General features: G+C 32.6%; 387 protein-coding genes, 9 tRNA genes, 15 pseudogenes, 4 riboswitches and 3 other annotated features (1 of these 418 only partly in view). Of the genes and pseudogenes, 74 read left to right on the top strand and 337 right to left on the bottom strand.

The features are described from left to right. From HMPREF0520_RS04295 to HMPREF0520_RS04245, 11 genes are all read right to left on the bottom strand, one after another. The coding region (locus HMPREF0520_RS04295) for a MucBP domain-containing protein (protein ID WP_006729698.1) at nucleotides 1-2568 on the bottom strand (2568 nt) is incomplete at its 3' end. 188 nt (nucleotides 2569-2756) lie between these two features. Beyond that, the gene (locus HMPREF0520_RS04290) at nucleotides 2757-2960 is read right to left on the bottom strand and encodes a YSIRK-type signal peptide-containing protein (protein ID WP_006729697.1); all 204 of its coding nucleotides are present in this window, start codon (nucleotides 2958-2960) and stop codon (nucleotides 2757-2759) included. A gap of 595 nt (nucleotides 2961-3555) precedes the next feature. Continuing rightward, the gene (locus HMPREF0520_RS04285) at nucleotides 3556-3978 is read right to left on the bottom strand and encodes a hypothetical protein (RefSeq protein ID WP_006729696.1); all 423 of its coding nucleotides are present in this window, start codon (nucleotides 3976-3978) and stop codon (nucleotides 3556-3558) included. A 4-nt stretch (nucleotides 3979-3982) separates the two neighbouring features. Beyond that, nucleotides 3983-4204, bottom strand: coding sequence for a helix-turn-helix transcriptional regulator (locus HMPREF0520_RS04280; RefSeq protein WP_006729695.1), 222 nt, complete (start codon nucleotides 4202-4204; stop codon nucleotides 3983-3985). Nucleotides 4205-4372: 168 nt separating this feature from the next. Beyond that, nucleotides 4373-9787 carry a YSIRK-type signal peptide-containing protein gene (locus HMPREF0520_RS04275; protein WP_010221657.1) on the bottom strand — a complete coding sequence of 1805 codons (5415 nt, stop codon included), beginning with the start codon at nucleotides 9785-9787 and terminating at the stop codon, nucleotides 4373-4375. A gap of 225 nt (nucleotides 9788-10012) precedes the next feature. Beyond that, a complete protein-coding gene (locus HMPREF0520_RS04270; RefSeq protein WP_006729693.1) occupies nucleotides 10013-11077 on the bottom strand; it encodes an acyltransferase in 1065 nt (354 codons plus the stop codon). A 215-nt stretch (nucleotides 11078-11292) separates the two neighbouring features. Then, entirely contained in the window at nucleotides 11293-11895 is a 603-nt protein-coding gene (locus tag HMPREF0520_RS04265; RefSeq protein ID WP_006729692.1) for a DUF4097 family beta strand repeat-containing protein, read from the bottom strand. 18 nt (nucleotides 11896-11913) lie between these two features. Beyond that, nucleotides 11914-12756 carry a nucleotidyl transferase AbiEii/AbiGii toxin family protein gene (locus HMPREF0520_RS04260; protein ID WP_006729691.1) on the bottom strand — a complete coding sequence of 281 codons (843 nt, stop codon included), beginning with the start codon at nucleotides 12754-12756 and terminating at the stop codon, nucleotides 11914-11916. Then, nucleotides 12753-13340 carry a type IV toxin-antitoxin system AbiEi family antitoxin domain-containing protein gene (locus HMPREF0520_RS04255; RefSeq protein WP_006729690.1) on the bottom strand — a complete coding sequence of 196 codons (588 nt, stop codon included), beginning with the start codon at nucleotides 13338-13340 and terminating at the stop codon, nucleotides 12753-12755. Before HMPREF0520_RS04255 ends, HMPREF0520_RS04260 begins: the two co-directional genes overlap by 4 nt. 341 nt (nucleotides 13341-13681) lie before the next feature. Beyond that, complete coding sequence (locus tag HMPREF0520_RS04250; protein ID WP_006729689.1) at nucleotides 13682-14218, bottom strand: histidine phosphatase family protein; 537 nt, start codon at nucleotides 14216-14218, stop codon at nucleotides 13682-13684. Between the two features lie 117 nt (nucleotides 14219-14335). Beyond that, a complete protein-coding gene (locus HMPREF0520_RS04245) occupies nucleotides 14336-14842 on the bottom strand; it encodes a GNAT family N-acetyltransferase (RefSeq protein WP_006729688.1) in 507 nt (168 codons plus the stop codon). Nucleotides 14843-15085: 243 nt separating this feature from the next. Between HMPREF0520_RS04245 and HMPREF0520_RS06280 the strand changes: the two are divergent. Then, a pseudogene (locus HMPREF0520_RS06280) lies at nucleotides 15086-15400 on the top strand (type II toxin-antitoxin system RelB/DinJ family antitoxin). Between the two features lie 110 nt (nucleotides 15401-15510). Here HMPREF0520_RS06280 and HMPREF0520_RS04235 read toward each other — a convergent pair. From HMPREF0520_RS04235 to HMPREF0520_RS06430, 12 genes are all read right to left on the bottom strand, one after another. Continuing rightward, complete coding sequence (locus HMPREF0520_RS04235) at nucleotides 15511-16242, bottom strand: hypothetical protein (protein ID WP_006729686.1); 732 nt, start codon at nucleotides 16240-16242, stop codon at nucleotides 15511-15513. 18 nt (nucleotides 16243-16260) lie between these two features. Then, nucleotides 16261-16965: a DUF4417 domain-containing protein gene (locus HMPREF0520_RS04230; RefSeq protein ID WP_010221664.1), complete on the bottom strand. Its 705-nt coding sequence runs from the start codon at nucleotides 16963-16965 to the stop codon at nucleotides 16261-16263. Beyond that, a complete protein-coding gene (locus tag HMPREF0520_RS04225; RefSeq protein WP_006729684.1) occupies nucleotides 16965-17294 on the bottom strand; it encodes a hypothetical protein in 330 nt (109 codons plus the stop codon). The genes HMPREF0520_RS04230 and HMPREF0520_RS04225 overlap by 1 nt, the downstream gene beginning before the upstream one ends. After that, nucleotides 17294-17668, bottom strand: coding sequence for a hypothetical protein (locus HMPREF0520_RS04220; protein ID WP_006729683.1), 375 nt, complete (start codon nucleotides 17666-17668; stop codon nucleotides 17294-17296). Before HMPREF0520_RS04220 ends, HMPREF0520_RS04225 begins: the two co-directional genes overlap by 1 nt. Next, complete coding sequence (locus HMPREF0520_RS04215; RefSeq protein WP_006729682.1) at nucleotides 17668-18042, bottom strand: hypothetical protein; 375 nt, start codon at nucleotides 18040-18042, stop codon at nucleotides 17668-17670. Before HMPREF0520_RS04215 ends, HMPREF0520_RS04220 begins: the two co-directional genes overlap by 1 nt. Continuing rightward, nucleotides 18042-18416 (bottom strand): hypothetical protein, encoded by a 375-nt coding sequence (locus tag HMPREF0520_RS04210; RefSeq protein ID WP_006729681.1) that lies wholly within the window; start codon nucleotides 18414-18416, stop codon nucleotides 18042-18044. The genes HMPREF0520_RS04215 and HMPREF0520_RS04210 overlap by 1 nt, the downstream gene beginning before the upstream one ends. Next, a complete protein-coding gene (locus tag HMPREF0520_RS04205; protein ID WP_006729680.1) occupies nucleotides 18416-18901 on the bottom strand; it encodes an EndoU domain-containing protein in 486 nt (161 codons plus the stop codon). Before HMPREF0520_RS04205 ends, HMPREF0520_RS04210 begins: the two co-directional genes overlap by 1 nt. 226 nt (nucleotides 18902-19127) lie before the next feature. Next, entirely contained in the window at nucleotides 19128-19721 is a 594-nt protein-coding gene (locus HMPREF0520_RS04200) for an ImmA/IrrE family metallo-endopeptidase (RefSeq protein WP_006729679.1), read from the bottom strand. Then, nucleotides 19714-20034: a helix-turn-helix domain-containing protein gene (locus HMPREF0520_RS04195; RefSeq protein ID WP_006734332.1), complete on the bottom strand. Its 321-nt coding sequence runs from the start codon at nucleotides 20032-20034 to the stop codon at nucleotides 19714-19716. The genes HMPREF0520_RS04200 and HMPREF0520_RS04195 overlap by 8 nt, the downstream gene beginning before the upstream one ends. A gap of 296 nt (nucleotides 20035-20330) precedes the next feature. Next, a complete protein-coding gene (locus HMPREF0520_RS04190) occupies nucleotides 20331-21581 on the bottom strand; it encodes an MFS transporter (RefSeq protein ID WP_050751949.1) in 1251 nt (416 codons plus the stop codon). Further along, nucleotides 21568-22614 (bottom strand): ThiF family adenylyltransferase, encoded by a 1047-nt coding sequence (locus HMPREF0520_RS04185; RefSeq protein WP_006729676.1) that lies wholly within the window; start codon nucleotides 22612-22614, stop codon nucleotides 21568-21570. Before HMPREF0520_RS04185 ends, HMPREF0520_RS04190 begins: the two co-directional genes overlap by 14 nt. Nucleotides 22615-22773: 159 nt before the next feature. Continuing rightward, complete coding sequence (locus HMPREF0520_RS06430; RefSeq protein ID WP_006729675.1) at nucleotides 22774-22938, bottom strand: hypothetical protein; 165 nt, start codon at nucleotides 22936-22938, stop codon at nucleotides 22774-22776. A 521-nt stretch (nucleotides 22939-23459) separates the two neighbouring features. On the opposite strand from HMPREF0520_RS06430, the gene HMPREF0520_RS04180 reads away from it, so the two are divergent. Then, nucleotides 23460-23759, top strand: coding sequence for a hypothetical protein (locus tag HMPREF0520_RS04180; protein WP_006729674.1), 300 nt, complete (start codon nucleotides 23460-23462; stop codon nucleotides 23757-23759). Between the two features lie 95 nt (nucleotides 23760-23854). On the opposite strand, the gene HMPREF0520_RS04175 is transcribed toward HMPREF0520_RS04180, so the two are convergent. The 7 genes and pseudogenes from HMPREF0520_RS04175 to HMPREF0520_RS06490 form a co-directional block, all read right to left on the bottom strand. After that, nucleotides 23855-24463, bottom strand: a complete 609-nt coding sequence (locus tag HMPREF0520_RS04175; protein WP_029327234.1) for a hypothetical protein — start codon at nucleotides 24461-24463, stop codon at nucleotides 23855-23857. 69 nt (nucleotides 24464-24532) lie between these two features. Then, nucleotides 24533-24958, bottom strand: a complete 426-nt coding sequence (locus HMPREF0520_RS06545; protein WP_006729672.1) for a hypothetical protein — start codon at nucleotides 24956-24958, stop codon at nucleotides 24533-24535. Between the two features lie 796 nt (nucleotides 24959-25754). Then, nucleotides 25755-26147 (bottom strand): annotated as a pseudogene (locus HMPREF0520_RS04165) (acyl-CoA thioester hydrolase/BAAT C-terminal domain-containing protein); the annotation flags it as partial. Between the two features lie 27 nt (nucleotides 26148-26174). Then, entirely contained in the window at nucleotides 26175-26498 is a 324-nt protein-coding gene (locus HMPREF0520_RS04160; RefSeq protein WP_006729670.1) for a type II toxin-antitoxin system RelE/ParE family toxin, read from the bottom strand. Then, a complete protein-coding gene (locus HMPREF0520_RS04155) occupies nucleotides 26498-26800 on the bottom strand; it encodes a type II toxin-antitoxin system RelB/DinJ family antitoxin (RefSeq protein ID WP_006735256.1) in 303 nt (100 codons plus the stop codon). The genes HMPREF0520_RS04160 and HMPREF0520_RS04155 overlap by 1 nt, the downstream gene beginning before the upstream one ends. Nucleotides 26801-26907: 107 nt before the next feature. After that, nucleotides 26908-28386: an Lsa family ABC-F type ribosomal protection protein gene (locus HMPREF0520_RS04150; protein WP_006729668.1), complete on the bottom strand. Its 1479-nt coding sequence runs from the start codon at nucleotides 28384-28386 to the stop codon at nucleotides 26908-26910. Between the two features lie 432 nt (nucleotides 28387-28818). Beyond that, nucleotides 28819-28989 (bottom strand): hypothetical protein, encoded by a 171-nt coding sequence (locus tag HMPREF0520_RS06490; protein WP_006729667.1) that lies wholly within the window; start codon nucleotides 28987-28989, stop codon nucleotides 28819-28821. Between the two features lie 509 nt (nucleotides 28990-29498). Here HMPREF0520_RS06490 and HMPREF0520_RS04140 point away from each other — a divergent pair. Next, nucleotides 29499-29804, top strand: coding sequence for a type II toxin-antitoxin system RelB/DinJ family antitoxin (locus tag HMPREF0520_RS04140; RefSeq protein ID WP_006729666.1), 306 nt, complete (start codon nucleotides 29499-29501; stop codon nucleotides 29802-29804). Next, a complete protein-coding gene (locus tag HMPREF0520_RS04135) occupies nucleotides 29801-30127 on the top strand; it encodes a type II toxin-antitoxin system RelE/ParE family toxin (RefSeq protein WP_006729665.1) in 327 nt (108 codons plus the stop codon). Before HMPREF0520_RS04140 ends, HMPREF0520_RS04135 begins: the two co-directional genes overlap by 4 nt. 265 nt (nucleotides 30128-30392) lie before the next feature. Here the strand turns inward: HMPREF0520_RS04135 and HMPREF0520_RS04130 are convergent, their stop codons facing one another. The 5 genes and pseudogenes from HMPREF0520_RS04130 to HMPREF0520_RS04110 all read right to left on the bottom strand — a co-directional run bounded on the left by HMPREF0520_RS04130 (nucleotide 30393) and on the right by HMPREF0520_RS04110 (nucleotide 34166). Next, the gene (locus tag HMPREF0520_RS04130) at nucleotides 30393-31025 is read right to left on the bottom strand and encodes a helix-turn-helix domain-containing protein (protein WP_006729664.1); all 633 of its coding nucleotides are present in this window, start codon (nucleotides 31023-31025) and stop codon (nucleotides 30393-30395) included. Nucleotides 31026-31604: 579 nt separating this feature from the next. Then, nucleotides 31605-31897, bottom strand: a pseudogene (locus HMPREF0520_RS06360) (type II toxin-antitoxin system RelB/DinJ family antitoxin). Nucleotides 31898-32095: 198 nt separating this feature from the next. Beyond that, nucleotides 32096-32707 carry a CadD family cadmium resistance transporter gene (locus tag HMPREF0520_RS04120; RefSeq protein ID WP_006729662.1) on the bottom strand — a complete coding sequence of 204 codons (612 nt, stop codon included), beginning with the start codon at nucleotides 32705-32707 and terminating at the stop codon, nucleotides 32096-32098. A gap of 598 nt (nucleotides 32708-33305) precedes the next feature. Further along, on the bottom strand, nucleotides 33306-33554 hold the full coding sequence (locus tag HMPREF0520_RS04115) for a type II toxin-antitoxin system RelB/DinJ family antitoxin (protein WP_228487861.1): 249 nt from the start codon (nucleotides 33552-33554) through the stop codon (nucleotides 33306-33308). A gap of 177 nt (nucleotides 33555-33731) precedes the next feature. Next, a complete protein-coding gene (locus HMPREF0520_RS04110; protein ID WP_006729660.1) occupies nucleotides 33732-34166 on the bottom strand; it encodes a hypothetical protein in 435 nt (144 codons plus the stop codon). Between the two features lie 265 nt (nucleotides 34167-34431). Here HMPREF0520_RS04110 and HMPREF0520_RS04105 point away from each other — a divergent pair, with 265 nt between their 5' ends. Further along, complete coding sequence (locus tag HMPREF0520_RS04105; RefSeq protein WP_228487860.1) at nucleotides 34432-34566, top strand: helix-turn-helix transcriptional regulator; 135 nt, start codon at nucleotides 34432-34434, stop codon at nucleotides 34564-34566. A 576-nt stretch (nucleotides 34567-35142) separates the two neighbouring features. Here HMPREF0520_RS04105 and HMPREF0520_RS04100 read toward each other — a convergent pair. From HMPREF0520_RS04100 to HMPREF0520_RS06560, 9 genes and pseudogenes are all read right to left on the bottom strand, one after another. Next, nucleotides 35143-35727, bottom strand: a complete 585-nt coding sequence (locus tag HMPREF0520_RS04100) for a DUF7010 family protein (RefSeq protein ID WP_006729658.1) — start codon at nucleotides 35725-35727, stop codon at nucleotides 35143-35145. A gap of 26 nt (nucleotides 35728-35753) precedes the next feature. Then, nucleotides 35754-35915, bottom strand: a complete 162-nt coding sequence (locus HMPREF0520_RS06520) for a CD1845 family protein (RefSeq protein WP_228487829.1) — start codon at nucleotides 35913-35915, stop codon at nucleotides 35754-35756. After that, on the bottom strand, nucleotides 35893-36327 hold the full coding sequence (locus HMPREF0520_RS04095; protein ID WP_006729657.1) for a cytidine deaminase family protein: 435 nt from the start codon (nucleotides 36325-36327) through the stop codon (nucleotides 35893-35895). Before HMPREF0520_RS04095 ends, HMPREF0520_RS06520 begins: the two co-directional genes overlap by 23 nt. Before the next feature lie 197 nt (nucleotides 36328-36524). Continuing rightward, nucleotides 36525-37010: an NUDIX hydrolase gene (locus tag HMPREF0520_RS04090; RefSeq protein WP_006729656.1), complete on the bottom strand. Its 486-nt coding sequence runs from the start codon at nucleotides 37008-37010 to the stop codon at nucleotides 36525-36527. 18 nt (nucleotides 37011-37028) lie between these two features. Then, nucleotides 37029-37106, bottom strand: a pseudogene (locus HMPREF0520_RS06350) (single-stranded DNA-binding protein); the annotation flags it as partial. Further along, entirely contained in the window at nucleotides 37088-37453 is a 366-nt protein-coding gene (locus HMPREF0520_RS04085; protein ID WP_428829112.1) for an ORF6N domain-containing protein, read from the bottom strand. The pseudogene HMPREF0520_RS06350 and the gene HMPREF0520_RS04085, both read right to left, overlap by 19 nt. A gap of 146 nt (nucleotides 37454-37599) precedes the next feature. Then, nucleotides 37600-37821 (bottom strand): hypothetical protein, encoded by a 222-nt coding sequence (locus HMPREF0520_RS04080; RefSeq protein WP_006729654.1) that lies wholly within the window; start codon nucleotides 37819-37821, stop codon nucleotides 37600-37602. Next, the gene (locus tag HMPREF0520_RS04075) at nucleotides 37814-38221 is read right to left on the bottom strand and encodes an NUDIX domain-containing protein (RefSeq protein ID WP_006729653.1); all 408 of its coding nucleotides are present in this window, start codon (nucleotides 38219-38221) and stop codon (nucleotides 37814-37816) included. The genes HMPREF0520_RS04080 and HMPREF0520_RS04075 overlap by 8 nt, the downstream gene beginning before the upstream one ends. A 193-nt stretch (nucleotides 38222-38414) precedes the next feature. Next, nucleotides 38415-38486 carry an SHP2/SHP3 family peptide pheromone gene (locus HMPREF0520_RS06560; protein ID WP_141557259.1) on the bottom strand — a complete coding sequence of 24 codons (72 nt, stop codon included), beginning with the start codon at nucleotides 38484-38486 and terminating at the stop codon, nucleotides 38415-38417. Nucleotides 38487-38563: 77 nt separating this feature from the next. On the opposite strand from HMPREF0520_RS06560, the pseudogene HMPREF0520_RS04070 reads away from it, so the two are divergent. The 3 genes and pseudogenes from HMPREF0520_RS04070 to HMPREF0520_RS06250 all read left to right on the top strand — a co-directional run bounded on the left by HMPREF0520_RS04070 (nucleotide 38564) and on the right by HMPREF0520_RS06250 (nucleotide 40339). Then, nucleotides 38564-39451 (top strand): annotated as a pseudogene (locus HMPREF0520_RS04070) (helix-turn-helix domain-containing protein). A 346-nt stretch (nucleotides 39452-39797) separates the two neighbouring features. Next, the gene (locus tag HMPREF0520_RS04065; protein WP_010221718.1) at nucleotides 39798-40010 is read left to right on the top strand and encodes a type II toxin-antitoxin system RelB/DinJ family antitoxin; all 213 of its coding nucleotides are present in this window, start codon (nucleotides 39798-39800) and stop codon (nucleotides 40008-40010) included. 98 nt (nucleotides 40011-40108) lie between these two features. Then, entirely contained in the window at nucleotides 40109-40339 is a 231-nt protein-coding gene (locus tag HMPREF0520_RS06250) for a type II toxin-antitoxin system RelE/ParE family toxin (protein ID WP_006729649.1), read from the top strand. A gap of 79 nt (nucleotides 40340-40418) precedes the next feature. Here the strand turns inward: HMPREF0520_RS06250 and HMPREF0520_RS04060 are convergent, their stop codons facing one another. The 14 genes and pseudogenes from HMPREF0520_RS04060 to rlmD form a co-directional block, all read right to left on the bottom strand. Further along, entirely contained in the window at nucleotides 40419-41360 is a 942-nt protein-coding gene (locus HMPREF0520_RS04060) for a hypothetical protein (RefSeq protein WP_006729648.1), read from the bottom strand. Nucleotides 41361-41710: 350 nt separating this feature from the next. Beyond that, entirely contained in the window at nucleotides 41711-42199 is a 489-nt protein-coding gene (locus tag HMPREF0520_RS04055; RefSeq protein WP_006729647.1) for a PDDEXK nuclease domain-containing protein, read from the bottom strand. Nucleotides 42200-42673: 474 nt separating this feature from the next. Then, nucleotides 42674-43420: a hypothetical protein gene (locus HMPREF0520_RS04045; protein WP_006729645.1), complete on the bottom strand. Its 747-nt coding sequence runs from the start codon at nucleotides 43418-43420 to the stop codon at nucleotides 42674-42676. A gap of 16 nt (nucleotides 43421-43436) precedes the next feature. Further along, nucleotides 43437-43661, bottom strand: coding sequence for a recombinase family protein (locus HMPREF0520_RS04040; protein ID WP_080542452.1), 225 nt, complete (start codon nucleotides 43659-43661; stop codon nucleotides 43437-43439). Nucleotides 43662-44102: 441 nt separating this feature from the next. Next, the gene (locus HMPREF0520_RS06460) at nucleotides 44103-44408 is read right to left on the bottom strand and encodes a phage portal protein (RefSeq protein ID WP_237700140.1); all 306 of its coding nucleotides are present in this window, start codon (nucleotides 44406-44408) and stop codon (nucleotides 44103-44105) included. Nucleotides 44409-44631: 223 nt separating this feature from the next. Then, complete coding sequence (locus tag HMPREF0520_RS04030) at nucleotides 44632-45675, bottom strand: Fic family protein (protein ID WP_006729641.1); 1044 nt, start codon at nucleotides 45673-45675, stop codon at nucleotides 44632-44634. Nucleotides 45676-45813: 138 nt separating this feature from the next. Beyond that, a pseudogene (locus HMPREF0520_RS06240) lies at nucleotides 45814-46338 on the bottom strand (terminase TerL endonuclease subunit); the annotation flags it as partial. Nucleotides 46339-46792: 454 nt separating this feature from the next. Next, complete coding sequence (locus HMPREF0520_RS04020; protein WP_029327253.1) at nucleotides 46793-47248, bottom strand: hypothetical protein; 456 nt, start codon at nucleotides 47246-47248, stop codon at nucleotides 46793-46795. A gap of 178 nt (nucleotides 47249-47426) precedes the next feature. Beyond that, a complete protein-coding gene (locus tag HMPREF0520_RS04015) occupies nucleotides 47427-47825 on the bottom strand; it encodes a recombinase family protein (RefSeq protein WP_006729638.1) in 399 nt (132 codons plus the stop codon). A 60-nt stretch (nucleotides 47826-47885) separates the two neighbouring features. Next, the gene (locus HMPREF0520_RS06235) at nucleotides 47886-48302 is read right to left on the bottom strand and encodes a recombinase family protein (RefSeq protein WP_236691048.1); all 417 of its coding nucleotides are present in this window, start codon (nucleotides 48300-48302) and stop codon (nucleotides 47886-47888) included. 270 nt (nucleotides 48303-48572) lie between these two features. Beyond that, complete coding sequence (locus HMPREF0520_RS04005; RefSeq protein ID WP_004136327.1) at nucleotides 48573-49064, bottom strand: NUDIX hydrolase; 492 nt, start codon at nucleotides 49062-49064, stop codon at nucleotides 48573-48575. Nucleotides 49065-49751: 687 nt separating this feature from the next. Then, entirely contained in the window at nucleotides 49752-50780 is a 1029-nt protein-coding gene (locus tag HMPREF0520_RS04000) for a S66 family peptidase (RefSeq protein ID WP_006729635.1), read from the bottom strand. A 220-nt stretch (nucleotides 50781-51000) separates the two neighbouring features. Further along, a complete protein-coding gene (locus HMPREF0520_RS03995; RefSeq protein ID WP_006729634.1) occupies nucleotides 51001-54735 on the bottom strand; it encodes an nSTAND3 domain-containing NTPase in 3735 nt (1244 codons plus the stop codon). A gap of 294 nt (nucleotides 54736-55029) precedes the next feature. Further along, nucleotides 55030-56382 (bottom strand): 23S rRNA (uracil(1939)-C(5))-methyltransferase RlmD, encoded by a 1353-nt coding sequence (gene rlmD / locus HMPREF0520_RS03990; protein WP_006729633.1) that lies wholly within the window; start codon nucleotides 56380-56382, stop codon nucleotides 55030-55032. Nucleotides 56383-56737: 355 nt separating this feature from the next. Here rlmD and nhaC point away from each other — a divergent pair, with 355 nt between their 5' ends. Continuing rightward, a complete protein-coding gene (nhaC, locus tag HMPREF0520_RS03985) occupies nucleotides 56738-58117 on the top strand; it encodes a Na+/H+ antiporter NhaC (RefSeq protein WP_006729632.1) in 1380 nt (459 codons plus the stop codon). Between the two features lie 75 nt (nucleotides 58118-58192). Next, complete coding sequence (locus HMPREF0520_RS03980) at nucleotides 58193-58906, top strand: Bax inhibitor-1/YccA family protein (RefSeq protein WP_006729631.1); 714 nt, start codon at nucleotides 58193-58195, stop codon at nucleotides 58904-58906. Between the two features lie 43 nt (nucleotides 58907-58949). Here HMPREF0520_RS03980 and HMPREF0520_RS03975 read toward each other — a convergent pair whose 3' ends face one another. From HMPREF0520_RS03975 to HMPREF0520_RS03880, 20 genes are all read right to left on the bottom strand, one after another. Continuing rightward, on the bottom strand, nucleotides 58950-59621 hold the full coding sequence (locus HMPREF0520_RS03975) for a L,D-transpeptidase (RefSeq protein WP_029327235.1): 672 nt from the start codon (nucleotides 59619-59621) through the stop codon (nucleotides 58950-58952). 89 nt (nucleotides 59622-59710) lie between these two features. Further along, nucleotides 59711-60619, bottom strand: coding sequence for a diacylglycerol kinase family lipid kinase (locus HMPREF0520_RS03970; protein WP_006729629.1), 909 nt, complete (start codon nucleotides 60617-60619; stop codon nucleotides 59711-59713). Nucleotides 60620-60638: 19 nt separating this feature from the next. Continuing rightward, on the bottom strand, nucleotides 60639-62069 hold the full coding sequence (gene gatB / locus HMPREF0520_RS03965; protein ID WP_006729628.1) for an Asp-tRNA(Asn)/Glu-tRNA(Gln) amidotransferase subunit GatB: 1431 nt from the start codon (nucleotides 62067-62069) through the stop codon (nucleotides 60639-60641). Nucleotides 62070-62072: 3 nt separating this feature from the next. Next, nucleotides 62073-63512 (bottom strand): Asp-tRNA(Asn)/Glu-tRNA(Gln) amidotransferase subunit GatA, encoded by a 1440-nt coding sequence (gene gatA / locus HMPREF0520_RS03960; RefSeq protein WP_006729627.1) that lies wholly within the window; start codon nucleotides 63510-63512, stop codon nucleotides 62073-62075. Beyond that, a complete protein-coding gene (gene gatC, locus HMPREF0520_RS03955) occupies nucleotides 63512-63814 on the bottom strand; it encodes an Asp-tRNA(Asn)/Glu-tRNA(Gln) amidotransferase subunit GatC (RefSeq protein WP_006729626.1) in 303 nt (100 codons plus the stop codon). The genes gatA and gatC overlap by 1 nt, the downstream gene beginning before the upstream one ends. A gap of 10 nt (nucleotides 63815-63824) precedes the next feature. Beyond that, nucleotides 63825-64955 (bottom strand): CamS family sex pheromone protein, encoded by a 1131-nt coding sequence (locus tag HMPREF0520_RS03950; protein ID WP_006730625.1) that lies wholly within the window; start codon nucleotides 64953-64955, stop codon nucleotides 63825-63827. A 5-nt stretch (nucleotides 64956-64960) separates the two neighbouring features. After that, entirely contained in the window at nucleotides 64961-66979 is a 2019-nt protein-coding gene (gene ligA / locus HMPREF0520_RS03945; RefSeq protein WP_006729624.1) for an NAD-dependent DNA ligase LigA, read from the bottom strand. A gap of 13 nt (nucleotides 66980-66992) precedes the next feature. Next, the gene (gene pcrA, locus HMPREF0520_RS03940; protein WP_010221757.1) at nucleotides 66993-69221 is read right to left on the bottom strand and encodes a DNA helicase PcrA; all 2229 of its coding nucleotides are present in this window, start codon (nucleotides 69219-69221) and stop codon (nucleotides 66993-66995) included. A gap of 101 nt (nucleotides 69222-69322) precedes the next feature. Next, nucleotides 69323-69934 carry a glycoside hydrolase family 73 protein gene (locus tag HMPREF0520_RS03935; RefSeq protein ID WP_006729622.1) on the bottom strand — a complete coding sequence of 204 codons (612 nt, stop codon included), beginning with the start codon at nucleotides 69932-69934 and terminating at the stop codon, nucleotides 69323-69325. 2 nt (nucleotides 69935-69936) lie between these two features. Continuing rightward, nucleotides 69937-70548 carry an ECF transporter S component gene (locus tag HMPREF0520_RS03930; protein ID WP_006729621.1) on the bottom strand — a complete coding sequence of 204 codons (612 nt, stop codon included), beginning with the start codon at nucleotides 70546-70548 and terminating at the stop codon, nucleotides 69937-69939. 58 nt (nucleotides 70549-70606) lie between these two features. Beyond that, a tRNA-Leu gene (locus HMPREF0520_RS03925) sits at nucleotides 70607-70692 on the bottom strand. 71 nt (nucleotides 70693-70763) lie between these two features. After that, a complete protein-coding gene (gene guaB / locus HMPREF0520_RS03920; protein WP_006729620.1) occupies nucleotides 70764-71906 on the bottom strand; it encodes an IMP dehydrogenase in 1143 nt (380 codons plus the stop codon). A gap of 145 nt (nucleotides 71907-72051) precedes the next feature. Then, nucleotides 72052-74715, bottom strand: a complete 2664-nt coding sequence (locus HMPREF0520_RS03915) for a cation-translocating P-type ATPase (RefSeq protein ID WP_006729619.1) — start codon at nucleotides 74713-74715, stop codon at nucleotides 72052-72054. A 185-nt stretch (nucleotides 74716-74900) separates the two neighbouring features. Further along, nucleotides 74901-75737, bottom strand: coding sequence for an ammonia-dependent NAD(+) synthetase (gene nadE, locus HMPREF0520_RS03910; RefSeq protein WP_006729618.1), 837 nt, complete (start codon nucleotides 75735-75737; stop codon nucleotides 74901-74903). A gap of 2 nt (nucleotides 75738-75739) precedes the next feature. Further along, on the bottom strand, nucleotides 75740-77218 hold the full coding sequence (locus HMPREF0520_RS03905) for a nicotinate phosphoribosyltransferase (protein WP_006729617.1): 1479 nt from the start codon (nucleotides 77216-77218) through the stop codon (nucleotides 75740-75742). Nucleotides 77219-77268: 50 nt separating this feature from the next. Next, on the bottom strand, nucleotides 77269-77967 hold the full coding sequence (locus HMPREF0520_RS03900) for a glycosyltransferase family 32 protein (protein ID WP_006729616.1): 699 nt from the start codon (nucleotides 77965-77967) through the stop codon (nucleotides 77269-77271). A 62-nt stretch (nucleotides 77968-78029) separates the two neighbouring features. Continuing rightward, a complete protein-coding gene (locus HMPREF0520_RS03895; protein ID WP_006729615.1) occupies nucleotides 78030-79118 on the bottom strand; it encodes a glycosyltransferase in 1089 nt (362 codons plus the stop codon). Nucleotides 79119-79153: 35 nt separating this feature from the next. Next, nucleotides 79154-79879 (bottom strand): WecB/TagA/CpsF family glycosyltransferase, encoded by a 726-nt coding sequence (locus HMPREF0520_RS03890; RefSeq protein ID WP_006729614.1) that lies wholly within the window; start codon nucleotides 79877-79879, stop codon nucleotides 79154-79156. A gap of 3 nt (nucleotides 79880-79882) precedes the next feature. Further along, nucleotides 79883-81310: a lipopolysaccharide biosynthesis protein gene (locus HMPREF0520_RS03885; protein WP_006729613.1), complete on the bottom strand. Its 1428-nt coding sequence runs from the start codon at nucleotides 81308-81310 to the stop codon at nucleotides 79883-79885. 14 nt (nucleotides 81311-81324) lie between these two features. Next, nucleotides 81325-82458, bottom strand: coding sequence for a CDP-glycerol--glycerophosphate glycerophosphotransferase (locus tag HMPREF0520_RS03880; protein WP_006729612.1), 1134 nt, complete (start codon nucleotides 82456-82458; stop codon nucleotides 81325-81327). Between the two features lie 136 nt (nucleotides 82459-82594). Between HMPREF0520_RS03880 and tagD the strand changes: the two genes are divergently transcribed. Then, nucleotides 82595-82984, top strand: a complete 390-nt coding sequence (gene tagD / locus HMPREF0520_RS03875) for a glycerol-3-phosphate cytidylyltransferase (RefSeq protein WP_006729611.1) — start codon at nucleotides 82595-82597, stop codon at nucleotides 82982-82984. Nucleotides 82985-83347: 363 nt separating this feature from the next. On the opposite strand, the gene HMPREF0520_RS03870 is transcribed toward tagD, so the two are convergent. Beyond that, the gene (locus HMPREF0520_RS03870; RefSeq protein ID WP_006729610.1) at nucleotides 83348-84208 is read right to left on the bottom strand and encodes a helix-turn-helix domain-containing protein; all 861 of its coding nucleotides are present in this window, start codon (nucleotides 84206-84208) and stop codon (nucleotides 83348-83350) included. Nucleotides 84209-84314: 106 nt separating this feature from the next. Here HMPREF0520_RS03870 and HMPREF0520_RS03865 point away from each other — a divergent pair, with 106 nt between their 5' ends. Next, nucleotides 84315-85568, top strand: a complete 1254-nt coding sequence (locus tag HMPREF0520_RS03865; RefSeq protein ID WP_006729609.1) for an MFS transporter — start codon at nucleotides 84315-84317, stop codon at nucleotides 85566-85568. A 99-nt stretch (nucleotides 85569-85667) separates the two neighbouring features. On the opposite strand, the gene HMPREF0520_RS03860 is transcribed toward HMPREF0520_RS03865, so the two are convergent. The 8 genes from HMPREF0520_RS03860 to HMPREF0520_RS03825 form a co-directional block, all read right to left on the bottom strand. Beyond that, complete coding sequence (locus HMPREF0520_RS03860) at nucleotides 85668-86369, bottom strand: GntR family transcriptional regulator (protein WP_006729608.1); 702 nt, start codon at nucleotides 86367-86369, stop codon at nucleotides 85668-85670. 131 nt (nucleotides 86370-86500) lie between these two features. Continuing rightward, nucleotides 86501-86572: transfer RNA gene (locus tag HMPREF0520_RS03855), tRNA-Gln, on the bottom strand. Between the two features lie 7 nt (nucleotides 86573-86579). Next, nucleotides 86580-86661, bottom strand: a tRNA-Tyr gene (locus tag HMPREF0520_RS03850). Between the two features lie 111 nt (nucleotides 86662-86772). Further along, nucleotides 86773-87681, bottom strand: coding sequence for an L-lactate dehydrogenase (locus tag HMPREF0520_RS03845; RefSeq protein ID WP_006729607.1), 909 nt, complete (start codon nucleotides 87679-87681; stop codon nucleotides 86773-86775). Between the two features lie 110 nt (nucleotides 87682-87791). Further along, nucleotides 87792-87863 (bottom strand) — tRNA-Gln (locus tag HMPREF0520_RS03840). 56 nt (nucleotides 87864-87919) lie between these two features. Further along, complete coding sequence (locus HMPREF0520_RS03835) at nucleotides 87920-89083, bottom strand: hydroxymethylglutaryl-CoA synthase (RefSeq protein WP_006729606.1); 1164 nt, start codon at nucleotides 89081-89083, stop codon at nucleotides 87920-87922. Further along, on the bottom strand, nucleotides 89083-90291 hold the full coding sequence (locus HMPREF0520_RS03830) for a hydroxymethylglutaryl-CoA reductase (RefSeq protein WP_006729605.1): 1209 nt from the start codon (nucleotides 90289-90291) through the stop codon (nucleotides 89083-89085). The genes HMPREF0520_RS03835 and HMPREF0520_RS03830 overlap by 1 nt, the downstream gene beginning before the upstream one ends. Next, nucleotides 90288-91454 carry a thiolase family protein gene (locus HMPREF0520_RS03825; protein WP_006729604.1) on the bottom strand — a complete coding sequence of 389 codons (1167 nt, stop codon included), beginning with the start codon at nucleotides 91452-91454 and terminating at the stop codon, nucleotides 90288-90290. The genes HMPREF0520_RS03830 and HMPREF0520_RS03825 overlap by 4 nt, the downstream gene beginning before the upstream one ends. A 237-nt stretch (nucleotides 91455-91691) precedes the next feature. On the opposite strand from HMPREF0520_RS03825, the gene HMPREF0520_RS03820 reads away from it, so the two are divergent. Continuing rightward, nucleotides 91692-92252 carry an aggregation-promoting factor C-terminal-like domain-containing protein gene (locus HMPREF0520_RS03820; RefSeq protein ID WP_006729603.1) on the top strand — a complete coding sequence of 187 codons (561 nt, stop codon included), beginning with the start codon at nucleotides 91692-91694 and terminating at the stop codon, nucleotides 92250-92252. A gap of 72 nt (nucleotides 92253-92324) precedes the next feature. Here the strand turns inward: HMPREF0520_RS03820 and HMPREF0520_RS03815 are convergent, their stop codons facing one another. The 17 genes from HMPREF0520_RS03815 to HMPREF0520_RS03735 all read right to left on the bottom strand — a co-directional run bounded on the left by HMPREF0520_RS03815 (nucleotide 92325) and on the right by HMPREF0520_RS03735 (nucleotide 111399). Then, nucleotides 92325-92609 (bottom strand): hypothetical protein, encoded by a 285-nt coding sequence (locus tag HMPREF0520_RS03815; RefSeq protein ID WP_006729602.1) that lies wholly within the window; start codon nucleotides 92607-92609, stop codon nucleotides 92325-92327. A 279-nt stretch (nucleotides 92610-92888) separates the two neighbouring features. Further along, nucleotides 92889-94262 (bottom strand): branched-chain amino acid transport system II carrier protein, encoded by a 1374-nt coding sequence (gene brnQ / locus HMPREF0520_RS03810; RefSeq protein WP_006729601.1) that lies wholly within the window; start codon nucleotides 94260-94262, stop codon nucleotides 92889-92891. A 70-nt stretch (nucleotides 94263-94332) separates the two neighbouring features. Continuing rightward, nucleotides 94333-94577, bottom strand: a binding site (T-box leader). A gap of 74 nt (nucleotides 94578-94651) precedes the next feature. Further along, a complete protein-coding gene (locus HMPREF0520_RS03805; protein ID WP_010221766.1) occupies nucleotides 94652-95806 on the bottom strand; it encodes an ArgE/DapE family deacylase in 1155 nt (384 codons plus the stop codon). 110 nt (nucleotides 95807-95916) lie between these two features. Further along, nucleotides 95917-96756, bottom strand: coding sequence for a MetQ/NlpA family ABC transporter substrate-binding protein (locus tag HMPREF0520_RS03800; protein WP_006729599.1), 840 nt, complete (start codon nucleotides 96754-96756; stop codon nucleotides 95917-95919). Between the two features lie 74 nt (nucleotides 96757-96830). Further along, nucleotides 96831-97081: a binding site (T-box leader), on the bottom strand. Between the two features lie 68 nt (nucleotides 97082-97149). Then, complete coding sequence (locus HMPREF0520_RS03795; protein ID WP_006729597.1) at nucleotides 97150-99516, bottom strand: hypothetical protein; 2367 nt, start codon at nucleotides 99514-99516, stop codon at nucleotides 97150-97152. A gap of 9 nt (nucleotides 99517-99525) precedes the next feature. Next, nucleotides 99526-100320 carry a metal ABC transporter permease gene (locus HMPREF0520_RS03790; RefSeq protein ID WP_010221779.1) on the bottom strand — a complete coding sequence of 265 codons (795 nt, stop codon included), beginning with the start codon at nucleotides 100318-100320 and terminating at the stop codon, nucleotides 99526-99528. Further along, nucleotides 100320-100991, bottom strand: coding sequence for a metal ABC transporter ATP-binding protein (locus tag HMPREF0520_RS03785; protein WP_006729595.1), 672 nt, complete (start codon nucleotides 100989-100991; stop codon nucleotides 100320-100322). Before HMPREF0520_RS03785 ends, HMPREF0520_RS03790 begins: the two co-directional genes overlap by 1 nt. Continuing rightward, complete coding sequence (locus HMPREF0520_RS03780; RefSeq protein WP_006729594.1) at nucleotides 100984-101895, bottom strand: metal ABC transporter substrate-binding protein; 912 nt, start codon at nucleotides 101893-101895, stop codon at nucleotides 100984-100986. Before HMPREF0520_RS03780 ends, HMPREF0520_RS03785 begins: the two co-directional genes overlap by 8 nt. A 163-nt stretch (nucleotides 101896-102058) precedes the next feature. Continuing rightward, complete coding sequence (locus tag HMPREF0520_RS03775; protein ID WP_006731314.1) at nucleotides 102059-102580, bottom strand: folate family ECF transporter S component; 522 nt, start codon at nucleotides 102578-102580, stop codon at nucleotides 102059-102061. A gap of 109 nt (nucleotides 102581-102689) precedes the next feature. Continuing rightward, nucleotides 102690-103148, bottom strand: coding sequence for an SsrA-binding protein SmpB (gene smpB, locus HMPREF0520_RS03770; protein WP_006729592.1), 459 nt, complete (start codon nucleotides 103146-103148; stop codon nucleotides 102690-102692). A gap of 2 nt (nucleotides 103149-103150) precedes the next feature. Next, complete coding sequence (gene rnr, locus HMPREF0520_RS03765; RefSeq protein WP_006729591.1) at nucleotides 103151-105427, bottom strand: ribonuclease R; 2277 nt, start codon at nucleotides 105425-105427, stop codon at nucleotides 103151-103153. Between the two features lie 70 nt (nucleotides 105428-105497). Further along, nucleotides 105498-105731, bottom strand: coding sequence for a preprotein translocase subunit SecG (gene secG / locus HMPREF0520_RS03760; protein ID WP_006730623.1), 234 nt, complete (start codon nucleotides 105729-105731; stop codon nucleotides 105498-105500). A 118-nt stretch (nucleotides 105732-105849) separates the two neighbouring features. Next, nucleotides 105850-107148 (bottom strand): phosphopyruvate hydratase, encoded by a 1299-nt coding sequence (eno, locus tag HMPREF0520_RS03755; protein WP_006729589.1) that lies wholly within the window; start codon nucleotides 107146-107148, stop codon nucleotides 105850-105852. A gap of 50 nt (nucleotides 107149-107198) precedes the next feature. Continuing rightward, on the bottom strand, nucleotides 107199-107954 hold the full coding sequence (gene tpiA, locus HMPREF0520_RS03750; protein ID WP_006729588.1) for a triose-phosphate isomerase: 756 nt from the start codon (nucleotides 107952-107954) through the stop codon (nucleotides 107199-107201). A gap of 17 nt (nucleotides 107955-107971) precedes the next feature. Continuing rightward, on the bottom strand, nucleotides 107972-109186 hold the full coding sequence (locus HMPREF0520_RS03745; protein WP_006729587.1) for a phosphoglycerate kinase: 1215 nt from the start codon (nucleotides 109184-109186) through the stop codon (nucleotides 107972-107974). 108 nt (nucleotides 109187-109294) lie between these two features. After that, nucleotides 109295-110311 (bottom strand): type I glyceraldehyde-3-phosphate dehydrogenase, encoded by a 1017-nt coding sequence (gap, locus tag HMPREF0520_RS03740; protein ID WP_006729586.1) that lies wholly within the window; start codon nucleotides 110309-110311, stop codon nucleotides 109295-109297. Between the two features lie 56 nt (nucleotides 110312-110367). Further along, nucleotides 110368-111399, bottom strand: a complete 1032-nt coding sequence (locus HMPREF0520_RS03735) for a sugar-binding transcriptional regulator (RefSeq protein ID WP_006730600.1) — start codon at nucleotides 111397-111399, stop codon at nucleotides 110368-110370. Nucleotides 111400-111626: 227 nt separating this feature from the next. Here HMPREF0520_RS03735 and HMPREF0520_RS06340 point away from each other — a divergent pair. Next, a tRNA-Arg gene (locus HMPREF0520_RS06340) sits at nucleotides 111627-111698 on the top strand. Nucleotides 111699-111912: 214 nt separating this feature from the next. Further along, nucleotides 111913-112497, top strand: coding sequence for an ATP-dependent Clp endopeptidase proteolytic subunit ClpP (gene clpP / locus HMPREF0520_RS03730; protein ID WP_006729584.1), 585 nt, complete (start codon nucleotides 111913-111915; stop codon nucleotides 112495-112497). A 98-nt stretch (nucleotides 112498-112595) separates the two neighbouring features. Here clpP and HMPREF0520_RS03725 read toward each other — a convergent pair whose 3' ends face one another. The 18 genes from HMPREF0520_RS03725 to HMPREF0520_RS03640 all read right to left on the bottom strand — a co-directional run bounded on the left by HMPREF0520_RS03725 (nucleotide 112596) and on the right by HMPREF0520_RS03640 (nucleotide 135343). Beyond that, nucleotides 112596-113864, bottom strand: coding sequence for an AAA family ATPase (locus tag HMPREF0520_RS03725; protein WP_006729583.1), 1269 nt, complete (start codon nucleotides 113862-113864; stop codon nucleotides 112596-112598). A gap of 15 nt (nucleotides 113865-113879) precedes the next feature. Then, on the bottom strand, nucleotides 113880-115376 hold the full coding sequence (locus tag HMPREF0520_RS03720) for a DUF2201 family putative metallopeptidase (RefSeq protein WP_006729582.1): 1497 nt from the start codon (nucleotides 115374-115376) through the stop codon (nucleotides 113880-113882). Continuing rightward, nucleotides 115369-116313: a DNA-binding protein WhiA gene (gene whiA, locus HMPREF0520_RS03715; protein WP_006731198.1), complete on the bottom strand. Its 945-nt coding sequence runs from the start codon at nucleotides 116311-116313 to the stop codon at nucleotides 115369-115371. Before whiA ends, HMPREF0520_RS03720 begins: the two co-directional genes overlap by 8 nt. Then, nucleotides 116313-117347, bottom strand: a complete 1035-nt coding sequence (locus HMPREF0520_RS03710; RefSeq protein ID WP_006729580.1) for a gluconeogenesis factor YvcK family protein — start codon at nucleotides 117345-117347, stop codon at nucleotides 116313-116315. The genes whiA and HMPREF0520_RS03710 overlap by 1 nt, the downstream gene beginning before the upstream one ends. Nucleotides 117348-117359: 12 nt before the next feature. Next, a complete protein-coding gene (gene rapZ, locus HMPREF0520_RS03705) occupies nucleotides 117360-118235 on the bottom strand; it encodes an RNase adapter RapZ (protein ID WP_006729579.1) in 876 nt (291 codons plus the stop codon). Between the two features lie 51 nt (nucleotides 118236-118286). Then, a complete protein-coding gene (gene uvrA, locus HMPREF0520_RS03700) occupies nucleotides 118287-121103 on the bottom strand; it encodes an excinuclease ABC subunit UvrA (RefSeq protein ID WP_006729578.1) in 2817 nt (938 codons plus the stop codon). Between the two features lie 27 nt (nucleotides 121104-121130). Continuing rightward, on the bottom strand, nucleotides 121131-123128 hold the full coding sequence (gene uvrB, locus HMPREF0520_RS03695) for an excinuclease ABC subunit UvrB (protein ID WP_006729577.1): 1998 nt from the start codon (nucleotides 123126-123128) through the stop codon (nucleotides 121131-121133). A 57-nt stretch (nucleotides 123129-123185) separates the two neighbouring features. Continuing rightward, complete coding sequence (locus HMPREF0520_RS03690; RefSeq protein ID WP_006729576.1) at nucleotides 123186-124913, bottom strand: phospho-sugar mutase; 1728 nt, start codon at nucleotides 124911-124913, stop codon at nucleotides 123186-123188. Nucleotides 124914-124929: 16 nt separating this feature from the next. Next, nucleotides 124930-125856, bottom strand: coding sequence for a thioredoxin-disulfide reductase (gene trxB / locus HMPREF0520_RS03685; RefSeq protein ID WP_006729575.1), 927 nt, complete (start codon nucleotides 125854-125856; stop codon nucleotides 124930-124932). A gap of 19 nt (nucleotides 125857-125875) precedes the next feature. Next, nucleotides 125876-126895, bottom strand: coding sequence for an NAD(P)H-dependent glycerol-3-phosphate dehydrogenase (locus HMPREF0520_RS03680; protein ID WP_006729574.1), 1020 nt, complete (start codon nucleotides 126893-126895; stop codon nucleotides 125876-125878). Between the two features lie 36 nt (nucleotides 126896-126931). Beyond that, nucleotides 126932-127765: a prolipoprotein diacylglyceryl transferase gene (gene lgt / locus HMPREF0520_RS03675; protein ID WP_006729573.1), complete on the bottom strand. Its 834-nt coding sequence runs from the start codon at nucleotides 127763-127765 to the stop codon at nucleotides 126932-126934. A 14-nt stretch (nucleotides 127766-127779) separates the two neighbouring features. Continuing rightward, a complete protein-coding gene (gene hprK / locus HMPREF0520_RS03670; protein WP_006729572.1) occupies nucleotides 127780-128718 on the bottom strand; it encodes an HPr(Ser) kinase/phosphatase in 939 nt (312 codons plus the stop codon). A 3-nt stretch (nucleotides 128719-128721) separates the two neighbouring features. Next, on the bottom strand, nucleotides 128722-129018 hold the full coding sequence (locus tag HMPREF0520_RS03665; protein ID WP_006729571.1) for a hypothetical protein: 297 nt from the start codon (nucleotides 129016-129018) through the stop codon (nucleotides 128722-128724). Between the two features lie 16 nt (nucleotides 129019-129034). Continuing rightward, nucleotides 129035-130151 (bottom strand): peptide chain release factor 2 gene (prfB, locus tag HMPREF0520_RS03660; RefSeq protein WP_100067563.1). Its coding sequence is split into 2 segments (ribosomal slippage): nucleotides 129035-130078 and nucleotides 130080-130151, totalling 1116 coding nucleotides; the frame shifts between segments, so codons are not numbered across the junction. A gap of 41 nt (nucleotides 130152-130192) precedes the next feature. Then, nucleotides 130193-132592 (bottom strand): preprotein translocase subunit SecA, encoded by a 2400-nt coding sequence (gene secA / locus HMPREF0520_RS03655; protein ID WP_006729569.1) that lies wholly within the window; start codon nucleotides 132590-132592, stop codon nucleotides 130193-130195. A 162-nt stretch (nucleotides 132593-132754) separates the two neighbouring features. Then, entirely contained in the window at nucleotides 132755-133312 is a 558-nt protein-coding gene (gene hpf, locus HMPREF0520_RS03650) for a ribosome hibernation-promoting factor, HPF/YfiA family (RefSeq protein ID WP_006729568.1), read from the bottom strand. An 80-nt stretch (nucleotides 133313-133392) separates the two neighbouring features. Beyond that, entirely contained in the window at nucleotides 133393-134076 is a 684-nt protein-coding gene (locus tag HMPREF0520_RS03645) for a ComF family protein (RefSeq protein ID WP_006729567.1), read from the bottom strand. Next, nucleotides 134054-135343: an ATP-dependent helicase ComFA gene (locus tag HMPREF0520_RS03640; RefSeq protein WP_010221826.1), complete on the bottom strand. Its 1290-nt coding sequence runs from the start codon at nucleotides 135341-135343 to the stop codon at nucleotides 134054-134056. The genes HMPREF0520_RS03645 and HMPREF0520_RS03640 overlap by 23 nt, the downstream gene beginning before the upstream one ends. A gap of 41 nt (nucleotides 135344-135384) precedes the next feature. Here HMPREF0520_RS03640 and HMPREF0520_RS03635 point away from each other — a divergent pair, with 41 nt between their 5' ends. Next, complete coding sequence (locus HMPREF0520_RS03635; protein WP_006729565.1) at nucleotides 135385-136050, top strand: YigZ family protein; 666 nt, start codon at nucleotides 135385-135387, stop codon at nucleotides 136048-136050. Between the two features lie 46 nt (nucleotides 136051-136096). Here HMPREF0520_RS03635 and HMPREF0520_RS03630 read toward each other — a convergent pair whose 3' ends face one another. The 12 genes from HMPREF0520_RS03630 to HMPREF0520_RS03575 form a co-directional block, all read right to left on the bottom strand. Next, nucleotides 136097-137233 (bottom strand): glycosyltransferase family 4 protein, encoded by a 1137-nt coding sequence (locus HMPREF0520_RS03630; protein WP_006729564.1) that lies wholly within the window; start codon nucleotides 137231-137233, stop codon nucleotides 136097-136099. A gap of 94 nt (nucleotides 137234-137327) precedes the next feature. Continuing rightward, nucleotides 137328-138959, bottom strand: a complete 1632-nt coding sequence (gene rny, locus HMPREF0520_RS03625; RefSeq protein WP_006729563.1) for a ribonuclease Y — start codon at nucleotides 138957-138959, stop codon at nucleotides 137328-137330. Nucleotides 138960-139042: 83 nt separating this feature from the next. Then, complete coding sequence (recA, locus tag HMPREF0520_RS03620; RefSeq protein ID WP_006729562.1) at nucleotides 139043-140080, bottom strand: recombinase RecA; 1038 nt, start codon at nucleotides 140078-140080, stop codon at nucleotides 139043-139045. 122 nt (nucleotides 140081-140202) lie between these two features. Beyond that, entirely contained in the window at nucleotides 140203-140781 is a 579-nt protein-coding gene (gene pgsA, locus HMPREF0520_RS03615; RefSeq protein WP_006729561.1) for a CDP-diacylglycerol--glycerol-3-phosphate 3-phosphatidyltransferase, read from the bottom strand. 2 nt (nucleotides 140782-140783) lie between these two features. Continuing rightward, nucleotides 140784-141860 (bottom strand): helix-turn-helix domain-containing protein, encoded by a 1077-nt coding sequence (locus HMPREF0520_RS03610; RefSeq protein WP_006731219.1) that lies wholly within the window; start codon nucleotides 141858-141860, stop codon nucleotides 140784-140786. Between the two features lie 108 nt (nucleotides 141861-141968). After that, nucleotides 141969-143192 (bottom strand): M16 family metallopeptidase, encoded by a 1224-nt coding sequence (locus HMPREF0520_RS03605; protein ID WP_006729559.1) that lies wholly within the window; start codon nucleotides 143190-143192, stop codon nucleotides 141969-141971. Next, nucleotides 143189-144403, bottom strand: a complete 1215-nt coding sequence (locus HMPREF0520_RS03600) for an insulinase family protein (RefSeq protein WP_006731192.1) — start codon at nucleotides 144401-144403, stop codon at nucleotides 143189-143191. The genes HMPREF0520_RS03605 and HMPREF0520_RS03600 overlap by 4 nt, the downstream gene beginning before the upstream one ends. A 4-nt stretch (nucleotides 144404-144407) precedes the next feature. After that, entirely contained in the window at nucleotides 144408-146672 is a 2265-nt protein-coding gene (locus tag HMPREF0520_RS03595; RefSeq protein ID WP_006729557.1) for an FtsK/SpoIIIE family DNA translocase, read from the bottom strand. Nucleotides 146673-146687: 15 nt separating this feature from the next. Continuing rightward, entirely contained in the window at nucleotides 146688-147095 is a 408-nt protein-coding gene (locus HMPREF0520_RS03590; RefSeq protein WP_006729556.1) for a DUF1149 family protein, read from the bottom strand. Nucleotides 147096-147105: 10 nt separating this feature from the next. After that, nucleotides 147106-147618 carry a tRNA (uridine(34)/cytosine(34)/5-carboxymethylaminomethyluridine(34)-2'-O)-methyltransferase TrmL gene (gene trmL, locus HMPREF0520_RS03585; protein ID WP_006729555.1) on the bottom strand — a complete coding sequence of 171 codons (513 nt, stop codon included), beginning with the start codon at nucleotides 147616-147618 and terminating at the stop codon, nucleotides 147106-147108. 100 nt (nucleotides 147619-147718) lie between these two features. Next, entirely contained in the window at nucleotides 147719-148861 is a 1143-nt protein-coding gene (locus HMPREF0520_RS03580) for an AI-2E family transporter (protein WP_006729554.1), read from the bottom strand. Nucleotides 148862-148870: 9 nt separating this feature from the next. Then, a complete protein-coding gene (locus HMPREF0520_RS03575; protein WP_006729553.1) occupies nucleotides 148871-149251 on the bottom strand; it encodes a PTS glucitol/sorbitol transporter subunit IIA in 381 nt (126 codons plus the stop codon). 135 nt (nucleotides 149252-149386) lie between these two features. Here HMPREF0520_RS03575 and HMPREF0520_RS03570 point away from each other — a divergent pair, with 135 nt between their 5' ends. Together HMPREF0520_RS03570 and HMPREF0520_RS03565 are read left to right on the top strand one after the other, a co-directional pair. Further along, a complete protein-coding gene (locus tag HMPREF0520_RS03570; RefSeq protein ID WP_006729552.1) occupies nucleotides 149387-150406 on the top strand; it encodes a lactonase family protein in 1020 nt (339 codons plus the stop codon). An 8-nt stretch (nucleotides 150407-150414) separates the two neighbouring features. Next, entirely contained in the window at nucleotides 150415-151248 is an 834-nt protein-coding gene (locus HMPREF0520_RS03565; RefSeq protein WP_006729551.1) for an undecaprenyl-diphosphate phosphatase, read from the top strand. A 39-nt stretch (nucleotides 151249-151287) separates the two neighbouring features. Here the strand turns inward: HMPREF0520_RS03565 and HMPREF0520_RS03560 are convergent, their stop codons facing one another. Genes HMPREF0520_RS03560 through yjbM form a run of 3 tightly spaced genes read right to left on the bottom strand, consistent with a single transcriptional unit; the run spans nucleotide 151288 to nucleotide 153615 of the window. After that, nucleotides 151288-152211 (bottom strand): RluA family pseudouridine synthase, encoded by a 924-nt coding sequence (locus HMPREF0520_RS03560; RefSeq protein ID WP_050751947.1) that lies wholly within the window; start codon nucleotides 152209-152211, stop codon nucleotides 151288-151290. Beyond that, nucleotides 152183-152989 carry an NAD kinase gene (locus HMPREF0520_RS03555; protein ID WP_006731189.1) on the bottom strand — a complete coding sequence of 269 codons (807 nt, stop codon included), beginning with the start codon at nucleotides 152987-152989 and terminating at the stop codon, nucleotides 152183-152185. Before HMPREF0520_RS03555 ends, HMPREF0520_RS03560 begins: the two co-directional genes overlap by 29 nt. Then, the gene (gene yjbM, locus HMPREF0520_RS03550; protein ID WP_006729548.1) at nucleotides 152989-153615 is read right to left on the bottom strand and encodes a GTP diphosphokinase; all 627 of its coding nucleotides are present in this window, start codon (nucleotides 153613-153615) and stop codon (nucleotides 152989-152991) included. Before yjbM ends, HMPREF0520_RS03555 begins: the two co-directional genes overlap by 1 nt. A 77-nt stretch (nucleotides 153616-153692) precedes the next feature. Here yjbM and HMPREF0520_RS03545 point away from each other — a divergent pair, with 77 nt between their 5' ends. Continuing rightward, nucleotides 153693-154307 carry a CYTH domain-containing protein gene (locus tag HMPREF0520_RS03545; protein WP_006729547.1) on the top strand — a complete coding sequence of 205 codons (615 nt, stop codon included), beginning with the start codon at nucleotides 153693-153695 and terminating at the stop codon, nucleotides 154305-154307. A 64-nt stretch (nucleotides 154308-154371) separates the two neighbouring features. Then, nucleotides 154372-154989, top strand: coding sequence for a DsbA family protein (locus HMPREF0520_RS03540; RefSeq protein ID WP_006729546.1), 618 nt, complete (start codon nucleotides 154372-154374; stop codon nucleotides 154987-154989). Here HMPREF0520_RS03540 and HMPREF0520_RS03535 read toward each other — a convergent pair. From HMPREF0520_RS03535 to spx, 3 genes are all read right to left on the bottom strand, one after another. Further along, nucleotides 154982-155851 (bottom strand): competence protein CoiA family protein, encoded by an 870-nt coding sequence (locus HMPREF0520_RS03535; protein ID WP_006729545.1) that lies wholly within the window; start codon nucleotides 155849-155851, stop codon nucleotides 154982-154984. The two genes, HMPREF0520_RS03540 and HMPREF0520_RS03535, sit on opposite strands and share 8 nt — an antisense overlap. Before the next feature lie 77 nt (nucleotides 155852-155928). Continuing rightward, complete coding sequence (locus HMPREF0520_RS03530) at nucleotides 155929-156696, bottom strand: adaptor protein MecA (RefSeq protein ID WP_010221840.1); 768 nt, start codon at nucleotides 156694-156696, stop codon at nucleotides 155929-155931. Nucleotides 156697-156786: 90 nt separating this feature from the next. Beyond that, complete coding sequence (spx, locus tag HMPREF0520_RS03525) at nucleotides 156787-157185, bottom strand: transcriptional regulator Spx (protein WP_006729543.1); 399 nt, start codon at nucleotides 157183-157185, stop codon at nucleotides 156787-156789. 216 nt (nucleotides 157186-157401) lie between these two features. On the opposite strand from spx, the gene HMPREF0520_RS03520 reads away from it, so the two are divergent. Further along, nucleotides 157402-157896: a sigma-70 family RNA polymerase sigma factor gene (locus HMPREF0520_RS03520; protein ID WP_006729542.1), complete on the top strand. Its 495-nt coding sequence runs from the start codon at nucleotides 157402-157404 to the stop codon at nucleotides 157894-157896. A 61-nt stretch (nucleotides 157897-157957) separates the two neighbouring features. Further along, nucleotides 157958-158383, top strand: a complete 426-nt coding sequence (locus tag HMPREF0520_RS03515; protein ID WP_006729541.1) for a type I 3-dehydroquinate dehydratase — start codon at nucleotides 157958-157960, stop codon at nucleotides 158381-158383. A 36-nt stretch (nucleotides 158384-158419) separates the two neighbouring features. On the opposite strand, the gene HMPREF0520_RS03510 is transcribed toward HMPREF0520_RS03515, so the two are convergent. The 3 genes from HMPREF0520_RS03510 to HMPREF0520_RS03500 form a co-directional block, all read right to left on the bottom strand. Continuing rightward, a complete protein-coding gene (locus HMPREF0520_RS03510) occupies nucleotides 158420-159280 on the bottom strand; it encodes a hypothetical protein (protein ID WP_006729540.1) in 861 nt (286 codons plus the stop codon). A 134-nt stretch (nucleotides 159281-159414) separates the two neighbouring features. Further along, nucleotides 159415-160698: a YSIRK-type signal peptide-containing protein gene (locus HMPREF0520_RS03505; protein WP_006729539.1), complete on the bottom strand. Its 1284-nt coding sequence runs from the start codon at nucleotides 160696-160698 to the stop codon at nucleotides 159415-159417. A gap of 173 nt (nucleotides 160699-160871) precedes the next feature. Continuing rightward, a complete protein-coding gene (locus HMPREF0520_RS03500) occupies nucleotides 160872-162170 on the bottom strand; it encodes a YSIRK-type signal peptide-containing protein (protein WP_010221842.1) in 1299 nt (432 codons plus the stop codon). A 304-nt stretch (nucleotides 162171-162474) separates the two neighbouring features. Here HMPREF0520_RS03500 and HMPREF0520_RS03495 point away from each other — a divergent pair, with 304 nt between their 5' ends. Continuing rightward, nucleotides 162475-163137 carry a hypothetical protein gene (locus HMPREF0520_RS03495; RefSeq protein WP_010221843.1) on the top strand — a complete coding sequence of 221 codons (663 nt, stop codon included), beginning with the start codon at nucleotides 162475-162477 and terminating at the stop codon, nucleotides 163135-163137. 242 nt (nucleotides 163138-163379) lie between these two features. On the opposite strand, the gene HMPREF0520_RS03490 is transcribed toward HMPREF0520_RS03495, so the two are convergent. From HMPREF0520_RS03490 to HMPREF0520_RS03475, 4 genes are all read right to left on the bottom strand, one after another. Continuing rightward, on the bottom strand, nucleotides 163380-164480 hold the full coding sequence (locus HMPREF0520_RS03490; protein ID WP_006729536.1) for a GH25 family lysozyme: 1101 nt from the start codon (nucleotides 164478-164480) through the stop codon (nucleotides 163380-163382). A gap of 11 nt (nucleotides 164481-164491) precedes the next feature. Further along, nucleotides 164492-165796 (bottom strand): glycoside hydrolase family 73 protein, encoded by a 1305-nt coding sequence (locus HMPREF0520_RS03485; protein WP_006729535.1) that lies wholly within the window; start codon nucleotides 165794-165796, stop codon nucleotides 164492-164494. Between the two features lie 192 nt (nucleotides 165797-165988). After that, entirely contained in the window at nucleotides 165989-166255 is a 267-nt protein-coding gene (locus HMPREF0520_RS03480) for a DUF2922 domain-containing protein (protein ID WP_006729534.1), read from the bottom strand. 36 nt (nucleotides 166256-166291) lie between these two features. Then, complete coding sequence (locus HMPREF0520_RS03475; protein WP_006732740.1) at nucleotides 166292-166504, bottom strand: DUF1659 domain-containing protein; 213 nt, start codon at nucleotides 166502-166504, stop codon at nucleotides 166292-166294. Nucleotides 166505-166702: 198 nt separating this feature from the next. On the opposite strand from HMPREF0520_RS03475, the gene HMPREF0520_RS03470 reads away from it, so the two are divergent. The 3 genes from HMPREF0520_RS03470 (at nucleotide 166703) to HMPREF0520_RS03460 (ending at nucleotide 170620) form a co-directional block, all read left to right on the top strand. After that, the gene (locus tag HMPREF0520_RS03470; protein WP_006730561.1) at nucleotides 166703-167137 is read left to right on the top strand and encodes a hypothetical protein; all 435 of its coding nucleotides are present in this window, start codon (nucleotides 166703-166705) and stop codon (nucleotides 167135-167137) included. Nucleotides 167138-167249: 112 nt separating this feature from the next. Then, a complete protein-coding gene (locus HMPREF0520_RS03465; protein ID WP_006729531.1) occupies nucleotides 167250-169322 on the top strand; it encodes a KUP/HAK/KT family potassium transporter in 2073 nt (690 codons plus the stop codon). A 113-nt stretch (nucleotides 169323-169435) separates the two neighbouring features. Continuing rightward, on the top strand, nucleotides 169436-170620 hold the full coding sequence (locus HMPREF0520_RS03460) for an amidohydrolase (RefSeq protein WP_006729530.1): 1185 nt from the start codon (nucleotides 169436-169438) through the stop codon (nucleotides 170618-170620). A gap of 58 nt (nucleotides 170621-170678) precedes the next feature. Here HMPREF0520_RS03460 and HMPREF0520_RS03455 read toward each other — a convergent pair whose 3' ends face one another. The 21 genes from HMPREF0520_RS03455 to pth form a co-directional block, all read right to left on the bottom strand. Beyond that, nucleotides 170679-171470: a metal ABC transporter permease gene (locus HMPREF0520_RS03455; protein ID WP_006729529.1), complete on the bottom strand. Its 792-nt coding sequence runs from the start codon at nucleotides 171468-171470 to the stop codon at nucleotides 170679-170681. 3 nt (nucleotides 171471-171473) lie between these two features. Beyond that, a complete protein-coding gene (locus HMPREF0520_RS03450) occupies nucleotides 171474-172127 on the bottom strand; it encodes a metal ABC transporter ATP-binding protein (protein ID WP_010221860.1) in 654 nt (217 codons plus the stop codon). A 22-nt stretch (nucleotides 172128-172149) separates the two neighbouring features. After that, nucleotides 172150-172938 (bottom strand): Cof-type HAD-IIB family hydrolase, encoded by a 789-nt coding sequence (locus HMPREF0520_RS03445; RefSeq protein WP_006729527.1) that lies wholly within the window; start codon nucleotides 172936-172938, stop codon nucleotides 172150-172152. A 141-nt stretch (nucleotides 172939-173079) separates the two neighbouring features. Continuing rightward, nucleotides 173080-174276, bottom strand: a complete 1197-nt coding sequence (gene coaBC / locus HMPREF0520_RS03440; protein WP_006729526.1) for a bifunctional phosphopantothenoylcysteine decarboxylase/phosphopantothenate--cysteine ligase CoaBC — start codon at nucleotides 174274-174276, stop codon at nucleotides 173080-173082. Nucleotides 174277-174398: 122 nt separating this feature from the next. Then, the gene (gene rpoC, locus HMPREF0520_RS03435; RefSeq protein WP_006731218.1) at nucleotides 174399-178064 is read right to left on the bottom strand and encodes a DNA-directed RNA polymerase subunit beta'; all 3666 of its coding nucleotides are present in this window, start codon (nucleotides 178062-178064) and stop codon (nucleotides 174399-174401) included. Nucleotides 178065-178082: 18 nt separating this feature from the next. After that, nucleotides 178083-181766, bottom strand: a complete 3684-nt coding sequence (gene rpoB / locus HMPREF0520_RS03430; RefSeq protein WP_006729524.1) for a DNA-directed RNA polymerase subunit beta — start codon at nucleotides 181764-181766, stop codon at nucleotides 178083-178085. Between the two features lie 202 nt (nucleotides 181767-181968). Beyond that, nucleotides 181969-184392 (bottom strand): ATP-dependent Clp protease ATP-binding subunit, encoded by a 2424-nt coding sequence (locus HMPREF0520_RS03425; RefSeq protein WP_006729523.1) that lies wholly within the window; start codon nucleotides 184390-184392, stop codon nucleotides 181969-181971. A gap of 82 nt (nucleotides 184393-184474) precedes the next feature. After that, nucleotides 184475-185653: an aminotransferase class I/II-fold pyridoxal phosphate-dependent enzyme gene (locus HMPREF0520_RS03420; protein WP_006729522.1), complete on the bottom strand. Its 1179-nt coding sequence runs from the start codon at nucleotides 185651-185653 to the stop codon at nucleotides 184475-184477. Nucleotides 185654-185770: 117 nt separating this feature from the next. Beyond that, nucleotides 185771-186280 carry an ECF transporter S component gene (locus HMPREF0520_RS03415; protein WP_006729521.1) on the bottom strand — a complete coding sequence of 170 codons (510 nt, stop codon included), beginning with the start codon at nucleotides 186278-186280 and terminating at the stop codon, nucleotides 185771-185773. After that, nucleotides 186270-187124 (bottom strand): bifunctional hydroxymethylpyrimidine kinase/phosphomethylpyrimidine kinase, encoded by an 855-nt coding sequence (locus HMPREF0520_RS03410; protein ID WP_006729520.1) that lies wholly within the window; start codon nucleotides 187122-187124, stop codon nucleotides 186270-186272. The genes HMPREF0520_RS03415 and HMPREF0520_RS03410 overlap by 11 nt, the downstream gene beginning before the upstream one ends. Before the next feature lie 14 nt (nucleotides 187125-187138). After that, a tRNA-Pro gene (locus tag HMPREF0520_RS03405) sits at nucleotides 187139-187212 on the bottom strand. 38 nt (nucleotides 187213-187250) lie between these two features. Then, nucleotides 187251-187322, bottom strand: a tRNA-Gly gene (locus HMPREF0520_RS03400). Nucleotides 187323-187375: 53 nt separating this feature from the next. After that, nucleotides 187376-188887: a lysine--tRNA ligase gene (gene lysS / locus HMPREF0520_RS03395; RefSeq protein ID WP_006729519.1), complete on the bottom strand. Its 1512-nt coding sequence runs from the start codon at nucleotides 188885-188887 to the stop codon at nucleotides 187376-187378. 17 nt (nucleotides 188888-188904) lie between these two features. Then, nucleotides 188905-189900 carry a tRNA dihydrouridine synthase DusB gene (gene dusB / locus HMPREF0520_RS03390; protein ID WP_006729518.1) on the bottom strand — a complete coding sequence of 332 codons (996 nt, stop codon included), beginning with the start codon at nucleotides 189898-189900 and terminating at the stop codon, nucleotides 188905-188907. 79 nt (nucleotides 189901-189979) lie between these two features. After that, nucleotides 189980-192025, bottom strand: a complete 2046-nt coding sequence (gene ftsH, locus HMPREF0520_RS03385) for an ATP-dependent zinc metalloprotease FtsH (RefSeq protein ID WP_006729517.1) — start codon at nucleotides 192023-192025, stop codon at nucleotides 189980-189982. An 83-nt stretch (nucleotides 192026-192108) separates the two neighbouring features. Further along, nucleotides 192109-193401: a tRNA lysidine(34) synthetase TilS gene (gene tilS / locus HMPREF0520_RS03380; protein WP_006729516.1), complete on the bottom strand. Its 1293-nt coding sequence runs from the start codon at nucleotides 193399-193401 to the stop codon at nucleotides 192109-192111. 30 nt (nucleotides 193402-193431) lie between these two features. Next, on the bottom strand, nucleotides 193432-193770 hold the full coding sequence (locus HMPREF0520_RS03375; RefSeq protein ID WP_006729515.1) for a S1 RNA-binding domain protein: 339 nt from the start codon (nucleotides 193768-193770) through the stop codon (nucleotides 193432-193434). Beyond that, complete coding sequence (locus tag HMPREF0520_RS03370; protein ID WP_006729514.1) at nucleotides 193770-194144, bottom strand: FtsB family cell division protein; 375 nt, start codon at nucleotides 194142-194144, stop codon at nucleotides 193770-193772. Before HMPREF0520_RS03370 ends, HMPREF0520_RS03375 begins: the two co-directional genes overlap by 1 nt. An 82-nt stretch (nucleotides 194145-194226) precedes the next feature. After that, entirely contained in the window at nucleotides 194227-194469 is a 243-nt protein-coding gene (locus tag HMPREF0520_RS03365) for an RNA-binding S4 domain-containing protein (RefSeq protein ID WP_006729513.1), read from the bottom strand. A 13-nt stretch (nucleotides 194470-194482) separates the two neighbouring features. Continuing rightward, the gene (mfd, locus tag HMPREF0520_RS03360) at nucleotides 194483-197815 is read right to left on the bottom strand and encodes a transcription-repair coupling factor (protein WP_006729512.1); all 3333 of its coding nucleotides are present in this window, start codon (nucleotides 197813-197815) and stop codon (nucleotides 194483-194485) included. A gap of 20 nt (nucleotides 197816-197835) precedes the next feature. Beyond that, nucleotides 197836-198393 carry an aminoacyl-tRNA hydrolase gene (gene pth / locus HMPREF0520_RS03355; RefSeq protein WP_006729511.1) on the bottom strand — a complete coding sequence of 186 codons (558 nt, stop codon included), beginning with the start codon at nucleotides 198391-198393 and terminating at the stop codon, nucleotides 197836-197838. A 138-nt stretch (nucleotides 198394-198531) separates the two neighbouring features. Here pth and HMPREF0520_RS03350 point away from each other — a divergent pair, with 138 nt between their 5' ends. Next, entirely contained in the window at nucleotides 198532-199503 is a 972-nt protein-coding gene (locus tag HMPREF0520_RS03350) for an L-lactate dehydrogenase (protein WP_006729510.1), read from the top strand. Nucleotides 199504-199642: 139 nt separating this feature from the next. Beyond that, nucleotides 199643-200326: a cyclic di-AMP binding protein CbpA gene (cbpA, locus tag HMPREF0520_RS03345; protein ID WP_006729509.1), complete on the top strand. Its 684-nt coding sequence runs from the start codon at nucleotides 199643-199645 to the stop codon at nucleotides 200324-200326. A 77-nt stretch (nucleotides 200327-200403) separates the two neighbouring features. On the opposite strand, the gene alr is transcribed toward cbpA, so the two are convergent. From alr to HMPREF0520_RS03320, 5 genes are all read right to left on the bottom strand, one after another. Then, nucleotides 200404-201531: an alanine racemase gene (gene alr, locus HMPREF0520_RS03340; protein WP_006729508.1), complete on the bottom strand. Its 1128-nt coding sequence runs from the start codon at nucleotides 201529-201531 to the stop codon at nucleotides 200404-200406. 3 nt (nucleotides 201532-201534) lie between these two features. Further along, entirely contained in the window at nucleotides 201535-201891 is a 357-nt protein-coding gene (gene acpS / locus HMPREF0520_RS03335) for a holo-ACP synthase (protein ID WP_006731180.1), read from the bottom strand. A 122-nt stretch (nucleotides 201892-202013) separates the two neighbouring features. After that, on the bottom strand, nucleotides 202014-203477 hold the full coding sequence (gene cshA / locus HMPREF0520_RS03330; protein ID WP_006729506.1) for a degradosome RNA helicase CshA: 1464 nt from the start codon (nucleotides 203475-203477) through the stop codon (nucleotides 202014-202016). A gap of 15 nt (nucleotides 203478-203492) precedes the next feature. After that, complete coding sequence (locus tag HMPREF0520_RS03325; protein ID WP_006729505.1) at nucleotides 203493-204860, bottom strand: UDP-N-acetylmuramoyl-tripeptide--D-alanyl-D-alanine ligase; 1368 nt, start codon at nucleotides 204858-204860, stop codon at nucleotides 203493-203495. Nucleotides 204861-204998: 138 nt separating this feature from the next. Continuing rightward, nucleotides 204999-205250, bottom strand: a complete 252-nt coding sequence (locus tag HMPREF0520_RS03320) for a type B 50S ribosomal protein L31 (protein ID WP_006731191.1) — start codon at nucleotides 205248-205250, stop codon at nucleotides 204999-205001. A 313-nt stretch (nucleotides 205251-205563) separates the two neighbouring features. Here HMPREF0520_RS03320 and HMPREF0520_RS03315 point away from each other — a divergent pair, with 313 nt between their 5' ends. Together HMPREF0520_RS03315 and HMPREF0520_RS03310 are read left to right on the top strand one after the other, a co-directional pair. After that, nucleotides 205564-206892, top strand: a complete 1329-nt coding sequence (locus HMPREF0520_RS03315; RefSeq protein WP_006729502.1) for an SLC45 family MFS transporter — start codon at nucleotides 205564-205566, stop codon at nucleotides 206890-206892. A 149-nt stretch (nucleotides 206893-207041) separates the two neighbouring features. Continuing rightward, nucleotides 207042-207812: a PDDEXK family nuclease gene (locus tag HMPREF0520_RS03310; protein WP_006729501.1), complete on the top strand. Its 771-nt coding sequence runs from the start codon at nucleotides 207042-207044 to the stop codon at nucleotides 207810-207812. A gap of 1 nt (nucleotide 207813) precedes the next feature. Here the strand turns inward: HMPREF0520_RS03310 and HMPREF0520_RS03305 are convergent, their stop codons facing one another. Continuing rightward, the gene (locus HMPREF0520_RS03305; protein WP_006729500.1) at nucleotides 207814-208824 is read right to left on the bottom strand and encodes a DNA cytosine methyltransferase; all 1011 of its coding nucleotides are present in this window, start codon (nucleotides 208822-208824) and stop codon (nucleotides 207814-207816) included. A 528-nt stretch (nucleotides 208825-209352) separates the two neighbouring features. Between HMPREF0520_RS03305 and HMPREF0520_RS03300 the strand changes: the two are divergent. From HMPREF0520_RS03300 to HMPREF0520_RS03290, 3 genes and pseudogenes are all read left to right on the top strand, one after another. Continuing rightward, a pseudogene (locus HMPREF0520_RS03300) lies at nucleotides 209353-209628 on the top strand (hypothetical protein); the annotation flags it as partial. 144 nt (nucleotides 209629-209772) lie between these two features. Further along, nucleotides 209773-209999 (top strand): annotated as a pseudogene (locus tag HMPREF0520_RS03295) (helix-turn-helix domain-containing protein). Next, nucleotides 209956-210231: an AAA family ATPase gene (locus HMPREF0520_RS03290; protein ID WP_006731303.1), complete on the top strand. Its 276-nt coding sequence runs from the start codon at nucleotides 209956-209958 to the stop codon at nucleotides 210229-210231. The pseudogene HMPREF0520_RS03295 and the gene HMPREF0520_RS03290 overlap by 44 nt, the downstream one beginning before the upstream one ends. 350 nt (nucleotides 210232-210581) lie before the next feature. Here the strand turns inward: HMPREF0520_RS03290 and HMPREF0520_RS03285 are convergent, their stop codons facing one another. The 26 genes and pseudogenes from HMPREF0520_RS03285 to guaA all read right to left on the bottom strand — a co-directional run bounded on the left by HMPREF0520_RS03285 (nucleotide 210582) and on the right by guaA (nucleotide 235426). Then, nucleotides 210582-212678: a heavy metal translocating P-type ATPase gene (locus HMPREF0520_RS03285; RefSeq protein ID WP_010221884.1), complete on the bottom strand. Its 2097-nt coding sequence runs from the start codon at nucleotides 212676-212678 to the stop codon at nucleotides 210582-210584. 19 nt (nucleotides 212679-212697) lie between these two features. After that, nucleotides 212698-213147, bottom strand: coding sequence for a CopY/TcrY family copper transport repressor (locus HMPREF0520_RS03280; protein ID WP_006729495.1), 450 nt, complete (start codon nucleotides 213145-213147; stop codon nucleotides 212698-212700). Nucleotides 213148-213262: 115 nt separating this feature from the next. Continuing rightward, nucleotides 213263-213358: pseudogene (locus HMPREF0520_RS06455) on the bottom strand (mobilization protein); the annotation flags it as partial. A gap of 381 nt (nucleotides 213359-213739) precedes the next feature. Then, nucleotides 213740-214160, bottom strand: a pseudogene (locus HMPREF0520_RS03275) (relaxase); the annotation flags it as partial. 179 nt (nucleotides 214161-214339) lie between these two features. Next, nucleotides 214340-214408: pseudogene (locus HMPREF0520_RS06335) on the bottom strand (plasmid mobilization protein); the annotation flags it as partial. A 341-nt stretch (nucleotides 214409-214749) separates the two neighbouring features. After that, nucleotides 214750-217044, bottom strand: coding sequence for a hypothetical protein (locus HMPREF0520_RS03270; protein ID WP_006729493.1), 2295 nt, complete (start codon nucleotides 217042-217044; stop codon nucleotides 214750-214752). Nucleotides 217045-217610: 566 nt separating this feature from the next. Next, nucleotides 217611-217796, bottom strand: a complete 186-nt coding sequence (locus HMPREF0520_RS03265) for a DUF4926 domain-containing protein (RefSeq protein WP_006729491.1) — start codon at nucleotides 217794-217796, stop codon at nucleotides 217611-217613. Continuing rightward, nucleotides 217796-218128, bottom strand: coding sequence for a hypothetical protein (locus HMPREF0520_RS03260; RefSeq protein ID WP_006729490.1), 333 nt, complete (start codon nucleotides 218126-218128; stop codon nucleotides 217796-217798). Before HMPREF0520_RS03260 ends, HMPREF0520_RS03265 begins: the two co-directional genes overlap by 1 nt. Continuing rightward, nucleotides 218128-218541, bottom strand: coding sequence for a putative barnase/colicin E5 family endoribonuclease (locus tag HMPREF0520_RS03255; protein ID WP_006729489.1), 414 nt, complete (start codon nucleotides 218539-218541; stop codon nucleotides 218128-218130). The genes HMPREF0520_RS03260 and HMPREF0520_RS03255 overlap by 1 nt, the downstream gene beginning before the upstream one ends. Beyond that, a complete protein-coding gene (locus HMPREF0520_RS03250; protein WP_006729488.1) occupies nucleotides 218541-219191 on the bottom strand; it encodes a DUF4417 domain-containing protein in 651 nt (216 codons plus the stop codon). Before HMPREF0520_RS03250 ends, HMPREF0520_RS03255 begins: the two co-directional genes overlap by 1 nt. A gap of 141 nt (nucleotides 219192-219332) precedes the next feature. Further along, nucleotides 219333-219866: an ImmA/IrrE family metallo-endopeptidase gene (locus HMPREF0520_RS03245; protein ID WP_010221894.1), complete on the bottom strand. Its 534-nt coding sequence runs from the start codon at nucleotides 219864-219866 to the stop codon at nucleotides 219333-219335. A 1-nt stretch (nucleotide 219867) separates the two neighbouring features. Then, nucleotides 219868-220227, bottom strand: a complete 360-nt coding sequence (locus tag HMPREF0520_RS03240) for a helix-turn-helix domain-containing protein (protein WP_006729485.1) — start codon at nucleotides 220225-220227, stop codon at nucleotides 219868-219870. 407 nt (nucleotides 220228-220634) lie between these two features. Next, nucleotides 220635-221210 carry a site-specific integrase gene (locus HMPREF0520_RS03235; protein WP_006729484.1) on the bottom strand — a complete coding sequence of 192 codons (576 nt, stop codon included), beginning with the start codon at nucleotides 221208-221210 and terminating at the stop codon, nucleotides 220635-220637. Continuing rightward, a complete protein-coding gene (locus tag HMPREF0520_RS03230) occupies nucleotides 221192-221872 on the bottom strand; it encodes a tyrosine-type recombinase/integrase (protein WP_006729483.1) in 681 nt (226 codons plus the stop codon). Before HMPREF0520_RS03230 ends, HMPREF0520_RS03235 begins: the two co-directional genes overlap by 19 nt. Continuing rightward, nucleotides 221869-222072 (bottom strand): DUF3173 family protein, encoded by a 204-nt coding sequence (locus HMPREF0520_RS03225; protein ID WP_006729482.1) that lies wholly within the window; start codon nucleotides 222070-222072, stop codon nucleotides 221869-221871. Before HMPREF0520_RS03225 ends, HMPREF0520_RS03230 begins: the two co-directional genes overlap by 4 nt. A 70-nt stretch (nucleotides 222073-222142) precedes the next feature. Continuing rightward, nucleotides 222143-222661 (bottom strand): rolling circle replication-associated protein, encoded by a 519-nt coding sequence (locus HMPREF0520_RS03220; RefSeq protein WP_006729481.1) that lies wholly within the window; start codon nucleotides 222659-222661, stop codon nucleotides 222143-222145. A 100-nt stretch (nucleotides 222662-222761) separates the two neighbouring features. After that, complete coding sequence (locus HMPREF0520_RS03215) at nucleotides 222762-223025, bottom strand: hypothetical protein (protein ID WP_006732428.1); 264 nt, start codon at nucleotides 223023-223025, stop codon at nucleotides 222762-222764. Nucleotides 223026-223107: 82 nt separating this feature from the next. Further along, nucleotides 223108-223947 (bottom strand): P-loop NTPase family protein, encoded by an 840-nt coding sequence (locus HMPREF0520_RS03210; RefSeq protein ID WP_006729479.1) that lies wholly within the window; start codon nucleotides 223945-223947, stop codon nucleotides 223108-223110. A 1-nt stretch (nucleotide 223948) separates the two neighbouring features. Beyond that, a complete protein-coding gene (locus HMPREF0520_RS03205; protein WP_006729478.1) occupies nucleotides 223949-224506 on the bottom strand; it encodes a hypothetical protein in 558 nt (185 codons plus the stop codon). Next, complete coding sequence (locus HMPREF0520_RS03200; protein ID WP_006729477.1) at nucleotides 224506-224871, bottom strand: hypothetical protein; 366 nt, start codon at nucleotides 224869-224871, stop codon at nucleotides 224506-224508. The genes HMPREF0520_RS03205 and HMPREF0520_RS03200 overlap by 1 nt, the downstream gene beginning before the upstream one ends. Nucleotides 224872-225444: 573 nt before the next feature. Beyond that, nucleotides 225445-226668: a GIY-YIG nuclease family protein gene (locus HMPREF0520_RS03195; RefSeq protein ID WP_005724122.1), complete on the bottom strand. Its 1224-nt coding sequence runs from the start codon at nucleotides 226666-226668 to the stop codon at nucleotides 225445-225447. After that, complete coding sequence (locus HMPREF0520_RS03190; RefSeq protein ID WP_006729476.1) at nucleotides 226655-228604, bottom strand: DEAD/DEAH box helicase; 1950 nt, start codon at nucleotides 228602-228604, stop codon at nucleotides 226655-226657. The genes HMPREF0520_RS03195 and HMPREF0520_RS03190 overlap by 14 nt, the downstream gene beginning before the upstream one ends. Before the next feature lie 2 nt (nucleotides 228605-228606). Then, on the bottom strand, nucleotides 228607-229320 hold the full coding sequence (locus HMPREF0520_RS03185; RefSeq protein ID WP_006729475.1) for a hypothetical protein: 714 nt from the start codon (nucleotides 229318-229320) through the stop codon (nucleotides 228607-228609). Next, the gene (locus HMPREF0520_RS03180) at nucleotides 229310-232030 is read right to left on the bottom strand and encodes a class I SAM-dependent DNA methyltransferase (protein WP_006729474.1); all 2721 of its coding nucleotides are present in this window, start codon (nucleotides 232028-232030) and stop codon (nucleotides 229310-229312) included. Before HMPREF0520_RS03180 ends, HMPREF0520_RS03185 begins: the two co-directional genes overlap by 11 nt. Before the next feature lie 305 nt (nucleotides 232031-232335). Next, entirely contained in the window at nucleotides 232336-233700 is a 1365-nt protein-coding gene (locus tag HMPREF0520_RS03175) for a HEPN domain-containing protein (protein ID WP_006730539.1), read from the bottom strand. A 172-nt stretch (nucleotides 233701-233872) separates the two neighbouring features. Then, a complete protein-coding gene (gene guaA, locus HMPREF0520_RS03170; RefSeq protein WP_006729471.1) occupies nucleotides 233873-235426 on the bottom strand; it encodes a glutamine-hydrolyzing GMP synthase in 1554 nt (517 codons plus the stop codon). Between the two features lie 171 nt (nucleotides 235427-235597). Further along, nucleotides 235598-235695, top strand: a riboswitch (purine riboswitch). A gap of 68 nt (nucleotides 235696-235763) precedes the next feature. On the opposite strand from guaA, the gene HMPREF0520_RS03165 reads away from it, so the two are divergent. Next, nucleotides 235764-236342: a xanthine phosphoribosyltransferase gene (locus HMPREF0520_RS03165; protein WP_006729470.1), complete on the top strand. Its 579-nt coding sequence runs from the start codon at nucleotides 235764-235766 to the stop codon at nucleotides 236340-236342. Then, entirely contained in the window at nucleotides 236342-237625 is a 1284-nt protein-coding gene (locus HMPREF0520_RS03160; protein WP_006729469.1) for a nucleobase:cation symporter-2 family protein, read from the top strand. The genes HMPREF0520_RS03165 and HMPREF0520_RS03160 overlap by 1 nt, the downstream gene beginning before the upstream one ends. Before the next feature lie 78 nt (nucleotides 237626-237703). Here the strand turns inward: HMPREF0520_RS03160 and rplL are convergent, their stop codons facing one another. The 7 genes from rplL to rpmG form a co-directional block, all read right to left on the bottom strand. After that, nucleotides 237704-238066, bottom strand: a complete 363-nt coding sequence (gene rplL, locus HMPREF0520_RS03155) for a 50S ribosomal protein L7/L12 (RefSeq protein ID WP_006729468.1) — start codon at nucleotides 238064-238066, stop codon at nucleotides 237704-237706. Nucleotides 238067-238110: 44 nt separating this feature from the next. Then, complete coding sequence (gene rplJ, locus HMPREF0520_RS03150; protein WP_006730586.1) at nucleotides 238111-238611, bottom strand: 50S ribosomal protein L10; 501 nt, start codon at nucleotides 238609-238611, stop codon at nucleotides 238111-238113. Nucleotides 238612-238649: 38 nt separating this feature from the next. Further along, nucleotides 238650-238768: a sequence feature (ribosomal protein L10 leader region), on the bottom strand. Between the two features lie 85 nt (nucleotides 238769-238853). Continuing rightward, entirely contained in the window at nucleotides 238854-239546 is a 693-nt protein-coding gene (gene rplA / locus HMPREF0520_RS03145; protein ID WP_006729466.1) for a 50S ribosomal protein L1, read from the bottom strand. Between the two features lie 96 nt (nucleotides 239547-239642). Further along, nucleotides 239643-240068 (bottom strand): 50S ribosomal protein L11, encoded by a 426-nt coding sequence (gene rplK / locus HMPREF0520_RS03140; protein WP_006729465.1) that lies wholly within the window; start codon nucleotides 240066-240068, stop codon nucleotides 239643-239645. 141 nt (nucleotides 240069-240209) lie between these two features. Further along, nucleotides 240210-240761, bottom strand: a complete 552-nt coding sequence (gene nusG, locus HMPREF0520_RS03135) for a transcription termination/antitermination protein NusG (RefSeq protein ID WP_006729464.1) — start codon at nucleotides 240759-240761, stop codon at nucleotides 240210-240212. 77 nt (nucleotides 240762-240838) lie between these two features. Beyond that, the gene (gene secE, locus HMPREF0520_RS03130; protein ID WP_006729463.1) at nucleotides 240839-241006 is read right to left on the bottom strand and encodes a preprotein translocase subunit SecE; all 168 of its coding nucleotides are present in this window, start codon (nucleotides 241004-241006) and stop codon (nucleotides 240839-240841) included. A gap of 5 nt (nucleotides 241007-241011) precedes the next feature. After that, on the bottom strand, nucleotides 241012-241161 hold the full coding sequence (rpmG, locus tag HMPREF0520_RS03125) for a 50S ribosomal protein L33 (protein ID WP_006729462.1): 150 nt from the start codon (nucleotides 241159-241161) through the stop codon (nucleotides 241012-241014). Nucleotides 241162-241299: 138 nt separating this feature from the next. On the opposite strand from rpmG, the gene HMPREF0520_RS03120 reads away from it, so the two are divergent. Next, the gene (locus HMPREF0520_RS03120) at nucleotides 241300-242565 is read left to right on the top strand and encodes an MFS transporter (RefSeq protein WP_006729461.1); all 1266 of its coding nucleotides are present in this window, start codon (nucleotides 241300-241302) and stop codon (nucleotides 242563-242565) included. A 114-nt stretch (nucleotides 242566-242679) separates the two neighbouring features. Here the strand turns inward: HMPREF0520_RS03120 and HMPREF0520_RS03115 are convergent, their stop codons facing one another. From HMPREF0520_RS03115 to HMPREF0520_RS03085, 7 genes are all read right to left on the bottom strand, one after another. Beyond that, nucleotides 242680-243225, bottom strand: coding sequence for a DNA-directed RNA polymerase sigma-70 factor (locus HMPREF0520_RS03115; RefSeq protein ID WP_010221931.1), 546 nt, complete (start codon nucleotides 243223-243225; stop codon nucleotides 242680-242682). Between the two features lie 112 nt (nucleotides 243226-243337). Beyond that, nucleotides 243338-244114, bottom strand: a complete 777-nt coding sequence (gene rlmB, locus HMPREF0520_RS03110) for a 23S rRNA (guanosine(2251)-2'-O)-methyltransferase RlmB (protein ID WP_006730544.1) — start codon at nucleotides 244112-244114, stop codon at nucleotides 243338-243340. Next, entirely contained in the window at nucleotides 244095-244538 is a 444-nt protein-coding gene (locus tag HMPREF0520_RS03105; protein WP_006729458.1) for a Mini-ribonuclease 3, read from the bottom strand. Before HMPREF0520_RS03105 ends, rlmB begins: the two co-directional genes overlap by 20 nt. Beyond that, nucleotides 244525-245937: a cysteine--tRNA ligase gene (gene cysS, locus HMPREF0520_RS03100; RefSeq protein ID WP_006729457.1), complete on the bottom strand. Its 1413-nt coding sequence runs from the start codon at nucleotides 245935-245937 to the stop codon at nucleotides 244525-244527. Before cysS ends, HMPREF0520_RS03105 begins: the two co-directional genes overlap by 14 nt. 120 nt (nucleotides 245938-246057) lie before the next feature. After that, a complete protein-coding gene (gene gltX, locus HMPREF0520_RS03095) occupies nucleotides 246058-247557 on the bottom strand; it encodes a glutamate--tRNA ligase (protein ID WP_010221934.1) in 1500 nt (499 codons plus the stop codon). Nucleotides 247558-247636: 79 nt separating this feature from the next. Then, a complete protein-coding gene (radA, locus tag HMPREF0520_RS03090) occupies nucleotides 247637-249016 on the bottom strand; it encodes a DNA repair protein RadA (RefSeq protein ID WP_006729454.1) in 1380 nt (459 codons plus the stop codon). Then, nucleotides 249016-249567, bottom strand: coding sequence for a dCTP deaminase/dUTPase family protein (locus HMPREF0520_RS03085; protein ID WP_006729453.1), 552 nt, complete (start codon nucleotides 249565-249567; stop codon nucleotides 249016-249018). Before HMPREF0520_RS03085 ends, radA begins: the two co-directional genes overlap by 1 nt. 147 nt (nucleotides 249568-249714) lie before the next feature. On the opposite strand from HMPREF0520_RS03085, the gene HMPREF0520_RS03080 reads away from it, so the two are divergent. After that, on the top strand, nucleotides 249715-251061 hold the full coding sequence (locus HMPREF0520_RS03080; protein WP_006729452.1) for a C1 family peptidase: 1347 nt from the start codon (nucleotides 249715-249717) through the stop codon (nucleotides 251059-251061). Between the two features lie 40 nt (nucleotides 251062-251101). Here HMPREF0520_RS03080 and HMPREF0520_RS03075 read toward each other — a convergent pair whose 3' ends face one another. The 6 genes from HMPREF0520_RS03075 to HMPREF0520_RS03050 all read right to left on the bottom strand — a co-directional run bounded on the left by HMPREF0520_RS03075 (nucleotide 251102) and on the right by HMPREF0520_RS03050 (nucleotide 254835). Next, nucleotides 251102-252037 carry an AAA family ATPase gene (locus tag HMPREF0520_RS03075; protein WP_006729451.1) on the bottom strand — a complete coding sequence of 312 codons (936 nt, stop codon included), beginning with the start codon at nucleotides 252035-252037 and terminating at the stop codon, nucleotides 251102-251104. Nucleotides 252038-252100: 63 nt separating this feature from the next. Continuing rightward, complete coding sequence (locus HMPREF0520_RS03070) at nucleotides 252101-252778, bottom strand: 2,3-bisphosphoglycerate-dependent phosphoglycerate mutase (RefSeq protein ID WP_006732429.1); 678 nt, start codon at nucleotides 252776-252778, stop codon at nucleotides 252101-252103. Nucleotide 252779: 1 nt separating this feature from the next. Then, the gene (locus tag HMPREF0520_RS03065) at nucleotides 252780-252980 is read right to left on the bottom strand and encodes a hypothetical protein (protein WP_006729449.1); all 201 of its coding nucleotides are present in this window, start codon (nucleotides 252978-252980) and stop codon (nucleotides 252780-252782) included. A gap of 2 nt (nucleotides 252981-252982) precedes the next feature. Then, nucleotides 252983-253219: a hypothetical protein gene (locus tag HMPREF0520_RS03060; RefSeq protein ID WP_006729448.1), complete on the bottom strand. Its 237-nt coding sequence runs from the start codon at nucleotides 253217-253219 to the stop codon at nucleotides 252983-252985. A gap of 24 nt (nucleotides 253220-253243) precedes the next feature. Beyond that, on the bottom strand, nucleotides 253244-254131 hold the full coding sequence (locus tag HMPREF0520_RS03055) for a cation diffusion facilitator family transporter (protein WP_006729447.1): 888 nt from the start codon (nucleotides 254129-254131) through the stop codon (nucleotides 253244-253246). A gap of 14 nt (nucleotides 254132-254145) precedes the next feature. After that, nucleotides 254146-254835, bottom strand: a complete 690-nt coding sequence (locus HMPREF0520_RS03050; protein ID WP_006729446.1) for a histidine phosphatase family protein — start codon at nucleotides 254833-254835, stop codon at nucleotides 254146-254148. A 143-nt stretch (nucleotides 254836-254978) separates the two neighbouring features. Here HMPREF0520_RS03050 and HMPREF0520_RS03045 point away from each other — a divergent pair, with 143 nt between their 5' ends. Beyond that, entirely contained in the window at nucleotides 254979-255557 is a 579-nt protein-coding gene (locus tag HMPREF0520_RS03045; protein WP_006729445.1) for a DJ-1 family glyoxalase III, read from the top strand. A gap of 14 nt (nucleotides 255558-255571) precedes the next feature. Here the strand turns inward: HMPREF0520_RS03045 and HMPREF0520_RS03040 are convergent, their stop codons facing one another. The 49 genes from HMPREF0520_RS03040 to trpS all read right to left on the bottom strand — a co-directional run bounded on the left by HMPREF0520_RS03040 (nucleotide 255572) and on the right by trpS (nucleotide 294132). Next, a complete protein-coding gene (locus HMPREF0520_RS03040) occupies nucleotides 255572-255895 on the bottom strand; it encodes a DMT family transporter (RefSeq protein WP_006729444.1) in 324 nt (107 codons plus the stop codon). 37 nt (nucleotides 255896-255932) lie between these two features. Next, nucleotides 255933-262604 carry an NPCBM/NEW2 domain-containing protein gene (locus HMPREF0520_RS03035; protein WP_010221941.1) on the bottom strand — a complete coding sequence of 2224 codons (6672 nt, stop codon included), beginning with the start codon at nucleotides 262602-262604 and terminating at the stop codon, nucleotides 255933-255935. A gap of 145 nt (nucleotides 262605-262749) precedes the next feature. Next, nucleotides 262750-263145 carry a 30S ribosomal protein S9 gene (rpsI, locus tag HMPREF0520_RS03030; RefSeq protein ID WP_006729442.1) on the bottom strand — a complete coding sequence of 132 codons (396 nt, stop codon included), beginning with the start codon at nucleotides 263143-263145 and terminating at the stop codon, nucleotides 262750-262752. A 13-nt stretch (nucleotides 263146-263158) separates the two neighbouring features. Next, entirely contained in the window at nucleotides 263159-263602 is a 444-nt protein-coding gene (gene rplM, locus HMPREF0520_RS03025; protein ID WP_006730488.1) for a 50S ribosomal protein L13, read from the bottom strand. A gap of 101 nt (nucleotides 263603-263703) precedes the next feature. Then, complete coding sequence (truA, locus tag HMPREF0520_RS03020; protein WP_006729440.1) at nucleotides 263704-264486, bottom strand: tRNA pseudouridine(38-40) synthase TruA; 783 nt, start codon at nucleotides 264484-264486, stop codon at nucleotides 263704-263706. Next, nucleotides 264487-265284: an energy-coupling factor transporter transmembrane component T family protein gene (locus HMPREF0520_RS03015; RefSeq protein ID WP_006729439.1), complete on the bottom strand. Its 798-nt coding sequence runs from the start codon at nucleotides 265282-265284 to the stop codon at nucleotides 264487-264489. Then, the gene (locus HMPREF0520_RS03010; protein WP_006729438.1) at nucleotides 265285-266136 is read right to left on the bottom strand and encodes an energy-coupling factor transporter ATPase; all 852 of its coding nucleotides are present in this window, start codon (nucleotides 266134-266136) and stop codon (nucleotides 265285-265287) included. It lies immediately after the preceding gene. Further along, complete coding sequence (locus HMPREF0520_RS03005) at nucleotides 266112-266960, bottom strand: energy-coupling factor transporter ATPase (RefSeq protein ID WP_006729437.1); 849 nt, start codon at nucleotides 266958-266960, stop codon at nucleotides 266112-266114. Before HMPREF0520_RS03005 ends, HMPREF0520_RS03010 begins: the two co-directional genes overlap by 25 nt. Before the next feature lie 184 nt (nucleotides 266961-267144). After that, on the bottom strand, nucleotides 267145-267528 hold the full coding sequence (rplQ, locus tag HMPREF0520_RS03000; RefSeq protein WP_006729436.1) for a 50S ribosomal protein L17: 384 nt from the start codon (nucleotides 267526-267528) through the stop codon (nucleotides 267145-267147). 24 nt (nucleotides 267529-267552) lie between these two features. Beyond that, complete coding sequence (locus tag HMPREF0520_RS02995; RefSeq protein ID WP_006729435.1) at nucleotides 267553-268491, bottom strand: DNA-directed RNA polymerase subunit alpha; 939 nt, start codon at nucleotides 268489-268491, stop codon at nucleotides 267553-267555. Between the two features lie 45 nt (nucleotides 268492-268536). Further along, nucleotides 268537-268926, bottom strand: coding sequence for a 30S ribosomal protein S11 (rpsK, locus tag HMPREF0520_RS02990; RefSeq protein ID WP_006729434.1), 390 nt, complete (start codon nucleotides 268924-268926; stop codon nucleotides 268537-268539). Between the two features lie 20 nt (nucleotides 268927-268946). Continuing rightward, nucleotides 268947-269297 carry a 30S ribosomal protein S13 gene (rpsM, locus tag HMPREF0520_RS02985; protein ID WP_006729433.1) on the bottom strand — a complete coding sequence of 117 codons (351 nt, stop codon included), beginning with the start codon at nucleotides 269295-269297 and terminating at the stop codon, nucleotides 268947-268949. Between the two features lie 32 nt (nucleotides 269298-269329). Continuing rightward, nucleotides 269330-269446 carry a 50S ribosomal protein L36 gene (gene rpmJ / locus HMPREF0520_RS02980; protein ID WP_006729432.1) on the bottom strand — a complete coding sequence of 39 codons (117 nt, stop codon included), beginning with the start codon at nucleotides 269444-269446 and terminating at the stop codon, nucleotides 269330-269332. 14 nt (nucleotides 269447-269460) lie between these two features. Beyond that, complete coding sequence (gene infA, locus HMPREF0520_RS02975; protein ID WP_006730493.1) at nucleotides 269461-269682, bottom strand: translation initiation factor IF-1; 222 nt, start codon at nucleotides 269680-269682, stop codon at nucleotides 269461-269463. 75 nt (nucleotides 269683-269757) lie between these two features. Next, a complete protein-coding gene (locus tag HMPREF0520_RS02970) occupies nucleotides 269758-270408 on the bottom strand; it encodes an adenylate kinase (RefSeq protein WP_006729430.1) in 651 nt (216 codons plus the stop codon). A 9-nt stretch (nucleotides 270409-270417) separates the two neighbouring features. Beyond that, entirely contained in the window at nucleotides 270418-271722 is a 1305-nt protein-coding gene (gene secY, locus HMPREF0520_RS02965) for a preprotein translocase subunit SecY (protein ID WP_006729429.1), read from the bottom strand. Beyond that, nucleotides 271722-272162, bottom strand: coding sequence for a 50S ribosomal protein L15 (gene rplO, locus HMPREF0520_RS02960; protein ID WP_006729428.1), 441 nt, complete (start codon nucleotides 272160-272162; stop codon nucleotides 271722-271724). Before rplO ends, secY begins: the two co-directional genes overlap by 1 nt. A gap of 30 nt (nucleotides 272163-272192) precedes the next feature. Continuing rightward, the gene (gene rpmD / locus HMPREF0520_RS02955; RefSeq protein ID WP_006729427.1) at nucleotides 272193-272378 is read right to left on the bottom strand and encodes a 50S ribosomal protein L30; all 186 of its coding nucleotides are present in this window, start codon (nucleotides 272376-272378) and stop codon (nucleotides 272193-272195) included. A 12-nt stretch (nucleotides 272379-272390) separates the two neighbouring features. Next, nucleotides 272391-272903: a 30S ribosomal protein S5 gene (rpsE, locus tag HMPREF0520_RS02950; RefSeq protein WP_006729426.1), complete on the bottom strand. Its 513-nt coding sequence runs from the start codon at nucleotides 272901-272903 to the stop codon at nucleotides 272391-272393. Nucleotides 272904-272920: 17 nt separating this feature from the next. Next, nucleotides 272921-273280, bottom strand: coding sequence for a 50S ribosomal protein L18 (gene rplR / locus HMPREF0520_RS02945; RefSeq protein WP_006729425.1), 360 nt, complete (start codon nucleotides 273278-273280; stop codon nucleotides 272921-272923). Between the two features lie 26 nt (nucleotides 273281-273306). Beyond that, nucleotides 273307-273837: a 50S ribosomal protein L6 gene (gene rplF, locus HMPREF0520_RS02940; protein WP_006729424.1), complete on the bottom strand. Its 531-nt coding sequence runs from the start codon at nucleotides 273835-273837 to the stop codon at nucleotides 273307-273309. Between the two features lie 24 nt (nucleotides 273838-273861). Further along, the gene (rpsH, locus tag HMPREF0520_RS02935; RefSeq protein WP_006729423.1) at nucleotides 273862-274260 is read right to left on the bottom strand and encodes a 30S ribosomal protein S8; all 399 of its coding nucleotides are present in this window, start codon (nucleotides 274258-274260) and stop codon (nucleotides 273862-273864) included. 26 nt (nucleotides 274261-274286) lie between these two features. Then, the gene (locus HMPREF0520_RS02930) at nucleotides 274287-274472 is read right to left on the bottom strand and encodes a type Z 30S ribosomal protein S14 (RefSeq protein WP_006729422.1); all 186 of its coding nucleotides are present in this window, start codon (nucleotides 274470-274472) and stop codon (nucleotides 274287-274289) included. A gap of 15 nt (nucleotides 274473-274487) precedes the next feature. Beyond that, a complete protein-coding gene (gene rplE, locus HMPREF0520_RS02925; protein ID WP_006729421.1) occupies nucleotides 274488-275030 on the bottom strand; it encodes a 50S ribosomal protein L5 in 543 nt (180 codons plus the stop codon). Nucleotides 275031-275044: 14 nt separating this feature from the next. Next, a complete protein-coding gene (gene rplX / locus HMPREF0520_RS02920; protein WP_006729420.1) occupies nucleotides 275045-275287 on the bottom strand; it encodes a 50S ribosomal protein L24 in 243 nt (80 codons plus the stop codon). Nucleotides 275288-275307: 20 nt separating this feature from the next. Beyond that, nucleotides 275308-275676, bottom strand: coding sequence for a 50S ribosomal protein L14 (gene rplN / locus HMPREF0520_RS02915; protein ID WP_006729419.1), 369 nt, complete (start codon nucleotides 275674-275676; stop codon nucleotides 275308-275310). A 28-nt stretch (nucleotides 275677-275704) separates the two neighbouring features. Next, complete coding sequence (rpsQ, locus tag HMPREF0520_RS02910; protein ID WP_006729418.1) at nucleotides 275705-275971, bottom strand: 30S ribosomal protein S17; 267 nt, start codon at nucleotides 275969-275971, stop codon at nucleotides 275705-275707. A 22-nt stretch (nucleotides 275972-275993) separates the two neighbouring features. After that, complete coding sequence (rpmC, locus tag HMPREF0520_RS02905) at nucleotides 275994-276179, bottom strand: 50S ribosomal protein L29 (RefSeq protein WP_006729417.1); 186 nt, start codon at nucleotides 276177-276179, stop codon at nucleotides 275994-275996. Continuing rightward, complete coding sequence (gene rplP / locus HMPREF0520_RS02900; protein ID WP_006729416.1) at nucleotides 276169-276606, bottom strand: 50S ribosomal protein L16; 438 nt, start codon at nucleotides 276604-276606, stop codon at nucleotides 276169-276171. The genes rpmC and rplP overlap by 11 nt, the downstream gene beginning before the upstream one ends. A gap of 2 nt (nucleotides 276607-276608) precedes the next feature. Next, nucleotides 276609-277283 carry a 30S ribosomal protein S3 gene (gene rpsC / locus HMPREF0520_RS02895; RefSeq protein ID WP_006729415.1) on the bottom strand — a complete coding sequence of 225 codons (675 nt, stop codon included), beginning with the start codon at nucleotides 277281-277283 and terminating at the stop codon, nucleotides 276609-276611. A gap of 14 nt (nucleotides 277284-277297) precedes the next feature. Continuing rightward, nucleotides 277298-277651, bottom strand: coding sequence for a 50S ribosomal protein L22 (gene rplV / locus HMPREF0520_RS02890; RefSeq protein ID WP_006729414.1), 354 nt, complete (start codon nucleotides 277649-277651; stop codon nucleotides 277298-277300). 18 nt (nucleotides 277652-277669) lie between these two features. Next, complete coding sequence (gene rpsS, locus HMPREF0520_RS02885) at nucleotides 277670-277954, bottom strand: 30S ribosomal protein S19 (RefSeq protein WP_006729413.1); 285 nt, start codon at nucleotides 277952-277954, stop codon at nucleotides 277670-277672. Between the two features lie 22 nt (nucleotides 277955-277976). Next, nucleotides 277977-278813 (bottom strand): 50S ribosomal protein L2, encoded by an 837-nt coding sequence (gene rplB / locus HMPREF0520_RS02880; protein ID WP_006730514.1) that lies wholly within the window; start codon nucleotides 278811-278813, stop codon nucleotides 277977-277979. Between the two features lie 15 nt (nucleotides 278814-278828). Further along, a complete protein-coding gene (gene rplW, locus HMPREF0520_RS02875; protein WP_006729411.1) occupies nucleotides 278829-279131 on the bottom strand; it encodes a 50S ribosomal protein L23 in 303 nt (100 codons plus the stop codon). After that, nucleotides 279131-279745: a 50S ribosomal protein L4 gene (gene rplD / locus HMPREF0520_RS02870; protein WP_006729410.1), complete on the bottom strand. Its 615-nt coding sequence runs from the start codon at nucleotides 279743-279745 to the stop codon at nucleotides 279131-279133. The genes rplW and rplD overlap by 1 nt, the downstream gene beginning before the upstream one ends. A gap of 14 nt (nucleotides 279746-279759) precedes the next feature. Continuing rightward, nucleotides 279760-280389, bottom strand: a complete 630-nt coding sequence (rplC, locus tag HMPREF0520_RS02865; protein ID WP_006729409.1) for a 50S ribosomal protein L3 — start codon at nucleotides 280387-280389, stop codon at nucleotides 279760-279762. A gap of 27 nt (nucleotides 280390-280416) precedes the next feature. Continuing rightward, nucleotides 280417-280725 (bottom strand): 30S ribosomal protein S10, encoded by a 309-nt coding sequence (gene rpsJ, locus HMPREF0520_RS02860; RefSeq protein WP_006729408.1) that lies wholly within the window; start codon nucleotides 280723-280725, stop codon nucleotides 280417-280419. A gap of 245 nt (nucleotides 280726-280970) precedes the next feature. Beyond that, nucleotides 280971-281936, bottom strand: a complete 966-nt coding sequence (locus tag HMPREF0520_RS02855) for a ribose-phosphate diphosphokinase (RefSeq protein WP_006731442.1) — start codon at nucleotides 281934-281936, stop codon at nucleotides 280971-280973. A 93-nt stretch (nucleotides 281937-282029) separates the two neighbouring features. Continuing rightward, on the bottom strand, nucleotides 282030-283415 hold the full coding sequence (glmU, locus tag HMPREF0520_RS02850) for a bifunctional UDP-N-acetylglucosamine diphosphorylase/glucosamine-1-phosphate N-acetyltransferase GlmU (RefSeq protein ID WP_006729406.1): 1386 nt from the start codon (nucleotides 283413-283415) through the stop codon (nucleotides 282030-282032). Nucleotides 283416-283448: 33 nt separating this feature from the next. Then, nucleotides 283449-284285 carry a pur operon repressor gene (purR, locus tag HMPREF0520_RS02845; protein ID WP_006729405.1) on the bottom strand — a complete coding sequence of 279 codons (837 nt, stop codon included), beginning with the start codon at nucleotides 284283-284285 and terminating at the stop codon, nucleotides 283449-283451. A 137-nt stretch (nucleotides 284286-284422) separates the two neighbouring features. Continuing rightward, nucleotides 284423-284665 (bottom strand): Veg family protein, encoded by a 243-nt coding sequence (locus HMPREF0520_RS02840; RefSeq protein WP_006730494.1) that lies wholly within the window; start codon nucleotides 284663-284665, stop codon nucleotides 284423-284425. A gap of 76 nt (nucleotides 284666-284741) precedes the next feature. Further along, entirely contained in the window at nucleotides 284742-285629 is an 888-nt protein-coding gene (gene rsmA / locus HMPREF0520_RS02835; protein WP_006729403.1) for a 16S rRNA (adenine(1518)-N(6)/adenine(1519)-N(6))-dimethyltransferase RsmA, read from the bottom strand. Continuing rightward, nucleotides 285619-286182, bottom strand: coding sequence for a ribonuclease M5 (gene rnmV / locus HMPREF0520_RS02830; RefSeq protein WP_006729402.1), 564 nt, complete (start codon nucleotides 286180-286182; stop codon nucleotides 285619-285621). The genes rsmA and rnmV overlap by 11 nt, the downstream gene beginning before the upstream one ends. Beyond that, nucleotides 286166-286939, bottom strand: a complete 774-nt coding sequence (locus tag HMPREF0520_RS02825) for a TatD family hydrolase (protein WP_006729401.1) — start codon at nucleotides 286937-286939, stop codon at nucleotides 286166-286168. The genes rnmV and HMPREF0520_RS02825 overlap by 17 nt, the downstream gene beginning before the upstream one ends. After that, complete coding sequence (metG, locus tag HMPREF0520_RS02820; RefSeq protein ID WP_006729400.1) at nucleotides 286939-288918, bottom strand: methionine--tRNA ligase; 1980 nt, start codon at nucleotides 288916-288918, stop codon at nucleotides 286939-286941. The genes HMPREF0520_RS02825 and metG overlap by 1 nt, the downstream gene beginning before the upstream one ends. Before the next feature lie 114 nt (nucleotides 288919-289032). Then, on the bottom strand, nucleotides 289033-291720 hold the full coding sequence (gene mgtA, locus HMPREF0520_RS02815) for a magnesium-translocating P-type ATPase (RefSeq protein ID WP_006729399.1): 2688 nt from the start codon (nucleotides 291718-291720) through the stop codon (nucleotides 289033-289035). Nucleotides 291721-291804: 84 nt separating this feature from the next. Next, nucleotides 291805-291981, bottom strand: a riboswitch (M-box (ykoK) riboswitch). A gap of 70 nt (nucleotides 291982-292051) precedes the next feature. Further along, the gene (locus HMPREF0520_RS02810; RefSeq protein WP_006729398.1) at nucleotides 292052-292621 is read right to left on the bottom strand and encodes a TPM domain-containing protein; all 570 of its coding nucleotides are present in this window, start codon (nucleotides 292619-292621) and stop codon (nucleotides 292052-292054) included. Then, nucleotides 292618-293091: a ComE operon protein 2 gene (locus tag HMPREF0520_RS02805; protein ID WP_006729397.1), complete on the bottom strand. Its 474-nt coding sequence runs from the start codon at nucleotides 293089-293091 to the stop codon at nucleotides 292618-292620. Before HMPREF0520_RS02805 ends, HMPREF0520_RS02810 begins: the two co-directional genes overlap by 4 nt. Nucleotides 293092-293112: 21 nt before the next feature. Beyond that, the gene (gene trpS, locus HMPREF0520_RS02800; RefSeq protein WP_006729396.1) at nucleotides 293113-294132 is read right to left on the bottom strand and encodes a tryptophan--tRNA ligase; all 1020 of its coding nucleotides are present in this window, start codon (nucleotides 294130-294132) and stop codon (nucleotides 293113-293115) included. A gap of 151 nt (nucleotides 294133-294283) precedes the next feature. On the opposite strand from trpS, the gene HMPREF0520_RS02795 reads away from it, so the two are divergent. After that, nucleotides 294284-294354: transfer RNA gene (locus HMPREF0520_RS02795), tRNA-Gly, on the top strand. 33 nt (nucleotides 294355-294387) lie between these two features. Here the strand turns inward: HMPREF0520_RS02795 and HMPREF0520_RS02790 are convergent. Next, nucleotides 294388-295059: a CPBP family glutamic-type intramembrane protease gene (locus HMPREF0520_RS02790; RefSeq protein ID WP_006729395.1), complete on the bottom strand. Its 672-nt coding sequence runs from the start codon at nucleotides 295057-295059 to the stop codon at nucleotides 294388-294390. Between the two features lie 113 nt (nucleotides 295060-295172). Here HMPREF0520_RS02790 and HMPREF0520_RS02785 point away from each other — a divergent pair, with 113 nt between their 5' ends. Beyond that, on the top strand, nucleotides 295173-295487 hold the full coding sequence (locus HMPREF0520_RS02785) for a PTS sugar transporter subunit IIB (RefSeq protein WP_006729394.1): 315 nt from the start codon (nucleotides 295173-295175) through the stop codon (nucleotides 295485-295487). A gap of 323 nt (nucleotides 295488-295810) precedes the next feature. On the opposite strand, the gene HMPREF0520_RS02780 is transcribed toward HMPREF0520_RS02785, so the two are convergent. From HMPREF0520_RS02780 to HMPREF0520_RS02770, 3 genes are read right to left on the bottom strand one after another with little or no spacing between them, the layout of a single operon-like run. Further along, nucleotides 295811-297112 (bottom strand): class III lanthionine synthetase LanKC N-terminal domain-containing protein, encoded by a 1302-nt coding sequence (locus HMPREF0520_RS02780; protein WP_006729393.1) that lies wholly within the window; start codon nucleotides 297110-297112, stop codon nucleotides 295811-295813. Next, the gene (locus HMPREF0520_RS02775) at nucleotides 297109-297417 is read right to left on the bottom strand and encodes a hypothetical protein (RefSeq protein ID WP_006729392.1); all 309 of its coding nucleotides are present in this window, start codon (nucleotides 297415-297417) and stop codon (nucleotides 297109-297111) included. The genes HMPREF0520_RS02780 and HMPREF0520_RS02775 overlap by 4 nt, the downstream gene beginning before the upstream one ends. 24 nt (nucleotides 297418-297441) lie before the next feature. Continuing rightward, a complete protein-coding gene (locus HMPREF0520_RS02770) occupies nucleotides 297442-297684 on the bottom strand; it encodes an arginine deiminase (protein ID WP_006729391.1) in 243 nt (80 codons plus the stop codon). A 131-nt stretch (nucleotides 297685-297815) separates the two neighbouring features. Here HMPREF0520_RS02770 and HMPREF0520_RS02765 point away from each other — a divergent pair, with 131 nt between their 5' ends. Genes HMPREF0520_RS02765 through HMPREF0520_RS02755 form a run of 3 tightly spaced genes read left to right on the top strand, consistent with a single transcriptional unit; the run spans nucleotide 297816 to nucleotide 299958 of the window. Further along, the gene (locus HMPREF0520_RS02765; RefSeq protein WP_006729390.1) at nucleotides 297816-298517 is read left to right on the top strand and encodes a metal ABC transporter ATP-binding protein; all 702 of its coding nucleotides are present in this window, start codon (nucleotides 297816-297818) and stop codon (nucleotides 298515-298517) included. After that, the gene (locus tag HMPREF0520_RS02760; protein ID WP_006729389.1) at nucleotides 298518-299318 is read left to right on the top strand and encodes an ABC transporter permease; all 801 of its coding nucleotides are present in this window, start codon (nucleotides 298518-298520) and stop codon (nucleotides 299316-299318) included. Between the two features lies 1 nt (nucleotide 299319). After that, the gene (locus tag HMPREF0520_RS02755; RefSeq protein ID WP_006729388.1) at nucleotides 299320-299958 is read left to right on the top strand and encodes an alpha/beta hydrolase family protein; all 639 of its coding nucleotides are present in this window, start codon (nucleotides 299320-299322) and stop codon (nucleotides 299956-299958) included. 110 nt (nucleotides 299959-300068) lie between these two features. Here HMPREF0520_RS02755 and greA read toward each other — a convergent pair whose 3' ends face one another. After that, nucleotides 300069-300530 carry a transcription elongation factor GreA gene (greA, locus tag HMPREF0520_RS02750; RefSeq protein ID WP_006729387.1) on the bottom strand — a complete coding sequence of 154 codons (462 nt, stop codon included), beginning with the start codon at nucleotides 300528-300530 and terminating at the stop codon, nucleotides 300069-300071. Nucleotides 300531-300692: 162 nt separating this feature from the next. Between greA and HMPREF0520_RS02745 the strand changes: the two genes are divergently transcribed. From HMPREF0520_RS02745 to HMPREF0520_RS02735, 3 genes are all read left to right on the top strand, one after another. Further along, a complete protein-coding gene (locus tag HMPREF0520_RS02745; RefSeq protein ID WP_010221985.1) occupies nucleotides 300693-301166 on the top strand; it encodes a PH domain-containing protein in 474 nt (157 codons plus the stop codon). Continuing rightward, on the top strand, nucleotides 301147-302574 hold the full coding sequence (locus tag HMPREF0520_RS02740) for a PH domain-containing protein (RefSeq protein WP_006729385.1): 1428 nt from the start codon (nucleotides 301147-301149) through the stop codon (nucleotides 302572-302574). The genes HMPREF0520_RS02745 and HMPREF0520_RS02740 overlap by 20 nt, the downstream gene beginning before the upstream one ends. A gap of 70 nt (nucleotides 302575-302644) precedes the next feature. Continuing rightward, nucleotides 302645-303955, top strand: a complete 1311-nt coding sequence (locus HMPREF0520_RS02735) for a C1 family peptidase (RefSeq protein ID WP_006729384.1) — start codon at nucleotides 302645-302647, stop codon at nucleotides 303953-303955. A gap of 145 nt (nucleotides 303956-304100) precedes the next feature. Here HMPREF0520_RS02735 and HMPREF0520_RS02730 read toward each other — a convergent pair whose 3' ends face one another. The 15 genes and pseudogenes from HMPREF0520_RS02730 to HMPREF0520_RS02660 all read right to left on the bottom strand — a co-directional run bounded on the left by HMPREF0520_RS02730 (nucleotide 304101) and on the right by HMPREF0520_RS02660 (nucleotide 324057). After that, nucleotides 304101-306050, bottom strand: a complete 1950-nt coding sequence (locus HMPREF0520_RS02730) for a M13 family metallopeptidase (protein ID WP_006729383.1) — start codon at nucleotides 306048-306050, stop codon at nucleotides 304101-304103. A gap of 114 nt (nucleotides 306051-306164) precedes the next feature. Next, a complete protein-coding gene (locus HMPREF0520_RS02725; protein ID WP_006729382.1) occupies nucleotides 306165-307385 on the bottom strand; it encodes an MDR family MFS transporter in 1221 nt (406 codons plus the stop codon). A 102-nt stretch (nucleotides 307386-307487) separates the two neighbouring features. Further along, nucleotides 307488-308201: an anaerobic ribonucleoside-triphosphate reductase activating protein gene (gene nrdG, locus HMPREF0520_RS02720; protein WP_006729381.1), complete on the bottom strand. Its 714-nt coding sequence runs from the start codon at nucleotides 308199-308201 to the stop codon at nucleotides 307488-307490. A gap of 24 nt (nucleotides 308202-308225) precedes the next feature. After that, nucleotides 308226-310415, bottom strand: coding sequence for an anaerobic ribonucleoside-triphosphate reductase (gene nrdD, locus HMPREF0520_RS02715; protein ID WP_006729380.1), 2190 nt, complete (start codon nucleotides 310413-310415; stop codon nucleotides 308226-308228). 222 nt (nucleotides 310416-310637) lie between these two features. Then, the gene (locus HMPREF0520_RS02710) at nucleotides 310638-310955 is read right to left on the bottom strand and encodes a hypothetical protein (RefSeq protein WP_006729379.1); all 318 of its coding nucleotides are present in this window, start codon (nucleotides 310953-310955) and stop codon (nucleotides 310638-310640) included. 179 nt (nucleotides 310956-311134) lie between these two features. Continuing rightward, complete coding sequence (locus HMPREF0520_RS02705; RefSeq protein ID WP_006729378.1) at nucleotides 311135-311848, bottom strand: MIP/aquaporin family protein; 714 nt, start codon at nucleotides 311846-311848, stop codon at nucleotides 311135-311137. Between the two features lie 18 nt (nucleotides 311849-311866). Further along, nucleotides 311867-313702, bottom strand: a pseudogene (gene glpO / locus HMPREF0520_RS02700) (type 1 glycerol-3-phosphate oxidase). A gap of 2 nt (nucleotides 313703-313704) precedes the next feature. Then, nucleotides 313705-315228, bottom strand: a complete 1524-nt coding sequence (gene glpK, locus HMPREF0520_RS02695) for a glycerol kinase GlpK (protein ID WP_006729375.1) — start codon at nucleotides 315226-315228, stop codon at nucleotides 313705-313707. 124 nt (nucleotides 315229-315352) lie between these two features. Then, on the bottom strand, nucleotides 315353-316768 hold the full coding sequence (locus HMPREF0520_RS02690; RefSeq protein WP_006729374.1) for an AcpB/EbpR/MafR family transcriptional regulator: 1416 nt from the start codon (nucleotides 316766-316768) through the stop codon (nucleotides 315353-315355). Continuing rightward, nucleotides 316762-318078, bottom strand: coding sequence for an NAD(P)/FAD-dependent oxidoreductase (locus tag HMPREF0520_RS02685; RefSeq protein WP_006729373.1), 1317 nt, complete (start codon nucleotides 318076-318078; stop codon nucleotides 316762-316764). The genes HMPREF0520_RS02690 and HMPREF0520_RS02685 overlap by 7 nt, the downstream gene beginning before the upstream one ends. Before the next feature lie 192 nt (nucleotides 318079-318270). Then, nucleotides 318271-319536 (bottom strand): carboxylate--amine ligase, encoded by a 1266-nt coding sequence (locus tag HMPREF0520_RS02680; protein ID WP_006729372.1) that lies wholly within the window; start codon nucleotides 319534-319536, stop codon nucleotides 318271-318273. Between the two features lie 17 nt (nucleotides 319537-319553). Further along, on the bottom strand, nucleotides 319554-321503 hold the full coding sequence (gene asnB, locus HMPREF0520_RS02675; protein WP_006729371.1) for an asparagine synthase (glutamine-hydrolyzing): 1950 nt from the start codon (nucleotides 321501-321503) through the stop codon (nucleotides 319554-319556). A gap of 65 nt (nucleotides 321504-321568) precedes the next feature. Further along, a complete protein-coding gene (locus HMPREF0520_RS02670) occupies nucleotides 321569-322960 on the bottom strand; it encodes a metallophosphoesterase family protein (protein WP_006729370.1) in 1392 nt (463 codons plus the stop codon). Between the two features lie 52 nt (nucleotides 322961-323012). Beyond that, nucleotides 323013-323495, bottom strand: a complete 483-nt coding sequence (locus tag HMPREF0520_RS02665; RefSeq protein ID WP_006729369.1) for a hypothetical protein — start codon at nucleotides 323493-323495, stop codon at nucleotides 323013-323015. Between the two features lie 85 nt (nucleotides 323496-323580). Then, nucleotides 323581-324057, bottom strand: coding sequence for a universal stress protein (locus HMPREF0520_RS02660; RefSeq protein ID WP_006729368.1), 477 nt, complete (start codon nucleotides 324055-324057; stop codon nucleotides 323581-323583). 148 nt (nucleotides 324058-324205) lie between these two features. On the opposite strand from HMPREF0520_RS02660, the gene HMPREF0520_RS02655 reads away from it, so the two are divergent. The 6 genes from HMPREF0520_RS02655 to HMPREF0520_RS02630 all read left to right on the top strand — a co-directional run bounded on the left by HMPREF0520_RS02655 (nucleotide 324206) and on the right by HMPREF0520_RS02630 (nucleotide 329610). After that, nucleotides 324206-325006: a tyrosine-protein phosphatase gene (locus HMPREF0520_RS02655; protein ID WP_006729367.1), complete on the top strand. Its 801-nt coding sequence runs from the start codon at nucleotides 324206-324208 to the stop codon at nucleotides 325004-325006. A gap of 187 nt (nucleotides 325007-325193) precedes the next feature. After that, the gene (locus tag HMPREF0520_RS02650; protein WP_006729366.1) at nucleotides 325194-326114 is read left to right on the top strand and encodes an ABC transporter ATP-binding protein; all 921 of its coding nucleotides are present in this window, start codon (nucleotides 325194-325196) and stop codon (nucleotides 326112-326114) included. Further along, on the top strand, nucleotides 326111-326863 hold the full coding sequence (locus HMPREF0520_RS02645) for an ABC-2 family transporter protein (protein WP_006729365.1): 753 nt from the start codon (nucleotides 326111-326113) through the stop codon (nucleotides 326861-326863). The genes HMPREF0520_RS02650 and HMPREF0520_RS02645 overlap by 4 nt, the downstream gene beginning before the upstream one ends. Further along, a complete protein-coding gene (locus HMPREF0520_RS02640; RefSeq protein ID WP_006729364.1) occupies nucleotides 326860-327633 on the top strand; it encodes an ABC-2 family transporter protein in 774 nt (257 codons plus the stop codon). The genes HMPREF0520_RS02645 and HMPREF0520_RS02640 overlap by 4 nt, the downstream gene beginning before the upstream one ends. Before the next feature lie 101 nt (nucleotides 327634-327734). Beyond that, a complete protein-coding gene (locus HMPREF0520_RS02635) occupies nucleotides 327735-328598 on the top strand; it encodes a helix-turn-helix domain-containing protein (protein WP_006729363.1) in 864 nt (287 codons plus the stop codon). 352 nt (nucleotides 328599-328950) lie between these two features. Beyond that, complete coding sequence (locus tag HMPREF0520_RS02630; RefSeq protein WP_010222005.1) at nucleotides 328951-329610, top strand: DUF4097 family beta strand repeat-containing protein; 660 nt, start codon at nucleotides 328951-328953, stop codon at nucleotides 329608-329610. Nucleotides 329611-329814: 204 nt separating this feature from the next. Here HMPREF0520_RS02630 and HMPREF0520_RS02625 read toward each other — a convergent pair whose 3' ends face one another. From HMPREF0520_RS02625 to nagA, 3 genes are all read right to left on the bottom strand, one after another. Continuing rightward, a complete protein-coding gene (locus tag HMPREF0520_RS02625; protein WP_006729360.1) occupies nucleotides 329815-331392 on the bottom strand; it encodes an ATP-binding cassette domain-containing protein in 1578 nt (525 codons plus the stop codon). A gap of 311 nt (nucleotides 331393-331703) precedes the next feature. Next, on the bottom strand, nucleotides 331704-332102 hold the full coding sequence (locus HMPREF0520_RS02620; protein WP_006730498.1) for a PTS sugar transporter subunit IIA: 399 nt from the start codon (nucleotides 332100-332102) through the stop codon (nucleotides 331704-331706). 92 nt (nucleotides 332103-332194) lie between these two features. Next, nucleotides 332195-333355 (bottom strand): N-acetylglucosamine-6-phosphate deacetylase, encoded by a 1161-nt coding sequence (gene nagA, locus HMPREF0520_RS02615; protein WP_006729358.1) that lies wholly within the window; start codon nucleotides 333353-333355, stop codon nucleotides 332195-332197. Nucleotides 333356-333442: 87 nt separating this feature from the next. On the opposite strand from nagA, the gene HMPREF0520_RS02610 reads away from it, so the two are divergent. Further along, nucleotides 333443-336397 (top strand): TIM-barrel domain-containing protein, encoded by a 2955-nt coding sequence (locus HMPREF0520_RS02610; protein WP_006729357.1) that lies wholly within the window; start codon nucleotides 333443-333445, stop codon nucleotides 336395-336397. A gap of 82 nt (nucleotides 336398-336479) precedes the next feature. Here HMPREF0520_RS02610 and HMPREF0520_RS02605 read toward each other — a convergent pair whose 3' ends face one another. From HMPREF0520_RS02605 to HMPREF0520_RS02590, 4 genes are read right to left on the bottom strand one after another with little or no spacing between them, the layout of a single operon-like run. Next, nucleotides 336480-337229, bottom strand: coding sequence for a YibE/F family protein (locus HMPREF0520_RS02605; RefSeq protein ID WP_006731999.1), 750 nt, complete (start codon nucleotides 337227-337229; stop codon nucleotides 336480-336482). An 11-nt stretch (nucleotides 337230-337240) separates the two neighbouring features. After that, nucleotides 337241-338326 carry a YibE/F family protein gene (locus tag HMPREF0520_RS02600; protein ID WP_006729355.1) on the bottom strand — a complete coding sequence of 362 codons (1086 nt, stop codon included), beginning with the start codon at nucleotides 338324-338326 and terminating at the stop codon, nucleotides 337241-337243. A 19-nt stretch (nucleotides 338327-338345) separates the two neighbouring features. Then, a complete protein-coding gene (locus tag HMPREF0520_RS02595; RefSeq protein ID WP_006729354.1) occupies nucleotides 338346-339014 on the bottom strand; it encodes a MerR family transcriptional regulator in 669 nt (222 codons plus the stop codon). Between the two features lie 24 nt (nucleotides 339015-339038). Next, nucleotides 339039-340121 (bottom strand): D-alanine--D-alanine ligase family protein, encoded by a 1083-nt coding sequence (locus HMPREF0520_RS02590; protein WP_006734792.1) that lies wholly within the window; start codon nucleotides 340119-340121, stop codon nucleotides 339039-339041. Nucleotides 340122-340353: 232 nt separating this feature from the next. Here HMPREF0520_RS02590 and HMPREF0520_RS02585 point away from each other — a divergent pair, with 232 nt between their 5' ends. Beyond that, nucleotides 340354-341793: a CAP domain-containing protein gene (locus HMPREF0520_RS02585; RefSeq protein ID WP_006729352.1), complete on the top strand. Its 1440-nt coding sequence runs from the start codon at nucleotides 340354-340356 to the stop codon at nucleotides 341791-341793. A gap of 82 nt (nucleotides 341794-341875) precedes the next feature. Here HMPREF0520_RS02585 and HMPREF0520_RS06540 read toward each other — a convergent pair. The 13 genes and pseudogenes from HMPREF0520_RS06540 to HMPREF0520_RS02525 all read right to left on the bottom strand — a co-directional run. After that, nucleotides 341876-341995: pseudogene (locus HMPREF0520_RS06540) on the bottom strand (HIT family protein); the annotation flags it as partial. A gap of 28 nt (nucleotides 341996-342023) precedes the next feature. Continuing rightward, complete coding sequence (locus HMPREF0520_RS02580; protein ID WP_006729351.1) at nucleotides 342024-342953, bottom strand: alcohol dehydrogenase catalytic domain-containing protein; 930 nt, start codon at nucleotides 342951-342953, stop codon at nucleotides 342024-342026. Further along, complete coding sequence (locus HMPREF0520_RS02575) at nucleotides 342941-346000, bottom strand: non-ribosomal peptide synthetase (protein WP_006729350.1); 3060 nt, start codon at nucleotides 345998-346000, stop codon at nucleotides 342941-342943. The genes HMPREF0520_RS02580 and HMPREF0520_RS02575 overlap by 13 nt, the downstream gene beginning before the upstream one ends. Beyond that, nucleotides 345997-347055 carry a hypothetical protein gene (locus HMPREF0520_RS02570; RefSeq protein WP_006729349.1) on the bottom strand — a complete coding sequence of 353 codons (1059 nt, stop codon included), beginning with the start codon at nucleotides 347053-347055 and terminating at the stop codon, nucleotides 345997-345999. Before HMPREF0520_RS02570 ends, HMPREF0520_RS02575 begins: the two co-directional genes overlap by 4 nt. After that, nucleotides 347048-348079, bottom strand: a complete 1032-nt coding sequence (locus HMPREF0520_RS02565) for a nucleotidyl transferase family protein (protein ID WP_006729348.1) — start codon at nucleotides 348077-348079, stop codon at nucleotides 347048-347050. Before HMPREF0520_RS02565 ends, HMPREF0520_RS02570 begins: the two co-directional genes overlap by 8 nt. Beyond that, a complete protein-coding gene (locus HMPREF0520_RS02560) occupies nucleotides 348080-349285 on the bottom strand; it encodes an MFS transporter (RefSeq protein ID WP_006729347.1) in 1206 nt (401 codons plus the stop codon). A gap of 465 nt (nucleotides 349286-349750) precedes the next feature. Next, nucleotides 349751-350575: a helix-turn-helix transcriptional regulator gene (locus HMPREF0520_RS02555; RefSeq protein ID WP_006729346.1), complete on the bottom strand. Its 825-nt coding sequence runs from the start codon at nucleotides 350573-350575 to the stop codon at nucleotides 349751-349753. A gap of 195 nt (nucleotides 350576-350770) precedes the next feature. Further along, entirely contained in the window at nucleotides 350771-351169 is a 399-nt protein-coding gene (locus tag HMPREF0520_RS02550; protein WP_006729345.1) for an HIT family protein, read from the bottom strand. Between the two features lie 128 nt (nucleotides 351170-351297). Then, nucleotides 351298-352125, bottom strand: coding sequence for a hypothetical protein (locus HMPREF0520_RS02545; RefSeq protein WP_006729344.1), 828 nt, complete (start codon nucleotides 352123-352125; stop codon nucleotides 351298-351300). Between the two features lie 7 nt (nucleotides 352126-352132). After that, nucleotides 352133-352798 (bottom strand): TetR/AcrR family transcriptional regulator, encoded by a 666-nt coding sequence (locus tag HMPREF0520_RS02540; RefSeq protein ID WP_006729343.1) that lies wholly within the window; start codon nucleotides 352796-352798, stop codon nucleotides 352133-352135. Between the two features lie 156 nt (nucleotides 352799-352954). Beyond that, on the bottom strand, nucleotides 352955-353944 hold the full coding sequence (locus HMPREF0520_RS02535) for a ribose-phosphate diphosphokinase (protein ID WP_006729342.1): 990 nt from the start codon (nucleotides 353942-353944) through the stop codon (nucleotides 352955-352957). 88 nt (nucleotides 353945-354032) lie between these two features. Continuing rightward, complete coding sequence (locus HMPREF0520_RS02530) at nucleotides 354033-354689, bottom strand: alpha/beta fold hydrolase (protein ID WP_006729341.1); 657 nt, start codon at nucleotides 354687-354689, stop codon at nucleotides 354033-354035. A 29-nt stretch (nucleotides 354690-354718) separates the two neighbouring features. Then, on the bottom strand, nucleotides 354719-355525 hold the full coding sequence (locus tag HMPREF0520_RS02525) for a glycosyltransferase family 2 protein (RefSeq protein ID WP_006729340.1): 807 nt from the start codon (nucleotides 355523-355525) through the stop codon (nucleotides 354719-354721). A gap of 134 nt (nucleotides 355526-355659) precedes the next feature. Between HMPREF0520_RS02525 and HMPREF0520_RS02520 the strand changes: the two genes are divergently transcribed. Both HMPREF0520_RS02520 and HMPREF0520_RS06480 read left to right on the top strand, forming a co-directional pair. Further along, nucleotides 355660-356625, top strand: a complete 966-nt coding sequence (locus HMPREF0520_RS02520) for a DUF1002 domain-containing protein (protein ID WP_006736144.1) — start codon at nucleotides 355660-355662, stop codon at nucleotides 356623-356625. Nucleotides 356626-356929: 304 nt separating this feature from the next. After that, a pseudogene (locus HMPREF0520_RS06480) lies at nucleotides 356930-357142 on the top strand (single-stranded DNA-binding protein); the annotation flags it as partial. Nucleotides 357143-357183: 41 nt separating this feature from the next. Here HMPREF0520_RS06480 and HMPREF0520_RS06475 read toward each other — a convergent pair. Continuing rightward, complete coding sequence (locus HMPREF0520_RS06475) at nucleotides 357184-357594, bottom strand: hypothetical protein (protein WP_006731976.1); 411 nt, start codon at nucleotides 357592-357594, stop codon at nucleotides 357184-357186. A 798-nt stretch (nucleotides 357595-358392) separates the two neighbouring features. Between HMPREF0520_RS06475 and HMPREF0520_RS06555 the strand changes: the two are divergent. Then, nucleotides 358393-358704 (top strand): annotated as a pseudogene (locus HMPREF0520_RS06555) (transposase); the annotation flags it as partial. A gap of 82 nt (nucleotides 358705-358786) precedes the next feature. Here the strand turns inward: HMPREF0520_RS06555 and HMPREF0520_RS02505 are convergent. Further along, complete coding sequence (locus tag HMPREF0520_RS02505) at nucleotides 358787-359437, bottom strand: ribonuclease H family protein (RefSeq protein WP_006729336.1); 651 nt, start codon at nucleotides 359435-359437, stop codon at nucleotides 358787-358789. Nucleotides 359438-359517: 80 nt separating this feature from the next. Here HMPREF0520_RS02505 and cls point away from each other — a divergent pair, with 80 nt between their 5' ends. From cls to HMPREF0520_RS02490, 3 genes are all read left to right on the top strand, one after another. Beyond that, nucleotides 359518-360963, top strand: coding sequence for a cardiolipin synthase (cls, locus tag HMPREF0520_RS02500; protein WP_006729335.1), 1446 nt, complete (start codon nucleotides 359518-359520; stop codon nucleotides 360961-360963). Between the two features lie 86 nt (nucleotides 360964-361049). Then, nucleotides 361050-361224: riboswitch (Lysine riboswitch) on the top strand. Between the two features lie 122 nt (nucleotides 361225-361346). Then, a complete protein-coding gene (locus tag HMPREF0520_RS02495) occupies nucleotides 361347-362954 on the top strand; it encodes an ABC transporter substrate-binding protein/permease (protein ID WP_006729334.1) in 1608 nt (535 codons plus the stop codon). Beyond that, complete coding sequence (locus tag HMPREF0520_RS02490; protein ID WP_006730831.1) at nucleotides 362947-363702, top strand: amino acid ABC transporter ATP-binding protein; 756 nt, start codon at nucleotides 362947-362949, stop codon at nucleotides 363700-363702. The genes HMPREF0520_RS02495 and HMPREF0520_RS02490 overlap by 8 nt, the downstream gene beginning before the upstream one ends. A 59-nt stretch (nucleotides 363703-363761) precedes the next feature. On the opposite strand, the gene HMPREF0520_RS02485 is transcribed toward HMPREF0520_RS02490, so the two are convergent. From HMPREF0520_RS02485 to HMPREF0520_RS02470, 5 genes are all read right to left on the bottom strand, one after another. Further along, nucleotides 363762-365465, bottom strand: a complete 1704-nt coding sequence (locus HMPREF0520_RS02485; protein WP_006729332.1) for an ABC transporter ATP-binding protein — start codon at nucleotides 365463-365465, stop codon at nucleotides 363762-363764. A 183-nt stretch (nucleotides 365466-365648) separates the two neighbouring features. Beyond that, nucleotides 365649-366569: an HNH endonuclease gene (locus HMPREF0520_RS02480; RefSeq protein WP_006729331.1), complete on the bottom strand. Its 921-nt coding sequence runs from the start codon at nucleotides 366567-366569 to the stop codon at nucleotides 365649-365651. Then, nucleotides 366570-367217, bottom strand: coding sequence for a YfbR-like 5'-deoxynucleotidase (locus HMPREF0520_RS02475; RefSeq protein WP_006729330.1), 648 nt, complete (start codon nucleotides 367215-367217; stop codon nucleotides 366570-366572). 113 nt (nucleotides 367218-367330) lie between these two features. Next, on the bottom strand, nucleotides 367331-367465 hold the full coding sequence (locus HMPREF0520_RS06515) for a hypothetical protein (RefSeq protein ID WP_006729329.1): 135 nt from the start codon (nucleotides 367463-367465) through the stop codon (nucleotides 367331-367333). 56 nt (nucleotides 367466-367521) lie between these two features. After that, nucleotides 367522-367893: an iron-sulfur cluster biosynthesis family protein gene (locus HMPREF0520_RS02470; protein ID WP_006729328.1), complete on the bottom strand. Its 372-nt coding sequence runs from the start codon at nucleotides 367891-367893 to the stop codon at nucleotides 367522-367524. A 205-nt stretch (nucleotides 367894-368098) separates the two neighbouring features. Between HMPREF0520_RS02470 and HMPREF0520_RS02465 the strand changes: the two genes are divergently transcribed. The 6 genes from HMPREF0520_RS02465 (at nucleotide 368099) to HMPREF0520_RS02440 (ending at nucleotide 373439) form a co-directional block, all read left to right on the top strand. Then, a complete protein-coding gene (locus tag HMPREF0520_RS02465) occupies nucleotides 368099-369205 on the top strand; it encodes an SLC13 family permease (RefSeq protein ID WP_006734765.1) in 1107 nt (368 codons plus the stop codon). A 15-nt stretch (nucleotides 369206-369220) separates the two neighbouring features. Continuing rightward, nucleotides 369221-369772 carry a LemA family protein gene (locus HMPREF0520_RS02460; protein ID WP_006729326.1) on the top strand — a complete coding sequence of 184 codons (552 nt, stop codon included), beginning with the start codon at nucleotides 369221-369223 and terminating at the stop codon, nucleotides 369770-369772. A gap of 2 nt (nucleotides 369773-369774) precedes the next feature. Then, nucleotides 369775-370668: a zinc metalloprotease HtpX gene (gene htpX, locus HMPREF0520_RS02455; RefSeq protein ID WP_006729325.1), complete on the top strand. Its 894-nt coding sequence runs from the start codon at nucleotides 369775-369777 to the stop codon at nucleotides 370666-370668. Nucleotides 370669-370722: 54 nt separating this feature from the next. Beyond that, a riboswitch (TPP riboswitch) is annotated at nucleotides 370723-370814 on the top strand. Between the two features lie 58 nt (nucleotides 370815-370872). Further along, complete coding sequence (locus tag HMPREF0520_RS02450) at nucleotides 370873-371421, top strand: ECF transporter S component (protein WP_006729324.1); 549 nt, start codon at nucleotides 370873-370875, stop codon at nucleotides 371419-371421. Further along, nucleotides 371396-372769 (top strand): ATP-binding cassette domain-containing protein, encoded by a 1374-nt coding sequence (locus HMPREF0520_RS02445; RefSeq protein ID WP_006729323.1) that lies wholly within the window; start codon nucleotides 371396-371398, stop codon nucleotides 372767-372769. Before HMPREF0520_RS02450 ends, HMPREF0520_RS02445 begins: the two co-directional genes overlap by 26 nt. Before the next feature lie 13 nt (nucleotides 372770-372782). Beyond that, nucleotides 372783-373439, top strand: a complete 657-nt coding sequence (locus HMPREF0520_RS02440; RefSeq protein WP_010222056.1) for an energy-coupling factor transporter transmembrane component T family protein — start codon at nucleotides 372783-372785, stop codon at nucleotides 373437-373439. A gap of 2 nt (nucleotides 373440-373441) precedes the next feature. Here HMPREF0520_RS02440 and rlmH read toward each other — a convergent pair whose 3' ends face one another. From rlmH to yycF, 7 genes are all read right to left on the bottom strand, one after another. Beyond that, complete coding sequence (gene rlmH, locus HMPREF0520_RS02435) at nucleotides 373442-373921, bottom strand: 23S rRNA (pseudouridine(1915)-N(3))-methyltransferase RlmH (protein ID WP_006732414.1); 480 nt, start codon at nucleotides 373919-373921, stop codon at nucleotides 373442-373444. 552 nt (nucleotides 373922-374473) lie between these two features. Continuing rightward, the gene (locus HMPREF0520_RS02430) at nucleotides 374474-375646 is read right to left on the bottom strand and encodes a S1C family serine protease (RefSeq protein ID WP_006729320.1); all 1173 of its coding nucleotides are present in this window, start codon (nucleotides 375644-375646) and stop codon (nucleotides 374474-374476) included. 35 nt (nucleotides 375647-375681) lie between these two features. Beyond that, nucleotides 375682-376479, bottom strand: a complete 798-nt coding sequence (locus tag HMPREF0520_RS02425; protein WP_006731374.1) for an MBL fold metallo-hydrolase — start codon at nucleotides 376477-376479, stop codon at nucleotides 375682-375684. Nucleotides 376480-376503: 24 nt separating this feature from the next. Further along, nucleotides 376504-377340 (bottom strand): two-component system regulatory protein YycI, encoded by an 837-nt coding sequence (gene yycI, locus HMPREF0520_RS02420; RefSeq protein ID WP_006729318.1) that lies wholly within the window; start codon nucleotides 377338-377340, stop codon nucleotides 376504-376506. Beyond that, nucleotides 377330-378664, bottom strand: a complete 1335-nt coding sequence (yycH, locus tag HMPREF0520_RS02415) for a two-component system activity regulator YycH (RefSeq protein ID WP_006729317.1) — start codon at nucleotides 378662-378664, stop codon at nucleotides 377330-377332. The genes yycI and yycH overlap by 11 nt, the downstream gene beginning before the upstream one ends. Then, a complete protein-coding gene (walK, locus tag HMPREF0520_RS02410) occupies nucleotides 378654-380492 on the bottom strand; it encodes a cell wall metabolism sensor histidine kinase WalK (protein WP_006729316.1) in 1839 nt (612 codons plus the stop codon). Before walK ends, yycH begins: the two co-directional genes overlap by 11 nt. A gap of 41 nt (nucleotides 380493-380533) precedes the next feature. Beyond that, a complete protein-coding gene (yycF, locus tag HMPREF0520_RS02405) occupies nucleotides 380534-381238 on the bottom strand; it encodes a response regulator YycF (protein WP_006734299.1) in 705 nt (234 codons plus the stop codon). Between the two features lie 205 nt (nucleotides 381239-381443). Here yycF and HMPREF0520_RS02400 point away from each other — a divergent pair. Next, nucleotides 381444-381516, top strand: a tRNA-Lys gene (locus HMPREF0520_RS02400). Between the two features lie 50 nt (nucleotides 381517-381566). Here HMPREF0520_RS02400 and HMPREF0520_RS02395 read toward each other — a convergent pair. Beyond that, a complete protein-coding gene (locus HMPREF0520_RS02395; protein ID WP_006729313.1) occupies nucleotides 381567-382904 on the bottom strand; it encodes a uracil-xanthine permease family protein in 1338 nt (445 codons plus the stop codon). A gap of 23 nt (nucleotides 382905-382927) precedes the next feature. Next, a complete protein-coding gene (gene guaD / locus HMPREF0520_RS02390) occupies nucleotides 382928-384277 on the bottom strand; it encodes a guanine deaminase (RefSeq protein WP_006731384.1) in 1350 nt (449 codons plus the stop codon). Between the two features lie 234 nt (nucleotides 384278-384511). On the opposite strand from guaD, the gene HMPREF0520_RS02385 reads away from it, so the two are divergent. After that, nucleotides 384512-384799, top strand: coding sequence for a bacteriocin immunity family protein (locus HMPREF0520_RS02385; protein WP_006729311.1), 288 nt, complete (start codon nucleotides 384512-384514; stop codon nucleotides 384797-384799). Between the two features lie 210 nt (nucleotides 384800-385009). Here HMPREF0520_RS02385 and HMPREF0520_RS02380 read toward each other — a convergent pair whose 3' ends face one another. From HMPREF0520_RS02380 to HMPREF0520_RS02350, 7 genes are all read right to left on the bottom strand, one after another. Beyond that, a complete protein-coding gene (locus HMPREF0520_RS02380; RefSeq protein ID WP_006730829.1) occupies nucleotides 385010-385270 on the bottom strand; it encodes a hypothetical protein in 261 nt (86 codons plus the stop codon). Nucleotides 385271-385542: 272 nt separating this feature from the next. Then, the gene (locus HMPREF0520_RS02375; protein WP_006729309.1) at nucleotides 385543-386454 is read right to left on the bottom strand and encodes a proline-specific peptidase family protein; all 912 of its coding nucleotides are present in this window, start codon (nucleotides 386452-386454) and stop codon (nucleotides 385543-385545) included. Between the two features lie 49 nt (nucleotides 386455-386503). Beyond that, on the bottom strand, nucleotides 386504-387856 hold the full coding sequence (gene brnQ, locus HMPREF0520_RS02370) for a branched-chain amino acid transport system II carrier protein (protein WP_006730813.1): 1353 nt from the start codon (nucleotides 387854-387856) through the stop codon (nucleotides 386504-386506). Nucleotides 387857-387947: 91 nt separating this feature from the next. After that, the gene (locus HMPREF0520_RS02365) at nucleotides 387948-389399 is read right to left on the bottom strand and encodes an amino acid permease (RefSeq protein ID WP_006729307.1); all 1452 of its coding nucleotides are present in this window, start codon (nucleotides 389397-389399) and stop codon (nucleotides 387948-387950) included. Between the two features lie 117 nt (nucleotides 389400-389516). Then, nucleotides 389517-390344, bottom strand: coding sequence for an exodeoxyribonuclease III (locus HMPREF0520_RS02360; protein WP_006729306.1), 828 nt, complete (start codon nucleotides 390342-390344; stop codon nucleotides 389517-389519). A 19-nt stretch (nucleotides 390345-390363) separates the two neighbouring features. Then, nucleotides 390364-391056: a YjjG family noncanonical pyrimidine nucleotidase gene (locus HMPREF0520_RS02355; protein ID WP_006729305.1), complete on the bottom strand. Its 693-nt coding sequence runs from the start codon at nucleotides 391054-391056 to the stop codon at nucleotides 390364-390366. A 5-nt stretch (nucleotides 391057-391061) separates the two neighbouring features. Next, nucleotides 391062-391583 (bottom strand): DUF1836 domain-containing protein, encoded by a 522-nt coding sequence (locus tag HMPREF0520_RS02350; RefSeq protein WP_006729304.1) that lies wholly within the window; start codon nucleotides 391581-391583, stop codon nucleotides 391062-391064. A gap of 123 nt (nucleotides 391584-391706) precedes the next feature. Between HMPREF0520_RS02350 and HMPREF0520_RS02345 the strand changes: the two genes are divergently transcribed. From HMPREF0520_RS02345 to nrdE, 4 genes are all read left to right on the top strand, one after another. Next, on the top strand, nucleotides 391707-392543 hold the full coding sequence (locus tag HMPREF0520_RS02345) for a DegV family protein (RefSeq protein WP_006734289.1): 837 nt from the start codon (nucleotides 391707-391709) through the stop codon (nucleotides 392541-392543). 252 nt (nucleotides 392544-392795) lie between these two features. Next, nucleotides 392796-393809 carry a class 1b ribonucleoside-diphosphate reductase subunit beta gene (gene nrdF / locus HMPREF0520_RS02340; RefSeq protein ID WP_006730804.1) on the top strand — a complete coding sequence of 338 codons (1014 nt, stop codon included), beginning with the start codon at nucleotides 392796-392798 and terminating at the stop codon, nucleotides 393807-393809. A gap of 1 nt (nucleotide 393810) precedes the next feature. Beyond that, nucleotides 393811-394236, top strand: coding sequence for a class Ib ribonucleoside-diphosphate reductase assembly flavoprotein NrdI (nrdI, locus tag HMPREF0520_RS02335; RefSeq protein WP_006733297.1), 426 nt, complete (start codon nucleotides 393811-393813; stop codon nucleotides 394234-394236). Next, nucleotides 394226-396403 (top strand): class 1b ribonucleoside-diphosphate reductase subunit alpha, encoded by a 2178-nt coding sequence (gene nrdE, locus HMPREF0520_RS02330; RefSeq protein WP_006729300.1) that lies wholly within the window; start codon nucleotides 394226-394228, stop codon nucleotides 396401-396403. Before nrdI ends, nrdE begins: the two co-directional genes overlap by 11 nt. An 88-nt stretch (nucleotides 396404-396491) precedes the next feature. Here the strand turns inward: nrdE and mnmG are convergent, their stop codons facing one another. The 5 genes from mnmG to rpmH form a co-directional block, all read right to left on the bottom strand. After that, nucleotides 396492-398384, bottom strand: coding sequence for a tRNA uridine-5-carboxymethylaminomethyl(34) synthesis enzyme MnmG (mnmG, locus tag HMPREF0520_RS02325; RefSeq protein WP_006729299.1), 1893 nt, complete (start codon nucleotides 398382-398384; stop codon nucleotides 396492-396494). A gap of 11 nt (nucleotides 398385-398395) precedes the next feature. After that, the gene (gene mnmE / locus HMPREF0520_RS02320; RefSeq protein ID WP_006729298.1) at nucleotides 398396-399781 is read right to left on the bottom strand and encodes a tRNA uridine-5-carboxymethylaminomethyl(34) synthesis GTPase MnmE; all 1386 of its coding nucleotides are present in this window, start codon (nucleotides 399779-399781) and stop codon (nucleotides 398396-398398) included. A gap of 99 nt (nucleotides 399782-399880) precedes the next feature. Beyond that, entirely contained in the window at nucleotides 399881-400756 is an 876-nt protein-coding gene (locus tag HMPREF0520_RS02315) for a membrane protein insertase YidC (RefSeq protein WP_006730777.1), read from the bottom strand. Nucleotide 400757: 1 nt separating this feature from the next. Next, on the bottom strand, nucleotides 400758-401129 hold the full coding sequence (gene rnpA / locus HMPREF0520_RS02310; protein WP_006729296.1) for a ribonuclease P protein component: 372 nt from the start codon (nucleotides 401127-401129) through the stop codon (nucleotides 400758-400760). Between the two features lie 49 nt (nucleotides 401130-401178). Further along, nucleotides 401179-401319: a 50S ribosomal protein L34 gene (gene rpmH / locus HMPREF0520_RS02305; RefSeq protein WP_006729295.1), complete on the bottom strand. Its 141-nt coding sequence runs from the start codon at nucleotides 401317-401319 to the stop codon at nucleotides 401179-401181. 478 nt (nucleotides 401320-401797) lie between these two features. Between rpmH and dnaA the strand changes: the two genes are divergently transcribed. Together dnaA and dnaN are read left to right on the top strand one after the other, a co-directional pair. Next, complete coding sequence (gene dnaA / locus HMPREF0520_RS02300; RefSeq protein WP_006729294.1) at nucleotides 401798-403159, top strand: chromosomal replication initiator protein DnaA; 1362 nt, start codon at nucleotides 401798-401800, stop codon at nucleotides 403157-403159. A gap of 171 nt (nucleotides 403160-403330) precedes the next feature. Then, on the top strand, nucleotides 403331-403850 hold the start of the coding sequence (gene dnaN / locus HMPREF0520_RS02295; protein ID WP_006733323.1) for a DNA polymerase III subunit beta. Its footprint extends 611 nt past the window's final position; the window shows 520 of its 1131 coding nt (coding positions 1-520); it begins with the start codon at nucleotides 403331-403333; its stop codon lies off the right edge, out of view.

Here is a 403850-nt window from a genome sequence, read left to right as displayed (position 1 = left end):
TCCCTTCTTTGGTTCTGGGGCTGGAGCAGGTTTTTCAACTTCTTTTTCATAAACATAAGTTATTGCTTGCTCTTTATCTGCTTTAAAGTTTCCAGTTTTGCTAGAACCGTCTGCAGAATAAGTGGGATCTTCTTTTGGATCCTTTGTTTCAATAAATTTAAAGCCTTCTTTATCTATCTTTCCCGTAGTGTAAGTTTCTTTTTCAGTTCCGCTAACTACTCTTTCAGTGCTACTTTCGCTGATTACATCACCATCTTTGTACTTAACTCTATAAATATGAGTTTCTTTGAAAGATCCTTTTTTCGGTTCTGGAGCTGGAGCAGGTTTTTCAACTTCTTTTTCATAAACATAAGTTATTGCTTGCTCTTTATCTGCTTTAAAGTTTCCAGTTTTGCTAGAACCGTCTGCAGAATAAGTAGGATCTTCTTTTGGATCCTTTGTTTCAATAAATTTAAAGCCTTCTTTATCTATCTTTCCCGTAGTGTAAGTTTCTTTTTCAGTTCCGCTAACTACTCTTTCAGTGCTACTTTCGCTGATTACATCACCATCTTTGTACTTAACTCTATAAATATGAGTTTCTTTGAAAGATCCTTTTTTCGGTTCTGGGACTACTTCTTTTTTAACTTTCTTTTCGTAGACATAGGTAATTGCTAAGTCTTTATCGCCAACAAACTTACCCTTAGTTTTGTCTCCTTTTTCTGAATATTTTGGATCTCCTACAGGATTTTCAGTTTTTACGAAAGTATAACCTTCTCTATCTTTCTTTTCTGTAGTATATTCTTCTGTTTCATTACCACGTTGAGGTTCGGTTGTAATAACATCTCTAGCTAATTCTTTACCGTCTTCATCTTTAGTAATGTAGATATGAGTTTCTTTAAATGTTCCTGTAGCTACTTCTCGTTCGTAAGTATATTGAACAACTTGTCTTTCTCCTACAATGTAGTTGGCAGAAGTTTTCTTACCTTCATTATCGAATTTCGGATGTCCACCTTTGCCCTCAACTTTTGTAAGTTTAAAGCCTTCTCTATCTTTCTTTTCTGTAGTATATTGTTCATCTGCTAAGCCAGATTTTTCATTACCTTCAACAGTTTCAATACTTGTAACCTTACCAGTATTTTTATCTTTAGTAATATAAACGTGAACTTCTTTGAAATGTCCTTTTTGAACTACTTTTTGATAGTAGAATGTAGCTTTTTTAGTTTTATCAATTTCATAATTACCAGTAACTTTTTGATCTTTTTTGGTTATTCCATCTACATCGTCAACATGAGTAAAAGTATAACCATCACGTCCTTGAATTGCACCAGTATATTGTTGATTACTATAACCAGATTGTAAATTACCTGAGTCTATAGCATCTGTGGATAATATATTACCATCATCATCTACAGTTTGGTAAACGTGAATTGCTTTAAAATATCCCTTATCATTTTGTCTAATGTAATAATAAGTTACAGACTTTGTTACTTGAGCTGTGAAGTAACCTGTTGCTTTAGTACCATCTTGATTACAATTAGCTTTATTTGCGGGTACTACTTTTGTCAAAGTATAACCATCTAATGGCATTTGTTCAGTAGTATATTGCTCGTTTTCTTTACCTTCTAAAAAGTGTTTAAATTCTTCAATATGATCTGTTCTAATAAGCTTGCCATATTTATCTACAGTTTGATAAATATGCATATCATAAAATGATCCTAATAACCGTTTACTTTCGTCATCAGGTCTTCTAGTTGAAACAGATGCAAAGTGTTCAGCCACTTCATATGGATTGTTTTGTGGATCTGCAACAATAGTAGTTTTTATATTAGCGTTTTTAGAAGAGTCATATTTACCATTGTAACGAACTACATAAACATCTTTGGTACCCTGATTTTTCAGATCAAGTTCGATACCACTTCTATCAGCTTTTAATTTTTGATCGTATTGTGTCGGACTTACCTTTTCTAAATTATCCATATCTAAGTCCATACTACCACTTAACTTGCTAGGGTCTTTTACTTTATAAACTTCTATACTTTTTACCACTTGACCATCAAAAGTAGTAAAGGAATCATTTCCACCATTTTCAATTAAAATTCTAGTATTATTTTGTTCTCTTTGTTTATTGTTAACATAGATAGTTTCTTTGTATGTTCCTGTGCTTTCATCAATATCAAAAAGATTGGCAGTACCATTACTATTTAAATTATCTTGTCCTGCTTGAGGTTGTAAATCGTAAGTAACCTCAACTTCTTTTTGAGATTTATGATTACCTATACTTGCTTCGACAGCGACATTTTTATTATTAGTTGGCACTCCCTTTGCATCAATAAATACAGGTTCCATGACACTTTGGCTAAAATGTCCATATTCACTAGCCTTTTTAGTAAAAGTATATCTCATTCTATGATTTTCAACATCATAAACACCTTTTGCTACAAGATCATTACCAACATAAAGTTTAGTTTGAATATCAGCTTTCTTTGATGTAGCACCATACAAGTTTAAATTGTTAGAAAGATTTAAATCAAAGTAATCTCCTTCTTTAATTTCACTTCCATCTACATCAAATGAAAAGTTAACTTTCATTTGTTGATCTGAAGATTCATCATTATCATCTGCTGGACGAAGTGGATGAATTAAACTTGCATTTTCATGATTATCACCTGAAAGCTTAATTTTTAAATTTTCAAGTTGTCCACTAACATCTTGAGGAGCTCTTAATTTTTCTCCCTCTTCAGATGAACTTTTATTTTCCTTTGGAACTGTACCCGTTATTAGAGAATTAGTCCCCCCCCCGTGTTACCGCTTTCAGCAGCTTGTGAAAAATTAGGTGTAGTAAACGCTAATAAAGATGCAAAACCAAGTAAGCAGGAAACTGTACCTATTGTCAGTTTTCTCATACCATATCTTGGCTTTTTATCAGCTCCTTCGATACGTTTCTGTTCAATCAGGCGGTGCATTTGCATTTTATCATTCATATAGTTACCTCCTTATATAAAAAACAAATAGTTTGCCTATCAATCAATGTAACAATATCAATCAGTCAGTCTATAGTAATTTTCCCTATAACTCGACCCAAAATTTTTGGAAGAAATTAACACAATACTAAAAATTAAATCCTCCCAATTAAATTATATCATAGTTATGATATTTAATAAAAAATATTAAAGCTTTTGTAAAAAAATGCTACAAGCAGTATACATTTTATATTCAAACAAAAAAGGGATACAAATTAATGTATCCCTTTCATAATCAAACCAGATTAATGGTAACATGCTCAATTTTACTTATGTACAAAAATATCAAAAAATACATAAAACTCTAACTGAAAACTCACTAACAGCAGTTAGAGAATAACTAATTAATAAATATTATCTGTCCCTATGCATCACGTAAATAATATATTCCGAAGTGGAGGTTATCATGCACCATTAATCCATACAATCATTATAGCACCTAATAAATAAAGCAGAAACTACAAAACATTTTATGTTTCATTATTCATCGATATGCTTATTCTTTGGTAAGGCTGTTCCTACTAAGCTGACGATTTTAATTATCCCAAAATCAAAACTATAAACTGCCACGATAGAAATTATGCTCACTCAATTGCATAAGGCGTTCGCGATTACCTTGCGGTAACTTACCATTAAAATATATTTCGTATGAGTAAATTTTCCCCAAGTGATCAACATCTATATATACCTTATTTCTCTTATCTTTTACTTTAAAATTGCGTACCTCATGCCAAGGAATCAGCAAAAAAGGTGCATTGTCTGTAAAACTTATTTCCTTCTCATGTATGCCCTGATTGTCAAAATACAACACGAACATTCTGCCACCATCAAATATGTAGTAAAGCCTACTTAATAGTAATTTGAACAAGCCTTTTAAACAGTCATTATGTTTATTTGCTACGAGATAATTATCGGTTTTACCAAAATTTTTTTGTACCATATGGTGAATATCTGCGTTTCTCGTTAAAAAAATGCCCATCTTACTAGTCCTCCTTGATATCTTTAAATATAAAAACTTCTTTAATGTCTTTGCCTAAGACCTTACATATTTTATATGCAGTCTCTACTGTGGGACTAATTGTTTTATTTTCATAAGCCATAATTGAACGCCTTTTTAGCCCAACTGCTTTAGCCAACTTATGTTGCGATAGTCCCAATGCTTTTCTATACTCGCATATTTTATTATCCACTTCTAATTCAGGCATGTACCTTGCTTCCTTATGTTTTTATTCAATTTTGGTTACATTTATAGTACCATTTTAGCAATCTTTAATCAATATTTTTCTAGATAAATTTATGTATCATATTGGGCAAAAAAATACCCTCAAAAAGTTGTCTTTTTGAAGGTATTATAGTGTTTAAAAATTTTATGATTATTCTTTTTCTTTACGACGACCAGCTGCTAATCCAAATCCTAATAAAATTCCAGCAATAGCTACCATAATCGTTGCTGTAGAATATTTTTCACCTGTATTAGGTAATTTTGCTTGATTTTGTTTATTAGCTTTTGATTCTACAGTTGTGGTGGTACCGTTGCCTTGGTTGTTTTCTGTTGTAGTAACTTTTGTTTCGGTTGGTTTAGTTACTATTTGAACTATTTTATCTGCATTTGAATCTTGATTATTAGATACATTATTTTGATTATCCAAATTAGTCGTGATATCCAAATTAGTTGGATTGTCTAAATCAGTTGGTGTATCGATTTCTACAGGATCTGTGTGTGATTCACTCACTTGATCTTGCAACAATTCTGCAGCTTTAGTTAATTTGGCTTTAACTGCAGCTATCTTGTCTTGAACAGCAGTTGCTTCTGCCTTGGTTGCGTCATCACCTTTATCTTGTACTGTTTTAGCTGCTTGCTTAACAGTTTCTAATTCGGCTTTGATTTTTTCAACAGCATCGTTGTATGCTTTAACACTGTCAGGAGTTTTTCCTGTGGTTTCTGCTAATTTCAAGTCGTCTGCTACTTTAGCTAATGCTGCCTTTTGTTCAGCCGTTATAGCATCGACTAATTTAGCTTTTGCATCTGCTAAGGCTTCTTTCTTTTCATTAACTTTAGCTAATGCTGCAGCGACTGTTTCAGCAGTGGCATTGTCATCATCAATAACTTTCTGAGCAGCAGCTTCTGCTTGTGTTGCATCTGCTTTTGCTTGATCATATGTAGCTTTACTTGCTGGGGTCTTGCCATTTGTTGGATCTGCTTCGCTAGTTAATTTTGCCAGCTCAGCTTTAGCTGTCTTTAAAGCATCTTTATCAGCTTTATCTTGCAACAATTCTGCAGCTTTAGTTAATTTTGCTTTAACTGCAGCTATCTTGTCTTGAACAGCAGTAGCTTCTGCCTTGGTTGCGTCATCGCCTTTCTCTTGTACTGTTTTAGCTGCTTGCTTAACCGCTTCTAATTCGGTTTTGATTTTTTCAACAGCATCATTATAGGCTTTAACACTATCAGGAGTCTTTCCTGTTGTTTCTGCTAATTTCAAGTCATCTGCTACTTTAGCTAATGCTGCTTTTTGATCAGCAGTTATGGCATCAACTAACTTAGTCTTAGCTTCTTCTAAGGCTGCTTTCTTTTTATTAACTTTAGCTAATGCTGCAGCTACCGCTTCAGCAGTGGCATTGTCATCATCAATAACTTTCTGAGCATCAGCTTCTGCTTGTGTTGCGTCCACTTTTGCTTGATCATATACCGATTTACTTGTCTGAGTTTTGCCTGTTGTTGGATCTGCTTCGCTAGTTAATTTTGCCAGCTCGGCTTTAGCTGTCTTTAAAGTTTCTTTATCAGCTTTATCTTTCAACAATTCTGCAGCTTTAGTTAATTTTGCTTTAACTTCAGCTATCTTGTCTTGAACTTCCTTTGCTTCTGCCTTAGTTGCGTCATCGCCTTTGTCTTGTACTGTTTTAGCTGCTTGCTTGACAGCTTCTAATTCGACTTTGATTTTTTCAACAGCATCATTATAGGCTTTAACACTTTCAGGAGTCTTACCTGTTGTTTCTGCTAATTTCAAGTCGTCTGCTACTTTAGCTAATGCGACTTTTTGTTCAGCTGTTATAGCGTCAACTAATTTGGTTTTAGCTGCTGCTAAATCATCAGGCTTAAATAAAAGGTTTTCTAATATAGCATCAACATCATCTTGAGTAGCATTATCATCTTCAATAAGGTTCTGAGCCTTTGTTAACAATTGTTCTGCAGTCTTCTTAACATTATCATAAGCAGTTTTGGTTGTTGTAGTCTTGTCTTTGGTTGGATCTTCTTTGATTAAACTTTCCAATTTCTTTTTAGCTGCAACTAATTCAGTCTTTACTGCTTGATCTTTTAGAGCACCAGCAGCTGTTACAAGTTTGGAATTTAAAGTAGCAACTTTAGCTAGCAGTTCATGTGCCTCTGCTTTTGATGCTTCGTCTTTTTTGTCTATAATTTCCTTAGCTGTCTGCTTAGCTTGGGCCAATTCATCCTGTATCTTAGCAATTTCAGTATTATATGCATTTACACTGTTAGATGTTTTGCCCTTAGTATCTGCTAATTTTAAATCATCTGCTACTTTAGCTAATGCTGCTTTTTGATCAGCAGTTATGGCATCAACTAACTTAGTCTTAGCTTCTTCTAAATCTGCTTTCTTTTTATTAACTTTAGCTAATTCATCGGCTACTGCTTCAGGTGTAGCATTTTCATCATCAATAATTGTCTGAGCGGCAGTTTCTGCTTTGGTTGCATCTGCTTTTGCTTTATCATATACAGCTTTACTTGCTGGCGTTTTGCCTGGAGTTGGATCTGCTTCCTTAGTTAATTTTGCTAAATCTTCTTTTGCTGCCTTTAAAGCCGTTTTATCAGCTTTATCTTTTAATAAATCAACTGCTTTGGTTAATTTTTCTTTAAGTGCAGCTACCTTTTCCTGAGCAGCGGTTGCTTCTGCCTTAGTTGCGTTATCGCCTTTGTCATGAACTGTTTTAGCTTCTTGCTTGGCAGTTTCTAATTCTGCTTGGAATTGTTTAATAGCGTCATTATATGCTTTAACACTATCAGGCGTCTTTGTATCTGTGTCAGGTAATTTTAAATCGTCTTCTACTTTAGCTAAGTCTAGCTTTTGTTCATTAGTCATAGCATCAACTAACTTAGTCTTAGCTTCTTCTAAGGCGGCTTTTTTGTCATTAACTTTAGCTAATGCTTCTGCAACTTCTTTAGGAGTAGCATTGGCATCATTAATTACTGTCTGAGCTTCAGTTTCTGCTTGTTTTGCGGCTGTTTTGGCTTGATTATATGCATCTTTACTTGCTTTTGTCTTGCCTGTTGTTGGATCTGCTTCGCTAGTTAAGCCTTCTAATGCCATTTGAGCTGCAATTAATTCATTCTTATCAGCCTGATCCTTTAAAATAGCAACTGCATCTACCAACTTAGAATTCAAGGTAGCAACTTTAGCTAACACTGTCTCTGCTTCTGCTTTTGAAGCTTCTTTTTCATTTGCTTTATTTACTATTTCCTTAGCTGCATTCTTAGCTTTTTCCAAATCATCTTTTATCTTAGCAATTTCGTCATTGTATTTTGTTACGCTGTCCGGAGTTTTACCTTGAGTATCTGCTAATTTTAAAAGATCGTCAACTTTAGCTAATGCATTCTTTTGCTCATCAGTAATAGAATCAACTAAAGCTAGTTTTGCCTTTTCCAATTCTGCATTTTTAGTATGAACTTCGGTTAATGCAGCAGTAACTGCTTCAAGTGTAGCATTATCATCATCAATGACTTTCTGAGCATCAGCTTCTGCTTGTGTTGCGGATCTTTTGGCTTTATCATATGCATCTTTACTTGTCTGAGTTTTGCCCGTGGTTGGATCTGCTTCGCTAGTTAATTTTGCTAGCTCATCTTTAGCTGCCTTTAAAGTTGTTTTATCAGCTTTATCTTTTAATAAAGCAGCAGCTTCTACTAGCTTTACTTTAACTAAAGCAATCTTAACTTGAGCGTCAGTGGCTTCTGCTTTAGTAGCATTTTCTTTTTTATTGATGACTTCATCGGCAGTCGTTTTAGCTGCTGTTAAATCAGCCTGGATCTTATCCATAGCAGCTTGATAAGCAGCGACACTAGCAGGAGTCTTTTCCTTTGTATCAGGTAATTTTAATGTCTCTTCCGCTTTTTCTAAGTCAGCTTTTTGATCACCAGTCATCACATCGACTAACTTAGCTTTGGCTTCTGCCAATTCTGCTTTTTTAATTTTAACATTAGCTAATGCATCAGCTACTTCATCAACAGTTGCTGCTTGATTATCTAATACTTTCTTAGCGTCAGCCACAGCCGTATCTGCTTCTGTTTTCTTAACATCGTATGCATCTTTACTATCTTTAGTCTTACCATCTGTTGAGATGCTTGCTATAAAGTCGTCTAATGCTTTTTTATTTTGCTCTAAGCCAGATTTATCGACAGTCAAGCCCTTATGCTTTTCTAATGTAGTTTTAGTTTCTGCCTTGTAATCTTTTGTTTCAGATAAAGTTGTAGCATCTAATATCTTCTTGACAGCTTCTAGTTGATCATCATAAGCTTTTTTAGATTCTTCGGTCATTCCCCGTTCATCTTTATCTTTAGTAGCAATTAATTTGTTATAAATTTTCTTCAAAAGATCTTTAGCTAAAATATTTGTATCCTGATCAATATTGAAATCTGTACCTGAAATTGGAAGGGCAACATGCTCCCAATTGGTATTGTAACCCATACCTAATACTTTACTATTTGCAGCACTTATATAAGTGGTATATTCTACTACTCCTGGTTTTAAGGTAATATTTTTACTAGTGAATGTTCCAGAATTTTTACCTAATTTATCAACTAATTTAGGATCTTCTAATTTTTGGGTTATATCATCCCTTGAAATGTTTCTAGAAGTTGTAAAATGAGCATCACCACCAATATTTGCTGGTGTTACTTTCATATTGTCATTATCAATGCTTTTTGATGGGTCAAACGTTTGCTCATAAATTTTTTCAGTTTTGCCATCAGCAGTCTTAGCAATTACTTCTACTTTATAGTTTGCCTTATGACCATTCATATCTCCAGTAAAACCAGTTTTAAATTCAATATTGACTTTAGATCCAGTTTCTGGTGAATAGGCTTTAAAAGTCTTCTCGATACCATTATAGCCGACAAGACCTTTACCATCATTTCTATCAGCCCCGTTATCATTATCTTTATAAGGTTTTCCATCAACAGTCTGTTGCTCTTTATTAATTAGAGTTCTAACTTTACCCAAGAAGAGCATGTAATTACCTTTACGATCAAACGTACTTTCATTCAAATAGGTAACGAAATTCCTATTACCACCAGTTACTGAATTAACAGTCTCAATAGGAAATACACCCTTATCAGATTTTCTTGCAATAATGAAATGACCTTGTCCATCCTTATCCTTAATAGCAGTCCAGCCACCAAATTCTGTGATATCTTTTACCTTACCAGCTTCTACTCCAGTAGTTGCTCCTAATTCATCCATATCATTGATCTTAGTATTATTACTAATTTTATCAGGTAAAGCTTGGAGCTTAGTATTAAGCTCAGTTACATTAGCGTCATTGCTTGGAGCATCAAAAACTTGATTAGCTGCCTCATCTTTAGTATTTGCAGTAGCACTTTGATTAGTAGCTGGTGCATTATTGGTTTCAGCTGCAGATACAGATCTGCCACCCAAAAACATAAATGCTACTGCTATCGCAACACTTGCAGCACCAAAACTAACTTTTCGAATCGAATAGTGCGTAATTTTTTCATAATTTGAACGTTCTATCAAATTATGATTTTTATTATTTTTCATATTAATTCTCCTTTTAGTTACTACTTCTAACACATTGCTTAAGCGATTAAATCAATAGATTTATTAGAACTTAATCACTATAATTATATAATAATTTATATAATAATTGCCTTGCTTTTAGCAAAATATATGCTCATCATTTTTATACTCATCTGCTTTACAAACGTCCAAATAACTATGCAAAATATAAAAAAAGACAGCGAAATAATCTACTGTCTTTTCAATCTATACACAATATTTTTTTATAATTGGAATATACTTCAATAACGCTGATACTATTATTGCACTGACAAACACAACAACTGAAACTACTGGCACTGATACTATTGCATTAAATGATAACGTGTTAAATTTAAAAATCGATGCATACTTTTCGATAAAGAATGCATGGATCAAATATATTCCTAAAGTATATTGTGAAATTAGGTAAACGAACTTATTCAGTCGCAAATTTTTATATTCGCGATATTTAAAGAATGTGTACACAGCCACTACTTCTAATAAAACATTAACACGGAAATTACCATAATAATTACCACATGGTTGATGCATTTTGAGTGCTAAATTCAAATCTACCAAAATAGTAAATGCAAAGCCAATAATTCCTAAGATATAAATGATTATTCGCTGCTTTTTATTGAGTTCAATCTTATCCATATAATATCCTAGTACAAAATAAAAAGAGTATCCCAACATCATATTCATACTCATAATAGATAATTTCGAATTGACTATGCCAACAAATTTTACTAATTGTTCATTACTATCAACTACATAATCTTTTAACAGTTGAACTATCCACGGAATCATCATTGAAAATACAAATGACAATATTAAAAAATATTTTGTGGTTAAAGTATCAGACACAATCTTTTTGCAAAATGGTATGCACATATATAGAGCTATAATCATTATTACAAACCACATATGATAATGTCCTGAAACTATAGCTTCCTTATGGGTTTTTAGTCCATAAATTATTCCGTGCTTACTTGTTTCTTGCGTCACTATCGCATAAAATAAATTCCAAGTAAAAAATGCTATTACCAACCGCAAAATATACTTACTATATATTTTCTTTATTGGTATTTCTCTGCCTAAAAATAAGGCACCACTTATCATGACGAAAATAGGTACTGACCATCGTGTTGCACTATCATAGAAATTAAACGACTGCCAAGCTAATCCGTGAACATCAGCCCCGTACCAATTTGAAGCTGACACATGAAGTACAACTACTGCGAATGTAGCTATTAGCCGAAGATAATCACAATATATTTTTCTCTTCATATATCCTCCATCTACAAATGTGTCCTTTGTAATCTTTTTTACACAAACCCATTTATGATGGTAACATTTAAAACCTTAAAAAGTCCACTTTCTTTGAAAAGCACTCCGTGTAGCATCCCCTCTAAGTTAGCGTATTCTCATACATAAATTTTTAAGGTACAAGAAAATATATCCTCAAACCAATTTATTGTTTATAATTAAATAATCCTTGCCAATTACTTCACAGCAGCTTTTCCATTAAGGCAATGCACGACATAGTGAGCACATCCGTCTGTCCTGCAACCAAGATTAACTTTATTCTTGTCAGACACCTCGGTAATGCCATTTTTACAAGTTACTTCAATACTTGCATCCCTGGTAATTGTTCCTTCTAAAACGCTCATGCCATTTAGCGTATCCACTGTGCAAGAAGTAGTAGCTTCAACATTATGTGCTACAGCTTTTCCATTAACGCACTTTATAAAAACATCATTTGCCTGAACATTTCTTACTGCTGCCTTGCCATTTTTAACCTTTACATAAATCTTGTCAGCTTTAATATCTGTTACCAAGACTTGATTTACCTCAGCTTCAATCTCACAAACATCAACATCTTCTGGCAACATAATAACGACTTCAGGATTGCCTTTAGCTAACCAACCAAACCAGTAGCAAGCCGACGCCTTTTCTCTTTGGAAGAATTTTATACCGTCTTGATTTTCTTCAATCTGAAACATATCTTTTTCACAGTCAACATAACTAATGCTAAAAGACTCAGCCCTTCTCACCGTTAAGCTAACATCTTTTGTTTTTGCTACAAACTTCCTACTATTAGCCATTTGAGTGTCTCCTTCTTATTAACACAACTTTGTATCATTTGATAAAATTGTTACCACATCAATAACTTTATCAAAGGTTAGATCATCAATATACTTGTTTTCACTGAGATATACTTTCCACAAGGATCTTAGGTATGAATCTTCTTTTATATCCTCGATTATTTTCTCATAGTCTTGCATTATATCTTGGCTTCCTCTTTTCTTTGAGGTCTTCTCTATTGCTTCTTTTAAAATTTCATAGTTTATTTTATCTTTTTTAAGTTTGTAGAGAGTGTATAGGTCATAAAAGTCTCTCATTCGCGTTGTTGTTATATTTCTTCTGATTATGGTTTCATATTTTTCTGCTAAAATTGTTTCTAATGGATATGCCATTATTTTTATATCTTTTTTGCTAAAAATACATGGATATGCGTATTCTATTTCCCGTGGTGTTATTGCATCTCCTGTTGTTATGTCAATTTTCATAGGGTTTTGGGTTTTTCCAACATTTGCTATTAGTGAAATTCTAAAGTTCTCGTATTTGTCCTCTTCTCTAATATAACTAATATCTTTTATTTCAAATCTTATTCCATCGTCTACATTAATATCTAAAATTTCTTCTACGATTTCTTTTATTCTGTCTTCTTTTAGAGCTATACCTTTAATTGTTGTATCCATGTCCATAGTCGTTCTATTTTCAATGCCAATTAAGGATGATATTAAGAATCCTCCTTTTATTACAAAATTGTTTTTGTATTGTGATTTAGATAATCTTTCTAACAATCTCTCGAAAAAGTATATTTGCAGAACTTCTTGCGACTTCAGATTTTTCTTCTCTGCCAGATTTCTTATCTTGCCCTTTATACTCTCGATATTGATCACGATAATACCTCCATATATCTTCTAATTTCATCTTCTATTTTAAATAGTCTACTGTATTTTATTAGTCGTCTTAGATTTTTATTGTTTGAATTAAAGTATCTTTTTATGGCATCTGTAAAAATCTGCTTATCTATTTTTTTTCTGTCAATTATGATATCGCAAATTGTTCTTTCAATATCGTAAATTGGAATAAGATTGCCTTGTGGTGATTTTATTTCTGTCTTTCCTATTTCGTATAAGTCTTTTTTTACATAGTGAACTTGTAGGTCTTCATATCTTTTTTTGATATGACTTGCATTGTAACCTTGGGGTACAGATATATGGAATACACTAGGGGTCCTATCTGATAGGTCGTGGAGGTATAGGGCTGTTTGATGGGAAAATATAATTCGATTACTATTGGATGATATTAAAACAAAATCATCTATTACTTTTCCCTTTAACTGATATAGTCCTGGTCTTAATCTTTCTAGTTGCCCGCTCTTTGTTAATTCTGATAGATTATACCTAGTATATCCAAATTTCTCTGCTTCTTTGTTTGTGATTACTATATTTTCTTTTATATATTCTTTAAGTGTATTCATAGTCCGCCTTCTCTCATTTACGCTTTTATTATATATTATAAAAGCGAATATGTAAAAGCGACTTATGAGTTTTCCTTTTTAAAAAGGATGTAACGAATCCTTACTTCCTTCAATAAAAAAAGAGCACCCTTTTAAGCTACTCTTATAGAAAGTACAAAATGAATTAATTATATTTTTTGTGTCAATACTATGCACTCCAAATGGATTGAGTGGTCAGTATATCTACACTTTTTACCAATAGGAAAATATCGCAAAAGGTATACTATTGGCTTAATAGCTTGATTTTTGAATATAAAAAGCCTAGAGAAAATTCCAATAATCATTTCTCATCAATATAAGATTTATACATCCATTTGTATGATTTCTGCATCATTTATTTTAAAATGTAATTCTTTATTAGTATAAAATATGCCATTTTCTAAACACAATATTATATTAATTACTCCGCCATGAGTGACCAATAACACGTTTCTGCTTCCAACCTTTTTTTTAAAACTATACCATGCACTTTTAATACGGCGAAAAAATTGTTCAGGGCTTTCACCCTCAGGCCATGTTTCTGCCCAATCAAGTGTTCTAAAATATTTACCAGGATATTTTTCTACAGCTTCTACTTTTTTCATACCAGCTAATAATCCATTATTAACTTCACGAAATTGTGGCAAATATGTGATTTTCAAAGAAAGTACATCTGCCACAATTTCAGCGGTTTCTTTTGCTCGGTTTAAATCACTTGAATAGATACCAGTGATACCTTTTCCTAATAATTTATGCTTTGCACTATTAACCTGTGACCTACCAACTTCAGTTAACCCATATTCACTCCATCCACCATAACGATCAACTGGATCTGCACCATGTCTCATTAAATAAATCATTTTAAAATATCTAACTCCATCTTTTACATTCTTGGCTTCTTTTACGTTGTCAACATATTTTTTTAATGTCCTTGCTTGTTATTCATTCAGATGATTGAACAAAATTGCTCCTTTTTCCTATAGATTAATCCAATACCTTCTTGTTATAACATTTCCTCTGGATAAGTTATTTTTAACTTTGTTTTCCAAAATCCCACCATTATTTTCTATAACTTTTATTGATCCGATATTGTCATCATCACACGTAATCAAAACCTTATTTAGATTCAAAGTCTCTTTACAATATTTAAGTGCCATAGAAAGCATTTTTGTTCCATAGCCCTTCATACATTCAGATTGTCTAATTTCGTACCCTATGTGACCACCATAGTTAATTAAAAAAGAATTTAATTCATGCCTAATACTAATTTCGCCAATAAATTTTTCATTATCTATCAGCCAAAATGTAGTAGATTTAACATAATTTGTAGGTAAATTTATACCATGTTCCAAATTATAAGAACTCTCTACAATTGTTTCAGGGTGATTAAAACGTCTTTCTGCATTCGGCCTAAACATTTCATCTTCTTCATTTGCTTCTATATAACCTTGGATATATTGATTATTTGGTCTAATTAATCTCATAAGTGCTCCTTATTCTTAATATACAATTCTTTAAAATTAGATTACTAGTCTATTTAGCTTTCATTGTAATACTAAAAACTACACATACAACCTTTCATACTCATATTTTTCTCAAAAAAGTTCAAAGTTGCAATTATCAACATAAATGAACAAGATATAGGCTGTTTCTAAATTATTTCATTTGTTTATTGCTTGACAACGTATACCTATTGTATCGCCATTGCCTTAAAAGGAGCTGATAATATGGCAATAAGTCCTACTCAAATTCGTATCGATAGTAATGTCAAAACAAAAGCAAATGAACTGTTTAAAAAACTTGGCATCGATATGTCAAGTTCTGTGAACATCTTCTTACGTCAGTGTGTTTTGCAAGGAGGTCTTCCTTTTAAAGTAGAAATCCCAAAGTTTAATGCTGAATGCCATGGAAGAAGCTAGAAGAATTTCCAGAGACCCTAACGCCCATCATATTCTTCTATGGAAGACCTGAAGAAAGCATTATTGCACTACGAACTAAATATGTGTAGTGCAATAACTATGAATTTATTTTTGTATGGGTAGTAGGTAGTTCATCACTCACTTATACTATACAAAAAAGGAAATACAGAATTGTGACTTTAATTTCTTAATTAAACCTATATATCACATAAACACAAACAAAAGTATCCCTCTTACTTAGATGAATTTTCCGAGTTGGGAATAAAAACAAAATATGATAATACATTCTCAGGTTCAGAATTAATTAATAGTACCCTACCTAAACTACGTTCTTGAACCGATAGTTCATATATTTCATAGAAAACTTTTGTAACTTCGCCATTATTTAAAGCTTTAACTACCTCGTCTTCAAAATACCATTGACCATGAATAGTTGTAGAATCACAATTAGCCCCATTAGTTTGACATGCTATATTTTCAACACATCCTTTTCCAAAGAACTGGTTTACATGATCATCTTGATCCGTTTTTGAGACTAAAAATTCTTTAAACTTATTAGCTAATAAATGCCCACGATGTATTTCCATTGTTCTATGAAAATGTTTAACAACAAAACATCTCTTCTTTCTATTTCCTTCTTTATTTTTACAAATAAAATTTCGATAAAAAGTATCCTGAGGCTCCTTTTTCAAACATACTTTCCAACCTTTAACTTTTATAGGGGCTTCATTACTTGCTATAGTCATTTCTACCCTTATAAATTCTTCCTTATTTTCATGAAAAGGAGCCATTGGCTCAATTGGGTAATATCCAAATTGTTGTTTTAAATTATTATTAATTTCTATACCAAATTTTACAGATAAAAATTGTTTTATATATTCATAATCATTTTTATTATGATAACTTGGCTTAATAAACTCAGTTTTGCAGTTTTTAGCCACACATTTTGCTTTATCCTTCTCCATCGCCTATTCTCCTAAATGCTATATATGTTCCACACTAGATTTATACATTATATTTTTTTGTTTCATACGTGTTGTCCAATCGGGATATTGCACAAACTCAGTTATAGTTTCCAAGCCATGAAATATAGTATCTGGCATTGCACCATATACAAGGACAACTTTAGGCTCAAGCTCATCTAGCATCGCAATCAAGCCTTCCCTAAAATACCTTTTAGATTCTGCTGTTCTAATTTGCCCATAAGTCCCAATTGACACGATGCTATGTTTGTCTACGCCCTGAAAAGCCACTTTTTCTCCCAATAATTCATCAGTATAAGTTCGCTCATCACCCCAACGGATATTAGGTATAACGTAAATCCCCTGTTTGCTTAAATAATAGCCAACTGCTCGATTCAAATAAATGCTTGCGATTTGCACACAAAGAGGTGCATCAATATAGAGAGAACAATCAGGAGAAATTACTCCGGGATATTGTTTTAGCTCTTCAACATAATCCTCCGTATGCGTCAAAATTTCTCTGAACTTAACGTCGTGTTCGTAAAAGCAAACAAAGTCTTGCTTATCACGGCTACGCTGCCTTCGTGAAAACGGTACAAGACCACTGGGTACAACAATATCCTTTGGAGCATCAATATGCGGTATTTCAAATTTTCCATCAAAGAATGCTGTTTCAATTAAGGAAACTCTGAAACCTTCATCTACGAGAGTTTCTATTTTAGACATTAGCATCTTCTCCTAACGCCGCTTCGGCATACTTCACGCAGCCGGAAAAGGTTAAATGTCTTAGCCATGTCAGGATATTTTTTCCCTAGATTCTTATAGCATTCCACAATCTCTCTGCTCTGTGTTTCAGCAGCTAGGTCATCAATAATCTCACTAATCCAAAAGAACTCATCTGCCGTGCATTGATTTTGCAAGTAATTTATAGTTGATGGTATATCTTCAGACAGTATTTGAATTTCTTCTTTGTCACACATTTCTACGCCATAATCATATTCATCATGCGTTTCATTGCGTCTTCTAATTACTTCTCTAATTTTTTGTACATCCATTATTTCTTACCTTTTTTCTTGAACTGTTGATTTGAATCGGAATCTTCAACAGTATCCTCAAGAAAATCCTCAGCACACTCTATGCAAAAATCTACGTGGTATCTCTTAGACTCTTCAGGAAATTTTCCCATCAAGCTTTTATAACACTCCATAAGCTCTCTGTTTCGTGTTTTTTCAGCGAGATCATCAATAATTTCGCTAATCCATACAAATTCATCTGCCGTACAATCATTTTTTAAGTACTCGATAGTTGATGGTATATCTTCAGCTAATATTTGAATTTCTTCTTTGCCACACATTTCTACGCCATAATCGTATTCGTCATGAGTTTCATTGCGTCTTCTAATTACTTCTCTAAACTTTTGTACATCCATTATTTCTTACCTCTTTTATTGAGCGGTTGATTTGAATCGAAATCTTTAACGGTATCCTCAAGAAAATCCTCAGCACACTCTATGCAAAAATCCACATGGTATCTCTTAGACTCTTCAGGAAACTTTCCCATCAAGCTTTTATAACACTCTACAAGCTCTCTGCTTCGCGTCTTTTCAGCCAGATCATCGATAATTTCGCTAATCCATACAAATTCATCTGCCGTGCACTCATTTTTTAAGTACTCGACAGTTGATGGTATATCTTCAGACAATATTTCGACTTCTTCCTTCCAACACATTTCTATACCATAGTCATATTCGATTTCAGTTTCATTGAGTTCCTTAAGCACTTCTCTAAATTTTTGTACATCCATTATTTCTTACCTCTTTTCTTGAACTGTTGATTTGAATCGGAATCTTCAACAGTATCCTCAAGAAAATCCTCAGCACACTCTATGCAAAAGCCAATGTAATATTCTTTAGTTTCTTCTGAGTATTTATTCATCAAATTTTTATAACACTCTACAAGCTCTCTGCTTCGCGTCTTTTCAGCCAGATCATCAATAATTTCGCTAATCCATACAAATTCATCTGCCGTACAATCATTTTTTAAGTACTCGATAGTTGATGGTATATCTTCAGCTAATATTTCAACTTCTTCCTTCCAACACATTTCTAGTCCGTAAGTATATTCACTGTGTGTCTCATCACGTCTTTTAAGCACTTCTTTAAATTTTTGTACATCCATTATTTCTTACCTCTTTTCTTACGCGGTTGATTTGAATCAGGAAAGATTGTGCCGATTTGACCGTGTGTTCGTATAACTCCCACACGCACGCCTTTCCAATTACCAAATACAATAACTCCATCTTTCACATGCTTATTTCCTTTTAAATTAGCAACATGTTCACCTGCATGTTTAATGTCTTTGGTTGTCCAGCTAGCCGGAAACCACGCTTGATTAGTACCCTTTTTCTTCTTAGTGTCTTTATGCCGTGGCACATATCCAACTCTTACGCCATTGGGATATGTTTTCACAATATGATACTCAATACCGTATTTATCCAGTTCTTTAAGTCCTGTTTGCCCGTGACCGCCAGATTTTAATCGGATATGGTTATCCTTCTGTGGCTTAGTATATGCTCCTTCATTAGAATGAACGACAGCAAATTGACTCGCTGAACCAGCGGCTCCTCGCGTATTTAAAACTCGTCCGCTTTTAGTTGTGCCCATTTACTTCACCCTTCACTGTATGTGTACGGTGAAGAGCTTTATTTGTATTTAATTTCACCATATATCACGCCTTTCTACCCGTTCTTAAAACGTGTGTTATTTTCTAATTTTTCTTGTAATTACTTAGTAGGCGTGATAAAATATTCACTGCTTAGTTGGGTGTTTTATAACGCCTACATAAAACGCTTTTGAATTGCTCCAACAATTTAGAAGCGTTTTAATTTATCTACACATTCATAACTTTCTCCCCCCTGTCTGTCAACTCATAAAACCAAAATGCTATCGGATCAATATTTTTTATAAATTCTTTTTCGTAGCTCAAGAGCTTATTTCCAAGTTTTTTCTTACGATTTGCAATATTTGCACTTGCATTGCACGCAGCTTGAAAACTTACACCGCAAAATGCCACAATCTCATTGGGTGATTCTATCCCCTTCAACATGAGGTAAGCGGTTGGGCACATGAAATGCCTTGCAAAATAATCAGCTAAATCATCTTTCGAATCATCTTCATCTTCGCAAATATAATGCCCAATTTCATGAAAAACAGAAAGACGAATTGAACCTTCTGATTCAAACGTATCGTTGTAATAAATTGTTGGTGGATTTTCTTTGGACTCTTTAACAAAGAATGCGTGATTTGATTTCTTTTGCAACAGCTTTTTAGCTTCATCGGAAAAAGCAGAATAAGGAACAAGAGCTATTTTCATCTTCCGGCAAAGATCTTTTTCATCAATGGGAAATGCTTTGATATTGTAATCAACATATATTGAATAAATCAACTTATCCAATTTGTCATACTCAATTCCGTTTCTATACATCCGCTTTACTCCCGAGAAGTAGTGCAATTAGCTCATTTTTTTCTTCAGGTGTTAGCTCCCCACCTTTCCTGGCAATAGCCGTGGAAATTGTTTTATATGCACTTGCTTCACTCTCTTCCCCATCATCAAGTAGATAGTCAGTTGCAACGCCAAACGCTTTAGCAAAATTAACTACAACATCTAGTCGTGGTCTACGATCACTTCGAAGATACCTAGAAACCGAACTTTCTGTAATACCGCTTAATTGCGATAACTGTTTTTGATTAATACCTCTATCGTTCATTAAGTTTTTTACCTTTTCCTGCCAGCTCATACTAATTCCTCCTTTTATATTTGCAATTATATATTGCATTTTGGCAATTGTCAATTCAGATCCAAAAGCTCGTTTACTACAAATATCTTTCTCTTGTGAGACTTAACACCTCTACTTTTTAGCCTTTTAATAATACCACCGATACTTAATCTTTTAAGATTGGCTTAATAGCCTTATTTTTTTGCATAAAAATAGCCTAGAAAGTATTATCCCTAGGCTTGATTTTCAACATTTCAAATGCTCATGCTCTTTTGACTTTTACGTTTATTCGTTGAAGAGTTGAAGATACGCAGAGTTTAACAATTAGCATTTTTATAACTGGCATACAAATATGATGTAAGAGTAGTAATCATTGCTATAGCGAACATCAGAGGTATTACTACATGTACTGGAAACAAATGTAACAAGACAGATAGGATACTCAGCACTATGATTGACGCGATTCTCGTCATCATAGATGCAAGTGACGTTAAGGTACTGAGGGCTTTTTCCGTAAGATTTTGGCGTAGTTGCGCATTGATATCATTAGAAACAACCCAAAATATGGCAACAAATATACTATACGCAAATATTTGTATGTATATATTTACTGGCATTAGTAACAACACGATACAAAATACTGTTGTGCATAATACGTAAGGCAATATTGATGCCAATTTGTAACGAGCCAATATTCCACGCATGGAAACGAATGAAACGACAAATGACACTGACTGAAATAGTACGTAGAGAAGACCTAAATAGTGTTGTTTCATGCCAATTTCCAAGAAGAATGATTGCCAAAATTGAAAGTGTGATTGGAAAAATATTTGTGTTGTGGCAAGTGTGCAAAAATAAATGCCCACATTTTTGTTGTCAATAAGTTCACGAACACCTTCCGTAAAAACGTGTTTGATTTTAGTAATAGATGCACTGTTGCCTTGTGGTATTGTGCCGATGTTTTTATCTGGGAAACATATAAAAATGATAACTATGCAAATTGTTGCCCCAAGAAGTGAAAACCAGTATAAAGAAAAACCTATTTGCTGATATATGAATGATCCGATAAAACCAGAAATAATCATGCATATCGTAGCAATCCTCGTATCAAGCCTTACTAAAGTGTCGACCATTTTTGCAGAAGATTCACCTGAATGATCATAGTGATCTCGTACACGTAAAATAATTTCATTACCAATAGTTCCAGAATCAAAAGCTACAGATACTCCATAAATAAACCATGCAATGGTCATAGCTTGAAGCCCATGTGCGAAGTAAACAATCAAGAAAAAAGCAATGATTAGAAACTTTGACCATAAATAGACAGTTCTTCTCGAAAATGCATCAGAGAGAATGCCACTAGGGATCTCGCACAACGCTACAGCAATACTGAATGCAATTTGTATGGTAGCAATGTCAGCGAAGGATAATCCTTTTTGAATGAGTAACGGTGTAAGAATCGCATGAGGAAGAGAGATTGAAAGCATGTAAATTGCTGCAACGGAGTAATATACAAATATGTTTCTCTGTAATGAGGTAGGTAGTGTGTGCATATTATTTTCCACAATATTTACACTTCCAGTCTTTTTCTACAGGCAGTTCATAACGTTTAAGTGTGCGTGTGTCAATCCCAATACGCTTATTGAACGATTGTACGCCTTCCTTATCACCTACAATATATGATATAATGTCACTCATTGCCATTGCAGAAGCAAGTGCATTATTCGTAAAGCTAGAAGGAGCTGAATAGTTACGGTTAACTAATTCATACAAATTATTTGTATCGGTTGCACTGTATTTTGCTTCCACATTTAATGTGTTACCACATAGCGGGCATGCATGATCGCGATCGTAGAGTGGACCTATAGCTGCAATATCATTGAAATATCCCACATTAATAAATGGGACTTCATATTTAGCAAAACATTTCGTAGTATCTTGTAGAATTCCTGCACTATCTGCAGACAATACACAGAACATTTTTCCTTCATTACTAGAAAGTATTTCTGATAAAGTTTGGTAAGAAGTCTTACTGGAATATGTTTCTATTTCAGCTTTGCAACCTCTTTCGCGTAAGGCCTTAGCAAGAATTTCAGTCTTCAGTTGCCCGATATCTGAAGTAGTGAATAAAAACTGTCTATTGAGGTTAGATTTTTCGATATGATCAAAATCTATTAAGACTATTTTCTTTACTGGGAGTGAAGAAACAGCATAAGAAATAAAATTACCAATACCTCCGCATCCAGCAATAATTATTGTATAATCTCCGAAAATTTTTTTCATATCAAACGTACGATTGAAAAGGCTGTCAAGGAAAAGTTGATTTTTAATATATAATTCTTCGCATTCAGAAAGATATGTATTAGTAGTTTTTATGAGAAAATTATGTCTAGTCAACCATTCAATATATTTCCACGAAAAATGATTATTATTTATATAAGTTTTTAATTCCTCTAAGCTCCTGCCTTGTAGACAAAAAGCTAGAATAGAAATATAGATATCAGCAGTTGGTCGATCAACAAATTCTTGATGTGTCCCTAGCCCCAGAATGCATTGCGTAGCACCTTTTTGTGAACGAAACGTTTTTGAAGTAAAAAACATAGAAACAAACCTCCTTAACGATAATAATTGTTAATAACAACACGACGAGAATTATTCATTCTCGTCGTGCCGGAAAAGATCCACTATAGATCATTATTGATTAGTAATTAGTTTGATGGAGTTACGTGCATTTTTATCATCTCTTTTCGTTATTTAAAATTAACCTTCGTCATTATACGCACCTTCAAATAAATCGCTTGCCTCAACAACTCCGAATGCAACGTCTCCATAGTAGAGCTTACCAGCCTGAGTAACATCTTTATCGACATTACTAACAATCTTAGAAAGATCAATAGGCCCATTGTCTTTTTTGTTTTTGACCAAAAATGCAATCCATCAGATATATATTTCTGTCAATCAAAAAATTCTACGTAAAAATAGAAAGAACTACGCTGTCTGTCCATCTGACGGATACCATATCAGTCTTTTTATGGATTGTCAACCTTTTATGCTAACTTTTTCCACCTTTTCTTTGCTCTAAAAGTTTCTGAGCTCGGTAAAAAGTGCTTATAGAAATAAGCAGCAGCAACGCATTAAATCTTTTAACGATAGCCCTCGCTAAACCCTGCTACATACCCCTTTGTTACCACTTTACTTTCATTGAGTTCTTGCTCTGAAGATTAACTGTGCACCATCTTAATAAACCTCTATAATTTCCTACATGCATCTTTCTATTAGGTATTTCAACCATTCATGAAATTGGAAAATTTCTTTAGCATGAAACTTTATACAGTTTTTTGCGTAGCGTATAATAAGTCTTTGGAAATTTTTACCTACCACTTTTTAATTTTGTTGCCTTTGTTTCTACATTGAAGTATATTATCAACAATAGGAGGTACAAACTTATGGATAAAAATGAAAATATTAATTTACCTACGAAGGTCACTATTACTTTAGATCTTGACAAATTATACAACGAACTAAAAGAAAATGGTTGGAAACCTGATCGTGTGGCTAAATACTACAAGCATTACATCCTTAAACATATTAACAAAGAAGATACTATTCTTGGGCCTGATGAAAGCGTGCGATATCTAATTGATCTGCTGACCACAATTTCATCCCGTCATTTCTTATCAATGATTGAACCAGGACCAGGTAAAGACGCTCTTATAAAACGTGTTATACACGAATATGAAAAATAACCCCCTTATTTTTTAAAGACAAAAGTCTAACTTTTTTTGGGGGGGCACATCACATTTACATCTGATAACTATTTCTTAGTTCTAAGTAATATTATTTATTCAACTCCTATGGAATTTAAAAAATCATTAAGTGTTTTTTCAAGTTCTTCGTTTTCTTTTACTAGTTTTATGCATTTTTTAGGAATGTAGCGTAATTTATTGGCTTCATCTCTTAAAATTATGAAATTTTTTTCTTCGCCTTTAGGGCAATTCTTGGGGTATAAAACTCCGTAGTGAGATTGATTTTTACTTAAGGTATTTCTTACTAGCATGATTTGTTTAATTTTTTCCCCTTTTATTACTCCCTTCAAAGCATCATGTGGGTGAAAATTACCTGTAGTTATATCTACGTTATAATTGTTAGAATGTATTTTAGCTTTTTTATAATTTTTTTGTTTACTTATGCGATTAAATAAATTATTACCTTCTTCATCATTTTCTTCATAATTTTTCAGACCTATTATATCCGTACTTGTATTTGGATTTAAATCATCTTCTGTAAGTCCAAAAGTATATGGCATTAAAAAAATTTTGTTATATTTAGTCTTGTAAATATCCACTTCATTTTCTAGATCTATTACCCACCAATATAAATTTTTGAATTTACCTTTTCCTCCACTCTTTCTAGCATTTTTTATTTTTTCTTTTAAATTATTGTTAACCATAATAAACTCTCTTTCTTTCCACATAAAAAGCGGGGGCAAATTGTGTGCATTTTTCATAGGATTTTACTGTCACTTTATTTTGCGTTGTTCACAGAATACTAGGAGTGTCACCACAGCACCGGACAAGATTGTAGCGACGGTGTTAATCTGTGTTCCAGGGCTCCAAGCATAGCTAATAACAGATAATTTCAGCACGCTGCATGCTATATACTCGCCAAAGAGAATAGTCAACAATGTAATTATAATAACTGTCGCATCCACGATAGCTATAACTTTTCTGCGGTACAAACAAGTAGTTGTTATTGCAACCAATAACTGAATCAACGCACCAACAACCCCGCACGCCATGAGAGCGTAGAATGGAGCATACAGAGCAGAGGTGTTAAACCAGAAGCGATAAACTAGTATTCCTAGGCCTGCTAGCACAGCTATTAGGGGTATTAGCTGTAGCCTATTCCCTTTAGCGGCGGACACGATAGTGTGTTCCTCTGTCATTTGAATCCTACCTCCGCCATTTCGTTTTACTGTAGATTTGTGTTTTATGATATTACTACCTCGAATTGATTACAATAATACGAGTATATATTATACACAAACTTCTTTGAATGTCAAAATGTCACAGTATAAGTAGACCACTGATGCTCCAGACGCTTTGCTAGGTTGGTTAGTTGCCGCATCTGATGGTGCGGTTCAACGCAATGATGGCAACGACGAGACGAAGCCAAACTTGGTTGCCTTTCTTCCATACCTACTCGTTCGTCCAGTCATTTTCTGATGATGCTTCGTAGCACGTGAGATGATTCAAGGGCTGATTAGCTGGGGGCATTTTAAGCTTTGTATAGAATAGTTTTTAGAATCTTGACTATCTTTAATTCCTGTTCTGAAATAGATTGTTAGGTCATATAGATGGGCTGATCTATCCTTATCAATTCTAGCAACCACTACATTATCAACAATAATTGCAAATGCTGGCCTGTTAAACGCTTTTATAATATCTCAATTTTCTAAAATTTTTATCAAAAAAGAAAGTTCTGGTGATTAATATAGCAATTATGAAAATACATCCTACAATATAGACTCTAAATTTGGCAATGGATTATAACTAAGTAAAAAAGAATTTATGAAAGATTTTGGTATCTTCATTCAAATGTCATCCATCTACTGTCCGTATTCAATTTATGAAAAGACGAAAAATGATATTGTACAGCATATTTTTAAATAAAAAAGAAGTAGATTAATTCCACTTCTTTAATACTATATTTTTATCATTTTTGAACACACAAGTAATTATCTATTTATGATTTTCTTTTAAGAAAGCAGCAATAGTTTTTCTTGATTCACTTTTTGCTTTATCATTGCCTTCAGTTGTTCCACCTGTTGCAATTCTAATTCTTCCTAGATTTAAAACACCATTGCCTGCAAATATATGCCCTGCTTCTTTATAAGAATAAATCTTTGCATTAGGGTTTTGCTCTTTTATTTTTTTTGCCATGGCAAAGCTATCCCACATCAAATCATCTTCGCCTACTATCATTAATATATTTGCCTTAACATTTTTGACCGGTATTAGTTTTTCTTGGCTTGAAGGGTCTTGTTCTATTGCACTTTTATAAGTTTCTTTATAACTAATAGGACTTTTAATCATAGTTGGAACAATAATATTTTTTAGAAATGAGCTAAAGGTTTAAGACCTGCTTAATAGTGCGTTACATTACAATTGTTCCAGTTGTTTAGCCTGATCTCTTCTAACGTAAATAACCGCGAGTATTTGAACTTCTTTTCTATTCTCATCAACCAAAAAGTAAATATAATAATTTTTTACGCGTATTTTTCTAAAACCAAGATTTCTCCACGGTTGCTCATCAATTGCTTTCACACGATAAGGCATCGTCTGTAAAGACGTCATTCCCTCCTTCAACAGCTCGAGCATTCTTTTAGCCACTATCGGCTCTTTTAACTCAGTGGCAATATATTCTCGAACAATCGCAAGATGCTCTTTCGCCTGACGAGTGACTTTTATCTTATACTCATCCATTAAAGACCTCGTTCAAGCTCTTCAAAAACATCATCTATCGGATAACTATCACCGCAAACCGCCTGATCATAGCCTTTAGCCATCAACGCGTTAAACGTTTTCTCATCCATATCATCTTGCACTGGAAGCGACTTGGGAATAGTAAGCGAAAACGGAATGCCGTTATTAAGAATGATTTGACGATAAAACATGTCAATAGCCGTAGCCCTAGAAATTCCAATTGTTTCCAAAATCTGCTCCGCCTGCTGCTTAATATTTTCTTGTATTCTCACATTCACATTCGCACTTTTAGTAACTGCCATATCAATTAACCTCCATGCCCATATCATAAAATACTATATCGCATATTGCAACACAATTTACATGAATAGGATTCCTCGACTGTCATATACGCTTTTTTGTATTTTAATTAAAATTGTATTATTTTATTAGCGATATCTTCTACAAATCGCTTATCGTGTTCCACAAATATGAGTGTAGGCTTTGCTTCTTTTATAATTTCCTCAATCTGTATTCTTGATATTACATCTATATAATTCAACGGCTCATCCCAAATAAATAAATGGGCTGGTTTCGACAAACTTAGGGCAATTAAAACTTTCTTTTTTTGTCCATCACTATAATCTATCATATCCATTTCAAATAATTCTCTTGCAAAATCTAATTTTCTTAGAATTGTTTTACATAATGTTTCATCAACATCTTGACTGTGAATATATTCATTTAGGCTACCTGATAAATTAGATGTATCCTGAGGAATATACGATATTTTTAAATTACTTGCTAATTTTATCTCACCTGTATACTCGTGATTTATACCTAATAGAATTTTAATCAAGGTTGATTTTCCACTACCATTTCTTCCACTAATAGCCACTATATCGCCTTGCTCTATCTCAAAGCTCAAATTACTTAGGATCTGTCTTTCTCCATAGTGTGCTGATAACTCGCTAACCGATATTAGGGGATTTTTGTGATGATGTAGCGGATGCAGTAATAGACTTTCCTTTATTTCGATATCTTTTAGTAAACTCTGCTTTTCTTCTATTGCCTTATTTTGTCTATGTTCTAAATTCTTGGACTTCTTCATCATCTTGGCTGACTGATGACCTATACGCCCTTTGTCTGGTTTTATCCCTGATACTTTTACACCATTTTTAGTATTCTCAATCTTATCAGACCAAATTTTACTTTGTCTTGCAGCTTCTTTTAAGCGTTTAATATCTTTTCTTAATTTCTCATTTTTACTGATTTCAAATTTGTCTTTCATCAATTTATTTTCATACCATGATGTAAAATTTCCCGATTGGACATCAATAGAATTCCTGTTAATAGAAATAACATGATTGATACATCCATCTAAAAAATTTCTATCATGAGAAATGAGCAAAAAACCTTTTTTACTTTTCAGATATTCACTTAAAATTTTTCTTCCGTTCATATCTAAATGGTTTGTTGGTTCATCAATAAGTAAAAAACCATCTTCTTTTGTAAACAAAATAGCTAAAAGGATTTTTGTTTGTTCCCCTTTAGAAAGAGTTTTAAATTCCCTATAAACAAGGTTCTCATCTACATTTAGCAAATTAAGTTCTCTAAATAACTTCCATTCTTCATCATCTGATATTAGTTCTTTATATAAATCAATCCCTAATTTTGAAGTATCGCTTATATTTGGTGGAAATTTAACAAATTCAACATCCTTGCTTATTTTACCTTGATAAGTCTCTTGATTTAACAGTAACTTAAATAGAGTTGATTTACCAATTCCATTTCTTCCTATCAATCCCGTTTTCCAGTTTGTATCAAAGGAAAACGATACATTTTCAAATATCGGTTTTACATATCCATAATATGAGAAAGTGAGGTTTTGAATTTTAATTGCTGACATAAAACGCCTCCCTAAATTATCATTTACCGCCTGGGTGCACCCTTTAACTTAATATCCTGTGCACTGTCGACATGTTTCCTCAAACAGCCAAAACACGCTCAAAAACCACAAGAACCCAGCCTAAAACAGCCATGCATTAAACCTTTTAAGATAGCACTCACTAAGCCTTGCTACACAAGGGCAAATTTGCACCCACCTAATTAGCCCTTGACATCAATACAACACTCTCACATGAGATTGAGTGAACGGGTAGTATATCTACACTTTTTAACAATAGGAAAATTATCGCAAAGGCATCATTTTATTTCTTAAACAATTCTGAATGTGTACCCAGCCTATATAACATCAATTACTTTTAAAAGACTATCCGTATTTTTATTTTGTTTCTTAGCTGATTTAAGGTCTTTTTTGAACTGGTTCGTAAATTTTACTTCATATCTCATAAATCAAGAGCCCCTTAAGATCTTCCATATTTCGATAACCCTTTACACTAGGATCAGACGCAATACGTCTACCTTCCTCAATAGCAGCAATCGTTGTATCATTCGGAGCCTCTAATTTAAGAGAAAAAGGAATCCCATTCTCACGAATAGTTGTTCGCAAAAAAAATGTTAATTGCTGTCGTCATATTAAGCCCTAGTTCTGAAAAAATCTTATCAGCTTGTTCTTTAATTTACTTATCTGTTCTGATATTTAAATTCGTAGTAGCCATATACGGTACCTCCCTTTTCTTTTATCATACTAAAATATTAGTTTATATTCAACACGTTGTCATTACAATACATGCAATTTAGGTCAACTAAAGCCATTTAATAATCTTTAATTCATATGATTGAATAAATTAGACTCTCTTGCCGATTGATTTAGTATTATGCTGTAAAATTGATTGTTTCAAAAAAGAGAGTTATAAGTAAAAGCTCACTCATCGCTATCAACACTTTTATAATAGCCCTCGCTAAGCCCTGCTGCACAAGGGCACATTTGCACCCGGCTAATCATCAATACTACAGTCTCGACGTAGATTATCTCACTGAAATGAATATATTGCTTTCGCTAGCTTGCAATTGCTTGCTATAATTTGTAAAATACAGACAGAAAGGAGTGTGAATATCATGGCAAATACCAATGTTGTATATGCACGAATCGACACCACACTTAAAGAAAATGCTGAAAGCATTTTGAACCAGCTTGGCATAACACCGTCTTCTGCAATTCAAATGCTTTATAGTCAAATCGTTTTACAAAAAGGCATGCCCTTTGAACTTCGCCTGCCAGTAAATAAACCTATTGCTTTAGGCAGTATCACTCGTGATGAGTTGGATAAGGAATTGCAGAAAGGCTTAGACTCTCTAAGATCTGGCAAATCTTATAGTGCAGATGAAGTAGATCTGTTCTTTGCAAAGGAATATGGTGCATGAGTACAACTTATAACATCATCTATTCTCCGCAAGCGTTCCTTGATCTCAGCGAATTATACGAGTATATCCGTTTTACTTTGCAAGTTCCTAAAACAGCCGAAAAACAGGTGAGTCGCATTAGAAAAACTATCCGCTCTCTTAACACTATGCCTATGCGCCATCCGCTTGTAGAGTGGGAGCCGTGGCATTCTATGGGAATACGCAGGGTTCCCATAGATAACTACACGGCTTTTTACCTCGTAGATGAAGATAAATGTAGCGTGACGGTTGTTCGTATCTTTTATGCAGGCAGAAACATCAAAAATATTATCAACAACAAATAATGAAAATTCGACAATATGGTCAAAATCATGACTTGGTGCCAATGAACTTTTTTGACGCATAGGTCAAATAATTTCAGTAAACTAGCTAGATGCAAAGAATATGCTTTTATATGTGTGCAAAAATCGAATTTCATTTCTTATGATCAACTGTCATGCCAAAACACTAAAAGCATGTACAAAACGCGGAAAATAAAAATCAGGAGAATGCGAAAATCAAAACTGAAAAACACATTCTTCTGACCAATTCCGAACCAACTACTGGTTCTTACTTATCACGCAACTTACCAACTTGAGTAAATTCCTTATCCCCAACACACATCTTCTTATCAGTGAACTTTACTCGCATCATTCTGCTAATAATATACTCATCCGTTATCAACACAAAAAATTGCTTTTCTTTTTTATTCACCAAGTAATACTGTGCACTGCCAATACTCTCTACAGCTTTACCGAATGCAAAGGTATCAAACAAAGGAATATCACTGAACAAAGTAGTAATCCACCCGATAAAATTATCCATAAACTTTTCAGACGAATTTGGAATAAACTTCGTCACTGTGAGCATAATAATTTCAGCGTCTGCATATTCATCGCGAATAATTTGTTCCTTTATCTTGATTTTCTTACGAACACCCAATTTTGCATTAAGACCATACTTCGCTACATCAATAGGCTTCTTAATGATTGACAAATCAATAGCATTGTCTTTATCCAACAAATAGTCGACAGTAACACCTAGTGCATCCGCAATCACCTTCAAATTTGCAACATCCGGCAGACCGCGACCACCTTCCCACTTCGCTACCGCAGCACGCGAAACCATAATCATTTCAGCAAGTTCTTCCTGAGTTAAACCCGCTTCCACGCGTGCATTTCTGATTTTCTCTCCTAACAACATCGTATAACTCCTTTCATTGGCTATGAGTTTTCGTTCTTAACGATTTTTTTTGCTCGTAATGCAATTAATAATTGCACTGCATAATTACATGATAACGAGCAACATATGAATAGAAAAGAAACGAACGAGAATACAAGCGTTACGAATCGTAACATGGCATTTTCTTAACACATGTGCACATAATTATGTGAAAATAGCCGTTTCAAAAGAAATGTATACAAAACTAACAGAGAGCGTACAAAATACAAGCGTGCAACAAAAGCTGCTAATCCACTTTTGACATCAATACTATCGTCTCAACGTGGATTGAGAGAACTCCAAGTATATCTACACTTTTTTGAGTGCACACTATGGATAACGAAAAACCTTTTAACGATAGGAGGGGCTATCGTTAAAAGGTTTAGGACTCGCTTGATAGTGCGTTACATTACAATTGTTCCAGTTGCGTAGCCTGATCTCTTATCGCGTAAATAACCGCAAGTATTTGGACTTCTCTTTTATTCTCATCAACACAAAAGTAAACGTAATAATTTTTTTACGCGTATTCTTCTAAAACCAAGCTCACCCCATGGCTGCCCATCAGCAGTCAAGCTCTTTAAAAACATCATCTATCGGATAACTATCACTTTGAGCCGCCTGATCATAGCCTTTAGCCATCAACGCATTAAACGTTTTCTCATTCATATCATCTTGTGCTAAAAGCGACTTTGGAATAGTAAGCGAAAACGGAATACCCTTATTAAGAATGATTTGACGATAAAACATGTCAATAGCAGTCTAGGAATTCCAATAGTTTCCAGAATCTGCTCCGCCTGCTGCTTAATATTTTCTTGTATTCTTACATTCACATTCGCTGTTTTAGTAACTGCCATATCAATCAACCTCCATACGCATGTTGCATATTGTAATACATCTGTACGGATGAGATTTCTCGACTGTCATATACGATTTTTATGTTCGCATTACTGCATCAGATAGCACGATCAAGCACCATAATGGTGGAGAAGCTCTGCTTATTTTCTCGTTTGAGCCTGAACGTAAAAATATCGGATAAAGGGAAGGAAATGAATTTACACCACTTTTAGGACTTGACCTATGAAATAATTAATAGTTCCATTTTCAATCAATATATAGAGACCGAGTCCAATAAACACGACAGGTACAATTACTTTTTCGTACTTTTCCACAGTCTCTCCGATAGCAGAAATTGAGGAGAGATTTTGAGATAATTTGCATAGAATCAAAATCCCTAAGGCAAATATTACTAAACTTATACTAATCTCAATCAAACTCTTTCCTGTAAAATAGGGGATATAAATTCCTAAATTATCTCCACCCATTGCTACTGTTAAACTTGTAAATGCTAAGATTTTTGATCCATCTCCGGTAATTTTCTCCTCGATATCTTCTTCATCAATATCTTCATCCACAAAAATTGCTCTTATACCAAGACCTAGCGGAATTAGACCAAGGAGTCCGATAATCCAATCTTGTGGAATAAAATTTAAAAAGTAAGCGGCAATAAGACTAACCAGTACAAGCAGTCCTGTACCTAAATACTGCCCTACATAAATTGATTTCAAACCTTTCTTTCCTTGACTAGCGAATAAAATAGTCAAGACAACTAAGTAGTCAATGGATGTAGAAACAAAAACTAATAAAGCGGATACTATTGTTTCCATTATTTCTCCTTTCAAAATGTTTAATGTTTATAGCCAATCAAAATTGACTGCACACACATTGTGCCTCGGCAGTTGCCAATGGAGACATTTTAAGAAATAACTTCACAATTTTCCCACCTTTCCTTGAAATATTACTTGTGAAATTTACTTAAATTATATGATTTTGTCAAATATGCTGATAGATATCCACGCAAACTGTGAAGATTGAAAATATATAAAATTAGATAGACCAAACATTATTCATATAAATAAAGCCATTGTTTTCAAAAGTCTTATAGTCTATTATTTTATTTTCTTGACAACAAACAAATTGATTCTAAATGGATTGAGAGAACTCCTAATACGTCAGTCCTTTTTCGAGTGCACACTATGGATAGCGAAAAACCTTTTAACGATAGGAGGGGCTATCGTTAAAAGGTTTAGGACTCTCTTGACAGTGCGTTACATTACAATTGCTCCAGTTGCGTAGCCTGATCTCTTATCGCGTAAATAACCGCAAGTATTTGGACTTCTCTTTTATTCTCATCAACACAAAAGTAAACATAATAATTTTTTTACGCGTATTCTTCTAAAACCAAGCTCACCCCATGGCTGCCCATCAGCGGTCAAGCTCTTCAAAAACATCATCTATCGGATAACTATCACTTTGAGCCGCCTGATCATAACCTTTAGCCATCAACGCGTTAAACGTTTTCTCATCCATATCATCTTGTGCTGGAAGCGACTTCGGAATAGTAAGCGAAAACGGAATACCCTTATTAAGAATGATTTGACGATAAAACATGTCAATAGCAGTAGCCCTAGGAATTCCAATAGTTTCCAAAATCTGCTCCGCCTGCTGCTTAATATTTTATTGTATTCTCACATTCACATTCGCATTTTTAGTAACTGCCATATCAATCAACCTCAATACCCATATAACAAATTATTGTGTCGCATATTGTAACACAATTGCACGAATGGGATTTTTCGACTGATATATACACTTTCAACATTCGCACTAAACATCAAGTGCAAAATACTACTATTTCTTCTTATATCCTATAGCAACATTACCTTTTTTCTTAAACCCTGGTACTTTTAGAACAGCAGAGCCTGGCTTGTCTTTTAAATCAAATTTTCCAACTAAAAATAAAGCTTTAAGCCCTGGACCAGGTAAATTGAACGATGAGTTAACTAATTTGATATGCTTATCTCCAAGAGTGACTTTAGACAAATCTTGATGAGAATCAAGAATATCTCGTGAAACAAAGAGATACAATTCATCCTTATTCATATAGTTTTCTGGTATACGAAACTCTTCACGAGACACTGCTACCGTTTCCCAATGATACGACGCAAGCTTTGCTTTTTCCTCATCGTCAGTGCACCCAGCAAGAGAAAAGAGAGAACCTAACAGCAGAAGCATAACAAGACAACTTTGAAAAATAGTTTTACAAAAAATAGTTTTATTCCTCATAACACTACTAACCTCCTTTTCGTTAACACGACTCTACATCAAATGATCATAAAACAGATTATTAAGTAAACAAGATCTCCCATTCGCTCTGATTACTGTAATAATTTTAATAAATATACTATTTTTTTATTAATTTGTCTAGATAGTAATCACGCTTTATTTCCATAAACTTACGTCTCTCCCTATTTAGAATTATTTCCATAACGGACATATTTTGAAGTTGGATTTACAAAATGAATTTATACCAACGTTAGAGCTGGCTGAAATGGTTAATGTCAGAAGAGAAACTATTGTTCATCTAGAAAATGGTAGATATAACCCGTCTTTGAAACTGGTCATGGATATCGCAAAAATTTTCAAAGTAAAAGTGGAAGATTTATTTGAATTTACTGATAAGTAATCTATTGGGAAGTCTGTCTAAATTTTGAGTGTACAGAATGGATAGTGGGGTCACTTTTTAACGAAGAAAAAGCTATCGTTAAAAGGTTTAAGATTGGCATGATAGCTTAATTTTTGAGCATAAAAACAGCCTAGAGAGGATTCCCCCCTAGGCTTACTTTTGTAATATTTCAAATTCTCACATTCTTTTGGCTTTTACGATGCCCTTTCAATATTCACACTAATCTCTGCTTTAAAAGTTATGCTGAATCTGTCCTCGTAAACTTTTATTTTCTTGATGTACTTTCTTACCAGCTTCTCGTAATATTCACTAATATCGTGACGCTCACTTTTTAAGAAAATCTTCCATTTATCTGATTCGTATTTTATCATCTTCTTGACCTGCTTTTTCTATAAGAAGCTGCTGTTTCTTACCTTTAAGCTCATCAATCTCGTTGGCAGTTTTCGTATATAGTTTCATTACGTGTTGAATACAATGAAACTTTAGCCTTGAATTCTGAAACCTTTTTAGGCATCAAAAAAGACGGTATTACTACCGCCTTAATTATTTACACATAACGTATTTATATTTAGATTTCTATTTCATAGAAACTTGATCCTTGCTAAGCTCTACAAACTGGGATTTGTTGTAGTCATCTCCCATTTTCTTTAATTCCATATGTAATACACAAGCAAATACTATCTCAATAATACATGCCGCAACAGCAACCGTTGTGCCGTTTAATGCACATCCTAAAATCAAGGAAATCATTGGAATGGAAATTGCTGCAACTGTATATCCCTTTGATTGATACAACCATGAATAGGGAAATAAATGTGCTCCAAACACCATAGCGTATACCATAATCATCTTTTCCGGAACCGCACTAAACACCCACATAACGATTAATAAATAAATCATTTGATTTAAGGTGAAAATGAAGCCTAATTGTCCAAGTGGATTTTGTTTTGAAAAGATATCCATCTTTATAAGTTTACCAATGAGCCAAGCCAGCGGTAATAATGGGCATGAACAGCAAAATACCAATAAATTTTTCATATTCATATTGATATCTAAAATTGACACAAGTACTATCAGAAGCCATATAATCACCGATGCCATGATAAATGGTAACCCTTTTTTCTGCTGAATTGCAATTTCTTTTCTTAATTCATCCACCATTTTCTCCTCCAGAAATTTAAATTTGCCTACACTGCCTTAATCTTATAATTTATCAATTCAATAAATGCTATCACAGTCGCTCCTATCATCGCAAGCCCATAGGGACTAAATAGGAAACCAGGATGGCAGTGTGGGAGACTTGATCTGTCTATACAAGCAGGACGGTCATTTTGCTTTCGCTTCAGCATATCTATCTTTGCCCCACCAATTTGGCATGAGCTCCTTCAACGTGACAGTCTTCCGCTGTTCAAATTCCTCCATAATCTCCATTTTTTCATTTTCTTCATTCAATTGATAAAAGAACTCTCTACACGCTCCACAAGGCATACCGCTTCCCGCACCATAAGGTGCCTTGTCGCGGAATGCGATCAGACGCTTCACCTTCGTCTGTCCGCTATTCACATACATATTAAGAGCGGCCACGCGTTCTGCACACAAATTAAGAACCCCACTACAGCTCTCAATGCAGAAACCTGTGAAAATTTCTCCGTTTTCAGCTTCTATTGCACATACAACATGATGTGCGTAAACGAATGGAGAAACTTCCTCCGGATGAAATTGTGGCTTCGCCTTTTCATACATTGTATCCCAAATATCCATATATTCCTTTTCTCCTAAAATACCTGAATTTATCGCATAGTTATTAAGATTCTTATAAACAAAAGACCCGACTTGGTCCGCATTGTTAAGAGGCGTGTCGGGTACTGTTAGTTGCTATAGTATACTATTGGTGGTTATTTGTCAATTTTAATGAAATATGTTTATGTAACGATCCCTTGCCATAATGGTAGGCTTACTTAATCTCTTTCATCTGTAACTATATGCTCTACACCTCTATGCTCCGATTTAAGATATTCTTTCATAAATGTCGGGTAAGCCTTGCACTTATCAAGCTCATCTATAGGTAACCAATGCATTGTCTCTTTAGCACCTGACTCTGTAGTGCTTTGGCTCGTAAAATCTCTTTTGCCCATGGGCTTCATCATGTAGTAGAATGTAAGCTCATGGAAGTCTACTCCTTTTAAGCCAGAGCTGCCGATGAAGAAGTTCTCGTGTATGACAGCAAGGTGATCGACCTCGTAATTAAGACCTGTCTCTTCAAATACTTCTCTCTTTACGGCTTCTTCTGATGTCTCGCCCATGTGAACCGCTCCGCCAACTGAGTAGTAATAGTCGTCCTCATCATTTCCTGCAAATAGCACACAACCTTCTTCGACTATGATGGCTGCTGCTCTATATCTAAATGCTTTTTTATCGTTAATAAATCCGCAATTATGTTCCATAGTTTACTCCTTTATTTTTTATCTTTTGTAAGTCTTTACCTCTTTGTCACGCTTCTTAAAATAGCCAAAGATATGAATCAAATCGCCTTTTTCAAATCTTCTTTTGTTGCTAATGTGCTGATTTTATCTTTTATTTTTTCTATATAATTTTTGTTTTTGTTGGTTTGAATAGCAATTTGCACTAATTCTTTTGAACCGATAAAATCTTGATTCTCAATAATAAAGTCTTTCATCTGCTTAAATGTTCTAATTAAAACTCTGCTTTGCCTAATCGCAAGTTCACCTCTTAATACCGTCATAATCATGTAAATACCTTGTTCTGTAAAGGCATTTGGTAGGTACCTCGAGCCACCCCAACTTGAGGTGAAATTTTTGCACCTCAAGTTTTCAAACTCATTCTCGGTCAGTTGAAACATAAAATCTTCGCCTTCAAACTTTTCAATATTGTTTTTTACCTGTCTATTAAAGTTTTTAGTTTCATAACCATATATTTTGATAATTCGTTCGGGACATGCCTCTCAAAAGAAAGGTCGCTTTTAATCTAGAAAACAATGTCATATAGCCTTTATCTACCAAACAAACCTTACTCTCACAAAAACTGCAAATTTCTTTCTCTATTAGTTACTAATCCTATTATTTCATCAATAAGCTCATATGGACTACTATTGTGAAACCACCACTCATAATCCTGTAGTTTTTCTGTCGTACCTAATTCAAAATTTTGGCACAAAGAATTAGTTGATAATTTCTTTAATAGTGTACTCTTCCCGGCATCGTTAGCACCTTCAAAGCAAAAGATCACACTATTCATTACACTTATCTCCAACTATCTTTGAGAATCTATTCTTATCAAACTTTGGAAAAATTTCCAATCTAGAAATTTCACTAATTCTAATCCATATAGGTTGATATACATTATCTAGATTACTTCTTGACTTCTCTTCACCATGAATACTAAGCCCACCTTGCTTATAACCAGTTTTTGCAAAGAAAAATACATTATCATCACCATTTAGTGACCCAATTATTTCTGATTCATTAATATTTAAATCTAATTCCTCAGAAATTTCTCTAATTGCAGCATGTTGAACACTCTCTCCAACTACTACCTTCCCGCCAGGAACAACATAATATTCTCTTCCGTCTTTATATCTTTTAATTATAACAACATAATCTCCAGTTTTATCAATAACAAACATACTTGCTCGCATAAATCATTCCTTCTCAATAATTTGAATTTTTTACAAAAATTAAACTACATTTTGTTTATAGTATATAATGTTAGAAAAAGATAAGTAAATTTATCCAACATTTCAAATATAGTAGTTATATAATTCTAAAAAAATTAACTAGTTAAAATTCTATTAATTATAATATTCTTTAACAAATGTACACCTAAATATTTTATCCACCGACAATAATAATGATATCCATTACCAACAACAAAATTGGCACAAGTTTTAAAATTTTCTTCATTTCTTACCTCCTTTTTGTTTTTAATTATTGTGTAATAAATAAAAGCAATACAAAATTTTGTTGGTAAAGCGGGAAAAATGAAATCAAAATTTGGTATAACACTTGAAAAGTCCATAAAAGTAAACAGATTAGTTTATATTCTTTAGCTGATGATCATCTCTCTAAATCACAGATCTCTCGTTTTGAGCGAGGTGAGTCAGAGATATCTTGTATTCGACTTATCAATATTTTAGATAAATTACATATCTCATTAGAGGAATTTCTCATTATCCATAATAATAACTTCACTAAAACTGAATCATTGCCACCTTAATGCAATATATTCGTAAACAATATTTATCACAAAATATTGATAACATAGCATTATTGCTTTCAAATTCTTCAAATTATAATTTAAATCCTTTTGAAAAAACAATGATAAAATCAATTCTGCATACACTAGACAATAAGATTATTCCATCAGAAGAAGAATTAGTTAAACTAACAGATTATCTCTTCAAGGTTGAAAAATGGGGTTACTACGAAATCATTATATTAGGTAATTGTGCAAGAACTATTAACTACAATTCCTACTACCTATTAACAAAGGAAATGTTGAACAATTATATCTACTCATCGCTCAGCAAAACTAATAAAAGATTAGTTGCTCAGCTAGCAATAAATTGCTTGATTTTAAGCGTAGATAAGAAAGAATTTTCTACTTGTACTCATCTAATTAGTAAGATAGAGAGATTACTGGATAGTGAACTAAATTATTATGAACAAACTGTTTTTCTATATGCAACAGGATATTTTGAATTTAAGATGAATTCAACCAATAGTGTTGAAAAAATGAACAAGCTATCCATGTATTTGATATTTTAGGAGAACATCAAATAAAATCTCAATATCTCGAACACTACAAAAAATATGTTAAGGAAAATTATCATTTACCACCCTGGGTGCAAAGTGTGTGCACCTTTTAACGTTAACATCCCGTGCACTCGACCCCAGAGCGTCGACATGTTTCCTCATAAAACCGCGAGAACCCAGCCTAAAGCCACCACTCACTAACCCTTTTAACGATAGCCCTCGCAAACCCCTGCTACACAAGGGCAAATTTGCACCCACCTAATCAGCCTTTGACATCAACACAACACTCTCGACGTGGCTCGAGAGAACCCCAAGCATAGCTACACTTTTTAACGATAGCTTTTTCTATCGTTAAAAAGTTTAAGATGGATTATCTCACTGAAATAAATATATTGCTTTCATCTGCTTGCATTGCTTGCTGCCAATTGTAAAATGCAGACAAAAAGGAGTGTGAATATCATGGCAAATACCAATGTTATATATGTGCGAATCGACACCACCCTTAAAGAAAATGCTGAAAACATTTTGAACCAGCTTGGCATAACACCGTCTTCTGCGATTCAAATGCTTTACAGCCAGATTGTTTTACAAAAAGGCATGCCATTTGAACTCCGATTGCCAACTAATAAGCAAGAAAAACCGCTTGGTTTAGGCAACTTAACAAGAGATTAGTTAGGTAAAGAATTACAAAAAGGCATCGACTCACTTTCGACTGGAAAACAATACAGTGCGGATGAAGTAGACCAATTCTTCGCTAAGGAATATGGCGTATGAGCACAACCTATAGCGTCATTTATTCTCCGCAAGCGTCCCTTGATCTCAGCGAATTATACAAGTATATTCGTTTTACTTTGCAAGTTCCTAAAACGGCGGAAAAACAAGTCAACCACATTAGAAAAACCATACGCTCTCTCAGCACTATGCCTATGAGATATACGCTTGTTGGCTGGAAGCCACGATGTTCTAACGATGTTGTGAGCGTTAATGTATCAGTTAGCTGACTGAGATATTAACAGTGTTTATCCTTTTGTCTATAACACGTAATATTCACCAACTTAACTTTACAAATTTTTTGACTTATTATTCCATTTTTAGTGGTTCAGAAATTTTGGAGAAGTCTTCAAGAAATTTTTCGTCGAAATTCTCATCGATATGCTTATAACAATTACGTATATTTGATTCTTCATATTCACGCAAAAGCTGATATAATTTTGTGTTCATGCTTATTGTCAGTGTCTCATTATCATTAATACGTATTGGAACATTCATACAATTAGCACATTTCTCAATATTTTTTTCTTCTTTAAACAGTAAATATATTGGTTCATAATATAGCCAAATAAGGAGAGACTTTGGAATATTAAGTGTCTCACTTCCTTTGGGTTCAGGATCCCTCAAATAACATTTAACCATACTCTTATTATCATGTACTACTGCACTTACGATTCCATTTGATGGTTTTGCCCCATTAACATATTTTATAGCTTGCACTTGCTTCTTTGCTTTTATCAGCGTTCTATTGTCTAATCTGGTTCTACCTTTTGCTTCAAAAATTGAATAAATATTTACGTATTTATTAAAAGCAATTAAATCCGGTCGTTTGGGGGAATTAAATTTTACGCTCATATATCTTTTTACGATATTCAAATGAACCAAATAATCAAATCCAAAAATTTTACTACTTACTAGCTTAGTAATGAACATTCCAATATAATAATTTAAATATGCACATTCTGTGGAATCTAAATAGTGCATTTTTTTAGAAAAAATCAGATATCTATGAGAATCTACTTCTAAAGCAGTATTTAATAAATAAAATTTGTACATAATTTCTTCTATCCTTGATATAAGAATTTTTTCAGTAGGAAGAACATATGGCATACCACAGGTAATAACCGATTCATATAATTCCTTACCAGTAAATTCTAGTTCTGTCATTCCGTTAAAGTATCTTTTTGCGTCATGAATATTAAAATCAGAGTAGTCAATTAATATTTTATATTTTTTTCTGAGTGATAACATTTAGTATTCTCCTTATACACCGAATTCTGTGCCATTTTTAGAATTTATTCTTTGTATTTATTATAGATGAAGACCATTTATTATTTAATTTAAAGTAATATAAAAACGTATTAGAATTTATAATTGTTACACCTTTTATCCGAATTGTAGGCTAAAAGTGTGTGAAGCTAAACTGATGGGTATTGTGTGCACCTTTTAACGATCGAAGCAAGCTATCGTTAAAAGGTTTGCCATTTATTAACAAATCATAAATGCTTCAAATCCACTAGCAGAAAACAAACAGTTTCAGAATACAAAAAGGCGGTTAGATTTTACTCTAATAACCTTTTACGCATTATAATTATTAAATTTTATTCGTTTGTTTCTCCTGCAATATCTATATATTCCTTTAATTTTCGTTGCAACAAATTCTTATCTATCAGTTTTAATGTATACTCAGATACCATTGTAGGCGAAAGACTTCTACTTAATGCAAATTCTACTACCTCATCATCTTTTGAAGCACAAAGGATTACTCCTACGCTTGGATTTTCAGTTTGTTTCTTTACTTCTCTATCCAGTGCTTCTAAATAGAGGTTCATTTTTCCGATATATTCCGGTTTAAACTCTCCAATTTTTAATTCAAATGCAACTAAACAGGATAATCCCCTATGATAGAATAGCAAATCTATATAGTAATCATGATTGCCAACCTGTACCCTATACTCATTACCTATAAAAGAAAAATCTTTACCAATCTCTAAAATAAAGTTCTTCAAATTCTCTAGAATTGACTTCTGAAATTCTCTTTCATTCCCAAGCTCGGGAGCATCGATAAATTCTAAAACATAACTGTCCATAAACGAATTATGCGTCTCTTGTTTTACCCTTCTTAACTTGAGTTATATCAAGTCTTATTACTACTTTTTCGAACTATCGTATCCCGACCAAAACAGCTCACACTTTTAGTAAGAATAATATCAAGATTACCTTTTTCACACTCTTCAATCATGCGATTAAACTTAGATATTGATGAACCGACCTTAGCCAAGGTGGGTGCACCTTTTAACGTTAACATCCTGTGCACTCGACCCCAGAGCGTAGACATGTTTCCTCAAACAGCAACCCAAAAAACGCGAGAACCCAGCCTAAAGCCGCCACAAGCTAAACCTTTTAAAGATAACCCTCGCTCACAAAGGCAAATTTGCACCCACCTAATCTGCCCTAGAAATCAATACGACAATCTCAACGTGAGATTTTTAGGCTATTTCCAACTGACTTGATAAGTTAATTTTTCAGCATTTTCTTGAATTTCCATATTTATCTCGATTAGGCTATTTTCCAATAGCAACTTGCTTTCTTCCATATATACGTGTGATATTATATATACCTGACGATTTCCATTCTCCAGCAACAACTATAATCTTATCTCTGTTATTATATATCTCAGAACGAATAGTTTTATATGTGATTTCATCAAAAAATGATAATATAAAAGAATATTTTTGGCTATACATGGGAGCGACTAAATATATTTCTTTCTTTTTGTTATCATATAACTTTCCTTTAACAGCTGCCTCAATTATCTTCTTGCCAAAGCAGCCCCTCGGATATCTATATTCACTTCTATCATCCAATAACATTTCTCCTATTTCTTTATCACCATATTTCAAATTTGCTGGCATACTCTTACACATAGAATAAATTTGCTTTATTGTCCTTAGTGGATGTGCTCTCGGCTCTCCAATGCTATGTCCATCAATTTTCTTTTCTTTTTTAGGATTTCCTGTTACAACTAGAAGACCATCAATTGCATTATTAAAAACAAATTCTGACTCATCGAATTTATTTTTATCGAATTCCGAACTACTAGTTCCAAATGGACAATTCAAGATATGTTTATACATTGGTTTTGTTGCTCTAAAATAAGCACTTTTACTCCCTTCTATAGCACAAATGTAAAGTTTAGCTTTGCATTTCGGATTGGGGCAATAAAAAGTCTCATTTCTATCCTCTTTTATAGCTTGACTTGAATATAGTACTATTTTTCTTTCTATATCTCTATATGCATAATTTGACATCTTCAAACCTCCTATTTTATGTTAAAATACGGTTTTTATTCTTCGAACTATACTTAGTAGTATTTCTGTGTATTCCATTATCATCAACGACTACATTGCTGCGTTTATGTTTTTCTTCCTGAACAGCATCGAACATTTCTTTTGAAATGATTGCCGGATGAAAATTGTTCAATTTATAAATCTGACCTTCTTTGCCACCTGCATTAACAACCAAAATACCTATGTACTTTTCATTACTCAGTATTTCTTCTATAAAACCCCAAGCTGCCAGGCATAAACACCTCTACTTTCTGAAATAGCCTAATATAATTCAATATATCCTTAAATGATTATTAGCCTATTTCTACTCTCTCTTTTTCATAAATCACAAGTAAACACTTCTGTATAATCGACCCAATCTCAATAGTTTTGTCTATCCAACTGTAAAAATACCAAGGCTTTATACATTTTTTCAGACAAATTTTGCAGTCTAATTTTTAATTTTAAAATCTCAAAAGAACCTTATTTTTAGACTTTTTCACACTATCATTATGTGTTTTAGTCAACAGAACCACGCTCTCTGTATGGATTGATTGAACACTAAGTATGTGAGGTAGACTTGTCTGTATATGGAAACATATCTATAAACCTTTTAACGATATGTAGAAGTTATCGTTAAATTATTTAATCCATATATAACAAATCAGTGTCTAGCAGCAACTTGAGGTGAATAGCCAACAAGTCCATCAAATCCAAGTCCAGGAATATGAAGAACATCTAACTCATTTAGCTTTACTCTTCCTTGTTTTTCTGTTCCTTCATCGGAATCGCTGACAAAGTATTCATAGTAGATTTGACCCTTATCATCTCTATCTACTTTCATCCTATCTGGCATAAGTGGATAGAGTCCTAGGACTTCACCCTTACCATTTCTGATAATCTGAACATAGGCATTACACCAAAGAAGTAAATGTGTCATCATGGTTTCTCTAAAGATTTGATTCATCATATAGCACCTTGTATAAGGGATGTTCTATGGTCTTAACTGTTCCAATCTCTGTTCTTTCATAAACATGAAGTAGCAAGCTTGCCACTTCTTCAGAGAGTATTCGAACACAGCTATATACTGCTGTCATCTGCATAGCCGAGCGTTCATTTACTCTTCTTTCGGAAGATGAGCTACCCATCAGAAAACTATATGCACTTCCGTTTGTTCTATTTTTAGTGATTTCTTACTTTTTTACATAAAAGGTCGCTCTTCCTTTACCATATCTTTCAATATACCCTTCCTCAGTCAATTTCTTAAGTTTATTTTCAATTGTAGCTTTTCCTACACTCGGAACTAATTCCATCATATCACTTTTAGTAAATTTACCTAGCTTGCTATCAATGGCATTTTTCACAAGATCGATTGTAGGAACTTTTTCGTCTACATAATCAACCCTTTCTTCAAAATCAATATAAGCAGCTAATATGGTTCTAAGAATATATTTTATAAATGGCACAGGATTTTCTTTATTTTCATGCCAACCTATCCCGCTTTTTTCTAGAGCTATATAATAACTGTCTTTATTTTTTTCGATCTTACTTTCTAAGCTGATGTATTTCCCAATTACATATCCTTGTCTATATAGCAAGAGAGTTGTTAATAAACGACTCATTCTCCCATTTCCATCACTGAAAGGATGAATACACAGAAAATCATGAATAAAAATCGAAATTAAAAGCAACGAATCTACGTCTTTTTTGTCAAATGCTATATTCAATTCATTACAAATTTGCTCAATTGCACCTGGTGTTTCATATGGAGATAATGGCTTAAACCTTTCGATAGCATTACCCTCTTTATCTTTTTCCACAATAGAATTCTGCGTATTTTTATATCTACCACCAATTTCTTTTTCACTATATTTAAATAGGTCTCTATGAAGTTGTAAAATATAGTTACTGTTGATTGGAATATATTCATAACTTTCATGAATCATATTTAGTACATCTCTATATCCAATAATTTCTTCTTCATCCCTATTTCTAGGAGTTGTTTTTTGATTCATTAACTCTTTTATTCTGACTGCTGTAGTAACAATTCCCTCTATTCTATTAGAATCCTCTACGCTTTGAATTTTAGCAATCTCTACTAATTTATCTAAAACAGCAGGTTTGCGTGTCAAAAAAAGTTCTTGTTTTCCTTTGTGCTCATGAATTTGTGAAAGAAGATTTATAATTTCACTATCCCACTTACTTCTTGCTAGATTTTCATAATTAAAAAACCTCATTCGCCTACCTCCTTTCCCTTTCGCCTAATTGTAGCATATTTTTAGGCGATTTTTAAGAGCTTAGGCGATTATTTATACTTGTCACTTTCTTCTGTACGTTATAAAAGAAAAAACAACGCACAAAAGCAATTCTTATCTTTACACAAGTAAAATACCCCTACTGTCATACACACTTTCAGTATTGGCATTACCACATATTATTGCTCTATCAAGTGCCATGATGGTAGCGATAGCTCCATCAATCTTTTCTGTGGACTTTTCCTTATTGGCTTTGATATTTTCTGCAGAGTCTGTCTTAATAAATATGTTATCCATATTCCATCTAAGAACCGGATTTCCACCATGAGCTATTTTTTGTTCAAGTGTTAATTTCATGAGTTCTTTCATTGGTGGTAACATATCCTTAAAGCCTTGCCCAAATAGAACAACGGTAAATCCCATATTTTCTAAGTTTTGAACCATTTGAACAGCCCCCCATCTATCAAATGCAATTTCTCTAATGTTAAATCTTTCTCCTAACTTTTCGATAAAGCTTTCTATATATCCATAGTGAACAACATTCCCTTCTGTTGTCTGAATATATCCTTGCCTTTCTCAAATATCATATGGAACATGGTCACGTCTAACCCTTAAATCCAGTGTTTCTTACGGTATCCAAAAGTAAAGCCAAACAAGTCAAACAATATCAAGACACACCCCCAAAATGATTTTATTGACACCATTTTTATCAAAAATGACATACCTAAAATAAAAAAAATCTAGCCTTTCGATTAGCTAGAACAATGATTATTTTTATTCGATTTTTAATTTTTCTAAGAGCCTTTATTTTAAGTACATGAGTAATATAAAGTATAGATTTGTGTATCCTTTTGATATACTTCTTCTCTCCTCCATACAATACACTACATCTTCTTCTGCATAAAATTCACATATCCGAGTGAATGCTCATCAATACTACACTCTCAACATGAGATTGTTAGGCTATTAGCAATAGCATATCCAACACATCAACAAAGTACTGTTAGTACTGTTTTTACTGATGTTTTAACCATATTGCATAGTCTGCTATGTAAATCTCAATTAGGCTATTTTCTAGAACATCCCATTTCCACAATAATTAAAAGTAAGATTCTATAGTATTTCCTTGTTTGTCTTTCATATCACGAATTTTATTTTTCAGAATATCAAAGTTGCAAATTCCATCTCTAATATCATTATCCGCTCTGTAGCCATTAATTATCTCAGTCAGAGTTTTCTCTTTGCCACCATTCTTTATAGTGGTATTAAATCTTTTTATCTTGCTTTCAAAGGGCTCATATGTTTTATACTTGATTACTTCGTCTTTAAAATCAAATAAAGGTGTATCTGGCTTAGCATCCCATAAAATAATCAACCACATTATTGCATTATAAAGTTGCTTTGCAGTTTCATTCCACTTTTCAGATTGTAAATTTCCATTCCCTATATTGTCATATTCTTTTCTATTATTTACACTAGGATCACCTATAATAGGATTAAAAAGAGGTAACCCTTTGTGATTAATTAGCTCTAAAAAATATCTTGCCGCACCCATGCCACACTGAATAACTTTCTTCTTGCCATCAGCTTTACGCTTGGCACTAAATACATAATATTCATCTTCAATGGTTGCTCCTGCATCACTATGTTTTTGTTGATTTGTTAACAACTTAATATGTGCTTCAGGATGAATTTCATAATCTCTAACAATTCTTTGTCTTGTGTCATGCCCTCTACAATTCATTTAAGTTCTCCTTTCTACTCGTTTTCGAGCTATATTTCTTCGACTTGTGTTTGACCGTTCCGTCCTCTCCAACTTCCAAATTACTCCGAGCCGCCATCTCAAGCTCAACAGCTTCAAACTTCTCTTTAGAAATAATGCCTGCATGATGAGCCGAATACAAATATTGCCTGTCAGAACCGCCTGAATCAGCTATAGCCACATCGCCTGTATATTTACGCCTAGTCAAAGTGCTCTCAACGGCTCGTTTACTCCAAGTGTCTTTCCCTTTGGGAGAATTATCACCTTTACTTTTTAATCTTTCAATAATTCCACCAACGCTTAAACCTTCCAGATACCAATCAAAGATAGCTCTCACTACCTTCGCTTGCTCTTCATCAATAATCAGCATGCCATGCTTATCTTTCTTATAACCATAACAAACTCTGATATAAAGACCCGACGTGCCGTCTTATGCTCTACGCCTTAATCCCCAAACAATATTCTCGCTACGCCAATCACTCTCTGCTTGACTACAAGCCTGAACCACGCTAATTAAAAGCTCATCATCGACAGTTTCCGTATCAATCTTATCAGCCTCAAAAATAATTCTCGTGCCACAAGCTTTAATCTTTCTAATAACCTCTAATCCTTCTTTCGTATCACGACCAAAACGGCTCACACTTTTCGTAAGAATAATATCAAGATTACCTTTCTCACACTCATCAATCATCCAATTAAACTCGTTTCTTGAAGATCCAACCTTAGCGGAAGCAACATCAAGAAAAACATCAGCAACAAACCAAGTCATGTGAGCAGCAGCAAGACGAGTAAGACCAGACACCTGAACAGCAAGACTATCCAACTGCTCTTTACGATTTGTGCTCACACGAGCATAAACCCCAACCGCATAATCCTTAATCACACGCTGAGGATGGATGACTATAACATCTTTATTTAGCTCATCTATCTTATCCAGAGCCATCTCTCCTTATTATTAGACTAACGAAACTTAGATTTCTTCTCCATGATAATTAGCCTAAACCTTATTTTCCCACTTCACAGGGTGGGGGCAAAGTGGGTGCACTTTTTAACGTTAACATCCTGTGCACTCGACCCTAGAGCGTTGATATCTTCCCTCAAACAGCCAAACTTGAATTTATATATCTACTGTTTTAATAAGTTTGATTGCCCTTGATGATACTAACTCGTCTTGGCTCATTTCCAAAAGGCTCTTTTTATCTACCCACTTATAATTAACCGTTTCTCCTTTTTGAAGAGCAATTGCATTTTTCTTACAATCGGTTACGCATAGATATTCAACATAAAGAGAGTGATAAACATCCTGCACAAATCTTCCGATCTCCATAATTTTTGAAGCTTCAATACCTGTTTCTTCTTTTAATTCTCTTACTGCACATTCTAATGGTGTTTCATATTGCAATGCAGAACCACCTGCTGTCAACTCCCACATTCCACCGAATTTCTTTTCAAAATCTCTTTGCATAATAAGGTAAGTCCCATCTATATGTTTAACAATTACTTCGCCCACCAAATGATACATGCCGTCAGGAATTGGTTCTCCTCTCACTAATGTAATATTCTTTAATTTATTAAATTCTTTATCATACGCATCCCAAATCTCAGCCATAAAACCCTCCATAAGGCCTGATTGTCAATTTCATTAAATATGAATTTTATCTTTCTCCAGTGGATACAAATATATAATCGGATTTCAGTCCGGATATTTACTTTCCAATGTAGTATTACTAATAAATATTATAATAAAAAGAGCTCAAAATTTCTTTTATACCCTCTGCATACATATCTAAAGTTCTATTAGACTCTAATTAATCCTTTTTCGTATCTGCGACAAACTTCTTATTATCCATTCCTTAAGCACCTCCTCGTGCACATCCTAATAATCGGGTTTCATTTTACCTTTTGAGCTATATTTTCCCACTTCACAGGGTGGGGGGCAAAGTGTGTGCACCTTTTAACGTTAACATCCTGTGCACTCAACCATAGAGCGTTGATATCTTCCCAATACAGCCAAACTGTGCTCAACACGCCGAGCTATCTTACAGCCGCCGTATACTAAATCTTTTAACGATAGCCCTCGCAAACCACTGCTACACAAAGGCAAATTTGCACCCACCTAATCAGCCTTTGACATCAATACGACACTCTCAACGTGGCTTGAGTAGTTCAGTATGGATAAATTTTAATATTTCTCAAAATCCTCGTATGTGGGAATAGGTTAATCAATAAGCATCTTATAATTTACTAAATCATTCTAAAGTAGGAAAAAACAGCTCATGGCTTAGCTCAATTTTGTTTAATAATTAAAGAATATAGTTTGTCTACTTACATTTACTTCTGCTTCTACCCCAAAAGGAATTATACATCTTGGAGTTGAGTGTCCAATATTTATATTATAGACAATAGGTAAATCTTTATTGGTAATTCCTTCTAATAAAATAGATTTATACTCCTCATAATAAATTTCATTTTGAGGTTTCCCTACTAGTATTCCTGATAATTTATCAAATATTCCGTAGTCTTTTAGAGCAAGTATCATTTTCCTATATAAATCTGGTTTTGTTTTTTCTTGGCTTGTTTCTATAAGTAAAATTTTATTCTCCCATGCCTCAAGGCTTGGAAATAAATCATATTTACTACAAATTTCTACTGTATCTTCAAATAAAGAATTATCTAACATATCATATATTGATTCTATGCATCCGCCTAAAATTTTCCCACTAAATATAGGATTTCCTCTTAAAAGCTCAAAACCGGTATTAGTATGACTTTTCATTTCTATTCCTATAGCTTTCTCGCTATAATCTTCCCTTTCCTCATACCAAACTTCACTAGGGTGTATCTCTTTTATTTTCCCTGTTTTTATAAGTTCTAAAAAGTATTTTTCTGTATAAGCTAACATGTTATCAGATAGTTCGCATACATCTGTCAAGAAAGCCTGACCATAAAATGTTTTTATACCAAGTTTATTTAGCATAAAGTGATTTATTGTTGAGTCAGAAAAGCCTAAAAAAAGTTTTTGTTTGACAATATTTTTTAATCTATCGCCTTCGAACAAATAAGGTGCTAATCTATAAGTATCTTCTCCACCAATAGCACATAAAATCATATCAATAGTGTCATCTTCAAAAGCAAGTAGCAAATCATCTGCCCTAGCTTCTGGATGATTTTTTAAAAAATCAATGCCTTTCAGAGAATTAGGTAAAAACTCTATCTCTACTCCTAGCTTATTTAATCTGTCTAATCCTATTTTTATTTCATGCTCAACAAAACTTTCCCCCAAAACACCACTAGATAAACTAACAATTCCTATTTTCTTTATCATTTTTCCTCCTTGTAGATACTTATTTTCTTGACATCAATACTACAGTCTCAACTTGCTCATCATTGTCCAAACCAGTCTTAATAACATCTCCGACATCCATAATGTTTTTTAAACCTTAAATAAGATTTAGATAAATTTGTTTGTAGGTTAAACCATCATGAAATGTCAATTCACAGATAGTTTTACTTATATATTTATACAGTCTTTTTGTATTTATAAATCATCCTCTTAAAATCTCGTCTATCTGCTCCGCTTCGATTTGTTTTTGTAAATCATCAATTTTTGTTTCAATATAGTTTTTATGTTTTATCCACTTTAAACCTATAAAATTTGGTAACAATGATTCGAGAAATTCAATCCAAGCTGAATACATAGGTACTGCACTACCTGACCAACTCCAAGAAGTAGGTGTTAATGGTATTTTTTCAAAGTCTTCAAATAACGTATTATTCTCAAGAAATAGCAATATATACTCTTTTTTTCTTTTGATCTCTAATTTTGACACAACTGAAAATAGGCAATACATTTTTGCTTCATCATTGCAGAATTGTTGAATACATTGTCGAATCCACATATCTTGTCTTTCTAACAGCTTTTTCTCATTTTGCTTTGGCAATAATAAAGATTCTAAAAAACACGGTACTGACAACCTAGAATATTGACGGTTTCTTATCAACTGCTCAAAGATTTTATTATATATTTCTACAAAATCGTCCAAATCAAAAAAGCAACAATGCTTTTCTTGATGGTCGCTAAAGGAGTCACTATTTATTAAATAATCTATATACTTATCCAGTATAGAAGGTCTAACCGAATATATTTCCTTCAAAAATTGTCCGTCATAATCATGATGTTTATCATATGACAACATAGCATGGTATATTTCTTCAAGCAATTCTAAATTGCAATTAAATTTTTGAATCACTTCCTTTGGTGTATTATGATGATAATTAAATAACAAGCCAAAATAAATATCCACGATAAAAGAGGAATACTCTTTTTTATCCAAAATGATTTTGCAACCTTCTATTAATGCTAATTCATCTATTGATTTATATTTATCCAGAAAATCTACATCACGCATTGATGATGAGGTAATATATCTGTCAGAAGTATCTTTCAAAAAATTATAAAGCCCTTGTAAATGTTTTTCTGTAATTAATCCCTGCGGTAATTCATGATAATATGCATATGTCCAAGCATTTTTCTGACTATATTCTTCACTAATAATAATTTCATACACTTCTGAATCGGATAATAATGAAAATAAATTGTCTACTAGATGGTATGGATGTAAATTGTTTGGTGTATCGTTTTTGATATAATATTTAATTGCATCAACATACCAATCTGCTTTATCGGAAATAGCATCAAAGGCAATGCCTAATCCTTCACCAACCTCCCAATATGAATGGTTATCTAGCTCAGAAATACCGTTGCAAACATCAATTAACTTCTTAAATATCTGTAAATCACAATTCAAAGTGTAATGATTAATTGATTGCTGCTTTTGTTTTCTATTTTCTTCATAACCAGTTTCTTTATAATCTGGTCCTTTAAGAAGACAATATAATTGAAAGCCTTCTCCTTTAAAATATTCAGAAAACAAGGATTCACAAGAATAATTCATTCTGCTAAAAACTTGCACTATTTTGTCTGCTAAAAGGCAATTTGCCAATTTATCTGGTGGAAAATTTAACTTCAAAATTAATTCAATATATTTTAAATCAAATTGTAAAACAGGAATGCTTATATCATCAATAATGCCACCATAAGAACTAAGAATTTCCCTAACTTTTTCTCTATACTTTTCAATTTTACTCAAAGAAGTTAACGATTCCCAAATGAACCCACGATATTTTTCAACACCTTTAGACATAGTTAATGGAATCTGATATATGGTTATTGCATTCTTTCGTCCTTCCTCCGCTGGAGAAAATTTTAACTTCAGAAATTCTTCTGCTATCTGCAAAAAAATTATTACAATAAATTCTTGTTTCCAATCATTTGAATATTCTATTATTTTTTCAAAAAAAATTATTTGAGTATAAAAACTATTACGAAAAGAATCCCTCTGAATACCAAAATATATATTAACTGCATGGTAAAATTCCATAAATAAATCTGGTCGCTTTAGATAATATTGAAAAAACAAATCACAAGCGGTTGGCAAATCATTCATATCTGCAAATCCACCAAGAGTTTTAATGATATCATTTTCCACATATTGATAATTTTTTCTTTTTTCAGTATCTATATCAATCCATTCACAAATCACTCTTTCTTCAGATTCAATTTCATTTTGCAAAAGCAAAAGTGTTTCCGTAGGATTAATGCGAAAAAAGACTTTTACAAATTCAAAGAAGATTGGCGATTTTTCTGTTGATAATTCATCCCATAATAACTTTATTTCTTTCTCAACAAAATTTAAAAGTGCCTTATTTTTAAAAATATTAAGCAACGTATTAACAGAAGATATAGTTCTCTCTCTGTAACTTAAAAAGCAAGCTTTAATCATTTTCGACAAACTAAGTAATTTTTTGTCAAAGAAAATATATTTTAACAAATAATTAGACAAACATGGATCAGAAAAATGAACAGCTTTATCATTACAAATATTGACAATCTCCAGCTCGTGAAGCATACGGATATTTTCAATGAAACTATCTCGATTTAACCCTTTTTCCTGTAGAATTGGTAAAAGTGCATCAATATAATCTAAATGAATTGCTTCAAGAAAAGCAATTATACCAGAAGTTATACACAGATTTTTGTCTGTAAAAAATTGATTATTTTCTAAATTAGAACCATAATAATCTTCATATAATTGTGACACATCGTCAATAGAATCCAAACGATTTGAACTGCATGCTACTTTCCCAGCAAGTATAGCAATACGGGCGTTCCCTTCTGAAATTCTTATAATTCGTTCTTGATAATCTGAATTCAAAATGCCCAATGAAGTTTCAAGTAATTCCTTAATCTCATTCTCTGAAAATACATTTACATTCACAATTTCATAAGAAGTGATTGCTTTAACATCGTTTATCACTTTTTGAAGTGCATAATCCCTTACTGTAATAAGTATTTTTACATTATATCCCTCTGATTTCATACTAACGTATCGAATAATATGCTGCAGTCCTGACAATTGATTGGCATCATCAATAAAAAGAAAATAATCTCCTGGTCTATCTAAAAAAAGTTTTAAATCCTCGTATATTGGTAATGCATTACTATGAATACAGTAAGTCTTTTCATTCTTAGCATCTGCATGATTTTTTACATAATGCAAAGCTAAACGTGTTTTTCCCGTACCTGATGAACCACTAAGTATAACAACATCCACTTTAAGATAAGCATTGATGATATCTTGAAATTCTTTTTCTCTGAATAGAAATTTAGTGTCAATTGGAGCAGCCATTCTATTTGCATTGTAACTATTAATAAATTCATCATATGATTGAATTTGATCTGTACTTATTGATATTCCCAAAAAATCACGTGAAAGATTATGATGGAAAAGATATATATCTTCTGCAAGCTTATCAATTCCAATAATTACAAGCTTAACTCCAACATCTTCACACAGTTTTTTTACTTCACTATCTTGCAATGGCGTAAAGTTTGATGAAGTATGACAATAAATAATTTCAGAGATTTTGTCATGCGGAACACCTGTCTTTGCTGTATCAAGACATTTTTCAAGATCATCACTAATTTTTGCAAATAAGTTCGTCCTTTGAGTTGTGTATTCAACAAAAACATACTTTCCATTTGATGCAATAAAATAAGTATCAGGTGTACCTAAAGTGGTCTTACGTGTACCTGCCTCTCCACCAAGAGATACTATACTCGGATAGCCTGTTTTATATAAATAAGAATCACAAAGATTTTGAAATGAACCTGCATCCAGTTGTAGTATTTTTTGTTTAATACTTTCAATATTAGCCACTGTCTATGCCCCCCTATTGTTTTAATAATACACCATCTTAAAATACTTCAACGCATCCAAAATAGCTTCTTACTTTTCAATTGAACACTGTGGTCTTTTCTGTTTCTGACTTTTAGACATATTATAATGTTCCTTAACATCTAAACCATATTTTCTCTTCACTTGCACAATATGAAGTGTTGACATCTTAAACCCATACTTTTAAAAAAAATAAATTTTAATTTATTCATAAGTTGCTTTACTCTCCGCACAGGTAATATCCATCTCGTCAAGTGGAAGCTCAATACTAATATGTCATTTTGAGCCTAGTTTGGAAAGCAACACGATTGTCTCAACGTGTGGCGTTTGCGGAAACATATCAACTGGATCAATGCAATCAAAATCATAACCTGCTGCTTGAAAAACTTGCAAATCTCTAATCATAGTAGCTGGATTACACGAAATATAGACAATTTTTTTAGGACTAGTTGCTACTGCTGCCTTAATAAAAGTATCTGTAAGTCCCTTGCGTGGTGGATCAACAAAAATCACATCAGTTTTTAAGCCTTCATTAGCCCACTGTGGCATTAATTCTTCTGCTTTTCCCTCAAAATATTCTGCATTATTGATGCCATTTAAAATGGCATTTTTTTTGGCATCTTTCACTGCATCCCTTACAATTTCAACACCTAACACTTTTTTTACATGCTTAGCAACTGATAAACCAATTGTACCAATACCAGAATAAGCATCGATTACTACATCATCAGCTGTCAGTTGGGCTTTTTGAATAGCCAAATTATATAAACGTGGTGTCTGCAACGAATTTATTTGGAAAAAACTTTGTGATGAAATCTTAAATGATAAATCACCAATTTTATCAACTATTTCTCCATTACCTGCTAAAATATATTCTTTTTCACCTAAAATCACATTCGTCTTATGTGGATTATGATTTAAAATAACACAGGCAACATTGTCTAATGATTTGATAGCTTGGACTACGGCATCAAGATTGTTAAAAGATTTGTGCAAGCAAACTAAAACAATCATTAATTGCCCATTAGCTTTGCTTCTTCTGATTTCTAAATACCTAACCTCACCATTGTGTTTAATTTCATCGTATGCGGGAACATTAAATTTTCGTAAAATATCTCTAACAGCTACCACGGCTGCATCTATTTTTTTGTCAGTTGTTAAAAAATCAGTCATTGGTACTAAGTCATGCGAATGTTTTCTAAAGAAACCTACTTCTAATTGACCATTAACCATTCTAACGGGAACTTGGGCCTTATTTCGGTATGCTGTTGATTCTGGGCTAGCTAAACAGTCATTAACTTTTTTATTAAGATGGACTTTTTCTAACAAATTCACTACCTGCTTTTTTTTAAATTCTAATTGTCTTTCATATTTCATATGAGCTAAAGCAGCTAAGCCAGTTTGCACCCATTGACGCAGAGGCACGTCCATCCGATCGGAACTTTTTTGTAAGAACTTTTCCACTTTGGCAAAAGCAAAATTTTTCTTAATTTTCAATATTTTTGCCTGCACAATTTCACCAGGTAAAGCATTATTCACAAAAATTGTTAATCCTTCATAGTGAGCTACGCCCATTGCTTCATAAGATAAGTCTGTTATTTCTAATTCAACAATTTGATTCTTTTCCATTTTTAAACCTCACACCAGTTATTCATTACTATATGATACAAAAAAAGCCGCAATTTGTGTATATTTGAAACTTATTCAATTTTTATTGACATTGCATTTTAATATTGCTATCATGTTTTCAGAAAATTCATTTTAGTAGAAATTTTGTTAAGAGCAAGAGAGCCGATGGTAGGTGCAAATCGGTCAGGCAAAATTTTCGAATTACAGCGGACATGTAAAACATGATTTATTCGGCCATATTCAGTGCCGTTATCACCTGATATGAGTATTGCGTAGCATTAATATGGGTGGTACCACGGTTATCATATCGTCCCGTTGATTTATATATCAACGGTTTTTTTATTTGGAGCATTTTATGAAACACAAAGTTACATTCAATGAAGCAATCTGTATTTTACTGGCTTTATTATTCATTCTAGGAACCTCAGTAATTAAATTGGGAATAGCACCAGAAGTTCCCGTATTGTTTACTATTTGCCTATTTATTTTTTGGATCAAATTTTTTCATGGTTACAGTTGGCAATCAATCCAAGATGGTATCAAAGAAGGTATTGGTGTCGCAATTATCCCTATCTTTATTTTTATCCTAATTGGAGCCCTAATCAGCCTATGGATTAAAAGTGGCATTATTCCATCCATTATGTATTTAGGTTTTCACTTACTAAATGGTAACTATTTTATACCATCCGTCTTTCTAGTCTGTACAATTATCGGTGTAGCTATCGGATCGGGTTTTACAACCATTTCAACTATAGGTATTGCCTTATTTGGTATCGGCATTTCGATGAAAGCTAATCCTGGATTAGTAGCTGGAGCTATCATTTCGGGAGCGGTTTTTGGCGATAAAATGTCGCCACTATCTGATTCGACTAATTTAGCATCGGCTGTCGCAGAAAGTGAGTTATTTGCACATATTAAAAATATGTTATGGTCTACCTTACCAGCTTTCTTCTGCTCATTATTATTATTTACCATTTTAGGTCATGGTGGTGCAATGAATGCAGCTAGAATTGAAACTTTATCACATATTTTAAAAAGTCATTTTATGATTTCATGGTGGACCATCATTCCAATTATTTTTATGGTACTTTGTGCATGGAAAAAAATACCAGCTATTCCAACTTTATTTTTAAATATTACCATCTCTATTATTATAATTTTTATCCAAAATCCACACCAATCAATAGCTTCACTGAATAAAATTATTGTTAATGGTTATGTGGCTAAAACCAACGATGCAGCATTCAATGCCCTTTTAAGTCGTGGAGGAATTGCTAGCATGATGGAAACAGTCGCTTTAATTATTTCAACCTTATCACTAGGTGGATTATTAATGAAATTTAACATTGTACAAAGTGCAATGAGTCCTCTAGTTGCTAAATTAAAAACGCCTGGTAGCTTAATCATTGCTACAATCTTATCAGGCATTGGCATTAATTTATTAGTTGGCGAACAATATTTGTCTGTTATTTTACCAGGAAGGGCATATAAGTCCGCATACACTAAATTATGCTTATCATCATTAGCACTCAGTCGTGTTCTAGAAGACGGCGGGAGTGTTATCAACTATTTAATTCCTTGGGGAGTAGCTGGTGCTTTTGCAGCTTCAACCTTAGGCGTACCAGTTTTAACCTTTTTACCATTTACATTTTTCAGTCTATTTTCACCTATTTTTTCCATCATTTCTGGAATTAGTGGTATTGGATTAAAAAGAATACATGGTATAATGCAATAATTTTGGTTTAGTATAAAATATAAGTTATAATATTAGTTAAATCTATAGTATTTAATTATTATATGGGAGGAAATAATGAATAATTTTGAAAATATTTTTCAAACACGTCGTAGCATTGTTGACAATGTTGCTTTGAATCGTTTTCTAACTAAAATGTATAGTATCGTAGCCCTAGCAATTTTAGTTTCAGCTGCGACTGCATATACAGTTTTACACTTTTTCGCTAACCAATTTTTCAACGCTTTAAGCCAAAATCATGCACTATCTTTTGTACTATTGATATTACCATTTGCCTTGATCATTGGAACTAGTTTTAGTAAAAATCCTATTTTATCATTTGTGTTATTAATGCTTACAGCGATGGTTTACGGATTAACTTTCTCTATTATCTGTTTAGCATTCACTCAAACAAGCATCACTGCCGCTTTTTTATCAAGTAGTGCTGTATTTATCACGATGGCTTTCATCGGCACAACAACCAAGAAAGATTTAAGTAATTTAGGATCTTATGCATCAGCTGCTTTAATTGGTTTAATCGTAGCTACTATTATCAATATGTTTTTGCGTAATCCTATGGTAACCTACATCTTTTCTTATATTGCAGTTGTTATCTTTACAATTTTGACTGCATGGGATGCTCAAAAAATGAAGAATATCTTCATTCAAAATCATGACGAAATTGCTACTACAAGCTTAGCTATAATCGGTGCATTGACTTTGTATCTAGATTTTATCAATTTATTTATCCAATTTTTACAGATTTTTGGTTTTAGCGACAATCGCCGTTAATACCAAAAAAAAGAACTACATGTTCACGACATGTAGTTCTTTTTTAATGCGTTTTAATAACAACAGGTGTACCCGTAGGTACATTATCCATAAGCCATTTAGAATCTGGCAAACTAAGACGTATACAACCATTAGAAGCTGGCTGCTTGCCTAATTTTGCAGCTTCAGATTTATTTATTTTCTGATTCTTACATATTGGAACAGAATGAAATAAATATACACAATTTTCCGTCCAACTAACCCAATTTAGAGCACCTTCATTAAGCTTAGAATTAAAAAATTTATCTCCCCTACCACCAATAATCTGATATTTGCCAAGAGGTGTTAATGATTTGCCATTTTTATACTTACCACAACTAGCTAACATAGTATAGATAACTTTATTATTATCAAGTAAATAAACTCTATTCCCCTTAACGGAAACACGTATAACTAATTTCTTAACTTTTTTTAGGTTAGGATATGCTTTTTTCTCACTAGATTTTTGCCATTCTCCTTCCTTAACTAAATCAGTCGGATCTGGATAGGGTCTAAATATTTTCTTTTGCAAGGATACTTTCGATGTACGTAATGTAGAACTATGCTTGCTATTTTTCCTAGCAAAAACACAACTAGCCATTGCCATCGCAAAGACAACTACAATGCTAACTGCAATATAACCAAATTTAAAATGCTTAATTTTTATGTTTAAATTAGTTTTATTGAATATTATCAACACCCCCCCTACTTTTTTTGATATACCATACTATTATTATATATAAAAAATAGATAGATTAAACTATCTATTTTTCTTTTGTATTAATATTAACCAACAAAAAACTCAATATGTTGCTGTAAATTGGTAAAACTCATCGGTAAATATCCACCAATATCACCATCTAAATTAACAGCTATCTTTTTCTTGGAGTGCGAAGTATCTAATAACTCTACTTTCAAAGATCTAGTCTTCGTATAAATAATGTTAGGATCCTTTACATGGTTACCATTAATTGCCATCGCCATTAATCGTAGAATATCAATCGGGTTAGATGTTTTCACAACAATTAATTGAAACAACCCATCCGATAATTGAGCATCAGGCATTACTTGTTCCCAGCCACCAATCGAATTAGTCATCCCTAAAAAGAACATTGACAAATCGCCTTCGTATACTCCCTTATCATAAGTTAATCTCATCTTATTATTACTGATTTTTGGAAACATCTCTGCTCCCTTTAATAAATATGCAGTATAACCTAGAATAGATTTCCATTCAGAAGGAACACCATACGTCAATTCAGTTAACGATCCACTGGCAGCTATATTCATAAAATATTTATCGCCAGCTTTGCCAATATCCATTTTTCGAGTCTTGCCTTGCAAAACTAACTTAGCAGCAGCTACTAAATCATCACGTGGTATTTTTAATGCACGGGCAAAGTCATTCGTAGTACCTGACGGAATAACAGCCATCTGAGGTCGATGATCTAAAGGAGCAATCCCATTTACAATTTCATTAATAGTACCATCACCACCAGCACCAACAATCAACTCAAAACCATCTTTACCAACTCGATTAGCTTCTTTTTGAGCAGAAAAAGGTTCAGCTGTGGTTCTAAAAGCACTAGCTTCATATCCAGCTTGTTCTAAAATATCTAAAATACTAGCAACATTTCTAATATTTTGTTCATGACCAGATACAGGATTGTAAATCAAACGTGCTCTCTTTGTCATTTTCCTTGTCCTTTCTCAATTAGCGACTTTGTAATTCTTTATTAATTAATTCATTAACAACTTTAGGGTTAGCCTTACCATGAGTTTCTTTCATAATTTGACCAACTAAGAAACCAATTGCACGATCTTTACCATTTTTAAAATCTTCTACTGATTGAGGATTATTATCTACAATTTTAGCAACTAATGGAGCTAAAACAGATAAATCTGATAATTGAATCATTCCTTTGTCAGCAACATATTTCTTTGGTTCAGTACCATGTTCAATACTTTCTTGAAATACCTTCTTAGCAATCTTAGATGAAATAGTACCATCTTGAATCATCTTAATGATTTGAGCTAAATGCTCTGGCGTTAATTTAACTTCATCAAGATCAACTTGCTTTTCATTCAGATATCCATTAACTTGTGTATTTAGCCAATTAGCTGCCAATGTTGCATCGGCACCAGCTTTAACAGTTGCATCATAAAAATCACTAGACTCTTTAGTCTGTAAAATAACATCTGCATCATATTCTTTAATGCCATATTCATTAACATAACGTTTACGACGATCAAATGGTGACTCAGGCAATGAGGCCTTAATTTCATCAATCCAGCTTTGTTTAATATGATATGGTGCAATATCAGGTTCTGGGAAGTAGCGATAATCTGCATCCCCTTCCTTAACACGCTCTAATACGGTCTTACCTGTAGATTCATCAAAACGACGCGTTGAAAGTTGAACTTGACCGCCAGAAAGTAATACAGCAGCTTGGCGTTTTTCTTCATAAGCTAAAGACTGACGAACATGCTGGAAAGAATTCAAATTTTTCATTTCCACTTTCGTACCTAATTCCTTTTGACCAGCAGGTCGAATAGAAATATTGGTATCAACACGCATGGAGCCTTCTTCCATCTTAACATCAGATGCACCAGTAAACTGAACAATTTGACGTAATTTTTCAAGATAAGCATAAGCTTCTTCTGGTGTTTCCATATCAGGTTCAGACACAACTTCAAGTAAAGCAACACCCTGACGGTTCAAATCAACATATGAATAACCATTGGTTCCGTGTGTGTTTTTACCTGCATCTTCTTCGATATGCATTTCATGAATACCAATTCGCTTCTTTTTTCCATTAACTTCAACCTCAATATAACCATTGCGAGCTAAGGGTTGGAAAAATTGAGTAATTTGGTAAGCCTTAGGATTATCAGGATAATAATAGTTTTTACGATCAAAATGGGTAACTGGTGAAATTTGTGAATTTGTTGCCAATGCAACCATCAATCCTAAGCGATATACTTCCTTGTTAACCATTGGCAAAACACCAGGCATTCCCCAATCAATTACATTAGTAGCAGTATTAACTTCTGCACCATAAGTAACCGGTGATGGAGAAAAGATTTTACTTTTAGTCTTTAATTCGAAGTGGACTTCCAATCCGATAGTCGATTTAAAATTCATTAATTAGTCCTCCAATCCCGTCGGTTTCTTTTCATAAAACTTATTACTACGCTCAATAAAATCAGCTACTCTGAAAATACTTTCCTCATCAAAACGTTTAGCCATAATCTGCAATCCTACTGGCATCCCATCAACTAAACCGGCAGGTACACTAGCTGCAGGTACACCAGCTAAATTTGCTGCAATAGTCAAAATATCATTAGCATACATTTCTAATGGATCCTTAGTTTTACTATTAAGTCCAAATGCTGGCGTTGGTGTTGTAGGACCTACAATAACATCATTTTCTTCAAATATTTTTTCGAAGTCACGACAAATTAACGTTCTAACTTTAGCAGCTTGTCTGAAGAAACGGTCATATGAACCAGCTGATAAAGCAAATGATCCTAACATAATACGGCGTTTTACTTCATCACCAAATCCTTCACTTCGAGATTTAACATATACGTCTAATAAGTTCTTAGCATCTTTAGAACGATAACCATATCTAATACCATCAAATCGTTGTAAGTTCGATGAAGCCTCACTGGATGCAATAATATAATAATCTGGAATTACATATTTAGTATGTGGCAAGCTAACTTTGTTAATAATAGCACCATGATCTTCCAGAACTTTAATTTGTTCTTTAATTAATGCTTTAACTTTTTCGCTAATTCCTTCACCAAAATATTCTTCAGGTACAGCAACTCTTAATCCTTTAACATCTTGATTTAATGCCTTAGTAAAATCGGGTACTTCACGTTCAGAAACAGTTGCATCATGATCATCTGCACCAGATAATACATTCAAAATCTTAGCAGAATCTTGTACTCGCTTCGTCATAACACCAATTTGATCTAAAGATGAACCAAAAGCAATTAATCCCCAGCGAGATACACGTCCATAGGTAGGTTTGATACCAAATATGCCATTAAATGCGGCTGGTTGTCTAATAGATCCACCTGTATCAGTACCTAAAGCAGCAATTACTTCACCACCAGCTACAGCTGCAGCTGAACCACCTGATGATCCACCTGTAACTTTAGTCAAATCCCATGGATTCTTTGGTGCTCCAAAGTATGAATTTTCACTAGATGATCCCATAGCAAATTCATCCATATTAGTTTTTCCTATAATCGTCATTTTAGCTGCTTTTAATTTAGATACTACAGTAGCATCATAAACTGGCACATAATTATACAAAATATGACTAGCAGCAGTGGTTTTGACATTATTAGTGATAATATTATCTTTCACTGCAATTGGAATCCCAGCTAATTCATTACTAAAATCTAAATTTTCAGCAGGTTTAGCATCATCGATCACAGTAATCATAGCATTAAGTTTAGGTTCAAGCTCTTTAATCTTTGCTAGAGTATCTTGTGTTAACTGCTCAGCAGTTATTTCTTTATTCTTTAACTTTTTGTTTAATGATTCGATTGTTTCATTTAAATAATTCATTAGGCATTATCATCCTTATCAATAATAACCGGTACTTTAATAAAGCCATCAACTTTATCAGGCACATTCTTCATCAATTCAGCTTTGCTTTGCCAATGTTCAGGCTCATCTGCTCTAAATACAGTATCACGGTCAACAACCTGAACTGTTTCTTCTACACCATCAGTATTTACTTCGCCTAACTGGTTAGCCATATTGATTATTTCACCCATTTGCTCTGTGAATTTATCAATTTCTTTAGCATTAAATTCTAATCTAGACAATTTAGCAACATGAATTATTTCATCTTTTGTAATCTTCACCTTTTACCTCCTATTCACCACTAAAAACATGAACATAATAACTATCATCAGCATCATTTTTAGTGATAGTCGCCTGTAAATTATTAACGGATTCAATACGTATCTCAATTGGCACATTATTAGGTAAATATTTCTTAGCAACAGATAAAGTTAATCTTGAAAAACTTTCAATTTGAGCATAACCATAAAATTGTGTCGTAATAGAAATATTCATCTGTTTTAAGTGCTTATTTTGGTAATGAACCTTGGCAATTACACCACTAATATTAGGAAAATATCCCTGAATAGCAGCTTTAAAATCACTAAATGAAGCAGCATCAGTTGAATTAATTGGTTTGGTATCACCAATAGTCGGCAACACTTGGCTACTATAATCAACTGACTTCCATTCATTTATTTTACTACTATTTGTATCAACAATGCTATATGCCAAATAATTTCCACCGATTAAAGAATCACGTCCAGTTTTTTGAAAAAGTCCAATCAAAATTGGAATATGTTTAAGAGCAGATATTTTACGCAAACGTTTTATTAACGTATATGCTACTTTTTTACCATAAGCTAGTTGTTGATTTTTCTTAATATTAACATGATATTCAGGACCATCTTTAACTTTAGTATAATAATCCACTGAATTTAAAGCTAATCCTAAGCTGATCCCACCTAACTTATACGATGAACCAGACTTAACCAAAAAATCTTGCTCAAAAATTTGATTTAAAATAATCGGACTGTATTTCTTACTTTTCTTATAATTAAGCCCTTGCTTATTGTGCTTGCTATATCTAGACAACCAAATATTAACTTGCCTTGGTGTTAAAACTTGTCCTTCTTGAAAGACATATTTATCAGTTGAAAATAAATCATGAGAAATATTTAACAAGCCTACTTCCAAACTACGATTATCAACATTATTATCATTATTACTTGCAGTAATACCATTGGTTGGACTAATCAAGTATTGCCCATCTTTTAACAAAACATTGTAACCATTTTTATCGGTGACAGTAGTTTGATAAGTCTTCTGCTTACCATTGGTATTAGCAGGATTATTTGTCAGGTTAGAATTTTTCAAATTGCCACAAGCTGTTAAGTTTATAGCAAAAGCAAAGATTAATAACCCCATTAAAAGTTTCTTCAATTTGACTACTCCTTTTGACTATTTAATTTAGCTATAACTTCATCTTCTGTTAACATTGGAATCTCTAACTGCTGTGCCCTAGTTTTCTTAGAACCTGCAGCATCCCCATATATTAAATAATCAGTATTCTTAGAAACTGAACTCATAACTTTAGCACCTAACATTGTTAGTTTTTTAGTTAAATCAGCTCTTGAATAATGAGCTAGTTTACCAGTTAATACCACATTTTTTCCCTTGAAGAAGTTATCTTCAATCGATTGGGTGTCACTTGCTCCTAAATATTTAAAATTAACTCCAGCAATTTGCAGTTGATCCATCAATTCTTTAACCGATTGCTGTTCAAAATATTTAACCATCGATTCAGCAATAGTCTGCCCAATAGTATCAATTTGCATCAAGTCTGCAATAGAACACTTTCTGATTGTATTCAAATCATGAAATTTTTGAGCTATTAATCGTGCAGCTTTAGCTCCAACATGATCGATACCTAAGCCAAAAAGTAATAATTCTACCGAATTTTGTTTACTATTTTCAATCGCATTTAATAAATTTTGAATAGATTTATCTTTAAAATGATCTAACTTAGCCAATTGAGCGGCAGAAAGAAAATATAAATCTGCAATATCATTAACTAAATGCAATGCTATTAATTGACGTACAATTTTAGGACCTAAACCCACAATATTCATTGCCTGTCTTGATGCAAAATGTGTAATCCCTTCTTCAACTTGAGCAGGACACATAGGATTGATACAACGTAAAGCAACTTCATCTTTTAAATGAACTAAATTTTGGTTGCAAGATGGACATATTTTCGGTATCTCATATGGTAGACTAGCTTGCAGTCTTTTATTTAAAACAACTTGTGAAATCTCAGGAATAATATCGCCAGCTTTATGTAATAAAACAGTATCACCTAATCGGATATCCTTTTGCCTTAGTAAATCAGGATTATGTAATACAGCTCGACTTACGACCGTACCAGCTAAATTAACTGGATCCATCACAGCGGTGGGCGTTACTACTCCTGTACGACCTACTGTCCATACAATATTTTGTACAACAGTTTCTTGCTCTTCTGGTGGAAATTTATAGGCAATCTCCCATCTTGGTATTTTTACTGTATTTCCTAATTTGGCTTGTAATGCTAAATCATCTACCTTTAAAACGATACCATCAATACCATAAGTCAATTCACTACGCTGATTAGTATATTTATCGATAAAATCAAAAACTTCATTAATTGAAGATAGCTTACATCCAGTGGTATTAGTATGAAAACCCAATTCAGCCATGGTCAAAATTGCTTGGTGCTGACTAGTAATCGTCTCTGGTGGATTAACCCATGTATATATATAAGTACTTAGTTGTCGCTTCTTAGTTACATTAGCATCCAATTGGCGCAACGATCCAGCAGCAGCATTACGTGGATTAGCAAAAATAGCTAAGCCTTGATCATCTCGCTCAAAATTTAATTTGGCAAAAGTAGCTTTATCCATATAGCATTCGCCACGAACCTCAATATCTATTTTTTGTGGCAAAAACTTAGGAATATCTTCAATATGCATAGCATTAGCAGTAACATCCTCACCGATATGCCCATTTCCTCGAGTAGAAGCCCGCACAAGCTTGCCTGCTTTATATTCTAAACTTAAAGATAGTCCATCAATTTTCAATTCTACATTATAGTCAACTACATGACCAACCATTTTTTGGATTCTTTGATCGAATTCGAGTAACTCATCTTTAGAAAAAACATCCCCCATAGAAAGCATTGGTTGCTCATGAACGACTTTAGCCAAATCTGATTTAGTATTTCCACCAACTCGCTGTGTAATAGAATCAGGATCTATCAAAACAGGATACTTTTGTTCCAACTCTAATAACTGTTGATAAACCTGATCATAAATATTATCTTCTACTACTGGTGCATCTTGGACATAATATGCATATGCCCAACTATCTAATTGTTTGCGTAATTTAAGTACTTCTAACTTAGCTTGTGCTAACGATAATTCACTCATTTTGCTCCTTTAATCATACCTTCTTAATAGGTGCAAAAGCTGCCAAAAGACGCTTAACACCTAAGTTAGCAAAGGCTATATCCAACTCCATATCTTCACCGCTACCATTAACTTTAGTGACAACACCTTTGCCCCACGCCTTATGTTCCACTTGATCTCCCACTGACCAAGTCTTTTTATCTGCACCAATAGCTCCAGCTGCCTTTTTGGCTATTACTGGTTTCTCATGTTGAACACTATGTGAGTTAGTATTTTTATTAGCAAAAGAACTAAAACTATTATCTGCAACAGGACTAATATCCGCTAAATCGATATCATTTATTTCAGAAATAAAACGTGACGCATTATTATTTTGATAATGACCATATAACATTCTATGAATAGCATTTGTCAAATACAATTGCTTTTTAGCACGTGTAATGCCTACATATGCTAATCTTCTTTCTTCTTCCAATTCACTATTATCAGATTGAGCACGTGCAAGCGGAAAAATCCCTTCTTCCATTCCTACCAAAAAAACAACAGGGAATTCTAATCCTTTAGCAGCATGCAAAGTCATTAAAGCTACTTGATCGATATTTTCTTGTAAATCATCTTGATCACTTAAAAGCGAAACTTCAGCTAAAAAGTCATCAACTGCTTTAGCACCGTCTTCGTTTGCCTCATAATTATCATCAAATTGCTTAGTTACAGTTAAAAATTCATCTAAGTTTTCTAACCTGGTATCAGCTTCAATAGTGTGTTCTGCTTTTAACGCATCAATATAACCAAAATCATTCAAAATTTTATTAGTCAACTCTGTAACAGTGTTATTTTTAGCAAAAATAATCATTTCTTCTAATTTTCTGCCAAAATCTTTCATAATATTGAATAATTTACCACTAATTGGGGCTAACTCTAAGCTCTGTAAAGCTTCTAAGGCAGTATAATTATTACTAAACATAAATTCTTCAAACTTACTAATTGTTGTCGGACCTATGCCACGTCTAGGTGCATTAATGATTCTATGTAAACTCATGTAGTCTGCTGGATTAGCAACCAATCGCAAATAAGCCATAATATCCTTGATTTCTTTACGATCATAGAACTTATGTCCACCTACAATTTTATAAGGAATATTCGATTTAACAAAAGCTTCTTCTATATTACGAGATTGTGCATTAGTTCTATATAAAATTGCAAAATCACTATATTTATAGCCATTTTCTTTAATCTCTTTATTAATTTTTCCAATAATAAAAATTGCTTCATCATTACCTGTACTTGCCCGATAATAATTTACCTTGGAACCTTCACCACTATTGGTCCATAATTTTTTAGGTTTACGATTTTTATTATTTTTGATAACAGCATTCGCAGCATTTAAAATATGTCCAGTAGAACGATAATTCTGCTCTAACTTAATAGTATTACAATTATCATTGCGGTAATCTTGTTCAAAATTCAAAATATTTTGCATATTAGCTCCACGCCAGCCATAAATAGACTGATCTGCATCCCCTACTACACAAATATTTTTATGTTGCTGTGCTAACAAATGACATAATTCATATTGAGCTTGATTTGTATCTTGATATTCATCAACTAAAATATACCAAAATTTATTTTGATAATAATGTAAAACTTCTGGTTCTGATTTAAATAAAACCAATGTTTGCATAATCAAATCATCAAAATCCATGATGCAATCATGTTTTAAATTCTTTTGATACTCTCGATAAACTATTGCAATTTTCTTTTCATATTCATTTGAAACCTGTTTGGCATATTCCTCAGGATCTAGCAAATCATTTTTGGCATTAGAAATTGCATTTACAAGACTCTTAGGATCAAATTTCTTACTGTCAATATTAAGTTCCTTCAAAATTCGCTTAATTAAAGTTAGTTGTTCTGCCGTATCAGCAATAGAGAAATTATTAGCATAACCGATTTTTTCGGCATATCTACGCAAAATGCGGACACATAATGCATGGAAAGTCGACATCCAGATACTATCTGCATCACTATCTAGTAATTGTTTTACTCTTTCTCTCATCTCGCTAGCAGCTTTATTGGTAAAAGTAATAGCCAAAATATTCCATGGAGCAACACCTTTTTCTCTAATCAGGTAAGCGATTCTTCTGGTTAAAACAGAGGTTTTGCCACTGCCAGCACCTGCCACTACTAAGAGTGGTCCTTGAGTGCATTTTACTGCTTGTTGTTGCTCAGGATTTAGCCCAGCTAACATAGATTCTTCGTTCATGAACATACTCCAAACTAAATAATATTAATAATAAGCTTTATTTATTATAACAAAAAACTCGCTTTAAGATTAATTACAAGTATCTAAAAGCGGGTTCGAATTTATCGATAATCATATTGATACAATTTAAATTCGTCAATAATTTTTAATAGCGATTTACTATACGAAGGATCTGTCGCATATCCATCTTTTTGTAATGACTCAGCTTGTTGTATATAAGTCGTGCTATTTAACACATGTTGATATTGTCTAGGATTCCACGTCGTCCCATTAACTAACAAAAGTGTATGCTTTTTTACACATTCTTCCATTGAATTGAAAACACAAAAGCGAGCTTTGATAACAATCCACTTGTTATTTACAAACTCCTTTGTTTCCATCAACTTTGTCCTATTAGGATCTGTACCCTTCATTCCAAATAAATTATTGTACTTCTTAGATAAACTGCTACGCCCATAATCACTCTCTAAGCAAGCTTGAGCGATTGTAACACTAGGAAAAATAGGATATTTTTGATACTCTGCCTGAGCAAGGGGAACCATTTTTTTAATAAAAGCTTTTTTTTGAATCAAATCAATATCATTATTAATTGGTGGTTGCACCTGATGATGGATATGTCTAGAAATTAGTAAACACAACATAAATGTCAATAATATGAGCAAAACTTTTATCAACATAAAATCCATTTGATTTTTGCAGTATTTCTTTTTCATAATTATAGCCTCTTAGATAATACTTTTCTTAAAGGAACTACAATTAGAGGTGTCAAAATACCAGTAAAAATTGCCTCACATGCACTATTAAAGCTCAAAGCAGTCAATAAAACGATAATCAAAGATTTTGATGTATCTGTATAACCTAAGCATGACATTAACTTAGAAGAATGATTATAAAAAATACTCGTAAATAAAATAACCATTAAAGTATTTGTTAAAGTGGACGCCACTCCAGCAGCAACACTAATCAAATAATTTCTAGTCGAATGCCGTTGTTGCCACAATTTTCCGACAAGTCCAGGAACCACACCTGCTAAAAATCTGGGGATAATGGCAATCACTGCATTTTGAAATAACATAATTGAAACTAAATCTGCAGGCTGCGTATAAGCTCTAAACAAACTCAAGGTTCCCCAAAAGAAACCCAAAAAGCCACCCATTTTTGGTCCCATTAATATTCCAAAAACAGTTACTGTTAAAGGTAATGTCGTAATTGCTGGCAAAGCAGGGAAAAATCTAATATATCCTAAACATGGAATAAAAGTTTGTAACATTACAATAGCTACAAATACACTAAATATAGCTATTGTATTTATTTTTTTGTTAGCCATTATACATCTATCTCCGAGTAAAAAAAAAAGAAAGTCATGAATTGCTTTCTTAATCATATGCGGGCGAGAAGACTCGAACTTCCACGATCTAAAAGCGATCACAAGATCCTTAGTCTTGCGCGTCTGCCATTCCGCCACGCCCGCGTACCTAAATAGTATACCTAATTTTATTCATTTTTACAAGGTATATTATTTAAGTATTTAAAAATATCGAATTATTTATAATTAGGAGCAGCCTTAGTTATTTGCACATCATGTGGATGTGATTCTCTTAACCCAGAATTAGTCATTTGCACAAACTGTGCCTTATTAATTAATTCGTCAATATTACGTGCTCCTACATAACCCATACCTGATCTTAAGCCACCGATTAACTGGAAAATGGTATCACTAACATCACCTTTGTACTCAACACGTGCTTCAATTCCTTCAGGAACTAATTTGTTAGCTTCATTCACACCGCCTTGGAAATAACGATCTGATGAACCATGTGATTGAGCCATTGCTCCAATCGATCCCATGCCACGATATACTTTGTATTTTTTATCACCATCTGTAATAATTTGACCAGGTGTTTCAGTAGTTCCAGCAAACATACTACCTAGCATAACTGCATTACCGCCAGCTGCAATAGCTTTAACAATATCACCTGAATATTTGATACCGCCATCGGCAATTATCGTCTTACCATATTCACGTGCTACACTAGCTGCATCATAGATAGCAGTAATTTGTGGTACACCAACCCCGGCAATAATTCTAGTAGTACAAATTGAACCAGGTCCAATACCCACTTTAACAATATCAACGCCACTATCAAATAAAGCCTTGGTGCCTTCTGCTGTAGCAACATTACCAGCAATTAATGTTGCCTTAGGAAAATGCTCACGTATTTCCTTTATTTTGCGTAAAACACCAGCTGAATGACCATGAGCAGTATCAATAACAATAGCATTAGCTCCTGCTTCCAGCAATGCCTGTGCTCTTTGAAAAGTATCGGACGTCACTCCTACTGCTGCTGCAACTAGTAATTTATTTTCCTCATCAACTGCTGCTCTAGTAAAATTACCTGAAAGCATAACACCTTTTACAGTTGCTACTTCACCTGCTTGTGCTACAATAGACATATTTTTATGAATAACACCCATACCACCTTGAAGGGCCATAGCAATTGCCATTGAGCTTTCAGTCACTGTATCCATACCAGCAGAAATGAATGGTAAATTCAACTTAATATTATCAGCCAACTTAACACTTAAATCCACTTCGTTTGGCAAAACATGACTTTCAGCAGGTATTAATAATACATCATCAAAAGTTAATCCTTTTTTTGCAAATTTAGTTTCCCAGCTTGACATCCTTTTATTTCTCCTTTTCAAAATATTATTTGTTCATAGATTACACGTTTTTCATAAAAAAAACAAGCGATCTACAATTCAAAAAATTATAACAAAAAACATACTTCAATAACTTTGTTATGAAATATGTTTTTATAATCAATATTTATTTTTCAGCATTCCGTTGAAATAATTTAACAATTTCTACAATCGCAATCATTAAAATACCTGCAGTTAACACAACGAGCCATTGTGCTATATCCAATTCTGTAACCTTAAATAAAGATGTTAAACCTGGAATTTCTACTGCAGACATAATAATTGCGGAAACTATAATCGCCAAATTAAACCATTTATTCTTTAAAGTATCTTTGCAGAAAATCGACTTTGTAATAAATTTAGAATTAAAAGCATGGAATAACTGAATTAATCCCAAAGTTAAAAATGCCATAGTTAGAGCATCACCATGTAACAACTTATAGTTATCAATATGCGGTCCAATATGTAAGCCAATTTGATAAACACCTAAAACCAATATTCCTTCTAAAATACCTTGATAAACAATTGATATTCCCACTGCCGATAAAAAGTTAGATTTTTTACCACGTGGTTTCCGTTTCATAATGTCTCTTTCAACTGGATCTACACCTAAAGCTACCGCTGGCAATGTATCTGTGACTAAATTAATCCACAATAATTGAACGGGAGCTAAAATTTCCCAACCTAACATCGTCATCATAAAGACAGTTAAAACTTCACCAACATTACAACTCATCAGATATAAAATTGCTTTTTGGATATTAGAAAAAATTTTCCGCCCTTGTCGCACTGCTTCAACAATGGTAGCAAAATTATCATCAGCCAGCACCATATCGCTAGCTCCCTTAGATACTTCTGTACCAGTAATACCCATGCCAATACCAATATCAGCTTGTTTCAAACTCGGTGCATCATTTACTCCATCACCTGTCATGGCAACAATTTTACCATTTTTCTGCCAAGCTTTTACAATTCTTACTTTATGTTCAGGTGATACACGTGCATAAACTTTATAATTAGCTACACATTTAACAAAATCTGTATCTGATATCTTGTCTAGTTCTGCACCAGTAATGACACAATTAGTATCATCTTCGCCAATAATTCCCAAACGTTTAGCAATTGCAGCAGCAGTTACTTGATGATCCCCAGTAATCATTATGGTCCTAATGCCAGCAGATTTTGCTTTAGCAACTGCAGCTTTAGCTTCTGGTCGTTCTGGATCAATCATACCAACTAAACCAACAAAAATTAAGTTCTGTTCAACTGTCGCTGAATTAACTTCAGTGAACTTTTCATCAACAACTTTGTAAGCTAAACCTAAAACACGCAACGCATTTTTGGCCATTTCATTATTAGCAGCTAAAATTTTAGCCTTTTCTGATGCATCCAGATCAACTATTTTATCATCATGCCATAGTGAAACTGCTCGCTTTAATAACTCATCTGGAGCACCCTTCACTGCTACAAAATATTTACCATCTGCTTGTTGATGAACAGTTGACATCAATTTTCTATCCGAATCAAATGGTACTTCTTGAACACGCTTATTATTTGCTAAATAGTCAACAACATTCCATTTAGAATCTAAAGCATATTGAATAAGAGCTGTTTCAGTAGGATCACCTAGCAATGAATTATTATCAGTTATTTTAGTATCATTAGCTAGGATCATTATTTTAATGGCAAGATTATCTTTATCTTCTAATTTGTCACAATGATATGTATCATTATAAAAGACTTTTTCAACAGTCATTTTATTCTGAGTCAAAGTACCTGTTTTATCAGAAGCAATAATATCAGTTGCTCCTAAAGTTTCGACAGCAGGTAATTTTCGCACAATCGCCTTATGTTTAGCCATATTTTGAGTACCTAAAGCTAAAATGATAGTAACAATTGCTGGCAACCCTTCTGGAATAGCAGCTACTGCTAAAGAAACAGCTACTAAAAACATTTCTATAGCCAGCTTGTCAAAAGGCATCGTTCCTTGTTTAGTAAAAATACCAACCACACATACAAATGCACATATTCCTAAAATCATTAAAGTTAAAGTTTTACCTAATTGATTCAAGTTGGCTTTTAATGGAGTATCAGTTTCATCAGCATTATTTAACATTGTTGCAATCTTACCTACTTCAGTATCCATCGCTGTAGCAACAACTACCCCTTCACCGCGACCATAAGTAACATTGGTGTTAGAGTATGCCATATTGATTCGATCTCCTAAAGCAACATCAGTGGCTTCAATCACTTTACTATTCTTTTCTACTGGAACAGATTCACCAGTGAGAGCAGCTTCTTCAATCTTAAGATTTTTAGCTAAAACTAACCGCAAATCTGCTGGTACAACATCCCCAGCTTCAAGTAATACAATATCACCCTTAACCAGTTGTGTACTAGGAATCTCAACAACTTGACCATCACGACGAACATGAGCATTTGGCGTCGACATTTGCTTCAATGCTTCTATAGCTGCCTCACTTCTAGCTTCTTGAATAATTCCCAAAACCGCATTAAGTAAAACGACAAACATAATAATAGCCGCATCTGTCCATTCATTTGCAACTACTCCTGATAAAATGGCAGCTACAATCAGGACTATAATCATAAAATCTTTAAATTGGTCAATAAATCGCAAGAATAATCCACGTTTTTGCTTACCCACAAGCTCATTCAAGCCATCCGTCTTAAGTCTATCTGATACCTGTTGTAAACTTAGTCCCGTATTTATAGATGTTTTAAGTTGTTTAATGACATCTTCAGATTTTTGTTGATAAATTTCTTGTTGCACAATTTTTCCTCCAATTGATAAAAAAAAGACTTATGTCAAATAAAACATAAGTCTCACTTATTAAGATAAGTCCAGAGAATTATCATTCTCGGGTGTTGAACTTACCGCAATTGCTTGCCGTTACTCCCTTACTAGATTATATTATATTAAATAAATCTTAATGTTGGCAAGTAAGACGGCTCATTTTAATTATTTTTTTTATAAAAATCATCAAAAATCGTAATCGGCAAATGTCGCTTATGTTCGCTTCTTGTCCACAAATATTCAATCCGCTCAGCATCTACTTTAGCTAACTCTTTACCTTCAAGATAATCATCTATCTTATCATAGCTGACTCCTAATGCCTGCTCATCAGGCAAAGCTGGTCGTTTTTCTTCTAAGTCGGCAGTAGGTGCCTTTTGATATAAATGCTTTGGGCAATTCAATTCTTGTAACAGAGCTTTTCCTTGACGTTTATTTAATCTAAAAATAGGTAAAATATCAGACGCTCCGTCACCATATTTAGTAAAAAATCCAGAAATATTCTCAGCAGCATGATCTGTTCCGATAACTGCACCTTTATTGGCACCAGCAATAGCATATTGTACAATCATTCTTTGACGAGCTTTGATATTTCCTTTATTAAAATCGCTAATTTCAATGCCAGATTCTTCTAGGCTTTTCACTGTTGCATCTACTGCAGATTTAATATTAACTATCAAATCCTGATCAGCATGTTGAAATGCAACGGCATCAGCAGCATCACTAGCATCTTTTTGGACACCATAAGGTAATCTTACAGCAATAAATTGATACTCATTATCACCAGTTTCTGCTCTTAATTCGCTGATAGCCATTTGAGCTAACTTACCTGTTAAAGTTGAATCTTGACCGCCTGATATACCTAAAACATAAGTTTTCAATCCTGTATTTTTGAGTAAATATTCTTTTAAGAAATTAATTGAACGTCTAATTTCTTTTTTAGCATCGATTTTTGGAGCAACTTGTTCATACGCAATAATCTTTTTTTGTAAATCTCTCATTATTAGTCTTCACATTCCCTTTTTATTATCTGATTTCTAATTTTGCTAATCAAATGCATCTTATGATCATATAAAGCTTGCGATAAATCAACCGGATACTCTTGAGGATTCAAGCTACGTTTATATTCGTCCCATAATCCATCCAAATTAGTCATTGCAAACTTTTTAATTTCCTGTAATGAAGGCTCTACATAAACTTGTTTACCATCAACAAAAATATCTTTCAAAATTGGATAGGCAGTATAATTTGTCACTATTTTATTAATATAAGTATATTGTGGATGAAACATATAAAGAGCGTCTAACTTACGAGGATCCTCATTCCAACATGAAATCCAATCACCTTCATTTTTCTTTTCAGAATTAGCTGATATACGCCAGACCTGTTTCTTACCTGGAGTTGAAACTTTTTCTGCATTAGAAGATATCTTCAATGTATCATACATTTTGCCATCACTATGTTCAATCGAAACTAACTTATATACACCACCTAAAGCAGGCTGATCATAAGCTGTAATTAATTTGGTACCCACACCCCAAACATCTATTTTTGCACCTTGCATTTTTAAGTTCAAAATGGTCTTTTCATCCAAATCATTAGAAGCAAAAATTTTAGCGTTAGGATATCCAGCATCATCAAGTTGTTTACGGATCTTTTTAGAAATATAGGCCATATCACCAGAATCAATCCGCACACCTAAGAAATTAATCTTATCACCCATTTCATCTGCTACTTTAATAGCAGTTGGCACGCCACTACGCAATGTATCATAAGTATCGACCAAAAAGACGCAATCTTTATGCGTTTGAGCATATGCCATAAAGGCGTCATATTCATTACCAAATGCTTGAACTAATGAATGAGCATGTGTGCCAGAAATAGGAATACCAAATAATTTTCCCGCTCTAACATTACTCGTTGCATCAAAACCACCAATATATGCAGCTCGTGTTCCCCAAATTGCAGCATCTGTTTCTTGAGCACGCCTAGAGCCAAATTCCATTATAGCTTGATCGCCAACTGCAATCTTTACTCTAGCTGCCTTCGTAGCAATCAAAGTTTGAAAGTTAATAATATTCAAAATTGCAGTTTCCACTAATTGACATTGAGCTAAAGGACCTTCTACTTGTACAATCGGCTCATTAGCAAAAACTAATTCACCCTCTTGGGCAGACCTAACTGTTAAATTAATTTTCAAATTACGCAAATATGAAATAAAATCGTCATCATAATTTTCATTTTCTTTCAAATATTGCAAATCACTCTCGGCAAAATGTATTTTTTTAATATAATCAATCATATGACTTAATCCAGCAAATAAAGCATAACCATTACCAAAAGGCTCTTTTCTAAAATATACTTCAAAAACGGCTTTGCGTTCACTAATACCCTTTTTAAAATATGTATACATCATATTAATTTCATATAAATCTGTATGTAATATTAGTGAATCATCTCGATCTAATTCTGGATTAAACATTTACTTTCCCCCATACACTAGTAGTGCAATATTTAACAATTATATTCAAATTAACGAAACAACTTAGCATAAACTTTAGCTTGAAACTTAGTTTTGATATTAACTTTTAACATTGTAATAATTTTTCGCTTAAGTGATTTTTTCCCCTCCATCCATGTACCAGTAAATACATGGATTGTTTTTGATTGACCGGAAGGATTACATAAAATTCCATCTGGATAAACATGAACACCATCTTTGATAGTTTGTTCAAGATTATTAGGCTTAGCACCATATACTTTTTTCAAAATATCAGAAACAGATACTGTATTTACGCCCTTTAATTGATCACTAGCATCAAATTCGAAATTACGATCATCATAATAATCAAGCATATCTTTAATTAAAGGATGTTTAGGTTCTGCACCAAAAACAGCTGTAAATGGATTATCTATATTTTCAAATCCAACAAAGGCACGATTATCTAATAATTCATGTAAATCATCTAATACTAAGACATCAGTGTCTAAATAAATGCCACCCATTTCATAAATTGCTTTGGCCCTAATATAGTCAGACACAAAGGCCCATTTTTTTGCCTTATATGCTTGCTCAACATATTTATTTTCATGAATATCAAAATTAGATTCGTTCCATTCAATAATTTGATAATCTTTTAAATGTTTTGACCAAGTTTTCATACATTTTTGAATATTTTTGGGTTTTGGATTTCCTCCGACCCATACATAATGAATTATTTTTGGAATCATTATTTTACCTCAACTTTAGCGTAATCTTTAATTGCCTAATTTATAATAAAACAATTACTAATTTATTTCATTAACAATTGATATCCCTGGTCAATCTCAGCTAGCTGATTATAGATTGAAAAAGTATTTGCTAAATATTTCTTTTCCTTTTTAGCAATCATTTGCAATTGTTTCTTAGATAATTTAGAAATATTGACTAATTGATCAGACAAAGCTACTTCATCTCCTATATTGACAATGAAACCATATTCATCATCAGGAATCAATTTTTTGATATCACCAACCGTTGTACTTAAAAGTGGTAATTCATTATCCCCAGCTTCTAATAATACCAATGGAAAACTTTCAGAATATGAACTTAAAACAACTAAATCCATTTTTTGATAAAGTTTTGTTAGTTCAGTATGACTTAAAAAGCCATGAAAAATAACTTGATCTTCTAACTTTAATTCTTTAGCTAATTCTTTTAAATGCGGCAATTGACTGCCATCACCAGCAATATGCAACATTAATCGCTGGTCATCAGCAGCATGCAAAGCCTTTAATAATAAATCTTGTCCCTTAATTTTTTCGCAGCGAGCAACATTAATAATATTAAATTTATCATGCGTTAACTTAACTGGAATCTGATTTTTAAAGAAAATACCATTGTAAATAACTATTATTTTTTTAGGATCGATTTTCACTTGATCAGTTAATAAATCAGCAAATCTTTGTGTAATAGCAAAGATTTGGTCAGCATGACGCAAGGCCAAAATATTCAACTTAGTAAAAATTTTTCCAATTAAACCTTTATTAGCAAAATCAAGTAAAGGATCGGAATGAACAGTAACTACCCATTTGGCTTTAATTTTTTTATGGATTAAATATAAAAATAAATTAGCTCTGGGACCATGCGTATGAACAATATCAAAATTATTTTGATTAATATAATCGATTAAACGACGAAATACTTTAATATCATAACGACTATTAGACTCTAGACTTGTCACTTTAATTTTTGCTTCTTCGGCTGCTGCTTTAACTGGGCCTTCTGCTAGAGTTAATAGTTCATAATCTTTATTCCTCATTTTAGCAGCAGATAACAAATTGATAATATGGTATAATCCACCGCCATTTTCTAGACCAGCATTAATATGTAAAACTTTCATTAAATATCAGCTTTCTTTGTATCTCATCTAATCTTTTAATTTTTTCGATGTCGATATACATTTACAATAAACTTTGGCAAAGCCTGCATTCTACCAATCCTCGCTGGATTAGTTGCCAGCCTATAAAACCATTCCAGATGTATTTTTTGGAAAAATTTAGGAGCACGGCGAACCTTACCACTAAATACATCAAAGCTACCGCCAACTCCCATCATAATAGCAGGAACACCTTGTTTTTTCAAAATCGCTAATAACTGTTCTTGACGCGGACAACCTAAAGCAGCAAAAACCATATCAGGTTTTGCTGCCTTAATTCGCTTAGCAACTGTTTCTAAATCTTCTTTAAAATAGCCATCTTCAACCTTAGCTATTTGCAAATCAGGATATTCTTTTCTTAATTTTGCATCAACTAAGCTAGCAATTTCCGCTTTAGCACCAATTAAATATACCCGTTTTTTCTGCTCATTAGCAATCTTCAAAAACCAAACAAACATATCATAGCCAGTAACTCGTTCTTTTACGGGTGTATGTTGAATTTTTCCTGCTAAAACAATACCTATACCATCTGCAGTAATAAAATCAGCATCATTTTTGATTAAATTCATAAAAGCAGCATCATTATTAGCCTGCATCACAATCTCAGGATTAGCAGTCACAATTAAAGTAGACTTTTGATCCTTAATACGTTGCAAAAAAACTTTTTTGAATTCTAGCAAAGTTAAATTATCAAATTCAACGCCTAAGACATTAACTTTTTTCATTTTTTACCTCTTAATTATTTTTTTGATAACAGTGACAATATCTTGATTCAATTCTAAATGTAACAATGCCAAAATTAACCCATATATCAGCATTACCAGAATAGATTTATATGCCATATTAAGAAATGCGGAGTGAGTCAAACTAGGCATTAACATGCCACAAGCAAAAGTAATTATTGCTGCCAAAAAGTATTTAGGAATATCTTTAAAGACATATTTAAATTCATAATCCTTTCTAACAATCCAAATACGTAAAACACACACAATAGTTTCGGTAAATAAAATCGCAATCAGTGCCCCACAAGCTCCATATGCTATGTCTAAAATTGAGGCCGCAATACACTCAATAATAGCTCCAATAATTACCGGAATTGCATACTCTTTGTCTTTGCCATTAGCTAAAGCAAATTGATTGGCAAAAACACCACCTAAAGGGATAATCACTACAGTCAATGTAAACCAAAACATTAAATCGGTCATTGCCAAATATTTATTGCCGAAAAAGAAAGGAACAAATTCTTTGGTGTTAATCATCACTACTACTGCAAAAATAAGTCCTAACATAACAGTAGCCTCCAATGATTTTCTTAACATCACTCTTTGCTTTTCTTTTATTTCAGCTGCCATTTTCGGCATCATGACAATAGTAATACTGGTAATAATACCTAAAATAATCTTAGAAATTTTTTGAGAATTATCGTAGAAAGAAACTTGTGTTGAACTTTGAAACATCCCTAATAAAGGTTTATCCAATGCTGTATAAATTTGAGTAGCTATCTGCGGAATCAATAAAATGATAATTGCTTTAATAGTCTGCTGAAATTTATAAAAATGCTTAACCGGTTTAGCAACATATTGCTTAATATTAAGCCAAAAGACACACGATCCCAACAAAGTAGAAACTGACATAATCAGCATATATTTATCTAAATCTTGAGGATTTTTAACTAATAGCAATATCAAAGCAATTGATAATAGCTTAACACAAGTATTTCTTAAAACAACCTTACCAAATTCTGCTAATCCTTGAAAAAACCAGGATATATCCAATTGAGCGGAAATTAAGAAAGGCAACATAATAAAGAAATAATTCCAATATTTGATATGAATAAAAAGCAAGAAAATAATAAATAGTATTATCATCACTGAACTGGCCAAAGCCTGAAAATACCATAAGCCCCAAAAAGCCTCAGTCAGTTCTTCTTTATTACTATGAGCTCTAATTTTTGAAATCGTACGCATTCCAATGTATGAAATTGATAATGAACAAAAGACCATCAGAAATTGGATAACATTATTAACATTACTATAAATTCCATAACTACCTGGGCCAAGAGTTCTAGAAAGATAAGGTACTGTAATTAAAGGGATTAACACTAAAAATATTTGATAAATTGCATTATATAAAATATTAAGTAAAGTTTTTTTCACAAATATCCACCTTTTTACTTCAATGCATCAAAGCATCTCTTACAATTTTGTTGAAAGTCTATCTCATAAGTCATATTTAACCATTGGCGTCTTGCATGAGCAAAAGTATCAGTATCATTTTCTAAAATATCTAACAATTCTACAAAAGTATTAATTTTGGCACCAGGAACAATATCGGCATAAGGTCCCATCAACAACCCCCTAGTTTTCTCATACTCTTTCAAAAAATTAGTTACAAAATAGATTGGCTTATCCAAATGCAAATAGTCAAAATAAACTGAAGAGAAATCGGTAATCAAAAAATCAGTATTTCCTAGTAAATCATACATATCATAATTGAATTTAAATAAATCGATATCTTTCAAAAAATAAATATGATCATACTTCTTACATTTTTCATCTATTTTTTTCATCTCATATGGATGCAATTTTACAATTAAGTACTTATTTTTCTTTTGCAATACCTGTTCTAATTTAGACAAGTCAAAATAATCAAAGGCAAAAAAATTACCTCGACTAATTTTATCCATAATTGAATCATCTTCCAATTCATATCGAAAAGTAGGCATATAAACACCAATCTTGGCAGTAACATCCGTCACATTAAAATATTGCTTTAATATGTCAGCTTTTGTAACCTCAGGATTATATAAAGCATCAATTCTAGGAAAGCCAGTTCTAACATATTTCGAAGCTTTAACTGATATACAAGAAGTCATCAAGGTTTCATATAAAGAAGAACTTGAACTAATATAATCAGCCTTTTGCCAACTTTTAATGTTCCGACAATCACTTTTATATGATGTATTATTAGACATCAAAGCCATCTTTTTCAAAGGTATACCATGCCAAAAGCAAGATAGAACTTGCTTAGATTTAATTTTAAATGGTTGATGTGTTGTAAAAATATGCTTAGCTCGACCAATTTTTAACCATGTTTTGAAAGTAAGATGAGCTGAAGGCCAAGGTTCTACTAAAACAACATCTACTTCTGGATGATATTTCTTTAAATATCTATAAAATATAAATCCATTGGAGCCAGAACGACCTGCTTCATTCAAAATAACATATAAATTATTATCAGTGCCAACAAATTTCAATAAGAACATAATCAATTTAAAATATATTCTAAATAAATATGCTTTCATGAATACCTCCAGCCAGTTATACTTATTAACTGCTATCTATTTTAACAAAACTAACTATTTAAGTTGTTAAAAAAAGCAAAAATTTAATGTATAACCTGCTTTTTTTGCTAAAATATAACATATAAGGAGATATTTTATGAAAAAAGTAATCACATATGGTACATTTGACCTCTTGCATTATGGTCATGTTCGCTTACTAAAAAGAGCGAAGGAATTGGGCGATTATTTAATCGTCGCCTTATCTACAGATGAATTTAATGAATTAAAAAAACACAAAGAAGCATATAACAGCTACAATGAAAGAAAATATATTCTTGAAGCTATCAAATATGTTGATGAAGTAATCCCAGAAAATGACTGGAACCAAAAGATTACTGATGTTCAAAAATATAACATTGATACCTTTGTAATGGGTGATGATTGGAAAGGTAAATTCGATTTTCTCAAGGAATATTGTAATGTAGTTTATTTACCTCGCACACCAGGGATTTCTACAACTAAAATTAAACATGACCTACATAATTAAAAAATAAACTATAAGATATAAGCCCCAAAATTTTGGGGCTTTTGTTATGGGCAAAAATAAATATTAAACTTGTAATTTATAAAAACTGGTACCTTAATTCCACTATCGTCATCCATTTTCAATCCTAAAGCCTCTGTGTTTAACATCTTAACAGTTTAATAATATGACATTAATATTATTAAAAATAAAAATAGTCGTATTTGATTTTAATGTTCAAATACGACTATTTAACTTTGACTTAACAATTTGTATCTTTGAAAAATAAAAATTATCATGCTTATTTATAATGCTAATAGAATCAATTAAATATATTCGTTAAAAGTACTAAGATAATTCAAAGAAAATATTTTTTATACAATCTAACTATTTATATTTAACAAGAAATTTATTGAGCAATTTACCATATTCTGTTATACCAACACCCACTAAAAAATCTTTAATTTTTATACATTTTTCGTAATACTTAATATCATTTGTACGACGATAAAAAATTATATTTTCAAAAAAACAGAATGCTGACTTATAAAATAATAATTCTGGTTTATTTTTTATTTTTTCTCCATTTTCCATGAAATAATCTATACTTTGGTATTTATTGTCATTAAGTGCAAAATTTAATATATTTGTTATTATAGCCAGCAAAACTACTTGCATTTTAGTATTTTTTGTATTAATATACCTCTCTATAATTTTCTTGGAAATTAGTATATTGCTATCAAGTTCATAGAATTGCATAAAATTACAAAATAATGCCACATTTGTATCATTGAAATCGTATATATTAAATATTTTTTCTTTGATCTTGTTTCTTAATTTTAAGTTTGGAGCTTCACTAGAAGGTTTCATAGCTTCTATCCATGCATCTATAATAAGCTGCTCTTCTTCTTTATCTTTTATTGACAAATTACTAGCTTCTAATAAAGGTTTTAAATGCTTAACTTCCTCAATATTATTTTCATAATAAGCTTCAACCATCGTATTATTAAAATCCTTTATCTGCTGATATTTAAGCTCATCAGTCGAATTTAGTTGACTAAAAAATTTCCATAATGGAATATTATTATAATTAAGCAATTCAATTAAACTATCTGCTGTAATTCGATTAATATTTTTTTCGACCTTTGAATAGTAAGATTGACTAACAATTAAACCACGCTTCGTAAATTCGGCCTGTTTTTTTCCTTGACTAACACGATATTTTTTTAATAATTCACCAATTGTCATAAATATAGCCTCTACTAAAATTCAAATACGACTATTTTTAAAACTCATTCTAATTTTTTGCTAAAATAAAGTCAACATTAAATTTATAAAAAGAGGTTTAAAAATTATGGACGTGTTTTTAAAAAATAAATATTATAGAAGATTTTCTATTGCTAGTTTTTTATCTACTGCTGGTGATATTCTTTTTTATTTAGCATTTTTGACCTATGCAAGTAAATTGAAAAACTATTCTTTAGCTTTATCGTTAATTGCTATCTCAGAATCAATACCAAGATTATTAGATATATTTGGTGGATATTTAGCTGATAAAACACGCAATAAATTAAAAAATATTTTTTGGATGGCTATCATTAGATTTTTCCTTTACGGCTTAGTAGGATTTTTATTTATTACTCATATTTCACAATGGAATCTAGTACTGATTATAATCGTTATTAACTTTATTTCTGATATAGTTGGTACTTATTCAGCAGGATTGTGTGCTCCAATAATTGTAGAACTAGTTGATAAAGAAAAATTTGCCGAAGCTGAAGGATTTACAAATGGTCTGGATGAGGTTTTTAGTACTACTGCCCAATTTGTAGGATCAGGATTACTGCTCTTCTTATCTTATTCAAATTTAGCTTTTATTAATGCATTTACATTTTTAGCTGCTGGACTTTTATATTTGAGTGTTGGACTTCGTCATACCAAGGAAAATACACCGCTTGCATCAACCGAAGTAAATGATCAGAATTTTTTTGCAACAATGAAATCTTCATATATACAAATAAAAAAGGCGTCTGGTTTATTATCTACCGTTTTAGTCATTGCACTACTTAATGGTGCATTATCTGCAATGGGGTCACTATTACCAATAATTATGGCTGGACATCGTTCCACTATGTTAATCTCTAATTATAGTTTTACTCTTGCGGTAATCGGAGTAGTAATAAGTGTGGGATCGATCTTGGGAAGTGCTTTTGGACCACAATTATTCAAAAAACAATCAGTTTTTATTATAGTTATGATCGCTATTGTTTTAAGCATCGCTACTACTATTGCAGCATTTTTAACTAATATTTATGCAATCTTGCCATTTTACTTATTATTAGCTGCAATCGCAAGTACTGCTTCACTTAAAATGCAACAATGGTTAGTCACTACTATCGACCAAACAATCTTAGCTTCAAGTATGGGCTTACTCAATACAATCATCATGGCTACTGCCCCAGCAATGACTATGTTCTTGACAACTATTTCTGGTTTAACTAACGTTAAATATTCACTATTGGTTCTTTTAGTAATTGAATGTATTAGTTTCATTGTATCAATCAAACTAAATGCAAAAGATAAAATGAATAATGTAGAAATTAGCTAAGCTATTCAACTATAAGATAAAAGCTCCAAAATTTTGGGGCTTTTATTATGGTCAAAATAATTATGAAATTAATCATATATTCTAAATTTTCTGTTCATATCATTTTTCAAAAGTAAATTCAAATCTATCTGCCACATAGAAAGCTCGAACGTATTCAAAAGGCATTTTATTTTGTAAAAAAGTAACTTGACGCCTAGTAACCAATGCCTCACCCTTATTGACTGATAAAAGTCGAGCATCCATCTCAGTAGCAATAGTAGCACCAATATTTTCTACTACCTTACCTATTTGATAGCCACCTTTTTCAATTAAAGTCTGATACAATCCGGCAGATAACTCTGCTTTAGAAAAATTTTTGACTAAAGTATATGGAATTGTCGCTACTTCATAGCAAATTGGAATATTATCAGCAGATCTTACACGTTCCATTCGTAAAACTTCATCAATAGAATTTAAATCTAACTTTTCTCTTTCAGTCAATGATGGTTGAGTGACACGATAGGAAATCAACCGAGTAGAAGCCGTCTGATGATTCAATTTGGTAATATCTGTGAATGACATTATGCCCATCATCTTTTCTTTTACCTTTTGACTAGCAACATATGTCCCACTGCCTAACCGACGCTCTAAAATGCCCTCATCTTCCAATGTTTTAATAGCCTGTCTCAAAGTCATACGTGAAACATTAAATTCTAAAGCTAATTTTCGCTCAGCTGGAATCCTTGCACCAACTGCATATTTTTTATTTTCGATGTCTTTCTTTAGTTGATTATGTATTTTAATATAAACAGGTTCTTGCATTATATAGTACCTCTTAAATGTAATTTTAACCTAAAGCCCATAGTAGCACCATATTATTGATTATATAGAATAAAGAGAGGTCATCCAAGGATGACCTCTCTCCATTAAGGGTTGGGTGTTCTAACGAACAATTGGGTTAGCTGGATTCGAACCAGCACATGACGGCACCAAAAACCGTTGCCTTACCACTTGGCTATAACCCAATAACAATGGAGGAGAGTGGATTCGAACCACTGAACTCAGAGAGAACGGTTTTACAGACCGGCGCGTTTAGCCACTTCGCTACTCCTCCAAAACGTTACTTAATTATGATAATCAAAAATATACTAAATTGCAAGCATTTTTGGATATTTTAGCTAATTTTTTATATAAAAAACGATAGAAATATCTATCGTCTTAAAAATTATTTGATTTGATCTATGTGTTCCTTAATAATATCTGCAGATTTTGCCAACTGAGCATATTCATTATCTGTCAATTTCAATTTAACAACACGCTCAATTCCATTTTTGCCAACTATTGCTGGATATCCAATATATGTTCCAAACTCTTCTAAATAAACAGATACAGGTGCAAAAAGATGTGCATCACTAAAAATTGCTAAAACTAGTTTCACAGCACAAGTAGCAATTGCATAGCTAGTATATCCTTTACCACGAGCAACGATAAATGAATTTTTATTTGATTGAGCACTCATTTGAGCTAATTTTTGGTCATCAAATATCTCTAATACAGATTTACCATTAACACTAACAGTTGACCAAGCAGAAAATTGTGATGAGCCATGTTCACCTAAAACAAAGCCTTGTACATTTCTCGGATCTTGTCCTAATTCCTCAGCAACAATTCGTTGCATTCTAGCTGTATCTAAAAAAGTACCAGTTCCAAATATTTTGTTGTGAGGTAATCCTATTGTTTCTTGTAATAGAGTAGTAATAGCATCACACGGATTAGAAATATTAATAATGATTCCTTTAAAACCTGTCGCTTTAATTTTTTCACCTATTTCTTTGGCATTCTTGCTATTTATTCCAAACTCGCCAAAACGGTCACCATTTTCGATAACTGCAGAAATTTTACCAAATGATGTGATGATTATATCAGCATCAGCTAATTGACTCCAATCTTGCATATAGACATTAACATGATAATCATTACGAGCTAATGTATCTCTTAAATCATTATATTCTGCAACTGCTTTTCCTTCATTTGCATCAATCAAAACCATTGTATCTACGACACCATGCGTAAATAAAGTATAAGCTACTGTAGCACCTACATGACCTAACCCGATAATTCCTACTTTTCTCATAAACAAACCTTCTTACTTATAAATATAAAAATAATTATAACAAATCAGTCTAGCGGACATATATAAGAAAAACAAAAAAAGAGTAGGATTAATACCTACTCTTTAACAGGTTGGGTTAGCTGGATTCGAACCAGCGCATGACGGCACCAAAAACCGTTGCCTTACCACTTGGCTATAACCCAATAATCTACGTCAATTACAACTGACATAGACTATTATATATAACTTTCAAAAAATGTCAACGACTTTTTTCACAATATTGCCTAATATGATTTTTAGTACCAGCAAAATACCACATCCCTGCTTGCTCATCACTAACTAATGATTGACCATCTATTGGTGCTTGAAGGGATTCAGTAAAAATTTTTTCATACTCAGCTACTGTCAACCTTTTCCTTCTATTAAGTATCAAGTAAGGATCTATTATTTCATTACGATAGCCAGCTTCAATATTGAAAGTGAAAAATTCTGCCATAGCACCCGAGCCGTAGGAAAATAAACCAATCAAGTCATTCAATTTCAATTCAGCATGTACTAATAAACTTAATAACCCGAGATATAGTGAACCTGTATAAATATTACCGACTTGCTTACTTAATTCGATACTATTTTTAAATTCATTGGTTAACTTCTTTGCATCCCTCTCAGCAAGATTAGCAATAGCTAAATTATTGGCTTTTAAACCCATTTTAGTAAAAGGTAGATGGTATAATAATGCCTTAAAATTGCTAATATCGACATGATTTTGTTTTTGATAATTTTTAAAGGTATATTCAAAAAAATCCAAATAAACTTGAGTTGAATATTTACCATCAACTAAAGCCGTTGCACTTCCTGTTGGTCGCCAAAAATCATTGATATCTTTACTATATGCACTAGTTTGCGGATTAATAGATAACATAGCTGGATCTTTTTTGATTAACAAACTGATACTACCTGCACCTTGTGTCACTTCACCAGCTGTATTTAAGCCATATCTTGCAATATCACTACCTATTACTATAGCTGTTTTATCAGCATGGGTACTAATATAATCATAAGCGGTGAAAATAGCTGCAGTTAAGCCAAAACATGCCTCTTTAATTTCAAAAGTTCTCACTGATGCCTTTAATTTTAAAGCCGATTTAACAAATAAAGATGCCGATTTAGATTCATCAACACTACTTTCTGTACCTACGATTAGTAACCCTACCTTATCAATATCAATTTTAGGCAAATATTGCTTAGTTGCGTTTATAGCCATAGATACAGCATCTTGACTAATATCTGCTACAGACATCTTTTCTTGACCAATACCTTTCAGATATTTATTAGGATCAACATTACGAGCCATAGCTAAATCTACCATATCTACATATTTATTAGGCGTATAAAATCCGATCTTATCTATACCAATTTTCATCAATTATCCTGCTTTCTAATTAACTCCAAAATTTGTTTGGCATCTGTTAATGTAAACTTTTGATTAGCAATCATTTGATTTAAAACCTGCTTTTTTTGATTATGGTCTGCTTCTAGTTGAGCAACTACATTTCTAGCCTGCAATTTCATATGTCCAGCATTAATGCCTTGACTAGTAATTGCATATAGTGCTGCAAAATTATTTGCTAATCCGATGCTGGCAATTATATTTGCTAATTGTTGTGCGTTAACTTTACCTAATAAAGAAAATGATTGTTGTACATCTTTTCTAGCAGATATTGAACCACCAACAACACCAATAGCTAATGGCAGCGTCAAACAACCAATCAACTTATTTTCTTCTATTTGCCATTTACTTAAACTTGTATAATGTCCATCAATGCTAGCTTGCACCCCACAAGCTGATTCTACAGCTCGATAATCATTACCACTAGCTAATAAAACAGCATCCACACCATTCATAATTCCCTTATTGTTGGTTACTGCCCGATAAGGATCAACTTGACCAATTCGGCTCAGCTTAGCTATTTTAGTTGCTAAATGCGTACCCACTAATTGTAGGGGAATTTCTACTTTTGCTTGAACAAATTGACTAGGATAATTAGATAAAATAGCACAAAGCAATTCAGATATACCAGTCATTTTATGCAATCTTTGACTGATATCTTCCAAAATAAGGTTAGTTTTATTAGCTCCCATAGCATCTGCTGGATCAACCAAAGTGCGTAAATAGAGCATATCTTCTTTAACAAAAGTCTCTATCTTGCGTAAGCCTCCACCATGTTTAATTAAGCTATCAAACTTTTGATTAACCGCTTCAATTATATTTGGCAATTTATTTTGCAACATCACTAAATTAAATTGAGAATTAATTTCGCAAATAATCTGTCCATAAATTCCCTGACGTTGACATATGCACTTAGTTCCACCAGCCAAATTGAAAAATTTGGCACCATGATTAGCAGCAGCAACCACTGATGGTTCTTCGGTACACATTGGAACACAATAGGTCTGCTCATTAACTATCAATTCTTGAACAACTCCTAATGGCAAGGTAATTTTAGAAACCACATTTTCACTTAATTGATCTAATCTATCTAATTCAGTAGCATCTATATCAACAAAATTGATTCCCTTATTAAGATAATATTGACGACGTTGCATCGCACTTAATTCATAAAATTTCATTTTGTCACACATTCAATATTACATGCGATCGCTTGACCGCCACCAATACATAATGAAACTAAAGCATTATGCCCCGACACTTGATGTAAATTGTTAATTGCTGTAGCAACTAATCGCGTACCTGTTGCTCCTAATGGATGCCCTAAACTAATAGCTCCACCTGCAATATTTAATTTGTTATTAGGTATTCTTAAATCTCTAGCTACTGCCACAATTTGAGCAGCAAAAGCTTCATTTATTTCAATAACATCATAATCATCTATAGTAGTATTAGTGTTGTTTAGCAATTTTCTAATAGCATAATATGGTCCATATCCCATATAGTTAGGATCACAACCAATTTCAATAAACTGACCTAATTTAGCGATAGGCTTTAATTTTAATTCTTTAACCTTGTCACCAGTAGCTAAAATCAAAAAGCTAGCTCCGTCACTCAAAGGAGAAGAATTTCCAGCAGTAACTGTACCATTTTCCATAAAAACTGACCTCAATTGAGCTAATTTTTCTAATGATGTATCAAAACGGACGTTTTCATCATTAACTAAAATTTCATTTTCTTTTTTAAAAGGAATAATTTCTTGAGCAAACCAATCACTTTTAATTGCTTTGATCGCCTTTTGGTGTGACTCATAAGCATATTGATCCATTGCATCCCGACTAATCTTATGAGCTTGAGCTACCATTTCAGCAGTTATGCCCATTGCTTGATGCGAAAATGCGTCATTTAAACAATCATGCATCAAGGTCCATTGCAAATGATCTTGCGAATGATCCTTGAATTGCGATTCTACAAAAAAAGGTGCTTGCGTCATATTTTCAACACCACCAACAGCTACCATATCAAAATCACCTATTTGCATTTGAGCCTGAGCTAATCGCATTGCCTTAAGACTAGAACCACAAACATCATTGATTGTAGTAGAAATTGTTTCTTGACTGAGACCACAATGTAGTGCAACCTGTCTAGCAGGGTTCTGTCCTAATCCAGTAGAACATACATTGCCAATATAAACGGCCTCAATTTGTTTTTTAGGCAGTTTATTTTTACTCAGCATTTTTGATAACAATTGACTTGCCATATCAATTGGATTTTGATCACTAAAAAATCCACGAAATTTACCAAAAGGTGTCCTTTTAGCATCTATAATATAGATTTCTTTCATTCACATTACCTCTTCGTATTTATCTGTAAGTAATTATAAACATGTATATCAAGATTTGTATTTACTAATTCTTAATAATCAGTTGTTAAATAGCATCAATATAGCTTTTAGCAATTTTTTTAATTTTTAGTAAAGATTATCCAAATATAACAATATCGACTTATATTTGTAACTTTATTGAAACATACGTAGGGTAACATATACAGTAACAATAAGTTTATTAAAAAGGATGGTTTCATGTTAAGTAAAAAACATTTTTTAAAAACATTTATGATTTCATGCTTGATTTTAATATCAATCTTTACTTTTAATTCATTCAATAAAGACAATTCAGCTCAAGCAGCAACAAAACAAATAATTAGAATCAACTACGTTCCTAATTATGGCATTGCTGTTTGGGATAATTATGATAATGGACATGTTACTGGTCAGTACTTAGCAAACAATTCAAGATGGGTTGTTATTAAAACTGTTAAAGATGCTGAAGGTAATACTTGGTATGACTTAGGTAATAACCAATGGATTATGGCTAAATATACAGTTGATGAAAGCAGTGTATCTCAAGCAGCTAATGATGCTGAAACTGAAGCAAAAAATTGGATCGCATGGCGAGAATCACGTGGTAGCTATACTGCAAGAAATGGTCAATGTATTGGTAAATATCAGCTTTTAGCAGCTTATCTTCATGGCGACTTTTCTCCAAGAAATCAAGAACTTGTAGCTAATAATTATGTTTATGGTAGATATGGTTCATGGGTTAACGCCAAACAATTTTGGATTAACCATGGCTGGTATTAAAAAAATATACGATAAAAAACACCTCCTAATTCTAGTTAGGAAGTGTTATTTTTTTAGCTTAATTATTAAATTTTACTTTTTACTGTAGTATTGTTTAAGTCCATGTAATCCTTTCAAAAGTAACAGTGATAATACAAAAAATATTATCGAAAATTTTATATTAGTATCATAAGCTACAAAAACATAAATCATCGCAATAATGGCAAATAAAATTTCACCATAAGAACTAGTACACCATATTTTCTTACATACTGAATTATCTGGAAATTGCTTAATCAAAATATTCAGTATTTCTGTTAATAGTACAATGATTGCTGCTAAACATAATAAAATGATTACAATACCATTTCCATTCATTTTAATACCTCTATTTTATAAATAATTATCAAATTCTAACCGATAGTAATAATATAAGTGATATTATTATGATGATATTATATAATATTAATGTTTTTTTAAAAAGATGAGTTTGAATATTTTATTTATTATTTAAAACAAAAAATCCGTCAAGCAACTAAGCTCAACGGATTTTTTGCAATATCTATCGTTTCAATGCTATGAAATTTAACTTTCATAACATATGATAACGTTTTCAACTAACATTGTCAACACTTTTTTTGAAAGCATTTTCAATCTTTATTCTACAGTTTGCGTAGACATCTTCTTGTCTTTATATACATACATTGCAAGACCTATCACTAGTCCAACTAATGCTGGAACTACCCATGATAATCCAAATTCTGCTAATGGCAACATTTCTCGATATTTAGCTACAGCAAGACCAAATGCACTATGGCTAACTACTGCTGGAAAGGCTACCACCATATCACCTAAAGCAGGAACAACAGTAAATAAAACTACAAAGAAATATACATAACTATTACGTTTAAATAAAGGTGAACAAACTGATAATAAAATCAAAACCATCGATAATGGGTATAAGAACATCAACATTGGTGTTGACCATGCTATAATTTGCTCTAATCCAAAATTAGCAACCACAAAAGAGGCAAAAGTAGTTAATGCTAACCAAGTATGATAACTAACGGCTGGAAAATGTTTGTGAAAATCTTGAGCAAAAGCAGCTACTAACCCAACTGCTGTTGTTAAACATGTTACAGTAATTAATACTGCTAAAACTGCTTGTCCAAAAGCACCACCATAGTAATTAACAATTTGTGTAAAAGCTACACCACCATCACCTGATAGTTTAAAATGACCTAATGACATGGCACCAGCTACAATCAATAGTAAGTAAATAAATGCAACAGCAGCCATACCTACAAAACCTGATTTAGCAACGACTTTGGAAACATCACTTTCTTTTCTTTGACCCATTTGACGAACAGCTGTCACTACAGTAACACCAAAAGCTAAACCAGCTAATGCATCCATAGTGTTATAGCCTTGCAAAAAACCATTGATCAATGATGCATTAACATAATCTTTAGTTACAGCTGCTGTCATTGGATTGCCTAAAGGACATAAAAAGGCAACTAAAAACATAATAAATAGTAATGCCAAAAATAAGGGATTTAAAACTTTACCTACATTATCTAAGATATGGTTTTCATGATATGAGAAACCAAAAGCCAATAAAAAGAAGACGACTGAAAAGATAAATAATGCTAATGTATGATTATTTGAGCCTACAAAAGGTTCTACACCTACTGTAAAAGATACAGTAGCTGTACGCGGAGTACCAAACAATGGACCGATCGTAGCATGAATCAAAACCATAAATACCAAGGCAAAACCTACTCCTAGAGGCTTACCTACATCAAAAACACCTTCAGATTTTGTCACTGAAATAGCCAAAACTGATAATAAAGGCAATAAAACACCAGTAATCAAAAAACCAATCGTAGCCACAATCCATTTTCCACCAGCTAATTGACCCAAATGTAATGGGAAAATTAAGTTGCCAGCTCCAAAAAATAATCCAAATAGTAGCGAGCTAACAACCAGATATTCCTTTAATGATAACTTTCTAGAATTATAAGGTTTCATATTATTCCTCCAAAAAAATAAAAATATCAAACCAATGAAAAACGCCCCTCAATCGATCAATCAATATCGATTAAGGGGCGCAAATTAAAGCACGGTACCACCCTAGATTTGTCTACACACATCTATGTAAAACCTTTTATCACGTACAGCAAATAATATTGCGATACGCTTCCACTATAATGGGTGTACCCAGCATGTCTTCAGTCAACATGTGCTCAAAAGTGATTTTCAACAATATTTGCACTATCTCCTCACACCAAATCGAGACTCGCTTAAGCACAAATATAATCTACTCTTCTTTATCATTGCATTTGATTTATTAATTTATGATTTTAATTCTAATTTCAGCCTAATTATTTGTCAAGCCTTTTTATATATTTTTTATCAATTTATGCAAAAAAATGTTTAATAATTTTTTTATATGCATCTATTGTTGCATAAAAACTTGGTATCGTTGTATATTCGTTAATTTTATGAGCTACTTGCCATGTATCTGGTCCATAAATAAATACTGGTAAATTGTGATGTTTTTTGATGAAAACACTAGCATCAGTTGCTCCATTAAAAACATCTTTATTAACCTTTCGATGTTGTGGATAAAATTGCTGGTAAGATTGTTGTGATATTTCGATTGCATCCTTAATAAAATTACTTTGAGGATCAGTTTCTATTGGCAAATATGAATAAATTAATTCAAATTGTAATTTAGCATCCAAATCGATATTAACTTTGTCCACTAATTGTTTTAGTTTTTTAATAACATTATCATTACCAAATGCAGTAGTTGGTCTAACATTACCTAATAATTCAGCATGATCTGGAATTGTATTAACCTGATCTCCCCCATGCATCACAGTAATACTATGTTTAACTGAACCTAAATATTCATCAAAAGGTGCATCATCGAATAAATTCTTTTCTCTGCGATAAAATTCTACTAAAGCATCAAACGCATTCTTACCTTTTTCGGGCATTGACGAATGGACAGACAATCCAACACTGCTGATACGATAACTTAAGCTACCAGAATGTGCAAAAATAATATCTCCATCTGTAGATTCACCAACAATTAACGCAGCTAAATCATCAGCTATCCCTTGTTCTTCAAATCTATTAGCACCAGGAGTTCCATTTTCTTCACCAGCAGTAACAATCCAGCGAATACGACCTTGTGGCAATTTCCCTGAATTAGATAATTCAATTAATGCAATCGCTTGTGCAGCTAACCCACTTTTCATATCACTAGCACCACGACCATATAATTTATTACCGATAATAGTAGGCTCTAGCGGGTTAGTATTCCATTTAGTAAGATCACCCAATGACACTGTATCCATATGACCTGTTAGTCCTAAAATTTTTTCACCTTGTCCTACTTCTACTAGTAAATTGGCACGTTTATTACCAAAAGCATCGATTTTGGCTGTTAACCCATGTTGTGATAACAATTTTGATAAATATTCTGCCACCTCAATTTCATTGCCATTAGCAGAGTTAATCTTAATTAAATCACATAAAACTTGTAATTTGCCTTTTTCATCCATAACTGTCACTCCTCCAATAAAAAACGGAATACTTTCACGTAATCCGTTATCTTGTGCTTTTAACATTAGATTAGCTGATTATGATTTAACAGTTTTCTAGCTAATAACAATTATAACTTAATATCCCATGCAGGAATTTGTGTATTACCATAATATTTTTTGTAAAGCTGCTTAACTTTATTAGTTTGGTAAACTTTAATAATTTTCTTAAATAGTGGATTGTTCTTGTTCTTTCTAGTTGAGCAAATAATATTTATCCATTGTTTAGAATCTTTATTAACAGGTTCTGTATATATTGCTGAATTTGTCTTTAAACCTGAAGCAATTGCATAATTATTATTAACAAAAGCTGCATCCACATCACTTAATGTTCTGGCAGTTTGCTCTGCACCTATTTCTTTTAACTTAAATTGCTTTTTATTAGTTGCAATATCTTTGATAGTTGCTAATTTTGAACAATTCTTTTTAAAAGTGATCAAACCAGCATTTTTCAATACAAATAATGCACGTGATTCATTAGTAGCATCATTAGGTAAAGAAATTGTTGCACCCTTAGGTAACTTCTTTATACTCTTATATTTATTTGAATATAATCTAATTGGAGCTATAAAAGTTTTACCTATAGAAACAATTGTTCCCTTATTTGCCTTATTCCAAGCATCAAGGAATGCCTGGTGTTGGAAGGCATTTAAATCAATATCTCCATTTTGTAGAGCTTTATTTGGTTGAGTATAGTCAGTAAAGTTTTTGATTTTAACATTAATACCATACTTATCTTTAATATCTTTTCTAATAATTTTCCAAATGGCTTCATCTTGTTTGGATTGACTTACTACACCGATTGTGACATTCTTTTCACTTGAGTTTCCTTTACGATTTAGTGTAAAGAACCCCACAATTATCAACAATACAGCTACAACAGTTACAATTATATTTCTTTGGTTTTTCATAAGGATTACCTTCCTCTTCTAATTTTTTCAACTTAATTATTTTTATAAACAAAAAAGTCGTCCTTTATCGAAAGATAAAGGACGACTTATCGCGATACCACCTTTTGGTTCATCAAATCTTCACAGATTTGATCTCTACAAGTTTCTCCAAAAATATTATTTTCGGAAATACCTTGCACTAATAACGTGTGCAAACCCGTTGACAGCTAACTATCGCTATCACCATTCCAAGCCCATATTCGGTCAGCTTCAAATACTTCCTTTCACCACAACGGAAGCTCTCTAAAATTATCCACTAACTTACTCTGCTTTTCGGTATGTTTCATAAAATTAATAAGTTGATATTGATTATACTCATAAAATAAATTTGGGTCAACCTTTTTTGAAAGTATTTTATTTTTTCTCGACAATTTTATTATCTTTGATTGCAAAATCAGTCAATTTGAACTTAATTGGAGCCTCATCTTCACCTTTTGATACATACAATACACCAGATATAGCTGAAACCTCACTGTTTGGATACTTCTCAATTAAAAATGCTTTGACAGAATCTAAAGTTACTTTCGTTAAAGCAGTTGGATTAACATTTTCAACTGAAAGTTCTTTTTGAGGATCAGCTTCTGATTTTTGATCAGTCTTTTCTTCTCTAGCTGGTAAAGGTTTAATTGATTTTATTTGACCATTTTCAACTGTAAAATCATCATCTACATTAAAGTAAACAGGATTACCGTCAGCCTTAATACCATATATACCAATCTGATTACCAAAACTTGAAATATCGTTTTCATCATCAATGTGATAATATTGTTTCAAATAATTTTTAACTGCATCAATATTTTTACTTACAGTAAAGGTAACTAATTTCTCTTTATTTTCAATAGACCATTTCATTGCAGCTACAATATCTCGAGCAGTAAATGATCCATATTCACCAGCTTTAGCAGCCTGTATAATTTGTTTGATGGTTAAAGCATGATAATGATCACCATTATGGCAGAAGTAGAAAATGTCTTTTTTAATCGGTTGGCCATTTTCATCTGTTTCAGAGCCATAAACTGGTCGTGTTTCATTGGTTAAATCACCAAATCCTTCCATATCCACGATACCACGCATATCTTTTTTCTTTAAAAATTCACGCAACCCATCTTTAACTTCAGGTTTTACCTCATCATATGTAAAAATCTCATTATTTTCAACAGTAATATTTGAATAATCTTTAGGACGTTCATCAATATATTCAGCATTTGGATAGTGCGATTTTGGATTTTCATGCACTACAGTAATTTCTTGACCATTTTTATACAAATGCCAATGATCACCATGATCAACTATCTTATCAATACCTTCTGGCCAATCAATTTCAACATTAGTATTATGCTGACTGTGAGTGCCGACGTATTGACCAAATTTAGCATTTGGATATAAAGCACGTGGATTGGTATAAGTAATTCCTTCATTACCCTGCGAATCGTAGATATGATAATGATCTTCATGTTGTAAAATTTTAATAATATCATATCTATCAATCTTCCCTTTTTGACCTAAAACAGGAACGATTTTCAAATTAGCAATGGCATCTTTATTATCATCATGCTTATCTTCAATGTGCGTTGAAGGTTCATTATTTTCAATGTGTGTTGAATGTTCATCATTTTCAGAATGATGATCAGCATGTGTGCCAACATATTGACCAAAAACTGCATCTGGATATAGAGCACGTGGGTCTGAATATGTGATTGACTCATTACCTTCTGCATCATAAACATGATAATGATCACCATGTTGTAAAATTTTAACTATGCGATTCTTATCTACTTTTTTTTGCCCTAAAACATTTACAAATTGTAATTGTTCAATATTTTGTGCTTGTTGATGATCAGCATGTGTACCAACATATTGACCAAAAACTGCGTTTGGATATAAAGCACGTGGATCTGAATATGTAATTGACTCATTACCTTCTGCATCATAAATATGATAATGATCACCATGTTGTAAAATTTTAACTATGCGATTCTTATCTGCTACTTTTTTACCTAAAACTGATACTAGATGTAATTGCTGTTTAGATGTGACTTTTTGAGTTGCATGCTGACCATGTGTACCAACATATTGACCAAAGACTGCATGTGGATACATACCACGTGGATCTGAATAACTGATAAATTCCTTACCACTTGCAGTATAAATATGGAAATGATCACCGTGTTGCAAAATTTTAACAACACGATCTTTAGCTAAGGCCTTAGTGATTGACGCTGTACCACGTGATCCATGATGCCCTGTATATTTAGTAACCCTAATATGAGGGAACATCGAGCTTGGATTTTGGTAAGTTAAGTACTCATTGCCATCAGCTGTGAAGACATGCCAGTGATTACCATGAATCTTAATAGCGACAACTTTTTTATTCTTAAGTTGTGCCAAAGTAACAACATTAACCAATTCCAAACTTGTCGAGTCACTCATCTTATTTGGATCTGTATATGTGATATGTTCCTTGCCATCAGCTGTAAAGACATGCCAATGATCACCATGTTTAATAATTTTGACAATATCACTCTTTTTAAATGAGTCTGAATCTACTAAAACTTTAGTAGTCTTATCTTTTTGATATGTAGTCTTTTTAGTTACAAACGAATGATTAATATTTTTCGTAGCCTTGTTAGCACCCTGATTATTACCACAAGCTGATAATATTGTTGCTGAAATTAAAATTACACCTAATTTGGCAAGACTTTTTTTATTTTTTTTATTCATTACAAACTCCTAATTTTTCTTTATTATCATTGTTAAAATCAACCAGATAACCGATATCAAAACAATTACTGAACCGGGCTTTAAATTAAAGAAATACGATATAAATAATCCTGTATAAACGAAAGTCACCGACAATAAAATGGATAAAAGCAATGTTTTTTTATAGGTTCTAGCAATTTGCATAGCACTGACTACTGGAATAACAAGCAGTGACGAAACAATTAATGATCCAATTGTTTTAGCAGAAATTGATATTGCTACTGCACTTAAAAATGTCACCATAAAATTAATAAATTTAACATTAATACCTAAAATAGGGGCAGCTTTAGGATCAAATACACACAAATATAAAGTATTGTATAAAAGATATGAACATACTATTACAAAAAGTGATACTGCAATGACTAAATAAAATTCAGAATCACTGATTGTTACAATTGATCCAAACAAATAGGCACTAATTGAATTAGCATTATTAATAAAACTCATAAAAACACCAGCTAATCCAATTGAGGCAGCCAAAATAATAACTGTTGAAATCTCTTGATATGCCTTCAACTTATTACGAATCAGTTCAATACCTAATCCAGCAACAATACAAGCTGCAATCGAAGCCAGTAATGGATCAAATCCAAAACATAAGCCAATAGCTACACCAGCTAAGGATGAATGTGCCAATGTATCACCAATCATCGAAAGCCGTTTTAATAGAATTGGTAACCCCATTGTTGGCAAAATAATCGCCAAAAACATTCCTACAATAAAAGCACGACGCATAAATTCATAATCAAATATTTCTAACATCATTTCACCACTAATTGTTGCAAATCACTACGTGACAAAATATGCCCACTAGCGTTTCTAATTTCAATTGCATAATCAATAAAATCAATTGCATCATCTAATGCATGAGTTACTATCACGATAGTCTTACCGCTAGAAGCAATTTCTTGTAAAAAGCCAAAAAACTCTCTAGAAAATTTCTTGTCAATACCTGTAGTAGGTTCATCCAATAAAATCAGCGAAGCATTTTTTATCATAGCTGCAGCTAATGCAACTCTTTGTAATTGTCCCCCTGATAATTCTGACAATACCTTGTTTTGATGCTCTGTTAAGCCAACTAAGTCCAAATATTTTTCAGGTGGCTCTTTTACTTTTAAGAATTTTAGATGATTATAGATAACTTCTATGACCGTAGTTGGAAAATTACGATAATTTTGAACTGAACTTTGCGATACATAAGCTATATCCTGATAGTGATTTTTCTGATCAATATCATCACCAAAAATTTTGATTTTTCCTGAAAGAGGCTTTAAATTATGTAAAATCAAATTTAAAAGTGTACTTTTGCCAGCACCATTTTCACCAACAATTGCAACAAAATTTCCCTGTTCAATACTACATGAAAAATTTTCTAATATCTTTTTTTCTTCATAAGCGAAAGTTAAATTTTCGATATCAAGTACTTTATTCATTAAATGATCTCATCAACGCTTTCATGTTTAATTCCATCAATTTCAAATATCCCATTGCAGCTTCATCATCTGTAAGATTTTCCATAGTATATATCGTGTCCGTCTTAGTATGAGTGTTTTTAGCTAAGGTTTTAGCGACTTTAGGTGTAGCTTTACCTTCAAAAAAGATGGTTTTGATATGATGTTTTTTAACGAAATCTGCAATTTTTTTCAATTGTTTAGCAGATGGCTCTTCATCAGGTGAAATACCTGTAACAGCAACTTGTTTAAAGCCATAATCACGTGCTAAATAATTAAAAGCAGCATGTGATGTAACAAAATATTTATCTTTTCCTTTAAATTTGGCCACAGTTTTTTCAAATTGATTATCCAAAGATTTAAATTCAGACTGTGCTTTTTTCAAATTTTTCTTGTAATATGCTTCATTATTTGGATCCATCGAAGCAACCTTACGATAAATTGTATCTAATTGTTCGTAAGCATTTTTAACACTGAGCCAAGTATGCGGATTAACTCGATCATGAGCTTTTACTATCCCCTTACCAGCTTCTAGTAATTTTAATCCTTGTGACAAATCCAAAAATTTATTTTTCTTTTTGACTGTATCCTTTAATGCTGGAATAAAGTTTTCCATACCTGCACCGTTATAAATGATTAAATCTGCCTTAGCAATATCTTTCATATCGTTAGTTTTTAATTCAAAAGAATGTGGTTCTTCATTACCTTTGATAATTGTCTTAACTTCCATTTTGTTACCAACAATTCGCTTAGTTAAATCTGTAACTGGAAAGAAAGTAGTATAAATAACTTTTTTATTGTTAGAACTTTGTTGCTTACTACAACCTGTCAAACATCCACAAAAGATTGCTAAAAAAGTAAAAAATAAGAATAAATGTTTTTTCATATAACTCTCCTGTAATAACTTGTTTTTAGTAATTACTATTCGTAATAACTTTTTGTAACTAAAAATATAGTAGCAACTTACTTTTTGTTAGTCAATATTTTTTTGCAAAAAAAATTATCAAGATTGTTTTTCAACTAATCTTGATAATCGATAACTTATTGATCTACTGTTCGTGCCACATTTTAATCTTTCTTTGGATAATATCCAACTTAAATAGAGCAGATAACAAAATAACCATAACTACTGCCATAATACACTCTTGCGGAATTCGACTAATCAGCATAACCGAATATGGTACATGACAAATAATTTTTAGCCAAAAACTATTAACAAAAAATTGAATCAAACACGTTAAACCTGTAGCTATTAATATCCGCACGAAGTTAACTTTATTTGAAAATACTATTCCGAATACTAATCCAACTAAAAATGCCGTTAAAGTAAAACCGGGGAAATAAGTTAACTTAGGAAATAACATACATCCAATAAAATCAGCTCCAGCACAACTGATAGCAGTAACATAAGGTGAATATAAGCATCCCATAAGGGCAATACATATAAATGTAAATGATATTTTATGACTACCACCAATATTAAGTGATAACAATCTACTAAAGATAATATATAACGCAATTAACATGGCTAATACAACCATTTTTTGAATCTTCAAATTTTTCTTATTCAATTAAAAGTCCCCCATCTAATTGTTAATAACAACATTTTTTATTCTACAGTACCCCTATATGTTTGTTAAACAATTTGCTCACAAAAAAAGATTAGTGTGTACTAATCTTTTATCTAATCTTATATTTGCTTTTTAACTCACGATCTTGATCACGACGTTTAATTGTCTCTCTTTTATCATATTGCTTTTTACCCTGACCAACACCTATTAAGACCTTAGCATAACCATGTTTCAGATAAACTTTTAAAGGAATAATAGTCATACCTTGTTGTGCTTGAATAATTTGCAAATGATTTATCTCTTTTTTGTGTAACAACAATCTTCTACTTCTTAAGGGATCATGATTATAAATATTCCCTTGTTTATATTCACTAATATGCACATTTTCTAAAAAAGCAGAACCACGATAAGTCTGCACATATCCATCTTTAAGATTAATCCTTCTGGCACGAACCGATTTGATTTCTGTTCCTGTCAAAGCAATTCCTGCTTCAAAAGTTTCCTTAATAAAATAATCATAACTAGCTTTTTTATTAGTAGCTAATGCATCATTTTCCTTTTTCTTCATAGTTATCTCTGCCTATTACGTTTACGATATGGTCGATTATTTTGCGATGTACGCTGGCGATAAGGTGTTTTGGTTTGATTATGGTCGTTATTTTTAATTTTAGGTGTATTAGGATCATAAATTTCAAAATCAATCTGATGCTGGGCAACATCTGCATTAATCAATTTTACTTTAATTGGCATCCCCACTTTAAATTGATGATGCTTACCACGACCAGTTAAAGTTAGCGATTTTTCATCAAAGCGATAGAAATCATCCGTTAAATTAGAAATATGAATCAAGCCTTCCACTGTATTAGGTAATTGAATAAACATACCAAAACTAGTTACAGAAGAAATGATAGCATCAAAATGTTCACCTACTTGGTTAGCCATATATTCTGTCATCTTCAAATCATTGACACTACGTTCCGTATCTATGGAGCGACGTTCTTGCACTGATGTTTGCTCTGCAATTTCATCTAACTTACCTTGAAAATGCTTTTGTAATTCTGTAGCAGGTTTGCCAACTCCATATTCATGAATCATCCGATGCACTATCAAATCTGAATAACGTCTAATTGGTGAAGTAAAATGAGTATAATATTGTGCAGCTAAGCCAAAGTGACCTAAAGGCTCTGCAGAATAATGAGCTTGTCTTAAACTGCGTAACATCATCATTTGAACAACCGCTTCTTCGGTAGTACCTGCAGTTTTGGTTACAATCTGTTGCAAATCGCTAGGTTTGACGTCATGCGGATCAGCTTTTACATTTAAGCCAAATGCACTCACAAACTCAAAAAATGTTTTCATTTTTTCTTCGTCTGGTGTTTCATGAACTCGATATAAAAATGGAACATGACGTCTAAAATATTCCTCTGCAACAGTTTCATTCGCCAATAACATAAAGGACTCTACCATCTTTTCAGCAGTGCCTCGTTCGTGTAAAACGATATCAATCGGCTTGCCCATTTTATCAACAATAATTTTTGCTTCAGGTTCTTCAAAATCAATAGCTCCACGTTTGTGTCTCTTTTGATATAAAATATCATGCAACTTAGCCATTTCGACCAGCATTGGACGCAAAGTACGATATTTTTCTTCAAGTTCATCTAAATGATCACCAGCTAAAGCACGATTTACTTTACTATATGTTAATCGCCCATGTGATTTCATCACTGATGGATGAATACTATAATTTACTCGTTCACCAGTAGGAGTAATTTCCATATCACATGATAAAACTAAACGTTCAACACCTTCATTTAACGAACATATACCATTAGATAATCTAAAAGGTAACATAGGAATGACACGATCAACTAAATATGTACTATTTCCTCTAGTAAATGCCTCAATATCTAATGGTGAACCTTCAGTAACATAATGTGCCACATCAGCAATGTGGACACCTAAATGATAATTACCATTGTCAAGCTTCCATAAAACTACCGCATCATCAAAGTCTTTTGAATCATCGCCATCAATAGTTACTGCAGCTTGTTGAGTAATATCCTCTCTTCCTGACTTATCTGCAGCTGTTACATGATCAGGTATCTGGTTAGCTTGTTCTAAGGCTTCATCAGACCATTCCGTTTTAACATCATGATCTGCAACAATAGCCATTATATCAACGCCTGGATCATTTTTATTTCCAATAACCTTAATTACTACAGCTGTCATATCCTCTGGAGACTCTTCAGATGGATAAGTTTTTAATGATACTTGGACAATATCACCTAATTGGGGCGTTAACCCATCCTTCAAAATATATATTTTATATTTTTTTAGTTTTTTATTTTCACTTATTACATATCCCAGATAATTCGTTGTCGCTACATGTTGATCAGAAAAAGGAATAAATTCACCAACTAAATTTTCAAAACCACGCTCAATAATTTCAACAACTTGTCCTTCAGGTCCTTTACCATTCCATGGGTTAGCATCTGCAATAATTTTAGCTTTAACAGTATCACCATCAATTGCAAATGAAGTATTAGTTTTATCTACAAAGATATCATCAGCCACTTCATCGTATCTAATGAATCCAAAGCCCTTATCATTAGCTCTAAATGTTCCTTCAACAATGGTATCTAATCGATTAAGTTGATATTTTCCTAAACCATCAGTAATAATTTTCTTTTCATGTTCTAAGAAGGTTACTCCTCTAACCAATTCTGTAAATTTATAATGTAATTTATTATGCAATTCTCGATCCAATTTATCTATCGTATAAGATTTTTGTGAATTGTGTCTAAATACTTCATAAATACTTGCTAATACACGTTCATCTTGTGGCACTATTAATACACCTCATTTTTTCTATATTATGGGATAAATAAAAAAGCTCCGATTAATCGGAAGCCTTAAATTACTTTGAAGATAATTTAACCAAAATTATGGCTAAAACAAAGAATATCACAAGCAATACGCCTGTTATCTTTTCCATTAATGCCTCAAAGCCACGTTTCTTAGTTTGTCCACTAAATACGGCACCACCAGATAGTGCATTTAAGGCATCTTGTTGCTTTTGTGGCTGCATCAACGTTGCTATAATAATTAAAAAACTAACGATGATGATTAACGTCATGACTAAGTTATACAAAGCGTTGCCTCCATTGCCTAAAAAAATTAATCACTGAACTAATTTTACCATAAAAAATAAACAAATGCTAAAGAAAAAGACTTCAATTAGAAGTCTTTTTAATAACAATTAACATCAATTAGAATTGTTTATGTAAGTTGTAAAAACTGTGGATACCTTTATATTCAGCTGTAGAACCTAAAGCTTCTTCAATTCTCATTAATTGGTTGTACTTAGCAATACGGTCAGTTCTAGACATAGAACCTGTCTTAATTTGACCTGCATTAGTTGCTACAACCAAGTCTGCAATTGTAGTATCTTCAGTTTCACCTGAACGGTGGGAAACGATAGCAGTATATCCAGCTTCTTTAGCCATTTCGATAGCTTCAAAAGTTTCAGTTAAAGTACCAATTTGGTTAACTTTAATTAAAATGGAATTAGCTACTCCCTTTTGAATACCCTTCTTCAAATAGTTAGTATTAGTTACGAATAAATCATCACCAACGATTTGCACTTTACCACTCAAACGATCAGTAAATGTCTTCCAACCTTCCCAATCATTTTCATCTAGTGGGTCTTCAAGGGAAATAACAGGATATTTGTCAACTAAATCTTCAATTAATGAAGTCCATTCTTCAGCTGTGTATTCACGACCATCTGCTACAGTAACATATTTCTTAGTTTCTTTATTATAAAATTCAGAAGCTGCTGCATCAAATGCAATAGCAATATCTTCGCCTGGCTTATAGCCTGCACGTTGAATAGCTTCAACTAAAATTTCAAATGGTTCCTCATTATTCTTAAGGTTTGGTGCAAAACCACCTTCATCACCAACACCTGTAAACTCACCACGCTCTTTTAAGATTTTCTTCAAAGTATGGAAAGTTTCTGCACCCATACGTACAGCTTCATGCAATGATTTTGCACCAACTGGCATAATCATAAATTCTTGAATATCAACATTATTATCAGCATGCTTACCACCATTAATAACATTCATCATTGGTGTTGGTAAAACATGTGCATTAGGACCACCTAAGTATTCATATAATGGCAAGCCTAATTCATCAGCTGCAGCACGTGCACTTGCTAATGATACGGCCAAGATTGCATTAGCACCTAAGCGTCCTTTGTTAGGAGTACCATCTAAATCAATCATAGTTTGATCAATTAAACGTTGATCAGTTACATCTAAGCCAATAATTGCCTTTGCAATTTCACCATTTACATTTTCAACAGCAGTTAAAACACCAGTACCATTAAAACGTGATTTATCACCATCACGTAATTCAACAGCCTCATGTTCACCAGTTGATGCACCTGATGGAACAATTGCACGACCGAAGCCACCGACTTCAGTATAAACTTCAGCTTCAATAGTTGGGTTACCACGGGAATCTAAAACTTCGCGTGCGTGAATATCAGTAATTACAGACATGGAATTTCTCCTTTATATATATGTTTTTAAAATAAATTGTTATCTTGAAATTAATCTTGGTAATTTACCAAAGCTAAAAATGATTCAGGATCTAATGAGGCACCACCTACTAAACCACCATCAATATTAGGTTTAGCCATTAATTCTTTAACATTAGCAGGCTTTACAGATCCACCATATTGAATACGGATGTTGTCACTAGTTGCTTCATCATACAAATCTTTAACAGTTTCGCGAATTGTCTTACACATTTCTTCTGCTTGATCGGATGAAGCTGTCTTACCAGTACCAATTGCCCAAATAGGCTCATATGCAATAACTAATGAACTTACTTGTTCAGCAGTTAAACCTTCCAAGGCAGCTTTAATTTGGGAAACAACCCATTCTTCTTGCTTGTTAGCTTCACGAGTCTCTAATGATTCACCACAACAAATAATTGGTGTAACACCGTGCTCTAATAAAGCCTTAGCTTTTTTATTGATATCTTCATCAGTTTCGTGGAAATAGCCTCTTCTTTCAGAGTGACCAATAATACAATAATTGATACCCATTTCCTTTAATACTAATGGAGAATTCTCACCAGTAAAAGCACCTTCTGCTTCAAAGTAACAATTTTCTGCACTAGTATGTAAATTGCTACCTGCAGCTGCTTTTCTTAAAGCATCAACATCCAAGGCTGGTGCTGCAATAACTGCTTCTACTTTTGATGATTCAGGTAAATGATTCTTTACAGCATTAACAAATTCAGTTGTTTGTTCTGGATTCATATGTAATTTCCAGTTACCCGCAATAATTGGTGTACGCATAAAAATTAGATCCTTTCTTACTTATCTGAAATACATGCAATACCAGGTAATTCTTTACCTTCTAAGTAATTAAGTGATGCACCACCACCAGTAGAAATGTGGGTAATCTTAGGTGCAATGCCTAATTGCTTAGCAGCAGCAGTAGAGTCACCACCACCGATAATAGTAATAGCGTCAGTTAAGTTTGCTAAAGCACGACCAACTTCTAAAGTACCTTCTGCGTAGTTTGGCATTTCAAAACAGCCCATAGGTCCGTTCCAAACTACAGTCTTAGCATCTTTTAAGATTTCTTTGAATTTTTCAACAGTCTTAGGACCGATATCAAGACCCATTTCATTATCAGGAATATCAATATCAACAACTTCATGAGTTGCATCATTTGAAAATTCAGTTGCAGCAACATGGTCTACAGGCAATACAATCTTGTCACCTGCTTTAGCCAAAAGTTCTTTTGCTAATTCAACTTTATCTTCTTCAAACAATGATTTACCAATCTTGTGTCCTTGTGCTGCTAAGAAGGTGTAAGCCATACCACCACCAATTAAGATGTGATCAGACTTAGGAATTAAGTTAGTAATAACACCAATCTTATCAGAAACTTTTGCACCACCTAAGATAGTTACAAATGGATGTACAGGGTTAGAAACTGCGTTACCTAAGAATTTAATTTCTTTTTCCATCAAGTAACCAGCTGCTGCTAATTTACCAGCAGCTTTCATTGCAGTAGCAATACCAGTATTAGATGCATGGCTTCTATGTGCTGTACCAAATGCATCATTAACATAAACATCACCTAAGCTTGCCCAGTACTCACCAAGAGTTGGATCATTTTTAGATTCACGTTTACCAAAATCATTATCAATATCTTGGAATCTTGTGTTTTCAAGAACTATAACTTCGCCATTCTTCATAGCTGCTACAGCATCTTCAACTTCTTTCCCCTCATTTTCAGGTACAAAAGTTACAGGCTTTTCTAATAATTCACTCAAACGCTCTGCAACAGGTTTTAAAGTTAATTCTTTTTTATCAGCATCACTCTTTACACGACCCAAGTGACTTAATAAGATAGCTTTTCCACCGTGTTCGATAATGTACTTGATAGTTGGTAATGCAGCAACAATACGATTATCATCGCTAATAACACCATTTTTAATTGGTACGTTGAAGTCAACACGAACTAAAACTTTTTTACCTTCAAGATCTTTAAGATCTGAAACAATTAATTTAGCCATTTAATATTAAACCTCCATAACAAAGTAAGATACTTACTTCCCTGAAAAAAGGCGGAAGGAGAATCTCCCTCCGCCTTCTTCACTACAAAAATCAGTATTAACTATTGATTAAAGAGTAGCAAATTTCAACAAAGTACGAACCATTTGGCAAGTGAAACTGTATTCATTGTCGTACCAAGCAACAGTCTTAACTAATTGCTTGTCACCTGCAGTGGTTACCATAGTTTGAGTTGGGTCAAAAATTGAACCAGCAGTCATACCTAAAACATCGCTTGAAACGATTTCGTCATCGTTGTAAGCAAATGAAGGAGTTTCATATTTCTTCATAGCTTCGTTAATTTCATCTGCAGTAACTTCTTTGCTCAAGATTGAAACTAATTCAGTTACGGAACCATCTACAACTGGTACACGTTGTGCATGACCATTCAACTTACCGTTCAAGTCAGGAATTACAAGACCAATAGCCTTTGCAGCACCTGTTGAATGTGGAATGATGTTAGCAGAAGCAGTACGTGCAGCACGGAAGTTACCGCCACGAACTGGTCCGTCTAAGATCATTTGAGTTGAAGTAAATGCGTGGATAGTAGTCATAGTACCAACTTCAATGCCGAATTCTTTGTTCAAAGCATTAACCATTGGTGCTAATGAGTTAGTAGTACATGAACCTGCTGAAACAATCTTGTCATCAGCAGTTAAAGTACCTTCGTTTACACCGTAAACAACAGTCTTAAGATCGCTACCTGCAGGTGCAGAAATTAAAACTCTCTTTGCACCAGCCTTAAGGTGAGCTTCTGATTTAGCCTTGCTTGTGTAGAAACCAGTACATTCAAGAACAAAGTCAACACCATCGTTTTTAACCCATGGAATGTTTTGTGCTTGTGGTTCTGCATAAACACGGTATTTCTTACCATCAACAACAATGCTGTCTTCAGTTGCTGAAACTTCGTGGTTAAAAGTACCATGAGTTGAGTCATACTTAAGTAAGTGAGCTAAAAGTGCTGGAGTAGTTAAGTCATTGATTGCAACAACTTCAATATCCTTTGACTTTTCGCCTAATTCCATAATACGACGAAATGCTAAACGACCAATACGGCCGAAACCGTTAATACCAATTTTAACTGTCATAATTGGTTATTCCTCCTTAGGAAACTATGTAGTAACAATTTATTTTAAACGAGAACTCAATTCTCCCTTAAAACCTTATTTGAGGCTCCCTCATCGGTTATTAACCACGTTTGTTTGGGAGCATGATGCATGTATGCAATAATTGCCGGAGCTTTCAATTCACCAGCTGCTAAAGCAAAAACATGGGGTATTTTATCTAAAACTTCAAGTTGAAAACCAACTCGCGGCACACGATCAACTAAATGACCATTATGGTCGAAGAAATACCCGAAACATTCGGCCACGGCACCTTTATCCATTAATTTGGAACGGGTAAACGCATCAAAACCACGCTTACGTGCCATATTATCCGCTAATCCTATACCATGAATCACCGCATCACTATTGTAAATACTAGTGAAAGTATTAGAAATCATGGGGTCTTGCATCAAAGCATTGATAGCTTCACTAGGAAGATTTTCTGGTAAATACAAACCTGAAAATCGACCTCCAACTTTTGAAGCTACAGCCTGAGCAATTGTGTTACTTTGTAGTTCCACATCATCGCCCAAGGCTCCCCTTCCTGGTACAAATAAAATATCACGATATCTACTTAACCGCTTGCTTAGATGCTTAGTAACATTAGCAACTGTTTTACCACCAGACACTGTTATAATATCCTTACCTAAAGGTAAAAGCAAGTCTAAAGCTGCACTAAGTTGTTCACCCATCAAAGCCCAAACACGATCTTGCAAATCTGCATTGCCAGGAACGATAATCACACGATCAATTCCTAGCTTGCTAGCAAGCTGTAATTCAGTCTTACTAGCATTAAATATTCTATCAATCAGCGGTGCCAACTCTTTTAAAGTTATCTCGCCTTTTTCTGTCAGAACCATACCAGAACTGTTAATCTCAATTAAATGTAGTTGTTTCAAATAATCAGTTTCTGTTCGAATATTTCTCTCACTCAATCCCAATTTTTTTGCAACAACTCTTCGTCCCACTGGGGCTAACAACGATATCTGTTCCAAGACAAGAAAACGCTGTCGAATTATTTTAAAAACATCAGGAACTAAGCTTTGTAACAAGGTTAAATCCGAGTCCATGCTTGCTCCCTTTGCGTGGGTCACAGTTTGTCCCATTCAGTGACGTTTAGCGACCCAATAACATTAAAAATATTAGAGAAACATCAATTATTCACAATAATACCCCGACATTTCTCTTTTCGACACCTATAGTATACCAATTAGTATTTTTTTATTCAAGTAAACTACATATTTTTTATTTTTTTATTTATACTTTAAAAATTGTTTGTTAGAATAGGTTTGTTGAGGCACTCTTAGTGTAATGGATATCACTTAAGATTCCGGTTCTTAAAATCCGGGTTCGACTCCCGGGGAGTGCATATTAATTGCATTAGTGACAAAGCTAGTGCTTTTTTTATCTTAAAATTAATTAACTCTCTTAATCTATTAGTTTGTAGGTAAAAAAATATTGTATGACTTATTTTATCTGATAATTTAAGGTAAAATAGAGACAAAAATTTGACCTACAGGCATAATTGTGTTTTAATTAGCAGCGTATATATATGACTGCTAATTTTATAAAGGAGGTAGATTATGCTCGTACCTACAGTTATTGAACAAACCGCACGTGGCGAACGTGCTTACGATATTTATTCAAGACTATTAAAAGACAGAGTTATTATGTTGAGTGGTGAAATAAATGACACGATGGCCAATTCAATCATTGCCCAATTGCTATTTTTGGACGCTCAAGACAATACTAAAGATATTTCATTATATATAAATTCACCTGGTGGCGTAATTACATCGGGTCTAGCTATTATGGATACAATGAATTTCATTAAATCAGATGTATCAACTATTGCTATTGGTATGGCTGCATCCATGGCTTCAATCTTATTGACAGCAGGCACCAAAGGTAAACGTTTTGCTTTACCAAACTCTACTGTTTTGATTCACCAGCCTTTAGGTGGTGCCCAAGGTCAACAAACCGATATTCAAATTGCCGCTAATGAAATTCTTAAGAGTCGTGAAAAGATCAATAGTATTTTGCACGAAACTACTGGTCAACCACTTGAAAAGATTCAAGCTGATACTGAACGTGATAAGTACTTAACAGCTCAAGAAGCAAAAGACTACGGCTTGATTGACGAAATTTTAGTTAATAAGAATAATTAAAAGCAAAATAAAAAGCATATTTCGCATTAAACGAAATATGCTTTTTTCGATATAAATATCTGACACATCTAAATGAAATGCCAATCATGAAAATTTTGCTAGTGACCGCTATTATTATTATTAGCAATTTTAGTTAAAAAATCACCAAAATATTCAAGATATCGCTGCTTGACTTTTTTTCTAGTAGCTAGTGGTAATTTATTCAAATATTCAGCCTTATAAATATCTTGCAGACGATTACCAGATAATAAATTCTCAGCTCCAACAATTTTAATACTAATGAATACTTCTAATACCTGATCTAACCTACCATTAGCTGCCTCTTCTATCAATGCCCGAAAAATTCCAGCCGATTCATCAATACTAATATGTTTCCAATCAACACTTTTTGGATCCTTTAAAATTGCATCAATATTTAATCTCTTCAAATTATCAACATAATATTTATAAAAAGCTATACCTTGATTAGAACCTATTGTTCCATTAATCACTACTTGAATGGTTCCAAAGTCTTTTTCATCAATATAAGTCATAATCTCAGCTAAATTATCCCACGAACGTGCTGACGGAAATGCTAAACGAAAAACTTCCATTTCAGCTGGATCATCTCTTCTAACTACACTACTTATGGGATTTTCCATACCAGATGGTACAATCGTTACCTGGTGTGCACCTTTTTCAGAATCTAAATAGTCAATAATCGTAGAACGAATTTTTTTATTGCGTGCCATTAAGATTTTTTCCTCAGTGCAAAAACTTGGAACTGACATTAACTCTTCAGACTGCCATCTTTGTTTAAATCCAGTAGCCCAATCATTAAAATCTGGATTAAAAGTAAACCACGCAAAACGATTAGCAATTGGCAGATCTAACGATGAGCCCCCTGCTTGATCTGCTGGATTCATTGCAATAATAATCGCTACATTTTTAGAAAATGGTAAATCTGATCCTGGAAGTCGTCTATTTTGAACTAATTGTAAAAAAGCATGTTGAGTAGTCGGAATGGCTGTAGAAAACTCATCTAAAAATAAAATAGCATTCGAATTATGCAATAATCTCTGCTGCCACACTGGCATTGCATAACAAGCAGCATCTACCATTTGCTCCTTTTTATCACTTCCAATATTGATTTTGGTAGGAAATGGTAATCCTGCTATATCTTCAGGTAGCATCGTAGACAAAGACAAGTTTATTACTTCACGACCTAACGTTTTGGCCATTGCCTCAATGGTAGCTGTTTTACCTACACCTGGATTTCCAACAAGACCAAAAGGTACGCCAGCTCTGATACAAGCTTGCATAATATTAAACATTTGCTTAGCATTAGCACCTTGTGCAATATAAGGATAAAATTTCTTGTTAGGCATCTCATATTCCTCCGATTAATATATTGATATAACAGTAGTATTTTTAACAGGCGTATTACAACCATATAAGTTGATAAATGAATCATAACCTTGCCTATCAGTAATCAAAATTATATTAATAATATTTTTATCAATACTATTTAACAATAATGTCCATTCTTTAATGCCACCAAGATATCCATCTGTACATAAAATTGATAAATCTGGTTTTTCACTGGCTTTAAGCTGATGAATATACTCATAGAATTTTTCCATACATGTACCTCCGCCAACTCCTAATACTATATCTTGTACTTTGTGGACAACTTGTTTAGTCGTTATTTTAGTATCAATAGTAACAAAACTAATTTTTTCATGTTGAACAGTCTTACATATTTCTTTGATTTCCGACATTAATCGGCGATAATCAACTTCATCCATTGATCCAGAAGAATCACAGCCAATTAAAATCTTCGGTAAATAAGATATAGTGCCGGGTCTAATAAAAATATTACTAAAATTTCTTCTAGACGGACGACGATATGAGTAATCCATATTACCTTCGATCACAGTATTGCAATGTTTAGCTATAATATTCTTTAAACATTTTTGCCAAGAAATTTTGGCTGGTCGCAGGGCTTTTAAAATAAATGAATTAAAAGCCGAGCCATTACGACCAACCGTTTTATTTTCCTGATCAAGTGCCTTATGCAATGCTTCGTTTCGTGCTAATTCTTTTTCTATCTCGCCAGCTTTTTCAACATTTTGCTTATCAAACTCAGATTCTTCTTGACTAGACATAGAATTACAAATATCACTATTTTGATCTGGAACTGGCGTTGTTTTTCTTTCTTCTTCTAATGCATGATAATAAGTTTCAAAAGATTGATTATTCGGCATACCTTGGGGATACTTTTGAGTAATAATTGTTCGAGGAAAAACTATAAAATCAGATTTATCTTCATTTTGCGGTAAGTGCATAACTTCATGATCACCAAATTCAATTTCCTGGTTAATAATTGCATCCCCAGCTGTATTAACTAGTTGCATATCTAAATTTTTCAACTCATAATGACCTAAAACCGTATGCATAACCTCATGTAATAATAAGGTCCCACGCTCAACATTGTCTAAGATCGGATCAAAAAACCACCAACCGATTCCTAGTCGTAAATTAGCATCGGTAGCTAGAGTTGCATAATTAACGGAAACCATCGGATGCAATAGTGAAATATATCCGGTTAAAGCACTAGCAGCAGTAACAGCTTTATAAGTAGCCATTTGAAAAACGCTCATTTCTTCTGCCGACAATTTTCTAATAGAATACGACGTAATTCCCAATTTTGCTAGAATACAATAGGCTAAAATTAGATTCTGTTGCATCTTTTGATTATTTTTTGAAATACCGCCAGATTTTAAAATATCACGAACAGCTAATGCCCGATCGTTGATTTTTTCCAAATCATATTTTAAATAGTCCTCTTTATTCAGTTGTATGTCGGCAGATAATACGTTATGAAATTCATCATTCATGTTTTTCCCCTAAATTTTGTGCTATTTTTTTGATTTTTTGAAAACGATGATTAATACCTGATTTAGATATCGGACCATCAGGCACTTTATCTGCTACCTCTTTTAAGGTTAGTTCTGGATTTTGCAATCTAAACTTCGCTAAAATAGCCAATTTCTCTGGTAGTTTATCTAAGCCAATCTTCTTATCAATCAATTTAATTTCTTCAACCTGCTTAGCTGCAGCAGAAGCCGTTTTTTTCATATTAGCAGTATCACAATTAACCAAACGATTAACAGAATTTCGCATATCACGCATAATACGTAAATCTTCAAAAGCTAACATTGCATTAACTGCACCTATAATATGCAGAAAATCTCCTATCTTTTCAGCTTCTTTTAAATATACAATATAACCACTGCGGCGTTTAGTTTGCTTGGCATTAAGGTAAAAATATTTATTCATCAAATTCATTAAATCATCATTATGAAGTTGATATAGTGAATAAATTTCCAGATGATAGCGACTTGTTTCCGGATTATTAATGCTACCAGCTGCTAAAAATGCACCACGCAAATATGACATAGCCAATTGTTCAGATTGTTGAATTTTGGAAGGAATACCTGTTAAAACACCAAATGATTCATCAATAATATCTAAATCGTGCAACACAAATTTAACATTATTTTGCAATCTTACTAGATATTGATAATTTTTCTTCAATTTCATTTTTTTAGAAACTATCAATGCTGGTTCAATCCCATAAGCTATTTTAATTAATGAGAAAATTCTTCTAGCAATAGCCGGGTTTTCAGTCACAATATTTAAACTTAAATGATGTTGATTTAAATTTAAGACACCATTCATTCGTAAAAAAGCAGACAATTCTGCCTTTGCATGCTCTGGATGCACAGACAACCCCGTTAATTCTTTCTTTACTTCACTAGCATAAGATCCCATCATTTCTCCTGTTTTCTTCTTGCATAAGCTTCTAAGGCTAAATTTAATATTTCCGTGGCAATTTTTTTACCATCATGAAAAACTAATCCGCTATGTTGATTAATAAAATCAGCTGTAATTACTCGACAATTCTGCTTTCTTAAGCCTTTGAAGTCATTTTCAACTGGTCGTAAATATTCATCATAATCTGCGGGATTGAACTTTGTCATATCAATTGCAGCACTATTAACTAAAGCAGTATCTATATAATTACCACCTAAGTGACGATTAATAATAGCTACATGCTCAGCCGAGGTCATATTATCGGTTTCGCCTCGTTGCGTCATAATGTTGCAGATATAAATTACCTCAGCCTTGGTTTGTCTAATAGCCTCACCTAAATCATCAATCATCAAATTTGGCAAAATTGATGTAAACAAACTTCCCGGCCCTAAAACAACCGCATCAGCTTGCATAATGGCTGCTAACACTGGTAAAACTGCCTCAGGTCGAGCATTATTTTTAGCTCCCGTAACCCAGACACGTTTAATCTTTTTGTGCTGTGAAGTGATTTCAGTTTCACCCTTTTCAGTCGTTCCGTCCATAAATTCAGCATTTAAAGTTAAGGGTTCGTTGGAAGCAGGGAAAATTCTACCGTCAACATGCATCATTCTAGATAGTGATTGCACTGCATCAAATATATTTCCTTGCATCTCACTTAATGCTGCAATAATCAAATTACCAATTGCATGACCAGCAAAAAAAGAATCATCACTACTGAAACGATATTGAAAAATTTCCTTTTCTTCCTGAGATATATCAGATAAAGCAACTAAAACATTTCTAATATCACCTGGTGGAACAACATTGATATAATCTCTAATTACGCCAGAAGAGCCACCATCATCTGCTACAGTAACAATAGCTGTGATTTCAGCATTTTGTTGCTTTAACGCACTTAAAATTACAGGTAATCCCGTTCCGCCACCAATCACAACAATTTTAGGACGTCGAGCTTTAATAACCTTAACTATTTTATTTTCGCCAAAAGACATTTTTATACCTAACTATTTTCTAATATAACGACTAATTTCACGATGTGATATATCAACTGGATACTTTTTGGATAAATCCTTAGCTAGTTGAATAGCGATTGAAACGCTACGGTGTTGACCACCTGTACAGCCTACAGCAATCGTTAATTTTTCCTTTCCCTCTTCAATATATCCTGGAATAGCAGTAAATAACATATCTAAGAATTTATGATAAAAAATCTGTGTTTGTTCTTTCTCCATTACATAATCAAAAACCTTCCGATCAAGACCAGTAAAAGGTTTTAATTGCGGGATATAGAATGGATTAGGAAGAAATCTTACATCAATAACAATATCAGCATCGATGGGAATACCATATTTAAAGCCAAAGCTCATCACTTCAATCGAAAAAACGTGTGTTTGATCATCACTAAATTTTTTGACTAATTGTTCTTTCAAGTCCTTAGCTGTTAATTTAGAGGTATCAATAATATAATTAGACAGATTTTTGATACTCTCTAAAGCCTCACGTTCTTTTTTTATGCCATCTAATAAGCGACCAGATTGAGCTAAAGGTGGCAATCTACGAGTTTCCTTATATCTAGAAACTAAAACATCATCAGATGCATCCAAAAATAGAATGGTTGCATGTGCTTTACTATTATCTTCTAACGAATTAATTTCAACCACTAAATCTTTGTAAAAACTCTTAACACGCAAATCGATTACTACCGCTACTTTATCAAAATCATTTGAAGAATTAATTAACTCCCAAAAGCTACTCAATAATTCTGGCGGTAAGTTATCTACTACGAAATAGCCCAAATCTTCTAAAGATTTAACAGTGACAGTTTTACCTGCACCGCTCATTCCTGTAACAATTAATAATTGTTTCTTTCGCACATTCATACCCTAACATTCCTTCCTCCTGATGATATAAATTATATCATAGAACATTTATCATAAATTTTGATTCAATATTGGTTTAAGATATTGTCCCGTATAACTTTTTTCAACCTTTGCCACATCTTCAGGTGTTCCTTGAGCAACAATTTCACCACCAGCTGCTCCGCCTTCAGGTCCTAGATCAATAATCCAATCTGCACATTTAATCACATCTAAATTATGTTCAATGATTAATACGCTATTGCCTTCATCAACTAATCTTTGTAATACAAGAACTAAATGCTTAATATCATCTACATGTAATCCGGTCGTTGGCTCATCTAATATATAAAGATTTTTACCAGTAGAGGTCTTTTGTAATTCTGAAGCTAACTTCATTCTTTGAGCTTCCCCTCCTGAAAGCGTAGTCGCAGGTTGACCTAATTGAATATAGCCTAAACCTACATCCATAATAGTTTGTAACTTTCTTTGGATTTTAGGAATATTCGCAAAAAATTCATTAGCTTCAGATATGGTCATCTTTAACACATCGGCTATATTTTTTTCATGATATTTAACTTCCAAAGTTTCAGAATTGTAACGGGTTCCATGGCAAATTTCACATGGGACATACACATCAGGCAAAAAGTTCATTTCTATCTTAATAATTCCGTCACCATGACAAGCCTCACAACGACCGCCTTTGATATTGAATGAAAAACGTGCTTTCGTGTATCCACGCATTTTAGCTGCATTTGTTTGGGCAAATAAAGCTCTAATATCATCAAAAACACCAGTATAAGTAGCTGGGTTACTACGAGGTGTACGACCGATGGGACTTTGATCAACATCAATTACTTTTTCAATTTGATCCCAACTCAACATTTTTTTATACTTACCTGGTTTTTTAGTCATCAACCCTAATTTTTGTAAGATAGCCCGCTTTAATACCAAATTAACTAGCGTTGATTTACCAGAACCTGATACACCAGTAACCAAAACTAAGCCACCTAAAGGGATTTGTACATCAATATGTTTTAAGTTATTTTCACTCACATCAATTAATTTAATAACACCATGATTTAGGATTCTCCTATGATCAGGTATAGCGATTTTTTTCTTGCCAGATAAATATTGACCAGTTAATGAGTCAGGATTAGCCATAACTTCTTGAGGTGTACCTGCTGCAACTACTTTTCCACCATATATACCTGCACCAGGTCCAATATCAATTAAATAATCAGCTTGTTGCATGGTTTCAGAATCATGTTCAACCACGATTAAAGAATTACCTAAATCACGCATTTTTTTCATAGTCTTAATCAAACGGGCATTATCACGTTGATGTAAACCAATTGAAGGTTCATCCAATATATACATAACTCCAGATAAGTTAGAACCTATTTGTGTAGCTAATCTTATTCGCTGTGATTCACCACCTGATAAAGTGCCAGCAGAACGAGAAAGAGTTAAATATCCTAAACCGACATCAATTAAAAATGTAAGTCGAGCTTTTACTTCTTTAAGAATCGGCTTAGCAATCATCATATCATGCTCAGATAACGCTATACTTTCAAAAAAAGCTAATTCATCCGTAATTGCCAAATCAGAAACTGTAGCCAAATCATAGCCATTAATTTTAACTGATAAAGCAATCTCATTCAGACGTCGTCCTTGACATTTAGTACATTTTAATTCAGTCATATATTTAGACATTACATCCTGCATAAATTTAGAAATAGGATGATGATAACGTCTATCAACATTATTCAATACACCTTCAAAGGCTTGTTCAACATCATTAACGCCAAAATCTCCCGCCAAATGAAATTTAATTACTTTATCATCACCATATAAAATGATTCTTTTTTGTCGCTCAGTTAATTTTTTAAATGGTCGATCCATAGGAATTTTAAAAGTCGCCGCTACCTGTAATAACATATCTGTATAATATTTAGAATTACACCAAGGAACAATTGCTCCCTGATTTAAGGACTTTTCTGGATCAGGTATTACCAAATCTGGATCGACAGCTAGTTTCATCCCTAATCCATCACATTCACTGCAAGCACCAAATGGTGCATTAAATGAAAATAATCTAGGTTCAAGCTCACCAACTGTAAATCCACAAGATGGGCAGGCATAATATTCTGAAAACTTCATCAACTTGTCGCCTACAATATCTACATCCAAATAGCCATCTGTAAGACGCAGAGCGGTTTCCACAGAGTCTGTCAATCTAGACTTGATTTGTTCTTTAATTATTAAACGATCCACAACTACAGATATTGAATGCTGTTTATTTTTATCCAAAACTAGCTCGTCATTAATGTCGTGTAAGACACCATCAACGATAATGCGGACATATCCCAATCTTTGAATCCGTTTGAAAACCTCTTTATGCTCACCCTTTTTTTGCCGAATAATTGTAGCTAAAATCTGAATCCTAGTTTTAGGAGCTAAACCTAAAATCTGTTTAATAATCTGATCAACGCTTTGACTCTCTATCAAGGTGCCATCATGTGGGCAAATTGGTTTACCAACACGAGCCCACAGCAAACGCAAATAATCATTGATCTCAGTAACTGTACCTACAGTAGAACGAGGATTATGAGACCTAGTCTTTTGATCAATCGAAATAGCAGGCGTTAATCCTTCTATACTATCAACATCTGCTTTATCCATTTGACCTAAAAATTGACGTGCATAACTCGATAAAGATTCAACATAACGTCTACGTCCTTCTGTATATAGAGTATCAAATGCCAGAGAACTCTTACCAGAACCTGATAATCCTGTAACTACTACAAGTTTATTTTTAGGGATAGTTAGATCAATATTTTTTAAATTATGCTCACGTACTCCATGCATAACAATTACATCATTTTTCATCAACTAGTCTTCTCTTTCTTAAAGCGATCACTTTTTCAAATCAATAATCGCATCCCTTAATGTTGCCGCAGTCTCAAAATCCAACTTTTGAGCAGCTATTTTCATCTGTTCAGTCAAATTAATAATCATTTGTTCTTTTTGTTTTGCACTTAATTCATCAAAATTCAAATCAGAAAAATCATTGATCTGCTTATCTTTTTGATCGACATCCTTTGTATGTGAAATAATATCACGTATTGGCTTAACAATTGTTTTAGGAATAATATGGTGTTTCTGATTAAAGAGCATTTGAATATTACGCCGACGCTCTGTTACATCAATAGCAGCTTGCATCGAATCTGTTATATGATCGGCATACATAATCACTTTACCATTTTCATTGCGAGCAGCTCTACCCATCATCTGCACAAGAGGTCTAGTAGAACGTAAAAAGCCTTCCTTATCAGCATCTAAAATCGCAACTAATGATACTTCCGGTACGTCTATGCCTTCTCTTAACAAATTAATGCCCACTAAAACATCAAACTTGCCTAAACGTAAGTCACGAATTATTTTCATCCGTTCCAAAGTTTTAATTTCTGAATGCAAATATTGGACTTTAATACCCAATTCTTTTAAATAATCAGTTAAATCTTCCGACATTTTTTTGGTCAATGTAGTCACAAAAACCCGTTCTTTTCGTCTGATCCGGATGTTGATTTCAGCAATCAAATCATCAATTTGACCATTAATAGGTCGAACTTCAACTATAGGATCTAATAATCCAGTTGGCCTAATGATTTGTTCTACTACTTTATCAGTACGGGATAATTCATAATCACCTGGAGTAGCAGAAACATAAACAATTTGATGCACATGTTTTTCAAACTCTAATAATTTTAATGGGCGATTATCCAAAGCGGAAGGCAAGCGAAAGCCATAATCAATTAAAGTCTGTTTGCGCCTACGATCACCATTATACATAGCTTGTAATTCAGGCATTGTAGCATGTGATTCATCAATTAAAATTAAAAAATCATCTGGAAAGAAATCTAATAAAGTATAAGGCGGTTCACCTGCTTTGCGATTATCCATATGGCGAGAATAATTTTCAATGCCATTGGTATAACCAACTTCTTGCATCATTTCAATATCATAATTAGTACGTTGCTTTATTCTTTGTGCTTCTAACAACTTTCCTTTATCGTCAAAAGCTTTGACCTGCAATGATAGTTCTTTTTTGATGTCGTTGATAGCTCGCTTCATTTGTTCACTATCTGTCATAAAATGCGTAGCTGGAAATAGAGAGATCTGCTCACATTTTCCTAATATTTCACCAGTCAGGGAATTTGCTTCCACGATCTGATCAATTTCATCTCCAAAGTATTCAACACGATACACTTTATTTGAATTGCCAGCTGGAAAAATTTCTACAATATCTCCATGTACTCTAAAATGTCCACGTTGTAAATCTAAATCATTTCGATCATACTGAATATTCACTAAATCTCGTAATAGCAGATCTCGTTCATACTCTTCACCTACCGACAAAGAAATGACACTTTTAGCATATTCTCTAGGATCACCTAACCCAAAAATACACGAAACTGAAGCAACAACAATCACATCTTTTCTTTGCATTAATGCAGAAGTCGTAGCATGCCTTAATTGATCAATTTCATCATTAATTGCGGAATCTTTTTCAATATATGTATCTGAACTGGGAACATACGCTTCTGGTTGATAATAATCATAATAAGAAACAAAATATTCAACAGCATTATTAGGAAAAAATTGTTTAAATTCACCATATAATTGACCAACTAAAGTCTTATTATGTGAAATAACTAATGTTGGTTTATTTAATTTAGCAATAAGATTAGCCATAGTAAAAGTCTTACCAGTACCAGTGGCTCCATGCAATATTTGTTCCTTAACTCCTTTTTTGAAATTATCACATAATTGATCAATAGCTTGTTTCTGATCTCCCGCTGGTTGAAATTTAGATACTAATTCAAATCTTTTATTTTTTTGTTTTCGAATCATTAAAATACCTCTGTAAAAAAAGTCGGACCTAAGTCCAACTTTAAAGTATATATTCTATTATTTGAATAAAATATGTTCAATAGCTGCTGTATAATCTTCTGCTGCCTGTTTAGCATTAGAAAAATTATCCTTGTTAACTCCGACATAAACTTTTACTACGGGTTCAGTACCTGATGGTCTTAAGGCCAGCCAAGTATTATCTTCTAAGAAATATTTCAAAACATTAGACTGAGTAAAGCCTTCCAATTTACTCATTTGACCATTAATAGACTCTGTCTGTAATAAGAAATCTTGTGTCTTTGTAACATGTTGTCCCATTATTTCTTTAATCGGATCTTTTCGCAATTTATCCATCAACAACTTCATTTTTTCTTGACCACCAAGACCTGGCATTTCTAGTGCACTAGTTACTTCATAAGCAAAGCCATATTTGTTCCAAATTTCTTGTAATCCATCAAAAATAGTTTTGTTATGTGAAGCATAATAACAAGCAACTTCAGCCAACATCAAAGCACCTTGCATCGCATCTTTATCACGAGTAAAGGGTTTAAATAAGTAACCATAACTTTCTTCAAATCCCATCAAGAAATGACCGTCATTCTGTGTACTCATTCGATCTATTTCTTCACCAATGAACTTAAATCCAGTTAAAACATGCTTAGTTTTAATACCATAATCCTGAGCAATCTTAAAAGGTAAGGCACTAGAAACAATTGACGTAATTAATTCGTAATCAGATGATAATTTACCAGCTGCTTTAAGATTAACTAGCAAATAATTAATAAATAAAGTTGCAATTTGATTACCAGTTAAGACTTGAAAACTTCCATCTGAAGTACGGACACAAGCTCCCATTCTATCAGCATCAGGATCTGTAGCTATAATCAAATCTGCTTTCAGATCATTAGCTAACTTAATACCTTCATCAAAGCATTGCTTAAATTCAGGATTTGGCTTAATTGTTGTAGGGAACTCAGGATCAATGATTGATTGTGAAACTACAGGGATTATATTTTTAAATCCAGCTTGTCTAAATGCCCGATCGTACAAAACCTTACCAGCACCATGAATTGGTGTATATATGATTTTGATTTGATCAGCATTTTTATTAATTAAACAAGAATTAAGATTTACGGTTGCAAGTTCTTTAAGGTATGCTTGATCAACATCTTCACCTATCATATGTAAGATATTTTTTTGTCTTAATGTGCTAACAGATGCACAAGTAACAGAAAAAATATCGGTAACTTTTTGAGCAAAAGCAAATAATCGATCTGCATTATCAGGTGACATCTGTGCACCATCTTCGCCATAAACTTTATAACCATTATATTGTTTAGCATTATGCGATGCTGTAATATTAATACCTGCAAAAGTCTTAAGATAGCGTACTGCAAAAGACAATTCCGGTGTAGGACGCAAATTGTCAAATAAATAGACTGTAATACCATGATTACCTAAAATCTGTGCAGCATGTGTTGCAAATTCACGTGAATAATAACGTGAATCATATGCTATAACAACCCCACGTTTGATAGCAGTAGAACCATTCTCCTCTATTAGTTTAGCTAAGCCTTCCGTCACACGACCTACAGTATAAAAGTTAATACGATTAGTACCAGGCTCTAGCAATCCACGCATCCCTGCCGTACCAAAATTAATATCTTGACCAAAGGCATCTTCAACCCAAGCTGAATTTTTTTTAAATTCCATTAGTTCTGAACGCATATCTGAATTTAAGCGTTCATTTCCTAACCATTGAGCTAGTCTGTCCTTTGCCCCCATATGTTTATCCTCCGATTTAATTTTTTAAAGTTTGTAAATAATGATAAGCAGCTTGTCCTGCAATACTGCCTTCACCAACTGCTGTAGCAATTTGCCTTAAATCCTTTTGACGTACATCACCTAAAGCAAATATACCTTCTACTTTAGTTTGCATATGATCATCAGTAATTATCCAACCGTGTTCATCACAAATCCCTAAATTACTAAAAGCCATACTATTAGCTTGTACACCAACATAAATAAATACGCCTGAAACATTTAAAATCTTCTGTTCTTCAGCATTTTTATCATAGTACTTCACTGCCGTAACTCTACTACCATCACCCAAAATTTCTTCCGTATTTGCATTCCAGATAAAATCAATCTTATCATTAGCAAATGCCATCTTTTGTAAAACTGGTTGCGCACGCAGTTCATTACGACGATGTATAATTGTAACTTTTTTAGCAGTTTGAGCTAAATATAGCCCCTCTTCAATAGCAGAATCTCCGCCACCAATAACAGCAATTTCTTCATTTCGGAAAAAAGCAGCATCACATACAGCACAATATGACACACCTCTTCCTTGATATGTGTCTTCACCAGGAATGTTGAGATGTTTATGTACAGCACCTGTAGCAATTAAAACTGCTGGAGCATGAAACTCATCTTTTTCTGTAATAACCTTTTTCATCTGTTGCTCAACGATTATTTGTTGCACATCAGCATAGAAATACTCCGCACCAAATTTCATTGCACTTTGATACATTTTTTCACTTAATTGCGGCCCAGTAATATCAGCAAAGCCAGGATAATTATCAATGGCACCTGTATTATTCATTTGGCCGCCATACAATCCTTTATCAACTATAGCTACTGACAAATTAGCTCGGGAAGCATATAATGCGGCTGTCAAGCCACCAGGTCCAGCTCCAATTATGATAACATCATATTTTTTTATCAATTTTCATACTCCTAAAATTTTACAATCTGATTTCAGGTTTTGGACTACGTCCCATCATTTTTTTGATTTCTAGATCAACATCTGAATTTTCATAAAGAACACGATAAATAGCCTCGCTAATTGGCATATCAACATCATTAGCTTCACATAATTCATGAACGGCCTTTACAGTAGTCGCACCTTCAACAACTTGTCCCATGTTATCTAAAATTTCTTGTAATGGTTTACCTTCACCTAATTGCTTACCACAACGCCAATTTCTTGAATTGGAAGAAGTACAAGTAACAATTAAATCACCAATACCAGCTAAGCCACTAAAAGTAAGTCGATCGGCACCGAAACATTTAACACCTAAACGAGTAATTTCGGCTAATCCACGTGTCATTAAGGCAGCCTTAGCATCATCACCAAATTTTTTACCAACTAATATACCTGCAGCAATCGCAATAACATTTTTTACTGCTCCTGCAACTTCTACACCAATTAAATCTGGATTTGTATAAAATCTGACGTAATTATTGGAAAATAATTTTTGAACTAATTCGGCATTTTTAATATCAGTTGATGCACAAGCAATAGCTGTTAAATCTTTTTGAGCAACATTTTCGGCATGGCTAGGTCCACTGATAGCCACAATTTTATCTAAATCATTAGGATAAATTTCTTCAGTTAGAATTTCAGAAATCAATTTTTTGCTACCTGGTTCTATTCCTTTGGTAGCAGTAACTAACAAAGGTTTAGTGCCTAATTTATCTAAAACTTTGCGAACATTTTTAGCAACTATCCTGACTGCTTTGGTTGGTAACACAAATAACACAATTTCAGCATCTTTTAAAGCTAGCTCTAAATCATCCGTTGCTTTAACACTATCATTTAAAGACCAATTTTTCATATAATGCTCATTAGTATGCTTTTCATTGATTTCTTGATTAACTGCAGCAATATTACCAAATAAAATAACATCATTTCCATTATCTGCTAACATTGAGCCCAATACAGAGCCCCACGAACCATTTCCTAATACACTAATTTTTGTCATTTCTATCAACTTTCTATCTATTAATCCAAAATAATATTAACGCTCATACGGATATTTTAATCCACTACCATCTAAATACCACTTGACATGCTTATATTTGCGACGATAAATTAATAACACAATTGCTACAATAAACAAAATAACACTTACTAATTGCGAAATTCTAATGGTGTTCATCAAATATAAACTATCTGTTCGCATCCCTTCCACAAAGAAACGAACTACAGAATACCATATCAAATAACTAAAAAATACTTCTCCTCGTTTATACAAACCTTTTTTATGTCGTAAGGCCAAAATAATAATTAGTCCAATTAAATTGAAAAATGATTCATATAAGTATGTTGGCTGATAATAATGACCTGCTATATACATTTGCTTAATTATAAAATCTGGTAAATGCAAGCTTTGTAAAAAGGATAAACTAACACACGCACCATGTGCTTCTTGATTAATAAAATTACCCCAACGAGCAATTATTTGAGCAGCCATAACGCCTGGAATAATAATATCTAACATCAACAAGGGAGGTAAAAATCTAGAATTACAAAATAGAATTAACACAACTAAGCCAGTTAATAACCCGCCATAAATAGCAATTCCACCATTCCAAATAGCAAATATTTGCCCTGGATTTTGAGCAAAATAGTCCCATTTAAAAATAACATAGTAAAGCCTTGCACCTACAAAGCCTATTGGTACTCCCCACAATAGAAAATCGGAAAAATCTTCGGGCATTATCTGCCTCTTCTTTCCTTCAACTATTGCCATCAATAATGCTATTACAATTCCTGATGCCATTAATATTCCATACCATTTAATTGACATCGATCCTAATCTAAAAGCTACTGGATTTATTATCAAGTTCATCTTTAATCCTTTTTCTATTTCTGAGAATTATCAGCAATTAAAGCTGACAAATTTCTTTCAAATTTTTCACTAGCATCATATCCCATCTTTTTTGCTCTAAAGTTCATGGCAGCTACTTCAATAATAATTGCTAAATTACGTCCAACTTTAACTGGAACAGTTAATTGAGGAACTGCAACATCAAAGATGTTGATATACTTTTCTGCAATACCCAAACGATCATAATTTTCTTTAGGATCCCAATTTTGTAAATTAATTACTAATTGAATTTCAGACTTTTCTTTAACAGCTCCAGCACCAAAGAGACTCATGATATCAATAATACCAATCCCTCTTATTTCCATCAAATGCTTCAAAATCGCTGGAGCCTCACCTACAACCGTTTTATCGTCTTTTTGATAAACATCAACTCGATCATCAGCAATCAAACGATGACCTCGCTTGATTAAATCAAGTGCAGTTTCTGACTTACCTACACCTGAATTGCCCATAATCAACACACCCATACCATAAATTTCCACTAAAACACCATGTATACTTTTTCTAGGTGCTAAATGTTCATCCAAGTACTGCATTAAGACACTAGTCAACTGAGTTGTAGGCATATTACTAGTTAAAACTGGAACTTTTGCCTGCTCTGCAGCTTCCAACAATTCTGATGGAATAGGTAATCCACGTGAAATCACAAAACAAGGCGTAATATCAGTGGCCATTCGTCTAAAAACATTGGTTCTCAAATCATGATCTAAATGTGTACTATACGAAATTTCTGTTTTACCTAATAATTGAATTCTTTCTTTAGGATAGAAATCAAAATAACCTGTTAATTCCAAGCCAGGTCTTGAAATATCAGATACAGACACAACCCTATGTTCCAAATAATCTTCACCCTGTTTAACTGTCAAAGTGGGATTATCATGCAACAATTCACTAATTTTAACCATATCACTCATAAATTAGTCCTCTTTATCTACATCATCAATAGTAACATTTCTAGCCTCTTTACGATGAGATGTTGATGCTTGCTTGCAATTATCATTATAATAAAATTTTTTGATATAACTACTATACTTTTTTTTAGCCTTATGAATTGCAATATAAATCGAAAGAGCACCAAAAACAATAATAAGTATATCGATTATAAAGAAAATTGGAAAAAGAAATGTTAATAATTTATAAATTATATTTAAAAGCAATATCAAATTCAAAATTATAAAAGCTAATATTGCTATGACAAAATATTTAAATTTCATATTATCACCACAAATTCTACTCTGGATTTTCTTGACTTAGCATCCACTGCAAATAAGCATAAATAAATGGATCAAGATTACCATTCATCACTCCTATAGTATCACTAGTTTCATAATCAGTTCTATGGTCTTTAACCATATTATATGGATGAAATACATATGATCTAATTTGAGAGCCAAAATTTATTTCCTTTTGATTACCCTTTAAAGCCTCAGTTTGCTTACGCTTTTTGTCTTCCTCAAGTTTAAATAATTTTGCTCGTAACATATCCATTGCTGTCTCACGATTTTGGAATTGCGAACGCTGAGCTTGTGAAGAAGTAACAATACCAGTAGGTAAGTGCGTAATTCGAACAGCACTAGATGTTTTATTAATATGCTGTCCACCTGCACCACTAGATCGATAAACATCGATTCGTAAGTCATCCGGATTTATTTCAATATTTATACTCTTATCAATTTCAGGAATAACTTCAACTGAAGCAAACGACGTATGTCTTCTCTTAGCAGAATCAAATGGAGAGATTCTAACCAAACGATGCACGCCATTTTCTGATTTTAACAAGCCAAATGCATTATTACCTTGTACTCTAACACTAACACTTTTTAAGCCTGCTTCGTCACCTACCTGGAAATCATCTACTTCAAAGGTTAAATTATGACTATCACACCAACGTTGATACATCCTAAATAACATATTAGCCCAATCCATAGCTTCTGTACCACCAGCACCAGAATGAATTTCTAGCAAGGCATTATGATCATCATATTTTCCCGACAATAATAGATGCAGCTCATAGTTATTAAATTCATTCTTCAATTTTTCAACTTCTGCTGTTATCTCCATTAGCATATCATTTTCCGGCTCCATATTATATAGTTCAACAGCCGTCTTCGCATCAGCTAAAGCAGAACTTAAGGTTTGATATTTATCAACTTTTTCACGCATATAATTGGTCGCTTCAATTATTTTTTGGGCATTCGTCTGATCATTCCAAAAGGTATCATCCGCCATTTTTTGCTCATTGATTGCGATACTTTCTTTTAAATTATCGAAGTCAAAGAGACCTCCTAAAATGTGACAATTGTTTTTCAAAATTTGCTAGTAATGCTTGGATCTCACTTATTTCCATATTAAACTCCTTTCAAAAAAAGGAGGTCAACCCTCCCTTTTTTATCGACTCATATTTGGTACTATACGTGCTTTCATAAATAATCTAGTAGCATCATATTCGATATTACTAATCATTTCTTCAAACATACGATACCCAGCTTCTTGATACTCAACTAAAGGATTTAATTGACCATATCCTCTTAAACTGATAGATTGACGTAATTGATCCATCGCATCAATATGATCCGTCCAACGATCATCAACAACACGCAAAATGACAACTTTTTCAAATTCCAACATTTGTTCTGGATCAACTAGTTGTCTTTCTTTTTCTGCATAATTGTCATCAACCATTTCATATAATTGTTCTTTTAATTCGTCAACAGTTATATTCTTTAAATTGATCTTCTTTGCATCTTCTTCACTAGCCAAACTGGAAGCAATAAAGTCACGAATTTGATCTGTTCGCCACTGATTCTTAGATCCTTGAGTGTACAAATCAATTTGATGTGCAATCGTTCTTTGCATCATAGGAATTAACACTTCTTTTAAGGAATGTTCTTCAGTAATAACTTGCATTCTTTCACCGTAAATGATCTCACGTTGCGTTCTCATAACATCATCATACTGCAAAGTTTGCTTACGAGTATCATAGTTATTACCCTCAACACGTTTTTGAGCAGACTCCACTTGTCGTGTAATCATTCTACTTTCGATTACCTTTTCATCATCACTACCAGCAATGCGATCCAAAAAGGCCTTAACACGTTCTGAGCCAAAACGTTTCATCAAATCATCTTCCAATGACAAGTAGAATCTTGTTGTACCTGGATCACCTTGACGTCCTGATCGTCCACGTAACTGATTATCAATACGTCTTGATTCGTGACGTTCAGTTCCGATAACAGCTAATCCACCTAATTCTTTAACACCAGGCCCTAATTTAATATCAGTACCACGACCTGCCATGTTAGTTGCAATAGTAACTGCACCACGCTGACCAGCATTCATAATAATTTCTGCTTCCTTAGCGTGATTCTTAGCATTCAAAACAGCATGAGCTATTCCAGCTTGGTCTAGCATCTTACTTAAACGTTCTGAACTTTCAATAGCTACCGTACCCACTAATACAGGTTGACCTTTAGCGTGACGTGTTTGAATATCTTCTACTACAGCTTCAAATTTCGAATCCAAGGTTGGGTATAAAATATCGGGTAAATCTTTACGTGCCTTAGGACGATTAGTTGGAATCGTAATAACTTGCATATTATATATTTCACGAAACTCTTCTTCTTCTGTTTTGGCTGTACCTGTCATACCTGACAATTTCTTATACATTCTAAAGAAATTCTGATAAGTGATTGTTGCCTGAGTTTTAGATTCTTCTTGAATCTTCACACCTTCTTTAGCTTCAATAGCTTGATGCAAGCCGTCAGAGTAACGACGACCTTCCATAACACGACCTGTAAAGGAATCAACAATCAAAACTTCGCCATTTTGAACGACATAATCAATGTTATTCAACATAATATAATTTGCACGTAATGCTTGATCAAGATGGTGCACTAACACTTGATTATCAATATCATACAAATTATTCAAGCCGAAATGTTCACACGCTTTGCTAATACCTTGATTAGTTAAGCTAATTGTTTTAGTTGGCCAGTCAATTTTATAATCACCATGATCCTCATTGTCGTCCATATTGTCATCACTTTTGTCTTCAACTAAAGTTTTAACAAAGCGATCGGCACGGATATACTCGTTATTAGCTTGCTCAGCTTGTCCAGAAATGATTAAAGGTGTTCTAGCTTCATCAATTAAAATTGAATCGACCTCATCAATGATAGCGTAATTTAAAGGACGCTGAACCATCTGTTCTTTGTAAACAACCATGTTATCACGTAAATAGTCAAAGCCTAATTCCGAATTGGTTGAATATGTTACGTCACAACTGTATGCTTCACGTTTTTCATCAGATGACATCGAATTAAGGTTTAATCCAACTGTTAAGCCTAACCATTTATACAATTGACCCATTTCACTTTCATCACGAGCAGAAAGGTATTCGTTAACAGTAACAACATGAACACCTTGCCCTGTTAATGCATTCAAATAAACTGGCATCGTAGCTGTTAAAGTTTTACCTTCACCAGTCATCATTTCTGAAATGTTACCATAGTGTAATGAGATACCACCTATTACTTGCACATGAAAAGGATACAAACCTAAAACACGTTTTGCACCTTCTCTAGCAGTAGCAAAAGCTTCGGGCAATATATCATCCAAAGACTCACCTTTTGCCAAACGGTCACGGAACTCAACAGTCATATGTTGTAACTGCTCGTCAGTCATATTAGCAAAATGATCTGCTAATTTTTCAACCTTATTGGCTATCTTTTCAAATTTTTTCAAATCTCTTTTGTCATTATCATAAAGTTTTTTAAGAATATTAGTCATTAAATCGATCCTTAACGTTAAAATTTGTGCACAATTTTAAATATACTAACCTATTTTAACATTATTTTTATAAAATTAAAAATATAAATAACAGCAAAAATCCCTCTAAAAAGTTAAACACTTTAAAAAGGGATTTATATATAACTTCTAACCTCAATTAGATTATTCATTAGTTTCAATCAAGCCGTAACGTCCGTCATTTCTTCTATATACAATACTTGTACCATTAGTATCAGCATCTTCAAAAATAAAGAAATTATGACCTAACATATTCATTTGCAAAATTGCTTCTTCAGCATCCATGGGTTTCAAATTCAAATGCTTGTTACGCACAATATCAAATCCGCTAACTGCCTTTTCCTCAGTAGCACCTGAAACAACATCTGTGTCATAGAAAAAGTCTCTCATTCCACGTTCACGACTCTTGCGATTAATTCTCGTCTTGTATTTTCTAATTTGACGTTCCAACTTTTCTGATACAAAGTCAATACTCTTATACATATCATCAGTCGTATCTTCAGCACGTAATACTAAATATGGCAAAGGAATTGTTACTTCAACCTTGGAAGACTTTTCTGAATATACCTTTAAATTAACGTGTGCAATTACGTCAGATTCTATTTCAAAGTATTTCTCTAACTTTTCAAGTCGCTTTTCAACATAAGACTTCAAAGCATCTGTTACTTCAATATTTTCACCACGAACGTTGTATTTTAACATAAAGATTCTCTCCCTTCGACGTCTTTGACGTTTTCTTTATACTATAATTATAGCATATTTGGAAGCGGTTTTATATATAATTAACGAGCGATTGTAAAACTACTTACGTTGCAATCAGGGAAGGCTTTTTTGATAATCTCCCATGCATGATAAATCGTTCTTCCCGTAGTATATATATCATCAAGCAATACTATCTGACCAGATAATTTAACATTTGCTTTTAAGCTAAATAAATTATCAGTTGCTAATCTTTCATTTTTATTTTTTTCACCCTGTGCTTCACCACCCGCTTTTTTGATTAAAACGGGACTCAAATTGCATAATGGTTCATAGATAGAAATAATAGTATCATATCCTCGCTGTTGTAAATGTTCTGGTGAACTAGGGATTGGGATATATCTATCCGCAAGTGGCAACTGATTTTTAATTAATTCAGTTAAAACATTAAATAAAACATAATGTCCATATCTTTTATAAGCTACCATCAAATCATGAAAAGCGTCATTATATTGATAAATCGAGCGGTTAAAAGCTAAGTCACCATTATATCTAACTTTCCAAGCTAAGCAATCATTACACAATTGCTCTTGATTAAGTTTGTTTTTGTAAGAATTACAATTTATGCATGCTGGATGAGTGATTTTTTTAAATTTTTTATAACAGTTCACGCAAATAATTTTAGCCACATAACTTACAGGTAAAAAAATTGTTTTTAAGTCTACCTCATCTGTGAAAGGTTGATTACATAAAAGACATAGTTGCATGATTCATCTCCACAATCTGTTTCTTTGCCTCTTTTAAAGCCTTAGTATAATGGTGATAACAAAAAATAACCCGACCCACCTGATCAGTTGCTGCACGTCCCACCCTTCCAGCAATTTGGACTAATCCTGCCGTTGTGTATATAGCATCATCTGCTGCTATGACTATAACTTGTACTCCTGGAAACGTAACTCCTCGTTCTAAAATAGTCGTAGTTAATAAAATAGATATTTCTCTGTTTCTAAATTGTTCAACTTTTTGTTGTCGATTTTTGTCACTCGAATGTACGCTAGCAATCACTAATTGCGAGTATTTTTTTTGCAAGATTGTCTGATAAAGTCCCAATTCAGCAATTCTAGGTACAAATACTAATAAAGGCTTACCACTATTAATAATTTCATTTAGTACTTTTATTAAAAAAGGATGTAGAGATTCGCCACTAATATATTTACGCCAAAACAAATATTCTTCAGGTACAGCTAACAAGCCACCATGAAATCTTTGTTGCAATAATGAATATCCCATCTCTCCATTTTTAACTTTAGTTAACATATCTTTGGAAGGTGTAGCAGTCAAATAAAAAGTTTGCCCTGTTGGCTTAATAGCATTTTTCGCACCATAATATAACATAGGATTATTGACATATGGAAAAGCATCAACTTCATCAATAATTATCAAATCAAAAGCCTGATAATATTTTAAAAGTTGGTGAGTAGTGCAAATAATAAATGGTTCATTATCGGGATCTTGTGCCATTTTTCCATGATATTTTCCAATTTTAGTATTGGCAAATGCTTGACACATACGAGGATATAATTCATTAACGACATCAAGTCTAGGTGTCGCCAGTGCTACATATTTTCCCTGCTGCAAAAAATATTCTACAGCTTTAAAAAGCATCTCAGTTTTCCCTGCACCAGTAACTGCATGCACCAAATGATCCTGATTATTTTGCAAAGCATGCAATAAATCAGCGGATACCTTTGCTTGCCGATCAGTTAAATCACCTTTCCAAGTTAATACATGATTTTTGTTTTTGACTGCATCCCCAACACGAGACATTCTACATAAAAAATCATTTTCACTCACTCTACCTAAACCAATGCAACTATGACAATATTTATGTCCAGTTGGCAGTCGATAAATGACTAATTGCCCACAACGCTGGCAAATATTGTCAATAATGGCTGGAACTTTTTTTACTTTTGAATTTATGATATCGTTATCTTGATTATTGATCCATTGACGACCTGCAAGTTTATTCAACAATATTAACACCTCTACTTTTAATACGCAGAAAGGAGTCTATTTTGACTGAAAAACCTGAAAAATATTTAACAATAAAAGAAAATGGTACACACGAACTAGTAATTAAAAAAAGCCGCTTTATTTGCTCCATGGCACGCACTAATACGGTTGAAGAAGCTGAAATTTTTGTTAAAAAAATAACTAATCTCTACAAAGATGCTACTCACAACACATATGCATACACTATTGGATTTGACAATACATGTGTTAAAGCATGTGACAATGGCGAACCATCTGGTACTGCAGGCATTCCTGAATTAAAGGCGTTGCAATTGATGAATTTAAACAATATAACTGCAGTTGTTACAAGATATTTTGGTGGCATCAAATTAGGAGCTGGAGGATTAATCAGAGCATATTCCAACTCTGTAACACAAGCAGCTGAAAATATTGGTGTTATTAAATGTATTTTGCAAAAAAAAATATCTTTTTCAATCCAATATAAGCATTTAGATAAGATACTATATTTTTTAAGGCAAAATCATATTTCAATTTTTAAACAAGAATATACAACAGATATTAATCTAACTGTATTATTAGATTCATCAGACATCGATAAGTTTGAGCAAGATATTAATAATATCTTGGCTAAACATGTTGAATTTTCAATCGGACAAGACCTGTATAATGAAATTTTGTTAACAGATTTTGACTACCATAATCAATAAAAACGCATCCCTGATCTCAAAAATCAAAGATGCGTTTTTTTAAAAATTAATCCTTATGTTCATCCTTCTTAATAGAAAAATGCGAGATACCAACTTGTGGATCTGATCGATGCATTTTATTGATATAATTTTGAATAAAATGTAATAACGGCTTAAATTTATCTCCTAGTAGGCCAATAGTCTCTACAAATAGTTCTAAAGCAAATAATAATCCTATCATCAGTGGCCAAATACCCCATGCCGGTGATGATATAAAAACAAGAGATATGAATGAAAATAACAATGAGATACCATAAATAGCTAATACTGTTTGACGGTGACTTAATCCCATTCTCATCAATTGATGATGTAAATGATGTTTATCAGCAACGGTAATCGGCTTTTTATTCAATTTTCTTCTAATCATCGCAAAAATAGTATCAGTTAATGGGACGCCCAAAATAATAATTGGTACTAATAGCGAAATAAAAGTAACATTTTTCAGTCCTTTTAATGACAATATAGAAATCATAAAGCCGATATATAAAGCTCCAGTATCTCCTAAAAAGATTTTAGCAGGATGAAAATTATAAGGTAAAAAGCCCAATAAGCATGTAGCTAACATAATACACATTAAAGGTACATAATTTTGCCAACCATGTAAGAAAAAGAAACCTACAATACCCATTGTACTTAATGAAATCATTGATACACCGGTAGCTAAGCCATCTAAGCCATCAATCAAATTCACAGCATTTGTCAAGGCTAAAATCCAAAATACCGTAATTGGTAAACTCCACCAACTTAAATTAATTGGTGACATAAAAGGCAACGATATCTCATTAACTCTAATTCCTGCCAAAAAGTATATGATCAATGCTGCGATAAAAATTCCCAGCATTTTTTGTTTCGGCTTTAATTCCAAGATATCATCAATTAATCCAGTTAAAAGAATAACTGACGATGCTAAAAGAATTGAAAATAATTCATGCGTTGGAAATTGACTACGCAATAAAACAAATTCACCTATATTAAAAGAAACAAAAATTCCTAATCCACCGATAGTGGGCATTGGTTTTTTATTAACTCTTCTTGCATTCGGATTATCTACCGCACCTAATACAAAAGCTAGCTTTCGAATAAAAGGTGTAATTAAAACTGATATAATCACCAAAGAAAAAATTTTTATAATAATTTGAAACATAATTCGCTACTTTCTTAAACATCTGAATCAATTATACAAATAGGATTAAATAAAGACAATAGTAACAAAAAAGTGAGCCAACATTGGTTCACCTTTATCTTGCTATATCCACAGCTCGCTTTTCACGAATAACAGTAACTCTAATATTACCTGGATATTCCATTTCATTTTCAATTTGATTTTTAATATCTCGTGCTAACAACACAATTTGATCATCAGAAACTTTATCTGGTTCAACCATAATTCTAATCTCACGACCTGCTTGAATAGCATACGCTTGTTTTACGCCAGGATAACCCTTAGATATTTTTTCTAACTGCTCCAATCGGCGAATATAATTTTCTAGCGATTCACTTCTAGCACCTGGTCTAGCTGAAGATATTGTATCTGCAGCTACAACTAACTCTGCAATAAATGACATTTTTGGCACATCACCATGGTGTGCTGCAATAGCATTAATTACTATCTCAGATTCATGATATTTACGTGCTAGTTCTACACCGATTTCAACGTGTGACCCCTCAATTTCATGATCGATTGATTTTCCTATATCATGTAATAATCCTGCACGTACCGCTATTTTTTCATCTAAACCAAGTTCTGATGCCATTACACCTGTCAATTTGCCTACTTCAATTGAATGCGACAACACATTTTGACCATATGATGTGCGATATTTTAGACGACCCAAAATTTTAACTAACTCAGGATGCATTTTATGAATACCTAATTCCATTAAGGCACCTTCACCAGCTTCATAAATATCATCGTTAACTTCCTTACGAGCACGATCTACGGTTTCTTCAATTCTCGCAGGATGTATACGACCATCTTTTATTAAATTTTCTAGGGCTCTCTTAGCAATTTCACGGCGAATAGGATCAAAGCCACTTAAAACTACAACATCAGGTGTATCATCAATAATTAAATCAATACCAGTCATAGCTTCAAATGAACGAATATTCCTACCCTCACGACCAATTATGCGGCCTTTCATATCATCATTTGGTAAATTAACAACTGAAACAGTATTTTCCGAAACAGTATCTGCTGCACTACTCTGAATAGCTTCTACAATCAACTTAGTTGCGTAATGTTCAGCTTTTGCTTGAGCCTGCTCATTACTCTCTTTTACTAATGCAGCACGCTCGGCAACTAATTTATCCGACAACTCTGACAAAATAATCTTCTTAGCATCTTCAACTGACAATCTAGATACTTCATATAATTTTTCTTCACGTTGATGTATCAACGCATCAGCTAATTGGTGTTTTTCAGAAAGTTCAGCTTGTAACTCTTTAACTTGATTTTCCCTTTGTGTGAGCTGACAATCTTTTTGATCAAGCATACCATCTTTACGGTCAATTGCATCTTCTCGTTGCAACAATCTATTCTCTTGTCTGGAAACTTCTTTACGTCGTTGGTTAAGTTCATTTTCAACTTTTTCACGATATCTATGAATTTCTTCCTGTGCTTCAAGAATTTTCTCTTTTTTTAGATCTGCAACATGCTTTTTCATTTCCTGCAATGCTTGTTTTTCAGTTAGTAGTTTTTCTCTAGCTGACTGAATGTCCAATCTTGCATTTTCTATGATATGCTTAGCATCATTTTTTGCATTTTCAGCAGCCTGTTCCCATTTATGCTTACGATAACAATAGCCTGCCACTCCACTAATCAGGATTGAAAAAATAACGATAGCGACAAAACTCAAATAATTATTTTGCATACACTATCGCCCTTTTTCTATATAAATTATTCACACATATTAATAATAAGAGTAAGGCAGATTATTGTCAATAAACATAGTAACTATTCTTGCTCGGTATCTTCACTCGAATCTTCATCAGATTCTTTATTGTCAATACCATAGGCCTGTCGTACTTTATCATTTATTTCCCGGAAAATATCAGGATGTTCCTCCAAATATTGTTTAGCGTTTTCTCGACCTTGACCGATACGATCATCGCCATAGGAATACCATGCCCCAGATTTATTGACGATATCTTTATCAACCGCCATATCTAAAAGCTCTCCACTCTTAGAAATACCAATACCATACATAATATCTACTGTAGCAACCTTAAATGGAGGTGCAACCTTATTTTTGACAACTTTAATTTTTACACGACTTCCTATAGGATCGCTACCTTGTTTAATTTGTTCTGATTTTCTTACTTCCAACCTAATAGTAGAGTAAAACTTAAGAGCACGACCACCTGGTGTAGTTTCAGGGTTACCAAACATAACACCGACTTTTTCACGTATTTGATTAATGAAAATAGCAATCGTTTTAGTCTTAGAAATATTGCCAGATAATTTTCTTAAGGCTTGACTCATTAAGCGTGCTTGTAATCCAACGTGTGCATCGCCCATCTCACCTTCAATTTCTGCTCGTGGAACTAATGCAGCAACAGAATCTACCACCAGAATGTCGATCGCTCCACTAGAAATTAAAGTATCAGCAATCTGTAATCCTTCTTCACCAGTATTAGGCTGTGATAAAATCAATGAATCAATATCAACGCCTAATGCTTCTGCATAGGCAGGATCCATAGCATTTTCTGCATCAATATATGCTGCAGTTCCTCCATTTTTTTGAACTTCAGCTACTGCATGTAAAGCAACTGTAGTTTTTCCGGAACTTTCCGGTCCATAAACTTCAATAATTCTGCCTCGAGGATAGCCTCCTACTCCCAGTGCAGTATCAAGAGCAATCGAACCAGTAGAAATAGTTGATATTTTAGTATCGACCTTTTCACCCATTCGCATTACTGCACCTTTACCAAAATTTTTTTCAATTTTTTTCAAGGCTAATTCAAGAGCAGCTTTTTTTTCATCTTTAGCCAATTTTATCCTCCTTGAACTTAACAAATTAATTATACTTTTTTTATTTTAAAAAAAGCAAGACTAAGCACTATTAGTTGCTTAATCTTGTTTTCTAAATTATATTACGCAAAAAAATGCAAAATTTACATTGATCCTTTAAAAATATGCCAACTATTTTTGAAATAATCATATCCTGAATAAATAGTAAAGACTAAACAAATATATAGGAAAATAGTTCCAATATAGTAAATATCACTTAACAAAAGGAAAATAATAGCTAACATTTGCGTTGTAGTTTTTATTTTGCCAGGCATTTTAGCGGCTAAAACCTGACCTTTATTTTCAGCTAAAAGTAGGCGTAATCCGGTCACTGCCAATTCACGACAAACGATAATGGCAACTACCCACGCAGGTGCATAAGTATGTTGACTATTATTCAAAGTTATTAAAAATACAAAAGCAGTCATGGTTAACATTTTGTCTGCTAAAGGATCAGCAAATTTGCCAAAATTAGTTACCAAACCACGCTTTCTAGCAATATGTCCATCAAGATAATCTGTAAATGAAGCTAAAGCAAAAACTATTGCAGCTATAAGATTACACCAAAAGATCTTAGTTGAACCCAATAACAAGAATCCTGCTGGCCATTGAAAAATTAATAACAAAATAAAAACTGGTATCATAAAAATTCGTAAAGTTGTTAATTTATTTGGTAAATTCATTTTTATCTACTATTTCCTCCGGCAGCTTGCCCTTGATCTCTTTGTTGATTTTGTTTATTTGTTTCATTTTGTTGACTATGTTGTACAGGTTGTTTATTTTGAGGAGTTGTGTTTTTGTTCTCCTGCTTATTTATATTTTCATTCTTTGTATCCGCTTGATTATTAGTTTTATTTTGTTCTGCTTGTTTAGTCTCACTCTCTTTATTTTTGACAAGATTCTTTTCATTAGTCTTTACTGCATTTTTATGTGCAAATAAAAAGGTAATTGTTCGAGCAGCATTAGGCATGGTTTTATTCGTAATATTAAGCTTTTTACCACCAATAATTAATTCAGCTGAACTAGTATTTGCAAAAAATACAGTAACATTACCGACATTATGTGGAATTTTAACTTGATGTGCATCATCAGCATTCAAAACACCGTGCCATACAGATCGACCATCAATAAAGATTCTAGCAAAAACAGCCGTTGAACCAGTTTTAACAACTAAAGTTCTCTTGTTACCCATTTTTTTAACTTTATAAAGAGTATCACTAAGCTTTTCTAATTTAATATCAGAAGTAGCTTTTTTCTTGTGTTTTACACGTTGTTTCTTCTTTTTTTGAGATTCTTCGTTTGATGACTTAACAGTCACATTATCTACTTGATTTATTGATTTTTGGTTAGTATTACTGATGAAATGTGCATAAATTAAATAAATAAGACAAACAGTAACAAAAAAGGCTATTATAGCAGCCGCAATTGGAATATATTGCTTCCAAAGACCTTTTTTATTGTTAGTGGTTTTTCTTACTTCTTGACTCTTATTATCAATAGAATTTTCCACATATTTTTCAGGAGTGGCTTCAGGAACTTCTTTATGATACTCATCAAGCAATTCTTTGCCATTAAGACCTACTACCTGAGCATATTGTTTAATAAAGGCTCTTACATAAAAATCACCAGGCAACTGATCAAATTGATTTTCTTCAATAGCATACAGATATCGTCGCTGAATCTTTGTAATTTTTTCAATGTCTTCTATTGTCATTCCATTTGCTTTTCTAGCATTTTTTAATTTATCACCTATGTCTGACATATTAACCCTCATTCCATTATCATTCACTGAAAAGTATACCAAAACGTATAGTAAACAAACAAGATTTACTACAAATATATCCGTATTACCTATCTAATATACATTCTATTATCTATTTGACATAATACAACTATATATACTACTTTTCGCTAAAATATCTTGATAAAGACTTACCATATCACTATTATTCATTTGCACAACTTCTTCAATTATTTGTGCTAGTGACCTACCATGCAAAAGTGTCCCTGCCATCTGCTGTGCATATGAATTAAGATCATCAGTTAGTCTTAAATAATTTGCTAAAAATTCTTTTTTATTTAATTCAATTAATTCTGCGGACATATGTCCTCTAAACAACTCATGTTTGATTGCTGATACTAATTTTTGTGGATATCGACTAAGAGCCGTTATAATTACAAAGCTGCCTTCACGAGTATTATAAATATCAACATCCGGTTGATCATTAATAATATTTTGTAATTGCATATTACTCAACCAGATATTATTACTATTAAAATGTGCATCAATTAACATTTCTAAAACATCTGTTGCTAATAAAGCATTACTAGTAAATTTATTCAAATCGGGCAACTTAATAGCTACGCCTACATGAATATTTTTGGACTTATTATTTGTAATCTGTTCATCGGTTGCCATTGAATCAATTGTTTGCACAGCTATTTTAGGTTTCGGTGCACAATTAATATATTTTTTTTGCATTTTATTAACTAAAGTGAATATTTTTTGCACTTGCGATGGCGAAAAATCACCACAAGCAATAAATCTCATATTATTTGAGCAATAATATTTTTTATAAATTTTATTTAAAAAGGAAATATCAATTTTAGCTAAATCCTCTTCAGAACCGACTATATCATGAGTAAACATAGTTTGCGGAAACATGTTTGACATTAGATTATGAATCAAATACCATTCAGGATCATCTTTAGCTGTAGCCAATTCTTGACAAATAATCTTTCTTTCTTGATCAATATTATCCACTGTAAAATATGGCTCACCTACTAGTTCAAAAAGAAGTGGCAAAATTTGGGGCCAATGATTGGCAAATTCTGCATAATACATGGTCTCGTTAAAGCCAGTATAAGCATTAGAATCTGCTCCTAAACGTTCAAACTTCAACGCTATATCACCGTATTTTTTAGCAAAAAGCTTATGCTCCAAAAAGTGAGCACCACCACTAATTTCTTGTGGATCACTGCCACCAAAATCAACAACAATTCCCATAAACTTACTGGCAAAACCAGGCTTTAAAATAATATTTGCAACAAAGCCACTATCATAAGTTTTACTAATTAAGTTTTCTTCCATCATAACAAACAATAACTTCCATTCAATTGCATCGTTTTAGCTAAATTTATCAGATCGTTAACTGTATAATCTTTAATTAACTTGATCATATTAGGAATAGTTGAAAAAGAACCAATCAGATTCTCAGTTACAGCTTTCATCATCATACTTTCTTGAATATCACCATAACTATTAAAATTATTAATCAACAATTGCTTACTATGGTCAAAAGCTTCTTGATCTACTAACCCGCACACTAAATCAGATAAACATCCTTGGATGATTTCCTTAACTTGCTTTACCTGATTTTTGTTAACACCCGTTCTAATTAAAAGTAATGAATGATTTTCATCATTAAATGCATCTACACCATATGTAGCACCTAACTGCTCACGTACTTTTTTAAATAAAATCGAACTCTCAGTATTAGCCAAATAATAACTCATAATTAAGGGACCAATCCATGGACGGGGCATTGATTGAATATGATTATAAAAATAACCCATTAAAACTTGTGCTTGTTCATACTGAGCATCACTACTTTCATCGAAAGTATCAATATCTCGATCAACAACCAGCTGCGGATTAACAAAATCAGCCTTCGACTTAAAAATATTAAAATAGCTATGTCCGATTTTATTGAATAAATTCGTGTCTGCAACTTGTCCATAAATCATCAGCGGACTCTTAAACAAAAGTTTGACAAAATCTTGTATATCTTCTAAAGACAACTGATCTAAAATATCTCGATTAACTACATTAACATATTGATAATTTGGCTGATTTTTGAACCATAATTTCATAAATTGATGCAAAGCACGATTTTCTGGCAACTCAAAAAAATCACGTATGTTACTATGCAAAGTACTTTTAGCCAAATTGACTACTTTTTCATCAATCAAAGGTCGATGAACAATAGAAAAAAATGTTTCCATGATCTTAGCATAATCATACTCAGGGTCTAAAATTTCACGTGGTTCAATGAAATTCAACATATAGCTCATTACGATGCTATTGCCATTAATCTCCGGAAAGATTTGCAAAGATGCATCATATAATGAAGATAGCCTTTTAGATTGGCGATTAATGGTATTATATTTTTCAGATAATAAACTTTGTACTTCTGCTAACAAGGTAGAAATTGTAATATTTTTGGGTGTTAAATCCAATCTAAAAAAGCATCCAATACATCCCGTTTTAAATTTATTATTCTGCTCAATTACTACATTACCCAAGTCTTTACTCCTCATCTTTTAATGGTGGTAATAAAACCTCTCGGGGTTTTGCACCAGTAGATGGACCTACTATGCCATTTTTTTCCATTGCGTCTACTATTCTAGCTGCACGATTATATCCAATCCTAAAGCGTCGTTGCAATAACGAAACACTAGCTGTTTGTTGTTGCCTTACTAGATCTACAGCCTGTTGATAAAACTCGTCATCAGTATCATCTTGCTCAGAATTATCATTTTCGGCATCTTCGCTATCAGATGGTATCATTTTTTGATCATATTCAGTAGCTTGTTGCTTTTTAACCCAATCAACCACTCGTTCAACTTCATCTACATTAATGTAAGCTCCCTGAATTCGTTCAGGTTTTGAAGCACCTATTGGTAAATAAAGCATATCTCCACGCCCTAATAATTTTTCTGCACCAACTTGATCCAAAATAGTGCGCGAATCTATCCCACTGGAAACTGCAAATGAAATACGGGAAGGAACATTAGCTTTGATTAATCCTGTAATAACATCAACACTCGGTCTTTGTGTTGCCAAAATCATATGTATTCCTGCTGCCCTAGCCATTTGAGCTAAACGAACTATAGAATCTTCTACTTCTCGACCAGCAACCATCATAAGGTCGCTCAACTCATCAACAATAACAACAATATAAGGCAATAATTCCATTACTGAATTAGCTTTATTTTGATTGTTTAATGTTACTTTCTCATTATATTCACCAATATTTCGCACTCCACCAGCAGCAAATAATTGATAACGACGTTCCATCTCCCTAACTGCCTTGCGTAAAGCACTAGTTGCTAATTTGGCATCAGTCACAACTGGGATCAATAAATGTGGTATACCACTATAAACTGACAGTTCCACCATTTTAGGGTCAATTAAAATCAATTTGACATCATCTGGATGAGCTTTCATCAAAATACCTGTGATAATAGTATTGATAGCAACAGATTTACCTGATCCAGTAGCTCCGGCTATTAATAAATGTGGCATCTTACGCAAATCCGCAGACACTATCTGACCTGTAACATTCTTGCCCAAAGGAACTGACAAAACTTCCTGTTTAGCTTTATTTTCTTGCTTTTGCATAACTTCCCGAAAAGAAACTGTCGAAGCAACTTTATTTGGCACTTCAATACCAATAAAAGGCTTACCAGGAATTGGAGCTTCAATTCTAATATCTTTTGCTGCCAAAGCCAAAGCCAAATCATCAGTTAAATTAACAATCCGACTAACTTTAACTCCTACAGCTGGTTGAACTTCATAACGAGTAACTGTAGGTCCTAACACAGCCTTTTTTACAATGACACTAACGCCAAAACTACTAAATGTATTTTCTAAAGTCAGCGTATTTTGCTTGATTAATTTACTATCTGACGATTGATCAGTATTTGGCACTGCATCCAGCAAATCTAATGATGGATAGACATAATCTAATCTTCCTAGCGAATTTTTATCATCTTTTTTGACTAAATCGTGAGCTAACTCCGATATTTCATTATCATTGCTCAAATCATTTGCCTTATCGACAACTACATCTACAGGATCTTGCTCGGGTAACTGCTCATTTTTAGGAGCATCTAAATCACCTATATTCGGAAAATCTTGTTTCTCTTTATGTTGGTCATGATAATTTTCAATTAAATCGGTATATTTATCTTTTAATAAGATACCTGCATCTTTATTTTTTGCAATAAAGAACTTAGACAAGGTTTGAAATTTTTTGACAATTGTTCGAAATTTAACATCAAAAAACATCAACAGTCCAGTAACAATTAATAGACCTTCAATAAATTTACTACCATAACTGCCAAATAGATAATTAAAGATTTGACAAAATAAAGTACCAATTAAGCCGCCACCAACACTCATGGAATCCCTACCATGTAGAAATTCTTGTCCAATCCGTGTTAAAAAAATGCTCATATAATCATGCTGCAGCATTAATTTCTGAAATAAGAGAGAACTACACCAAGCCGTTAAAGCGATCGTGAAAACAATTAATCCCCAAGTTCTTTTTTTACCTAAGTGCGGTGGTTGGTTATAAATAATCATCACCAATGCACAAACGCCAATGATGGCACTAGCTAAATAATGAGCGTCACCAAAAAAAAGACGCACTAAATTGGTGGCTTGATTACCTAATAAACCAAAATCAGCACAAGAAAAAAGCACAAGTACTGCCAAAATTAAGCCTGTAATCACCCACTCGAGCTTCTCCTTTTTAACTTTAGAAATAGATGTATTTTTTCTAGGCATTAAAAAACCTTCCTATTAACGTTTTAACTGATCAAAATTAGATTTAAAAGTAATATTAAGTGGCTCATCAAAAATAACTTGCGTTAATTGATAAATTAAGGTTTCGATTTCTTCAACTAAAGGTCGACTTACTAATTGGTAATCAGCTGGATTCAAATCGGTACCATCACCAAAATAGTCTACAAATTGAACAATTTGCGTAATCAAACCTGAAACACTAAACTCACCTGGAGCAGGTGCTACATCAAAAATAACTGCAAGTTGAAAATACTTGCCATCTTTGCCTTCATCAGCTTCTTGTCCTTCAGGTTGATGATAAACCTGACGCAAAGAAACATTAACTTCATTTTTTACTTTTTCTTCTTCATTAACATCAAAGTGAAAATGCTCTGTAGTTACTGGTGTCATCTTTTTAAATTTCATAATATATACCCTAATCTTTCAATTTATCTTTTGGATAATGATGTGACTGTTCTAAATGAGGAAATCCTTGTTGTCTCAATGCTTCAAATAATACAATAGCTACAGAATTGGCTAAATTAAAAGCACGAATATGATCAGACATTGGTATGCGTAAATTTCTTTCATAATATTCACGCATAAATGTCTTAGGTAATCCCGTAGTTTCTTTACCAAAAACAAAATAATAATTTTTGGTTGGATCTGTATATTCAATATCGGTATAAGATTTACTTGAAAATTTAGATATCAAATACATCTCATCATTAGCTTGTAATGTAGCTAAAAAATCTTCTAAACTATCATGTTTATTAATTTTAACCTTATCCCAATAATCCAAACCTGCTCGTTTCATATGCTTATCATCTAAGCTAAATCCTAACGGCTCAATTAAATCTAAAACCGTATCTGTACCAGCACACGTTCTAGCTATATTACCAGTATTAGCCGGCATCAACGGCTCATATAAGACTACATGATTTGTCATTTTCTTCTCCCTTAAAAAACGCAGTACACAGTACCACGTTATATTCAATCTATATTTTACTCTTTAATATTAACCATTGCACTGATATTATTTGATGTATTTATTTATATAAGCTTGAATTTTTACGATAATAATCAAACACCTGCACAACAATAATTTTGATTCCAGCATAAATTGGAATAGCAAAAATGACGCCTAATAAGCCAGCTACAGAATTAGCCCCTATCAATAGCAAAATGGTGGTTACAGGGTTCATTTTCATTTTACTGCCCATTACAAGTGGAGAAATAAATCTACCTTCGATCAATTGCTCAATAAAGAATACTACAAAAATTTTTAATAACATGACAGGAGAGTCTAATATTCCGATAATGATTGCTGGAATCAATGAAATTAGTGTTCCAAAGTAAGGAATTAAATTAAGACATGCTGCTAAAATAGCTAAAGTTAAGCCATATTTCAAGCCAATTGTAGTATAGCCGACAGCAAACATTACTCCGACCCAAAAAGCAACAATCAATTGCCCTCGCACATATGATGAAACAGCTATATTAATATCATGCAATAACTTAGAAAAAACATTTTGCAAGCGTGGTGGCATAAAACTAGTTAAATATGGATTGATTTTTTTGCCATCCTTCAACATAAAAAACAAAATAAATGGTGCTGTTAATAAAGTTACAATTAACATTGAAATGACATTGACAGCTCCAAATAAATTCTCTAAAAACAGATTAAAGCTCGCCTTTCCTGTATTAAATAAAATACTTTGGGCATTTGATACTGCATCATTTAAATCACTACGAATCCCATCTAAACGTGGATCATGTAACAAATGACGCAAAGCTTCTTGCCCGCTATCCCAATATGAAGGCCAATGATCAATTAATGATTTAGTCTGAGCTTCAATAACTGGTAATAAAGTATTGACAATCAAAATTAAAATTATTAATACAACCATAAATAAGGCTAAAATTGTCACTATGCGTGGAATACGATATTTTTGTTCCAAACAATCAACAATCGGATTCATCAAATAATATTGCACTCCTGCTAAAATAACTGCAGGCATAATAGCATTTACAAAAGTCAACACAGGAGTCAATAAAAAAGCAATCTTATTAAAGATAAAAATAGTCAAAAAAAGCAATAAGGTATTCAGCAAAAAAATGCTAAATCGATTATTCACAATCCAGCTATTAAAAATACTTTTTGCATTATCTTTTTTATTCTTCAACTCCATAAGTACTCCCTAACGATGCTCATATGATATCCAATCACCTTGTTTAAATTGCGGCATGGGTTCTTCATCATCTTTTTGCAAATAAATTGCATTATGCAATGTTTTTTCTGGTAATTTATCTACAAAAAATAATACACAATGACCAATTGCGTGCATATTATCAGCTACCATGCGACCTACGTGCAAAACTAAATATGTTTCGCCATCAATCGTCACAGTATCATCTTTTTTACAAATAAAACTACTTACTGGAGTTTCTTTATCAAATTTTTGAATTACAGCTACTCTACTCAATTTTTCATTGGCAGTTTCATTAAATAGAATAACCATATTTTCATTGTTAGAAATTGCTTCGACACCTATTTTTTGAATTGTTGCCATCCATTTCATATATATCACCCCTTAACACTAAATTTTAACATGATACTAGCGAAAATAGTTAATTATTAACGTTAAAGCGTAAAAAATAGATAAAAATTTTTGTGATATAATTGAAATTATAATTTTATAAGTAAGGAGCATATTATGAAAGTTTTATTCGGTGGTTATACCGATCATGCTTCACAGGGTTTGTATGAAGCATTTTTAGATCAGCAAAACCCTAATCCATCTATCACTAATTTAAAAAATATTATTCAGTTGCAAAGACCAACTTATTTTCAAACGGACGGATCTTTATTATTTACTATTTCGCAAAATGATAATCAAGCTGGTATTGCTAGTTATCGCTTAATTGGTCAAAATTATGTCCAAATAGATGCATTTTATCATCCAGGTGCTGCACCGTGCTATCTTGCTTTAAGCAAAAATAAAAAACTCATCTACACCGCTAATTATCATCTAGGTACCTTGTCTATCTTCCAATATGACGAACAAGGACATCTACAATTTATTAGCTCCTGTCAACATACTGGTCAGGGCAAATTAAAAGAGCAAGATGCTGCTCATCCTCACTTTTTTAATCAAACTCCTCAGGGAAATCTTGTTTCTTGCGATTTAGGTTTGGATCGCTTAGACTTTTACACCTTTGATGGTCAGCAATTAAAGCACGTAGCCAATTATCAAATGGAAGCTGGCTTTGGTACACGTCATGTGCGATTTTCAGTTGATGGGCACTATATGTATGTAGTGGGCGAATTATCAAGTAAAGTTAATGTAATTCAAATTGATGAAACTAATTGGAATTTTGCTGAAATTGACAGTGTCAAAACTATTCCAGAATCATACAGCGAGCATAATGGGGCAGCGGCGATTCGAATTAGTAATGATGATAAATTCCTTTATGTTACTAATCGTGGACATGATTCAATTGCGATTTATCGAATTCTAGCAAATCATCACTTAGATTTAATCCAGCGAATTCCCGTCTATGGAGCTTTTCCACGTGATTTCAATTTTAATAGTCAACAAAATTTACTAATTGTTGCCAACCAAAACTCAAATAATGCTACACTATACAAGCGTAACCAAAAATTAGGCACACTAGTTCCCATTCAAAAAGATTTTTATGTGCCTGAACCTACACGAGTTATAATTTTGGACTAGGAGATATTATGTTAATCGATATTGTTAAAGCTATTATTTTAGGAATAATTGAAGGAATTACAGAATTTTTACCTATTTCTTCTACAGGTCACCTTTATTTGGCAGATTATTTAGTAAAACTCAACCAACCTTCTTCTTTTATAAATATGTTTATGGTGGTAATTCAATTAGGAGCCATCTTAAGTGTTATCTTAATTTATTTTGATAAGCTAAATCCTTTTTCAAAAAATAAAAATAAACAAAAAAGAAAAGAAACTTGGAATCTATGGTTTAAAGTAGTCGTGGCAGTCATCCCTGCTGCTGTAATTGGTTTACCACTAAATGATTGGTTAGAAGCACATATGTCGACTTGGCCAGTAATTGCTAGCACATTGATTGTATATGGTATTTTATTCATTTTATTAGAAAATTACTGTCAGCATAATCAAGCAAATATCACTAAATTAGGTAGTTTAAGCTATCAAATGGCTATATTAATTGGTTGTTTTCAAGTTTTATCACTGATTCCGGGGACATCTCGTTCTGGAGCAACAATTTTAGGTGCTTTATTGTTAGGAGCATCTCGGTATGTTTCGACTGAGTTTTCATTTTTCTTAGCAATTCCAACTATGTTTGGAGCATCATTACTAAAATTAATTAAATTCTTTGCCAAAGGTCATAGCTTTCACGGTGATCAACTAATCATTTTATTAGTTGGTATGTTAGTATCATTTTTAGTTGCTTATGCATCAATCAAGTTATTATTGAAATTTATTAAGAATCACAATTTTAAATCCTTTGGTTGGTATCGCATTGCTTTAGGAATTATTGTTATTCTAGCTGGTCTTAGCCACTTAATTTAAGTAAAAAAATACTATTTCTACTTTAAAGAAATAGTATTTTTATTTGCTTAATTTTTGCCACAACTGCACCATATCAGCTGGATCAGCAATCTGAACTTCAATTCGTTTATGTTCCAAAGGATCATCAAAGGCTAATAAAAAGCAATGCAAAGCCTGTCTATGAAAATCATCCTCCACACCATATAAGTGATCACCAAATAATGGATGTCCTAAATATTGCATGTGAACCCTTATTTGATGCGTTCGTCCTGTCAATAATTGCAATTCGACTAAACTAGCACCTGCAATTTGTTTAATTACCCGATATTTAGTAACTGACTCTTTGCCGCCCTCCATGATGTACCTTTTAACTGGATCATCTTTTTTGCCAATTGGAGCATCAATGACTCCTTGTAATTGACTCGGCGAAAAATTGCCATGAACAATAGCATGATATTTTTTGATTGTCCGTTGCTTATCACTAACATTAAAACGTGCATGTGCAACTGCATTTTTACCTACTAAAACTAAACCAGAAGTATCTCGATCCAAGCGAGTAATAATATGCGGCTTAATTTTAATCAGAGCATCTGGATTTAGATAATGTAATAAACGCCCAACCACTGAATCATTATCCTCATTCTTGGAAGGAATAGTTAACAAATCAGCTTCTTTATTAACTATCAAATAATTCGCTGTTTCTTGAACAATTGTAATTGGTAAGTTAGAGAATTTAAGTGTCGCATTTGGTTTTTCATTTCCCAAAATAAAAATCACTTCATCTCCATCATGTAATAAATAATTATTATATCTTCTGCGATGATTAACCAGCACATTACCGCCACGATGCCGACAATTAATTAAAGATCGTTTAGAAAATCCTTTAGTCAACAAAAAATCGGCTACTTTTTGTGGCCGCTTTTCACGATAAACGAGTTTGTAAAAATTAGCATTTTTAGTCATGCTCATGTCCAATGAAGGCATCTTCGACCCTATTCCAAAAATGTGTATGCTGAAATTTATCAAAACGAATTACATGCTGAGAAATACGATATTCTATTTTTTCAATGTGCGAATGATTATACTTATTGCCATCTACAGTGATAACGCATGGATCATCATCATTAATCTCAGGTTTAATAGTAATCCATTCATCAGGTGAAATCACAATCGGTGAAGATAATGTTCTAAATACCCGATTATTAATTGAAGCAATCTCCGTCATTTGTAAAGCTTTTAAACGAGGATGAATGACAGCACCACCCAATGATTTACTATAAGCAGTCGATCCAGTAGGAGTAGAAACACATAAGCCATCACCTTTAAAACTTTCAAAGAATTGATCTCGAATATAAACATCAGCTTTCAAAGTCTTAGACAGTCGCTTTATCGTAGCTTCATTAATTGCCAATAATTTCTCTTTATGATGATCCTTATCTGTAATCAATAATTCAAGTAAGGGATATGAAGCTGTAGATGGTTGCTTATCTGCCAAATTTTCTACTAATTTATCGATTTCAAAATTACGCCAATCGGTATAAAAACCTAAGTGACCTGTATGTATTCCTATAAATCTCACTTGATCCAATAAATTCTCATACTTATGGAAAGCAGAAATTAAGGTACCATCCCCACCAACTGTCAAAACAACATCTGGATTTTCAACATCTATATCTATTTGCTTTTGAGATAAAAGTCGCTTTAAACTCTTAACTACTGCTTGTGTTTTAACTTGTTCATTACCAACAATTGCTACTTTCATCATTGTTCTTTTCCTTTTGTCTGTGTAAAAATTCTTTGTGCTTCTCTAACTTCTTCTTTAATTGATGACATTTCTTCATCCAACTGATATGCCGCCTCGGCCGCTGACTTCAACCGTTTAGACACATCATCTGGATATTTACCTTGATATTTATAGTTCAAAGTATGTTCAACAGTCGCCCAAAAATTCATAGCTAAAGTTCTAATTTGAATTTCAGCTATTACATTCTTGGGTCCATCTGGTAAAAATAGAGTGTACTCAATCACCATATGATAAGAGCGATATCCTGACGGCTTAGCATTCTGAATATAATCTCTTTCCTCAATGACATGCATATCATGTCTATTGTGAAGCAGCTCTACTACTTGATAAATGTCATCAACAAATTGACACATAATCCGTATGCCTGCAATATCTTGCATGTCTGTTTCAATTACATCAGAAGGAATTACTCGGCGTTCCATTTTTTCCTTAATAGAATCAACCGTCTTTACCCTACCTACCACAAATTCAATCGGCGAATGTTCTCCTTTAATTAAATAGCTTTCACGCAAAGCTCGCAACTTGATTTTTAATTCTGAAACAGCTTCACGATATGGCCATAAAAACAAATCCCAATCTTGCATCAAAATTTCCTTTCCGTTTCAAACAAAATTATTCTACCATAGAGAGGTACAAGGTTTAAATCAGGAGGAATAAAATAATGTCAAAAAATATTGAAATAGAATCAAAAATATTACTGAGCCAAAAGCTTTATCAACAAATAATTACATCTTTTACCCCCAAAAACCAATTTGAGCAAAGTAATTATTATTTTGATAATCAACAACAAACACTAAAAAAAGATGCTATCAGTCTACGCATCCGACTTTACCATGATCACGCAGAACAAACTTTAAAAGTTAATCCTAGTCATAAAAAGCAAAATAATTTTCAAGAAGTAATCGAAATCAACGATGACCTCACCCTTGCTGAGGCTAAATATTTAGTTAATCAAGCACAACAAATTATGGCTACAGGACAAATTGCTAACTATTTGCAACAAAATTATAATGCTACATTGATCTCAACATTAAAGCCACAAACTTGGAGCCAAACTAATAGAACTTTATTAGATGGTCCTTATCATTGTGAACTAACTTTAGACAAAACTTGCTATCCAGATGGTTATTCTGACTATGAAATGGAAATTGAAAATCCTGATCCTGCTACCATCCAAAAAGTTTTGGACCAACTAAAAGAGCAATTCAATTTAACTTATGACGACGATCAAATAAACCAAAGTAAAATCAAAAGAGCATATTTACACAAAAAATAGTTTAATAATTTTGCATTTGCCAACTTTTTTGATAAAGTAAGATTAGCATGTTGGAGGAACTAAAATGTTTGAACTCTTCTTTTTTGTTAACCCGATTGGTGGTACCTGCCACGAATGCGAAAAAATTGCTTTTCATACTATGCAACAATATAACAAAAAATATAATTATCATCTCATTCCCATGGCAAGTATGCCAAGTATTATCGATGCCCTTAAAAATAATAAGGGAAATTATGATCTTAACCTTTTTAATCAATTTTCAGGCGATACTTTTAATGCCATTAAAGATTTTCATTCGATCAAATTACTCAAAGGCAATAAGCTTGCCAAACAATTTGTGCTCAATTTGCAAGAAATGGTTAATATCCAAAAATGCAAATATTCTGAAGAACTAGTCTTACAATTAATTAATAATTTTGATATTTCAGCTAAAACTTTCAAGGAGATGCGACAATCTGAATATGTCAATATGTCCATTGATGAAGATTTAAAATTAATTAATACATTCAATATTAAAGTAACACCAACTATAATTATTTACAATTATGCTAAAGATGAAGCTGGTTATTTATTTGAAGGCAAATTGGAAATTAATTGTCTCAAAAAGATGTTTCAAAAGCCGCAACCGCAGCAAAATAAAAAAATAGCACTTAGTTTACATGTTTTAAAAAATATTACTTAGTTTTTGTATCTTCAGCTATTTTTTGTAGGTATTGCACTAATGGACAACTTTGCTTAGGCAAATAATATTGCGTTAAGATCTCAACTGGTATATCTTCTACGCTTTTTCTATTTTCATATAATAGTTGAGCTACTTGCAGACCATATCCTGTTTTTTGTTGAATTTTTTTATGTAAATATTGCCTTTGAAACTGTACATCAGGTAAAGAATATCGTTTTAAATAAGGCATAAAATTAAAAAAATTCCTTATTCCAAGGTCATCAAGCTCAAATTTCTTTATTTGATATTTGAGCTTACGTGAAATGGGGCTAAGCAAGATATTATACTTTAGAGATATGTCAGCTTCGTAGGGATTAATTTCTAAATAATACCAACCCCATTGTTGATTAAAACGTAAAAATTTCTTCTGTGATTCTCGCAATTGCTGATGTAAAAAATGACGACGTCCAACCACCCAAACATCTTTAATACCTATTTTTTCGTATAAATTATGACGATGATCGAATTCTATATCACTAATCGGTGAGCATTGAATTTCAAAGCTAATGCTATTTTGCATCAAAATATCGGCTCGCAATTGACGATATGCCAAATTAACCTCCATTTTAGCATGATATCCAGCACCCACCAAAGCGGTACATAGCATTTGCTTACTTAGTGCATGCTCTTCTTTTTCGCCTTTACCTTGAGAGACATTATAATGTTTAAAAAATGGGGCTTTGCTTTGTGAGACAATTAAAATAACTCTTTTTTTACAACGAGGACACCTATAAATTTTGGTATTCAATTGCTGATAATTTGGCAACAAGCTATATTCTTCATAAGCAGTAACTAATTTTTCATTGACTAATGCAGCGTACATAAACAAACCTCCATTTGTTATATACGCAAAAAAAGCCTGCTAATAAATTTTGTTTTAAAAATTTATCAACAGACTTTTTATTTAGCAAAAAAGTTTTCTTTAAATTGACTAATAGCATCTCGGCGATAAATACAAATACCATAATGCTTAACCATAGCAAATTTTTCATTAACAAGACGAGCTCTAAAACCCTTGGCTTCAAAACGAGTTCCAAACTCATTAGCCAGAGCCCAGATTTGTTGAGGTTCGGATAATGTTAGATCATCAATAAATTCCATCTGTAAATAGTATTTACCTTCAAAGAAATACAATGATGATGCCAGATCAGCAACATGCACAACATCCATAAAAGCAACTAAATCATCAAAATCCGCAAAACTATAAATTCGATGAAAATCTTCTAACATACCAGTAGAATCATCTTCATCTTCTTCTTCGTCTTCATCATTTTCATCTTCGAATTCTTCAGGATGATATTTGCGATAATAGCAACCAGAATGACTATCCGCTTCACTTTCTTCTTCGTCATCATCATCTTCTACAAACGATGATTCATCATCTGCAGAATTATCTTCATCCAGATCACGACTCAAAGGCGAGCGCACAATCCTAATAGCTAATCCTTCAGAACTAGGCATCACTTCAAAGCTAACTAAGTCTTCCTCATGCTTTTCTTCATCATTATCATCATTTTTGCCATATACTTCTTTAGCAATACCCATCAAAAAATCACGAACCTTATCCGTTCTCTTAATAAAGTCCAACACACTTAATCCATGTTCAGCAATTTCATCATTACTAATTTCGACCCGAATTACATTCTCATTGATTCGATTAATTTTCAAATTTTTCACCTCTCTTTTTTGTAGTTACTTTTTATATTATAAAACAAAGTTAGTAATTAAATCTCAAAAATTAAGTGTATTTTACAAATTTCATAAACTAATAATTGCATTAGCACGAATTAATTCCATTTTTCGAACACTACGGGGCAAAAATCTTCTGATATCTTCTACATTATACCCAACTTGCAGTCTTCGATTATCCATAATAATTGGCCGCTTTAATAAACTTGGATGCTTAACAACTAGATCAAGCAACTGATCAATCGACAACTGATCTAAATTAACATTTAACTTTTTAAATATTTTTGATCTAGTTGAGATAATTTCTTCAGTACCATCTTCCGTTAAACGTAAAATATTTAAAATTTCTTTTTTGGTTAGTGGTTGTATTAAAATATTCCGTTCATCAAAAGCAAGATTATGTTTTGTTAACCACGCCTTAGCTTTACGACATGAAGTACAACTTGGGGAAATATATAATTTTATCATTCAATCACTCCTCAGACATAAAATCATTACTCAACAACATATACTCATTATATCATTAAAATGTGAAGTTTCTGTGATGCTATAAAGAAATAGTTAAAGAAAATCATAAGATTTATAGTTGTCAAAACTTAGTATGTTTCGTCATCAAATAATACTCCATGTTAAGCTTTTCTTACACAAGCGCTTGTGACCATATCAAAAGAAAGAAGTCATTAAATGATCAAGTCACAAAATTTTATCAAAGCATGGAACAATAAAAAATTAGTTGCTGGCGTTTTAAAAACTATCGGCGTTCAGCGTCAATATCACAATTATGAAGATCTACTCAATGAGGGTATTATCTTATATGCAGAATGTTTAGAAGCATTAGATACAGTTCAACTAGCAGAAAAAGATAAAGATAAAATAGCCTTTACCAAAATTAAATGGCGAATTATTGACCAATTAAGAAAACACAAGAAATACAATGAGCAGCAAAATATTGCAGATCATCCACAAATCAACTTTATCATACCCCAGCATGATAACTTTTTATTATTAGAAGATGAAATCAAAAGCATGTCACCCACAGAACGTTTAATTTTCATCCAACACTGGATCAACAATAAAACAATCTCTGAAATTAGCAAACAATACAACATCTCACGTAGCACATTACACCGAAACAAAGCCGCCTTACGACTTCGTCTCCGAGAAAAACTACAAGACTAATTTTAATTAAGCGAAATTTTAGCTATAATCAAATTAGTACTTAGAATAAAGAGGAATCATTATGCAAAATTACGAAGAGATCATCTTTAATAATCTAGAAAAAAGAAAAGTCATCATTAATCAAAAAACAACTGAGCCAGAAATTATCGCACAAGCTCTAAAATGTAATAACCTATCACAAATGATGGAATGGCGAATCGACTACTATGAACACGCCACTGAAATTGACCGCTTATTAGCTCTCAACCAGCAAATCCATCAACAAGCTCCCCAGCTACAGATTTTAACGACTTTTCGCAGTCAAAAATTAGGCGGAAAAACTGAACTATGCAGTGAGGATGCCTATCTAAATTTAGTAGAATTATTAATTAACTTCAACTTTGGCACAGCTATAGACATCGAACTTGACCATACTCCAGACCGAGTAAACGATCTAATCAAAAAAGCCAAAAACAAGCATTTACTAATTCGTGAATACCATAATTAAGCAAAAGCAGTGCACATCATAGGCACTGCTTTTTATTTAGCGAAGATAGTTAATACGATTATTATGTTTATAAGCTTCCTTATAATCTTCGTAATTCCAATTAATTTCTAAAAGTTTGAATAGACGTTTACCAAATAACAAGAATATATCATGCCAAATACCCTTAGACATTGAAACAAGGTAATTAGCATCACACTTTGGCATAATTTCATAAGCAAAATATTGCGAATCATTCAACAGCGATTTTTTCTCACGTCCGTTGACCACGGGTCTTCCCATCAACTTAGATTCATAGGCTAAAAGACCACGTTTAACTACTAAATTATGTGTAATTGCTTCAGACAATACCTTATCTAGATTAGCAACGACCTTATCAAAACAAAAGATATGTCGACTACCATTAACCTCAACAGAAGTAAAGCTAGCATTGCGTCTATGCAACGAAAATTCAGTCAACGCACTCAGATTCAACCAACTAGTCTTCCCATTAGTAAAACCCTTTAACGAAAAAAATGCGAACTTATTAAATGACAACGCATGATACCTATTCAAATTCATCGATCTAGCAATTTTCTTTTGCACCGCTAGACCAAGCTGATACTCAAATATTTCATTATTCAAAAAATCACCAATAATCTGACGAGTATTTCTAGTAGACAAGACAATACCATGATTTTGATCAAAGATTACCGCCTTATACTTACCTTCCAGCGGATCCTTATCAAAATCATACATTGCCATCATCATCGCACTAACAGCATAATTATCCATATGAACCACATACTGTAACAATTCTGAACCAGATGCGTAGTGCAACTTCTCCCTAATAATCTCCTTAGACCATTGATAAGTCTTTTCCTTATACGGCAGTTTTGTTTTGAGCTGTCGTTTCTTCAAAAATATTCTCCTCTCAAGTTTTAAAAATTTTAGCCAATTAAAAATTTAACATGGTTCACGAAAAAAAGCAAATAATATGCACACAAAAAAAGAACAGGTAACAAATACCTGTTCTTTTAAAATAAACACTTAGATTAGAATACTAAGAAACGTGCAGGAACCCATTGTGCTTGAGTACCTAATCTGTAGCATAGATGACCGTTGATAACTTTCTTAGCAAATACCTTAAAGCTAGAACCTTGCTTCAAGAATTTACCAGTGTATTTACCATTTGCGTCCAACATAGCTACAGCGTAGTTTGCATGACCCTTAACGAATGTCTTAGCAACACCCTTAAATGCTACTTCTGCAACATTTGCTACAGTAGTTTCTGCAAACTTAGCAGGAATCCATCTGTTTTCAGCAACCTTGTAGAAGGTTACACCATTAACAACTTTGCTTGCTAATGCTTTAATAGTTGTATCTGTAACTACATAGTCATTAGTGTACTTACCTGCATCATCAAGTAATCTTACTTTGCAGTTAACGTCCTTACCAACTACAGGAACGTATAAAGTACCTGTAAAGCTGCTGTCCTTTAGAGGACCTGTAACGCTATCAAAAAGCGTATCTAAATCGAGGTAGCCAATTCCTGTTTCGCCTGAAACTACTGGAGTATCCTTCTTTGGATCTGTTGGGTTATCCTTCTTTGGATCTGTTGGATTGTCCTTCTTTGGATCTGTTGGGTTATCCTTCTTTGGATCTGTTGGATTGTCCTTCTTTGGATCTGTTGGATTGTCCTTCTTTGGATCTGTTGGATTATCCTTCTTTGGGTCTGTTGGATTGTCCTTCTTTGGATCTGTTGGGTTATCCTTCTTTGGATCTGTTGGATTGTCCTTCTTTGGATCTGTTGGGTTATCCTTCTTTGGATCTGTTGGGTTATCCTTCTTTGGATCTGTTGGATTGTCCTTCTTTGGATCTGTTGGGTTATCCTTCTTTGGATCTGTTGGATTATCCTTCTTTGGGTCTGTTGGATTGTCCTTCTTTGGATCTGTTGGATTATCCTTCTTTGGGTCTGTTGGATTGTCCTTCTTTGGGTCTGTTGGATTGTCCTTCTTTGGATCTGTTGGATTGTCCTTCTTTGGATCTGTTGGGTTATCCTTCTTTGGGTCTGTTGGGTTATCCTTCTTTGGGTCTGTTGGGTTATCCTTCTTTGGATCTGTTGGATTGTCCTTCTTTGGATCTGCTGGGTTATCCTTCTTTGGATCTGTTGGATTGTCCTTCTTTGGAGTTACAGTAGTTGGAGTACCAGCTTGTTGACCTGCAGATTCACCTGTAGCACTAACAGTTGTAGCACCAAATGCTACACCAATCAATACTGAAGCTGCTCCCACAGTTAACTTTCTGATTGAAAACTTATTTAATCTTTCTCTTTTCATAATTATAATCCTCCATAAATTTACATATGTAAAAATTTATTTTGTTTTAACTAAAGTCATTATAGTATCATTTGTTAACGATTACAACAAGAAATCAAATATTATCTAACAAAATATTAAAAATATGATAATAAAAAAAGCAGATAACTTATCTGCTTTTTTAATCTTATTCATTAAAATACTAAGAATTCTGCAGGAACCCATTGTGATTGAGTACCTAATCTGTAGCATACACGACCTTTAATAGTCTTCTTGCCAAATACCTTGAATCTAGAACCTTGCTTTAAGAATTTGCCAGTGTATACACCATTTGCGTCCATCATAGCTACAGCGTAGTTTGGATGACCTTTAACAAATGTCTTAGCAACACCTGAGAATGCTACTTCTGCAGCTTCTGCTACAGGAGTTTCTGTAGCACTAGGTGTTACAGTTTTTGTTGACACAAGAGCTGTCTTATGTACTTCATCAAAGTAAGTCTTTAAAGTGTTTAATCTTGCAACATATGAGTTGTATTTTGCTAATGCATTGTTTAATACAGTAGTAGCATCTTCAAGCTCAAACTTAGCCATAATAAGTTCTACAGGATCTGTCTTTTCAGCTACTTTCACCTTAGCTTGAACTAAAGCTGATTTTGCATCTTCAACTTCTTTCTTTGCTTTAGCAACATCTGCTTTAGCTTTGTCCATCTTGTCAGCAATTTCTTCCAAAGTGTTGTAAGCAGAAAGATCAGCTAATTGACCACCAAGTTTTTCATAAGCAGCTTTTGCTTCAGCTTCTTTTCTTACAGCTGTAACAAAATCTGCCTTAGCTTTAGCAGTCGCAAATGATTGTGTAAGTTGAGCTTTTACAGCTTTTACATAGTCTTCTTGTGCTGTAGCAACCTCGCCATCAACATGAGCCTTAGGGTTCTTAGCAAGAAGTTCCTTGTACAATGCTAATTTTGCTTTTGCAACTTCAACCTCAGTATTTGCTGTTGCCATTGCTTCATTAGCTTCGTCCAATGCATCCTTAGCAGGTTTTACTGCTGCATGTGCTTCATCAAATTTTACCTTAGCATCATGTTTCTTAGTAATGTCTTCGTATGAAAGTCCAGCTCTATTAATTCTTTCTTCTTGAACTTTTTCAACTAATGACTTTTCAACAACAGCTACTTCGTATTCAGGTTTTTCATCTGTACCTACTTGCTTAGCTGAAAATTTAGGTGCCAACTTGTAGCCATCAGGCACATCAGCTTTAACATTTGCTTCAGTAGGTGCACCTTTTACTACAGTGTAGCCTACAAGCTTGTTATCAGCTGTTTTAAATACAACAACAGACGACTTTTCAGTCTGAGATACACTTGGTTGAGGGGTGCTTGGTTCACTAGCAAATGCTGTAGTTGCACCACCAGCAAGTGCAACACCAACTAATACGGATGCAGCACCAACTGATAATTTTCTAATAGAAAATTTGTTTAACTTTTCCTTTTTCATATCTAATCCTCCATGAATTAAATCATTTTTCTTAAGTACGCTATTCATACGTACTACATATTTATATTATATATCATACTTATTTGATTTCAATGTTTTTTTTATTTTTTTAAATAATATATTTTGATATAAACACTTACAGTAGTAAGCTATTAACTGCTTTTTTGTGATTAAAGTTGTAATCTTTTTGTAATATTGTAACTTGACAAATATCCATTTGTGTCTACATAATCTGTATCATTGTTGCTTGTTTGTCCAATAGTTCATTATAGTTGTTACACTAGATATGGAGGTAATTATAATTATGAAGCGAAATAGAGAAAGTATAATTAGAGAGAATCTACATTTTAGAGATAATTTGCATTTTCTGTTAGATATTGATGATCCTCGCACTCACTATGTATTAAGAGTTGTTCAAATGATAGCTACTATAATTATTTTTCTTTTAACTTACTTGCAACATGTCGTTGTCATTAATTTTCAATCTGCTGGAGCTAATGATGCTTTGACTATGTTTCAAGGAATTGCTAATCAGTCAAACAATTATTATTTTAATCAAGGATCCAATTTATTTAGTTTTTTGAATCGTTTAATGGGTGGTAATTTGTGGAGTACATATCGTTATGCCATCAATAGTTCTCAATTTATGCAAGATCCTGTTGGACTTAAGATTATGATTTGGTCGTTTTTGCTAATATTGATCTCTGCCTTTTGTATCTTGACTCATTTTTTTAAGGAACCCTACGTCTATCGGTATTCGTTAGCTGGAGCGATTGCCTCAAGCATATTTTTAATATTAACTCCTTTATTAATACATCACTGGGCTAATCAATTCGCCATCAATAAGCACATCAGTCTGTGGCAGGCTAATCAGATTTTTAGCGTTGATTATTTGGCTTATTTTGCTATTTTCTGTTCTCTAATTGTTTTAAGCATCTCTATCGTTAGATTTTATAAGCATTTCTAAATCATTAATTTTAATTGTGATTTTTAATTGACATTAGAGGTTAAATGGATATATTATTATCCTATAAGGTGATTTAAAGAGACTTAAGGTACGCTATTAACAAAACGCTTTAAAAATATACTTATGTAACTTTTCTGATATCTAATATTATCTTTTTTCTAAGCCTTAAGCATCGAATTTATTCGATGTTTTTTTTGTGCAAAAAAAGCAGTTCTTCAAAACTGCTTTTTATTTTAAATGAATTATTCAATGATAATATACTTACCGTCAACCCACTGGCTGCCACCAAGATTGTAATATACGCTACCATTTATATAACGTTTTTTGAAAATCTTCCATCTTGATCCATGTGGTAAATAACGATTCAAAGCATTTTTATAACCTGGCTGACCCCAAAGCATGATGCCATAACCAGGAACATAGTTAACACGTCCTACAGCAGTAAATGGTACATCTTGATTTGTATCAGTTGTAGTTGATGTAATAGCTGGTTGCTCTTTTTGTGCAACACTTTGACTAGCACTAGCTATCACTTGATTAATGTCAACTGAAGGTGTAGCTGGTACACTACTTGGTGCTTGTGAAACGCCACCTTTTGATAATGGTAAGACATTAATATTTCCATCAACATGAAGACCACGCCAATTGTGTGTAAATTGCCAAATTGCTACTCCATTCATAGAAGGGAAGTACTCAAAATCAGGTTCATCAATCCTACCCATTGTTGCATATGATGCGACCCACAATGAATTAGGATATTTAGCTACTACACGATCAGTATCAATTTTATTTCTCATTAAATATGCACCAGAATAAAGCATTGGCTTATAACCATTAGCATTTACTGTATCCATGAAAGATAAAATTGCATCAGTATTTGCTTCAACTGGTCCATTAATATTATTACCGTCTCCAGCTTCCCAATCACAAACGACATATGAACCAGCAGGAACACCAACATTGCGACTAGCATTAACAGCATAGTTGGCTTCGGCACTAGCTTTTTGTGCATCATTTCCAAATACTGCAAAATGATATGACATAGTCATCATATTATTAGCTAAAGCACTAGATACCTGACCACTAGCCTTTGGATTAGTATACCATGTACCCTCAGTTGTTTTAACAAAAGCATATTTAGCACCATTTTGAGCATAGTTAGACATATCAGTGCTTTGGAAACTAGAAACATCGACTCCATAGCTTTTATTTTCAACATAACTAGTATCAGCTTTTACTGTAGTCATAGCTACAGGTGAATTTTTGACAACCGTATTAGGCATAGAAGCTAATGCTCCAAAACAAACTGCAACTCCCAACCATTCTGACTTAGAAATATGCATCAAATTCCTCCTTATTTTTCATAAACGTAATCGGCTATAACCCACTGGTTACCGCCTAAATTATACCAAAAATGTCCATCAGCTTTAGCAATCTTAAAGAAACGCCAGCGAGTGTTATTAGCTAATTTTTTACCAGTTAACTTACCAGCTGGGGCATTAACAACTGCTAATTTTTGATAATTACCACAACTAACTGTAACTATCCCATGTGCAGCTACTTCATTTCGACCAGCTGAGCTAACTGGACTAGCTGGTGCTTGAGTTTTAGGTTCAGCTACTTTTTTACTATCATAAGTTACAATAGTATATTGGCTATCTATCCATTGATTAGTTCCTACACGATACCATAAATGATTATTAATACTAATCTGGCGATCAACACGCCAACTAGTACCATGTGCTAAATACTTACCAACTACGTGATGAGCTGGTTTTTGCCAAACAGCAATCCCATATTTAGGAATATAATTAATTTTGACAATTTTATTAACGACACTCACGCCACTCATCTTAGCAACTGGGGCTTGACTCACAATAGGAACTATCGCAATTGCATCAATCCAACCATAATTAGTCAAAGCATATTTAACACCATTGCCATAAGCAATATACTTAGTGACATCTACTACGTCGCCTCTATGCAAAGTCTTAACTAATTTACCTACACTAGATTCAACAGGTGCTGAAGTCACAGAACAAGTTTTTTGTATGACTTTTCTTTCGTTAACGTCTGTAATTTTCGGATCATATTTTGTCAAATTATATTGACTAATAATTTTATCCAAACTCTGAGCATAATTAGGAGCTGTAGCATACTTGCCTTGCAAACCATTTGTAGCATCTGAACTAGATTGTGCATTTTCAATCCAAGTATCTGAATAATATCCATTTAAGCCATTGCGAAGTAAATTACCATTGTCATCAAACGACTCATGATAAGTCGGATACTTTCTAAAATTAGCATCAACTGTATAGTAACCATTATCATCACTAAACTCAGAAGTCGAAAATGATACAGAATTTCCTTGATATGAACCCTTGATGCCAAACAAATTATTATTTGGTTCTTGTGCCAACTGAGAATTACCCCAATTAGATTCAAGAATAGCTTGTGCAAGCATCACTGAAGTATATGTTCCGTACTTAGACGAAGCTTTAGTAGCAGCAGGTATAGCTTTATTTAAAAATTCCTGTTGAGTGGTAGCATCGACTACTTGATGAGTCTGGCTATTTGTATTTAAGATATTATCTACAGATATCCCAGCACCAGCAATTAGAATTGCCGTGACAGCACTCGTTATAGTTGATCTATTCATATCCTTCTCCTTTAATATTACGTACCAATTTTTATTTTAAGTACTAAATTTTTTCATTTCAACCGAACATCTGTTCAATAACATAATTGTAACATTAACTTAAAACACAGCCTATTATCCAGAAATTATCCCTGTTAATAGACTGTGTTTTTTTAGATTATTTTAACTATTGATCATTAGTTATTTAAAATTTTAATTAATTGCTGGAGCAATTGGATGCTTTGATTTAGCAGTAGTGAAAATTGGATTAATCGTTCGCTCAACATATTGAGCTGCTTGCGGTTCAGTATATAGCCCAACCCCTTCTTTAGCAAAAATATTTTCTTTTGCAATAGTATCCATCACCTCTTTAACTTCAGCTTCTGTCAAGTTAACACTAGCATATGGCAAACTCAAAGTAGATACCTTATGATGATCATTTTTAAAAATTAATTTTAATGTTTTACTTGTTTTAGTCATTTGTTTATTTCTCCTTACTGTGTACTAATTCTGATTTTATTCAGCAATAATCTCATTGCTTTGAATTAATGTAGCATTTTTAAAGCTATCGCCTTTATGTAATTTAGCTATTGCTTTACCTACATTTACCACACTTGCATAATCTGCATCGGGCTTTAGATTTTTAAAAGTAAATACTTTTTCTCCCTCATCATACTTAGGATTAATAAATATATATTCTACTTTTTGTGACACTGTTTTTGTTTTCATCTTCATACCATCCTTATTAAATATAATGTAAGTTTTTCACCGGTGTTTTTTTGACTTACACTATTACTAACGTTTGAGAATGATAATTTGTCGCAAAAATTCAGATAATTCATAAAAAGATTGATTTTATACTATTTTACATGTAATATAGTATTGAATTTTTGTACAGATATAACAAATAAGAAGGAGCTCTTAACTTTGACTGAAGACTTAAAGAATACCGAAACCGAAGAAACTACTGAAGAAACTACCGAAGATCAATTTGAAGTAGTTGTACCAGAACCCAATCGTGTAGAAATGCCAGCAACTGAATATAAGGAATATCCTGATTATTTAAATGTTTTCGCAAACTTTTATATTGCCAAATTTGAACAAGCTGATTTAGAAATCATGGCAGCTTTTGATGGTAATCATGATATTATTGAAATTAATACATATATTCTTGCCAATGAAGCATTTGGTCGTCGTAATTTGATTAAACATGTTTTGAATATTCATGCACAAAATTTTGAAAATATTCTAGCAAATATTAAAGCAAAAACTGGTCTAGCTGTAGAAAGTGTTCGTACATTTGACGAGTGGAATGATTGGTACAGTGAACGTCGCAATAACATCTCACAAACTCTTTCTTAAGGCTTGCATGTTTTTGCAAAATATATGAGAATGTAGTAATAAAAAGAATGCTATAGCATTCTTTTTTTCGTATTAATTTTCCTATATAAGGATCAATTAGGAGTTATTTTTCATGAATGACAAGTTAAAAAATCGCCTCTCAATTGCAGGATTATTGATAACTATTGGTATAGTTTATGGCGATATCGGTACTAGTCCGCTATATGTTATGAAATCAATCATTAATGCTAACGGCGGCTTAGTTAATATTAATCGTGAATTGATTATTGGAAGTATTTCATTAATTCTATGGACGGTTACATTATTAACTACCATTAAATACGTATTAATAGCCTTACAAGCGACAAACCACGGCGAAGGTGGGATTTTTGCTTTATATGCTTTAGTACGCAAAAGGGCTAAATGGTTAGTTATGCCTGCTTTAATTGGTGGTGCTGCTTTATTGGCTGATGGAGCTTTAACCCCAGCAGTGACTGTTACCACATCTATTGAAGGTCTCAAAGGTATGAAACTAGGACAACATATCTTTGTTCCTGATCAAAAATCAGTAATTTTTATTACCATTATTATCCTTTTATTGCTTTTTTTGATTCAAAGAATGGGAACTGATGTTATTGGTAAAGCCTTCGGTCCCGTAATGCTCATCTGGTTTACCTTTTTAGGTGTTGTAGGTTTTTGTAACATGATTGGTGATATGTCTATTTTAGAAGCACTTAATCCAATTTATGCTATTAAAATTATGTTCAGTCCTGCAAATAAAGTTGGCTTCTTTATTTTAGGAAGTATTTTTCTAGCTACAACTGGTGCTGAAGCCCTATATTCAGATGTAGGTCACGTTGGTAAAGCAAATATCATTGGTTCTTGGCCTTATGTTTTTGTTTGCTTATCTCTTAACTATTTAGGTCAAGGTGTCTGGATTTTGCATAATCCTAATTATCATGCTATTGGCGATTTAAATCCCTTTTTTGCAATCGTTCCAGAGCAATTGAGAATTTATGCTATTATCTTAGCTACTTTAGCAGCTATTATTGCATCCCAAGCATTAATTACTGGTTCATTTACCTTAGTTTCTGAAGCCATCCAATTAAAATTCATTCCACGCATGAATATTATTTTTCCTTCTAAACAACAAGGTCAAATCTATATCCCATCTGTTAATAAAATGCTCGCAATTGCTACCTTATCAATTGTCTTCTTTTTTAAGACATCTGAACATATGGAGGCTGCTTATGGTCTAGCTATTACAGCAACTATGTTAATGACTACACTATTATTGTTTGAATATTTGGGGCAATCTAACCATTCGATTTTTACTCGTTTACTATTTGTAGTCATCTTTACACTCATTGAAACGGCCTTTTTAATTTCAAGTTTAGTAAAATTTGTTCATGGTGGTTATGTCACCGTTTTAATTGCTGGCTTAATTTTAGGTGTAATGTATATTTGGTACTATGGTAATAAGGTGAGGGATCTTAGAGAAAATCGTAATTCTTATGTTCGATTAGATCAATATATTGATATGTTGACACGTTTAAGTCATGACGAAGATTACCCTACATATGCTACTAACTTAGTTTACATGGCAAAAGTAAAATACAATAAATTCATTAAACGTGAAGTAATCTATTCCATCTTAGACAAAAGACCTAAGCGTGCTAAAGCTTATTGGTTCGTTACTGTAAATGTTACAGATGAGCCTTTTACCAATGAATACTCAGTTAATACCTTTGGTACAAAAAATGTCATCAATGTGCAATTATATTTAGGATTTAAGCAACAACAGCGTGTTAACATCTATTTGCGACAAATTGTTCATGATCTAATTGCCGACCAGACAATTGAAGCTCAGCCGCAAGAATACACTACAACCCCTGGACGAGATGTCGGTGATTTTTCATTTGTTATTGTGCAAGATGTAGTTAGTCCGCAAACTCAATTAACTAATTACGAAAAGAATATTATAAAAGCTCGTGTTTGGTTACAAAATTTATCATCCAATCCAGCATCATGGTTTGGCTTAGATTATTCAGATACAGTGATTGAACGTGTACCTTTGATTTTAGGAACACGCCATAAGTTCTATATCAATCGTGTACCAGCCAGCAAATATAGTATTATTGAAAAAGAAAAAGAAGAAAAAAAGCATATGCTAGCTGAATATCGTAAAAAACTACATAATTTTTAAGCATCGTTAACGATGCTTTTTTATTTCCATAATTCCAAGTCACTGGCAAACATCATTTGTTTAATTAGTGCTATGATTTTAAATGATAGATAATTTATGAAAGTAGGAATCTAATGAATTTACAAGAGGAATTACTAAATAAACTTAAAGAAGATGAAACAGAAATCATTCGCATCCGACGACATTTACATGAATACCCCGAGATATCTTTCCACGAAAAAGAAACCGCAACATATATTAAAAAATACTATCAGCAATTAGGATGTCCAATTCACGATTGCGGTGATGGATATGGTTTTTACATCGACATAGATAGTAATACTGCGGGACCTCATTTAGCGTTGAGAGCTGACTTTGATGCCTTAGCTGTACAAGAAAACAACAATCTTTCGTTTAAATCTAAACACCCCGGGGTGATGCATGCTTGTGGTCATGACGGTCATACTGCATACTTGATGGTTTTAGCTAAGAACTTATGGCAAATAAAAGATAAATTGCGTGGTAAAATCAGAATTATTCATCAACCAGCTGAAGAAATATCACCGGGTGGAGCAATTTCGATGCTCAAGGATGGTGTTTTAGATGGTATTGATCAAATAATCGGCTTACATTTAATGTCATCAATGCCGACCAGCATGATTGGTATCCACAAAGGAGAAACTCAAACTGGACGAGCTAGTTTTGAAATCAAATTAACAGGCAAAGGTGGACATGCTTCTATGCCACATCTGTCTAACGATGCAATCGTTGCTGGTGCTTATTTAGTTACTATGTTACAAACAATAGTTTCCAGAAGAATTAATCCTTTTGATACAGCTAGTGTTACCATTGGCTCTTTTGAAGGTGTAGGTTCATTTAATGCTATTAAAGAAAATGTTACCTTAAAAGGTGATGTCCGCATAATGAAGGAAAGCACGAGAAAATTAGTTAAAAGTCAAATTTTTCAATTAGTTAATGGCTTACAAACCAGTTTTAATATTAAAGCAAGTATCAACTATGATGATAACTATCCTGTTTTAATCAATAATGAGCAATTGGCTAATGAAGCAATAACTGCTTTAACTAAAGCCAAGCTACCTGAAGTATCTACTGTAATGGATCCTGGTCCACAAGATCCTTCTGAAGACTTCTCATACTTTTCTCAAAACATCCCAGGACTTTTTTTCTATGTTGGTTGTATGGCAGCAGATCAAACGAATCACCCACATCACAGTCCTGACTTTTATGTTAATGAAAACTCATTACTAATTGCTGCCAAAGCTGCAGCTATCATTACTCTACACACCTTATTTAAATAAACATATTTTTGCAAAATAAAAGATCATCATTAAGCATTATAGCCTAATAAATGATCTTTTATTTTTTGATTAACTTACCAATATAAACTAACAGATAGATCAAAACTTCAATCATCGAAATAAAGAAAGTAACAGGCCAGTTAGTATAATAGCCTAAAGCTAACCCTAACCAAACGCCAATAAGAGCAATAGCTACCGCCCAAGCTAGCATGCTAAAAATAGTTTTACCCAAATATCTAGCTGTCGATGCTGGCAGTGTTAATAAAATAAACACCAACAAGGAGCCTACAACTTGTGAACCAATAGCAACAGACATCCCTAAAGCCATCAAAAAAATAGCACCTACTAAGGCTGTATTTAAATGATGACTAATAGCTCCAATATGATCAAATGAATCATAATTTAGTGGCGACATAATACATAAAATAACTAAAATCACAACCAATGAAAGGAGCACTAACTGAATTACACCAGATAAATCTACTCCAATAATTGAGCCAAACAAAATGTCAGTAGCATAACGACTATTAGCGTGTGAAATAGCTAAAAATAAAACGCCTAGGCCAATAAATAATGCTGATATTGCTGATATTGCTGACTCTTTTTGTTCACTACGCAGTGATAATTCACCGACACAAAACGAACCTAGCAAAGTAAAAAGTAACATTCCCCATAAAGGATTAATTCCTAAAAAAACTGCAAAAGCTGCTCCAGCAAAGCCAATTTCTGATAATGTATGAGCTAAAAAACTAAAGCCACGTGCAACAACATAGACGCCGACGACAGCACAAGTTATCGCAATAAAGCTACTAGCTAAATAAGCATATTGCATAAAATCATAACTTAACATTATTTATATCTCCTCTTCGGCAAAATCTTTCATTTGACCATGAATTAGGGTTTTATTATGAAAAATCAAATATTCATGCATATATTTTTTAGCTAACATAATATCATGGGTGGTAAATAATACTGTCATTTGATGTTTTTCATTCAAATGCTTGATCAGCAACATCAATTCTTCTTTAGCAGTTGGATCCAAACTAGCGGTAGCTTCATCTAGAATAATTAAATCTGGTCGATCTAATAATGCTTGAGCTAAATATGCTCGCTGACGTTGACCACCAGATGCGGCTCCCATACGTAGATGCTGGATCTGAGATAAATGTGTTTCTGCCAGTATACGGTTGATTTCTGCTTTATCTTTTTTTGATTTAAAAAGTGGCATATTTAATTCCACAAAGGCCCTAATTGATAAAGGATAATCAGCATCCAAATTACGAAATTGAGGTACATAAGCCACCTTAATTTTGGGACTATATTGAAAATCACCACTAGTTGCAGGTAACATCCCCATCAAAATTTTAATTAAAGTAGTTTTACCAGTACCATTTGAACCTAGTAAGGCAGTGGTTGAGCCTTTTTGCAATGTAAAACTAACTCGATCAAAAATAAGTCGATCCTCAAATTTCATCATCAAATTATTGACTTGTAAAATTGTACACATTTACCTCTATTTCCTCATCCATCTATCTGGTTAACAAATCAAGTATTTTATATTGAACTGCTGATTCATCACATGAACCAATAATATGCTTAGCAGCTTTTTTGGCTTCTGGTAAAGCTGTTCCCATAGCAAAGCTATGTCCTACATACTCTAACATCCCTACATCATTACCACTATCACCAAACGCAACCATTTCTGAAGATTTGATACCTAGCTTATATGATAAATATTTCAAGCCCACAGCCTTATTCATACCAGGTGTTGACATATCAATTGTATTGGCCGACCCTGCAACAAAACCAATTTCAGGATAGCGATAACGTAAATCTTTGATAATTGTAGGCATTAACTCTGGTGGTACAACAATACTTACCTTGAAAATACGATCGTCAACTTCTTCATAATTATCAATTTGCTTAAGATTTTTGTAGTACTTATAATTTTCCAAATAAAATTCCTGACCGGATTTTTTCAAAATATAAGCTCCAGTAACTCCCGAAACAATGCTAGGATAAGACATTTCATCTACAATATTAAGCATTAAATGATAAATATCATCTGGGATATCAACAATACGCAAAATTTGCTTTCCTTGTGCAATCATTGCTCCATTTTCTGCGACAAAATAAATCTTATCCACATGATTAGGAAACCTAGTTAACAAATTAGCATGTTGATTTCCACTTGCGACGACAAATTTAATATTTTGCTCCTGCATCAAATCAAAGATCCGAACAAACATTGCTTCATCATATGTTTTATCTTCTCTTAACCATGTTCCATCCATATCAGTTGCTATCAATTTAATCATATAAACTATCCTTCTTTCTTTCAATGAGGATCAAATCGCTCAAGAGTTGTGCCAAATATCCCAAAATATCTCCTTTTACTATAACATAGATGAACTAAAAAAGAACGTGTCTTTTCTTACACGCTCTTGTCTTTTATAGCCCTATTTAGAATTTAATTTAATAATATGGTTGACAATAGATTCTGCAATCTCTTGCTTATTCATGCGTGGTAATTTAACATCTGGATCATCTTTAGTAATAATTGTTACTTCATTCAGATCAGATCCAAACACATCCTGACTAACATCATTAGCAATTATCATATCTGCCCCTTTGTTACTTAATTTAGTGTGAGCATTGGCTAATAAATTGTTAGTTTCTGCTGCAAAACCTACCACGACTTGCTTGGCTTTTTTGCTTTGAGCCAGTGTATATAAAATATCTGGATTTTTTACCAACTCTAATTGATAAGAATCATTGCCAGTAACTTTTTTGATTTTTTGTGGGCAATAATTTTTAGGTCGAAAATCAGCCACTGCCGCAGTCATTACTAAAATATCAGCATCACTAAATTCATGCTCCGCTACTGTTAACATTTCTTGAGCACTTGCTACATGAATAGTTGTTAATCTGGCAAATGGCACAATATTCACACTAACTTTGCCATAAATCAATGTAACATCAGCTCCTCTTTGCAAAAAAGCTTGAACCATTGCCCAACCCATTTTCCCACTAGAAAAATTAGAAATATAGCGAACTGGATCAATTTTTTCAAGGGTTGCTCCAGCAGTAATAACTACCTTTTTTCCGACTAAAGAACTATCGCAGTGCAAATTAGCATTAACAAATTGTACTATTTTGTCTGGTTCTGGCAAGCGACCTTGAGCTTGGTATCCCTCAGCCAAATATCCAGTTTCTGGCGTCATAACCTGCATTCCATCGTCAATTAATTGCTTAATATTACGTTGCAATGCAGCATTATGCCACATTTTATTATTCATAGCTGGAACTACTATAATTGGTTTATCTGTTGCTATCAAAGCAGTTGTCACTGCATCATCTGCTATGCCATTGGCTAATTTAGCAATTATATTAGCCGTAGCAGGAACAACCAACGCCAAATCGCACCATTGAGCTAATTCTAAATGTCCAATCTCAGTTTGATGATCATTATCCCATAAATCTGTTAAAACAGTAGTATGCGTTAAAGCGGCAAAAGTTTGAACACCTACGAATTTTTGGGCATTAGCTGTCATCCCCACTCTAACTTCATGGCCTTGTTTCTGCAGCTCTCTTAAAACTAAAATCGATTTATATGCTGCAATACCACCACTAATATAAATTGCTATTTTTGACATTTAATTTACCTATCCATTTACTCAATATACTAGTTAAATTTTAGCTTAACCAATATTAAATACAATATCAAAAAACAACATAAGTCAATTAATTAGACTTATGTTGTTTTGATTAGTAATTATTAATTTTCACTACCTGTAGATTGTGCTTGAGCATAAACTGATTTTTCTTTGGAATCAGATTCATTTTCTTTTTCAGGCAGATTTTCTGCAGGAATATCTGCCTTAGGTTCCATTTTACGATAAATTGGCATACCAGTACCTGCTGGTACAATCTTACCAATAATAACATTTTCTTTAAGTCCAAGAAGTGGATCAGATTTACCTCTAATTGAAGCATCTGTAAGCACACGTGTCGTTTCCTGGAATGAAGCTGCAGACAAGAAACTATTAGTTTCCAAAGCGGCCTTAGTAATTCCAAGCATTACACTTTGAGCTGTAGCAGGAATACCACCAGAAATAATAACATCTTTATTACGTGCCTTAAATTCACCGATATCCATCAATTCACCAGGTAAAATATCAGTTTCACCTGGATCCAAAATGCGAACCTTTTGCAACATTTGACGAGCCATTACTTCCACGTGCTTATCTGCAATCTCAACACCCTGCATTCTATAAGCTTTTTGAATTTCACTCAAGATATATTTCTCTGTAGTTAAAGCATCACGAACACGGATTAATTCCTTTGGATCAATAGAACCTAAAGTTAATTTTTGTCCACGTTCTACTTGATCTCCTTCAGCTACCGCTACTGATGCAGTATATGGTACAGAGTAAGTTCTAGTATCAGTTTGACCCTTAACAGTAATCTCGCGTGTATGTTCAGCAGGATCTTCTTCAATACTTGTAACTTCACCAGTTACTTCTGAGATTGTCGCACGTCCCTTAGGATTACGTGCTTCAAATAGCTCTTGTACACGAGGTAAACCCTGAGTAATATCGTTAGCACCGGCAACACCACCGTTGTGGAAGTTACGCATAGTCAACTGAGTTCCTGGCTCACCAATAGATTGAGCAGCAACAGTACCTACGGCTTCACCTACTTCAACATCTTCACCTGTAGCTAAGTTCATACCATAACATTTTTGACAAACACCATGTTGTGTGTTGCACGTAAATACAGAACGAATAGTAACTGAAGTTACACCAGCATCAACTATCTTTTGTGCCATATCTTCGTCCATCATTACATTAGCTGGGCAAATTGTTTCACCAGTTGTAGGATCAATTACACTCTTAGAAGTATATCTACCTACCAAACGATCAAACAATGGTTCGATCATTTCGTCACCTTCAGTAATTGCAGAAACAGTAATGCCACGATCAGTATTACAATCTTCTTCTCTGATGATAACATCTTGAGCCACATCAACCAAACGACGAGTTAAATAACCAGAGTTGGCAGTCTTAAGAGCAGTATCGGTCATTCCCTTACGAGCTCCGTGAGTTGACATGAACATTTCCAACACTGTCAATCCTTCACGGAAGTTAGAAGTAACAGGAATTTCCATCATACCACCGTTAGGTGCGGCCATCAAACCACGCATACCAGCTAACTGAGTAAAGTTAGAAATATTACCACGAGCTCCAGAGTCTGACATGACAGAAATAGGATTGCGTGGATCAAACAATCCAGCAAGTTCATTTTGAATGGTATCTTTACAATTATTCCAAATACTAATTACACGATCATGACGTTCTTCATCAGTAATTAAACCACGACGGTATTGTTTAGAAATGACATCAACTTTTTGACGATTTTCACGTACAATATCATCTTTATCTTTCAAAGTAGGAATATCTTCAACACCAATCGTTAACCCTGAAGTAGTACATACGGTATAACCTAATTCTTTCAAATCGTCCAAATAATCGGATGTTCTTTGAACACGATATAATTTATAAATTTGGGCAATAGAATCAGCCAAGAATCCCTTCTTAAATGCCTTACCTAAAGGTAATGAATCTAACTTATCGTGAATATTTTCACCTGGTTTAAGGAAATATTTTTCAGCTAATGGGCTAGTCAAATTCTCTTGAGTTGGTTCATTGACGTAGAAGAAATCCTTAGGGAACAAAGCATTAAAGACTAATTTACCATAAGTTGTTACAAAAATACCATGTTCATAGCCTTCAGGCCACTTCTTTTCAGGCATTGAATCAGCAGCCATTCCGATTCGAGTATGATAGTGAATATCACCATTTTCATAAGCAATTGTTGCTTCTTCTGGTGAATTAAAGATCATACCTTCACCTTCACGTCCACGCTCAGTTTGAGTCAACCAATAATTTCCTAAAACGATATCCTGAGATGGCGTTACGATTGGCTTACCATCTTTTGGAGCCAAGATATGGTGAGCAGCTAACATTAATAATCGTGACTCTGCAACAGCTTCATCAGACAATGGTAAGTGAATAGCCATCTGGTCACCATCGAAGTCAGCATTATATGCTTCACAAGCTAGCGGATGTAATCTAATAGATTTACCAGCAACTAATACTGGCTCAAAAGCTTGAATACCTAAACGGTGTAAAGTAGGGGCACGGTTCAAAAGAACTGGTCTTTCTTTAATTACATACTCAAGAATGTCCCAGATATCATCATCTTCACGATCTATCTTGCGTTTAGCATTTTTAATATTGGATGCTAATCCACGCTTAACTAGTTCATGCATCACAAAAGGCTTAAATAACTCTAATGCCATTGGACGGGGAACACCACATTGATAGAATTTCAATTTAGGTGATACATCAATAACTGAACGTCCTGAATAGTCAACACGTTTTCCAAGTAAGTTTTGACGGAAACGTCCTGGCTTTCCTTTCAACATATGTGAAAGTGATTTAAGAGGACGATTGCCAGGGCCGGCTACAGGACGACCACGACGCCCATTATCAATTAAAGCATCTACTGCTTCTTGCAACATTCTCTTTTCATTTTGAACAATAATACGTGGTGCATTAAGATCAAGTAATCTCTTTAAACGATTATTTCTATTAATCACACGTCTATATAAATCATTTAAATCAGAAGTTGCAAAACGTCCACCGTCTAATTGAACCATTGGACGAAGATCTGGCGGAATAACTGGAATACAATCCATAATCATCCATTCAGGCTTATTACCAGAATTACAAAATGCTTCCAGAATATCTAAACGTCTAATGGCACGCATTCTTTTTTGACCAGTAGCAGTTTTTAATTCTTCTTTTAGTTTTTTAGCTTCTTCTTGAATATCAACTTGCTTTAACAGGTCTTGAATAGCTTCTGCACCCATTTTAGCTTGGAATCTATCGCCATATTTAGCTTTATTTTCACGATATTCAGCATCAGTTAAAAGTTGCTTAAATTCCAACTCCGTATCGCCTGGATCGATAACGATATAAGCAGCAAAGTAAATTACTTCTTCCAAGGCTCTTGGTGAAATATCAAGAATCAAGCCCATTCGTGATGGAATGCCCTTGAAGAACCAAATATGAGAAACAGGAGCGGCTAATTCGATATGCCCCATTCTCTCTCTTCTAACTTTAGCAGAAGTTACTTCAACACCACAACGGTCACAAACTATGCCACGATAACGAACACCCTTATATTTGCCACAACTACATGTCCAGTCTTTTGTAGGGCCAAAGATACGCTCGTCAAATAATCCATCTCTTTCAGGTTTCAAAGTACGATAATTAATTGTTTCAGGTTTCTTTACTTCACCATAAGACCAACTTCTAATCTTATTAGGTGAGGCTAAATTTACCTGCATACTTTCAAACTTATTTACATCGATCAAAAGTTTATCCTCCTATAATTAATCGGAAACTTCATCATTAGAAGTTGGGAACTCTAAATCATCAAAATCCTCTTCTTCTTCATCGGACTCATCAAAATTAGATTGTTCATCAACTTGATCTGTTTCTTCGGCTTCTTGCTCTTCCGCTTCTTCAGCCAATTTTTTCTTTTCTTGTTGTTCAGCTAATTTAGAAAGGCTATCAATATTGAGATGTTCATCAGAATCATCATCCATATCGCGAAGCTCAATCTCATTTTTATCGCTATCAAGCACTTTGATATCCAATCCTAGAGATTGTAATTCTTTAACTAAAACTCTAAATGATTCTGGAACACCAGGCTTAGGTATCTTTTCACCCTTAACAATAGCTTCATATGCCTTAACACGTCCTACCACATCATCTGACTTATAAGTCAAAATTTCTTGCAAGGTGTAAGCAGCACCGTAAGCTTCCAATGCCCAAACTTCCATTTCACCAAAACGCTGTCCACCAAATTGAGCTTTACCACCCAAAGGCTGTTGTGTAACTAATGAGTAAGGCCCAATTGAACGAGCATGTAACTTGTCATCTACCATGTGAGTAAGCTTCAAGTAGTACATAACACCAACAGATACTCTATTATGGAATGGTTCACCTGTTCGACCATCATAAAGAACAGTTTTACCATCTTTACCTAAACCAGCTTCACGAACCATATTCCACATATCTTCTTCAGAAGCTCCATCAAACACAGGAGTGGCAACATGTACACCTAAATGCTTAGAGGCAATACCTAAATGCATTTCCAAAACCTGTCCAATGTTCATACGTGAAGGCACACCCATTGGGTTCAAGCAAATATCTACTGGACGTCCATCTGGTAAATATGGCATATCTTCTTCAGGACAAACCAAAGCAATCGTACCTTTATTACCATGACGACCTGACATCTTATCACCGACTTGTATCTTACGTTTTTGGACAATATAAACTCTTACCATCTTGTTAACGCCAGGTGCAAGTTCATCACCAGCTTCACGTGAAAAGACACGCACATTTTGGATAATTCCGCCACCACCGTGAGGTACACGTAAGGAAGTATCACGTACTTCACGAGCTTTTTCACCAAAAATTGCATGCAATAATTTTTCTTCTGCAGATAAGTCTGTCACACCTTTTGGTGTTACTTTACCAACTAAAATATCACCATCTTGTACTTCGGCACCGACACGAACTATACCATCTTCATCAAGATCCTTTAAAGCATCCTCACCTACGTTAGGAATTTCTCGAGTTATTTCTTCAGGTCCTAACTTAGTATCACGTGATTCTGATTCATAATCTTCAATATGAATAGAAGTATAGACATCATCTTTAACCATTCGCTCAGAAATCATAACAGCATCTTCATAGTTGTACATATTCCAAGTAGCAAAAGCAATGATTGGATTTTGTCCTAATGCTAACTCACCATTTTCCATGGCTGGTCCATCAGCAATAACTTCACCTTCGACAACTTTCTCACCGCAATGAACATTAGGTGTCTGATTATAGTTTTTAGTAGCATTTGAACGACGATATTTTTCAAGAACATATTCATCCAACGTCTTGTCATCACGTCTAACTTTAATCACATTTGCATCTACATATTCAACAACACCAGCAGCTTTAGCTAAAATCGCATCACCGGAGTCATGAGCAGCACGATATTCCATTCCTGTACCAACTAATGGCGAATGTGGATTAATCAAAGGTACAGCTTGACGTTGGTGGTTAGCACCCATCAAAGCACGGTTTGAGTCATCATTTTCCAAGAAAGGTATACATGCTGAAGTAACTGAAACAACCTGCTTAGGAATAACGTCCATGTAGTCTAACTTATCGGGTGAAACTTCCAGATTTTCTTCCTTATGTCTAGCTAAAACTATTTTTTCCTTAAAGGAACCATCTTCATTCAAAGGAGCATTGGCACTGGCAATAATATAGTTATCTTCAACATCAGCAGTTAAATAATCGATCTTGTCAGTAACTTTATGTGTTTCCCATGAAATACGACGATATGGTGTTTCAATAAAGCCATATTTGTTAACTACAGCATAAGTAGCCATTGAGTTAATCAATCCAATGTTAGGACCTTCAGGAGTTTCAATTGGACATAAACGACCATAATGAGTATAGTGCACGTCACGAACTTCATATCCCGCACGATCACGTGACAATCCACCAGGTCCCAAAGCAGACATACGTCTCTTATGTGTTAACTCACCTAAAGGGTTATTTTGATCCATAAATTGTGATAATTGTGAAGAACCAAAGAATTCCTTAACAGAGGCAACGACTGGTCTAATATTAATCAATTGTTGTGGTGTTACGGTTGCGATATCTTGAATCGACATTCTTTCACGGACAACACGTTCCATTCTTGCTAAACCAATTCTAAATTGATTTTGCAACAACTCACCTACACGACGAATACGACGATTACCTAAATGATCAATATCGTCAATAGAGCCTAATCCATCTTGTAAAGCAAAGAAATAGTTAATCGAACTTAGGACATCTGCTGGAGTGATATGTTTAACATCCTCGCCAATATGACCATTAGAAATCAATTTTACGACACGCTCGGGATCAACTTTTGAAAATACCTTAATTTCCTGAACAGTAATTGGATCAGGTAAAACAGCTTCTTCTGATGGTTGATAAGTTACAGTCTTGAAGTCATCACGATCAAGATATTTTTCCAACTTATCCATCAATTCATGAGTAACTACCGTACCCTTTTTAGCAATAATTTCACCTGTATCAGGATCTGCTAAAGTTTCTGCTAAGGTTTGACGCAAAAGACGGTTCTTTAGTGATAATTTTTTATTAATCTTGTATCGACCTACAGGTGCTAAATCATATCTCTTTGGATCAAAGAAACGAGCATATAACAATGATCTTGATGAATCAGTTGTCTTAGGTTCACCTGGACGTAAACGTTCATAAATATCCTTCAATGATTCAGCAACACGGGTATCTGCAGGATTTTTGTGCATATCTTTTTCTAAAGTGAATGATAGACTATCTGATTTGCCAAAGAAATCCTGAATATCACTGTCTGATTCTAGTCCTAAAGCACGAACCAAGACAGTCATAGGTAACTTTCTGGTACGATCAATACGAACATAAGCTAAATTCTTAGCATCAGTTTCGTATTCTAACCATGCACCACGGTTTGGAATTACAGTTGTACCATAAATAGGACGCCCATTCTTATCATAATCACAGTGGTAATAGACACCTGGTGATCTAACTAACTGCGAAACAATAACACGTTCAGCACCATTGATAACGAAAGTACCAGAATCCGTCATTAATGGAAAATCGCCAAAGAACACATCTTGCGTTTTAATTTCACCAGTTTCGTGGTTAGTTAAACGCAGTGTAACGTGTAATGGTGCAGAATAATTAGCATCATGATCACGAGCTTCTTCTAGTGTATATTTTGGTTTTAATAATTTATAATCAACAAACTCTAAAGATAATTTTCCTGAGAAGTCAGAGATAGGCATAATATCATCAAACATCTCACGAATACCTTCTTTAAGAAACCATTTGTACGATTCGGTTTGTACATCAGTCAAATTTGGAAGTTTAACTACTTCTTTAATACGTGAAAAACTTCTTCTTGTCCGATGACTACCATAGTTAACAGCATGTCCTAGCAAAGAAAACATCCTTTCTTTTGAAAAAGACTAAATATTACAATTATGTTACATTTTAGCAAAAGTTCTAAATTAGGCACAAAAAAACAAAAACAACCTCTCTCGTTGTTTTTGTTTTATTATTTTGCTGGACAATAGATCAGCAAAATCCTGAATTTCAGACTTTTAAACGTAGTTATTATACTCTAGATTTTAAAAAATGTCAAAATTAATATTACTTATTGTCACTAATTGCAAAAGTTAATTTGCTATTTTTAGCTGACAACTTTAAAATTTGGTGTTCATGTAATTCACCACTAATTAAATATTTTGCCACAACATCTTCAACTTCATGTTGGATAGCTCGACGTAAAGGACGAGCTCCCATTTCAGGATCAAAGCCATCCTTAGCTAAAATATCCATTGCTCCTGTAGTAATCTTCATCGCAATTTTCTTTTCTTGTAGACGTTGCACTAATTGGTTAATCATTAACACTACAATTTGTCTAATTTGCTTTTTATCTAAGCTTTCGAACACTACTTGCTCATCAATTCGATTCAAAAATTCTGGTCTAAAGAAATTCTTCGTAGCAGCAGATACTTTTTCTTTAATAACACCATTGATATCTTGATTGCTAGTAGCAAAGCCAACAGTCTTATCGTCTTTAAGAGAGCGGGATCCTAAATTAGACGTCATAATAATAATTGTATTTCTAAAATCAATCTTGCGACCCTTAGAGTCGGTCAAAAAGCCTTCATCTAAAACCTGCAATAAAATGTTAAAAATATCGGGATGAGCTTTTTCAACTTCGTCTAACAGAATTACAGAATAAGGGTTACGTCTTACTTTCTCTGCTAATTGACCGCCAGCTTCATATCCAACATAACCAGGAGCAGAACCAATTAACTTAGTAACCGCAACCTTATCCATATATTCAGACATATCAACCCGAATAATATTTTTTTCTGAGCCAAATACCGCATCAGCTAAGGCCTTAGCTAATTCTGTCTTACCTACACCCGTAGGTCCCAAAAATAGGAAAGAACCAATAGGTCGATTAAGATCTTTGATGCCACTGCGACTACGCCTAATAGCCCTACTTACTGCTTCTACAGCTAAATTCTGGCCAATAACACGTTGATGCAAAATACTTTCTAATTTAGCTAATCGCTTGCTTTCTTGACGTTGCATCTTCGTTACAGGAACACCAGTCAATTCAGAGACCACTTTTTCTACCTGATCTACAGTAACTAATGGTCGTTTAGGTTTGCTTGTATCCTTTTGTTGCAACATTTTTTGTAACTTGGCCTTAAGTTGCAATTCCTGACGATATAATTGTCCAGCCTTAGCAATATCTTGTGCAATGACTGCATTTTGTTTTTGTTCTGCAAGATCGGCAATTTGTACTTTTAACTCTCCAGAGCTGTCTTTTTCAGTTGCATTATGCTTAATTTTTACAGCGGAACATGCTTCATCCATTACATCAATAGCTTTATCTGGTAAAAAACGGTTAGAAATATATCGAACAGATAAATCAACTGCTTCTTTTAAGGCATCAGCTTCAATATTAACATTATGAAATTCTTCGTACTTACTCTTTAAGCCCTGTAGAATACCTAAAGTTTCTTTAGCAGTTGGCTCACCAACTTTAATCCGTTGAAAACGACGAGCCAAAGCAGGATCCTTTTCCAAATACTTTTGATATTCGTCAAAAGTAGTAGCACCTATCACTTGAATTTCTCCCCGAGAAAGAAAAGGTTTTAAAATATTAGAAGCATTGATAGCACCTTCTGCTCCACCAGCTCCAACTAAGGTATGTATTTCATCAATAAATAAAATAATTGAGCCATCTCTTCTAACTTCATTAATAATCGTTTTCATTTTAGTCTCAAAATCGCCACGATACTTAGTGCCTGCTACTAATGATGCCAAATCTAACGATAAAATTCGTTTGTTCAATAAATTAACAGGAACCTCTTTATTAACGATAGCTAAAGCTAAACCTTGAGCAATAGATGTTTTTCCAACACCTGGATCACCAACCAACATAGGGTTATTTTTAACTCGGCGAGAAATTACTTGGATCACTCGTTTCAATTCTTTAGTGCGACCAATTAAAGGATCAATCATCCCTCTTAAGGCTTGCCTAGTTAAATCAACAGAAACTTTTGCCAAAGCAGGAGTACTAGAATGTTTTTTACTATTAACAGAATTAGCTTTACTAATTGTATATCGCAAAACTTTCAATAACTCTTTGATATCAATTCCACAGTTATCAGACAAAATCAAACGCGATGTAAGCTCTTTTTCTTTAATTAAAGCCATCAACAAGATATTAGTTGTAATAGTATCCTGTTTTAAAACAAGTGCCAATCTTTGGGCACATTGCAAAACTTTCTTGAGACGTGGTGAAAAAATACAATATTCTTCTGTAACAACCGTTTCACCATATCCGCTATAAAATTCGTTGATAATATTTTCAACTCTAGACTCTGTAACTTTATATTTTTTCAGTGTTTGATATGCACTACATTCTTCCATTGTGGAAATCGCTAATAATACATGTTCAGTACTAATTACTGCATGTTTAAGCATTGTTGCTTTTTGCTGAGCAATATCTAAGACTTTCTTTGCATTTTCACTATAAGGAATATTCATTATACACCACCATTTTATTAGTTAATCTTATGCTAACTATTATAACTAAATTTAAGTCAATTAAAAAATTTGGTAACTTATGCTATTGTAGCTTTCTTTCTGCTGTATATTTCTTTAATCGTTCCATTGCGATTTTTATATCATCTAACGATATTGCATAAGAAAAGCGTAAATAATGTTCACCACCCTTGCCAAAATAGGAACCTGGTGCAACAGCAATTTTAGCATTATTAATCAAATCATAAGCAAGTTTTTCATCATCTTGTTCTAAAAATTCTGGTGCTTTAGCAAATACATAAAATGCTCCTTGAGGAAATGGATGTTCCCATCCCATTTTAGCTAAAGCATCACAAATATAATCACGTCTCTCAATATAGGCTTTTTTCATTGGCAAGCAATCATCTTGACCATTGACTAAAGCTTCTATAGCAGCATCTTGGACAAATGTTACTGTATCAGTAAGAGCAAAACAATGCACCTTGAAAATTTGAGCACTGATTTCCCTTGGTGCACAAATATAACCTATTCGCCAACCAGTCATACAATAAGTTTTCGAAAATCCATTAAACATAATTGTCTGTTCAGGTAACGCTTTAGCTATCGAACCAATTTCATCCTCATACCACAAGCAATTATAAATCTCATCTGAAATAACAAAAATATTTTTGCCACGAATGACATCAGCTAAGGCATCCAATTCAGCTTGATTCATAGCCACACCCGTAGGATTAGAAGGATTAACCATAATTAATCCCTTCACCCGATCGCCATATTTATCCAGATATTTTTGTAAGAGTTGGGGTGTCAATTTAAAATTATCTTTGGAAATATCTATTTCAACTATTTCTGCTCCTGCTATCGCAACATCTGCTACATACATTGGAAATCCAGGTGTCGGTAATAAAAAGATATCTCCGGGATTTGCTAATGCCATAATCGTAGCATAGCATCCCTCAGTAACTCCATTAGTAACAATAATTTCATCTTTTGGATCATAATGCAAGCCAAGTTTTTGTTCAACATCGGCACTAATTGCGTTTAACAAAGCTGGTATACCCCTTTGCGGTGCATATCTAGTATGATTGTTAATAATTGCTTCAATTGCTGCCAACTTAATATGATCAGGAGTATTAAAGTCTGGCTCTCCTAATGTCAATTGGATAACATCAGGAAATTTTAAGGCATATTGAGAAAAATTGAAAAGTTTAAACTTAGGAATCTGATTAAGAGTTGAATGGACATTTTCTGATAACTTTGACATAATTTTACCTCATCTACTATCTAAAATAACATGATATTATTAAAACATAAACACGGGCTAATGCAAATATAAATAAAAAACTTTAGAACTAATCCCAAAGTTTTTATAGAAATTATATTAATTGATTTCAAAAATATTATGTATTTTTTTAGATAAAGCAAAATAAAGAGAAAGTGAAACAATGGCACCAATTAATGCCTGCAAAATATTTGTACCAATACCTAACCAGCCCGCCTTCAATGAGTAAAGATAACTATCAGCTACAACATAACCAGCAATCATAACTACACTACCAAGAAATAGAGCTAAGTATTTACTCCAAGTACGATTTTTGAGTTTAAAATAAATAAAACCAATAACTAATCCCTCTAATCCATGAGCAATTAAAGAAAAAATGGCAAATTGCGCATAACCAGATATCAAATCCAATAACATCCCACTTATTCCACCCACTAATGCACCATAAAATGGACCTAAAATTAAGCTAGCCAGCATAATACCAGCATCACACAAATTAATATTGCCTCTTGTCCAAAAAATAGGGATTAAGAAACATCTACCTAAAACTACTGACATAGCAATCATCAAAGCAGTAAAAACATTCAACTTTATTCTTTTACTTTTCATCTATTTCATTTCCTTCAATATCTAATAAATATTCTTGCATTCTTGTCATTTTCAATCCATATAACAACTCATGATCTGTAAGTTGTGCACTATCTTTTACTGCTAGTTCCAGAGCATTAATAGCAATTTTTACTGCTTTTTCTGTTGACATTTTTTTAGCTAAACATGCACTAACAATTGCTGTAAATATATCACCAGTACCGTAAAAATGTCTAGCAATCGACTCCACAGACCATAGCATCGGAGAAGCAATATTTAGTTTATTAACATAAACTACTGCTAATTTATTTGCCAAAGGGACACCCGTAATAATAATCTCCGTTGAAGGAAATCGTTGCACTAACTTATCAACAAGTTGATCTAACTTACTTTGGTTAAGAGAATCATTTGCATAATCAACTTGGGCAAGCATACATGCTTCAGTAAAATTAGGCACAATCACATCAGCATATTGACACAAAGTGCTAATCATAGATGGATAAGTAAGCGGCAAATTAGGATATAAGCTTCCCTGATCTGCCATTGCTGGATCCACTACTAATTTTTTCTTTCTAATGAGTGGCAAAAAAGAAAGGATATTTTGAACACCTGATATACAACCAATATAGCCGATCATCATCGTATCAAATTCTTGCTCTAAACTGTTCCAATGCTCAATAGCTTTATTTTGCCACTGTTCTAAAGTTAAACTTACCGGAGCTCCAAATCCTTCACTTTGTGTAGATAAAATAATAGTCGGCAACAATGCCGGCTTAACATTCATTATAGTAGCAACACTAATTGCACTAACCATCGAAATCTGACCTAAAGCAGATAAATCTTCAATTATAAGCATTTTCTGCATAAAATATACCTCTATCGGGAAAACAGGATTTGAACCTGCGACCTCTACGTCCCGAACGTAGCGCTCTACCAAGCTGAGCCATTTCCCGAACAAAAAGCCTCACAAAAATGTGAGGCTCCTATACAAAGCGGAAGACGGGATTCGAACCCGCGACCCCCACCATGGCAAGGTGATGTTCTACCACTGAACTACTTCCGCAGTACATAGATTATTATAACACATAATCTATGTAATACAACTATTTATGAATATTATTCTTCGCTATCTAAATCATCAAAACGTTCTGGTCTCATCGTTGGGAATAATAAAACATCCCTGATTGCAGGAGCATTAGTCAATAACATTACCAAACGATCAATACCAATTCCTAATCCGCCTGTTGGTGGCATACCAAATTCCATTGCTCTGATATAATCTTCATCTATCATATCAGCTTCATCATTTCCTGCAGCACGTTCAGCCATTTGAGCCTCAAATCTTTGACGTTGGTCAATTGGATCATTCAATTCCGTAAAGGCGTTTCCATACTCTTTACCTAAAATGAAAATCTCAAAACGGTCGGTAAATCTTGGATCTTTTTTATTCTTCTTAGCAAGTGGTGAAATTTCAACAGGATGTCCATAAACGAACGTAGGATCTACAATAGTACCTTCACAAAATTCTTCGAAAAAGGCATTAATTACGTGACCAACTTTCCAGAATTTTTCACATTGTATTCCATGTTCCTCAGCTATTTTCTTAGCTTCATCATCAGTCATCGGTTGCCAGAAATCAACACCAGATTTTTCTTTAATCAAATCAACCATATGTACACGACGGAATGATTTACCTAAATCAATATCTGTTCCTTGATAATTAATCTTACCATCCTCTGAAACCACTTTAGCAGCTGCTCTAATAATACCTTCTGCTTCATCCATAACATCATGGAAATCCCAATATGCACAGTAAGTTTCTAGCTCCGTAAATTCAGGATTGTGATGTGTATCTAAACCTTCATTTCTAAATACACGACCTATTTCATATACACGCTCCATATCACCTACAATTAATCGCTTCAAAGGTAATTCCAAAGCTATTCGCATATACAAATTAATGTCTAATGCATTATGATGAGTAATAAATGGACGTGCTTCTGCACCACCCGGAATATTATGGAGAACTGGTGTTTCAACTTCTAAGAAATCTAATGAATTCAAATAATCACGAATAGCTTGAATAATTTTAGTTCTGTTCAAGAAACGCTTGTAACTATCTTGATTACTAATTAAATCCAAATATCTTTGGCGATATATTTGTTCAACATTTTGTAAGCCATGATATTTATCAGGTAATGGTCGCAAAGCTTTAGACAAGAAAGTGATATGTGATGCTCTAATTGTTAATTCCCCTGTATCGGTTTTCATCACATGACCATCAATGCCCAAAAAGTCACCTAAATCTGCTTGCTTAAAAATTTGGTAATTCTCTTCACCAACAATGTCTTTGCGAACATAAATTTGAATTTTGCCTGTACGATCGTAAATATCTGCAAATCCAACCTTACCTTTACCACGTTTAGCTAACATACGACCTGCTACACGGGTTTGTGGCATATCATCGTTTAATTCTTCTTTATCTTCTTGAATATATTTCTCATTTAAGGTACGAGCTAAATCTTGACGATCAAACTTTTCTCCAAAAGGATCAACATTCATTGCTCTTAATTCATCCATCTTTTTGCGACGAACAATAAGTTGGTCATTCATTTCATTCTTTGCCAATTTTAAAACTCCTTCAATTACTTATCTAACTTAGATTCAAATTTTTCAACAAATTCATCAAGTAAATTATATACTTCCTGCTGCGTCCAAACATCATTTATTTTAGCACGAGTTCGAGCAGAACGGGGAATTCCTTTTAAATAATATGCTGCTTGTCGTCTAAATTCAGGAACTGCGATTTTTTCACCTTTAAGTTCAACTAATTTACGCAACTGTTCTTTACAAGTAATTACACGTTCTTCTACAGTTTGCGGAGCAAGTAACTCACCTGTATCCAGATAATGGGTAATTTCTTTTAAAATCCACGGATTGCCCAGTACCGCTCTTCCTACCATGACAGCACTACAACCCACTTCGTCTAGCATTTTCTTAGCTAATTGTGGTGTAGTAACATCCCCATTGCCAACAAATGGAATAGTTAAAGCATCTGATACTTCTTTTAAAATTCCCCAATCTGCATGCCCTGTATATAATTGTTTTCTGGTTCTACCATGCATCGCAACTGCACAAGCACCTGCTTCTTGAGCAGCTAATGCATTTTCAACTGCATAAATATGATCCTCATCCCAACCAGTACGCATTTTTACCGTGACTGGTTTTTGAACATTATTTACAACTGCTTTGACCATTTGATAAATTTTGTCAGGATCTAATAACCATTTTGCACCAGAATCTGTTTTAGTTACTTTAGGAACTGGACAACCCATATTGATATTAATGATATCAGCATGCGTATTATCATCAACATACCTAGCTGCTTCCACTAATGTCTCTTCACTACCGCCAAAAATCTGAAGGCTCATCGGATGCTCATTAGGATCGATTTTCATCATGTCGAGAGTTTTTTTATTGCGATAGATGATGCCATGATCAGAAATCATCTCACATACAACCAACCCTGCTCCAAATTGTTTGCAAACCATCCTAAAAGCTGCATTAGATATACCAGCCATTGGTGCTACTACTACTTGATTGGGAATGACAACATCCCTAATTTTCCAACTTTTACTCACTTACTACACCTTTAAAATTATATATTAAACTCAAAAATAGAGCCAGTTAAGGCTCCATTTTATCAGATAATATCTACAATTAATCATTTGTTTTTGGATCTTCGGAATCTTCGGCATCATCTGAACCTTTTTGATCTTCTGAATCACTCTCCAAAAACTTATCCTCTTTTCTTTTCAATGCTTCCTTAGTTTCTTCATAATTCAAAGCATCTTTTTCGCTTGGATAATCATTTTCTTCTGGCATTTTTCCAGTCTTAAACAATGACAAAATCTGCTTTTCATTTAAAGTTTCATATTTAAGCAATGCCTCAGCAATAAGGCGATGTGTGTCACGGTGAGTATTAATAATATCAGTAGCCACCTTGTGACCTTCGTCTAAAATATTCTTTATTGCCAAATCAATCTTCTCAGCAGTGGATTCACTATATGGTTTTACCATTTGATCTTGCGTATTAGCAGATTCTAACTGACTCATACCAACTTCAGTCATTCCATACTGAGTAACCATACCACGTGCAATAGCAGTAGCTTGCTCAAAGTCATTTGAGGCACCTGTAGATTGATCGCCTACGACAATTTCTTCACCTGCACGACCACCCATCAATCCAGCAACTTGTTCCATTAATTGCTTCTTAGTTGAAATAGCTTGATCTTCTTTAGGTAGCATAATATTATATCCACCCATGCGACCACGAGGTACAATTGTAACCTTGCGGACAGTTCTAGAATCACTCAAAACTAATCCAACAATAGCATGACCTGCTTCGTGATATGCGACCCGCTTTCTTTGAGCCTCTGAAATGTCAGCATCCTTTTTAGCAGGTCCAGCAATTACACGATCTTGAGCTTCATCAATGTCAGAAGCAGTAATTTCATCACGATCACGACGTGCAGCAACCAAAGCAGCTTCATTTAAGACATTCTCTAAATCAGCTCCCACAAAACCTGGAGTTTGACGAGCAACCTCTTTTAAATCAACATCATTAGCTAGAGGTTTATTCTTAGCATGTACTCTTAAAATGGCCTCACGTCCCTTGACGTCAGGGCAGCCTACCAAGACCTTTCGATCAAATCGACCAGGACGTAACAAAGCAGGATCAAGTACATCAGAACGGTTAGTAGCGGCCATCACGATTACGCCTTCATCGCCTTCAAAACCGTCCATTTCTACTAACAATTGATTCAATGTCTGTTCACGTTCATCATGACCTCCACCAATACCATTGCCACGTTTTCGGCCAACAGCATCAATTTCATCAATAAAAATAATACTTGGTGCTGTTTTTTTGGCATTGTCAAATAAGTCACGCACACGAGAAGCTCCGACACCAACAAACATTTCAACAAACTCAGAAGCAGAAATAGAATAAAATGGAACTCCTGCTTCTCCTGCTACAGCTTTAGCAAGTAAAGTTTTTCCTGTTCCCGGAGGCCCCTCAAGTAAAACACCCGCAGGTATTCTGGCACCTAATTTGGTGAATTTTGCTGGATTTTTCAAAAATTCTACAATCTCTACTAATTCTTGCTTTTCTTCTTCTTCACCAGCAACATCAGAAAAACGAATCTTGTTTTTGCTTGGATCTCTAGGTTTAACCTGTGACTTGCCAAAATTCATCATGCCACGGCCACCCTTACCGCCTTGACTCATCATCATCCATAACATAACGATGAAAATCAAAGTAGGAATCAGCATCACAGCAGTTGAAATCCAATTACCAGATTGTGATTCGCCTTGTCCAGAAAAGGCAACGCCATGCTTTTGTGCTAAATCTGATACTTTCTTTACAACTGAATCATTTTGCAACATAGTTGTACTAAATTTAGTGGCACCTACAGGTTTATTAGAATTCTTAAAGAAATCAAATCTTGTTCCTCCCCGCTTATCTAAAGCTTGAGGCTTTCTATAAGTACCAGTAACAGTATAAGCACCATTTGCTGGTTGAATGTTAATACTCTTGATTTTATTGTTTTTCAAATCTTTTATCAGATCCGAATAACGAATATTCTTAGTGGTACCATTGCCATCTGAACCTCCGAGTGCCCAGTTAATACCACTCAAGAGGATCACAAAGATAAAAATATAGAAAAGGCCATTGGAAAGTAACCTATTTCTTTTATTCTTCATAAATAACCTCCTATAAACATTGCACGATTACTTCAACGATTTTAACATAAATATTAATTTTTCTCTACAAATAAGCTTAAATATCAAAATAATGTATATATATTATAACGTTGATAATTAATATTATATTCTTGATTTTTAAAAATATCTTGTACAAACACAATATCATCATTTATTAAAATTGCCAGATAAGTATTTCTCATAAAAGTGGGAATTTTCTTTTCAGCAAACTTCTTCTTAGGTTTGACATGAGAGCCATTGGGCAATTTAAAACGATCAGTAGCTTGCAAATTTCTAGCAATAAATTTACTAGTTTTATTGGCATAAAAATAACCTACTTCTGGTAAATCCAGCTTATTTAAAGTGATAATATATTTAGTTTTAAACCAAGAAAAGCATTGATCTAAAACCACCTCTTGTTGGTGATTTTTTAATAGTATTATATCACTTGGGCAAATATAGAAATGAGATAAATATCTAACTAATGTAAAATGATCTTTAGTATTTTGAACATTATCTGATAAATCCAAAGATTCAAAATAAACCTGACGTCCCCATTCTTTGTCAATTAACCAATTAAAATATAAGCTTAATTGATGACAATTAAAATCAGACAAATCTGCTGCATTAACTTGAATAATACCACTGAGCAATTTATGATATCGAATCTTTTCAAAAAGTAACTTTTGCCAATCTTCCAGCGACTCTTCAGTTTGTACAAAACGATTAGCATTTTTAATCAGATCAACCGCATCTTTTTTTAATTGGGGCATAACAAAGTGCCGTAAGCGATTACGCAAGGTTTCATTTTCTTGATTGGTATAATCAACAATATATGCTAATTTTCTTTTTTTTGCATAGACTAATAACTCTTCCTTAGAAAATGATAATAATGGTCTAACAAGTAAACTATTATTAATCCAGTTTCTAATTGGCCGCAAGCTATTCATTTCTTGAACATTGCCTGATCTTAATAACTTAATAAGGATATTTTCTGCCAAATCATCTCCATGATGAGCAGTAAACAAATAATCAGCTTGATATTTACGTAAAATTTTAGCAAAAAAATCATATCGAAAATCTCTAGCGGCAGCCTCTAATCCATTTGCTGGATGAGGGGTATCCCATTTTGTCTCTTCAAGTTGCAATTTATATTGCTGACAATATTTAGTAATTATTTCACTTTCTAAATAACTATCGTTTCTTAAGCAATGATCAACATGACATATGATTAATTGACTCTGCGGATCGTCAACTATTTGTCGCATCATATCTAGCAAAGCCATGGAATCTGGGCCAGCACTAATTGCCAAAATTATTTTTTTACCAGCTAATGACAATTTATATTTACTAAAAAAATTAATAATTTTTTTCATACTTTATATACGCTTTTTGCTTGAAAATCATCAATTGAATTGATTAAAAAGATCTTCAGCTTCTTTCAACAAACATTTCAATGTCCCTGCAAAGTCATCACTTTTATTAAAAGGATTAGTAGGATCTACCAATGTAGACTCATTAACTCGATTCAAGGACAATAAAATTTCACCTTTTTCATTAATAGCAACAATTACTAATCTTAAGATCTGACCCTTAGTAAAGCTATTTTTCTTCAAATCCCACAAAGGACCAAAATCACGCCAATGAATAAAGCCACGTCTGCCATTATTCAATATAACTTTAATACCACTAGCTATCACTTGATCGACTTTGGCACTAACACGTAAGCCCACTAAATATTTCATTAATTGCTATCCTTTTTATCCTGAATATTATAAATAAACTCACCTGGTTTGGAATAATAATATTTGTATCTAATTACTTTTAATAGATAATCCAAATCTTTGAGGTCATATGATTCTGCTTTTAATTTTTTATGAAGTGCTTGTTTTGTGTATAATTCCTTTTTGAGACTATAAACCTGATTATTTATCTTATTTGTTTGTATTCGTGCCATAATTAACTGAAACAATATAATTATAAAAATTACACCAAAACCAATAACGATTTTTCTTTTACGCAAGCGATGTATTTTTTTTCTTTGTTTTTCTGCCTTACGAATAATACGCTGTTCTTGTTCTTCAGGGCTTAAGAAATTATAGTGATGTATCCTACTCATTTTACTTCAGCCTTTCTCAATACACCGTCAATTTGACAATAGCTCTAACCTATACTAAATATATCATGACCCTCTAAAAATGTCATTCAACTACTTCATATAAATCTGAAGCTTCAGCTTTTTTGGTAGTTTCTTTTATATTTAAAACTTTTACTTTTAGAGCTTTTACTCCAAATTGAATTTCTATTATATCATTAATCGCAACATTATAACTGGACTTAACTTGACGACCATTAACAAGCACTCTTTCTTGATCAGCCATCTCTTTAGCAACAGTTCGCCTTTTAATCAAACGTGATACTTTTAAAAACTTATCGATTCTCATTAATTTTCTCCTACTACTTATGTACAATATCTATTACTGCTTGCAAAAATACTTTCAATTCATTGAATATAGTACGCCACGATGACTTAGAATCTAAAATCAAACGAACATGCAAACGATCATGATCTACGCTAACGCGAGCTCTAAAACAAACATGTTCCAGCGTTCTAAAAATATTTGGCCCTTTTAATTCTTCGGAAGCTTTTTGATCTAACACAATATCTATTTTTTTATCAATATTAGTAATTGATAATATTTGTGCTGTATCAGCCAATACTTTGATTGTAGCAATATTCAACAAATTTTCCACAGATTTAGGATATGTGCCAAAACGATCAATTAATTCATCAGCAATATCATCAATGGCTTTCACATCATTTGCATGCTTAATTTTCTTATAAAATTCAATTTTTTGTTTCTGAGATGAAATATATTCTGTAGGAATATAAGCTTCCAAATTAATTCTAACTTCAGCATTAGTTTTATGACATACTTTATCGCCTCGTTTTTGCTTAATTGTTTGATCAAGCATTTGAGCATACAAATCATAACCAACACTATCAATAAAACCATGCTGTTGCTTTCCTAAAATATTACCAGCACCTCTAATTGACAAATCACGCATAGCTATTTTAAAGCCTGAGCCTAATGCCGTAAAATCACGAATAGCATTTAATCTTTTCTCACTAACTTCTGTTAAAACTTTGTCACGCTTATATAAAAAATATGCGTACGCCAAGCGAGAACTTCGACCAATTCTACCACGTAGCTGATATAATTGACTCAATCCATATGTATCTGCATTTTCTACTAATAAAGTATTCACATTAGGTAGATCTACCCCTGTTTCAATAATAGTAGTTGTAACTAGAATATCAAACTTTTTCTGAGTAAATCGCAGCATAATGTCTTCTAACTGCCTTTCAGACATACGACCATGAATATATTCAATTCGTGCTTCAGGAATTAATTGTGACAAATAGGCAACTTTTTGATCAATATCTTGAATTTTATTATGTAAGAAAAAAATTTGCCCATTTCTTGCTAATTCACGTAAGCACGCTTCTCGCACAATATTTGGTGTTTCTTCTGTTACATAAGTTTGAATCGGATAACGATTAGCTGGTGGTGTCTCCATCACAGATAAGTCACGCACACCAATCATAGACATATGTAATGTACGAGGAATTGGCGTAGCTGTTAGTGTTAATACATCAATATTATTTTTTAATTTTTTGAGCTTTTCTTTGTGTTTTACGCCAAAACGTTGTTCTTCATCAATAATTAATAAGCCCAAATTTTTAAACTTAATATCACGTGATAGAATTCGATGCGTACCCACTACTATATCAATTTTTCCATTTGACAAATTAGTAGCTATTTCATCGGCTTCCTTTTCAGTTTGAAAGCGACATAGCATGGCAACATTAACAGGAAAATCTTTAAATCTTTCAAGCATAGTTGCATAGTGTTGTTCAGCAAGAATTGTTGTAGGCACCAAAAAAGCTACTTGTTTTCCACTATCAATAGCTTTAAAAGCCGCACGCAAAGCAACCTCAGTCTTACCAAATCCAACATCACCTACTAATAGACGATCCATTGGCTTTTCTTTTTGCATATCTAACTTGATTTCTCTAATAGCTTTGATTTGATCAGGCGTTTCTAGATATGGAAAAGCTGCTTCAAAATCACGCTGTAATTCATCATCAGGTAAAAAAGCAAAACCTTTTTCAGTTGCTCGATGAGCATAAATTGCCAACAATTCATCAGCAATATCTTCAATTTTTTCTTGGACACGGCATTTAGTTTTGGCCCATTCATTACCACCAAGCTTATTTATTTTTGGTATTTTTCCATCAGATGCTACATATTTTTGGACAACTCCTAATTGATCAGCTGGTACAAACAACTGATCATGATTACGATATGTAATTGTGATATAGTCACCCTTTTGGCCATTGCTTTCTAAAGTCTTTATACCTTCAAAAATACCAATACCATGATTAATATGCACAACATAATCACCAGGATTTAATTCCTGATAACTGCGAATTTGCTGAGCATTTTCTAAACTCTTTATTTTTTTATGGATATGCGGTTGTCGATTAAACAAGTCATGTTCAGTCAAATAAACCAAACTAATTCGAGGTAAAACAAAACCTTGATTAAAATTATCTACAATAATCTGCCTTTTATTTGGAATTAACTTATTTTCAGCAGCAATAGTGATATCAATGCCATAATCAGCAAAAGTACTCTTAATTTGCTTGGCTCGCACTAAATTATCAGCCTGAATAATAACAGTTTGTTGTTGTAATTCATACACTGATAATTCATTTTTAATCAGCGACATCTGACTGAAGAATTGTTGGGGTTCTCTAGTATGTAGATTTAATAATTGATCTATTTTTAAATCATTGACACTAACTTGAAATAAAGAACTGTAAATTTTAGCTTGAACAATTTGGTTAAAAATTGACGTAAAATCTAATCTACTATTTTTAATATTGGTGCTTGTCTCATGAGCTAAATAATCACGATTGCGGGCATCAATTTGAACAATATTTTGCCTAATTGCTCTAATATCATCAAAACAAATAATCCCTGACTCAGTTAGATAGTCTAAAATTGTAGTATAATCTTCATTTTGATAAAGTTTATCTAACTGATCATCTGCAGGCTCTATAACTACCTCAGTTAAACTGTCTTTAGTACGTTGACTAACAGAATTAAAAGTTCTGATATTATCTATCTCATCATCAAAAAACTCGATACGATATGGATATGCAATATTAATTGGATAAATATCTAGAATATCCCCTCTTAGTGCAAATTCACCAGGATTTGCCACCAAATCATCACGTTTATATCCACAGCGAACCAAAAAATCACAAATTTTTGATAAGTTACAAACTTGATTTACTTTTAAGGTTAAACTATTCGCTTTAAATTTAATAGCAGCAGGTAATGGATATTGCAAAGCCTGTGGAGTAGAAATAACTATTCCCTTTTGTTTCGTCAGCAAAAAAGACATAGCATCTAATCTTTGACTTAATTCGTCCAATGACGATACAGCAGCCTGCGTTTCTAATAATGGTTCAACTGGAAAAAAATGAACCATATTTTCTTCAAAAAGTTCTACCAAAGACGAATAAATTTGCTGTGCTCGATTTTCATCACTAGCGACAATCAAAATAGGTTGTTGTAGCCTATGTAAAAGCTCTCTGATGATCAGATTAAAGGCTCCAAAATTCACCCCTGTTAACATCGAATTTTTTGCTTGCGGAACTGCCTTGATAAAATTTACCAAGTTAGCATCAGCTGCAATTAACTCAGAAAGTTTCATTACTTCATTACCTTTTATGCTTAATTATACTTGTTCATCAAAAATTCTATGCTCTTATTGTCAATAAAATCATCAATAATCTGACTTACAGTTGCAAACGTTGCTTCCATTTTAGTACAATCCTCGCTTGAAAATGGTGTCAAAACCCATGAAACAACTGTTTCTTTCGTAGGATGATCAATTCCTATTTTTAGTCGATTAAATTCTGAATCATTTAAGCAATTAATAATACTCTTAATTCCATTGTGTCCACCTGATTTGCCACTTTTTCTAAGCCGTATTTTAGCTACTGGCATATCCATATCATCATGTATTACTAAAATATCATGTGCATCAATTTTAAAAAAATCAACTAATTGTGTGACCGATTTTCCTGAATCATTCATATACGTTTGAGGTTCAAGTAAAATAACATCTTCACCTTTAATCTTAGTTTTTATCCAAAAGCCTTCAAATTTTTCCTTATTAAAGGAAAGACCATTTTTTTTCAAATAATAATCTATAGCCATAAATCCAGTGTTATGCTTTGTTTTTTGATATTTTAAACCAGGATTTCCTAATCCCACAATTAATTTCATTTGATCAATCTCCTATAGCTCATCTACTAAATCAAGATTATAACATATAAAATAATACAAAATTTTAAAACTTTGCTTTTAAATGGTATAATCAATTTGTTAAAGGATTAACAAAATTAAGAAAGGATGTTGTAAAACATGACAGAAGAAAAAATTCATAAAGTTATTCTTGTTGGTGACGGTGCCGTAGGATCTAGTTACGCATTTGCTATGGTACAACAAGGCATTGCACAAGAATTAGGTATTGTTGATATTGTTAAAGATAGAACTAAAGGAGATGCTATCGACTTATCAGACGCTACACCTTGGATTGCTCCAAAGAATATTTACTCTGCTGAATATTCAGACGCTAAGGATGCTGACTTAGTAGTTATCTCTGCTGGTGCTCCACAAAAACCAGGTGAAACTCGTCTTGACTTAGTTAACAAGAACTTAAAGATCTTGAGTGCAATTGTTGAACCAATTGTTGAATCAGGATTTAAGGGTATTTTCTTAGTTGCTGCCAACCCTGTTGACATTTTAACTCATGCAACTTGGAAGATTTCAGGATTTCCAAAAGATCGTGTTATCGGTTCAGGTACATCTCTTGACTCTGGTCGTCTTCAAAGAGCTATTGCTGAATTGGAACATGTTGACCCTCGTTCAGTTAATGCATACATGCTTGGTGAACACGGTGATACTGAATTCCCTGTATGGAGCTACAACAACGTTGCTGGTGTTAAAGTATCAGATTGGGTTAAAGCACATCCAGAAGTTGGTGAGAACAAGCTTGAAGAAATTCACAAGACAGTTGCTGATGCTGCTTACACTATCATTAACTTGAAGGGTGCAACTTTCTATGGAATCGGTACTGCACTTGCAAGAATTACTAAAGCTATTTTGAACGATGAACATGCTGTTCTTCCATTATCAGTATCAATGAATGGTGAATATGGTTTACATGACCTTCACATTGGTACTCCTGCAGTTGTTGGTCGCAAAGGTCTTGAACAAGTTATTGAAATGCCTTTGAATGAAGACGAACAAAAGAGAATGGAAGCTTCCGCAAAACAATTGAAGGAAGTTATGGATCGTGCCTTCAAAGAAACTGGCGTTAAGGTTCGTCAATAATTTAATATAGCTTAAATCTAAAAGATTAGCACTTTTTTGAACATTGATTGATAAAATGAACTTTTTATTAATCAATGTTTAATTTTGCCCTGATTTTATGATATAATTTTATAAAATTATCGATATATGGAGGAAAAATATGCTAATCAAATCATTAGTCTATAAAAAAGACTATTTAACAACCGTTAATGAAAAAGCAACTTTAGCCGAAGCATTACAAATTTTAGAAGATTCAGGCTATCGTTGTGTCCCTATTTTAGATGACTCAGGTAAACTTTTTCGAGGGAATATTTATAAAATGCACATCTATCGCCATAAGTCACAAGGTGGCGACATGAATTTACCTGTAACTTATCTTTTGAAAAATGCAACTAAAACCATTAAGGTTAATTCACCATTTTTTCAAGTATTTTTTAACATTAAGGACTTACCATATATTGCTGTTCTTGATGAACAAGATTATTTTTATGGGATTTTAACTCACTCCAAATTATTAGGAATGCTCTCAGATGCTTGGAATATTAAAAATAGTTCGTTTGTTTTAACCGTCCTTTCTGATAATGAACGTGGAAATTTAGTCAAGATGGCTAAAATAATTTCCAAATATACTAATATTGCTAGTTGCTTAACCTTGGATGTTAAATTAGGTGAATTAGTTCGTCGTAATCTATTTACATTACCTGTAGGCGTATCCAATGATACAATGAAAGCCATTGTAGATAAATTAGAAAAAAAGGGTTTTGTAGTAGCTGAAATTGAAGATTTGCAGTCGGGTACAATTCTAAGATCTGATGAAAAACCTGGTCAATATTTGAATAAATAATTATATATCCAAAAAAGGTTATCAGTTTTAACGCTGATAACCTTTTTACTTTGGCTATTATCTTTTTGATTAAATTTCTAAAATTTATTGAGATATTCACGTGGTACACGGTCACTTAACAAGCAAGCAATTTCATAATGAATTGTATTAGCATAATCTGCTACTGCTTTGATATTATTTGGAGCTTTTGCATCAGCGGAAATCAATTCAACTGGAGTACCTACCGGCATTTTTTCTGGTAGCAAAACCATAAATTGATCCATACATACACGACCGACAATGGGACAATATACATCCCCAACTTTAACTTTAAATCCTTGCATTGAGCGTTGCCAACCATCAGCATATCCTACTGGAACTGTGCCAATCCATTCATCAGTATCAGCTTTAAAAGTTGCACCATAACCCACCGCATTATTAGCATGAATTTGTTTTACAAATACTAATTCACTAACAAAACAAAGAGCTGGTTGCAAAGTAAATTTAGGTTGAATCTCAATGCCATGAGGTGCTGAAGATGGATTTAAGCCGTACATGGCGATCCCATAGCGTACTAAATCACTATCCACTTGGCGATTAAAAAGAGAAGCTGCACTATTATCACAATGAATATACTTTGGCTTTATTCTTAACATTTTTTTAAAGTGGTCAAATTTTTTAACTTGACTATCAAAATACTCTAAATCATGACAATCTGCTGTAGAAAAATGGGTAAACATTCCTTCAACATCATATTCAGGATGAGACAATAAATAATCATTAGCCTTTAAAAATGCATCATCTTCATTAAAACCTATTCTCCCCATCCCAGAATCAATTGCCAAATGAATTTTTAATTTAGTCCCAGATAAAAAAGTGCTAGTTTGTTTTAACCAATCTAAATCACCAACAGTTAAAGAAATGTCATTCTCAGCTGCTAATGATGCAAATTTAGGTAAAGTAATACCTAATACTAAAATAGGTACCTTAATTCCAGCTTTACGTAATTCAATAGCTTCATCTAAAATAGCAACACATAGTCCTTGAGCACCCGCAGCAATAGCTGTCTTAGAAATGACAACACTACCATGTCCATACCCATTAGCCTTGACAACTGCCCACAACTTTTGCCCTGATTTCAAATTTTTTATTTCATTTTCGACATTACTTTTAATTGCTGCTAGATCAACCAATATTTTGGTCGGTCTATGAATTCCTGAGATCATTTCTTAAATATCCTCCAACACTACCTGCGTGACTAAATATCTTTTCTCATGCGAAATACTTACAAAAATCCTACCATGATAACTTTTAGCTGTCATCTCTGGCTGTCCTAAATCATTATCAATAATCTCTACTTCTTTAAATTTAACAATAGTACCTAGTCCTACTCCCATAGCCTTTGAAAAAGACTCTTTACAGGAGAATCTGCCAGCTAAATACTCTACTTGCCTATTTTCCTGATATTTTTGATATTGTTCAAATTCTTTAGAAGTTAGCACTCTTTTAGCAAATAAATCGCCTTTTTTTATTTGCTCACGAATTCTGTCTAAATCAACAATATCAATACCAACGCCACGTAACACAAGCATTTCCTTTCATATCATCATAATAAAATAGCAATAATAAATATTATATCATGACATATTATTTATAAAAAAAGCAGCATCCTGCACTTAAAATTAGTACTCCGACACTGTTTTTTATTTTAATCTTTTTTCTTAATTACAAAATTATGTTTAATATTCCGCTCTCTTGTTTGAGCATTTGGTTTGCGATGACGCTTAATATTTCGATCACGATCATCTGAACGATATCTTCGTTTAAAGTTTTGTGTGTTTCCTCTTCTATTTTTGAAAGGCAACGGTTTTTCCGGAGTTATTTCTACTTTTACTTGCTCAGCATCCTTAGCCATATCTTTTAATAATGCGGCAACTAAATCTAGAGCAGAATTATTTTCTAATAATTTTTCAGCTTCTTTAGTATACTTAGTTAAATCACTATCTAATAATTCTTGAATTTTTTTGTTTGCAATGCTTAATTGACCATCAAAAGCTTCTTTATCAGATGGTGGTCTTAGAGGTGTCATTTTCTTACGTGTTAATCTTTCAATTGTCTTCATATAGCCAATTTCATTAGGAGTAACAAAAGTAATTGACATACCATTCTTACCTGCTCTACCCGTTCTTCCAATTCGATGAACGTATGAATCAGGATCTTGAGGAATATCATAATTATAAACATGACTAACCCCTGAGATATCAAGACCACGAGCTGCCACATCAGTAGCTACTAATATATCCAATTTACCTTGCTTAAAGCGTTTCAAAACACTCATTCGCTTAGTTTGGGTTAAATCACCATGTATTCCTGCAGCATCATAACCACGTGCCTGAAATCCTCTAGTCAGTTCGTCAACACGTCGTTTGGTTCTACCAAAAACAACGGATAATTCTGGATCTTGGACATCTATCAATCTACATAAAATATCAAATTTTTCATTTTCTTTTAGACGAACAAAATATTGATCAATCAAATTTGCAGTTAACTCTTTAGATTTAATCTGGACAATTTGCGGATCATGCATAAATTTTTCACCAATTTGTAAAATTGGTTTAGGCATAGTAGCTGAAAATAATAAAGTTTGATGATCATTAGAAGCAAAAGTCAAAATACTTTCAATATCTTGGATAAAGCCCATATCTAACATTTCATCAGCTTCATCTAAAATAACATGCTTCAAATGAGAAAGATTAATTGTACGTCGCTTTAAATGATCAAGTAATCTACCAGGAGTACCTACCAAAATATTAGGAACCTGCTTTAATGATCGAATTTGACGTCGAATATCTGCACCACCATAAACTACTTGCACATGTGCATTTTCATCTCTACCTAATCTAAATAATTCTTCTTGTGTTTGAATAGCAAGCTCACGTGTAGGCTCAATAATTAAGGCTTGAATACCTTCCTGCTTTTTATCTAAAGTTTGTAAAATTGGTAAACCAAAAGCAGCTGTCTTACCTGTTCCTGTTTGGGCTTGTCCTATGACATCCTTGCCACTTAGAACCAAAGGAATCGTTTTTTCCTGGATTGGCGTTGCCTCTTCAAACCCCGCACGCTTAATTGCTTTCAATAATTCTGGCTTTAAATTTAATTCTGAAAATTTCAAATATCTATTTCCTTCCTACAGAAGGCGCTCTAACACTTTTTCAAGATGCATTCCATGAGAGCCCTTAAGCATAACAATATCATGTGGCTTTATATCTTCTCTAAGATCATTAATCATTCTGTCCATATGATCTTTTTCATAGTAATGCAAAGCTGAGCTTTCATATTTTCCAGACAGCGCCTCGAATAAATATTTCATTTCCGGACCATATAGATAAAGCTCATCTATTAATTGAGGAGTCAAAACCTCGGCTAAACTAGCATGCAACTGATGTGAAGCTGCACCCAATTCTAACATATCGCCTAAAACAGCAATCCGACGACCAAATGCATCTACATCAACTTGACTAAATGATGTTAACACAGCTTTAGCAGCAGTAGGGTTAGAATTATAAACATCACTCATAATTGCTTCACCTAAATCGCCTTTTTCCCACTGCATTCTATTAGCTGTTGGTACAAAATTAGCTAATGCCTGTGCTATTTCTACATCAGGCACGCCAAACGTTCTACCTACCAAAATAGCTGCCAACGCATTTGACACATTGTGTTTACCAATCATTGGTATAGTAAATTTAACTTTAGAATCATTAATGGTAAATGAAGCATGGTGCATATATGAATTAAAATTAGTTGCATAAATTGTATCAGTTGAGTTAAAACCAAAAGTGGCCTGTAATTGATTCAATTTTTGAGCACGTGCTTGCAATAAAGGCTCATCACCATTAAAGATAAACTTTCCATCTTCTTTTAAGAAATCAGTGATTTCCATTTTCGCATCAGCAATTTTATCTCTTGTACCAAAAAACTCAATGTGTGCTTCACCAATCATCGTAATTACACAAACATCTGGACAAACGATCTCACTCAAATGATGCAATTGACCTGCACGATCCATACCCATTTCCAAAACTAAAATTTCAGTTGTAGGTTTCATTTCTAGAATCGTTATTGGTACGCCGATTTCATTATTAAAATTGGCTTGTGTTTTATGCACATTAAATCTTTTCGATAAAACCGCAGCCACCATATCCTTAGTAGTAGTTTTACCATTGGATCCTGTAATCCCAACCACCGTTGGATTAACTTTTTGCAAATAATATTTTGCTAATTTTTGCAACGCTAATAATGTATCATCAACCACAAGTACAGGAATATTCTCAGGTCTATTAGCATGATCTTTTTGCCATAATGCAGCTACAGCACCATTAGCAACTGCATTAGCAACATAATCATGACCATCACGTTCGCCAACCAAGGGAACAAATAATGAATCTGCGACTGCTTTTCGTGAATCAAACACTACAGACGATACAATCGTACTTTCATTCATAGACAAATCGCAACCGATTGCATTAGCGATTTCTGAAAGTTGCATTTTCATAATAAAAAATTTACTCCTAACCTTAATTAGTATTTAAACTAATCAGTGTTTATAAACACATAATAAATTATATCACTTATAAAGTTAAAAAAGAGCAACCAACATAGGGCTGCTCTTTTACAAAGAATCTTGTCGTGATTAATTCTTTGAAGAAATACCATACTTCTTGTTGAATTTTTCGATACGACCATCTGCTTGAGCAAACTTTTGTTTACCTGTGTAGAATGGGTGGGAATCTGAAGAAATTTCAACACGAACTAATGGATAAGTTTTACCTTCAAATTCGATAGTTTCTTTTGGTTTCAAAGTAGAACCTGCTACAAATTTTGCACCAGTTGATGAATCCATGAAAACTACTTCTTGATAATCTGGATGTATACCTTGTTTCATAATTATTATCTCCTTTGCCATAGCCATTTCTCAGACCATAGATTAACATGACTAATAAATTATATCATCAGTAACTAACTAATTCAAGATAAAATAATTTTTGCTCCAAATTATTCTGATTTTTCAAATAAATATCTACTAAATACTATTTGAAAACGCTATCATATAGAGGCACGCCCACTATTCCAACTTGAATCGTATATTGATATAGTGTATAATACCATCTATTAGCAAGGAAACGCTTTCTCTTTTGAAAAAATGGCAAAATTTTTCCTTGCATTATCTAATTTTCAATTTAAAGGTGAATACTACTATGGAAAAAACAAAAAAATTACCTACTTTGGCATTATCAACTTTAATGATGATGACATTAGGTAATTTAGGTACCAGTATGGCATTTCAGCTACAAAGTGCTAATATGGCAAGAATTTTTCAAACCCTAGGAGCTGATCCCACCAGATTAGGATTTTTCTTCATTTTACCGCCACTTGCAGGTATGATAGTTCAACCTCTTGTTGGATACTATTCAGATAGAACTTGGATACCACGATTAGGTAGACGCCTACCTTATTTAATGTTAGGAACTATTGTAGCAGTAATTGTTATGTGCCTTTTACCAAATGCAGGTTCATTAGGTTTATCTACATCAGCAGCTTTATGGTTTGGTGCTATTGCAATTTTATTTATGGATTTATCATCAAATATGTCCATGCAACCATTTAAAATGATGATTTCGGACATGGTTAATATCGCACAAAAAGACACCGCTTGGTCCTGGCAAACAATATGGAGTAACATTGGTGGCGTCTTTGCAACTATATTACCAACTATCTTAACTATCATCGGAATCAAAAACACTGCTTCGAAAGGAATCGTACCTGATTCTGTAATATTATCTTTCTACATCGGAGCCTTGATTTTAATAGTTACTTCTATTTTTACTATTTGCAATGTACATGAATATGATCCTATAACTTATGCCCAATATCATAAACTTGCTAATAAAAAATCTGAAGTTCATGGATTAATTAATATTTTAAAAAGGGCACCAAAAGTTTTTTGGACATTAGGAATTGTGCAATTCTGTTCTTGGGTCAGCTTTCAATATTTGTGGACTTATGGTCCTGGAACTATTGCTCAAAATATTTGGCATACAGCTAATGCTAAGAGTGAAGCCTTCCAACTTGCTGGAAATTGGTATGGAATTTTATTAGGTATCCAAACAATTATCGCTATCTTATGGGGATTTGTCTTAGTAAAAATCAATGATAAAACTCGTAAACCAATGTATATTTTAGGATTAATTGTCGGAGCTCTTGGTTATTTTGTCTTAGCTAATGCTCATACTAAATTAGGATCAATCATCGCCTTCATATGTATTGGAATTGTCTGGGTAACTATCAACGCCATTCCATTCACTATCTTAACGAATGCCTTAAGTGGTTCAAATATCGGCGTATATATGGGATTATTTAATTCATGGATATGTTTACCACAAGTGGTAGCTTCAGTTGCTTCCTTTGTTTTATATCCATTATTAAACAAATATATGCCGAACATGATTATGATATCAGGTATTGTATCATTAATTGGTGCTGCATCTGTCTTAATCATTAAAGAAACATATGGTGAAAAGAAATAGAAAAAGTCGAGAATATTCTCGGTTTTTTTTATAGCAGATATATAGCTCGCTTAAAAAGCTAATAAATGACATGTTAATATGTTTTAGTCTGTTAAAATTTAATATAATAAGAGTAATTCTTAAAAGAGCAATGATATAGAGGATATTATATGGAAAAGTGGAAATTATTTGAATTAGATTGCAATGCATATTTAAACAAAAAGTATGGCAACTTCTTTACTCATTTTGGCTTTAGTAATTCAACGATTAGTGACATCAAGTATGAAAATAACAAAAAAATGTTTTATATAGAAGTTAAGATGCCCTCAGCACAAAGTGGACAATTTGTGCTTTTGCCAGATTATCAAAATAAAAAATTTATTTTTTCACCAAATAATAAAACGAAGCCCAATAAAAGTACAGATTTCATAATTGCATATATGAACAAGCATTTTGAAAAATATGCACATGTTGACTCAATTGGACAAAATATTGATATAGATCAAAAAATATTTAATGAATGGATCACTAATGCCTATAAAGATAAAGGCGTTAAATTTATGATTACGAAAGGAAAAGACTACATTATTTTTCCTATCAATCAATATGGTAATTATTTCTTTATAACTGCTAAATATAGGATCAAAAAAAGTGGCTCTAGCAAAGTACCAAAAAGCAAGCAACAAGAAGTCCTAAAAAAATTAACCCAGATGAATATCAATTTTGAGTTAACAGATGATTTCAACATCAAATCTAACAACCATCTTAATAAGCTAAAATTTCAAGTTGATGATTCTGAATATATGTTTAGCTATTTTAAAGAAAACATTTATCATATTAGAAAATTATCTAATACAAGAAATGCTAATGTTATTTTTAGTATCGAATTACGCAAAGAACAAAATCCAACCGATTTAGAAAATTTTGTGAATTCATTATAACTCAAACCATCTCTAACTGGTTTGTCCCACTATATTTATGGTTTAAGGCATCGCTAATTTGTTGCGTTATAAGTTGCAATACGTCAACTACAACAGAATTACCCAACTGCTTATATGCTTGATTCATATTAGGATGCAATTTAAAACTATCTGGAAAGCCCATGATTCGAGCACATTCTCGGGGATGGAGTCTTCTAGTTTGTCCATTAATCAAATAGCCACCCGTTTTAGCAAATACTCCTCCACCATATGCAGACAAAGTTATGGCTATTCCTTTAGGTGAATAAATTCTTTCACCCTGACCGCCCTTACCCACGGTTCCTACTCTGATTGTAGAAGGAGCATTATAATTGATGTTAACTTTGTCATTAAGCACCAGATCTGTACGATTAACAATTAAATCTCTAACTTCATTATCAGGTAGTAAAAAATTTTCAACGAATCTATTTAATTTAAAAGGTTGAGGAAATACAAACGATTCTCGCTCAATATCATTTCTAAAACATACCATGTATACACGCTCACGCTTTTGCGGAATACCATAATTAATTGGATTCAGAACCCTAAATTGGAAACTATAGCCTAATTCTAGCATAGTATTTTTAACGACACGGATTGTTTTACCGCCGTCATGTGTAGCAAAGTTTTTAACGTTTTCAAGGAATACTACCTTGGGGCGTTTTTCTTTAACAATTCTAGCCACGTCAAAAAATAAAGTACCTCTACTATCTTCAAAACCATATTGCTTACCACTAATCGAAAACGGCTGACAAGGAAAGCCAGCACATAATATATCGTGATCTGGAATACTTGTTTCATCAACTTGAGTAATATCACCTTCAGGGGTATCACCAAAATTCATTTGATATGTTTCTTGAGCAAATTTATCCCATTCATTCGAATAGACACACTTTGCACCGAATGATTCTAATGCAAGTCTAAATCCACCAATACCTGCAAATAAATCTATAAATTTATAACCTTTTAATGATTTATTATCTATGTGAATCATCTTAACCCCCGTTAAATAGTATATGTGCCTGTACAATTATACTATATATACGATATTTTTAAATATCAATAGTTATGGTAGAGGTCTATTTTGACACATAAATTAACTATATTTAGTGAGAAAATTAGTTTTAAACTAAGTATATGTACATGAAAAACCGTAGCTTAACGCTACGGTTTTTTTGTATGTTAAATATTAATCTAAAAAAATCATTTTATCTTTTATAGAATATTTTTAGAAAATTTTTTAGAAAATTTTGCTATTATTTCTGTTCTTCTTTCCCAAGCGTACGATATATACCAAACCGTTCAAGATATAGGATTTTATTTTTTCTAATGCCACTAAATCCACCTAATTATAGGACGTTTTCAAATTTTTAGTCCCGTCCCAGTACCAGTACCGGAGAAGTATTGTTTTAATATAATATCTGTTAATCTTGTTTATCCAGTTTTCAAATTAATCTCACTTCGAATTTACTTCATTTTTACTTTTTACTTTGTGGGTTTAAATCTAAATATATTACTTGGTAATTATCCAGCCTATGGATATAAGACAAAAGATCTACAGAACCTAAAGCAAGAAGATTTTGTTAAAATCTTCGGAGAAGTAAAAACTAATATTGGCAACAATGAAAGGGAACATAAAAATGTTCGTATTCTGTCTTCTCAGCTATTAAAAGCAAAAGAACAAGTAAGGAGTCAAGACAAGGATAAAAAGTCCATATTAGGGCAAATAAATAGCTTTAGGGCAGAGGACAAACTTAAGTCATATAAGAAAGACCATAGCAAAGGTGCAGAGAGATAAATATCGGCAGTTTTCGGACTGCCTTTATTTTTTGCTAAGTTTAACGCAGTAAATCATATAATTGAAAGGAATCTGTATTATATTCTCTAATTAGATAGTTAATCTATACATTTAGAAAGGTAAAATATAGAATTGGAGAATGATATGGGATTTTCATATAACAAATTATGGAAGTTTTAATAGATAAAAATATGAAAAAAACAGACTTACAATGTGCAATCGCAACAACACCCAAGACAATAGCAAAAATGGGAAGAGACGAAAATGTAAGTCTAGAAACATTAGGAAAGATTTGTGAGTATTTTCAATGTGATATTGGAGATATTATTGAATATAAGTCAATGGAAATCAAGTATGATAACGGAATTTGATAGTATTCCATATTCCAATGCTGGTAGAGGGCTACAATGCTTATTAAAAACTGAGCTTGCTTTAAATAATATTAATACAAATAAAGATAAAATAATTTTAATTGAAGAGCCAGAAAACCATTTGTCATATTCTAACATGAATAATTTAAGTGATATTATACAAGTAAATAGTAATAAGAAATCTAGTCAAATAATTATTTCAACTCATAGCAGTTTTGTTTTAAATAAATGAGGCATAGAAAATTTAATACTTTTATCAAACAAAAAAAGCTCTAAAATTACAAATTTAAGTAGTGATACAGAAAAATATTTTAAAGCTATTTCAGGATACGACACATGTGGAGACAGTGGTATTATTGTCAAGAAAATAGAATAACAAGCTATAAAACTGTCGAAATAGGTGGCTTTTAGGATTTTAAAAGAAATCAGTTCTATAATAAATTAAAAATCGTGTTGGTAGAAAAATCGTCTACTTCTACCAACACGATTTTACAAAGAGCCAGTACTTACATCTCTTTTTCTCCTATAAAACTATTGTATCTTGATACTTTAAGGAGTTTCAATCATTCTATATGTTAATTGTCATTTTTTCGGATCTAATCTTAATAAAATGGCATTAATTGCAACTAAGACTGTTGACACAGACATTAGAATTGCTCCTACTGCAGGACTTAATGTGAAGCCAAAAGGGGCCAAAATTCCAGCAGCTAGAGGAATAGCTATAAAGTTATAGCCGGCTCCCCAAAAGAGATTTTGTTTCATTTTACTAGTTGTTTTGTGTGCTAATTCAATAAATGATTCAATATCTCCTGGATCAGATTGAGTCAAGATGACATCAGCTGAATCCAACGTCACTTGAGTTCCTGCACCGACCGCTATTCCAACATCTGCCAAGGCAAGAGAAGGAGCATCATTGACACCGTCACCTACCATGATAACTTTTTTTCCTTCTTCTTTAAGTGTTTTTACTAACTCATATTTGTCTTGTGGAGATTGATTTGATCTATATTCAATCCCTAAATCTTCTGCCGCGCCTTGAGCTGCTTTTTCATTATCACCTGTTGCCATAATTGGCTCTATATTGTTATTTTTAAGAGCTTCTATTAATTCTTTACTGGTTGCTTTTAATTCATCCCCCAAAGCTACAGCACCAATGGCATCATCGTTTTCTACTAAGACACTGAGGGTTGCTCCTTTTGGAATATCAATATCCAAATTACGTCCGTATGCTTTTTGACTGATTAATTGGTATTGGTGCCCATTGGCTTTACCTTCTACGCCAGCACCGGAAATTACATCAATGGAATCAAAGGATACTGGACTTATACCTTCTTGGTCGGCGAAGCTTATAATTGATTGAGCAATAGGGTGACTAGACCCTCCTTCAATACCTGCCAATAGTGAAATGATTTCCTCTTTTGTATATTTTTCATTAAGAAGTTTTACATCTAATACTTTAAACTCACCTGTTGTTAAAGTACCTGTCTTATCTAAAATCATCACATCTGCATCTTGAGCTATTTCTAAAGCCTCACGGTCTTTTACTAGTAAGCCATGACTTGCCCCTAAGCTTGTGCTACGAGCGGTGACCAATGGAATAGCTAGACCCAAAGCGTGAGGACAAGCTATAACTAATGTTGTGATAGCAAATTTTACTGCCGTTGGGATGTCCGCTATAAGCGTCCATACTACAAAAGCTATTAGTGCGGCAGTTACCGCAATATAGAAGAGCCACCCTGCAACCTTTTGAGCAATATTTTCTGCACGAGAAGGTTGACTTTGAGCTTGGCTGATTAAATCCTGTACTTGAGATATAAAGGATTTATCACCTGTCTCAAGTACTTTAATATAAAGAACCCCTTCTCCATTTGTTGAACCCCCAATTACTTCATCGCCAGGACCTTTTTTAACTGCTTTTGATTCTCCAGTCAAAAGAGCTTCATTTACACGTGATTCGCCACGCTCGATAGTTCCGTCTGCTGGCACATTTTCTCCAGCTTGAACTCGAATTAAATCACCTACCTTTAAGTCAGCAACTGGTCGTGTTTCTATTGAATCGTCATCTAATACTACATGAGCATCTTTTGGTACTAGCTTAGCCAGTTCTTCTTGTGCATCTCCTGCTTCTCCAATTGCTTTCATCTCAATCCAGTGACCTAATAACATGATTAATAGTAATGAAGCAAATTCAAAGAAAAAATCCATAATTTGTTCAACTGTTACGTAGCTTGCTATTACAGTATAAATACTATATAAATATGAAACACTTAAGCCTAAAGAAACGAGTGCCATCATTCCAGGTTCTTTTTGTTTAAATTCGTCAACTGCCCCTTGATAGAATGGACGTCCACCATAAATAATTAATATAGTAGATAAAATAGCTACTACAATATCAGAATATGGAAAAGTAAACTGGAATGGTAGGTCAAACCCAGCCATAGGGGATAAGAGCATAATAATGATTCCTAGTGGCAATGATTTTAAGAAAAGTTCCTTAAAGTTTCCGTGATGATGGTGGTCATGCCCTCCGTGCCCGCTGTGATCATGCCCAGCATGATGTTCTTGATGTTGATCCTTATGGTCTCCATGTTCATCTGTGATTCCATGCTCATGTTTTGAATGATCCATGTCGCCATGATTATGGTGACTGTGGGATGAATGTTTGTTGTTATTGTTCATTTTAAATTCCTCCTTATTCTTAATGATGATGTAAATGACATTTGCATTGTCCTTCTGGACAATTGCAATCCACTTCTTCTACTGCGAAAGATTTTTTCATCTCTAATATTTTTTCTAGTTGATCTATATCATCGAAGCTTAAAACATGATCTTCAATGATGCTTCCTATTACATTTCCGACTTTCTTATTGCAAATACGATTAAAAATATCTTCTGCATAATCCATTACGGCTTCTGTCGCTTCAATATTGGCAGTGTAAATAAACTTTCTACCTTCTTGCTCTGTATTTAGTACGCCTTTTTCAACTAATCGACCTAAGATCGTTTTGATAGTGGATTGTGTCCAGTCCATTTTTTCTTGCAATACGGTAATGACTTTTTTACTAGTTACTCGATCATTTGCCCAAACTACACGCATGACTTCCCATTCTGCATCTGTGATATAAGTATTAAGTCCTATTGTGCTCATTCTCCTTTCCGCCTCGTCGTTTACATATGTAAACAAAAATCCTTAAAATAGGTTTACCATTGTAAACGAATTATGTCAAGTCTTTTTAATAAATGTAAGCAACGCTTATAGATTTTTATCTCTCCACTTCTATCCCATAATAATTTTCATAGTTTTTCCTATACTGAACAAGGTCAGAAAATTGTTCTTTATTTAAAGAATACTCTTGCATAAAGGCTCATTGAATTAGGGATTTTAGAAAACTGATTTAGAGAGTCTTTTAGGTGGCAAGTAGAAAGGCTATGAGTTTAATGCCCATAGCCGTTTTTGCGGGTCTGTAAATAATTTTGTGTATCAACCTAAATCCTGATATAAGGGTAAGGGTTGATACATTTTTTATGTATCAATATTTGTCATTCCTATAGGAATGGAGTTTTTTTAATTGTACACAACTTTAATAAACTGTAAAATTTTCATGAAAATTTGCAGCCGATTTCATACTAAATTATTATCTTAATTAAAACCTTTCTCCAAAAAATATTGATAATTGGGATAAGATTTGATCCCAGCCTCGTATTCTATATGTCCATATGATGATCTAACTGTTCTTTTACTAGTACCGTTTCTTGTATTTAAGGATAGTGGTTTTTCTATATTGAACAAGGTCGGAAAATTGTTCTTTATTCAAAGAATACTCTTGCATAAGGGTGTTCTTTTTTTCTTGCAATTTTGCAATTTATCGAGATTTAATAGTATTTCTTTTATATTTGTTAGTTTTTATAGTTTTCTAATATCTCTTTAACGACTATTTTATAAACAGAAAGCTCACTATAATATTCCTCTGCAAATTGCTTATCTTCAGGATTTTTCTTGTGACATTTATAAATTTCACGATACTTATTTATAGAATTTATATTTTCCATATTTTGTGATAAACTCTTCATTTCAGTTTCAATTTTCTTTATTTTATCTAGCAAGTTTTGTCTATCATCAACAGATTTTTTGATTAGCTCATTGAGCTGAGTGATTGAATTAAATATCAAGCAGAACTGTACTTTTAGTATCATTGTCTTCTCGTATTTTTATAAACTGAATATGGTCAGTAGATTGGTGACTTTTGAATAAAGATAGCAAGATTTTTTCCCTCTTAATTATATAGTCTATTGCCAAATTTACAGCTGATTTTATAATGTATATTTTTGTAATTACTATATTAATCACCAGAACTTTCTTTTGATTTATTAAGCAGTAGAGAATGGATATGCCATATTTCTCTTGACATTTACACCAATTTTCTAATTCTGTTTGCTCATAATATATTTTTTTACATTGATTTTACCTTTAAACTTGTATTAAATCATCTTCAACTTATTAAAGATAATTATATCAAATAAAGCCTAATTCCTCATTTAAAAAGGTGCCATATTTCTACGACACCTTGTTTTAAATTATTCGATTTTATCTCTCAAATTCTTGACTATAAATACTTGTATTAAAGTACAGAGAAAGTATTTAAACTTAAACAATACAGATCTCTATGATGCTTGATAAAAGTCACATTATTAAGTTTGGAATTGATACCAAGGAAAAAGATTAGATTCGCATTCTTTCTTGAACCGAAAATCAGAGTTTTTTTTTTTGAACTAATCCTTCATTGTAGCTACTACTATTATCCAATATTAAATTAATTCTGTATCTAATCATATATAATGCTAACATGGTGACTTTAAAAGCAAATTTAAGCATATAACCTTCAAAATAATCTCTTCCATGAATACATTCATTTCTAATGTTTAGAGAATTACTATTGTACATAAAGTGATATACGAATAATAAATCTGGAGCACTCTCAAACCCATCCAACTCCTCATATACATCTTCTATTAGCTCCCTTAATATAGAACTTGGATCTTTAAATTTCATAAATTCATCAACATTCTCTTTAAATGGCACAATTCCAAATAACTTTCCAAGTTGTCTAATCTCAATTTCTAATAAAGGAAAGAGTTGTGTTAAGTGGCCTAAAGAAATTTGTTCATTAAATGGAATTAACTTAACTCCAATAATTTCTTCTAACAATGCATATAATTCTTTTTCTTTCTTAAATAAAGCAATTACTGAATAAACATTATTTTTATATCTCTCATGTATAGCAGCAACATAAATGCCTACATCTAAAACATTTATAAATTTATATCCATATCGCTCTATAATTTTCTCCACCTGTTTTTTTAAGATATTGTCTGTTTCATGTCTATCAAAATTTATACCAGTATCTTTAATTGGAAATATATTGTTCAGTGTAATTCTACTAACCATATGTATTACTGCATGTTTAGACGTTTCTTCAAGAACTGATATTAGGTCATCAACTTTAGCTAGAATAGTACTATTTGCAACAATAATGGGATTCTCCATAATACTTTTATTGTATTTTTCTACTTCTTCTGTAGAAATCTGGGTACCATATGTAAATTCCTGAAGATTCTTTACTTGTTCTTGGTATTTATTTTTTTGCCAATACTCTTGAATATTGATCATATCTTGTTTCACAATTCTTTTATCAACAATTTGATTAGTTTGGTTAACAGATATGAGAAATAACATCGCTTGGTAGAATAAATTCGCAACTGAAATATCATTTACATCTTTGATTAACTTCAGGAACCTATCCTTAGTTTCATCATAATAAAACTGATTAATATGTCTTGCTATATCGGTATTTTCTAAGTATTGCGTCAAAGTTGGAATATCATTTATATACGAAATGGCTCTATATTTATTTTCTATGTAATCTTTTACACTTTGCATTTGGTCTTTACGTAGGGAAAAAGAAGAACTAAGTCTCACTAATAGATTTACGGAAGTTATAGAGTGTAGATTTTTATAGAATTCTTTTATTACTTCTGTTTTTTCTATCCTATTCATGACTCCTTCATCAAACAACTTAGTCAAAATTTCATATGTTGATGAAGTCAATATTTCATAGTCCTCACCTTTCCTAATCAGCTCTAAAAACAAGTTACAATGACTCTCTATAGTCTTTATATTTGGATCTTTTCGATTTAATAAAAAATCAACAGATTCTATTACGAAATCTGAAATCTGATTGTTGAAATGTTTTTTTAACTGTTTTAATAAATCTGAAGTCCAACATTTATAGTTTGGAACTAGACTATCTCCATTTGAATATATAGGGATTATTTCTCCATTTCTTATTGAAATCTGAAGCATATCTAATAAAGTGTTTTCTTGCCAAGTTAAGCTTGCTTCTCTATCTAATGATTGAAAATTGAAACAGTTTCCCGAGAGTAATCTAGCACCATACATATCAAAGAAATTTTCTGAAAGACCATAAACTACTCTATTCAGGTTATCCTCTATGTGTTGTTTTATTCTTTCAAAGTCTGTTAATTTTATTTTTTCTAAATATAAAATTATCTCATCTTTATCATAATCAAATTCTCGCATATTGAGTGCTTGATGAAAGTTTCTCTGATTCATGAATCGATTATCAATAATATAATTTGAATTATTTCCTGAATTTTGTAATTTAGTTAACCAAACTGATAAAAAAAGGATTTTAGAAAACTCGCTACTTACCTTTTTCGCACAGTTCTCTCTTTCTGTTGCTCCTACATAATATTTTGATATTTCATAAATCTCTTGTAACAATACTGTTCTAAATTGAAAGTTAAAATCACATATCTCTAAAATGTTAATAAAATTGCTTAAGATACGAATCAAAGAATTACTTCTATTTTGATATTCAATATACGAGCTTATGTCTAACAAGTTATAATTATCTTCAATATATTCAATAAACCATTGCCAGTTCTGACTATGTTTTAATATCCCATCTACAAATTTAACATGAATTTCATGGTCTAAATAGTTTTTGTATTTTATTTCTGGCAATTCTCTAATCCTCCTTACTATTAAGTAATCCTTACATCTATTATTTTAATATAGATCATTGTCATTGCTTTTAGCTAATTAATATTCGAATATACAAATATCCCAGTCTAAATACCAGGACTATCGCATTTTTCTAAACCACTAAGAACAATTCACAGCATTATTCTTTTTTTAATTCTTTATCCATTTTTACCAAAAATTTACTCCCACCCTTCTTTTCCAAACGTCCGATATATCCCAAACCATCCAAAATACTAGGTTCTATTTTTTGGAGTATCACTAAATTCACCTAATTGTAGGACGTTTTTAGATTTTTAGTCTCGTCCCAGTACCAGTACCGGATTTAAATGTGATTTCAGAAATATTGATCTTAAGAAGAATCAGAATATAACTTCTCTATTTACGAATCAGATTTTCTTAATCCTCTTGGTAAATTTACGCTATCCTTTGTAACTTAACGATAGAAGACATGATGTTTAATAAAGTTAATTTTTTCAAATAAATATAAGAATAGAGCTTGTATGATTCATTTTTTACAAGCTCTTTTTACAAAAGTTTAAATTCTATTAGAATGACTCTATTAGTTCTAGTTTTTTTAAAGGAGTCATAACTACATCTATTGTATCTCCATCTTTATCAAAAAACTCAACTTCACAATTTTTATCATCATAAATTAAAACAATTGTTCCCTTTGTTCCCTTACTTATTTCTTTGTAATCTTCTTTCAATCCTACAACATCTAATTCTTTCATTATAAGTTTTTAACTCTCTCAGTTTCTCTGTCATCAATCTCAAAAGAGCCATCATTTACTTCATCAAGTCTTTTTATAAGTTTCCCAAGCAGGTCAAGCATTTTGTATTTATCTTTTTTCTCTTGTTCCTTGTCAAAATACACAGGTTCATCATTGTAATTGATTTTATAATATGATGAATATAAATCAGAAATTACATCATTTAGATTTTGAATGTATTCATCATCATCAACTACATCTATTCCTGTAACTAATTCTTTCTTTTTTGTATCATATATATCCTTCCAAAGTGGACCAGATATATAATCTAACATTATTATTAATTTTTTCATTATCTTGACCCTCCTCCTGGATAAACTGATACTATAAATCCATTTGTTCCTACTCCTGTAATTACGATATATTCTCCTTTATATAGGTAAACTTGTTCTAATCCATTATTCTTTCTCTTAGAACTTATTTCTGTTCCATTTTCAAATATATCTTTTATTGCACTAGGTATATTTTCTTTAGAAACACCAAATTTATTTTTAAAATCCTTTTCATGTCCATCAATTATATGCTTAAGACCTTTTGTTTCATTCCCTTTTTCTAGCCATACAAGCCTTTTTTTCTTTGTTTTTGTAATCATAACCACATCTTCTTCATTGAATTTAACACCACTTTGCCTAAGTTCATCCATTAAATGCTCTGGTTTCAATGCTCCTTTAGTGTTTTTGTATAATCTGCTATTACCGGCACCCATTAGATATCACCCCTATAGATTTTTGAAGTATAGGGTTCAATGGAAATAAGATTAGTTTCGTTTATATAATTACCGAATATTGAATCTGGCATTGCACCATAAACATATATTTTTTGTGGGTTTAGTCTTTTAAAAAATTCTTCTAATCCTTTTTCAAAATAGTATCTATTTGAATTTCTTTTTATCTGACCATATGATCCTATTGCATAAGTCCCTTCTTTTTCTAATCCCTCAAAACAAAATTCATAACTTCTTGAGTCGCCCCATCTTACATTTGGTATTACTTTTATACCATTATTTTGATAGTATGCACCCATAACTCTATTCATATAAGTGCTATACATTTGTCTAACAATAGGCATGTCATAGCAAATTGAAAAATCAGGACTTATAACAGCATTAAACTTTTTCAATTCATCCATATACTTTTGAGGATTGTCTAATATTTGCTTGAATGCTCCATCGTAAATGTAAAAATGAATTCCCACATTCTTCTCATTATGCAAATTTCTTTTTTCAAAAGGGATAAATTCTTTAATTCCCTCTATTTCTTCCTTTTTTATTAAAGGCATATCATATTTACCAACCAAACTTACATTTTCTATTAACTTAGGATTAAATCCACTATTTGCGTATTTATAATTACTCAATATATCCCTCCAGCTTAAAACTCTTGATTTTTAAAACTGGATTTAATATAATTAATTTGGAATTATTAGACAATATCCAGTTTAGAAAACATACTTTAGATTGTGCCAAAAATCTGTTTAGTGTGTTTTTTTCTTTTCTATTCATTCTTCCCATCCTTCTTCTTCATACTTTTTATATTGATAATATGCCATAGAAGGTGTCACGTTACATTTTTGTACAATTTCATCAATGGTCATACCTTTTACTAAATGCTTAGGAACTAACAATTCTCCTGAAAAACAATTTGCTTGCCACTCTGGATCTTCGTATGCTCTTCTATTTTCTAGGTCTTCTTCTTTTCTACAAAAAGAAACTGTTTCTTCTCTATGCTTTATCCAATGTAATAATTCATGACTACAGGTCGATCTTGAAAATCCATCATCCTCGCAAGCCTTATCATAAATGTCTTCTCTTAATTTTATTAAATTTTCTGATGAAATAGTTTCACCTAATTTTGACCCCATATCATCAGAAGTGCATATTTCTAAATTAAGCTCTCCTTTATTAGATAAAAATTCTATAACTTGAACTATTGGAAAATTAATATCCCTTTCAAAACCAAATAACTCTCTAAGTCTATTAGCCAGTTTTCTTATATCTTTTCTAGATAAAGGGTCTGCTATATATCCACCCATATCACTCACCATCCTTCTTGAAAAATATTTTCATTTTGTCCACCTCTTCTTTATTCATATTTTCTAATTCCCTTGCAAAAGAAAATGCCAATCTTTTCTTTTCTTTACTTAAATCTTCAAGATTAATTTCCAAAGACTTCTGAGATTCTTCGATTGCTGTCATTAATTCATCTTGTTTTTCTTTATCAAGATTATATAAATTGACAATCGTATCATACCAAGACTCTGGCATTTTCTTTTTTCCATTTTCAACTGCTGATAAAAAAGATGAGCTGACGTCGAGCTTTGTAGCCATTTCTTTCATTATTTCACCACAGTCTAATCTTAACTTTCTTAAAAAAATCCCAAGTTGTGTAAGCATAATATCCTCCTTTCGAAATTATTATACACCCTTTTAAAATTATTATACACCATTTTTAATATTAAATAAACCTATATAGGTTTATTTAATATTTGTTTTCTAAAACGTTATTTATAGTATAGCCTTTTTTATAATCATAAAAAAACACAAGTGTTTATTTTTGGGTGAGTGTGGATAAATAAGAGTTTCTAAGGACAAAAAATTAGACCGCAGCTTAAATCTACGGTCTAATATTTTGTCCAAATGTAAACCACTTGGAACTATTATTCAATGTATTCTTTTTTACTTCCAGTACCATTTGAGTACCAGTAGCCATTTTTCATTCTCTTTATAGCTTGTAATCAAGCATTTTTGAAAATTTTGCTACTACTCCCCGAGAATAGGGGATGTTCCTTTTATATCAACACTTAAGCTGGCTTTTTCTTGTTTTGGCATACTTTTGGCATACCTGTAATACTATTCCCTTTAATATGCTGGTTACCATTAAAGTGAATTTTAGAATGTGAGGCAGGTTGAATATCCATGCTTCCTTCCATCTTAGAAGCTAATTCAATATCATTATTGCTAAACATGTGAGCATAGTACTTAAGCGTTGTCATTGGCGTTTTATGTCCGAGCCTATGACTCACCGTTAAGACATCAGCACCAAGTTCAGCAATCAAATATGAAGCATTAGAGTGGCGTAATCCTCGGCCATTGATTCTAGATACTCCAGCCAATTTAGAATAACGTTTAAGCCACACACTTAAAGTAGACTTATTAAGTGGGCAGTTATCGCAACTGAATACGAAATCATGAATATTATATTTAGCCTGTTCCTTCTTCCACTTCTTTAAAACTTCAAGTAATTCAGCATCAATGGTAACCGTTCTTCTACTTGCATCATTCTTTAAATATGGTACAAGTTCATAGTTTAGCTTACTTGAATAGTGCAAATTGTTGATAAATCTAACTTTTCCGTTAATTAGATCAATATCTGACATCTTAAAGCAAATCCCTCGTTAACTCGGCATCCAATCCGATAGTAGAAAAGAAAAGTAACGTAGATTAACTCTTCATAAAAAGTATCAGTATTGATAGAAGCTAATACCTTCTCAAATTCTGGCATTGTCCAATAATTTTCAATATTTCGACCTTTTGGAATTGATTTAGTCTTTAAAGAAGGGTTAGAAGCTATTAACCCGATTTCTACGGCATAATCTAGACTTTGACGAAATGCAGTATAAATCAAACTAGCATAATTTCTAGAAAAACCTGAGTCCGTTAATAACCACGTACGATATTTTTCACAGTCTATTACTTTAATGTCCTTAAGCTTGATTTCTCCTAAAAAATCTACGCCTTTCAGCATCATTAAATTGTGAGTATCGTAAGTACTTGCTTCAACATCTCCACGGTATTTGGGTAAATAACGATCCTTCATAAAAGAAGCATAGCTAATATTATCAGCTGAAACATTAGCATATAGTGCTTGAACACGTTGTGCCTCTTTGTATGCTTGATAAGCCGAAGAAAAGGGATGCTTCAACGCATCCCTTCTACCCTTTTTTAACTTCTTTTTACCATTGGCATCAGTGCCAATGAAGATTTGATAGAAATATTTACCATTTTTATCTTGGTAAACGTTTGGGTAACGCGTTTTCAAAAGTTATCGTCCTCCTTAAACGGAACACCGATAACTTCAGCAACAGCTTTAGCAGGAACAAGCCCCACTCGTTTTCCATTGTAAAACGCATATCCTTTTTCTACCAGCTTTTTCTTAGCTAGCCGAATAATTCTTCTAGCTTGGTTGTCGCCAAAACCCAGTTGGCGAAGATCTTTATAATTAACAAACTCTTTTTTCATTGTTAAAACCTCGACATTAGTAGATAATAAGGCTGAACATCCCTCGCATAGGTTTGTTCAGTATCAAAGGCTAATCATTGTCTTGGCGGGCGTGATTAGTCTTTTTCTTATCCGGAATGTTGTCATAAAATTCAGTTATATGAATCAACCGCTTACCATCTTTTAATTTCTGTTTTCGGTTAAAAGTAGCATCAGCTGTTATATCTTCTGATAATCCTAGATCTTTTAGCACCTGACCTTTAAAACCCTTAAAATTGGTAGGTCTCTTGATTCCCCTTGAATTACGATAAATATGAACCCCTGAAGGATAGAAGTGTAATCTAGCACCTTTCAAAATCGATTTACTTTTGACATTAGGCATAATCTCATCCTTAGGCATATCTGTTAAATATGCCATCAAATAAGCTGCTACATTGTCACTGTCCTTAAGTCTTTTGGTTTTAGTAAAACCCTGACGCCACATAGGTGCTATTACAGAATTATTGTCAAGATAGGGGAGTTTTCCATTTTTCTTTTTAATAAGGCCATGCAAATGCCAACTCCCAGAAGCTTGTGGCTCAAGGACTACTAAGATACTCACAAGAACCATACTTAGCAATAAACCGCCGCCAAAAGGCTTTAAAATCCTTGTACACCCTTGAAGTGTCAGTCATTGGTTTTCCATTAACTTGCTTGTAAGTTAGCGTTATTCATATATCGCCAGCTTGGAAGTTACCTATAATTAATCTTCTAAGATTTTTGAAAGTTTTACGTAAGTTCTCAGTTGATTGAATTCTCTGGCTATTTCTGTGATAGTCCTTAACCTCACCAGTTGCTAAGTCAACATAGTTATCTTTAGACAACGGTTTAATTCTTTGTTTTCTTGGTTTATAATCTGTCACTTCTAGTACATCGCCATAAAGATGAACATTAACGGCAGCATGTTTATTGATTTTCTTTATTTTTTGATGCATTGTACTAAAATCACCCATTAATCAAGTTAATAGTGGTTGCTACGCAACCACAGCGCTAGCGCGCCTGCTGGCACTTCAAACATCATTGACTGGTAAAGAACAAATACTTCTTATCATCTTGAGTATTACTTAATGCTTGTTTTAAATAGTCCCATAATTTATCTGGCTCAATTTCTGGCATACAAAAGGGTATTACATAACCCGAAGATGTCAGACCTTCAATCCAAGCGTAAGCTTCTCCAGTTTCTAATCGCATCTCAGGAATTTGAATGTCATTGCCAAAAGTCAACCGATAAGAATTCATATTAGCATCCCCAAAATGAAGCTTAAGACCAGCCTCTTCCTGAACACTACTATTTAAACCAGAGTTAACTACACTTATTTGCTGACTTATAATTCCTAGACCAAAACCTGGAACGCGATTTAGCATCGAAATATCAGTAATCAAAGAATTCCATTTATATCGCAAGTCTTTATCCGCTTTAGTCATTCCCTGATTAAAAGAAGCATTTGTAGCACTCCATTCGTCAATTAATAAGTAATACATTGGCATACCTAACGCACCCGCTGTTGCACCAAATTCTTTATCTCTCAAGAATGCAAGACGTTCATGCATTTTTCCATCGTAATCAGACACCACTTTAATAGCATCTTCCTTATTAGTTGCTACCCTTCCAGTTGGAAGAATATCACCTAATCTTGCAAGATCAGAATTTTTAAAATCTACGCAATAAATTTGAGTCGGCAATTGCACGGTGCCAAGAAATTCACAAGGGCTAATCCTTGGAAAAGAAGCAAGTTCAGCAATTAAGATCAAAGTGCCATAAGTCTTACCACTACCCCTAACACCTGCTACAAGAAAATTAATTTTCTTGTATGCATCAATAGATAACGATTTGCTTAGCGTTAGAAGGTAACTCATATTACCACCTCAATCGATCGTTCTTAATTCCACGAATAATCGTGAAATAAACCCATCCATCTGAGTGGTACTGTGCATTTTGAATTGAAATATTACATCTATTGTAATTAAGAAATGCTTCTAATGAATCTCTAAATTGGTCACTAATTAACCACTGACGTAACTTACCTATTGCCTCTATTCTCAATCCATCCCTAGTCTTTCTAACGTGAGGTAATTGTTGATACCGAGGATCATAGGGATCTGGAGCAGTAGTATTACTTTGATACAGAAAAGCTTTCATCTTCGGAGAATAAATTACCGATAAATCTACATTTTTAGAGTGAAGGAGTCCTCCAAATCTAATTTCATCATAATGAAGATAAACCCAGTAGCCCAAGCATCCCAGAGCCAACACTAGAGAACAAATTCCAAAGAAAATGCAGTATTGCCCAAACCATGGGACTTGAAATGCCAGAATAAATAGCGCAATTGCACAAGCTAAGAATAGCCAGCCCAACGGTGGAATTACCTTTTCAGGAGTTCCACCTTCTTGTGGCTTACGTGTTCGAGTTGGCATTAATTCTCACCTCCTCTTTCTTTAACAAAATCAAATCCATCCGCTTTAAGGGATAGTTGATTTTGAAAATCACCAAAAACTACACCTGATGGGTTCTTTAATTTAATAAACCCACGATTATTTCGATCAACTTTTTCAGCGGTCAATCCTAAAATCTTAACATCTAATTCTGAACCTTCATTTGAAGTTTCATCCTTCTTGTATTGCGTGTCATCTGTCCAGATAGTAACCTTGAGCTTAGCTCCGATTACTTTGCCAGAGTCAAAATCCTTCAACTCACTCTCTTGCATAAGAAGCAATTGCTTACCTGCAAGGAAACCCTTAGCATCAAACTTGACGAAATCTCTTAGACCTTTAAGAGCCATTCTATGTACCTCCTTGGTACTTAAAAAACATGAGTACTACTACTCATCAACAACATTTTTGAATTTTGGTTAATAAACCAAAAAAAGCGGATTATCTATTGGAATTGACCAGTGATAATCCGCTTTTGCTGATTTTCTAACCTAAATTATGTATCAAAAAAAGTATATGCTTTTAAAACATATACTTCTTAGTTACACATTCAGTTTTTCAACCTCTAAAAGGGCAGACTGGTAGTGTAATTAGAAGATTAAGTAAAAAAATACCTTTAAATACTTAAAAAATTCAACCACGCTACCACCTATGTATCCGCTAGCATGGACGCCCACGGAGGTGCCGTTACATTTAGTTATTAATTCAGCTATAGACCTGCAGCAACGATAGCATTGTTCTACAACATATATCCAACCCACTCTCAAATTAACATTACCACACCAGGTTGGCGCAATGCGTAACTTGACGTTAATTGAGGAACCTAAATATCAAACCTATAAATATTTGATACAATTATTTTATACCATTAGAAAATTAATAAATCAATTTGATTCATAAAACTTTATAATTGCTTAATATTTTCATTTACTCATTTGCAACTTACTCATAATCTCATTAACGATATCCGTGATCGTATTCAAATCAACTACAAACCACTCTCTAGGATGGATAATCCTACCATTACCAGCTTTAATATCTACGTCTAAGCGGTATTGGACTAAAGCATGATGCAGAGCTGTTTCTAAAGCCTCTGGATTCAGGTTTATAACTTGATATTCTGCTACTACTTTAACCGGACCATATAAATAAGTTGATTCATTTTCTGCATTGGCAATTCTTCTTTCAACGGTTCCAGAAGTAAAACCTACCTTATACAAAGGATGATCTTCTTGAATCCTCTTTACATCTGCATTATTACTGAGTGACTTTAATACGTAAATATAGCCAGTTACCTGATCGTCTTCACCAAATTCAAATTTATCATCTGGTTCAGTGACTATCTTTCCACCGCCACCACGTTGTTTAGATCCATATAAGGAAGCTATTAAGCCATTTCTTAAAGGAAAATTCTCGGTTCCATTATCATAAATAACGTGTAAACGTGCATCAGTATCAGTATCGCTACGATTATTATTCTTAAACTCTGCACCAATAGATTCAATGTACATTAGTTGACCCTTTAGAACATAAAATCCATGCAATTTGAGTTTATTATTACCATACCTTATTAAATGACGCTTGCCAGAAGTTAATTCTGCTTGCACCTGCTTAAATAATGGACGATATTTATTAAAATCATCCATTGCTTTTCTCTTAGATTTATTTTTGGCAACATTCTCTTGAGATTTTTTATAGGCATTGAGTGAACCAGTATCAAATAATTTAGAATTTAATGATTGACCAGAATTATCAAATAAAGCAGAATCATCATTCAAAATATCATCAAGAGAATTAAAGGTCTTTTTTTCTTGACTGACTTTTTCTTTCAAAGAAACATTTTGATTTTCTGTCTTTAATAAACCTAATTCATCATAGGGTTTAAGTAATTCTATTCTTTCTAGATCCTCTCGAATTCCCTTTAATCTGCTAGCTAATTTTCTTTCACCTAGTCTACTAAGATCAGTGGTCTTTTCAGGTTCTTTGCCATTATGCTCTTTTACCCAATTCTCAATTTCTTTAAATTTTTCAACTTCTGGGTCATAAGTTACCCGTTTTTTCTTGGGTTTGGCTAATAACTCATTAGCGGCTGGATCATTAAATATATCATCTAGTGAACGAATAGGACGAGCATTATCTATTTTCATTTCGTCTAGCCCTCATATCACTTAACGTAGCCAATGCATAAGCCATTCTAACTTCTTCTTCATTGTTAGAGTTTTTGTCTGGTCGACGTCCTGTCTTTTCTACAAAGGCTTTGGCATTCATAAATAATTGCATCAATTCTTCATTAGAGAAGTCATATTTCTTCGCATCGATGGAACGTTCAATAATTCTAAGAGTGTTGCTATCAATATTTTGCGACATTACGTCATATGCTCTTTGGAATGGATTGATTGACTCAATCAAGTTAATATCTAGATCATGAACATTAATAAACTTATCCGCCATTTTAAGAAATTCGTTTGTATTGCCTTCCTGATCAACTGAAGAATCAACCTTAGCATGACGCAAAACAGTATCGGCCACAACATATTGACTAACTTGTTCTACTTCATCATTGTTCAAATCTGGGTAACGAGTCATAATAACTTTGGGAATTAGTTCTTTATTCATTACCTCTGCATCTACATTAGCAGCAATACCGTTTTTCACATCATTATCTTGCAAAATAGCTGCTTTAAGATCAGGTAAATCATTTTCAATAATACTTTGAGCTCTCTTAGTAGTTGGCTCTTTTAAGCCTTTTATTAAAATATCTGCATCCCCAGAAGGAGTATCAGACTTGTGATTTCTTCTCTTCAAATGAATTTCAGGTGCAAGGACTTGTTCCATCAAAAGGGATGCAGTAATAGCCTTCAATATCTGGTTAACTGCGTACTGTACTGCATCATCTTTAGCATCAGGTTGTTCAATCATATTGGTAAACTGTGCATGTGTTTTATTAGAACTATCACGAGTAACCCGACCAATAATTTGAACAATTTCTGTTAACGAATGACGATACCCAATAGTCAAAGCTTGTTCAGCCCATGGCCAATCAAAACCTTCTTTAGCCATATTAAGAGCTACAATAATATCCAAGTCATCAGCACTACTGATATTTCTTAAGTATTCTTGAACCTTTTCTCGTCCATCCTCATTAACAAGATCAGCAACCTTCAATAATTTACCAGTCTGCTTACTTTTAATTGTATAAATACCAGTTTTATCATCTCTATCAACGAGAGTACCAATTGCATCAAAGATAGCATCAACCTCATTGTATTTATCCTTAGTTGATGCACTAGAATTAATACTTGGAATATGAATAATTGTCTTCTTAGTTGTATCAATCGCATCTGGTAAAGCGTCCAAATACGAACCTTGATAAAACTTATAGTCAATGCCGAAAGACTTCAAATACTGATAACCATCAAGTTGTTCATAATAGGTATAAGTTACCTTATCAAATAGTTGTTCATCTTCTGGAGAAAGAATCGGCTCTGAATCTCCTCTAAAGTAAGAACCCGTCATAGCCATAATATGAGCAGAAGAATTATGCATGATATTCTTCAAAGCAGTGCCTAGAACAGAACTATCATTAGATGAAACATGGTGAAATTCATCAATAGCAACCATTACATTGTCAAAAGCACGATCATCAGCTACTTTTTCATAGGCAAATCTTAAGGTAGCATGCGTACAAATTAAAATTCTACTTTCTAAAGAATTAAGAAAGTCCACTAGCTTTTGTACTTTACTTTCATCCCCACCTGGAAGGGTTAAATCATATTGTGGGTCAACCTTCCAATCTTCATAAAAGCCATATTTGACCAATTCGGTATTCTTAAATGATCTACCAATCGATCTTTCTGGAACTGCTACAATAATCTTTTTAACACCTTGATTAGCTAATTTATCAAGTGCAACAAACATTAAAGCTCTAGATTTACCTGAAGCCGGTGGAGCTTTTACTAAAAGATATTGCGAATTGCGGTGTTGATAAACACGTGCCTGCATTTCACGCATTCCTAATTCATCGGTATTTGTGCTTTTACCAGTTTGATGGTAATTTACTTCAACTACATTTTTATCTTGCATGGTTAAGAGATTCCTTTATCACAATCTATTAAAAACTTTATTATTACTGTTGATTGATTCATTAAAAACTTTATTTCTTTAGAATTCAAATTTTGAGGTAGATTATGCTTAGCTTCATGATTTTGAATTTTTTCATACATGTCTAACATTTTAAAAAACAAATTTCTAACTTCTTTACTTATATCTTTATCTTCAAAGAACTTACCTAATGCACTTTTCTGATTTTCAAGTGAAGCTTCTGAACCAGTAATTCGTTTTATTAATAATTCAATGGTTAGACGCATATTATCTAAAGCATTCCGATAATCTAAATGATCATAAAATCTATAGGTTCTCTGCCATTGATTTTTTAAATCAATTGAATAAGTCTCCAATAATGTTGAAACCGAATTTCGGGCTTTTATTACCCCATCGCTCGCATCTTTTACAAGTAAATCAATTTCATCGCGAAGAAAATCATCTTCAGAAAGTCGACTATGATATTTTATTTGTGAAAGAAAATCTACCTTTTGTTCATCAGACAGTGCATCTAAGTTTTTTGATAAAAGTTCTTTTTTATTATTAAATAAAGCATAATCTGGTACTTCAATAGGAATATGCTTATTAAAACTTTGAGCAAACTGATAAGTTAAATCAATAAGTTCATTTGCAGAAAAATGTTGTGATATTTGATCTTCAACATCATTTAATAAAACAAGCGGTATTCTATTCTTCATTTTTTATTTTCCTACTATACATATCTAATAATAAAGCTAATCTATCATTATCACCTTTAAAGCCATTCGACTTATATGCTCGATCCACCACTTCATCAAGTTCTTGATGAGCTTTTAATAATCTAGGATTCATTGGCTTAGGATTTTTTTCAGCAAGTGGTGAACCATATAAATCATTCAATGTGCCTTCTTCTTCGTCTCTTATATCCAATATTTTTAAAACCAGCCCCTCAATTTCTTTTTTTCTACGACTAGACAAGCGAGGAACAGGGAAGGTATTATAGCCTAAATTCTTAGAATATCTATAGCTCTTTCCTTCCTTTCCGCATGAAGCCTTGATCCAAACATAATGTAATCTTGATAGAATCAACCCTAATACCCAAATTGGGCCATCATAAATGCCAAACATCAAATCAGAAATAATGTAATCTTTAGTCAATAAACCTGCTGGAATATATAATCTCCCAACAGTATTTACTTTAGGTACTACAATAGTATATTCTTTCGCAATCTTAGTATCTCTAAATTTAAACGGAGTTATGGCTAAATTATTAGTACCCTTATCTGAGCTTGATTGTCGATGATTATATACATTTATAAAACGATTTCTAAATACTGGTATTTTATTTAAAAGATTATATTCTTTTTTTTCAATCCAAAGGCAGTAACGACATGTACTAGACATATATTCTTTAGTTCCTACATGTCTTTTAAAATATTGTTTTGTTTCTGGATGCTGCTCAATAATCTTTTTATACTCATCTATTGTAAATAATAAACCTGGTGCTTTATTGCCTCCATCATTAGCCATATCACCCATATCCATTTCTGGTAGATTGCTAATTGATGATCCAATACTTTTAATAAAAATTGTAGAATGATTGGTTAAATATGGTGAAATGTTGTCAACTTTTTCAAAAGTATTATTAAACGAATTATCTGTATATATTCTCTTATTGTTTGCTTTTTTTAAACTCGTTAATCCTATAATGTTAACTGTTACTTTAGCATTGTTTTTTGCATTATTATTCCAAGTAAATGGTTCCCAACAAAATGATATTTCAATATTCAGATTTAAAATTTTATTCCATAAATCAAAAACTTGTTGTCCTTGTGTGATAGAACTCGTGGCAACAAAAGCCAAGGTCGCATTAGTATTATTAATGTATTCCGCCCCTAACATGAACCATCCTGAAATATAATCTAGCCCCTTATAATTTCCATTTAAGTTAGCAAATACCACTTTAATATCTTCTTTATGTGTCTTTTTCTGCTTTGCTCCATGTGAACCCAAATAAGGTGGATTACCAAACAAATAAACCTCATCATCTTTCTTATGAGGTAAAATCTTCTCCCAATCTAGTCTCAATGCATTCCCACAGACAATAGCTCCTGCATGTTGCAAAGGTAAAGTAGGGCGCACAGCATTATTAATTTCATCCCTAAGCTTAATATTCATCTGGTGTTCCGCAATCCATAATGAAAGACGTGTAGTATCACAAGCAAAGTCATCAATTTCAATTCCGTAGAACTGGTCAAGCGTTACAGAAGGTAAATACATCATAGCTTTACCGCTACCTTCTTCAGCAAGAATTTTATTTTGCTCTTTCAAAATATCAATTTCTAATTGTCTTAATTGCTTGTAAGTAACAATCAAGAAATTACCTGAACCACAAGCAGGATCCATAAACTTAATTTTGCCAATACGCTCATAAAGATGTTGAAGTTTCTTGTAACTTCCTTTCCTCTTATCAAATTCATTTATTAACTCATCAAGGAACAAAGGCTTAATAACCTTCATAATATTTGGTACTGAAGTATAGTGCATCCCCAAATGACTACGACTGTCTTCACTTGCAACAGCTTGAAGCATAGATCCCAGAATATCAGGATTAATCTGATCCCATTCTAGTTTCTCACCAGCATCAATAATTAGCTTTCTAGACTTAACTGTAAACTTCAATGATTCATGCGGATCCTTAAACAAATCACCGTCAACGTATGGAAAATCTGCTAACCAACTTGGTGTATCAACTGGACGATCTTCTTTTCTAACATCTAAAACACTGAATAACTGACCAATAAAATTATCTAAATCACTGCCATCAAGTCGAGTTAATTCCTTTAATCTATTAGTAAAAAGATTCTTTTCAAAAATATCTGTATCTTCTGCAAAAAGACAAAATAGTACTCTAATTAAGAAAAGATTCAAACCTTTTCTCGTAGCATTTGGGTTATCTTTAACGATAACGTCGTATAATTTAGCAAATCTTTCAGCCGCTCTAATATCAGCTGGATTCTCTTTATCAAAGTCCGCCTTTTCAATTCCATTCCATGCTAAGAAGAATTCAAACTTCTGTGGCAATCTTTCAAAAGGAATGCTCAATGTATTATCTGTTTTAGTATCATATGCTAAGACTTCTTTAAAATTAGTTACAAAAATATAACGTGGCTTGGTACCTAACTCATCTACTTTAGCCTTAACATCAGTAAAAGACTGCATTAAATTCTTATCCGTCTGCTTATAATAAAGTTTATTCTTCAAGTAAACTTCACCAGCAACATCAGCTAAGTTATTGATGCCTTTCTTCAATTTAGTAATTGTTGCTTTAGGGATGTCGTACACTCCTAAGAAGTCATAAATGAAACTATCTTTATCATTTTTTTCAATAATATTTGATATCTCATCTTCTATTTCAGTTATAGCCATATTACTTTCCTCACATAAATAATATTCATTAATACTATTATCGTTGAATCTAACATCTAACTCAATACTTCAAACATGACAAAAGCCCTTAGTTATCACACTAAGAGCTCCTTCTTTTTGGCATATTTCTATGTCAATTAATACCTTTTTAAGTAGTTTTTGTTCCTGTTAAATGCTGATATATCGGCATTCCAACTCTAACTAATATAATGGTTTTATTCCCTGTCCCTTCAATACTTGATAAATATATTATATCTAATTGATCATACAAAAACTGCTAATCTAGATAATTAGCAGTTTCTACTTTAATTCTTCTTATTGTTTTTTATATTTAAATTTGCAGCTTTCCACAAATCATAAACATTATTCCAACGACTAGTAAACATAACATCAGTAATAATTGTATATATTAAACCATACCACGTATTAAGCATTTCAGTCGCATCAACCTGCGGAAATTTCTCCCCATCATGCGTAATTCTCGATCTTAATCCATACGCTCTTTTAATGGCTGCATCGCTTTTCTTAAGTTGCTGCGGTTTAACTCCCTGATAACAAGTTAAATTAATTATTGATACTAATTGATCTTCAATTGAAACGGATAATCCCTCTTTCCAAAGCTTATCCTTCTCTAATTTATCTTTTAATTTATCCGGATCTTGTTCAACTATTGTTTCAAGCGAGATCATAATTTGCAAAAATTGTTTAGTTTGATTAGAGTTAACTATCCCATCACCAATCCAATCAATGGCTCTTGCACATTGTTTTTGCAATGGTGTTAATTTATTTGAGTCTTCAACAATTAAGGAAATTATTGGCAACCAACGTTTATCAAAATTCATATTTGCTTTTTTTCTATTATCTGGATTTATGCCTGTTGATGTACTCCAACCGTCTTCCAAAATTCCAGGCGTTTGTTTAGTTGAAAAATGCCCACTTTTATTAGTAAATTGATACAATCCGTCTTCTTGAATAATATGTTGACTTAGTTCTAATACCCGGCTAGGTTTATGATTAAAACCATTTAGGAAATTAATAATATTATTTATATAATTAGCAGAAGCTAAAGCACGATAATAGCTTTTATCGCTTTTCCCTGAATCTATTACGGATACTCCTAATAAAATATCTTCTGGCTGAATTAATTTTTCATATTTTGGATTTTCTTCCGCTTTACGGTTCAAATCTTCAGCTTCAGGTATTTCTTTCAACAGTTCCTGACCACTAATAATTATAATGTTTTGACCAAGACTAATTTTTCCTTTATATGCAAAATCAAATAATCTAAAGAAATAAATCTTATAATTGGGTTTTTTAATACTATCAATAAAACTATTTATCATATCCAGATTATAAGGCTCATTATTAGAAACAATGTTATCAACGAATTTCTCAAGCTTAGAAGATATTTGATCAATATCGTACTCTATATTTTCAGCATTGAATACTATCTCAACATTTTCCAAAAGATTAACAAAATCTTCATGTGCACCTTTAGTAATGAATAATAATCTATTACCAAATTTTACTGCATATAAGTTGGGATCTTTTCTCATATCATAATCTTCTGACATTGACTTTTTTAGTAATTTATTATTTTCTCTTACCATTTTACCAATGATACGTTTAATTTTTTTAGCTAAATTAGGAAGATTTTTTACTTTATTCATTATTAGTCTTCTTTCCCAATAAAAAACTCTTAGCCATAAAGAGCTAAGAGTTCTGTTTATATTCTGGCATACTTTTGGCATACTTTCATGTCAAAAGAAACCCTTTTAAGCAGTTTTTATTCTTGCTAAATGCTGTTATATCAGTGTTCCAATACTAACTAACATTATCCTTTTATTCCCATTCGATAGTTGCAGGTGGCTTAGAAGTAATATCATAGACTACACGGTTAATATGATCGACATCATTAACAATTCTAGTAGAAATTTTTTGCAAAACTTCCCATGGAATATGAGCAAAATCAGCAGTCATACCGTCTATTGATGTAACTGCTCTAATACCAATTGTGTAATCGTATGTACGACCATCACCCATAACACCAACTGAACGAATACCTGGTAAAACTGTAAAGTATTGCCAAATATCTTCTTGCAAGCCAGCATTCTTAATTTCTTCACGTAAAATTGCATCACTTTCACGTACTATGGCTAATTTTTCCGCTGTAATTTCGCCAATTACCCTAATACCTAGACCTGGGCCCGGAAATGGTTGACGCCATACTAAATCATGTGGCAAACCTAATTTTTCACCTAAAACACGTACTTCATCTTTAAATAATTTGCGTAATGGTTCAATCAAGCTAAAGTGCATATCTTTAGGAAGACCACCTACGTTGTGGTGGGATTTGATAGTTTTGGCAGTATTAGTACCACTTTCAATCACATCTGTATATAAAGTTCCCTGAGCAAGAAAATCAATATCCTTCAATTTTTGAGCTTCTTCATTGAATACTTCAATAAATTCTTTGCCGATAATCTTCCGTTTTCTTTCAGGTTCAGTAACACCTGCTAATTTAGATAAAAATCTGTCAGCAGCATCAACTTTGATGATGTTAATACCCAATTCCTTATTTAAAGCTGCCATTACTTGCTCAGCTTCATTTTTTCTCAACATACCATGATCAACAAAAATAGCAGTTAATTGATCACCGATTGCTCGATGTAATAAGGTTGCAGTTACACTAGAGTCTACACCACCAGATAATCCTAAAATAACTTTTTTGTTGCCAACAGTTTGACGAATATCTTCAATTTCCATACCAATGAAATCGTCCATTGTCCAGTTAGCTTCAGCATGACAAATATTAAAAGCAAAATTCTTCAAGATATCCAAACCGTATTCAGAGTTACGAACTTCGGCATGGAATTGAATACCATAAATATTTTTTTCAGCATTGGCAATCGCAGCAATTGGACAGTTTACACTAGAAGCTATAGTTGTAAAACCTGCTGGTACTTGAGTAACTAAATCACCATGACTCATCCATACGGTTTGTTTAACAGGCAGTCCCGCAAATAAGCCTTCAGTGGCATCTGCAACAGAAATATCTGCACGTCCATATTCAGAATTTTCAGCACGCTCTACTTTGCCACCAAATACATGCGAAATAAGCTGCATTCCATAACAAATTCCTAATACAGGAATTCCTAATTTAAAAATATCAGAATCTATTCTCATTGCATCTTGATCATAAACACTATTAGGACCACCAGAAAAAATTATCCCCTTAGGATTAATTTCCTTAATCTTTTCTGCTGAAAGATCATGTGATAACAATTCAGAATAAATACCAAAATCACGTAGTCGTCTTGTGATTAATTGATTATATTGGCTACCAAAATCTAGCACAATAATTTTATCAAAATCTCTCAAAATTTTTTTCGTCACCTTTTTACTCCTTTTTCAGCTTTCCTATCCTCTAAAGATTACTAATAATTTTGGCTTTCGTCAAATATAAAATACGAATATTTTAGATATTTTTTTGATAATGCATTCGAGTATCCTATTAAAGTTTTTTATTTTTATTGTTTTATCGTTGTTATTTTGCTAGAATTAAAATCGAAATCAAAAAAATAAACTTATATATTGTCATAATAAGGTTGATAGTTTCTACCCAAAACCGTAAATTTTGGACTATAGGTTTTAAGCTAATATTCTCTGTAATAAGGGCTTTTTTACCTATAGCTTGGGTAAAAAGTCCTTATTTTTGTATTAGGAGGATATTGTGGAAATTTTAGAAAAGCGTATTCGCCAAGATGGTGAACTATTACCGGGAAACGTATTAAAAGTTAATTCGTTTTTAAATCATCAAATAGATCCAGATTTAATGTTTGCCATCGGGCAAGAATTTGGCAAACTATTTACCGGAGAAAAAATCACAAAAATATTAACATGTGAAGCATCTGGTATTGCACCAGCTTTAACTACAGGCTTAATTTTTCACGTTCCTGTAGTTTTTGCTCGCAAATCTAAGCCATCCACTTTAAATAAGGAATGTTATGAAACAGAAGTTTTTTCTTATACCAAACAAGTTACTAACAAAATAAATGTGGATAAAAAGTTTTTAAGCAAAGATGATTCAGTTTTAATCATTGACGATTTTTTAGCTAATGGTGAAGCTGTTAAGGGGCTAATCAATATAGCCAAAAAAGCTAACTCTAAAGTAGCTGGAGTTGGTATTGTAATTGAAAAAACATTTCAGGGAGGCAGTAAATGGATTGTCGATAACGGTTATCATTTAGAATCATTGGCACGCATTGCAAATTTTGACAACAACACGGTTCATTTTGTGGGAGAAGAATAATGGATAAACAAAATACAAATTTAGGAAAACAAGCTATTTTAGGTTTACAACATTTATTAGCTATGTACTCCGGTGCTGTTGCAGTACCAATGTTAATCGGTACCGCATTACATTTTAACAGTGCACAAATGACATATTTAATATCTATAGATATTTTCATGTGTGGTTTAGCAACTGCTGTACAACTTTTCAGAAACAAATACTTTGGTATAGGCTTGCCTGTTGTTTTAGGATGTGCTATTCAGGCAGTAGCTCCCCTACAAATGATTGGTCAACATTTTTCTATAACTACTATGTATGGTGCAATCATCGTTGCTGGTATCTTTGTAGTCTTAATTTCCAGTCAATTTGCAAGGATTAAGAAACTATTTCCACCAGTAGTTACAGGTAGTTTAATTACAGTCATTGGTCTATCTTTAATTCCAATTGCTTTTCAAAATATTGGTGGTGGCAATAGTCTTGCTAAAAACTTTGGTGATATTAAATGTTTAGCCACTGGATTTGCAACCGTTTTAATAATTTTAGCTTTCCAAGCATTTGGTAAAGGATTTTTAAAATCAATTTCCATTCTCTTAGGTTTGATCTTCGGTACAATGATTGCAAGTACACTTGGTATGGTTTCATTAGAACCCGTAGCTCAAGCTTCATGGTTCCACTTACCACAACCTTTCTACTTTGGTGCTCCATCGTTTGAAATCTCATCATGTATTACTATGATTATTATCGCAGTGGTTTCCATGGTGGAATCAACTGGTGTTTTCTTAGCAATCGGTAATATTATTAATAAAGATATAACTAAACAAGACTTAACCAAAGGATACCGTGCTGAAGGTTTAGCTCAAATTTTAGGTGGGATTTTTAACACATTTCCTTACACTACTTTTTCTAACAATGTTGGTGTCTTAGAATTATCTGGCATTACTTCCAAAAAGCCAATTTACTGGGCTGCAGGATTTTTAATGCTAATGGGATTATTACCAAAAATAGGAGCATTAGTTTCGATCATTCCTGTTTCAGTACTCGGAGGAGCTATGTTAATTATGTTTGCCATTGTGGTCGTTCAAGGTGTTAACATGCTTTCCCAAGTAGATATTAGTAAATCAGAAAATATATTAATTATAGCCACTTCAATTGGCTTAGGTTTAGGCGTAAGTGTCTATCCACAAATTTTTCAACAATTACCAAAAACATTACAACTTTTCTTAGGTAATGGTATTGTAGTAGCAAGTTTTAGTGCCACAATGTTAAATTTATTATTTAGTAAAAGAAATAAAAACAAGTAATTATTACAAAATAAAAAACCTGACCGAATGGTCAGGTTTTTTTTCGTATTTAAAGGCAGCAAATACAGATTTAATAAATTACTTAACAGTAACTTTTGCACCAACTTCTTCAAGTTTAGCCTTGATATCGTTAGCTTCTGCTTCTGAAACGCCTTCTTTGATGTTCTTTGGTGCACCATCAACAAGGTCTTTTGAATCCTTAAGACCAAGGCCAGTGATTTCCTTAACAACCTTGATAACCTTAACTTTTTCTTGACCAATTTCTGTTAATTCAACATCAAATTCAGTCTTAGCTGCAGCTGCATCTGCAGTAGCAGCAGCTGCAACAGGAGCAGCAGCAGTTACGCCAAATTCTTCTTCAATTGCTTTTACTAAGTCATTCAATTCAAGAATTGAAGCACCTTTTAAAGCTTCAATAATCTTATCAGTTTCTAAAGCCATTATAACTTTCCTCCAAAATAATTAATTATATATAGAACGATATCTTATTCGCCCTTTGATTCAGCAACAGCCTTAACAGCATATGCAACATTGCGAACAGGTGCCTGCAATACAGAAACAAGCATTGAAAGCAATCCTTCACGACCTGGAATGGAAGCGATTTGCTTGATCTCTTCTTCGCTGGTAACCCTACCTTCAAGCAATCCACCCTTAATTGATAATGCTTCAATATCCTTAGCATATTTTGAAACAATACGAGCAGGTTCAGTAATATCATCTGCGTTATCGGTATAAACAACAGCTGATGGTCCTGAGAAAGTTTCGTCTAAGCCTTCAATGCCAGCTTTTTCAGCAGCACGCTTTAAATAAGTATTCTTGACTACTTTCATCTTAACATCAGATTCACGTAATTCCTTACGTAAACTTGTTACTTCGTCAACAGTCAAGCCAAGGTAGTCAACTACTAAAAGTGACTTAGCAGCTTTTAACTCCTCAGAAAAGGCATCAACATATTTCTCTTTAGCAGCAATAGCAGCTTTACTCAATGAATTCACCTCCAAAATTTTTTTAAGATAAATTCTACTGTAAGAATCAAAAAACCACGCCAAAAAGACGTGGCATTAAATATCCATTCTTTCTTGGCCTCGGCGGGATATTAAGGCTTTACGCCACCCGAGTCTTCGGTAGAACTTTCATCCTTTGATATAATAACAACTATAATTTTTTTTGTCAACATATATTGGCATAAAAAAAGTCATATTTATGATATGACTTCTTTCTTATTCAATTACATTAAAGTCATTGGATCTAAATAGATACCAGGGCCAAATGTTGCTGATACTGCAACTGACTTCATGTATTGTCCCTTAGCTGCTGCAGGACGAGCACGTAAAATAACTTCACGTAAAGCATTAAAGTTTTCAGCAAGTTTTGCACTTTCAAATGAAACTTTACCGATAGGTGCATGAATCAAACCTTGTTTATCAACACGGTATTCAACTTGTCCAGCTTTAACATTCTCAACAGCCTTAGCAACATCCATTGTTACAGTTCCAGTCTTTGGGTTAGGCATTAAACCCTTAGGTCCTAATACACGACCTAAGCGACCAACCTTAGCCATCATCATTGGTGTAGCAACAACAACATCAAAGTCAAAATAGCCATTTTGAACTTTTTCTACTAAGTCATCTGATCCAACTTCATCAGCACCTGCTGCTTTAGCAGCTTCAGCTTGAGGTCCTTCAGCAAAAACAATTACTTTTTGGGTCTTTCCTGTTCCATTTGGAAGAACAAGTGATCCGCGAATTTGTTGATCAGCTTGCTTTGGATCTACTGATAAATTAAATGAAACTTCAACAGTTGCATCGAAGCCTGCGTATGAAGTCTTCTTAACTAACTCCATAGCTTCATCAACAGTATAAAACTTGCCAGCTTCAACAAGTTTTGCTGCTTCTAAATATTTCTTTCCATGCTTTGGCATGTGATTTCCTCCTTGCAAATGTGGTCAAACGAGTCTTCAACTCTCCCACGCTGATTCGTTAACTTTGATTAACGATCCGACATTCTAGAAAATGGATTAATCTTCTACTTCGAAGCCCATGCTTCTAGCAGTACCTTCAATCATGCGCATAGCAGCTTCAACGTCTGCAGCGTTTAGATCTTGCATTTTGGTTTCAGCGATTTCCTTAACTTGAGCTTTAGTTACTTTCGCAACCTTCTTAGTATTAGGTTCGCCAGATCCTTTTTCAACTTTAGCAGCTTTTTTCAAAAGAACTGCTGCAGGTGGAGTCTTAGTAATGAAGTCAAATGAACGATCTTCATATACTGTAATAACAACAGGGATAATCATACCCTTTTGATCTGCGGTACGTGCATTGAAATCCTTTGTAAAACCAACAATGTTAATGCCGGCTTGTCCCAATGCAGGACCAACTGGAGGTGCAGGAGTAGCTGCACCAGCTGGTATTTGTAGTTTAACTACGTTAATTACTTTCTTTGCCACGGTCAATACCTCCTTGATTCCGTGATGTGGTTATAATGGAGATTTCCTTTCTCTCCTCCCACAATAATAAAGATACTACAGTATAATATCATCTTTTACAATTAATTTCAACAAATGTTGTAACTAATTTTATAAATCAGCTTAAGCCTCAAATTTTTTAACTTGTGTGAAGTCTAACTCTGCATTAGTTTCTCTACCAAACATGTCAATAGAAACAAGTAATTTTTCTTTATCTGTTTGGATACTATTAATCTTACCTTCCATATTCTTAAATGGACCTTCAGTAATAGTAACAGTTTCTCCTACCTCAAAATCATAACTTTGAGGTGCGGCTTCTTTATTTTGATCAGCTAGAATACGTTTTATTTCATCGTCATACAATGGAGAAGGCTTAGAACCACCACCGTGACTACCAACAAAACCAGTAACATTAGGCGTGTTTCTAACTACAAACCAGCTTTCATCAGTCATAACCATCTCTACTAAAACATAACCAGGAAATACTTTTTCATCAACTTTTTGTTCCTGACCACGTACCACTTCATTTTTCTTAACTTCGGGAACGATTACTCTAAAAATATAATCTTGCATCCCCATAGATTGAGCACGTGATAATACATCTTTTTTTACTTTCTCTTCATATCCTGAATAAGTATGCAATACATACCATTGTTTTTTACTGCTTTCTACCATTTATTTCTCCTTAATTAAGCAAATAAAAAACCTCCAATGGAGGCCACAATAAGATATAAGAAATTATACCATAGATTTTACAATAATTTAACTAATTGTTGGAATATAAAATCCAACACGCCCAAATAAGCAGCAAATAAAATTGAACACCATACAACAGTAGAAGTATCACGCCTATTTTGCTCTAATGTAGGCCAAGTTACTTTTTTCATAGAAGCTATAACTTCTTTGATAAATTTAAACATTTAAATTACCTCGTTTCTTTATGCAAAGTCTTCTTACCGCAATATTTGCAGAATTTATTTAATTCCAATCTCTGAGTTCTACTTTTACTTGCTGCAATTGAATAATTACGTGATCCGCATATTGTACATGCAAGTGATGCTTTCTTTACTACCATACAATCACTCCTAAGCTTAAACTATCTTAACAAATAAATGCACTTTTTTCAATTTATTATTTACTAAAGATTTGCTTATATTTTATAAAAAAAACTTAAACTTACCAATTTAAGAGATATCTTGTACTTTTTTAGTTTATGATATTTATTGATTATATTTTGTTAGAAAGTAGGTTATTTATTGTGACAAATCAACGCAGTATATATGCCTGGTGGATTTTTATAGTAAGCTGTCTCATATCACTAATTGGATTTGGACTAATTGTTAATACGGTAGGTTTATTTTTTATTCCTTTATGCAAAGAATTACATGTTAACAAATCAAGTATTTCACTAATGGTTACCTTACAAAATTTAGCTTCAGCAATCACTTTGCTAATTGCTGGAAAAATTATGTCTAAAGTTAACTTAAAATGGTTACTAACGATTTTATTTGCAATCATTGGAATTGGCTTTTTAAGTTTAAGCATTGCTAATAATTTAGGTTGGTTTTACATAGTATATATCATTATTGGTATCTGTCAGCCTGGAGCTTTTATCCTATCTATACCAGTATTACTACAAAAATGGTTTAATGCTAAATTAGGAACAGTAATGGGAATTGCTTTAGGCTTATCAGGTATCGGTGGTACAATATTTAATCCGCTAGTTGCTGATGTTATTAAATCTTTTGGCTGGCGAGGCGGTTTTATTTTTGAGGCCCTATTAATTTTGTTAATACTAGTGCCAGCATCATTAACCATTATTCCTCAACCTAATGATAAACATCATGCATATGGCGAACCTAGCGAGGTTGATCATGTAAAACCAGGAAACGAGTCAGGATTAACATTAAAACAAGCTCGAAAAACAATAGTCTTTTACTCTTTAACAATAGCTATGTTTTTATTGCAATTTGTATCAGGATCTGTTCAACACGTATCAGGCTCTATCCTCCACATTGGTTTTTCTATACAAACTGCCGGATTGGTAGTATCAGGAATCATGTTTGGAGCAGCATTAGGTAAAATATCTATCGGTTTTTTATTAGACTATTTCAATGCCAAAGTTGTTTTACTATTCTTTGCTTTATTTGGAATAAGCGGCTGGTATGGACAAATTATATTAAAAAATGGCTTAAGCCTAGTTTTATCAGCATTTATTCTAGGATTAGGGCAAGGAATCTGCTTGGTTGCTTTACCATATTTAATTAAAAAAGAATTCGGTGTTAAAGACTATAGTAACATTTTATCAATTATCAATATGGTCGGGGCTTTAGCTTTATCATTTGCTATTTTAATCGATGCCTTTTTATTTGATACTACAAATTCTTATAATATTGGTTGGTATCTTAATATCTTGGCCTTTTTGATCAGTTTTATCTTACTAGCCTTGACGCTTAAAAATTATCCAAATAAAAAATAAAAATGTAGCCTGTCATCAGGCTACATTTTTTTTATGATATTCAATATCGCTGTTCTAACAGTTACATCCGCATCACTCAAGCTAAAAGTGCTTGATTTCTTTCAACAGATCAAATTAAAATAATTCATCTTTTAATTTCCTTTTACACCGTGCTTTAGCCTGCAAAAGTTTAAGTCGATCACAACGTCCAATTTTACAAGCTTGTTGATGCGATAATTTTCCTAAATAAACTAAAATGGATAGTAACTCCAATTCACTTAAATTGCTTAAAAATTGAGAATAAATTTCACTAATTGGCAATTTATAATCATTAGTAAACTTTTCCATTATGATACCAATATCATTGCCATATTCATAAGATATAGCAGTTCTATTAGCTTCACGTCTTTTGGCTAATTCATAACGTAATAAAGACCGAACACGATTCGTAAATTTAGTTTTATAAAAAGCTCCAAATTGACTATTTCTTTCAAAATCGTACAAACAGCAAGCTTCATAACAAACTATCATTGCTTCTTGATCCCAATCCTGATAATCATAATTTCTAACATAATATTGGGCTTTGATTTTATTTACTACAGGTTTGTATCGCACAAACAACTGCTGTAAAGCATCATTATCTTTTTGTTTCACCCTCATAATTAACTCACTATCTGACACAAAAAATTCCTCTTTCACTTTTTTATATCAGATTAGTAGTTAAAATATTATCTTTTAAGCGAACATTTATTCAAGCAAACACTATATAATTTATGTCAATCAAAATTAATAATTATTGCTTAATTTGTCCATTTTTGACAGCTTGTCTGCTATTAAACATTTGATATAACAAAATTCCAGTAGCAACACCAGCATTCAAAGATTGCACGTGTCCTGTCATCGGAATAGTTAATGTTTGGTCCATTTGTTTAAGTAGCAATGGTGATATTCCTTTACCTTCATTACCGATAACCAATACACATTTTCCACGTGCATCCCAATTAGTATAATTATCACCTGACATCGCTGTACCAAAAAACCAATAACCTTTATCTTTTAAGGTATCAACGGTTTGTACCAAATTGTTAACACGGACTACAGGGACATAATCAATCGCACCAGTTGAAGTTTTAGCTACAACGGAAGTTAATCCACTAGCCCGTCTCTGTGGAATAATAATACCATCAACGCCAGTAGCATCTGCTGTTCTTAAAATTGAACCCAAATTATGTGGATCTTCAATTGAATCCAGCATTAATAAAAATGGATCAGCTTTTTCTTCAATGCTTTTTAGTAAATCATTCAAATCAGTATATTCAAAAGGCGTAATTGCCAAAACAAGACCTTGATGATTTTGCTGATCAACTAACTTATCTAATTTGCTTTTGGGAACACTTTGAACTATTATTTTTTTCTTTTTAGCTAATTGATACACTTGATCAGCTATACTTGCCTGCACACCATTTTGCAAAAAAATCTTATTAATCAAGCTTGCATCCTGCGTTCTCAAAAAATCTAACCCTGCATGTCTGCCAAAGACAAAATCAACATTATTCGAATCGCTTTTCATTATTTTCTCCATTTTCCACTTGTTCAATACACCAAGCGATGAGATTATCCAAACGATCATATTGCTTTGATAGATATAGATAACCAATCATTGCTTCAAATCCAGTTGAAAGTTTATATGTGCTAATACTCGTGTTTTTAGCATGTGTATAACTATTAGCATTTCTTCCCCGTTTAAAGATGGCTATTTCTTCAGCAGTTAATTTATTTAGCTCTTTCATCTTAGTGATTAATCCTGCTTGAGCTTTAGCAGAGACATAATGAGTAGCGTAACCTTGCAAATGCTGAGGGCGAACAATCCCACCCTTTACTAAATGTTGCCTAATGGCTGCCTCATAAACACCATCTCCTAAATAAGCTAAGGCTAGTGAACCTATGGTATTAGGATCAATATCTTTTTCAACTATTTTTTTAGGCTTTAACATGATGCCACCTAGTTCCTTGTGGAGTATCTTCTAAAATAATTCCCTTCGCTAATAATTCATCTCGAATTTGATCACTAGTCGCCCAATCTTTGTTTTGTCGTGCAAGATTTCGTTGATCTACCAATTTTTGAATAGTATCATCATTTTCCATTTCAGTAGTAATTTTTACACCAAAAATCAGCAACCACTCATCCATTAATTGAACAAAATCATGTAAATTTTTATGATCAATGAAATCGTTATTCAAGTGAACATTTACATGCAAAGTCAATTCATGCATCACACTTAATGCATTTTGCACATTAAAATCATCATCCATTGCAGCTATAAATTTTTTCTTGGCATCAATTAGTCGCTCTGCTAAATCAGAATCTGAGACATCATTTTTCTCGGACAAGCGTTCTTTGATATTACGCAAAATATTTTTATAGCGTTTTAATACTGCTTCTGCTTGTTTTAATCCATCTTCTGTATAATTAATAGGTTTTCTATATTGAACACTAGACATATAAAAACGTAATACTTGCGGATCAACCTTTTTTAATAAATCATGTACCGTAATAAAATTATTCAATGATTTAGACATTTTTTCTTGCTTCTCACCTACGGTAACAAAGCCATTGTGTAACCAATAATTGACAAATTTTTGCCCAGTTTTAGCTTCACTTTGAGCCAATTCATTTTCATGATGTGGAAATTGCAAATCTTGTCCACCACCATGAATATCAATTGTATTGCCCAAATATTTAGTACTCATAACAGAGCATTCTATATGCCATCCTGGTCTTCCTTTGCCCCAAGGAGAATTCCAAGCAATCTCATCTAAAGTCTTCTGACCTTTCCATAATGCAAAATCAATCGCATCTTCTTTTTTCTTTTGTTCTTCTACACTAATGTGTTGCGAAGCACCTTCTTCTAATTCATCAATATTTTGACCACTCAGACAACCATATTTGGTAAATTTTTTAGCTCTGAAATATACATCATTATCTACTACATAAGCGTATCCTTTAGCTATTAATACTTTAATAAAGCTAATGATATCAGTAATTTCTTCCGTAGCACGAGGATTAAATGTAGCTGGTTTTATATTTAAGGCTGTAGTATCAGCAACAAATGCCTTAATATATCTATCTGCTAAATCAGCCACACTAACATTTTCTTTTCGTGCTTGATTAATCATTTTGTCATCTACATCAGTAAAATTAGAAATATACTTTACTTCATAACCACGATATTCCAAATACCGGCGGATGGTGTCAAAAGCAATAACACTACGTGCATTACCAATATGAATGTAATTATAAACTGTCGGTCCACATACATACATATTGACTTTACCCGCAATTTGCGGCTTAAATTCTTCCTTTTTATTGGATAATGTATTAAATATTTTCACCAATGTACCTCTTTCTGCAGTATATTCTTATTATTTATTTTAACAAAAAAAAAATAGAATCCAACCCGTATACATACGACTTGCATCCTATTTTTAACTGTAAAAAAGCAACCATACTTTTTAAATATTAGCTTCATTCAACTCGGTTAAAGTAAGTTCCAAATGATGCATAACTCTTTCTTTACCCATCAATTCAATTGCTTCTCCAATACCAGGTCCAATCATAGAACGAGTAGCAGCTATTCTTATTGGCATAAATAGTTTTCTACCTTTAACTCCTGTAGCAGCTCTAGTTGCCATAATTGCATTCATAGCTTGCACAGCAGTAAAACGTGGCACCTGTGATAATTGTTTTTTAAATTCTTCAATCACTGGGCGAGCATCATCATTCTTAATTTCATCAAGTTCAGCTTCAGTTAACTTAGGTTCCTCTTCAAAGAAAATTCGTCCCAAATCTACAATCTGTTTAGTATAAGACATCTGAACAGAATAAATATTTACTAATTGACGTATCCACTCCATTTTTTCTGGATTAGGATCCTGCTCTACTAATCCTGCTTCTTGCAAATTATTTAAAGATAAATCCAACAATGTATCACGATCAGCATTCTTGACATATTGATTATTTACCCACTCAAGCTTCTTTTTATCAAAAGCAGCTGGAGATTTGGATAATCTCTTGGGATCAAATAACTTAATCAACTCTTTGCGTCCAAATAGTTCACTTTCACCTACAGGGGACCAACCTAACAAAGTAATAAAATTAAACATTGCATCTGGTAAATATCCAAGATCACGATATTGTTCAATAAATTGAAGCACAGATTCATCACGCTTAGAAAGCTTTTTACCAGTAGCTGCATTGATTATCAAAGTCATATGGGCAAATTTAGGCGGTGTCCAATTAAAGGCTTCATAAACTACCAACTGTTTTGGAGTATTTGCGACATGATCATCACCACGTAAAACATGAGTAATTTCCATCAAATGATCATCAATTACTACTGCAAAATTGTAAGTAGGCATACCATCACGTTTTTGAATAACAAAGTCGCCACCAATGGTATCAGACTCAAAAGATACGTGACCTTTAACCATATCATCCCAAGCATATGTCCGACGCTCTGGTATGTGAATTCTAACAACAGGCTTTAACCCTTTAGCTTCTGCAGCTGCTTGTGCTTGCTTAATCTCATCTGCTGTCATTCCTTCATATTCATAAGTATAATGAGGTGCTATACCCATCGCACGTTGTTCTTCACGTTGTGCTTCTAATTCCTCAGAAGTAGTATATGAATAATATGCTTTACCTTCATCTAAAAGTTGTTGAATATACTTATTATAGATATCTTTTCTTTCAGATTGTCTATATGGTCCATATTCACCACCTACATCAGGGCCTTCATCCCAATCGATTCCTAGCCAATGTAGATTTTCCATCTGTGATTTAGATCCACCTTCAACATTACGCTTTTGATCAGTATCCTCAATTCGCAAAACCATAGTTCCCTTATTATGGCGAGCAAATAAGTAATTAAACAATGCTGTACGTGCATTACCAATATGTAAATGTCCCGTTGGACTAGGGGCATAACGTACACGAATTTTTTCTTTAGCCAAATCCAAACGCCTCTTTCAATTAAAAAAATTATTACTATACACCTATGATAGTTTACTCGTTTCCATCAAAAAGTTCAATCTATGTAAACTCAATCTTCAATGCTTCCATTAAACTAATTACACCTACAATTTCAATAGTTGTGTGTGATTGTAATTTGGCTGATACATTATATTTCGGAACAAAAATGCGTTTAAATCCTCTAGTAGCAGCCTCCTTGACACGAGCTTCAATATTATTAATTCGTCTAATCTCACCAGTAAGTCCTACCTCACCAACGAAACAATCAGTAACTGCTATTTCTTTATTCTTATAACTAGAAGCTACTGCCATACAAATAGCTAAATCAATAGCTGGTTCATTAAGTTTAATTCCTCCTGTAGCAGTCAAGAAAGCATCTTGATTTTGTAACATCAAATTACCCCTTTTTTCTAAAACAGCTAGTAATAAAGCCACTCGATTATAATCTAATCCAGATGTTGTTCTCTTAGCATAGCCAAAAGCGGTAGGAGTCACTAGTGCCTGAATATCAGCTAAAATAGGCCTAGTTCCTTCAAGTGATACAACAATAGCCGAACCAGTAGAATTAGGTAATCTTTCATCTAAGAAAACGGCAGAAGGATTAGTTACCTCACTCAGTCCTTCCTCCTTCATCTCAAACATTCCTATTTCGTTGGTAGCACCGAAACGATTTTTAACAGAACGCAGAATTCTATAAGAATGGTGCTTATCACCTTCAAAATATAACACTGTATCAACCATATGTTCTAAGATTTTAGGTCCAGCAATAGCACCTTCTTTGGTCACATGGCCAATAACGAAAACTGTTATCTTATCAATTTTAGCAATTTTAAGTAATTCCGCTGTAACTTCTCTAACTTGAGTAGCAGATCCTACCATCGAATCTTGCGATGGCTCATTCATTGTCTGAATTGAATCGATGACTAAAAATTCCGGCTTAAGATCAACTATCTGTTCTCTAATATTTTCCATATTAGTTTCAGAATATAAAAGTAATTCTGTATCACTAATATGTAGCCTTTCTGCACGCATTTTAATTTGACTTGCAGATTCTTCACCTGAAACATATAAAACCTTATGAGAATTGGCAATACTCCCCATAATTTGTAGCATTAAAGTTGATTTACCTATACCAGGATCACCACCAACAAGCACTAAAGATCCAGGAACTATTCCGCCACCCAGCACACGATTTAATTCAGAAAATGGAGTAGTAATACGAATTTGCTTTTTAATGTCTATCTCACTTAATTTTTTAGGCTCATTATTACCTATAGATGTAATTAATCTACTAGCAGTAAGCAGATTGGAAGTAGTTTTAGCAACTTCAGTCTCTTTTTCCAATTGATTCCATGCACCACAATTTGGACAACGGCCTAAATAAGAAGCTGATACATAGTCGCAATTCTTACAACGATATTGAGTTTTTAATTTTGCCATTATTTTTCTCCACCAAAACCAGACGAGCCAAAGCCACCTTGTCGTTTAACTAATAAATCGCCATCCTCATCCGCCTTCAAAAATGGCATAAAAATTCCTTGTCCAATTCGATCACCTTTTTTTATTTTAAAAGGACGAACACCATAATTAATAAATTGAAAGAAAATTTCCCCTTCATTATTGTCATTATTATAGTAATCGCTATCAACCACACCTATTCCATTTGGTAATGACAAATTACGTTTAAATGTATTCGAAGATCGATTAGCTAAAATTAAAACTTCATCATCCCCCATATAACTCTTAATACCTGTAGGTACTAAAAATGGCTTGATAATTTTTTCAGCTTTTTCAAAGTCAAATTCATTAAGTATATGTTGATTTCTAATCAATCTAAAAATTCTAACAAAATTCAAACTCCAAATAGAGGGAATAGTCATATCAACAGCAGCTTCAAAATCGTAACCTGCACTGCCTTTAGTTTGCCTTTTTGGTAAGTTAATATTGGCATCCCTATATTTTGAAACAACTTCAAATCCACGTTTTTTCATTTGATCTCTCCTTAACTGCTCTTTGATACTTATTCTACATACTTATTACGCAAAAATCATTAATTTTAATCATACTGATTATTAGACTAAATATATTTTATGTTATAAAATGATTAATATATAATTATTATTTTTTGGAGGAAAAAAATGACAAAAGAAATTACTTCTGCGATTATTGACAACTTTGAAAAAGATTTTGCTTCACGCAAAGATTCACAAATTGCCGCTCGTGCTGTGCAACAAAATGGTATTTTTAAAGCAAGCCAAAATTTACAAACAAAAGTTAATTTAGATCCTACATTTTCAATTGAGATTGAAACAGGTAAAGTTGCTAATCAAAAAGCATCAGGTCGTTGCTGGATGTTTAGTGCATTAAATACTATGCGTCATCCATTACAAAAGAATTTCAAAATCAAAGATTTCGAATTATCTCAAAACTATACTAACTTCTGGGACAAATTTGAAAAAGCTAATTGGTTTTTCGAAAATGTCATTAGCACTGCAAATGACGACTTAGGTGATCGTAAAGTTTCATTCCTTTTCGGCACTCCTCAACAAGATGGTGGTCAATGGGATATGTTATGTGGAATAATTGAAAAATATGGTATTGTGCCTAAATATATTTATCCTGAAACTTTCAGTGCAACTGCTTCAAGTGCATTAAATGATACATTGAATACATTATTACGTAAACACGGTTTAGAATTACGTAAGTTAGTACAAAATGGCACAAGTTCCCAAGATGTACAAACTCGTAAAGATGAAATGCTTAAAGAAGTATATCGTGTATTAGCTATATCATTAGGTGTACCGCCAAAAACTTTTGATTTTGAATATAAAGATGACGACAATCAATATCACCGTGATGCAAATTTAACACCGAAAGAATTTTTCAAAAAATATGTAGGTTGGGATCTAAGTCAATATATTTCAACAATAAATGCACCTACTGCTGATAAGCCTTTCCACAAAGTATTTTCAGTAGAATATTTAGGTAATGTAGTCGATGGTCGTCAAGTACGTCATCTAAACTTACCAATAGATGAAATGAAAGATCTAATTATTAAGCAATTAAAATCAGGTGAAGTTGTTTGGTTCGGTTCTAATGTTGTCAAAAACTCTGAACGCCAAGAAGGGTTATTAGATACTGAATTATACAAACGTAATGAGTTATTTGATATTGATTTGAATTTATCTAAAGCCGATGCATTAAACTCTGGTGAATCATTAATGGATCACGCTATGGTAATTACTGGTGTGGATTTGGTAGATGGTAAACCAACCAAATGGAAAATTGAAAATTCATGGGGCGAAAAACCAGGCTTTAAAGGATACTTCGTTATGAGCGATGCATGGTTTGATTCATTCGTATATCAAGCAGTAGTTAATAAAAAACATTTATCAGCTGAACTTAAAGAAATCTTCGAAGATGGTTCCAAAGCACCAATTCAATTATTACCTTGGGATCCTATGGGAGCATTAGCAAAATTCTAATAAATCAAAAACAGTAGTAAATAAATTACTACTGTTTTTTTTACCAAATATATAAAAGACGTTTAGCATCAATATGGTCTAAATTAAACTGATGAACATGAGATTGCTCATTAACTGGATAATCTTTCAAAAAGTCAGCAACATTATACAAACCTGTTGTATATATCCATGTTCCCTTAACTTTTTTGATAGGATCTAACATTTCATTTCTAATTGGTTTAGCAGAAATCAAAAAATGCTTATGATGAAATTTAAACACAAAAAATGGTAATTTGAATTGTTCAATAGCTTCTTGTTCAGTCTTTGCTAAATTAACAACATTTCGATAAGTACCATATTTTTCAGTAAATTTATCATTAAATGAAAAATAGAAATTAGAAATATGCACATGTGGAAAATCTTCTTCAGGCACTTCATTAGGAACACATATTACATGATTGAATGCATCTAAATTTTTTTCCTTCTGGCTTAATGCCCGTTCAATTCCTAATGGTGATATTTCAATAGCCCAATCTGGCACTGCTCGATGTTCAACATATTGATTATACATCCAAGTAATGATTTCTGGCCTTACCCAATCATATTGAGCTCGTACCTTATTTCTTTTTAACAAACCTTCTAAGGTATTATTATACATTAAATCAATAACGAACAAATCATATCGGTACTTATCTACCCACGGTTTAAAATGTTCTATCTTATCTGGTGTAATATGAGTACCATCGACAATAATAGTTTCGCCCCATTGCATCTTTCTCTCAACTAAGCTATCTAATATTTGTTCTTCTTCATCACTGACACTATGACGAATAACTTGGTGTAAAGTATCGGTCTCCTGATCATGATAAAAAGTTAAATTTGCTAACAAAAGCCTAATTGCATCACGAGAAATAGCATACGGTTGTAAATGATTACGAGAAATAAGAGATGATTTACCTGATCCAGGTGCTCCTCTTAATAAAAATATTTTACGCATGTTGTCTCCCAACTAACTAAAAATTAAATATACACTCGTTAAAAGTTTACCATAAAATGTAGTCTATCTTAAAATATTCTTATCAATAATTTTCAAATTAGCATCTAAGGTATAAATGATTGGTTCAGCATTCGCAACTTCTACCTTTACAATATCTTGATCATTTATATTTTCTATTTTTTTGATAAGTGCACGCAAACTGGAACCATGTGCAACAATCAACTGATCTTGCCCTAGCAAAAGTTTAGAAGCTATATGATCATAATAATAAGGCATTAAACGATTCTGTGTTTGATGTAAGCTTTCACCTCGTGGAATATTTTTTAAATCACCTATTTGATACCGACGATCGTTTGATGGAGTAGCTAAAAGCGGTGGTATACTTTCAAATCCCCTACGCCAACTCAAAACTTGTTTAGTGCCATAAACTCTTTTACTTATTTGTTTATTCATCCCTCTTAAAGCACCATAATGCCGTTCATTAAGACGCCATGTTTTATAAATGGGTAAATATAGGAAATTACAAATATCTGCTATTATATTGGCGGTAACGATTGCCCGCGACAAAACTGACGTATGTATAGCAGTCGGCAAAAAGTTATCTACCTTTTTTAATTTATAACCTGCTTGTTGAGCTTGCTTAATTCCTAATGGACTTAGAGCAACATCATCCCAACCAGTATATGTATTATTAGCATTGGCAATACTTTCACCATGTCGTACTAAAACCAACTTAACCAATTTAACGTTCACCTACAAATAGCAAAAATACGCCTAATAAAACAAAAATAATACCCAAAATTATAAAACCTATTATGCCCATCCTTCTTTTTTTAAAGCAACTTGATTTATCTTGTAAATCTTGTCTACGATTAAATGCATATGCTAAATCATATAAACCAACAATAATGACAATAATTGCAGTCCAAATACTAACCTTCATATCTATTTTTTCTTACACCTCTTACTCAAATCAATAATAGTTCTATCCAATGTTTTCTTTGAAATATGATATATATCTTTTGATTTTTGTACAGTAAATTTCTTGGTCTGGTTAACTAATTTTGTTGTTTTTTGTCTAATAAGAGGCCATTCTTTTTCTTGTATTTTTTTAGAAAGTGTAACTGTTTTATTCTTCAATAAAGCCAATTCCTTGGAAAAAATTTCTGAATCTAATTTCATATTTATACCTTCTTTGTAAAAAAACTAGTCCAAATTATTATTCGAAATCATATTATTATTTAAACCGCGATTACGTTCGGCTTGTAAAGTAATATGATTAATGCCAAGTGGTAATAATTCTTGACCCACTTTCACATAAATATTTTCTAGATCTTCAATCTTCATATCTGCAGAAACATTGATGTGAGCATCCATCATTATTAGTTTATCAGAATACTGCCACAAATGAACATGATGTACATGTTCTATTTCATTAATTTTCAATATTCGTTGCTTAACTTGTTCTAAGTCAATGCAAGGATTAGATTCCATTAAAATATTTGCTGCTTTATAAGTAATTTTCAAAGCTTCAATTAAAATAAAAATGGAAACCAGAATTGTTAACACTGGATCAATCCAACGCCAATTCCAAAATTTTATAATCAATGCTGCAATAACTACTACCACACTAGATAAAGCATCAGATAACATATGTACAAATGTTGATTTAATATTGATATTTTTTTTAGTATCATTGTGCACTGCAAACATTGATAAAATATTTGCCATTAATCCTATAATAGAAACTATTAACATCATATTTCCTTTTATAGGCTCAGGATTTTTCAAATTCAATAAAGCTTCTACAAACAAGACTATACAAATCGCTATCAAAGTAATTCCATTTGCAAATGCAGCTATTATTTCTGCACGGTCATAGCCAAAAGTTTTGGTATTACTTTTATTTTTACGACTTATTCGATGAGCTATAAATGACATTATAATAGCTCCTGTATCACTTAAATTATGCAAAGCATCAGAAAGTAAGGCTAATGAGCCACAAGCAATTCCACCTATTATCTCGGCAATAGTAATGATCAAATTCAATATGGTAATCCATATCAATTTAACTGATGTATAATCTTTTTTCAATGACAAACTCCTATTTATATATTAATTAAATCGCTATTATTTATATTATAATCAACAATTTCAAACTTACCTGACTGATTAAAAATTCCACGTGTCATGCTACCATTGGTAGGGAATTCGATATCACCTTTTCCTGAATACTGTGTCCAATATTTAATACCTAGACTTTTAATGAAGTCTCCGTGTGTGACTAACAAAACCCTATTTAATCCGTCTGATTCCTCTTTAATTTGATGAACCGCTCGCATAATTCGGTCGTCTAACTCTTTTGCATTTTCAGCTAAATGACGTTCATCAGCTTTCTTGGTTGCATTTCTAAATTCTTTAATCCCCAAAGTGTCGATAATTTTACATACATTTGTTTCTGGCTTCATTCCACCAGCAATAGAAACCTGTCGCCACGTCTCATAAATATCATCGCCTTCAAAGCCTCCAAAAAAGACCTCTCGAAATGCAGGTAATTTTTTGATTTTTCCAATTTGAGAAACCATATTATAGTCTTTAATCAAATGTACAGTATCAATTGCACGTTTCAAATCAGAACTATACATTCTATCAAAGTGAATTTGCGACAAATTAGATGCAGTTACCCGTAAATCATTAATACCTTTAACAGTTAATGGAGAATCAGCCCATCCTTGCACCTTATTTAATTGATTAAACATCGTCTCTCCATGACGAATCAAATATATTTCAGTATACATATATGCTCCTTTCTTCAATATTTATTATGTTATATCAATGTTAACAAATTTTTGAAAGTTAAAAAACTATATTTTATACTTGTTTAACATATTACATATAATTTACCATAAGAGTACAATATTAGCATGATAGGAGTGATTATATGGTTAGAACTGCAGTAATTTTTGCAAATGGTTGTGAAGAAATTGAAGGTTTGTCGATTGTTGATATATTAAGAAGGTTGAACATTGAATGTGACATGATCGGACTAGATTCTTTAGATATCACTGGTGGTCATAATATCAGATTTAAATGTGACAAATTAATATCAAATGACTTATTAAATTATGATATGGTAGCTTTACCTGGAGGTATGGGAGGTACGCAATTACTAGCCTCTAATATTGATCTACAAAACATCATGAAAAAAAGATTTGCAAATAAAAAGTGGAATGCAGCAATGTGTGCAGCTCCTTTAGCTTTCAGCAAATTTGGTTTATTAAAGCAAGCAAATTATACCTGCTATCCTGGATTTGAAAAAAATATTTCCCGGGAAAACCCACAAGCTACTTTTGTTGATGATTTAACCGTCATAGACAATAAAAACAAGCTTATTACAAGCAGAGGTCCTGCCACTGCAATGTCCTTTGCATATGCTATTGCCCAAACTTTGCAATGCAAAACAGCAGAGATTGAATCAAATATGCTTTATACTTATTTATTGAAAAAAAGCAGAGATTAACCATCTCTGCTTTTTTAATGATGTGATGATACTAAATTACAAAGTACGACACCAATAATTATTAATATTATTCCAATTAACTTAGGCAGCGGAAAAGATTCATGCCATAACAAATATGAAACAATACCTGTAAAAATAATACCTACACCACACCATGTAGCATATGCTACACCTAATGCTATAGACTTTAATGATAGCGAAAACAAATAATAACACAAGCAATACGATATGATTGTTCCAAAAGAATACCACACATTAGTAAAATTATTTGATAATTTTAAAAAAGCAGTCGCAATTATTTCAAAAATAATTGCTAATATCAATTCAACATAACCCATATATTTTAACCTCTAATGCTTTTATTTTTTATATGATTTACTTTTTCTTTTTACGAATCCAAAAAGCAATCAAAGACACTAAAAATAATACTGCAGTACTTACAATTGTTATAGGCATTTTTTTATTTTTCTGTACATGTCTTTTCATTGACTTAACTTTACTAAATATAGATTTTGATTTTTTCTTTACTATATTGTTTTTATTTTTCTTAGTAATATGAGATTTAACTATAGTACTTGCGTTGGCTTTTTTAGCTGGGACTTCTGGTGCACTTGGAGTCTTTGGCTTCTCTGGTGTTACTGTAACTTCTGGTACACTTAGGGTCTTGGGCTTCTCTGGTTTCACTGAAACTTCTGGCACACTCGGCATCTTTGGCTTCTCTGGATTTACTGAAACTTCAGGTGCACTTGGGGTCTTGGGCTTCTCTGGTGTTTCTGGAGTTTCAGGTACACTCGGCGTTTTCGGTGTTTCTGGTGTTACTGGAACTTCTGGCACACTCGGCGTCTTGGGCTGCTCTGGTTTCACTGTAACCTTAGGTGCACTTGGGGTCTTGGGCTGCTCTGGTGTCACTGGAACTTTTGGTTTACTTGGTATCTTCGGTGTTTCTGGTGTTACTGTAACCTCTGGTGCACTTGGGGTCTGGGGTTTTACTGGAACTTCTGGTACACTTGATGTCTTTGGCTTCTCTGGTGTTACTGTAACCTCAGGTTCACTCGGCGTTTTAGGCTTTACTGATTTCACTGGAACTTCAGGTTTACTTGGTATCTTCGGTGTTTCTGGTTTTACTGAAACTTTTGGCACACTCGGAGTTTTCGGTGTTTCTGGTTTCACTGAAACTTCTGGCACACTCGGGGTCTTTGGCTTTTCTGGTTTTACTGAAACTTTTGGCACACTCGGCGTCTTGGGCTTTTCTGGTGTTACTGGAGTTTCAGGCACACTCGGAGTTTTAGGCTTTACTGGTGTTACTGAAACTTCAGGTTTACTTGGTATCTTCGGTGTTTCTGGTTTTACTGAAACTTTTGGCACACTCGGCGTCTTGGGCTTTTCTGGTTTTACTGGAGTTTCAGGCACACTCGACGTCTTTGGCTTCTCTGGTGTTACTGGAACTTCTGGTACACTCGGCGTCTGTGGCTGCTCTGGTTTTACTGAAACTTTTGGCACACTCGGCGTCTTAGGCTTTACTGGTTTTACTGGAGTTTCAGGTACACTCGGAGCCTTGGGCTTCTCTGGTTTTACTGAAACTTCTGGTGCACTTGGGGTCTTTGGCTGCTCTGGTTTCACTGGAACTTTTGGCACACTCGGTGTCTTGGGCTTTTCTGGTGTTACTGGTTTGACTGCAATCGATTTTTCATGATTTTTATTAACGGCGTCACTAACAATTTTATTAACCATATCATCAGACACTGCAAGATCAATTTTTGCTAAATAATCAGCTTTTTCTTCATTCGTTAAATAATTCATAGAATTGATCTTTTGCTTAGCAACACTTATAGACAAGCTCAATTTCTCTTTTTCTACTTTAGCTTGTTTTTCTAAACTAGCATCAACATTTGTACTTAGTTGCTCTAAACTTTTTATTGTACTATCTATTTCATTTAATCCTAAGCCAAAATCTACCTTGTTGGAAATATCTGCTAATTGCTTTTGATAATTAATATCACGTTCTTTCAACTTAACTATCTTACGGTTTATTTCTGATATCTTTTGATTAATATCTTTTATTTTTTCATCGTAATTTATTTTATTTTGTTTAAACTCTTTTTCTGATTGATCCTTAGATTTTAACAAACTAATTTCATTATTTATATATTTAAATAATTCACTTAATTCACCTAAAGTCATACCATCTAACTTAACATCATCAATCTTAATTTTTTTGATCTGAGCTTGATTATCTGGTTCCATTTTAGACAAATTATCATCATTTAATATACTCTTGATCTTATTTTTGAGAATTACTAACTCCTGCTTAGCACTGGCATCCCTTTGATTATGCAACTTTTGAGCACCTTGTAATTGAGTCACAACGGTAGTAGAATCTGAAGCTTTGTCAATTGCTTTTAAATAATTTTGGATTTCTTTATATGATAAATAAGCATATGCCCTAATCTCATGTTCTGCCTTAATTTTTTGATCAATCAATTTTAAAATTTTATCTTTATTTGGAGATTGTTCAATTTCATTGATTTTGTTTATAAGGTTTTCCAAAGTTGATTTTTCATCGCCTAAAGATGCCTTAATATCAGGAGTCAATGTATTAAGATAAATTAATTGTGAATTAATCCGATCTCGATCAGCAGGTGTTACTAAATTTGTTGATATATTTAACGTAGGTAATAATGAATTATGTATTATTGTTACTTTATCTTTTAAATTAGCCTGCTTGGCTAAAATGCTCGATCTCTTCTTTTTTATGTCCAAAAGCAATTCACGTTGCTTAATTAAATCAGGCTCTTTTTTAGCTTGTTCTGATTCTTGTAAAATGTTATCTATGTCTGTTTTATAAATTGAATATGAATTATTCCTATCTTTTTTTAACTGCGTAATTAATTTATTAATATTATCATCAATCACAGTATGATAGTTTGCTTGAGTTGATTCTATCTTATCTTCTATGGCATCTAATTTAGCTCTTTCATCAGTTAGTAAAGCTAACGTAGCTGCGTTTTGTCTTCGCCATTGATCGTTTGCAGAAACTAATAATTTCTTATCATCTATAGATATTTTGGAGATATCTTTATTAAGCAAAGTGCTAAATCTTTCTTTAAATTTATTAGCTTTAGCGAAATTATCTTTTTGCAAATAAACTGTTCTGCTTAACTCTTCATATTTTTCTAGTAAGATAGCACTAGCTTGATAATATACATTTGTTGCTACTGCTCTTGTAGCTACAGATTTTGCGAAATCATATTCTTGTAACCATGAATGTTTAATTTCATCCGATTCATTAACAAAACTATTTTTAAATTGTTGTAATTGGCTAAGTAAATTTTCTTTGGCTTTAATATTTTCAAAAGTTAAAATTTTGCTTTGCAATGCGTCTAAGTGCTCTTTTGATGCCTTAAGCCTTGCTTTATCAAAACTATTCAAAAAATTATATTGATAAAATGCATTATTGACCTGTTCTGTTACTTTATCCAAATTTTCTAATGTTATCTTATCGACAGACAAACTCAAAATTTCATTATTATTTTTCTTAAATTCAATATCATTTTGCATAGATAATGCATTTTTCTCTAAAAATTGTAATAAGTCATATAAATGCGTCTTTTCGTGGGTTAAATCGCCTTGAACCTCACTAGATAAAGCTAATAAATTATAATAAGCTACAACAATATTATTATAATCATTCAAAGATACATTCTTTTCATTTAGTTCGAGTTCTGTCTTAAACTGTTGCTTAAATTCATTCGCTAGTTTCTTATCTTGAGCCCTTAGTAACTTTCTCTCTAAACCTAATATTATTTCGGAGTTGTTCGTTTTTATTTGTGAATATTCAGGTTTTTCTTTCAATTGCTTAAGAGCATTTGTAATAATATTGATATCTTTATCAGTAACATCAGATATACTCTTTGTCAAAATTTGCTGATTATTCTTATTAAACGTTTCTAATAATTTACTATCATTTTGTTTTTGATATATAGTGTTTTTGATAATAATTTCGTCACGAAGAAGATCGTACCTTTTTTTAGCCTTATTTAATTCTTGAATATAATTAATATTTTTTGGATCTAATTTATTAATATCAGTTTTAAGTAAATTAAGATCACCAAGACATAATTTTGCTTGATCTAATTGAGATAAAGATTCAATATTATTCTTAAATTTTTTCAAATCTTCAACTAACTCATAATTAAATTGCTGTTTTGCTTTTTGTTGCTTTTCTTGATAAGCGGCAACAGCTTCTTCATGAGGAATTTCAAAAGCAAATTTGGTAGCGGCTGCATAAGAACCTGTTCCCTTAGCAGATATAATCTTTAATTTGAAATACTTTGTTTTTGTACCATCAGGTAGTTCAACAACCTTAGGAGATTTGTAATTAGGTGAGCTATAAGTAAATTCACCCGCCTTAACTTTGGTAAATTGTTTTCCATCATTACTAATGTAGATCTCATACTTCAAAATATTTCCATTTTCACCATTATCCAACCTAGGTGTATAATAAAATTTTTTAAGAGTATATTCTTTATTAAATCCAATAGTTATATATCTATTACTATCTCCAGCCCATTTAGTATGCCAAAAATTATTAGCTGTACCAGTTCCATTAATTGTATTTACAGCAGCTTGATTAGTATCATTTTGTTGTGACGAATATTGAACAACTTTCATATTACCCAGCATTATGTCATCTGCAATTTGATTATCATTCGTAAATTCCAATTTTTTAACATCACTAGCAAAACTCTTATTGGCTGCTTTTTCACGCACTAACACAGTGCATTTACCACTCAAATCAGGAACCACGTTACCATCAATCCAGTTTTGACCATTATCTAAAGAATATTCCATATTGTGATTTAATCCAACAATAATATTTTCTTGATCATCAGCCCGTACAAAACTAGGTAACACCTGTTTAGCTAACTTAATTTGAATTGCCTTTTTCATTCCTTTAAGTCGAAGTAATATTCCATATTTTGTATTTAATTGTGCTATTTCACTTGATGTTAATGATGGCGAATTTGTAATTGAACTATGCCAAGTAATACCTCCATCAAAAGAATATTCTGTATCTGGATGTACATTTTTCAAATTATATCTATTCTTACCACTAAAAGAAAAATCACCCAATACACTATTATATGAGTTATATTCCTTTTGATATTCATCCTCTTTCATAACATCACGTGCAATGGAATTAGTAACAGAATCTACTTGTTGAATATAATTAATAGCAAAATCAGTCAATAAATATCTATCTTGTGCAAATCCCTTCTTTAACGGACTCAAAAGATCAAGCATTACTTTAGGATAATTTTTAAATGTACTTAATATCTTTTTTGACAATTCATAATAGTCCTTGGCTGTTGCGGAACGATTATCTTTTAATTCATTAATTTGATCGCGATAAACAGGTACAAAACACGGAACCAGGGTAGTAATTTTTTCAGCCAATGAGTTTTTAAGTAAACCAGGCTGTACATTTTTATAAAATTCATAATACTTCAAAGCTTGTTGATAATTACCCTTATCTTTTAAAATATCACTAGCTAAAATATTATAAGTCGTATTATAACCACTAGATCCACCCGCTAAAAGAGTTGCTGTACCTCCCTGCGATCTACCCCATGAATAAATTTCATTCCTACGCGTCCAACTGCCATCATCCCTCATATACGTAACTGCAGCGTGACCAGGCTGACCAATAACATTAGCAGGTACACCAAAAGACTTTAAAACCACAACATCAAACTTTGAGACAGATCCACAAACTCCACCTAGTTCAACAACTTTTTCCAACGTAGGATTATCACCATAAAAGCCACCCTTTTGCACATCATCTCCATATTTATTAAAAGGATTATATGCTATATATTTATAAGTTGCATTAGATAATTCATCATTATTAAACAACAACTGGGGATTTTCACGTTTAATCTTATCTCTAATCCAAATAATATCTTCATCAGAAATTTCCGCATTGACTACATGCCGCAATAATTCAACAGATAAAGTTTTAAAAATCGGTCTCAAAGCACCGGGAGTATTATTTAGTGTACTATAAATATCATATCTTTTAATTGGATCACTTTTTAAATTGGAATTAGCCCAAAAATTTATATTGCCATTAGCATATTCAAGTGCCACAGCCATGGCAATTTTTTGCTTTTCAGAATCGCTTTTTAGGTCTGGATCATGATCCAATAATTCTTTAAACACTTTCAAAAAGCCAATCTGATTGCCGCCTCTTGGTAAAGAAGCTGTATTATAGCTGTGCAATAATGACAAATTATTAAAAAGCCAATTCAAATACTTAATATTGGATTTATCCGTCATCATATACGAAAATAATCGAGCTTTACCCATACGTTTTAAAAAATAATATTGTTCAAAATTAAGGTTATAGGGTGCATCATTGATTTTGTTATATGAAAAACCGGGATTTTCATTGGCAAGGTCTGGTATTTTTTTATCTTTTAAATCTAAGAAATAAAACTTAGGATCTGCGAGAATAGAGTGATCTGAGCCATTATATCCTAATGAATCAACAATTATCTTTAATTGTTTTTTACCGGCGATATTCATCAGAATATGTTGGGTATTATTACGGTTCACTTTTCCACTAGCATAATATAATTCATCATCTAAATAGATTCTAAATTCAACCTCACCAGTTTTGGTATCATCAATTCCTAAATAAGTTTCAAAAATATTAGATTTTATCTTAGATAAATCATAGATCAAACATGCATCTGCATGAGCTGTTATTCCCTTAGCAAATTCATGTTCCTGGCCATTAATTTTTAACTTTATTTTTTTGCCATCAAGGGTTTGATCTACCTTATAACTACCCCAACCAACTTTAGGAGCTTGTACAAAAGGAATATCTTCCAGATATTGATCCACTTTTATTGGTTGATCAAATTTTGGATTTTCCACAGATGCATAAACATGCACCTGGGCATTATTATAATATATTCCACCAGCTAATAAGGAAGCTAAATAAATTGTGGATGTTAACTTTGTATTATGGCATTTTTTCATAGATAAACCTCTCCTACTTCTATCCCCAAGGGTACCACGTCTTGATTTGTCCATGCTAACATATTTTGATACATATTTGAAATAATAAGGCTATAAAAAAAGCATTTGCAAACGCAAACGCTTTTCTTCATACATATATCCAATATTAACGCTTAGAGAATTGGGAAGCTTTTCTGGCTTTCTTCAAACCAGGCTTCTTTCTTTCCTTCATTCTTGGATCACGGGTCAATAACCCAGCTTTTTTCAAGCTACCACGAAAATCAGGATCAACTTCTAAAAGTGCTCTAGCAATTCCATGGCGAATTGCACCTGCTTGACCAGAGAAACCACCACCATTAACATTAACAATAACGTCATATTGACCTTCTGTTTCAGTTAATGCTAAAGGTTGCTTCAAATCTTTAACCAAGTTTGGATATGGAATATATTCCGTAACGTCTTCCTTGTTAACAGTAATCTTACCATTACCAGGTACCAAACGAACGCGAGCAACCGAATTCTTACGACGACCAGTGCCGGCATATGCTGCTTGTTGTGCCATTTATCAAAACCTCCTAGATTAATTTATTAATGTCCAATGTTTCAGGCTTTTGTGCTGCATGCTTGTGATCTTCACCAGCATATACATGCATCTTTAAAAATTCTTGATGTCCAAGAGTATTTTTAGGTAACATGCCTTTAACAGATAACTCAACTAATCTTACAGGATTGTTAGCAAGCAACTCACCTGCTGCTGTTGCTCTCAAACCACCACGATAATCTGAATGGTGGTAGTAAATCTTATCAGTTGACTTTCTACCAGTCAACTTCAACTTAGCTGCGTTGATGATAATTACATTATCACCAGTATCTACATTAGGTGTGTATTGAGGCTTATTTTTACCTCTCAAAATCGTTGCTACTGCAGCAGATAAACGACCAAGTGCAACATCAGTTGCATCAATAACATACCACTTACGTTTAATATCACTAGTTTTTGCTAATGGGGTAGTACGCAATTTTAATTCCTCCGTTTTCTTGTGTTTGACATACAATAAGTTTCCGGGGCCTATCGTGGACAAACATACAATTAATAATTTACGTCCTTTTTGTGCAAATGTCAATCTCTTTTAGCAATAAGATTATACTTTTTAGGTAAATCATCATAAAAAACATGATATAGATACAATCCGCTGGCTGGTGCAGTATTTCGAGCTTTTTGTCGATCCTTAGCTAAAATTATTTTTTCTACATCTTCAACATCTTTTTGACCATGACCAATATCAATTAGCAATCCGGTAATAATTCTTACCATATTGTATAAAAAACCATCACCAATGACATCTAAAACTATTTCATCACCATTTTGCTCTAGATTAATATAAAAAATAGTTCTTACTTTATCAACTATTTGACCACCACTTGCAGCGAAGCTTGTAAAATCATGCTTTCCTAATAAATATGTTGCGGCTTTCTTCATTTTTAGCATATCTAATTTATAAGGGCAATGTCCTGTATAATTACGTCTAAAAGGGTCCGTAAATCTACTTTGATTAATAATATACCTATACCATTTGGCTTTAGTCGAATATTGCACATGAAAATCATCATTAACCAGTTCAGAATCTAAGAAAATAATATCTCGTGGCATTAAAGCATTTAAAGCCAGAAGCATATTTTTAGCTGGGATTACATTACCTGGATAATCAAAATGTATCACCTGCCCTTTGGCATGAACACCAGCGTCTGTGCGACCAGAGCCATGTACTATCACATGCTTCCCCTTTGTCATTTTTAATAATGCATCTTCAATAACGCCTTGTATCGTACGTTGATTTGGCTGTTTTTGAAATCCGTGAAATAAGGTGCCATCATAAGCCAAAATTAATTTATATCTCTGCATCTAATATCTTCTCAAAAGCAATAATAATCCAATCAATATTGCTAAACTTCCTAAATTTAATATATCTATAATATGCCATGCAAGTTGTCTATATCTACTTCTTGGCATTCCATCTCTATAGCCTCTTGCTTCCATAGCCACAGCTAAATCTAAAGCAATGCTTAGTGATCTTATGAATAAGGGAACTAATATGGGAACAATCTTTTTAATTTTCTCAATAAATTTTCCTGTACTAATATCTGATCCTCTTGCTTTTTGAGCATTAATAATTTTAGTAGCTTCATCCATTAACGTAGGAACAAACCTTAATGCAATAGACAAAACTAAAGCTATTTCACCAACTGGTACTTTTAAATACTTAAGAGGATGTATTAACCATTCAATTGCGTCGGCAATTTGTAATGACGTCGTAGTTAAAGTAAACACTGTAGACACAACGATTATAGTAATTAATCTAATACACATATATATTGACGAAATAATGCCATAATCAGTCACTTTTAAAAATCCAACACGCCACAAAACCTTACCTGATCCTGTAAATAGCAGTTGCATTATAACAGTAAATAATATTAGCCAGATTAAGGGTCTGATGCCTCGCCAAAAAAATTTGAAACTAATCTTAGTCATACATACAGCTAACAATGCAAAAACAAAAAGTACCGCATATGTTGACCAATTATTAGCCAAAAAAATTATCATTACAAATAAAAATGAAGTAATTAATTTACCACGTGGATCCATTTTATGAATTAACGAAGTACCTGGAATATATCTACCTATTAGAATATTATTCAATTATTTTACTCCTATCTGTTGTAAAATATCACCTAATAAATTAGACAAATCATTTGTTTTGGTGACTTTAAATCCCACTTTTTCCAAATCATCAATAAATTTTAAGATGCTAGGTCTAACTAATTTATGTTTGTCTAACCAATTTTTATCCTCAAATATTTTCCTAGGACTACCTTGTTTAATAATTGTGCCATTTTCCATAACAATAATATTATCTGAATAATGATATACCTCATCCATGTTATGACTAACTAAAATTACAGTATGACCATCTTGTTGATACTTTTTGAATAATTGCATTATTAATTTTCTACCTTGTGGATCTAAACTAGATACTGGCTCATCTAAACATAAAATATCTGGTTCAAAAGCCAACACACCTGCTATAGCAACTCGTTTCATTTGACCTCCTGAGAGATCAAATGGCGATTTATCAAATAATTCTGAACCAATACCAACAAACCGCAACCATTTTTCAGCTAACTGTTTTGCTTTATCAACACTAATTCCAAAATTAATTGGCCCAAACATTACATCTTTTAGTACAGTATCTGCAAATAGTTGATTTTCCGAAAATTGAAAAACTAATCCTATATGCTTTCTAAGAATAAATAACTTTTTTTCATCAGAATTAACATTAATAACCATATTTTTTAATGATATCGTTCCCGTGGATATCTTAATCAGACCATCTAATGCTTGTAATAAGGTTGTTTTACCACTACCAGTATGACCTATTACTGAATTGAATGTATTTTTTTCAATAACAGTATTAATATCATTCAATCCCATAGACGAAAAGGCAGTTTCTCTTCCATAAGTATATCCTACTTTTTCGAACTTAATTGCCATAAATAATTTACCAACTCCTTTTGACCTATGATTTCTTCTGGAATATTGACACCCATTTGTGAAAGTTGACTTTTAATTTTAAAAACAAATGGTAAATCTAATCCCGATCTTTCTAATAATTGCACGTCATTAAATATTTTTCTAGGATGATCATATCTTAAAACTTTTCCTGCTTTTAAAATTAATAACTTATCTGAATATATGGCTTCTTCCAAATCATGTGTAATAGAAATAACAGTATAATTATTTTGCTTTTGTAATTTTTTTATTAATTTTAATATTATATTTTTACCATCGGGATCCAACATACTTGTTGCTTCATCTAATATTATTATTTTAGGCTTAATGGCTAGTACACCTGCTATAGCAACTCTTTGCTTTTGCCCACCTGATAACATATTTGGTGCTTTGTCTGCAAACTTTAACATATCAACTTGTTTCAATGAATCAGTTACAATGCCTATCATTTGATTTCTGTCTATGTTTCTATTTTCTAGGCCAAAAGCAACATCATCTGCCACTGTAGCACCTACAAATTGATTTTCTGGATCTTGAAAAACAATACCTATTTTGTTTCGAATATCATATAAAGTATTATCTGACAATTTAATACCATCTATAATAATATGACTATCTTTATCAGATTTTGGCACTAATAAACCATCTAAGATTTTAGTTAAAGTTGACTTACCACTACCATTAGGACCTACTACTGACACCCACATTCCTGAATCTACAGTAAATGAAACATGATCTAGTGCAAGCTGGGAGCTATCATAATACTGATATGATATATTATTAACATCTACAATTTTATATCCCATTTTGCTTAACAGCTCCTTCTCAATAAAAAAACATATACTGAAACTATTTTACCAAAAAAAAGGCAAAAAAAAATCATCCACGAAGAGGGATGTCGATAAACATCTAAGCTAGACTAGGCATAAGCCACCATCATCACACTTATTCTCGCTTTCGTGAAAGATTTATATCATGATATATTTATATTTAAACTAATTCAATAATTACCATTGGTGCAGCGTCACCTTTACGAGGCATTGCTAATTTATACATTCTAGTATATCCACCATTACGGTCTTTGTAACGAGGTGCTACATCACTGAACAATTTCTGTAATGCAGTTTTAACAACTAATCCATCTTTTTCTTCATGAATATCTGCAATCTCATTACGTACATATGCGGCAGCTTGTCTTCTAGCACTCAAGTCTCCACGCTTACCTAATGTAATCATTTTTTCAACTGTCTTACGGATCTCTTTACCGCGAGTTTCAGTAGTCTCAATACGTTCATTCATAATCAACTGAGTAGTCAATGCTCTAAGCATTGCTTTTCTATGAGCACTATCACAGCCTAATTTACGGTATGACATGAATTTCCCTCCTTAATACACAACCTAATCTTCCTTACTAAAGGAAAGACCAAGTTCGGTAAGTTTATTCTTTACTTCTTCTAATGATTTACGTCCTAAGTTACGTACACGCATCATATCTGCTTCAGATTTATTATTCAATTCTTGAACGGTATTAATTCCCGCACGCTTTAAACAATTATAGGATCTTACAGAAAGATCTAATTCTTCAATGGTCATCTCAAGCTTTTTCTCGTTAGATTTGTCTTCTTTTTCAATCATAACATTAGCAAATTGATCACTCATATCTGCAGACATAAATACTTTAAAGTGTTCTTCAAGAATCTTTGCGGCAAAACTAAGGGCATCATTAGGTGTGATTGAACCATCCGTCCACAATTCTAAAGTGAGTTTGTCATAATCATCTCTCTTACCCACACGTGCATTTTCAACTTGATAATTAACTTTTTTAATAGGTGAAAAAAGCGAATCAACTGGAATTACACCAATAGGCATATCATCAGATTTATTTTCACTTGCCGGAATATAACCACGACCATTTTTAATTGCGATGCTCATATGCAAATGACCACCTTCAGCAATAGTACAAATATACTGATCAGGGTTTAATATTTCAACATCAGCATCGACTTTAAGATCTGCAGCTGTAACAACTGCTGGTCCTTCAACATCAATTTCAACCATTTTTTCTTCATCAACTAAGAGCTTTAATTCCAATTTCTTTAAATTAAGAATTATTTTGGTTACATCTTCTCTTACGCCTGGAATTGTTGAAAATTCATGTAAAACACCATCAATCATAATGTAAGAAAGTGCCGTACCTGAAATTGAAGTTAATAAGACACGACGGAGTGAGTTACCTAAAGTAGTCCCAAAACCGCGTTCTAAAGGTTCGACAACAAACTTACCATATGATTCTTCTTGATCTATAACGGTTATATTTGGTTTTTCAAATTCAATCATTACTGGGCCCCTTTCAAAACGGAATGTCCTGCACGCAGGATAATATTAGACACGACGACGTTTTGGTGGTCTAGAACCGTTATGCGGAACCGGAGTCACATCACGAATAGCAGTAATTTCAAGACCAGTAGCTTGAAGTGCTCTAATAGCAGCTTCACGTCCAGCACCAGGACCTTTAACAGAAACTTCAACATGTTTCATACCTTGGTCCATAGCAGTCTTAGTAGCAGCTTCTGCAGCCATTTGTGCAGCAAATGGAGTAGATTTACGACTACCCTTAAAGCCTAATGCACCAGCTGAAGACCATGCAACTGCATTTCCTTGTACGTCAGTAATCATTACCAACGTGTTATTAAACGTTGAATGAATATGAGCTACGCCGCTTTCGACATGTTTCTTTACACGGCGCTTACGTGCTGTTTTCTTTGCAGCCATTAACTTAACCTCCTATTATTTTATCTCTTGCCCTTTGAACCCTTACGAGTACGAGCATTATTTTTAGTATTTTGTCCACGAACAGGTAATCCTCGACGGTGGCGGATACCACGGTAAGAACCTATCTCGACCAAACGCTTAATATTTAAGTTAACTTCACGACGAAGATCACCTTCAACGCGGAACTTATCTACTTCACTACGAAGCTTTTCTTGTTGTTCTGGAGTTAAGTCACTTGTACGAACATCTTCAGATACTCCTGCTGCTTCACAAATAACTTTAGCAGTAGGTTCACCAATACCATAAATATAAGTTAATGCGATAACAATTCTTTTATCTCTTGGTAAGTCAACACCAGCAATACGTGCCATTAATTGCACCTCCTATTTCTTTAGTAATTATATTAACCTTGACGTTGTTTGTGTTTTGGATTTGCAGAGCAAATAACCATAACACGACCATTTCTTTTAATAATTTTGCAATGCTCACACATTGGCTTAACAGATGGTCTAACTTTCATGTTTGCCTCCGTAATTATTTGATAAAACGATAAGTAATTCTACCCTTTGTTAAATCATAAGGGGATAATTCTACAGTAACTCTGTCACCAGGTAAGATCCTAATGTAATGCATTCTAATCTTACCTGAAACATGGGCTAATATTGTAGCACCATTCTCTAATTCAACTTTAAACATAGCATTAGGCAAAGTATCTATTACTTTACCCTCAACTTCTATGACGTCTTCTTTAGCCAAAATTGTTCCTCCAAATTGACAACTAGCCACACTAAGGAATTATAACACGGATATCAAAAAAAACAATGAGAGATCCTATTTCTTCAGAATATCATATATTTCTTCAAATACCTTGTCGGGGGTTTGCTCACCATTTACTGATGACAATATTCCTTTTTTATCGTAGAAATCCTTTAAAGGCGTATTCATTTTCTTGTTAACCTCTAAACGATTCTTTACTACCTCAGGTTTGTCATCATCACGCTGATAAAACTCTGAACCACCGCAACGATCACATTTACCTTCAACCTTTGTAGGATTAGAAATTTTATTGTAGGTTGCTCCACAGGCCTTGCACATATATCTAGCTGATAAACGCTTAATCAAAACATCTTCACTAACATCAATAGAAATAACATTAGTAAGTCTCTTATCTAAACGCTTAGTAATATCTTCCAATAATTCAGCTTGAACAGTAGTACGAGGAAATCCATCTAGAATAAATCCTTTTTCTGTGTCCTTCTGTTGAAGTCTTTCTTCAACCAATTTGGCTGTAACTTCATCAGGAACTAAATTACCATTATCAATATAACTTTTAGCTTCTAGACCTACTGGTGTTTCATTAGCAATCGCTTCTCTAAACATATCACCAGTCGAAATATGTGCTAAATGAAATTCATCTACAATACGCTCTGATGCAGTTCCTTTTCCTGCACCAGGCAAGCCTAAAAGAATTAAATTAATCATTTCTTTATCCTATCTAATAAATCCAACATATTCACGCTTCATTAACAGACCATCAATTTGGCGAGATAATTCAAGCACTACACCAATAACAATTAATAAACTAGTACCACCTAATCCAATAGATTGCGGTAAGTTCCACATATTAGTTGCTAACTGAGGCAAGAGAGCTACCAATCCTAAAAATATGGCACCAACAGTTGAAATACGCATAAGAATTTGAGATACATATTTCTGAGTATCCTTACCTGGCCAAACACTAGGTATATATGCACCTTGCTTTTGCAAATTTTCAGATAATTTCTCTGGATTAACTTGAACAAAAGCATAGAAAAATGTAAACAAAACAATCAAAAATGTGTATATCAATGCACCATATGTAGTTTGTAAGCTAAATATCTCTTGGCAAACTTGGAACCACTGATCTCCACCATGATTTAGTCTGAACGCTTCCAAAATTGTTGCAGGCGTCACAATGAAAGAACTGGCAAAGATAACAGGAATAACACCAGATACATTTATTTTTAATGGTAGAAAACTTTCAGATCCACTCAAAGTTGCTCTACGAGTATATTGTATTGGTACTCGTAAATCTGCTTGCTGAAACCATGTAACAAATTTAGCTACTAAAAAGATAATAATGAGCATACCAATGAAGAACAAAATACCATTAATCCTATCACTAGAAGATGTATTAATAATACTATCATTAAACAACTTGTATAGACCATGAGGTAATCTGGCGATAATACCAGCAAAAATCAACACAGATACTCCATTACCTAACCCTTTGTCAGTAATTTCATCACCCAACCATGTTAATAACATTGTACCGGCCGTCATAATAATTGCTATTTGTACATATGTCTCAACAGTTTGTGTGCGAACCAAGCCCATTTGCGTTAATACGTTAAAACCTAATGTAATACCGATACTTTGGATAAATGCAACGACTAAAGCTAAATATCTAGTAACCTGATTGGTCTTTCGACGTCCAACTTCACCCTGTTTGCCCCATTCAACTAACTTAGGAACAATATCCATTTGCAAAAGTTGAATAACAATCTGGGCTGTTATGTAAGGAGATACACCCAAAGCAAAAATGGAAAATGTATCTAACCCACCACCACTTATAGTATCAAGCATAGGTATCAAGTTTTTAGCAGAACTATTAGCTAATATAGCTAAAGCCTTTGCATTAATACCAGGGACAGCAATGTTAGCTCCTATACGATAAAGTAAAAGGATAAACAAAGTGTAGTAAATCTTACCTCTTATTTCTTTGTCTTTAAAAGCGTTCTTCAAGGTAGTGAACATTAAATCACCTCAACAGTTCCGCCAGCAGTTTCAACAGCCTTCTTAGCTGATTCTGATACTTTATTAACTTTAACAGTTAATTTAACATCTAATTTACCGTTAGCTAACAATTTGACACCAGCAAGTTCTTTTTTAACAATACCTGCTTCTTTTAATGAATCGATAGTCACTTCACTACCAGCTTCAAATTTGTTAAGATCGTTTAAATTAATAATTGCATATTCTTTGCGGTTAATGTTGTTAAAACCACGTTTTGGCATTCTTCTGTACAAAGGCATTTGTCCACCTTCAAAACCTAAACGAGTTTTACCACCTGAACGTGCTAATTGTCCTTTTTGACCACGACCTGATGTCTTACCATAACCACTAGAAGTACCACGTCCAACACGTTTTCTATTGCGACGAGAACCTTCTGTAGCTTTTAATTCATTAAGCTTCATTAATCGAGCACCTCCTTAGATTCTATATAATTATTTACTAACCTCTTCAACTGAGATTAAATGTGCAATCTTCAGTAAAGCACCACGAGTTGCAGCGTTATCAGGTAAAACAACATTGCTGCTAACTTTTCCTAATCCTAAAGCCTTAACAACTTTTCTTTGATTAGGAAGACGGTGAGCGGCACTTCTAATTAAGGTAACTTTTAATTCAGTCATATTCTATTCTCCTTAATCTTCTAAGCTCTTTGCAGATTCACGAAGTTTTAATACTTCCTCGCGAGTCTTTAACTTCTTTAAACCGTCCATAGTAGCACGAATTACATTGATTGGAGTGTTTGATCCCAATGATTTAGAAGTAACATCAGAGATACCAGCTAAATCCATAACAATACGTACAGCACCACCAGCTGCTACACCGGAACCAGCTTCAGCGGGCTTAAGCATAATGCTACCTGAACCAAAGTGTCCTAAAACATCATGTGGAATAGTAGTACCAACAACAGGTACTTCAATCATTCTCTTCTTACCAGCTTCTACAGCCTTGCGAATTGCTTCAGGAACTTCTTGAGCCTTACCAGTACCAAAGCCAACATGACCTTTTCTATCGCCGACAACAACCACGGCTGCAAATCTCATGCGACGTCCACCTTTAACAACCTTGGTGATTCTGTTAATAGCTACTAATTGATCTTCAATATCGTCTTTTTTACGATCTTTACGAGAATCGTTGTGGTTTGCCATTAGTTAATTCTCCTTTCCTAAAACTCTAATCCGTTTTCACGAGCTGCTTCAGCAAGAGCGGCAACACGACCATGATACAAGTAACCACTTCTATCAAAAACTACTGTCTTAATGTTCTTCTTAGATGCTGCTTCAGCTAAAGCCTTACCTACTTGAGCTGCCTGTTCAATCTTAGAACCTTCAGCTGTAATAGCTTTATCATTTGTTGAGGCACTTGCGAGCGTTACACCCTCTACGTCATCAATTAATTGAGCATAGATGTTTTTGTTTGATCTAAAAATACTTAAGCGTGGGCGCTCTGCAGTACCAGAAATTTTACCACGAATACGTCTGTGGCGCTTTGCGCGCAACTTGTTTTTATCTGGTTTTGAAATCACAATTTCACCTCAAAAATTTCTATTTATTATTTACCTGTTTTACCTTCCTTGCGGCGTACATATTCATCTTCGTAACGAATACCTTTACCTTTATATGGCTCAGGTGGTCTTACATCACGGATTTCTGCAGCAAATTGACCAACAACTTGCTTTGAAATACCTTCAATCTGAATAGTAGTTGCTGCTGGAGTAGTAACTGTTACACCTTCTGGTGCTTCAAATTCAACTGGGTGTGAATAACCAACATTTAATGTTAATTTTTTACCTTGTGCATTTGCACGGTATCCAACACCTACTAATGTTAATTTCTTAACGTAGCCTGTATTAACACCTTCAATCATTGCAGCAAGATTAGCTCTTGATGTACCATGAAGAGCTTTATCTGACTCACTAGAACGACTGAAAGTTATTTCGCCATCTTTTTGTTCAAAAATGATGCGTGGATCAAAATATCTAGTAAGTTCACCCTTTGGTCCCTTAACAGTGATATTGTCACCATTTTTGGTAACTGTGACGCTTTCAGGAACGTTAATAACCTTTAAACCAATACGGCTCATTAATAGTTCTCCTCTCTGTCCTAATTACCAAACATATGCGATAACTTCGCCACCAACATTCTTTTCTCTTGCTTCTTTATCGGTAATAATACCAGCAGAAGTTGAGATGATGGCAATACCTAATCCATTGAGAACTTTAGGTAAGTTTTCTGCACTCACATAATTTCTTAATCCAGGTTTTGAAATACGTTTCAAGCCTGAAATAACACGCTCATTGTTAGGACCATATTTCAAGAAGACTGTAATTAATCCTTGTTTATTGTCTTCTTCAACTTGGTAATCACGAATGAAGCCTTCTTGCTTTAAAATCTCACTAAGTGATTTTTTCATTGATGATGCAGGAATTACAACTGATTCATGCTTTGCCATGTTAGCATTTCTGATTCTAGTTAAGTAATCTGCAATCGGATCTGTCATGACCATTTAAAAATTGCCTCCTTTATCGTTAATTACCAACTTGCCTTTTTAAGACCAGGAATTTGACCCTTGTGTGCTAAATCTTTCAAGCAAATACGACATAATTTAAATTTACGATATACAGAATGTGGGCGTCCACATCTTTCACAACGTGTGTATTCACGTGAAGAAAACTTAGCAGGACGATGATTTCTGACGATTTGAGATGTTTTAGCCATTAATTGTCCTCCAAATTATTTACTAAAAGGCATACCAAATTGTGCAAGAAGTTCATGTGCTTCTTCATCTGATTTGGCAGTAGTTACAATAACAACATCTAACCCTCTAACACGATTAACCTTATCATAATCGATTTCAGGGAAAATTAACTGTTCTTTGACACCTAGAGTATAGTTACCACGACCATCAAATGATCTAGAACTAACACCACGGAAGTCACGAACTCGTGGGAGTGAAACATTAATTAACTTATATAAAAAGTCATACATTCTATCTCCTCTAAGTGTTACCTTAGCACCAATAGACATACCTTCACGTAAACGGAAGTTGGCAATTGATTTTTTAGCTTTAGTAATTAGAGGTTTTTGACCTGAAATTAAAGTTAATTCTTCAACAGCTTCATCAAGATTTTTTGCGTTAGAAACAGCATCACCGACACCCATGTTCAACACAATCTTTTCAATCTTTGGAATTTGCATAGTTGATGAGTAATTGAATTTTTCCTTCAATGCTGGTGCTATTTCTTTTTTGTATTTTTCTAATAATGTATTTGCCATTTGAGTCCTCCTCCCTATTTCTTATCTTCTTTTTTAGCTTTTTCAATAACTTTTACATTTGAAACATGAATTGAACCTTCTTTTTCAACTACACCACCATTGGCGTTAGTTTGTGATGGCTTTTCATGTTTCTTTACCTTGTGGATGCCCTTAACAACAACTCGGTTAGTCTTAGCATTAACTGAAAGAACAATACCTTCCTTGCCTTTGTCGTTGCCGGCAATAACCTTAACTTTGTCACCTGTTTTTACAAACATCAGTGCACCTCCCTATATCTTTATAATACTTCAGGAGCAAGTGACACGATCTTCATAAAATCGTGTTCTCGCAATTCACGAGCAACTGGTCCAAAAATACGAGTACCACGAGGGCTCTTATCTGCATTAATGATAACTGCAGCATTTTCATCAAACTTAATGTAAGAACCATCTTCTCGACGTGCACCTGATTTAGTTCTAACAATAACTGCTTTAACAACATCGCCTTTTTTGACAACGCCACCCGGTGTTGCTTGTTTTACAGCACAAACTACAATATCACCGATATTACCGGTTTTACGAGTAGAACCGCCTAATATTTTAATTACAAGCAATTCTCTTGCACCAGAGTTGTCAGCAACCTTTAAACGACTTTCGTGTTGGATCACTAGATTATCCTCCCCTCAAAATTGAGACTTAAATAGACTTCTTAACGATCGTAATTAGACGGTAACGCTTCGCATGTGATAATGGACGGGTTTCCATGATGCGAACAATATCGCCAATTTTAGCTTCGTTCTTTTCGTCGTGAGCATAGTATTTCTTAGAATACTTAATACGCTTCTTATAAACTGGGTGATTCTTATAAGTATCAACAACAACTGTTATAGTTTTGTCCATCTTATCAGAAACAACACGACCTTGATATACATGTCGACGATTTCTTTCGTTAGTTTCGCTCAAGTTAATAACTCCCTTCCACCAACTAGTTATTCTCGCTCAGAATAGTCTTTATTCTGGCAATATTCTTACGGACTTTTTTCAAGCGAGCGGTGTTTTCTAATTGACCGGTTGCCTGTTGGAAACGCAAGTTAAAGAGTTCTTCTTTATATTGCTTTTCTTTTTCTAACATTTGATCAGTGGTTAAAGCTCTGATATCTTTAGTCTTCATTAGATTCGCCACCTACTTCCACATTCTTCTTAACAAACTTAGTTTTGATTGGGAGTTTGTTAGAAGCAAGTCTTAATGCTTCACGTGCAACGTCTTCTGAAACGCCACCAATTTCAAACATGATCTTGCTTCTCTTTACAACTGCTACCCAACCTTCAGGGGCACCTTTACCGGAACCCATACGTACACCTACACCTTTTGCGGTATATGATTTATGTGGGAAAATTTTGATCCATACACGGCCACCACGTTTCATATAACGCGTCATAGCAATACGTGCTGCTTCAATTTGTCTATTAGTAATCCATGATGATTCAACAGCTTGTAAACCATATTCACCGAATGCTATAGTCTTTCCACCTTTTGCTTCACCACGCATCTTTCCACGAAATTCACGACGGTGCTTTACACGCTTAGGTACTAACACTATTAGTTTCCTCCCTTCGCTTTCTTAGAAGCAACAGGCTTGTTCTTACGTTGTGGTAAAATTTCACCACGATTAATCCAAACTTTTACACCAATTTGACCGTAAGTGGTTGCTGCTTCAACCCATGCATAATCGATATCTGCTCTCAAAGTATGTAAAGGAACACTACCTTCAGTATGCCATTCTCTTCTAGCCATATCTGCACCGTTTAAACGACCTGCAGTTTGAACCTTAATACCTTTAGCACCAACGTGCATTGATCTTTGAGTAGCCTTACGAGTAGCACGTCTGAAAGCAATTCTTGCTTCAAGTTGTTTAGCAACACTTTCGCCTACTAATTTTGCTTCTAAATCAGGCTTTTTAATTTCAACAATATTTATATGAACATTTTTACCTGTAATAGTATTTAGACGCGTTCTAAGTTCTTCAACTTCTTTTCCGCCTTTACCAATTACCATACCAGGTTTAGCAGTATGAATAGAAAGATTAATTCTATTTGCAGCACGTTCAATTTCAACATTAGAAATGGATGCATCAGCTAATTTTTGTTCAATGTATTTTCTAATACGTAAATCTTCATTTAAATTATTAGCGTAATCTTTACCAGCATACCATTTAGCTTCCCAATCACGGTTAATACCAAGACGGAAACCATTTGGGTTAATTTTTTGACCCATTAATTTTGCCTCCCTTAATCGTTTTTAACAGATACTTTAACGACTACGTGACTGGTTCTCTTGTTAATTGGAGAAGCAGAACCTTTAGCACGTGGACGAAATCTCTTTAAAGTTGGACCTTCATTTACATATGCTTCAGATACGTAAAGGTTCGCACTTTCAAGATCATAGTTATGTTCAGCATTTGCAATAGCTGACTTCAAAACCTTTTTAACGATTGGAGAAGCTGATCTTGGAGTAAATTCTAAGATTGCCAAAGCTTCCGCAACGCTCTTGCCACGAATAAGGTCTACAACCAAGCGGGCTTTTCTAGGAGCGATACGAACAGTTCTTGCTTCAGATCTAGCTGAATTAATTTGTTCTGCCATTTATAAGTTTCTCCTTTCTTACTTAGTAGTAGTTGCCTTATCAGCAGTTGACTTATGACCACGAAAAGTTCTTGTAGGAACAAATTCGCCTAACTTGTGACCAACCATATCTTCAGTAACATAAACTGGAACATGTTTTCTACCATCGTAAACAGCTATTGTGTAACCAACAAAAGAAGGAAAAATAGTTGAACGACGTGACCAGGTTTTAATTACTTGCTTTTTCTCAGAACTTTCTTGTGCTTCAATCTTCTTTATAAGATGTGAATCAGCAAATGGTCCTTTTTTAATACTACGGCTCATTAATAACCCTCCTTCTGTCTAACTATTTGTTACCCTTGCGATGACGAATAATAAGCTTTTCACTGCTTGCTTTACTGTTTCTAGTCTTGATACCACGAGACTTCTTACCCCATGGTGTCATAGGTTGAGTACGTCCAACTGGTGCTTTACCTTCACCACCACCATGTGGGTGATCATTAGGGTTCATTACAGAACCACGTGATTGAGGACGCTTGCCCAACCAACGACTACGACCTGCTTTACCAAGTTGAATCAAAGAATGTTGTTCATTCCCAACTAATCCAATTGTTGCACGGCAAGTAGATAAAATCTTTCTAACTTCACCACTTTGTAATCTTACTAAAGTATATCTGCCATCTTGACCTAACACTTGTGCAGATGTACCAGCACTTCTTACTAATTGGCCACCTTTACCTGGCTTCAATTCAATATTATGAATTTCAGTACCTGCAGGTATATCTGCTAATGGTAAAGCATTACCTGGCTTAATATCAGAACCTTTACCTGATTCTATAACCGTACCAACAGTTAGACCTTTGGGTGCCAAGATATAAGACTTAACACCATCAGTATAATGAACAAGAGCAATATTTGCTGTTCTATTTGGATCATACTCAATTGCCTTTACAACTGCTTTTACTTCATCTTTGTTACGTTTGAAGTCAATAATACGGTACTTTTGCTTGTGGCCACCACCACGGTGTCTTACAGTAATATGACCATATGAATTACGTCCAGCTTTGTGACTTTGAGACTCAAGTAAAGTCTTTTCAGGCTTTTTCTTAGTTATTTCAGCAAAGTCAGAAGTAGTCATGTTACGTCTTCCGTTTGTAGTTGGCTTATATTTAATAATTGCCAATTGACTGACCTCCTATTATTTTTCCTTTGATTCGTTATCATTGAAGATCTTAATTGAATTTGAATCTTCAGTAAGAGTAACGATTGCTTTTCTACGACGAGCAGTCTTACCAGTATAACGACCGACTCTCTTATCCTTACCACGAACATTCATAATGTTTACATTTTTAACTTTAACGTCAAAAACTTCTTCAACAGCATTACGAACTTGTGTTTTAGTTGCAGATACTAATACATCAAATGTGTACTTTTTGTCATCCATCAAGTCCATTGACTTTTCGGTAACTACAGGGCGTAAGATGATATCATGTGCATCCATTATGCCAATACCTCCTCAATTCTCTTAATAGCGTCTTGAGTCAATAACAATTTTTCATAGTCAACCGCATCAACAACATTTAATCCATTAACAGGTACAACTTTTACTTGTGGTAAATTCTTACCCGATAATTGAACATTCTTGTCATCAGATACTACTAATACCTTACCTGAAACTTTGATAGCACTGAAAATAGCTTTCAAATCTTTAGTTTTAGGTGTAGCCAAAGTTAATTGATCAAGAACGATCAAATTGCCGTCAGCAACTTTTTGAGAAAGAACTGACTTAATAGCTAAGCGACGTGCTTTACGTGGCATATCAACTTTATATGAGCGAGGAGTTGGGCCAAATACAGTACCACCACCACGCCATTGTGGTGCTCTAATAGATCCTTGACGAGCACGTCCTGTACCCTTTTGCTTCCAAGGTTTCTTACCACCACCGCTAACAGCTGATCTATTCTTAGTAGCATGAGTACCTTGACGCTTACCAGCTCTTTGTCTAATGATTGCTTCAAAAACAACGCTATCATTAGGTTCAACTTCAAAAATGCATTTATTTAAATCTACTTCACCAACAGATTTGCCTTTTTGGTCGATAACTTTTATAGCCATTCTAGTCCTCCTTCCTATTTAGCTGCCTTAACAGCAGACTTAACAATAATTAATGAGTTTTTTGCACCGGGAACGTTACCTTTAATAAGTAAAACATTCTTTTCCGGAACTACTTTTTCGATTACTAAATTTTGAACAGTTACTTGCTTGCCACCCATGTGACCAGGTAACTTTTTACCCTTAGGTACGCGGTTGATAATAGAACCCATTGAACCTGGAATTCTGTGATATCTTGAACCGTGAGTTTCAGGACCTCTAGATTGTCCCCAACGTTTAATGTTACCTTGAGTACCATGACCCTTTGAAGTTCCAGTAACGTCAACTACGTCACCTTCACTAAATGTATCCACTTTAATTTCTGAGCCGACTTCGTATCCCTCAAGCTCCACATCGCGGATTTCTCTGATGAAGCGCTTAGGGGCTGTCTTTGCTTTTGCAGCATGACCTTTAGCCGGTTTGTTGCTCAAAACTTCTCTAACATCTTGGTATCCAACTTGTACTGCTTCATATCCGTCTGACTCATTAGTTTTAACTTGTAAAACTACATTAGGAGTAGCTTCAATAACAGTAACCGGAACCAAAATACCATTTTTAGAGAAGACTTGGGTCATACCGACCTTTCTTCCTAAGATTCCTTTGGTCATGATTACACCTCCATATTTTTTAAAAAACTATAATTTAATCTCAATATCAACGCCGCTTGGTAAATCAAGCTTCATTAATGAATCCACTGTTTTTGGAGTAGGATTCACAATATCAATTAATCGCTTATGCGTACGAATTTCAAATTGTTCACGTGAGTCTTTGTTCATATATGGTGAACGTAATACTGTAAACAATGTCCTTTCAGTAGGCAATGGAACTGGACCTGATATTTCAGCACCAGTTCTTTGTGCTGTAGCTACGATTTTAGCAGCTGATTCATCGAGAATACTGTGCTCGTAAGACTTAAGTCTTATACGAATTTGTTGACTTGCCATCTAATAACCTCCTTCGTCTTCTTTAAAAAGATGACTAGCTCTGCAAAAATTACCGGCACGCCCCTGTGGCAATGCAGCCGGGCATTCCGCAACCTTTTGCGTCTAAGCTCAACAGCGTGTTACTGCATAGCAACACGTATATTATTGTACAAGATTTTTATTGCAATATCAATATTTTGTTTATCTTTTTTTATTTTTTTACATAAAAAATAGGCTACTAATCGATAGCCTAATTTTTATGATTTTTACTTTTGAAAACGCGTGTCAAACAATGGACTTACTGGTTGATTATTAATAATAAATTTAATTGCTCTACCCATTAGTGGTCCTACAGACACTAATTCTGCTTTGCTCAATTGTTTTTCTTCAGGTTGATTAATGGAATCCGTTAAAATCAATTTTTTAATCGGAGAATCATTCAGTCTCTGAATTGCAGGTCCTGATAAAACAGCATGTGTAGCAGATGCATAAACTTCAGTAGCACCTGCATCAATTAATGCTTGAGAAGCAAGCGTTATAGTACCTGCTGTATCAATCATATCATCAATAATAATGGCACGCTTACCTTTAACGTCTCCAATAATATTCATAACCTCAGCAACATTAGCTTTAGGCCGACGTTTATCAACAATCGCAATGGATGTCTTCAAAAACTCTGCTAATTTACGTGCTCGTGTTACACCACCATGGTCAGGAGAAACGACGACAGCGTCTTTTTCTAATCCATGGCTTAAGAAATAATCTGCTAATAATGGTGCACCCATCAAATTATCAACTGGTATATCAAAGAATCCCTGAATTTGTGGTGCATGCAAATCTAATGAAAGAATTCTTGTAGCACCAGCAGCTTGCAACATATCTGCAACCAATTTTGCTGTAATTGGTTCACGAGCCCTAGTTTTTCTATCTTGTCTAGCATAACCATAATATGGCATGACCAAATTTATTGTTTTAGCTGAAGCACGTTTAACAGCATCAATCATGATCAATAATTCCATTAAATTATCATTTACTGGGGCACTAGTAGATTGTACTAAAAATACATCCTTACCGCGTACTGATTCGTCAATATTAATTTGAATCTCACCATCGCTAAAACGCTTAACATCCGACTTGCCTAATTCAACGCCCACTGTATCAGCAATACTCTTTGCTAATGGTTTGTTTGAATTAAGAGCAAATATCTTTATTTCATTGTCCAATTGCGACATAATTTCCTCCACACAACAAAGCAACATTTCATTACTATGATAACAAAAAAATATATATCTGCATAATTTTATTTATCATAATTCTCAAAAGTACTAATCCCAAGCTTTATTTTTAGCTAATGGTAACTTATGCCAATATCCTTCCTTATTAACTTGACGTCCCCTAGCGATCGCCATGTCATACTTAGCAACGTCCTTGGTAATCGTTGAATCTGCAGCAATAAAAGCATGATCGGCAATATTAACAGGTGCTATTAGTGTAGAACCTGCTCCTATAAAAGTATGGTCTCCAACATTAGTATGCAATTTTTCAACACCATCGTAATTCGAAAAGATAGTACCACATCCAACATTAATATCTTTTCCTAAAGTAGCATCCCCAACATAAGTTAAATGACCTAATTTAGTATTTTCACCTATAGTTGCTTTTTTAACTTCAACAAAGTTACCAATATGAGCTCCCGACATAATCTCTGATTTAGGACGCAAATGTGAATTGGGACCAATATCAGATCTATCATGCATAGTAGAATCAACTATAGTAGACGATGTAATCGTCACATTATTACCGATTCTAGCATTAACCAAACGGGAACCAGATGCAATATAACATTCATTTCCTATTATTGTATTTCCTTTAATAACAACATTAGGTTCTATAATAGTATCACTACCAATTTGAACATCACAATCAATATAAGTATTGGCTGGATCTATTAAAGTTACACCATTTTTCATATGTTGTTCATTAATACGTCTTTGCATTAACTTAGTTGCTTCAGCTAAAGCAATCCTATCATTAACACCCAAGCTTTCAGTATAATCAGCCATCTGACAAGCACCAACTACTAATCCTTTTTCACGCATAATTTCTAAAACATCAGTCAAGTAATACTCTTTTTGAGCATTATGGTTAGTAACTTTTTGAAGAGCACTAAACAATTCTTTATTATCAAAACAAAATACACCAGTATTTATTTCATTGATAGCACTTTCAGAAGCAGAACAATCTTTCTGTTCTACAATACGTAAAACATTACCCGCTGCATCTCGAATTATTCTACCATAACCAAAAGGATCCTTAACTATAGCAGTCAAAACTGTAGCACTATTTTTATGCTGAATATGTTGTTCAAATAATTCATTAAAAGTAGCTGCAGTAAATAAAGGTGTATCTCCTGTAGTAACAATTGTATATCCTGATAGATTTTTCAATAAGTCTGCAGTAGCTAAAACAGCATGTCCTGTGCCTAATTGTTCTTTTTGAAATGCAAATTCAGATTTACCAGCTAAAACGCTTTTAACATCAGAAGCCCCATTCCCTACAACTGTAACTATTTTATCAGGATTTGTACCTTGAGCAGCATCAACTACATGTTCAACCATTGACTTTCCACATACTTGGTGCAAAACCTTATAAAGTTTGGACTTCATTCTTGTACCTTTACCTGCAGCTAAAATAACAACATATTTATTCATCGCACATTTCCTTTCAATTTTGGTATCTTTATTTTATTTTGGAAATTTTTGGAAATCAATTTGTTCCAACAAATTACCCGGCTTAGCTTTTATAATCCCTTTTGAGCGATCAACTTCCGTAATTTTTACTAAAGTTTGATAATCATCAACTACTTTGTTAACTGGATTACTTGCTTCACATAGGACACACATACCAACAACATGACATTTGAACTCTTTAGTTAATTCTTCCATACCATTTAGAGTCCCTCCGCCCTTCATAAAATCGTCTACAATTAGGACATTTGAGCCTTCAGGCAAACTACGCTTAGCCAATTCCATTTTTTCTACGCGATCACTAGATGAAGCAACATAATTAACAGATACTGTTGCACCCTCAGTAATTTTAGGACGCCTACGTACTAGAACATAAGGCACATTTAACAAGCGACTAACCGAATTAGCAATGGCGATGCCCTTAGTTTCTATAGTCATCACATAATCAACATTACTATAAGCATACTTCGTAGCAATTAATTCACCCACATGTCTTAATTCTTGTGGATCACCTAAAACATCTGATAAATATATAAAATTACCTGGCAAAATTCTTTCTGGATCTTCAATCCGATCAGCTAGTTGTTTTAAATAGTCTCCTGCCGTATTAAACCCAATAAATGGTATAAGTCTAACTCCACCTGCAACACCAGCAACAGTTTCTAAAATGCCAATTTCATATTTAGCAAATGTATTACGTAAAATTGCTAAATCTTCAGAAATCGATGATTTCGCAGAATCATAACGAGTAGCAAAAAAAGGTAATGATATTAATGTATGTGGATGTGTCGTCAAGTACTGCACCATATCCACTAATCTTTCTGAGCGTTTCATATTAATCCTTCCTAAATAAACATGATTAATTTATAAGAGATTACCCCTTCAGTCAACAATACATAATACTCTAAAAAATAAAAAATCACTAGTATTTTTAACTAAAACACTAGTGATTGTTCGCATTATCTTTCAATTTAGCTTATAACATCAAAGTCAAGTTCGATATTTTTAGTTAACAAATCTGTATAACTATACGAAACTCGCTCAAAATTATTTTGTTGCTGATCCAAATCAACAACAAACACGGCTGGATAAGTTTTCTTCAGAACACCCTTACGTCTGATAACTTTCTTTCTACCAGCTTGAGCAATAACGATAAGTTCTTGCCCTAAATGATTATCCAATTTTTCCTTTATTGCCATCAATGACATTGGCATTAGACACCACCCCTAACTCTGTTCCATTCTATCACAAAAAAGCCCTATAAGCAATAGAATATAAGAAAAGGGCATATCATCTTTGTTCAAATATTTTCTTTGACAATTCAATATATTGTAATATAGACAACTCTTCAGGTCTAATATTACTATCTAAATTAAGATCATTCAACAATTTTTGTCTGGCGTCTTTATCTTTAATTAAAGACTTCAAATTATTATTAAGTGTTTTTCTTCTTTGCGAAAAAGCTAACTTTACTATTTGATTAAAAAGATCTTCATGTTCAATCAAAAGTTTGTGTTCTAATGGTTTTAACACCACTACAGCTGAATCAACTTTGGGACTAGGCATAAATGATGTTCTTTTGACTTCAAAGGCAAAATCAACATCCATATCTTTCTTGACTGCAATAGTTAAGGGACCATACGCTTTACTTTTATGTGCAGCTGAAATTCTTTCAGCTACTTCTTTTTGCATCATCAATGTAAGCTGAGATATTTTAATAGGACTATGCATCAATTTTAAAATTATAGGTGTAGTTATATAATATGGCAAATTAGCAACCACGATAATTGGCTGATTTACATCAAAATAATCAGCAATATCCGTTGCAAAATCTGCTTTTAGAATATCTTTCATAATTATTCTAAAACGATCATTAAGTTCATAATTACCTATTTGAGCAGGTAATTCATTATACAAAATATCAGGTAAATCTGGATCAACTTCATAAGCTAATACTTTTGCACCAGCTAATAATAACTGTTCTGTTAATGACCCTATACCTGGTCCTATTTCAATAACTTGTGAACCTTCAACAACACCAGCACTGGCAATAATCTTTTTTACGATCGGCAGATCGACTAAAAAGTTTTGACCTAAACTCTTTTTAGCTTTCATAAAATAACGATTAACAATCGCCCGAGTTCTAAGCGGCGTCGCAATTGGAATGCTATTTGACATGTTTAACCACCTCTTTTAGTTTATTATAACTAATACCAAACATAGCCAATCTCTTGTAAAATTGTTTAGCATTACCATATCCTACGCCTAATGCTATACCTACTTTTTCGCGTAACTTTCTAGCATTATCACCCATACCTAGTCCTAACTCATCATATTGCTGAATAGAAATAGCGTTGGCTTTAATATCTACTTCATGTAAATCAGATAATGCTCGTTGCAAAGCAGCTTTAGAAGCATGTTCTACTCCCAAACTATTTCCTCGCTTAGTAGGTTCACCTTCTTTACGAGTAATAAATGCTTGCTTAGCAGTCGGCACTGCTTTAAGGATTATTTTTCTTATTCTCTCGCCATTAAAATCAGGATCAGTAAAAATAATTACATCTCTTTTTTTAGCAATATTAACAATAGTAGTTATAGTTTGTTGCGACACTTCAGAGCCATTAGTTTCTATAGTCTCTATACCTGGAAAATATTGTTTTAACCTTTTGGTATCATCGCGTCCCTCAACAATAACAACTGCATCAAATCTTTTTTTATTTTGTAATTCCATAAATCCTCATTGCATTATTAAATGTATGTAAAGCAACCTCCTCTAACGATATATTTTTAATATCAGCGATAGCTTGTGCTACATAATAAACATACCCTGTTTCATTCTGTCTGCCACGATATGGTTTAGGGGTTAAATATGGTGCATCAGTTTCAATTAAAAATCTATCTAAAGGAACTGCTTTAGCGGATGCATGAACATCAACTGCATTAGTAAAAGAAACAACACCAGAAAAAGAAACGTACATCCCTAAATCTAAAATCTTTTTCAAATAATCTGGATCACCATTAAAATTATGAATAATGCCACCATACTCGCCGACTTTACTTTGGCTTAGAATATCATAGGTATCTTCAAAGGCATCCCTAGTATGAATGTTAACAGGTTTCTTAATCTGATATGCCAAATCTAGCTGTTGGGCAAAAACATCACGTTGAACTGAACGAGGAGATTCATCCCAATAATAGTCCAGTCCGATCTCTCCTAATGCCACAACCTTATCCTTAGTTAATTCTTTAATTAAAACATCATATGCTTTAGCATCAACCTTAGTAGCCACATCTGGGCAATAACCAACAGTCGCATATAAATTCGAAAATCTTTCAGCTAATTCTATAGCTCTACGATTAAACTCCGCATCCTGTCCGGCAACCACACCGCTAAATACATTTAGTTGCTTAGCACGTTTTAAATAATATTCTTCTTTTCCACGAAAAGGCTCATCATTAAGATGCATGTGTGAATCAAATAATTCCATTAGCCTAATAAAGCTCCATTTTCATGTTCATTAGAAACAATAATTAACTTAACTACACCATTTTTTTCGCTAGATAATAACATGCCTTGACTTACTTGACCTAGCATCTTTCTAGGTTTCAAATTAGTAACTGCTAAGACTTTCTTACCAACTAATTCTTGTGGTTCTGGATAAAAAGCTGCAATACCACTTAAGATTTGTCTTGGTTCCTTTTCACCTAAATCCAAAGTAAAGGCTAATAATTTATTAGATCCTTTTACTTGAGCTACTGCAAGTATTTCTGCAACTTGTAATTGAACTTTAGCAAAATCATCAATTGTTATCTCACTATTGGTTTGCTTTTGCTCACTACGAGTACTCTTCTTAGGCTTGGCCTTAGCCATCTCCTGTTTGATATATTTAATTTCTTCTTCATTATTTAAACGTGGGAAAATTGGCTTAGGATTTTTAGTTACATAGTTTTGCCATCCATAAGCTCCCCAACATAAAGAAGTAGCATTAGCATCATCTAAGGACAAACCTAACTGTTCAAAAATGTGAACAGGGCTTTGCGTCATGATCGGTCTAATTAAAAGGGCTATTAAACGCAAACTTTCAGCTAAATTACTCATAACGCACTTTAATTCGTCAACTTTGCCTTCTTTATTAAGAACCCAAGGTGTAGTTTCATCGATGTATTTATTGGCACGTGAAATTAACCCCCAAATAGTATCAAGGGCTTTAGAAAAATGCAAAGCATCCATTTGTTCATGATAAAGATTAATGGTATGGTTAGCCAATTCTTTTAATTGTTTACCATATTCATCTTCAGTAGTAGAAACAGGATCTACCAAGCCATCTTGGTATTGATTAATCATAGAAATAGTTCGATTCAAAAGGTTTCCTAAGTCATTAGCAAGATCAAAGTTAACTCTTTCTACAAAATCTTCAGGAGTAAAGATACCATCTGAGCCAAAAGGAATAGCACGCATTAAATAGTAACGCAAAGCATCTAAGCCATAGCGGTTAACAATCATTTCAGGGTAAACTGCGTTACCCTTAGATTTAGACATCTTACCATCTTTCATCAATACCCAACCATGGCCAAAAATTTGTTTTGGTAAAGGTAAATCTAAGGCCATTAACATAATCGGCCAATAAATAGTATGGAAACGAACAATTTCCTTACCTACTAAATGAACATCAGCTGGCCAATATTTTTTAAATAAAGAATCATCCTCAGAACTATAGCCCAAAGCAGAAATATAGTTAGACAAGGCATCAATCCACACATACACAACATGCTTAGGATCACTTGGAACAGGAATACCCCAATCAACAGTTGTTCGTGTAACTGATAAATCTTCTAACCCTGGTTTGATAAAGTTGTTAATCATCTCTTTTTCACGCGAATTAGGCAAAATAAATTGTGGATTTTCTTTATAATATTCCAATAAACGGTCAGCATATTTACTCATTCTGAAAAAGTATGAAGGTTCTTTAATCAATTTAACTTCGTGACCAGAAGGTGCCTTACCGCCAATTACCTTGCCTGAATCATCCTTGTAAACTTCAGCAAGTTGTGACTCAGTAAAATATTCTTCATCTTCAACTGAATACCAACCTTGATATTCACCTAAATAAATATCGCCTTGTTTAAGCAAACGTTCAAAAATTTTTTGCACTGCCAAAACGTGTTCTTGATCGGTAGTTCTAATAAATTTATCGTAAGAAATATCCAATAGTTTCCACAATTTCTTATATGATAATGCCATATTATCCACAAATTCTTGCGGTTTTATTCCCTGAGCTTCAGCTTTTTGCTCAATTTTAAGACCGTGTTCATCTGTACCAGTTAAAAAGAAAGTATCAAAACCTTCATTACGCTTATAACGAGCCATTGCATCAGCAGCAACAGTCGTATAAGCATTTCCTATAGTTAATTTACCTGATGGATAATATATCGGCGTAGTGATATAAAAAGTCTTTTTTTCAGCCATATAAATATCTCCTTTTTTTCAATTAATGCTAGTATAACATAGTACAAACCAGATAATTTAGGTAATAAAAATTATATACAAAAAAAGAGGATAAATCCTCTTTTTTCATATATATCAAATTAAAAACTGTTCTGATTTTAAATACTGTTTTTTGATTATTGTCGTTAACAAAATATACATCACCAGTAAAATAAATACCAATATTATATAATATCCTGGCAATTCTCCAAATTTCATCATTTTCGCAATACTTGGCACAAATGGTAACACTGTTCCAAAAATCGATGTAAGAATTGTGGATAAAGCAACTATGACTGAAGGTCTTTGTTGTAAAAATGGTATCTTTGGATCACGCAATGCATGAATTACAATCTCTTGCGTCCATAGTGATTCAATAAACCATCCTGCAGTAAATACAGTCGCAAAAATAGTTTTTTGACTTGCAGCCAGTTGGCTATATTGCCCACCAGCAACAGTTGGACATATAACAAAGAACAATAAAGCAAATGTTATGATATCAAAAATAGATGACACTGGTCCAAAGTAAAACATAAATTTTGGTAATTTTCGTGTACTCCACTTACGTGGAACATCCAAATATTGTTTATCCATAGTATCGAATGGAATAGACAAGCAGGACGTACCATATAGTAAATCTAAAATTAATAACTGTAATGGCAACATAGGTAGAAATGGTAGGAAAGAAGAGGCTACTAAGATCGATAAAATGTTACCAAAATTAGATGACAATGTAATCTTAATATATTTCATGGTATTACCGAAAATCTGCCTACCAATACGAACACCATTTTCCAGAATTAATAGATCCTTATGTAATAAAATAATATCGGCAGATTTTTTAGCAATATCGACTGCTGTATCTACAGAAATGGAAACATCTGCTGATTTCATAGCAGGTGCATCATTAATTCCATCACCCATATAACCTACAGTATGTCCATTCTCCTTCAATAATTGAATGATTCTAGCTTTCGATTCTGGTGATAATTTCACAAAAATATCACACTCTTCAACCATTTTCTTCATTTCTTCATGAGTCTTGCCAGCAAAGTCACTATCAGTATAAATAGTGTCTACATTTAATCCTACCTGCAACCCTACATTACGTGTAACAGCTGCATTATCTCCAGTAAGGATTTTAATTGTTATTCCATCATGCTTCAGATTTTCAATAACCGCTTTAGCACTTTCCTTAGGTGGATCTAAAAATGCCAAAAAGCCAATTAAAGTCAATTCACTCTCATCATCAACTGAGAATTCCCCAACAGGTGCTGGATTCATCTTATATCCTAATAAAACAACTCTTAACCCATCATCATTCATTTCAGCAATATCCGCTAAAATTTGTTTCTTTCTTTGCTCGGTTAACGGTTTTACTTGACCATCTACCTCCATTTTAGTAGAACAGGATATCATCTCTTCAGCTGCACCTTTAGTAACTAAAATATGTTCATTGTTATCATTAGCAACAACAACACTCATTCTTCTACGTTTAAAATCGAACGGAATTTCGTCAATTTTGTTATAACGATGTTGCAAATCATTAATATCCAACTCATCACCAGCGGCTTCGATAATAGCCTTATCTATCAAATTTTTCATTCCTGTTTGATAGTAAGAATTTAAATATGAAAGCTCTAGTACATGTTTTTTCTCTTTTAAAGCTAGATTGTAATGTCTTTCCAAAACAACTTTATCTTGCGTCAAAGTTCCAGTTTTATCAGTACATAAAATATCCGCAGATCCAAAATTCTGAATAGAATTCATTTTTTTGACAATGGTGCCATGCTTAGACATCTCAACTGAACCTTTAACAAGGTTACTAGTTACAATTACTGGTAGCATTTCTGGGGTTAAACCAACGGCAGTAGCAATAGCAAAAATCAAAGCACTTAACCAATCACCTTTAGTTAAACCATTAATTAAAAATACAAGAGGTGCAATCACAGCAGTCATTGTTAATAAAAGTTCCGAAATGTGCTTAATACCAACATCAAATGTTGTCTCTTTAATATTATTTTTAGAAATACTTTGAGCAACACGACCAAATACTGTATTATCACCAGTCGCAAAGACTACTCCCATTCCGGAGCCAGAAACGATGGTAGTTCCTTCGTATAGAATATTTGGATAATCTAAATATTCATCTATTTGAGCATCCGTTGGCTTAATATTAGCTATTTTTTCAACAGGTCTAGATTCTCCATTCAATGAACTAGACGAACAAAACAAGTCTTTGCTTCTTAATAAACGCATATCGGCAGGAACCATATCACCTGCAGCAACATTAATAATATCGCCAACTACAACTTCTTTAGTAGGATATTCTCGATCTTGGTTCGAACGCCTGATATTGGTAGTAACAGAAACCATATTAAGCAATGCTTCTACTGCATCATTAGTTTTAACATTTTGCACAAAACTGGTGATTCCTGATATAAATACCATAGTCAACATGATAATGACAGTACTTAAATCTTTATCACTTGGTGCCACAAAAATATAATTTGTGAACAATGACATAGTAGCTAAAATTAACAATACTATAGTAAAGGGTGTCAAAAATGCTTCAAATAAGAAATGCAACTTATTATTATGCTTATCAACTGCAATTTCATTGGGACCATTTTTGGCTAATCTTTTACTAGCTTCTTCTTGAGTTAAACCATTAAGAGTTGTCTGCATACGATATAGCGTCGCGACTTTGTCTTCTCTGGCAATTTTCTTAACTAAAGAAGTATCATTGGTCTGATTCTTTGGCGAAGTATTTATCTTTAACATTCTATTCAACATCCTTTCTACTACAAACTGAAAAAAGAGACCAATACGAAAACTGTATTGACCCCTTTTTCTCCAAGGCGAATATTAATTCACTCGTCGTTCAGTTTTAACACTACGTGACGTAACGTTACTACAAAGTTAGTAACCAGCTGTCTGGGGAGGGCCTTAAATCGACGATCCCTGTTTAACCCGTTGGCATCTCTGGATGTTGCTGGGCAACAGCATATTTTCACGTAGGAGTCTCACCTAACAGTTCAAATTCATCTATTTAGTTGTGACATAATCATTCTAAGAACTAAGATTAAAAATGTCAAGTTTATTTTGCAATAAATCACAATGAGAATCTTCTGCGTTGCGTATATGTAATTATAAAGGAGAAGATTACAACCACTACTACTGTCCAAATCAAATTATTTCTTTGCGGATGAAGTATTTTATCCATTTCTTTTGATGTCAAATCGGAACTATCAAAAGGTAGATTATATTCTTGATCAATTATGGTATATATAGCATTAACAGCTTTTTCCAATCCTTGATTTTGTTTAATTTTATCATTGCTTCGCAAATATTTACTTACATATAAAATAATGGCATTACATTTACTAACAGATAAAATTTTTTGCATTTTTGACCCCACCTTAATTCTAAGATCGTTATCCATCAGCAATATCAACACCTGATTATTTTTAACCTTTTGAACCTGTTCAGAGTGTTGAGAAGGCATACTAATCAATGTCAATCTTATTTTTAGCGGTGTCTTAGCATAACATTTGTTTTTGTGATTAATCCGTTCAATTAATTTATCAGAAACTTTAATCGGACCAGATGCTACAGCTGAAACTGAAGTAAAACATAATGAAATCCACAAAACAAAAACAAATAATAATACTCTAGTTTTCATATCTCTAAGCTTTTTTCTAAATTATGTAGATATTTTCTATCTATATTGATTTTTTGAACCTTGATATGTTTGTCAGATAAAAGGGCCATAACTAGAGGATTATCACGATAATCATAATAATAATTAACTTCTACAATCCCTGCTTGAACTAACGCCTTTGTACAATTGAAGCATGGAAAATGTGTAACATAAATTGCACACCCTTCAGTAGAAATACCATTTTTAGCACACTGAATTAAAGCATTCATTTCAGAATGAATAGTTCTAACACAATGTCCATCAACCATTAAGTGCCCCTCATCATCACAATGAGGCTCCCCAGTGACACTACCATTATAGCCAGTTGCTATCATCCGTTTATCTTTAACTAAAACACTACCTACAAGTGCACGATCACACGTTGAACGTTGCGAGATTACGAGAGCTTGCATCATAAAATATTGTTGCCATGAAATTCTATCACGTACCATTTTATTATTTCTCCCAAATTATTATTTATGGTCAAAATAGTTAAGGCCAATTGCTTCTCTAACTTCTGCTAAAGTTTGATTGGCAACTACATTGGCTTTACGTGATCCTTCTTGCAACATCTCATATACTTCAGCAGTATTTTGAGCAAAATTTGCACGACGCTCTCTTATCGGCATCAATTCAGCTTCTATTACTTGGTAAAGATATTGTTTCAATTTAACATCACCTAAACCACCTTTTTGATATTGTTCCTTTAATGATGCAACTTTATCTTTATCAGGATCAAATACATCCAAGTAAGTAAATACTGTATTGCCTTCCACTTTGCCAGGATCTTGAACGTGAATATGATCAGGATCAGTATACATAGACATTACTTTTTTCTTGACAGTTTCACTATCATCAGACAAATATATCGCATTATTTAATGATTTAGACATCTTAGCGTTTCCATCAATACCTGGCAACCGCCCATGTCCCTTAGGAGGAAAATATCCCTTAGGTTCAACTAAGATTTCTTTACCATAAACACTATTAAATGTTCTAACAATTTCTCTAGTTTGTTCCAGCATAGGTTCTTGATCATCGCCTACTGGAATAATAGAGGCCTTAAAGGCTGTAATATCTGCAGCTTGTGAAACTGGATAATTTAAAAAACCAATCGGCAAAGAATCGTTAAATCCTTTCTGTTTGATTTCATTTTTAACAGTTGGATTACGTTGCAGTCTAGCAACAGTAACCAAATCCATAAAATATGCCGTCAATTCAAATAATGCTGGAATTTGTGACTGAACAAAAATAGTAGATTTCTCAGGATCTAGTCCAACAGCTAAATAGTCTAATGCGACTTGAATTAAGCTGTTTTTAATTTTTTCCGGATTACGGGCATTATCAGTCAATGCTTGCGTATCAGCAATCATAATATATGGGGCATATTCACCTGAATTTTGTAATTTAACACGATTTTTTAATGATCCAATATAATGTCCAATATGCAACTTACCTGTAGGTCGATCCCCAGTTAGTAAAACTTTTTTCATAAATATTATCTCCTTAGCGTAGTCCAATCATAATGACTACATTTTAGCAAAAAAGGCAATTGCTTTAAATATATTATTGTTATCTTCATGCCTAGATGCAAATAATCAATTGTCAAAAATGGGAATATCATGCTATAATAGCTCTTGTTAAGCGGGTATAGTTTAATGGTAAAATACCAGCTTCCCAAGCTGGGGATGCGGGTTCGATTCACGCTATCCGCTTATGAAAAGAGACGGTCTAAGCCGTCTTTTTTTTTATAGCAAAATAATCCAAAAGATACTATTTAGTATTGCAAAATAAATAGTCCAAAGAAATGACTGTGAATATAAATAAAATAAGGCCAAAAAATAGCCAAAGGCGAAATTAATAATAAACCATAGCAAAGAAAATTGAAGATTAAGAAAGGCAAAAAATAAGGCTGACATTAAAATACCTACCATAGCATGAAAGAATGTTTGCTTACGGAAAAAGTAATTAAAGAAAAAGCCAATCCCTAAAAACTGTTGCATAACCGACAAGAACAAACCTTGATAAATTATCAATAGCCAAAACAAATCATTGTTTTCATGTTGCAGGTAAAATAACTGATTCCTAGTAAAAGGTACATACTTTTTAAATTGAAAATAAGCTATCAACAAACGAAAAGCAATTAACAAAATTGTTGCCCCAACAATTAATTTATAATCACTTGCTAGTGTTATCTCTGTCTTTTTCTCAAAATAGCGTTGTTCTTTATTATATCTTCTGGTATAAAAAAACAAACCGAGGAGCACAAAAATTAAAATAGGTATATCAATTAGCCAATTAACACGAGCAATATGAATTACCTGATAAATGCAGGCATATAAAAATAAATAAATAACTAAATAGACACTATAACGAACTATATTGCCTTGAAAAGATTTTGGAGTATTCACAGTCTTCATTCCTTTGTTTTATTCTTAAGTTATTATATCAAATACAGCATTGACTAACATTGACATCAATAATTTTTTAATCCATACTTTGAAATAACTACAAGACATGAAAGAAGAAAAAGATGAATAAAAAGGTAACTATTGCCTGTACTACTGGTCTATCTGCATCGATATTAGTAACAAAAATTAAGCAACTAATAACAGACGACGCAATCACAATAGAATCGACTACAGCTTCACAAATCGCCGATATAATCAAGCAGCAAAAAACCGACCTATTATTACTTGCTCCGCAACTAGCATACCTAAGAGATCAGGTTAATGAATTAATTTTACAAAAATCAAATAATAAAATACTAGTTAGATATATCAGCATAGATCTATACAGCCAGCTCAATGCTAATCAAACTCTAGAGCAAATCAAAAAAATATTGTAAATAAAAAAATTTTTTAGACTATTTAATTAAATAAGTTTAAAATGAAGGTGTATAGTATTACACTCACATCACAAAAAAAGGCCTTCAATGTCAGGTCTTTTTTTGTTGTTTCAAAAATAAGGTTTAATGGACTCATAAGTCGCTTAAATGAAGACACAAAATAATTAATAAAAGTAACTAATCCATGAATATAAAAACAGGTGGCTATATAATATAACCACCTGTTATGCGTCTGTTGGCAAGTAATTAACTGCCTTGTTGCGAACTTTTTGTAGACGCAATTCTTAATAAATATATCCTGCTGACATACCACAACCCTCCTTTCAATAAATGAATTCATCTAATAAATAGTTATATAAAATATCTACTTCCTTAGGTAATGGTTTACAAGTGACAGATTTTAAAATATCTGTAATCCTTGAATAACTAGTATCAATGTCAATCTGAGAAACAAATTGAACATATGCCTTAGGATAAAATAAAAAATATAAAAACTTAGCTAATCCATACTTGTCTGAATTATGATACTTCATTTGAATAACTGGATTATAAAATCCATATGTTCCTGCAGGATTAACTTTTCTTCCTCCAAAATTAGGTAATCCAGATTGGGATACTGCATAATTAAAATCTATGATTTTTAATTCTAAATTTTGAGTAATTATTACATTATTAAACGAAACATCTCTAAACATAATACCTAATTTATTGAGATTAGTTATAGAACTATACATTTGATTAAAAATATGCATTTTTTGTGAATTAGATAATTTATCTAATTCACCATCTAAAGCCATCTCATCCAAAGTTCTTCCATCAATATACTCAGTTACCAGAAACACTGAGGTATCTACATAAAATGTATCTATAATATTTTCATAGTGGGAATTATTTTTTATCTCATTCATATTTAAAATACTACTAGTACTTAAAAGTCTATCATTCTCATCAATACCACTAAGTTCTAAATTATAAAGCTTAGTCGCATATCTAATTATGACTTTTTTTCTAGTACTGATATCAAGGCCCAGAAATACACCTGTAGGTCCCATCTTTTTTAATACTTTTAGTATTAAGTAATTACTGGGGAGTTGATGTAAATGTCTCAAAGTATAATCTGGTATTGTCTCTGCATCTTTAAATGGTTTTAATTGCTTATCTCTCTTGTCTATATTTCTGCTATCTAAAAGCAAAGTTCCAAATCGATAATAAACGTTTGAACTTAACTTATAAGAAAAATCAGAGCCAACTGGGATTCCAATATCATTGTGAAAGAAATAATACAATATTTCTAAAGTATTAAGTACTTTGTCCTGTGGTGGATAAATTGTAATAAATTTTCCTACCTGACTATTACCATAATAACCCATGTTAAGTTTCTCTAAGTTTGAAATCGAAGAAATAATTTTAAAATCTAATTTATAACGTTTATTTAATTTCAAAAATTTCTCTGCAATTTCTAAAGCGTTGGTAACAACTGCACTAATATGTATTTTCCAACCATAATCAGCAACTATAGAGTGTGCATAACTTGGATAAGCCCAAATATCTTGAGAACTTTGTTTTTTTATATTATTAATATTTAAGAAAATTGAATATTTTTTAGATAAATTGCTTTTCTTCACGGCACAAAACCTTGTTCTTCATTATCCAATTGTGCTAATAAATACATTCCATCGATATATCTAATAATCAAATACTCTATTTTATCTGTTTGAATAATATGTTCACGAAAATATTCTCCTAATTGAGAAATACTGTATCGTTTTGATCTTGGCTGACGATATGAATTTATGATAAACAGATTATATTCATAATAAATTCGAGTTTTAATTAAAATAGTGTTGTTTTTATTTATTTCACAAACTATTCTTTTTAAAGCATATGTCAGCGAACTATCTGGTTCTCGATATATTTCATTGAAGTTCATTATAATTTTATATTCTATTAAATACTACATTCTTCTATTGGTACTACATCTTTGACTGTGAGCTCCTGATAGTGCACCAACAGCTTGAGAATCATTTAAACCCAATACATTCAACGCTTCAACATCACGTGATAAAAGTGCTTTACGCTCTTCAGAAGTAATATGTAATTTTTCTAAAAACGCAACAGGATCTGCTAAAAATTTACTAATTATTTTAGGATCATCTTGTAATTGTTCTATTAATTTTTTGAATTCTTGTGACATCATTTAGACATCCTCCTTTAATCTTTCGCTTGAAATAATATTAGCATTAATATATAATTAAAGTCAACATAAAATTGGCTTTTTAATAATAAAAAAATAATTTTATGTTTTTTAATTAAAGAGGAGATGTAATTATGATTGATGTATCAAATTTAACAATTGGGTATAAAGACACAACCGTAGTTAAAAACTTAGATTTCAAACTAAATAAGGGGGAATTTATAGCTCTAATAGGGGCTAATGGTGCTGGCAAATCTACATTAATTAATACACTTATAGGAATTAATACTCCTCTGAGTGGAAAGATTAGTTGGGAATTAAAATCTACTAAAAAGAATATGTTTAATGACGTTGGTTTTAGTCCACAAAGTCAACTAATAGATTGGTATACAAATGTACTAGATAATGTAATTCAAGGACCATTACTTGCCGGATATGATTTACGTACTGCTCAAAAATATGCTAAAGAGGCTTTACAGCTCCTAGATTTATACAGTCTAAAAGATAAAGCTGTAGACCACATTTCAGGTGGTCAACAACAACGAGTTCAAATTGCTAGAGAAATAGCTAGAAAACCAAAATTATATATTTTAGATGAACCGACAACTGGATTAGACGTTGAAACTTCTGAAAACTTATTTAAGTATTTAAAAAAAGAAGTAGAAAAAGGAGCTCTAGTATTAACATCTTCTCACGATTTAACGTTATTAGAAGATTATGCAACTCAAGTTTTATTTATTAATGACCATGCTCAAAAATATTTTGGTTCATTAAATAACTTTTTAAACGATAGCACGAGTTTAAGAGAAAAATACCTAAAAGAAAGAGGAAAATAAATGAATCCAAAACAATTTAGACATCAATCATTAGGTTTGAAATCAATTAAAATAGTAGCAAACAATGAGTGGCGAGCATTTAAGCATAATAAGGGCTTACTTTTATCTATGTTAATGGAACCTTTAATCACTTATGGTTTACTCGTTATGGCATTGAATGAAAATTTATCAGCTGTTCATTATGCAGGATTAACAATTTCTTATAATAAATATGCTTTAACTGGTGTACTTACATTTTTCATGACTACGCAAATGTCTCAAGCAATGTATCGTTCAACAGTCGATAAAGAATATGGTTTATTAGCTATTAAATTTACTAATGGTGTTCAGCCTTGGCATTATATTACTGGAATGAGCTTTTTCCCAATGATCGGCCTTCTTTTTCAAAGTAGCATTTTACTTATTTTGGGAGGATTTACAGGAGGTATTTATAATATTGGTCTCCTGTTACTATCCTTTTTAGTCTTGTTAATTTCACTAGAATTTTGGTCTGCATTAGGAATCATTTTAAGTACTAGAATTTCCTCATATGAACAGCGTGATGTAGTTATGACTCTTCTATTTTCTCCAATTTCATATGCTGCTCCTACTTTATATGTATTCAATTCGCATTCACCATTTATTATTAAGGTGTTGTCAGCTATTAACCCATTGTCTTATCAACTAAAGGCAATTCGTACTGTTGCGTTTGGTATTTTCAATTGGATAGATATTTTAATTGCAATTGTTATCACACTCTTTATGATTGTAATTGCTCAATTTATCCTTAAGCGGATGCCATTAACATTATCTGAAAGATAAAATGAAAGAATGTATACCTTATTTTATTAAATCTAAACGTAAAATTATTATCTATTTACATGGCGGACCTTTTTTTGAAATAAAGACACCTTTGGAAGATCCTTTTGCCACCTTTTTTTCAAAAAAAGAAAACCTAATTTTATTAAACTATCCAATAAAAACAGGTGAAGGGGGCAAAAAAGATTTTGATTGGCTGTATAGCACGTTTAAAAAATTAAAGTCTTATTTTCCAAATTATAAGTTTTATCTAATTGGAGAAAGTTACGGTGCTTATTTATGTAGCTTATTTTCTCAATTTTCAATTTTTGAAAAAATCATTTGTATAAGCGGATTTTCAAGTATTCAATACCAGCAACTTTTTTCTTCAGAAAAAAGTTGGTTGATTTCTTATTTAAGTCCTAATGCTATTGATTTATTATATCTGGTGCAACACAATATGATTAAAACGAAAATTTATCTTATAAATGGTGATCAAGATATAACTACCCCTTTTCAACAAATTACTACATTAAATTGCTTAAATACATCTTCTAATTTGATAACTTATATTCTTAAGGGATTCAATCATAGAGAAAGAGGTGCAAAATTAGAAAAAGTAATTAAGCTAATTAATGGGATTTTATATAGTACGACAGAATAATAAAAATTATTTTCATAAAAAAGCATCTATCAAAAATGATAGATGCTTTTACTATGCAAAGTTTTAACTCTTTTAAAAAATATTGATATATTATTTTGATTAGTACAAATTTATTTTACAGAAATAATCCGAACTTGATAACTACCAGCAGGTGCATTTACTTTGACTAAATCTCCTGCTTTTTTATGCATTAAAGCTGCACCTAAAGGCGAATCAAATGATATCTTATTGTCTATTACATCAGCTTCTAAGGTGCCGACGATTGTATATGGTTCTATTTCTACTTCATCTTCAAATTGAATTTCAACTTGAGACCCTAAATCAATTACACCATCATTATTTTTTTGTACTATTTGAGCATATTGTAATTGCTTATTCAAAAACCGCAACCGACTTTGTAAATGCCCCAGATCTCGCTTAGCCTCAGTATATTCAGAATTTTCGGATAAATCTCCTAAACTACGAGCTTCTTGCAAGATCTTTATTCGCCTGGGACGATCCTTTTTTAATTCAGCGATTTCAGTTTCAATTTTTTTATAACCTTCCGGAGTCATTTTTTGAAAATAAACCATATTAATATATTACCTCATCATGTTATATATCAGCTTGAATTATATATTACGACATGTTGTCCAGAAAAACAATCCAGCACTAATTATACTGTTGCATTTACGTATTACAATGGTATAATTGACATCAAAATAGATTGGATATCAAAATATGGAGGAAATACTATGAAATATCAAACTTCTAGCAAATTAATTATAATTAGAGCAATCTATTCAATTGTTATGATAGCTATTTTGGCAATAATTATTGGTTCACAGTATCTCTTAAAACTTAGTTCAGAAATGCATAATATAATTACATATTTAGCAATAGTATTAATCGTTTTTTTATTAATCCTTATGCTCATCTATACCCCCTTAGAGTATAAAATGTTAGGTATCAAAATAAATGATAGTGGTGTTATCATACATCGAGGCTTAATCATCAGAAAGAAAATTTATATTGCCTGGTCCAAAATTTATACAGTTACTAAGTCCAATGGACCTCTTGAATTATTAACAAATACTAAAAGTGTTAGTGTAGTTACATTAGCCAATGAAATAACTATTCCTGCTATCAATAAAAAACAGGCTGACGAATTTATTAAATGTATGAATCAAGCTATTAAGGAGCATACCAATGAAAACACGTCATACTAGTCCCTTACCTATTTTTTTATATTTACTCTTGTGTATTATAATCACACTGATATTTAGCTGGTTATACTTGAAACATGCCCAATTTCTACATGATTTATCATATGTTAAATATATTTTTTTAGCTCCACTAACCAACCTATTCATGTCAATCTACTACTGGCTAAATTTTAAATATTATATTGATAATGAAAAAATAATCATTCAAAAAGGTATTTTCAATATTAGTCAAAGACAATTTCTAATTAAAAATGTTAGACAATCTAATCAACATACTCCAATAATCTTTCGTATTTTTAAACATACTAATCTAGTTGTTGATACTGGTGTTAACTCCGATGAAGAAGGAACCCTGAATTTCAATTGTATTAGTTTAATAGAATGCAAACGAATTAAAGATCTGATTAATCTGGGTGGAACTAATGAAAGTAAATACAGCCTTAAACAATTCATTAAAGGCGACTTTATTGCTAATCAAAATGAACGTTTGCTATTTAAAACCAACATTTTAGATGTAATGTTGTCATCACTTACTTCAATTAATATTGTTGCATATATAAGTATTATCGCCATCGTCACTTCAGTAATAGATAATATTAATTTGCGTCATTATCTTCCTAACTTTATCTATACATATATTAAAAATAGTACTTTATTTTGGTCTACAGCAACAATATTGGCCTTATGCTTTTTACTAATTAATCAATTTATTATATATGGTAATTTTAAATTGCTAGATGATAAAGATACTTTTTATAGTATTAACGGTTTTATTGAACATAGAACCAATTCTTTTAAAAAAATATATATCAAAACAATTGCTATTCGACAAAACTTAATTATGCAATTATTAGGTATACATACTGTTGAAACGTATTCAGCATCGCCTGCTATCCCACAAGATAATAATGCTAATAGAAATACATTTCTACCATTTATTAAAACGACACCGATGTACGAAAATCTACACCAGTTTTTTCCAAAGTTTTCTTTTAAAAATATCGCTTTAGAAAATAATTCTGCATTATTGAAACGATTAAGCATTATATTTTTTGTACCATTTATTATTCTATTAATAATTGCCATTGCTAAGCAAAATTTATACATATTTATCATTTGTGGAGTTATTCTGATTAGCTATCTAATACAAATAATACACATGATTTTTACAAATATTATCATTTCTAAAAATACAATCATCTCGAGAACTGGAATGTTAAATAAAATATGTCTATACACACTTATTAGTGATGTCGAATTTTTTGCAATAAAACAAGGTCCGTTGCAATGGCTACTTAATACATACTCAATCACAATAGTTATACGTAAATCTCCAGTTGCCTTTATTACCATTCCTTTTATTCCACCGATAAAAAAGCAAGAATTATTAGATGAATTAAAAAAAAGATAAGACTAGCAAAAACATATTAATATAACATATAATAAATATATTCATTAAAAAAATTAAAGGAAAATTATAGATGGCTCATGAATTAACATTTGAAGAACTAAAAGATTTTCAAGAGAGCTTTAATAATGCACGAAATAAAGTTGTTGCACGTGCTGCAATGAAATCTGGATTATTAGAAGCTTCATTTAATCCTGAATTAGGAGATAAATTAAATCATGTATTTTCTATTGAAGTAGATACAGAAAATGTAACTAATCAACAACAATCAGGTCGTTGCTGGTTATTTTCTACATTAAATACCTTACGACATGAATTCGGTGTAAAACATAAAGTTAAAAATTTCACTTTGTCCCAAGCATACAACTTTTTCTGGGATAAAATTGAACGTGCTAATAGATTCTACGATGAAATCATCAATAGTGCTAACCAACCTTTAGAAGATAGAACTGTACAAGAATATTTAAGATTTGCCGGTGAAGATGGTGGACAATGGGCAATGGCTGCTTCTCTAGTTCAAAAGTACGGTGTAGTGCCAAGCTATGCTATGCCTGAAACATACAACACTAATCATACTGCTGCTTTAGCAGAATCTTTAGGTAGAAAAGAACGCAAAGATGCTTTAGTCTTACGTAAACTTGTGCAAGAAGGTAAACTTGAAGAAGTTGAAGCAAAACGCAAAGAATTCTTAAACGAAGTATATCGTATGACTGCTCTAGCAGTTGGTGAACCTCCGAAAACATTTGACTTAGAATACAAAGACGATGACAAGAAATATCATTTGGACAAGAACTTAACACCAGTAGAATTCTTCAAGAAATATATTAACTTTGACTTCTCAGATTACGTTTGTTTAACTAACGCACCTGACCATGAATATAACAAATTATACTCATTACCATTTGAAGACAATGTTAATGGTGGTATTCCTATTACCTTCTTAAACGTTCCAATGGATGTTTTGCGTAAAGCAACTATTGCTCAATTAAAAGACAATGAAACAGTTTGGTTTGGTAATGATGTTGGCAAGCAAAAAGATAATAAAACTGGCTACTTGGATACTGACTTGTACCAATTAGATCAACTATTTGACGTCGACACTACTATGACTAAGAAAGAACGTTTGGAAACTCGTGAAGGTACTGTTTCCCACGCTATGACTATCACAGGTGTAGACTTAGATGGTGAGACTGTCAGAAAATGGAAAGTAGAAAACTCCTGGGGCGACAAAATTGCTACTAAGGGTTACTTTACAATGAGCGATCAATGGTTTGAAGAATTTGTTTATGAAGTTGTTGTGCACAAGAAGTACTTAACTGATGAACAAAAGCAAATCGCTCAATCTGAACCAGAACCATTGAAGCCTTGGGATTCCATAGCATAACACAAATATAATAAAAAACCCGAATTTTTATCCGAATTTCGGGTTTTTTATTATGTCTGAATCAAAGCAGTATAAAAACCATACTCCGATAAAATATCGAAATATGGTTTTAAATACATCTAATGAATCAATATCAACTTTTTGATTACCAGATAACTACACGTTTTTCTGGATCTAACCACATACCATCTTCTGGTTTAACATCAAATGCCTTGTAGAATTCTTCTTGACATTGTGATTGAACATTAGCTCGCTCTGGACCAGGAGCATGAACATCAACTGCAACTTGCGTTTTAATCGATTCACTATATTGTTTGTTTGCCCACACACGTGCAAAGTTTTCAAACAATTCTTTCATATCACCATGTTCAATCTTATTGGCTTCAACAGCTGCTGTTAGTCCGCCTTGATCAGCAACGTTTTCTGAAACAATTTGCTTACCATTTAATGTAACTGGACCATATTCAATCCCATCGAATAAATCAATTTCAGCTTGTGTACGTTTTTTAAATTCAATGGCATCTTGCTCTGTCCACCAATTCTTCATATTACCAAATTCATCAAACTTAGCACCATTGTTATCAAAAGCGTGAGAAATTTCATGAGCAATAACCACACCAATACCACCATAATTTGTACTACGGCTTTGCTCTAAACTGTAAAATGGCTTTTGTAAAATAGCAGCTGGGAAGGTAATATCATTACGCTGAGGATCATAACAAGCGTTAACTAAATGTCCTGGCATTAACCAAACAGTGCGGTCTACTGGCTTATACAATTGTTCTAATTCGTACTGCAATGATGCTTGTGAGATCTTACTCATATTTGAATACAAAGTCCCGCCTGTTTTTTCGGTCATGATTTGCAAACGATTGTAATATTCCTTAATTTTGCTAGGATATCCTACTTTCAAAATTAACGCACGCAACTTAGTGATTGCTTTGTCTTTAGTAGCTTGAGATAACCATTCATTTTCAGCAATACGTTTTTCATATACATCAATCATATTATGGATCATATCTAACACATCAGCTTTAGCTTCAGATCCAAAATATGTTTGACCATAGTAAACTCCAACAACTTCACTAAAAGCACCACTAGCAATTCTGTATGCTTGTTTCTCACCAGCAGCTAATTCGGGTTGTCCTGATAATGCTTGACTAAATGGAAAAGCTGCTTCTCTAAAGTCTTGGGAAAGGTAACATGCTACATCATTAATAAATTCAACTATTAACCAACCTTTAATTTCATCAAAGAGGTTATTATTAATTAATTTTTCAACATTATCTAGATATCTTGGTTCTGCAACAATGATTCTATTTGGCTTTTCAGGGAATAATTCGTTCAAATATTGATCAATTTTAAATGAACTGAATTTTGCTTCAAAATCAGAAATATCAGTTGGATTATACATTGCTGGATAATCTGCCCACTCTTCTGTAGATTTTACTACTTCAGCTAAACGGGCATCATAACTAATAGCATCTTGAACATATTTTTTAGCAACTGTTTCATCAATACCAGCCATATGTAACAAGTTAATAGATTGCTTTTCAAAAACATCTAAAAGCTGCTTAGCCGAATCAGTCTTATAAACAGTAGTATCCGGCAAAAATAGACCTGGACCACTAAAATGCAACGCATTAACTTTAGTATTTTTCATATCAGTTTGTACACTAAAATTGAATGGTAAAGTAAAAGCAGCCTTCGTTAAATCTGCAGCTTTTAAATTGAAATCGTTTAAATCACGCAAGCCTTCTAATAATTTTAAATCTAATTGAATTGGCTTAGCACCATCGGCATTTCTTTTTTCAAAATTATTGGCAATCTTATATAATTCTACCGCCTTATCAAAATTCTTAACCTCAGGTAACTCTTTAGAAGCTTTGGCAAATTCAGAAAAATCTTTCATAAGTTGCTTTTCCAAATTTTCATCTATTTTATCAAAACTTCCAGTGCGTGAACGATCTGAAGGAATTTCAGCCTTTTTTAGCCATTCCGAATTAACCGCTAGATATAAGTTGTCCTGAGGACGTGCATTAGTATCTGGTTCAATAATATTACCAATACCACCACGAATATTTATATTTGTCATTAATTTTCCTCCTTTAAGTAAACTGTTACTTTATATGATAGCATGATTAAAAAGCTTGGTATAGTCAAAATATAGTTTAATTTTTCTTTATTATGAAAAAAGTTATGATAATTGTTATTTATAAAGAACAAACTGCTTTTTTAATTGTTTATGTAAGGGACCAATTAACACTAAAGTTAAAAATATTCCTATTGCTGCAACAATAAAGAAATTAATGTATCCCCAATTATCAATAACTATACCACCAAATAATGGGCCCAAAGCTCGCCCGATCGATGAAGTAGATAAAGTAAGTCCTTGATACTTTCCTTTACTACTAGTTGGTGACAAATCATTAATGTAAGCTGGAATTGCTGGCATTGCTGTCGCTTCACCTAAAGTTAAAGTAATCATTGAAAGAACGAAGTGAAAAAAATCTTTTGCAAAGATTAAAGTGATAAATGAAATAGCAAACATACTGATACCAAATACTATCTGGTGAAATAGCGTTTTAAAGATATTAGGATATCTGCTCATAAAAATCTGTATAACTACAATAATTCCAGCATTAATAGTCCATAAAAAACTATATAGATGAAAAGGAATCCCTAATGAAACCATGTAAACTGATAAATTAGATTCCCAGTTCATATACATCAACCAAATAATGCCAATAGTTATAAATAACCCAAAAGTCATTTTGAAATTATTCATAGGCATTTTTTCATACTTGATTTTTTGCTGATTATGAATCTTAGCAGCCAATCTTTCTTTGTGAAATTGAATTGATGGGCGATAATTTAAAATAGCATTAATACTTACACCAACAAATAGCAATGCAGCAATGACGAACAGCATCGTAATTGAGTAATCATATAGATAACCTACAAATAAAGTTCCTAATACTACACCTAAATTTTGAGCAAAAAATAGCATATTAAAAACATAGCGACTTGGATGCGAATGTATACTAGTAGCAATTGAATTGATTAAAGCACCATTCCATCCAGCAAGAAAACCAGTTAATGTCATCCAAAACCAATATATAGGCCAACTATGATTTAAGGCAATACAAAATAAAACTGTAGCATCAATACTAGCTCCAGCTATTAATAAATAATAAGGATTATACCTATCATAAGCCCATCCAGCAATAACTGAACCAACCATATTAGCCAAACAATTGCATAAGATAACAATTCCTACAATAGCTAGCGAAACATGTAAATTTTTATTCAAATATACTGAGGTTAAGGGCCATATAAAACTTGCACCAATCCAATCTAATAGTTCACCCAGTAAAAGCCAAACTAAATTAATTTCATCTCTTGGCCGTGTGCCGTGTGCCGTTTTCATTTTTTCCTCCAAATAAATCTATCTTAATTTAAGTTTAGCAAGAATTTTACCTTTTTGCACTAAAAAAAGAAGTAATCAATACTCCATGTACCAAATTACTTCTTATCTGACAAGTTTGTCCCAAATAACGACATGTCCAGCTGCAAATGACTTTTGAACATCAATAATTCGTTGATTGCTTGAGCCTCTAAATTGTAAAGTTAAATCCTTTAATGGATCTAAAAAACGTCCATCAACTAAGATATCTATCTTCGACAACATTTCTTTTTTGTCGTCTGTTTCCAATTGCAATTCATCCCAAGTATAGCCAGACCAAGACCAAATATCTTTATCATGACCAAACTCTTTTCGCATCCTATTAATCAATTTCAGACAAACCCAAGTATTTAAAAATGGTTCACCACCTAATAAAGTCAATCCCTGTACATAAGGTTGAGCAATATCAGCTATAATTTTGTCTTCTAATTCTTGAGTATATGGCATACCATAATTAAAATTCTGAGCAGCTAAATTATAACAACCAGGGCAATCAAACAAACATCCACTAACATAAAGTGAGCACCTAACGCCTTCACCATCAACGAAATTAAAAGGTTTATAGTCAGCAATTTTATGTTGGGAATATTTTTCTGAAATCCACTCCTGCGGTTTAGGATTCTTGGGGTGACGTTGTTTGGTATCAATATATTTAGCTTTTCTACGTTTTAGCCGATATTGATTGGAATCAACAAATAGCGTATCTCCACCAACATTGACCTTAATTAAATTACTTCTAATATCAGGCCCATCTTGTTTGTTTTTATCACGCTCAGGCACAATAAATCCCCTTCTAACACTTGATTATTTATTATCGTTAGCTAACTTTTCTTCCATTCGATAACTCATATGTTTTTTGCGATGAACAATTTCCTCGTGTCTACCATGTACCATCGGACGTTTTAAAGGATTTCCTAAATAACCACAAGTTCTCTTTACACAATCACAACTTTCCGGATCATGATTTCCGCACTTAGGACATTGAAATCCCTTAGCTGTAGCTTCAAATTCTCCTGCAAAGTTGCATTTAAAGCAACGATCTATCGGTGTATTAGTACCTAAATAACCTACTTTATCATATGCATAATCCCAAACAGCTTCCAAAGCTTTAGGGTTCTGTCTTAAGTTAGGATATTCACAATAATGAATAAAACCACCTGCAGCATAATGAGGATATGGAGCTTCAAAATCTATTTTTTCAAAAGGTGTTGGATGCTTACGTACATCATAGTGGAATGAATTTGTATAATATTCCTTATCTGTAATGTCTTTAACAATACCAAATTTGGCAGTATCCAAACGACAAAATCTATCAGTCAAACTCTCACTAGGTGTGGAATAAACACTATAGTGATAGTGATTTGGATCTTCTTCCTCCCACTTAATGCAAGCATCATGCAATTTCTTAACAATATTAATTGTAAATTGGTGAGCTTCTTCATTGTGTTCCCAGCAGCTACCGTAAAAAACTGTACCTACTTCATATAAACCGATATAACCTAATGAGATAGTCGCTCTCTTATTTTTGAACAAATCATTAATGTCACCATCGGCAGGCAATCTTTTGCCAAAGGCACCATTTTCATACAAAATAGGAGCATTATCAGGCTTAGCTTGTCTGCACCTATCAGCTTTAATTTGTAAAGCTTCATGAGCAGTTTGAAGACGTTCTTTCAAAATAGACCAGAATAGATCTATGTCACCCTTAGATTCCATTGCAATTCGAGGCAAGTTAATAGTCACAACTCCTAAGTTCATACGACCAGCGTTGACTTCTTTGCCATTTTCGTCTTTCCAACCTTGCAAAAATGAACGACAACCCATCGGTACTTTAAACGAACCTGTGATCGCAACTATCGTATCATACATCAAAACATCAGGATACATTCTCTTGGTTGAACATTCTAGAGCAAGTTGCTTGATATCATAGTTAGGATCAGTTGGATTTAAATTAAGTCCACGTTTTAATGTAAAGACCAGTTTCGGAAAAATTGCTGTACGACTTGTCCTGCCTAACCCTTCAATTCTAATCTTTAAAATAGACTTTTGAATTTCACGTTCAAACCAATCAGTACCTAAACCGAAACCTAAAGTAGTAAATGGAGTTTGACCCTGAGTAGAGAACAAGGTATTAATCTCATATTCCAATGCTTGCATTGCATCATAAATATCTTTTTTAGTACGTTTTTTAGCAAAGGCTTTAATTTTTTCTTGATCATCAAAAAATTCAGCAGCTTCATCAAGATGTTTTTGATAATTCTTCCGAGCATATGGAGCTAAAACTTCATCCACTCGATCAGCTGAACAACCACCATATTGGCTTGAAGCAACATTGGCAATAATTTGTGACATATGTGCTGTCGCCGTTTGAATAGAATGTGGTGATTCGATTTCAGCATTACCTATTGTGAAACCATGGCTCAACATTTCTTTGAAATCAATCAAACAACAGTTAGTCATTGGACTTAATGGAGTGTAATCTAAATCGTGCCAGTGAATATCACCACGTAAATGTGCTTTAGCAATATGCTCAGGCATCAAAGTTAAACCGATCGTCTTACCTACTGTTCCAGCAGTTAAATCACGTTGAGTAGAAAAAACACGTGAATCTTTATTAGCATTTTCATTAACAATAGTTGGATCATGCTCAAGCAAGCGATGCAAACGATCCGTAGTACCTGTCTGACGCACGAAATTTGCTTCATCTTGCTTACGATAATCAATATATTGTTGGGCAGCTTGCGTGAACCCCATCTCTCTCAAAACTCTAACAAAAGCAGAAGCGATTTCAACAGTTGTAACATTTTCCTTGCTAGCCAACTGGCTTAAAATTGCAGACAAAATAACCTGCTCATTTTTAGCTAAACCTAAATTGTCTATCACCATTCTTAACTTATAAAGAGCAAAATCATAAACACTACCATCTCTTTTAGTAGCTTTTAATGGTATTGATACTTTAGATGTAATTATTTTTGCTTCACGCTGCTTCAACATAATCTATGTCTCCCTCATCAATTCATAATATCTATTCTAGCAGAATAAATGGAAAAAACAATGAAAAAGCACAATATCTTGTGGTTAAGGCTGCAACTAATTGCATATTTAGTATCTGGAATCCTTGTCAGTCCTATCTCCAACATAAATTCAAGCAAAAAAAATCTAACAGATTTTTTCAATCCGTTAGACTCTAATTTTATAAATTAAAATATATAATAACTATATTCTATTTGGTCTTTTAGTAAATAAATAAATAGCAATAAGTATAATTAAGGCCACTATAAAAATTACAGGCACCAAAGCTAAGGAAAAAGAAGACATTATAGATGATATATTGTCCATCTTAGATATGGGATGTATGACTGCAATTAGTACAACAATAGCTGAGAATAAATCACCCATAAAAAGAAGTATTTTAGATTTTAAAGGAACAGAACCACCAGATGTTTTTCTTAATAACCTATATATTTCTTTGCTATAAGCAATCACTATAAAGTATACGCATAGTAAGCAACCTTGCATTATTGGACTTAACATAATAATTTTCTCCTTTATAATTTTAAAAATGCTGTTCTTATTTTTTTGTAAGTGTTTTCTATATCTAATATTATACTTTGTTCATGGTATAAATACTATTAAATCAAAAAATAATTTCTTAACATTATAAAAAAGAACTCCATAAATGTGAGTTCTTTTTTTATAAGAAGTGTATCTAATTAAAGTGGTAAAGCCATATAAGCTAATGATGCAAGTATTGCACCAACAATTGGGCCAAAAATAGGAACCCAAGCATATGCCCAATCTGAACGTCCCTTATGACTGATAGGAAGAACAGAATGAGCTAGGCGAGGAGCTAGATCACGGGCCGGATTAATCGCATACCCAGTGGGGCCACCAATGGATAAACCTATACTTACAATTAAACCACTAACAATTAATGGGTTTAACCCAGCCGCTAAATTATTTTTAGCAAAGGTCATTACAGCAAATACCAAAACAAAGGTGCCAATCGCTTCAGTTATAAAGTTATGAAGATATGATCTAATCGCTGGTTCTGTTGAGAAAATACCTAAAATTGTATCTGAATCTGTAGTTTCTTCAAAATGCTTATAATAAGCTAACCAAACTAAGATAGCACCTATAAAACCACCTGCAAGTTGGGCCAAAATATAAGGCAACACGCTAGACCAAGGGAGAGATCCTTTAACAGCAAAAGCTATTGTAACAGCTGGATTAAGGTGAGCTGGACCTAAGATACCTGATGCATAGCTACCAACCATTACTGCTAATCCCCACCCTAAAGTAATTGCTAACCAACCAGCATCCTTACCTTTTGATTTAGCCAAGCAATTGTTAGCAACAATTCCATCTCCAAGTAAGACTAGCAAACATGTTCCAAAAAATTCACCCAGAAGTTCATGTGTTAGCATAATTATTCCTCCTTAGGCTTATTTGTGTTCTTTTAAAGCAATTAAATCATTATCGTATAAAGCTTTTTGTAAGTGATCCATATGATTTTGTTTTTCTTCATCTGACCAGCCAAAGTATTCTTGCATAATATTAAGTACTGGATCAATCAAACGATCCATCTTATCACGCATAAAGAGCATGTAATTAGTACGACGCAAGAAATAATCATTTGGTGTCAAGACACATTCATTGTCTAATGAATAGAATAACATCACAGTTTCAGCTAAGCTCATTCCTTCAACTGCTGGAACTTTATCTACATAAGCGTATACTTGTGGAGCATTAGAGCCAAAGAAGGAAGCTAAGTAATATGCATCTTCACGCTCTAAGCCACGAGTAACTCCCATTTGAGCATAAGCATCAAAAGCACTCTCTATGTCATTAGGATTAATTTCACCGCCAGAAACCGGGTAAGTCTTAGAATTAATTAATTGATAATGTTTGTCATAATTTTCGGCTAACAATTTAATAATTAATTCCATGGCTCCAGCTGCCATTTTACGATAATCAGTAATCTTACCACCAGCAAGAGTAATTAATCCGTTATCATCTTGTTCCAAACTCGAACCCCGAGAAACTTCTGATGGGCTCAATTCTTTTTCAGAAAGGGATCCTTGAAGGTTGGTAATGGCTTTTTCCACATCATCTCGGGTTTTATCTTTTTTGAGGTAAGATTGCACTGTATCAATTAAGCCATTAAAGCTATCATCAGAAATTTTACCATTGTCGCCACCATTATAATCTGATGCTGCATTACCAGCAATTAATGGTCGAAGCCCTGCCCAAGAAGATTCTATATCATCTAAAGTAATGTTAGCCTTTGGGAAGCGATTATTCACAGCTTTTAGTAACTAATCAACATCTGCTTGTGTAACTGTTGGATGTTCAAAGTCGCCGTGATAATCGGTATCAGTAGTTCCAAAGTAAGTTTTCTTTTCACGAGGAATAACGAAAATCATACGACCATCATTGTAGCCAGAGTCAAAATAAATAGGCTGAGAAACTTCCAATTTAGAACGATCAATAACGAGATGAACACCTTTAGTAGGACGCATCATTTCAATCGGATGCTCTGGCTTATTCAAATTACGAGTCTTATCAGACCAAGGACCAGTCGTATTAATAACGTATCTGGCATTTATTTCAAATTTTTTACCATTAAGAAGATCTTCAGCAACAACCCCATTGACCTTACCATTCTCATCAAAGGTATAATCAACAGCCTTGACACGATTAGCAATAAGAGCCCCATCTTGGTTGGCACGCTTGATATTTTCAACAACTAAACGAATATCACTATTATTAAAGTCAAGATATTGACCACCACCTAATAATCCTTCTTGCTTTAAATTAGGTTGATGCTCTAATACCTCTTCCTTGGTTAACATAGTATTAGCAAATTCAGAATTAGAATTAATCCCGGCTAAGGAATCATAAAGATTCATGGCTACTTTCAAACGGAACATAGAGAAAGTTGAACCTTCTTCATCATAGATAGGCATCAACATTGGATCTGGCTTAGGTACATGAGGAGCAATTTGTTGCACCACAGCACGTTCGCCAACTGTGTCAGCAACTACTTCAACGTCAAAATTCTTAAGGTAACGTATACCGCCGTGAACCAATTTAGTTGAACGGGAAGATGTTCCTTCTGCAAAGTCTTGCATTTCAATTAATCCAGTTTCCAAGCCACTAGCTGCAGCTTGCAAAGCAACACCTGCACCTGTAATACCACCACCAATAATTAACAAATCTAAGGTACGGTCTTGTAATTTTTCAATTGCATGTTCTCTTGTTTGATAATTAAATTTCATGATTATTCCTCCACTATATCGTCTTCAATTTTACTAAATACTTGTGTCGCTTTTACTGCACGCTGCCAGCCCTTATATAATTGTTCTTTTCGGGCATTATTCATAGTTGGGCTAAATCGTTGACCAACAGCTTCAAGGGTCTTTAACTCATCAATATCTTCCCAAAAACCAACAGCTAATCCAGCTAAGAAGGCTGCTCCTAAAGCTGTAGTTTCTAGATTTTTGGCCCGGTCAAGTTCAATCCCTAAGATATCTGATTGAAATTGCATCAGATAATTGTTCATAGTAGCACCACCATCTACTTTCAAAAGATGGATATTAATGCCTGTATCTAATTCCATTGTATTGATGATATCTCTCGTTTGATAAGCTAAAGATTGTAAAGTTGCTTTGACAAAATCCTCTCTAGTTGTTCCACGTGTAATACCAAAAACAGAACCCCTAGCATTATAATTCCAGTATGGAGCACCCAACCCTGTAAAAGCAGGAACAACATAGACTTCATCGTCATTAGTTGAATCCTCAGCTAGCTTTTCAGATTGGGAGGCCTTCTCAATTAATCTCATACCATCACGTAGCCATTGAATAGCAGATCCTGCAACAAAAATAGAGCCTTCAAGGGCATAAACAACTTTTCCACCAATCCCATAACCAATGGTAGTTAACAGGTTATTTTTAGACAGCTGAAAGTCTTCACCCATATTCATGACAATGAATGCACCTGTTCCATAAGTATTTTTCACCGTCCCAGGTTCAAGAGCAAGTTGACCAAAGAGAGCTGCTTGTTGGTCACCTGCCATCCCAGCAATAGGTACTTTTGCACCGTAGAAGTGGAAAGGCTTAGTATAACCATATATTTCAGAATTCGATTTTACTTCTGGTAACATAGCTTTAGGTATATTGAGCAATTTTAGGATCTCGTTATCCCAGCATAAGTCTTTAATGTTATAAAGCATTGTTCGTGAAGCATTCGTATAGTCTGTAATATGAGCTGCACCATCTGTTAATTTCCAAACAATCCAACTATCAATAGTTCCAAAAAGCAATTCACCTTTTTCTGCTCGTTCTTGTGCACCATCTACTTGGTCAAGAATCCATCTAATTTTAGTAGCTGAGAAATAAGGATCAATAATCAAACCGGTCTTATCACGTATCATATCCTTATATCCTTGCTGAATCAGACGTTCAGCAATAGGTGCAGTTTGTCGAGATTGCCAAACAATGGCATGATAGATAGGCTTACCAGTGTTCTTATCCCAAATAACAGTCGTTTCACGTTGGTTGGTAATACCGATCCCTTTAATTTGAGCTGGCTTTAACCCACTTTCAATAAAGGCTCCCGCAATAACCGATTGAACAGAATTCCAAATTTGATTAGCATCATGTTCTACCCAACCTGCTTTAGGGAAAAATTGATCAAATTCTTTTTGATATGAACCAACTTGTTCTCCTTTATGGTTATAAATAACCGCACGAGTCGATGTGGTTCCTTGGTCAATAGATAAAATATAATTATCTCCCATCATTTTACCTCCTTAAAACCTTCTCTCTTAACGATTTTTATTATAAAGAAACCGCATACATAAAAAGCCTCATCTTTTTTCAATTACAGAAAAAGTATGAGGTTTTTCAAATAAATAATTCTTAAATTTAATATAAAAGATTTCTAAAAATCAGTTTTAATTGGGTAAAATCATAGGTCATCGATGAATTTTTTAAACGATAAACTTGCACACTGTTCTTTTCAGGAAGATTAACGTTTGTAATAACAAGATCGTAATCTAACCACTTTTTTTGATCAAAAGTTTCAAAAGTAATATATGGTGGTTGCTCTAAAGTCTTTTGTAGTTGCAGACGTTGAATACTATTTTTAATAGGGTCTCCCAGTAAAAGAACACCAATTTTATGTTCTTTACACGGCGGTAAGTTCAAATAATCAACCAATGTATTCAAAGTTTCACTTATTGTTATAGTTATATTATTTGCTTTCTTAAATTTACGCTTAAAAATGGTTTCCATTACTATTTTTACCATTGATAAGCATTTAGGATCTGCTACCAAAGGCTTCTGCAAAATAGCACCTTCAAAAAAATAAAGTTTAGTGCTACTTTGTCCAAAACAGTAAAGGACTTCTTCACGCATCACTGCTTGTCCTTTCTGCGTTAAATTCTTGACTTGATTCAAAAAGCACTGACTGGCTTTCGCAATCGGTCCACCAAAGCCTAAAAGACGTTCATTATTAGAGTAATCCAGTAAATCCATAGATAAAATAAAAGCCATCAAAGCATAAATCTCGCCTTCATCTAATTTCAACGAAAACTGGATTAAATAACGTAGCACTGCTTGATAAATACGATCAAAGAAAACTACTTCTTGATAAGGTTTGAAGCGATTAATCAATTGACTATAATCTTTATCTTTTTGACGCCATCTTTTTTGACTAATCCCTAACCACAAAGACAATTTTTCTCTTTGAACTAAAGTTAAGTTAGTACTTAATCTATGTTCAAAAATTGCTAGTGATTGATCTAAATTAGCGTCATGTTTCAATCGAAAAAGTTCATTATCCGGATAAAAATGACGGTAAAATTCATAGTAAAAATACCTGACTTGTTCTTCAGGGCCGTACCACATACCATTTTTAATTTGAATTGAAAATTCTTTTAAAGCTTGATTTAGTTGCACTAATTGACGAGATAAAGTAGCTTCACTAATCATTAAAGTACTAGCCATCTGATAATTACTTAAATTAGGATGGTTAAGTAGTAGCTCAATAACGTGGACAGATAAACTATTTCTAATAAGTGGCCAACAAAGATCTTTAAAACTAAGAGTTGCATCTAAGATTATCCGAATGGTCTCAGGATTAGTACTGATGCAAGCTTCAAGTTCTTCTTCTTGATACATTTGGTTAATTTCATCAAGATATTTAGTTAATGTTTGTTTGGAAATATCTACTTTATCCATTAATATTTTCAAACTTATTGGTTGACTTTGTTCCAGAAGAATATTTAAAATTTGATAACGCAGAGCGGACTGATTATCTAATAATGCAGTCACTAGCATAAATGAGCCTCCTTCTGGCGAAGACTTTTGTGGTGATATAAAGCCTTATATAAGTCAAACTGAATTAGAGATTTTCCTGAATAAAACGGTGGTGCTTGCACCAAAAAATCATCTTCCGAAAATTTAGCTTGTAATCCAGTCATTAACAGAGCTAGTTCTGCCTGTAAAGGAGCTAAACTAAGCCATTGAATGCCTAAAATTTGACCATCATCAGCTTTACTAATAATAAATATTTGTCCACCCTTTTGCGACACATAAGTGCTTGTGAAGGTAACTATCCCTTCTTCTTCAGCTGAACTGGCGGTCATCCCTAAACTTAACAAGTTGTAACCATAAAGTTTGCTATATAAGCAAGTTTCACTACTTGGTAAAGCCTTAGTAGGAACTATTAAATTAGCTGCGGCTATGCTCCCACTAGTAATACTATGTTGAATTGAAGGCCAATAAAGCGATTTTCGATGCAAACCTACAGGAATTTGAATAAGGTCACCAACTGCAAAAGTGTGCTTCAGTGATGTCGCTAAATATTCGTCTACAGCAACACTACGATCAGCTAATAACGCAATTTGATTTTCTACTAAATTAATATTAGGAGTAAAATTAGTAGCAAATTGAACACAATCACTAAGATAGGTACTGTTATTGGTAATTACCTTATAAGCGATTGTATCATTAACAGGTACTATTTTATTCACAAGTTCTCGCTTATAGACATTAACTCCATGAGATACCAATAATCTTTCGACTGCTTGACTAATCGGTTTGTCAAGGTATTTAACGGCTAGACTAGGATAAGCTTCTAAAAGTGTTACATCTTTACCCGCTCGTTGATAAGCTTCGCAAGCTTCAATACCAATAGGACCCCCGCCTACAATAAGAACCATCTTCGCTTTTTGCAATTTTTCAAAACTTTTTAGACTAGATTCATAAGAATGTGGATCAATCAAAGCAGCTACAGGTTCTTCGGTAAAACCCTTTCCCCCCATAGCTAAAATAAGATAATCATAAGTTAGAGTCATTGAATCTCCACTAGCTTTAACATATAAAATTTGATTTGTGCTATCAATTTTGGTAACTTCATGATTTAATAAACAATTTATCCCTTTACTTTGGAGATCCTTAATAGAATAAGCATAGCCATTTTTTAAATCAGCCAATTTTCCTTTTAAGTATTCATTTAAGCTATTGGCAATATAAGCTAACCCCGTGCCTTTTTCTATTAAAGTAATCTTAGCTTGAGGATAATAGGTTTTACAGGATAGAGCAGCAGAAACACCCGCAAAAGACCCACCTATGATAACAATGTGCATAATAATCTCCTACAACTTTATTAAATAAATTTTTAATTTACATATTTAAATATGACTTTACCACTTTCATTATAAAATCAACAGTATAATGCTTTTTCTACATATCATCTTTAAAAACAAATACCCTCAAATAGTTAGATTAATCATCCAACTTTTGAGGGTATTTTTGCGATTGATTACAAACAATAAATTTTATTTTTTAAAAAAACTTCCTTTATTAACTTGATAATAAGCCTTATATCTTCCGATATATTTATAAAACATATACTTCATTAAAAGCCAACGCTTAAAACTACAATCAGCTTTATAAAATACTGTTGATCCTACTCGCTTTTTCTTCAATAAATCTTCAGCGATTTCTTTATATTCATTCTCAAAAGCATATTGCTTAAATACCTTAGTTGGTACACCCAACCATAATACATGCTTTTTAGGATCTTGATTTGCATAAACAGGATCTTGATCTTTTAAGCTATCTTCAACATAATCGTCAATATAACACTTAGCTAAGTTGCAACCATTTAATGTTACATAAAAACTTGAACGCCCCTGACGTACATTAATTTCGAAAAACTTGTATTCATGATCACGCTCATCATATTTAATATCAAAGTTGGCCATACCAACATAGTTAATCTTCTCTAGAAAAGTTTTTACAGTATTATATAAATTCAGATTATACTCTGGCAAAATTGCTACATAATTGCCAATAGACTGCGGTGTTGGATCTTCTAACAATGGATGACCCAAACACATCATCTTCACCTTGTGGTTTTTATCCACATATGCATTGAGAACCCGCATTTTCGAATCATCACCAGGGATAAAGTCCTGCAAAATAAGATCTTCTTTATATCCGTGAGTATAAATTTTAGTAACAATATCTTTTAACTCAGCGGCATCATGAATTGTAAATGCCTTTTTACGACCTTCAAAACGACAATCAAGCCAAGATACAGGATCTTCTGGCTTTAAAGCAACTGGGAAACCAAAAGACATACACTTCAAATAATCATCAGTTTGATAATCAGTAATTTTAATTATTTGTGTTTTTGGGTAAGGTAAACCATATTTATCCGCAATCTTATAAAAATTCTCTTTAGAAATAAGCTTCTCTAATAAATCATAGTCAACATAAGGAATAACAAATGTCGCAGATAATTCATCTTTGTGTTTTGCTAGCAGTTCCACATAGCCATCACCGCACGCAATTAAAATAACTGGTTCAGAATGATCTTGATATTCAATCATTTTACTACGCATAACATTGATAAAAGTGGGGTCATCTTCAAAACCCGGATGAACCTCAACATCAACTATCTTAGAATAACGCGTAGCAGCTAAATGACCGGCAGCTAAAGTTTTTACTTTAATACCATAAGCCTCATGAAACGAACGTGCCATACCATAAACATTAATGTCACTCCCTAAAAGTATAGGTGTAAATTTTTTCTGCAATCAATCTCATCTCTTTCTTAAACTAATTTACCAGATGCTAATAAACTAGCAACTTCTGGTTGAACATGATTATATTTCTTTACTGTATTCTCATAGTCTACAAAAAACAACTTATACCAGACTAAAAAAGTATAAATAGTCCAAATCTTGCGTCTGTCTGAACCATCCCCACTAAAATTTTTATCCAACATAGCAAGAATTTTATCTTGATTAAAGATATTATTTACAAAATCTTCCGCAAATAAAAGTCTCACTTGCTTATAAAATTTTGGATCTTGCAACCATTGTTTAATTGGAGTTGGAAATCCTAATTTTGGTCGCTTAGCCCATTCTTCAGGTAATACTCTTTCAGCGGCTTTCCTAAGAGCATATTTTGTATCATATTTGTTAACCAAATACTTAGTTGGAATCGAATTAGCCAATTCTGCAATCTTTTTATCTAAGTATGGAACTCTAAGTTCTAATGAATGTGCCATAGATATTTTATCTGCTTTTTGCTCTATATCATTCAACATAAAGTGGTGTAAATCAATATATTGCATTTGTTTAACAGAATCAAGATTTTTAACCTTAGCAAAATCTGCTTGATAATTGCTATTAACTGTCAATTTATTTTGATATTTTGGTTGTAAAATATCATTTGCATCTTTAGCTGAAAAAATAGTCGGATAATTTATATCATAAATAACAGATTGACCAACGTAATATTCATCAGGAGAAGCTAAATTAGTATAAATATGTACTTTCCCCGGAAAATTAGGCAATTTTTTGATTCCCTTAGCCAATTTAAAACGCAAATTCTTGGGTATTTTTTTTAGACCAGAAGTGAAGACTTTAATAATATTATTATGCGTGTGCATGCCATAATTAACATAACCTGCAAATAACTCATCTGCTCCTTCACCTGAAAGGGCAACTGTAACATGTTTTCTTGCTAACTTACATAAATACCACAATGGAATAATAGACGGATTGGCATCAGGTTCATCCATATGATACTGCATTTCTGGAAAATCATGCATAGCTTCTTCGGCTTTAACTTTATCAGAATAAAAAGTCCAACCTTTAATATCTGCTAACGCCTTGGCTTTTGAAGCTTCATCATAAGTAGCATCATCAAAGGAAATTGAAAATACATCATCAGGATTTAACAGACTAGTCACAAAACTTGAATCTACACCTTCTGATAAAAACGATCCAACTTTTACATCAGCATTATGATACAATTCAACAGTTTCTTTCAAATCTTCATTAATTTTATCTAAAGTTTGTTCAAAGCTCAAACTATTTTGGACATATTCTGCATCCCAATATTTATGAATATCGAACTTACCATTTTTATAAGCAAACCAGTGTCCAGCAGGAAATTTATAAACGCCTTTAAAAAAAGTCTCGTTCAAATCATTGTACTGATTCATTAAATATGGTTTCACAGCTTCAACATTCAATTCTTTTTTGAAGTAAGGAAAAGCTAAAAAGCTCTTCAATTCACTTCCTACCAATAACCTACCATCATTATTAGTATAATACATAGGTTTAATACCAAAAAAGTCCCTAGCACCATATAGAGTTTGATCGTTATCATCCCATATTAGAAAAGCAAACATCCCTCTAATACGTTTTAACAAACCATCCATACCCCACTCTTCATAGCCATGCAATAATACTTCTGTATCAGTTTTGGTCGTAAAAGTATGGCCACTATTAATTAATTCTTCTCTAAGTGGTTTGAAGTTGTATATTTCACCATTAAAAATAACAGCTCTGCTTTTATCCTCATTAAAAATAGGCTGACTACCACCACGTAAATCAATAATTGAAAGACGCCTAAAACCTAAGGCAACCTCATCATTGGTAAATTTGCCGGCAGACGATGGCCCTCTATGCACAATTGTATCCATCATTTGTTCGATCACTTGATCTTTATTTTCTAATTGCGGATCATAAAAAGCACAAATTCCACACATTGATTATCTTCTCCTTAATTGCCAATACTATCAATTATAAGCAAAAATAATAATTAAACAAATATTTATATTCTATATACTCTCCGTTTCGATGCTGCACCATATCCAAAAACCTGCAACAACTTTTTATCTAAGTCAACATTAACTACATAACCAGCATATTCAGTTCTTTGATCTACTTGTCGATTATAACGCTGATTATATTTATTACTATCAGATAAACTTACTAATGCAGAACAATTAAATGTAATATATTGAATACTATTAATACGATATTGATCCTCTGCGTGAGCATGACCTGCAAAATAAGCAATAATTTTGCCCTTAACTACATTGGAAAAATCAAATTTATTAGTTAACGTATACTCTAAAGGCACATCATGTGAATTCAAGTACCCTTTTTCTCGTTGATTAAATGCAACCATCAATTCGTGCAACGAACGTCCATTATACTTCAAAGAATTCATACCTTTACGATCAATTGGCACAGCATGTCCCATAAAAATTATTTGCTTATTAACAGATTTTTCTAAAATTTCAATAATCTCTTGTACTTGATCTTCCCTAATAGCTAAAGTATGCTGAGTATTATATTTTTTCTTACCATTGCTATCCAAGATATAGGGAACATCGGACGTATTAATCATTATTATCCGTAAATCACCGTAGTCAAAATATGCAACACCATGTTGCCTGGAAATATAATGGATATTATGTTGGCGATACATATTTGTCCACATGATGTCTTCAAATTCTCTTTCAGGGAAAGATGGTAACATCTCATGCAAAGCATCAAACTTATCATTCTCATCATGGTTGCCCTTAATTAAAGCATAATCAATACGTTTGGAAGAAAAGCAATTTCGCAAATTAATTAGTTCCTGCTCATCAACTAATCCCGGATCCGAACCATCTATCCAATCACCTAAATGCACTTTTAACTTTAAAAATCCTCTTTCTTCAAGATAATTAAACTCTTTTAAATGAAGTAAGCCCAATCGTCCATACGAGGTTAATGAGTCAACATCTTTTTGATGCGTGTCTGTGATAATACCAATATTTATCGAATTAGTGTTAGTACGAGTATAATTCTTTACATAATTAATAAATTCATCCAAATGCTCTTCAACTATAAAACGACGCCCATTTTTTTTATTTTGAAAAGCTCGAAACCGATTTAATCTAGGTTCAAACTTTCTAACAAAAAGTGGTGCTAAATTTTCAGCTTTCTTTGGACGCAATGCTTGATATAAAATACCATTATCATTTTTATATACAATTAAATCAAAATCTTTATCCCCAGGTGTACCTTCAGGAGCTCCCACAGAATATTCGCCGACTTGCGTATAATGTTGCATTACATCAAAAATCGAATTATTTGTTATATTATTTTCCTCTGCTCTATTCTTTTTAACAATATTTTCTAAAGCTTTGGAAATATTTCTAAACATGTTCATAAAGCTACACCTGTTTTATGTAAAAAAGGGGCTATATCAGCCCTAACGAACATTAATTGCTAGCTAAAGAATGTGCAGCAATAATCAAAGAAACCACAGCATCCTTAGATAAAATCTTGCGTAAATCATCAGCAGCAATCTGTTCCACTGCACCAATAACCTTTAAACTGTAAATTAATACATTTAAATCAACACTACGATTATACCCGCCATCAACATATGGAGACTCATGATTATATGTTAAATTTATTTCATGCTGATCCACATAACCATCAACATGATTTGTTAAAATCCGATCTTTAAGTAATTTAAGTGGCTTATCCATTTGCAATATAGTTAATTTGCCATCAGACTCTTGATCATAATATTGTTCTTGTGTCATATCTATATATTCTTTAGCAGATTTTTGTAATATGTGTAGATTATCAATTTGCTCAAAAATATCTGCTACATTTATTGTTTGCTTATCAGAAATAATAATATCATGTTGAGCAGATAATTTGTCTGCTAATGATACCATAGTTAATTGCTCCATTTATATCCTCCTCTAGTTACATTTAACATTATATCAAAAAAAGTACCTTATTATAGGTACTTTTACTTTCTATTATTAAAATAAACTATTTCTTAATCTTTTCGTTATTTAAATCAGTTTTTACAATTAATACATCTGCCAAGGCGTTACGATTTACGTATTCTGTAACACTGCCCATTAACATTCTTTCAACAGCATTCATACCTGTTGCACCCATCACAACTAAATCATTATTGTGATCTTTTATAAAATCAAAAGCAATTATTCTCTTAGGTGACCCATATCTAATATGATAAGATACATCTTTAAATTTAAATTGTTCTTCTGCTTTTTTCTGTAAGCTCTTTAGATACTCTTCAGAATCATTAGTCATTTGATAAACTGTATCACCTGAAATCAAAGTATCTTGTAACTCTCCCATAAATTGACGTGTATCAATAATATTTAAAATATCTATGTGAGCAGCATTTTCCATAGCTATTGCCACTGCTTTATCAAAAGCAAGCTCGGCAGATTCTGATCCATCAACTGGAACCAAAATGTTGTTATACCCTTTTATCATAACTAAACATCTCCTACGCTATATAGTGTTTATCTTTAATTAGATTTTACCATAAAAGCCCTTACATGCTAGAATTTATAGCATATATTTCTTAAAAAATGTTATAATTGTTTTCCATAACATTTTTATAGTAAAGGGATGAACATTCATGAACAATTATCATAAAAGATTACTTAATATTAAATCTGGGCGAAATTTTAGAGAATTAGGTGGTTATCAAACACTAACAGGAAAAAAAATAAAATATCATAAATTACTAAGAACAGGCAATCTAGCAGATCTTTTACCAGAAGACACTGATTTGTTGGAAAATTATAATGTTAAATTGATCATAGATTTTAGATCCGAAAAAGAAAAAAATAAATACCCTGATATTATTCCTAACCAAGCAAAATATGAATTTAATCCTGTTTTTAGCGAGGATCTGACAAATGCTTCCAAACCAATGGAAGACCTGGAAAAATGGGCATCTAACGACCCTAATTTTGGTAAACGACAAATGTTTGCAGCATACAATGACATGATTAATAGTTCATCAGCCCAAAATGCATACAGACATTTTTTAGAATTGCTACTAGCCAATAATAACGATAACCAAGCAGCATTATTTCATTGTACTGCTGGAAAAGATAGAACAGGATTTGGAGCACTATTGATACTATCTGCTTTAGGTATTCCTTTTGATACAATCAAAAAAGACTATCTATTAACTAATACTACAACTAAAGATTTCATTAATTCTATGCTAAAAAAAGCTAAAGATGATGGTGGAAACGATAATGTAGTCAAAGCCACATATGATATTCAATCTGTTTGTGCCGAATATTTGGACTATGTCTTAAATAACATTAACAATAATTATGGCAGTATCCATAGTTATTTACGTAACACTATGAAGTTATCTCGCAAGGATATATTAGATCTTCGTAAAATCTATTTAGAAGATTAAAAAATAGTTATTTTCATACAGAGATGGTATTACATAACATATATTTATTTTAAATCCATATTTCGATATTGTATCGAAGTATGGATTTTTTAATTTGTTTTAAATTTAGTTGACCAAAAAACATTAGCCTTGTATTATATAAATCGTAATTATTATTAATTTCAAATTAACATTTAAAGGAGAAGCAATGATTGTCATTAAAAATTTAAGCTTTGACTATGTTACTTTCGAAAAAGCATCCGGGCTTAAGGGTACTATTGAAGACCTTTTTCATAGAAAGCCACAATATGTAAAAGCTTTAAAAAATATTAATTTAAACATAGAAGATGGTAGCCTAATTGGATTGATTGGACCAAATGGTGCAGGAAAAACGACCTTAACTAAACTATTAACTGGAATTATTAGCCCTAGTAGTGGTTCTGTTAATATTGATACTTTTATTCCCATGCAACGAAAAACCGAGCTCTTGAAAGAGATAGGTGTACTTTTTGGTCAAAAATCACAACTTTCTTGGGACTTACCAGCTATTGATACTTTAAATATGTTAGCTAGTATTTATTCTTTAGAAGAAAATAGATTCAAAAAACGTTTAAAAGAATTAACTAAAATGCTTAATGCTGAAGATTTAATTAATAAACCTGTCAGAAAATTATCACTTGGTCAAAGAGTTAAATGTGATTTGATTTGTTCCTTAATTCATGAACCCAAATATTTATTCTTAGATGAACCCACTCTAGGCTTGGACTTAATGACCCAAGAAAGTATTTATGAATTTTTACGTGAAGAAAATAAACGTAACAAAACAACTATTATCATTACCTCTCATAACATTAGAGATATAGAAGCATTGGCACAAAGACTGGTAATTTTAGCTAACGGAGAAATTGTTTTTGATGATAAGCTTGAAAAACTACCAATCAATATTTCTACAGATGATCATTTTATTGTTAAATATTTAGTAAATAATGAGCCAGAAAGCAAAAATATCAGCGAAAATGATCTCAAAAAATTTTTGCAAACACTCTCTGCTAATCAAATAATCTCATTAACTAGAGAAGGTATTAATTTAGAAGAAATTATTTTGGAGATTTATAAAAAAGTAAAATGACAATCATGAAAAAGTATTTACCAATTTTTTACCTTGGAATCAAATCTAGTTTAGTCTACAGAGGTAACTACTTAATCAAAATTATAACTCAAGTTTTAAATTTAATAGTTACTCTCTGGATGTGGTGCTGGTTAATGGGCAATAATGTGCACAACTTTAACTATTTAGCAAAATACTTAATTATGACCAACACTTTAAGTTTGCTATTTTCAATTGCACCGACCTTTACTTTAGCTGACTTGATTCAGTCTGGTAAATTATCTAACTATCTAACAAAACCAGTATCATTATATTGGTATCTATATTTAACTTATATAGGATCTCAACTACCTATAATTATTTTTTACCTAGTTTTAGGGCTTTATTTTAATTTAAACATTGGCTTTATTAATCTGATCTTATATCTAATTTTTTGTTCTTTTATGTTCTTTAATCTAGCTTTAGTTTTTGGTAGCTTAGGATTTTGGTTAATAAATATGTGGCCACTCAAATCAGGCTTATTTGCTATTTATTTATTATTTGGAGGGCTATATTTTCCACTATCTATGCTAGGGAAAAATATTTATTCCTGGTTACAATATAACCCATTTTCATTAGTGACAGATGTACCTGCAAAATTAATTGCATCAAACATTAATCAGACAAATATTTATTATCTAGCAGTTGCTGTTTGGCTAATTATTTTTTACTGCATATATAAAAAAACGTTTAAGCTAGGACTTAAGAAATATGAGGGTGTGGGTGTATGAGAATTCAGAAAATTATTTCAAGTATTTGGAAACAGAGTATAGAAGAATTTTTAATTTATCGTGCCACCAGTTTGATAACTTTTATCTTAGCCGTAGTATTCTTATTAATTGAATTATTTGTCGGTGATATTTATTTTTCAAATTCAGAAAATGCTAATTGGACACGAAATCAATATTTTATTTTAATTACTTTTATGAACAGTGCAACCTATATTTATAACTTTTTCTTTGTTATTGGACATGAAAACTTGGTAGAAGATATTTTAGAAGGAGAACTAGATTATAACCTGATTCGACCTGTCTATTCTTATTGGTATTCAATTGGCACACATTTAGATATTCCAAGTATATTTAATTTGATTTTATCTTTAGGATTATTAGGATATTATTTAGCCCTGGAAAATGTAGGTATTATAGGTTACGCAATAATGTTAATAAACTTGATATTAACTGCTTTTCTAATTTTCTTATTGAATCAATTGGCAGTTACATTATCATTTTGGGTTGATGGATTAACAAGTTTATTTGGCATGATTGAGGATTTGATTAGTTATGCTAGCCGTCCAAAACAAATTTTTCCAATGATTATTCAACAGATTTTTACCTTTGTCATTCCAGTATTATTGGCAAGTAATTTACCTGTTGAAATGATTTTTCATAAACACAATTATTGGTTATTAGGATATTTTATAATTATAGATATATTGTTGTATTACACTTCAAAACTCCTTTGGAATAAGGGTATCAAACATTATAGCTCAGCAAATTAAAGACTTATCTTTCAACAACTATGCTTTAACTTCTACGATGGAGCTGTTAATAATAAATTAACGAAACAGTCGTAGTTGTATCTTAAAAGGGGCAAAATACAATGACAATTGGAGAACTACTTAAAGAATATCGAATTAGTCAAGCTAAAAATCAAAAAGATTTTACACATAATGGAATAATTATTAGTCAATCATACTATTCTAAAGTAGAAAAAAACACTCACAGAATTACAGCAGATAGCTTAATTAAACTACTACATTTTAATAATATCCCTTTATGGACATTTTTCAGTAGGCTAAATCAAAATGATAATATGCAGTATCAACAAATTAGTAATTTACACAATATAATGATATCTACTTATTATGGTCAAAATCAGCAAAAACTTAACGATATAAAACTTTTAATAGATAAAACCAACCTTTCAAAAGAAGATAAGAATGAAGAAAAACTGTTAGTTGATGGCTGGATAGAGTCATTAAAAAAAGATCCTAAGTCATTTGATATGGAATTAAGACATAAGCTCAAAGATAAAATTTTTAGTCATCCTAATTTGGATAAAAATACTATTACTCTATATTGTAACTTTATGGTCTTTTATGACCTTGACAGTAATAAAATTATAGCTAAAAAAATAATACAGCAATATAAAGATAGTGATAACGTTGATATTAAAATAGCAATACTAGCAATAATTAGTAATATTCTGGCCATTGCAATTGAAAAAAATCAAATTGAAGATATTCAACTATTTATTGATACTGCTGATGAAATTCCTACTCTACCTGAATTATTTTTTTATAAAAATACAATTTTCTTTTTTAAAAATTTAATTATATATAAACAAACAAAGCAAAATAACTCTCTTATTAACTGTAAAAATGCAATCAATACTATCATAAATCTCGATATGAAAAGCTATGGGGATAAAATACATAAATTCCTGAACAAACACACAAAATAAAAAGTCGTATTTGAAATTTAAATTCGAATACGACTTTTTCGCTCGTTTCATATTGTTTCAAATATAATAAAGCTATTAGGTTTGCATGTCTGGAGAAGCTATAGAAGATATTTTCATTAAATTAAAAGCAAAATGGAAATATGTAGGAATATCACATATTATTTATAAAAATCCTTTAATGCAAAGGAAAACTACCGATTATAAAAAAATATCTTAATATCCAAGATACTCAAATAATTGAAAATCAGATAAATAAAGTATTTTCTATCCTTGCAAATTTAGCTTTTTCTGATTTAATAGATCAAAACAGAAGTACTGTCATTGCTTATATTTAAAAATGGAGGATATTAATATGTCTATGTCGAAAAAAGTTATTTTACCATCTGTTATTTTATCATTATTAGGGAGCATAGTAGCATGTCAAAATGCAAGTTTCTCAGCAAGTACCTCCTTGCAAAAAAGTACTGCAGATTTATCTGCTCAAATAATCCAGCAAGTTAAAATTTCAAATAGTAATGATAATATTTACGTTAAAGTAGGAAATAAATTAAAAGTAGATTATGATGGTCCCAAAAATAATGCTCCAATCGTTAAAATTAAAAATCATTATTTAGAAGTATCATCCCCACATCACTTTTCATTGAATTTCTTTTCAAGAAACACCTATAATGTTACTATCACTCTTCCTCAAAACGAATTAAAAAACTTTTCAATTAATTCTTCAAACGGAAATGTTAAAGTAGAAGAAATTCATACTGATAAAGGAAATATTGTTACATCAAATGGCAATATTATCATATCTAAACTTATTTCACGCTTTGGTTTTGAATTATCAAGTTCCAATGGTAATATTACAGCAGAGCATGTTAATTTTTCAGGATATAATCTTTCAAATTCTAACGGATCCAATAAGTTTAGAGGTATGCACGTACCTAATTCTTTTGCAAAGATTACATCAAAATCAAATGTACTAGATATTAACAATTCAAATGGTGATATTGATATTAACTAATAAGCCTTGTTTCTTTCTCAAAAGTTACATAATCAAAGTCCATATCTTAGATTAATAATATAATAAAAATAAGAACATAGGGGAAAATATTTACAAGCAAAATCATAGTATCACAAAAAATATTAATTAAAAAACCGTCGCTTGGTATTAGAAATCTAACAAGAGCGACGGTATTTTTATACTATTAAATTGAAAATTTTTACATTAATTGCCAAATTGAATAACTTTGTTAAACATACCCTTTTCTTCAGTAGTAAGATGGTGAGCCACTTCAATAATAGTACCATGATATTCTTTCAAAAGTGTCTCGTGGATCTGTTTAGCAAGGACAGGATCTAATGAAGCGGTAGCTTCATCTGCAAGTATTACTGGACGATTAAAGAATAAAGCTCGAGCAATCTCTATTCTTTGTTTTTGCCCGCCAGATAGATGACTACCTGATTGACCTACTTTGAAATCCCAACCTTTTTCCTCTATGAGATCTTCTAATCCTGCCTTATGTATAACATCATTTAAAATATTCTGATCATATTTACATCCTAAAGTAATATTATAAAGAATAGTATCATCTAACAACCTAGGCTCCTGATTAATATAACTAAAATAGTTATGGACTTTTTTGATATCTGTAGTCATATCTTCTCCATTAATCAAATATCTGCCCTTTTTAATATTGATGTTGCCTAGTAAAGTATTTAAAAGTGTAGATTTACCCCACCCAGATGGTGCAACGATTAACACCTTTTCGCCTTTTTTAATGTCAAATGACACGTTACTAAAGACGTCTTTATCCTTGTATGCAACTGCTACATCTTTTAATTCAATGCCATTAAAATAATCGATCCCTAATTTACTATTTTGTAAACAATTAGACTTTTGAGATAAATCCTGAATTTTTTTCCACATATGCTTAGCAACTCGCATATCATTGAGATAAGCAGAAATAATGATTACTGGATTAACAAAATTATTAGATAACTGACTAACCATAATCAATGTACCTAATGTGATATTTTTTATGCTTACCAGATAAACTCCTAATGCTATTGGTGCAATCGTAATGACACTATAAGCTATGGTATTTATAGTTTCATTGGTAAATCCCTGCCAAAAATTCAGTTTCAGTAATGCAGCCTCCATTGTATTAGCAGAGGACTTAAACCTTTTCCACAAATTATTTTCTGTATTATATAGTCGAGCAGACGCAGAAAACATTTCGGTTTCTTTAACATTTTCAGTATATTTACTGTTACTTTTATCCCATTCTTTTGACTTTTCTTCAATATTTCTACCTAATATTCTTTGAAAAATACCGGGCAAAAAAGATGCTAACATAAATACTATAGTCAGAGGCAATGAACCTGCTATAGATGCAATTATTGCAGTTATAAATTGAATGACATTGGTTATAATCTGCAATTCAGCTTCTATTTTATCTGTTTCAATAGTTTTCAAATCATTAGTAAAAAATGAAGTATCTAATTCTACGGACGGATTATTACTAAAAATTAAATATTTACTTACAATTGCTTTAATATTGCAATTTATTTTCCGTACAACCATAAAATATATTTTTTGGTAAAAAATACTTACCAGCCAAAATACTATTAAACCTACCAAAGCCACTACAACTATAGTGAATAAATAACTAAGCTTAGGTTTATTAACCCAATTCACCATTTGTTGACTAACTACTGCTATAAATGCAGCTTGTAACGATTTGAAAAAAGAAAGAATTACAAAAATAAATATATAACGCTTTTCAACATATTTTAAAGCCATAAATAACCTCCAACATATAATATTAATTTAGATTTTAAATATTTATTTATATTGATTACCATGGTAATGCACCTTCTTTCTCATAATATTATTATATTGTTTTTTTTATTTTATACAATAATAATATTATTAATTATTATTATTGTATAAACATAGGTCAAAAATAGACCATTATACATAAAAAAAGACCTAGTCCCGAACCAAGTTCAGAATCAAGTCTTTTGACATCTTTTTTTGTTTTCTAGGTTAAATTTTTAACCCTATCTTACATGTGGAAACTTTATCAAATTAAAATATTAATCAATATATAATTAATTATCCGTATTCAAAAATGCGTTTACGTCCACAACACCATCTTTTCCCGCTTTTACATAGTCAGGTACTCGATCATCAACCATCTGGCAATTAAGCCATTCCATAATCATCGCCATGTTTAAACCAGCATATAATTTAATATTCAAACCCGCTTTAATCAAACGACTGACAGTATTAGCAGGGGTTCCTCCCATTAAATCTGCAAAAACGACGATGTCATCAACACTAAAATCAGCAGTAGCATCTTCAAATTTCTTCTGAAAATCAGATACACCATCTTCAGGTAACATGCACACAGCTTGAATATTATCTTGAGGTCCCATGATCAACTCTATGCCTTTTTTAGCTTCTTCAGCTAATTTTCCATGACTGATCAAAATTAACTCTTTTGCCATTTTTTCGTCCTCCTTTACAAAAAACACTTGTTATGTAAACGCTTAGCCCTTTATTTTATCATAATATATTATTAGCAAAAAATAAATTAACTTTATTCATTCTTATAGCGTGAGATACCGTTGACATATGTTTCCACTAAAGTTAAATCGCTATTTAAAATAATAAAATCAGCAGGATGATCAGGTTCAATAACACCGCAATATTTTAACTTATTGATACTTTTGGCAGGAATATATGAAGCCATCATAATGGCTTGTTCTGGGGTTGCAATATTCCAATCGACCAAATTTTTTACAGCATCTTTCATTAATAATACACTGCCAGCCAAATTATTCTTACCTATTAAACGAGCCATTCCGTCTTTAACATATACTGGAAGTTCACCTAACATATAATCACCATCTGGCATTAATCCAGCTTGCATACAGTCAGTAACTAAAGCAATATGTTCATACCCTTTGGCACTAATCAAAGCCTTAATAGCTGCAGGTTCTACATGGTGTCCATCGCAAATTAATTCGGCGATAGTTAAATTCGATGAAAAAGCTGCTCCAATAATATTAGGGGTATGTTGTGATAAAGTATTCATCCCATTAAAAGTATGAGTAAACATTGTAGCACCAGCATCTACACAAGACATCGTTTCTTCATAGTTGGCACTAGAGTGTCCTAAAGAAACCACAACTCCCTCTTTTATAGCTTGCCTAGTAAACTCTTTAGCTCCCTTTCTTTCGGGTGCAAGTGATATTTTGATAAGCATATTTTTAGAAGCTGCTCGCCACTTGTCAAATTCTACAATGGAAGGATCAGTCATATACTTTGGATTTTCTGCACCACCATGCTCTGGAGTAAAGAAAGGTCCCTCAAAATGAATCCCCTGAATTTTAGCTCCTGTTTCTTCACCCTTATGTTCTGCTATCATTTGACAGATATGAGTCAAAGTAGACGAGGCTGCGGTAATAGTGGTTGGCAACCAGCTTGTTACACCAGCTTGTAGCAAGCCTTCTGATATTTTGTTAATACCATTCCAATTACTTTTCATCACATCTTCGTTTAATAACCCATGTATGTGTGTATCAACATATCCTGGAGCTACTAACTTATCAGCATATTCTTTAATGACAACATTAGTTGGTTTGTTTGCTTCTGGATAATAGAAACCAAAATTACCATCATCTTGAATTTCTAAATATCCTCCATTAGTAACATGATTTTTTAAGAAAAATTTTTTAGCATGTAAAAAGTAAGACATATTTTCTCCTTTAGTGTTTAGTTTATTAATATTAATTTTTGGTATTATAATAATGTAGTAAATATTTATAGTAAAGTATGTGAAAAAATGACTAGTGTTTTAAAAGACAATCAAAAGCAAAATTATTTGAGCGATTTATGCCAAGTTATTAAGAAAAAAGATTATTATGAACTAATCTTCAAAAATAATGAAATTGGCAAGTTATATATTATCAATGACGAAATTTTTAGACTGATTATCCAGCCTAAAGGTATAGAAGAGTTACCTTTAGTTCCTTTTTCGTGCACAAAAATCAAACAAAACCAAAAAGATTATTTTGAATTATCAAAGTTATTAATAACAGAAGAAACCTTTATTATTCGAAATCAACGTTATTCTTTACGTATCCAGAAAAAACCAGCCTTAATTAGTATTTTTGACGAACGTACTAATCACTATAGAATGAAACAAAAGCAACCGCTGCTCTTTCAAGATAATTGTACAACAGAAACACTTACCCAAAATGATAATGAATTCTACTTTGGATGTGGCATGCAAAATGGTCACTTTAGTCATAAGGGTAATACTGTACAAATTAAAAATACTAATCTGACAGGTTTAGGTGCCGTAGCTTGCCCAATCAATTTATTCTGGTCAACTGCTGGTTTTAGTGAGTTACGTAATACTTGGAGTAATGGTATCTACGATTTTGGACAACAATCACCCTCATATTCAAGTATAATGCATTTTTGTGAGATTTTTGATAATTTTTATATCTTAGGTGATAATCCTGCCAAATTATTGGCTAATTATTATCAAATTAGTGGTCAACCTCTATTTTTGCCTAAATTTGCTTTAAATCTTGGATATATCAGCGACCTCAGTTCAAAGAAGGCAGATGATACTTCAGATATAGCTATTAACAAGCAAAATTGGCTGACAGCGATCGAAGATAAAATTAAATTGTTTGCTAAAAAGGAATTTCCATTAAGTTGGATAATACCTGACTTTAAATCAAAAGCTACTTTCGACATAAACTCAACTAAAAATCTATCAGACTACAATATAAATTTTGGTAGTGAAAATTTAAGAGATAATGGTACATTTGGCATCATCCAGTTGCCTATGAATAACACTGATAATTTTGCAATAATAGATAACCTTCGCAATATGCATAATCAACTTGATCATCAAAATCAGAGAATCTGGTTAATGACTAATAATGGTTGGGCAGGTATCCATACATATAGTGCTACTGTTAACGGTGGCGTAGGTGGCGAATGGGAAGAGCTTTCTGCACAAATCACCAGTTTCTTAGGGCTCAGTCTATCCGGACAACCTAATTTTGGAAATGCACTAGATGGTGAATATGGTGGCGGAAATGCTCAAGTAAACCTCCGTGATTTACAATGGAAGATTTTCACACCACTCCTATTTAATATGGATGGCGAAGGAAATATTGAAAAAACACCTTTTGCTTTTAATAATAAAATCACCAAAATTAATAAGGCCTATTTCAACTTACGTAGACGTTTAACTTACTACATTTATAATTTGCTGAAACAAGCTCAAGATGGTTTTCCTATGATTAGACCATTGTGCTTTAATTTTCCACGTGAAACATATAACTACACTACTCGAGTTAACAAAGAATTTATGTTAGGAGATAGTCTACTAATAGCACCTATTACCAATGGTAGAGAAAATCATGAAGGATTATCAATTAAAGATAATATTTATTTACCTAATGATCGAACAGTCTGGATTGATCCATTTACTGGTAAAAAATTTCCGGGTGGCTTTTCTTACGACCAATTAACTTTTTCGTCATGGCATTTACCAGTATTCATCAAACAAGGAAGCATTATTCCTAATAGTCTTCGTGACGCCAATATTTTTCCATGTAATCAAGAAACAGCGATTTTATATGATGATGATGGCATTAGTAGACAATACCAAAATGAACAATTTGCGACAACTAAAATTGATAGCTCCTTACAAAATAAAACATTAGTTATATCTATTGCGGCTACACAGGGAGATTTTGACAAGTTAGATCTACAACAGCCTACCTACCTCACTATTTTTACTGATAATCATCCCCAAAATATTATTGCTACAAAAAATAATGAAGTCATAAATTTAGTAGAAACTAATGATATTGATACTTTAGATGACCAAACCTCTGGTTTTTCTTATATTGCTAATTTTAATTTATGGCCTGAATTTAGTGAATATACGAAATCTAACCATAATATAATTCGCATCAAACTAGTAAGTCAGAATATCAAACAAGATCATTTTAAATTAACAATCAATAATTTTACCTATTGTAACGATGTACAAATGCATGCGATCACGGATTCGACATTAATCATCCCTAAAGACTTTGAAATCGTGCCAAAAAGTGTTACATCAAAAAGTATGACCGTGCGTTGGTCAAATATACCAACACCTATCAATGATCATTTAACTGCAGATATTGAATTGAATGGAATTATCCACACTAATATAAGCGGGAATATCTTTACTCTACATGAATTACAATCTAACACAAAATATCATTTACGAATTAGAAATCGATATTTAAATAAGGTATCAGAATGGTCTGAAAATATTACTGGCAAAACCAATCCCGATCCTTTAGAATATGCAGTCAAAGATATCAAAATTTCTGCCAATTTAGAAAGTACATTAGAAATGCCTTTAGAAAGTCTGATTGATTTCTGCCCTGCTTCTGAATGGTTAACTACAGATAAAGTTACAGCAAATAATCCATTGATATTGACTATTAACTTTGACCAAATCTATAAACTCAGTCGCATGGTTTACATCCCACGTTCTCGTGATCACATAGGACATGTTTTAAAGATTCGCATTGCTATTTCAAAAGATGGTCTCAATTATAGTGAATGGAGTGCACCATATGATTGGAATGACGATGCAAAAAATAAAGTAATTGGTTTAAGAGATGTTGTTGCTAAAAGTATCAAATTACATATCACTGATGCTGTTGATGGTGTAGTTTCAGGCAAAGAATTATTATTCTTCAAAGCAAAATAAATTTTGAACTAATTTTAACGATAATAAAACCCCAATATATAACATAAGTTACATATAGGGGCTTTATTTGTTTACTAACAATTTACTTTTTTAATCCTTTAACTAAAAAAATTGTTGTTAAAGGGATAGTAAGTAATACTCCAACAAAAGAATATACGACTATCAAGGCTTCACTTACAAATAATTTATCATTAAGGATTTCAACAAGAGAGTAATTTAATCTCATAAACCAAATAAACAGTGGCAAAAAACTACCAAAAAAGCCAAATAATATAGTATTAATTGCAGTACCTAAAATATCATCACCCATTTGTTCTGCACTTTTAAAAATCTGGCGAATAGTAATATCTTTATCATGCCTTTTTAATTCTAAAATGCCAGCACTCATCGCTACACTTGCTTCCGCAATAGCACCTAAAGTAGAAAAAATCGCTACCACGATTGAAATTTGTGGAAAACTTATGCCTGCTTGTAATGACAGACCGACTAATTCTTCTCCAGATTGATCTCCAAAACCAGCAGCTTGAGCGACATATTCAAACATAATAATTAAAACAATTACAATACAACTAATCGCTAAAGCTGTTAAAAAAGAATTCCTCGCAACCTTATAGTCATGCGTTCCCAAATAGATAATTGTCGCTAATTTTAATGGTATAAATACGATAGCCACTCCTATAATATTAATACCCCATGAAATTAGTAAAGCAACTAAAATAATCAACAATGCATTAATAATAATACTAAGATAGGACTTTAATCCAGTTTTACCACCTACCAAAATCATTAAGCCTAATAAAAGCAATAGCAATAAAACAAATATATTATTCATATGCATTCCTCCTAATGTTTAGGGATAAATACGTAACAACAAAGTGCTGAAAAAATAACTGTTACTACTATTCCTATTGCTGACACTAAGCTCTGGAGAATACCCAATGATAAAGCAAATTGACATGTGTATATCAACGTATTATTATCACGTAACAATAAAATAGCCATTGGCAAAGACTCAGCCATAAAAATTAAAACCAAAACATTAATTAGTGGTCCCATAATTTCTTGACCTAATGTACGTCCACTGTTAAATAGTTCTTTAAAGGTAATATGTGGTTTATGTTGACACAAAGCATACAAACTCGTCACAATATCTGTAGCTTCATCCATAACCGCACCTAGCACACCTAGTAGCGTTTGAGCCAAAAATAATGCTCGTGGATCCTGAGTAGCATAAGCAACAGCTTCATATTTAATACCTTTTTCATTAGTAAGTCGCATCAACAAATAACACATACCAAAAGATATAAAAACACCCAAAAGTGTAGAAGCTAAAGTAACCAACATTTTTTTGTTACATCCCTGCACAATAATTAGAGATATAAATGCAAATAACACAACTGCAGTTCCATAAATAGCAAATATTTGCGTACCATTCTCCATAATGTCAAATTTGATGATAAAGTAAAATACTACACTATTCAAAATCATTGACAACAAAATACTAATACTATTGAAACCAGTTATCAAAATTAACAAACTAATCATCAAAAATATAGCAAAAACCACAATACCGTCACGTTTCGGGCTAACAATAGTTGGCTTATTTTTCACAAAAGACATGATAACCATCTGCTGACCATGATATTTTTGTGTTAAAACTTGAGAAGGTGAATAATAATTACTGATGGTATGAGTTTCACCTTTATGCTTTCCTGACAAAATTTTAACGTGAATTATCTGATGCCTAACCTCATCTTTATTTCGATATGTATCTTCTACTTTATTCACTAATTCATCATGAATATTAGTATCAATTATACGTCCTACTGGATGCGTTAGTCCTTTGGAAGAAAAGTATATCCACAGTGAACAAAACAAGCCTAACAGTAAAATTACCACACTTATGATTAATCTTTGTTTTTTGGACATATTACTATCTCCATCAGCTTTATTTTTGAATAAACTTTAACAAGGGATCCCACCAATGATGCTTATCCTTTAATTGCATATCAGCTAAAGTACGATGCATTGTTATATTTGGATGTTTTTGCTGATTTTCACGTGCTTTACGCAAAATTTCTTCATGAATTGTCTCTGCACTTTCTGAAGAATTAATAGGCTCAACTCCAGAAATATCTGGCATAGCTAAAATTTTAGGATCCACTTCTTTATCTTTTTTAGAATTTAAATCAATTAATAGTTGGCTATTTTGTTGTGAAAGTTGCTCCATTTGTGCCTTCAATCCACTTATAGCAACATTTTGTTGCTCAATCGTTTTTTGCAACATGCCTAATAATTGAACTACCTGTTTAGCATCAATCATATTATAGCTACTATTGACCTTGTTTACTTGTGGCATTTTATCTGAAGCATGAACTTCAAATAATTGGCTAATTGCCTCTTTATAGGGTAACTTTTTCTGATTAATCAATGTCAAGACTGTTTGTAATAACCTTACATTCTGAGGCGTGTACATCCTTGACTGCTTATTATTACGGACAAAATACATATGATTGCCAGTAACTTGTTCAATCTCAGATGAATATTTTCGCAAAGTAGCTACACTAATACCTAATTGTTTTGCTACTTGAGAAGTAACTAACATTTTTTCTTGCATATGCTGACCCTTTTATTAATAATTTTAATCGTGTTTATGTAATAAAGTTTTCTTATGTGCGTATCTATCTAAAGCATAATTTAACAATTTAGTAATTAATTCTGTATAAGAAATACCAACTTGTTCAAATAGTTTCGGATACATACTAATATTTGTAAAACCTGGTAAAGAATTTAGTTCATTGAAAATAACCTTGTTATCAGAACTCAACATAGAATCAACACGAGCTAGGCCTGAACATTCTGTCGCATGATAAACTTTGAGTGCTTGACGTCTTACCGTTTCTATAATTTCAGATGGTAACGCAGCTGGTATTTGTAACTTAGAAGTTGAATTATCATTATATTTATTTTCATACGAATACCAACTACCTTGTGCATTAGTTATTTGTCCCACGCCTGAAACAATCGCATCATCATTACCTAAAACCGCAGTTTCTACTTCTGTTCCTTTAATAGTTTCTTCTACTAAAACTTTATCATCATATTTAAATGCTTCAGCTAAAGCTGCTTTATAATCTGACGCCGAAGTTACGTGACTAATGCCAACTGAAGATCCTTGGTTTGATGGCTTGACAAATAAATCTGTACCTAACTTTTGAGATACATAATCATAGCTTAGTTTTTCATTCTTAGCATCATTGTATTCAAAACGTTTAATAGAAATCCAATCAGCTACTGGTACACCCGCACGCTGAGCCATAATTTTATTTAACTCTTTGTCCATAGTAATTGCTGCTGCCAAAACATCATCACCCACAAAAGGTTTGTCTAAAATACGTAGCAGGCCCTGTAAACATCCATCTTCTCCTAAATTGCCATGAACTATTGGGAAAAACACATCTATTTCTGGTCGACAAGATAATTCAATTACATTCGATATATTAGTTACATTATGGGGATTTTCTATTTGATAACTAGGATCCTCCAAAACCTTACGAGAATCAGCATCACTAGCTAAAAAACCAGTATTTGTAATCCACATTGGATAAACATCATACTTTTCTTTGTCAATGGCCTTATATATATTGCGACCTGAAATAATTGAAACTTCATATTCAGATGAGTTTCCACCAAAAATTAAACCAACCCTGATTTTTTTATTCATTACACTTCTCCTTATCATCTTTAGAACCCTATTATAAACAATGCTACCACATTTTGAAATTTTTTATTTAAATTGAAGTAGAAAATCACGATAAATACTATCTGTAGTAAAAATATACACTGATTAATATACCTCATTTTGTCAAAATAAAAAAAGTTGTTAAAAAAGTATAAAATATACGAAATTTTAGTTATTTATAGTTATAATAAAGACTATGAAAAGGAGCTAAATCATGCGTCTTAGAATAAAAATAACATCTTTTTTTATTACTGCTTCTATTTTGATTTCAACTTTAGCTGGAACTACAGCTAATGCTGCAGGCTTTACTAAAAAAGATTTAAATAATATTCACAGAATTCAAGAGCAATATGCATTATTACCAAAAATGCGTTACAATCAAAAAAATATCTATCATAAGGAACCACATTTATCGGAACCTTTTGATCCTGGTATACTATCTGCAGGATACATATCCAGCCAGCTAGCATATATTAATTATTATAGAAGTATGTTTGGTTTAAATAAAATCAATACTGACAGTACTAATAATGATAATGCACAAATAGCAGCCAGTGTAATGGCTGCTACACAAGCTAGTCCTTTTGTTAACCAACACGGTTTACCATCGTTAGTCAAGCCACCCTTTATTTCCGATATGTTTTGGAATATTGCCAAAATTGTTACAGCTAGTTCTAACCTAAACTTTAATATAAATAATCAAACAGCAGGAGAAGTAGTTACCGACTTGTTAACAGATAGATTTAACCTAGATGGTTCTGATACTGGACACCGAGCATGGTTGCTATCTACTAAAATATCTAAAACTGGTATAGGAGCAGCTTATGGTGATAATGGTTATCGCTACTCTGTTCAACAAGTAGCTTTCGCTGCAGATTCATATGCAGCACCATGTCAAACTTCAGTATTATATCCTGCAAGTAACCTCTTTCCTATCGAATTATTACAGGGATCTAATATCGCATGGTCTCTCTATCTATCAGAAAAGAGAATTAATCATTTGCCTAAAATCACCATTACAGACTTAGATGATAATCAAAGTTACAAAGTAAATCATGTTAACAATTTTAGTAAACAAGGATTTGGTTATTTTTCTACTATTATTACCTACTATCCTGCAAATATGCCTTTGATTTTGGGACACCAATATGAAGTTAACATACATGGACTGTATAAATACACATTCAAACTATTTAGTCTAGATCCTACTAAACCACTACCTTTAGATACAGATGATAGTAACAAAAATAAGCATCGCAACAATGCTCAAAAAATAAAATCAGCTTTGCTTAGCAAAGCTGAAAAATTGCGTGATTCTTTAAATAAAGATCGGGCAATGAACATTAATTTATTTGGTAAATCATATCAAGATGGCAAACAATTTTATAATTTAGGTGCACAGCAATGGTTTCATGATTTCTTTGTAGTTGATGTGCCTGATTTAACAGCTGGCATTATTGATATTACAGAGAAAACTATTGATAAAAATATATACACTAGCCCTTACAAGCAATACAGAAGAAACACATTTACTCAACTACAAGCTGGTAAAAGCTATGCCTATGGTCAAATTATTCAAATCAACAAAACGAATTGGTATTACCTGGGACCACATCGTTGGTTCAGACAACAAGTATCTAGACATGCTTTATAAATGGCATAATCATGCTATATTAGCATAAAATTTAAAATATATGATTAAATATATTGTTTAAAACCATATTTCGATATTCTATCGGAGTATGGTTTTTTGCAACAACAAACATATGTCCCTCTACTTCAGGATTATCCGACATTATAACAATGGCACCTTTATTTTCATGAATAATATTACTTTTAAGATTCTTAGAGATAATATTACAAAAAACGCAATCTTTAAAACTATCACTTCATTCTAACAATTACTTTATCAATATTTCTATCTTCTATATCATTCATAATAGCATTTATGTTTTCACTAGATACAACGCTTATACATAATCTACTTATTAATTTACTACCATGAAGATCTAATATGTTTTTGGCGTATTTAAAATCTTTTTTCGTAAATGATCGAACTCCCAATATAGTTATTTCTTTTTCAAATAACCTTCTAACTTTTAATGTTGGAGAATAGTCCTCTGGAAAAACACCGAAACAAATAAATTCTCCTTTTGGTCTAATCATTCCTAATGATTTTTCTATAGTTTCCGACTGTTTAAAACCTATACACTCAAAAGCTATATCGTAGTAATTAAGCGATACTTTTTCCGTCAATTTATATAAATTCGATATGGTTAATTCCTTATTATTCCAAATTCCAGATCTGCACATAACATCTGGCTTGATACCTAACAAATTTAATCGCCATACTAATATTTTTGCTATACTACCATTGCCTAATACAATAACTTTATAATTAGATAAAATTTTTATCATTGACATACCATGCAGAACAACTGCTAAAGGATCTGTAAATATATACTTAATATCTGGTTTTTCTATATATTCTAGATTAGTAGATGGAACTCGTAACCAACCTTGAAAACCACCATTCACATTAGTCCCTATAGCCTTTTCTTTGCTACATAAATTTTCATAACCATTTAGGCAACTATAACATTTACCACATGTAATATTTGGATTTATTACAACAAATTTTCCGTTATCCATATCCTTTCCAATTATTTCATGTCCTAAATATTTAATAGGTGGATCATCTAATTTTTGCTTATCTGATCCACAAATACCTACATAATTAACATTTATTAATCTCTTAGTTATATCTTGAGATAGAGGGATAGTATCACTTACATTAATTTTCAATATTGCCATGTCTGTTCTCCTGAGATACGGTAAATAAACATCTCATTTTTGCTAGAAAATGCAGTAAACCTAATTTGATGTTTAAGATCTTTTAATTGCTTTCGCAAATTAATAATCGCTTTTGCTTTACTATCTAGGTTCTTTGTTTCCACTTCACCTATATAGTCAATATTAATTGGAGCTTCTTCCAAAATTTTTTGTATTTGAAGCTGTTCATTATTAAATGCAGGAAAATTATTATAAATGGCATAACCGGTACTTATTCCACGATTATAGTGAAAATCATTTAATCTATAAAACAAATTATTAACAAACTGAATATCTGTATCTGACTTCCTTCTAAAGAAAGTTAATGTTTCATGACAATCATTAATCAAAGTTGAAAAATCTTTGTTATTTACCTTTCTAAAATTAAACAGCATTTGAAATGTCATAAATTGATGCCCGCTTTCTTTTAAATATTCTTTTGTAACATAATTGGCTACCATCATCATTTTTTGAAAATTATTTAATTTTTCAACTCCTACTAATCTTTTTTCACTCCAAGTCAGCTTCTCATTACCTATCTGGTTTTTCATTTTACCTATTTCTTTAATTACAGGATCATTAAGTATGCTTTCAATGGCAGAATTCATTTTTATTGTTTCTAAATAATCTTTCATCTTCAAATCAGTCACTGATTGATTATTTAAGAGTTGCCCAATTTTCTTGTTTAGCAATTGTTCGCTTGCTCCATCACAAATATTATGATGACAAATAATTACTAATTCAATATTTTGGGAACTAGTTCTAAAAGACAAAATTTTATACAAATAGTTTCTTGTTAATTTAGATAAAATTTGGTTTTCATATTTTCCAATTTTCTTATTTATATAATTAACTTGCTTTTCTTTAGACAAATATGTTATATCTTCGATGTTACTTCTTATATTAAGATCTGTATAAACCGTACTAATATAATTTCCATCAGTAGTTTTAATAATTTTCGTACGAAAAGCTTCTGTTGTATATATTAATCGAGTAATTAATGTTTTTGTTTTACTCCCTACTAGATCATCTTGGATAGAAAATCTAACTACAGTAAAACTTGGAAGTTTAATAGTAGTATATACTTTTTGAAATATTGAAGATTCATAGTTCCTATCTTCGTTTATTTTTCCACCATCAACAACCGTTTCACAATTGTTTTCGTTGTTAAAAATTGAAATATCATTGATTTTAATTTCTTTGAATAAAGATAAGTTATAAAGATGCTTTTGCAACTTGTTTTCAACATTTTTATCATTTGAATATATAATCAATTTATCTTTATCAATTACGTAACGTTCTGTTATCTTTTTCAAAATTTGTTCAATATTATTGAATTTAAGCTTAGATTCATCTTTAAAATAACGTTTTATTTTTTCAACTGTTGGATGTTCATATAAAAAACCTGTTGGTATTTTCGAATGGTAATGTTTTTCTAGCATAATTTCTATTTCAACGGTCATCAACGAATCAATACCAAGATCAAAAATATTGTCATTTTCGGATAAATTAGAAATATCACAAATTTGTTCAATTTTACTTATTAATTTATCTTCAGTATCAGAATTATTAATGGGATTAGAAAAGGTCTTTAACAACGTTTTTCTATCAATTTTTCCATTTATAGTTAAAGGAAACTCTGAAACTCTGTACCACCGCTTAGGAATCATATATTTCGGTAGTTTTTCTGAAATTTTCAGTTTAATACTGTTAGAATCAACTATAGAATGCTTAAACGTTGTGTAAATACACGTTAATATCCCCTTATTCATGACAACTAAACTGTCAATCACTTTATCAACTTGATTAATTACACCTTCAATTTCACTTGGCTCTACCCGAATACTATTTATTTCTAATTGAAAATCTTTTCTTCCAACAAAAATAATATTATTCATATCTTGGTCATATTTTACAAGATCTCCAGTTTTATAAAATCTTTCTCCATCTAGCTCAACAAAGCTGTAGCTATTTTTTCTTTTTAAATTCAAATAGCCTTTGGACACTCCATATCCACCAATAAGTAATTCAAAATTTTTTCTTTTCTGAGGTAACAACTTAATAGTAGCGTTAGGAAATGGGCGTCCGATAGGTATCTTTCCTTGTAATATGTCTTTCATAGTAACTTTATGATATAACGCATAAACTGTTGCTTCTGTTGGACCATAACAATTATATACTTTCCCACTTTTTACAAGCTTTTTAAGTCTCTTTGCCAAAGAAACAGGAAATTCTTCACCTGCAATTAATAGGAATGATAAACTACTCTCGTCAAGAAGATCTAGTCGGCTATTATCCATGACTTGTAATGTAGATGGTGCCGCACATAAATGAGTAATATGATATTTCTTTACATAAAGTGGTAAGTTTTTTAAATCTTTTAATTGTTCTGCTGAAAGTAATTGAAGAACCGCTCCTTGAGAAATCCATCCATATAATTCAGAAATTGATACGTCAAATTGTAAAGCTGTATTTAATAAGTAAGTTGAATTTTGGGAACTTGGGAAACAAATGTTGAAAGAATGAATAAATGACTCTAAATTATCAAAAGATACTTCTACCCCTTTAGGGTTACCTGTGCTTCCAGATGTATAAATAATATAAGCAGTATCATTTTGACGTCTAGACATAACTGTAGGCGTTTTATCCTTGATTGTCATACTTAGTAGATCTTTTATTGTAAACATATTTATATTATTATCTATCAATAGATAATTCTGATTTGTAAGTACCAATTTAGCACTCAAATCTTTTATAATAAAATTAATACGTTTTTTGGGCGATTTAGGGGAGATGGGAACATATACGGCACCCAAGAATCCAATAGCATACACTAAAGCAATTGCATCTATAGAAGGCTCCACTATTACAGGAATTTTATCTCCATTTTTAACCCCCAGGTGTAGTAGTACATTTTGAATTTTACCTACTTTTTCTAATAATTGCCTCCCAGAGTAATCATTATTACAATCCTTAACAACTACTTTTGGACTCTGCTTTAAATTCAATAACTGTTCAAATAGACTCATAATTGTTTACCCCTTAATGCATTTATTCTATCTAATAATTTACCCTTTTGTACATATAACTTTGCTTGTTCATACGCTACTCTGATATTTTTATACACTCCTGCAGTAAGCAAAATACCAGCAGCGTTCAAGCATACTATTTTCATATAGTCCGTAACTTCTGTACTTTTTATTTCTGAAATAATTTTATTTATATTATTAGTTATATTATTTGTTGACCTTGCATTATTTAAATCAGCTTTGTCAAAAGTAATACCTTCTAAAATAATTGTTGAATTATTAGAAGATTCAAAAGTCAGCTTAGAACCACTGCTAAATGTTAATTCATCTAAATATCCTTCGTTTAATTTTGTACTAGATATTGATATATTGCCTCCAATTCCATATGATCGCAATAAATTAAGAGCCTTGTTATGATAATTAGAACTTAATCCAAAATATATATTTTGGCATGATATGGGCGACATTAACCCCGGCAAAGCATTACTTAATGGAGATATTGTTAACTGTCGTCCTCCATAGATTGCATCAAACTTGGGAATCAAATTTTCTATAGAAAAAAATGCAATAGAATTTTTAGAAATAAATGCCTCAGCTTTAGTTATAGAATTAGTTATTGGAAGTTTTAAATATTCAAGCAAATCTTCTGAACCTAAACGTGAAGTAACACCCTTGGAAGTTGGTTTAACGATTACTGCTCCTAATCCCGAAGCTACAATTGTAGCTAAAGTTGTAATATTCAAAGTTTTATAATATTTTTTTCCAGAACCCGCTACGCAAGTAATATTAGGATATTTAGATAAGGAAACTGAGAAAGGATTATAATGATTAATTCTAATTATTACATCAATCAAAGTTTTTATGTCTTTACTCGGCATGTTTACAAGTTCTAATCCCATTAATAAAGAACTTAAGAATGCATCTGAATATTTTTTATCACTTGACATTAAATAATAAAGAATATCCTTTAGTTCTAAAATGTCATATTTTTTGTCATTTACAATTTGCTGTAACTGTTTACTAATTAAGTTAACTTGGTTAAATTTATCATTCATACCACATATCTCTAATTTCTATTACTCTTTTTAATAATTCTTCTTTATCTACAATCCATCCTACATTTTGGTTTTTATAATCTGAATGAACCTGCTTTGCTTTTTCTTCGGATATATCCATTAAACCTTTCATTAATTGATAGTTTACATTTAGTTGAAGAGGCATCTCATCTTCTTTTTTATTCATAATTTTATGTTCTATTTCAAAAGGCGTATTTTGAATACTTAAAGAGGATTCTGTAAAGCTTTTCGACATCTTAGGAAAGCCATTAAAACCTCTAATTAAAGGCGAATATAAAGCATATATTTTTTTGGAATCTAAAACTTTAAATTCTTGTTTCATTAAATCCATAACTTGTTTTGACGCTCTAACGTATTTATGTTCATCAAGTCCTAAAAAAACTACTATATTCGTAAAATTATCCATTAATAATGGTTCAATAAAATCTGCACACATTAAAGATAACGAATATTTTCTATTAAACGTCATTTTAGATTCAACTTTGTTATCTTTAACATATAAGTCGTGCAAATCTTCTTCAGATTCATCAGCAATTTCATCTTTAAAATACCCTGCAATCTTTGCTTGAGTCAAAAATACACTTTTATCACTTTGAGCTCTTAGTATACCTGTTTGAGAATTGAAACCTAATTTTAATATAAAATTTCTATATTTTTCCTTTAAATGCTGTGTTTGTGTCCATGAAATATGTCTGCCTGTATACGCATCTATATCTCCCAACACTATTTGAACTTTATTGCCTCCTCGTTGTAACTTAATAGCACGAATTATTTGTGATATTGTACCCATATGTGGAACACCAGAGAGACCTATTCCTGTTGTAAATAGAGTATTTTCACAGTTAACTTTCCTATTTTTTAAAGAATGGTAACTACATAGCCACATTAATTGCATTTCATTTTTAGAAATACCTGGCAATTGAAAATCAATCTTATTAAACAATAAAGGATTATAACTGTACTTTTTTATCACTTCTTTGTAATATTCTTCATCGAACTTCATTTATTTACTTCCCTTAAATCTGATCAAAACTTGAGCTACAATGGAAACAATTATTATCCCAATACCAATTATTATGTAATTTTCTATCAAATAAGCTTTTGAATAATACGAAAATACTGCTGTTCCTATAGGCATAAAAATAATGGCAACAGTAAAGACTACACTAAATACTCTCCCCAGATACTTATCATTTACTTTTGTTTGGATTATGCTAAAAAAATCAACATTGTATGCTGTCAGCAACATATGAAATAAAAACATAAAAACAAAAACTGTTAATAAGGAATGATACCATTGAAACAATAAATAGATTCCTGCGATGCTCAATCCACAAAATGTTAATAGATTAAGCAAATGACTAATAGAATCATTTTTTGTCAATTTGGGACTAATAATTCCTCCGATAATTCCACCTAAAGATTGACTTACTAATAAAATAGTATATGTACTATTTCCTGTTCCAAAAGCTTTATTAACAAAAGGAAAAGAGTAATTATATCCAGCTAAGAAGAAATTAACAGCTGATGAGACAATAAGTAATATTGCTACTTGTGAATTTTTAGTAATGTATTCAATACCTTCAATAATGTTCTCAATAATTTTATTTTTTATATGCCTAATATTTTCGTCACTTTTTTTATGGATTACTTGTAAACAGTTATTTAGAAGTGCTGATATTAAAAAAGATATTCCATCTATCAAAAGTGCTCCACCTATCCCAAAAACTTTATAAGCAATCAATGAAATTACTGGCGAACTAACACTAACAAGTTGATTACAAATTTCTAAATTAGAATTTACTTTTACTATTTTATCTTTGTGAACTGTATTTGGAATAATTGATTTATATGCCGGTGATCTAAAAGATGAAAGTATAGCTAGTATTATATTTACCAATATCATTGCAAAAACAAAAAATTTGGTAGGATATACTATACTTAAGACTAAACATGCTACACCAGCTATTAAATCAGTTATGGTAATAATTTTTTTTCTATTATAGTTATCAGCAAACACTCCACCAAACACATTTAATACAATACCGGTTATTGATTCCGTTATTTGATATACAGTAAGTATTTTCTGACCTTTTGTACCTAGAGATGCTATCCAAGTATTATTACTAAAGTCAAAAAAATTATCTCCAATATTAGAAATTACCTTAGCACTAAGCAAAAGGAAAATATTTTTTCTTTCTTTTTTCATTTTTAAACTTCCTAAATTTTTAATTTTCTATTTTAAAACAACTGGGAAAAGCCACCAATCCATAATTTTCACCTCTTTTCAATTACTTATTATTTGGCATAATAACACTGTTTATTTTCAATATTAATTTATGTTTCTTATCAGAAACTATTTTTTATGTTAAGAATATCGAAAATTTTAAACAGTTAAATATATTGAAAAAATATCTGGGTAGTTAGTTATACTGAACGATGTCTCTAGTTTATTCGAGGCTTAGATGGCAAAATACTTTTACTTAGCACATATTAAATAAAAAATTAAATATTATAATCAAATACCTTTTGACAGAAGAATGAAAAAGGCTAACACAAATAAAACAAAAAAGTGAGACTATATCACATTTTATTGGTGATATAACCTCACTTTTCTTAAGAGACACTACAAATTTTATGCTTCAAATAAAAAACATAGATTATCGTTTTACTATTAAATTGGCCAATTTTCTACGCCTTCAGTACAACCCAGCTTTAGTAAGCTTTCTTTTATATTTTTTGCTTCTTCTACCTGATTATTAAATAAGTAATAATAATACTTACCCGATACAGTGTATAAAAACATACGTGAGCTTTTGGGTAAGAATTTTAAAAAATTAATGCACTTCGTTGTATTATTATCTAAATGTCTATTATAGGTATATTTCCAATGTAAATAATTACAACACAAAATGGCGTATCTTTCTATCATATTCGGGGATTCTATTTTCATTCTATTTAATCTAAAGAAGAATAATTGCATCTCCAATTCTATTTCTTTTGGTGGAAGAATCATCATAGCAGAACCAAATAGTCTTAACATATCTAAATTCAATATCCAATTATCTGTCTTACCAAACTCTTCAATAATTGTTTTTTTAAATTCTAAACTAAGACTATCTAGCTGATCTTTTAAGTAATGAACTGCAATTATAGCACGTTGCTCAAATAGGGGATTCGTACCTAACTTCTTGATTTCTCTCAAACATTCTTCTGCGTCATTAATTTTATGATTATTAAATGCTACAGCCATTCTTTGAGAGAGCATATTCTCTTTCAAAGACTCTTTTGAAGAATAATCTTTTTTTATTAAAGATATAAAATAATCAATATCAATGTCATTTTCTAACAATATTTTTATTAAAAGACATGAACTTAAATTTTGTTTGCCATGGATTACTTTAGAATATGTACCTTTTCCAATTATACCTTTTGACATTTCTTCCTCAGTAAGCATTCTATTATGCTGTATGAATTTTAGTGCTTCTCCAATAGTCAATTTATGTGCTTCTCATTCTAATAAAATTTTCTTGTAAAATATATTGTTTAAAACCATATTTCGATATTCTATCGAAGTATGGTTTTTTATACTGTTTTGATTCTAACATGGCTGTCATAATGAATGCCTTAATTTTACACGTATGGCATATTACTTTTAGAACAATTCATTAAAAATATTATCTTGCTGATAATACTAAAATTTTACTTTTTCAAAAAAATCACTGGTATTATTAGGTTTCGTTTCAAAATTTGGCCATGCATTAATGCCATCATTCTTCTTTCTCGGAATAACATGAAAGTGAAAATGTTTAACAGATTGACCTGCAGCTACACCGTTAGCACTCAATAAATTATATCCATCATATCCTTGGGACTTTAGTCTCTTTCCTAATTCATTTAATATTTCACCAATATAGTACCAAGAACTCTGATCTGCCAGTTCCAATGTAGGAAAATGCTTTTTTGCAAAAACAAGCATATGTCCCTCTACTTCAGGATTATCCGACATTATAACAATGGCACCTTTATTTTCATGAATAATATTACTTTTAAGATTCTTAGAGATAATATTACAAAAAACGCAATCTTTCAAAATATCGCCTCATTCTAACAAGTATTTTATCAATATTTCTATATTCTATATCATTCATAATAGCATTTATGTTTTCACTAGATACAACACTTGTGATGATTTTTAATCATATAATTTTAATTAACCCATTACAACTTACTAGTAACTTGACTTATTACTGTACTAATAACAAACAAAATAGCCGCTACAAACACTAGCTCCAAAAAGATTCCACTAGCTATTTCTAAAAATAATCCCAGAATATTCCAGCTTTCAACATTAAATATTAATGGTAAAGCTGCTAACAATATAAAAATCAACATTATCATCAAACTAGAGATTGATATAGCAACCGATGTTAAATGTATTAAGCTACGACCCTTTAATATACTTATATACTCTTTTAGTAAAGCGAGGGCTATAAAAACACACGTGATGATAACAACCACGTTAATTATCAAAAATAAAGTATGCAAATTAGCTAGCAACATTGAATCATTTAGATTAAAGCTATAAATTATAAAATCGTTGGCTTGATTACCACACTTTTTTAACTTTTTTTGAACCTCAATGGCTCCCGATGAAACATTACTATCAAATTTATATATTTGCTTTTTAATTTTATGAGCTATTTCCGAATTATCAGTTTTAAACCAACCCAATCCTATCACATAATCGACCAATTCTCGAGCCATCGGTTGAGTCTGCTTACTATTTAATAGAGCACTATTAGTTTCTTTCTTTTCAACTTCAAGTACATTTGCTAAATTATTAAATTTTTTATTAATCTGACGATCGACAATAACATAATTACTTTCTTTAGCTAATTGCTTAGTCATAAAATAGGGATTCATAAAAGTTAAGGTACTAAATAACAAAGTAACTAACAAAAAGGTCAAACATTCCACCATTCGCTTATAATGTTTTGTCTGCGTGACACTTAACTTAATCAATTCCACTCTAGAATCTTCATTCATGTATTCCTTATTCCTCTTCTAAAAACATCGAATTGATAATTTTGAAAACTTTATTCATATCAAAACGCACAATCATATCATGTCCCTCAGTAATTGCTTCATTAATCTCTTGGTCGGAAGAATTTAAAAAGGTAGTCATAAATGATTTAACCATGATATTGGAAATATCTTCTGCACTCAAATTAAGTTCTTTACGTTTAAAGTATAAATTAGTTCCCCCAGAAACTACAAATGACAAACCCACTTGTACCTGTTCATTAGTACCTAATTTATCTTTAATTTTATTAGCAACTAGCCAATCATCCAAAATATTGTCCCATACAGTTTTATTATTGCGATCTTTCAAGATACTCTCTAAAATTTGTGATATTCCTTTATCTGTCATTCCTATCTGTAAAATCAGATAAATAAAGGCTTTAACCTTGGCAAATTCATTAATACTATAAAAACTCGCTTGTGGCAAGTTACGCAATATTGTTGTTTTAAATCCTATAATAATTTCTGTAATTAATTTATTTTTATGTGGATAATAAGATTGCAACAATGATTTCGAAATATTCGATCTTTCCGCAATCATCTTTAAGGAAACATTTTTGATACCTTTTTCACGAAGCAATGCAAATGTACTACATAATATTGCTCGACGTCTTTTCATGTTTTTTTGTCTAGCCATAATAACTTATTACCTTACCTTTTTCCGTATATAAATATACTATCTGTATTAAGTATATATTCTTTTGTACACTTTTGGAGTAAAATATAATAAATTTTTAGTAAAAAAATAAGGGAGCATGAGCAACAACACTACTCAACGCCCCCCATTTGTTTATTAATGGTGTATTCTATTTTGTTCATCAAAAATTTGATGAATAGATTTATCATTGTAGATATAATCTATACCTTTGGCAAGCAATCTATCTACAGATAACCGTACTATCCTATCAGGATATTTTTTATGCTCTATAGTATCAGTTACAACTATTTGTTCCAAATTTAATTGATTTAAAACATCAATAGCATTTTGAGATAACAAGGCATGAGTTGCAGCCACGTACACTTTTTTCGCACCAGCTGCCAATACTGATTTGGTAGATGACGATATTCTAGAACCAGTATCAATCAAATCATCTACAATAATTACAGTTTTATCCTTAACATCACCTATCATATCATGCACTTCAGTATCATAACGAGCACCTCGTTGATCAACAATAGCTATTGGTGCATTGAAATATGAACCAAAGTTCCTTGCCAATTTAGCACCTGAATGATCTGGAGAAACTACCACTACGGAATCAGAATCTCTATCTACAATACCATTATCTAAAAAATACTGAGCAAGAATTGGTAAAGCATGAAGATGATCTACAGGTATATTGTAAAATCCTTGAATTTGAGATGCATGTAAATCCAAAGCAACTACATCATCAATTCTAGTTAATTGTAGCAAATTAGCCAATAATTTAGCAGTAATAGGCTCACGAGATCTATTTTTAGTATCTTGACGAGAATAAGCCATATAAGGAACAACTACTGTCACACTGTGTGCTGAAGCTCTATTTAAAGCATCCAAAACAATCATTAGTTCCATGAAATTCTCATTGACTGGATCTTGAATAGATTGAATAACATAAACATCACAGCCTCTAACAGTTTCTGTAATATTAACTTGAATTTCACCATCACTAAAATGCTTAACAGCTGTCTCAAGTAACTCTTTATTCAAAGCTTTTGCAATACGCTTAGCCAATGTCTGGTTGCCACCCAACCCAATTAACTTCATTGGATGTAATAATTCATGTAATTCTTCTTTGTTCATTTACTTATCCCTCTTCAAAATATGATGATCTCTATATACACAATTATTATAACTAAAAAATGCTTGTTTTAAAAATGAATAATAACACTTATTTGCAAAAGTCTTTAATTAAATCTATACACTTTAAACTATGTATCAAATAACTATCATGTGTTTGTCTTGGCATCACAATCAATCTACCATTATCAATCAAATCACTATAAGCCCTCACATGATCTACTTTAACCCAATCTTTTTCACCTACTACAGCTAATGTGGGGATAGTTATACGTTTTAAATTATTAAGATCGAAGTTAAAATCTACATTACGCGGATGATCTATTTGTTTTCGATGTACAAAATGTCGCAAATTACTAATCACAACATGCACAGAATCAATACCATCGTCATTTAAATATGTACCTGCAACAATTAATTTTTTTAACATATTAGGATATTGACTCGCCAATGCTAAAGCTATATTACCACCTGAACCAAATCCTAGTACATATGGCTTTTTGATATTAACTTTTCTAATAAAAGAAGCCATATCTTCTGCATCAGTTTGATAATAATGTGTGCTTTCCCCTTGGCTCATTCCATATCCACGTAAATCTGGTACATATACAGTATATGACAATGATAGCGGAGCTATTAATTTATCAAAAATAGATCCATCTTGAAAATAATCATGCAATAAAATGATAGGATGCCCTGTTCCAAACTTTTGATAATACAACTCAATGTCATTAATTTTAACTTTCATTTTTCTCCCTAATAGCTAAATCTAAATTATTAATTATTCGTAATCTTGTTAGGCATTTTTCTTCTAATTTTCTTTTTTTCATGACGTAAACTCTTTAAAATTTTGTGCCATACTCGATATGTTGCTCTAACGTTGTCTGGTATGTATTTCAATCCTGATGTTACATGGATCAAGCTATCGGGTCTTTGCCAATAATGATAATAGGGCTTAGATGTGAAATAAACGCCGTCACTCAAAGAAACATATTCTATATTGAAGACCTCATCTTCCATAAAGGCTATATCACCCATAAATTTAATATTGTGTTTACGCACAACATCCAAGCGATAACACTTATTCCATGTATATCCCTTAACAGGTGATGTAGATACATTGGCTATTTTAAAATATGCTTCTTTCTTAGTTAAATGACCGCTCTCTCTTTTCGGGTCAATACTTCTACTCTTTTTTTGCTTCTCTTTATCTATCCAATAACCACAAGATATAAGCGAAACATGAGGATAGCGTTTGAATGAATTGATAAAGAAATCTGTATAATCTGGATCTACCCAATCATCACCATCATGGAAAGTAAAATAAGGTGTATCAACATGAGCTAAGGCTACATTTCGAGCTGCAGCAACACCTTCATTGGCCTTATTAATCAGTTTAAAGTATAAAAATTTATCACTATAACTTTCAGCTATCTGTCTAGTTTTATCTTTAGAGCCATCATTAACAATAAGTAATTTAAAATTACGATTTTTTTGGTTAAGCAATGCCTCCAGAGCCCTACCTATATACTTTTCAACATTATATACAGGCATAATAACTGTCAGTTGTGGTAAGTCTAACATAAACAATTATCTCCTTTTCTCTAAATGATTATATCATCCAGCAAACAAATTACATAATATATATTTATTTAAAAGCAAAAATATGTATAATATTTGGTTATAAAGTGCTTCCATTTTTAAAAGGAGTAAATAAAATGAAAAAAATTAATTTATCTATCATCGCCTTTATTAGTAGTCTATTACTGATATTAGCAGTTAACACTAAACGGGTATCTGCCGATGATAATTCTATAATGACACTAGGTGTATCATTAACACCTAATCAAAAAAAGGGAACTATCAATACTTTAAATAGAGCAAATAATGGCGAAAATTGTAAAATAGTCACAATTAGTGGTAAAGATCTTGTAAAATATCTTAATCCAACAGGGGCCAATTTTAATAACAACTCAGGTGTTTGGTCAAGTGCTTTAATTCAAAGACAAGGTAATGGAAATGGTATTAACGTGCATATCCTACCATATAATGGCCACAATAACATCACAACAATTACGACAAATCAATATAAAAATGCAGCTATTACTGCGGGCATTAGTGATGCTAATATTTACGTGACCTCAGCTATTCCTATTGATGGATCTGGTGCCTTGGCAGGTGTGTATGCTGCATATGCTAAAAATGGCATTCATTTGAATCAAGAACAAATCAATGCAGCACAGCAAGAAATAAACACATTAAGTAACATTACCCAACAAAACAAAGATAAAAAAGGCTATTCTGATGCTCAATTAAATAATGCTATCGCAGGAGCTAAAGCAGAAATGGCAAAAAAAGGCAATAATTTAAGTGATAATGATATCCGTATTATTTTAAATAATCAATTAAATATCAATCATTTAAATAATATTCTAACTAGCCAACAAAAAGAGCAAATTATTCACTTGCTAATAGAAATCAAAAAATCTGGTGCACTTAATAGTAAAAATTTCCAGCAACAAGCAAGTAAATTAGCGGCTCAAATTCAAAGTAAAGCTAAAGATATTTTTAACAAATTAAATACTCAACAAAACCGTAATTTTATCCAACAAATTATTGATGCTATTGTTAACTTTTTCAAGAGTTTGTTTAAATTTACGATTATGTTAGACAAAATAAAATAAAAAAAGATATTAGTCACATCAAAAGCCCATAAAAAAGTGAGATACAACTACAAACCTTTGTATCTCACATTTTGATTTCTTCTTCAGTTCACGTTACTATTTTAATACCTAATTAATTAGCTTTAAAATTGTTAGAAAAGCGTGCAGCTACAAAGTCTGGGTTTGTAGTCTAGCGTACAGCTCAACTTTGAACGCTAATTCAAAGTTGGGCTTTTTTCATTTGTATTCAATTTTAGCTTTTTATTATAAAACAATTGAATCTTTAAGAAAATAGTTAAATTAAAAATCAGCTAATAGCTGTCCTTATACATGGTTTACAATGGCAGTACCTCGACAAGATGACAGAAAAGAAGCTGATTATATCCGCTGTTTAGCCTTTGATAAATTGGCTAATGCCATTTATCAGCACTGTGCTAAAGTACAACAATTTCTTTGTAAAGGTAGATTGCAAGTGTCTACTTCAATGGATGAAGCAACTAAACAAGTTAAGTATCATCACACAGTGGTAGTATCAAGCATTAACTTTCTGCACGATCCTAATATATCGTCTCCATCTATTTATTTTTTCAAAACTATTATTATGCTTATCACGAATACAACAATTAGACTTCCATATACAGAGCCAAAATATACAAGAGGTGTCATATCAGTTTTTATTACTGTTAAATATAAAACCAGAAAGATGGCAGCAAGTACTGCAAACGTTACACTTAAAACTACTAAATCTTTATGTTTATTACCATTAAAGTCAACTGTTATCCCCATCTCTTGAAATGCGGATATAGAAATAGTAAGTAAAAAAATTGCTACTAAAGGTAAAGTATATCCTGACTCAAATCCGTGTAAAATTGATTGGACAACAATACCTACAAGTATTAAAAATGATTGGATATAAAACAAATTACTGTTGTTTTTTCTTCTTTTTTCTCTTACTTTATTGGTTGTTACAGCTTTACTATTTTCCTCCATGTTTATCACCATCCTCTTTAATTTCAGATAAATTATACTATATTTTTGTCTTTTTATTTTAATTTTCTTTCTTTATTTTTTTGATTTTTTTCTTCTTTTTGCTTTGCAATGAGTTATAATTCTCATCACATAACTGGATAAATATAGAACTATTTAAGGAGGTATTTAAAATGGAATTAAAAAGTTATATGTACCGACCCCCCAAAAGTTAGACCAAAATCTAACGATTGGAAGGTCGGTTTTTTATGGCAAAATATAGTTTTGAATTTAAGAAAAAAATTGTTTTAGACTATTTAGATGGTAAAGGTGGAGCACAATATCTTTCGAAAAGAAAATTTCTGTTGTAAAGTTATATCTATCAAGTGAGATTTCATATCAAGACTTAGCGATTCAAGAAGGTATAAGCAATCCAAGATGATTTGTAGTTGGGGTAATCTTTTTCGTACTGTAGGTCCTGATGCTTTAAAATCGAACAAGAAAGGTCGAAAGAAGAAATAATAATTGATACAAGTACAGAGCATGTTAAAGAATTAGAAGATGAACTGCTTAAGTTAAAAATTGAGAATGCCTTTTTAAAAGAATTGAGGAGGCTGCGTTTAGAGGACAGGCAAAAATGAGATAACGGCACTCGTCATCAAAAGTCTCCGAGGAGAAATTAAACTAAAAGACCTTCTCTCTTATACAGGCATGCCTAAATCAACATATATGTATTGGCAGAAAAGATTAGATAGAGAAAATCCAGACAAAGAAATTGAGGACAAGATTCTTGAAATCAGAGAGACTAACAAGAATTATGGTTATCGCCGAGTGGTTGGAGAATTAAGAAATCAAGGATGGGCTTACCAAATGAAAGCATACACTTATCGTCTAAAAGAAGAAAGAATCTTCCAAAGCATGTCTCGTAAGGGAAACTGTCATGATAACGCTGTTATGGAGAACTTCTTTGGATTACTTAAACAAGAAATCTATTATGGTGTTACTTACTATAGCTATGATGAGCTAAAATTAGAAATAGAACGATACATAAAGTATTATAATGAACAAAGAATTAAAGAAAAACTAGGATGGATAAGTCCAGTTCAATACAAGCTTAAACTCTTGGCTGCATAAAAATAACGTAGCAGCCATATAAACTGCTACGTTAAAAAAGTCTAACTTTTTGGGGTCACATCATTGTGACTAATATCTTTTTTTACATTTCATCGTCCATATATTCATTTAATTTTCGATCAACGTAATTATTACCTTCACTATCAGCATGACCCTTAACCCAGACAAATGATTTATTAGTACATTCTTGCAACAACGGTTCTAATTTTTGCCACTTATCTTTATTAGCTACTAAACCACTAGTATTACGCCAACCAGCAGCTTTCCATGTAGACAATCTATCAATGTTTTCAATTACATACTTAGAATCCAAACAGAAACGTATCTTTTTATTTTGCCAATTTTTCTTGATTAACATTTCAATGGCCTCAATTAGTCCTGTTAATTCCATTTGATTGTTAGTAGCCCCTCTCTCGCCACCAACACCATCTATACTGCAAGCTTCATCTTTGCATCTAATTGTATAAGCCCACGCAGCTTTATCATCTTTTTTAACATGGCCACCCTTATGAACGCCATTATTACGACAACCACCATCAGTATAAACAATAATGTCACAATCTGAATAATCATCTACGACAGGTTTATCTGCATTCAGATAAGCCTGAGCGGCTTCCATACTATTGAATGATTTATATTCAGCACCAGAAAAATTAACTACATTTTCTTTAGTCTCCTGCCAAGTGTTAAAAATTCCAACTTTTCTACCTTTTCTCACGGCATAAAATTTCATAATATCTCTCTCCTCTATATTACTAATTTTATCATTAATGCTAAAATAATTTTAAACAAACTAGCAAAAGGGTGGTATCAATGGCTAATATAATTACACTTATACTAATAGTGAATATGATTATATCTTTCTATATTGTTTTTAGACATCAACGCTCCGTAGCAACGTCTTGGGCTTGGCTCATCATTTTACTTATTTTCCCTGTTGCTGGTTTTATTATTTATGGCTTTATCGGTCGTGGAATTTCTAAAGAAAATCTTTTTGCTATTAATAAACAAAAACATATCAGCTTAGATAAAGTAAATAAAATGCAAGCTTATAGTTTAGAAAAAATTTTTTCTAACGATACCTCGCATAAAGCCATCCAATTAATCAAATATTTTAATAATCAAAAAGAAGCCCCTTTATCAAAAAATAACGCAATAGAAATTTATACGGATAACCAATCCAATTTTCAAAAAATATTCAACGATATGCAAAATGCACATCATACTATTAATGTTGAATATTACTCTTTTATGAATGACCAATTGGGAAATAAATTTTTGAATTTACTCATAGATAAAGCAAAAAATGGTATTAAAGTTAGAATAATTTTCGACCCATGGGGATCACTAGGCACAAAATTAAGCTGGTTTAAGCCTCTAATTAAGGTAGGCGGAGAAGTGATACCATTCATTACTTCTCAAAATAATATTAAGAAATACAGGATAAATTATCATATGCATCGCAAAATTGTTGTCATTGACGGCAAAATTGCTTGGACTGGTGGTTATAATATAGGCGATCAATATATCGGACATAATAAAAAATTCGGTTATTGGCGTGATACTAATATTCGACTAGTTGGACCAGCAGCACTCTTGTTACAAGAACGTTTTGTAATGGATTGGAATGCTTCTAATGATTATAAACATACAATCAAATTTTCTGACCTATTATTTCCAAAATGTAATAATGATCCATATAATACTAATCATTCTACAGTCCAAGTAGTCAACGATGGTCCAGATAAAGAAGTCCCTTATTTACGTAATGGAATGATTAAATTAATGATGATGGCTAAAGAAAGTATTTGGATTCAAACTCCTTACCTGATTCCCGATGATCCCATGATAGCAACTTGGGTAACAGCAGCTACCTCTGGCGTAGATGTACGTATAATGATTCCATGCATGCCTGACCACATTGGAATTTATCGAGCAACTGAATGGTATGCCAATTATTTAATGAATATGGGCATAAAAATTTATATTTATGAAAAAGGATTTTTGCATGCCAAAACCGTCACAATTGATAATGATTTTTCAACCGTTGGTTCTATGAATCAAGATTATCGTTCATACCTTTTAAATTTCGAAGATGAAATCATCATTTATGACAATACTATCACTAAACAATTAAAAGATATCTTTAAGCATGATATGTGCGAATGCTATCAGTTGACTCCCACAATTACTGAAAGATGGTCTAAATGGCTTAAATTCAAACAAGCTTTTGCCAGAATGTTTTCACCGTTCTTATAATTTTTTAAAAAATTATTTTTTATATGGAAAAAATACTTGACTTTTTTAATAAACGGTTTATCATGTGTTTTAGTTGAATAAATTCCCAATGCAATAGAGGTTGCGATACTCACGAAATATTTAGGAGTCGACGAAGATGTTGATTATTTATTTCAGGAATATCGCCGAAACAGAATATTATTTCGTCTATATATTTTGTTGGGCTGTAAAAGCATATTTTACAGACTGTCCTGGACAATTCCAGGGAGCGCTATATGATTTGGTTTAATTACTAATGATTTTTTGTAAACCCTGTTGTGTTTTGATAATGAAATACAACAGGGTTTTATTACGCTTTTATTGTATTGGCTTTATTTGAAATAATTTTTTGGAGGTATTTCAAAATGAAGTCAAAAATAAATACATTTATGATTATGATTCTTTTTTTATGCAGTATCATAACCGTTAGTTTTAGTCATACATCAATTGTTAATGCTAAAACAAAAGAACCATTAAAAATTGGTATGGAAGCCAATTATCCACCATATAACTGGACACAAAATACAGATGCACATGGAGCTGTACCTATTGATGGTTCCAAGCAATTTGCTAATGGTTACGATGTACAAATAGCCAAAATTATTGGTAAAAAATTGCATCGACGTGTTATTGTTGAAAAAACTGTCTGGGATGGATTATTGCCATCCTTAACATCTGGCAAAATTGATCTAATTATAGCTGGCATGTCACCAACTTCTGAACGAAGAAAAGCTATTGATTTTTCGATTCCTTACCGCAAAAGTACTTTTGTCCTTATCGTTAACAATGCAAGTAATTTTGCCACAGCTACAAAATTAACCGAATTTAAAGGGGCCAAATTAACTGCTCAACAAGGAACATTACATTATGATTTAATTAAACAATTAGTAGGAGCTAAAAGACTAACAGCTATGCGAGATTTTTCTGTTATGCGACAAAGTCTTGCTTCTGGTACAATTGATGGTTACGTAGCCGAAGATATCGAATACCAAAGTTACCACCGCGTTAACCCTAACATTGTATCTATTAATCTAAGCAAAATGCCTCATTTTCATGTTAATTATAATGATTCTATTACTAGTATCGGTGTAAAAAAAGGCAATACCAAATTATTAAATCAAGTTAATCAAATATTAAAAACAATTTCTGATAATAAACGTGAAAAATTAATGAGTTTTGCGATTAAGCAACAACCTCAAGTTTCAACAACTAAAAAGACCAACTGGTTTGTTTCTATCATGCATCGCTACGGTAAAATGATCCTCAATGGTGTCATTATGACTGTCTTTTTATCCTTAATTGGTACTATTATCGGTTTCTTTATCGGCTTATTAGTTGGAATTATTAGAACTATTCCAACACCTCTATCTAAGGTCAAATATTGGTTATTAAAACTAATTAATTGGTTATTAGCTGTCTATGTAGAAATCTTTCGTGGGACACCTATGATGGTTCAAGCTGCCGTCATTTATTATGGTATTGCACAATTATGGCACATCAATCTCGACCGTACCTTAGCTGCATTATTCATTATTTCTATTAATACAGGTGCCTATTTAGCAGAAGTTATTCGTGGTGGTATTATTTCTACTCCTAAAGGTCAATTTGAAGCAGCTAGTGCTCTAGGTATGTCTCATTCACAAAAAATGTGGCATATAATTCTGCCGCAAGCAGTTAGAAATTGCTTACCTTCCATTACAAATGAATTTATTGTTAACATCAAGGACACTTCAGTCTTAAGCATCATTTCTGTATCCGAATTGTTCTTTGTAGGTACTACAGTCGCCAGTCAAACATTCCAATTTTTCCAAACTTACTTCATTATTTCGATAGTCTACTTAATATTAACTTTTTCAATTACCCGCATTTTCCGACTAATTGAAAACAAATTAGAAGGTCCAAAAAACTATAATTTAATGGCCAACCAATTACAAGTTGACGAACCAAAGGAAGGAGAAAATGAAAATGACTAATTCTAATAAGAAGATTTTACAAATTCAACATTTACAAAAGAAATTTGGCAATAATTTTGTTTTAAAAGATATCTCTTTTGACGTCACTCAAGGCGAAATTTTAACTATCATTGGTCCTTCAGGTGGTGGTAAATCAACGATGTTGCGTTGTTTAAATCTTTTAGAAGAACCATATAAAGGTATTATCAATTTTCATGATGAAAATATTTTAGATCCATCCTTTGATCGTAACCTATATCGCTCAAAAGTAGGCATGGTCTTCCAGCAATTCAATTTGTTTAACAATAAAAATGTTTTACAAAATTGTATGGTAGGGCAAGAACTTGTTTTAGGCAGAAGTAAAGAAGAAGCAAAAAGAATTGCTATTGAAAACCTTAAAAAAGTAGGTATGGAGCCTTATATTGAAGCAAAGCCTAAACAGTTATCGGGTGGTCAACAACAACGAGTAGCGATTGCTAGAGCAATTTCAATGAATCCCGAAATATTATTATTTGATGAGCCTACTTCTGCATTAGATCCCGAAATGGTTGGAGAGGTTTTAAATACCATGAATGATCTTGCCAAAACAGGATTAACAATGATCATTGTTACACATGAAATGGCTTTTGCTCGTAATATTTCAGATCACGTTATTTTCATGAGTGATGGGATAATCACAGAACAAGGACAGCCTAACGAAATTTTTAACCACCCTCAAGAAGAAAAAACAAAGAAATTTTTACGCAATTTTAAAAATGAAAATTTATAAAAGATAAAAAATGGATGAATTCATAAAATCATCCATTTTTTTCTATATAGTTTTATATTTTATTTCGAAATGGTATATAAAGAGTAGAAATATTCCTTACTATCCATTAAAGTATCAAAATTACCACGTTCAATCAACGCTCCGTCCTTCATGACAAGAATTTCATCATATTGTTTCAATGAACTAGCATCCAAGCGGTGCGTCACAACTAATCGGAGTATTCCTTGTAAATCTAAAATAGATTGAGTTACATTTGCACTTGTCTCATTATCTAAAGCGGAAGTAGCTTCATCAACAAGTAAAATTTCCGATTTCTTTAGTAAACTACGTGCAATAGCTATACGTTGTTTTTCACCACCAGAAAGATGACTACCATTTTCACCACACTGATAATCTCTGCCCTTTTGACTAATGAGATGATCCAACCCTGCCAAATGAATAACTCGATCAACTTCAGCATCTGGAAATTGCTTAAATAAAGTAATATTATCCCAAATCGAAGCATCAAATATAAAGACAGACTGTTGCATAAGCGTTATTTTTTCATAAAGCGAATATTTACTTATTTGCTTAAGTTCATAGTTATTAAAGTGCACACTACCATCGTAATTTTGATAGTAACCCATTAATAAGTTAATCAAGCTACTCTTGCCGGCTCCTGATGGACCAACAACTGCATAAGACTTACCAGCTTGCAACTGCAAATTAATATGCTTAAGAATCGTATGATCAGTATCATAAGCATAAGAAACATCCTGCAAAGCAATATTAGCCAGCGGTTGTTTGATAGTTTCACCCGTATCTTCTTTAGCATTGCTCATATAATCAGACATCTTAGTAATTAGCTTCTTAGCACCTGACATCCCACCATATATCCGTGGAAGTGCATTAATTGGTTGCAAAATTCCATTCATTAAATTAATAAATGCTAAAATCATACCTGCAGTCATAGTCCCAATATGTTCATGTATCATCCAAGCTCCAATGACCATGACACCAAACTGCGTCAACATATAAGCAATAGTGCCACAAGCTGAAACAACAGTAAATGTTTGCTCACGCATTTTTTTAGTATGCTCAAGTTGCATCGATTTGTTTTGATAGCGACTAATAGCTTCATTCTCAACCTTAAAACTCTTAATAACAGAAATGCCATTTAAAATGTCCTTCGTCAACGACACATAAGATTCGTTAGTCTTGGAAACTTGCTCCTCACGTGTTGCAATACTACGTGCTGTGAGAAGAGAACAAACCATCGGGATCATGGCAATGACTATTGCAATAATTGTAAGCAATGAATTGTAGTACAACATCAATGTTAAACTGCTGACTACCATAATAATATTCTGAATAAATTCAAAAATATTTTTCAAATATGTTTCTAAAATTCGTTCACAATCATTGGTTAATACAGAGAGATATGTACCCGAATTAGTTATTAGAAAATCACTATAACTTTTCTTAAAAAGCTTTTTAATGACAGCTTCTTTGTACTGATTCATTGCTTTTTCAAGAAATCTAGGATATACACTACGTTGTACCATAAAGAGTGACGCTGCAACAAATAAGTAACCCCCTAGCATCAACAATATACTTTCAAAGGAATATGTACTATTGCCAGCCATATAATCGAAAATAACCTGCATAATCCAAGACACAATACTGTAAGTAGTTGATAATATGATGAAAACTAGTGCTGATACAAAAGCTACAAATTTATTTTGTTTGAAAAACAATTTGACATAATCCTTAGTAGTTTGCATAACTAATATCTCACTTTCTGGATAAAACTAATAATAATAATAATAATAATATCTTAATATTTATCTTTTTGTAAATATAGTTTTCTTTTTTTTTTAATTTCTATACAATATTCTATAATCTATTTCAATAATGATACAAAAAATACCCTCTGCACTTTTTTCAGAGAGTATTTATATATGTCGTTAAAACAACTTATCAGTCTTTTCAGCGTTAGTAATGTTATCATTAACTTCAAAATAGTTTTTACGTATTAAACGTAATTTATCATAATCGCTTTGCAAACTATCAATAGCATCATGCAAAGATTTATTTTGTTTACGCATAGCATCTATTTCTGTATCTCTGATAACTCCACGTAAATGTACTTGTCCATCAATATACCTCTTATTTTCATCAAATAGTTCATGCAAACAATTTAGATATGTTTCGTATTTTACTAATTTTTTATTGATATTTTTAATTTTGGCATTCATTTTACAAAATGATTGATAAGACATATTTCCCTTAATCTTATTGCATTCGCTACAAGATAAAATTAAATTATCCAAGCCATTATCATGTGAAAAGCAAACTGGATCTTTATGATCAACACTAGTGCCACGCCGACCACAATATTGACATCGATACTTATATTTATTTCTGATATATTCTCTATCAATATAATCAATTTTATTAAAAGAAAAATCCGCCTTAATCCCTAACTGCAATAGGTTTTCTTCAAAAGTATTCGTCAGTTCAGGACTAGGCAATTCGCCTTTCTCACTTTTAATCACAAATTGATAAAATGTATTTCTATTTATTTGATCAATAGCTACATCATTGCAATCATAGTCTTGAATAAATGCTTCATACGCACGTTTATATTTAGGAATAACGAAAGTTGTGTATTTTGTAGCTACTATCGCTTTTGTTACTTTACCACAAAAATTGAACATGCAAATTTCGGATAACTTTTGTACTACTTTATTTTCATATTTAAGTGGATCAACACCTCGCAATTGACATATATCACAAACACTGAATAGTTTCATATTAAGTTCATCGTCTCTTTTAAAGTGCAAGTGATTCAATCTTAACCCACATGCAGTACATTCTAATTTCAATTATTGCTCATCTCCCATTAACAAAATGCTAAAAGCTATTCTTTCCATCTTATCTTTTCCTGCAAAATCTCCCTTAAATAGATCTGGTAAAATTTTTTGAATAAAATATTTCACACAAGCTAAATTATCATATGTCTTAATTGTGGCTAAACTTTCTTTGAACATCTGCATATATACAAAACTTGGATTCCCCAGCTCTATTTCACCATATGCTTCATATAGTAAATCTAATTTATCACATATCGATAAAATTTGCCCCTCCAAAGTATCGTCTTTAGCTTCACTTAACCTTTTTTTGTATATGTCTTGAAATTCTGCTGGTATTTCATCTTTAATGAATTTAGCTGTCATTGTTTCTTCAACTTCGCCAATCATTTTTCGCAATTCAGGCGTAGCATACTTCACAGGTGTTTTAATATCACCAATAAAACGTTCTGTATAATCATGATTCAAACTTTTTTCATAGAGAGCTTTCCAATTTATTTTTTGACCGCCTATTACTTCTTCAATGTCGCCCATAATTTGTGCTAACTCTGCAGTTCGAAAACAATGTGCCGCTACTGAATGATGTTGATATTTAAAATAACCTGGTGCACGATCTATTGACTCTAAACTACTAAACCCTTGAATATATGCATGTAATCCCATAATTGTACTCCTTCTAATCTAAAAATTTTTAATATAATAGCAGAACTTTTCAAATTATGCAAACAAAAAGGAAATGTTCTTACAAACATTTCCTTAATATAAATAACTATTAATTATTTATTTTCATCTGCTTTAGCTTTGTTCAAGAATGCAACAACCTTAGCTGCATGAGCTACACGTTCCTTAGAATTATCTTTGTTTCTAGGTCTACGATGAGGATTGATTCCTGTATGTATATTACGTGACATGTCTTTCTTCCTCTCAATAAAAATTTTCGAAAATCTTCTATTATCATAACATTAAACTAGTTAGTATGACAAGTTTTATTATTAATACTTACTGCACTATCAATAATACCCTCATCAGATGATAGGAACAATACACCAGCTTTGGCACCTAAGGTCAACCCTTTAGTTAGATATTGTAATTCATCTTGTGATGTATACATAGGTATATTCATATTATTATCAATTTCAATATCATATTGTGAATCATATTTAGACAAAATTACCAACTGAAAATTGGCCCCTATCGTGCAAGTTCCACCTACAGTGGAATATTTGTTGGAACCATCATTTAACGCTAAGATAATCACTGCATTGTCAAATATTTTATTCTGCAAAAGATCAGCTGCAGCCGTCTTTATATTTAAACTGATTATTTTCTTAATTAACATATATAGTATCCATCCTTATACTGTTTATATTCAATTTAATTTTATCAAATCTGTTAATTTAATAGTTAATATCTGCTCATCACCTACCTAAATATTAAGAATACTGATACAATAGAAGTATATGTGTGCTTCTTTTTTATCAAATGATATTCCAGTATAAAAAGTACAAAATAGACATGTGTAATTTTTAAGAGGGGATCCCCTAATGACCGTCATAAGGAATATATTTAAAGACCGTATTTTACAAATAACGGTTATAATTACAATTTTGAGTCTTTGTTTTGCCAGACCAAGATTAGGCGACATCAATACGCATACTTTATTTTCTATCTTGGCGATGCTGACAATTATTCAAATTTTTTCGTATCTGCACGTTTTAGACGTTTTAGCATATAAATTAACTGCTAGTGCATCTAATACACGTAGATTAACAGTAATTTTTACTTTTCTTTCTGTAATTTCGGCAATGTTTTTAACTAATGATATAACAGTTTTAACATTAATACCCTTATATTTAACCATTGCCAGACGATACAAATTACCTGAAATTTTGCCAGTAACGTTAATCGGTATGGGAGCTAATATCGGTGCAGCATTTACGCCTTGGGGTAATCCTCATAATATTTATATTGTCAATCGTTATACGGTGACACCCATCCAATTTTTTAAATGGTCTCTTCCACTATTATCAGTTAGTCTCATTCTGCTAATCATTATGTTGATGTTCGTCAAAAATACACCGATACCTTCCTTACCAAAGGAAGATATTCGTATCAGTATGCGACCGATGATTTTAACAATCGTAGTTTCTATCTTCTTTTTCTTTGGGATTTTTAATGTAGTTCCTGTCTATGTACCAGCAATTTTAGCAATCCTATTAACTATATTTATTAATAAAACAATTTTATTACACATTGACTATGCTTTATTATTGACATTTACTTGTTTTTTTGTTTTCATCAGTGATATACAACAGATTCCCTTCATTGTGAATGAGATTTCGAAAGCTATGTCAAATGAGCATTTAGTTTATTTAACATCTATTCTTTCAAGTCAATGTATTTCCAATGTTCCCTCTACTATTTTGATTGGTAAATTTACCAATTATGCCGAAGCACTTTTTTTAGGATCCAATATTGGTGGATTTGGTACCCTAGTAGGTTCTATGGCAAATATGTTAGTTTTTAAAAGCTTTTTAGAGCATGGTACAATCTCACGCAAAAAATTCTTTTGTATGTTCAGTTTATTGCAATTTACAGGTTTGATTGTATTAATGATCTTAGGCTGGCTAGTTTTATATTTTGTAATTTAAAAGGAGAAAATTTTTATGATTTTAGCAATCATTATTATTTTAATTATATTAATAGTTTTATACATTGCAATTTATAACGGGTTGCAAAGAGCTAAAGTAAATATCGAAGAATCCTGGAGTCAAATTGATGTACAACTAAAAAGACGTAACGATTTAATTCCTAATCTAGTAGAAACTGTTAAGGGTTATGCCAAACACGAAAGTGAAACTTTAGAGAAAGTAATTCAATTACGTAATCAATTAGTACAGATACCTACTGGCAATCATCAAGAACAAATGCAAGTATCTAACCAATTGACTGATTCTTTAAAATCAATTTTCGCTTTATCAGAAAGTTATCCAAATTTGAAAGCAAATGAAAATTTTGCACAATTGCAAGAAGAATTAGTAAATACTGAAAATAAATTAGCTTACTCACGTCAGCTCTATAATTCAACTGTATCATTTTTCAATAAGAAAATTTTAGTATTTCCATCAAATATAGTAGCAAGTATACACGGCTTCACTAAGCAAGAATTTCTCGCAACTCCTAGTGAAGAAAGGAACGTACCTAAGGTGAAATTTTAATCATGCTATACCAACAGATAACTAAAAATAAACGCAAAACTGTAATATTATTAGCAATCTTTGTCATCATTTTAGCTATAATTGGAGCTGTATCTGGTAAAATTTTTTATAATTCACCAATAGAAGGGATCATGTGGTCAATATTTGCCAGTGTTGTATATTTATTAATCGGCTTGGCTAATCCAGCTAGTATGATAATGCGAATGAATCACGCTATCGAAATTAAAGAACAAGATGATCCAGAATTATGGCATGTTGTAGAAGATATGGCAATGGTTGCTCAAGTGCCCATGCCTCGGGTTTTTATAATTGAAGATGATAGTCCTAATGCTTTTGCTACTGGAAAAAATCCACAAAATAGCTGTATAGCTGTAACTATGGGTTTACGCAAAATGCTAACTAGAGAAGAATTAGAAGGTGTAATTGGGCACGAAATATCTCATATTAAAAATTATGATATTTTAGTATCAACTGTTGCTATCGTATTAGTAGCTGTCATTTCTTTTATTGGTAATTTAACATGCAATGTGTTTTTATATTTTGGCAATATATTTAGCGATAAAGATGACGATCGTAATGCTAATTGGGGTTGGTTAATCTATTTATTTATGAGAATATTTTCTTCATTGCTAGTATTCAGTGCAACCCTAGTGCAATTTGCTTTGTCAAGAAACCGTGAATATTTAGCAGATGCCGGATCAGTAGAATTAACGCGTAATCCAAAAGGATTGATATCTGCTTTAACTAAAATTTCTACTAGTGCACCTATGACTGTAGCTGATAAGTCAAGTGCAAGTCTTTATTTTGAAAATCCTTTCCATAAGCATGGTTTAACACATTTGTTTGACACTCATCCAACAACAAAAAAACGCATTGAACGTTTGGAAAAAATGTAATTGCACATAAATTTGAATTTTAACTTTAATCAGTATATATTATAAGTTGTAAAATATATTATTTTGGGGTACCTTTAGTGGTTGAGAATATACCCATTGAACCTGATCTAACTAATATTAGCGAAGGGAAAATGATTTATTTTTGGACTTATATTAGTCGCCTCATTGGGGCGTTTTTTTTCGCTCCTGAAAGGAGTTTATTACATGACAAGTAAGTTACACATCAGAGACATTATCTTCATTGCACTAATTGCTGTAATGTTTGGTGGTATTTATATTTTAAGCAACCAACTTTATAATGCCTTAGTTTTTTTAGGACCGTTAGCCAATGATATTTGTATGGGCCTATGGTGTATGGCTGGACCGTTGGCAGGTTTTGTAGTGAAATTACCTGGTACCAGTTTTTTAGGAGAATTGTTGAGTGCTGCTGCTGAAGGATTATTTGGTGGTCAATGGGGCATTTCAACCCTCATATCGGGTATAGTACAAGGAATTGGTAGTGAATTAGGCTTTGCCGCTTTTATTTATCGTAAATACAATATTTTCACTTTAATTGTATCTGCAACAATTAATACGTTCATTACGTTTGGCTGGGACTTTATGAAAAATGGATATAATAAATTACCACTTAATACTAATTTATTATGTTTAGGAGTTCGCTGGATATCTATGATCGTCTTTTGTACCATTATAGTCAATAGTATCGTTAAACTTTTGGATAAAGCACATGTACTCACAAAATATAATCATTAATAATTTATCATTCAATTATGATGTCAATACTATTTTAAAAAATATCAATTTAACCATCCCACGGGGTGGTTTTTCACTTATTATAGGACCTAATGGTTGCGGCAAATCAACACTCTTAAGGCTAATTGCTGGACTTTATCCTCAATATGGTGGACAAATTTTAAAAGGTAATATAATAAATCCATTCAAAAATTGGGGTATGATTTTTCAAGAACCAGACAAGCAATTTACGATGGCTACACCCAGACAAGAATTTATTTTCACCTTAGAAAATATCCACTGCCCCCAAGAAAAAGCATATACGCAAATAAATAATGCTGTAAAGTTAACCAAAATTGAAGAACTATTAGATAGACCTTTTATCAAGTTATCTGGTGGAGAAAAGCAAAAGGTCGCTTTAGCTATTATAATGGCAATGGATCCGCCGCTAATCTTACTTGATGAACCTTTTGCATGTTGTGACATGACTACTAGACATTTACTAATCAAGCAATTAGCACTCTTAAAACAGGCTGGTAAAACGATCCTCATTACTGATCATAATCTAGCAGGATATCAAAATATTTGTGATGATATCTTTGGCTTTATCAATGAAAAATTCATTAATTACGATAACGAACAAAAAAGAGCCTTATTTGCCCAAGTTAAACCAACATTAAATAAGCATTTTGAAATGGTAACGAGCTCGTCTAATGCTGATTTTTCATTGAAAAAGTTTACGTTAAAAAATCCAGCCAAATTTTTGATTAATCAAGTAACTATAGATATACCAAAAGGTAAAGGTATTTTATTAACTGGTGAAAATGGCTCTGGTAAAACCTCACTCTTTAAAGCAATGACTAAATTAATTGATTACGAAGGTAATTTGTTTTTTGAACACAAAGAAATTAAAAAATGGTCATTCAGAAAATATTTATCCAAAGTCAATCAAGCTTTTCAAAATGCGGATGATCAATTTTTGATGATTACAGTCCAAGAAGAATTAGAATTATCTCAGTTCAAATGTGCCAATAGTCTATTTGATGAACAAAGTTTGCAACATTACTTATCAATATTAAAACTAAATGATCATCTCCAGCAAACTGTTTATTCCTTATCAGGTGGTCAAAAAAAGCGATTACAACTTCTTTTAATGATTATGGCTAATCCTCAAGTATTATTGCTGGATGAGCCTTTTACAGGGCTAGATTGCGAAAGTATTACTATCTTTATTAACCTATTAAAAGAATATTTTATTGATAAGAACAAAACTGTTATCATTATCAGTCATAATTTAGATCAAATGGATCAACTATGTCAGTACCATCTGCAACTACAAAATCAAAATCTTAAATTTATAACTAATTAAGGACCAAGCAATTATGAATCCAAGTTTGAAACTATTACTACTTTGTTTATTAACGATTGAAATTACTATCATACCAAATTTAATTGCTAATTTATGCTTAATTGTAGGTAGCCTAATATTATTAATGATAAATCATATAAATTATAAAAAACTATGTTACTTCACTATCGTTCCCTTATCTGCCTGCATCAGTATGTTTTTTACAATTTATTTTTATGCCCCAGGACATAATTTAACTTATGCTTTAACTTTAATCTCACGTATTTATGCATTCGCTTTATCTGGTGCCTATTTTGCCACTTCAACTGATAACTATACATTAGCTAAATCTTTAGAACAAAATGCACATTTACCCTCTAAATTTGCTTATGGTTCTTTAGCAGCTTTCAATTTACTTCCTAAAATTTATGAGGAAGTTAAGCGGATTAGAATCGCTGGTCAAATGCGGGGACTATTTTTATCTTTTTGGTCGCCTAAATTATATTTCAAAGCAATTATATCAGCTATGACTTGGGCGGATAGCTTATCTCAAGGCATGGCATCACATGGTTATTGCGAAGAAAAAAGTAGAAGTGTTATTATTCCAATTTTAGTTACAAAAAAAGACTGGTTGCTATTCTTTTCCATCTTGTTATTATTTCAACCAATCTTATTCATATTTCATATTTGATACTATTTATGATATGGGCTACCAATATTAATCATAAATGCACGATATATCTGCTCAATTAATACCAACCTCATTAACTGATGGGGCATTGTAAATTTACCAAAAGAAATCAACTCATCAGCTCTTTTATTAACAGCATTGGAAGTACCCAAACTACCTCCAATCACAAAAGTTATATCAGAATGTCCATATGTCGTTACATCAGAAATTTTTTGAGCAAAATTTTCACTTGTATACTCACAGCCTTTTATTGCTGTTACAAAAACGTATTCTTTATCTTTAATTTTACTCAAAATACGATTACCTTCAATTTCCTTAACCTTTTCCATTTCAGCATCACTTAATTTTTCTGGTGCTTTTTCATCAGGTACTTGGACAATCTCAACTTTAGCATACCGATCCATTCGTTTTAAATATTCTGCAATTCCATCTTTAAAATACTTTTCTTTTAATTTTCCTACACATACAATTTTGATATTCATTATTTTACCTATATCCATTATTTTATAATCAAACAATATATTAACATATCAAATAAACATTTTAAAAATATTGTTGCAAATTACCAACATAATTTACAACTAATCCACAAAACTTATCCACACCTGTGGATTAGTGAAATCTATATCTAGAATTTCTTTGTCGTAAACCACAATTTGTTGTGCCCTTGTAATTAAATTTATAAAATCTTTGCTAAAATAATACACAACATCTGATTTTTACGAATGTTTATTCATATTATGATTAAGCCTTACTATCATTGGATTTGTTAACGTTATACTTTCTTGTTTTACTAAAATTGTACCCATATTTCACAATCTTTCCACAACATATATACATTTTTGTCGCATAGTTATCCACAATCCACAGACTTTTACACAGGCTTGCTTTTCATGTGTACAATTTTTGACACTAACTTAATAAAAAAACAAACTTTATAAATGAGAATGACCGCAAATAAACGTATCGACAATTTTTAAATAATAAAAAAGGTATCACATATGATCGAAAAATATCTGTGATACCTTTTTGAATTATTGCAAGCTAGCCTTTAATGTTACATATTTACCAGCTCTTATAACTTTTATCGTGATTTTATCACCTATCTTGTGTTTATACAATTTGCTATGTAAAGAAGCCACACTATCTATCTTATCATTATCAATTTGAACAATTACATCCTTAGCTTTTATTCCCGCTTTTGCAGCTGAACTACCTGAATCAACTGAAAAAACTGCTACACCTTCTTGAATATTATTAGGTAATTGTATTCGTTTTTTATCTTTTCTAGTTAAATCGGTTACATCTAATACTCTAATTCCCAATTTTGGACGAACTATTTTTCCATTTTTAACTAATTGATTCAAAATATTAACAACTTCATCACTCGGAATAGCAAATCCCATTCCTTCAATAGCTGTGCCATCTCCAGAGCGTGATAATTTCATGGAATTAATACCTATAACTTGACCCTGTTCGTTAACCAAAGGACCACCTGAATTACCAGGATTAATAGCTGCATCGGTTTGAATAACTGTAGCTTCGTTAGTAACTTGACCCTGATCATTAACTACATTAACAACTCTACTCTTAGCAGATATAATGCCCTGCGTAACACTAGTAGCGTACTGACTACCTAATGGAGAACCTACTGCAATTACTGGCTGTCCTGGCACTAAATTTTTAGAACTAGCAAATTTAGCCACCTGATTGATATACTTGCTATTTACTTTTAAAACAGCTAAATCCGTTTCAGGGTCTGTTCCTACTTTTTGTGCTGCAATTTTTCTGCCGTCACTTAAAATCACTTGCAATTGATCACTATCTGCCACAACATGATTATTAGTAGCTATATAAGCATAATTTAAATTTTTGTAATAAATAACACCAGATCCTTCACTATAAGTTTGTAAAGTATCTTTATCATTCTTACTACCAAATATGTCAGTAAACAGATTATTTTTTCTTGTTTTTTGCAAATTAATTACCGAAACAACACTATCTTTAACCATATTAAATGCACCTGTCATCAATCCGGCATGTTTTGATTGATCATAAACTAATTTTGGTGATTCATATTTATTAATAGATGTATTATTAGGGCGATATCCTACCACATAAATTACTAACAAGCCTCCCAGCATACCTGAGACAAAACTTATCAAAATTGTTTTAAGTATTTGATTTATATTATTTTTATCTTTCATAACATCCCCCTTGTCAAATTGTACTAATTATCAACTTATAATTCTATGAATTTGCTTGGTTTCATGGGTGCAGTTGTCATAAATTGCACATCACTGTCAACGTCTGCATCTCTTTGTTCAAATAATTGCAGTGCACTTTTTTTAACTAATAATTGATCATTATTATGTTGACTAATATGAGCTAGAAAAATATATTTGGTTTCACGTGAAACCACATCACCGAGAGCTTCCACTGCCTGCTCATTAGATAGGTGCCCAACATCAGATAATATTCGCTGCTTTAAACTCCAAGAATATGGACCATTTCTTAGCATCATATCATCATAATTAAACTCCATCAAATAAGCATCTGCAGCTTCAATTTGCATTTTAACTGAACTAGAAACATATCCTGTATCGGTTAAACAAGCAAAACGTTTACCACCACTGCAAAAAACGTAATATTGCGGTTCAGCAGCATCATGACTTGTCGCAAAACTATGCACTTCTAAATCATCAAATATTTTAGTGGTTTCAGGTGCAAATATATTGATTTGCTCTTTGGGTATTTTGCCAATTTTATTACTTTCTTGCAAATATTTCCAGGTGCCTTCATTAGCATATGCATTTAATTGCGAATACCTTCTCATTAAAACACCTAATCCACCCGAATGATCTGTATGATCGTGACTTAAAAACACCATATCGATATCCTTAATGTCTACCCCTCTTTGGGCTAATAAGTTAGCAATTTTTTTCCCAGAAAGACCTGCATCTAACAAAACTTTATGATGCTCAGATTCAATTAAAGTAGTATTACCCGCAGAGCCACTAGATAATATTGATATACGCAATTTTAAAAACTTTCCTTTCAAATATTATTTTATGTATCCTTTATCTTCTTCGTTATCAATGGTCATAACATTACCACTAAATGCATTAACACGTTTAAAAATAGTAAATTTATTATTGCTGTTTTGGATAGCTACTAACCATGTGGGTATAAAAATTATACTCCCCCTAGTAGTAATCAATTTACTATAAACAAAACTAATCCATAATACATGCGAATTATTAGGTAACTCACTATAAGTGTATAAAGCATCAATTGCTGCTTGTGAGCTAATAGTAGCTTGTTTTTCCCTTAACGTATTGAGTGGTGCAACATAATATTGCATATAAGAAACAATATGATTATTTTTAACAACAATACTCAATTGACTGTGGTTTTCTGTAACCAATCCATATTTTGATTTTTGTGCAAAAATATATGTACTTTTATCTGCTGTACTATCAATGTATTTATATTTTCCACCTTGATATACATTACGTGTATTCAATACAAAACTTTTGATATTAGATAACGTCTTATTCTTATTATTACCTAAATCCACTGGTTTATTTAAATTAACAATAATAGCATCTGTATCTTTTGAGCTAACAATAGTACAATTATTGCTTAATTGTTCCTTGGCCTTACTAATCCAGCTATGCCCTTCTTTGGTAGCTAAATAGTACCCTTCTCCTTGTTCATCACTAATCTTAGGTAGGGTAATATTATCAGCTATAATTTCATTTTTCAAATCATTATTTTGCACATTAACAGTATGAACCCCGTTCAAAAGTTTGGGTGCTTGAAAAATTTCCACAAATAAAAAAATATTAATAGCTACAAATACCAGCAAAAAAATGCATTCAATACGTTTAAAATCCATTAGATATACCTCCTTGCTGACTTGCAGGAATATGTACTTCATAATTATTATTCAGCCAAGCATCCAATGAATGCCATCGTCCATTAATTTTTATGTAATATGTAGGAATTAAATCAATTAGATTAGATGTTTTATTAGTATCATGACATACTTTGTAACCTATAATGATTTTTTCTAAATATGACTTTTTATACCCAGCTTGTAATAATTTATCAATAATCTTATCTGTAGCTTGTAACTCTTTTTTCGCACCATTGGTAGGGATTGGAATTCTTAAATCCAAACTATTGAAATTAATTTGCATACAACTTCTAGTAAAAGTTACTTTTGCTCTCACATTATTATCTTCAGGTAAAAAAACAGGATATTCTTCTACAAATTTCTGATAAGAAATCGTATTATTCGATGCATCAAAAAAACGTAAATCTGGTTCATTCAAGCAGATTTTTCTAACGTAAAATAAACTATCAATCAAAATTTTAGTAGTTGTATTAGGAATTTTATTTTGCTGATAATCAACAAATTCATAATTATGTGTCTTTTTATAAGCAACTAGCCGCTGGTAAATACCATTATAGTAAGCAATATAGTCATCAGCATTGCGTTGGGTTGGGTTTCCAGAGTCAAGCAATTTATAAACAAAATATGCATCTGTCTCTTTATAAGTCAAATAACTATATATTGCCATTTGTTGATCTTTATTATAACTTACACAAAAACCATCTTTTAATTTCTCTAGCGAAATCGGTATTTGCGAAGCTGCCTTCTGAATATGCTTATACAAGTTCTTGAATGATACATTAGCATATACTCGATACAATGTGTTATTGCGATCATCACCTAAATACAAATATTTTTTATCTTTAGTTGAAACAAAAATACGATTAAATTCGCCATCTAAATATTTATTAGCACGAGGTAAAAACAAAGATATAGTTATCTGATCAGGAAAAGTCAATTGAAAATATTTTTCATCATGTAATAGTTGACGATAAAATGTACTATTAGATTTGATTTTGTTTATCTTATGTCCTTCCAGCTTTTTTGTAAATTTAGAAAACTCTAAAGTTAAATTTCTCTTAGCATCGTACGCCTGATACAATTGCTTATCACGATAATAAAAAACTTGTGTAGGAGTATATATCTCGCGTAAAGACTTTTGACCAACATTCTTTTTGATTGCTGGCTGATTAGAGTCTTGTTCCATTCTAGAAAAACGAGTATCTGAGCCCCATATATAACCAGACAAAATAATCGATAATAAAACCATCACAGATAGAGATATTCTTAAAACTATTCTTTGACATTTATCGCTAAACTTCATCCCACATATCTCCCTCTTCACTCATTTTTTCATATGGTATAGATATATAAAATGTTGAACCATTGCCTTCAGAACTGTCAGCCCATATTTTACCATGATGTGCTTCAACGATTTCTTTTGAAATAGCTAGCCCCAAGCCAGTACCACCTTGTTTTCTAGATCTCGCTTTGTCTACTCGATAAAAGCGGTCAAATATCCGGCTCAAATCTTTTCGTGGAATACCTAATCCTTGGTCTGATACACTCAAAATGACATGTTTATGTGTCTGCAATAATCTAATCGTAATTAAGCCACCATCAGGTGAATATTTAATAGCATTATTCATAATATTATCAATCACCTGCATCATTTTATCAGTATCAATTTCAACCCATAACGCTTGATGAGGAAAAATACGTCGAATTTTATATTTTTTTACTCCATCATTTTTTAGCATCATATCAAAACGATTTAAAATATGAGATAAGAAATCATTTAGATTAACCCATTCTAAATCCATTTTAACTACACCACGATCCATACGAGAAAGGTTCAACAGATCATTAATCATACGAATCATACGTTCTGTTTCATTTTGGATAACACCCAAAAATTGTGGTGCAATATTTTCATTTTTCCATGCACCATCATTTAATGCTTCGACATATGCTCGTAAAGATGTCAATGGTGTTCGTAACTCGTGTGATACATTCGAAACAAATTGACGCTGTTCATTTTCGTTTTTCTGTTGCTCTGTTATGTCATGTAATACACAAATTAGCCCTGATACAAATCCTGTTACCCTCTGAATCAGCGAAAAATCAGCATGTAAAATCAATTCGTCATGCGTATTAACATTAGCTGTTACTATTAATTCTTGCTGTGTACTCATTAAGTCTTGGATTGTAACTTCCTTTAATCCTAATAATTGTGTAATAGGCTCACCCTTAACTTCATTTTCAGTTTTGTCCAAAAAATTTAGTGCAGTTTCATTAATGATAGTGATATTACCATGACGATCGGTAGCAATAACACCGTCAGTCATATGCATTAAAACATTATCCAATCTCCTACGTTCGCTGTCAGAAACTTCCTGACTTCGCTCAATTCTAACTGACAAAATATTAAAAGCACGTGCTAATTCACCCATCTCATCATTAGCATATACTTTAACATGCCCAGAATAATCACCGTTAGAAATTCGCAATGCTTGATCTTTCATTTCTTCAATTGGCTTAGTTATTGCCCGGGCAATAACTAAAGCTACTCCTGCTCCTAATGTAGCTGCAACTAATGAAGCCGTCAGAAATAGAAATGATACACGATGTATATTATTAAATACGCTTTGCATGCCTGCTTTGACAACAATAACTCCCACTATCGTATTCGGCCCATTACCTACATTTAGTGGAGAGATTTGGATCATATATTTACCATTATCATTTATAATCTTGGAAATCTGTCTTCCGGAAGTTAATACCTTTTTTATATCAGAATTAGTAGCTCTTTGGCCAATGGTACCTTGATCATTAACATTAGAAACAGATCTGATGACAGACTTACTATCTACAACTGTAATATCATTAATAGCATCATTACTATAATTAGATACTATTCTATTTAATTGTTTATTTGCCTTCTTGGCATTGTTTTTATTCAATTGTGTTGCTATTTGATTAGATATCAAGTTTGGTATTTGAATTGAAGTTTCAAATGATTCAATCGAATTTTGCTCCAATTGTCTAGTAAAATAAGCTCCAACAATTTCGATAGTTGCTAAAAGCAATAGCATAAAAATTATAGCAATTTTAGCATTAATTGATGTAAAAGGTTTTCTTATTTTTTTCATAATAAAATACTACAAAATAAGGTCACTGTATGTGACCATCATTATTCATCAGTTGGATTTTTAACATAATAACCAACACCGCGACGGGTCACCAAAATGGACGGAGTAGACGGATTATCTTCTATCTTTTCACGTAAACGTCTAACTGTAACATCTACAGTACGAACATCACCAAAGTAATCATATCCCCAAACCGTTTGTAACAAATGTTCTCTAGTCATCACTTGCCCCATATGTTGTGCTAAGTAACGGAGCAATTCAAATTCACGATGTGTTAATTCTATATTTGTCCCTGCTTTTTCCACAATGTATGCTTCAGGCATAATAACCAAATTGCCTATGGTAATATTAGCATTTTCATCAGGTTTTGACTTTTGTGTGATTTCACGTCTACGTAAGTTAGCCTTTACTCGGGCAACCAATTCACGATTAGAAAAAGGTTTTGTAACATAATCATCTGCACCCATTTCTAATCCTAAAACTTTATCAATTTCAGCAGCCTTAGCAGTTACCATAATAATAGATAAATCATGACTTTGTCGCACTTCTCTTGCCACCTCAAGACCATCTTTTTTAGGCAACATTAAATCTAGAATCATCAAATCAGGATTAAATTCATCTACTTTTTTGACTGCCTCTTCACCATCATAGGCAGTATCTACTTCGTAACCTTCCTTAGTTAAATTAAATTTAATAATATCAGAAATAGTTTTTTCATCATCAACAATTAAAATCTTTTTGGGCATAACAATTCCTCCCTCATATTCATCTACCATTATACTGTTTTTACGCTATTTTTGAAAAGATGGAGCTATAGATATCTATTATGAATAGCAAAATATCACTTGACAAATACTGTAAAAAATTGTTTCCTAATTTTTTGAATATTTTTTATAAAAAAACATTGCTTTTTATAAAGATACATGGCATAATATTATTTGTTGATGACATGGGTGGTTAGCTCAGCTGGCAGAGCAACGGACTCTTAATCCGTGGGTCCAGGGTTCGATCCCCTGACCACCCATAATAAAAAAGGATCTTTTTACAAGATCCTTTTTTTCGTTACTATGAACTTTATTTTTTAGCTAAACGTCCTCGGTATTTAGGCATTATCAATTTTAAAATCACTGCTACTATCGCAGCTACAGCTATTGGTGAACCCAATAAATATTGCAAAAGTTGTGGCGTCACTGCTACTACTTTCTTTGGAACTAAAAGCACTGCCATAGTTAAAACAATAGGTATACCTATTACATAGAGATCAGATTCTTCAGTTTCAACATTTCTGATAACCTTTAATCCATTTAACATAATAGTAACTGTAATAATTGCAAATACACCACCAATGACAGGAGCAGGCACAGTAGCTAAAAATGCTGAAAGTTTGCTAAAAAATCCTAAAATTATAAACCATATACCCGCAGATATGAAAACATGTTTACTTGCTACACCAGTGATAGAAACAATACCAGCGTTAGTAGAATAACCTGTTACCGGTGTTGCACCTAACAAAGTTGAACATATACAACTTGCTCCTTCACCTATAATACCGTTATTCCACTGTTTTTTAGAAATATCACAGCCAGTAACTGCACTCATGGCAAACCACGTTCCTGTTGTTTCTGCAGTCAATATTATATAAATAATTATAAATGTAATAATTGGTGTCAGCGAAAAATCTAGTCCCCAATGTAATATGGTTCTTTGTGGAAAACTAAATAATGGTGCACTGGCTACTTGACTCCAATTAAAACGACCCATAGTTGCAGCTACTGAGGTTCCTACCAATAAAGCTACTACTATAGAACTAGTTTTAAATATTTTTTCCAACTTAGGGATACGCAAACTCATGGCAATACAGAAAATTAAAACAACTGCAGTTATAGAAGCTAGTTCAATATTCTGAAAAATATTACCTGGAGCAGCAAATATATTATCTTTTAACGCTGCTGGTATTAAAGATAACCCCACACAAGTAATAATAGTACCGCCAACAACTGGTGGAACAAATTTATTAATAATTTTGTGAAATACTCCCGTTAATCCTAATAAAATTAGAAAAATACTACCTATAAGAGAGGATCCTAATAAGGTAGCTATACCCTTGCCATGTAGTCCTCCATTAGCTAAAACTATACCAGCTGCAGCAGTCAACGGAACAAACGAAGGGCCTTGAGAAACAGGTATCTTCATAAATATAACCGTTTGCAATAAAGTACCTACTCCAGCAGCTAAGAATGTTGCTTGCAATAACCCCATCGCATCTGCAGAACTCATAGCTAATATTCCTGCCAAAATAATTGGAGGGACATAAACATCCATCGCTAAAACGTGTTGTAATCCCAAAATTGTAGCCTCAAATTTACTTACTTTTTCATCTGGACCAATTAATAAACTAGTTCTTTTTGCCATCTTTTTACACTCTCTATAACAAATTAATCTTTACAATAAACTAAATTTCCATCTATATAGACTTGTTTAATATCAGATTGTTGTGTTTGATATAATATTCGTTCAATCATTTGCTCATCGGATAATGTTATAACTGAAGGGTGACTTTTCACCACTTGGAAATCAGCTTTATATCCTTCTTTAATTCGTCCAGTATTTAAATGTAATGCCTCAGCACCTCCTACTGTAGCCATATAAAAGGCCGTAGCAATATTAATTCTAGAATTTGCAACACCTCTAGTAGTTGCTTGCTTGGTAGTATCTACACCGTCTTCTAACATCCGTGAAGATATTACCGCTTGGCGAATATTATGATATATGCTAGATGAATAACCACCTGAAATATCTGTCCCTAAGCCCAGCTTGATTTGCTTAGCTAAAATTTCTTTAACACGCATAACTCCATTGCCAAAATAAGCATTAGAGATAGGGCAATGTGCTAAAGCAGCCTCACGCTTGGCAAGCAAATCCATATCATCATCAGTTAAATGAGTTGCATGCATTAAAATTGTTCGATCGGTTAAAAGACCAAACTGATCAAGAACACTAGTATCAGTAGCTTTAAAGCGATCTAGCACATATCCATGCTCCCAACTACTTTCACTAACATGTGTTTGCACTGGCACATTATATTTATTAGCTAATTGACCTAACCCTTGTAAACATGCATCACTACAACTTGGAACAAATCTAGGAGTAATGACAGGAACTACTCTATCTGCATCATTGCTTAATTTTTGCAATTGCTTAATAAACAATTCAGTCGCATCAATAGCATCTTTTGCAGACTGATTTCTATAATAAGCAGGTGTTTGATCTGCATTATCCATAGCAACTTGTCCGATAAAACCTCTTAATCCATATTCTAAACAAGCCTTAGCTAAAATGATGTTGGAATCATTATAGATAGTACCAAACATTAAAGCAGTAGTAGTTCCTTGAGATAATAATTCTTTAACTAAAGAATCATATATCGTTTTAGAGTAGTTTAAATCTGAGCATTTGCTTTCCAAAGGAAAAGTATAATGATCTAGCCAATCTGCTAAAGGAAGATCTAAAGCTAGTCCAGCTTGTGGCCATTGCGGTGCATGCACATGTAAATCAACATACCCTGGTAAAAGATATTCATCAGCAGCTAGTTGATGATAATTACCTTGTGAAATAGCTGTTTGTTTAATCTCACCATATTGGCTATTGTTCGGAAATAGTACTGATGCGATTAATCCTTGCTGATTAACACATACTAAAGCATTACCATAACATCCAATTTTATCTACTGTTTCAGGCGTGCAAATTGTGCCTTCTATCACTTTTTTATATATTATATAAATCACCTCTCTATCAGTTGTTATCTATATAATATACAAACATTTATCATAAGTAAATAATATTTGTTCGTTTTTTTATTTAGAGCTCTAAATAAAATTACTATTTTTCTTATATATTGTTTTTTAAAAAATCAGACCTATAATATTCTTATGATTGCATCATATTATCAGACGATTGTAAGCATACTTTATACAGTAGTGGTTGTTGCTTAGGTTTTCATAAATAGAAAAGAGAGTAAAATGTTTGGTAAAAAGAATAAAGCGGAAGAAAAAATAATTGCAGATATATGTGAAATTTTAAAAGATCCTAATTTAAAGTCAGAAGAACGAGACGCTTTAATTAGAGTCAAAAATCGCTTAGAAAAGGGCGAATACACCCAAAGAGTACTCAATAACTTTTTATCTCAAGTTCGCCCTCTAGCTTTGCAATCTAAACTATCTCCTTCTGTTGATAAATTTTATACTGATATCATAAATAATGCCTATAAAGGAATTAGTTGGGCAGGAATGATGTTCATGAAGTTCTAATTTTAGAAATATTATTAATTAGATTTTTTAAACCATATTTCGATCATGTGTCGAGATATGTTTTTTTTGGACACAATAAAAACCCCGAAATTGTTGTCCAAATTTCGAGGTTCATATAAAATAACAGAAAAAATAACTTTTCATAATTGACCACACTACGCGTATCGTTCTTTGAGTAAAAAATGTGTGGCATATGTTATAGCAAATACATTACTTTAGATGTTTTTTGTATAATCTAGTAACTCCTGTAACTACTGCAATTGTTATTACTACAATTATATAAACAGCACCTAATAAAAATTCCGTACTCCAAAAATCTTTTATGGCACTTTCAGTATGAACACCAAAAATCATTGTACCAAAACTATAGTACGCAGAATATACCGTAATAATTGTTATACCAACTATTATAATTAACAACAATGATAATATCCATTTTATTATTTTTTTAGCGTAACTCGTTCCAACCACATTCTGCTCCCCATACACTAGACAAAATAGTTCCTAATGTGACAGTAGCCAATGTAACACATAAAGTCTTTTTTAAATTCATTTTCTTTCCTCACTAAAAATAATTATCCACCATAAAAAAAGATAAATAATAGTATATCGACTTAGCAAGAAGTTTATCATAAAATGATATAAATGTTAATTAAAATAAAAGCTACTTTTTTGTGTTATTCAGATATTTGGACACAATAAAACCCCCGAAATTGTTGTCCAAATTTCGAGGTTCATATCCATTATTTATTGAATTCTCCGCTTTCAACTTCACGTATAAAGTCTGCTAAATGCTTATAATAAACATCCGGATTGTCAACCATATGATGATGACCACCATTAGGTGTAGTTACCAAGCGAGAATTTGGTATCTCTTTTTGCATAATTTTAGCTGTATCAAGTGGCATAGTTTCATTTTCACCAAAAGTAAGTAAAGTTGGAACTTTTATATTTTTCAATTGGTCTCTAAAATGCCAGTCTTTCAACTTACCTGTAATTACAAATTCATTATCACCTTGAAAGACATTATAAACTGCCGTGCCACCCAAATCATGTAAATGATACAACTTGGATGGTTGCTTTCTATCTACAAAGTTAATGTTAAGAATTTGTACATCAGCTTGATAACGATCATTATCATAATCATTATTAGTTTCACATTGATGCATAAAATCAATTTCAGTCTGAGGTAATACTTCTTGACGCCTACGATTTACAGCTTTTACGTAGTCATCAATTTCATCTACCATCGAAGAGATAATTGCTCCCTTCAAGTGCTTACCATATTTAACAGCATATTCTTGAACTAATAAGCCACCCCAGCTTTGACCAATTAAGTAAAAATTGTCAATATCTAACTTTTGACGAACTTCTTCTACTTCATCTAAAAAATATTCATATGTAAGATACTTTTTAGCAATCTCAGGGTCAGAATAATCGGGTTGATCAGAATACAAAGATCCTAATTGATCATACATAGTAACTTGTACATCTAAGCCTTGTTTTTTTAACTGTACTGCTGCATCTTCCCAATATTCATGGTTGCCACCAGGGCCACCATGTAATGCTAAAAGATGTATTTTGCCTTGACCTTGTGTATTAGTCCATAAATGATAGCCATTATCTAACGTAATTATCTTTGTGCCATTTCTCATAGATATATCTCCTTTTAATCTTTGTTTCTATTTTAACTCATTTAACCGATTAAATCTTATTATTTTTTCTACGCCATACATGAACTAAAGTAGCAATTATAATACCTAATAATGTTGGAAATACCCATGATAAGCCAATATCTGATAAAGGGAAATATTTTAATCGAATATCAATTATCATCTTGCAAAATGATGTTTCAGATATAGGTGCAGGTAGATGAGCTATCAAATCCATAAAGGCAGGTATAATAGTCAATACAACCGACACCTTATATACGACATGGTCACCCTTAAATAATGGTGAAAATAATGCCAAAATAATTAAAACCATAGCTATTGGATATAAAAACATAAGAATAGCAAAGGTCCACTTGATAATCAATTCCAAACCTAGATTTGCAGTCATGAAAGAAGCAAAACATGTGATAGCAAGCCACTTACGATATTTTAAGCCACCAAAATGACTATGGAAATCCTGTGCAAATGAACTAACTAATCCCACAGCTGTTGTTAAACATGTTAATGTAACCAAACTTGCAAGGACAATTTGACCTAATGTACCACCATAATAAGTAACAATTTGTGAAAATGCTTTTCCACCTTCTGCTGAAACTTTAAATTTTCCTAATGACATCGCTCCTAACAAAATTAGTAGGAAATAAATAATACCTATCATGGTCATCGCAATGAAGCCTGATTTGGCTGTAATTTTGGCAACTTCATTCTTTTCAGTAACGCCCATAGATTTAACAGCCGAAATAACAGATACCCCAAAGGCGATACCTGCTAAAGCATCGATTGTATTATATCCTTCCAAAAATCCATTAACACCTGCACTATGAGCATAGCTAGCTGTAGCTGAAAAATCAGCGGGATTCCCTAAAGGTTTAAACAAAGCAATAATAATAACTAAAAACAAGAGAACTAAAAATATAGGATTCAATATTTTACCTAAATTTTCTAATATATTACCTGCGTTATACGCAATTATAAAAGTTAGAATAAAATATATGGCAGTAAAAATAACTAACCCAATATTGTGCCACTTAGATGGTAATAATGGTGCAATACCTACACTATAAGAAACACTAGCTGTTCTCGGTGAAGCACACATTATACCCAATGTTAAGTGGATTAATATCATAAAACAAGTAGCAAATAAATTACTCACAGGTTTAGCAATGCCATATACATCATCTGTTTTAGTAATAGCAATTGCCAGCACTGAAAATAATGGTAATAATACCCCTGTAATTAAAAATCCTATAGTAGCAATAAGCCAATTACGACCAGCTAATTGCCCTAAATGTAGTGGAAAAATCAAATTTCCCGCTCCGAAAAATAGTGCAAAAATCATCGAAGCAATAACTAAATATTGTCTCAAATTTAATTTTTGTATCAATTTTGTTCCTCCTATTTAAAATATAATATCTTACTATTGTAACAAAAAAAGAAGCTAATGAGAATTAACTTCTTTTGATTAAACGCTTTCTTTATAATCTTTTTTTACCATAAAGATATCTAAAATGATAAACAATTAGAGGTAAAATAGTCACTATAGCACACATTATAAGCATAATTAACACATACATATTACGTAAATGTTCTGGCGTTTCTCTTGTTGGAATAAAAGTAAGAACAAATGCTATCAATGTAATACATAAAGCTACTAAAGCAATACCTATGCCTTTAATGGGACTAGTCGTCATATAATATGTCCTGGGTAATTTTGCATGACGTAATTTTAAAACTATATACGATATCAGTAAAATGATATACATCATCAAATATTGAACAGTAGTTGCTGCCATCGAAACATCAAATGCAAAATTAGCATTGGTACCACTTGTAAAGGTTACAGCAATAGCTCCGAGAGTGACAATTAAAGATTGTAGCACTATCAGTCTCATTGGAACGTCACGTTTAGTAGACTTAGTAAAAAATGCTGGTAGATAACCTTCTTTAGCTGCTTCGAACATGCCCTGACTAGGACCTGCAAGCCAATTACCCAATTGGCCAATAATACCACACGCTAATAATGCTCCTATGATTTTCATCAACAAATCACCCGGGAGATTAATGCTATTCAACATATGACCAAAAGTTTCTACAAATCCCGTAACATTATTAGTATGCAATTCTTTAGGAACAGTCATACCTATAGCCATGCTTCCCAATAAATCAAAACAAATAGCTACGCATGCCAAACCTAGCATTACTTTAGAGTATTGTTTAGGTTTTTCCAAATATTTGACATGTGGAGCTGAAGCTTCTCCTCCACAAAATGCTAATATAAATGGAACAAAAACTACTAAACTATTACCATCAAATTTGTGAGGAAAGACATTATCAAAATTAATATGAAAATAAACGTTTTTTCCTTCTAACAAATAGACGAAAAAGCATAATATTAACAAAATAACAGGCATAGCAATTCCTAAACCGAAACACCATTCTGCAATTCGTCCTATTTTTTTCATACCAACCATTTCGACTAAAGTAATAGACCATAAAATGATCATCATTAGCAAAAATCTAATACAAGGAGTGGTATTTAAATATGGCTTATTTAAAATAATAGATACCGAGCCGATAATAATATACATCATCACATTCATACCAATTGTTATGTGTATCCACTGGTAAAATAAAGCTGTCCAGCCTGTTTTCTCCCCTAAGGTTTCTTTGACCCAAGTGAAAATACCACCTTTATTCCAGCCATCTATCGATGCCATTTCGCCAGCCATTTTAGTAATAGGTATAAACCAGATAAGACCAGCTAAAAGTAAATAAAATATTGCGGTAGGACCAGTCTTTCCAAAAGGTACCAGTTCACTTACTGATATAACCATTGAACTAGTCATCGCAAACAATTTTAAACCAGTTAATCTATTATATTTGATATTTTGTGATAGTTCATTATCTTCAACCGCAGTATTATCCATAAAAATTCCCCCTATGTATATTAGTAATAATTATACCTTAATTGTGAGATTTTACACATCTTTTGCTTAATATATTTTTATATAAAATTGTAAGCAAATTATTTACCGGGAAATTATTTATAAATCTATTTTTAGTAGGATTGGGCAATGATCTTTTCGATCACCTGTATCTATCATTTTAGATTGTTCAATTTTATCAGCTAATCTTTGTGAAACTAGATAATAGTCTATTCTCCAACCTGCATTATTAGTTTTACTTGTGCGAATTCTTTGTGACCACCAAGAATAGACATCCGTAATATCACCATTTATGTATCTAAATGTATCAATAAAACCCAAACTAAGTAACTTACTGAACCCTTTACGCTCTTCATCAGTAAATCCCGCATTATGATGATTAGTTTCAGGATGTTTTAGGTCAATTTCTTGATGTGCTACATTATAGTCACCACTTGCAATCACAGGCTTATTTTGATCTAATTTGGCTAAATATTCTTGATACTTAGTATCCCATATTTCTCTATCAGCCAATCTTTTTAATTCATTACCCGAATTAGGAGTATAAACTTGTGTTAAATAAAATGTGTCGAATTCTAGCGTGATAATCCTACCTTCTTGATCCATTGTATCTGGTGCCCCAATTAACGGATAGGTTACTTGTGGATGGTAATTTTTTTTATATAAAAACATAGTACCTGCATAACTTTTACGTGCCGGTTCTTGTGACGAACGCCAAACATATTGATAGTCCTCAAAAATATCAGCTAAAATATCACAATGTTTTTTAGTAGGACCATTAGCTCGTAATTTTGTTTCCTGAATTGCAACTACATCAGGATTTGCCTCCTTAATTTTATTTAGCACGGATCTAGTTTCATGAGCTCTATCTGAATCACCAGTTAAAGCTGCATTTAAAGAATCGATATTCCAAGAAATAAATAACATTTTTTGCTCCTTATGTGTCTTAATGATTTTTACAATATTTTATAAAATCCGAATAGGTATCAACTTCTAGCAATGGAGTTAGTCGCAAAAGATTTTTTCTATGACAATGATTAAACCATACACAATCTAATCCATAATTAGTAGCACCTAAGATATCAGATGATAATCCATCACCAAAAAGCAAAGATTGATTGACACTTACTTTACTGCGACTAAAAAAATAATCAAAGATAGCAGGATTAGGCTTAGATGCTTGAGCTTCTTGAGAAGTTATAATTAAATCAAAATATTGAGCAACATTTGCCAATTTTAAACGCTTTTTCTGCATAAATGTTTCACCATTACTTAAAGCAGCTAAATAATAACCTTGATTTTTAAAATATTGTAAAGCTTCTTTAGCTCCAGGTATTAATTTATGTGTATTGCCAAAATAATGCCTATATTCAGCCATGATTTGCTTACCATTTACATCTATATCGTATTCTCGCTTGATAAAATCTCGAAAGCAAATTTCAGATAGCTCTTCATATGTTAGTTTTCCTTGTTCATGTAAGCGCCATAGTCCTTGATTATATGCATGATAGTTCTTTCGAATCTCAGGCGTTATATTCCAACCGTGAAATTTAAACAAACTATTCAAGGCAACATATTCAGTATTGTCAAAATCAATAATTGTATCATCTATATCAAAAATTATTTGTTTATATATCAAATCAGTTACCCCTTATTTTTGGTTATATCATATAATTCAAAATACTTCGTCAAATAAATTTTATAACTAATTGTCAAAATCATATTATGTAACATAATTTTTTCAGGACTAGGAGCATTATCCTCCATCTTATTTTCATCTTTTAAGCCAAATACGTATTGTAAATTATTCTCTAATTCTACACAAAAATAATCATATGCCACTTTTGTACTATAACTGCCCTGCTGAATAACAAGACCTTTTTTTAAATCATTTAATTGTAAAATGTTTTTGGCAAGAGCTATAAAAATTAACGAGGCTATTTGATCTCTATCATATAGTTTTTTTATCGGCTTAGATATAATTTTATGTTTAACATAATTACTAATCATTGAACTAGTGATGGGAGTTTCACTAATTGCATGCAAATATTCATTCAAGTAATTAGCTACTTGTTCCAAATATAAACCCATTACTGGCAATTCATCATACCTGGGTAACCTAAAGTTGATAATGTCTTTGACTAATTCTGATTCCGTTGTTTTCAATATTAAATACACTTCCTATATAAATATTTATACTTTTGTTCTATTTTGTGTTACTCTATATCTTGATATAAGTTTATCAAAAACTTGTATCAAGATAATGTAAAAAATATAGAGGCTCAACCTATGATTAAAAAAATTATTACCGATTCTGGTGCCAATATCTTATCTAGTACTATTTTAGGACAAAAACATATTAATGTCCCCCTGTCTATTATAATAGATAATAATATTTGGTTAGATGATAACAATATCAATATTGACAATTTTATTCAAGCTATTATTAACACCAAGCAAAAAACCAGCACCGCATGTCCTAGCATTGCTAGTTGGTTACAAGCATTTGCAGGTGCAGACGAGATTTATGTAGTCACTATCACTAGTGGCTTATCTGCTACTTATGATTCTGCTATTCAAGCGGCAAATTTATACAAAGAAAAATACCCTCACGTAAAAATTGAGATTTTCGATTCTCTATCAGCAGGTCCGCAAATGAGAATGATTGCTGAAAGAATTGCACAAGATTTAAATAAAAACCTGACTTTTGATGAAGTTATTGAGGATGTTAAACAATACCAGCAAACATTACAAATGGTATTTATATTAAAAGATATGAAGAACTTGGCAAATAACGGTAGAATCAATCCAACTATTGCTAAACTTTCCAAGCTAGTTAATTTAAATATTATTGGTACAGTTACTGACGCTGGAACATTTGCATTAATATCCAAAGCTCGTGGTATGAAAAAATGTTATCCTAAGCTATTACAAGCGATGATAGATCAAGGATATAATGGTGGCAAAGTAGAAATTGACCATGTTAACAATTTATCTGAAGCACAATTGGTTGCTAGTACGATTACAAGTACTTTTCCAAATGCTGACATATCATTTAGTTTGTGTACTGCTCTATGTACTTTTTATGCTGAAAATGGCGGTATCTTGGTATCATTTGAAAAATAATACACCTAAAATTTAACTACCATATCTATCATCTTAAAGAGCGACTATTTAGATAGTTGCTCTTTTTGTTTCACATGTAACATAAGATATTATTAAATTTATTTTTTCTTTTTTATCCCTATACCTTAGCCTTTTGGTACTATATAATGATATTTATCATTTGAAAAGCACAAGATATTGTGTTAGATTGTTTTTTAGATTGAAATTAACTGCTAGATTGTAAGTTGATTTTTTATGTAAGGAGAAATGTTTATGTCAGAAAGTTATTACGATCATTCACAAGCACCAGTTCATTTTGCTTATCATGATAACGGTCTTAATATGCGTTCAATCAATTGGAACAAGATTGACGATGATAAAGATTTGGAAGTATGGAACAGAGTTACACAAAACTTTTGGCTCCCAGAAAAAATTCCCGTATCAAATGATTTACCTTCATGGAATAGTTTATCAAAAGATTGGCAACAATTAATTACACGTACCTTTACAGGATTAACTTTGCTAGACACTATACAAGCATCTATCGGTGATGTAGCCCAAATAAAAAATGCTCAAACAGATCATGAGCAAGCTATTTATGCCAACTTTGCTTTTATGGTAGCTGTTCATGCACGTTCATATGGTACTATTTTTTCTACACTATGTAATAGTGATCAAATAGATGAGGCCCACAACTGGGTAATCAATAATGAAGCATTGCAAGCACGAGCTAAAGCGTTAATACCGTATTACACAGGTAATGATCCTTTAAAATCTAAAGTCGCTGCTGCTATGATGCCTGGATTTTTATTGTATGGTGGCTTTTATTTACCTTTCTATTTATCATCACGAAACAAATTACCAAATACAGCCGATATTATTCGCTTAATCTTAAGAGATAAAGTTATCCATAATTATTACAGTGGTTATAAGTATCAGCAGAAACTTGCAAAATTAGCTCCTCAAAGACAAGCAGAAATGAAAGATTTTGTTTTTGCTTTACTTTATAAATTAATTGACCTTGAAAAAGCATATTTACGAGAGCTATATAAAGGTTTCGATATTGCTGAAGATGCTATCAGATTCAGCATATATAATGCAGGAAAATTTTTACAAAATCTAGGTTATGATTCTCCATTTACCGAAGCTGAGACACATATCGCACCCGAAGTTTTAGCTCAACTATCTGCCAGAGCGGATGAAAATCACGACTTCTTTTCTGGTAATGGCTCATCATATGTAATGGGAGTAACTGAAGAAACAACAGACGATGATTGGGAGTTTTAAAATGGATAAAAAAATATTAGTAGTTTATTTTTCTACATCATCAAATAATACACACAGGTTTGTACAAAAATTAAATTGGCGTTCTGTAAGAATTCCATTAGATGGTACTCCAATAAAAGTTAATGAAGATTATATTCTAATTGTTCCTACCTATTGCGGCGGTAGATTGCATATGCATGGTGCTGTAACTAAACAAGTTATACAATTCTTAAATGATAAAGATAATAGAAGCTATTGCCGGGGCGTAATTTCTTCAGGTAACACTAACTTTGGAGATCAATTTGCTGTAGCTGGACCTATAATATCCAAAAAATTACATGTTCCTTTTTTATATCAATTCGAATTGCTAGGTACAATGGAAGACGTTGAAAATGTCTTAAATATATTAAAAACAGAACGGTGGAAACAAAATAACGATGAAAAATAATGAAACTTATATTTCTTTAAATGCATTAACAGAATTTAAAGATGAAAATGGTCATTTTAACTTTGAAGCTGATAAAAAAGCTGTTAAAGCATACATAGATGAAAAAATTAATCCGAATACTAAAAAATTCAAATCATTTCGAGAAAGATTAAATTTTTTAATTGATAATGACTATTATGACAAAGATTTACTAGCTAAATATAATATTGAATTTATCGAAAAGTTAACAAAAAAAGCATACGATCAACACTTTACCTTTCCTAATTTTATGGGAGCTGTAAAATTTTACAATGCCTACGCCTTAAAAACTAATGACCACAAAGAATATCTTGAAAATTACGAAGACCGTGTGGTAATGAATGCCTTATTCTTAGCTGATGGTGATGAAGACTTTGCTACTTCATTATTAATGGACATTATTCACAATAGATTTCAACCAGCTACACCAACTTTTCTTAATGCTGGTAAAAAAAGACGTGGCGAATATATATCATGCTATTTGCTTCGTGTTGAAGATAATATGGAATCTATTTCCCGAAGCATTACCACTAGTTTGCAATTATCTAAACGTGGTGGCGGAGTGGCTTTGTGTTTAACTAATCTTCGCGAATTTGGAGCACCGATTAAAAAAATAGAAAATCAATCTAGTGGTATTATACCAGTTATGAAATTGCTCGAAGATTCATTTTCTTATGCAAATCAACTAGGGCAACGTCAGGGAGCTGGAGCGGTATATTTACACGCTCATCATCCTGAGATACTTAAATTTTTAGATACAAAAAGAGAAAATGCTGACGAAAAGATACGAATAAAATCTTTATCATTAGGTGTTGTAATTCCAGATATTACCTTTCAACTAGCAAAAGAAAATAAAGACATGGCTCTCTTTTCCCCGTATGACATTATGCGAGAATATGGTAAACCTATGTCCGATATTTCAATTACCAAAGAATATGATAATTTGGTAGCCAATCCTAAGATCAAGAAAACATATATCAGTGCACGTAAATTATTTCAAACGATTGCTGAATTACAATTCGAATCAGGTTATCCTTATATTATGTTTGAAGATACCGTTAATGACAGAAATCCAAACAAAAAAGAAGGACGCATTGTAATGTCAAATTTATGTTCGGAAATTGCACAAGTCAACACACCTAGTGAGTACAATGAAGATTTAAGTTTTTCAAAAACTGGACATGATATTTGCTGTAACTTAGGTTCACTCAATATTGCAAAGGCTATGGATGACTCGGAACATTTTGAACATTTAGTTGCTAATAGTATCAGAGCTTTAGATCATGTTTCACGTGAATCAAATTTGAAATGTGCCCCTTCAATCAGAAAAGGTAATTTAGCGAACCATGCTGTCGGATTAGGAGCTATGAACTTACACGGCTTTTTAGCAACTAACCATATATTCTACAATTCACCCGAAGCAGTTGATTTTACTGATATGTTTTTCTACGCAACTGCATACTATGCATTCAAAGCTTCTAACAAGTTAGCTCAAAAATTTGGAGCATATTCTGGTTTTAAAGAATCTGAATATGCTGACGGTTCTTACTTTAAGAAATATACTGAGCATGATAATTTACCAAAAACAGCTACTATTAAAGATCTATTAAATAAATATCATTTTTATATTCCAAGTCGTGAAGATTGGAATAATCTGGTAAACAATATAAAAAAATATGGTTTAGCTAATTCGCACTTACTAGCTGTAGCTCCAACGGGTTCTATCAGCTACTTATCTTCTTGTACCCCAAGTTTACAACCAGTTGTAGCTCCTGTTGAAACTAGAAAAGAAGGAATGGTTGGACGAATATACGTTCCCGCATATAAAATTGATAACAATAATTACAAATATTATCAAAAAGGTGCCTATGAAGTAGGTCCCGCAGCTATTATAGACATAGTAGCTGCTGCTCAAAAACATGTAGATCAAGCTATCTCATTAACTTTATTTATGACAGATAAAGCTACTACACGAGATTTAAATAAAGCTTATATCTATGCTTTTAAGAAGAAATGTGCAACCATTTACTACGTTCGTGTTAGACAAGAAGTACTAGAAGGTAGTGAAAATCTAGCTGCTGATGAAGTTATAAAAACAGATAAATTCAAATGTACTGGCTCTAAAGAATGTCAAGTATGTATGTTATAGTAAAATCACTTTTAAACTAATAAAAACGACTTTATAACTTAGACGATACGCCTAACAATAAAGTCGTTTTTTTGTGCCTTGCTTAATTTTATTTAATTTTTGCAATTCTGCCCTGCTGTATATAAGCTGTCAAAACAGCTAAGTCTGCAGGATTAACACCTGATATTCTTTCAGCTTGTGCAATAGATTCAGGTCGTATTTTTTCAAATTTTTGTCTAGCTTCAGTAGCCAAACTTGGAATTGCTGCATAATCAATACCTTCAGGTATTTTCTTAGATTCTAATCGATGCAAGCGATCCACCATAATCTTTTCTTTCTTAATATAACCTTCGTATTTTAAAGCAATCTCAACCTGCTCTTTGACATATCTATCAGCCGCTAATTTTTTACCTGTTAATTTTTCAATAGCGTCAAAAGTTACACGTGGTCGTTTTAAGAAATCAGCTCCATTAACTGCTCCATTTAGTGCATCCTGCTTGATATCCTTTAAATAATTTTGTACTTCCTCAGTTGGATGAATTGTTATAGACTTTATATTTTTCATAGTCGTCGCAATTGCTTCTTTTTTACGTAAAAATTCTTGATAACGCTCTTCAGAAATCAGACCTAAGTTATAACCTTTTTCTGTTAAACGCAAATCTGCATTATCATGTCGTAATAATAAGCGATATTCAGCACGACTAGTTAATAAACGATAAGGTTCGTTAGTTCCCTTGGTAACTAAATCATCTATCAGAACACCAATATAAGCTTCATCACGACCCAATACAAATTCTGGCTTATTTTGTGCACTTAATGCTGCATTAATACCTGCAATTAGTCCTTGCCCTGCTGCTTCTTCATAACCTGATGTACCATTCATTTGACCTGCAGTAAACAAATGACTAATATTTTTAGTTTCTAATGTATGCTTTAATTGCCATGGTTCAATCACATCGTACTCTATCGCATACCCTGGACGCATCATCTCTGCTTTTTCCAATCCAGCCACAGAGTGTAACATCTTTAATTGAACCTCCTCAGGCATTGAAGTTGAAAAATCGCCAACATATATTTCTCTTGTTTTCCAACCTTCAGGTTCTAAAAATATTTGATGTCTATCTTTATCAGCAAATCTAACAATCTTAGATTCAATAGATGGACAATAACGAGGACCCACTCCCTTTATCACACCAGAAAACATAGGTGCTCTATCTAAATTTTTTCTAATTATTTCATGTGTAACAGGATTAGTATATGTCATATAACAAGATAATTGATCTTTAAGATAATCATCATCGCTAGTAGTATATGAAAAATGTCTTGGCTCCTTATCGCCGGGCTCCTCCTCAGTTTTAGAATAATCAATCGTATTACCATCCACACGTGGAGGAGTTCCTGTTTTAAAACGACGCATCTTAAAACCTAATTTTTCCAAATTTTCAGCTAACTTGATAGAAGGCAAGGAGTTATTAGGTCCAGATGAATAAGTTAATTCACCAATGATAATTCTGCCACGCGTAGCTGTACCAGGTGTTAAAACTACACTTTTGGCTAAATATTTTGCTCCTGTATTGGTTATTAAGCCTTTACATATACCTTCTTCAACAATCAATTCATCAGCCATTCCTTGTCGCAAAGTCAAATTAGGTGTATTTTCAATAGTATTTTTCATATATTCGTGGTATTTCCACTTATCTGCTTGAGCACGTAATGCACGCACAGCAGGTCCCTTACCTGTATTCAGCATTCGCATCTGAACATATGTGGCATCTATATTTTTGCCCATTTGACCACCTAAGGCATCTACTTCACGTACTACCGTTCCTTTAGCCGGACCGCCAACAGATGGATTGCAAGGCATGAAAGCTACCATATCCAAATTGATAGTCAATAAAAGTGTCTTTTCACCCATTCTGGCTGCAGCTAGTGCAGCTTCACATCCAGCATGTCCTGCTCCCACAACAATCACATCATATTCGTTAGAATTATATGTCTTCATTTTTGAATACCCTACTTTCCAAGACAAAACTTACTAAATAATTGTGTTATTAATTCATCAGGTGCTGTGTCACCCGTAATTTCACCTAAGCTATCCCACGCCTCTTTTAGATCTATTTGCACAAGATCTAATGGCATATTATCATTAATAGCCTCAATAGCCTCTATTAATGATTGCTTGGCCTTTCTGAGTAAATCGTTTTGTCTTTGATTTGTTACCATAACTTCACTTTTTGAATCAGTAATTCCCTGTAAAAATAAAGATTTAATTGCCTCTTCTAATCCAATCATATTTTGTTTCTTTAATACTGAAATCGTCACAATAGGACTATCAGTAATTTTTTGAATATCTTTTTTAGTTATTTTCGCCACTTGATCAGCTTTGTTTAAAATGACAATTCTTTTTTTATCTTGCGTTAATTCTAATAATTTCTGATCCTCTTCAGTTAATTCTTCACTAGAATTTATTAGCAACAAAACTAAATCAGATTCAGTTATAGCTCTTTTTGAACGTTCTACACCAATTTTTTCAACTATATCATCTGTTTGTCTTATTCCTGCTGTATCAATTAGTTTTAATAAAATACCTTTTAATGATACATACTCCTCTAAAGTATCACGAGTAGTACCTGCTATATTAGTTACAATAGCCTTTTCTTCTTTAGATAAGTAATTTAATAACGAAGATTTACCAACATTAGGTCTACCAACAATAGCTGTTGCAAGTCCAGACCTAACTACCTTTCCTTCTTGAGCAGTGGCTAATAATTTATCTATTTCTTTGATAACTTGTTGAGCCTTGTCATACATTTCTTTAGAAGTAACATCGTCCATATCATATTCAGGATAATCAATATTAACTTCTTCATGTGCCATGGTATTCAAAAGTTCTTGTCGCAATTTTCTAATTTCAAAAAGAAGTCCACCTTCTAATTGCTTCATTGCTACTTGTCTAGCCCGATCAGTCTTAGCTTCAATAATATCCATAATCGATTCAGCTTGCGTTAAATCAATTCGTCCATTAATAAATGCACGCTTAGTAAATTCCCCTGGCGTAGCCATTCTAGCTCCATTATCAAGAATCAACTGTAATATTTTTTGTGTCACTAATAATCCACCATGACAGGATACTTCAACCGTATTTTCTCGAGTAAATGTTTTAGGAGCTAACATTACTGTTACTAAAACTTCATCTACTACGTCTTTATTAGCATAATCGATAATATGTCCATAATGAATAGTATGCGAGGCAACTTTATTCAAATTTGCTCCTCGGAAGATTTTATTGACTATTTCTAACGCATTTTCACCCGAAACCCTAATAATGGATATACCGCCTTCACCGATTGGTGTGGCAATTGCAGCAATAGTATCATATTGTGTTAAAACCTGTACCATAATTTCACCTTAATTAATTTTGTATAAAAAAAGTGCCCACTCCACCACTACATTGATGGATAAAGCACTTTGACTACTTTATCTAATAACTATAGATAACTATTTAATTTTTCGACCGAATTTCTTATATATTTTCCTATACTTGGCCTTACGCTCTTTTTCTTGCAGCTGTTTAAGCTTTAATTCACGATAATATTTTATCGGATTTTGCAAAAAGAAGGTTTGAATCGCTTGGAACAAATTGGAAATTACCCAATACAAGGATAATGCTGACTGCAGACTACATGCCATCACACCAATAAATACTGGCATAACATATGTCATGCCCTTAGTCATTGCATTATTAGATGATTTAGCTTGAGATAATTGCCCTATGTAACTTGCAATAAATGTAAAAATAGCTGCTAAGATTGGCATAACCATATAAGGATCAGGATGTCCTAAATCCATCCACAAAAACCGTCCATTTTGCAATTCAGGAGTTCTTAAAATAGCTTGCCACAAAGCAATCATAATCGGCATCTGGATTAACATAGGTAAACAGCCTAAATATGGATTAACTCCACTTTCCTTGTACAACTTACTAGTTTCTTCTTGTAATTTTCTACGAGTTTCAGCATCTCTATCTGAATATTTCTTACGTAAAGCTTCCATCTCAGGTTGTAAACTTTGCTGTTTAGCCATACTTTTAATTGAAATAGCATTTAATGGCAATAATACAACCCTAACAATAATAGTAAATACAACTATTGACCAGCCATATGCGTTATGTAATATTGCTGCAAGCCATAAAATAAAACTTGAAATATAGTATAAAATATAACGATCCCAAAAACTGCCACTATTGTTTGACAAAGGCGGTACAGAACCATTACTACTTGTAGAAACACACCCCGTTATGGTTAATGAAATAAGTAAAATCGTTGCGATTACTATTATCTTTTTTAAATTTTTCTTTGATAGAAAGTCGCTCACTTTAATTCTCCTCAACTTGCGATGGTATATCACTAATCAATAAATTAGACAGTTTCATAACATGCTCTAAATTTGCCTTTATACATTTCATATCAAGATCTTTTACATATGGTCTAGCAATTACTAAAAAATCGACATCTTTTTTTATCATATGCTTATCTTCAGTGATTGCTGCTCTGATACATCTTTTTATACGATTTCTCAAAACCGCATTATGGCCAACCTTTTTACCAACAGATATACCTACGCGAAAATGTGGCTGATTAACCTTGTCTAATTGATATAAGACAAAGGCTTTATTAGCCATAGACTGTCCAGTTTCAAATACCAATTGAAAATCTTTTTCTGATTTTACACGATAGGATTTTCTCAAAATAACTCATCCTAACTTTAAACTAAAAAAACCACTGAATATCAGTGGCTTAAGCAGATAAGACTTTTCTACCCTTTTTACGGCGTCTTGCTAAAACCTTACGGCCATTTGCTGTTGCCATACGCTTCATAAAACCATGAACACGTGAACGGTGACGCTTCTTTGGTTGATAAGTTCTCTTAGTGGTCATTATGTGCACCTCCGTTTAGTACTATAAGCACAATTTCTAATTTAGGATATCACAGATAAAAGAAAAAGCCAAGTCTTTTATTGAAAAAAATACTATAGATATTCTTTATTTTATTTTTTAGTCTTTTTTGTTTTGTGAATTTTTTGCGATTAATTTTTTTATATTTATATTATCAACAAGGATTTTTACAAAGTTATCAACAATTAACATCTTGTTTACAAAATTATACACAACCTGTGGATTATTTTTGCAAAATGATTATTTTGTTGTTGATACTCTTGCTTTTTTTATTCACAACCGCTCTGTTTATAACTGCAAAAATTTTGATATTTTGCAGCTTTCTTGTGGATAAAAGCATTTTTTTGTTCACAATTATGTTTAAAAGTGTATTATAGTTTTGCACCTGTGGAAAAACATAGAATAAAATGTTAAACTTATTTTATTAATTATCAACCACGATCTTCTCGGAGGTAATACTTTGTTAGACTTAGAAAAATTTTGGCAATTTTTTACTGACAATATGAAAAAACGTTACAGTGAAGTTGCTTACAATGCATGGTTTAAAAATACAAAACCACTTTCTTTTGATAAAAATAGCAAACAAATGACTATATCTGTTGAATCTCCCGTATCAAAAGGATATTGGGAAAAGAATTTAGCATCTCAACTGATTCAAGAAGCATATGCTTATACAGATATGGAAATTATCCCAATATTTAAAATTGCAGGCGATACTAATTCTGAACGTTTTGTCGTACATAAAACTCAAAAAAAACAAAAACCTGTAATTGAAAACAACCACAATGAATTTGCCAAAGATTTGCAATTAAATAGTAAATATACTTTCGATACATTTGTACAAGGCGAAGGAAATAAGTTAGCTGCTGGAGCTGCTTTAGCTGTAGCTGATAATCCTGGTAGTTTTTATAATCCACTTTTTATTTTTGGTGGTGTTGGACTAGGTAAAACTCACTTGATGCAAGCTATTGGACATCAAATGCTAACGGAAAAAGCTAATGCTAAAATTGTATATATTCAGAGTGAAACTTTCGTTAATGATTTCATCAATTCTATAAAAAATAAGACACAAGATCTTTTCAGAGAAAAATATAGAACCTGTGATCTATTATTGGTAGATGATATCCAATTTTTCGCAAAAAAAGAGGGTATTCAGGAAGAATTTTTCCATACTTTTGAAACACTTTATAACGATCAAAAACAAATTGTGATGACCAGTGATCGCCTACCGAATGAGATTCCTGACTTATCAGAGCGTTTAGTTTCAAGATTTGCATGGGGTTTACAAGTTGAAATTACACCGCCTGATTTAGAAACTAGAATAGCTATTTTACGTAAAAAAGCAGAGGCAGACGGCCTTGGAATCGATGATAATACACTAGATTATGTAGCTTCTCAAGTTGATACAAATATTCGTGAATTAGAAGGTGCTCTTGTTAAAGTGCAAGCTCATGCAACGATAGAAAGAGAAGATATTAACCTTAATTTAGCTAAAGAAGCACTCGCGGATTTAAAATTAGTTCAAAAAACACGCGGACTCGAAATATCCAAAATTCAAGAAGTTGTGGCTAATTATTTTCAAACTTCAACTACAGAATTAAAGGGTAAGAAACGCGTAAAACAAATAGTAGTACCACGCCAAATTGCAATGTACTTATCAAGAAAATTAACAGATTCTAGCTTACCTAAAATAGGGCAAGAATTTGGGGGCAAAGATCATACAACTGTAATGCATGCCTATGAAAAAATCGAAAGATCTCTAAAAACTGATTCTGAAATTAAATCGGCTGTGTATGATTTAAAAGCAATGTTAAATCATTAGAGAAGTTAATAACATGTGGATAAATGAGCTAATTATTCACATGTTTTTTACAGGTTAAATCTTTTATTTTTACTACTTATAGCCACTTTTCAACATAATCCACAGTACCTACTACTACTTCTATATAAATAAATATATAATTAATATAAAGAATAAAAAATGGAGGGGCATATGAAATTCATAATCGATCGAAATTTGTTTTTGAAAAATTTAAACAATGTTCTAAAAGCTATTTCTTCCAATACAGCTATTCCCATCTTGAAAGGGATAAAAATAGATTTATCGGAAAATACATTAACTTTGACGGGTAGTGATACAAATATTTCAATAAAAATAGATATCCCTAAAAGCGATGATCTGCATATTGAATCTACAGGGTCTATTGTATTACCAGCACGTTTTTTTAGTGAAATAATAAAAAAATTACCTGGAAAAGATTTTTCTTTTGAAGTAAAAGATAGTTTTCAAACGAAAATAATGTCTGAAAACAGTGATTTTACAATTAATGGATTAGATGCAGATAATTATCCTAAATTACCAGAAATAACACGGGAATCCTCTTTTGTTATCTCTGGTAAATCTTTCAAAGAAGTAATTTCTGAAACAGTTTTTGCAGTTGCTAATCAAGAAAACAGACCTATTTTGAATGGTGTAAATTTTGATTTCAATCCAAAAGAAATAAATGCAATCG

The organism is Lactobacillus iners DSM 13335, from assembly GCF_000160875.1.
Classification (GTDB): domain Bacteria; phylum Bacillota; class Bacilli; order Lactobacillales; family Lactobacillaceae; genus Lactobacillus; species Lactobacillus iners.
This window is presented reverse-complemented; position numbering and strand designations above follow the sequence as displayed.

Excerpts from the sequence above, each read along its gene's own strand:
- HMPREF0520_RS03610 (WP_006731219.1), bottom strand. The coding sequence starts at position 141,860 with ATGTCAGACATAGGTGATAAATTAAAAAATGCTAGAAAAGCAAATGGA.
- HMPREF0520_RS03745 (WP_006729587.1), bottom strand. The coding sequence starts at position 109,186 with ATGGCTAAATTAATTGTTTCAGATCTTAAAGATCTTGAAGGTAAAAAA.
- HMPREF0520_RS03255 (WP_006729489.1), bottom strand. The coding sequence starts at position 218,541 with ATGGGTGCCGGTAATAGCAGATTATACAAAAACACTAAAGGAGCATTG.
- HMPREF0520_RS03890 (WP_006729614.1), bottom strand. The coding sequence starts at position 79,879 with ATGAAAAAAGTTAATGTCTTAGGCGTTGAATTTGATAATTTAACTTTG.
- HMPREF0520_RS02365 (WP_006729307.1), bottom strand. The coding sequence starts at position 389,399 with ATGGATAATACTGCGGTTGAAGATAATGAACTATCACAAAATATCAAA.
- htpX (WP_006729325.1), top strand. The coding sequence starts at position 369,775 with ATGCTATACCAACAGATAACTAAAAATAAACGCAAAACTGTAATATTA.
- HMPREF0520_RS04000 (WP_006729635.1), bottom strand. The coding sequence starts at position 50,780 with ATGATAAAGAAAATAGGAATTGTTAGTTTATCTAGTGGTGTTTTGGGG.
- HMPREF0520_RS02575 (WP_006729350.1), bottom strand. The coding sequence starts at position 346,000 with ATGAGTCTATTTGAACAGTTATTGAATTTAAAGCAGAGTCCAAAAGTA.
- spx (WP_006729543.1), bottom strand. The coding sequence starts at position 157,185 with ATGATAAAATTATATATTTCCCCAAGTTGTACTTCATGTCGTAAAGCT.
- HMPREF0520_RS04045 (WP_006729645.1), bottom strand. The coding sequence starts at position 43,420 with ATGTCAAATTATGCATATAGAGATATAGAAAGAAAAATAGTACTATAT.
- HMPREF0520_RS02630 (WP_010222005.1), top strand. The coding sequence starts at position 328,951 with ATGTCTATGTCGAAAAAAGTTATTTTACCATCTGTTATTTTATCATTA.
- HMPREF0520_RS03420 (WP_006729522.1), bottom strand. The coding sequence starts at position 185,653 with ATGTCAAAGTTATCAGAAAATGTCCATTCAACTCTTAATCAGATTCCT.
- rpsE (WP_006729426.1), bottom strand. The coding sequence starts at position 272,903 with ATGGCAAACCACAACGATTCTCGTAAAGATCGTAAAAAAGACGATATT.
- HMPREF0520_RS03210 (WP_006729479.1), bottom strand. The coding sequence starts at position 223,947 with ATGAGTTACCTTCTAACGCTAAGCAAATCGTTATCTATTGATGCATAC.
- HMPREF0520_RS04155 (WP_006735256.1), bottom strand. The coding sequence starts at position 26,800 with ATGGCAGTTACTAAAAGTGCGAATGTGAATGTGAGAATACAAGAAAAT.
- rpmC (WP_006729417.1), bottom strand. The coding sequence starts at position 276,179 with ATGAAGACTAAAGATATCAGAGCTTTAACCACTGATCAAATGTTAGAA.
- nrdE (WP_006729300.1), top strand. The coding sequence starts at position 394,226 with ATGAAAAATAATGAAACTTATATTTCTTTAAATGCATTAACAGAATTT.
- HMPREF0520_RS03820 (WP_006729603.1), top strand. The coding sequence starts at position 91,692 with ATGTTAAGTAAAAAACATTTTTTAAAAACATTTATGATTTCATGCTTG.
- HMPREF0520_RS04270 (WP_006729693.1), bottom strand. The coding sequence starts at position 11,077 with ATGAAGAGAAAAATATATTGTGATTATCTTCGGCTAATAGCTACATTC.
- HMPREF0520_RS02645 (WP_006729365.1), top strand. The coding sequence starts at position 326,111 with ATGACAATCATGAAAAAGTATTTACCAATTTTTTACCTTGGAATCAAA.
- tilS (WP_006729516.1), bottom strand. The coding sequence starts at position 193,401 with ATGAAAAAAATTATTAATTTTTTTAGTAAATATAAATTGTCATTAGCT.
- rplE (WP_006729421.1), bottom strand. The coding sequence starts at position 275,030 with ATGGCAAATACATTATTAGAAAAATACAAAAAAGAAATAGCACCAGCA.
- HMPREF0520_RS03085 (WP_006729453.1), bottom strand. The coding sequence starts at position 249,567 with ATGAAAAAACGTGGATTTGAAGTTGTTTCAAAATATAGGGATGCCAAT.
- HMPREF0520_RS03710 (WP_006729580.1), bottom strand. The coding sequence starts at position 117,347 with ATGTCTTTTGGCGAAAATAAAATAGTTAAGGTTATTAAAGCTCGACGT.
- uvrA (WP_006729578.1), bottom strand. The coding sequence starts at position 121,103 with ATGAAAAATGATGTAATTGTTATGCATGGAGTACGTGAGCATAATTTA.
- HMPREF0520_RS02690 (WP_006729374.1), bottom strand. The coding sequence starts at position 316,768 with ATGCTAGTGACTGCATTATTAGATAATCAGTCCGCTCTGCGTTATCAA.
- rpsH (WP_006729423.1), bottom strand. The coding sequence starts at position 274,260 with ATGGTCATGACAGATCCGATTGCAGATTACTTAACTAGAATCAGAAAT.
- HMPREF0520_RS02385 (WP_006729311.1), top strand. The coding sequence starts at position 384,512 with ATGTTTGGTAAAAAGAATAAAGCGGAAGAAAAAATAATTGCAGATATA.
- pgsA (WP_006729561.1), bottom strand. The coding sequence starts at position 140,781 with ATGAATTTACCAAATAAATTAACAACTTTACGAATTTTTATGATACCA.
- HMPREF0520_RS02570 (WP_006729349.1), bottom strand. The coding sequence starts at position 347,055 with ATGAATGATAAATTTAACCAAGTTAACTTAATTAGTAAACAGTTACAG.
- rpsI (WP_006729442.1), bottom strand. The coding sequence starts at position 263,145 with ATGGCACAACAAGCAGCATATGCCGGCACTGGTCGTCGTAAGAATTCG.
- HMPREF0520_RS02745 (WP_010221985.1), top strand. The coding sequence starts at position 300,693 with ATGAAATATCAAACTTCTAGCAAATTAATTATAATTAGAGCAATCTAT.
- rapZ (WP_006729579.1), bottom strand. The coding sequence starts at position 118,235 with ATGAATGTGCGAAAGAAACAATTATTAATTGTTACAGGAATGAGCGGT.
- HMPREF0520_RS02730 (WP_006729383.1), bottom strand. The coding sequence starts at position 306,050 with ATGACAAATATAAATATTCGTGGTGGTATTGGTAATATTATTGAACCA.
- rpsK (WP_006729434.1), bottom strand. The coding sequence starts at position 268,926 with ATGGCTGCAAAGAAAACAGCACGTAAGCGCCGTGTAAAGAAACATGTC.
- HMPREF0520_RS04110 (WP_006729660.1), bottom strand. The coding sequence starts at position 34,166 with ATGAGGAATAAAACTATTTTTTGTAAAACTATTTTTCAAAGTTGTCTT.
- HMPREF0520_RS02855 (WP_006731442.1), bottom strand. The coding sequence starts at position 281,936 with ATGTCGCAATTGGACAATGAAATAAAGATATTTGCTCTTAATTCAAAC.
- HMPREF0520_RS03120 (WP_006729461.1), top strand. The coding sequence starts at position 241,300 with ATGATATTTATTGATTATATTTTGTTAGAAAGTAGGTTATTTATTGTG.
- secE (WP_006729463.1), bottom strand. The coding sequence starts at position 241,006 with ATGTTTAAATTTATCAAAGAAGTTATAGCTTCTATGAAAAAAGTAACT.
- HMPREF0520_RS03485 (WP_006729535.1), bottom strand. The coding sequence starts at position 165,796 with ATGAATAGATCAACTATAACGAGTGCTGTCACGGCAATTCTAATTGCT.
- HMPREF0520_RS02505 (WP_006729336.1), bottom strand. The coding sequence starts at position 359,437 with ATGAAATTTTATGCCGTGAGAAAAGGTAGAAAAGTTGGAATTTTTAAC.
- HMPREF0520_RS03005 (WP_006729437.1), bottom strand. The coding sequence starts at position 266,960 with ATGGGATATAAAATTGTAGATGTTAATAATATATCATATCAGTATTAT.
- HMPREF0520_RS03325 (WP_006729505.1), bottom strand. The coding sequence starts at position 204,860 with ATGAAAATGCAACTTTCAGAAATCGCTAATGCAATCGGTTGCGATTTG.
- HMPREF0520_RS03160 (WP_006729469.1), top strand. The coding sequence starts at position 236,342 with ATGGATAAACAAAATACAAATTTAGGAAAACAAGCTATTTTAGGTTTA.
- HMPREF0520_RS02805 (WP_006729397.1), bottom strand. The coding sequence starts at position 293,091 with ATGGTACGTGATAGAATTTCATGGCAACAATATTTTATGATGCAAGCT.
- HMPREF0520_RS03350 (WP_006729510.1), top strand. The coding sequence starts at position 198,532 with ATGACAGAAGAAAAAATTCATAAAGTTATTCTTGTTGGTGACGGTGCC.
- HMPREF0520_RS03365 (WP_006729513.1), bottom strand. The coding sequence starts at position 194,469 with ATGAGAATCGATAAGTTTTTAAAAGTATCACGTTTGATTAAAAGGCGA.
- rplC (WP_006729409.1), bottom strand. The coding sequence starts at position 280,389 with ATGACCAAAGGAATCTTAGGAAGAAAGGTCGGTATGACCCAAGTCTTC.
- HMPREF0520_RS03200 (WP_006729477.1), bottom strand. The coding sequence starts at position 224,871 with ATGGCTCTTAAAGGTCTAAGAGATTTCGTCAAGTTTGATGCTAAGGGT.
- HMPREF0520_RS04230 (WP_010221664.1), bottom strand. The coding sequence starts at position 16,965 with ATGTCTAAAATAGAAACTCTCGTAGATGAAGGTTTCAGAGTTTCCTTA.
- yycH (WP_006729317.1), bottom strand. The coding sequence starts at position 378,664 with ATGAAGTTTAGCGATAAATGTCAAAGAATAGTTTTAAGAATATCTCTA.
- rpmH (WP_006729295.1), bottom strand. The coding sequence starts at position 401,319 with ATGACCACTAAGAGAACTTATCAACCAAAGAAGCGTCACCGTTCACGT.
- HMPREF0520_RS04275 (WP_010221657.1), bottom strand. The coding sequence starts at position 9,787 with ATGAAAAATAATAAAAATCATAATTTGATAGAACGTTCAAATTATGAA.
- uvrB (WP_006729577.1), bottom strand. The coding sequence starts at position 123,128 with ATGATTCGAAAACAAAAAAATAAAAGATTTGAATTAGTATCTAAATTT.
- HMPREF0520_RS03315 (WP_006729502.1), top strand. The coding sequence starts at position 205,564 with ATGGAAAAAACAAAAAAATTACCTACTTTGGCATTATCAACTTTAATG.
- HMPREF0520_RS02395 (WP_006729313.1), bottom strand. The coding sequence starts at position 382,904 with ATGGCAAAAAGAACTAGTTTATTAATTGGTCCAGATGAAAAAGTAAGT.
- HMPREF0520_RS02930 (WP_006729422.1), bottom strand. The coding sequence starts at position 274,472 with ATGGCTAAAACATCTCAAATCGTCAGAAATCATCGTCCTGCTAAGTTT.
- HMPREF0520_RS03445 (WP_006729527.1), bottom strand. The coding sequence starts at position 172,938 with ATGATTAAATTGATAGCAACTGATATGGATGGAACATGGTTAAGAGAA.
- HMPREF0520_RS04065 (WP_010221718.1), top strand. The coding sequence starts at position 39,798 with ATGGCAAATACCAATGTTATATATGTGCGAATCGACACCACCCTTAAA.
- rpmG (WP_006729462.1), bottom strand. The coding sequence starts at position 241,161 with ATGGTAGTAAAGAAAGCATCACTTGCATGTACAATATGCGGATCACGT.
- HMPREF0520_RS03845 (WP_006729607.1), bottom strand. The coding sequence starts at position 87,681 with ATGAGAAAAGTAGGAATTATCGGGTTAGGTCATGTAGGTGCTACAGTA.
- ftsH (WP_006729517.1), bottom strand. The coding sequence starts at position 192,025 with ATGAAGAATAAAAGAAATAGGTTACTTTCCAATGGCCTTTTCTATATT.
- rpmJ (WP_006729432.1), bottom strand. The coding sequence starts at position 269,446 with ATGAAAGTTAGACCATCTGTTAAGCCAATGTGTGAGCATTGCAAAATT.
- hpf (WP_006729568.1), bottom strand. The coding sequence starts at position 133,312 with ATGTTAAAATACAACGTTCGTGGTGAAAATATTGAAGTAACAGATGCT.
- HMPREF0520_RS03265 (WP_006729491.1), bottom strand. The coding sequence starts at position 217,796 with ATGAAAGAATTAGATGTTGTAGGATTGAAAGAAGATTACAAAGAAATA.
- HMPREF0520_RS04250 (WP_006729689.1), bottom strand. The coding sequence starts at position 14,218 with ATGATTTATTTAATGAGACATGGTGCAGATCCAGTTGATCGTTATGGT.
- HMPREF0520_RS04265 (WP_006729692.1), bottom strand. The coding sequence starts at position 11,895 with ATGGCTAATAGTAGGAAGTTTGTAGCAAAAACAAAAGATGTTAGCTTA.
- gatA (WP_006729627.1), bottom strand. The coding sequence starts at position 63,512 with ATGAATTATTTAAATGAAACAATCGAATCATTAAACAAAAAGTTAAAG.
- HMPREF0520_RS03075 (WP_006729451.1), bottom strand. The coding sequence starts at position 252,037 with ATGCGTAAAATATTTTTATTAAGAGGAGCACCTGGATCAGGTAAATCA.
- HMPREF0520_RS02540 (WP_006729343.1), bottom strand. The coding sequence starts at position 352,798 with ATGGCTAGACAAAAAAACATGAAAAGACGTCGAGCAATATTATGTAGT.
- pcrA (WP_010221757.1), bottom strand. The coding sequence starts at position 69,221 with ATGAACGAAGAATCTATGTTAGCTGGGCTAAATCCTGAGCAACAACAA.
- secA (WP_006729569.1), bottom strand. The coding sequence starts at position 132,592 with ATGACTAATATTCTTAAAAAACTTTATGATAATGACAAAAGAGATTTG.
- HMPREF0520_RS03580 (WP_006729554.1), bottom strand. The coding sequence starts at position 148,861 with ATGGAGTTGAAGAATAAAAAAGATAATGCAAAAAGTATTTTTAATAGC.
- HMPREF0520_RS03690 (WP_006729576.1), bottom strand. The coding sequence starts at position 124,913 with ATGGGGGCAAAGGACAGACTAGCTCAATGGTTAGGAAATGAACGCTTA.
- HMPREF0520_RS03450 (WP_010221860.1), bottom strand. The coding sequence starts at position 172,127 with ATGTGTACAATTTTACAAGTCAATAATTTGATGATGAAATTTGAGGAT.
- HMPREF0520_RS03050 (WP_006729446.1), bottom strand. The coding sequence starts at position 254,835 with ATGTATACTGAAATATATTTGATTCGTCATGGAGAGACGATGTTTAAT.
- HMPREF0520_RS02740 (WP_006729385.1), top strand. The coding sequence starts at position 301,147 with ATGAAAACACGTCATACTAGTCCCTTACCTATTTTTTTATATTTACTC.
- HMPREF0520_RS03080 (WP_006729452.1), top strand. The coding sequence starts at position 249,715 with ATGACAAAAGAAATTACTTCTGCGATTATTGACAACTTTGAAAAAGAT.
- HMPREF0520_RS04120 (WP_006729662.1), bottom strand. The coding sequence starts at position 32,707 with ATGGAAACAATAGTATCCGCTTTATTAGTTTTTGTTTCTACATCCATT.
- mnmE (WP_006729298.1), bottom strand. The coding sequence starts at position 399,781 with ATGGTACAGGTTTTAACACAATATGATACTATTGCTGCAATTGCCACA.
- glpK (WP_006729375.1), bottom strand. The coding sequence starts at position 315,228 with ATGATGGGAGATAATTATATTTTATCTATTGACCAAGGAACCACATCG.
- HMPREF0520_RS04060 (WP_006729648.1), bottom strand. The coding sequence starts at position 41,360 with ATGTTATCACTCAGAAAAAAATATAAAATATTAATTGACTACTCTGAT.
- HMPREF0520_RS03815 (WP_006729602.1), bottom strand. The coding sequence starts at position 92,609 with ATGAATGGAAATGGTATTGTAATCATTTTATTATGTTTAGCAGCAATC.
- HMPREF0520_RS03930 (WP_006729621.1), bottom strand. The coding sequence starts at position 70,548 with ATGGCTAACAAAAAAATAAATACAATAGCTATATTTAGTGTATTTGTA.
- HMPREF0520_RS03895 (WP_006729615.1), bottom strand. The coding sequence starts at position 79,118 with ATGAAAGTTTTACATATTAATGCTGGTCTAGAAAATGGCGGTGGATTA.
- HMPREF0520_RS03375 (WP_006729515.1), bottom strand. The coding sequence starts at position 193,770 with ATGAAATATTTAGTGGGCTTACGTGTTAGTGCCAAAGTCGATCAAGTG.
- HMPREF0520_RS03065 (WP_006729449.1), bottom strand. The coding sequence starts at position 252,980 with ATGAAGGTTAGTATTTGGACTGCAATTATTGTCATTATTGTTGGTTTA.
- HMPREF0520_RS03475 (WP_006732740.1), bottom strand. The coding sequence starts at position 166,504 with ATGAAAACAAAAACAGTGTCACAAAAAGTAGAATATATATTTATTAAT.
- HMPREF0520_RS02375 (WP_006729309.1), bottom strand. The coding sequence starts at position 386,454 with ATGAGAAATGGCACAAAGATAATTACGTTAGATAATGGCTATCATTTA.
- HMPREF0520_RS04175 (WP_029327234.1), bottom strand. The coding sequence starts at position 24,463 with ATGGTTAACAATAATTTAAAAGAAAAAATAAAAAATGCTAGAAAGAGT.
- secY (WP_006729429.1), bottom strand. The coding sequence starts at position 271,722 with ATGTTCACTACCTTGAAGAACGCTTTTAAAGACAAAGAAATAAGAGGT.
- HMPREF0520_RS02670 (WP_006729370.1), bottom strand. The coding sequence starts at position 322,960 with ATGAACATGTTTAGAAATATTTCCAAAGCTTTAGAAAATATTGTTAAA.
- HMPREF0520_RS03235 (WP_006729484.1), bottom strand. The coding sequence starts at position 221,210 with ATGTCAGATATTGATCTAATTAACGGAAAAGTTAGATTTATCAACAAT.
- HMPREF0520_RS04215 (WP_006729682.1), bottom strand. The coding sequence starts at position 18,042 with ATGGATGTACAAAAATTTAGAGAAGTGCTTAAGGAACTCAATGAAACT.
- HMPREF0520_RS03545 (WP_006729547.1), top strand. The coding sequence starts at position 153,693 with ATGTCAAAAAATATTGAAATAGAATCAAAAATATTACTGAGCCAAAAG.
- HMPREF0520_RS02530 (WP_006729341.1), bottom strand. The coding sequence starts at position 354,689 with ATGAAAGTTAAAATTAATGACATTGAGTTGTATTATCAAAAGTTTGGA.
- HMPREF0520_RS02475 (WP_006729330.1), bottom strand. The coding sequence starts at position 367,217 with ATGGGATTACATGCATATATTCAAGGGTTTAGTAGTTTAGAGTCAATA.
- tpiA (WP_006729588.1), bottom strand. The coding sequence starts at position 107,954 with ATGCGTACACCAATTATTGCGGGTAACTGGAAATTACATATGAATCCA.
- HMPREF0520_RS03180 (WP_006729474.1), bottom strand. The coding sequence starts at position 232,030 with ATGGCTATAACTGAAATAGAAGATGAGATATCAAATATTATTGAAAAA.
- HMPREF0520_RS03630 (WP_006729564.1), bottom strand. The coding sequence starts at position 137,233 with ATGTTTCAAATTATTATAAAAATTTTTTCTTTGGTGATTATATCAGTT.
- HMPREF0520_RS03645 (WP_006729567.1), bottom strand. The coding sequence starts at position 134,076 with ATGCAACTATGTCTTTTATGTAATCAACCTTTCACAGATGAGGTAGAC.
- HMPREF0520_RS04150 (WP_006729668.1), bottom strand. The coding sequence starts at position 28,386 with ATGTCAGCAATTAAAATTCAAAACCTCACTTTCTCATATTATGGATAT.
- HMPREF0520_RS03720 (WP_006729582.1), bottom strand. The coding sequence starts at position 115,376 with ATGAATGATGAATTTCATAACGTATTATCTGCCGACATACAACTGAAT.
- HMPREF0520_RS03205 (WP_006729478.1), bottom strand. The coding sequence starts at position 224,506 with ATGCCAACTCGAACACGTAAGCCACAAGAAGGTGGAACTCCTGAAAAG.
- HMPREF0520_RS03905 (WP_006729617.1), bottom strand. The coding sequence starts at position 77,218 with ATGTTTAATCCAGAATTAGATCGAGATGATTCACTAATATTACATACA.
- HMPREF0520_RS03980 (WP_006729631.1), top strand. The coding sequence starts at position 58,193 with ATGAATAATTTTGAAAATATTTTTCAAACACGTCGTAGCATTGTTGAC.
- HMPREF0520_RS04080 (WP_006729654.1), bottom strand. The coding sequence starts at position 37,821 with ATGAATAGTGTGATCTTTTGCTTTGAAGGTGCTAACGATGCCGGGAAG.
- rsmA (WP_006729403.1), bottom strand. The coding sequence starts at position 285,629 with ATGTCAAATAGCATTCCAATTGCGACGCCGCTTAGAACTCGGGCGATT.
- HMPREF0520_RS04205 (WP_006729680.1), bottom strand. The coding sequence starts at position 18,901 with ATGGGCACAACTAAAAGCGGACGAGTTTTAAATACGCGAGGAGCCGCT.
- HMPREF0520_RS04020 (WP_029327253.1), bottom strand. The coding sequence starts at position 47,248 with ATGGGTGCGGCAAGATATTTTTTAGAGCTAATTAATCACAAAGGGTTA.
- HMPREF0520_RS03790 (WP_010221779.1), bottom strand. The coding sequence starts at position 100,320 with ATGTTAGAAATATTTGATTATGAATTTATGCGTCGTGCTTTTATTGTA.
- yjbM (WP_006729548.1), bottom strand. The coding sequence starts at position 153,615 with ATGCAAGATTGGGATTTGTTTTTATGGCCATATCGTGAAGCTGTTTCA.
- brnQ (WP_006729601.1), bottom strand. The coding sequence starts at position 94,262 with ATGAAACCTTATAATTCTAGAAAGTTATCATTAAAGGAATATCTGGTT.
- cls (WP_006729335.1), top strand. The coding sequence starts at position 359,518 with ATGGCTAATATAATTACACTTATACTAATAGTGAATATGATTATATCT.
- pth (WP_006729511.1), bottom strand. The coding sequence starts at position 198,393 with ATGAAATTAATTGTGGGATTAGGAAATCCTGGTTTAAAATATCAAAAA.
- HMPREF0520_RS02760 (WP_006729389.1), top strand. The coding sequence starts at position 298,518 with ATGAATCCAAAACAATTTAGACATCAATCATTAGGTTTGAAATCAATT.
- HMPREF0520_RS03805 (WP_010221766.1), bottom strand. The coding sequence starts at position 95,806 with ATGGATGAAAAAGGCAAATTACAAGTTTTATGTGATTTAATTAAGATT.
- mfd (WP_006729512.1), bottom strand. The coding sequence starts at position 197,815 with ATGAAACTTTCTGAGTTAATTGCAGCTGATGCTAACTTGGTAAATTTT.
- HMPREF0520_RS03680 (WP_006729574.1), bottom strand. The coding sequence starts at position 126,895 with ATGACAAAAATTAGTGTATTAGGAAATGGTTCGTGGGGCTCTGTATTG.
- HMPREF0520_RS02710 (WP_006729379.1), bottom strand. The coding sequence starts at position 310,955 with ATGTTAAGTCCAATAATGCAAGGTTGCTTACTATGCGTATACTTTATA.
- asnB (WP_006729371.1), bottom strand. The coding sequence starts at position 321,503 with ATGTGTGGAATTTGTGCTTTTTATGATCCGCAATTAGAAAATAAAGAT.
- HMPREF0520_RS06460 (WP_237700140.1), bottom strand. The coding sequence starts at position 44,408 with ATGATGAATCAAATCTTTAGAGAAACCATGATGACACATTTACTTCTT.
- HMPREF0520_RS03565 (WP_006729551.1), top strand. The coding sequence starts at position 150,415 with ATGTTAATCGATATTGTTAAAGCTATTATTTTAGGAATAATTGAAGGA.
- HMPREF0520_RS03305 (WP_006729500.1), bottom strand. The coding sequence starts at position 208,824 with ATGATTCACATAGATAATAAATCATTAAAAGGTTATAAATTTATAGAT.
- rnmV (WP_006729402.1), bottom strand. The coding sequence starts at position 286,182 with ATGGAATTACAAAATAAAAAAAGATTTGATGCAGTTGTTATTGTTGAG.
- HMPREF0520_RS04055 (WP_006729647.1), bottom strand. The coding sequence starts at position 42,199 with ATGGACAGTTATGTTTTAGAATTTATCGATGCTCCCGAGCTTGGGAAT.
- HMPREF0520_RS03320 (WP_006731191.1), bottom strand. The coding sequence starts at position 205,250 with ATGAAACAAGGTATACATCCAGATTATCAAGAAGTAGTTTTCATGGAT.
- HMPREF0520_RS04130 (WP_006729664.1), bottom strand. The coding sequence starts at position 31,025 with ATGTTGTTAGGAGAGAAAATCAGAAATGCACGCGTGGAAGCGGGTTTA.
- cbpA (WP_006729509.1), top strand. The coding sequence starts at position 199,643 with ATGCTAATCAAATCATTAGTCTATAAAAAAGACTATTTAACAACCGTT.
- HMPREF0520_RS02440 (WP_010222056.1), top strand. The coding sequence starts at position 372,783 with ATGAATCCAAGTTTGAAACTATTACTACTTTGTTTATTAACGATTGAA.
- guaB (WP_006729620.1), bottom strand. The coding sequence starts at position 71,906 with ATGTCAAGCTGGGAAACTAAATTTGCAAAAAAAGGATTAACTTTTGAT.
- HMPREF0520_RS03735 (WP_006730600.1), bottom strand. The coding sequence starts at position 111,399 with ATGGACTCGGATTTAACCTTGTTACAAAGCTTAGTTCCTGATGTTTTT.
- HMPREF0520_RS06545 (WP_006729672.1), bottom strand. The coding sequence starts at position 24,958 with ATGACAGAGGAACACACTATCGTGTCCGCCGCTAAAGGGAATAGGCTA.
- HMPREF0520_RS03535 (WP_006729545.1), bottom strand. The coding sequence starts at position 155,851 with ATGTACGCTGCATTAGTCAATGAAAAATTAGTTACTGCTTATGAAGAA.
- HMPREF0520_RS02775 (WP_006729392.1), bottom strand. The coding sequence starts at position 297,417 with ATGAACTTCAATGAAATATATCGAGAACCAGATAGTTCGCTGACATAT.
- HMPREF0520_RS03505 (WP_006729539.1), bottom strand. The coding sequence starts at position 160,698 with ATGAAAAGAGAAAGATTAAATAAGTTTTCAATCAGAAAGTTAACTGTG.
- HMPREF0520_RS03605 (WP_006729559.1), bottom strand. The coding sequence starts at position 143,192 with ATGATGGAAGAAAACTTAATTAGTAAAACTTATGATAGTGGCTTTGTT.
- HMPREF0520_RS03310 (WP_006729501.1), top strand. The coding sequence starts at position 207,042 with ATGGAAAAGTGGAAATTATTTGAATTAGATTGCAATGCATATTTAAAC.
- HMPREF0520_RS03035 (WP_010221941.1), bottom strand. The coding sequence starts at position 262,604 with ATGAAAAAATGCCATAATACAAAGTTAACATCCACAATTTATTTAGCT.
- HMPREF0520_RS03245 (WP_010221894.1), bottom strand. The coding sequence starts at position 219,866 with ATGGGTGGATATATAGCAGACCCTTTATCTAGAAAAGATATAAGAAAA.
- rpsS (WP_006729413.1), bottom strand. The coding sequence starts at position 277,954 with ATGAGCCGTAGTATTAAAAAAGGACCATTTGCTGATTCACATCTTATA.
- HMPREF0520_RS04280 (WP_006729695.1), bottom strand. The coding sequence starts at position 4,204 with ATGCCTGAATTAGAAGTGGATAATAAAATATGCGAGTATAGAAAAGCA.
- HMPREF0520_RS02470 (WP_006729328.1), bottom strand. The coding sequence starts at position 367,893 with ATGTTAATTAAGAAAATAATCAGTTTAAATATAAAGACGGCTGCAGCT.
- trpS (WP_006729396.1), bottom strand. The coding sequence starts at position 294,132 with ATGAAAAAAGTTTTACTAACTGGGGATCGACCTACAGGTAAGTTGCAT.
- HMPREF0520_RS02450 (WP_006729324.1), top strand. The coding sequence starts at position 370,873 with ATGACAAGTAAGTTACACATCAGAGACATTATCTTCATTGCACTAATT.
- nusG (WP_006729464.1), bottom strand. The coding sequence starts at position 240,761 with ATGGTAGAAAGCAGTAAAAAACAATGGTATGTATTGCATACTTATTCA.
- rny (WP_006729563.1), bottom strand. The coding sequence starts at position 138,959 with ATGCAAAATAATTATTTGAGTTTTGTCGCTATCGTTATTTTTTCAATC.
- nhaC (WP_006729632.1), top strand. The coding sequence starts at position 56,738 with ATGAAACACAAAGTTACATTCAATGAAGCAATCTGTATTTTACTGGCT.
- rplA (WP_006729466.1), bottom strand. The coding sequence starts at position 239,546 with ATGCCAAAGCATGGAAAGAAATATTTAGAAGCAGCAAAACTTGTTGAA.
- HMPREF0520_RS02495 (WP_006729334.1), top strand. The coding sequence starts at position 361,347 with ATGAAGTCAAAAATAAATACATTTATGATTATGATTCTTTTTTTATGC.
- HMPREF0520_RS03285 (WP_010221884.1), bottom strand. The coding sequence starts at position 212,678 with ATGAACAATAACAACAAACATTCATCCCACAGTCACCATAATCATGGC.
- nadE (WP_006729618.1), bottom strand. The coding sequence starts at position 75,737 with ATGAGAGATTTACAAAAAAAGATTATTGCGTATGAACAAGTTGCTCCA.
- HMPREF0520_RS04100 (WP_006729658.1), bottom strand. The coding sequence starts at position 35,727 with ATGGTGGATGAATTAAGAAAAGAAATTGCAATTCAGCAGAAAAAAGGG.
- HMPREF0520_RS03830 (WP_006729605.1), bottom strand. The coding sequence starts at position 90,291 with ATGAAATTTTATGAATTAAGTGCGATGCAACGTCGTCAATATTATCTT.
- nagA (WP_006729358.1), bottom strand. The coding sequence starts at position 333,355 with ATGTCTTACTTTTTACATGCTAAAAAATTTTTCTTAAAAAATCATGTT.
- HMPREF0520_RS03410 (WP_006729520.1), bottom strand. The coding sequence starts at position 187,124 with ATGCAGAAAATGCTTATAATTGAAGATTTATCTGCTTTAGGTCAGATT.
- HMPREF0520_RS03220 (WP_006729481.1), bottom strand. The coding sequence starts at position 222,661 with ATGGTTCTTGTGAGTATCTTAGTAGTCCTTGAGCCACAAGCTTCTGGG.
- HMPREF0520_RS03465 (WP_006729531.1), top strand. The coding sequence starts at position 167,250 with ATGAATGACAAGTTAAAAAATCGCCTCTCAATTGCAGGATTATTGATA.
- HMPREF0520_RS03460 (WP_006729530.1), top strand. The coding sequence starts at position 169,436 with ATGAATTTACAAGAGGAATTACTAAATAAACTTAAAGAAGATGAAACA.
- HMPREF0520_RS04105 (WP_228487860.1), top strand. The coding sequence starts at position 34,432 with ATGGTTAATGTCAGAAGAGAAACTATTGTTCATCTAGAAAATGGTAGA.
- gatB (WP_006729628.1), bottom strand. The coding sequence starts at position 62,069 with ATGAATTTTAAATCGACTATCGGATTGGAAGTCCACTTCGAATTAAAG.
- purR (WP_006729405.1), bottom strand. The coding sequence starts at position 284,285 with ATGAAACGCTCAGAAAGATTAGTGGATATGGTGCAGTACTTGACGACA.
- HMPREF0520_RS03595 (WP_006729557.1), bottom strand. The coding sequence starts at position 146,672 with ATGCCTAGAAAAAATACATCTATTTCTAAAGTTAAAAAGGAGAAGCTC.
- HMPREF0520_RS02635 (WP_006729363.1), top strand. The coding sequence starts at position 327,735 with ATGACAATTGGAGAACTACTTAAAGAATATCGAATTAGTCAAGCTAAA.
- HMPREF0520_RS02650 (WP_006729366.1), top strand. The coding sequence starts at position 325,194 with ATGATTGTCATTAAAAATTTAAGCTTTGACTATGTTACTTTCGAAAAA.
- HMPREF0520_RS02840 (WP_006730494.1), bottom strand. The coding sequence starts at position 284,665 with ATGCCAATGTCATTGATGGCAATAAAGGAAAAATTGGATAATCATTTA.
- mgtA (WP_006729399.1), bottom strand. The coding sequence starts at position 291,720 with ATGTTAAAGATAAATACTTCGCCAAAGAATCAGACCAATGATACTTCT.
- HMPREF0520_RS02525 (WP_006729340.1), bottom strand. The coding sequence starts at position 355,525 with ATGTTAGACTTACCACAACTGACAGTTATTATGCCTGTATATAATGTT.
- HMPREF0520_RS04245 (WP_006729688.1), bottom strand. The coding sequence starts at position 14,842 with ATGAGATTAATTAGACCAAATAATCAATATATCCAAGGTTATATAGAA.
- HMPREF0520_RS02765 (WP_006729390.1), top strand. The coding sequence starts at position 297,816 with ATGATTGATGTATCAAATTTAACAATTGGGTATAAAGACACAACCGTA.
- HMPREF0520_RS02460 (WP_006729326.1), top strand. The coding sequence starts at position 369,221 with ATGATTTTAGCAATCATTATTATTTTAATTATATTAATAGTTTTATAC.
- rplD (WP_006729410.1), bottom strand. The coding sequence starts at position 279,745 with ATGGCTATAAAAGTTATCGACCAAAAAGGCAAATCTGTTGGTGAAGTA.
- HMPREF0520_RS03515 (WP_006729541.1), top strand. The coding sequence starts at position 157,958 with ATGCAAAATTACGAAGAGATCATCTTTAATAATCTAGAAAAAAGAAAA.
- HMPREF0520_RS03045 (WP_006729445.1), top strand. The coding sequence starts at position 254,979 with ATGGTTAGAACTGCAGTAATTTTTGCAAATGGTTGTGAAGAAATTGAA.
- HMPREF0520_RS02610 (WP_006729357.1), top strand. The coding sequence starts at position 333,443 with ATGACTAGTGTTTTAAAAGACAATCAAAAGCAAAATTATTTGAGCGAT.
- HMPREF0520_RS03495 (WP_010221843.1), top strand. The coding sequence starts at position 162,475 with ATGAAGCGAAATAGAGAAAGTATAATTAGAGAGAATCTACATTTTAGA.
- HMPREF0520_RS03590 (WP_006729556.1), bottom strand. The coding sequence starts at position 147,095 with ATGAAATTTAAAAAGATGACACCAGTAACTACAGAGCATTTTCACTTT.
- HMPREF0520_RS02585 (WP_006729352.1), top strand. The coding sequence starts at position 340,354 with ATGCGTCTTAGAATAAAAATAACATCTTTTTTTATTACTGCTTCTATT.
- HMPREF0520_RS04200 (WP_006729679.1), bottom strand. The coding sequence starts at position 19,721 with ATGTATAGAAACGGAATTGAGTATGACAAATTGGATAAGTTGATTTAT.
- eno (WP_006729589.1), bottom strand. The coding sequence starts at position 107,148 with ATGTCTGTAATTACTGATATTCACGCACGCGAAGTTTTAGATTCCCGT.
- rplF (WP_006729424.1), bottom strand. The coding sequence starts at position 273,837 with ATGAGCCGTATTGGTTTAAAGGTTATTAACGTTCCTGAAAGCGTCACA.
- HMPREF0520_RS02560 (WP_006729347.1), bottom strand. The coding sequence starts at position 349,285 with ATGAAAAAAGAAAGAAAAAATATTTTCCTTTTGCTTAGTGCTAAGGTA.
- HMPREF0520_RS03455 (WP_006729529.1), bottom strand. The coding sequence starts at position 171,470 with ATGTTAAGTTATGATTTTATGCAATATGCTTATTTAGCTAGTAGCTTT.
- HMPREF0520_RS04140 (WP_006729666.1), top strand. The coding sequence starts at position 29,499 with ATGGCAAATACCAATGTTGTATATGCACGAATCGACACCACACTTAAA.
- HMPREF0520_RS03175 (WP_006730539.1), bottom strand. The coding sequence starts at position 233,700 with ATGAATAAAGTAAAAAATCTTCCTAATTTAGCTAAAAAAATTAAACGT.
- HMPREF0520_RS02725 (WP_006729382.1), bottom strand. The coding sequence starts at position 307,385 with ATGAAAACGGCACACGGCACACGGCCAAGAGATGAAATTAATTTAGTT.
- HMPREF0520_RS03865 (WP_006729609.1), top strand. The coding sequence starts at position 84,315 with ATGGACGTGTTTTTAAAAAATAAATATTATAGAAGATTTTCTATTGCT.
- yycI (WP_006729318.1), bottom strand. The coding sequence starts at position 377,340 with ATGGATTTTAAACGTATTGAATGCATTTTTTTGCTGGTATTTGTAGCT.
- HMPREF0520_RS03880 (WP_006729612.1), bottom strand. The coding sequence starts at position 82,458 with ATGAAAGCATATTTATTTAGAATATATTTTAAATTGATTATGTTCTTA.
- HMPREF0520_RS03370 (WP_006729514.1), bottom strand. The coding sequence starts at position 194,144 with ATGAGTAGGATACATCACTATAATTTCTTAAGCCCTGAAGAACAAGAA.
- HMPREF0520_RS03490 (WP_006729536.1), bottom strand. The coding sequence starts at position 164,480 with ATGCATATTTCTAAGTCAGAATGGTTGGGAGTTGCAGTTTGTTTTGGA.
- HMPREF0520_RS02640 (WP_006729364.1), top strand. The coding sequence starts at position 326,860 with ATGAGAATTCAGAAAATTATTTCAAGTATTTGGAAACAGAGTATAGAA.
- rpmD (WP_006729427.1), bottom strand. The coding sequence starts at position 272,378 with ATGACTGAATTAAAAGTTACCTTAATTAGAAGTGCCGCTCACCGTCTT.
- HMPREF0520_RS03415 (WP_006729521.1), bottom strand. The coding sequence starts at position 186,280 with ATGAAAAGTAAAAGAATAAAGTTGAATGTTTTTACTGCTTTGATGATT.
- ligA (WP_006729624.1), bottom strand. The coding sequence starts at position 66,979 with ATGAGTGAATTATCGTTAGCACAAGCTAAGTTAGAAGTACTTAAATTA.
- rpoB (WP_006729524.1), bottom strand. The coding sequence starts at position 181,766 with ATGTTTTCTTTGCTAGGACATGCTGTTAACTATGGTAGTCATCGGACA.
- rplQ (WP_006729436.1), bottom strand. The coding sequence starts at position 267,528 with ATGTCATACCGTAAATTAGGCTGTGATAGTGCTCATAGAAAAGCAATG.
- HMPREF0520_RS02595 (WP_006729354.1), bottom strand. The coding sequence starts at position 339,014 with ATGCAAGAAAAAATGTTAGTTACTTCTCAAGTAGCAAAACAATTAGGT.
- HMPREF0520_RS04135 (WP_006729665.1), top strand. The coding sequence starts at position 29,801 with ATGAGTACAACTTATAACATCATCTATTCTCCGCAAGCGTTCCTTGAT.
- HMPREF0520_RS03800 (WP_006729599.1), bottom strand. The coding sequence starts at position 96,756 with ATGAAAAACCAAAGAAATATAATTGTAACTGTTGTAGCTGTATTGTTG.
- HMPREF0520_RS02465 (WP_006734765.1), top strand. The coding sequence starts at position 368,099 with ATGACCGTCATAAGGAATATATTTAAAGACCGTATTTTACAAATAACG.
- HMPREF0520_RS02790 (WP_006729395.1), bottom strand. The coding sequence starts at position 295,059 with ATGAAGACTGTGAATACTCCAAAATCTTTTCAAGGCAATATAGTTCGT.
- HMPREF0520_RS04255 (WP_006729690.1), bottom strand. The coding sequence starts at position 13,340 with ATGAATACACTTAAAGAATATATAAAAGAAAATATAGTAATCACAAAC.
- HMPREF0520_RS02970 (WP_006729430.1), bottom strand. The coding sequence starts at position 270,408 with ATGATTAATTTAATTCTTTTAGGCTTGCCTGGTGCAGGAAAAGGAACT.
- HMPREF0520_RS03240 (WP_006729485.1), bottom strand. The coding sequence starts at position 220,227 with ATGCTTACACAACTTGGGATTTTTTTAAGAAAGTTAAGATTAGACTGT.
- rlmD (WP_006729633.1), bottom strand. The coding sequence starts at position 56,382 with ATGGAAAAGAATCAAATTGTTGAATTAGAAATAACAGACTTATCTTAT.
- HMPREF0520_RS04210 (WP_006729681.1), bottom strand. The coding sequence starts at position 18,416 with ATGGATGTACAAAAATTTAAAGAAGTGCTTAAAAGACGTGATGAGACA.
- metG (WP_006729400.1), bottom strand. The coding sequence starts at position 288,918 with ATGGCTGAAAAAAAGACTTTTTATATCACTACGCCGATATATTATCCA.
- HMPREF0520_RS02685 (WP_006729373.1), bottom strand. The coding sequence starts at position 318,078 with ATGCACATTGTTATCATAGGTGGGTCTTTTGCGGGTGTTTCTGCTGCT.
- HMPREF0520_RS02825 (WP_006729401.1), bottom strand. The coding sequence starts at position 286,939 with ATGGAATTATTTGATTCACACATGCATCTTAATGATGAGCCTTTTCGT.
- HMPREF0520_RS03795 (WP_006729597.1), bottom strand. The coding sequence starts at position 99,516 with ATGAATAAAAAAAATAAAAAAAGTCTTGCCAAATTAGGTGTAATTTTA.
- HMPREF0520_RS03835 (WP_006729606.1), bottom strand. The coding sequence starts at position 89,083 with ATGAAAATTGGTATAGATAAGATCGGATTTTATACGCCTAATAAATAT.
- HMPREF0520_RS03540 (WP_006729546.1), top strand. The coding sequence starts at position 154,372 with ATGTTTGAACTCTTCTTTTTTGTTAACCCGATTGGTGGTACCTGCCAC.
- HMPREF0520_RS02485 (WP_006729332.1), bottom strand. The coding sequence starts at position 365,465 with ATGCAAACTACTAAGGATTATGTCAAATTGTTTTTCAAACAAAATAAA.
- HMPREF0520_RS03280 (WP_006729495.1), bottom strand. The coding sequence starts at position 213,147 with ATGAGCACAATAGGACTTAATACTTATATCACAGATGCAGAATGGGAA.
- HMPREF0520_RS03665 (WP_006729571.1), bottom strand. The coding sequence starts at position 129,018 with ATGAAATTTAAATATTTTGTCATAGCAATATTAGCTTTTATAATTTTG.
- HMPREF0520_RS03785 (WP_006729595.1), bottom strand. The coding sequence starts at position 100,991 with ATGAATAAAGTACTTGATATCGAAAATTTAACTTTCGCTTATGAAGAA.
- HMPREF0520_RS06250 (WP_006729649.1), top strand. The coding sequence starts at position 40,109 with ATGAGCACAACCTATAGCGTCATTTATTCTCCGCAAGCGTCCCTTGAT.
- HMPREF0520_RS03725 (WP_006729583.1), bottom strand. The coding sequence starts at position 113,864 with ATGCCTAACAAGAAATTTTATCCTTATATTGCACAAGGTGCTAATGCT.
- glmU (WP_006729406.1), bottom strand. The coding sequence starts at position 283,415 with ATGAATAAATATGTTGTTATTTTAGCTGCAGGTAAAGGTACAAGAATG.
- HMPREF0520_RS03570 (WP_006729552.1), top strand. The coding sequence starts at position 149,387 with ATGAAAGTTTTATTCGGTGGTTATACCGATCATGCTTCACAGGGTTTG.
- rplW (WP_006729411.1), bottom strand. The coding sequence starts at position 279,131 with ATGGATGCACATGATATCATCTTACGCCCTGTAGTTACCGAAAAGTCA.
- HMPREF0520_RS02605 (WP_006731999.1), bottom strand. The coding sequence starts at position 337,229 with ATGAATAATATATTTGTTTTATTGCTATTGCTTTTATTAGGCTTAATG.
- HMPREF0520_RS04090 (WP_006729656.1), bottom strand. The coding sequence starts at position 37,010 with ATGGAACATAATTGCGGATTTATTAACGATAAAAAAGCATTTAGATAT.
- HMPREF0520_RS02625 (WP_006729360.1), bottom strand. The coding sequence starts at position 331,392 with ATGGCTTTAAAATATGTTGAAAAGCGTTATATATTTATTTTTGTAATT.
- HMPREF0520_RS02360 (WP_006729306.1), bottom strand. The coding sequence starts at position 390,344 with ATGTTATTTATTTCTTGGAATATCGATTCTTTAAATGCAGCTTTAACT.
- HMPREF0520_RS02430 (WP_006729320.1), bottom strand. The coding sequence starts at position 375,646 with ATGAAAGATAAAAATAATATAAATCAAATACTTAAAACAATTTTGATA.
- trmL (WP_006729555.1), bottom strand. The coding sequence starts at position 147,618 with ATGACAAATCATGTAGTCTTATATGAGCCGTTGATGCCGGCTAATACT.
- whiA (WP_006731198.1), bottom strand. The coding sequence starts at position 116,313 with ATGGGATCTTATGCTAGTGAAGTAAAGAAAGAATTAACGGGGTTGTCT.
- HMPREF0520_RS02755 (WP_006729388.1), top strand. The coding sequence starts at position 299,320 with ATGAAAGAATGTATACCTTATTTTATTAAATCTAAACGTAAAATTATT.
- nrdD (WP_006729380.1), bottom strand. The coding sequence starts at position 310,415 with ATGTTGAAGCAGCGTGAAGCAAAAATAATTACATCTAAAGTATCAATA.
- rlmH (WP_006732414.1), bottom strand. The coding sequence starts at position 373,921 with ATGAATATCAAAATTGTATGTGTAGGAAAATTAAAAGAAAAGTATTTT.
- rplX (WP_006729420.1), bottom strand. The coding sequence starts at position 275,287 with ATGTTTGTAAAAACAGGTGACAAAGTTAAGGTTATTGCCGGCAACGAC.
- HMPREF0520_RS06515 (WP_006729329.1), bottom strand. The coding sequence starts at position 367,465 with ATGTCACGTAATATACATACAGGAATCAATCCTCATCGTAGACCTAGA.
- HMPREF0520_RS02735 (WP_006729384.1), top strand. The coding sequence starts at position 302,645 with ATGGCTCATGAATTAACATTTGAAGAACTAAAAGATTTTCAAGAGAGC.
- HMPREF0520_RS04030 (WP_006729641.1), bottom strand. The coding sequence starts at position 45,675 with ATGAGGTTTTTTAATTATGAAAATCTAGCAAGAAGTAAGTGGGATAGT.
- HMPREF0520_RS04075 (WP_006729653.1), bottom strand. The coding sequence starts at position 38,221 with ATGCGAGCAAGTATGTTTGTTATTGATAAAACTGGAGATTATGTTGTT.
- rplL (WP_006729468.1), bottom strand. The coding sequence starts at position 238,066 with ATGGCTTTAGAAACTGATAAGATTATTGAAGCTTTAAAAGGTGCTTCA.
- HMPREF0520_RS02620 (WP_006730498.1), bottom strand. The coding sequence starts at position 332,102 with ATGGCAAAAGAGTTAATTTTGATCAGTCATGGAAAATTAGCTGAAGAA.
- alr (WP_006729508.1), bottom strand. The coding sequence starts at position 201,531 with ATGATCTCAGGAATTCATAGACCGACCAAAATATTGGTTGATCTAGCA.
- HMPREF0520_RS06475 (WP_006731976.1), bottom strand. The coding sequence starts at position 357,594 with ATGGAGGAAAATAGTAAAGCTGTAACAACCAATAAAGTAAGAGAAAAA.
- yycF (WP_006734299.1), bottom strand. The coding sequence starts at position 381,238 with ATGCCCAAAAAGATTTTAATTGTTGATGATGAAAAAACTATTTCTGAT.
- HMPREF0520_RS04290 (WP_006729697.1), bottom strand. The coding sequence starts at position 2,960 with ATGAATGATAAAATGCAAATGCACCGCCTGATTGAACAGAAACGTATC.
- tagD (WP_006729611.1), top strand. The coding sequence starts at position 82,595 with ATGAAAAAAGTAATCACATATGGTACATTTGACCTCTTGCATTATGGT.
- clpP (WP_006729584.1), top strand. The coding sequence starts at position 111,913 with ATGCTCGTACCTACAGTTATTGAACAAACCGCACGTGGCGAACGTGCT.
- HMPREF0520_RS02600 (WP_006729355.1), bottom strand. The coding sequence starts at position 338,326 with ATGTCCAAAAAACAAAGATTAATCATAAGTGTGGTAATTTTACTGTTA.
- HMPREF0520_RS03215 (WP_006732428.1), bottom strand. The coding sequence starts at position 223,025 with ATGCATCAAAAAATAAAGAAAATCAATAAACATGCTGCCGTTAATGTT.
- HMPREF0520_RS03520 (WP_006729542.1), top strand. The coding sequence starts at position 157,402 with ATGATCAAGTCACAAAATTTTATCAAAGCATGGAACAATAAAAAATTA.
- HMPREF0520_RS04195 (WP_006734332.1), bottom strand. The coding sequence starts at position 20,034 with ATGAGCTGGCAGGAAAAGGTAAAAAACTTAATGAACGATAGAGGTATT.
- HMPREF0520_RS03900 (WP_006729616.1), bottom strand. The coding sequence starts at position 77,967 with ATGATTCCAAAAATAATTCATTATGTATGGGTCGGAGGAAATCCAAAA.
- HMPREF0520_RS03060 (WP_006729448.1), bottom strand. The coding sequence starts at position 253,219 with ATGAAATTAGATTCAGAAATTTTTTCCAAGGAATTGGCTTTATTGAAG.
- HMPREF0520_RS04285 (WP_006729696.1), bottom strand. The coding sequence starts at position 3,978 with ATGGGCATTTTTTTAACGAGAAACGCAGATATTCACCATATGGTACAA.
- HMPREF0520_RS02565 (WP_006729348.1), bottom strand. The coding sequence starts at position 348,079 with ATGAAGTTCGATGAAGAATATTACAAAGAAGTGATAAAAAAGTACAGT.
- HMPREF0520_RS04235 (WP_006729686.1), bottom strand. The coding sequence starts at position 16,242 with ATGGAGAAGGATAAAGCAAAATGTGTGGCTAAAAACTGCAAAACTGAG.
- HMPREF0520_RS02995 (WP_006729435.1), bottom strand. The coding sequence starts at position 268,491 with ATGATTGAATTTGAAAAACCAAATATAACCGTTATAGATCAAGAAGAA.
- HMPREF0520_RS02535 (WP_006729342.1), bottom strand. The coding sequence starts at position 353,944 with ATGAACAAAGAAGAATTACATGAATTATTACATCCAATGAAGTTAATT.
- gap (WP_006729586.1), bottom strand. The coding sequence starts at position 110,311 with ATGACAGTTAAAATTGGTATTAACGGTTTCGGCCGTATTGGTCGTTTA.
- HMPREF0520_RS03105 (WP_006729458.1), bottom strand. The coding sequence starts at position 244,538 with ATGTTAAAGCCTAAAAAAATAGTTGAAAAAGATATTGATCCTAATACC.
- HMPREF0520_RS02810 (WP_006729398.1), bottom strand. The coding sequence starts at position 292,621 with ATGAAAACTAGAGTATTATTATTTGTTTTTGTTTTGTGGATTTCATTA.
- radA (WP_006729454.1), bottom strand. The coding sequence starts at position 249,016 with ATGGCAAAATTAAAAACTCAATATCGTTGTAAGAATTGCGACTATGTA.
- HMPREF0520_RS02545 (WP_006729344.1), bottom strand. The coding sequence starts at position 352,125 with ATGAATGAAGATTCTAGAGTGGAATTGATTAAGTTAAGTGTCACGCAG.
- HMPREF0520_RS02785 (WP_006729394.1), top strand. The coding sequence starts at position 295,173 with ATGAATAAAAAGGTAACTATTGCCTGTACTACTGGTCTATCTGCATCG.
- hprK (WP_006729572.1), bottom strand. The coding sequence starts at position 128,718 with ATGAGTGATATGGTTAAAATTAGTGAATTGTTGCATGATAATCCCACT.
- HMPREF0520_RS03575 (WP_006729553.1), bottom strand. The coding sequence starts at position 149,251 with ATGAAATGGATGGCAACAATTCAAAAAATAGGTGTCGAAGCAATTTCT.
- HMPREF0520_RS03190 (WP_006729476.1), bottom strand. The coding sequence starts at position 228,604 with ATGCAAGATAAAAATGTAGTTGAAGTAAATTACCATCAAACTGGTAAA.
- HMPREF0520_RS04225 (WP_006729684.1), bottom strand. The coding sequence starts at position 17,294 with ATGGATGTACAAAAAATTAGAGAAGTAATTAGAAGACGCAATGAAACG.
- HMPREF0520_RS03970 (WP_006729629.1), bottom strand. The coding sequence starts at position 60,619 with ATGACAAAGAGAGCACGTTTGATTTACAATCCTGTATCTGGTCATGAA.
- HMPREF0520_RS03825 (WP_006729604.1), bottom strand. The coding sequence starts at position 91,454 with ATGAAAGAAATCTATATTATAGATGCTAAAAGGACACCTTTTGGTAAA.
- rpsM (WP_006729433.1), bottom strand. The coding sequence starts at position 269,297 with ATGGCACGTATTGCTGGTGTTGACTTACCAAGAGATAAAAGAATTGTT.
- smpB (WP_006729592.1), bottom strand. The coding sequence starts at position 103,148 with ATGAAGAAAAAGGAAAATGATGCATTAGCTACTAATAAAAAAGCTAGT.
- HMPREF0520_RS02665 (WP_006729369.1), bottom strand. The coding sequence starts at position 323,495 with ATGGAGCAATTAACTATGGTATCATTAGCAGACAAATTATCTGCTCAA.
- HMPREF0520_RS03040 (WP_006729444.1), bottom strand. The coding sequence starts at position 255,895 with ATGGGTTATGTTGAATTGATATTAGCAATTATTTTTGAAATAATTGCG.
- truA (WP_006729440.1), bottom strand. The coding sequence starts at position 264,486 with ATGCAGAGATATAAATTAATTTTGGCTTATGATGGCACCTTATTTCAC.
- HMPREF0520_RS03555 (WP_006731189.1), bottom strand. The coding sequence starts at position 152,989 with ATGAAAGTAGCAATTGTTGGTAATGAACAAGTTAAAACACAAGCAGTA.
- nrdF (WP_006730804.1), top strand. The coding sequence starts at position 392,796 with ATGTCAGAAAGTTATTACGATCATTCACAAGCACCAGTTCATTTTGCT.
- HMPREF0520_RS04015 (WP_006729638.1), bottom strand. The coding sequence starts at position 47,825 with ATGCTGATTATTGATGAAGAGCAAGCGAAGGTAGTGAGAGCTATCTTT.
- lgt (WP_006729573.1), bottom strand. The coding sequence starts at position 127,765 with ATGAACTTGATAATAAATCCAGTAGCTTTTAGATTAGGATCGATGTCA.
- rplO (WP_006729428.1), bottom strand. The coding sequence starts at position 272,162 with ATGAAGCTTAATGAATTAAAAGCTACAGAAGGTTCTCGTCGCAATAGA.
- rpsC (WP_006729415.1), bottom strand. The coding sequence starts at position 277,283 with ATGGGTCAAAAAATTAACCCAAATGGTTTCCGTCTTGGTATTAACCGT.
- HMPREF0520_RS02580 (WP_006729351.1), bottom strand. The coding sequence starts at position 342,953 with ATGGCAATATTGAAAATTAATGTAAGTGATACTATCCCTCTATCTCAA.
- HMPREF0520_RS03500 (WP_010221842.1), bottom strand. The coding sequence starts at position 162,170 with ATGAAAAAGGAAAAGTTAAACAAATTTTCTATTAGAAAATTATCAGTT.
- HMPREF0520_RS04220 (WP_006729683.1), bottom strand. The coding sequence starts at position 17,668 with ATGGATGTACAAAAGTTTAGAGAAGTAATTAGAAGACGCAATGAAACT.
- HMPREF0520_RS02490 (WP_006730831.1), top strand. The coding sequence starts at position 362,947 with ATGACTAATTCTAATAAGAAGATTTTACAAATTCAACATTTACAAAAG.
- HMPREF0520_RS02590 (WP_006734792.1), bottom strand. The coding sequence starts at position 340,121 with ATGAATAAAAAAATCAGGGTTGGTTTAATTTTTGGTGGAAACTCATCT.
- HMPREF0520_RS03425 (WP_006729523.1), bottom strand. The coding sequence starts at position 184,392 with ATGAATATTCCTTATAGTGAAAATGCAAAGAAAGTCTTAGATATTGCT.
- HMPREF0520_RS03860 (WP_006729608.1), bottom strand. The coding sequence starts at position 86,369 with ATGCAAGAACCTGTTTATATTAAAATACATAATCAACTAAAGAAAGAC.
- HMPREF0520_RS03935 (WP_006729622.1), bottom strand. The coding sequence starts at position 69,934 with ATGAAAAAGAAATACTGCAAAAATCAAATGGATTTTATGTTGATAAAA.
- HMPREF0520_RS04005 (WP_004136327.1), bottom strand. The coding sequence starts at position 49,064 with ATGGCTGAGATTTGGGATGCGTATGATAAAGAATTTAATAAATTAAAG.
- mnmG (WP_006729299.1), bottom strand. The coding sequence starts at position 398,384 with ATGAAGACATATAATTCTAACGAATATGATGTGATTGTTGTGGGAGCA.
- coaBC (WP_006729526.1), bottom strand. The coding sequence starts at position 174,276 with ATGTCAAAAATAGCAATTTATATTAGTGGTGGTATTGCAGCATATAAA.
- HMPREF0520_RS02445 (WP_006729323.1), top strand. The coding sequence starts at position 371,396 with ATGTACTCACAAAATATAATCATTAATAATTTATCATTCAATTATGAT.
- HMPREF0520_RS04160 (WP_006729670.1), bottom strand. The coding sequence starts at position 26,498 with ATGGATGAGTATAAGATAAAAGTCACTCGTCAGGCGAAAGAGCATCTT.
- HMPREF0520_RS02345 (WP_006734289.1), top strand. The coding sequence starts at position 391,707 with ATGATTAAAAAAATTATTACCGATTCTGGTGCCAATATCTTATCTAGT.
- rpsJ (WP_006729408.1), bottom strand. The coding sequence starts at position 280,725 with ATGGCAAGTCAACAAATTCGTATAAGACTTAAGTCTTACGAGCACAGT.
- HMPREF0520_RS03185 (WP_006729475.1), bottom strand. The coding sequence starts at position 229,320 with ATGAAGAATAGAATACCGCTTGTTTTATTAAATGATGTTGAAGATCAA.
- HMPREF0520_RS04180 (WP_006729674.1), top strand. The coding sequence starts at position 23,460 with ATGGATAAAAATGAAAATATTAATTTACCTACGAAGGTCACTATTACT.
- rplV (WP_006729414.1), bottom strand. The coding sequence starts at position 277,651 with ATGGCAGAACAAATTAATTCAGCTAGATCTGAAGCAAGAACTGTTCGT.
- HMPREF0520_RS02660 (WP_006729368.1), bottom strand. The coding sequence starts at position 324,057 with ATGATAAAAGGGTATAACAACATTTTGGTTCCAGTTGATGGATCAGAA.
- rlmB (WP_006730544.1), bottom strand. The coding sequence starts at position 244,114 with ATGAAAAGCGATTCGAATAATGTTGATTTTGTCTTTGGCAGACATGCA.
- greA (WP_006729387.1), bottom strand. The coding sequence starts at position 300,530 with ATGGTTTATTTTCAAAAAATGACTCCGGAAGGTTATAAAAAAATTGAA.
- HMPREF0520_RS04095 (WP_006729657.1), bottom strand. The coding sequence starts at position 36,327 with ATGGATATTTGGGATACAATGTATGAAAAGGCGAAGCCACAATTTCAT.
- HMPREF0520_RS03780 (WP_006729594.1), bottom strand. The coding sequence starts at position 101,895 with ATGAAAAAACATTTATTCTTATTTTTTACTTTTTTAGCAATCTTTTGT.
- HMPREF0520_RS04185 (WP_006729676.1), bottom strand. The coding sequence starts at position 22,614 with ATGTTTTTTACTTCAAAAACGTTTCGTTCACAAAAAGGTGCTACGCAA.
- HMPREF0520_RS03870 (WP_006729610.1), bottom strand. The coding sequence starts at position 84,208 with ATGACAATTGGTGAATTATTAAAAAAATATCGTGTTAGTCAAGGAAAA.
- HMPREF0520_RS03010 (WP_006729438.1), bottom strand. The coding sequence starts at position 266,136 with ATGGCAATTAAGTTCGAAAAAGTAGGATATACTTATGGAAGAGAAACT.
- HMPREF0520_RS03225 (WP_006729482.1), bottom strand. The coding sequence starts at position 222,072 with ATGAAAAAAGAGTTTGTTAATTATAAAGATCTTCGCCAACTGGGTTTT.
- HMPREF0520_RS02705 (WP_006729378.1), bottom strand. The coding sequence starts at position 311,848 with ATGCTAACACATGAACTTCTGGGTGAATTTTTTGGAACATGTTTGCTA.
- HMPREF0520_RS02770 (WP_006729391.1), bottom strand. The coding sequence starts at position 297,684 with ATGATGTCACAAGAATTCAAAAAATTAATAGAACAATTACAAGATGAT.
- nrdI (WP_006733297.1), top strand. The coding sequence starts at position 393,811 with ATGGATAAAAAAATATTAGTAGTTTATTTTTCTACATCATCAAATAAT.
- HMPREF0520_RS02520 (WP_006736144.1), top strand. The coding sequence starts at position 355,660 with ATGAAAAAAATTAATTTATCTATCATCGCCTTTATTAGTAGTCTATTA.
- HMPREF0520_RS03195 (WP_005724122.1), bottom strand. The coding sequence starts at position 226,668 with ATGAAAATAGATAATGCTCGTCCTATTCGTTCACTAGATGATATATTT.
- walK (WP_006729316.1), bottom strand. The coding sequence starts at position 380,492 with ATGAAAAAAATAAGAAAACCTTTTACATCAATTAATGCTAAAATTGCT.
- HMPREF0520_RS03260 (WP_006729490.1), bottom strand. The coding sequence starts at position 218,128 with ATGAAAAAATTAATAATAATGTTAGATTATATATCTGGTCCACTTTGG.
- HMPREF0520_RS06520 (WP_228487829.1), bottom strand. The coding sequence starts at position 35,915 with ATGCTGAAGCGAAAGCAAAATGACCGTCCTGCTTGTATAGACAGATCA.
- HMPREF0520_RS03480 (WP_006729534.1), bottom strand. The coding sequence starts at position 166,255 with ATGACTAAAACAAGTAAAACATTAAAATTAATTTTTAAAAATGATCAT.
- HMPREF0520_RS02655 (WP_006729367.1), top strand. The coding sequence starts at position 324,206 with ATGAACAATTATCATAAAAGATTACTTAATATTAAATCTGGGCGAAAT.
- HMPREF0520_RS03560 (WP_050751947.1), bottom strand. The coding sequence starts at position 152,211 with ATGCCTTCATTGGACATGAGCATGACTAAAAATGCTAATTTTTACAAA.